General features: G+C 45.1%; 437 protein-coding genes, 1 tRNA gene, 13 pseudogenes and 1 riboswitch (1 of these 452 only partly in view). Of the genes and pseudogenes, 249 read left to right on the top strand and 202 right to left on the bottom strand.

Features of this window, described 5'->3' with window-relative positions:
* Positions 1-204: 204 nt before the first annotated feature.
* Both speB and speA read right to left on the bottom strand, forming a co-directional pair.
* Complete coding sequence (gene speB, locus A8140_RS22375; protein WP_005530207.1) at positions 205-1,125, bottom strand: agmatinase; 921 nt, start codon at positions 1,123-1,125, stop codon at positions 205-207.
* A gap of 1 nt (position 1,126) precedes the next feature.
* Positions 1,127-3,037 carry an arginine decarboxylase gene (speA, locus tag A8140_RS22370; RefSeq protein WP_005530205.1) on the bottom strand — a complete coding sequence of 637 codons (1,911 nt, stop codon included), beginning with the start codon at positions 3,035-3,037 and terminating at the stop codon, positions 1,127-1,129.
* A 336-nt stretch (positions 3,038-3,373) separates the two neighbouring features.
* Between speA and A8140_RS22365 the strand changes: the two genes are divergently transcribed.
* The gene (locus A8140_RS22365; protein ID WP_005530202.1) at positions 3,374-4,123 is read left to right on the top strand and encodes an MBL fold metallo-hydrolase; all 750 of its coding nucleotides are present in this window, start codon (positions 3,374-3,376) and stop codon (positions 4,121-4,123) included.
* Positions 4,124-4,182: 59 nt separating this feature from the next.
* Here the strand turns inward: A8140_RS22365 and A8140_RS22360 are convergent, their stop codons facing one another.
* The 3 genes from A8140_RS22360 to A8140_RS22345 all read right to left on the bottom strand — a co-directional run bounded on the left by A8140_RS22360 (position 4,183) and on the right by A8140_RS22345 (position 6,518).
* Positions 4,183-4,611, bottom strand: a complete 429-nt coding sequence (locus A8140_RS22360) for an ATP-dependent zinc protease family protein (protein ID WP_005432588.1) — start codon at positions 4,609-4,611, stop codon at positions 4,183-4,185.
* Between the two features lie 63 nt (positions 4,612-4,674).
* Entirely contained in the window at positions 4,675-5,580 is a 906-nt protein-coding gene (gene rimK / locus A8140_RS22355; RefSeq protein WP_005432587.1) for a 30S ribosomal protein S6--L-glutamate ligase, read from the bottom strand.
* A gap of 323 nt (positions 5,581-5,903) precedes the next feature.
* Positions 5,904-6,518, bottom strand: a complete 615-nt coding sequence (locus A8140_RS22345; RefSeq protein ID WP_005530198.1) for a TetR/AcrR family transcriptional regulator — start codon at positions 6,516-6,518, stop codon at positions 5,904-5,906.
* A 155-nt stretch (positions 6,519-6,673) separates the two neighbouring features.
* Between A8140_RS22345 and A8140_RS22340 the strand changes: the two genes are divergently transcribed.
* Positions 6,674-7,687, top strand: a complete 1,014-nt coding sequence (locus tag A8140_RS22340) for an MBL fold metallo-hydrolase (RefSeq protein WP_005530196.1) — start codon at positions 6,674-6,676, stop codon at positions 7,685-7,687.
* Between the two features lie 93 nt (positions 7,688-7,780).
* A complete protein-coding gene (locus A8140_RS22335) occupies positions 7,781-8,131 on the top strand; it encodes a DUF5329 family protein (RefSeq protein ID WP_005530193.1) in 351 nt (116 codons plus the stop codon).
* On the opposite strand, the gene A8140_RS22330 is transcribed toward A8140_RS22335, so the two are convergent.
* A complete protein-coding gene (locus A8140_RS22330) occupies positions 8,096-8,998 on the bottom strand; it encodes a LysR family transcriptional regulator (protein ID WP_005530190.1) in 903 nt (300 codons plus the stop codon). The genes A8140_RS22335 and A8140_RS22330 overlap by 36 nt on opposite strands.
* 500 nt (positions 8,999-9,498) lie before the next feature.
* A complete protein-coding gene (locus A8140_RS22325) occupies positions 9,499-9,744 on the bottom strand; it encodes a hypothetical protein (protein WP_005530189.1) in 246 nt (81 codons plus the stop codon).
* A gap of 167 nt (positions 9,745-9,911) precedes the next feature.
* On the opposite strand from A8140_RS22325, the gene A8140_RS22320 reads away from it, so the two are divergent.
* Positions 9,912-10,778 (top strand): helix-turn-helix domain-containing protein, encoded by an 867-nt coding sequence (locus A8140_RS22320; RefSeq protein WP_005530187.1) that lies wholly within the window; start codon positions 9,912-9,914, stop codon positions 10,776-10,778.
* 683 nt (positions 10,779-11,461) lie between these two features.
* Here the strand turns inward: A8140_RS22320 and A8140_RS22315 are convergent.
* Positions 11,462-11,800, bottom strand: coding sequence for a YggL 50S ribosome-binding family protein (locus A8140_RS22315; RefSeq protein ID WP_005432583.1), 339 nt, complete (start codon positions 11,798-11,800; stop codon positions 11,462-11,464).
* A gap of 219 nt (positions 11,801-12,019) precedes the next feature.
* On the opposite strand from A8140_RS22315, the gene A8140_RS22310 reads away from it, so the two are divergent.
* Complete coding sequence (locus A8140_RS22310; protein ID WP_005530184.1) at positions 12,020-14,056, top strand: PhoX family protein; 2,037 nt, start codon at positions 12,020-12,022, stop codon at positions 14,054-14,056.
* A gap of 87 nt (positions 14,057-14,143) precedes the next feature.
* Here A8140_RS22310 and A8140_RS22305 read toward each other — a convergent pair whose 3' ends face one another.
* Together A8140_RS22305 and A8140_RS22300 are read right to left on the bottom strand one after the other, a co-directional pair.
* Positions 14,144-15,535 carry a glycoside hydrolase family 1 protein gene (locus A8140_RS22305; protein ID WP_005530182.1) on the bottom strand — a complete coding sequence of 464 codons (1,392 nt, stop codon included), beginning with the start codon at positions 15,533-15,535 and terminating at the stop codon, positions 14,144-14,146.
* 147 nt (positions 15,536-15,682) lie between these two features.
* Entirely contained in the window at positions 15,683-17,743 is a 2,061-nt protein-coding gene (locus tag A8140_RS22300) for a sensor histidine kinase (RefSeq protein ID WP_005530180.1), read from the bottom strand.
* A 174-nt stretch (positions 17,744-17,917) separates the two neighbouring features.
* On the opposite strand from A8140_RS22300, the gene A8140_RS22295 reads away from it, so the two are divergent.
* Entirely contained in the window at positions 17,918-19,267 is a 1,350-nt protein-coding gene (locus tag A8140_RS22295) for a sigma-54-dependent transcriptional regulator (protein WP_005530178.1), read from the top strand.
* 66 nt (positions 19,268-19,333) lie between these two features.
* On the opposite strand, the gene brnQ is transcribed toward A8140_RS22295, so the two are convergent.
* On the bottom strand, positions 19,334-20,644 hold the full coding sequence (gene brnQ / locus A8140_RS22290; protein WP_005530176.1) for a branched-chain amino acid transport system II carrier protein: 1,311 nt from the start codon (positions 20,642-20,644) through the stop codon (positions 19,334-19,336).
* A gap of 833 nt (positions 20,645-21,477) precedes the next feature.
* On the opposite strand from brnQ, the gene A8140_RS22285 reads away from it, so the two are divergent.
* The 4 genes from A8140_RS22285 to A8140_RS22270 all read left to right on the top strand — a co-directional run bounded on the left by A8140_RS22285 (position 21,478) and on the right by A8140_RS22270 (position 26,612).
* Entirely contained in the window at positions 21,478-22,488 is a 1,011-nt protein-coding gene (locus tag A8140_RS22285; RefSeq protein ID WP_005432575.1) for a TAXI family TRAP transporter solute-binding subunit, read from the top strand.
* Between the two features lie 88 nt (positions 22,489-22,576).
* Positions 22,577-24,700: a TRAP transporter permease gene (locus A8140_RS22280; RefSeq protein ID WP_005530172.1), complete on the top strand. Its 2,124-nt coding sequence runs from the start codon at positions 22,577-22,579 to the stop codon at positions 24,698-24,700.
* Positions 24,701-24,708: 8 nt separating this feature from the next.
* The gene (lhgO, locus tag A8140_RS22275) at positions 24,709-25,941 is read left to right on the top strand and encodes an L-2-hydroxyglutarate oxidase (RefSeq protein ID WP_005530170.1); all 1,233 of its coding nucleotides are present in this window, start codon (positions 24,709-24,711) and stop codon (positions 25,939-25,941) included.
* A gap of 149 nt (positions 25,942-26,090) precedes the next feature.
* Complete coding sequence (locus A8140_RS22270) at positions 26,091-26,612, top strand: GrpB family protein (protein WP_005432572.1); 522 nt, start codon at positions 26,091-26,093, stop codon at positions 26,610-26,612.
* Positions 26,613-26,658: 46 nt separating this feature from the next.
* Here the strand turns inward: A8140_RS22270 and A8140_RS22265 are convergent, their stop codons facing one another.
* Entirely contained in the window at positions 26,659-27,066 is a 408-nt protein-coding gene (locus A8140_RS22265) for a cystatin family protein (protein WP_010646335.1), read from the bottom strand.
* Between the two features lie 169 nt (positions 27,067-27,235).
* Here A8140_RS22265 and A8140_RS22260 point away from each other — a divergent pair, with 169 nt between their 5' ends.
* Together A8140_RS22260 and A8140_RS22255 are read left to right on the top strand one after the other, a co-directional pair.
* Positions 27,236-28,480, top strand: coding sequence for an NADH:ubiquinone reductase (Na(+)-transporting) subunit B (locus tag A8140_RS22260; protein ID WP_005530166.1), 1,245 nt, complete (start codon positions 27,236-27,238; stop codon positions 28,478-28,480).
* A gap of 296 nt (positions 28,481-28,776) precedes the next feature.
* Positions 28,777-30,177 (top strand): tryptophanase, encoded by a 1,401-nt coding sequence (locus A8140_RS22255; RefSeq protein ID WP_005530164.1) that lies wholly within the window; start codon positions 28,777-28,779, stop codon positions 30,175-30,177.
* A gap of 92 nt (positions 30,178-30,269) precedes the next feature.
* Here the strand turns inward: A8140_RS22255 and A8140_RS22250 are convergent, their stop codons facing one another.
* Together A8140_RS22250 and A8140_RS22245 are read right to left on the bottom strand one after the other, a co-directional pair.
* Entirely contained in the window at positions 30,270-30,881 is a 612-nt protein-coding gene (locus tag A8140_RS22250) for a DUF2913 family protein (RefSeq protein WP_005530162.1), read from the bottom strand.
* Positions 30,882-30,910: 29 nt separating this feature from the next.
* Positions 30,911-30,994 (bottom strand) — tRNA-Leu (locus A8140_RS22245).
* 561 nt (positions 30,995-31,555) lie between these two features.
* Here A8140_RS22245 and A8140_RS22235 point away from each other — a divergent pair.
* From A8140_RS22235 to A8140_RS22225, 3 genes are all read left to right on the top strand, one after another.
* Entirely contained in the window at positions 31,556-32,764 is a 1,209-nt protein-coding gene (locus tag A8140_RS22235) for a NupC/NupG family nucleoside CNT transporter (RefSeq protein WP_005530161.1), read from the top strand.
* A 208-nt stretch (positions 32,765-32,972) separates the two neighbouring features.
* Entirely contained in the window at positions 32,973-34,247 is a 1,275-nt protein-coding gene (locus tag A8140_RS22230) for a sugar phosphate nucleotidyltransferase (protein ID WP_033000007.1), read from the top strand.
* Between the two features lie 113 nt (positions 34,248-34,360).
* Positions 34,361-35,179, top strand: coding sequence for a helix-turn-helix domain-containing protein (locus A8140_RS22225; RefSeq protein ID WP_005530157.1), 819 nt, complete (start codon positions 34,361-34,363; stop codon positions 35,177-35,179).
* Positions 35,180-35,191: 12 nt separating this feature from the next.
* On the opposite strand, the gene A8140_RS22220 is transcribed toward A8140_RS22225, so the two are convergent.
* A complete protein-coding gene (locus A8140_RS22220; protein ID WP_005530155.1) occupies positions 35,192-36,277 on the bottom strand; it encodes a DUF3541 domain-containing protein in 1,086 nt (361 codons plus the stop codon).
* A gap of 69 nt (positions 36,278-36,346) precedes the next feature.
* Positions 36,347-36,955: an alpha-ketoglutarate-dependent dioxygenase AlkB family protein gene (locus A8140_RS22215; RefSeq protein WP_005530154.1), complete on the bottom strand. Its 609-nt coding sequence runs from the start codon at positions 36,953-36,955 to the stop codon at positions 36,347-36,349.
* A 139-nt stretch (positions 36,956-37,094) separates the two neighbouring features.
* Here A8140_RS22215 and A8140_RS22210 point away from each other — a divergent pair, with 139 nt between their 5' ends.
* Entirely contained in the window at positions 37,095-38,453 is a 1,359-nt protein-coding gene (locus tag A8140_RS22210; protein WP_005530152.1) for a diguanylate cyclase, read from the top strand.
* A gap of 357 nt (positions 38,454-38,810) precedes the next feature.
* On the opposite strand, the gene A8140_RS22205 is transcribed toward A8140_RS22210, so the two are convergent.
* A complete protein-coding gene (locus A8140_RS22205) occupies positions 38,811-40,367 on the bottom strand; it encodes a DUF3612 domain-containing protein (protein WP_077202074.1) in 1,557 nt (518 codons plus the stop codon).
* A 174-nt stretch (positions 40,368-40,541) separates the two neighbouring features.
* Between A8140_RS22205 and A8140_RS22200 the strand changes: the two genes are divergently transcribed.
* Complete coding sequence (locus A8140_RS22200; RefSeq protein ID WP_005432536.1) at positions 40,542-41,120, top strand: aldolase/citrate lyase/malate synthase family protein; 579 nt, start codon at positions 40,542-40,544, stop codon at positions 41,118-41,120.
* A gap of 111 nt (positions 41,121-41,231) precedes the next feature.
* Here A8140_RS22200 and gefA read toward each other — a convergent pair whose 3' ends face one another.
* The gene (gefA, locus tag A8140_RS22195) at positions 41,232-42,245 is read right to left on the bottom strand and encodes a diguanylate cyclase GefA (protein ID WP_005530149.1); all 1,014 of its coding nucleotides are present in this window, start codon (positions 42,243-42,245) and stop codon (positions 41,232-41,234) included.
* Positions 42,246-42,535: 290 nt separating this feature from the next.
* Between gefA and A8140_RS22190 the strand changes: the two genes are divergently transcribed.
* The 3 genes from A8140_RS22190 to A8140_RS22180 are packed head-to-tail and all read left to right on the top strand — an operon-like array spanning position 42,536 to position 46,139.
* The gene (locus tag A8140_RS22190) at positions 42,536-43,888 is read left to right on the top strand and encodes a DASH family cryptochrome (protein WP_033000005.1); all 1,353 of its coding nucleotides are present in this window, start codon (positions 42,536-42,538) and stop codon (positions 43,886-43,888) included.
* The gene (locus A8140_RS22185; RefSeq protein WP_005530145.1) at positions 43,888-45,432 is read left to right on the top strand and encodes a cryptochrome/photolyase family protein; all 1,545 of its coding nucleotides are present in this window, start codon (positions 43,888-43,890) and stop codon (positions 45,430-45,432) included. Before A8140_RS22190 ends, A8140_RS22185 begins: the two co-directional genes overlap by 1 nt.
* Positions 45,432-46,139, top strand: coding sequence for an SDR family oxidoreductase (locus A8140_RS22180; protein WP_005530143.1), 708 nt, complete (start codon positions 45,432-45,434; stop codon positions 46,137-46,139). The genes A8140_RS22185 and A8140_RS22180 overlap by 1 nt, the downstream gene beginning before the upstream one ends.
* A 61-nt stretch (positions 46,140-46,200) precedes the next feature.
* Here the strand turns inward: A8140_RS22180 and A8140_RS22175 are convergent, their stop codons facing one another.
* Together A8140_RS22175 and msrB are read right to left on the bottom strand one after the other, a co-directional pair.
* The gene (locus A8140_RS22175) at positions 46,201-46,347 is read right to left on the bottom strand and encodes a DUF2256 domain-containing protein (RefSeq protein WP_005530141.1); all 147 of its coding nucleotides are present in this window, start codon (positions 46,345-46,347) and stop codon (positions 46,201-46,203) included.
* Between the two features lie 44 nt (positions 46,348-46,391).
* Positions 46,392-47,534, bottom strand: coding sequence for a peptide-methionine (R)-S-oxide reductase MsrB (gene msrB / locus A8140_RS22170; protein WP_005530138.1), 1,143 nt, complete (start codon positions 47,532-47,534; stop codon positions 46,392-46,394).
* 184 nt (positions 47,535-47,718) lie between these two features.
* Between msrB and A8140_RS22165 the strand changes: the two genes are divergently transcribed.
* The 5 genes from A8140_RS22165 to A8140_RS22145 all read left to right on the top strand — a co-directional run bounded on the left by A8140_RS22165 (position 47,719) and on the right by A8140_RS22145 (position 55,222).
* Entirely contained in the window at positions 47,719-48,117 is a 399-nt protein-coding gene (locus A8140_RS22165) for an OsmC family protein (RefSeq protein WP_005530136.1), read from the top strand.
* 111 nt (positions 48,118-48,228) lie between these two features.
* The gene (locus A8140_RS22160) at positions 48,229-48,783 is read left to right on the top strand and encodes a sugar O-acetyltransferase (RefSeq protein ID WP_005530134.1); all 555 of its coding nucleotides are present in this window, start codon (positions 48,229-48,231) and stop codon (positions 48,781-48,783) included.
* A gap of 148 nt (positions 48,784-48,931) precedes the next feature.
* Positions 48,932-49,165, top strand: a complete 234-nt coding sequence (locus A8140_RS22155; RefSeq protein WP_005530132.1) for a hypothetical protein — start codon at positions 48,932-48,934, stop codon at positions 49,163-49,165.
* Between the two features lie 1,037 nt (positions 49,166-50,202).
* Positions 50,203-51,069 carry a hypothetical protein gene (locus tag A8140_RS22150; protein WP_005535132.1) on the top strand — a complete coding sequence of 289 codons (867 nt, stop codon included), beginning with the start codon at positions 50,203-50,205 and terminating at the stop codon, positions 51,067-51,069.
* A gap of 31 nt (positions 51,070-51,100) precedes the next feature.
* On the top strand, positions 51,101-55,222 hold the full coding sequence (locus A8140_RS22145) for a M66 family metalloprotease (RefSeq protein ID WP_005535135.1): 4,122 nt from the start codon (positions 51,101-51,103) through the stop codon (positions 55,220-55,222).
* Positions 55,223-55,287: 65 nt separating this feature from the next.
* Here A8140_RS22145 and A8140_RS22140 read toward each other — a convergent pair whose 3' ends face one another.
* The 4 genes from A8140_RS22140 to A8140_RS22125 all read right to left on the bottom strand — a co-directional run bounded on the left by A8140_RS22140 (position 55,288) and on the right by A8140_RS22125 (position 57,690).
* On the bottom strand, positions 55,288-55,470 hold the full coding sequence (locus tag A8140_RS22140; RefSeq protein WP_005535137.1) for a hypothetical protein: 183 nt from the start codon (positions 55,468-55,470) through the stop codon (positions 55,288-55,290).
* A 224-nt stretch (positions 55,471-55,694) separates the two neighbouring features.
* Complete coding sequence (locus A8140_RS22135; protein WP_005535139.1) at positions 55,695-56,381, bottom strand: helix-turn-helix transcriptional regulator; 687 nt, start codon at positions 56,379-56,381, stop codon at positions 55,695-55,697.
* Positions 56,382-56,397: 16 nt separating this feature from the next.
* Entirely contained in the window at positions 56,398-56,712 is a 315-nt protein-coding gene (locus A8140_RS22130; RefSeq protein WP_005535141.1) for an antibiotic biosynthesis monooxygenase family protein, read from the bottom strand.
* Positions 56,713-56,781: 69 nt separating this feature from the next.
* Positions 56,782-57,690, bottom strand: a complete 909-nt coding sequence (locus tag A8140_RS22125; protein WP_005535143.1) for a LysR family transcriptional regulator — start codon at positions 57,688-57,690, stop codon at positions 56,782-56,784.
* 149 nt (positions 57,691-57,839) lie between these two features.
* Between A8140_RS22125 and yjjG the strand changes: the two genes are divergently transcribed.
* Positions 57,840-58,514, top strand: coding sequence for a pyrimidine 5'-nucleotidase (yjjG, locus tag A8140_RS22120; protein WP_005535145.1), 675 nt, complete (start codon positions 57,840-57,842; stop codon positions 58,512-58,514).
* Positions 58,515-58,605: 91 nt separating this feature from the next.
* Here yjjG and A8140_RS22115 read toward each other — a convergent pair whose 3' ends face one another.
* On the bottom strand, positions 58,606-59,097 hold the full coding sequence (locus tag A8140_RS22115; protein WP_005535147.1) for a hypothetical protein: 492 nt from the start codon (positions 59,095-59,097) through the stop codon (positions 58,606-58,608).
* A 259-nt stretch (positions 59,098-59,356) separates the two neighbouring features.
* Between A8140_RS22115 and A8140_RS22110 the strand changes: the two genes are divergently transcribed.
* The gene (locus tag A8140_RS22110) at positions 59,357-59,896 is read left to right on the top strand and encodes an NUDIX domain-containing protein (protein ID WP_005535149.1); all 540 of its coding nucleotides are present in this window, start codon (positions 59,357-59,359) and stop codon (positions 59,894-59,896) included.
* Between the two features lie 121 nt (positions 59,897-60,017).
* Here the strand turns inward: A8140_RS22110 and A8140_RS22105 are convergent, their stop codons facing one another.
* The 3 genes from A8140_RS22105 to A8140_RS22095 form a co-directional block, all read right to left on the bottom strand.
* On the bottom strand, positions 60,018-60,440 hold the full coding sequence (locus tag A8140_RS22105; RefSeq protein ID WP_005535151.1) for a hypothetical protein: 423 nt from the start codon (positions 60,438-60,440) through the stop codon (positions 60,018-60,020).
* Between the two features lie 35 nt (positions 60,441-60,475).
* Complete coding sequence (locus A8140_RS22100; RefSeq protein WP_005535153.1) at positions 60,476-60,796, bottom strand: DUF4377 domain-containing protein; 321 nt, start codon at positions 60,794-60,796, stop codon at positions 60,476-60,478.
* A gap of 172 nt (positions 60,797-60,968) precedes the next feature.
* The gene (locus A8140_RS22095; protein ID WP_005535158.1) at positions 60,969-62,225 is read right to left on the bottom strand and encodes an SGNH/GDSL hydrolase family protein; all 1,257 of its coding nucleotides are present in this window, start codon (positions 62,223-62,225) and stop codon (positions 60,969-60,971) included.
* A gap of 436 nt (positions 62,226-62,661) precedes the next feature.
* Here A8140_RS22095 and A8140_RS22090 point away from each other — a divergent pair, with 436 nt between their 5' ends.
* Entirely contained in the window at positions 62,662-65,037 is a 2,376-nt protein-coding gene (locus A8140_RS22090; protein ID WP_005535160.1) for a S8 family serine peptidase, read from the top strand.
* Positions 65,038-65,046: 9 nt separating this feature from the next.
* The gene (locus tag A8140_RS22085) at positions 65,047-65,409 is read left to right on the top strand and encodes a hypothetical protein (protein ID WP_005535162.1); all 363 of its coding nucleotides are present in this window, start codon (positions 65,047-65,049) and stop codon (positions 65,407-65,409) included.
* A gap of 85 nt (positions 65,410-65,494) precedes the next feature.
* Here the strand turns inward: A8140_RS22085 and phnX are convergent, their stop codons facing one another.
* From phnX to phnW, 3 genes are all read right to left on the bottom strand, one after another.
* Complete coding sequence (gene phnX, locus A8140_RS22080) at positions 65,495-66,310, bottom strand: phosphonoacetaldehyde hydrolase (RefSeq protein WP_005535164.1); 816 nt, start codon at positions 66,308-66,310, stop codon at positions 65,495-65,497.
* Between the two features lie 80 nt (positions 66,311-66,390).
* Positions 66,391-67,770, bottom strand: coding sequence for an aspartate aminotransferase family protein (locus A8140_RS22075; RefSeq protein WP_005535165.1), 1,380 nt, complete (start codon positions 67,768-67,770; stop codon positions 66,391-66,393).
* 26 nt (positions 67,771-67,796) lie between these two features.
* Positions 67,797-68,900: a 2-aminoethylphosphonate--pyruvate transaminase gene (phnW, locus tag A8140_RS22070; protein WP_005535166.1), complete on the bottom strand. Its 1,104-nt coding sequence runs from the start codon at positions 68,898-68,900 to the stop codon at positions 67,797-67,799.
* Positions 68,901-69,166: 266 nt separating this feature from the next.
* Between phnW and A8140_RS22065 the strand changes: the two genes are divergently transcribed.
* From A8140_RS22065 to A8140_RS22045, 5 genes are all read left to right on the top strand, one after another.
* Entirely contained in the window at positions 69,167-70,177 is a 1,011-nt protein-coding gene (locus tag A8140_RS22065) for a putative 2-aminoethylphosphonate ABC transporter substrate-binding protein (RefSeq protein WP_005535167.1), read from the top strand.
* Between the two features lie 739 nt (positions 70,178-70,916).
* A complete protein-coding gene (locus A8140_RS22060; protein WP_005535044.1) occupies positions 70,917-72,023 on the top strand; it encodes a putative 2-aminoethylphosphonate ABC transporter ATP-binding protein in 1,107 nt (368 codons plus the stop codon).
* Between the two features lie 8 nt (positions 72,024-72,031).
* The gene (locus tag A8140_RS22055) at positions 72,032-73,756 is read left to right on the top strand and encodes a putative 2-aminoethylphosphonate ABC transporter permease subunit (protein ID WP_005535042.1); all 1,725 of its coding nucleotides are present in this window, start codon (positions 72,032-72,034) and stop codon (positions 73,754-73,756) included.
* A 9-nt stretch (positions 73,757-73,765) separates the two neighbouring features.
* On the top strand, positions 73,766-74,470 hold the full coding sequence (gene phnR / locus A8140_RS22050; RefSeq protein ID WP_005535039.1) for a phosphonate utilization transcriptional regulator PhnR: 705 nt from the start codon (positions 73,766-73,768) through the stop codon (positions 74,468-74,470).
* Between the two features lie 66 nt (positions 74,471-74,536).
* Complete coding sequence (locus A8140_RS22045; RefSeq protein ID WP_005535037.1) at positions 74,537-75,442, top strand: EamA family transporter; 906 nt, start codon at positions 74,537-74,539, stop codon at positions 75,440-75,442.
* 91 nt (positions 75,443-75,533) lie between these two features.
* Here A8140_RS22045 and A8140_RS22040 read toward each other — a convergent pair whose 3' ends face one another.
* Both A8140_RS22040 and A8140_RS22035 read right to left on the bottom strand, forming a co-directional pair.
* Positions 75,534-76,085, bottom strand: coding sequence for an outer membrane beta-barrel protein (locus A8140_RS22040; RefSeq protein WP_005432481.1), 552 nt, complete (start codon positions 76,083-76,085; stop codon positions 75,534-75,536).
* A gap of 29 nt (positions 76,086-76,114) precedes the next feature.
* A complete protein-coding gene (locus tag A8140_RS22035) occupies positions 76,115-77,026 on the bottom strand; it encodes a VirK/YbjX family protein (protein ID WP_005535035.1) in 912 nt (303 codons plus the stop codon).
* Positions 77,027-77,568: 542 nt separating this feature from the next.
* Between A8140_RS22035 and A8140_RS22030 the strand changes: the two genes are divergently transcribed.
* The 6 genes from A8140_RS22030 (at position 77,569) to A8140_RS22005 (ending at position 84,338) form a co-directional block, all read left to right on the top strand.
* Entirely contained in the window at positions 77,569-77,928 is a 360-nt protein-coding gene (locus tag A8140_RS22030; protein WP_005535032.1) for a DUF3316 domain-containing protein, read from the top strand.
* Between the two features lie 259 nt (positions 77,929-78,187).
* Entirely contained in the window at positions 78,188-79,588 is a 1,401-nt protein-coding gene (locus A8140_RS22025) for an FAD-dependent oxidoreductase (RefSeq protein WP_005535030.1), read from the top strand.
* 113 nt (positions 79,589-79,701) lie between these two features.
* Positions 79,702-80,826, top strand: a complete 1,125-nt coding sequence (locus A8140_RS22020; RefSeq protein ID WP_005535028.1) for a M14 family metallopeptidase — start codon at positions 79,702-79,704, stop codon at positions 80,824-80,826.
* A 607-nt stretch (positions 80,827-81,433) separates the two neighbouring features.
* Positions 81,434-82,399: an OmpA family protein gene (locus A8140_RS22015; RefSeq protein ID WP_005535026.1), complete on the top strand. Its 966-nt coding sequence runs from the start codon at positions 81,434-81,436 to the stop codon at positions 82,397-82,399.
* A gap of 118 nt (positions 82,400-82,517) precedes the next feature.
* A complete protein-coding gene (locus A8140_RS22010) occupies positions 82,518-83,387 on the top strand; it encodes a LysR substrate-binding domain-containing protein (RefSeq protein ID WP_005535024.1) in 870 nt (289 codons plus the stop codon).
* Between the two features lie 165 nt (positions 83,388-83,552).
* Positions 83,553-84,338, top strand: coding sequence for a phosphotransferase enzyme family protein (locus A8140_RS22005; protein ID WP_005535023.1), 786 nt, complete (start codon positions 83,553-83,555; stop codon positions 84,336-84,338).
* On the opposite strand, the gene A8140_RS22000 is transcribed toward A8140_RS22005, so the two are convergent.
* Positions 84,335-85,225, bottom strand: coding sequence for a LysR family transcriptional regulator (locus A8140_RS22000; protein WP_005535021.1), 891 nt, complete (start codon positions 85,223-85,225; stop codon positions 84,335-84,337). The genes A8140_RS22005 and A8140_RS22000 overlap by 4 nt on opposite strands.
* A gap of 205 nt (positions 85,226-85,430) precedes the next feature.
* On the opposite strand from A8140_RS22000, the gene A8140_RS21995 reads away from it, so the two are divergent.
* Both A8140_RS21995 and A8140_RS21990 read left to right on the top strand, forming a co-directional pair.
* Positions 85,431-85,667: a VPA0252 family protein gene (locus A8140_RS21995; protein ID WP_005535020.1), complete on the top strand. Its 237-nt coding sequence runs from the start codon at positions 85,431-85,433 to the stop codon at positions 85,665-85,667.
* A 211-nt stretch (positions 85,668-85,878) separates the two neighbouring features.
* The gene (locus A8140_RS21990) at positions 85,879-87,150 is read left to right on the top strand and encodes an Nramp family divalent metal transporter (protein ID WP_005535018.1); all 1,272 of its coding nucleotides are present in this window, start codon (positions 85,879-85,881) and stop codon (positions 87,148-87,150) included.
* Positions 87,151-87,233: 83 nt separating this feature from the next.
* On the opposite strand, the gene A8140_RS21985 is transcribed toward A8140_RS21990, so the two are convergent.
* Together A8140_RS21985 and A8140_RS21980 are read right to left on the bottom strand one after the other, a co-directional pair.
* Complete coding sequence (locus A8140_RS21985) at positions 87,234-88,709, bottom strand: peptide MFS transporter (RefSeq protein WP_005535015.1); 1,476 nt, start codon at positions 88,707-88,709, stop codon at positions 87,234-87,236.
* Between the two features lie 373 nt (positions 88,710-89,082).
* A complete protein-coding gene (locus A8140_RS21980) occupies positions 89,083-90,453 on the bottom strand; it encodes an L-serine ammonia-lyase (RefSeq protein WP_005535013.1) in 1,371 nt (456 codons plus the stop codon).
* A 144-nt stretch (positions 90,454-90,597) separates the two neighbouring features.
* Here A8140_RS21980 and A8140_RS21975 point away from each other — a divergent pair, with 144 nt between their 5' ends.
* Entirely contained in the window at positions 90,598-91,434 is an 837-nt protein-coding gene (locus tag A8140_RS21975; protein WP_005535011.1) for a YdcF family protein, read from the top strand.
* Between the two features lie 15 nt (positions 91,435-91,449).
* On the opposite strand, the gene A8140_RS21970 is transcribed toward A8140_RS21975, so the two are convergent.
* A complete protein-coding gene (locus tag A8140_RS21970; protein WP_038863015.1) occupies positions 91,450-92,127 on the bottom strand; it encodes a hypothetical protein in 678 nt (225 codons plus the stop codon).
* Positions 92,128-92,389: 262 nt separating this feature from the next.
* A complete protein-coding gene (locus A8140_RS21965; RefSeq protein WP_005535975.1) occupies positions 92,390-92,650 on the bottom strand; it encodes a putative hemolysin in 261 nt (86 codons plus the stop codon).
* Between the two features lie 228 nt (positions 92,651-92,878).
* Between A8140_RS21965 and A8140_RS21960 the strand changes: the two genes are divergently transcribed.
* A complete protein-coding gene (locus A8140_RS21960) occupies positions 92,879-93,397 on the top strand; it encodes an NUDIX hydrolase (RefSeq protein WP_005535973.1) in 519 nt (172 codons plus the stop codon).
* A 470-nt stretch (positions 93,398-93,867) separates the two neighbouring features.
* Here the strand turns inward: A8140_RS21960 and A8140_RS21955 are convergent, their stop codons facing one another.
* From A8140_RS21955 to flgA, 4 genes are all read right to left on the bottom strand, one after another.
* Positions 93,868-94,545, bottom strand: a complete 678-nt coding sequence (locus tag A8140_RS21955; protein WP_005535972.1) for a lytic transglycosylase domain-containing protein — start codon at positions 94,543-94,545, stop codon at positions 93,868-93,870.
* A gap of 46 nt (positions 94,546-94,591) precedes the next feature.
* Positions 94,592-95,029, bottom strand: a complete 438-nt coding sequence (locus tag A8140_RS21950; RefSeq protein ID WP_005535970.1) for a flagellar protein FlgN — start codon at positions 95,027-95,029, stop codon at positions 94,592-94,594.
* A 22-nt stretch (positions 95,030-95,051) separates the two neighbouring features.
* On the bottom strand, positions 95,052-95,333 hold the full coding sequence (gene flgM, locus A8140_RS21945) for a flagellar biosynthesis anti-sigma factor FlgM (protein ID WP_005535969.1): 282 nt from the start codon (positions 95,331-95,333) through the stop codon (positions 95,052-95,054).
* 137 nt (positions 95,334-95,470) lie between these two features.
* A complete protein-coding gene (gene flgA, locus A8140_RS21940) occupies positions 95,471-96,268 on the bottom strand; it encodes a flagellar basal body P-ring formation chaperone FlgA (protein ID WP_080619557.1) in 798 nt (265 codons plus the stop codon).
* A 79-nt stretch (positions 96,269-96,347) separates the two neighbouring features.
* On the opposite strand from flgA, the gene flgB reads away from it, so the two are divergent.
* From flgB to A8140_RS21880, 12 genes are read left to right on the top strand one after another with little or no spacing between them, the layout of a single operon-like run.
* Positions 96,348-96,710: a flagellar basal body rod protein FlgB gene (gene flgB, locus A8140_RS21935; protein ID WP_005432433.1), complete on the top strand. Its 363-nt coding sequence runs from the start codon at positions 96,348-96,350 to the stop codon at positions 96,708-96,710.
* 2 nt (positions 96,711-96,712) lie between these two features.
* On the top strand, positions 96,713-97,147 hold the full coding sequence (flgC, locus tag A8140_RS21930) for a flagellar basal body rod protein FlgC (protein WP_005432431.1): 435 nt from the start codon (positions 96,713-96,715) through the stop codon (positions 97,145-97,147).
* Positions 97,147-97,833 carry a flagellar hook assembly protein FlgD gene (gene flgD, locus A8140_RS21925; RefSeq protein ID WP_005535962.1) on the top strand — a complete coding sequence of 229 codons (687 nt, stop codon included), beginning with the start codon at positions 97,147-97,149 and terminating at the stop codon, positions 97,831-97,833. The genes flgC and flgD overlap by 1 nt, the downstream gene beginning before the upstream one ends.
* A gap of 26 nt (positions 97,834-97,859) precedes the next feature.
* Positions 97,860-99,059, top strand: a complete 1,200-nt coding sequence (gene flgE / locus A8140_RS21920; protein ID WP_005535960.1) for a flagellar hook protein FlgE — start codon at positions 97,860-97,862, stop codon at positions 99,057-99,059.
* A gap of 12 nt (positions 99,060-99,071) precedes the next feature.
* On the top strand, positions 99,072-99,803 hold the full coding sequence (flgF, locus tag A8140_RS21915; protein WP_005432425.1) for a flagellar basal-body rod protein FlgF: 732 nt from the start codon (positions 99,072-99,074) through the stop codon (positions 99,801-99,803).
* Between the two features lie 39 nt (positions 99,804-99,842).
* A complete protein-coding gene (flgG, locus tag A8140_RS21910; protein WP_005535956.1) occupies positions 99,843-100,628 on the top strand; it encodes a flagellar basal-body rod protein FlgG in 786 nt (261 codons plus the stop codon).
* A gap of 32 nt (positions 100,629-100,660) precedes the next feature.
* Positions 100,661-101,332 (top strand): flagellar basal body L-ring protein FlgH, encoded by a 672-nt coding sequence (gene flgH / locus A8140_RS21905; protein ID WP_033000620.1) that lies wholly within the window; start codon positions 100,661-100,663, stop codon positions 101,330-101,332.
* Positions 101,332-102,453 (top strand): flagellar basal body P-ring protein FlgI, encoded by a 1,122-nt coding sequence (locus A8140_RS21900; protein ID WP_005535951.1) that lies wholly within the window; start codon positions 101,332-101,334, stop codon positions 102,451-102,453. Before flgH ends, A8140_RS21900 begins: the two co-directional genes overlap by 1 nt.
* 10 nt (positions 102,454-102,463) lie before the next feature.
* Positions 102,464-103,012 (top strand): rod-binding protein, encoded by a 549-nt coding sequence (locus A8140_RS21895; RefSeq protein WP_005432415.1) that lies wholly within the window; start codon positions 102,464-102,466, stop codon positions 103,010-103,012.
* Positions 103,013-104,386 carry a flagellar hook-associated protein FlgK gene (flgK, locus tag A8140_RS21890; RefSeq protein WP_005535948.1) on the top strand — a complete coding sequence of 458 codons (1,374 nt, stop codon included), beginning with the start codon at positions 103,013-103,015 and terminating at the stop codon, positions 104,384-104,386. It begins immediately after the preceding gene.
* Positions 104,387-104,398: 12 nt separating this feature from the next.
* Complete coding sequence (gene flgL / locus A8140_RS21885; RefSeq protein WP_038863012.1) at positions 104,399-105,298, top strand: flagellar hook-associated protein FlgL; 900 nt, start codon at positions 104,399-104,401, stop codon at positions 105,296-105,298.
* An 11-nt stretch (positions 105,299-105,309) separates the two neighbouring features.
* Complete coding sequence (locus A8140_RS21880) at positions 105,310-106,350, top strand: hypothetical protein (protein ID WP_005532269.1); 1,041 nt, start codon at positions 105,310-105,312, stop codon at positions 106,348-106,350.
* Between the two features lie 308 nt (positions 106,351-106,658).
* Here the strand turns inward: A8140_RS21880 and A8140_RS21875 are convergent, their stop codons facing one another.
* Positions 106,659-109,379, bottom strand: coding sequence for a DUF2339 domain-containing protein (locus A8140_RS21875; protein ID WP_005532268.1), 2,721 nt, complete (start codon positions 109,377-109,379; stop codon positions 106,659-106,661).
* 225 nt (positions 109,380-109,604) lie between these two features.
* Here A8140_RS21875 and A8140_RS21870 point away from each other — a divergent pair, with 225 nt between their 5' ends.
* From A8140_RS21870 to A8140_RS21840, 7 genes are all read left to right on the top strand, one after another.
* On the top strand, positions 109,605-111,398 hold the full coding sequence (locus A8140_RS21870) for a cation:proton antiporter (protein ID WP_005532267.1): 1,794 nt from the start codon (positions 109,605-109,607) through the stop codon (positions 111,396-111,398).
* Positions 111,399-111,647: 249 nt separating this feature from the next.
* Positions 111,648-112,667, top strand: coding sequence for a type 2 isopentenyl-diphosphate Delta-isomerase (gene fni / locus A8140_RS21865; RefSeq protein ID WP_005532266.1), 1,020 nt, complete (start codon positions 111,648-111,650; stop codon positions 112,665-112,667).
* A 162-nt stretch (positions 112,668-112,829) separates the two neighbouring features.
* Complete coding sequence (locus tag A8140_RS21860) at positions 112,830-113,093, top strand: DUF3012 domain-containing protein (RefSeq protein WP_005432388.1); 264 nt, start codon at positions 112,830-112,832, stop codon at positions 113,091-113,093.
* Positions 113,094-113,261: 168 nt separating this feature from the next.
* Positions 113,262-113,663, top strand: a complete 402-nt coding sequence (locus A8140_RS21855) for a GFA family protein (RefSeq protein ID WP_005532264.1) — start codon at positions 113,262-113,264, stop codon at positions 113,661-113,663.
* Positions 113,664-113,992: 329 nt separating this feature from the next.
* Positions 113,993-114,238, top strand: a complete 246-nt coding sequence (locus A8140_RS21850) for a hypothetical protein (protein WP_005532263.1) — start codon at positions 113,993-113,995, stop codon at positions 114,236-114,238.
* A 139-nt stretch (positions 114,239-114,377) separates the two neighbouring features.
* Positions 114,378-114,830 (top strand): hypothetical protein, encoded by a 453-nt coding sequence (locus A8140_RS21845; protein ID WP_005432382.1) that lies wholly within the window; start codon positions 114,378-114,380, stop codon positions 114,828-114,830.
* Positions 114,831-115,013: 183 nt separating this feature from the next.
* Positions 115,014-115,415, top strand: coding sequence for a hypothetical protein (locus A8140_RS21840; RefSeq protein WP_005532262.1), 402 nt, complete (start codon positions 115,014-115,016; stop codon positions 115,413-115,415).
* A gap of 66 nt (positions 115,416-115,481) precedes the next feature.
* Here the strand turns inward: A8140_RS21840 and A8140_RS21835 are convergent.
* Positions 115,482-115,631, bottom strand: a pseudogene (locus A8140_RS21835) (cyclohexadienyl dehydratase); the annotation flags it as partial.
* A 203-nt stretch (positions 115,632-115,834) separates the two neighbouring features.
* On the opposite strand from A8140_RS21835, the gene A8140_RS21830 reads away from it, so the two are divergent.
* The 3 genes from A8140_RS21830 (at position 115,835) to A8140_RS21820 (ending at position 117,751) form a co-directional block, all read left to right on the top strand.
* Positions 115,835-116,050 (top strand): TIGR02450 family Trp-rich protein, encoded by a 216-nt coding sequence (locus A8140_RS21830; protein ID WP_005532260.1) that lies wholly within the window; start codon positions 115,835-115,837, stop codon positions 116,048-116,050.
* Between the two features lie 119 nt (positions 116,051-116,169).
* Positions 116,170-116,547 (top strand): PH domain-containing protein, encoded by a 378-nt coding sequence (locus tag A8140_RS21825; RefSeq protein ID WP_005532258.1) that lies wholly within the window; start codon positions 116,170-116,172, stop codon positions 116,545-116,547.
* A gap of 445 nt (positions 116,548-116,992) precedes the next feature.
* Positions 116,993-117,751: a PhzF family phenazine biosynthesis protein gene (locus tag A8140_RS21820; protein ID WP_080619527.1), complete on the top strand. Its 759-nt coding sequence runs from the start codon at positions 116,993-116,995 to the stop codon at positions 117,749-117,751.
* A gap of 10 nt (positions 117,752-117,761) precedes the next feature.
* Here A8140_RS21820 and A8140_RS21815 read toward each other — a convergent pair whose 3' ends face one another.
* From A8140_RS21815 to fliD, 9 genes are all read right to left on the bottom strand, one after another.
* Positions 117,762-118,049, bottom strand: a complete 288-nt coding sequence (locus tag A8140_RS21815; RefSeq protein ID WP_080619526.1) for a hypothetical protein — start codon at positions 118,047-118,049, stop codon at positions 117,762-117,764.
* Between the two features lie 86 nt (positions 118,050-118,135).
* Positions 118,136-119,128 (bottom strand): flagellar motor protein MotB, encoded by a 993-nt coding sequence (locus tag A8140_RS21810; RefSeq protein ID WP_005532256.1) that lies wholly within the window; start codon positions 119,126-119,128, stop codon positions 118,136-118,138.
* Positions 119,128-119,985 carry a flagellar motor stator protein MotA gene (motA, locus tag A8140_RS21805; protein WP_005532255.1) on the bottom strand — a complete coding sequence of 286 codons (858 nt, stop codon included), beginning with the start codon at positions 119,983-119,985 and terminating at the stop codon, positions 119,128-119,130. Before motA ends, A8140_RS21810 begins: the two co-directional genes overlap by 1 nt.
* 10 nt (positions 119,986-119,995) lie before the next feature.
* A complete protein-coding gene (locus A8140_RS21800; protein ID WP_005532254.1) occupies positions 119,996-120,724 on the bottom strand; it encodes a FliA/WhiG family RNA polymerase sigma factor in 729 nt (242 codons plus the stop codon).
* Positions 120,725-120,736: 12 nt separating this feature from the next.
* A complete protein-coding gene (locus tag A8140_RS21795) occupies positions 120,737-121,246 on the bottom strand; it encodes a flagellar basal body-associated FliL family protein (protein ID WP_005532253.1) in 510 nt (169 codons plus the stop codon).
* A gap of 22 nt (positions 121,247-121,268) precedes the next feature.
* Positions 121,269-122,324, bottom strand: a complete 1,056-nt coding sequence (locus tag A8140_RS21790; protein ID WP_005532252.1) for a flagellar hook-length control protein FliK — start codon at positions 122,322-122,324, stop codon at positions 121,269-121,271.
* The gene (locus tag A8140_RS21785) at positions 122,321-122,641 is read right to left on the bottom strand and encodes a hypothetical protein (protein WP_005532251.1); all 321 of its coding nucleotides are present in this window, start codon (positions 122,639-122,641) and stop codon (positions 122,321-122,323) included. Before A8140_RS21785 ends, A8140_RS21790 begins: the two co-directional genes overlap by 4 nt.
* The gene (gene fliS / locus A8140_RS21780) at positions 122,625-123,011 is read right to left on the bottom strand and encodes a flagellar export chaperone FliS (protein ID WP_005532250.1); all 387 of its coding nucleotides are present in this window, start codon (positions 123,009-123,011) and stop codon (positions 122,625-122,627) included. Before fliS ends, A8140_RS21785 begins: the two co-directional genes overlap by 17 nt.
* A 19-nt stretch (positions 123,012-123,030) precedes the next feature.
* Positions 123,031-124,368, bottom strand: a complete 1,338-nt coding sequence (fliD, locus tag A8140_RS21775) for a flagellar filament capping protein FliD (RefSeq protein ID WP_005532248.1) — start codon at positions 124,366-124,368, stop codon at positions 123,031-123,033.
* A gap of 416 nt (positions 124,369-124,784) precedes the next feature.
* Between fliD and A8140_RS21770 the strand changes: the two are divergent.
* A pseudogene (locus A8140_RS21770) lies at positions 124,785-125,065 on the top strand (hypothetical protein); the annotation flags it as partial.
* A 120-nt stretch (positions 125,066-125,185) separates the two neighbouring features.
* Here A8140_RS21770 and lafA read toward each other — a convergent pair.
* From lafA to A8140_RS21725, 9 genes are all read right to left on the bottom strand, one after another.
* The gene (lafA, locus tag A8140_RS21765; protein WP_005532246.1) at positions 125,186-126,049 is read right to left on the bottom strand and encodes a lateral flagellin LafA; all 864 of its coding nucleotides are present in this window, start codon (positions 126,047-126,049) and stop codon (positions 125,186-125,188) included.
* A gap of 226 nt (positions 126,050-126,275) precedes the next feature.
* On the bottom strand, positions 126,276-127,073 hold the full coding sequence (locus tag A8140_RS21760) for an EAL domain-containing protein (RefSeq protein WP_005532245.1): 798 nt from the start codon (positions 127,071-127,073) through the stop codon (positions 126,276-126,278).
* Positions 127,066-129,156, bottom strand: a complete 2,091-nt coding sequence (gene flhA, locus A8140_RS21755) for a flagellar biosynthesis protein FlhA (protein WP_005532244.1) — start codon at positions 129,154-129,156, stop codon at positions 127,066-127,068. Before flhA ends, A8140_RS21760 begins: the two co-directional genes overlap by 8 nt.
* A 31-nt stretch (positions 129,157-129,187) precedes the next feature.
* Positions 129,188-130,315: a flagellar biosynthesis protein FlhB gene (gene flhB / locus A8140_RS21750; RefSeq protein ID WP_005532243.1), complete on the bottom strand. Its 1,128-nt coding sequence runs from the start codon at positions 130,313-130,315 to the stop codon at positions 129,188-129,190.
* On the bottom strand, positions 130,312-131,088 hold the full coding sequence (fliR, locus tag A8140_RS21745) for a flagellar biosynthetic protein FliR (protein ID WP_005532242.1): 777 nt from the start codon (positions 131,086-131,088) through the stop codon (positions 130,312-130,314). The genes flhB and fliR overlap by 4 nt, the downstream gene beginning before the upstream one ends.
* The gene (gene fliQ, locus A8140_RS21740; RefSeq protein WP_005375036.1) at positions 131,088-131,357 is read right to left on the bottom strand and encodes a flagellar biosynthesis protein FliQ; all 270 of its coding nucleotides are present in this window, start codon (positions 131,355-131,357) and stop codon (positions 131,088-131,090) included. Before fliQ ends, fliR begins: the two co-directional genes overlap by 1 nt.
* A gap of 12 nt (positions 131,358-131,369) precedes the next feature.
* Entirely contained in the window at positions 131,370-132,137 is a 768-nt protein-coding gene (gene fliP / locus A8140_RS21735) for a flagellar type III secretion system pore protein FliP (RefSeq protein ID WP_005532239.1), read from the bottom strand.
* Between the two features lie 18 nt (positions 132,138-132,155).
* Complete coding sequence (gene fliN, locus A8140_RS21730; RefSeq protein WP_005532238.1) at positions 132,156-132,524, bottom strand: flagellar motor switch protein FliN; 369 nt, start codon at positions 132,522-132,524, stop codon at positions 132,156-132,158.
* Positions 132,521-133,339 carry a FliM/FliN family flagellar motor switch protein gene (locus A8140_RS21725; protein WP_033000188.1) on the bottom strand — a complete coding sequence of 273 codons (819 nt, stop codon included), beginning with the start codon at positions 133,337-133,339 and terminating at the stop codon, positions 132,521-132,523. Before A8140_RS21725 ends, fliN begins: the two co-directional genes overlap by 4 nt.
* Positions 133,340-133,726: 387 nt before the next feature.
* Here A8140_RS21725 and A8140_RS21720 point away from each other — a divergent pair, with 387 nt between their 5' ends.
* From A8140_RS21720 to fliJ, 8 genes are read left to right on the top strand one after another with little or no spacing between them, the layout of a single operon-like run.
* Positions 133,727-134,779, top strand: coding sequence for a MotY family protein (locus A8140_RS21720; protein WP_033000187.1), 1,053 nt, complete (start codon positions 133,727-133,729; stop codon positions 134,777-134,779).
* Positions 134,779-136,110 (top strand): sigma-54-dependent transcriptional regulator, encoded by a 1,332-nt coding sequence (locus A8140_RS21715; protein ID WP_033000190.1) that lies wholly within the window; start codon positions 134,779-134,781, stop codon positions 136,108-136,110. Before A8140_RS21720 ends, A8140_RS21715 begins: the two co-directional genes overlap by 1 nt.
* 14 nt (positions 136,111-136,124) lie before the next feature.
* A complete protein-coding gene (fliE, locus tag A8140_RS21710; protein WP_005532233.1) occupies positions 136,125-136,481 on the top strand; it encodes a flagellar hook-basal body complex protein FliE in 357 nt (118 codons plus the stop codon).
* A gap of 3 nt (positions 136,482-136,484) precedes the next feature.
* A complete protein-coding gene (gene fliF / locus A8140_RS21705) occupies positions 136,485-138,236 on the top strand; it encodes a flagellar basal-body MS-ring/collar protein FliF (RefSeq protein ID WP_033000185.1) in 1,752 nt (583 codons plus the stop codon).
* Positions 138,199-139,218: a flagellar motor switch protein FliG gene (locus tag A8140_RS21700; protein WP_005532231.1), complete on the top strand. Its 1,020-nt coding sequence runs from the start codon at positions 138,199-138,201 to the stop codon at positions 139,216-139,218. Before fliF ends, A8140_RS21700 begins: the two co-directional genes overlap by 38 nt.
* A 4-nt stretch (positions 139,219-139,222) precedes the next feature.
* Positions 139,223-139,978, top strand: coding sequence for a flagellar assembly protein FliH (gene fliH / locus A8140_RS21695; RefSeq protein WP_033000184.1), 756 nt, complete (start codon positions 139,223-139,225; stop codon positions 139,976-139,978).
* Positions 139,971-141,323: a flagellar protein export ATPase FliI gene (gene fliI, locus A8140_RS21690; RefSeq protein WP_005532229.1), complete on the top strand. Its 1,353-nt coding sequence runs from the start codon at positions 139,971-139,973 to the stop codon at positions 141,321-141,323. The genes fliH and fliI overlap by 8 nt, the downstream gene beginning before the upstream one ends.
* A 28-nt stretch (positions 141,324-141,351) precedes the next feature.
* Positions 141,352-141,792, top strand: coding sequence for a flagellar export protein FliJ (gene fliJ / locus A8140_RS21685; RefSeq protein ID WP_005532228.1), 441 nt, complete (start codon positions 141,352-141,354; stop codon positions 141,790-141,792).
* A 280-nt stretch (positions 141,793-142,072) separates the two neighbouring features.
* Here the strand turns inward: fliJ and A8140_RS21680 are convergent, their stop codons facing one another.
* Positions 142,073-143,074, bottom strand: a complete 1,002-nt coding sequence (locus A8140_RS21680; RefSeq protein ID WP_005532227.1) for a S1 family peptidase — start codon at positions 143,072-143,074, stop codon at positions 142,073-142,075.
* Between the two features lie 162 nt (positions 143,075-143,236).
* Positions 143,237-144,139 (bottom strand): LysR substrate-binding domain-containing protein, encoded by a 903-nt coding sequence (locus A8140_RS21675; protein ID WP_005532225.1) that lies wholly within the window; start codon positions 144,137-144,139, stop codon positions 143,237-143,239.
* 142 nt (positions 144,140-144,281) lie between these two features.
* On the opposite strand from A8140_RS21675, the gene A8140_RS21670 reads away from it, so the two are divergent.
* From A8140_RS21670 to A8140_RS21645, 6 genes are all read left to right on the top strand, one after another.
* The gene (locus A8140_RS21670) at positions 144,282-145,205 is read left to right on the top strand and encodes a DMT family transporter (RefSeq protein WP_005532224.1); all 924 of its coding nucleotides are present in this window, start codon (positions 144,282-144,284) and stop codon (positions 145,203-145,205) included.
* A 108-nt stretch (positions 145,206-145,313) separates the two neighbouring features.
* On the top strand, positions 145,314-145,754 hold the full coding sequence (locus tag A8140_RS21665) for an SRPBCC family protein (RefSeq protein ID WP_005532223.1): 441 nt from the start codon (positions 145,314-145,316) through the stop codon (positions 145,752-145,754).
* Positions 145,755-145,842: 88 nt separating this feature from the next.
* On the top strand, positions 145,843-146,595 hold the full coding sequence (locus A8140_RS21660) for a phosphatase (RefSeq protein ID WP_005532222.1): 753 nt from the start codon (positions 145,843-145,845) through the stop codon (positions 146,593-146,595).
* Between the two features lie 100 nt (positions 146,596-146,695).
* Positions 146,696-147,085: a cytochrome b562 gene (locus A8140_RS21655; protein ID WP_005532221.1), complete on the top strand. Its 390-nt coding sequence runs from the start codon at positions 146,696-146,698 to the stop codon at positions 147,083-147,085.
* A gap of 177 nt (positions 147,086-147,262) precedes the next feature.
* On the top strand, positions 147,263-147,622 hold the full coding sequence (locus A8140_RS21650) for a hypothetical protein (RefSeq protein WP_080619525.1): 360 nt from the start codon (positions 147,263-147,265) through the stop codon (positions 147,620-147,622).
* 156 nt (positions 147,623-147,778) lie between these two features.
* A complete protein-coding gene (locus A8140_RS21645) occupies positions 147,779-149,218 on the top strand; it encodes a PepSY-associated TM helix domain-containing protein (protein WP_005532220.1) in 1,440 nt (479 codons plus the stop codon).
* Positions 149,219-149,270: 52 nt separating this feature from the next.
* Here A8140_RS21645 and gloA2 read toward each other — a convergent pair whose 3' ends face one another.
* Together gloA2 and A8140_RS21635 are read right to left on the bottom strand one after the other, a co-directional pair.
* Positions 149,271-149,654, bottom strand: coding sequence for an SMU1112c/YaeR family gloxylase I-like metalloprotein (gloA2, locus tag A8140_RS21640; protein WP_005532219.1), 384 nt, complete (start codon positions 149,652-149,654; stop codon positions 149,271-149,273).
* A gap of 26 nt (positions 149,655-149,680) precedes the next feature.
* The gene (locus A8140_RS21635) at positions 149,681-150,610 is read right to left on the bottom strand and encodes a LysR family transcriptional regulator (protein WP_005532218.1); all 930 of its coding nucleotides are present in this window, start codon (positions 150,608-150,610) and stop codon (positions 149,681-149,683) included.
* A 357-nt stretch (positions 150,611-150,967) separates the two neighbouring features.
* Here A8140_RS21635 and A8140_RS21625 point away from each other — a divergent pair, with 357 nt between their 5' ends.
* The 8 genes and pseudogenes from A8140_RS21625 (at position 150,968) to tdh (ending at position 161,899) form a co-directional block, all read left to right on the top strand.
* Positions 150,968-151,663, top strand: coding sequence for a spondin domain-containing protein (locus A8140_RS21625; RefSeq protein ID WP_005532216.1), 696 nt, complete (start codon positions 150,968-150,970; stop codon positions 151,661-151,663).
* A 142-nt stretch (positions 151,664-151,805) separates the two neighbouring features.
* A pseudogene (locus A8140_RS21620) lies at positions 151,806-152,536 on the top strand (response regulator transcription factor).
* Between the two features lie 73 nt (positions 152,537-152,609).
* A pseudogene (locus A8140_RS21615) lies at positions 152,610-153,982 on the top strand (sensor histidine kinase).
* A 556-nt stretch (positions 153,983-154,538) separates the two neighbouring features.
* Positions 154,539-155,939: an aminotransferase class V-fold PLP-dependent enzyme gene (locus A8140_RS21610; protein ID WP_005530122.1), complete on the top strand. Its 1,401-nt coding sequence runs from the start codon at positions 154,539-154,541 to the stop codon at positions 155,937-155,939.
* Positions 155,940-156,000: 61 nt separating this feature from the next.
* Positions 156,001-156,933: a transporter substrate-binding domain-containing protein gene (locus A8140_RS21605; protein ID WP_005530119.1), complete on the top strand. Its 933-nt coding sequence runs from the start codon at positions 156,001-156,003 to the stop codon at positions 156,931-156,933.
* Complete coding sequence (locus tag A8140_RS21600) at positions 156,930-159,257, top strand: putative bifunctional diguanylate cyclase/phosphodiesterase (protein ID WP_038863006.1); 2,328 nt, start codon at positions 156,930-156,932, stop codon at positions 159,255-159,257. The genes A8140_RS21605 and A8140_RS21600 overlap by 4 nt, the downstream gene beginning before the upstream one ends.
* A 212-nt stretch (positions 159,258-159,469) precedes the next feature.
* Positions 159,470-160,663 (top strand): glycine C-acetyltransferase, encoded by a 1,194-nt coding sequence (locus A8140_RS21595; protein WP_005530115.1) that lies wholly within the window; start codon positions 159,470-159,472, stop codon positions 160,661-160,663.
* 204 nt (positions 160,664-160,867) lie between these two features.
* A complete protein-coding gene (gene tdh, locus A8140_RS21590; protein ID WP_005530113.1) occupies positions 160,868-161,899 on the top strand; it encodes an L-threonine 3-dehydrogenase in 1,032 nt (343 codons plus the stop codon).
* Positions 161,900-162,010: 111 nt separating this feature from the next.
* Here tdh and A8140_RS21585 read toward each other — a convergent pair whose 3' ends face one another.
* Positions 162,011-163,048 carry a phage integrase gene (locus A8140_RS21585; protein ID WP_032999990.1) on the bottom strand — a complete coding sequence of 346 codons (1,038 nt, stop codon included), beginning with the start codon at positions 163,046-163,048 and terminating at the stop codon, positions 162,011-162,013.
* 489 nt (positions 163,049-163,537) lie between these two features.
* On the opposite strand from A8140_RS21585, the gene A8140_RS21580 reads away from it, so the two are divergent.
* The 6 genes from A8140_RS21580 (at position 163,538) to A8140_RS21550 (ending at position 169,569) form a co-directional block, all read left to right on the top strand.
* Positions 163,538-164,452 (top strand): hypothetical protein, encoded by a 915-nt coding sequence (locus tag A8140_RS21580; protein WP_005530108.1) that lies wholly within the window; start codon positions 163,538-163,540, stop codon positions 164,450-164,452.
* A gap of 141 nt (positions 164,453-164,593) precedes the next feature.
* A complete protein-coding gene (locus A8140_RS21575; protein WP_005530106.1) occupies positions 164,594-165,415 on the top strand; it encodes an FRG domain-containing protein in 822 nt (273 codons plus the stop codon).
* A gap of 145 nt (positions 165,416-165,560) precedes the next feature.
* Positions 165,561-166,085 carry a hypothetical protein gene (locus A8140_RS21570; RefSeq protein ID WP_005530104.1) on the top strand — a complete coding sequence of 175 codons (525 nt, stop codon included), beginning with the start codon at positions 165,561-165,563 and terminating at the stop codon, positions 166,083-166,085.
* Positions 166,086-166,209: 124 nt separating this feature from the next.
* The gene (locus A8140_RS21565; protein ID WP_005530101.1) at positions 166,210-167,232 is read left to right on the top strand and encodes a hypothetical protein; all 1,023 of its coding nucleotides are present in this window, start codon (positions 166,210-166,212) and stop codon (positions 167,230-167,232) included.
* A gap of 898 nt (positions 167,233-168,130) precedes the next feature.
* The gene (locus A8140_RS21555) at positions 168,131-169,081 is read left to right on the top strand and encodes a hypothetical protein (protein ID WP_005530098.1); all 951 of its coding nucleotides are present in this window, start codon (positions 168,131-168,133) and stop codon (positions 169,079-169,081) included.
* Positions 169,082-169,092: 11 nt separating this feature from the next.
* On the top strand, positions 169,093-169,569 hold the full coding sequence (locus A8140_RS21550; protein WP_005530096.1) for a hypothetical protein: 477 nt from the start codon (positions 169,093-169,095) through the stop codon (positions 169,567-169,569).
* Between the two features lie 357 nt (positions 169,570-169,926).
* Here the strand turns inward: A8140_RS21550 and A8140_RS21545 are convergent, their stop codons facing one another.
* Complete coding sequence (locus A8140_RS21545; RefSeq protein ID WP_005530094.1) at positions 169,927-170,553, bottom strand: phage repressor protein CI; 627 nt, start codon at positions 170,551-170,553, stop codon at positions 169,927-169,929.
* Between the two features lie 97 nt (positions 170,554-170,650).
* Here A8140_RS21545 and A8140_RS21540 point away from each other — a divergent pair, with 97 nt between their 5' ends.
* The 6 genes from A8140_RS21540 (at position 170,651) to A8140_RS21510 (ending at position 174,412) form a co-directional block, all read left to right on the top strand.
* On the top strand, positions 170,651-170,863 hold the full coding sequence (locus tag A8140_RS21540; protein WP_005530092.1) for a hypothetical protein: 213 nt from the start codon (positions 170,651-170,653) through the stop codon (positions 170,861-170,863).
* 114 nt (positions 170,864-170,977) lie between these two features.
* Positions 170,978-171,517, top strand: a complete 540-nt coding sequence (locus A8140_RS21535; RefSeq protein WP_005530089.1) for a phage regulatory CII family protein — start codon at positions 170,978-170,980, stop codon at positions 171,515-171,517.
* 28 nt (positions 171,518-171,545) lie between these two features.
* On the top strand, positions 171,546-171,746 hold the full coding sequence (locus A8140_RS21530) for a hypothetical protein (protein WP_005530087.1): 201 nt from the start codon (positions 171,546-171,548) through the stop codon (positions 171,744-171,746).
* Positions 171,746-171,973 carry a hypothetical protein gene (locus tag A8140_RS21525; RefSeq protein ID WP_005530084.1) on the top strand — a complete coding sequence of 76 codons (228 nt, stop codon included), beginning with the start codon at positions 171,746-171,748 and terminating at the stop codon, positions 171,971-171,973. The genes A8140_RS21530 and A8140_RS21525 overlap by 1 nt, the downstream gene beginning before the upstream one ends.
* Positions 171,974-172,211: 238 nt before the next feature.
* Positions 172,212-174,098, top strand: a complete 1,887-nt coding sequence (locus A8140_RS21515; RefSeq protein WP_005530082.1) for a replication endonuclease — start codon at positions 172,212-172,214, stop codon at positions 174,096-174,098.
* Positions 174,099-174,193: 95 nt separating this feature from the next.
* The gene (locus A8140_RS21510; protein WP_032999998.1) at positions 174,194-174,412 is read left to right on the top strand and encodes a hypothetical protein; all 219 of its coding nucleotides are present in this window, start codon (positions 174,194-174,196) and stop codon (positions 174,410-174,412) included.
* On the opposite strand, the gene A8140_RS21505 is transcribed toward A8140_RS21510, so the two are convergent.
* Positions 174,407-174,658 (bottom strand): Ogr/Delta-like zinc finger protein, encoded by a 252-nt coding sequence (locus A8140_RS21505; protein ID WP_011999296.1) that lies wholly within the window; start codon positions 174,656-174,658, stop codon positions 174,407-174,409. The two genes, A8140_RS21510 and A8140_RS21505, sit on opposite strands and share 6 nt — an antisense overlap.
* Before the next feature lie 316 nt (positions 174,659-174,974).
* Between A8140_RS21505 and A8140_RS21500 the strand changes: the two genes are divergently transcribed.
* Together A8140_RS21500 and A8140_RS21490 are read left to right on the top strand one after the other, a co-directional pair.
* Positions 174,975-175,397: a GNAT family N-acetyltransferase gene (locus tag A8140_RS21500; protein ID WP_005530076.1), complete on the top strand. Its 423-nt coding sequence runs from the start codon at positions 174,975-174,977 to the stop codon at positions 175,395-175,397.
* Between the two features lie 117 nt (positions 175,398-175,514).
* Positions 175,515-176,141, top strand: coding sequence for a LysE family translocator (locus tag A8140_RS21490; RefSeq protein ID WP_005530074.1), 627 nt, complete (start codon positions 175,515-175,517; stop codon positions 176,139-176,141).
* A gap of 377 nt (positions 176,142-176,518) precedes the next feature.
* Here A8140_RS21490 and A8140_RS21485 read toward each other — a convergent pair whose 3' ends face one another.
* From A8140_RS21485 to A8140_RS21470, 4 genes are all read right to left on the bottom strand, one after another.
* A complete protein-coding gene (locus A8140_RS21485; RefSeq protein WP_005530072.1) occupies positions 176,519-176,875 on the bottom strand; it encodes a hypothetical protein in 357 nt (118 codons plus the stop codon).
* A gap of 51 nt (positions 176,876-176,926) precedes the next feature.
* The gene (locus A8140_RS21480) at positions 176,927-177,265 is read right to left on the bottom strand and encodes a hypothetical protein (protein ID WP_004742479.1); all 339 of its coding nucleotides are present in this window, start codon (positions 177,263-177,265) and stop codon (positions 176,927-176,929) included.
* Positions 177,266-177,912: 647 nt separating this feature from the next.
* A complete protein-coding gene (locus A8140_RS21475) occupies positions 177,913-178,920 on the bottom strand; it encodes a phage portal protein (protein WP_005530066.1) in 1,008 nt (335 codons plus the stop codon).
* A gap of 4 nt (positions 178,921-178,924) precedes the next feature.
* Positions 178,925-180,706 (bottom strand): terminase large subunit domain-containing protein, encoded by a 1,782-nt coding sequence (locus tag A8140_RS21470; protein WP_038863001.1) that lies wholly within the window; start codon positions 180,704-180,706, stop codon positions 178,925-178,927.
* A 174-nt stretch (positions 180,707-180,880) separates the two neighbouring features.
* Here A8140_RS21470 and A8140_RS21465 point away from each other — a divergent pair, with 174 nt between their 5' ends.
* From A8140_RS21465 to A8140_RS21330, 29 genes are all read left to right on the top strand, one after another.
* Positions 180,881-181,756, top strand: a complete 876-nt coding sequence (locus A8140_RS21465) for a GPO family capsid scaffolding protein (protein WP_005530064.1) — start codon at positions 180,881-180,883, stop codon at positions 181,754-181,756.
* Positions 181,757-182,767 carry a phage major capsid protein, P2 family gene (locus tag A8140_RS21460; protein ID WP_005530062.1) on the top strand — a complete coding sequence of 337 codons (1,011 nt, stop codon included), beginning with the start codon at positions 181,757-181,759 and terminating at the stop codon, positions 182,765-182,767.
* A 3-nt stretch (positions 182,768-182,770) separates the two neighbouring features.
* Positions 182,771-183,487, top strand: coding sequence for a phage terminase small subunit (gpM, locus tag A8140_RS21455; RefSeq protein ID WP_005530060.1), 717 nt, complete (start codon positions 182,771-182,773; stop codon positions 183,485-183,487).
* Between the two features lie 118 nt (positions 183,488-183,605).
* Positions 183,606-184,025 carry a head completion/stabilization protein gene (locus A8140_RS21450; RefSeq protein WP_005530058.1) on the top strand — a complete coding sequence of 140 codons (420 nt, stop codon included), beginning with the start codon at positions 183,606-183,608 and terminating at the stop codon, positions 184,023-184,025.
* Positions 184,022-184,513, top strand: a complete 492-nt coding sequence (locus A8140_RS21445; RefSeq protein WP_005530056.1) for a phage tail protein — start codon at positions 184,022-184,024, stop codon at positions 184,511-184,513. The genes A8140_RS21450 and A8140_RS21445 overlap by 4 nt, the downstream gene beginning before the upstream one ends.
* Positions 184,497-185,153 (top strand): hypothetical protein, encoded by a 657-nt coding sequence (locus A8140_RS21440; protein WP_005530054.1) that lies wholly within the window; start codon positions 184,497-184,499, stop codon positions 185,151-185,153. Before A8140_RS21445 ends, A8140_RS21440 begins: the two co-directional genes overlap by 17 nt.
* 15 nt (positions 185,154-185,168) lie before the next feature.
* Positions 185,169-186,290: a DUF2586 domain-containing protein gene (locus A8140_RS21435; RefSeq protein WP_005530052.1), complete on the top strand. Its 1,122-nt coding sequence runs from the start codon at positions 185,169-185,171 to the stop codon at positions 186,288-186,290.
* Positions 186,291-186,293: 3 nt separating this feature from the next.
* The gene (locus A8140_RS21430; RefSeq protein WP_005530050.1) at positions 186,294-186,749 is read left to right on the top strand and encodes a phage protein; all 456 of its coding nucleotides are present in this window, start codon (positions 186,294-186,296) and stop codon (positions 186,747-186,749) included.
* Between the two features lie 12 nt (positions 186,750-186,761).
* Positions 186,762-186,980, top strand: a complete 219-nt coding sequence (locus A8140_RS21425; RefSeq protein WP_005530048.1) for a TraR/DksA C4-type zinc finger protein — start codon at positions 186,762-186,764, stop codon at positions 186,978-186,980.
* Positions 186,977-187,489 (top strand): hypothetical protein, encoded by a 513-nt coding sequence (locus A8140_RS21420; RefSeq protein WP_005530046.1) that lies wholly within the window; start codon positions 186,977-186,979, stop codon positions 187,487-187,489. Before A8140_RS21425 ends, A8140_RS21420 begins: the two co-directional genes overlap by 4 nt.
* Positions 187,486-187,716: a hypothetical protein gene (locus tag A8140_RS21415; protein ID WP_005530044.1), complete on the top strand. Its 231-nt coding sequence runs from the start codon at positions 187,486-187,488 to the stop codon at positions 187,714-187,716. The genes A8140_RS21420 and A8140_RS21415 overlap by 4 nt, the downstream gene beginning before the upstream one ends.
* Before the next feature lie 2 nt (positions 187,717-187,718).
* Positions 187,719-187,955, top strand: a complete 237-nt coding sequence (locus A8140_RS21410; protein ID WP_005530042.1) for a hypothetical protein — start codon at positions 187,719-187,721, stop codon at positions 187,953-187,955.
* A complete protein-coding gene (locus A8140_RS21405) occupies positions 187,952-188,215 on the top strand; it encodes a putative phage tail assembly chaperone (protein WP_005530039.1) in 264 nt (87 codons plus the stop codon). The genes A8140_RS21410 and A8140_RS21405 overlap by 4 nt, the downstream gene beginning before the upstream one ends.
* Before the next feature lie 41 nt (positions 188,216-188,256).
* A complete protein-coding gene (locus A8140_RS26030; RefSeq protein WP_005530037.1) occupies positions 188,257-188,400 on the top strand; it encodes a DUF6890 family protein in 144 nt (47 codons plus the stop codon).
* 25 nt (positions 188,401-188,425) lie between these two features.
* Positions 188,426-190,312, top strand: a complete 1,887-nt coding sequence (locus A8140_RS21400) for a phage tail tape measure protein (protein ID WP_005530035.1) — start codon at positions 188,426-188,428, stop codon at positions 190,310-190,312.
* The gene (locus A8140_RS21395; RefSeq protein WP_005530034.1) at positions 190,312-190,659 is read left to right on the top strand and encodes a DUF2590 family protein; all 348 of its coding nucleotides are present in this window, start codon (positions 190,312-190,314) and stop codon (positions 190,657-190,659) included. The genes A8140_RS21400 and A8140_RS21395 overlap by 1 nt, the downstream gene beginning before the upstream one ends.
* Positions 190,652-191,839 carry a baseplate J/gp47 family protein gene (locus A8140_RS21390; RefSeq protein WP_005530032.1) on the top strand — a complete coding sequence of 396 codons (1,188 nt, stop codon included), beginning with the start codon at positions 190,652-190,654 and terminating at the stop codon, positions 191,837-191,839. Before A8140_RS21395 ends, A8140_RS21390 begins: the two co-directional genes overlap by 8 nt.
* Entirely contained in the window at positions 191,826-192,428 is a 603-nt protein-coding gene (locus A8140_RS21385) for a phage tail protein (RefSeq protein WP_005530030.1), read from the top strand. Before A8140_RS21390 ends, A8140_RS21385 begins: the two co-directional genes overlap by 14 nt.
* A 12-nt stretch (positions 192,429-192,440) precedes the next feature.
* A complete protein-coding gene (locus tag A8140_RS21380; RefSeq protein WP_005530028.1) occupies positions 192,441-194,918 on the top strand; it encodes a phage tail-collar fiber domain-containing protein in 2,478 nt (825 codons plus the stop codon).
* 9 nt (positions 194,919-194,927) lie between these two features.
* Positions 194,928-195,215 carry a hypothetical protein gene (locus tag A8140_RS21375; RefSeq protein ID WP_005530026.1) on the top strand — a complete coding sequence of 96 codons (288 nt, stop codon included), beginning with the start codon at positions 194,928-194,930 and terminating at the stop codon, positions 195,213-195,215.
* Positions 195,216-195,227: 12 nt separating this feature from the next.
* A complete protein-coding gene (locus A8140_RS21370) occupies positions 195,228-195,764 on the top strand; it encodes a baseplate complex protein (RefSeq protein WP_005530024.1) in 537 nt (178 codons plus the stop codon).
* A 13-nt stretch (positions 195,765-195,777) separates the two neighbouring features.
* Positions 195,778-196,467: a hypothetical protein gene (locus A8140_RS21365; RefSeq protein WP_005530022.1), complete on the top strand. Its 690-nt coding sequence runs from the start codon at positions 195,778-195,780 to the stop codon at positions 196,465-196,467.
* Positions 196,458-197,156, top strand: coding sequence for a hypothetical protein (locus A8140_RS21360; protein ID WP_005530020.1), 699 nt, complete (start codon positions 196,458-196,460; stop codon positions 197,154-197,156). The genes A8140_RS21365 and A8140_RS21360 overlap by 10 nt, the downstream gene beginning before the upstream one ends.
* Positions 197,156-197,353, top strand: a complete 198-nt coding sequence (locus A8140_RS21355) for a hypothetical protein (protein ID WP_005530019.1) — start codon at positions 197,156-197,158, stop codon at positions 197,351-197,353. Before A8140_RS21360 ends, A8140_RS21355 begins: the two co-directional genes overlap by 1 nt.
* Positions 197,354-197,616: 263 nt before the next feature.
* Positions 197,617-198,054, top strand: coding sequence for a BspA family leucine-rich repeat surface protein (locus A8140_RS21350; RefSeq protein WP_005530017.1), 438 nt, complete (start codon positions 197,617-197,619; stop codon positions 198,052-198,054).
* 26 nt (positions 198,055-198,080) lie between these two features.
* Positions 198,081-199,271, top strand: coding sequence for a BspA family leucine-rich repeat surface protein (locus A8140_RS21345; RefSeq protein WP_005530014.1), 1,191 nt, complete (start codon positions 198,081-198,083; stop codon positions 199,269-199,271).
* Between the two features lie 360 nt (positions 199,272-199,631).
* Positions 199,632-200,069 carry a BspA family leucine-rich repeat surface protein gene (locus A8140_RS21340; protein ID WP_032999985.1) on the top strand — a complete coding sequence of 146 codons (438 nt, stop codon included), beginning with the start codon at positions 199,632-199,634 and terminating at the stop codon, positions 200,067-200,069.
* Positions 200,070-200,095: 26 nt separating this feature from the next.
* Positions 200,096-201,361 carry a BspA family leucine-rich repeat surface protein gene (locus A8140_RS21335; protein WP_038863614.1) on the top strand — a complete coding sequence of 422 codons (1,266 nt, stop codon included), beginning with the start codon at positions 200,096-200,098 and terminating at the stop codon, positions 201,359-201,361.
* Between the two features lie 218 nt (positions 201,362-201,579).
* Positions 201,580-201,714 (top strand): hypothetical protein, encoded by a 135-nt coding sequence (locus tag A8140_RS21330; RefSeq protein ID WP_005530007.1) that lies wholly within the window; start codon positions 201,580-201,582, stop codon positions 201,712-201,714.
* Positions 201,715-201,856: 142 nt separating this feature from the next.
* On the opposite strand, the gene A8140_RS21325 is transcribed toward A8140_RS21330, so the two are convergent.
* On the bottom strand, positions 201,857-202,870 hold the full coding sequence (locus A8140_RS21325) for a hypothetical protein (protein WP_005530005.1): 1,014 nt from the start codon (positions 202,868-202,870) through the stop codon (positions 201,857-201,859).
* Positions 202,871-203,236: 366 nt separating this feature from the next.
* On the opposite strand from A8140_RS21325, the gene A8140_RS21320 reads away from it, so the two are divergent.
* From A8140_RS21320 to A8140_RS21305, 4 genes are all read left to right on the top strand, one after another.
* Positions 203,237-204,343, top strand: a complete 1,107-nt coding sequence (locus tag A8140_RS21320) for a DSD1 family PLP-dependent enzyme (protein ID WP_005530003.1) — start codon at positions 203,237-203,239, stop codon at positions 204,341-204,343.
* A gap of 675 nt (positions 204,344-205,018) precedes the next feature.
* Positions 205,019-206,596: a hypothetical protein gene (locus A8140_RS21315; protein WP_032999992.1), complete on the top strand. Its 1,578-nt coding sequence runs from the start codon at positions 205,019-205,021 to the stop codon at positions 206,594-206,596.
* Positions 206,596-208,713, top strand: coding sequence for a hypothetical protein (locus tag A8140_RS21310; RefSeq protein WP_005529999.1), 2,118 nt, complete (start codon positions 206,596-206,598; stop codon positions 208,711-208,713). The genes A8140_RS21315 and A8140_RS21310 overlap by 1 nt, the downstream gene beginning before the upstream one ends.
* A 219-nt stretch (positions 208,714-208,932) precedes the next feature.
* The gene (locus A8140_RS21305) at positions 208,933-209,973 is read left to right on the top strand and encodes a diguanylate cyclase (RefSeq protein WP_227740729.1); all 1,041 of its coding nucleotides are present in this window, start codon (positions 208,933-208,935) and stop codon (positions 209,971-209,973) included.
* Positions 209,974-210,178: 205 nt separating this feature from the next.
* Here A8140_RS21305 and A8140_RS21300 read toward each other — a convergent pair whose 3' ends face one another.
* The gene (locus A8140_RS21300) at positions 210,179-211,393 is read right to left on the bottom strand and encodes an L-lactate MFS transporter (protein ID WP_005529994.1); all 1,215 of its coding nucleotides are present in this window, start codon (positions 211,391-211,393) and stop codon (positions 210,179-210,181) included.
* Positions 211,394-211,414: 21 nt separating this feature from the next.
* Positions 211,415-212,461, bottom strand: coding sequence for an alcohol dehydrogenase catalytic domain-containing protein (locus A8140_RS21295; protein WP_005529992.1), 1,047 nt, complete (start codon positions 212,459-212,461; stop codon positions 211,415-211,417).
* Between the two features lie 581 nt (positions 212,462-213,042).
* On the opposite strand from A8140_RS21295, the gene A8140_RS21290 reads away from it, so the two are divergent.
* Positions 213,043-213,762: a carbonic anhydrase gene (locus A8140_RS21290; protein ID WP_005529990.1), complete on the top strand. Its 720-nt coding sequence runs from the start codon at positions 213,043-213,045 to the stop codon at positions 213,760-213,762.
* Positions 213,763-213,829: 67 nt separating this feature from the next.
* On the opposite strand, the gene A8140_RS21285 is transcribed toward A8140_RS21290, so the two are convergent.
* Positions 213,830-214,933 carry a mechanosensitive ion channel family protein gene (locus A8140_RS21285; RefSeq protein WP_005529988.1) on the bottom strand — a complete coding sequence of 368 codons (1,104 nt, stop codon included), beginning with the start codon at positions 214,931-214,933 and terminating at the stop codon, positions 213,830-213,832.
* A gap of 349 nt (positions 214,934-215,282) precedes the next feature.
* Here A8140_RS21285 and A8140_RS21280 point away from each other — a divergent pair, with 349 nt between their 5' ends.
* On the top strand, positions 215,283-215,630 hold the full coding sequence (locus A8140_RS21280; RefSeq protein ID WP_005432247.1) for a helix-turn-helix domain-containing protein: 348 nt from the start codon (positions 215,283-215,285) through the stop codon (positions 215,628-215,630).
* A gap of 75 nt (positions 215,631-215,705) precedes the next feature.
* Here A8140_RS21280 and lldD read toward each other — a convergent pair whose 3' ends face one another.
* On the bottom strand, positions 215,706-216,845 hold the full coding sequence (gene lldD, locus A8140_RS21275; RefSeq protein ID WP_005529986.1) for an FMN-dependent L-lactate dehydrogenase LldD: 1,140 nt from the start codon (positions 216,843-216,845) through the stop codon (positions 215,706-215,708).
* Positions 216,846-216,977: 132 nt separating this feature from the next.
* Here lldD and A8140_RS25275 point away from each other — a divergent pair, with 132 nt between their 5' ends.
* The gene (locus A8140_RS25275) at positions 216,978-217,130 is read left to right on the top strand and encodes a hypothetical protein (RefSeq protein ID WP_157722020.1); all 153 of its coding nucleotides are present in this window, start codon (positions 216,978-216,980) and stop codon (positions 217,128-217,130) included.
* A 3-nt stretch (positions 217,131-217,133) separates the two neighbouring features.
* Here the strand turns inward: A8140_RS25275 and A8140_RS21270 are convergent, their stop codons facing one another.
* Positions 217,134-218,825 (bottom strand): L-lactate permease, encoded by a 1,692-nt coding sequence (locus A8140_RS21270; RefSeq protein WP_005529984.1) that lies wholly within the window; start codon positions 218,823-218,825, stop codon positions 217,134-217,136.
* Between the two features lie 157 nt (positions 218,826-218,982).
* On the opposite strand from A8140_RS21270, the gene A8140_RS21265 reads away from it, so the two are divergent.
* Complete coding sequence (locus tag A8140_RS21265) at positions 218,983-219,882, top strand: LysR family transcriptional regulator (RefSeq protein WP_005529981.1); 900 nt, start codon at positions 218,983-218,985, stop codon at positions 219,880-219,882.
* 137 nt (positions 219,883-220,019) lie between these two features.
* Positions 220,020-222,059 (top strand): prolyl oligopeptidase family serine peptidase, encoded by a 2,040-nt coding sequence (locus tag A8140_RS21260; protein WP_005529979.1) that lies wholly within the window; start codon positions 220,020-220,022, stop codon positions 222,057-222,059.
* Positions 222,060-222,305: 246 nt separating this feature from the next.
* Here A8140_RS21260 and A8140_RS21255 read toward each other — a convergent pair whose 3' ends face one another.
* Both A8140_RS21255 and A8140_RS21250 read right to left on the bottom strand, forming a co-directional pair.
* Positions 222,306-223,937 (bottom strand): ABC transporter ATP-binding protein, encoded by a 1,632-nt coding sequence (locus A8140_RS21255; protein WP_005529977.1) that lies wholly within the window; start codon positions 223,935-223,937, stop codon positions 222,306-222,308.
* Positions 223,938-224,016: 79 nt separating this feature from the next.
* Positions 224,017-224,514, bottom strand: coding sequence for a hypothetical protein (locus A8140_RS21250; RefSeq protein WP_005432238.1), 498 nt, complete (start codon positions 224,512-224,514; stop codon positions 224,017-224,019).
* A 198-nt stretch (positions 224,515-224,712) separates the two neighbouring features.
* On the opposite strand from A8140_RS21250, the gene A8140_RS21245 reads away from it, so the two are divergent.
* The 3 genes from A8140_RS21245 to A8140_RS21235 all read left to right on the top strand — a co-directional run bounded on the left by A8140_RS21245 (position 224,713) and on the right by A8140_RS21235 (position 230,291).
* The gene (locus tag A8140_RS21245; protein ID WP_005432237.1) at positions 224,713-227,073 is read left to right on the top strand and encodes a Lon protease family protein; all 2,361 of its coding nucleotides are present in this window, start codon (positions 224,713-224,715) and stop codon (positions 227,071-227,073) included.
* 226 nt (positions 227,074-227,299) lie between these two features.
* Complete coding sequence (locus tag A8140_RS21240) at positions 227,300-228,928, top strand: methyl-accepting chemotaxis protein (protein WP_005529974.1); 1,629 nt, start codon at positions 227,300-227,302, stop codon at positions 228,926-228,928.
* Between the two features lie 415 nt (positions 228,929-229,343).
* On the top strand, positions 229,344-230,291 hold the full coding sequence (locus A8140_RS21235; RefSeq protein ID WP_038863521.1) for a porin: 948 nt from the start codon (positions 229,344-229,346) through the stop codon (positions 230,289-230,291).
* A 111-nt stretch (positions 230,292-230,402) separates the two neighbouring features.
* Here the strand turns inward: A8140_RS21235 and A8140_RS21230 are convergent, their stop codons facing one another.
* On the bottom strand, positions 230,403-231,140 hold the full coding sequence (locus A8140_RS21230; RefSeq protein ID WP_005537323.1) for a flagellar brake protein: 738 nt from the start codon (positions 231,138-231,140) through the stop codon (positions 230,403-230,405).
* Between the two features lie 144 nt (positions 231,141-231,284).
* On the opposite strand from A8140_RS21230, the gene A8140_RS21225 reads away from it, so the two are divergent.
* Both A8140_RS21225 and A8140_RS21220 read left to right on the top strand, forming a co-directional pair.
* Positions 231,285-231,560, top strand: coding sequence for a GNAT family N-acetyltransferase (locus A8140_RS21225; protein WP_005537321.1), 276 nt, complete (start codon positions 231,285-231,287; stop codon positions 231,558-231,560).
* Entirely contained in the window at positions 231,560-232,546 is a 987-nt protein-coding gene (locus tag A8140_RS21220) for a phosphotransferase (protein WP_038863519.1), read from the top strand. The genes A8140_RS21225 and A8140_RS21220 overlap by 1 nt, the downstream gene beginning before the upstream one ends.
* A gap of 107 nt (positions 232,547-232,653) precedes the next feature.
* Here A8140_RS21220 and A8140_RS21215 read toward each other — a convergent pair whose 3' ends face one another.
* A complete protein-coding gene (locus A8140_RS21215; RefSeq protein ID WP_005535357.1) occupies positions 232,654-233,154 on the bottom strand; it encodes a GNAT family N-acetyltransferase in 501 nt (166 codons plus the stop codon).
* A gap of 418 nt (positions 233,155-233,572) precedes the next feature.
* Positions 233,573-234,319 (bottom strand): metalloregulator ArsR/SmtB family transcription factor, encoded by a 747-nt coding sequence (locus A8140_RS21210; RefSeq protein WP_033000562.1) that lies wholly within the window; start codon positions 234,317-234,319, stop codon positions 233,573-233,575.
* Positions 234,320-234,654: 335 nt separating this feature from the next.
* Between A8140_RS21210 and A8140_RS21200 the strand changes: the two genes are divergently transcribed.
* Positions 234,655-235,836 (top strand): MFS transporter, encoded by a 1,182-nt coding sequence (locus A8140_RS21200; RefSeq protein WP_005535351.1) that lies wholly within the window; start codon positions 234,655-234,657, stop codon positions 235,834-235,836.
* Positions 235,837-235,956: 120 nt separating this feature from the next.
* On the opposite strand, the gene A8140_RS21195 is transcribed toward A8140_RS21200, so the two are convergent.
* From A8140_RS21195 to A8140_RS21175, 5 genes are all read right to left on the bottom strand, one after another.
* Positions 235,957-236,796 (bottom strand): energy-coupling factor transporter transmembrane component T family protein, encoded by an 840-nt coding sequence (locus tag A8140_RS21195; protein WP_005535350.1) that lies wholly within the window; start codon positions 236,794-236,796, stop codon positions 235,957-235,959.
* Positions 236,797-236,834: 38 nt separating this feature from the next.
* A complete protein-coding gene (locus tag A8140_RS21190; protein WP_005535348.1) occupies positions 236,835-238,574 on the bottom strand; it encodes an ABC transporter ATP-binding protein in 1,740 nt (579 codons plus the stop codon).
* Between the two features lie 6 nt (positions 238,575-238,580).
* On the bottom strand, positions 238,581-239,129 hold the full coding sequence (locus A8140_RS21185) for an ECF-type riboflavin transporter substrate-binding protein (protein WP_005432209.1): 549 nt from the start codon (positions 239,127-239,129) through the stop codon (positions 238,581-238,583).
* Between the two features lie 310 nt (positions 239,130-239,439).
* Entirely contained in the window at positions 239,440-240,570 is a 1,131-nt protein-coding gene (locus A8140_RS21180; protein WP_005535346.1) for an HlyD family secretion protein, read from the bottom strand.
* Positions 240,570-240,956, bottom strand: a complete 387-nt coding sequence (locus tag A8140_RS21175) for a DUF3302 domain-containing protein (RefSeq protein ID WP_005535345.1) — start codon at positions 240,954-240,956, stop codon at positions 240,570-240,572. The genes A8140_RS21180 and A8140_RS21175 overlap by 1 nt, the downstream gene beginning before the upstream one ends.
* 146 nt (positions 240,957-241,102) lie before the next feature.
* On the opposite strand from A8140_RS21175, the gene A8140_RS21170 reads away from it, so the two are divergent.
* Positions 241,103-241,993, top strand: coding sequence for a DMT family transporter (locus A8140_RS21170; RefSeq protein ID WP_005535343.1), 891 nt, complete (start codon positions 241,103-241,105; stop codon positions 241,991-241,993).
* A gap of 82 nt (positions 241,994-242,075) precedes the next feature.
* Here A8140_RS21170 and A8140_RS21165 read toward each other — a convergent pair whose 3' ends face one another.
* The 4 genes from A8140_RS21165 to deoD form a co-directional block, all read right to left on the bottom strand.
* Positions 242,076-243,659, bottom strand: coding sequence for a GGDEF domain-containing protein (locus tag A8140_RS21165; RefSeq protein ID WP_005535341.1), 1,584 nt, complete (start codon positions 243,657-243,659; stop codon positions 242,076-242,078).
* Positions 243,643-245,127 (bottom strand): hypothetical protein, encoded by a 1,485-nt coding sequence (locus A8140_RS21160; protein WP_005535338.1) that lies wholly within the window; start codon positions 245,125-245,127, stop codon positions 243,643-243,645. Before A8140_RS21160 ends, A8140_RS21165 begins: the two co-directional genes overlap by 17 nt.
* Positions 245,128-245,296: 169 nt before the next feature.
* Positions 245,297-246,766 (bottom strand): hypothetical protein, encoded by a 1,470-nt coding sequence (locus A8140_RS21155; RefSeq protein ID WP_005535337.1) that lies wholly within the window; start codon positions 246,764-246,766, stop codon positions 245,297-245,299.
* A gap of 68 nt (positions 246,767-246,834) precedes the next feature.
* Complete coding sequence (gene deoD, locus A8140_RS21150) at positions 246,835-247,545, bottom strand: purine-nucleoside phosphorylase (RefSeq protein WP_005535335.1); 711 nt, start codon at positions 247,543-247,545, stop codon at positions 246,835-246,837.
* 396 nt (positions 247,546-247,941) lie between these two features.
* Here deoD and A8140_RS21145 point away from each other — a divergent pair, with 396 nt between their 5' ends.
* The 4 genes from A8140_RS21145 to A8140_RS21130 are packed head-to-tail and all read left to right on the top strand — an operon-like array spanning position 247,942 to position 252,058.
* The gene (locus A8140_RS21145; RefSeq protein ID WP_005535333.1) at positions 247,942-248,892 is read left to right on the top strand and encodes a YbgA family protein; all 951 of its coding nucleotides are present in this window, start codon (positions 247,942-247,944) and stop codon (positions 248,890-248,892) included.
* Positions 248,882-249,685, top strand: a complete 804-nt coding sequence (locus tag A8140_RS21140; protein ID WP_005535330.1) for a MerR family transcriptional regulator — start codon at positions 248,882-248,884, stop codon at positions 249,683-249,685. Before A8140_RS21145 ends, A8140_RS21140 begins: the two co-directional genes overlap by 11 nt.
* A 24-nt stretch (positions 249,686-249,709) precedes the next feature.
* Complete coding sequence (gene phrB / locus A8140_RS21135) at positions 249,710-251,125, top strand: deoxyribodipyrimidine photo-lyase (protein WP_038863518.1); 1,416 nt, start codon at positions 249,710-249,712, stop codon at positions 251,123-251,125.
* A 6-nt stretch (positions 251,126-251,131) separates the two neighbouring features.
* Positions 251,132-252,058: a L,D-transpeptidase family protein gene (locus A8140_RS21130; RefSeq protein WP_005535211.1), complete on the top strand. Its 927-nt coding sequence runs from the start codon at positions 251,132-251,134 to the stop codon at positions 252,056-252,058.
* A gap of 26 nt (positions 252,059-252,084) precedes the next feature.
* Here A8140_RS21130 and A8140_RS21125 read toward each other — a convergent pair whose 3' ends face one another.
* Positions 252,085-252,333 carry an Lpp/OprI family alanine-zipper lipoprotein gene (locus A8140_RS21125; RefSeq protein ID WP_005535213.1) on the bottom strand — a complete coding sequence of 83 codons (249 nt, stop codon included), beginning with the start codon at positions 252,331-252,333 and terminating at the stop codon, positions 252,085-252,087.
* Positions 252,334-252,755: 422 nt separating this feature from the next.
* Here A8140_RS21125 and A8140_RS21120 point away from each other — a divergent pair, with 422 nt between their 5' ends.
* From A8140_RS21120 to A8140_RS21095, 7 genes are all read left to right on the top strand, one after another.
* Complete coding sequence (locus A8140_RS21120) at positions 252,756-254,099, top strand: DEAD/DEAH box helicase (protein WP_005535215.1); 1,344 nt, start codon at positions 252,756-252,758, stop codon at positions 254,097-254,099.
* Positions 254,100-254,285: 186 nt separating this feature from the next.
* Positions 254,286-254,459 (top strand): hypothetical protein, encoded by a 174-nt coding sequence (locus A8140_RS25480; protein ID WP_005535217.1) that lies wholly within the window; start codon positions 254,286-254,288, stop codon positions 254,457-254,459.
* 378 nt (positions 254,460-254,837) lie between these two features.
* Entirely contained in the window at positions 254,838-256,850 is a 2,013-nt protein-coding gene (locus tag A8140_RS21115) for a prolyl oligopeptidase family serine peptidase (protein ID WP_005535219.1), read from the top strand.
* Positions 256,851-259,007: a TonB-dependent hemoglobin/transferrin/lactoferrin family receptor gene (locus A8140_RS21110; RefSeq protein ID WP_005535220.1), complete on the top strand. Its 2,157-nt coding sequence runs from the start codon at positions 256,851-256,853 to the stop codon at positions 259,005-259,007. It abuts the gene before it with no gap.
* A gap of 9 nt (positions 259,008-259,016) precedes the next feature.
* Entirely contained in the window at positions 259,017-261,266 is a 2,250-nt protein-coding gene (locus A8140_RS21105) for a proprotein convertase P-domain-containing protein (protein WP_005535221.1), read from the top strand.
* Between the two features lie 25 nt (positions 261,267-261,291).
* Positions 261,292-262,725, top strand: coding sequence for an Lcl domain-containing protein (locus tag A8140_RS21100; RefSeq protein ID WP_005535223.1), 1,434 nt, complete (start codon positions 261,292-261,294; stop codon positions 262,723-262,725).
* Position 262,726: 1 nt separating this feature from the next.
* Positions 262,727-263,299, top strand: coding sequence for an Lcl C-terminal domain-containing protein (locus tag A8140_RS21095; RefSeq protein WP_005535225.1), 573 nt, complete (start codon positions 262,727-262,729; stop codon positions 263,297-263,299).
* 102 nt (positions 263,300-263,401) lie between these two features.
* On the opposite strand, the gene A8140_RS21090 is transcribed toward A8140_RS21095, so the two are convergent.
* Positions 263,402-265,045, bottom strand: a complete 1,644-nt coding sequence (locus tag A8140_RS21090; protein WP_005535227.1) for a methyl-accepting chemotaxis protein — start codon at positions 265,043-265,045, stop codon at positions 263,402-263,404.
* Between the two features lie 330 nt (positions 265,046-265,375).
* Here A8140_RS21090 and A8140_RS21085 point away from each other — a divergent pair, with 330 nt between their 5' ends.
* The 5 genes from A8140_RS21085 to A8140_RS21065 all read left to right on the top strand — a co-directional run bounded on the left by A8140_RS21085 (position 265,376) and on the right by A8140_RS21065 (position 271,366).
* Positions 265,376-266,197 carry a phosphate ABC transporter substrate-binding protein gene (locus A8140_RS21085; RefSeq protein WP_005535228.1) on the top strand — a complete coding sequence of 274 codons (822 nt, stop codon included), beginning with the start codon at positions 265,376-265,378 and terminating at the stop codon, positions 266,195-266,197.
* A 98-nt stretch (positions 266,198-266,295) separates the two neighbouring features.
* Positions 266,296-267,228, top strand: coding sequence for a phosphate ABC transporter permease subunit PstC (pstC, locus tag A8140_RS21080; protein ID WP_005535230.1), 933 nt, complete (start codon positions 266,296-266,298; stop codon positions 267,226-267,228).
* Positions 267,229-267,250: 22 nt separating this feature from the next.
* Positions 267,251-268,114: a phosphate ABC transporter permease PstA gene (gene pstA, locus A8140_RS21075; protein WP_005441059.1), complete on the top strand. Its 864-nt coding sequence runs from the start codon at positions 267,251-267,253 to the stop codon at positions 268,112-268,114.
* 60 nt (positions 268,115-268,174) lie between these two features.
* Positions 268,175-268,924, top strand: coding sequence for a phosphate ABC transporter ATP-binding protein PstB (gene pstB / locus A8140_RS21070; protein WP_005432159.1), 750 nt, complete (start codon positions 268,175-268,177; stop codon positions 268,922-268,924).
* A 375-nt stretch (positions 268,925-269,299) separates the two neighbouring features.
* A complete protein-coding gene (locus A8140_RS21065; RefSeq protein ID WP_038863329.1) occupies positions 269,300-271,366 on the top strand; it encodes a sensor domain-containing diguanylate cyclase in 2,067 nt (688 codons plus the stop codon).
* Between the two features lie 82 nt (positions 271,367-271,448).
* Here the strand turns inward: A8140_RS21065 and A8140_RS21060 are convergent, their stop codons facing one another.
* Genes A8140_RS21060 through A8140_RS21035 form a run of 6 tightly spaced genes read right to left on the bottom strand, consistent with a single transcriptional unit; the run spans position 271,449 to position 278,342 of the window.
* Entirely contained in the window at positions 271,449-273,095 is a 1,647-nt protein-coding gene (locus A8140_RS21060) for a BatD family protein (RefSeq protein ID WP_038863331.1), read from the bottom strand.
* Positions 273,096-273,099: 4 nt separating this feature from the next.
* Positions 273,100-274,935 (bottom strand): vWA domain-containing protein, encoded by a 1,836-nt coding sequence (locus tag A8140_RS21055; protein WP_087490669.1) that lies wholly within the window; start codon positions 274,933-274,935, stop codon positions 273,100-273,102.
* The gene (locus tag A8140_RS21050; protein WP_005536036.1) at positions 274,928-275,932 is read right to left on the bottom strand and encodes a vWA domain-containing protein; all 1,005 of its coding nucleotides are present in this window, start codon (positions 275,930-275,932) and stop codon (positions 274,928-274,930) included. The genes A8140_RS21055 and A8140_RS21050 overlap by 8 nt, the downstream gene beginning before the upstream one ends.
* Positions 275,925-276,401, bottom strand: a complete 477-nt coding sequence (locus tag A8140_RS21045) for a DUF4381 domain-containing protein (protein ID WP_005432148.1) — start codon at positions 276,399-276,401, stop codon at positions 275,925-275,927. The genes A8140_RS21050 and A8140_RS21045 overlap by 8 nt, the downstream gene beginning before the upstream one ends.
* A 43-nt stretch (positions 276,402-276,444) precedes the next feature.
* Positions 276,445-277,371 carry a DUF58 domain-containing protein gene (locus A8140_RS21040; RefSeq protein ID WP_005536033.1) on the bottom strand — a complete coding sequence of 309 codons (927 nt, stop codon included), beginning with the start codon at positions 277,369-277,371 and terminating at the stop codon, positions 276,445-276,447.
* Between the two features lie 14 nt (positions 277,372-277,385).
* Positions 277,386-278,342: an AAA family ATPase gene (locus A8140_RS21035; RefSeq protein WP_005536031.1), complete on the bottom strand. Its 957-nt coding sequence runs from the start codon at positions 278,340-278,342 to the stop codon at positions 277,386-277,388.
* A gap of 361 nt (positions 278,343-278,703) precedes the next feature.
* On the opposite strand from A8140_RS21035, the gene A8140_RS21030 reads away from it, so the two are divergent.
* The 8 genes from A8140_RS21030 to A8140_RS20995 all read left to right on the top strand — a co-directional run bounded on the left by A8140_RS21030 (position 278,704) and on the right by A8140_RS20995 (position 286,985).
* A complete protein-coding gene (locus A8140_RS21030) occupies positions 278,704-278,958 on the top strand; it encodes a helix-turn-helix domain-containing protein (RefSeq protein ID WP_005536029.1) in 255 nt (84 codons plus the stop codon).
* Positions 278,959-279,171: 213 nt separating this feature from the next.
* Complete coding sequence (locus tag A8140_RS21025) at positions 279,172-281,088, top strand: methyl-accepting chemotaxis protein (protein ID WP_005536027.1); 1,917 nt, start codon at positions 279,172-279,174, stop codon at positions 281,086-281,088.
* A gap of 58 nt (positions 281,089-281,146) precedes the next feature.
* Positions 281,147-281,347, top strand: coding sequence for a restriction endonuclease subunit S domain-containing protein (locus A8140_RS21020; protein ID WP_005432140.1), 201 nt, complete (start codon positions 281,147-281,149; stop codon positions 281,345-281,347).
* Between the two features lie 176 nt (positions 281,348-281,523).
* Positions 281,524-282,192, top strand: a complete 669-nt coding sequence (locus A8140_RS21015) for a LuxR C-terminal-related transcriptional regulator (protein ID WP_005536024.1) — start codon at positions 281,524-281,526, stop codon at positions 282,190-282,192.
* A 222-nt stretch (positions 282,193-282,414) separates the two neighbouring features.
* On the top strand, positions 282,415-283,071 hold the full coding sequence (locus tag A8140_RS21010; protein ID WP_033000626.1) for a LuxR C-terminal-related transcriptional regulator: 657 nt from the start codon (positions 282,415-282,417) through the stop codon (positions 283,069-283,071).
* Between the two features lie 235 nt (positions 283,072-283,306).
* Positions 283,307-283,891 (top strand): calcium-binding protein, encoded by a 585-nt coding sequence (locus tag A8140_RS21005; RefSeq protein ID WP_005536019.1) that lies wholly within the window; start codon positions 283,307-283,309, stop codon positions 283,889-283,891.
* A gap of 60 nt (positions 283,892-283,951) precedes the next feature.
* A complete protein-coding gene (locus A8140_RS21000) occupies positions 283,952-285,670 on the top strand; it encodes a type I secretion system permease/ATPase (protein WP_005536017.1) in 1,719 nt (572 codons plus the stop codon).
* Complete coding sequence (locus tag A8140_RS20995; protein ID WP_038863479.1) at positions 285,645-286,985, top strand: HlyD family type I secretion periplasmic adaptor subunit; 1,341 nt, start codon at positions 285,645-285,647, stop codon at positions 286,983-286,985. Before A8140_RS21000 ends, A8140_RS20995 begins: the two co-directional genes overlap by 26 nt.
* A 134-nt stretch (positions 286,986-287,119) precedes the next feature.
* Here A8140_RS20995 and A8140_RS20990 read toward each other — a convergent pair whose 3' ends face one another.
* Together A8140_RS20990 and A8140_RS20985 are read right to left on the bottom strand one after the other, a co-directional pair.
* Positions 287,120-287,749 carry a response regulator gene (locus A8140_RS20990; protein ID WP_005536608.1) on the bottom strand — a complete coding sequence of 210 codons (630 nt, stop codon included), beginning with the start codon at positions 287,747-287,749 and terminating at the stop codon, positions 287,120-287,122.
* On the bottom strand, positions 287,746-289,140 hold the full coding sequence (locus A8140_RS20985; protein WP_005536606.1) for a sensor histidine kinase: 1,395 nt from the start codon (positions 289,138-289,140) through the stop codon (positions 287,746-287,748). Before A8140_RS20985 ends, A8140_RS20990 begins: the two co-directional genes overlap by 4 nt.
* A gap of 286 nt (positions 289,141-289,426) precedes the next feature.
* Between A8140_RS20985 and A8140_RS20980 the strand changes: the two genes are divergently transcribed.
* The 3 genes and pseudogenes from A8140_RS20980 to A8140_RS20970 all read left to right on the top strand — a co-directional run bounded on the left by A8140_RS20980 (position 289,427) and on the right by A8140_RS20970 (position 291,342).
* Entirely contained in the window at positions 289,427-289,594 is a 168-nt protein-coding gene (locus A8140_RS20980) for an SDR family NAD(P)-dependent oxidoreductase (protein WP_005536604.1), read from the top strand.
* A gap of 43 nt (positions 289,595-289,637) precedes the next feature.
* Positions 289,638-290,366: pseudogene (locus A8140_RS20975) on the top strand (OmpA family protein); the annotation flags it as partial.
* Positions 290,367-290,463: 97 nt separating this feature from the next.
* Positions 290,464-291,342, top strand: coding sequence for a mechanosensitive ion channel family protein (locus A8140_RS20970; RefSeq protein WP_005536600.1), 879 nt, complete (start codon positions 290,464-290,466; stop codon positions 291,340-291,342).
* Positions 291,343-291,643: 301 nt separating this feature from the next.
* Here A8140_RS20970 and azu read toward each other — a convergent pair whose 3' ends face one another.
* The gene (gene azu / locus A8140_RS20965; RefSeq protein ID WP_005536598.1) at positions 291,644-292,096 is read right to left on the bottom strand and encodes an azurin; all 453 of its coding nucleotides are present in this window, start codon (positions 292,094-292,096) and stop codon (positions 291,644-291,646) included.
* A gap of 791 nt (positions 292,097-292,887) precedes the next feature.
* Between azu and A8140_RS20960 the strand changes: the two genes are divergently transcribed.
* The 6 genes and pseudogenes from A8140_RS20960 (at position 292,888) to A8140_RS20935 (ending at position 297,966) form a co-directional block, all read left to right on the top strand.
* Positions 292,888-293,532 carry a hypothetical protein gene (locus A8140_RS20960; RefSeq protein ID WP_227740722.1) on the top strand — a complete coding sequence of 215 codons (645 nt, stop codon included), beginning with the start codon at positions 292,888-292,890 and terminating at the stop codon, positions 293,530-293,532.
* Between the two features lie 451 nt (positions 293,533-293,983).
* Positions 293,984-294,418 carry an IS200/IS605 family transposase gene (gene tnpA / locus A8140_RS20955; RefSeq protein ID WP_087490668.1) on the top strand — a complete coding sequence of 145 codons (435 nt, stop codon included), beginning with the start codon at positions 293,984-293,986 and terminating at the stop codon, positions 294,416-294,418.
* Between the two features lie 108 nt (positions 294,419-294,526).
* A pseudogene (locus tag A8140_RS25740) lies at positions 294,527-294,746 on the top strand (Ig-like domain-containing protein); the annotation flags it as partial.
* The gene (locus A8140_RS20945) at positions 294,694-294,999 is read left to right on the top strand and encodes a hypothetical protein (protein WP_005536879.1); all 306 of its coding nucleotides are present in this window, start codon (positions 294,694-294,696) and stop codon (positions 294,997-294,999) included. The pseudogene A8140_RS25740 and the gene A8140_RS20945, both read left to right, overlap by 53 nt.
* Positions 295,000-295,344: 345 nt before the next feature.
* Entirely contained in the window at positions 295,345-296,574 is a 1,230-nt protein-coding gene (locus A8140_RS20940; protein ID WP_005536877.1) for an NAD(P)/FAD-dependent oxidoreductase, read from the top strand.
* 84 nt (positions 296,575-296,658) lie between these two features.
* Complete coding sequence (locus A8140_RS20935; RefSeq protein ID WP_005536875.1) at positions 296,659-297,966, top strand: dicarboxylate/amino acid:cation symporter; 1,308 nt, start codon at positions 296,659-296,661, stop codon at positions 297,964-297,966.
* 67 nt (positions 297,967-298,033) lie between these two features.
* Here A8140_RS20935 and A8140_RS20930 read toward each other — a convergent pair whose 3' ends face one another.
* Positions 298,034-298,681 carry an HAD family hydrolase gene (locus A8140_RS20930; RefSeq protein ID WP_005536872.1) on the bottom strand — a complete coding sequence of 216 codons (648 nt, stop codon included), beginning with the start codon at positions 298,679-298,681 and terminating at the stop codon, positions 298,034-298,036.
* Positions 298,682-299,482: 801 nt separating this feature from the next.
* Here A8140_RS20930 and A8140_RS20925 point away from each other — a divergent pair.
* The gene (locus A8140_RS20925; RefSeq protein ID WP_005529670.1) at positions 299,483-300,139 is read left to right on the top strand and encodes a hypothetical protein; all 657 of its coding nucleotides are present in this window, start codon (positions 299,483-299,485) and stop codon (positions 300,137-300,139) included.
* A 549-nt stretch (positions 300,140-300,688) separates the two neighbouring features.
* The gene (locus tag A8140_RS20920) at positions 300,689-301,600 is read left to right on the top strand and encodes a DMT family transporter (RefSeq protein WP_032999968.1); all 912 of its coding nucleotides are present in this window, start codon (positions 300,689-300,691) and stop codon (positions 301,598-301,600) included.
* A 64-nt stretch (positions 301,601-301,664) separates the two neighbouring features.
* On the opposite strand, the pseudogene A8140_RS20915 reads toward A8140_RS20920, so the two are convergent.
* The 3 genes and pseudogenes from A8140_RS20915 to A8140_RS20905 form a co-directional block, all read right to left on the bottom strand.
* Positions 301,665-302,600, bottom strand: a pseudogene (locus A8140_RS20915) (ADP-ribosylglycohydrolase family protein).
* 200 nt (positions 302,601-302,800) lie between these two features.
* Positions 302,801-304,018 (bottom strand): mannose-6-phosphate isomerase, class I, encoded by a 1,218-nt coding sequence (manA, locus tag A8140_RS20910; protein ID WP_414826143.1) that lies wholly within the window; start codon positions 304,016-304,018, stop codon positions 302,801-302,803.
* Between the two features lie 92 nt (positions 304,019-304,110).
* Positions 304,111-306,018: a PTS fructose transporter subunit IIABC gene (locus tag A8140_RS20905; protein WP_005529681.1), complete on the bottom strand. Its 1,908-nt coding sequence runs from the start codon at positions 306,016-306,018 to the stop codon at positions 304,111-304,113.
* Positions 306,019-306,400: 382 nt separating this feature from the next.
* Between A8140_RS20905 and A8140_RS20900 the strand changes: the two genes are divergently transcribed.
* Positions 306,401-307,243 carry a helix-turn-helix transcriptional regulator gene (locus tag A8140_RS20900; protein ID WP_005529682.1) on the top strand — a complete coding sequence of 281 codons (843 nt, stop codon included), beginning with the start codon at positions 306,401-306,403 and terminating at the stop codon, positions 307,241-307,243.
* Positions 307,244-307,254: 11 nt separating this feature from the next.
* Here A8140_RS20900 and A8140_RS20895 read toward each other — a convergent pair whose 3' ends face one another.
* Both A8140_RS20895 and A8140_RS20890 read right to left on the bottom strand, forming a co-directional pair.
* The gene (locus A8140_RS20895; protein WP_005529684.1) at positions 307,255-308,031 is read right to left on the bottom strand and encodes a PTS sugar transporter subunit IIA; all 777 of its coding nucleotides are present in this window, start codon (positions 308,029-308,031) and stop codon (positions 307,255-307,257) included.
* A gap of 12 nt (positions 308,032-308,043) precedes the next feature.
* Complete coding sequence (locus A8140_RS20890; RefSeq protein ID WP_005529687.1) at positions 308,044-308,343, bottom strand: PTS fructose transporter subunit IIB; 300 nt, start codon at positions 308,341-308,343, stop codon at positions 308,044-308,046.
* Positions 308,344-308,576: 233 nt separating this feature from the next.
* On the opposite strand from A8140_RS20890, the gene A8140_RS20885 reads away from it, so the two are divergent.
* The 3 genes and pseudogenes from A8140_RS20885 to A8140_RS20875 all read left to right on the top strand — a co-directional run bounded on the left by A8140_RS20885 (position 308,577) and on the right by A8140_RS20875 (position 311,765).
* Positions 308,577-310,448, top strand: coding sequence for a fructose-specific PTS transporter subunit EIIC (locus A8140_RS20885; RefSeq protein WP_005529689.1), 1,872 nt, complete (start codon positions 308,577-308,579; stop codon positions 310,446-310,448).
* A gap of 79 nt (positions 310,449-310,527) precedes the next feature.
* A pseudogene (locus A8140_RS20880) lies at positions 310,528-310,770 on the top strand (DoxX family protein); the annotation flags it as partial.
* A 116-nt stretch (positions 310,771-310,886) separates the two neighbouring features.
* Entirely contained in the window at positions 310,887-311,765 is an 879-nt protein-coding gene (locus A8140_RS20875; protein ID WP_005529692.1) for an NAD(P)-dependent oxidoreductase, read from the top strand.
* A gap of 188 nt (positions 311,766-311,953) precedes the next feature.
* Here the strand turns inward: A8140_RS20875 and katE2 are convergent, their stop codons facing one another.
* From katE2 to A8140_RS20790, 17 genes are all read right to left on the bottom strand, one after another.
* Positions 311,954-313,390, bottom strand: a complete 1,437-nt coding sequence (gene katE2, locus A8140_RS20870; protein WP_005529694.1) for a catalase KatE2 — start codon at positions 313,388-313,390, stop codon at positions 311,954-311,956.
* Between the two features lie 294 nt (positions 313,391-313,684).
* Positions 313,685-314,302 (bottom strand): glutathione S-transferase family protein, encoded by a 618-nt coding sequence (locus A8140_RS20865; protein ID WP_005529696.1) that lies wholly within the window; start codon positions 314,300-314,302, stop codon positions 313,685-313,687.
* Positions 314,303-314,316: 14 nt separating this feature from the next.
* Entirely contained in the window at positions 314,317-315,348 is a 1,032-nt protein-coding gene (locus tag A8140_RS20860; RefSeq protein WP_005529698.1) for an NADP-dependent oxidoreductase, read from the bottom strand.
* Positions 315,349-315,450: 102 nt separating this feature from the next.
* Positions 315,451-316,038: a TetR/AcrR family transcriptional regulator gene (locus A8140_RS20855; protein WP_005529699.1), complete on the bottom strand. Its 588-nt coding sequence runs from the start codon at positions 316,036-316,038 to the stop codon at positions 315,451-315,453.
* A 50-nt stretch (positions 316,039-316,088) separates the two neighbouring features.
* Complete coding sequence (gene yqfB / locus A8140_RS20850; RefSeq protein WP_005529701.1) at positions 316,089-316,409, bottom strand: N(4)-acetylcytidine aminohydrolase; 321 nt, start codon at positions 316,407-316,409, stop codon at positions 316,089-316,091.
* Positions 316,410-316,507: 98 nt separating this feature from the next.
* Positions 316,508-316,897 carry a VanZ family protein gene (locus tag A8140_RS20845; protein WP_005529703.1) on the bottom strand — a complete coding sequence of 130 codons (390 nt, stop codon included), beginning with the start codon at positions 316,895-316,897 and terminating at the stop codon, positions 316,508-316,510.
* A gap of 2 nt (positions 316,898-316,899) precedes the next feature.
* A complete protein-coding gene (locus tag A8140_RS20840; protein ID WP_005529705.1) occupies positions 316,900-318,207 on the bottom strand; it encodes a lipopolysaccharide biosynthesis protein in 1,308 nt (435 codons plus the stop codon).
* Positions 318,208-318,215: 8 nt separating this feature from the next.
* Positions 318,216-319,247 carry a glycosyltransferase gene (locus A8140_RS20835; protein WP_005529707.1) on the bottom strand — a complete coding sequence of 344 codons (1,032 nt, stop codon included), beginning with the start codon at positions 319,245-319,247 and terminating at the stop codon, positions 318,216-318,218.
* A complete protein-coding gene (locus A8140_RS20830; protein WP_005529709.1) occupies positions 319,247-320,077 on the bottom strand; it encodes a putative capsular polysaccharide synthesis family protein in 831 nt (276 codons plus the stop codon). The genes A8140_RS20835 and A8140_RS20830 overlap by 1 nt, the downstream gene beginning before the upstream one ends.
* Positions 320,078-320,122: 45 nt before the next feature.
* Positions 320,123-321,382 (bottom strand): O-antigen ligase family protein, encoded by a 1,260-nt coding sequence (locus A8140_RS20825; RefSeq protein WP_005529711.1) that lies wholly within the window; start codon positions 321,380-321,382, stop codon positions 320,123-320,125.
* Entirely contained in the window at positions 321,348-322,400 is a 1,053-nt protein-coding gene (locus A8140_RS20820) for a glycosyltransferase (protein ID WP_005529714.1), read from the bottom strand. Before A8140_RS20820 ends, A8140_RS20825 begins: the two co-directional genes overlap by 35 nt.
* The gene (locus A8140_RS20815; RefSeq protein WP_005529716.1) at positions 322,397-323,212 is read right to left on the bottom strand and encodes a putative capsular polysaccharide synthesis family protein; all 816 of its coding nucleotides are present in this window, start codon (positions 323,210-323,212) and stop codon (positions 322,397-322,399) included. The genes A8140_RS20820 and A8140_RS20815 overlap by 4 nt, the downstream gene beginning before the upstream one ends.
* Positions 323,190-325,388, bottom strand: a complete 2,199-nt coding sequence (locus tag A8140_RS20810; RefSeq protein ID WP_005529718.1) for a GumC family protein — start codon at positions 325,386-325,388, stop codon at positions 323,190-323,192. Before A8140_RS20810 ends, A8140_RS20815 begins: the two co-directional genes overlap by 23 nt.
* A complete protein-coding gene (locus A8140_RS20805) occupies positions 325,388-325,921 on the bottom strand; it encodes a polysaccharide biosynthesis/export family protein (protein ID WP_005432020.1) in 534 nt (177 codons plus the stop codon). Before A8140_RS20805 ends, A8140_RS20810 begins: the two co-directional genes overlap by 1 nt.
* A 12-nt stretch (positions 325,922-325,933) precedes the next feature.
* Positions 325,934-327,139, bottom strand: a complete 1,206-nt coding sequence (locus A8140_RS20800; RefSeq protein ID WP_231692813.1) for an outer membrane beta-barrel protein — start codon at positions 327,137-327,139, stop codon at positions 325,934-325,936.
* Positions 327,140-327,149: 10 nt separating this feature from the next.
* Positions 327,150-328,550 (bottom strand): undecaprenyl-phosphate glucose phosphotransferase, encoded by a 1,401-nt coding sequence (locus tag A8140_RS20795; RefSeq protein WP_038863097.1) that lies wholly within the window; start codon positions 328,548-328,550, stop codon positions 327,150-327,152.
* A gap of 385 nt (positions 328,551-328,935) precedes the next feature.
* The gene (locus A8140_RS20790; RefSeq protein WP_005529723.1) at positions 328,936-330,291 is read right to left on the bottom strand and encodes an EAL domain-containing protein; all 1,356 of its coding nucleotides are present in this window, start codon (positions 330,289-330,291) and stop codon (positions 328,936-328,938) included.
* A gap of 950 nt (positions 330,292-331,241) precedes the next feature.
* Between A8140_RS20790 and A8140_RS20785 the strand changes: the two genes are divergently transcribed.
* The 6 genes from A8140_RS20785 (at position 331,242) to A8140_RS20760 (ending at position 339,490) form a co-directional block, all read left to right on the top strand.
* Positions 331,242-331,811: a hypothetical protein gene (locus A8140_RS20785; RefSeq protein WP_005529725.1), complete on the top strand. Its 570-nt coding sequence runs from the start codon at positions 331,242-331,244 to the stop codon at positions 331,809-331,811.
* Positions 331,812-331,895: 84 nt separating this feature from the next.
* Positions 331,896-332,396 carry a hypothetical protein gene (locus A8140_RS20780; RefSeq protein WP_005529728.1) on the top strand — a complete coding sequence of 167 codons (501 nt, stop codon included), beginning with the start codon at positions 331,896-331,898 and terminating at the stop codon, positions 332,394-332,396.
* The gene (locus tag A8140_RS20775) at positions 332,393-335,128 is read left to right on the top strand and encodes a TcfC E-set like domain-containing protein (protein WP_005529731.1); all 2,736 of its coding nucleotides are present in this window, start codon (positions 332,393-332,395) and stop codon (positions 335,126-335,128) included. Before A8140_RS20780 ends, A8140_RS20775 begins: the two co-directional genes overlap by 4 nt.
* 15 nt (positions 335,129-335,143) lie before the next feature.
* Positions 335,144-335,893, top strand: a complete 750-nt coding sequence (locus A8140_RS20770) for a hypothetical protein (RefSeq protein ID WP_227740705.1) — start codon at positions 335,144-335,146, stop codon at positions 335,891-335,893.
* A complete protein-coding gene (locus A8140_RS20765; protein ID WP_005529735.1) occupies positions 335,890-336,927 on the top strand; it encodes a hypothetical protein in 1,038 nt (345 codons plus the stop codon). The genes A8140_RS20770 and A8140_RS20765 overlap by 4 nt, the downstream gene beginning before the upstream one ends.
* Before the next feature lie 79 nt (positions 336,928-337,006).
* Positions 337,007-339,490, top strand: coding sequence for an Ig-like domain-containing protein (locus A8140_RS20760; protein ID WP_032999976.1), 2,484 nt, complete (start codon positions 337,007-337,009; stop codon positions 339,488-339,490).
* Between the two features lie 618 nt (positions 339,491-340,108).
* Here A8140_RS20760 and malK read toward each other — a convergent pair.
* On the bottom strand, positions 340,109-341,227 hold the full coding sequence (gene malK / locus A8140_RS20755; RefSeq protein WP_005529739.1) for a maltose/maltodextrin ABC transporter ATP-binding protein MalK: 1,119 nt from the start codon (positions 341,225-341,227) through the stop codon (positions 340,109-340,111).
* Positions 341,228-341,893: 666 nt separating this feature from the next.
* Here malK and malE point away from each other — a divergent pair.
* The 3 genes from malE (at position 341,894) to malG (ending at position 345,630) form a co-directional block, all read left to right on the top strand.
* Positions 341,894-343,072 (top strand): maltose/maltodextrin ABC transporter substrate-binding protein MalE, encoded by a 1,179-nt coding sequence (gene malE / locus A8140_RS20745; protein ID WP_005529743.1) that lies wholly within the window; start codon positions 341,894-341,896, stop codon positions 343,070-343,072.
* A gap of 80 nt (positions 343,073-343,152) precedes the next feature.
* Complete coding sequence (gene malF, locus A8140_RS20740) at positions 343,153-344,727, top strand: maltose ABC transporter permease MalF (protein WP_005529746.1); 1,575 nt, start codon at positions 343,153-343,155, stop codon at positions 344,725-344,727.
* Positions 344,728-344,739: 12 nt separating this feature from the next.
* A complete protein-coding gene (gene malG, locus A8140_RS20735) occupies positions 344,740-345,630 on the top strand; it encodes a maltose ABC transporter permease MalG (protein ID WP_005529748.1) in 891 nt (296 codons plus the stop codon).
* A gap of 369 nt (positions 345,631-345,999) precedes the next feature.
* On the opposite strand, the gene A8140_RS20730 is transcribed toward malG, so the two are convergent.
* The 3 genes from A8140_RS20730 to A8140_RS20720 form a co-directional block, all read right to left on the bottom strand.
* Positions 346,000-346,245, bottom strand: coding sequence for a hypothetical protein (locus A8140_RS20730; protein ID WP_005529750.1), 246 nt, complete (start codon positions 346,243-346,245; stop codon positions 346,000-346,002).
* Between the two features lie 191 nt (positions 346,246-346,436).
* Positions 346,437-346,922: an acyl-CoA thioesterase gene (locus A8140_RS20725; RefSeq protein WP_005441158.1), complete on the bottom strand. Its 486-nt coding sequence runs from the start codon at positions 346,920-346,922 to the stop codon at positions 346,437-346,439.
* A 166-nt stretch (positions 346,923-347,088) separates the two neighbouring features.
* Positions 347,089-347,994, bottom strand: a complete 906-nt coding sequence (locus tag A8140_RS20720; RefSeq protein ID WP_005529753.1) for a DMT family transporter — start codon at positions 347,992-347,994, stop codon at positions 347,089-347,091.
* A gap of 98 nt (positions 347,995-348,092) precedes the next feature.
* Here A8140_RS20720 and A8140_RS20715 point away from each other — a divergent pair, with 98 nt between their 5' ends.
* The gene (locus tag A8140_RS20715) at positions 348,093-348,881 is read left to right on the top strand and encodes an AraC family transcriptional regulator (protein WP_005529756.1); all 789 of its coding nucleotides are present in this window, start codon (positions 348,093-348,095) and stop codon (positions 348,879-348,881) included.
* On the opposite strand, the gene A8140_RS20710 is transcribed toward A8140_RS20715, so the two are convergent.
* Positions 348,876-349,793, bottom strand: a complete 918-nt coding sequence (locus A8140_RS20710; RefSeq protein ID WP_005529759.1) for a M14 family metallopeptidase — start codon at positions 349,791-349,793, stop codon at positions 348,876-348,878. The genes A8140_RS20715 and A8140_RS20710 overlap by 6 nt on opposite strands.
* A gap of 174 nt (positions 349,794-349,967) precedes the next feature.
* On the opposite strand from A8140_RS20710, the gene A8140_RS20705 reads away from it, so the two are divergent.
* Positions 349,968-350,873 (top strand): DUF808 domain-containing protein, encoded by a 906-nt coding sequence (locus A8140_RS20705; RefSeq protein ID WP_005529760.1) that lies wholly within the window; start codon positions 349,968-349,970, stop codon positions 350,871-350,873.
* A gap of 115 nt (positions 350,874-350,988) precedes the next feature.
* On the opposite strand, the gene pyrC is transcribed toward A8140_RS20705, so the two are convergent.
* Entirely contained in the window at positions 350,989-352,017 is a 1,029-nt protein-coding gene (gene pyrC, locus A8140_RS20700) for a dihydroorotase (protein ID WP_005529762.1), read from the bottom strand.
* 157 nt (positions 352,018-352,174) lie between these two features.
* Positions 352,175-352,338: pseudogene (locus tag A8140_RS20695) on the bottom strand (YqaE/Pmp3 family membrane protein).
* Positions 352,339-352,625: 287 nt separating this feature from the next.
* On the opposite strand from A8140_RS20695, the gene A8140_RS20690 reads away from it, so the two are divergent.
* Positions 352,626-354,443 carry a hybrid-cluster NAD(P)-dependent oxidoreductase gene (locus A8140_RS20690; RefSeq protein ID WP_005529768.1) on the top strand — a complete coding sequence of 606 codons (1,818 nt, stop codon included), beginning with the start codon at positions 352,626-352,628 and terminating at the stop codon, positions 354,441-354,443.
* Between the two features lie 118 nt (positions 354,444-354,561).
* Here A8140_RS20690 and nadE read toward each other — a convergent pair whose 3' ends face one another.
* Positions 354,562-355,392 (bottom strand): ammonia-dependent NAD(+) synthetase, encoded by an 831-nt coding sequence (gene nadE, locus A8140_RS20685; RefSeq protein WP_005529770.1) that lies wholly within the window; start codon positions 355,390-355,392, stop codon positions 354,562-354,564.
* 210 nt (positions 355,393-355,602) lie between these two features.
* Here nadE and A8140_RS20680 point away from each other — a divergent pair, with 210 nt between their 5' ends.
* Together A8140_RS20680 and A8140_RS20675 are read left to right on the top strand one after the other, a co-directional pair.
* Positions 355,603-356,124 carry a nicotinate-nicotinamide nucleotide adenylyltransferase gene (locus A8140_RS20680; RefSeq protein ID WP_005529772.1) on the top strand — a complete coding sequence of 174 codons (522 nt, stop codon included), beginning with the start codon at positions 355,603-355,605 and terminating at the stop codon, positions 356,122-356,124.
* 26 nt (positions 356,125-356,150) lie between these two features.
* Positions 356,151-356,633, top strand: a complete 483-nt coding sequence (locus tag A8140_RS20675; protein WP_005529774.1) for a hypothetical protein — start codon at positions 356,151-356,153, stop codon at positions 356,631-356,633.
* A gap of 63 nt (positions 356,634-356,696) precedes the next feature.
* On the opposite strand, the gene A8140_RS20670 is transcribed toward A8140_RS20675, so the two are convergent.
* Entirely contained in the window at positions 356,697-357,305 is a 609-nt protein-coding gene (locus A8140_RS20670; RefSeq protein WP_005529776.1) for a cupin domain-containing protein, read from the bottom strand.
* A 192-nt stretch (positions 357,306-357,497) separates the two neighbouring features.
* Between A8140_RS20670 and A8140_RS20665 the strand changes: the two genes are divergently transcribed.
* The gene (locus A8140_RS20665; RefSeq protein ID WP_005529778.1) at positions 357,498-358,604 is read left to right on the top strand and encodes a 1-acyl-sn-glycerol-3-phosphate acyltransferase; all 1,107 of its coding nucleotides are present in this window, start codon (positions 357,498-357,500) and stop codon (positions 358,602-358,604) included.
* Between the two features lie 162 nt (positions 358,605-358,766).
* On the opposite strand, the gene A8140_RS20660 is transcribed toward A8140_RS20665, so the two are convergent.
* Entirely contained in the window at positions 358,767-359,366 is a 600-nt protein-coding gene (locus A8140_RS20660; protein WP_032999971.1) for a hypothetical protein, read from the bottom strand.
* A gap of 149 nt (positions 359,367-359,515) precedes the next feature.
* Here A8140_RS20660 and A8140_RS20655 point away from each other — a divergent pair, with 149 nt between their 5' ends.
* The gene (locus A8140_RS20655; protein ID WP_005529782.1) at positions 359,516-359,788 is read left to right on the top strand and encodes a YnjH family protein; all 273 of its coding nucleotides are present in this window, start codon (positions 359,516-359,518) and stop codon (positions 359,786-359,788) included.
* Positions 359,789-359,877: 89 nt separating this feature from the next.
* Here A8140_RS20655 and A8140_RS20650 read toward each other — a convergent pair whose 3' ends face one another.
* On the bottom strand, positions 359,878-360,177 hold the full coding sequence (locus A8140_RS20650) for a YfcZ/YiiS family protein (RefSeq protein WP_005529784.1): 300 nt from the start codon (positions 360,175-360,177) through the stop codon (positions 359,878-359,880).
* A gap of 526 nt (positions 360,178-360,703) precedes the next feature.
* On the opposite strand from A8140_RS20650, the gene A8140_RS20645 reads away from it, so the two are divergent.
* Complete coding sequence (locus A8140_RS20645) at positions 360,704-361,165, top strand: TetR/AcrR family transcriptional regulator (RefSeq protein ID WP_005529786.1); 462 nt, start codon at positions 360,704-360,706, stop codon at positions 361,163-361,165.
* A 99-nt stretch (positions 361,166-361,264) separates the two neighbouring features.
* Here A8140_RS20645 and A8140_RS20640 read toward each other — a convergent pair whose 3' ends face one another.
* Genes A8140_RS20640 through A8140_RS20615 form a run of 6 tightly spaced genes read right to left on the bottom strand, consistent with a single transcriptional unit; the run spans position 361,265 to position 365,844 of the window.
* Positions 361,265-362,047 (bottom strand): heme ABC transporter ATP-binding protein, encoded by a 783-nt coding sequence (locus tag A8140_RS20640; RefSeq protein ID WP_005529788.1) that lies wholly within the window; start codon positions 362,045-362,047, stop codon positions 361,265-361,267.
* Positions 362,047-363,084 carry a FecCD family ABC transporter permease gene (locus A8140_RS20635; protein ID WP_005529791.1) on the bottom strand — a complete coding sequence of 346 codons (1,038 nt, stop codon included), beginning with the start codon at positions 363,082-363,084 and terminating at the stop codon, positions 362,047-362,049. The genes A8140_RS20640 and A8140_RS20635 overlap by 1 nt, the downstream gene beginning before the upstream one ends.
* 9 nt (positions 363,085-363,093) lie before the next feature.
* On the bottom strand, positions 363,094-363,963 hold the full coding sequence (locus A8140_RS20630; protein WP_005529793.1) for a heme/hemin ABC transporter substrate-binding protein: 870 nt from the start codon (positions 363,961-363,963) through the stop codon (positions 363,094-363,096).
* 26 nt (positions 363,964-363,989) lie between these two features.
* Positions 363,990-364,403: an ExbD/TolR family protein gene (locus tag A8140_RS20625; RefSeq protein WP_005529795.1), complete on the bottom strand. Its 414-nt coding sequence runs from the start codon at positions 364,401-364,403 to the stop codon at positions 363,990-363,992.
* Complete coding sequence (locus A8140_RS20620; protein ID WP_005529797.1) at positions 364,400-365,098, bottom strand: MotA/TolQ/ExbB proton channel family protein; 699 nt, start codon at positions 365,096-365,098, stop codon at positions 364,400-364,402. The genes A8140_RS20625 and A8140_RS20620 overlap by 4 nt, the downstream gene beginning before the upstream one ends.
* Entirely contained in the window at positions 365,098-365,844 is a 747-nt protein-coding gene (locus A8140_RS20615) for an energy transducer TonB (protein WP_169317550.1), read from the bottom strand. Before A8140_RS20615 ends, A8140_RS20620 begins: the two co-directional genes overlap by 1 nt.
* A gap of 166 nt (positions 365,845-366,010) precedes the next feature.
* On the opposite strand from A8140_RS20615, the gene hutW reads away from it, so the two are divergent.
* The 4 genes from hutW to A8140_RS20595 all read left to right on the top strand — a co-directional run bounded on the left by hutW (position 366,011) and on the right by A8140_RS20595 (position 369,189).
* Positions 366,011-367,378: a heme anaerobic degradation radical SAM methyltransferase ChuW/HutW gene (hutW, locus tag A8140_RS20610; protein WP_005529802.1), complete on the top strand. Its 1,368-nt coding sequence runs from the start codon at positions 366,011-366,013 to the stop codon at positions 367,376-367,378.
* 22 nt (positions 367,379-367,400) lie between these two features.
* A complete protein-coding gene (hutX, locus tag A8140_RS20605) occupies positions 367,401-367,904 on the top strand; it encodes a heme utilization cystosolic carrier protein HutX (RefSeq protein ID WP_005529804.1) in 504 nt (167 codons plus the stop codon).
* A gap of 114 nt (positions 367,905-368,018) precedes the next feature.
* Positions 368,019-368,549 (top strand): heme utilization protein HutZ, encoded by a 531-nt coding sequence (hutZ, locus tag A8140_RS20600; protein WP_005433525.1) that lies wholly within the window; start codon positions 368,019-368,021, stop codon positions 368,547-368,549.
* 103 nt (positions 368,550-368,652) lie between these two features.
* A complete protein-coding gene (locus tag A8140_RS20595) occupies positions 368,653-369,189 on the top strand; it encodes an ATP:cob(I)alamin adenosyltransferase (RefSeq protein ID WP_005529806.1) in 537 nt (178 codons plus the stop codon).
* A gap of 18 nt (positions 369,190-369,207) precedes the next feature.
* Here the strand turns inward: A8140_RS20595 and A8140_RS20590 are convergent, their stop codons facing one another.
* A complete protein-coding gene (locus A8140_RS20590; RefSeq protein WP_005529808.1) occupies positions 369,208-370,122 on the bottom strand; it encodes a chemotaxis protein in 915 nt (304 codons plus the stop codon).
* A 252-nt stretch (positions 370,123-370,374) separates the two neighbouring features.
* On the opposite strand from A8140_RS20590, the gene ppiC reads away from it, so the two are divergent.
* Together ppiC and A8140_RS20580 are read left to right on the top strand one after the other, a co-directional pair.
* Positions 370,375-370,668 carry a peptidylprolyl isomerase PpiC gene (gene ppiC, locus A8140_RS20585; RefSeq protein ID WP_227740704.1) on the top strand — a complete coding sequence of 98 codons (294 nt, stop codon included), beginning with the start codon at positions 370,375-370,377 and terminating at the stop codon, positions 370,666-370,668.
* A 478-nt stretch (positions 370,669-371,146) separates the two neighbouring features.
* Positions 371,147-372,496, top strand: coding sequence for an alpha-amylase family protein (locus A8140_RS20580; RefSeq protein ID WP_005529812.1), 1,350 nt, complete (start codon positions 371,147-371,149; stop codon positions 372,494-372,496).
* Between the two features lie 104 nt (positions 372,497-372,600).
* On the opposite strand, the pseudogene A8140_RS20575 reads toward A8140_RS20580, so the two are convergent.
* The 4 genes and pseudogenes from A8140_RS20575 to A8140_RS20560 all read right to left on the bottom strand — a co-directional run.
* Positions 372,601-372,924, bottom strand: a pseudogene (locus A8140_RS20575) (linear amide C-N hydrolase); the annotation flags it as partial.
* A 27-nt stretch (positions 372,925-372,951) separates the two neighbouring features.
* Entirely contained in the window at positions 372,952-373,395 is a 444-nt protein-coding gene (locus tag A8140_RS20570; protein WP_005529816.1) for a GNAT family N-acetyltransferase, read from the bottom strand.
* A 175-nt stretch (positions 373,396-373,570) separates the two neighbouring features.
* Positions 373,571-374,083 (bottom strand): annotated as a pseudogene (gene sigZ / locus A8140_RS20565) (RNA polymerase sigma factor SigZ).
* 24 nt (positions 374,084-374,107) lie between these two features.
* Positions 374,108-374,401 (bottom strand): ArsR/SmtB family transcription factor, encoded by a 294-nt coding sequence (locus A8140_RS20560; protein WP_005433559.1) that lies wholly within the window; start codon positions 374,399-374,401, stop codon positions 374,108-374,110.
* A 251-nt stretch (positions 374,402-374,652) separates the two neighbouring features.
* On the opposite strand from A8140_RS20560, the gene A8140_RS20555 reads away from it, so the two are divergent.
* Positions 374,653-375,750 (top strand): permease, encoded by a 1,098-nt coding sequence (locus tag A8140_RS20555; protein WP_005529820.1) that lies wholly within the window; start codon positions 374,653-374,655, stop codon positions 375,748-375,750.
* An 84-nt stretch (positions 375,751-375,834) separates the two neighbouring features.
* On the opposite strand, the gene A8140_RS20550 is transcribed toward A8140_RS20555, so the two are convergent.
* Positions 375,835-376,206, bottom strand: a complete 372-nt coding sequence (locus tag A8140_RS20550; protein WP_005529822.1) for a YybH family protein — start codon at positions 376,204-376,206, stop codon at positions 375,835-375,837.
* Positions 376,207-376,322: 116 nt separating this feature from the next.
* On the opposite strand from A8140_RS20550, the gene A8140_RS20545 reads away from it, so the two are divergent.
* A complete protein-coding gene (locus tag A8140_RS20545) occupies positions 376,323-377,189 on the top strand; it encodes a LysR family transcriptional regulator (protein WP_005529824.1) in 867 nt (288 codons plus the stop codon).
* Between the two features lie 152 nt (positions 377,190-377,341).
* Positions 377,342-377,635: a hypothetical protein gene (locus A8140_RS20540; RefSeq protein ID WP_005529826.1), complete on the top strand. Its 294-nt coding sequence runs from the start codon at positions 377,342-377,344 to the stop codon at positions 377,633-377,635.
* A 58-nt stretch (positions 377,636-377,693) separates the two neighbouring features.
* Here the strand turns inward: A8140_RS20540 and A8140_RS20535 are convergent, their stop codons facing one another.
* Positions 377,694-379,652 (bottom strand): monovalent cation:proton antiporter-2 (CPA2) family protein, encoded by a 1,959-nt coding sequence (locus tag A8140_RS20535; protein ID WP_005529828.1) that lies wholly within the window; start codon positions 379,650-379,652, stop codon positions 377,694-377,696.
* Positions 379,649-380,266: an NAD(P)H-dependent oxidoreductase gene (locus A8140_RS20530; protein WP_005529830.1), complete on the bottom strand. Its 618-nt coding sequence runs from the start codon at positions 380,264-380,266 to the stop codon at positions 379,649-379,651. The genes A8140_RS20535 and A8140_RS20530 overlap by 4 nt, the downstream gene beginning before the upstream one ends.
* Before the next feature lie 389 nt (positions 380,267-380,655).
* Here A8140_RS20530 and A8140_RS25860 point away from each other — a divergent pair, with 389 nt between their 5' ends.
* Positions 380,656-380,787, top strand: coding sequence for a hypothetical protein (locus A8140_RS25860; RefSeq protein ID WP_005529832.1), 132 nt, complete (start codon positions 380,656-380,658; stop codon positions 380,785-380,787).
* A gap of 215 nt (positions 380,788-381,002) precedes the next feature.
* Here A8140_RS25860 and A8140_RS20525 read toward each other — a convergent pair whose 3' ends face one another.
* The 3 genes from A8140_RS20525 to A8140_RS20515 form a co-directional block, all read right to left on the bottom strand.
* The gene (locus tag A8140_RS20525) at positions 381,003-381,434 is read right to left on the bottom strand and encodes a YccF domain-containing protein (RefSeq protein WP_005433505.1); all 432 of its coding nucleotides are present in this window, start codon (positions 381,432-381,434) and stop codon (positions 381,003-381,005) included.
* Positions 381,435-381,639: 205 nt separating this feature from the next.
* Positions 381,640-382,854, bottom strand: a complete 1,215-nt coding sequence (locus A8140_RS20520) for an MFS transporter (protein WP_038863080.1) — start codon at positions 382,852-382,854, stop codon at positions 381,640-381,642.
* 12 nt (positions 382,855-382,866) lie between these two features.
* Positions 382,867-383,019 (bottom strand): hypothetical protein, encoded by a 153-nt coding sequence (locus A8140_RS20515; protein WP_005535284.1) that lies wholly within the window; start codon positions 383,017-383,019, stop codon positions 382,867-382,869.
* A gap of 367 nt (positions 383,020-383,386) precedes the next feature.
* On the opposite strand from A8140_RS20515, the gene A8140_RS20510 reads away from it, so the two are divergent.
* A complete protein-coding gene (locus A8140_RS20510; RefSeq protein WP_005535282.1) occupies positions 383,387-384,307 on the top strand; it encodes a GlxA family transcriptional regulator in 921 nt (306 codons plus the stop codon).
* Here A8140_RS20510 and A8140_RS20505 read toward each other — a convergent pair whose 3' ends face one another.
* The 8 genes from A8140_RS20505 to A8140_RS20470 form a co-directional block, all read right to left on the bottom strand.
* Complete coding sequence (locus A8140_RS20505) at positions 384,308-385,240, bottom strand: Gfo/Idh/MocA family protein (RefSeq protein ID WP_005535280.1); 933 nt, start codon at positions 385,238-385,240, stop codon at positions 384,308-384,310. It abuts the gene before it with no gap.
* Between the two features lie 147 nt (positions 385,241-385,387).
* Positions 385,388-387,040 (bottom strand): phosphoethanolamine transferase, encoded by a 1,653-nt coding sequence (locus tag A8140_RS20500; RefSeq protein WP_005535277.1) that lies wholly within the window; start codon positions 387,038-387,040, stop codon positions 385,388-385,390.
* 21 nt (positions 387,041-387,061) lie between these two features.
* Complete coding sequence (locus A8140_RS20495; RefSeq protein ID WP_005535275.1) at positions 387,062-387,418, bottom strand: diacylglycerol kinase; 357 nt, start codon at positions 387,416-387,418, stop codon at positions 387,062-387,064.
* 177 nt (positions 387,419-387,595) lie between these two features.
* Entirely contained in the window at positions 387,596-387,988 is a 393-nt protein-coding gene (locus tag A8140_RS20490) for a glycine zipper family protein (RefSeq protein ID WP_005535274.1), read from the bottom strand.
* A gap of 133 nt (positions 387,989-388,121) precedes the next feature.
* Positions 388,122-389,408: an ATP-binding protein gene (locus A8140_RS20485; protein ID WP_005535271.1), complete on the bottom strand. Its 1,287-nt coding sequence runs from the start codon at positions 389,406-389,408 to the stop codon at positions 388,122-388,124.
* Positions 389,408-390,121, bottom strand: coding sequence for a response regulator (locus tag A8140_RS20480; RefSeq protein ID WP_005535269.1), 714 nt, complete (start codon positions 390,119-390,121; stop codon positions 389,408-389,410). The genes A8140_RS20485 and A8140_RS20480 overlap by 1 nt, the downstream gene beginning before the upstream one ends.
* Before the next feature lie 253 nt (positions 390,122-390,374).
* Complete coding sequence (locus A8140_RS20475) at positions 390,375-391,094, bottom strand: SDR family oxidoreductase (RefSeq protein WP_005535267.1); 720 nt, start codon at positions 391,092-391,094, stop codon at positions 390,375-390,377.
* A 242-nt stretch (positions 391,095-391,336) separates the two neighbouring features.
* Positions 391,337-391,642, bottom strand: coding sequence for an isoamylase early set domain-containing protein (locus A8140_RS20470; RefSeq protein WP_005535265.1), 306 nt, complete (start codon positions 391,640-391,642; stop codon positions 391,337-391,339).
* 193 nt (positions 391,643-391,835) lie between these two features.
* Here A8140_RS20470 and A8140_RS20465 point away from each other — a divergent pair, with 193 nt between their 5' ends.
* Both A8140_RS20465 and A8140_RS20460 read left to right on the top strand, forming a co-directional pair.
* Positions 391,836-392,213 carry a hypothetical protein gene (locus tag A8140_RS20465; RefSeq protein ID WP_005535263.1) on the top strand — a complete coding sequence of 126 codons (378 nt, stop codon included), beginning with the start codon at positions 391,836-391,838 and terminating at the stop codon, positions 392,211-392,213.
* A gap of 87 nt (positions 392,214-392,300) precedes the next feature.
* On the top strand, positions 392,301-392,900 hold the full coding sequence (locus tag A8140_RS20460; RefSeq protein WP_005535261.1) for a thiol:disulfide interchange protein DsbA/DsbL: 600 nt from the start codon (positions 392,301-392,303) through the stop codon (positions 392,898-392,900).
* Positions 392,901-392,958: 58 nt separating this feature from the next.
* Here the strand turns inward: A8140_RS20460 and A8140_RS20455 are convergent, their stop codons facing one another.
* The 10 genes and pseudogenes from A8140_RS20455 to A8140_RS20410 all read right to left on the bottom strand — a co-directional run bounded on the left by A8140_RS20455 (position 392,959) and on the right by A8140_RS20410 (position 400,556).
* Positions 392,959-393,204, bottom strand: a complete 246-nt coding sequence (locus A8140_RS20455; protein ID WP_005433479.1) for a hypothetical protein — start codon at positions 393,202-393,204, stop codon at positions 392,959-392,961.
* A gap of 154 nt (positions 393,205-393,358) precedes the next feature.
* Entirely contained in the window at positions 393,359-393,805 is a 447-nt protein-coding gene (locus A8140_RS20450) for a DUF3429 domain-containing protein (RefSeq protein WP_005535260.1), read from the bottom strand.
* 11 nt (positions 393,806-393,816) lie between these two features.
* A complete protein-coding gene (locus tag A8140_RS20445; RefSeq protein WP_005535258.1) occupies positions 393,817-394,362 on the bottom strand; it encodes a glutathione peroxidase in 546 nt (181 codons plus the stop codon).
* 110 nt (positions 394,363-394,472) lie between these two features.
* A complete protein-coding gene (gene ribB, locus A8140_RS20440; protein WP_005535256.1) occupies positions 394,473-395,129 on the bottom strand; it encodes a 3,4-dihydroxy-2-butanone-4-phosphate synthase in 657 nt (218 codons plus the stop codon).
* Positions 395,130-395,302: 173 nt separating this feature from the next.
* Positions 395,303-395,443: riboswitch (FMN riboswitch) on the bottom strand.
* A gap of 121 nt (positions 395,444-395,564) precedes the next feature.
* The gene (locus A8140_RS20435) at positions 395,565-396,182 is read right to left on the bottom strand and encodes a lipase family protein (RefSeq protein ID WP_005535254.1); all 618 of its coding nucleotides are present in this window, start codon (positions 396,180-396,182) and stop codon (positions 395,565-395,567) included.
* A gap of 59 nt (positions 396,183-396,241) precedes the next feature.
* Positions 396,242-398,098, bottom strand: coding sequence for an MFS transporter (locus tag A8140_RS20430; RefSeq protein WP_005535253.1), 1,857 nt, complete (start codon positions 398,096-398,098; stop codon positions 396,242-396,244).
* A gap of 182 nt (positions 398,099-398,280) precedes the next feature.
* Entirely contained in the window at positions 398,281-398,640 is a 360-nt protein-coding gene (locus A8140_RS20425) for a hypothetical protein (RefSeq protein ID WP_005535250.1), read from the bottom strand.
* 9 nt (positions 398,641-398,649) lie between these two features.
* Positions 398,650-399,387, bottom strand: a complete 738-nt coding sequence (locus A8140_RS20420) for a helix-turn-helix domain-containing protein (RefSeq protein ID WP_038863078.1) — start codon at positions 399,385-399,387, stop codon at positions 398,650-398,652.
* Position 399,388: 1 nt separating this feature from the next.
* Positions 399,389-400,042 (bottom strand): HD domain-containing protein, encoded by a 654-nt coding sequence (locus A8140_RS20415; protein WP_005535245.1) that lies wholly within the window; start codon positions 400,040-400,042, stop codon positions 399,389-399,391.
* 102 nt (positions 400,043-400,144) lie between these two features.
* Positions 400,145-400,556: pseudogene (locus A8140_RS20410) on the bottom strand (hypothetical protein).
* Between the two features lie 434 nt (positions 400,557-400,990).
* On the opposite strand from A8140_RS20410, the gene A8140_RS20405 reads away from it, so the two are divergent.
* A complete protein-coding gene (locus A8140_RS20405; RefSeq protein ID WP_169317556.1) occupies positions 400,991-401,158 on the top strand; it encodes a hypothetical protein in 168 nt (55 codons plus the stop codon).
* Positions 401,159-401,207: 49 nt separating this feature from the next.
* Here A8140_RS20405 and A8140_RS20400 read toward each other — a convergent pair whose 3' ends face one another.
* From A8140_RS20400 to A8140_RS20375, 6 genes are all read right to left on the bottom strand, one after another.
* Positions 401,208-402,485: a cytosine deaminase gene (locus tag A8140_RS20400; RefSeq protein WP_087490667.1), complete on the bottom strand. Its 1,278-nt coding sequence runs from the start codon at positions 402,483-402,485 to the stop codon at positions 401,208-401,210.
* A gap of 9 nt (positions 402,486-402,494) precedes the next feature.
* Positions 402,495-403,733 carry a cytosine permease gene (gene codB, locus A8140_RS20395; protein WP_005532514.1) on the bottom strand — a complete coding sequence of 413 codons (1,239 nt, stop codon included), beginning with the start codon at positions 403,731-403,733 and terminating at the stop codon, positions 402,495-402,497.
* Between the two features lie 812 nt (positions 403,734-404,545).
* Positions 404,546-405,892: a magnesium transporter gene (locus tag A8140_RS20390; RefSeq protein WP_005532515.1), complete on the bottom strand. Its 1,347-nt coding sequence runs from the start codon at positions 405,890-405,892 to the stop codon at positions 404,546-404,548.
* Positions 405,893-405,966: 74 nt separating this feature from the next.
* On the bottom strand, positions 405,967-407,289 hold the full coding sequence (locus tag A8140_RS20385) for an ABC1 kinase family protein (RefSeq protein WP_005532516.1): 1,323 nt from the start codon (positions 407,287-407,289) through the stop codon (positions 405,967-405,969).
* A 101-nt stretch (positions 407,290-407,390) separates the two neighbouring features.
* Positions 407,391-408,614 (bottom strand): HlyD family secretion protein, encoded by a 1,224-nt coding sequence (locus tag A8140_RS20380; protein ID WP_005532517.1) that lies wholly within the window; start codon positions 408,612-408,614, stop codon positions 407,391-407,393.
* Positions 408,614-408,940 (bottom strand): MFS transporter, encoded by a 327-nt coding sequence (locus A8140_RS20375; RefSeq protein ID WP_005433326.1) that lies wholly within the window; start codon positions 408,938-408,940, stop codon positions 408,614-408,616. The genes A8140_RS20380 and A8140_RS20375 overlap by 1 nt, the downstream gene beginning before the upstream one ends.
* A gap of 107 nt (positions 408,941-409,047) precedes the next feature.
* Here A8140_RS20375 and A8140_RS20370 point away from each other — a divergent pair, with 107 nt between their 5' ends.
* A complete protein-coding gene (locus A8140_RS20370; protein WP_005532518.1) occupies positions 409,048-410,049 on the top strand; it encodes an AraC family transcriptional regulator in 1,002 nt (333 codons plus the stop codon).
* 76 nt (positions 410,050-410,125) lie between these two features.
* On the opposite strand, the gene A8140_RS20365 is transcribed toward A8140_RS20370, so the two are convergent.
* Positions 410,126-410,815: a VV20781 family protein gene (locus tag A8140_RS20365; RefSeq protein ID WP_033000212.1), complete on the bottom strand. Its 690-nt coding sequence runs from the start codon at positions 410,813-410,815 to the stop codon at positions 410,126-410,128.
* 12 nt (positions 410,816-410,827) lie between these two features.
* A complete protein-coding gene (locus A8140_RS20360) occupies positions 410,828-412,363 on the bottom strand; it encodes a hypothetical protein (protein WP_005532521.1) in 1,536 nt (511 codons plus the stop codon).
* 368 nt (positions 412,364-412,731) lie between these two features.
* Between A8140_RS20360 and A8140_RS20355 the strand changes: the two genes are divergently transcribed.
* Positions 412,732-413,424 carry a response regulator transcription factor gene (locus A8140_RS20355; protein ID WP_005532522.1) on the top strand — a complete coding sequence of 231 codons (693 nt, stop codon included), beginning with the start codon at positions 412,732-412,734 and terminating at the stop codon, positions 413,422-413,424.
* Between the two features lie 3 nt (positions 413,425-413,427).
* Positions 413,428-414,750 (top strand): ATP-binding protein, encoded by a 1,323-nt coding sequence (locus tag A8140_RS20350; RefSeq protein WP_005532523.1) that lies wholly within the window; start codon positions 413,428-413,430, stop codon positions 414,748-414,750.
* Here the strand turns inward: A8140_RS20350 and A8140_RS20345 are convergent.
* Positions 414,737-415,387 carry a pyridoxamine 5'-phosphate oxidase family protein gene (locus A8140_RS20345; protein WP_005532524.1) on the bottom strand — a complete coding sequence of 217 codons (651 nt, stop codon included), beginning with the start codon at positions 415,385-415,387 and terminating at the stop codon, positions 414,737-414,739. The genes A8140_RS20350 and A8140_RS20345 overlap by 14 nt on opposite strands.
* A 114-nt stretch (positions 415,388-415,501) precedes the next feature.
* Here A8140_RS20345 and pdxR point away from each other — a divergent pair, with 114 nt between their 5' ends.
* Positions 415,502-416,920, top strand: coding sequence for a MocR-like pyridoxine biosynthesis transcription factor PdxR (pdxR, locus tag A8140_RS20340; RefSeq protein WP_005532526.1), 1,419 nt, complete (start codon positions 415,502-415,504; stop codon positions 416,918-416,920).
* A 12-nt stretch (positions 416,921-416,932) separates the two neighbouring features.
* Here the strand turns inward: pdxR and yjeH are convergent, their stop codons facing one another.
* The gene (gene yjeH, locus A8140_RS20335) at positions 416,933-418,195 is read right to left on the bottom strand and encodes an L-methionine/branched-chain amino acid transporter (protein WP_005532527.1); all 1,263 of its coding nucleotides are present in this window, start codon (positions 418,193-418,195) and stop codon (positions 416,933-416,935) included.
* Between the two features lie 177 nt (positions 418,196-418,372).
* Between yjeH and A8140_RS20330 the strand changes: the two genes are divergently transcribed.
* From A8140_RS20330 to A8140_RS20315, 4 genes are all read left to right on the top strand, one after another.
* On the top strand, positions 418,373-418,828 hold the full coding sequence (locus A8140_RS20330) for an Lrp/AsnC family transcriptional regulator (protein ID WP_005532528.1): 456 nt from the start codon (positions 418,373-418,375) through the stop codon (positions 418,826-418,828).
* The gene (locus A8140_RS20325) at positions 418,825-419,202 is read left to right on the top strand and encodes a nuclear transport factor 2 family protein (protein WP_005532529.1); all 378 of its coding nucleotides are present in this window, start codon (positions 418,825-418,827) and stop codon (positions 419,200-419,202) included. Before A8140_RS20330 ends, A8140_RS20325 begins: the two co-directional genes overlap by 4 nt.
* Positions 419,192-420,106, top strand: a complete 915-nt coding sequence (locus A8140_RS20320) for a LysR family transcriptional regulator (protein ID WP_033000213.1) — start codon at positions 419,192-419,194, stop codon at positions 420,104-420,106. Before A8140_RS20325 ends, A8140_RS20320 begins: the two co-directional genes overlap by 11 nt.
* A 108-nt stretch (positions 420,107-420,214) precedes the next feature.
* Positions 420,215-420,829 carry a LysE family translocator gene (locus A8140_RS20315; RefSeq protein WP_005433441.1) on the top strand — a complete coding sequence of 205 codons (615 nt, stop codon included), beginning with the start codon at positions 420,215-420,217 and terminating at the stop codon, positions 420,827-420,829.
* Between the two features lie 158 nt (positions 420,830-420,987).
* Here A8140_RS20315 and A8140_RS20310 read toward each other — a convergent pair whose 3' ends face one another.
* Positions 420,988-421,209, bottom strand: a complete 222-nt coding sequence (locus A8140_RS20310) for a hypothetical protein (RefSeq protein WP_033000216.1) — start codon at positions 421,207-421,209, stop codon at positions 420,988-420,990.
* 255 nt (positions 421,210-421,464) lie between these two features.
* Positions 421,465-422,898, bottom strand: a complete 1,434-nt coding sequence (locus A8140_RS20305) for a glyceraldehyde-3-phosphate dehydrogenase (RefSeq protein WP_005532532.1) — start codon at positions 422,896-422,898, stop codon at positions 421,465-421,467.
* 592 nt (positions 422,899-423,490) lie between these two features.
* Here A8140_RS20305 and A8140_RS20300 point away from each other — a divergent pair.
* Together A8140_RS20300 and A8140_RS20295 are read left to right on the top strand one after the other, a co-directional pair.
* A pseudogene (locus A8140_RS20300) lies at positions 423,491-423,836 on the top strand (response regulator); the annotation flags it as partial.
* Positions 423,837-423,895: 59 nt separating this feature from the next.
* On the top strand, positions 423,896-424,885 hold the full coding sequence (locus A8140_RS20295) for a Gfo/Idh/MocA family protein (protein WP_005532535.1): 990 nt from the start codon (positions 423,896-423,898) through the stop codon (positions 424,883-424,885).
* Positions 424,886-424,978: 93 nt separating this feature from the next.
* On the opposite strand, the gene A8140_RS20290 is transcribed toward A8140_RS20295, so the two are convergent.
* Complete coding sequence (locus tag A8140_RS20290) at positions 424,979-426,316, bottom strand: MATE family efflux transporter (protein ID WP_005532536.1); 1,338 nt, start codon at positions 426,314-426,316, stop codon at positions 424,979-424,981.
* A gap of 123 nt (positions 426,317-426,439) precedes the next feature.
* Entirely contained in the window at positions 426,440-426,754 is a 315-nt protein-coding gene (locus A8140_RS20285; protein WP_005373603.1) for a DUF496 family protein, read from the bottom strand.
* A 238-nt stretch (positions 426,755-426,992) separates the two neighbouring features.
* Between A8140_RS20285 and A8140_RS20280 the strand changes: the two genes are divergently transcribed.
* From A8140_RS20280 to luxQ, 5 genes are all read left to right on the top strand, one after another.
* Positions 426,993-427,196 carry a hypothetical protein gene (locus tag A8140_RS20280; RefSeq protein WP_005433391.1) on the top strand — a complete coding sequence of 68 codons (204 nt, stop codon included), beginning with the start codon at positions 426,993-426,995 and terminating at the stop codon, positions 427,194-427,196.
* Positions 427,197-427,289: 93 nt separating this feature from the next.
* Positions 427,290-427,943 (top strand): YceH family protein, encoded by a 654-nt coding sequence (locus A8140_RS20275; RefSeq protein WP_005532538.1) that lies wholly within the window; start codon positions 427,290-427,292, stop codon positions 427,941-427,943.
* Positions 427,940-428,269 carry a GIY-YIG nuclease family protein gene (locus A8140_RS20270; protein ID WP_005532539.1) on the top strand — a complete coding sequence of 110 codons (330 nt, stop codon included), beginning with the start codon at positions 427,940-427,942 and terminating at the stop codon, positions 428,267-428,269. The genes A8140_RS20275 and A8140_RS20270 overlap by 4 nt, the downstream gene beginning before the upstream one ends.
* A gap of 361 nt (positions 428,270-428,630) precedes the next feature.
* Positions 428,631-429,728 (top strand): autoinducer 2-binding periplasmic protein LuxP, encoded by a 1,098-nt coding sequence (locus A8140_RS20265; protein ID WP_005532540.1) that lies wholly within the window; start codon positions 428,631-428,633, stop codon positions 429,726-429,728.
* Complete coding sequence (luxQ, locus tag A8140_RS20260; protein WP_005532541.1) at positions 429,728-432,307, top strand: quorum-sensing autoinducer 2 sensor kinase/phosphatase LuxQ; 2,580 nt, start codon at positions 429,728-429,730, stop codon at positions 432,305-432,307. Before A8140_RS20265 ends, luxQ begins: the two co-directional genes overlap by 1 nt.
* Positions 432,308-432,417: 110 nt before the next feature.
* Here luxQ and A8140_RS20255 read toward each other — a convergent pair whose 3' ends face one another.
* Complete coding sequence (locus tag A8140_RS20255; RefSeq protein WP_005532542.1) at positions 432,418-433,080, bottom strand: PilZ domain-containing protein; 663 nt, start codon at positions 433,078-433,080, stop codon at positions 432,418-432,420.
* Between the two features lie 93 nt (positions 433,081-433,173).
* Positions 433,174-434,100 (bottom strand): DMT family transporter, encoded by a 927-nt coding sequence (locus tag A8140_RS20250; RefSeq protein ID WP_005532543.1) that lies wholly within the window; start codon positions 434,098-434,100, stop codon positions 433,174-433,176.
* Positions 434,101-434,249: 149 nt separating this feature from the next.
* Between A8140_RS20250 and A8140_RS20245 the strand changes: the two genes are divergently transcribed.
* A complete protein-coding gene (locus tag A8140_RS20245; protein WP_005532544.1) occupies positions 434,250-434,705 on the top strand; it encodes an Lrp/AsnC family transcriptional regulator in 456 nt (151 codons plus the stop codon).
* Positions 434,706-434,751: 46 nt separating this feature from the next.
* The gene (locus tag A8140_RS20240) at positions 434,752-435,366 is read left to right on the top strand and encodes a class I SAM-dependent methyltransferase (RefSeq protein ID WP_005532545.1); all 615 of its coding nucleotides are present in this window, start codon (positions 434,752-434,754) and stop codon (positions 435,364-435,366) included.
* A 463-nt stretch (positions 435,367-435,829) separates the two neighbouring features.
* On the opposite strand, the gene A8140_RS20230 is transcribed toward A8140_RS20240, so the two are convergent.
* Positions 435,830-436,456 carry an ATPase gene (locus A8140_RS20230; protein ID WP_227740714.1) on the bottom strand — a complete coding sequence of 209 codons (627 nt, stop codon included), beginning with the start codon at positions 436,454-436,456 and terminating at the stop codon, positions 435,830-435,832.
* Positions 436,457-436,546: 90 nt separating this feature from the next.
* Here A8140_RS20230 and A8140_RS20225 point away from each other — a divergent pair, with 90 nt between their 5' ends.
* From A8140_RS20225 to secF, 4 genes are all read left to right on the top strand, one after another.
* Complete coding sequence (locus A8140_RS20225) at positions 436,547-437,215, top strand: SH3 domain-containing protein (protein WP_005532547.1); 669 nt, start codon at positions 436,547-436,549, stop codon at positions 437,213-437,215.
* Positions 437,216-437,359: 144 nt separating this feature from the next.
* Positions 437,360-437,839, top strand: a complete 480-nt coding sequence (locus A8140_RS20220; RefSeq protein WP_005532548.1) for a hypothetical protein — start codon at positions 437,360-437,362, stop codon at positions 437,837-437,839.
* Between the two features lie 166 nt (positions 437,840-438,005).
* Positions 438,006-439,844, top strand: a complete 1,839-nt coding sequence (gene secD, locus A8140_RS20215) for a protein translocase subunit SecD (RefSeq protein ID WP_005532549.1) — start codon at positions 438,006-438,008, stop codon at positions 439,842-439,844.
* Between the two features lie 2 nt (positions 439,845-439,846).
* The gene (gene secF / locus A8140_RS20210; RefSeq protein ID WP_005532550.1) at positions 439,847-440,749 is read left to right on the top strand and encodes a protein translocase subunit SecF; all 903 of its coding nucleotides are present in this window, start codon (positions 439,847-439,849) and stop codon (positions 440,747-440,749) included.
* A gap of 140 nt (positions 440,750-440,889) precedes the next feature.
* Here secF and A8140_RS20205 read toward each other — a convergent pair whose 3' ends face one another.
* Entirely contained in the window at positions 440,890-441,156 is a 267-nt protein-coding gene (locus A8140_RS20205; protein ID WP_005532551.1) for a hypothetical protein, read from the bottom strand.
* Positions 441,157-441,186: 30 nt separating this feature from the next.
* Positions 441,187-441,807, bottom strand: a complete 621-nt coding sequence (locus A8140_RS20200; protein WP_005532552.1) for a LysE family translocator — start codon at positions 441,805-441,807, stop codon at positions 441,187-441,189.
* Positions 441,808-442,565: 758 nt separating this feature from the next.
* On the opposite strand from A8140_RS20200, the gene A8140_RS20195 reads away from it, so the two are divergent.
* The 5 genes from A8140_RS20195 to tnpA (A8140_RS20175) all read left to right on the top strand — a co-directional run bounded on the left by A8140_RS20195 (position 442,566) and on the right by tnpA (A8140_RS20175) (position 447,368).
* Positions 442,566-443,306, top strand: a complete 741-nt coding sequence (locus A8140_RS20195; RefSeq protein ID WP_005433356.1) for an SDR family oxidoreductase — start codon at positions 442,566-442,568, stop codon at positions 443,304-443,306.
* A 12-nt stretch (positions 443,307-443,318) separates the two neighbouring features.
* Positions 443,319-444,527, top strand: coding sequence for an acetyl-CoA C-acetyltransferase (locus A8140_RS20190; protein WP_005532553.1), 1,209 nt, complete (start codon positions 443,319-443,321; stop codon positions 444,525-444,527).
* Between the two features lie 44 nt (positions 444,528-444,571).
* Positions 444,572-444,919 (top strand): phasin family protein, encoded by a 348-nt coding sequence (locus tag A8140_RS20185; protein WP_005532554.1) that lies wholly within the window; start codon positions 444,572-444,574, stop codon positions 444,917-444,919.
* 66 nt (positions 444,920-444,985) lie between these two features.
* Entirely contained in the window at positions 444,986-446,761 is a 1,776-nt protein-coding gene (gene phaC, locus A8140_RS20180; RefSeq protein WP_005532555.1) for a class I poly(R)-hydroxyalkanoic acid synthase, read from the top strand.
* A gap of 172 nt (positions 446,762-446,933) precedes the next feature.
* A complete protein-coding gene (tnpA, locus tag A8140_RS20175; RefSeq protein ID WP_033007908.1) occupies positions 446,934-447,368 on the top strand; it encodes an IS200/IS605 family transposase in 435 nt (144 codons plus the stop codon).
* A gap of 257 nt (positions 447,369-447,625) precedes the next feature.
* On the opposite strand, the gene A8140_RS20170 is transcribed toward tnpA (A8140_RS20175), so the two are convergent.
* The 6 genes from A8140_RS20170 to napF all read right to left on the bottom strand — a co-directional run bounded on the left by A8140_RS20170 (position 447,626) and on the right by napF (position 452,238).
* Positions 447,626-447,760: a TIGR02808 family protein gene (locus A8140_RS20170; protein WP_005537125.1), complete on the bottom strand. Its 135-nt coding sequence runs from the start codon at positions 447,758-447,760 to the stop codon at positions 447,626-447,628.
* Between the two features lie 15 nt (positions 447,761-447,775).
* The gene (locus tag A8140_RS20165; RefSeq protein ID WP_005537127.1) at positions 447,776-448,354 is read right to left on the bottom strand and encodes a NapC/NirT family cytochrome c; all 579 of its coding nucleotides are present in this window, start codon (positions 448,352-448,354) and stop codon (positions 447,776-447,778) included.
* A 28-nt stretch (positions 448,355-448,382) separates the two neighbouring features.
* Positions 448,383-448,838 carry a nitrate reductase cytochrome c-type subunit gene (locus A8140_RS20160; protein ID WP_005537128.1) on the bottom strand — a complete coding sequence of 152 codons (456 nt, stop codon included), beginning with the start codon at positions 448,836-448,838 and terminating at the stop codon, positions 448,383-448,385.
* 76 nt (positions 448,839-448,914) lie between these two features.
* Positions 448,915-451,404: a periplasmic nitrate reductase subunit alpha gene (gene napA, locus A8140_RS20155; RefSeq protein WP_038863536.1), complete on the bottom strand. Its 2,490-nt coding sequence runs from the start codon at positions 451,402-451,404 to the stop codon at positions 448,915-448,917.
* On the bottom strand, positions 451,401-451,709 hold the full coding sequence (locus A8140_RS20150) for a chaperone NapD (RefSeq protein ID WP_005534557.1): 309 nt from the start codon (positions 451,707-451,709) through the stop codon (positions 451,401-451,403). The genes napA and A8140_RS20150 overlap by 4 nt, the downstream gene beginning before the upstream one ends.
* A gap of 43 nt (positions 451,710-451,752) precedes the next feature.
* Complete coding sequence (gene napF, locus A8140_RS20145) at positions 451,753-452,238, bottom strand: ferredoxin-type protein NapF (protein WP_005534555.1); 486 nt, start codon at positions 452,236-452,238, stop codon at positions 451,753-451,755.
* Between the two features lie 246 nt (positions 452,239-452,484).
* On the opposite strand from napF, the gene narQ reads away from it, so the two are divergent.
* Both narQ and A8140_RS20135 read left to right on the top strand, forming a co-directional pair.
* Positions 452,485-454,221 (top strand): nitrate/nitrite two-component system sensor histidine kinase NarQ, encoded by a 1,737-nt coding sequence (gene narQ / locus A8140_RS20140; protein WP_005534552.1) that lies wholly within the window; start codon positions 452,485-452,487, stop codon positions 454,219-454,221.
* Positions 454,208-454,840, top strand: a complete 633-nt coding sequence (locus tag A8140_RS20135; protein ID WP_005534549.1) for a response regulator — start codon at positions 454,208-454,210, stop codon at positions 454,838-454,840. Before narQ ends, A8140_RS20135 begins: the two co-directional genes overlap by 14 nt.
* 61 nt (positions 454,841-454,901) lie before the next feature.
* On the opposite strand, the gene A8140_RS20130 is transcribed toward A8140_RS20135, so the two are convergent.
* On the bottom strand, positions 454,902-455,075 hold the full coding sequence (locus A8140_RS20130; RefSeq protein WP_005534546.1) for a hypothetical protein: 174 nt from the start codon (positions 455,073-455,075) through the stop codon (positions 454,902-454,904).
* 263 nt (positions 455,076-455,338) lie between these two features.
* Between A8140_RS20130 and A8140_RS20125 the strand changes: the two genes are divergently transcribed.
* Positions 455,339-456,199: a DUF6279 family lipoprotein gene (locus tag A8140_RS20125; protein WP_005534544.1), complete on the top strand. Its 861-nt coding sequence runs from the start codon at positions 455,339-455,341 to the stop codon at positions 456,197-456,199.
* Positions 456,200-456,391: 192 nt separating this feature from the next.
* A complete protein-coding gene (gene pepT, locus A8140_RS20120) occupies positions 456,392-457,621 on the top strand; it encodes a peptidase T (protein ID WP_005534541.1) in 1,230 nt (409 codons plus the stop codon).
* 123 nt (positions 457,622-457,744) lie between these two features.
* Here the strand turns inward: pepT and A8140_RS20115 are convergent, their stop codons facing one another.
* The 3 genes from A8140_RS20115 to arfB form a co-directional block, all read right to left on the bottom strand.
* Positions 457,745-458,203, bottom strand: a complete 459-nt coding sequence (locus A8140_RS20115) for a dCMP deaminase family protein (protein ID WP_005534538.1) — start codon at positions 458,201-458,203, stop codon at positions 457,745-457,747.
* A gap of 414 nt (positions 458,204-458,617) precedes the next feature.
* Positions 458,618-460,387: a methyl-accepting chemotaxis protein gene (locus A8140_RS20105; RefSeq protein WP_005534534.1), complete on the bottom strand. Its 1,770-nt coding sequence runs from the start codon at positions 460,385-460,387 to the stop codon at positions 458,618-458,620.
* A 71-nt stretch (positions 460,388-460,458) separates the two neighbouring features.
* Positions 460,459-460,872 carry an alternative ribosome rescue aminoacyl-tRNA hydrolase ArfB gene (gene arfB / locus A8140_RS20100; RefSeq protein ID WP_005433335.1) on the bottom strand — a complete coding sequence of 138 codons (414 nt, stop codon included), beginning with the start codon at positions 460,870-460,872 and terminating at the stop codon, positions 460,459-460,461.
* A gap of 76 nt (positions 460,873-460,948) precedes the next feature.
* On the opposite strand from arfB, the gene A8140_RS20095 reads away from it, so the two are divergent.
* Positions 460,949-461,373, top strand: the 5' portion of a protein-coding gene (locus A8140_RS20095; protein WP_005534531.1) for a beta-phosphoglucomutase family hydrolase. It continues 178 nt past the right edge of the window; only the first 425 of its 603 coding nucleotides appear in the window; the start codon lies at positions 460,949-460,951; its stop codon lies off the right edge, out of view.

Raw genomic sequence — 461,373 nt, 5'->3', positions numbered from 1 at the left:
CCAAATAAACAAAGTGATTAGGGAATCTAGGCGCGAGATATTAGAGCTTGAGTGCTGACTTAGCAATCAAAAAGTGTGAAGTTGAGCAAGATAAAAATCTATGATTTGGATTAGAAAATCTAATCTATTTTTGTTGGGGGTTGAAAACGAAAAAGGGAGCCGAAGCTCCCCTTGAAATTCTGTGCTCATTGAGAACAACTTTCGTTATTCACGACCTGAAGCGTAGGCGTAAAGCAACTCAAGTGCGATAGTCGCGCCAGCCAAGGCCGTTACATCGCTGTGGTCGTAAGGAGGAGAGACTTCTACCACGTCCATACCTACGATGTTCATGCCAGCGAAACCACGAATGATCTTCAGAATTTTATCTGAGTTCAGACCACCACAAACTGGTGTACCTGTACCCGGTGCAAATGCTGGATCCAGACAGTCGATGTCAAAAGTGACATACACAGGCTTATCCGCAACTGTGCGACGAATCTCTGCCAGAATCTCTTCTACCGACATGTCGTTCGCTTGCATCGCGTTGATCACATTGAAGCCGTGATCTTGTTGGTCATATTCAGTACGAATACCAATTTGAACTGAGTTCTTTGCAGAGATCAGGCCTTCTTTTTGCGCATGGTAGAACATAGTACCGTGGTCGTAAGAACTGCCGTTTGCGTATGTGTCAGTGTGCGCATCGAAGTGAATTAGTGCCATTTGACCATGGTGTTTTGCGTAAGCACGTAGGATTGGTAGCGTGATGAAGTGATCACCACCCAAGCCTAGCATTGTCTTTCCGCTCTTTAGAATCTCACTTGTTGCTGCTTCTAGGCGGTAAGTGAAATCTTCAGCATCACCACAATCGAACACAAGGTCACCTGCGTCGATCACTTTCAATTTATCAAATACGTTGAAGTCCCAAGGGAACTTTTTGCCTTCCCAAGCAAGGTTTACTGACGCACGGCGGATCGCATCTGGACCCATACGCGCACCAGGACGACCAGAAGTCGCCATGTCCAGAGGAACCCCCAGCACTACAACGTCTGCGTCTGCCGATACTGGATTTTTGATGTATGGTCGACGTAGAAACGACATAGAGTTGGAGTAAAGCGAATAATCGGTTTTAGTAAACAAATCATTCATATCAGAAGTCCTCTAAATAGGTGTAGCCTGCCAAACCTTGTTCTAGTTCAGCTAGGATTTGTTCTTGTTCACTGGCTTTAACACGTGCTGAAACCAATTGTTTGTAATTGTCACGAATCGCATCTACGTCGATATGAACGTAGCGCATCATGTCTTCTACGCTATCACCTTCGTTGATGTAGCTGATCTCAAACTGACCTTCTTCATCAACATTGACTACTGCACTGTGGGTATCACCAAATAGGTTGTGCATGTCACCAAGGATCTCTTGGTATGCGCCTACTAGGAAGAAGCCCATTAGGTACGGTTTGTCTTTGCTCCATGCTGGTACTGGTAGTGTGCTCTCGATACCTTGGCCATCAACGTAATGGTCAATCACACCATCGGAGTCACAAGTGATGTCCAACATCACCGCACGACGCTCTTCCACATCACCAAGACCAGAAAGAGGCAGAACAGGGAACACCTGATCAATACCCCATGCATCTGGCAGGGATTGGAAAAGAGAGAAGTTCACGAAGAACTTGTCCGCAAGACGTTCGCTCAACTCATCCAAAATAGGACGGTGGAAACGGTTCTTGGTACTCATTTGACGGCTTAGCTCGAAGTAAATGCGCAGCGACAGTTGTTCTGCCCACGCACGTTGTTCAAGGTTCAGTACGCCAGTAGCGAATTGTGAGTGAACCTCAGCCAAATCGCTTTGGGTATCGTTGTAAATTTCAATTAATGCACGCGCATCCGTACCATCTTGCAGGTTCTCCCAGTTTCGCCACATGTTTTGTAGCAAGAACGGAGCATCTACCGCTGGCTCGAACACTTCTTCCGGTTGGTACGTTTCTGTGCCAATAACATTAGAAATCAACACCGCGTGGTGTGCCGTTAGAGAGCGACCCGATTCAGAGATGATCACTGGCATCGGTTGTTCGTACTGCTGACACACATCACCTACCGTATTCACGATGTTGCGCGCGTATTCTGCAAGGCCGTAGTTCATCGAGTTCGAAGATTGGCTACGTGTGCCGTCGTAGTCTACTGCTAAACCGCCGCCAACATCGAAGTAATCAATGTTTGCACCCATGGCACGTAATTCACAGTAGAAACGTGCTGATTCGTTTACACCATTACGCACGTCACGGATGTTTGCCATCTGTGAGCCAAGGTGGAAGTGAACCAATTGCATGGTGTCCAGCTGGTCTTCGCGTTTTAGACGATCAATCACGCTCAATACTTGAGATGCCGATAGACCGAACTTCGATTTCTCACCCCCGCTTGCTTGCCATTTACCTGCACCTTGAGACGCAAGGCGGATACGCAAACCAAGACGTGGTGTTACACCCAAGCTTTTTGCTTCTTCAAGTACCAGATCAAGCTCAGATAGCTTCTCTAGTACGATAAATACTTTGTGGCCTAGCTTTTCACCGATCAGTGCAAGGCGCACGTATTCACGGTCTTTGTAGCCATTACACACGATCACGGAGCTGCCTTGTTGAGCCAGTGCCAATACTGCTAATAGCTCTGGCTTACTGCCTGCTTCAAGGCCCAGCTGTTTATTTTCTAGCTGTGCTTGGCTTGCTAAGATCTCATCAACCACTTCACGCTGTTGGTTTACTTTAATTGGGTATACCAGCAGGTATTTATTTGGATATTGGTACTCTTCAATTGCTTGGTTGAAAGCTTGGCAAATGCCATGCACGCGTTGGTGCAAGATTTGCGGGAAGCGCACTAATACAGGCAGGTTCAACTGCTTAGCTTCTAGCTCATTAACAATCGCACTGAAAGGGATTTGGTGTGCACGGTCACTACGAGGAGATACGTATACCTCGCCTTGGTCATCAATTCCGTAGAAGCCTTGGCTCCAGTAGTGAACGTTGTAGTCCGCGCGGATGCGGTCTAATTTAGTTGCTTTTTCCAACTCGATTCTCACAAAAATGTATTTAAGCCCTCATAGGAAGCAGAGGAGAAAATACAAAAAAGCAAATCATGAGGCGCTAACCTCATACCCTGACACGAACTCCGTGTGCACGCATTAACGGATAAAACTCAACCAGAGTCTAATGATTAAAATTTGTTCTTTCGATTAGTAATTATTGTCGAACTGCGGTGTAAACATTTATTTAACAGAGTGTCCACTCTACTGTTATAGTTGGTCTGACCAGTAAGGATTTGGTCGATAAGAAATAAGAATAAAGACTCAACAAAACAAGGACATGTTTTGCAGCTGCACAGAATTCAGGGATACATCCAAACCATGTATCTTGCCGAGTACCCAGACAAATTAATGCTGCTTGATGGCGCCAGTCGAGCGGATATCCCTCATCTTAAAGATTTTATCGAGCATCAGCTCAATCGACCGTTCACTGACCTAAAACTGGTCGTCGTTACCCACATGCACCCAGACCACGCTGGTGCAGCGCACAAGTTACGAGATCTCACTGGTTGTCAGCTTCTGGCAGCAAAGCGAGAAACGCACTGGTATGGTGGTTTAGATGGTTGGTTGATGCATCTTACGGATTTGATTTTGGCGCGTTGGATGGCGAACCGAATGCGCAAACCTAAGTGTAACCTTTGGTATTCACGAAAACTAAGACCGGATATCGAGCTGGTGGATGGAGAGGTGATTCCCGGTTTTACTGATTGGCAGATATTGGAAACACCGGGGCATACTGATAGAGATTTATCGGTTTATCATGCTGAGCAAGATGTGCTTTATGTCGCGGATTTGATGGTGCAGGTAAAAAGCCATTTGGTTGCGCCGTTTCCTATTTTTCATCCCAACCAATATCGCCGTTCGTTAAAGCGCGTTTTTGAGATGAATCCGAGTTGTTTATTGGCCGCACATGGTGGTGAAGTTGAGTTTGATGAAGACGCGTATCAACACATCATCAATACCGCACCGGTTAGACCCATTACGCACTGGCGAGTGACGAAGATAAAACTGAAAGGATTAATGCGATCTGTACTGAGAAGAAAGAACGATAAACAGGAGAAGGGCAGTTAGAATAGTATTTAAGAGCCAGATGAGCGACCACGGAGTTCGCTCATCTGAAGCTACGGGAATTATGGAGCCAATAAGTGAGATTGGCTCGGGTCTACCAGAACTTTGTCTGCCATACCCTGACGACCTAGCAACATCATGTAGGTCATCTTTTCACGGTTAGTCAGCGTGATGTCGATAGGCCACTCTTGGTCGCCCATGCGTAGCATTGTCGTGATCACGCAGCGGTGCTCGAACGTTCCGTTTGATGATTTCACTTTGCGGTTCGCCTTCAGTGGAGCTTTACAGCGAACCACTTGTTCTAAGTGGTAAACATCTGGGTGTAGATCGAATTCTACGTATGACTGACCGTCTTGCTCTGTGCACTCTAGGTTATCTACGTGCAGAGAAGAAGTCTGTGCGCCTGTATCAATACGCGCTTCAAGATGAGTAATCCCTAACTCAGGTAAGCAAATTGCTTCGGCGTTCCCAATGATCATTTTCTGATTCATAGTGTCATCCTAGCGATGAGTGATAAAGAGAGCCCGGTTTATAGGCTCTCACTCAAACAATTATCAGCCTTTACCGCGTGTACGGTTAGCGTTTGGTTTTGCGTTCTTCTCGATGAAGTCGAAGATCATGCCTGCAACGTCTTTTTCTGTTGCAGTTTCGATGCCTTCAAGACCTGGAGAAGAGTTCACTTCCATCACAACAGGGCCGTTTTTCGATTGAAGAATATCAACACCACATAGGTTTAGCCCCATGACTTTTGCTGCGTTGATCGCGGTTGCGCGCTCTTCTTTGGTTAGTTTTACTAGCTCAGCAGAACCACCACGGTGAAGGTTAGAACGGAACTCACCTTCTTTAGCTTGACGCTTCATTGCTGCGATAACTTTGTTACCTACAACGAAGCAGCGGATATCAGCACCATTTGCTTCTTCAATGAACTCTTGCACCATGATGTTCGCTTTTAGACCCATGAATGCTTCGATTACGCTTTCTGCCGCTTTTGTTGTTTCAGCAAGTACAACGCCGATACCTTGAGTACCTTCAAGTAGCTTGATAACCAAAGGTGCACCGCCAACGTTTTTGATCACGTCCTGAATGTTGTCAGGATGGTGAGCAAAACCTGTGCGAGGTAGACCAATGCCTTTGCGCGATAGCAGCTGCATAGAGCGTAGCTTGTCACGAGAGCGGCTGATTGCTACTGACTCGTTTACACAGAATGTGCCCATCATTTCAAATTGACGTACAACCGCTGTACCGTAGAAAGTGATAGATGCACCGATGCGTGGAATAACCGCGTCATACTTTGGCAATTCTTCACCCTTGTAACGAATCTTAGGGTTGTTACTCGTAATATCCATATAACAGTGCAGAGTATCGATAACATCAACTTGATGTCCGCGTTCTTCACCCGCCTGCTTTAGGCGCATGGTTGAATATAGATTCTCATTACGAGAAAGAATAGCAATACGCATGGCAATTCCTTAGTAAGTCAGTACCAAATTAAAAATATAAACATAGAGTATAGTGAGTGGGTTTAATTGATGTGACAGCATCCACTCGCTTCAACGATTTAGAATTGTGGTTGGACAACCACGTCGTCAGAGGTGCGCACCTTAGGGCGTTTTCTCACTATATGAAAACGAAAAAATATCATCGACACAACAAAAATAATTTATTGAACTCTCACGCCTTATTGCGTGCGCCTGTCAAGGGTGAGAAAAAGAAAATTGAGCCAAAAATTCATCATTTTTCGATGTGAGAAAACTAAAAAAAGCGGCTATTTGACCGCTTTACTTTAGTTGTTTTTATAGTGACTTAAGAAGAGTACAGCCGTTTGGGTGGCTAGCGCTCTGGACTCTTCCTCTGTTAAAGAAGCACGCATCCCCATTAACTGTGGCCAGAATGCACTGCCTTTAAGTAAGTTATGTAGCTGAATGCTTGCCACACCCACATCTTCGATCTTAAGCGCACCGTTTTGGGCATGTTCGGTGAGCCAACGATGTAACGCGGTTTCTTGTTTTGACATGCGTTCAGCTTGTTCTTTGAGATCTTCCGGCTTAAACAAAAAGTGTCCAAACGCGACTTTTGCTAATTCAATGTAGTTAGGTTCCGTTACGACGACGATCTCACTGTAGAGCAATTCAATCAATTGCTGTTTCAGCGGCAGTGTGGGTAAACGTTCAATATCGCTGTCCATCATTGATGAGCGCCAAAGCTCCGTCAGCAACTCGGTCACGATCGCCTCTTTAGAAGGGAAGTGATTATAGACGGTTCGCTTTGATACTTGAGCGATTGAAGACAGCTTATCCATGCTGGTGTTTTGCACCCCAAATTCTTGAAACGCTTGTTTCGCCGCGCATAGAATCGCTTCTCTTTTGGTCTCGCTACGACTTTTTCTTTTTACATTCATAAACTTGTTAAGTTAGGAAGATCATTTCTGGATCTATTTTACACTAAGTAGTTTACTTTTGATAATTTGAATGTAAACTGCACCGTGTAGTTTACTTTTGTTCGGGTTTACTTTTTATGAAAAAAACTTTGCTAGCCACAGTAGGAGCGTTCGCGATGGGTACATCAATGATTTCTTGTTCTAATGTTGATACTGAAAAAGCGCCAACATACCCGGACAAATTTGCAAACACCGAGTTGGAATACAAAAGCAGTTTGGGCGATATGTTCGGTATCATGAAAGCTTATTTCACAACTGAGCGTGCGAATCCAACCCCAACAATTGAAATTCCAGTGAATGCGATGACTGCGACACAACTACTAGAAGAACAAGATGACGTCATATACCGTCTTGGTCATTCGAGCGTGTTGATGAAGCTTGATGGTAAGTTGGTGATGACCGATCCTGTCTTTAGTGACCGAGCATCTCCTGTCCAATGGGCAGGACCAAAGCGTTTCCACCAAACACCAATCACTTTGCAAGATTTGCCAAGTATCGATGTCGTGGTGATCAGCCATGACCATTACGACCATCTAGATAAAGCCTCGATTAAAGAGCTTGGTGACAAGGTTGGAACTTTCTTGGTGCCTTTGAAAGTGGGGCAATTACTGGTGAACTGGGGCGTGCCTAAGGAAAGAGTGGTCGAGCTAGATTGGTGGGAGTCACATTCTGTCGACGGTATTGAATATACACTGACTCCGACTCAGCACTTCTCTGGTCGAGGTTTGACAGACCGCGATACGACGCTGTGGGGCAGTTGGGTTATCAACGCACAGCAAAATAAAGTGTTCTTTAGCGGTGATTCAGGTTACTTCAATGGCTTTAAAGAGATTGGTGAAAGGTACGGTCCATTCGATTTCACAATGATTGAAACGGGCGCATACAATGACCTTTGGTCAGATATTCACATGTTCCCGGAGCAGAGTGTCCAGGCACACATTGATGTGCAGGGTAAAGTGATGATGCCAATTCATAACAGTACATTTGATTTGTCAATGCACGATTGGAATGAACCAATGCAACGTGCGTTAGACATCAGTGAAGAACGTGGTGTGACTTTAGTTAGCCCTGAGATTGGGCAACGTTTGGCGCTTGCTGAGCCTCAGCCAGTTAAGGCGTGGTGGCAATAATTGCCGAGCTAAACAGCCAAACAGTTGAATAGTTAAGCCACTTATTAGAAGTTACTTGGTAGTAGTTACGTGGTCAGGGATAAGGATAAAGCTATGATGAAAGCAAAGTGGTCGTTGCTACTTACATTAAGTATTCTGCCTACCTTTGCATTAGCAGAGTTAGAGGAAGATATCTCGACGTTGATAAAACGAGTTGAGCAATCCTCTTGCACCTTTATCCGTAACTGCAAGGCGTATACCAATCGCGAGGCGGCAGAACACATGCGCAACAAATGGGATTATGCCAAAGATGACGTTGATTCTGTGGATGTGTTTATAAAAGAGGTGGCGTCAAAGAGTTGGTTATCTGGCAAGCCATATTGGGTGGATTGCCAAGATAAGCGTATTACTAGTGAAGAATGGCTGACATCATTGATGAACAGCAGTACCGATCACATTCAATAAGACCTGTTTGATGGTTTGGTAGCGCAGTGGCAATGTGCGGCTGCGTTTTCTCACCAAAAATAAATCTTCATACACCGGTTGTTTTAACTCGGCGACATACAACTCTTCTCTTAACGAAAAGCTCTCCACCGCACTGCGCGGTAAAACGGTAAAGCCGAGTCCTTTGCTCACTGGCAATAAGATCTGGCTTAACTGGTTCACATATCCTGAGAGTGGCATGTCACTGACTTTGACCTCTTTTAATGAGGGTTCTGCGCATTGATCGAAAAAGAGCGTCATGTAATGTTCGGCGTCTGGGTGTCCAATCACACCACAGTTTTTAAGTAGTTCCGGTGTGAGGGTTTTTCCTTGGTAGGATTTAGGCAAGATCAAACATAATGTCTCTCGCCCAATTTGCTCGCTTTGGAACACGCTTTTATTCGGTGAGTAAGTCACGATGCCCAAATCAATTCGCCCTTCTGCAACCCCATTAAGAATAGATTGGTTAGGGGCTGCTTCTAGGTGAATCGATAAGCCTTTATGTCGTTTTTGCTTTTCAAGTAGCGGATCAAACAGCATCAAAGCAAGTGCGCCAGAACAGGCGAGTTTGCAGTATCCTGCGTGTAGGTCATCAAAGCTTAAGTCTTCAAGTAGGCTTTTCTCTTTTTCTTCAAGTTCTAGCGCGTAGGTATACACCATGCGGCCTTGTTCAGTGAGCTCGAAGCTTTTGTTCTCGCGTTTAATCAATGGGTGCTGACAAGCTTGCTCAAGCTTTTTTATGTGCTGACTGACACCGGGCTGGGTCATGTAGAGCTTTTCTGCCGTCTGAGTAAAGTGACCGACTTCGACAAGAGTTTTGAATGTATGTAACCAAACAGGATTCAGCATAGGACGTCGTTTGCTAGAAAAATTGCTGAAATAATAGCATGATGCATAGCAGAACGCAGAGTGGCAGATAAATGACAGGCAAAATAAAACCCCGCCTGGTTTCCCAGACGGGGCTTATTCTTTTTCGCAGCAATCCGGCTACTAATAGGTGCTCCCTGCATCTATCCTTGATTGTGGCTAAATCCTTTAACCGAGTTCCTTGTTCATCGCCTTCCTAGCGGTGTCCATTCTTGCCTATCGTCCTGACGGGCGAACTCTGTCCTAGAGTTTAACTACATCCTTGCTGATAACTCATCCTAAGCTACCAAATCTTCATCCTGAAGATACCCAATCCTTTAGGCTTTTTTCCTGTTCCCGCCAACTTCCTGTCAACACATTTAGTATTGTTGTTTTGCTGATTACTCTCAATCAGCTAGATAAAAAAACTTTGGCAGTGAATATTGCTTAAAAAAGGATAGTTATTATTTTTCATATGCTTAGGTTAGTTGTTCGATTTGTTCTTAGTCAAAAATGGTCGTTTTACTTACATCGCTTGTGAGAGATCTCGCACAAGACTCCGAGCCAATGTACGAATTGGCGTCTTTTTCGCCTTGTTTAAGAGTTTGCTCAAGATCACAACTCGAACGGTAGCCATAAGATTTAGCGACAGTTTCAGATGATATCCCCATCTCTTTTACTGCAAACATGGCCCACTCATCGCGAGTTTTTCGCATGATTTGTCGTAGTTTGGTTTTTAAATTACTCATAGCTGCTCCTTAATTAGCTTGTCTTTACGAGGCAAGAATAAGGATCGAAGTGAGGCCAAGTTGATAGTATGCCGCTCAATATCAATACTATTGAGGCGTAATGAAGAATCGACCTGTATTACTGATACTATTTACGCGTAGAGCAATATTATCTAGCAGGGTGATGAATGGCGTACATTGAAAAAATACCTCAGAGACCAGGCTTTTCTTGGCGCTATCGTCGAATTGATGAGTCAACAAAGCAGTCTGATTTACACTTTCATGATGATGTGTATGAGTTGGTTATTCATCGTCATTTTAAGGGAGTGTTAAATGTCGGCCATTTCGAGATGGATATCGAACATAATCAGATGTTGTTGATTGCCCCTGGCGTTCCGCATTCTTTTTGCTCTACGTCTTCGAAAGACAATTGTGAGACACACGTGGTTTGGTTTAAGCGTGAGTGGATTTCCAATCTCATGTTTTATTGCACGGAGCTACGTAAACTGGACCCGTTATTAAAAGCGGCCAATAAAGGTGTGGTCTTTTCTAAGGGAACGGCCCAACAAGTGGTGGACTTGATGCATGAGCTGATGAAAGTCCCTGCAATGGAACAGCTTGCCCGTTTTATTCACGTTCTTTCTTTGCTTGCCCATGATGAAGCCGCAAAAACACTGATGACGCATTCTTACCTCTCGCTGAGTGAACATGAGCAACAAGAAAGAGAGCGGGTTGCTAAGGTCAATACGTATCTTGAGCAGCACTTTGCTCATAAAATAACCCTTGCCGACTTAGCGAACGATTTATCGCTCAGTGAAAGTGCCGTGACTCGATTATTTCAAAAGCACTTTAAAGAACCTTTTAGCCAGCGCTTGATGAAGCTGCGTATTAATCACGCTGCGGAATTGCTGCAATCGACTGAGTTACCGATCGGGATTGTGTTTGAGCGAGTAGGGTATCGGAATCAAGCTTTATTTAATCGCCATTTCAAAACTTACAAAGGGCTTACCCCGCGAGATTACCGACAACATTACCAGCAACGCATTCAGCCCTAGCCTCTTGCTTAGTTTTGGTAGGTGTGCCCTCTTTTTGATGTTGAGTGAGAATTCATGTGCAACTTGTATATTATTTGCTAGGTTGTTGAAGAATCATTATTAAGATTCAATGACAGATTAAATAGGGAACTTGATTGCCATTAATCTGTCATATTCAGTGGATAGGTTGACCCTTGCCATACGATAAAACACAGTCGAACTGTTCAAAAATTGACTGTAACGCGTCGTGTTTTGTCATTATGTTGTGAAATCAATCACGGTTAATTTATTCGTTCCCCGATAGATTGAAGGGGAAACAACCTTAGACAATAAGCTCATGATGAGCGCTACCTATATAAATGAGGGAGATTGCTATGAAAAAGATGAGAAGAGCACAGTTGCATCGTGTACGTATTCAATACTGGAAAGACACAAAAACTGACGCTACCAAAAAAGCATAGTTAACCACACTCGTGACACTGAGCTGGCAATGGACGAATTACCTTCCATAACATGCCAGCTCTAAAATTATCTGGCACATCCATACTTTCCAAGACTCTAAGCTTCCAAAACAACCAAACGTTCCACTCTTTCTAGATTCAACATCTCAGCACAAAACCATCGCCTTAAATGCAAAAAAGCCAGTCCGAAGACCAGCTTTCTCTATTACTTGCTCAACCCTGTGTTACAGAGTGATTCCGCAATTACAGGTAGTTTGCGTCAACCAAGTCGCCAGCTTTTGCGCTGCTTACTTCTGGGCGAGCTTGTAGCCAAGCCAAAACTTGCGCTTTCTGTTCTTCAGTTGCGCTTTCGTAACGCTCTGTTGAACATAGGAAGCCTTCAAACAGCTCTAGACCACCGCCGCCAAAGCATAGGTTTAGACCATCAATATAGTCGATAAACTCATCAACGAATGCATCGTAACGATCGAAGTCGTTGATGTCTGTTTCACAGCTGATTTCAAAACCTAGGATTGCGAATTCACCTAGGAATAGCTTTTTGCGTAGACGACGATTTTTGTTATCGATTTTATCTAGTTTCATGATTATCTCTCGTGGATGATTTGAGTACACCTTATACCCCCAAAACAGGCTTTGCCCAAGCAAAATCGGGAGTACATAGAATAGATGGGTGCTTTATAACATTTTCTAAACACAAAGTTCATAAAGATGGACTACTTCTGTCACTTTTCTCTTCCAAACTTCCTCTCGCTTGATAATTAACAAACTTATAATTCAACCTAACACTAGGAAAGCAACACCATGAGTAAGGAAACCTTCGACGCGACGCGTTACAACCAGAGTAATAACAAGCCTTTTGAAGAAGTACTTGAAGCGAGCCTATCTCGACGCAGTATCCTAAAAGGTGGCCTAGGTATCAGTGCGATGACCGCTTTTGGTGCGTTTGGCTTATCTGGGTGCAACGATTCTAGCTCTGGCACTTCAGCTGGCAATGGGTCTAACGTGTCTAGCGCAGTATTGAATTTTGATTCTATTCCGGGCTCTCTGACGGATGCAGTTTCGATTCCGCAAGGTTATGTCGCACAAGTTTTGGTACCTTGGGGCACACCTCTAAATGCACAAGGTAATGCTTGGAAAGACGATGGCAGCAATACGAGTGCTGATCAGCTCAATGCGCTTGGTATGCATCATGACGGCATGCATTTCTTCTCACTAAATGACAGTGATACTGATGGCTTGTTGTGTATTAACCACGAGTACATTGATACTTCAGCATTGCATCCTAGCGGTCCAACCGTTGTGGGCGGCGTGCGTACTATCGTCGACGAAGTTCGTAAAGAAATTAACGCGCACGGTGTATCCGTGGTTCGCGTTCAACTTGAAGACAACATGTGGAAGCTGGTGGATACCGATCCACTAAACCGCCGTTACACTGGCGCGACAGTTATGGACTTATCTGGTCCTGTGGCAAATACAGAATTGACTGTGACTCGCTTCTCTCAAGATGGCAGCCAAGCACGTGGCACACTGAACAACTGTGGTAATGGTTTCTCGCCTTGGGGCACGTACCTAACGTGTGAAGAGAACTGGCCGGGCTACTTCGTCAACGCAGGAGTTCGCACTGAAGAGCAAGATCGTATTGGTGTAGATGATGAACGCACTCGCTACTTATGGGAAACGTTGGCGGGCAACGCTGAAGAACGTTTGGACGAGTTTACGCGCTTCAATGTTGAGCCTACGGGCGCAAGTGCATTAGATGATTACCGTAATGAAGCGAACGGCCATGGTTACATCGTTGAGATCGACCCTTACACGCAAAACTCACGTGCTAAGAAGCGTACTGCACTAGGTCGCTTCCGTCACGAAGGTTGTACTTTCGGTAAGCTTGAAGAAGGTAAGCCTGTGGTCTTTTACTCTGGCCACGACTCTCGCTTTGAGTACCTATACAAATTTGAGTCAGCGGCAGTGTGGGATCCAGCAGATACTAATCCAGCAAACCGTTTGGCAACGGGCGATAAATATATGGATGAAGGCACACTGTATGTGGCGCGCTTCAACGAAGACAGCTCTGGTACTTGGTTGCCACTGACACTAGATAGTACGACAGTTTCTGGTGGCACTTTGGCAGATAGCTTCAATTCGTTGGCAGAAATCATCCTCAATACGGCGGGCGCAGCCGACCTCGTTGGTGCGACGCCAATGGATCGCCCAGAGTGGTGTACCGTGGATCCATTCACAGGCTCGGTTTACCTGACGTTAACGAACAACACCAAGCGCACAGAGGAAACTAACCCTGCAAACCCACGTTTGAACAACAAGTTTGGTCATGTAATTCGCTGGGACGAAGGCGAAGCGGCAACAGACTTCACGTGGGATATCTTCGTGTTTGGTTCTCCAGCAAACGGTGATGCGGACACTAACCGTTCTAGCTTGACCGAGCTCAACCAATTTGCGAGCCCAGACGGCTTAGCGTTTGACCCTCGTGGCATTCTGTGGATTCAAACGGATAACGGTGCAGATGAAGTGACGTCTTACACTAATGACCAAATGCTTGCGGTTGTACCTTCAAAGCTGACGGATGAAAACGGCACGCAAGAAGTGATCGGCGTAGAAAACCAAGCTGAGCTGAAGCGTTTCTTTGTTGGTCCTAACGGCTGTGAAGTGACAGGATTTACCATCAGCCCAGATTACAAGTCTTTGTTCGTGAACATTCAGCACCCAGGTAACTGGCCTTATAGCGACAATGCTGCGGAAGAGACACCAGCGGGGATGACACTGCGCCCACGTGCAGCAACGGTGGTTATTCGTCGTGAAGACGGTGGTGAAATTGGTGTGTAGCCACTAGGTTGTACGACTGAATATCGGGAATAAGAGAAGCCCTGCGTTTGCAGGGCTTTGTTGTTTCTGATGAGTTGCTTACTAAAACTAGCTTTTGAGAGAACCGCCTGCAGTGCGAATGACATCTTGATACCAGAAGAAGCTCTGCTTACGTTTACGTTCTAACGTACCTTGGCCATCGTTGTGGCGATCAACGTAGATGTAACCGTAACGCTTGCTCATTTCAGCGGTTGAGTTTGCGACTAAATCGATTGGTCCCCAGCTAGTGAAGCCCATCAACTCAACACCATCAAGAATCGCTTCGTGTGCTTGCACAAGGTGATCGTTCAAGTAAGCGATGCGGTAATCATCTTGAATCTCACCGTTTTCATCGATTTCATCACGTGCACCTAAGCCGTTTTCTACGACGAACAGTGGCTTTTGGTAGCGATCGTGAAGGAAGTTCAACAAAACTCGCAGGCCTTTTGGATCGATCAACCAACCCCATTGGCTCTTCTCAAGATATGGGTTTGGTACGCTATCGACGATGTTACCTACTTCTTTCTGTTTTGGGTCTGCACTCGCACAGCCACTTGCGTAGTAGCTGAATGAGATGAAGTCGACACTTGCCGATGCGATCTCTTCTAAGTCACCTGCTTCCATCTGAATTTCAATGCCATTTTCGCGGAAGTAACGCTTCATATAGCCAGGATACTGACCACGAGTTTGTACATCACCGAAGAACAACCATTTGTTGTTTTCTTGTATTGCTGCCAGCACGTCATCAGGGTTACAGGTGTATGGGTAGTTGATCGCGCCAAGCAGCATGTTACCAATCTTGCCGTTCGGTACGATTTGCTGACACAGTTTTACCGCTTTCGCATTTGCCACTAACTGGTGGTGAATCGCTTGGTAAATCTCTTGTTCGCTAGCGTCTTCTTGCAAACCAACACCAGTAAATGGCGCATGCAGAGACATATTGATTTCGTTGAACGTTAACCACAGCTTCACTTTGTCTTTGTAGCGTTCAAGCACGGTGCGAGCATAACGCTCGAAGAATTCGATCACGCGACGATCGCCCCAACCACCGTAGTTCTCGACCAGTGCGTAAGGCATTTCGTAGTGAGATAAGGTTATGAAAGGTTGGATATCGTGCTTCGCCAGTTCATCAAAAATTTTATCGTAGAACGCCAAACCTTCTTCGTTAGGTTCAAGTTCGTCGCCGTTCGGGAAGATGCGGCTCCATGCCAAAGACAGACGCAGGCAGTTAAAGCCCATCTCTTTGAATAGCGCAATGTCTTCTGGGTAGCGATTGTAGAAGTCGATCGCCACGTCTTTGATACCCGGCGTTCGTTCTTCACGGGTTTGATGCGGACTCAAAATACCGTTTGGCAGCATGTCTGACGTCGATAACCCTTTACCCCCAAGGTTGTACGACCCTTCTACTTGGTTTGCAGCAATTGCACCGCCCCAAAGAAAATGTTCAGGAAACGTAATCATGTTTCTCACTCTTTATTGTTTTGCAGTATGTGTTTTCTGTGTTTGAGAATAGTGTAGGTCAAGGTGAGATTCTTGTATCAAGATCGTGTTTTTCTCAAACGGTGGGAGATACCGAGTTCTGATGATGATTTTGTAATCAATACCGACTTAAGCTGATTTGAACAATAAAGTGAAAGTCAGTCCATTTTGTTCATTCTTGTGCACGGTAACTTGTCCATTCATATCACGCATATTGTTGGCCGTAATCGCTAAACCCAGCCCTAGCCCCTCACCAATTTTCTTTGAGGTTTGGAAGGGTTCAAACATCGATTCGAGCATCTCATCTGAGACGCCGCAGCCATTGTCACTCACCGTTAGTTCTACCTGATTTGCCGTTGGATTGACGATCAAGTTGAGCTGAGGATTAGTGGTGTTGCCCATCGCATCCAATGCGTTCGATACAAGGTTGCCAAGCACCTGCAGCAGTCGTTGTTCTTCTCCCATGATCTTGTTTAAATTTCGAGGAACACGGACCCGTACATCCACCTTGTCTAGTTGAGATTGGTAAACACGCAATGTTTCTTCGAGTGCAGAGGTAAGGGAAATCGCTTGTAAACATTGTGGTTTGTTGTAAGCGAACGTTTTTAGCTGACTGGTCATGCTTGCCATGCGATCAATCAGTTTCTGTACCAAGACGTTATTGGCTTTCATCATGTCGGTTTCACCTCGTTCAGCCAATAGCTCATTAGTGGTGAGCAGAGTACGCAAGCCCGTTAGCGGCTGATTAAGTTCATGAGTGATCGCGCTCGACATACGACCTAAGGCTGCCATTTTGCTCGATTCAATTAACTGGCTTTGTGCTTCTTTCAGCGCTTGAGTTCGCTCTTCTACACGTTGTGCCAGTTCTTGGTTGACCTGTTGTAGTGATTGCTCGGCTTTTTTCCGCTTACTGATGTCTATGATCGTTGCAAGGAAATACTGCTCGCCATGCCAAGGGAAACTGGTCAGGGAGAACAGAACAGGGAAGACGCTGCCATCACTCCTTTTGGCGATGGTTTCGACCGTGCTGATCTCTGCGAGCTCTTTATGTTTAGGTAGATCTTTAAGTAACTTGAGAGTGGTGGAATTTGGGTTACCGGCATCAAATAGCTCCCAAGCAAAAGTGTGTCGATTAACGCTCTCTGGCAAACAAAACAAACGCTTCGCCATCGGGTTGAGGTCAAACAGTTGCCCTTGTTCGTCAATCAATAACAAACCAACGTGAGTCTTATTGATCATTTGCTTCAAGCGGCGTTGGGACTCTTCCAAAAGGGCTTGAATCCGTTGTTGGTTGATGTGTTTTTGGCGACGTTGCAAGCCAATGATGACAAGCAAGACGATCAATAGGAGCAGCGCCGCTACGCTCCAACCAATCACATTAATAGTTTGTTGAATCGGTTTGGAAGGGGTGAGGTAGCTGACGTACCAATTCAAGTCATCCAGCTTCACGGTATGTGCAAAATAGCGTTGATGGTTGAGTGTCCATGCTCTGATATTGGTGTTGTCGTATAAGCGCTGAGTTTCTAACTGGACTGTGTTGTTCGGTTCGTTAAACCAGTCTGCGTTATAGACTGGGCTGCTCGATAGGAAGAAACGCTGCTGGCGATTTTGCAATGTGATGATGTCTTGACTGGTAATGGTTTGCTCAGTCAATAGGCTCAGGTTGATTTGTACTACCACAATGCCAGCGATATTCAAGCCGTCATAGATAGGAGCGGCCAAATAATAAAGCGGGCTGGAGCCTTTGGTTTTGTTCACCAAAGAGACACCACCAGCTTGATTGTGAATTTGTTCCACAATCGCTTTTCGGTCAGACAGGCTAAAGCGCTCTTCGATTAAACTCGATACCAATACCTCGCCAGAGTTAGACAGGATCAGCCAACCTTCTGTGTTAGCGGCTTTATCCAGTTGAGTCAGTTGGGTTTGTAGCGGCTCGTAATAAGTTAGATTCCCTTTTACAAACGCAATGGTTTCCGGGTTATTGGTCACAAGGTATGGCAGGTGATAGAAGCGTTTAAGAGCCCGGCGAACTTCACCGATATAGTCGAGCAACTTTTGTTGAGCTTCGTTTTGAGTCTCGACACTCAACCATTGACGAGCAACCTCTCGACTGGCGATATAGCAAGACAAAATCAGCATGGATGCAAGTGCGACTACAAGCCATGTTTTGCCAATTCTTCTACGCTGCATACCGACCCCATAATGGTATTGATCTTTTTCGACTATGAAAGAGTGCGCCTAACCGTTTGGATGTTAAAGACTTGTAAGCAAGAAGTGAGATCTAGCTCCTTTCCTCCACAGTGGTTTTTGCTACCGTTAGCACACCACGATGAATTCCTATACTTATAAATCAGGCAGTAACGTATGGCTTTTAACGACTCCCCTAAAATTGCACTTATCGAAGACGACGATATTGTTCGTCAGGCAACTAGCCAATGGTTACAGCTGGCGGGATTTGATGTATCGGCATTCAGTCTGGGGGAAGAGGGCAAAGCCGCCATTCTTAGCCAAGAATTTGATGCCATTGTGAGTGATGTTCGCCTACCAGACATCGACGGTTTATCGATACTAGAAAGCCTGATTGCCAACCACATTCAAACTCCGATTATTTTGATCACTGGCCACGGTGATGTCGATATGGCCGTTGGTGCTTTACAACGCGGTGCGTTTGATTTTGTTGAGAAGCCTTTCCTGCCAGAGCGTCTATCTCAACGCGTGACTGAGGCCGTTGAGAATTATCGCGCACAAACTTCTACTCAAGATCGTCAGGAGTATCTTTCTCGCATCAGCGGCTTAGAAGAAGTGTTGGTTGGGCGAAGCAAAGTGATGCAAAAACTAAGGGAGCAAGTTGCCAAGCTAGCGCGAATTGATACTAACGTGATCATTTATGGTGAAACAGGTTGTGGTAAAGAGCTGGTGGCCACCAGTTTGCATAATGAGAGCCAACGGAGATCCTATCACTTTGTGCCTATCAACTGTGGCGCAATTCCTGAAACGCTGTTCGAGAGCGAATTATTTGGCCATGAAGCTGGTGCATTTACCGGCGCGGCCAAAAAGCGCATTGGTAAACTTGAATACGCAGATAAGGGCACCTTGTTTTTTGATGAAGTAGAAAGTATGCCCCTGTCAATGCAAGTGAAAGTATTGCGCGCTCTTCAAGAACACACCATAGAGCGAGTCGGTGGCAACCAACAAATCTCTGTTGATTTACGGGTGATCGCGGCGGCGAAAGAAGATCTCAATGATCATGACGACTTTCGTCAGGATTTATATTATCGCCTTAATGTGGCGCAGATCTATCTACCGCCACTGAGAGAGCGTGAAGAAGACGCATTGATCTTATTCGAACATTTCACCTTGAAGAACAACCCAAACTGCCGGCCTGTGAGTGAAGCCGATAGAAAAGCCATTCTTGCTTATGCGTGGCCGGGCAATGTGCGGGAACTACGAAACGTGGCCATAAGGTTCGCGTTAGACAACACCATTTCGGTTATGGAAATTCTCTCTAGTCGCCCTTCCTCGACAAACGAAGAGACACATGCAGGGGTGCCGTTGGTGATTCAGCTGCATAATTTTGAACGCAAGGTGCTACATGATTCGTTAGTTCGAAACCAAGGAAGAATTACGGATGTGATGGTCGAATTAGATTTACCACGCCGAACCCTCAACCAAAAGATGCAGAAGTTTGGGTTGAATCGCTCTGATTACACGTAGAAAAAACGGCTTTACTTAGGAAGCCGTTTTTTGTTGAGGTACTTATTTGTTAAGGTACTTGCCGATCTAGGCTTGGTTCACCAACTCGGCTTTTTGTTGGCTTGCCTTGCGGGTAAATACTACGCCCACAACCACCATAGCGATCGTCGGAACAATCCAACTTGCAAAGTAGTGGTACAGCGGCATGTTGCTGTCTAACCATTGGTTTGCCGCTTCTGGCATGTAACCTAGGATGTGCAGCGCATCAACACAACCAAACACTAGAGCAGTGAACGCCGTCGCTACCACCATGAACTGTGACATCTTGTTGCGCACGGGTGCCATGATCATCAATGCAATCGCCACTGGGTGAAGCACCACAACCGCAGGCAATGTGATAGCCAATAGTTGCTCCAGACCTACGTTAGCAATCAAACCTGCCAACACCATGGTCGTAATAACGCAGCCTTTGTAGTTCACTTTGCTGAAAGTATTATCGTAAAACTCACTACCTGCAGTGGTTACGCCGATAGCAGTAGTCAAACAAGCCAATACCATTACGGCACCTAGCAATAGTGAACCAAACGCACCAAAGTGGTTGAAGGTGAACGCCGTTAGGATATCGCCACCGTTACTGAATTCAGAACCTAAGTATGAGCTCGTCGAGCCAATGTAAGCCAATGAGATGTAAACAAATGCCATCGCAACCGCGTACATCAAAGCGGCGATTAGCGTGTATTTTGCGGTGGCTTTCGGACAATCTACCCCCATGCTGCGAATCGCACGGAAAATAATCCAACCAAAACCTATAGAGCCTAGCGCGTCCATTGTCATGTAGCCTTGGGTTAAGCCTTCAGCAAATGCGCCAGATACGTATGGACCTGTTGCTGTGGTTAGTTCGCCAGCAGGGTAAACCAATGCGGTCACAGACATGATCACCAAGATAGCCATCAAAGCAGGAGTTAAGATCTTACCTAGGTTGTCGACCAACTTACCCGGATATAGGGCGAATAAAATGGTGATAACGCAGAAGGCAATAGTGAAAGGCACCAAAGCGGCATCACCAAACATTGGTGCAAAGCTAAATTGGTAGGCCACAGTAATCGCACGTGGTATTACGAACGCAGGGCCAATCACGATAAACACCATCACCCAAAAACTGGTTGCCAAAGGTTTAGGTAGGGCTGCGGTTAGTTTGTCTGAACCGTTAACGATAGCCACCATTACTAGTGCCATTGCAGGCAGACCTACACCCGTCAAGAGGAAGCCAGACATCCCGCTCAGAAAGTTTTCACCTGCTTGATAACCCAAAAATGGAGGGAAGATCAGGTTACCCGCGCCTAAGTACATGGCGAAAGTCATGAAGCCCAAAGCGGCGATATTGCGTGCGCTTAACATTGTTATTCCTCTTATGTTTCGCTTGGAAGAAACTGAAAGGAATGGGAGGAGTATGTGGTGTTCCCGTCAGCTTCTTCTCAAGCTGACAGAAAGTTTAGATATAGCCTGTCAGCTCTGAATCAGTTCCAGAGAGAGCAGGAGGATCGCAGCAGCAACGCCAGATGGGCGTTTTAAAGCGAATTGTGATTGCGCAGTTGCTGACATGGATGATCCTTAATGACGAAAAGATACCAAGGAATACGTTTGCCTTGGCGTGTTGTTACCCTAACGAACATGGGGCCATTGGCACAACCCCGAAGAAGAAAATAAGTTGATACGGTCAATGTTTGTTTCTGAACTGGTGGATCGAACTGGTTTTTAAATTCAAAATCAGAATAAATGACTTTTCATTTCTGTAACATTGCTTGTTTTGCTGTATTTTTGTGCTATTTGTAGTCGTTTAGGCTGCAAAGCTCCGCCGATAAAGTGAGCAGTTTAGAATGATGCGCTGTTTCTTCTTATTGTTAAGACGCTTTAGCTCCGGTTCAGCCCAAGAGCTCATCGGCAAAATATTGCTCATCGGCAAACGGAGCATTTTTTCATTCCAGATCACATTTCATTAACCTTTTGCTGTGTAGTTGCACAAATTTATCCTCAGAAATAGGCAATATCTTGCTTATCGCTTTGTTATCAAATCAGCATGATTTTGCTCATTTATACGGGGTCTTGATTTTTATCTCAATAAATACAACAGCTTAAAAGTTGGCATTTCTATTGCTCTAGGCTATTTGTTGTTAATGAAGGTTTAATGCCTTGTAAATCCAAATCGTGAAACGACTACACGGAGAGTAATAATGAAAATGAATAAGCTGGTAAAAGCTTTAGCTGTCGCTGTGACTTCTTTTGGTATTGCTGCTAATGCAGTAGCGGAAGAGCGTAGCTACATTCTTGCAACGGCATCGACAGGCGGAACTTACTACCCAGTGGGTGTAGCACTGGCGACATTAAGTAAAGTGAAATTAGCACCTAAACATCACTTCTCCCTCTCTGCTATTAGCTCTGCTGGATCTGGTGAAAACGTCAAACTGTTGAACGAAAACGAAGCCCAGTTCGCGATTCTGCAGGGCTTATACGGTGCGTGGGCTTGGTCTGGCGAAGGTCCTTATGAGAAGAGTGGTCGCCAAGAGCAGCTGCGTTCAGTCTCTATGCTGTGGCAAAATGTTGAGCACTTTATTGTTCGCTCTGACCTAGCAAAAACGGGCACGGTGACAGATCTAAACAACCTAGATGGTAAGAAGTTCTCCATCGGTAAGAAAAACTCTGGTACAGAGAATTCTGGTCGTCAAATCATGAAAGGTCTGAATGTCGACCCAGATAAATTCAATCTAGCCTACATGGGCTACGGCGGTAGCGCGAGTGCGCTTCAAAACGGCACTATTGACGGCATGAACACGCCAGCGGGAGTCCCCGTTGGGGCGGTCACTCAAGCTTTTGCTGCGCTTGGTAAAGACATCTCGATTCTTTCGTTTACAGACGAACAAATCAAAGAGGCGAATGGCCACTATAACCTTTGGACGAAATACGAGATCCCAGCCAACACCTACCCAGGTCTGGACAAGCCGATCACGACTATCGCACAACCAAACTTCTTGGCCGTTCGTGAAGATATCTCGGAAGAAGACGTATACCAGCTAACGAAAGCAATATACGAGAACTTGCCATTCCTACAAGGTATTCATAAAGCAACCAAAGCAATGGCGATGGAAAAAGCAATTGCTGGCTTGCCAGTACCTCTTCACCCAGGTGCCGCGCGTTACTACAAAGAAATGGGCATCGAAATCCCATCAGACCTAATGGCGAAATAACGTCAGCTCGCCCCGAGCACTGGCTTGGGGCATCTAATCCCTACAAACGATTTAAAACGAAAAAAGCCGCTAGAGCTTGGAGTATAAGATGAGCGACTCAATAGAGAAGGAATTGCAGAAGTTTGAGCTGCCCACGCGCACAGACTTTCCGTGGGTAACGACCACAATCACAGTGTTTGCCGTGATGCTATCTGTTTTGCACATTTGGTTTAATACCTTATCGACGTTACCGGAGTTATGGATTTCTGCCACTCACTTTGCTGGTTTTGCAGTAATTTGTGCGCTTTGGTACCCGGCCCATATCTCTCTCAAGCAGAGTAAGATTGCACTGGGCGTCGATGTGTTGATTGCCATGGGGGCCGTCGCGTGCTTGCTCTACATTCCTTATGCCGAAGACGCGCTGTACGAACGCGGTGTGAAGTTCGTGACCAGCGATTGGGTGTTCGCCATCTTGGCCATCTTGATTGTTATCGAACTGATTCGACGTACTATGGGCTGGTTTATTCCAGTGCTGATTGTGGTGTGTTTAAGCTACGTTGTGCTTTGGGGTAAGTGGGCAACCGGTATTTTCCACTTCCCGGGTTTGAGTATGGAAACTTTACTTTACCGCAGTTTCTATTCTTCAGAGGGCATGTTCGGTTCTATTTCACGCATCAGTTGGACTTTTGTATTCATGTTCATTCTGTTTGGTGCGTTTCTTGTTCGCTCTGGCGTCGGCGATTACATCATCAATGTGGCACGTGCGGCGGCTGGCAAAATCATCGGCGGTCCCGGTTTTATCGCAGTAATTGGCTCGGGCTTGATGGGCTCCGTATCTGGCTCTAGCGTGGCAAATACGGTTTCAACCGGTGTTATCAGTATTCCTTTGATGCAAAAAGCGGGTTTCCCTTCGCGCTTTGCCGCGGGCGTTGAAGCAGCTGCATCGACAGGTGGTCAGTTGATGCCACCAGTGATGGGGGCGGGTGCTTTCATCATGGCGTCTTACACGCAAATTCCTTATGTTGATATCATCGCGGTTTCTTTCATTCCAGCTCTTATCTACTTCTTGTCTGTGGCGTTCTTTGTGCGTATCGAAGCTAAACGCAGCGGCGTTCAGAAGATCACGACCAGCGATGAATCTCTACTCAAAGTCGTGGTTAGCGGCTGGCACAACCTTATTCCGCTCGCTGTATTGGTTACTCTTTTGGTCCAAGGCTTTACGCCAACTTACGCGGCGGGTCTATCGATCATTTCTGTTGTGGTGGCTTCTTGGTTCTCAAAAGATCACAAAATGGGACCAAAAGCGATCATCGAAGCGCTTTCGCAAGGCGCGAAAAACATGGCGACAACCGCCGTATTGCTTGTGGGTATTGGTTTGGTGGTCAACGTGATCAGCACCACGGGCATCGGTAACACGTTCTCATTGATGATCGACGGCTGGGCGAATGGCGACTTGTTCATTATGATCGTTCTTATTGCGCTCGCCTCTCTGGTATTGGGCATGGGGTTACCAGTAACGGCGGCTTACATTGTTTTGGGTACACTGTCTGCCCCTGCGCTGTACAAGTTGATTGCGGAAAACCAATTGCTTGAATTAATGGTGTCGGGTCAATTGCCGGAGCAAGCAAAAGCCATCTTTATGTTGGCGGCGCCAGAAAAGCTGGAACTGCTTAATGCGCCAATGGCGTTGGAAACTGCAAAAGAAATGGTGGCGTTAGTGCCTGCTGACTTTATGGAAACCCTACTAGAGCAAAGTCTAGGTATGGAAGCGGTAGGCTTAGCACTGCTGGCTGCTCACCTCATTATCTTTTGGTTATCGCAAGACAGCAACGTAACCCCTCCAGTGTGTTTGACCGCTTTTGCTGCGGCAACCATTGCAAAAACACCGCCAATGCGCACCGGTTTAATGGCGTGGAAAATCGCCAAAGGTTTGTATCTTGTGCCGCTACTTATTGCCTACACAGGCTTGGTAAGTTGGGATGTGACGTCGGTGATTACCGTCGGCTTCTTTGCAATCATTGGTACCTATGCATTGATTGGTGCGATTGAAGGTTACTTGGAAGGTCCTCTAAACATTCTGCTGCGTCTTGTGTTGATTGTGGTGGGTACATTGCTGGTTTGGTACGACATCCCAATGTTGGTTCGTGTAGCAAGCTGCGCGGGATTTGTCGCGATTTTTATTTACAGTGGTCGCAAGTTCAAATTGCAACAATCTCAACTATCGGTTTTATAAGAGGTCGCATGAAATCAGCCTATGACTACATCATTGTTGGTGGCGGTATCGTTGGTGTGTCGACAGCATGGCAACTGCAGCAACGTCATCCAGGCAAATCCATTTTATTGGTTGAGAAAGAGTCCGGTTTTGCCAAGCACCAAACCGGACATAATAGTGGCGTGATTCATGCCGGGGTGTACTACGCACCGGGCAGCTTAAAGGCAGATTTTTGTAAGCGAGGGGTAGAGCGAACCATTTCGTTCTGCGCCGAGCACGATATTCCGGTGGAGAACTGTGGCAAGTTACTGGTTGCTACCAATGAGCAAGAAGTCGAACGTATGAATGCCCTCTATGAGCGCTGCCATGTCAACGGCATCGACGTAAAGCTACTCGATGAAGTTCAACTCAAGCTGGCTGAGCCAAACATCACAGGCTTGGGCGCGATTTATGTCAAAACCACCAGTATTGTCGATTATCGTTTGGTCACTGAGCAGATGGCGGAAGAGTTCCAAAAGCTCGGTGGTCAAATCAGCCTGAGAACCAAAGTAGTGGCTGCCGAAGAGAAGGATGAAGAAGTCCAACTTACCTGCATTTCAGACGGTCAAACCATGCAGCTCAATACCAAGTTCTTGGTTACTTGCAGTGGCTTGATGGCGGATCGCATGACTAAGATGATGGGTATTCCCACTGACTTTCAGATCATCCCTTATCGTGGTGAATACTACCGATTAGATAGCAAACACGACCAAGTGGTGAATCATCTTATTTACCCAATCCCAGATCCTGATTTGCCTTTTTTGGGTGTCCACCTCACGCGTATGATTGATGGCAGTGTGACCGTTGGTCCAAATGCGGTGCAAGGCTGGAAGCGAGAAGGGTACGATAAGGTCAACTTTAGCCTGCAAGATACCATGCAAATGCTCAGCTTTTCAGGTTTCTGGAAGGTGACACAAAAGCATCTAAAAACCGGATTGGATGAGTTTAAGAACTCGTGGTGGAAGCCGGGCTATCTCAAGTTGGTCAACAAATACTGCCCAAGCATCAAGGTCGAAGATCTCAAACCATATCCTGCGGGTATTCGCGCGCAAGCGGTGTTATCTGATGGCACTTTGGTTCATGACTTCTTGTTTGCCGAGAGCGCAAGAAGCCTGCATGTTTGCAATGCACCCTCTCCCGCAGCGACATCTGCAATGCCGATTGGGGAGTACATTTGCGATAAAGTGAATGAGAAGATAGAGGCAAAAACCGAGGCGGTTTAACAGTAAAAAGCCAAACTAGAAGTACCCCAGAAAAATAATGACTTTGTTTGTTAGGTTATTAGTGTCGGGTGTGCTGGAAGTTTGGCTTTTACTTTGGTGATTGAATAATTTCCTTCTTATGATATTTGGGTTTATTAGGAGAGGGATGGATGAAATTAGGTTTAGCCAATCACAAAGTCGACGTTGTTAAGCATGACCCTGCATGGCGACAGGAGTTTGTGCGTTGCCGCTTTGAACTGGCGTTAATGACGGAGATACCGCTAACTCAAATCGAGCATATTGGCAGTACTGCCATTATGAATATGCCTGCCAAACCTATTATCGATATGGTGCTAGGTATTGAGCACTTTCCTCATGTTTCTCCAAAACTGATTGATGCACTGAAAAGTGTTGGATTTCTGCGGTTGAAAGTGGAAAAGCAAGATGAGATTGTCTTTGCGAAGTTCACCGATGATTCTTATCAAGTCAAAACACACTATCTGCACATCACTCAGTATCAAGGACAGTTGTGGCGAGACTGGATTCAATTTCGAGATAGACTAAATGGAAGTGCTGAGCTTAGAAGCGAGTATCTAACTCTGAAGTTTTCTTTGGTGGAGCAAGCTGAAATAACCATCGAAAAATATACGGATGCTAAAGCCGAGTTCGTAAAGAAAGTCATCTCGACATAAAACAAAGGCGACTAAACTGTCGCCTTTGCTGTATTTGGAAGAGCCGTTAAGATTCTCCACCTTTAGGGCAAAGTTCACCTTTCTTGGCGTGTCTTTCAATCATGTAATCGCCTCGGGCACTGTGCAAAACAATCGCATTCCACACTTGCCCGTCTTTGAGTTCAAACTCCATCGCATAGTGTATGCCGCCGACGACTTGGGTTCTCACATCATTGATTTGTTTTAGCTTATCCGTGGCGTTCATTTGATACAAAATCATACTGAGAGAACGCTCTGCATCAGGGGTGACTTTCGCTACTTGCCACCCTCCTGGAACGCCACCTTGTGCGCCGCATATCGCTTGCATTTTCTTTTTCAAAGCCGGTGGCATTTGTTTGTCGACTGCTGTTGCGCTGTTTGCGAATGGAAGCGCGGTAATCGCCACAATGGTCGTCCACATCATCCTTAACTTCATAAATTCACTCCGTTGTTTTGTTATTGATTGAGTATAAGCACGACTTTCACGGTTTACATAATTGCAGGGAATTACGGACGAACTTGTAGGTACGGAACAGAAGAGTGAAAAGAGTAAAAAAAGATCGCTTTTGAGTGGCACTCGTAACACTTCTAGAGGAGGAGACGTTATGAGTCTAAAGCATTATTTTGAGAAGGTCTCACCAAAGTTTGAACCGGGAGGCAAATACCAAAAGTTCTACCCACTTTTTGAAGCTGTCGAAACCCTTTTTTACACGCCGGGTAAAGTGAATCACGGCGCTACTCATGTTCGAGACAGCATAGACCTAAAGCGGATCATGATTATGGTGTGGCTAGCCGTTTTCCCCGCGATGTTTTGGGGCATGTACAACATGGGGCAGCAATCCAGCGACGCTTTGCTCTACGGTCTTGACCAAGTAGCAGCGCAGCAAGCCATTGATGCCTCTTGGGGGCTAAGCTGGGTTTGGGGTTCGGTAGAAGTCGCGAGCCAAGCAGGTTGGGCAAGCAAAATGCTTGTTGGCGCGACCTATTTTCTGCCTGTCTACGCGACGGTATTCATCGTTGGTGGTTTTTGGGAAGTTCTGTTTGCCATCATCCGCAAACATGAAGTGAATGAAGGCTTCTTCGTGAGCTCCATTCTGTTCTCATTGATTCTGCCGCCAACCATTCCACTGTGGCAAGCCGCCTTAGGTATCACTTTTGGTATTGTGGTAGCGAAAGAAATCTTCGGTGGCACGGGGCGAAACTTCTTAAACCCGGCACTAGCAGGGCGAGCCTTCTTGTACTTTGCTTATCCCGCTAACATGTCTGGCGGTGCTGTTTGGGTTGCGGCAGATGGTTACTCTGGCGCTACACCGCTGAGCCAATGGTATGAAGGTGGTCAGAGTGCCTTGACGAACAACATGACGGGGCAGTCTATCTCATGGATGGATGCGTTTGTTGGCAATCTGCCCGGTTCGATGGGGGAAGTCTCAACCTTACTTATTGCGCTCACAGGTCTAGTGCTAATCTTCATGAAGATCGCTTCGTGGCGAATTGTTGCTGGGGTCTTTGTTGGCTTAGCCGTAACTTCGCTACTGCTTAATGCGATTGGATCGAATACAAATCCCATGTTCTCTATGCCGTTCTATTGGCACTTCGTGATCGGTGGTGTTGCGTTTGGTACCTTCTTTATGGCGACAGATCCAGTATCCGCTGCTTTTACTAATGGTGGTAAGTGGGCTTACGGTATCTTGATTGGTGTGATGACGATATTTATCCGAGTACTCAACCCAGCCTATCCTGAAGGCATTATGTTAGCGATTCTGTTTGCCAACTTGTTTGCTCCTTTATTCGACTACATGGTCAAAGAGAACAACATCAAACGCAGAATGAAAAGGGCAAGACCTTCGTAAAATGAGGTTAGCTTCACTGAAATTTGGTTGAAAACTGCACTATATTGAAAAGGTCAGAGACATGGGGTTTCTGGCTTTTCTTTTTATCAGGAGGACGAAGACGATGAGAATTAAGGATATTCTCGATAGCCGTTTGGTGCTGTCGTTCTGGTACAACCTAGACTACTGCTTGTCTCTTCTTAGTAAAATCTCTGCGCGTTAATTTCCTCAATGCTCCCGCATTGAAAAGCAATTTGTCAGTTTGTTTTTAATCTTACGCTTAAATGCGTATGGTCATGTGTATAAGGAAATTAACAATGAAACGTATTCCAGAACCGTTCCGTATCAAAATGGTTGAGCCAATCAAAATGACGACCTTGGCTGACCGAGAAGTTGCCCTTAAACAAGCGGGCTTTAACCCATTTCTTCTTCGTAGTGATGATGTCTACATCGACCTACTGACTGACTCTGGTACAGGTGCTATGAGTGACAATCAGTGGGCAGGTATCATGATGGGCGATGAGTCCTATGCAGGCAGTCGTAACTATTACAACTTGTGTGGCGCGGTAGAGCATTTCTTTGGTTACAAGCTCACAGTGCCTGCGCACCAAGGTCGCGGGGCGGAGCAAATCCTATTCCCTGCTTTGATTGAACGTATGCGTCAGGTTCGCGGTGGTGAAACGCCCGTATTTATCTCGAATTATCACTTCGATACCACTGCGGGCCACATTGAACTCAATGGCGGTAAAGCGATTAACGTAGTGACGGAAGAAGCGTTTAATACCACCACGCCATACGACTGGAAGGGGAACTTTGACCTTAATAAGTTGGTGGCAACCATTGAAGAACATGGTTCTCATAACATCTGCGCGATCATCACAACGGTCACGTGTAACAGCTCTGGTGGTCAGCCTGTATCGATGGAAAACATGCGCAGCGTGTACGAAATCGCAACCAAGTACGACATCCCTGTGGTGATCGATTCGGCTCGCTATTGCGAGAACGCTTACTTTATCAAGCAGCGTGAAGCGGGTTATGAGAACAAATCGATTCTCGAAATCATTCGCGAGATGTACCAATACGGTGACATGCTCACCATGTCAGCGAAAAAAGATCCGATGGTGAATATTGGTGGTATGTGTTGTATTCGCGATCATCAAGAGCTTTTCCAAGCAGTTCAAACACGATGTGTACCGATGGAAGGCTTTGTCACTTACGGTGGTATGGCAGGTCGTGATATGGAAGCCTTGGCTCGCGGATTGTATGAAGGTGCGGATGAAGATTACCTTCACTACCGCATTAGCCAAGTGCAATACTTGGGTGAGCGTCTACGCGAGGGTGGCATTCCAATTCAATACCCAACAGGTGGTCATGCCGTCTTTGTTGATGCGGCTAAGATTCTGCAACATATCCCACCAGAGCAATTCCCTGCACAAGTGTTGTGTAATGCTTTGTACTTAGAGGCGGGAATTCGAGCGGTAGAGATTGGGTCACTGTTGCTTGGTCGCGATCCGGAAACCGGTGAACAAAAAGCTTCAGAACTTGAGTTGATGCGTTTGACTATTCCACGTCGTGTGTACACCAACGATCACATGGATTACATCGCTGATGCGATCATCGAGTTGAAGAATCGTGCTCATGAACTGAAAGGATTGACGTTTGAATACGAACCACCAGTACTTCGTCACTTCACAGCTCGTTTCCGCGAACTGGATTAATAATTCTGTGGGTCGTTAATGACATTGATAAACGTTAATTAAGCAAAAAGCCGCGAATTTCGCGGCTTTTTTTGATTCATCTGAATGTCGTATTACGCCAAATCTAGCGTTATTCGCACAAATTGCTCGTCTTGGTACAGCACTTCGTAATTGAAGGTATTGCTCGCGTATATACTGCCTAGGAACAGAGAGCGTTGACTCATAGGGCCTCGGAAAAGCATCGAAATAGGTGCGATTAGGGCGTTATTATCGTCGAAGTGTTGGTTTAAGTTATCAGACAGCACACACAGCAAACAACCGTGTTGGTCGTGAGATAAGTCGACATCTTCAGGACGAGATAGCATTACCGTCGTGCCTAATTTTTTCTCGACTTCGTTGATCAGCAGCAGGTAGCTATCAAGGTGAGGCTGCGGGTTACCAGGTTTATCGGCACCTACACAACGTTCAAGTAAAGCTTCTAAATTGCCATTTTCCCCTTTTGCCTGTTGAGTCAAAGACTTTAATGGCTTTTTAATCAGTTTGTAGCGATTGCTTTTGAGCTTAGGTTTAAGCCACTTTTGCAATAGATCGTTACGTTCTTTAAGGGAAAGCATTCGCGATGATGCGTGGATTTTGAAGTGCAGGTGTAATAAAGCGTGCACCGCGAGTTCGCTAAGTAGTTGGTTAGCGTCAGCGGATTGTTTTGCCTGCTTAGAACTTTGCATTACACTCTAAATTCTTTGAAAGAAAGGAATGGTGCCGAGAGAGGGACTCGAACCCTCACACCTAAGGCACTAGCACCTCATGCTAGCGTGTCTACCAATTTCACCATCTCGGCATCATGATGCTCTGAATACACAGAGGCTTCTGAATGAAGCGTTCTGAATTGTATATCCAAAATCCATAGATTGGCGAGAGTAAAATTGCTCATTTTTGGTCTTTGGTGTTCAACTGAACATTTATTGTTCGCTTTTGGCAGTTTTACCATTACTTGTCCTCTCAATACCCCCATTTCCCCTACAAGTATGACCACAAAATGGCACCTTTGCTTAAATAATGAACGCTTGAACGTTTGCGTAAATAAATGTGATGAAACTCTCGTTTTGATGGCTATACTTGCGACCCGTTTAAGCGGGAATTAGGGTTCGTTGTTCAGGACCCTTACCCATACAAGCCGTCACATGGAGCGGGATGAGTCGAGAACTCTCCAGCAGTGAATGACCCCACGGACCGGACCAGCTACGTTCAATTGCTTGTATAAGGTAAAAATAAGATGTCGAACTATCCGTTCTTCCTCCAATCTGGATCTGCGAGTGCGTTGTCACTCGATGCGTTGTCCCTTTCTTCTGCCAATGCTTTTGGCGTTCCTTTCTTTTTCAACGTTCAGTAGGTCCGATTCATGAGTGTTCTATTTAGTCTATTTGGTATTGTTGCACTGTTAGGTTGTGCGTTCCTGCTGTCAGAGAGCCGTTCTTCAATCAATTGGAAAACCGTGTCTCGTGCATTGCTGCTTCAGATGGGTTTTGCAGCCTTAGTGCTTTACTTCCCATGGGGACAAGCGGCGCTAGCTAGTTTGAGTAATGGGGTTTCAGGGTTATTAAGTTTTGCCGATGAAGGCATCAAATTCCTCTTCGGTGACCTTGCTTCTACAGGCTTCATCTTCGCGGTTCGCGTTCTTCCTATCATCATCTTCTTCAGCGCTCTTATCTCTGCCCTTTACTACTTGGGTATCATGCAAAAAGTGATTCAATTTATCGGTGGTGCAATCCAAAAATTCTTGGGTACCAGCAAAGCTGAATCTCTTGTTGCGACAGGTAACATCTTCCTCTCTCAAGGTGAATCGCCACTTCTTATCCGCCCTTTCTTGCAAAACATGACTCGTTCAGAACTGTTCGCGGTAATGGCAGGTGGTATGGCATCAGTCGCGGGTAGTGTTCTAGGTGGTTATGCAGGTCTAGGTGTAGAGCTTAAGTATCTAATCGCAGCGAGCTTCATGGCTGCTCCTGGTAGCCTTTTGATGGCGAAAATCATCGTGCCAGAGCGTCAAACGCCGAGTGATTACAACAACATCGAGTTGGATAAGTCTGAAGAGAGCAACGTGATCGACGCGCTAGCAAGTGGTGCGATGGGCGGTATGAAAGTCGCGGTTGCGGTAGGTACAATGCTGATCGCGTTCGTGAGTGTGATTGCAATGGTGAATACGGGTCTGGAAAACCTAGGCGAAATGTTCGGCTTTGCGGGCATCACGCTACAAGCGATCTTTGGCTACCTATTTGCCCCTCTCGCTTGGTTAATCGGCGTTCCGGGTCACGAAGTGTTAGCGGCAGGCTCTTACATCGGTCAGAAAATCGTAATGAACGAATTCGTGGCATTCATCGATTTCGTCCAACACAAAGCAACGCTGACTGAACATACGCAAGTGATCATCACGTTTGCATTGTGTGGTTTCGCGAACATCGGTTCTATTGCCATTCAACTTGGTTCTATTGGTGTAATGGCACCTGAGCGTCGTAAAGACGTAGCAAACATGGGTCTGAAAGCGGTAGCGGCTGGTACGCTAGCGAACCTAATGAGTGCATGTTTGGCGGGTATCTTTATCTCGCTATAAGGAACGCCACCACATAAACAACCATTCAAAACCCGCCACTTCGGCGGGTTTTATTTTATTAAGCTACCGAATGAGAGGTGAGTTAAGTATTGGGTAGGTCATTGCCCGATAATATTCATTATTGAGTAAATTGACATCTCAATTGAATAGTACTTGCGTACGGTTTGCATTTACTTTCTAAATTATTAATAGAATAAGGAAGTTGTACGTGACGTCAAAAATCGTATCGGTAGTATTAACCGATAGAGGCTGGAATGGGCTAGTTCCACTCACTCAAACCTGCTGTAAATCCATCATACCTTTCATAGGTTCTCATCGTTTAATTGATTTTTCGCTAACCAACCTCATTCAAGCAGGGATAAAACGTAATCTCATATTGAGTCGGTTCCACTGCTCGTCTTTAATGGATCATCTAAAGCATGCATGGGGAGACTACAAATCAAGAATCGAAGTGCTTGAGCCAATTTATTCTCAGGCTAAGCAATTACCGGTTTTACGACAAAATTGGACAGATGTTTTATTGCAGCATTTGGATGCCTTTAATCGACCCACTGATGAGCACGTTTTATTGGTTGGTGGCGAGCAAATCCATCGTCATTACATCACTTCCTTACTTCAGTATCATCAAATCCAACGAGCCGAACTTACGTTAGTCGTGGCTCAAGTCCCTGTAGAGCAAGCCTCTCAATATCATGTGGTTGAGCTCGATGAGCAGCGCCAAGTCATTAGTATTCAACACCAACCGCAAACCCCTACAGAAATTCCGAATAAACCGGGCTTTGCAATGGTGCTAACGGAAAACTACCTCTTTCAGCGGCCCGTGTTGGTCAAAGGTCTGTTTAATAATGCCAAGAAGCTTGATGGTAAGCATGACTTGACCAAGGATATCGTCTCTCTGCTTGCTCGTAGAGTGAAAACGGCATTGTTTGACCTTGGCGAGATTGAAGAAAAACAAGCACCTACATACTGGCATAACGTTAATAATCTTGATGATTACTGGCGACTGCAGATGATGATGCTGGTGGAACAGAGTGTTGCGGGTAAGAGTGGTACTGATGCACTGTTGAGTAAAAGGGTTGAATCTAAAAGACCAATAGAATATTGCAACATCGAAGCAATCAAAGTTCGCATCAAAGACAGTTACATTGCCTCAGGTTGTCAGATAGAAGGAGCATGCGCGATTCGCTCCGTGATTGGTGAGGAATGTGAGTTAGGCAGAAACAGCATTGTGCATGAATCCATATTAATGGGGCGCTGTAAAATCGGAGCGAATAGCCGGATTACGCGAACCATTATTGAAGAAGATGTTCAGATCGCCCCAGGCACAGTGATTGGTGAGAAACCAAAAAGAGACAAAGCGCGCTTTGAGATGACTGACGGTGGCTTAATTGTCATTCCAAAGGGCAGCCGCGTGGGTTTTGAGGAAGAAGCCACCCCACTGCATGAAAATTACCCCGAAGGCATTACAGATAACGTCATGTAATGCAGGTATCTTGAGTTGAAGTGTTATTGACTCACACAATCACAATTTGGTGTCTATTCTAATTATAACTACACATATTTTTCGCAATTATTGGCGTTTGGCTAGGAGAAAAAATGCAGTTCGACCGACTTCAATTTGCCGATGCATTGAAGCATTTCAGGAAAAAATATCAATATTCACAAGACAGTTTGGCGGAGCTGCTTTCTTCTTCGCATCGTGTGTTCTCTAGCTTGAATCAAGCAACCTTGAGCCAGTGGGAAAGGCAAAAAATCGAGCCAACGCTACTAAGGCGTCTTGGTATCGCACATTTCTTTCAGCAGCCATACCACTATGATTCTCAGGAGTTAAAGGTCGTCAAGAAAGCCCTGCAACATCCGGTCAATTCTCAAAATTTAAGCACGGTATACGACTATGAAATCACCCATACTGGTCACGTGCCTTTTGATAAGTTGGAAGAGGAGGATAGGGCTTTAGTGATCGATTCTCACCTGAGAATGAACGGGGGAGATATCATCGACACTCTTAATCAGCTTGAACTTAATCAACCCAAAATTTATTGTTTTTACTATAGAAAAATGTTGGTAGGGCACGTGGTCTATGAGCAGAAAAACAACTCAATTTATTTGGTGAGTGTGGTTTTCCTGACCAAGTCGATTCGAACTCAAATATTGAATCACATTGCTGGGATCAGCAAAGGTCTTATGATTTATTTTCCAATCCGAGATCATAGCTTGAGTCAGTTTATGGAAGATTGCTTCTTAGAAAGGTGTTGTTCTAATCACAGCATTACTTTTTATACAGGCGCCAGTCGTCAGTTTTTTGAGAATCCGATGATCAAAAGTGTTATGAAGGGGTTCCAAGATTTTCGATTGGTTCGATACGAGCAAATGTTGAAAAGTAAAGCTTTTAAGCCTGCCCATTCGATCCAGTAACCTGCTTTGATATCAATGCTTTGACACTAACCCATAAGGCGGAGACTCAAACGCTTGGGGCTGGTTTTGTATTGTTGGGGCTTGGTGTACACCTTGCCAATCCAGCAGCATGATGGCCAACACATTGCGGTGTTCACCATATTTCAAGTCGTAGTCCCCTTCCACGGAGGGGCTCATCCCTTGCTGCGTATTAATGGCACTTTGGATTGCTTGACGAGTTTTTTCGACGACTGGGTCATTATCTAACCCCGCAAGGAGAAATGAAATCCCGACCTCAGTAATTACATCTTCTTTGGAACGCAAAATGATGGTGTCGATATTGTCGCGGAAGTAGTCATAAATCCACTGATGGTCAGCTTCATTCACCTGTTTTTGGTAATACTGTGAATCACCCAAAATAATGTGTGTCATACCGTAGATCTTATTACTGTATTGCTGCGGTGACAGTTTTTTGTCTTGGTTGTCTGGGTAGGTCGTGCGAAATGCATCGGTAAATGCATTGACCACATCTTGTTCGCCGAGCTGACGTAGCCAGTAGACTTGGTTCGCCAATTGCGCCGCCCAAGCTTCTATCATCTCTGGGTCAGTGGCGTAGCGTCCGAAATCGTATCGACGTAAAACACTCCTTAGCGATTTGTCTTGTTTGTGCTTTAAGCCGTACTCGTCCGCTCTTGCCATTGCTCCAATCAGATCGATGCCTAAGTAGAGGTATTCTGGTTGGTGCTTGGTAACGGTGTAGCGACGTTGGCTTCGTTCGTCTTCTTTGTCGTGGTAAGTCGCTAAACGTGCTTCTGAGTAGAGAAAAATTTGCTCGGGTGCAGTGACTTCATTGGCAAAACGATTGAGACGGTTCGCGACTTGTGCCATGTCTGTCCATACTGCGGGGAGATACTTGTCATTTAACGTTTGGCGATACATACGAAGGCCGTAATGCCCCTCTCGAAACGCAGGCAAGGTATATAGCTGCGATTCGTACGTATCTTTGATCAACTGTGCGGACTGCGAATAGGTTAAAACCGGTGCCTCTTGAGAGGCTTGCGCCTGAAAAGCCAGTGAACAGGAGAGCAACACGGCTAAGCTGAGAGGTCTGATACGCATAAACACATTCCGATTGAGAACCAAGATTCAAGCCTAGCATTAATGCTTTCTTGATATGTAATGACTCAGTCAATAGTTGGTCACGATATGGCGGAAAGTCAGATTAATACGCTCGCCTTTTGGTTTTGCTGTTTTAGGAACGGCATGCTTCCAGTGATGTTGTAACTCTCCGGCCATAATGAGCAGAGAACCATGGCTAAGCTCATATTCTAATTGGGTTTTACAATGTAAATTCCTTAGAACAAATCGGCGAGTTTCCCCCAAGTTTATAGAAGCGATTATAGGATTTCTTCCTAGCTCAGGCTCATTGTCTTGATGCCATCCCATAGAGTCTTGGCCGTGACGATAGAGATTCGCTAAGACAGAGTTAAATTTCACCTCAGCAACGGCTTCAATGCGTGTTTTCAGTTCAATCAGTTCCGGTGTCCAAGGGTGAGGCGTCATGGTTAGCCCTGAATAAGTGTAAGCGGCGTCACCATGCCACGCTTGTAGTCGAGGCTGTAATACCGATCGTCCAAACATCATGATGCTTTCTTGTTGCCAAGGTAAGGTTGCGCGAAGCCGCGAAAAGCAGCGATCAGCATCTAAGTGACCGAGAAAGTGAGGATCATAGTAGATCTTCCCTTGTGCTACTTCTTGCCAAAATGAACTTTTGAATAAATCGCCTTGTACTTGCATTCCACTTTGCCTTTTTGATAGATAAGATTTTTAGATATTTACTACCTTTACGATAGCTATTAGTTATCATTAAGGTAAGTAAGTATTTTAACAATAATTAAAGAAAACTCTTGGAACGCCGAGAGTTAGTGGGGAACAGATGCAGTACTCATCGAAGAAGCAAGGCTACTTTGCATTGTTCTTCCTCACTTTTTTTGCCCTATGCGTTGGAGTCATTGAGTTGTTGCACCACAATCAGCTCAACCTTCACCGAGAGCGACTTCAAGTTGAGGCCAAAGAACAACTTTCTATGCTCCGCTCCAATTTAGAAGCGGACCTGATGGCTGACATATACAAAGCTAGCACGCTTGCGACTCTTATTACATTGCTACCGAACCATGAAAACCGCAAGTTAAAAATGGCTGCGAATCGTATCCTCAATAAAAGCAATCATATTACGGTAATCGGCATCGCGGAAAATGATGTGGTAAGCCATATCTACCCACGTCGAGGGAACGAGCGTGTTATTGGGCTGGATTACCGAACGGTGCCAGCGCAGTGGGTGCAAATCCAAAAAGCCAAAGACATTCAAGAGATATTCATCGCAGGTCCAGTCGAGCTCGTTCAGGGTGGGCGAGGATTGATTGTTCGTGTGCCTGTATTTCGTGATCCTCCAATAAACAAGGATTACTGGGGTGTGATCAGTGCTGTGATCGACTTTAATGGTTTGCTCCGAGAAACCGGGGTGATGGACTTCTCTTCTCATTATCCGATGACCATTCGTGGTTATGACAGCAGTGGCGAGCTTGGCGATATATTTTTCGGTGAGCCGAAGCCTAGTGGGAAGGTTTACGCCAAAGAGCAAGTGCATTTTCCCTACGGAGGCTGGAGCTTGGCGGTGTATTCCGGTGCGGACTTAGACCAGCAATTACCATGGTACACATTGCAGCTAACGAGATTAGTCGGCTATCCGATTGTTCTTGGATTAAGTATCGCCCTGATTGTGATTTACCGATTGTATATTGTGGCCGAAAACCGAGCACTGCATGATGAACTCACCCAGCTGCCCAATCGTCGTTACTTTATGCAGTCTTACAAGCATCAATTTCAGATCGCGAAACGCTATAAAAAGCGCTACAGCTTTGCGCTTGTAAACATCGATCTTAATCGCTTTAAGAATATTAACGATAACTATGGTCATGATGCTGGCGATAAAGTGCTGATCGCTTGTGCTGAGCGGATTAGAAGCAGTTTACGACGTTCGGATATTGTGGCTCGCATGGGAGGAGATGAATTTCTCGTGATTGTCCATAATCCGAAAACGGAAGACAGCATTCATGCTCTGGTGAAAAAGCTTCGTTTTGCTCTGTGCTCGAATCCAGTCATTTATGAACAAGACTTGATTTATCTGAGAACTAGCATTGGTTATGCGATGTTTGATCCTGAAATGACATCACCTCAACAGATGATGAAAATCGCCGATGAACGCATGTATCAGCAAAAACACTACGGTGGATAATCAGTAAAACCATGAATCTAGAGCCCCGCACACTTGCGGGGCTTTTAATTTTGAATTTCTTTCTTATTAAAACGCCATTTTTCTGATAAAGGGATTAGTAGCAATGCGCATGGTGGCATATTTGCATCAATTTGCATTTTGCAAATGCGATTTGCAAAATGTGTGCTCAATAAAGCACCAATATGCATCAGGATCGAAGAAAAAAGGCGTTTTTAAAAGTTGGCACGTTTCGTGCTTTATACAGATTGACCCTTATTAAGCCGAGGGTCACCTAGCCAACTGACGTTGTTAGTGAATACACATTGTTCACAAGTATATACCGCCAATCACCTTTATTGTGATTGGCGTTTTTTCTTTCTAGAGCTCGATAATTTGCGGCTCGTCACCTGAATCCGCTGATTCACCGCACTTGTTATAACAACTTGGTTGTCTTGGACATACGGCTCCTCGTGAACAAATCAATCTTGCTTGGGTTTGAATTCCCCTTTCTATCCAATTGATGTTGAGAATCTTGGCTATCGTGGTGAGATCTTTCTTGATGTGCTGAGGTATGACAGTACTTCCCCCTGAAGAGACACACAGCGATTTCAGCTCTTCTGCAATGGCAATCGCATCCCCGCCCTGAGCTGAGATAGCAGGGTTGAGGTCAATACCTGCGCATAGAACGCGGTTGTTGCCCGCTGGGTCGAAGACATTGACTGACTCACAGCAATAGATACGTGGCTCGTTACCGACATTAAGAATCGAAATTTGTGCTGAACTGGTGTCCAGCGGTTGTGATAAGCGACGGAACACTGCCCAGTGCTGACATGGGTCGTTGACCTTGCGCATATTACCCCAAGGAAGCGGGATACCGTTACCACGATATACGGCTTTGAGTTTACCCGGGCCATAAGCATCAAAGTAATGCCAATGCGGATAAGGTGATACGACCGTCATGCGGCGCATCGCAACAGAAGGGGAGACGCCCGCTTTTTTGTGTACATCGATTTCATAACCAGAGCGGTCGAGTAATTGGCGAAACGGTACTTTTGGACACAGCAGGGCTCCAGCAAAGAAGCTCGATTCAAAATCACGCCACGCTTGCAAAATGTCTTGTGAGTTAAGCTCGGAGTTCGATACTTGCGAGCCGCTTTGTTCCCAGTTGTTCTGATGCCCAATCGACAATACATTACTCATGCCGTCGCTGCTGTGAAGTACACGATGGCCAATGTAAACGGCTAAATCGTATTTCAGGCGTGTTGGGTAGTCGCGCATGCGCTTGTTGAGGTAAATCGTCCCTGGCGCCTCCATAAAAGAGGTGATCAGCTGCTTCGCACTTACGCCAAGCTCATCAATCACATCCTGTGGCGCTCGGTCTACCCAACGAATATCCAACCCCATGCTTTTAGCAATGTCGATCAGATCTTCCACTGACAGGTTCAGACGCTTTAATCCGACTTCTTCAGCGGCTCGCTCCAGATCTGGGAAGTGGTTTTGATGGTTCTCTTGGTGGGCCCGTATCAACAGATGAGCAAACTGACGCCCAGTGATACCAGTTTGGGAGAGCATTTCTGGTATCGCGATTTGCAGGATGTCATTGGAGAACAAGAAACTCGGTTCAAGGGCCATTCCATTGATGCCACCACGATTACCTTTATTTGGTGTGATCGCTTCCAGCTCTGGCTCATCATCTAAAAACCATGCAGGCTCTTTTTGGAAAACTTCGGCGATCACTTCCAACATATCGATACTTGGAACGCGTTTTCCACGTTCGATCATCGATAGGTAAGAAACCGACGGCGCGTACTCAGGATTGATCCTAACGCAACGCGCAGACAAATCTTCCATCGTTAAATGGTTGTTCTTCCTCAGGTTACGAATTTTCGTCCCGAGAAAATGAGATTGGCGGATAAGACTTTTTGACACAGACATTTTGTAAAATTCACATTGTAAAATTTTTGTTGTGAAATTGTAGTCAATAATTCGCTAGTCTACATAATGAGCAGGCAAGGAAATTAACCATCCACTTCACAGAATTGCCTGAAACTTAAACAAGGGTTTTAAGTTTTTACTCTAGGAAGAGTGCTTAAGTGCGAGGAAACGACGATGAATATGCTGAATTTCGATAAAAAAGACATCCAACAACAAGAACGCCCATTTATCGCTGAAGCCGTATTTGCCGTCGAGGCGGTAAGTGCTGAGCAGCAAAGCGAGAAGCAAGTTAAGGCGAAGCAACTACTGGACCGCATGTTCCCACTGGAGAATGGCTCACACCAAGACGTGTCAAGTTATGTGATTGATTACCGTCATGTAATGGCCTACTTCAAAGACGGTACACACAGCGGTCTGAAAAGCCCAAAACATTTTGTAGCGTACACTGGTGAGAAAGAAGATCCGAAATCGATCCTATTTAAAGATGAGTCAGGCAGCCACGTAGAAGTGATGTTTGGCTGTCATAAAGGCACGGGTTGTGTGGAGTTGATGGACATTGATGACATTCAACTGGAAACACGTACTACCTTCAGCCCTGAGCTAATTGGTAATGCACCGACCGCAATGCGTCATTGGATCAGCCTAATTAAAGGTGATAAGAAAGGAAAACCTATGGCGTGTAGTGAAGACAAAGAGTACACCGCGAAAAACGGCGACGACTACTTCCTTAGCTACTGCTACAGCATTGATTAAATGGTTTAGGAAGCATCATTAATAACGAGCCAGCCCAAGAAAGACAAAACCCCAAGTACATGCTTGGGGTTTTGTCTTTTAAAAGGGGCGGTATGAGCTGGCGAGCAAGCTCTACAGCGGCATTACTCGGTTTCGGCCCAGTTGTTTTGCTTCATACAACTGTTTATCAGCCTTATTAACCAAGCTTTCCAACGTATCGCCAACTTCATACTCTGCGACACCAAAAGAAGCGGTAATACTTTGCACTTGGCTGCCCGAACGTTTGTCACGGACACGCAGCTTTTCGATCATTCTGCGTAACGTATCGGCGTATTGACGACCGATGCGCAACGATTTATTCGGTATGATCAAAGCAAACTCTTCGCCACCAAAGCGGTAAGCGCTGATGCCATCACGACAGCTTTGTTGCAGACGACGTGCGATGGCTTTGATAACGGTATCGCCAAACAAGTGGCCGTAATTGTCGTTAAATGCTTTGAAGTGATCAATATCCAGCATAACCAAGGTCATTGCTTGATTGCTGTCGATCAGCATTTGGAGGTCACTGTCGAAAGCACGGCGGTTATACAGATTGGAAAGACCATCGAAAAGAGCGTCTTTTTGTACATCAGCCAATTGGTTTTTTAGACGAGAAATTTCTTCACTAGCCGTCGTTAGTTGGCTATTTAGAAACTGAGTCGAGTGACGAATTTCACGAGATTCCGCGACGAGCTGACGAACCACATTCATCACTTCTTCAATACTCAGGCTATTATCTTCAACCTTTTCGAGCTTGTTAAAGCTTTTGTCCACCATATCAGAGAAGGAGGAGGTATCCGTAATAGTGTCACTCATCGAGCTAGATACTTCACCCAACAGTACTTCTACGTTGGTTTTGAGTTCTTCTAAACTGGTTTCGGCTTTACTCGCGACGTAGCTGTTGTAGAGCTGCTTGTGCATCGCTGGTGGGCAGACGTCATAATTCTCCAGAACCATATCTAACTCTTGGTTAAGCTCTGGGATGGTTTTGTCTACGTAGGTGTACCACAAGGCGTAGTTTGCTGGTGTCGCTGCTACGTGGTTCTTGATCATTAGTGGTACCGCTTTTTTTAGATTCGCGGTTGATTTTTTAAATTCGTCGGTCATTTCTGCAATGTGGCAAGCAAAATGGAATTAGGTTAAGGGTAACGGATATAAAACAATATCGCTTTATTTTTTATCATTTTTGTTTGGTTTTCTTAAAAAAAATGAGCAAAAAATCAAATGCACCTATAAATATTAGAGTTTTTTTAAATAACTTATAGAATTAACTTTAACAAATTGTTTACCAAGGACTTTTGTTGAATAATTTGTAGACGTAACAATCCACAGTCTGATCGTGAAGCAGCATTGTGCGTAAGAACTACATAGAAAAACTCACACATGGAACGCTTTCTTTGAATAAAACAATCGGACTGTACTGGTTTACCAACGATTTGAGGATGCATGATAACCCGCTGCTCGCCCGAGCCAGTGAGGAAGTCGACGCATTAATATGTGTCTATTGTTATCCGAAACTGTCTCCATTTTTAGCTCACTTCGCACAGGAATCGATGTTTGGGTCGGCAAAGCGGCAATTTTTAGATGAGTCATTACACTGCCTCAATCTGTCCTTGAATGCATTCGATCAGCGCTTACAGGTTGTTGACTTACATCCTTATCAAGCCATCAAACATGCTGTAGAGATGCTTGGCGTGACACATCTTTATTGTGATGCGTTCCCTGGCTCAGAAGAGCAAGACGTGGTTGATCATATCCGCCAAGAATCAGAGCATTTAACGATTTGTCAGCAGGAAGTGCGCAGCCTACTTACCGTTGAAGACCTGCCATTTGCTCTTGAAGACTTGCCTGACACTTTTACTAAGTTTCGTAAAAAGGCGGAGAACGTATCGCTGAAGGAACCATTCGCCACAGTAACGGCCTTACCAACAATCCCCTTAGGACTTGCCTTGCCAACCTTACGACTGATTCGCGACGTTAAGCCTTGCCTGTTTACCGGTGGCGAGCAAGCAGGGCTTGAGCACGCTCGTCGGTATTTTTCCTCGACATTGGCCAGCGAATATAAGCAGACGCGCAATGGCTTGGATGGTATGGATTACTCGACTAAGTTTTCACCTTGGCTAGCTCATGGCTGCCTTTCGCCAAAAACTATTTATGCCATGCTCAAGCGTTATGAACGTTTGAAGGGAGCAAACGAGTCGACCTACTGGATTTACTTCGAGCTTTTATGGCGGGAGTACTTTTATTGGTATGCCCGTCGACATAAACGACAGCTTTTCCGATTCGGTGGCATCCAAAATCAAGCACCTCTCACCAGCTTTTATGCACATCGTTTTCAGCAATGGAAAAAGGGAGAAACCCCGTTTCCCATTGTGAACGCTTGCATGCACCAACTTAACGAAACCGGTTACATGTCCAACCGCGGCAGACAGTTGGTCGCCAGTTGTTTAGTGCATGAACTTGGCCTCGATTGGCGTTATGGCGCAGCGTACTTTGAATCACAATTGGTAGATTACGATGTAGCATCGAACTGGGGAAATTGGCAATACTTAGCAGGCGTTGGCGCTGATCCGCGTGGTTCTCGACAATTCAACCTCGAAAAGCAGACCGAAATGTACGACCCGCACATGGAGTTCATCGATAGATGGCAAGGTCGTTGTGCTGGCGCGCATTTGGATAGTGTTGACATGGTCGATTGGCCGATTGTGATGGGCAGCAGTGACAAAGCTTCGTCACCGGAGAAACCGTGATGCAATTTGAAACCGTACGATTGATCTTGGGCGATCAACTTAACAGTGAGCACTCTTGGTTTCAGCAACCAGATGAGCAAGTGCTTTACCTGATTGCGGAGCTCAAGCAAGAGAATACTTACGTCACGCATCATATTCATAAAGTGTGTGCGTTCTTTTCTGCAATGGAACAGTTTGCGAAAGAGCGTCAGAGTGAAGGTCACCAAGTTCTGCACCTCACGTTGGATGACACACAATCCTTCGACAATCTTGAGCAAGTCTTGCAACACTACGTGAGCGAAGTTGGTGCAAGTAAGTTTGAATATCAACGCCCCGATGAATACCGTTTACTAGAGCAGTTAGCCAAACTAAAGCTTGATGGGGTCGTGACGCGTTGTGTCGATTCGGAACATTTCTTGTTGCCGTTTGAAGAAATAGAATCGCAGTTTCCTCAAGGCAAACACATCATGATGGAGCACTTTTATCGCCGTATGCGCAAGCGCTTTGACATCTTGATGCAAGACGGAAAACCTGTTGGCGGAAAATGGAATTACGATGCCAACAACCGTAACAAGCTCAAGGCCCAAGACATTGAAAAACTGCCACAACCTTTGATGTTCAGTACCGACGTCAGTGGCATTATTGAGCGGCTGGAACGACATGACATCAAAACTATCGGAAATCTCGAAGGGGATTTGTTGTGGCCGATTAATCGCGCGCAAAGCCTGTCTTTACTCGCGCATTTCTGCCAAGTCTGTCTGCCGCTATTCGGCCGTTTTCAAGACGCCATGATAGGCCAGCATAATGCTAAGTGGAGCTTGTATCACAGCCGAATTTCATTCTCGCTCAACAGCAAATTGCTGCACCCGAGAGAAGTCATTGATGCATCACTCAAGGCATTTCATTCCAACGAAGACATCGACATTTCTCAGGCTGAGGGGTTCATTCGCCAAATCTTAGGGTGGCGAGAATACATCCGAGGCGTCTACTGGGCGAACATGCCTCATTACCCGAAAAAGAACGAGTTGGGCGCAGAAAGAAAGCTGCCAGACTTCTTTTGGAATGGCGAAACCAAAATGGCCTGTATGCGCAATGCGATTGGTCAGTCTCTCGATTACGCCTACGCACACCACATCCAACGTTTGATGGTCACTGGTAACTTTTGTTTGCTAACCGAGATCGACCCAGATCAAGTTGATGAGTGGTATCTCGGTATCTATGTTGATGCAATTGAGTGGGTAGAAATGCCAAACACTCGTGGCATGGCTTTGTTTGCGGACGGCGGTATTGTTGGTACCAAGCCTTACGCGGCTAGTGGTTCTTACATCAACAAGATGAGCGACTACTGCAAAGGCTGCCATTACGACAATAAAGCGCGCAGTGGCGAAGGCTCGTGTCCGTTTAACAGCTTGTATTGGCGTTTTATGAACAAGCACGACAAGCGTCTCGCAACCAATCCACGAATCGGGATGATTTTCCGCTCTTGGGACAACATGGAAGAACAACAACGCCAAGCGATACTCGATACCGCAGAGCATTACATAGAAAACGTGGAGAATTTGTGATGGAAATACTCATCATCGGTGGTAACGGTGGAATTGGTTTGGCGATGGTGCAAGAAGTCGCAGCTCGGTTCCCTCAAGCTCGTGTGCATGCCACTTATCGTAAGCAGCAACCAGATTGGCAACACCCAAATGTCGTTTGGCATCAAGTTGATGTATCGCAAGAAGGGGAGGTAAAAGCGTTCAGTGAGCAGATTGAACACGTCGATTGGTTGGTGAACTGCGTTGGTATGTTGCACACCCAAGAAAAAGGCCCTGAGAAGAATCTTAATTCGCTCGACGCAGACTTTTTTCAGCAAACCATCATGGTTAATACTTTGCCAAGTTTGCTGTTGGCGAAATACTTCACACCCAAGCTAAAACGCAGTACTGCACCTAAGTTTGCGACCATTTCGGCCAAAGTTGGCAGCATTAGCGATAATCAGTTAGGTGGTTGGTACAGCTATCGAGCATCGAAAGCCGCATTAAACATGTTCCTCAAAACCATGTCGATCGAATGGCAAAGAATGGTGAAACATGGCACGGTGCTTTCACTTCATCCAGGTACTACGGACACCGCTTTGTCGGCACCTTTTCAAACCAATGTACCAGAAGGAAAGTTGTTCACGCCAGAGCGAGTTGCTAAGGATTTATTAGGCTTAATAGAAAAAGCATCCCCGCAAGATAGCGGGGTTTTTTGGGCTTATGATGGGACGTTATTGCCTTGGTAAGAGAACGCGTAAAAACGTTGATACAAAGGAAATAACGATCTCCAGAGAGACTCGGAGTGACCTACGTTTTCGTTGATTTATTTCTTCGACAACGCTCAGAACAATAAACGATTTCCTCCCAATTTCGCGCCCATTTCTTTCTCCAAGAAAATGGGCGCTGACAGACCGGACAGACTTTTATGGGAAGGTTGGATTTAAAACCTTTCATTGCGCTGAATGTTCACTCCTAATTTGGTTAAAACAGTGGCCTAGCTACTTATCAAATAGGTACAGGTAATCGCCGTAGCCTAAACTCGCCATCTTATTAACTGGTACAAACTCCATTGCGGCTGAGTTCATGCAGTAACGTAATCCCGTTGGCTTAGGGCCATCTTTAAATACATGGCCAATATGCGAATCACCAAACTTACTGCGGATCTCTGTGCGCGGATAAACCAATTTAAAGTCGGTTTTCTCTACGATGTAGCCTGGGTTAATTGGTCTGGTAAAGCTTGGCCAACCTGTGCCAGATTTGTACTTATCTGTTGATGAGAACAAAGGCTCACCAGTGACGATATCAACGTAAATGCCTGCTTCTTTGTTATCCCAATACTTGTTGTTAAAGGGACGCTCCGTACCTTCTTCTTGTGTCACGTAGTATTGAAGCTCAGTCAATTTAGCTTTGATTTCTTTGTCTGAAGGTTTCTCGTAAACCTTCACTTTCGACACCAGCTCTTTTTCGTTGATAAGTTCACGCAGTGTTTTTGGGTTGTCTTTACGATCTTCACCAAACACTTCGTCGAGGTATTTATCACGACCTGATGCGTAGCGGTAGTATTTGTACTTCAGGCTACTCTTCTTATAGTAATCCTGATGGTACGACTCCGCAGAGTAGAACTTTTCAAACTCGATCAGTTCTGTTTTCAACGGTTTTGGATAGATCATCGCCTTGTTGATTTCCATCATAAACTGCTCAGCAATCTGCTTTTGCTCCGTATTATGATAGAAGATCGCCGGGCGGTATTGAGGACCACGGTCGACGAATGAGCCTTTGGCATCAGTCGGGTCGATATGGCGGAAGAAGTAATCCAATACTTGTTCATAATTGACGACAGCAGGATCGTACTTCACCTCAATCACTTCAATATGGCCGGATTTGCCAGAAGAGACTTGTCGATAAGTTGGGTTTTCTAAATCACCACCTGAGTAACCAGAAACCACGTCTAAAACACCCGTTAATTGCTCTAAATCCGATTCGGTACACCAGAAGCAGCCACCCGCAAGTGTTGCGATGTCAGTTTTACCAAATGCGTTCATCTTATCTATGGTATCGGCGGTACCTGTTTTACTTAGCAAGATGAAAACTACAGGGAGTGTGAATGAGAATCCCACCAACAACTTAGATACTTTCTTCATAACTTCCTCAAACGTCATTTTCTCAATGAATCTTACGTAACAGGACAGACTGAAGAGCGAAAAAATTACAGTGAAGATGAAAATTTCTTTGCCCTTTTTTTCAAGGGGGCTACAGTAACGGCATAAAATACACGCTCATCGGAAGACAATCATCGGTGAGGCAGAAGCATTAATGAGGGAAACCATGCAAGCAGAAGTAAAATGGGTCGAAGACTTTAAATTCCTAGGTCAGTCTCAATCTGGTCACTCAGTCGTGATGGATGGTAATGGCGGTGCAACAGCGCCAAGTCCGATGGAAATGGTTCTTATGGCCGCAGGTGGTTGTAGTTCTGTAGACGTTGTTGATGGTCTGAAAACGGCAGGCCAGAAAGTGGCTTCTGTTAACGCGAAGCTAACCACGGAACGTCGTGAAACCGCGCCACGTATCTTTACTCAGGTGAACATTCACTTTGAAGTTTCTGGTGAAGCACTAGACCCAGAAATCGTAGCTAAAGTGGCGGCGGACTCATTGGAAAAATACTGCTCAGTGTGCCTAATGCTAGGTGAAGGTGTTGAGATGACTCACAGCTGGGAAATCGTATAACTCCGACGTGACTCAACGACAAAATAGGAAAGAGAAAAGCCCGTGCTTTTCTCTTTTTTTATTCCTCTTTTACGCTAATCTAGCTTGGTCAAAAGTTGTAGGAATGATCCAGTGACCGAATTAGAGAAAATGATGTCGGGCCAAATATTTGATGGTACCGATAAAGAAATCGAAGCAATGCGTTCTAGTGCTACTCATGCGTTGATGGCGTTTAATAGCAATACCGATGAATCTCAACGCGATGCGTTGCAAAAGAATCTATTTGGTAAAGTTGGGCGAAGCATCATCCAAGCTCCGCTGCATTGTGAATTTGGTAAGACGATTGAAATCGGCGAAGAGACCTTCATCAATATGAATGTCGTGATGTTGGATGGCGCTAAAATCACCATTGGTAACCACGTTCTTATCGGCCCTAGTGTTCAATTCTATACCGCTTCGCACTCTCTGGATTACCGTAGCCGACTCAAGTGGGAAACCTTTTGTAAGCCAATCACAGTTGAAGATAGCGTCTGGATCGGTGGCAATTCGGTCATCAACCAAGGGGTAACTATTGGTGCTCGCTCAGTAATTGCTGCTAACTCCGTGGTAAACAGTGATGTTCCACCAGATTGTCTATATGGCGGTACGCCTGCCAAATTGATTCGTCGCCTAAACGAGGACGAGTAATCACACATACCCACAGCGCTTATTCTCATAACCAATAAGCGCTTATTTACATATCAATTTCATTAATTTATAAATTTCATGTGCTTATATCGAAAGTTATGACGTTTTTAACAAGAATGAATTCACCAGAGCGAGTTCAGGAGCTGATATGTCAAATAAGCCGGAAGTTGTTATGTGTCCTTCGTGTGGAGTGGAAACGCACCACGTTGTGGTTTTAGTTAGAAAGAAAAGTGCTTTTGAGGGTGATAAAAACCGCGGGAAGAAAGAGTTCATTACTGGGTTTCTCAAAAGTGCTGTCTTCGGTGCTTTTTTAGCTTCGATGGACGATTTTTCTCGTCATTTGATCTGTGAAAATTGTGGTAACAAAACCATTCAAGATTGAGCTGTCGCCTTGGCAGCTTACCCAGAGCATAAGTGTGCGTTTTGATTCGCTGAATATTCAAACCAGAAATTTATTGAGTTAGTGCTTTTACTCTTAACGTCTTTCCATGCCTGCTACTCAGTTTTTGATGAGAGACTGTCGGCGCTAACCTACTGCTATTGTTGATAAATAATTCAAACTTTATTGTAAGAAGAACAGAGAAAGACAACCTTAAGCTTCCCTTCATTTTTGAGAGTTGATGAGATAATTGATGCTCAAGTTTATTGAAATTTGTGTCTTTTGTTTCACGTTGTTGTGATTTTTATCACATAAAATGCAAATTTATAAAAAATAGTTAAATGAATATAAATTCAATAATATGCAGCCCATTTGTATTGTAATTAGAGTTCTCTGCCTTTAATTATTCATTTTGTGAATGTTTGTGTAATTTTTATCGACCTTAATGGGTGACTTTCTATTCAAACTACTCTTGGGTTACGTCAATATATTAGAAAACTCGAATTTGATATTATTTCCATTTTTTGTTTTAAATGCGAAATTCATTATTAACAACGGATGGTTTTGATGATTTCTCTTATTAGTATTCTTCAGTTATAAGATTAAATAATTAGCCTACCAAAATGACATAACAAGGATTGTTATAACGGAATGATGTTCTCATAAATGCATCTGTTCTATTAACATGTATTTCTCATTTCTGTCTCTTTCAAAGCTTGTTTTTGTATGCTTTTGACAAATATTGGTATTGTTGTCTTTTTAGTAATGACAACAACGATTGCTTTATATGATTGTGCAATTTTTAAAAATGGAATCGTTATATTCTAACAACGTTGACTTATCACGAGTTATAAATTTCAAATAGCACAAATAACTAAAAATAGATCTATCAAAAATAGAATAAGGATTTAACCATACGAGAAATCTTATGGTTGATAGGTTTATTGGTCTGATTGTTACTTTTTTAGAATGTCATTCCAATAATCTGTTTGTCTTTAAGTTTGTTCTAATGAACTTAATTTTCATGGAAGTTTAAAAACATGCAGCACACAACTAAGTGGACGATGACTCCGCTTGCGATGCTGTTAGGTACGCTGTTTTCAATGCCGTTACTCGCAGAAGAAAACAACGTAGCTGATAGCAGCGGGATCGAATCTACACAAAATGAAGGAGAGTCGTCATGTATAGTTTGTAAACTAAGTGGGTCCGTTTACCTCTCTTACGATACAAATATTTACGACAAAGACGACTATCGCTCCGTTCGCAACTTTTCTTGGGGCGGGGATCTCAACTACGCGATTTCAAAAGACATCAAAGCTTACTTTTCTGCCGGTGGTTACCGTGCTCTAGAAGATGAAGTTGGAACTTACGCAACGGATTCACTACTTGGCTTGCAATACTCGAATCTGTATCGCTTTGGTGAAACGGGAAAAATTGCTGTTGCAGGTCAGTTCACCATACCTACCTCAGAAGACTCGCGAAACGATGAGCTACAAACAGCTTTTCGTTTAGCCGTACCGGTCTCTTTTTCTTTGTGGAGCGTTGATTTTTCTATCGCGCCACGACTCAAAAAGAACTTCCACAAGTACAAAACGAATGGCGGTCGCTCACTCACAGAGTGGACCTATTCACTGTTTTCTGTCGCTGAAAAGTCTTGGGATTCGTTCTCTCTGGGCATCACGGCTTTAGGTGGTAATACCATCAGTTATCAAGGGACTCGACGGAGCAGTTGGCAGTATGAAGGTGCTTTATACGGAACCTACAAATTCAACAAGAGCTTTTCACTAACGTTGGCAGCATCCTCCACCGGCTTCTATCAAGATGCGGAACGAGGAACGCTGGGCAATATCGACCTGCTTGACCAAGAGAAAGCGTCGTACATCGCCTCTGTTGCTTACTCCTTCTAGGAAAATAACAAAAATTAAGGATATCCAAACCATGTTTAAAAAATTGACTCTGGTGTCAGCGATCACTGCCGGGCTTGCCGGTTGTGGCGCCGACGATCAGGCTTATGACTATGTCGAAAGAGACGCAAAAGAAATCGCGGTTAAAGACTTAAAAGACGGTCGTTGGTTCTACGTTCCAACGACTGGTGCAGCGCCACGCTTTGCTCTGAATCAATTCCCATTCTTGCAAGGTTCACCTCGTTACGTTGAGCTTTGCTTTACCAAAGAAGGTCTGGAAGTTCGAAGTTATGATAAAAACTACCCAGATGCGCATCTTAGCAAAGATGCCAATAATTACTGTGGCGAAGAGAAATTTGTCGCAGATGACGATGGCGTTAACTTTGCGCAAGTGCTGACCATTCCGGGTGACTTTGCGGCGTATCGCTGTCAGGAAGACGCGCATGGTGACTGTACAAACACAGAAGAAACCAACGAAGATGCAAGCTTAAGCTATAAGGAGAAAACCCACTTCATTCCTCGCCCTGAAGATCTTGAAATTGCAGAATTCAATATGGAAGATCTGTATGGCATTACCGAGGGTATTGATGAAATTGGGGCTCCACGATTGATCTCGTGGGACTTTGACCCGAAAAACGGTCTCCTCAATTTTGAACTAGAGCGCACGTTCCGTATCGATTTAGATAATATTTCTGACTACATCAACTTTGCAACGAAAGCGAGTTTGGATGAAGCCCTTGTAGATGGCGCGTTTAAATCTCGGTTCTACTACTCGTTGGTGCACGAAAGTGAAGTGGCAACTGAAGGTTACCAACCGATCTTGTACCCAGTTGGTGATGAGAACGATATTGGTTTCTTCACGACGTCTACGAAAAAGCTTAACCCAGTCACGAATAAATACGACCGTGATGTGGTTTACCTCAATCGTTTCAACCCGAATCAAGGTTCTATTAAATACTACTTGAGCGATAACTTCTTTGAAGAGAAGAACAAGTTGTTCTTGGATGCAACGCTGAAATCGATTGACAAGATGAACCAAGCTCTGAATGTATTTGGGGCGGATGCAGGCAAGCCTGAAATCGAGATTGTGAACAAAACTAAAGCGGCTGGCATTCATCCAGGTGATTTGCGTTATAACGTGATTAACCTGATTGACGAGCCTTTAGCGAACGGTCTGCTTGGCTACGGCCCGTCGGTTTCTAACCCGATGACGGGAGAGATCATAAAAGGGCACGTGAACCAATACGCAGGCGTTGCAAGAACGGGTGTACCTTTTTATTGGGATAACTTAGCGCGTTTCTATAATCGTAACCAACTCGACTTAGATGGCCTAGACCCAATGCCAACCAGCAGCGAATCTGTGAAAACAGAAGTCGCGGATAGAATTGAAGCACTTTCTACAATGGCGGCGATGGCGAGCCTGAAGTCGGATGAAAACATTCATGCGCCTCTCGTTTCAAAAGAAGACATCGTCTCTGGAATAGCGGCGACCAGGAGCCCAACTCAGCTAATGAAAAACTTCAATGATGATATGGAGTTTGAAAAGGTGGTTGCCGTCGAAGAGAACCGTTTGTCTTTCTGGGCAGAGAACAACGTTTATCCAATCGAAGCGTCTTGGGTTTCTTCAACCAACAAGGCCATGTTGGACAACTTGAAGTTGGATGACGAGCGTTACTTTGAGATCAAACTTGATGACACAGGTAACGAAGTATCGCGTCAGCTTAAGCGTTGGAAATACCTGCCAAAAGAGTTACAAGTGAAAGCCGCTGATGCGATTACGGTTGCGACTTACAGCAATACGCTTGTTCACGAGCTTGGCCACAATATGGGTCTGCGCCATAACTTTAAAGGCTCAAATGACAAAGCGAACTACTACACGCTAGAGCAAGCGCAGCAACTTGGTTTGAATAACATTCCTGCTTACAGTTCGACGATGGATTATGCACCAAGCATGTTGGATGAAACGCCAACTTGGGGTCTGTACGATATTGCGGCGTTTAAGTTTGGTTACGGTCGTAAAGTCGAAACGATTCAAGATTCTTCCGGTTCAGCTCCTGTACCTGTAACGAAACCGGCAGACAGTGCGAGCGATAAAGATAAAGCGGCATACGCTCGTTACCTCGCTGACCAGCAAGCCTACCAACAAAGCTTTGCATACAAGTTTGGCAACAATCCAGACAATAAATCGCTGATGGTGTGTTCTGAAGTGAAGGTGCTAACGGCGGGCGAGAAAGGCAAATCACTCTACAACTGTGACTTCAGCCGATTCGACACCGCTGCGTTGTCTGATGATCCAGAATTGAATGCGAAAACTCGTTATGGCGCACTTTATTACCTAGATAAAGTGAATGAAATTGAGCGTAAGTCTTACGATTTCTGTACCGATGGGAACGTTTCTTTGAACAGCGATTGTAACCGTTTTGATGAAGGCACAAACCTAGAAGAAATTGTTTCTTACGAGTGGCAGAACTATCTCGATAGCTATGATCGACGAAACTTGGAGCTATATGGAACGTCGGGATTATTCGCGTCCGATTACCCTGGTTACTTAGTGCGCCGTTACATAGAAATGAGTTCTATTCGTGACAAGATGGAAGATCTTGAACGCATCGACAATCTATACACCAACCTTGGCTATACTTCTTCAACGGATAAGCCGGGTGATTTCTTATTGCGCCTTGCTTCAAACCCTCAATACTGTGCTGAAGGCAAAGCCGATAACTCATGGTTCTGTGATTACGCGAATGGCGCAAAAAAATCCGCGGCGTTCTTCCTTGATATCTTGCGCACACCAGAGCATCAATGTGTGATAGAAAATGCAGCAGGAAATCAAAAAGTGATTTCTTTTGGTCAACTGTTAGATAATAACTCACACCAAATTCCGGCTGATTATGATCTTTCAAAAGCCAGCTGTTTTGATGGTTTGGCAGCACGCTTTATCGAAGATTCAGATGAGGGCTACATAACTGTTGCGGAAACTGCGAATGGACGCTTTCTAAACTCAATTGGTAGCTTTGACCCGGATTACCCTTGGTCAAATGCGGTGTCTGTGTTGGGTAACTGGCCAGACAAAGCGCTTGCGAGCTATTTCTTGGCACGTCGATTCTCGAACCGTTTTACCGATGAGGTGAGCTTTGCATCGCTGCTTGATATCCCTGGGGTGCAAGCTGAATACGAAGATATTATGGGCAACATCTTGGCAAATGATGCGTTAAATACGCCAATCAAATTGGTGGGTAAAGACAGTAAGGAATACACCAATCTAAAAGGTGTTACCGTGAACCTACACATCACTGAGCAAATGGAGTCCTTACCACCAATGCCTCGTGGTATTGCAAGATTCCTTGATATTGGTGCAGAAGGTCGTGGACGTGTTGGCGATGTCATCTTAAGAATGGGTGTGGAGCAAATGAAGTCTTACGATTATACAGTGAAGACTCGTGGGCAATCTCAGTTTGATACGTTTACGAAGCAACAAGACCGCTACGGTATCATCGCGGGTGACAAGGTTGAGTTTGTTATCGACGGCGAGAAGTTTGTGGCAACAAAAGCAAACAAACTGGCTTATGATTATGCAAATCAGCTAGTTACCAGCGAAGGCTATGATCTGAAAAAGTACTTGGATAACTACGACTCAGCGCAACTAAGTAAGATTGCTTCGGACATGGAAAATGCATGGGGAGCATTCCGTACATCGATTCTTCCTTCATACCACGATCCAGTATTGCTGCTGGATGCGCCAATGGTCAACGCAATGAAGCGAACCATTGATGCGGATATCGCGGCAGGAGTGCTGTCGTTTAGCCAGTCCTTCATCAACTTTATGACTATGAATGTGGCTTCGGGTGATTTGGTCATCGATGCAAATTCAGGAACATTGAGCTACAAAGGTGGTAAAGCGCACGACGAGCTGAAAGCGTTCGAAGCATACTCTGATGCGATGCTTTTGATTTACAACGATCACGCCGAAGACATGATGTACGCGGTCGACAATGTGTATGCAGGATACATGGCATCTTCAGATGCTGACAAAGAACTTTGGCTGAAAGATCTGAGTATGATTCAAGCGTATTTGGATGGTGATATCGGCGCTGTGGCTGGTGATTACTACAAGATGCTTGATCGCATACCAACGGCAGTGAGTTTCCGTAAATAACTCTTAATTGACTTATACAAAGGCCTGCAGCAATGCAGGCCTTTTTAGTGTCAGGCGCTATTAGATTAAGAACGTAAGATCACTTGCTCGTCTTCCGTCATTACAAGCGTTGCTTTGTTTTGTTCGATAAGTTGTGCGGCATAGGAAGGCGTCACGGCTTGCATCTCGCCTTTTGCCTTAAGAGCCAGAGATTCCCACGCTTGATCACGATATTTACCCGCTTGGGTGTATTGAATCAGTACTTTCATAGCTTCACACTCCGGTGTGGTTGACGTGCTACTTAAGTTAGCGCTCCTATGATGGTTGCGCACCTGTTAAAAATGAAACATTAGATTAACCAAATGTTCGTATGCGTAGTGTTGTAATATGCACAGACTCTAAATATCAGATAATAAATGGTTTTTTATTTAAGAAGGCGTTTAGATTTGCACTACATCCCCCTTCAGAGGAATTTTTGTACAATGCATGAGATTCAATCCCTCGGCTTATACTGTGCAATATAGTGCTTGAGGGATTTGGTTTCCTCTACTAAGAATTCTTCATCATGCATTCGCATCGCTTGAATTCGATCTAGGCGGAATTGGCGATAATCTTGGCGTAGTTCGCACCATGCGACGAGTGTCCAAACCTTGCCCCAAAAGAACTGGCCTAACGGTTGGATTTTACGTTCGGTCACTTGCCCGCTCTCGTCCTCATAATCCAAGCTGACCTTAAAGTTGTTATTGATGGCATGACGCAGCAATTGTCCGCGTTTCGCGCTTTCTGACTGGATGTGATACTCAGGTACAATCAGTGGACAGTCTTCCACTTGTTGTTTGAGTTTGTCGGGCAATACGGAAAGGATTTTAGCAGAAGCGGATCGCGAGGCATCGGCGAGCTCGGCATCAGACCAAGCGCGTACCATACGCATACCGAGCTCTAGTGCCATCATCTCTTTTTCGCTGAACATTAATGGCGGTAAATGAGAGCCGGTTTGTAGCATATAACCGACTCCAGCTTCTCCTTGAATGGGAACTCCAGAGTTCAGCAACGACTGAATATCACGATAAATAGTGCGCTCGCTGACTTGCATGGTGTCTGCCAGCTCTTTTGCTGTCACCGCATAACGTTTAGCACGTAACAAAGTCAGTAGTTCAAACAGTCGCTCTGATTTGCTCATGGTGTTCCTATCTCGGTTAGTCTTCTAATTCGCTGCACATCTTCACGCTGTGATGTTTCATCTCAACACTTTCGGGCTCAATCAGGTTCATTAGCGGTTTACAATCTTCGCATTGAGTAAACAGTTTGCTTGCATTCGTTGCGTCTGCCTGTGACCGCCAGTAAATGATATCAGTCCACGTATTACTTGCAGCCTCGTGACTCAATGAGCGGTATAAAAAACCTGGCTGTTGTTTCACGAAGTTTTGTGACTGTTCTGCCGCAGCGATAAAGTCTTGTTCTGTTGCGCCATTGGCCAGACGAAATTGTACAGTTTCAATCACAGTTTCCATGTTTTTTCCTTATTTCTGTGGGTTGGTTAAGTTCGAAATAAGGTTAACGTGATGGAGTGTCAGAACCTGTCAGTAGCGATCCCAGTACGGTGTATCAGTGCCGAGTTTTTCGCTGATGAAGTCAATGAACACTCGCACTTTCAATGGCATGTGTTTGCGCTCTGGAAACACCGCATAGATGGCATGCTCAGGGAGAGAGAACTCTTCCATCAGTGGTTTTAAGTTGCCAGCAGCAAAGTCTTTACCTGCAATAAAAGTCGGCAATTGAGCGATACCAGAACCTCTCAAAAGCAACTGGCGAATCGCTTCGCTGTTGTTGACCACAAAGTTGCCCTTCGGCAGCACCTTATATTCGTTACCGCTGTTGATAAACATCCACTCGACGCCGCCTCGGAAATACGAATAACGCAAACAGTTGTGCGTCACCAAATCGCTTGGTTTGGTTGGTACGCCAAATTCTTCTAGGTATGCGGGAGAGGCGCACAGTACGCTTTTACACGGAGCAAGGCGCTTAGCGACAAGGTTAGAAGTTGCAAGTTCGCCAATGCGAATCCCCAAATCAAAGCCTTGTTCGACCAAATCCACCATGGCGTCTTCTAGCTGTAAATCGACCTCAATTTTCGGGTAACGTGTGAGAAATTCGCTGATAAGTGGCGCAACGTGCAAAACACCGAAAGACATAGGGGCTGTGATTTTGAGCCGACCTTGGGGAGAGCCTTGCAGCTCAGAAACGGCATCGACACCTTGTTGAGCAAGATTCACTGCTTGTGAAGCGTACTCGAAGTATCGACGTCCAGCTTCGGTTAAGCTGAGCTTTCTCGTAGTGCGATTAAGCAAGCGAATACCGAGGTCATCTTCGAGTTGATTAATGCGTTTGCTGATCGCCGATTTGGTGAGGTTTAACTGCTTGGCAGCAAGGGAAAAGCTGCCGCATTCGACGACAGCGACAAACACTGGCAGTGACGCAATGGCATTCACGGTGTGCTCCTAGGTTATTGGGATTATCTATTATTAATTTTATTGTTGAGAATAACGCTACAATCATTTTCCAATTATAGAGATTATCTTAAAGAAGAAAACAATTAGACTATGCGGCAGAAAACGACCTGGATATTGGAAAGAAGAAAATGAAATACGATTGGATCTTGTTTGACGCTGACGAAACCTTGTTTCACTTTGATGCCTTCAAAGGTTTACAGCTGATGTTTTCTCGCAAAGGCGTAGATTTTACCGAGCAAGATTTTGCCCATTACCAAACGGTGAACAAGCCACTTTGGGTGGATTACCAAGATGGTAAAGTGACAGCAGATGAGCTCAAGCACAAACGCTTTACTGAGTGGGCAGAAAAGCTCAACACCACAACGGCGGATCTCAACAGTGCGTTCTTAGAAGCGATGGCAGACATCTGCACGTTGCTGCCGGGCGCAAAAGAACTGATGGAAGCGCTACAAGGTAAAGCCAAAATGGGCATCATCACTAATGGTTTTACCGAGCTGCAAGCGATTCGCCTAGAGCGCACAGGTATGAGCGATTACTTCGAGCATGTGGTGATCTCTGAGCAAGTTGGTATTGCTAAGCCGGATCTGGGTATCTTTGAATACGCGATGACGCAAATGGGTAACCCATGTAAGACGCGTGTCTTGATGGTGGGTGACAACCTGCATTCTGATATCTTGGGTGGCAACAACTTCGGTATTGAAACATGCTGGCTGAACACCACAGGTGCAAGTGTGGATGAGCGTATTGTACCAAGCTACACGGTGGAATCGTTGAACGAGCTTAAGAGCATCCTCGTCGCTTAAGCTTAAGTGAACAAGTAAACGAAAAAAGCGCTGATTTCTCAGCGCTTTTTGGTTTTTATCGATGCTGTTTTGTATTCATCGATTTTGCTTATTAGCTAGCGTTGTTTTCAGCTAATTCACGTTGTGCTTGTTGCTCTTTCTCACCAAGCTTGAAGTAAACCTTACCGACGATGACTTCTGAAATCAGGATGGTAAACACCACCGCAAAGAAGGCGACGACACCGTTCCAAGGACCACTAAAGTCAACCTTGTCGCCGAACATAATGTTAATGGCTTCTAGCATGATGAACTTCGAACCGACCAAGATAACGTAAGTCGAGATACCACGGTAAATCTTAGGTGCCGTACCCGGCTTCGATTTAAAGTACTCTGCGATTTTGTGTTCCGCTTTGATAGACAGCTTCAAGAGCAACTGAAGCAGTAACGCTGCGGCGAAAGAAATCGTAAATGAATCAATGGTTACAAAATCCCAATATTCGTCATAGAAGTTCAGTACCGTAAGGTCTACCAATACCGCCAAGGTATAACCAACAAACAGACGTTGTGGATTGTTGAAACCGTAGACTTTATCCGATGCGCCCATAAGAAGCCTCAATCAATAATGAACAAGTTTGCAAAGCCATGCCTTGCGTCGATGGGTTAACTATATGAGTTCCTCGAACTGAAAACTTGCCATTTCGCACCATCGTAATCATTGCGATGAATGATTGTTTTGATGCGATATATTGAATACCAATAAGCGCGTTGAATTTGAAAACCGTCTACAAACTGACACGCAAACAGCGTTAGAATGGCTTCTAATCCAATAACTAATTTCGAAGAATCAAGCAGTAAGGACTCTCATGGCAGACATCAAGCAGCTAGACAGCAAAGTGGTGTATCAAAACAAATGGATGACGGTACGTGAAGATAAGATCCAACGCCCTAGCGGAGCAGAAGGCATCTACGGTGTGGTCGACAAGCCAGACTGTGCAGCGATTCTAGCGATCGATAACGGCGTGATTCACTTAGTACAGCAGTTTCGTTACACCGTAGGGCAACGTTGTTGGGAAATCCCACAAGGGGCGTGGGAATCAAATCCAGATGCGGATCATCTTGAGCTAGCAAAAGGTGAGCTTCGAGAAGAGACGGGCATGCAAGCCAATAAGATGGAGTACGTTGGTGCGCAGTTCATCGCTTATGGATTCTTAAACCAGACTTGTCATGTGTATTTTGCGAGTGAGTTATCTGAAGTGGGCAACCAGTTAGACAGTGAAGAAGAAGACTTGATCACACGCTCGTTCACAGTTGAAGCGTTCGAGCAAATGATGATAGATGGTGAAATCAAAGACTGCGTCACCATCGCCGCTTATGGTTTGGCGAAATTGAAAGGCTTGGTGTAAGCAAAACGAAGCTTCTAAGTTACTCAAGGTGATAAGCTAAAAGGCTCGTGATGAGCCTTTTCGTGTTTAATATTGAGATGACTCAACGCCGCTTTTTATTGCCACAGATGCTAGCGTGATGCTATTCACCGCCACCATCTCCACCGCCGTCTCCTACAAAGTCTCCTCCATCAGCATCGAAATCATCCGAATCGGTAGCGGGCTGTTGTTTGTGGCTGTCTTGAATCTCCGCGTAAGTCAGTAAAGCACTGACGCTCACCAGAGCCGTCGCTTGGTCAAACAAAGCAAGTGAGACTTCTGATTGGAATTCAGCATGTTCACCTAGCTCTTGGCTTAGACCCATCGGCACATAAGCAGTTTGGTTAATCAACATGCCGTATGCGATTAGGGTAAAGGTATTGTCTGTTTTCCCGTTTTCTTTCAGCGCCCAATCGCTCTCTTCCTTCGAGTAATCTGCTTTCTCACCATACTTGAGCGCTAATTTCGGCGTTATATCTTTTGCGACTTCTCGAATTTGGCGGTTTCGTTTCCAATTTCCAAACATAGGAATTTCCTTTCAATGGGCGATGAATCGTATTGTTACCGCTTCTCTAGTACTTCAATGAGTTCATATCGATATAAGCTAGCGTCGGCAGGCGCATTTTCAGGAGTGAACCGCTGGATGCGCTTTATTTGTAAGGTGTACTCATAGCCGGGTTCAAACTCGAAACCGTCTATTTGATCATAGAAGTAGTTACCATCTACTACCATGCATTTCATCGGAGCCACACCGACACAGTCTACGAGCTCTGGAGCAATGTTAATTGTCATTATGTTCACGGAGTCATCAGACTGATGTTGAGCACAACCAAATAGCGTTGCAGCCATTAACGGTAAGAACACACAGCGTTTTAGATTCATTTTTAGCTCCTAATAGGTTTACTAAATCATCATAGCAAGACTGACAATAAATGATGGTAACCCCTCGATAAAAAAGATAAACCCGAGCCGAACGTTTTTGCTTGGGTCTGTCTCTAACTGCTATTGATAGAACCTCTCAAATGTTGAGAGGTTCTAGGTTCTAATAGACCGCTTAGAATGGATGATTCGAAAGTTGGTCAGTGGTTTCTAGCATATCCTCAGCCACGTAGCGATGCGTTGCTGTGGTCGGGTGGGTAACATCCCAGAATACAAATTTATCTGAACCAACGGACGCACACTCAGAACGCAGCGAATGTTTGTACAAGTAATCAGCAGCAGACGAGCGGTTGATGTCTTGGCATGCTTCCGTTGCGTTACTGAAGCCATGTTGCTCAGGGTTAGCTGTCAAGCTAGCAAAGAGTGCATGGGTGTCGTGCAACGTAATGTTGAGCCCCTGTGCAGTGTAGTAAGCTGCCTGCGCTTTGATAAATTCGTTCGTCTCAAGGATTTTCGCACGGATTGTGTCGATTTCTTCTTGGCTAGAATATTTGAACTGAGGCGCATAGGTCGCGTCAGGTAGGGTCATGAGTAAGAAGTTTCTTGCGCCAGCATCACTCAGTTTTATCAAGGCCTCCGAATAATCTGCTTTTACTTCTGGAACACTGCGGTTGTAGTTCATGAAGTCATTTAATCCAAACTCAAGGGTGAACAGGGTATTGGCAGGGTTGTAGTTTTTCGCCAGCTGCATATAAGCAAGGTAAGAAGAGACTTGCTTTCCAACGCCTGTTAGCGCGATGTATTGATTTTCGCCAGCAGCGCCACCCACCGCCCAGTTGTATAGCGGCAAGTTCTTCGCTTGAGCAATGTATTCTGTCCATACAAACCCGTTAGAGAAATGACCTAAGAACCAGCTATTTGGATTCGGGAATCGCCATTGTGACGCGTTAAAGATGTTCCCGGTATCTGATAAGCTGTCACCCAGTGTCACGACCTTGTTGATTTGATCTGGCTGCATCACAGGATCATTACTCCAAATCGAGTGGTTGTATGACCAACGGTTATCGGCAGCGAAGTAGGTAATGTCCGCATTTTCGTTCGCAAGATCGAGTGTTTGTTCACAGCGCTGCTTGATCACGCTTTGTGATGTATTGGTATAGAACATGTTTTTAAACGAGAGTGCGTTCCACCAATAGCCTTCGATAGTGAAATAACTGCCATCTGGATTTTCTGCCCACTCCCAGTCCGTTTCTGGGTCATCATGTGAATAACTAGTTCGATACCAGCATCGTACGTAGGTGTATGTTTGCTTTTGTTGTGCGCTTCTCACTTCTGAGGCATTTAGCTGGTAAGAAGGCTCTGATGAGTCGGCTGCGTGAGCAAGATTTAATGGTAGTAATAATGCACTAAGTAACGTAATGGTCTTATTCATGATTCACTCTCTTTAATGATAATCGTCATGATTTAGATGAAAAGTTATCTCATCAACTCTCCTCATTCTGGGTGAATACGCCATTCAGTCAAATATCTAATTATTCATTTTATCAATTCTGGTACCACAATCGGATTTCAATAGATTTCGTAAATAGTATAATTTTATAAAAAATAGAATAATTACTCACTAACATTAATTTAACATGCACTTTTTGTGTAATTAAGTAATTGCTTTATAAGTATAATTGTTAATTTTTAATGTTAACTGTAACTGTTGTTTAAATGATCGTTTATTAATAATCATATATTTATAAAATGAATTATTTGGATTTTTTAACAGATGCTCTATAGCTGATTAGCTCATGCACAACTCATGGTTATGATTTTTCATGAGCATAAAGTGAATAAAAATCAGCTCAAAAGGAATAGAGCAAATGCACTACACAACAAATAAATTAAATGGCTTGTTTTCATTGTCTGCCGTTGCAGTTGCGATGACATTTTCGATGTCAGCGCATGCGGCTCCTCTGACGGGGTTCGACGAATCTAACTTGCCGACCAAATACATCGTCAAATTTAAAGAAGATACGTCCAGTCCTTCAGCATTAGGTGGAAACTCTTTCTGGGGGCCACGCATCGCGCAAGAGTCGGTTTTAGATCAGCTCAAAGCGCGTAAAGTGGAAAAGCTAGGAAACCGCGCAATCTACAGTGTGGAGATGGAAGACTCGGAACTGGGGCAACTGCGTAACCGCAGTGATGTGGAATACGTGGAGATTGACCCACCGCGTTATCTGTTAAGTGAGACTATCCCATGGGGCTATGAGGCGGTTAACGCTCAGCTTTTGGATGACTCGAGTGCAGGTAACCGCACTGTGTGTATCATCGATTCAGGCTACGACCTCGCACACAACGATCTGAGTGGTAACCGAGTGTCGGGTACAAACGATAGCGGAACAGGCTCTTGGAGTGTTCCGGGGAACAACAACGCTCACGGTACACACGTAGCGGGTACGATTGCCGCGATTGCCAACACAGAGGGCATCAAAGGCGTTATGCCAAACCAAAACGTGAATTTGCACATCGTCAAGGTGTTCAATGAAGCGGGTTGGGGCTACTCATCCAGCTTGGTGAAAGCGGTACAAACTTGTGCTGACAACGGCGCGAACGTGGTCAACATGAGCCTTGGTGGTAGCCAATCAAGTGTGACGGAGAAAAACGCGTTGCAAACCATTTACGACCAAGGCGTGCTGCTGATTGCTGCTGCGGGTAATAGCGGGAATACTGCGCACAGCTACCCAGCGTCTTACGATTCGGTAATGTCGGTTGCGGCGGTGGATGATAAGCGTAATCACGCGGCGTTCTCTCAAGCGACAGACCAAGTTGAAATCGCAGGTCCGGGTGTAGCAATTCTGTCTACTGTGACAGTTGGCGAAGGTAAGCTTTCAGACATTCGCTTGAACGGTGCTAGCCAGTTCGATCGTGGCATCGTTCCTCACAACCGCTTGATCCAATCGGGCGGCAGTTACGGTCCTGATCCTGTTGTCGGTTCTATTGCGGCGACACTAGCAAGCTGTGACGTATCCGGTAGCAGCTTCAGCTGTGGCGATATGTCGGGCAAGATCTGTTTGACCGAGCGTGTGGGCAACCAATCATCTGGTAATTACCCAGAAATCGATGCAGTTCAAGCGTGTTACAACGCAGGTGCGAGTGCAGCGATTGTGTACAGTAACTCTGAGCTACCGGGATTGCAGAATCCTTTCCTTGTCGATCAAAACAACGCGGCGCGTATTGTGTCGGTGACAGTTGATCGTGCTTTTGGTCAGGAGCTATTGGGCTACGTTGGTCAAGACATCACGGTATCGACCACTAAGGGTGAAGACTACGAGTATTACAACGGTACTTCGATGGCGACGCCACACGTAACCGGTGTTGCAGGTTTGGTATGGAGTTACCATCCAACCTGTACCGCAGCTCAAGTACGTAACGCGCTGATCAAGACAGCAACGGACATTGACGTAACAGGTCGTGATAACCGCACTGGTCATGGTCTTGTGAATGCTGAGGCTGCGAAACAATACCTAGACGCTGGCTGTAATGGTCCGGATGGCGGCGGCTCTGGCAACGACAACGTTCTAGAAAACGGTGTAGCGAAAACACAGCTTTCTGGCGGCAGCAAATCAAGCACAGTATTTGTGTTTGACGTCTCTGCGGATGCAACGCAAGCGAGATTCAACATGAGTGGTGGCTCTGGTGATGCTGACCTTTACGTGCGCTTTAATGGCACACCAAGCACCAGCACTTACGACTGTCGTTCATGGGCGGGCGGTAATGGCGAAAGCTGTAGCTTGAACGTATCTGGCGCAGGGCAATATGAAGTATTGGTTTACGGCTATAGCGCGTACTCTGGTGTTTCTCTTGTCGCGACGCATAACGGTTCGGGTGATTCATCTGGTGGCGGCTCTACACCTTCTAGCTACACCAACTCGGATGCGGTAGCGATTCCTGATAACAAAGCGTCTGGCGTTGTAAGCTCATTAGATGTGGCTCGCTCTGGCGATGCAGGTTCAGTGACTGTCGATTTGGATATCACTCACACCTACATTGGTGATCTTTATGTCACATTAACGTCGCCAGATGGTGGTCAAGTGGTACTGCACGACAACGCGGGCGGCAGTGCGAACGACATTAAAACCAGTTTCCAAGCGGATTTCTCTGGTTTTGAATCACAAGGCACATGGGAACTTAAAGCGGTGGACAATGCCAGAAGAGACACAGGTACCATCAACAGTTGGACTCTAACCTTTCAATAAGGAGTGACTATGAAGAAGTTGACCTTACTTTATTTGTCTGTGGTAGGCGCTACCGCACTATTGGCAATCGGACTGAGCTCCAGCAGCTTGGCAAACAATCAAGGATTTCCTCTCGTGGATGAACGCCAAGATCAAGCCGAGCAGCAACCTGCACGTTACTTTGTTAAGTATCATGAAGGGAAAGAGAGCGAAGTGAGAGCGCTTCTTCGTCAGCACAACATTGAAGTGGTCGACGCTCTGGTGAAACAACAAGTGTTGGTTGTGGTGGGTGAACAGGCGGAAGTCGATAAGCTCGCGGATCACGATGCGGTCGAATACACCGAGCAAGAGCCGACAAGAAAGCTGCTATCTAACGGAAGTACGCTTCAATAAGCCAAACCTCCTTAAGATAGTGCCAAAAAGAAAAACGCCCCTCACGTGAGGGGCGTTTGTTTCATTTATTGGTGGAAGATGAAGACTACGGTCGCTCACCTGCCGTTAGGCGACGTTCGATATCTGCAACCACTTCTGGGAAGTCAGCAATGGTGTCGATAAGGTAGTGCGGCGAGCTCTTGAGCAATTTTGCACGCGCTTTTTCACGAGCGGCATTGAGCGTAGCTTCGTCTGCGGCTTGGTATTCTTCAAACGTCAGACCTGCTTCGTTACCAGACAGCAGCAAGCCAACGGTCCACATACCAGCGTTGTGACCTTCATCGATGCCTGGTGCTGCGTCATCCACTTTGATGCACGCATTAACGTCAGTTACATTCAGCTCAATCACATTCTTCAGTGCCATAAATGGTGCAGGGCGACCACCTTGCGGTAGGTCATCCGTTGCTACTACGTAATCTGGCTTGTAACCGTAATCCGCTGCCACTGGAATCAGTACGTCCATCACTTCGCGAGGGTAACCAGAACAAGAACCGATCTTGATGCCTTTGTCTTTCAGACCGTTCACAACTTCAATCGCATTAAGGATTGGGTCTGCATGGTCTGCCACTTTTGCTTTTTGCAGAGGCATGAATGCTGCGTAGATAGCGTCGATGTCTTCGCTGGTCATTGAGCGACCAAACTTCTCATTCCAACGCTTATCAACCGCAGGGATGTGACCCACAGCTTGGATGTGATCCCACTTACCAAGCCCCATTGGTTCGCGCGCTTCTTCAAGGCCGATTTCGAAATCAAAGCCTTGTTTGAACGCTTCCACAAAGATGCTGGTTGGCGCAAAAGAGCCGAAATCAACGATAGTGCCAGCCCAGTCAAAGATCACTGCTTGAATTGGTGAGTTGCTCATGTTCAATCCTTTTTCTTGCTTGCCAGAGCGCTTGCCTACACGTCGGAACTACGCTCAGGATAAATTGGTTTTTGTTGAGGTTAGAAGTAGTTAAAGTCTTTACACACTTTGGCGATCGCTTCTTCGAAGATCGCCAACGCTTCAGTCAGTTGTTCGCGAGTGATGATCAGCGGTGGGCTGAGTTGAATCACATTGCCTTGCGACACCTTGAAGCTCACACCATTGTTGAGGCATTGGTACAGCACAGCTTCCGCTTCGTCATACGCGCGTGCTTTGCTTTCGTGGTCAGTGACCAACTCAATGCCCCATAACATGCCGATGCTACGAACATCACCAATCACTGGGTATTTGGCTTTCATCTCTAGCAGCTTTTCACGCATGAACTGACTGTCGGCTTTGGCTTTATCTAGCAAGCCGTCTTGCTCAATGGCTTCCATGGTTGCCAGCGCGGCAGCACAACCGATAGGGCTTTTCTCATGAGTGTAATGACCCATTGAGATTTGCTCGGCGGTGTTGTATTTGTCTTTGGTTACCATTGCTGCGATAGGCACTAAGCCTCCGCCCAAGCCTTTACCGATGCAGAGCATATCTGGCTCGATGTCGTAGGCTTGGTAGGTAAACCATTCACCGCTGCGACCCATGCCATTCGGGATGTCGTCGATGATCAGCATGACATTGTGTTTGTCACAGATTTCACGGATGCGTTTCCAGTAGGCTTTGCTCGGCACTTGTACGTCGGTATTACGAACCGCTTCTGCGATAAACGCGCCCACGCCGCCTTCTTTCTCAATCACGTATTCAAGGTAGTCGGCGTAATGTACGTCGCTGCCGTCCGCGACTGGAAAAGCGCCTCGGTAAGATACGGCTGGTGGAATGCGCTCAACGCCTGCCATTAATGGTCCCATCCCTTGGCGGAAACACGCTTCGCCGCCCACTGAGATGGCATCCAACGATGCGCCGTGAAAGGAATCCCACAGAGACACCACCTTGTAGTTGCCCGTGATGTGGCGCGCTAGTTTAAGTGCCATGCCAACCGCAGATGTGCCACCCGGAGCAAATAACACGCGGTTCAATTCGCCGCCACAGATTTGGGTGAGTTTTTCGGCACATTTAATCGCGGTCTCGTTGGTAAAACGACGTGGTGAAAACGGCAGTTTGGCAATTTGCTCTTGCACACGTTTAATCACATGCGGATGACCATAGCCCAACTGGTGGACGTTATTGCCATGGAAATCCATGTACTTTTTGCCGGTAGCATCTTGGATGTAGATGCCTTCTGCTGCTTCCAAGGTATCTAAGCAAGGCGTTGACATGGCTTGATGAAGAAAGACCTCCGAATCACGCTTCAACAAAGCTTGCGTGCGTTCGTCGTCCATCGATGCATTCCAAGCTTGGCGCGCTGGTGTCGTGTTGACATCGCCTTCGCTGCGGAAATGAGTCGGTTTGATATTCTGAGTCATAACGCTCTCTCAATCAGAAGGCTGCTTTACGCAACTTGCCAGTACATGGCTTTTTCAATCGCACTGATTAAGCGCTCGATATCTGCTGGGTAAACTTCGCCAATGTTGCCGATACGGAAACAATCTGCGTTCGATACCTTACCCGGATAAATCACAAAACCTTGCTCTTTCAAACGCTTGTAGAACGCTTTGAACTGGTAATCACTGTGAGTTGGAGAGTAGAAAGAGGTGATGATTGGCGAGTGAAGGTCATCACTCAGTAGCGGTTCGAAACCCAAAGAGCGCATACCTGCAACCAGTGTTTTCTGGTTAGTTTGGTAGCGGTTATGACGAGCTTCAATGCCGCCTTCATGTTCCAGTTCTAACAATGCTTGATAGAAAGCGCGAACCGTGTGCGTTGGAGACGTGAAACGCCATTTGCCGTGGTTCACTTCCATGCAATGCCATTGGTCGTAAAGGTCAAGGCTCAAAGAACGAGCCTGACCTTGGCACTTTTCTAGCTCAGTTTGTTTCGCAATCACAAAGCCAAAGCCCGGCACGCCTTGAATACATTTGTTTGCAGAGCTGATCATAAAATCGATGCCTAATTCTGCAATATCGATAGGGATGCCACCAAAGCTCGACATAGCATCGAGAATCACCACTTTACCGTGCGCTTTTGCAGCTGAGGCAAATGCCTCAATTGGATTCAGCATACCAGTAGTTGTTTCACAATGGACAATCGCGACGTGGGTGATAGTAGGATCCGATGCCAATGCAGTTTCCACCTCGTTCAAGTGTGGCTGTGATGTTTCGCCTGGGGAAACTACATGGCATGGAATATTTAGGTAATCAGCGATCTGAGCGATACGTGCACCGTACGCACCGTTGTCGATAACCAACAATTTTCCATCTTTGCCAATGGCGCTGCCAATCGTCGCTTCTACTGATGCGGTGCCGCTACCTTGCATTAGTACGCTGGTGTAGCCGTCTTGTTGAGTTGCCAGTTTTACAAGCTTAGTGCGGATTACTTCTACAATGTCTTTGTTGTATTCATCATCCCAAGTACACCAGTCTTTTAGCATGGCTTCACGTACTGTTTCAGAAGTAGATAGAGGACCTGGAGTCAGTAGTAGGTATTCGTTTTTCATCTCGATTTCCATCAGAATTGGTTAATTGGTCTACACCAAATTTTGGGTTCACTCTAGCGAGGAAGAAAAGGGCAGTAAATAGGCGAATCTCCAATTTCATAAAACTTTAATATCTAGAAAATGGCGGATCAATTGAACGATTATTCATCGCAAATTTTCGTAAAAGTGCCATTTAATGGTCATGATTTCGTCACAAAGTCTCAGTAGGGTGTATATCGTCAACTGGTACAGACCAAATGAAAACTTAGCTAAATTAACTGGAGAAAATGATGAAAAACCGTTTGATGAAAGGATCGCTGGCTGCACTTGTCTCTCTGCTAGCTACGAATGCAATGGCAGCACAGGAAGTCACGGTTTACACCGCTTTCGAAACTGACATTCTTGCGAAATACAAGTCTGCGTTTGAGAAAGATAACCCAGATATCAAGATTAAGTGGGTTCGCGATTCAACCGGTATCATGACGGCGAAATTGCTGGCAGAAAAGAACAACCCTCAAGCGGAAGTGGTTTGGGGTCTGGCTGGCTCGTCAATGGCACTGCTTAAAGATGAAGGTCTTCTTAAGCCTTACACACCAAAAGGTTTGGAAGAGCTGCACGCGAGCCTAAACGACCCTCAATCAAACCAAGCTTGGTTTGGTAACGATGCCTTCTTTAACGCAGTTTGTTTCAACGAAGCGGTAGCGAAACAACTTAACCTGCCGAAACCAACGTCTTGGGAAGACCTAACGAAGCCAGTTTACAAAGGCCACATTGCAATGCCTAATCCAGCGTCTTCAGGCACTGGCTATATGCAGGTTTCTGCTTGGCTACAAAACATGGGTGAAGATCAGGCATGGAACTACATGCGTGACTTAGACAAGAACATTGCACACTACACCCACTCTGGCTCTAAACCATGTGTTCAAGCTGGCATGGGTGAAGTGGCTATCGGAATTTCGATGGCAAGCCGCGGCGCGAAGTTGAAAACGCAAGGCGCACCACTAGCGGTTATCACACCAAAAGGCATCGGCTGGGAATCAGAAGCCGTTGGCCTAGTAAAAGAATCGGATGCAGCGAAGCGCGTTGTCGACTGGTCAATCTCTAAAGCAGCAAACGAGCTTTACGTAGAAATGTACCCAGTGGTTGCACATAAAGAAGTGAAAGCGACCGTGTCTAACTTCCCGAATGTTCAAGAGAACATGGCGAAGATGGACTTCGCGCAAATGGGTAGCAAGCGTGCAGAGATCCTAGCGGCTTGGTCTGAGAAGTTTGACGCGAAATCAGAGCCAAAGTCTTAATTGAATTTGCTTTGAGTTGAATGTGGAATCCACCTCGGTTGAGGTGGATTTTTTGTTTTTAGAAGAGGTGAGGGTAAAAAGCCTAAAAGTAGCAACCCCACCTAACCTCCCCTTGGCTTCAACTTTAGGGGACTACAACAGTCATGCTGGTAAAGGGGAGGGACTGGTTCTGCATTCGCGGATAATTTAATTCAAAATGCAACATCACTACGCGCTTCGAGTAGATTCTGAATACTCGCTTAGGCTCCTTCAGAATGACGTCGGGAAAGCGCAGAGCTTACCGCAGCAAAGAATAGCTCTCCCCCTTGATAACTACACTTAAATGCTTGGCAAATCATGCTGAGAAAAGGGGGAGTTGGAGGGGGTTGCAAGCACCTAACTCAACGTTAAACAACCAACCCCACCTAACCTCCCCTTGGCTTTAACTTCTGGGGACTACAACAGTCATGCTGGGTAAGGGGAGGGACTAACTGTACTTGTTGTTCGTGATAGTGAAAGCATCATAGTCTGCATAAAGGGGGGCACTACGCTAACCACGAAAAAGAAAACTCTCCCCCTTGATAACCACATTTAAATGCTTGGCAAAGCATGTCGAGAAAAGGGGGAGTTGGAGGGGGTTGCAAGCGTAGAAACAAACCTCACCGCCCTTCATCTATTTGTCATCTTCTGGCTATAAATTTGTCATTGGAACGTCACACTCCAAAACTAAAGTTGGTATATACCATTTGGAGCGTGTGTTATGTCAACTAACCAACATTACCTAAATATCGAAAATGTAGTGAAGCAATTCGGACAGTTCACTGCATTAAAGAAAATCTCGCTAGCGATTGAAAAGGGCGAGTTTGTTTGTTTTCTTGGTCCTTCTGGCTGCGGTAAAACCACTCTATTACGTGCCATTGCAGGCTTAGACTTGCCAACGTCTGGTGCGATTTTTCAAAACGGTCAAGAGACCACATTCCTACCACCAGAGAAGCGCGATTTCGGTATCGTATTCCAATCTTACGCGCTGTTTCCGAACCTAACTGTACAAGAGAACATTGCAGTGGGTTTGAAGAACCAAGGAATGTCGACCAAAGAAGCGTTAGAGAAGGTGGATTACTGGCTAGAAACCATTGGTCTTCCAACCTCTGGCGAGAAATTCCCTAACCAACTTTCTGGTGGTCAGCAGCAGCGTGTGGCACTTGCTCGCGCATTGGCGTTGTCTCCGGGTCTACTGCTACTTGATGAGCCGCTGTCAGCGCTGGATGCAAAAGTACGTGTTCACTTACGTGACGAGATTTGTAAGCTGCAACGTAAGCTTGGCATCACCACCATCATGGTTACGCACGATCAGGACGAAGCGCTGTCGATGGCGGATCGTATCGTGGTAATGAACCATGGTGTGATTGAGCAAGTCGGCACACCTCAAGAGATCTACCAACAACCAGCCACGCGCTTTGTCGCTGAGTTTGTCGGCAGCATGAACTTTATTGAAACCTCAGTCGCAACGGACTCCCAAGTACGGATTGCCGAAACCCTGATGTCAGCGCCAAGCTTGACCAATCGAAAGATCCAACGTGGTGACCGCTTCGACCTTGCGGTGCGCCCTGAAAGCATCAAGTTCGTTGAAAACTACACCAACTCTTTACCTGTGCGAGTTACCGCAACCGAGTTTCTGGGGGCGTTTTTCCGCATTGATTGCGTATTGCAAAACGACAGCTCAACGAAAACCATCGTCGTGGATGTTCCTGTGGAAACGGTTCAAAAACTCAATATCAAGGCGGGCGATGTACGTTACATCCAGTTTGCTGAAGAAGGGCTGCATGGTTACGCCGTGCCCTCGGTTGATAAAGCGCTAGCAGCGTAGGTGTAAACATGGATGCGAAGACAATGACGATGAATAGCCTGACCACACAAGACAAAGCAAAATCCCTACTCGGACGTGTCAGCCGCGACACCCTTGTGTTGTTTGGTTTGCTCGCTGGTTTGTCGACCATGATGGTGCTGTTCATCTTAATGCCGCTTTGGGCAATGTTGACCAAGAGTGTGCAAAATGCCAATGGCGAATTTGTTGGATTGGCAAACTTTGCGACGTACTTTTCCTCTTCAAGCTTGTGGGTGTCGGTGGGAAACACCTTCACTTTGGGCGTGATTGTAACCTCGGTGGTGGGTGTACTTGCGTTTGGTTATGCCTACGCGCTGACTCGTTCATGCATGCCGTTTAAAGGTTTGTTCCAAATCTTAGGTACTGCGCCAATCCTTGCGCCTTCGTTGTTGCCGGCGATCAGTTTAATCTTCCTTTTCGGTAATCAAGGCATTGCGAAAGAGATGCTGTTAGGAAACTCGATTTATGGCGTGATTGGTATCTCGATGGGTTTGATCTTCTGGACCTTTCCTCATGCATTGATGATCTTAACCACTTCGCTGCGCACTTCTGATGCTCGCTTGTATGAAGCAGCCCGCGCACTGAAAACTTCACCCATCAAAACCTTCTTTATGGTGACGTTACCTGCGGCGAAATACGGTTTGATCAGTACGCTTATCGTGGTCTTTACGCTGGTTATCACGGACTTTGGTGTGCCGAAAGTGATTGGTGGAAGCTACAACGTCCTGGCGACTGACATCTTCAAGCAAGTTGTGGGACAGCAAAACTTTGCCATGGGTGCGGTGACCAGCATTATGTTGCTATTTCCTGCGGTAATGGCGTTCGGCGCAGACCGCTGGGTACAGAAAAAGCAAAAGAGCTTATTCGACACACGTTCAGTGCCTTATCAGCCTGAACCCAACAAAGCGCGCGACAGCATTTGCTTGGTTTACTGCAGCATCATTTCTATTGCAGTGTTGGCTGTGCTTGGCATGGCGGTGTATGGCTCGTTAGTTACGTTCTGGCCTTGGAACAAAGCGCTGACGCTAAACAACTACAACTTTGCCGAAATGAGCACTTACGGTTGGAGCCCATTCTTCAACTCACTAACACTGGCAGGTTGGACGGCAGTGATCGGTACAGCCATTATCTTTGTCGGTGCTTACTGCATTGAGAAGGGGCGTGCGTTTGGTCCAATTCGTCAGGTGATGCAAATGCTCAGCGTGGTGCCAATGGCGGTTCCGGGTATGGTGCTTGGCTTGGGTTACATCTTTTACTTCAACGATGCGAACAATCCTCTGAACGTGCTTTATGGCACCATGGCATTCTTGGTGATTAACACGGTAGTGCATTACTACACCGTGGGTCACATGACCGCCCTGACAGCGCTAAAGCAGTTGCCATCGGAGATTGAAGCCACGGCGGCATCGGTGAAGCTTCCTCAATACAAGTTGTTCTTTAAAGTGACATTACCTGTGTGTTTACCTGCGATTTTGGACATTGCGACTTACTTGTTTGTTAATGCATTGACCACCACTTCTGCGGTAGTATTCCTTTACTCAACCGATACGATTCCGGCTTCGGTCTCGATTCTGAATATGGACGATGCAGGTCAAACTGGCGCAGCAGCAGCGATGGCTGTGATGATCATGATGGCTGCCGCAATTGCGAAGATTGTTCAGATGACTTTGGGTAATTTGTTAGAGAATCGCACACAAGCTTGGCGCAAAAGATAAGGACACTTCGTGCAATACGTAAAAATTAAAGATTCGATTGTTGAACAGATTGAAGCGGGTATGCTATCGCCGCGTCAAAAACTGCCAGCAGAGCGTAAGTTGGCGGAGTCGTTCGATACTACACGCGTCACTCTGCGTGAAGCTTTATCGTTGCTGGAAGCAGAAGGTCGAATCTACCGCGAAGATCGCCGAGGCTGGTTTATCTCACCCGAGCCATTGCGTTACGACCCTACCCAAACGCTGAACTTCCCGAACATGGCGAAAGTGCAAAATCGCGTGCCAAAAACGGAGTTGGTCGCAGCAAAAGGGACGTTGGCAAACAAACAAGCCGCGCGCTTGCTGGACTTGCAACCTTTCTCGGACGTGTATCGAGTCGACCGTGTTCGATATCTTGAAGATAGACCAGTAGTATTCGTAACAAACTACATTCGCCCAGAGCTGTTTCCGAACCTGTTGGACTACGATTTATCAAATTCACTGACGGACATTTATCGCGATCATTATGGCGTGACGTATCAAAAGATTCGCTACCGCATTTCAACCAGCACTTTGTTGGGTGAAATGGCTCAGGCATTGCGCGCGACAGCCGGCACGCCAGCGATGGTGGTTGAGCGCATCAACTACAACCAACACGGCGAGTTGATTGATTGCGATATCGAGTATTGGCGACACGATGCCATCAGCATTGAATCTCTGGCGGAACTCAATCGTTAAGTGGATTTTCCCATCATCTAAGGCTCCATCTCGGGGTCTTTATTTTATTAAGACAGGAACATTGAAATGGATTTGTTGGCGATTGGTCTCGTCGTTTTTTCTGCTGTTCTCCATGCGGGCTGGAATATCCTTGGTAAAAGTAACTCAGGCTCTGGACTCGCGTTTACTATGGCGGCCAGTTTCTCTGCCTGTGCCATTCTTACCCCTTATTTGATTTGGTATTTGGCGACCATTGGCTGGACATCATTGCCGAGTGAATTTTGGGGATTGCTGTTCATTAGCGGCATTTCACAAATGGTCTATCTGGTCGGTTTGATTGTCGCTTATAAGCACGCTGATGTGGGTGTGGTTTATCCGATTGCTCGGGCACTGCCTGTGATGATGGTCGGCGCCATCAGTGTGGCTCTGGGGCATGAATTATCCAGTCAGCAGTGGCTTGGATTTTTGCTGATAACCCTTGGTTGTATGCTGGTACCACTGACGAACTTTCGTCAAATGACATTGGGCTCCTATTTGAACGTCGGTGTGTTCTGGGCATTAATTGCCGCAATAGGCACAACGGGTTACTCGGTGGTCGATAAAGAAGCGCTGAGTTTACTCACAGTGCAAGCATCAGAGATCTTGAATGATCAGTACAGTGCGATCTTTTACTTGGGCGTGCAGTTTTGGGCAATTGGTATTCCTGCCCTTGTATGGTGCTTAGTTACGGGTAAGCCAGATGAGATTAAGACAGCGTGGCAGATCCGCAAAACCGCCAGCATGGCAGGGGTAATGATGGCATCCACCTACGGTTTGGTGTTGTTTGCGATGACCATGACAGACAATGTGAGTTTGGTGGTGGCATTAAGGCAAATCAGCATTGTGTTTGGATTGTTTATGGGGATTTGGTTTCTGTCTGAGAAATGGTATCTCACTCGGGGTATTGGGGTTACTTCGATCGTGGCAGGAATCATTCTCGCGCTGACGAACTGATCCATATTGATGAAAGAAAAGGGCAACGACTCAGGCAACCGCTGCCTTTTTCTTTTTTTAGTTTTTGGGGAAGGGGTAGGTATCGCGGACGTCAGAAACGCAATTGTGCTCCGAACATCACGCCACCAGAATCAAAATCGCTGTTTTTCGAGTACACATACTCAGCATTCAATCCAAAATGCTTGTAGCTCCAACCCAAGCCAGCGGCAGCTTCACCGCCTAGGCTCGATTTCTCAATATCACGGCTTTGATCGTTAACTGAATAGGTGTACGCCAGCGTGTAGTAAGTCATGCCTGCTTTTCCGTATACCTCGAATCCAGCACCAAGCGGGTAACTGGCGTAACCACTCAAACGAGGGCCAGAGAAGCTGGTGTTGGTGACTTCCGAAATTGGGCTAACGAGTATCGAGCCGATACCATCAAACGCCCCTTTATAGCCTGCTTCGATACCAAAGTTATGCGTTGGCATGTAGCGATAATAAATCTCACCTAAGAACATGTCTCCAGACTCTTCGCTGGTAGGCGCGTCGTAGTTGACCATACCGTAACCTAGGTTGGTGCCAATGACATGTGTACTGGTTGCTGCGTAGGTTGACAACGAAAAGGTCGACAACACCAAAGCAGTCACGAATGAATAACGCATGGGACGTTTCTCCTGAGTCTTTTAGCGTGTTAGTTTTTTAATACTTCTTCGAATGTCGCTTTAGTGTTGTCTAGCCATTCATAACGACGACGATACATAGAACGTTTAGAGCGAGACATACCTTCAATATCACGACGAGGTGCATTCACGTCGATAGAGTAGAAGTTGCGGTCGTATTCTGTGCCACCAAGTTCTAGCCACAGCGCATCGTAATCGGTTTTGATTCTGCCTTTGCTGTAACGCTTAGCTGCGTAAGTGTGCGATTGAGTTTTTACCGCCAACAGTGTTTCTATGCCCCAAACCTGCGCAACGATAGCCAGCAATCCAACCATCAAGCTTTTCGGACGTTGACCGTATAGCTTACGCGTCAGCTTTTTGATTTTTGCGTTATTTTCTTCACAGCTGCGTGGTCCTTGTAAACCACCAATCATGATGCATCGCTCGCCATTCTCATGACCCAAGCTGAAAGAAAGGGTATAGAAGTTGCCATCTTCTTGGCTATGCAGCACCAAGCTCATATCACCTTCTTTTTGGTAACGCGCTTCGTAAACCAAGCGAACTGAGTACAAGATGTTGTCAATTTCAAATGAAGTCAGAGTTAGACCTTCAGTATCGGTGTAGATCTCATGAATCAGTTCAGGCGAGACGAGTTTCGACACTGTGTTGTAGTGATCAACCACAAGCGTTGAACGATCGAAAGCTGGTCCATTCTTAATAATGTAAGGACGAAATGGCTTCTCTAAGAATCGATGTGTACGAGTGCAAAGTAGTTCAAGCAGTGATGCTTCAATGTTGTCCGCGAGGTACTTAAACGACTTTCTGTAGAATAAAGCACGTGCGATGAATTTTACGCGGTAGGTCCAAATTGGACGATAAATGTCAGCGTATTCATCAGAATAAATGGTTCTACAGTGATCGAGGATAGATTTGTTCATGGTCATTTCACTCCAGTCTCATTTCCAAAAGTGTTGGCTCTGTCAAAGTGGCTATGAACGCTGGTCGAGGAGCGCGAAAGGAGGGCAATCAAAATGGTTACTCGTTTTGCTCAGGCGATGACAGGTATAAGTTTTGAACAGTGTTCTTTTGGGTGAGATTTTATGAGAAAAATCTGAAGAGGTATTGTAAGGCTTAGTATGAGAGTGTCAGGATGACACTGCGTAAGAGAGTAAAGGCAAGCAAATCGTCGGAGTAAAGGTGCTTATTCTCGCAATAAGCTATTTATAGCATTTAGGTATATTAAAACAGGTGAGTGAAAACGAAAACCCGCATCAGTGGAATTGAGAAAATCCTAATGCCTGGTTTTTATTTGTTTTTCTCATCTTAAATTATTAGCAAAAATCGAGCCTTAAAACACGTTTATAATTAAATTTAAATTAATTATAAATTCTGAAATTAATATGATTGGCTTTAGGTCTCTATAGGTACTCTACATTCATCGAGCATTTGGAACTCGATATTTAAAAGGTAAGTAAAGGAGCACACTATGAAACGTTTTATTACTCTAGCAAGTCTTATCGCACTCACTGCTACACCACTCGCTGCGATTGCTGGTGGTTACCAATGGACCAATAACACTAAAACTATCCAAGGTGAGGTTGTTGATAGTAAGCAAGCGGCTTACGACATGGGGGTTGAAATGATTAAGGACTATCAAAGTAAGTCCTCGGCGCAGCTCAGAGATGAATTCAAAAGCTCATTTGATATCGTAGACCGCCAGTCTTTCTCTGTTACCAATGCGAAAGTAACGGTTGGTGAGTTTCTACAAGATAATGGTCAAATCGCATATCAACCAATATTAAATGTGAAATACGAATACCGTATGCGTGAATCTGGCAACCGTTAATTTATTTATTCGCTAGCATTTATAACTCTATTGCCTGTTTAATCCTTGTTGTATATTCGTTCTGTTATTTTTTTAGGGGGCATCTGCTCCCCTTTTTTTATTAAATTATATATTCCTGGTGAATGTGTTTATTTAATATAATATTTAATGAATATTTCTAACGCTCAGCGTAAGTTTTTCTTGCTCGTTGGATATTCGCTAGGTTTGTAAAGTAGTGATAAAGCACAGTTGTGTGCGTCACTTTTACAAAGGATATCAAATGACTCACCCTTCATATTGGTTTAAGCAAGCGCTTGAAATTGAGCAGCCAGAAACCGATAAACCACTTCAACAAAATATCCATGCAGATGTCGCCATTGTCGGCGGTGGCTACACAGGCCTTTGGACCGCGATCATGATTAAGCAGCAATCGCCGGAAAAACAGGTAGTTGTGATTGAAAAAGGCTTGTGTGGCAGTGGTGCATCCGGCGCAAATGGCGGTTGTATGCTGACTTGGTCGACAAAATTTCCGACCTTGAAACGCTTATTCGGTGAAGAAAACGCCGCTTGGTTGGTAAAAGAGTCGGAGCAAGCAGTGCTAGAGATCGACGGTTTTTGTAAGCAGCACAAGATCGATGCGCAATTATCGTTGAAAGGGGTTTATTACACCGCAACCAACCAAGCTCAGATGGGAGGAATGCAGCCTGTTGTGGATGAGCTAAAGCGTTTGGATGTGAACAGTTGGCGTCGTTGCCAATTTGAGGAGTTGCGTGCTAGTACGGGATCGCCGCGCAATGTGGAGGGCTTTCATTCTCCAGTCGCAGCCAGTGTTCAACCCGCCTTATTAGCGAGAGGATTAAGACGTGTTGCAATCGAATTGGGGGTTGAGGTCTATGAGAATACGCCAATGACCCGTTTAGATTATGGGCAACCAGCCACTGTTTCTACGCCTAAAGGGAGTATTCAGGCTAAGCAAGTCGTGCTGGCATTAAATGCTTGGATGGTTGAGCAATTTAAGCAATTCAAAAATAGTATTGTCGTTGTCTCTTCCGATATGGTGATCACTAAACCGCTTGGCGACGCGCTATCTCAATCTGGTTGGCAGGCTGGCTCTAGCGTTTTAGATTCTCGCATTTTTGTGCACTATTACCGAGATACGCCAGATGGCCGTTTGATATTAGGGAAAGGTGGTAATCAGTTCTCTTTCAACAACCGCGTTGATGCGATGTTCAACAAGCCAACGAGCTATCAAGATCTACTGCGTAAGTCGTTCGATAAGTTGTTTCCGCGCTTGAAAGGGGCTGAATTCGCTTATTCATGGACAGGCGGGTCGGATCGTTCCGCTACCGGTTTTCCATTCTTCGGTGAGCTAGATAACCAAAGCAATATCTTTTATGGCTTTGGTTATTCGGGTAACGGGGTTGCGCAGACGCGAATGGGCGGAAAGATATTATCTTCATTGGTATTAGGGCTAGAAAACGAATGGACGAAAAGCGGTTTAGCCAAAGGGCCTCTAGGGCTCTTCCCACCAGAGCCATTTCGTTGGACGGGCGCAATGATGGTGCGCAACGCGGTTCGTCGCAAAGAGGATGCAGAAGATAACGATAAAACACCATTTATCTGGGATAAGTGGCTAGCCAAACTCGCGGGGCCAGCAGGCAAAGCGGATAAGCTCGACTAAACTGAATATTTTGATCGCAAACAGATGGGGAAGAGGTGAAAGTGTTAGAGACACCTCTTGCCTTTGTGTTAGCCTCAGTCTTTCAAGCTCAGATGCAAAAGGTGAGTAATAAAATGAAAGTATTCAGCAATTTTGACAGCGGCAGCATTCACGTAGTGAAAGCGGACGACAAAAACGACATTCAACTCAAAATTCCTAACGACAACATGTCGGAATTCTACCAGTGGTTCCACTTCCGTCTAGAGACAGAAGCCGAGCAATCACACACCATCAAACTTCTCGACCTTGCGAAATCGGCTTACCCGGAAGGTTGGCAAGGTTACGACGTAGTTGCGTCTTACGATCGTGAAGAATGGTTCCGTGTTCCGGCTGAGTTCGATGGTGACACGCTGACTTTCACTGTTATCCCTGAGCGCAGCTCAATTTACTTCGCGTACTTTGCACCTTACACGTACGACCGTCACCTAGACCTGTTACACATGGCACAAAGCGCGCACCATTGCCAACTAGAGACGCTTGGTCATACGCTAGATGGCAATGACATGAGCTTGCTGACGTTTGGTGAGCCAGAAGAAGGTAAAAAGAAAATCTGGATGATTGCGCGCCAACACCCGGGTGAGACGATGGCGGAATGGTTTATGGAAGGCATGATCCAACGTCTGCTCGATGAGAACGACACGGTTGCGCGTGCATTGCTTGAAAAAGCAGTACTTTACGTAGTACCAAACATGAACCCAGATGGCGGTGTGCGTGGTCACCTACGTACTAACGCGGTTGGCGTAAACCTAAACCGTGAATGGCAAACGCCATCAATGGAAAAGAGCCCAGAAGTCTTCTTGGTTCGTGAGCGCATGCTAGAAACTGGCGTGGATATGTTCCTAGATATTCATGGTGATGAAGCTATCCCTTACAACTTTGTGGCGGGCTCTGAAGGTATTCCTTCTTATGATGAAAGCATGGCTGAGTTGGAAAACGCGTTTAAACAGGCACTTCTGACGATTACACCAGAGTTCCAAGACGAGATCGGCTACGACAAAGATGAGCCGGGTAAAGCGAATCTAACCGTTGGCTCTAATTGGGTGGCGGAGCAGTTCAAGTGTTTGTCTTACACAATCGAGATGCCATTCAAAGATAATAACAACCATCCAGATCCACTTTACGGTTGGTCACCAGAACGTAGCGTGTTGTTTGGACAAGATGTTTTGGCTGCAACATTGGCGGTTTCGGACAAGATTTAAGCCATTTAGTTCACAGCTCGCACTTCGCGAGCTGTGTTCTTTGTAGGTTTTTTCCTTGCCTTATGTGTGGATTGTGTCAATTTTTTCGTCACCTAAAACAAAAATCCTTCAGTTTCTGGTGCTTACGTGGTCATTGATTAGAAAAACTAATCGTTACGACAATAAATCTAATTTATGATAAAGAGAGTTGTTCTGTTAAAGTCACTTTTGAGATTTACGTCACAAAAGTTATCTAATCTCAACCATTTACAAATCATATGTATCCGGTCTGTATGTAGGCACTGCAACTAAAAGTTTCTTTTAGCTGCTATGTGTATGCAAATTAAGTTGGATAATCCTTGCTTCGGAATTTAGTGCTTTAAGAGATTGACTCAATTTGTTCATGCGCTGGTAAAGCAGTGTGCTCAAAATTTGAAAATCTTCGGATGAGCATCTTAATCAATGGTTTAATGGATAATCTCAAGTTAAGACATCGTTAAGGTGAATTAGTTCAGATTGTTGACGTAATTTGTAATCACTTGAAACAGTGTAGGTACTGACTGTCGTGATGACCGCTTTAAGGTGGTAAGAGAGTAGTCGGGTCACCTTCGCATTAAAGGTAAAAATAATGAAAAAAATCGCTCTTGTAGTGGCTACCGTTCTAGCTGGTGGCGTAATGTCGAATGTTGCTTTTGCTGACACTTACATCGGCGGTAAGCTAGGTTACAACGCTCTTAACGACGCATGTCACCTAGATGCGCCATGTGATGACGATAGCTTTGCTGCTGGCATGCACATCGGTTACAACTTCAACGAATACGTAGCTGCTGAATACGGCGTAGATTACCTAGGTAACTTCACTGCTAACTTCAACAAAGCTGGCCTAAACACAGTTGATGGTGACCTATGGGCACTAACTCTTGCTCCTAAGTTCAACCTACCACTAAATGATTCTTGGAACCTATTCGCTAAAGTAGGTGCTGCATACATGATGGCTGGTGACGAGAAAGATTTCGTACCAACTGGCTCTCTAGGTGCTGAATACCAAATCAACTACAACTGGAGCCTACGCGCTGAGTACCAACGTTACCAAGACATGTCTGATGACATCATCGACGACATGGATGCTGACTTCTTCGGTATCGGCTTCAACTACAAGTTCGGTTCTGAGCCAGTAGTTCAAGAAGAAGTAGTTGAAACTCGTCCAGCGACTCGCATCGTTGACCACGAGTACCCAGCTCAATCTACAACAGTACAATTCGGCCTAGAAAGCGCTGAACTACGAGATGCTTCTGCGTTCAACGGTACTGTTGAGCTAATGAACACTTACCCACAAGCTCAAGTTGAAATCAACGGCTACAGTGACACAACTGGTTCTGAAGCTTACAACCAACAGCTAACAGAGAAGCGTGCACAAGCAGTTGCTGAGCACTTCCAAGCTGAAGGTATCGCTGCAGACCGTATGACTGTTAAAGGTATGGGTGAAGCTAACCCAGTAGCTAGCAACGAAACTCGCGAAGGTCGTGAAGAGAACCGTCGTGTAGAAGTTGTTGTTCCAGCTTTCCAATACCAAACTGAAGAAGCTGCTCAATAATTCATTATTGAATCTGTGACTTTGAAAGCCAGCGTTTGACGCTGGCTTTTTTGTTTCCCTTCATTAATTTGTCACAGCTCCGTCATAGTATCTTCTACTAGTTTGTCTGGAGCTTGATATGCAAAACCTACCGCCATTAAATTCTCTGAAAGCGTTTGAAGCGACCGCTCGATTGCAAAGCTTCACCAAGGCGGCAGAGGAGCTCAATGTCACTCGTGCGGCAGTGAGTCAGCAAGTTAAATCCCTCGAAGTGTATTTGGATGCTACCTTATTTGAACGTAATGGCGCCCAGCTCAATCTGACTCAAGCTGCTCATGGATATTTACCTGTGGTAAGTCATGTTTTCCAAAGCTTATCTGCGGCAACTCAGCACCTGTTCTCTAGACAACAACAAGCACAACTGACGTTACATGTGGCACACAGCTTCTGTTCTCAATGGCTCATGCCGCGCTTGGCAGACTTTAACCGTCAACATCCTAAAATCAGCTTCAAAGTCTCTACTACGGCTAACGCGATGCCAAGTAACAGTGATATTGCGGATGTGGAGATCATCAATGGTTATGGAGAGTGGCAAAGCCAACAAGCGATTCAACTGACGCGAGAAAACTGGATCGTTGTGGCAAGCCCAGGCTTTTTGCATCTCAATCCTGTCCGTGATTTGGCCGATTTGATTCGCTTACCAAAGCTCGCGACGGGTGGCTATCAGGAAACTTGGCAATGTTGGCTGGAACAGCAAGGATATCAAGGCACAAGCATAAAACTAACGGGGGAATTCGAGCACTCTTTACTCGCCATTGAAGCTGCTGTGAATCAGCTTGGCGTGTTGTTGGTGCGTGATTTGCTCGTTGAAGATCACTTGCAGCAAGGCACATTAGTGAAAGTCGGTGAGTGGTCGATGCCAAGTCGAGGAGCTCATCACATGATCATTCGAGATGAAGAAAAGCCTCATGTGAAAGCTTTTGTTGATTGGGTTATGCAAAGTTTATAAGCGCAATTTTAGGGCTCAATCACAAGACAAATAATGACTGCGATTAAGCTAACAATCTGAAACATTATCAGCCTTCATGAGTAGAATTCGAGTGCTAAGATGATCGAGTACGTTTCATGTCGTCATCACTCACGGAGCTCGCGCTCTAGCTATCAAGGAGCTGTTATGGAAGCGTTAGAAGGGGGCGGGGAGAATGCCATTTATCGCAAGGGGGATCGAGTCAGTCGACCTGCCAGTCATTGGACAATGACAGTTCATCAATTACTCCAACACCTACATAGTCATGGCTTTACGGCATGCCCAAAGGCGATTGCAATTGAGGGTGGAAAAGAGCTACTGACTTTCGTGGAAGGAGAAACCTACAATTATCCGCTCGAAGGTGAAATTGCCTCACTGACCGCATTGAAATCTGCAGCAAAGTTGCTTCGTCGTTTTCATGATGCATCAGAAAGTTTCCTCAAGAAAAATACACAAGATGTGCATCATTGGATGCTACCCGCCCGCTCGCCGCAAGAGGTGATCTGTCATGGTGATTTCATGCCTTATAACGTGGCGTTAGAAGACGATGTTGTAGTGGGGGTATTTGATTTTGATACGGCGCACCCAGCCCCACGTATCTGGGATATTGCTTTTTCGATTTACGGTTGGGTACCCTTCAAAACCGATAAAAATGACAAAATGGGTACACTGGAAGAGCAAATTCGTCGAGCGAAGATCTTTTGCGATGCCTATGGTTGCAGCCGATTAGAGCGTGAAGAATTAGTGGAAATGATGACATTACGTTTGACGGCTTTAGTTGATCACATGCGCGCAATGGCCGCCAGCGGTGATGCTCAGTTCCAAGCTAATTTGGAAGAAGGTCATCACCGAGCGTATTTGCAGGATATTGAATACATCAACAAACACCAACAAGCCATCACACTTGGTGTGCTCGGTGAAATCAAGTTCTAATCTTGTCTGGAATATTGGTTGATGATCGATTGAATTACGTTAAAAAGCCACTTGGTTTTAGGGGAATATTGTTGTGAGCGACGACAACTCATCACAAAACTTACGCCAAGTTCGAGTCCATTTGGTAGATCAATACTTCGACAACATTCGGGAACATGACCGCTCATGGTGATACCGAAGTGATCAGTTTTCATGATGATATTGTGGATCATTGCAGGGTGCTCTACCTCGATTTTGGGCTGCACATCAAAGCCTATGTTCTTCAGACGATCCAATAATGGGTATTTGTGATCGTTCCAGCCAGGTGTTTTAAATAGCACAAATGGGTAATTTTCTAGGGACTGGAAGTCTTGAGCTGGATGACCTTCTCTAACGAAGAATACTGCTTTGCCCTTGCCTAACTCTTGCTGAGCAATAGACTGGGGAAGGTCTTCATCGAAGTAATGAATCGCAACTGCGTTCTCTCCATCTATGATGCGGTTCTTTGTATCTGCTCCCCATCTTAAAAATTTATAGCTCGCATTTTTAGCGTGCTCGAGTAGTTTGAGATAGAGCTTATCACCGTATCGGTCCCAAAAGAGTGTATTTGAGAAGACGATAATTTCTCCGGTGTAAAGGTCTGGTGAAAATTCTTGGGGCTGAATTGCATCGAGACTCGTTAATATCTGCTCGAAGTGCAGCATATTGGCTTCAACAAAGGAGGTCGGCTCAAAACCATTTTTGGTTTGAATGAAAAGGGGGTCATCCAGTTTCACTTTCATTTTGGTGAGATTTTTACTGATGGCGCCAGATGTTTTTCCTAGGGATTCTGCCACTAAACGCACGTTACGTAACTCATACATACGCTTTAACACCAAGACGTTTTGCATATCCAGATTGATTGTCATTTTTCTACTCCAGCCAATGTTGCTATGGCATCATAACTCCGCCTCTCGCAATAAAAGACAGGTGATAGTCAATTCTAAGTTTCTGGTAAAAAGCGCTTTTTAATGAGAATTTCCATTTGGTAAATCTGGGTTTTCCTCGTGCTACAAAACGTACGTTGCTAAAGTCTCTCCATCGAAATGATGTAATTAGATATCGAGGTGGAGTATGAAAAAACTAATCGCACTAGGCTTAATGGTTTGTTGTGTAAATGTGGCATTCGCTAGTGATGGATCCTTTACAGGGGCAATTGATATGACAATGAGTCAAGAAAACCGAATTGAAGTTAGACGTGTGGGTTCTGAATTAGCACTTCAGGGCCGAAATGAAAATACTAACGGTGGTGTGGTCATTCAAACCGACGCCTCTAATCAACCGATTCAATTACGTGGCCGCCGCGATTAAACGACAAAACATAGAATCAAGCTCAGCCTCAATGCCGCGTCTAACGCGGCATTGTTGTTTCTACCGAATAAAAATTTTTTGATAGCTTTTGTTTCTCGAGAACTAATAAATAATTGCTGAAATATTATTTACCATTTTTATAAACCTAAATGATATTGATTATCATTTAGGTTTGGGTATGATTCTATTATCAATAGAGAGGAATACCGCCATGAGTAATGTATCGATAAATTATGCATCCATACAGTTAGAGGACGCGGCAGAATCAAATGTTCCGGCTTTTATCAAAGTCAAACGTAAATTAATGATGTTTGGTCCTGCATTTATTGCGGCGATTGGCTACATCGATCCAGGCAATTTTGCGACGAATATTGAATCGGGATCTTCATTTGGTTACCAGCTACTTTGGGTAGTGTTATGGGCGAACCTAATGGCGATGTTGATTCAGTATTTATCCGCCAAGCTAGGTATTGTCACAGGCAAAAATCTCGCAGAGCATCTACGTGACCACCTACCGAATAAGTGGGCAGTAGGCTTCTACTGGATCCAAGCGGAAATCATTGCGATAGCGACAGATCTTGCTGAGTTTATCGGTGCGGCCGTGGGCTTTCAGTTGGTGTTTGGCATCAGCTTGATGGGAGGAGCGATGATCACTGCAGTTGCTACTGTGATGATTCTGATGCTTAACCAGAAAGGTCAAAAACCACTAGAGGTGGTGATTGGTTCACTTTTGATGTTGGTGGCGGTTATCTACATTGCTGAACTATTTTTTGCGCACCCTGCGGGCGGTGAAATGGTCAAAGGTCTGCTAACTCCAACTTTTACTGATTCGCATCAAATCTACCTGGCTGCCGGTATTCTTGGCGCAACAGTGATGCCTCATGTGATTTATCTTCATTCAGCATTGTTCAAAAACAGTTACGGTGAAAGCACAAAAACTCGCCTTCGTACCACTCGCTTTGATGTGTTGATTGCGATGGTGATTGCAGGCTTTGTGAATATCGCAATTGTGGCGATGGCAGCTGCCGTGTTCCATTACTCAGGCAACCAACATGTGGCGGAAATTGAAACAGCATATATGACGCTAACGCCATTGGTAGGTAAAGCTGCTTCTGTGTTGTTTGGTGTCTCGTTGATTGCTTCAGGCTTGTCTTCTACCGTTGTTGGTACAATGGCAGGTCAGGTGGTGATGCAAGGCTTTGTACGCTTCTCTATCCCAATGTGGGTACGCCGCTTTATTACTATGGCACCTTCGTTTGTGGTGATTGGTTTGGGCATGAACACTACCGATATCTTGGTGATGAGCCAAGTGGTGTTGAGCTTTGGTATTGCGCTGGCGATTATCCCATTGCTTATCTTTACCAACAGCGAACGCTTGATGGGTGAATTCAAAAACAACAAATGGGTGTCTTATGCCGGTGTGGTGATTGTTTCTTTGGTATTGGCATTAAACGCTTACTTAATGGTAACGCTTACAGCGTAGCAATGGCGCTTTGATAGCAAACTCTGTCGATAAAAAACGGAAGCTACTGAGCTTCCGTTTTTGTGTTTAGGTGAAATGGGTAATTAGTTTTGCTCAACCACTTCCAATTCAGCTTCACTTTGTTTTGCCGCTTCAAGCATCTTACGAATGATGAATGATGCGCCCAAGGCAATCGCAACCATCACAACCGCTAGGATAGTCAGCAGTTGGAAGTATTCGCCGTAAACGTGTTGTACGATCTCTTGGGTGATCTCTTGACCTTTTTCTAGTGCGATAGAAGTCGAGAACGCGGCACCAACGATACCACTTAGCGCGATAGCTACTGAGAACAAGCTTACAGAGAAGTTCTCAATGTGCTTAGGTGCAACCGATAGGATGAATGCTACTACCATTGAACCTACGATAACTTCTGCGATCGCTTGGAAGAAGTGAATCGCTAGGAAGATCTCAGGCATGATAATGACGTCTTCGCCAACGGTCGTTACCGCGAAGGTTAGGATGCCGAATGCGATAGCGGTTAGCACGAATGCCAATGCAATCTTAGTTGCTGTTGATAGGTGAATGTCACGTTTTTCTAGCATGCCAAAGAAGCCAGCAACGATAGGGCCACCAACCATACACCATAGCGGGTTCATCGCCATTGCAGCTTCAGGCTCTAGTGGAATGAAGCCAAACAGAGAACCTTTTAGTGTGTTGATCGCTACCATGTTCATTGAAGTCATCATCTGACCGTAATATACGAAGAAACAAGTGGTTAGGAAGGTAACGATAAGTATAGTACCCATCCTCAATGATTCCGCTTTGCTGGCTTTAAACATCAAATAAATAAAGTAAAGAATCGCTACACCACCGATGGCATAAACGATGTTTTGACCGATATCCATGTTAGAGAACATGAAGAATACCAGTGCAATCATCGCTGCTGAGATGATCGCGAAGAAAATCCAGTTCTTCATGCTAACGCTTTGACGATCCAGATCAGAAGCAACGCCAACCAACCCTTTGCGGAACACAAGTAGCATCACCAATGCTGCGCCAGCCATCACTGCTGAAATAGTGAAACCACCATTAAAGCCGATGATCAGCACAATCATTGGGAACAAGTATTGACCTAGGAAAGCGCCCACGTTGTTCACTGAGTAGTTGATTGGATAACCTTTCTCGAAATCTTCTTGAGACTTAAAGGTACGTTTGTACAGGCTAGGGTAAGAAGGTGACATTAAACCACGGCCGTAACTTGCTAGTGCGATACCACACATAGAAAGCGGTACGTTGGTTGCCGAAGCCCCAAGAACAAGCAGTACGTAACCAGATGCGAATGCTAGGAAGGCAATCGATAGAGAACGGTAAGCACCTAAAAATTTATCAGCGATAAAGCCGCCAGCAATCGCAAATAGGGGGCCAATCGCCGAAAAGGCACCCACGATCATCATGGTATCAGCTTCGTTGTAATTCAGATCCTCTAAGAAAAAACGCGTTAGACTGACCAACACACCATAAAATGATAAGCCAAACATCATTTGGCAGAACATCATAGATTTATTTAGTTTATTCCACATAATTAAATACTCACTATTGCGAGAAAGGTAGTTATTATTTCTGTTAAATGTTACTTAAACGGTATGTTACATATTGAAACAATTGTCGCATAAAACGAATTTAATGCACCAAAATTTCTAATGCGAAACGTTTGCCTTACTAATATGTTGTTCTAGATCAAATCGAAATTACGTGAATAAATGACCAGAAAGTAACAATTTATAAGATGATTGTTCTAAGGCGGTTTTAAGGTTTTGAAATGTCGCTGAAATAATATGCAATAGAGAGTGGGGCAGGAGATGATGTAATTTGGGCGAAAGAAAGAAGACGTTGGCGGAACTTTGTCCGCCAACAATGAGAATTATTAATTAGCGATAGCTGATGTAAAGTGTGCTATTCGCATGGTGGTGCCATATGAATAACTGCCAGACCACCAAGTGATGTTTCACGGTATTTTTTATTCATGTCTTTACCAGTCTGGTACATGGTTTCGATAACTTTATCTAATGAAATAAGACATTTACTGGTGCGCTTCAGTGCCATGCGTGATGCGTTGATGGCCTTCATCGCGCCCATCGCATTTCGTTCGATACACGGAACTTGAACCAAACCGCCAATTGGGTCGCAGGTCATGCCTAGTGAGTGCTCCATGGCGATCTCTGCGGCAATACAGATTTGTTCATTACTGCCACCGCGCAGTGCGGTTAAGCCTGCTGCTGCCATCGAAGACGAAACACCGACTTCACCCTGGCAACCTACCTCAGCACCGGAAATAGAAGCGTTGGTTTTGTATAAAATACCAATCGCCCCCGCGACTGCTAAGAAGTCCTTCAACTGTTTGTTGTCCAGCTCTTTGATGAAGCGGTGGTAGTACATCAGTACCGCAGGGATAACGCCGGCCGCGCCGTTTGTTGGGGATGTAACCACTTGACCACCGGCGGCGTTCTCTTCACTCACCGCGAAAGCAAATAGGTTAATCCAATCCATGATCTCCATTGGATCGTTTTCTACGGCCGCATTCGCTTCGAGCTTTTTAAGTAGGTTTGGTGCACGGCGTGTCACATTCAACCCGCCTTCAAGAATACCTTCGGTATCGAAGCCACGCTGCATACACAGCGACATCACTTTCCAGATCTGTTCGGCTTTTTGTTCGATCTCTTCCTGCTCACGAAACGCGTGTTCGTTTTGCAGAATCATTCCGCCTAAGCTCAAGCCGTTTTGTTCTGCTTTCTCTAGCATTTCATCGGCTGATTTGAACGGGTAACACACTTGCACTTCCGCTTCGCTGCTGCCGTTTTCCAGTTCGGCAGCGGTTGCAATAAAGCCACCGCCAATGGAGTAGTAAGTCTCAAACGCGACTTGATCGCCAGCAGCATCAAAAGCCGTAATGGTCATGCCATTTTCATGCAATGGGAGGTTGTCGCTGTGGAAGACGATATCGTGATCATAACTAAACACGATTTCATGAACACCTGCGACCGAGAGTGTGCCATGTTCAATAGTATGTTGCAGTGCACTCTTGGCACTGGTCATCTTGATGGTATCGGGTTTGTTGCCCATCAAGCCAAGTACGGTAGCACGGTCAGTGTGGTGACCTTTGCCTGTCAGCGATAAAGAACCATAAAGGTCAACTTGCACCTTGTGCACTTTCGCCATAGAGTCGCTAAGTAGTTGAGTGAAATGGTAACCTGCGAGCATTGGGCCATTGGTGTGGGAACTGGATGGACCGACACCGACTTTAAAAATATCGAAAATCGACAGCATAATTGACTTCCTTTCTCTACGGACCTTTATTCAGGTCTCTAGAATGACATTGTTAATTAGATGTTAATGCCTGAGAGGGTATTGGCAAAGCAAAATTTTGTATACAAATTGTTCTCTAAAGTATGAGTAATTGAGATCTCGGTAATGAAGTTAAACAAAGTAGTGATCATTCTGGGCAAACGCTTGGTGCACGATAAGCTAAGCGTTGAGGGCCGCTCCCGTGTTGAAGCATTGTCTAATGTTTTAAACGAGCTGTGCTTTGATACTACTGCATTGGTGTTCTGTGGTGGGATAACTCAAAGTCAGACAGTCTCTGAAGCGGATGCAATGTACGGTTACTTTCGTCATCTGATGGAGGTAAAAGGCGTCGACTTTCCAGAGCAGCAAGTGATCATCGAGAACCGTTCACTTAATACGGTGCAGAACATGCAGAATGCCGCCGCAGAACTATTACAGAGTGGCCTTTGTCAAACAGGCCAAACCATTGAAGTCACACTGCTTTCCAATGACTACCACTTGGAACGGATTATTGAGATTCAAACGCTGATGGATGAACAAGGCCTATTGAGAGTGTTGAAATCGCGCTGCGAGGAAATGGGGGTTCACCTCAATATTCCCCTCAAAGTGTCTAAACACATTAGTGTGCCTTACCCTCATACAGGCGTGTTAGCTGAGGCGTTTCTGCTGTTTGATGAGCTTACGACCTACCGAGTGTATCTAGAAGGCGTAAAGCGTGACGTATTTAAGCGTGATTTGGCTGAGGTACGAGCAAAGCCATTAGCAATCGCTCGTCGATCCATAGAGAGGCTGCAAGTGTTGCAGTTAGGACAAGATGTTCAAAGGCAAATTGCAGATATGAAAAAGGCCATCGAAATGACAGCCTTTGATGATTCGGTTTGTGCCGCAGAGCAAGCGCTAGCGGTATTCCATCCGATTCTTACGTCGCTGAACCTGCGACTTGATCCTGAGGCAAATACCTAGGCCAACGAGCGTAACTTATTGACGTTTTAGCTCGCGGCGTGTGCGTACTGCACTGAGCGCGATTAAGCTGTAACAAAGTAGCTCAATACCTTCTTCTGAGATGTTTTTCACATCGCGTACGTAGTGCTCACCCATTACGTGCTGCCAGAAGCTGCCCATTCCGTATAGACGAGAAAACACCAACAATAAGATCACCGAGCCGATAAGCAGCTTCATGTATGGCGATTGTAAGATGATTGCCATTTCATTTACGGTACCTTTACCGCCTCGGTAAGCTTTCGCACAAGCCAGCGCTGTTATCGCAAGAGCAGGGAATACCCAAGAGCCATGGTGAATCATGTCGAACCAGTAATCCATCTCACGGATCATCAATACAGCGAAGAAGCCTGAGATCAGAATGGCAGCATGGGATACATGGCTTTCTTGTCTAGAGACGCGGAAGAAAGACCAAGACGCAACGGCCAGCATGATCAATTGCAATGTTTCAGTGACGGACGTTTCACCCAAGGTTGAGCCTAGTAAAACGTAATCCACGCGGATACTTAAGTTCACTAGAATACTAATTGCAACGATGGTCAACGCACTCAACATCGATTTGTAGATGATGCGTTTTGACTCTTCAGTCACTTTTGAGTTTTCAGCAACAAGGTTGGATTGTGCCGATTCGGCTTGTTTGACAGTATCTGTTTTCATCCTGACCACCCGCTCCAATAAAAATGTGGAAAAAACGTGAAATTTCGTGATGTGCGCGAGGAATTTTATTGACCGGTTGGAAAGTAATGTCAGGGGAACGTCAGGAATAAAACGCCGTTCGATATCGTGTCGCTATGCGGTAAGGCCGATGGATAAAGGGGTAAGTATCAGAAAGTAGGGAAATTTACGGTAAACAAAAAGGAGCTTAAAGCCCCTTTATTGATAATAATGTAACCTTAGATTGCGCAAATGTTAACGGTGTTTACGATTCGCCATCTTCTTTATGATTGTTGCGGTAGTATTCCCATTGCTCAAAACGCTCGTTTTCAGACAATTGGCAGTACGTTACACGCTCGCCATTTTCTGTAACAGTATCTAGCTCGCCGCCTTGTTGCACGCAGTATACCGCTGCTGGGTTTGCTGCTGCCGTGTATTCATTTGAGCGAGTTGCACCTTCATAAGTTGAACAACCTGCCAACACCATCGCTGCTGCCACTGCCGTTACTAAAGTTGTCTTTTTCATTCTTGATCTCCGCATGGGATTAACGAGTAGTGTATTGATTATAGGAGAGTTTCAGAAAAATATTGTCTTATGTTTGTTAAAAGCACGAAGCTTGTAAGGGACTTATGTGCAATCTTAGAATTCGCTCACTGTTCAGTGAAAGTTGTTTCAATAGACCTCAAATTGAAACTTGGGAATGCGCATGAATTTCGGTAGTATGCGCGCAAAACATTCACAGCGGAATTTACGATGAGACATTTGAAAACTACTACGCACCCAGACATCGAGCATCTCGATGACAAAATCATCTTCCAACGCAATGCGGCGCGCGCCATTGTATTAGACGGTGAAGATGTCCTGCTTCTTTACACAGAGCGTTATCACGATTACACGCTGCCTGGCGGTGGCATCGATGACGGTGAGGATGTGATTGCAGGTTTGGTACGTGAGCTGGAAGAAGAGACCGGTGCGAAGAACATTCACAGCATCAAGCCTTTCGGTATCTTCGAAGAATTTCGTCCATGGTACAAAGACGGTGCGGATGTGATGCACATGACGTCATACTGCTACACGTGCAAGATTGACCGTGAATTGGGGGAAACGTCTTATGAAGATTACGAAGTGAAAAATGGCATGCGTCCAGTTTGGATGAATGTACACGACGCGATCGCGCACAATGAAAAGACGATGGCAGAAAGCCCGAAGAAAGGCATGAGCATCGAACGTGAAACCTTCTTGCTCCAGTTGATCTCGAAAGAGCTTCTATAGTTCACGCTTATTCGGCGACAGTACTCTTCACTCTTCTTAAATTTCCGGTCTTCGTTTACGAAACGGCTTTCTAACGTTTCAATTTGTAAACATCAGCCAATAAAAAAGTCCGAGCTCCCCCCCGGAACCCGGACTTATTCCAGACGCGCAAGCGAAGCGTCATCTCGATATTCTGTTTTTTTGTATCAATCTGTGAAAACAATAGCTGTTTTATATTTGTTGTGTAAATGATTAATAGGTCTAACTATTGGTTTTCACTTTGTTTGCACGCGTAATGTGATGGATATCTAGGCAATGTACAAGTGCAAGTTGGTAAATTATCAGCAAACCACTGCTCTTTCTTATTTTTGAGATACATTACCGTAACTTTTATGCACGCGTTTGCATCGAGATCACGAGTTTGTAAATTGGCGGAATAGGATCTTGTATTTTTACGTGCTTCTGACATTGGTAGCTTTTAGTGAGAATGTTCACAATTCCACGAGTGGGGGTAATCGACTAAGGTCTATAAGCGGTTCGGTGTAGGTCGAGGAATGATTCGCAAACAAAAGTAGCGGCTGGAAAGAATCGGTGCGCAGTTTCTGAATACTGACCAAACGTTCCAGTGCGTAAAAGCGATTGACGTATTGCTGAGTCTCTTTCGGCAATGTGAGTGCTTTGAAATCTCGACTGCCAGCCTTTTTTATCGCTCTAGCGACACGGCCTTCGCCTGCGTTATAAGCTGCAAGGGTTAGCGCGATATCTTGATCAAATTTGTTATACAAAAACGCCAAATACGCCAATGCGGCTTTCGTGCTGGCTTTGGTATCAAAACGCTCATCCTGACTATTCGTTACTTGCAAACCAAAGCGTTTTGCCGTGGCAGGGATTAACTGCCAGAGGCCCGCAGCATTGGCGTGCGAGACGGCTTTGGGGTTGTAGGAAGATTCCAGCATCGGCACCAGCACAAAGTTTGCGGGCAGAGATTTTTGCTTAAGCTGCTTAAAAATATGATCGAGTAGCGGGCTAACGGAATCGAGACGTTGGTTAATTTGTGTTTGGTAAGGAGCAAGTACTTGGAATTGTTGCTCGATGGTTTTGTTGTGCGGCTTGGCCAAAGTCAATGGAGACAAGAAGGTCCAGCAAAAAACAAAAAAGCCTACAGTCATCGACCGGGATGGCGGAAGACTCTGTAGGCAAAGCGAGAATCGTTGTTTAGAACGAACGCTCTTCATAAGTGTGTTGCACAGGTTGTTTGAGTTGACTGACTAACTCTTGGAACGCTGCAGAGCTTTGGCCATTGCTCTGATTGTCCTGTTGGCATTGTTTCACCAAGGATCCCAACAGCGTCCATTGTGTTCTCGCTTGCGTACCAATCTTGGCGGGCAAGGCATTGAAAATACGATTCACACCACTCTCATTACAAGGCAATCCGAGTTTGCGCATTAGCTGGCTTCTTTCACTTGCAGAACGGCCAAGCTGATTCAAAATTGGCATTTGTTTTTGAATATTCTCGTTTAGCGCCTCACCATCGAACTTCAAATACAGTGCTTTTTGTTGTTGAATCAACCCCGATAGTTGCTGGTAGAGTTTGACGTCTTCAGCGATAGAGCGAACAAACTTCTGAATGTGCTGCGATGCCGTCGTTGCCATGCATGACTCCTAGTGCGTTGCGTTACTCGTGACCAGTGTGAAATTGCATTACTGCTTTGGATAATGCTTGGGTATCTAGATTCAGTTCACCACGAGCTAACGAATTACGAATTTGTTCAACCTTCACCATGTCTACGTCTGGTAAGGATTTCATTTCAGCTTGAGCGCGATCGATCGCTACTGTATTCGCTTGGAATGTAGGCTCGTTAATCTTGCTCTGTGCGACGGTGTCGACTGGCTTTTTGCTCGCCTGCTGGAATTTAGTTTGTGGGACATGACCGCCCGCGACCTTGTCGATTTTCATGCTGTTGTCCTCAATCATCATGTTCTAAATCGAATAGGCGACTAGGGTGTGATGAACATTAAATATTTATTTTTGTACTCGAAGTTCGCCTACGCTGACGAGCATCTAAATCGAAAAATGATAACCTGAGTCCAAAATCAAAATTGGGTATGCACCTGATTGAGCCCCGTTACGACAGCGCGTATCACCTTGCCAGAACTGGTGTTTTCTACCTCAATTTGCTGACCTTTCTTGCCTTGTTCTAAGGCGACTCCCTTGGTGCTGGCACTAAACCCATCCTTGCTGGCGATGATGATCACTTCGTTGCCTTTCTCGATCAGTGGTGGAGAGCTTAAGTTGGTTGGGTCAATGATTTGACCTGCTCGAATTCGGCGAGTGGTCTCAAGCCCAATGGCTTGGTTTGCTTTTGTGAAGAAATCGTCTTGGCGTGAAATTGTGCGCGTCTCAGTTTTTAAGTTCGAGGCTGAGATGGATTCATTACGTCCAATCGTACTGGTGGCAACGAGAACGGGAAGTGTCACCGTCGATTTAATGGTCACGTTAATTCTCCATGGAGAGCTAACGTCTTCGCAACTGACCGCACGTTTTAAATTACCAACAGGTAACGGCCGATTATCGCGTCCTGCGATTGCCAAAGGTGTGTCACAAACAGGCAGGTGATTGGCAGAGCCTGGCACCCATATTTGATAGTCGAGTTGGTAAGCACTCCATTGGCGAGAGTGTGCCAATTGCGCCACCTCTTGCTCAAATTGCTCGCCGACGATGGCTTTTAACTCGTCTGCGGTGAGGTTTTTCTCAGTAGCTAAAACACTGAGTGAGCTTGCACTCAAAACCAAACCACAAAGCAGCATGATTGAGGGAAATTGACCTTTCCCCTTGGTTTGAATGGTTTCCGTAAACCGGAAGCGAGGCTTCCTTCCTTGTTTGTAATTCATTGATATATATAACTAAATTTTATGGCATGCATCTTGTTTTGTTATTCGGTGTATTCGAGCCGATTTTAAGGAAAGATGCATGGCGATCACATTCGAAAATGCGTTAGGTGTACATCCAGAGGCACTCAATTTTCGCGTTCAGCGTACCAAAGTCCTCGCCAGTAACCTAGCAAATGTTGATACCCCAGGGTACTTGGCAAAGGACCTAAGTTTCACCACCGTGATGAATCAAATGTCAGCGGGCAGTGTGAACAAACCGGTGCCGAAGTTTCAGGTTGAGGCGCAATATTCGGTGCCTTACCAAAACAGCAAAGACGGCAACACTGTGGAACTGGGCGTTGAACAAGCCAAGTTCACGCAAAACAACATGGACTTTCAAACCAGCCTGACGTTTCTTAACATGAAATTCAGTGGCTTGGCGAAAGTGATTGAGGGACGTTAAACATGTCATTTACTGATATCTATTCGATCACTGGCTCGGCGATGACGGCGCAAACCGTTCGTCTGAACACGGTAGCCAGTAACCTTGCCAACGCCGACGCGGTGTCTGCCAATCCGGATGATGCCTACAAAGCACTGAAACCTGTGTTTGCCACTGTGTATCAGAAAACGCAGATGGCGACGGAAAACGGTGTTTATCCGAATGCGGAAGTGCGCATTGTAGATGTGGTGCAGAACGCGGGCCAGGCAGAAAAGCGCTTCGAACCTAACAACCCGTTAGCGAACGACGAAGGCTACGTGTACTACCCAGACATTGATGTAGTGTCAGAGATGGCCGACATGATGTCTGCAACGCGCAGCTTTGAAACCAACGTGGAAGTGCTGACGAATGTGAAAAGCATGCAGCAAGGTCTGCTTCGATTAGGGCAGGGTAATTAATGAGTCTCGCACAATACACAGCGCTCTCTTCTGACGCACCAGTTGCCACTACCGCTAGTGGTGATACCGGCGGCATTTCTGCCAACCCATCGGATATGAACAGCGCAACGTCACTGCAAAACGAGTTTATCTCGCTCATGGTGGCGCAAATTCAAAACCAAGATCCACTTAACCCGCTCGATGGTACTGAGTATGTCAGCCAACTAGCGCAATTTTCGCAAGTTCAAAGTACTGAAAACATGTCGATGCTGATGCAAAACAGCATGGTATTGCTCGACAACATGCAGGTGCTTTCAACGGCAGGTTTGGTTGGTCAAACCGTGTATGTCTCTTCGAATGAATTTGAACTTGGTGAAGGCGTGCAAAGTGGCAAGGTTGAGCTAGAACACGGTTCGAACCAAGTGACGTTAGTCGTTAAAGATGAGTTCGGCCAATCAACCAAAGTGCCTTTAGGTGCACACGGTGCGGGTGACGTTGAGTTCTCGATCAATCCAGAAGAGCTTGGTTTGAAACCGGGTAAATACACCGTTGCGGTGGAAGTTCAAGAAGGGCAAAAGAGCCCAAATGTTTTGCTGGCAGGCACGGTTGAGCAGGTACGTATTCCTAGCTCGGGTGGCGCAGCACTGGTCAATGTTCAAGGCGTTGGCAACGTTCCTTTCTATCAAATCACTCAGTTTGGTGCTTAACCAAATAAGGAAATCAGAGGTTATTTATGAGTTTTAACATCGCACTTAGTGGTCTGGACGCGACCAACACAGAGTTAAACACCATCAGCCACAACATTGCCAATGCATCAACGTACGGCTTTAAAGGTGGCCGCACAGAATTTGCCGCGGTTTACAACGGCATGCAACCGGGCGGCGTAGAAGTGGCGTCGATTTCTCAGAACTTCGATAAGAATGGTTCGGTGACAGGCACTGGCCGTGCAATGGACTTGGCGATCAACGGCAGCGGCTTCTTCGTGACGAAAGATCACATGGGGCAGATGCTTTATACTCGCGCAGGTGTGTTTGGTACTGATAAGAACAACTTTGTGACCGCAAATAACGGTGCCAAGTTGCAAGGTTACAGCGTAGACAACAATGCGAACCTTCAAACTGGCTCTGTTGGTGACATCAAAGTTTCTACGTCTTCACTTAACGCAAAAGCGACCGACAATCTGGACTTTGTGGCGAACTTCGACGCAAGCGCAACGGCAGTTGACCAAGCCATTTACCCATTCGATTCTTCCGATCCAAACTCATTCAACTCTTCTTACACCACTAAGGTGTACGACTCACTTGGCAACTCGCACACAGTCACTCAGTACTTCACGAAGACATCAGATAACGAATGGCAAGTGAACGTGGAAGTCGACGGTGCACCGACGACGCCAGCAACGGCTCAAACGGTTCAATTCAATACTGACGGCACGCTAGCTTCTCCAACGGGGTCTTTCAATGTTGCATTCCCAGCTGCGGGCGCAAACGCAATGAGCATTGATATCAGCTTGAACGGCAGCACTCAGTTTGGCGCTGCGTTTGGCGTGAGCACTAACAACCCGAACGGTTATACCTCAGGTGAGCTTGCGGGCGTTCGAGTGGAAGACAACGGCATGGTTTACGCGACTTACACTAATGGCCAGTCTCAGCTGCAAGGTCAGGTTGTGCTTGCGGATTTCGCTAACACGCAAGGTCTATCGAAAGTGAGCGGCACGGCTTGGACACAAAGCTTTAGCTCTGGCGCGCCAATCATGGGTGTTCCGGGTACAGGCACATTGGGTGACTTAACACCGGGTGCGCTAGAAGGCTCTAACGTTGACTTAACTAGTGAGCTGGTTGCGCTTATGACGGCGCAGCGTAACTACCAAGCGAACGCGAAAACCATTTCGACCAATGACAAGCTGACTCAAGCTCTGTTCAACGCGGTGTAATGGGAGAGTCGCATGGATAGCTTGTTATTTACTGCCACGTCTGGTGCGAGTCGAGTTCTTAAGGCTCAGCACGTACGTTCGAACAACTTATCGAACGCTGACACCGCAGGTTTCCGTGCCGATATGGAACGTGTTCGCAGCGTTGAGTTACAAGGTGCGGGCTTCGATGGCCGTACCATGGTGGTGACCAACTCAGCCGCAACGCGTTTTGATTCTGGCGACATCATGAAAACCGGTCGTCCTCTCGATGTGGCGATCATGGGCGAGGGCTACCTTACCGTTGAAACGCCAATTGGCAATGAAGCATACACCCGAGCGGGCAACATCAAAGTCGATACCTTTGGCGCAATGAGCATCAATGGCTTCCCTGTTGTCGGTGAAAACGGACCAATCGTTGTACCTGATTTTCAGAAGATTGAAATCAGTGAACGTGGCCGTGTTTCTGTGATTCCTCCGGGTGGTGGTGCAGAAGTGGAAGTGGGCACTTTGAAGATGGTGAAACCAGCAATCAACCAACTGCAAAAAGAGAGCGACAGCTTGCTACATAGCGTAGATGGTGTGCCTTTCCCTGCGGATGAAACCGTGCAGCTTTCTCCAGAGCACATTGAGGGCAGTAACGTGTCTGCCATTGATGAGTTGCTGAGCGTGATGTCGTTGACACGTAACTTCGAAATGCAAGTTCGCATGATGAAAACCGCAGAAACCTTGGCGCAAGCCGGAAACAAATTGATGGCGGCGAGATAACCCTCTCACCAAGGGATTCTCGTCCAAAGGAGATAACCAATGCATTCAGCATTATGGGTAAGTAAAACGGGCATGGCAGCTCAAGATACCAAAATGACTGCCATCTCTAACAACCTAGCGAACGTTAACACGGTCGGCTTTAAACGTGACCGCGTGGTGTTTGAAGACTTGTTTTACAGCATTCAGCGTCAGCCGGGCGCGCAAGTCGACCAAGTGAATGAACTGCCAAGCGGTGTTCAGCTTGGTTCTGGTGTTCGCGTAGTCGGTACGCAGAAAGTCTTCACCCAAGGCAACACACAAAATACCACTCAAGAGTTGGATTTAGCGGTGATGGGGCAAGGCTTCTTCCAAATCGAAAACTCTGACGGTCAGATCATGTACACGCGTAATGGTCAGTTCCACATCAACTCAGAGGGTTTGATGGTCAACAGCCAAGGTTTGCCACTAGAGCCGCAAATTCAAATCCCAGACAACGCGATTGTGTTCTCTGTGGGTGTGGATGGCACGGTAACAACCACATCGGCTGACGATCCAACGCCGCAGCAACTGGGTCAAATCACGCTGGCGAAGTTCATCAACCCAGCCGGTCTAGAAGCCGTTGGCGGTAACTTGTTCCGTGAGACAGAAGCAAGTGGTCCTGCTGATGAGTTAATTGCGGGCGAAGACGGTGCGGGCAGCATCAAACAGGGCGCTTTAGAAGGTTCAAACGTGCAGGTAGTGGAAGAGATGGTCGACATGATCACCACTCAACGCGCGTACGAGATGAACGCCAAAGTGGTTTCTGCCGCAGACGACATGCTGAAGTTTGTCGCGCAGTCGATGTAAGTAAGAAATTGGTGATGATGAAGGATAAAGCAATGAAATGGCTTTCGAAGAGTTGGGCAGTTGCCGTCGTGTTGCTGGTGGGATGTGCAGGTCGTGATGAGTTTATTCCGCCTGAACCAAACACGGAGGAATACGCGCCACCAGTGTTGGATTACACCTTGCCAGAGACCAAGTCCGGCAGCCTTTATCGTCACCAATACACCATGACGTTATTTCAAGATCGCCGAGCCTACCGAGTCGGTGATGTTTTGACCGTGCAGCTCTCTGAAGAAACCTCTTCAAGCAAGAAAGCGGGCACACAGTTTGGCAAAAGCTCAACCGTAGACTTTGCCGCGCCAACCATTGGCACCAAAACCATTGATGAGCTAGGTGTGAGTGTCGATGGCACTCGCAGCTTTGATGGCAGCGCATCCAGCTCGCAAGGTAACAAATTACAAGGTGCGATCACCGTGACGGTACATGAGGTACTGCCAAATGGCGTGCTTCGCATTAGCGGTGAAAAGTGGCTTCGACTTAACCAAGGCGACGAGTTTATTCGCCTAACAGGCATAGTGCGCGTGGATGATATCAGCCGCAGCAACCAAGTCTCTTCTCAACGTATCGCGGATGCTCGCATTACCTACGCTGGTCGCGGCGCATTAGCCGACAGCAACGCAGCCGGGTGGCTGACTCAGTTCTTCAACAGCCCATGGGTACCATTCTAATGAAGCCAATTAATGCATTCTTTACTTCTTTCCTATTGGCTCTGACCTTGGGACTTCCTGCCACTTCACAAGCCGAAGTGGAAATTCCGATTATGGACTTGGTGGATGTGCAGGGCATCCGAGAAAACCAATTGGTCGGTTACGGTTTAGTCGTGGGCTTGGCCGGTCAAGGCGACCGTAACCAAGTGAAATTCACCGCCCAATCGATCACCAACATGCTGCGCCAATTTGGTGTTCAGATTGATGACAGCATGAACCCGAAATTACGTAACGTGGCGTCCGTAAGTGTTACCGCATCCGTTGACCCAATGGCGGGACCGGGTCAAACACTGGACGTAGTGGTTTCTTCTATCGGCGATGCGAAAAGCTTACGTGGCGGCACGTTACTGTTGACGCCACTGCGCGGTATCGATGGCGAAGTGTATGCCATCGCTCAAGGTAGTGTGGTGGTTGGGGGCTTATCCGCCGAGGGTAAAAGCGGCTCTAAAGTAGAAGTAAACACACCAACCGCTGGCCGAATTCCTAATGGAGCAACGTTGGAGCGAGAAATCGAAACTGATTTTAACCAGCGTGACGAAATCACGTTGAATCTGCGCAAACCAAGCTTCACAACGGCGAAGAACATCGCCCGTGAAATCAACAATACCTTTGGTCCAAACGTAGCGAAAGCAATCAACAAAGCGCGCGTCGAAATGCGAGCACCAATGGACACTCAACAGCGTGTCACCATGATGTCGATGTTGGAAGAAATGAGCGTGGAAGAAGGTCGTAAGCCAGCTCGAATCGTCTTCAACTCACGTACTGGTACCGTCGTCATCGGTAAAAATGTCAAAGTGGGTGAAGCGGCAGTAAGTCACGGTAACTTGACTGTTCGAATCTCCGAATCTCAACAAGTCAGCCAACCGAACGCGTTTGCCGATGGTGAAACCAAAGTGGTGGATCAAACCCAAATCGAAGTAAACGAAGAACAAGCGCAAATGGTTATTTGGCCTCCGGGCACGGAACTGAACACCATCGTCAACGCCGTAAACAGTTTAGGCGCAACGCCAACGGATCTGATGTCGATTCTGCAAGCATTGAACGAAGCAGGCGCGCTGAATGCTGAGCTTGTGGTGATTTAAGGAGTTAGCGATGAAGTTAGATACGAGCGGCGATCAAGCACAACTCAATACCATGCTGTATCACGACAACAGCGCCCTAGCGAGCATCAAGAAAAGCCGCGATCAAGAAGGTGCTCTTGAAGTGGTTGCCGGGCAATTCGAGGCGATGTTTCTACAAATGGTGCTACGTCAAATGCGCAGCAGCAGTGATGTATTGGCCGACAAAGACAGCCCGTTTGCTAGCCAGCAACAAGGTGTGTTTCGCGATATGTACGATGGGCAATTAGCGATGGAGTTGGCGAAAAAACAGAACTCTGGTATCGCCAATATGCTGATCCAACAACTTAGCCCTTCAATGCGCGAAGTGGCGTTCGACCAATCACGTAATGTCTCTCCGGCGAACGATGGAAAAGTGGTCAGCCTTGAACGCACATCACAACTTGAAAACGATGAAATCGCGATGAAGACCGACGCAGTTAATCCAACGCTACAAGCGGTCGCCTCTGTTAAACAAGTGCTCGGTGAAGCCGGAATGACGACCGCGTTTACTCAGCCGCTGATCAGGAAAATGGAGCTGTAAATGAACCTTGTTAATATCGCCCTTTCAGGCTTAAACGCGAACCGTGTGGCGTTGGATGTGACCGCGCAAAACGTGGCAAACATCAATACGCCCGGATACAGCCGCCAACAAGCGCTAACCGCGTCTGTTGGTGACGGTAAGTACAACAAGCTCAGCCCTGGAATGGGTGTTGAAGTGACGAGCATTCGCCGTGTCACAGACCAATTCTTGGTGAAGCAAACGTGGTCGACCAACAGTTTAGCGGCGTATTCAGCGGGTTATACCACCGCCATGAGCCAGCTTGAAAACACGCTAGGTGCGGATGGTTTTAGCGTTTCTGCGGGGTTAGATTCCCTTAATGCTGCGCTGAATGATGCCACAGTAAAACCAGAATCAATCCCATACCGTCAGCAAATCATTAATGAATCGGAAGCGTTAGCACGCCGATTCAATACGTTAACCGAGTCGCTTCACAATCAGCACAAGGACATGAGTGATCAGCGTAATGCCGCGTTGAGCCATGCCAATAGCTTGATGGCGAACATTGCTCAGGTAAACAAGCAGATTGTCGAAATGCAAGGCACAGGTGGTAACCCAGCGCAGTTGATGGACACTCGCGATGTGTTGATTGGTGAGCTTTCTCAAATCGTTGAAATCAAAACTACCGACCAACCAGACGGCAGCATGCAAGTGACGCTCGCTTCTGGTCAGCCTTTGGTAATGGGATCGGATTTTGGTCAGCTGGCAGCGAAGCCAGACCCAAGCGACCCATACCTTGCGGATTTGAGTGTCGAATTCGCCTCGCAAAGCTTTGTCATTGACCATTCGGTAGGCGGCAAGTTGGGCGCGATTAACGATTATCAAACCGAAGTGCTTAAGCCAAACCAAGTCGCTTTGGATGACATGGCAAAAGCATTGGCGGATGAATACAACGCTGTGCTGGCAACAGGCCAAGATCTCAACGGCAATCCGGGTAAGCCATTGTTTAGCTACGATCCAGCAAACCCAGCAGCAAGCCTCACCATTACTGATATCAGCGCGGAAGAATTAGCGTTCTCCAGTGATGGCACTCCGGGTAATGCAGATGTGTTGAATGACCTAATTCAACTGAGCAATAAGCCTGTTTCAGTCACTGGCTATGGCTCGCTGAGCTTAAACGATGCGTTCACCGCAATGGTTGGTGAAACGGCGATCAAAGCACGCCAAGCAGAAACGGATTATGAAGCTAAAGCGGCAATGAACAAGCAAGCGCATGCCGCGCACGACAACGTCAGTGCAGTGAACAGCGATGAAGAAGCGGCGAATCTGATGACATTTGCTAACGCACACAACGCCAATATGAAAGTCATTAGCACCGCTAACCAGCTTTTCGACTCTGTATTGCAGTTATTCTAAAAGGAACCCGAGATGCGAATCAGTGACAGTCAATTTAGCCAAATGATGCTGCAAAGCCTGCAAACCAATAACGCAGGTTTGGGGCATGTTCTTCAACAAATGGCCACGGGTGACCGACTAACCAAGCTTTCTGACGATCCTATGGCGTCGATAAAGCTACTGAACCTTGAACGTGAAAACAGCGCGATCGGCCAGTACCAGAGTAATATCGCCAATCTGAAAACCACACTTTCTGCTCAAGAAACCCATTTGGATTCGGTCAACGAGAGCTTGAAGAGTGTGCGTGATTTGGTGCTTTGGGGCGCGAACGGCACATTAACCGATGAAGATCGCAGCGGCATGATCATCGAACTAAAAAGCTACCGTGATTCGATTGAATCCTCATTCAACGCGCAAGACGAAGAAGGCCACTACCTGTTTTCTGGTACTCAGACGGACACGCCAGCGGTGAGTAATGCAGGCGGTGCGTACCAAGTTGATGGCAACAGCGACAAGCGCGTGGTAACTGTCGCAAAGGGCGTGACCATGGATTCCAATATGACGGCGAAAGAGATTCTGGAGCTTGGTGGTGGCGATAACGTATTGAACCAAATCGATGCTTTGATTGCAGAATTTGAGAGCCCGAGTCCGAATTTTCAAGCGGAAGTAGACGCTAGCTTATCTGCCATTGATGATACCTTGGCGAACGTACTGGGGGCGATGACAGAAATCGGTGGTCGCCATAACAACCTCGACCTAATGGATAGCGCACACGGCGAAAACAAGCTGTTCGTTGACAAGGTGACCAGTGACTTATCGGCATTGGATTACGGTGAGGCGTCAGTACGTTTGAGCAACTACATGGCGGCGTTACAAGCAACGCAAGCTAGCTACGTGAAGATCAACGATCTCAACCTGTTTGATCGTATTTAAGGAAGTTTTGTATGGTGATGAGCACAGTAGAGGTAAGACCCCAAAGCATACGCTTAGGTGGGCAAGAACAAGCCTCTATCATGCCAACCCGCTCAGCGGATTCGAGCAGTGCGATCAAGCCGCGTCCTACGCAAGTTCAGGCTGACACCGCGTCAGCCTATTCCGTTTCTGGCATTCAGCTTACTCAAGGCCAGCAACAAGCAACTGCAGTGCAAATCGCTTCTAAATCGTTGCAAGTGATCGGTAAAGAGCTGACTCAAATCAAGCGAGGTTTGACCCAAGCTGTCAACCAAGGCGTGCAGAATGTTCCCGGTCTGCAAGAAGGGTTAGTACGTTCTAAAGCGTCGATTAAACAAGTGGTTGAACAGGCGCGCTTTGACGGGCAGAAAGTGATTGATAACGAACTGCACCTCAAACTGGATAAAGCGGATATTCGCCGTTTCTCCATCCCCGGTTTGAACGTTCATCGTTTGAGTGAGAAAGCCGAGCAAATCCGCTTAGACTTTCCGCAAGGTCAATCGGTTATGATCCAATTTGATGGTCAAGCCGATGGTGCGCGCACGGTGAAAATGCTCGACCGCAGTTTGATTGCGATGGGCATGCGAGCGTCACTGGCAGAAGACGGCACCATTTTGTTTGAAGCGCGTGATACGGCATATCAACAAATGCAGCAAAAGGTGCTAGTGACGGGGGAAGGTCATCGTTTTCCTGCAGGACAAGCGAATGTTCTGAACCTAAAATCAGAACCGGATGGCATCGCTGAGTTGAGCTTTGATTTAGGCTCTCGTGATGGAATCAAGCAAACCATCGCCAAAGTGAATCAGCACATAAGACAAGTGCAAACCAGCTTGGAAGAAGCCAAAGCGTTTCACGGTGAGTTGAACTCGCAAATGCGTACGGTGCAGAGCCAATCCAAGCAGTTAAGTGCTGCCGATGTCAATGCGAAACTCGATGGCTTTATGGCCACTTCCGGTCAGTTTAGCTCGACATTCCAAGCGCTGAATGCGCAAGCGAATGTTCGTCGTCATACGGTTGTGGCGCTGTTGAAATAATTCTTTATTTGAAATGGACCCCCGTTGAAATAGCGCTGTGAGAACACTCCAAGATTCCCTTCTCAATTCATCGGTGGTTGCCTAACCCAGAAAAGAGTTGGGAATCACCTTTCTAGTTCGCGATTAAAAGAGAGATTCCAGACACTTCGTTCCTCAGTTCTGGAATGACGAACTTTGGATATTGAGTTCTATGAACTTCGTCAGTCACGCATTCCGCCTTAGAATTCGTCAAACGCTCAATACTCTTCTGGGTCATTCTCGAGAGCGACGAAGGAGCGACGTCGGGAATCTCTTTCTCAGCTCAAACCCTATTCCGCGTGCTCGACAGGCTCTGCGACCGAGCGGTGGAGTTTTTGGAATAACCATCCTAATCCAATCAGTGATGCGCCTAGACCCAAGAAGCTGATCGCACGCCAGAAGCCATCCAATGAGCGAACATCCCACAAGAACACCTTAAGCGCGACGCACGCCAACACGGCTAGGCCAATGCGTTGAATCGTCATCGCTTTGCGGGTTGCGCCAACCCAAGTCAGCAAGCCGCCGACAATCAAACCAGCAATTGAGTAAGTAAACAGCTCTGCCATGCCAGTCGGCTGAGCGAGCGTCATAGAGATAGGTTGCCAGAACTGGCGAATCGACATACCTAGCCAAACGGCCGCCAAGATAAAACCAAAGCTAGTGACCACAGGACGTGGGATTTGCAATGTGTTCCAACGCTTGTAAGTGGTTACGAACAAAACAATCGCCGGCAGCAACCAGCCAAGAGACAGCATGTTGAACACAGGCATGGATTCCGCGGAAACATTATTGACTATCAACGGTGATTCGAGGCTATTGAGCAACATCATCAGCACAAAAAAAGTGCCCCAAAGTAGGTAGCTGTAAGCTTGATAAACGCGCTTTAGTTGCTGTGCAAACTGGCTGCGATAGCTGTAAACCAACCCCATCACTAGTGCTTGGTTAGCAAACACAATCGCCGAAGTGAAATCGATGTAGCCAAGATAGCCGTATTGCCCCGTCAGCCAGAAGTTGGTCTGGGTGAACACCGCCACCAAGAAGACGTGTAAGAACGCCCCTTCAAACCAATTGGCGAGTTCTGTATCTGAGCGATGTAACAGAGTGCGAGCGTAAGCAAGAATCACCAAAGAAGGCAGGTAACTGATCAGCACCCAAGCCCAGTGTCCCGCATTAACAGGCTGCCACTCTGGAATAAACGGTAACAGCGTAAGACGTACGACTAAGATGCTCATTGCGACTTTCACTGCCCAATTCGCTGGGCGAAAAACATTGGCTTGAGTCTGCAACGCCATAACCGCCACTTGAATCGAAATTGCTGTCGTGAGCCATGTGTCAGTCAGCCAAACGAGAGCGGTTCCAGCAATGATGGCATGCATGATGGCAGAGCATTCCAGTGCCAGCGCTCTGAACCTTTGTCCGAGCATGGCGTAGTAAACCGCAATTGAAGCGGTGAAGAGTGTCCAACCTAAAACATGACGGCTCATAAACTCGTAGGTGTACAGCAGGGTAATCAAGGTCATCGCAGGGGCGAGCACAAGGAAGAGAATGCCTGTCAGTTGAGAGCGGTCACCTGCCAGTGTCTGGAATAATGTTCGCAGTGCAATCAACACAATACTAATGCCGAGCGCGACCAGTACTGGCGTTTGTCCTTCAGCCATATAGATAGATTCAAGCGCAATAGAAAGCAGCATGATCGCGGTAGAAGGCACCAATATTGATGGTAAATAGATTCTTAACGACCAAGTTTTACGAGCGGCGGGTAGCCAAATCATGGCAGTAAAGAAGGCATAGAAGTAAATCATCTCAGCGGTATCAACGCTAGACATGCGAGCCAGTGCCGACAGCACTAACAAGGTAATCGCGAGAGCAATACCTGTCGGTGGATGCGTCCATCTGCCTTGGCAATGACGGTAACGGGGTTTGAGTATCCAACCCATTCTTGGCACCGCAAACAGCAGGTACAAACTCAGAGAAAGGAAGATCGCAAGCCATGAGAAAAGTTGCTCTATCGGCATGCTCTCAATCAGTAACAGCATCCACAAAATATGCGGCACGGTAATCGATGGTGAAATCCAAGCGTGTCGGATCTTTTGCATCAGTAGTGTTGCGGCAACTGAAATTGCAGTGATGTAGCCCGCGAGTAAGTAATAGTTGGGCTCTGCACCGCCAATCCAAAGTGGTGCTGAGTAACCACCGATTAAGCCGAGCACGGCCATCAAAGGCCCTTGGCGCAGAGAAAGCGCTAAGCTCGAAAATGCCGCGCCCGCCAAGATAACCAGTGATGCACCTGGTGATAAGAGCTGATAGAAGACAAACGCAAAGATCACCGTGCAGTAGATGCCAGTTAACCCTGTTCCGGTAATGGCGGCAGGAACGTAGGTAAAGTCTTTTGCTCGTTCTGCTCGGTCTGGGGATTTTTGTTCACGGCGGTGGAACCATTCACCTGCTATCACGGTAGCAAGAGAGATGGAGAATGCGATGGTCACGCGCATGATTGGAGAGAATTCAATGTGGCTGCCAATCACTTGTACGAGGTAACCGCCACCAATCAACATGGCGAGAGCACCAACCCAAACCAACCAGTTTTCTTGGATGTTGGTCAGCAGTTTATTGGCTTGTTTCTCGAACACGGATTCACTGCTCTGCGCCAGCTCACCGATATGAACTTCATCGGCTGAAGGGAGGCTCGGTTCAACAATTGGCTGTGGCGTTTGTTTAGCTGCTAAAGGCGTAACTTCCGACTTAGACTTCGGTACAGGCGTCGGTTTATTGGGTTGTGTCGCGTTTTCAGTTAGCGTTGGAACATGTTGTGACTGAGGATCATCGTGTTGCTCAGGTTTAAAAGTCGGCGATGCGCCTTTCTCAAACCAACGCGCACGGAGCTCTGCCAGCTCTTTATGCAGCCGAGACACTTCGTCCTCTAGCCTCGATATTCGACTGACGGCTTTCAACGTGATGAGCATGGCGAAAATCGCCAAGATAACCGCTAATGAGATAAACAACTGCTGCACCCCCTATCCGTTGTTTGAGAATCCTTAACTTTGAGTAACTTAGCTAAGCTTAGTTCACTGTGCGACAAGCTAACGGGATATACAACACTGAACAAGAAATTTGAGAGGAAGTCGCATATTTGAACGATAACTGGCGGAGCATCCACACTAAACTAATCTTTTTTATAGAGTTAATCGGTTTTGGGTGAAAGCTCAACAGAACAATAACAAATTAGGTGATGATAAATGCAAGTGGGCAACGAAGCGCTGGTGCTGTCGGCGGTTGGGGTAATAGGTTTAGGTTGTCAGTGGTTAGCGTGGCGAATGCGCTTGCCTGCCATTCTCTTCTTACTGTTAGCGGGCATCATTGTTGGTCCGATCCTGCAATGGCTCAACCCAGACGAGATTCTTGGGGGCTTACTTTTCCCCTTAGTTTCCCTCGCGGTGGCAGTGATTCTGTTTGAGGGCAGTTTAACCCTGAATTTTAAAGAAATTCGCGGCGTAAGTGGCTCCGTTTGGAGCATCGTCTCTGTCGGTGCAATCATTTCTTGGGTGGCCACCAGTGTGGCAACGCACTACTTTCTTAATTTTACTTGGGAGCTTTCAATCTTGTTCGCCAGTTTAACCGTGGTTACTGGTCCAACGGTGATTGTGCCGTTGCTGCGAACCGTACGGCCAACCTCAAAACTGGCCAATATTCTGCGTTGGGAAGGCATACTCATTGACCCGTTAGGTGCGCTGTTTGTGGTGATGGTGTACGAATTTATTGTTTCGCACAATGCGGTGAATAGCGCTGAGGTGTTTGCTACTATCATTGCGGTAGGTTTGATTATTGGTGCTTTGTCTGGTGCTGCTGTGGCCACCATTTTGCGTAGAGCTTGGTTGCCGGAGTACCTTCAGCCGTTTGCGGTATTGATGGTGGTACTCGGTGTGTTCTCGATCTCTAATCAGATGGAATCGGAAGCGGGCCTACTGGCGGTCACCGTGATGGGGATGTGGTTAGCGAACGCTAAGGGCATCAACATTCAGCAGATCCTCCACTTCAAAGAGCACTTAACCATCTTGTTGATCACCGGATTGTTCATCTTCCTAGCGGCACGCATCAGTCTGGATGATTTCGCGGCGCTTGGTAGCGGTGCGGTGTTGCTGTTTGTTTTCATGCAGTTGGTGTCACGTCCACTTTCGATTTTCGTTTCAACCATTCGTAGTAACCTAACCTTCAAAGATAAGCTGTTCCTCTCTTGGGTTGCGCCGCGCGGTATTGTTGCAGCATCCATTTCGTCTCTGTTTGCCATAAAGCTAACAGAATATGGCATTTCAGAAGCCATGCTGTTAGTACCAATGACCTTTATGGTGATCATCGGTACGGTAGTGTTGCAAAGTGCGACGGCTCGGCCTGTTGCGAAAGCGTTGGGAGTTGCTGAACCGGCGCCAAGAGGCTTCCTATTGATTGGCGCAAACCGAGTGGCGCAAGAGATAGGTAAAGCGCTGGCGAGATACGATCGCAAAGTTCTGCTCACCGATTCGAACTGGGACTACATTAGCCAAGTTCGCATGTTGGGCCTAGACCATTACTACGGCAATCCGATTTCCAGCCACGCCGATGACAACTTGAACCTAATTGGTATCGGTCAAGTGGTGGCACTTACGCCAGATCAACATTTCAACATCATGGCTTGTATGCAGTTTGTCGGCGAGTTTGGCGAAGATAAAGTACATTGTCTGCAGAAAAACAAAACCAACGGCAGTGAAAAACACTCGGTTGCGGAAGAGTATCACGGCAAACTGCTGATGGGTGGCAATGTCAGTTACGCCCAAATGGCCAGTTTGTTGAGCCAAGGTGCAGAAATCAAACACACCAAACTAAGTGAGAGTTTTATCTACCAAGATTACCTTGAGCACCACAAAGACAATCTGGTGATTCCGCTTTTCCATGTTGAAGAGAAAGGCAGAATTCAATTCTGTGATGATCCAGACCAGTTCACGCCACCTATAACCAGCACGGTGGTGGCGCTTATTCAATCGGTCGATACTCAATAGCCTAAATGACATAGAGAACTGCCACTCTTGGCACATCGGAGTGGCAACATTGTTAATCGTTACCCAAGCTTAATGGAGCAGTGAAGCGCAGTGTTTTAAACGCAGCGCCTCGATATGCTCTCTTAATCATAAAGCGAGAGCGCATAAGGCTCGATTCGGAAAATAAATTGTTCAATTTCCGAATTTTCGCATTGACGGCAATGACAAGGATCGCAATACTGCGCGACTGTTTTACTCTAGGGTGACATTATGGCTCCGCAATCTAATCGCAAAGACTTACATCTTGATGCTGTTTTACATCATGACATGAACATGAAAAACAAAACGGCGGGCTTTGAGTATGTCGAGTTTGAGCATTGCGCTTTGCCTGAATGTGACTTTAACGCCATCGATCTTTCGAGTGAGTTCCTTGGTCACTCATTGGCACTGCCATTTTTGATCAGTTCAATGACTGGTGGCGCAAAAGATGCAGAGATCATTAACTGCCGTTTGGCAGAAGCAGCCAGTGAAATGGGCATTGCGATGGGGGTTGGCTCGCAGCGAGTGAGCCTAGAAGACAGCCTTCACTCAGGTTTGGGCAAAACCATTCGTGATCTCGCTAAAGGCGTGCCTTTGTATTCCAACTTGGGTGCTGCCCAACTGAGAGACCAACAACGTCTCGACAACGCCCAACGTGCGGTGGACTTTATCCAAGCGGACGCTTTATTTGTGCATCTCAACCCTATGCAAGAAGCCTTTCAGCAGAATGGTGATCATGATTGGGTTGGTGTACTTAAATCGATTGAGCAACTAAAACAGCGCGTCGATGTACCGATGATCATCAAAGAGGTCGGCTTTGGCATCAGTGGCACGGTAGCAAAACAACTTGTCGAAGCTGGCGTGGATGCGATTGATGTTGCCGGTGCTGGTGGCACAAGTTGGTCTGCAGTTGAGGGTTACTGTCAGACAGACAACAAAATGCAGCGCGCAGCCGAATTATTCCGTGATTGGGGTATTCCAACGGCTCAGTGCCTAGAGCAAATTCGCACCCAATACCCAGACTTACCTTTAATTGCTTCCGGTGGCGTGTATAACGGCTTAGAAGCTGCGAAAGCGGTACATCTTGGCGCCAACCTTGTTGGACAAGCCGGAGCGGTGTTAAAAGCAGCAACCATCAGCACAGAGTCTATCGTCGAGCACTTTGAACAAATGGCATTAGAGCTGCGTTTAGCGTGCTTTGGTACAGGTTCTGCGAATCTTCGAGCACTGACTCAAGCTCGTCGTCTTTAAACTTCATTACTCACGTTCATTGACTTATCGATGTGGTTAGATTGTATTTGTTGAATCTTGCCTCCTTTACGGAGCGAGAGTCGATAAATTGTCGTTGGCTTAACACGAGCAGTGATATTTTGGGTATAGTTCATTCATCAATTGAAAGTGGAACCTGAATTTATGAAAAAACTGGTAATGCTACTGCTAGCGGCAACAGCGCTAACAGCATGTTCTGACGAAGTAGGTACAGAAGCTTGGTGTAAAGACATGCGTGAAAAGCCAAAGACAGAATGGACAACAGACAACGCAGTTGATTTCGCGAAGCATTGTGTTCTGCAAGATGGCATCGGTAGCGAGCAGTGGTGTGAAGACCTAAAAGAAAAACCAAAAGGTGAATGGACGGCAAACGAAGCAACAGGTTTTGCTAAGCACTGCGTGTTCTAGATTGATCGAACAAAAAAGAGAAAGCCGAGCATTAGCCTCGGCTTTCTTGTATCTGTCTGTTGACTCTCAATTTTTCGTTCCATTTTTGCAAACCTGATTTGCTTATCTTTATTTCGTCTTATTGGACTGGCATGGTTGTCGTCATTCCAATAAGAGAAGGACTAAAAAATGGAAGTACTCAAAGGCTCATGTCTATGTGGCAAGGTAAAACTCGAAGTGGCGGATGAATTCAAATACATGGGTAATTGTCATTGCTCTGAATGCCGCAAATTTACCGGATCCGATTACTCGTCAGCGGGTGGCATTGCATTGGATAAACTGATTGTGATTGAGGGCGCGGAACACATCCAAACCTATCAGAAGAGCGCCAATACCGAACTCTCATTCTGCCGTCACTGCGGCTCTAGCCTTTACTCGAAGAAGAACAACGGTTTAGTGAATATTCGTCTAGGCATCCTTGATGATACCCCTTGTGACAAACCCAGCTTTCATATTTTTGTGGGCTCTAATGCACCGTGGAATGAGATTACTGATGACCTTAAGCAATTTGAAGCTGCGCCTAAGCTATAAGTTGTTTTAAGGCCGAGCGCTGCGCTAAATTAAAAAGCCTTTAACGTAGAGAGATAGAGCCATTCAAGAGAGTGGCTCTTTTCTTTTTTAAGGCCAACAACATCTTGTCTCTCTTTGTTGGTCAATTTGCAGTCAGATTTTTTGTAACTGTTTTATCTATAAGTAAATCCGAGTGAAAGTGCGTCTTACATCTAATTTTGAAGGCGAGTGCTTATGATAGGCTCACGTCAATTGAGCAGCATACTCATTGCTATGAAGCACCTTTTTCTCTCTTCATTTAAAAGTGCTGCTCCCAACATCAATTTATCTCGATAAATTAGGACCCAACGATGGCGAAAGCATTAAAAATCGAATCAGGTCGTTACTTAAATATGGATCATATAGTGACGTTCTCATTAGCGAATGAAACCATTGAAGTTACCTCGACCATTCAAGCGTTTACGTCGATTCATATTGGTATAAAAGGTAAGACAGATTACGCCGATTACTTTGTCTCAATTCGGGAGTTTCATCGAATTAAGCGAGAGCTTTGTGACTATATGGGAATCGACGAACCAACGCTAATAGTTGACTAATCAATCAAAAATTACAACAAAATGACACGTACAGTATGTAATGCTGCAACTTTTAGTCTAACTTTTAACCATCACTGGCTAGGTGAGCAATAACACGGCGGCGAAGATCGTCCGTTAACTAAATACAATAAGGGACATTATGTCTGATAAATATATCTCAATGATCCAGGAGTTTTTTCAGGTCTTTGAAGCTTTGAATCAACATGTCTTTGATTCCTTCGGTGAAATGGCAACGTGGGAAACACAGTTAGTAAGGCTTGATATTGACCAAGGTGATAAGGAGCAGTCGTATGACGTGGCGCAGATTGCGAGCATGCTTAACTTCTCCGAAGACACTGTACAATCATTCCTAGTGGTCTACAGCTTCTTGAGCAACAACCTTTATGATCTCATTGGCAATCGCGAATACGAAGATTGGGGAACAGATGGCAATAGCCTTCAAGTGGAATATTCCGATCTCACCATCGAATCGTTTGATGCTAACCAAATTGCACCACTTATGGAGCGTCGTGTTTACTTCGAATGGACATTTGAAGCTCTCCAGCGCACCTACGATGACATGATGGCAATCAGCCACGGTAGGATTGCCTGATACGTATAACGTCTTATTAAACACCAAAGCCGCTTTCTAGAGCGGCTTTGTTTTTTGTGGCTGTAAAGCGATTCTGTTTCCTCTTCTTACAACTCTTAAATTAAAATCTCTCGGCTAATCACGTATTGTGATGATTAGCGATTCACTTGTTAGAAGAACAAATATGAAAAAACAATCTCAACAATGGTTTTGGCAATGGCGTTGGTCGGCTGTGATGACGCAAGCAAAGCCATTGACCAAGCACAAGAAGCTGCAAACAAAGCGATTGATACAGTTCAAGAGCAGATGGAATCGGTAGAAGACACATTCAACCATGTTCAATTTGGTGACGCTGCTGAATCAGCAGAGGAGTTAGAGGCATCGGTTGAAGAAGCAATGAATGTGGATTTCAGTGATCCGCAGGCCTTAATTGAAGCAAAAGAACACATTGCCAATGCGTACGCTTGTTTGATGGAGGCGGTTTCTGAATCGACAGTGGATAAGGTGATGGACAAAGTAATGTCATCCATTGGCAGCGAGGAAACTAAATCTCTGATTGAAGAGGGCATTGAGAAAGCACAAGCCGCAAAAGAGTGCGTGATGTAATCGCTCTCAGCGAATCAAACCGATGAAAAAGGGGATAGTGATATCCCCTTTGTTGTCTCTATTCGCCTTACCATCGTAGTAAGAAAACGGCTTGAAGTCGCCCGTGGTTCCGAAACGTAACGTGCCTGATTTTTGAATATCTTCCAGCTTATCGACTTGAGCCACGCCGGAAAGCGTCAGTGCTACGGAAGCAAGTAAAAGTGTTGTTTTATTCATAATCATTCTTTTGATGTGTTGTGTTTGTGTTTGTGTTTGTGTTTGTGTGCATGACTCAAAGTAACAGGAAGTGTCAGTAAAACAGATCAAACCAATTGGAAAAAACACGATATTGAAGAAAAACTTTCCAATATTAAATGTGATTGCATTTGCGAGTTGATACGTATGAAAAGCAAACTTTTTCTGATGAATGGCAGAGTGTTATGAATCGAGTTCACCCTAAAAAGCTACTGCAAAGCAAATGGACAGCAGCAGAGCCAGTAAACAAAGAAAAGCATTTCATCATTTCAGAAATGGAGTTTGATGAGGAAGGCAACGTAGTGAAGTGCGTTATTGAAGCGGTCATGACGAAGCGAGAACGAGAGTTGGATTGGCACGACTTAAAAGACTCACAAAAATGGCGTCAAGGGTGGAAGTAACCTTGGCGCAAAGACCAAAAACGAGATGGCGTTAGAAAAGTCACCAAAATCAATAGGCTCGCGGTAGAGACTTTGCTATTAATTGATGAAGATTTTTATTTATGTTCTAAGGGAACGCCATGATCGATTTCGAAAACTCATCGATATTCAAACTCAAGCCAATTGAAACTTCAAAGGTACGAGAGGACTTCCATAAATTCTTAATTGATGGGGAGAGCATTTTTGCAGGTTTCAAAACGGTGCGTGACCAAGTTGTGTTCACCAACAAGCGCGTTATTGCGGCCAATGTGCAAGGGATTACGGGATCAAAAGTCGACTACACTTCTTTGCCATACAGCAAGATCAATGCGTTCTCGATTGAAACATCTGGTACGCTTGATCTGGATTGTGAGATTGAACTATTCCTAAGTGAAGTAGGTCGAGTGCGCTTTGAGATCAGAGGTTCATTCGACTTGGTTTCTTTCAACAAAGTGATCAGTGAGCATGTTCTCGCCTAGGCATTCTCGCAGGGACTAAAGACAGACCAAAGACAAGGAGTCAGTATGGCAGTGCGAAGTGATTTGAAAGAGAAGAAGAGTGAGGGGAATTCAACACCGACTCAACATCTTCTGGCTATATTGGGATTTACGGCCGGTGTGATCTTTTATCTGATGATTCGTTAATCTGAGCTTTGATACTTAACGCTTCAGAATTCAATCACCACCTTCAAAGGGAGCCCTCACGGCTTCCTTTTTCATTCCCTTCATTTGGTTTATACCTCTACAGAGATAAATCGTCGCTTAAGGTCACTCAATGATATGAGCGTGCTTGCGTAATGATTTGTCGCACGATATTTTCACCCTCTGTTAGGTAAAAGTAGCATTTCCATCGTTTAGGGATGTTTGCTATTACCGAGCAATTTGATGTTTGAATGGCGATATGAGGTGAGTTATCGATACCCAAATTTATGATGTATTCTGCTCTGAGGATGCGCAAGGTAATCCTTGTGGCGTGGTGTTTTTGTCTGAGTGGTTGAGTGACTCAGAGATGTTGGAGATAACTCGAAGTATCGGCCAACCTATCACCTCATTCCTTTGCTGTGTGGATGGGCGTTGGTGGATTCGTTGGTTTTCTTTGGCCAGTGAAATCAACTTGTGTGGTCATGGCAGTATGGGCGCTGGCGCGGCGTTGATTACTCATCCAAACCAACGCTCTGTTAAGTTGCACAGTAATTATGGGGACATCACCATTGCTAAGCATGGTACTCAGTACCAAATGGCTTTGCCTGCATGGGATGCCAGTCCTGTACCTGCCAGTTTAGATTCACAGTTATTAAACTTAGAGCAATCTGGTGTGCAAGTGTTAGATGTTGTCACTACCCGAGATCTTGTGGTGGTGTTAGCGTCTGAGCAGCAAGTGAAACTGTACCAGCCGGATTTTGAGCGCCTCTGCCAAATCCGAGACTTTCATGCTGTGATGGTCACCGCTCAAAGTGGGCCTAACGATTATGTTTTGCGTTACTTTGCGCCAAAAATCGGCATCAATGAGGATATCGCAACAGGGTCAGCACAGTGCTCACTCGCTCCCTATTGGTTTAAGAAGTTGGATGTAGATAACCTCAATGCGAGTCAACTTTCCTCAAGAGGCGGCTTTTTCCAAGTCGCGAAACTCAGCTCTGAAACATTAGTGATATCTGCATCAGCGCGATTAAGAGAGCAGTAAAGCTAACGAGTTATACCAGAAAGAAAAAATATAAGAAGCAGACAAACGCCAGTAGTGTCGCTGAAAGTACAGGATAGATGATGTAAGAATCGTGGTTGCTGGTGCGCTGGTAGCAGAGCGAAACCAGCAATATATTATAAACCAAGAGCAGCAGACTAATCATGGTGCCGCTGTTGAGGTTGAGACTTGGTAGTTGAATGAGAAAAAATGTCAGCAACAGGTAGTCGAAAACGATCAGCCAGAGAAAGGCTTTTTGGAGTGAGTCATTTTTTGATTTATTAGGCACATGTACGGACATATCGAGCTCAACTACACAAATTTCAGCAATATTTTCGTTGGGGGAAAGGTCACGCAGAGGGTAGAAACTGGTGACCTTTTAGGGGGTTATAGGTCTTGAATCTGACGTTTGGTATCGTCAGTGCCGACCGAGTAACGAATCACTTCTTGCCTAATCACTGGCTGGTTAAACTCTGCTTGTTGTTTGGCTTTTTGTAGCTCGCTGCCTTCTTGATTGCCGAAGAAGGTTTCTAAAACGTGTGCTGCTGGTGTAGTCAGAATGAATAACTCAATTCGGCGGTTCTCGCTAGAGTCGGGCTCTTCTGGGTTAAGCAAGGCACGATCTGACATCCCAGCCACTTGCATGACGCGATCGTCTGGCATGCCGCCTTCCACTAGGGTATTTCTTGCCACATCGGCACGAGACGCGGATAGCGCCCAGTTTGATTGTCGACCAAAACGCTTTTTGAACGGTGTTGAATCGGTATGGCCACTGATGATCAATGGATTGCTGACACGTTCGAAAACGGGAGCAAGCGCAAGTAACAAGTCTTCAAAGAAAGGAGTTAATTCTGCGCCGCCACGGCTGAACATGTGTTGCTTGTAATCATCTTGCAGCACGATACGCAGACCTTGCGGGGTAATGGTGACATTAACGTTACCCTGCGCGCTGATTTGCCCTACGACTTCGTCAATCACTTTTGCCAGCAGAGCGAGTTGCTCTTGGGTGTCGAAATTGCCCGGGATTAGTGAGTCAATCTCTGGACCATCGCCGTCACCTTGAAAGAAAGAGCTGACGACATGGTTAGAGTTGTGATTACTTGGCACAGAAGAGTCCTGTGCCAAGTCGATAGGAGATATACTTTGTGAAGTATCGAAAGGGTTACCGTAGCTTTTATCAAAAACGCTTGAACTATGAAGGTGAGCCATAATGGCTCTGCGTTCTTCCTTGTCGACTACTTGCATTACCCAAAGGACAAGAAACAGCGCCATTAACGCAATCATGAAGTCGGCAAACGCGACTTTCCACGCGCCGCCATGAAAATCATCATGGTTATGTGCTTTGGCGCGTTTGAACACCACATGCTCTTGTTTTTGCATTATCCCTCCTGTTCAGCTAGCCACTTCTCCATTTGGTTGAAAGTTGGTTTGATGTCTAACTGAATATGTTTACGGCCAGCATCGATAGCGAGCAAAGTCGGCTTCTTCGCAACGTAAGCAACCAAAGTGGCGCGTACACATTCGAAAGCCGTCATGTTTCGTCTAACTCGTTGAGCCATGGCGTTACTGAGTGGATCTAAACAACAGTAACAACCAAAAATACCAATGAATGTACCAACAAGGGCGGCGGCAACATGGTAACCAATCAATGCAATTGAGCCATCGATGGCTTGCATGGTGATGATGATGCCACCGACTGCCGCAAGGATACCGAACCCAGGAAGAGCCTCTGCCGTGCGCTGCATAGAGCGTGAAGGTAAAAGCATCTCGGTTTGAATCGCTTCGATTTCTTGTTCTAACAATCCCTCTAATTCATGAGGCGACATTTGTCCCATTGCCATTAAACGTAAATTGTCGGTAATGAAAGAAATTAGACGGTGATCGCCACTAATTTGCGGGTAAGCAAGGAAAATAGAGCTCTGCTCTGGTGATTCAATGTGTGAATCGAGAAACTTAAAACCGCGGCCGCGTGCGGTTTCGAGTAGGTTATTAAGCAGCGCCATTAGCTCCATGTAGTACTCATACTCTTGACGCGGACCAGAGATGGTTGCACTTATTTGTTGACGCATTTCTTTTAATACTTGTGGTGGGTTACCAATGATCAGTGAGCCTGCTGCCGCACCGACAATGATTAAGAACTCGGCTGGCTGCCAGATAGCACCGAGTTTACCGCCTGCCCATATGTATCCGCCGAAGACACATATCAGTACGGTAATGGCTCCAAAAAACTTTTGCATCTTGTGACTCCTAAGAGGACATTAATTGGTTGAGTTGTTTAAGCGCTTGTTTGTGCAACTGACATATGCGAGGTGGTGTCAGGTCGAGCACTAGCGCGATTTCATGGAGGTTGAGTTCATGTTGATAGAACAAGGTGAGCAACAGTTGGTCACGTTTCGACATTTTGCCTAGTGCAGTGTCTAAGCTGCGGCGAATGTGCTCATGTTCCATGCCGTCATATTGGCCGCCAAAGTGGCTGTCTCCGCCAGTTTCCATCAATTGGTCGAGGCTTTGCATTTCGCCCGCGAGTGCCGCGTTTTGTCGGTTATAATAGTCTTGCTCATCAGTACCTAGCGCTTTGATGATTTCAGCATCGGTGGGCATTCTGCCCAGCGCACGAGTAAGATCTCGTGTTACGTCGTTAAGCTCATGCGCCTGTTGGCGGGTTTTACGTGAGCGCCAATCCAAACGACGAAGCTCGTCCAAAATCGCGCCACGAACACGACAAACGGCAAAAGCGGGGAAGTGTGGATCACCCACATCCCCATAACGACGCCCTGCTTCGACAAGCGCAATCAAACCGATTTGCTGCATGTCTTCGATGCTGCAGTGTGAGGTCGCATGAACGCGCAGTTGGTTTACCACGCGCTTAACCATGACTTGATGGCGTTGCAGCAGTGCATTTTCATCAATCGGGCGCGACGGCGTATTTACTTCCTCCGTCGCGGTATAACTTTCCTGTAAGTTCATCTCCAACATGCCTGTGCTCCGTTATTGCACAACGTACTTGGTTAACAGAACATCATCGATATCACGAACGAAGTCGGTTTTTGCGAACGCAAGCAGCAGAGTCTCCTTGACTTCGCTTTGTAGGGTATCAATGGCACCCGCCTGCTGAAGCTCATCAAAGGTTTTGTCGCTAAACAGTTTTAGCAGTGAGTTTTGAATCATCGGCATGTAAGCATCAATATCCTTAATGCGCTCTGGGCGGCGTGTTTCCACCGCAAGTTCCAGCATCACAAAATGAGTTTGCTTCTTGCCTTTGATGGTCAGCACTACCTTATCTAATGGATGAAAGCGTGGGCCTTTTGTTGCTGGTTGCTCTGAAGTTAGGAATGCCAGCGGTGAGTCCTCCAAGAAGTTGCTAACGCTGGATTCTGATGATGAAGACTCTGAACTTTTGTTGAGGTACCAAATACCGCCGACCACAGTGGCAGCGGAAACGAGGGCACTGGTGATGATCATGGTGATAAACAGGGCGATCATTTGTTGTTTGGTCATAACCTTTTTCCTCGATGATTCATTAGGCTTGAGTGTTCAGCCAATGCTCTGAATAGTTTGTTGTTGTATTAGATTGAAAGGCGTTGGTTTCACGCGCGGCGAAGACGGTTGCTTCTTCTTGTGAACCGTCATGAGCATGTCGCTCTTGACCTTGATCTGAGCCGACGTTTACGTCTACGTGAACGAAGTTCTGCTCTTGCAGTTCCGTTCGAAGGCGCTCAGATACCTGCATTAATGCTTCACGAGTTGCGACAGTATTGGCGTTGATCTGCACGCTCAAGCGGTCACCTTCCACGCGTACCAATAAATCCAATTTGCCCAACTCTGGTGGGTCGAGACGGATTTTGGCTTCTTGTAGGTTTTGCTGAGCTTGTAATGTCACGCGATCTTGCAGCACTTGCATCATCTGCTCGCCCCATCTACCTGAGCTGGTATCCACGCGAACCGCCGCCCACTCCGCACCTTGAGCTTGAGTTGCTGCAAGCGGTGAGGTTGGATTTGGATGTTGCGCGGCTGGTGTCTGCGATTGCGTGTTGGCTGCGAATACTTGCCCATAAGCAGGTTGATTCAGTAACGTTTGCAAATCAGAAGCAGAAACTTTAAGTGAATTTACCGCGCTCGCTTGCACACCACTTTGGTTCTCTTGCGCGGGGGCAGTAAGCATTGGGTTGGCTTGAGCGCCTATGTTTGCACTTTGCGATGTGTTATTTGCCGACAGTTGTGCAAGCTGGTTGGTATCGCCTTGCTTAGTCGCCTCCTTACTGATTCCCTGCATGAGAGCTTGCGCTTGCGTGGCCAGATTAACCTCTGATGAAGCATTACCCAGTAACGTTTCGTCAGAGGTGTCTTCTGTGTGGAGGTGTGGTGAGTTGGCGTCAGGTCGCATCGCTTCCGCCGGTGAGGCTTGCGTATTTAAGCGAAATCCGGCAACGGTGATAGGCGCGTTGGTTTGTCCCTGTTGAGTGATCGTAGCTGAGTTTGTTCGTGAAACACCTTGATCTGAACGAGCGTGAGAGATCTTCCCAGCGGCTGTCGATTGAAAAGATGAACTCGTAGGCATTGAGTTAGTGACCATCATTGCGTTAGCTCCATCGTCATCGCGAGTTGATAAGCCATGGCGCGCTCTTGTTGATCGCTAACCATGTTCATCTCTTGTTTTAGCTCGCTGGTGGCTTTCTCCAATGCCGTGAATGCACACGCATGCACAGCTTTCGCTCGCTGGATTTCAGGTGCGAGTTTCGGATCTTTCAAAAAAGGCTTATGGCTGATCAGCAGTTCACGCAACTGTAAGTCGTAGCGTTTAAGCGCTTGCCAATCGGCCGTTTTAGTGGCGATTTGGATCAGTTTTGATAAGTGGCGAAATCGCTCTGGCGACACTTTATGCTTGCTGCCCAAAATTCATCCATCCTTCTCGTACGTTACCCATCACTCGCTCTACGTTGTCTAGACGTGTTGCGTCGTTCTGTGTGCTGGCGTAATACAACTCGACTTGGCAGAAGTCGTAGAGCTGACGTAAGCTTTCCGCGATTTCACCGCCATTTTCGTCATCTAACGCACTGCTTAAGCCGATAAGGATGTTCATGCATTTGTTAATGCCAACCCCTTTCGCTTCTATGCGACTCGCGGCAAGATGGCCACGAATACGCTCAATTTCATCGAGTAACCCATCAATCAGCATGACAACGAGTTGGTGTGGGTTAGCTGATGCTGCTTGAGCATCAAGATCGACCTGTTGGTATGAGTCGTAGCCGGAATCCATTAGCATGAGTACTTCTCCTAAAGCCTTAACCAAACATCGACATGGTTTGGTTCATTTGCGTCATTATGGTGTTCATTTGAGTAAACTGGGTAAGGTAGCGGTTGTACGACATCTCGTACTTTCGCTGTAAAGAGGTTTGCTTGTCGTCAATTCGGTCTAAGTTGGCTTGCAGAGCATCTTTGCGGGAAGTGAACGTGCCTGTAGAGAACTTCAAGAACGGTTCTGCCATGTCATCAAGCGAGTCGAGCAGGGCGCCATCACCGTTAAACATGGTTTCTAGTGCGGCACTGTTGTTCTTCTGCGCTTCGGCAAACTTATCTTGATCGACTTTCATTTTGCCGTCACGATCAAGAGTGATACCGACTTCGCTCAATCGCATGCCACCATGCTCACCACGAACGAGTGCATTTAGTTGTGTGTCAATTGAACGCAACGTTGGATCACTGGCGAGCACACCACGGGCTTGGTCTTCACTGCCGATTTTGGTGTATTCATCTAAGGTCGAAACCAACGAGTTATAGGTATCGACAAACTTGGTGATTTGTTCTTTGGTGCCCTCGCTATCTGCGCCTACTTCCATTGAGATCGGCGCTTCTCCTGAGGTTTGTGCTTTGGTGACGGTGATGTCGACACCATCAATCACGCCTTCAAAAGTATTGCTTGAGTTAGTCAGTTTTAGCCCTGTACCTTCCGCACCAAGCCAGATAACAGCATCTTGTGGCCTGCTGATTTCTGTTGTGTTGGTGAACGCATCTTCAAACCAAGCTTGTCCTGTTCCCGTCGCACTGACATTGATGGTGTTCGCCACGCCTGTTTCGGTACTGGAGAGCATGAAGTGTGTTTGTCCGTTCGAGCGCACAAGCGTGGCATTTACACCTGGGTTATCAGGGTTGTTGTTGATCGCACTGACTAGGTCTGTCATGGTCGCTTTGCCATCGCCGTCAGTATCCATCGCCGACATATCTAACGTCATGTCCTCGCCGTTAATAGTGAGCTCTAGAGTGCCCGTGGTTGGAACTTCTGTTGAGGCCTCTAAATTTGCTGGCATGCCAGTAGAGATTTGATGTGACGTTGCGACTTGCTCAACAAAGATCTGGTAGTTACCGACTAACGCGTTCGCATCGGCACTCGCGGTGAAAAAGCCATCTTGAGAGGTTGTTGCTGTATTCTTAATGATGCTGTTTGTGCTGCTGTTCATCTCGTTAACCGCAGTGCGGAACTCACGCAGTGCACCTTCCACCTTACCTAAGGCATTAAGCTGCGCTTGGTATCGATCTGCTTGCAATTGGTAGCGCTGCTGAAATGGCTGAACATCTAACGTGGCGAACTGGGTTGCCATAGTAATTGGATCTAACGAACTCATTAGGTCGCTCCCTCTCTCATCTGTATTTGGCTTTTCTATGCCAGTAATAAATACTCAATCGCAAGATGTGTGCCTGATATCTATACCTATATAAAACAGTATCTTACGTTCTATTTTGTGTGTTGGGAGGAAGCGGCTTTTCCACCTTGCTGGTTCCGCTTTCCCCTTGATAGCTAAAGGGGTTCCCAAATAAAAAAGGCGACCAAAAGTGGTGAAAGATTTAATGCAATGGAGGGAAGACAAAAGAGGCATGTAGCGATACGCATAATACGAAAGTTTAGGCCTTTACTGCTAAGGGATTCAGATTTTTCTGATCCTGTTTGAATGCAAAGGTTTGCTATCTTATACCCCTGCAATTTTTGTGGTTGCTAGCGGCTGGTTATTCCCCCTAATTCGACTAAAAAAGAACGACAATAATGAATGACTTTGTTTTACGACTGATGAAGTGTGCCCGTGCATATGAGGCTTTCATTGGCACCAAACTGCGCAGTAAACAGAACATTAATGCCGAGGAACTGGCGAACATTCGTGTAGAGGCGCTCTCTCGATTTCCAGAGCTTAAAGCGTATGAGCCACATCGAGGTGTGGAGTCTGCCGAGCTGGAGTTGTTCAATAAGGTTTGTATAGCACCATACTAAAAGCCAGTTTCCCTCTTCATACTGGTCACACCAACGAAGCCACTTCTATCTATATCCGTTGCGGAACTCTTTTCTACACGCTTTTTTCAGAAAAAGAAAAAGTCTCCCGGATGAAGGGGAGACTTTGAGCTTTCAGACCAACTAAATTTTGCGCGTTGTTAGCGAATAGAAAAGTTCTATTAACGCAGTAGCGACATTGCCATGCCTGGCAGCTGGTTAGTTTGAGAAAGAACCGTTGTACCAGCTTGCATTAGCATTTGGTTCTTAGTCATGTTTGAAGATTCAACAGCAAAGTCAGTGTCAGTGATACGGCCTTTCGCTGCAGACGTGTTCTCAACCATGTTGCTTAGGTTCACTACTGTGTGGTCTAGGCGGTTGATCGTTGCACCCATGCCTGCACGAGCCGAGCCTACTTGGTCGATTGCTGTTTGGACTTCATCCATAGCCGTTTGTGCGTTTGCTTGGTCTGCTGCAACGTCTGCGCCGCCGCTGAAGTTAGTGAAACCAGCAGTAAGAGTGTCAAACGCTGTACCAACTGCACCGTCAACTGTTGTTGCTAGGCTTAGTGTCTCTGCACCTGAAGCTCCGATTTGAAGAGTAAGACCGCCGCCTTTAACACCACCAGTCGCAAACAAAGCGTCACCAGCAAATTTAGTGTTAGTCATGATGCTGTTTAGCTCTGTTTCAAGCTCTGCAAACTCTTTATCAAGTGCAGTTTGGTCTGCTTGAGAGTTAGTACCGTTCGCTGCTTGTGTTGCTAGGTCGTTCATGCGGTACAGAATGTTAGTTGCTTCATCGAAAGCACCTTCCGCTGTTTGCAGCATAGACATGCCGTCTTGTGCGTTACGCATTGCAACGTTCATACCACGTGATTGAGTTTCTAGACGGTTCGCGATTTGTAGACCCGCAGCGTCATCAGCTGCTGAGTTGATGCGGTAACCCGTGCTTAGACGCTCCATCGCAGTGTTAAGCATGTTGTTTGTGTTGCTTAGCGTGTTTTGAGTAACCAGCGAAGCGTAGTTAGTGTGCATTGATAGAGCCATAATCTGTTCTCCTTGATTGTTCAATGTGGGACTATCGCCCCGCTCACTAACTAGAGGCGGTCGGTTGGTTTTAATGATTAATTGGAAATTTAAAAATTTTGCCAACATCGCCAATTTTGATGGTTTTTGGTGATGTCTATTCCAGAAAATTCGTGTTTTAAGGCTGTTTAGACATGAAAAAGGGCGAGTTCTGACAGCTGAACTCGCCCTTCTTTTTTAGCCCGGTTTATTTATCGCCGAACGATTTAAACGACAATGAAGTGGGAATATCACTGAAATAGCCGAAATAATAACTCGCACCGAGTAAGCGGTAACGATTGAGCTCGTTTTGGCTTGCGACTCTACCTGCCACCCAAGGGAATTGATTACGACGCAGGAAGCGTGCGATGGGAAGGAACGCATGCTGATCTTGCTTGTTTTCCATCGTGACGGATAACTTGATCAGGTCGGGTTCAAACTCGGCAATGCGTTCAAAGTGTGTTTGGCTGGTCGCAATTTCAAACCACAAGGCATATGCGTTGTCTTTCAGCTGTTCAACTAAAGCAGCAACGCGTTTATGCAGGCACAGAGTTTCATCGGCTTGCAAAGCGGGCACGACATGTTGAAATGCTGCTTTGTGGAATTGAATCATTTGATTCAAAAAGTGACGCCCTGCTTGCCATAGTAAGGCGTCGACCCGAATAGGCACCACGACATTGCTGATAAGGTCCGGATGAAAGGTATCGAGTTGGAACTGAGTTTGGCGCAGGGCTAAATACAAGCTGTATAAATCTAAGCAATATTGCATTTGCTCAGACAGTTCAAACTGATAAACACTCTGCTCGCCACGTACACCAAAGCGCAAGGTAAGGTGCTGGTATTCCACCTCACCGGTTTTTGTTTTACGGATGGCCTGACAGGCGTGTTGAATGTCATTGTGTTTGAGCGCATCAAACACCAGTTGGTCGTCGTCCGTGACAATGTGTTGCAGTGCGAGATCGCACAAGTAGTCATACATCGCTTTATTTGAGATGAGATTAACCAAGGTTTCCTACCACGTTGACCTGTTTATTTTCTGGAATTTCATTGTAAGACAGTACCGCCAATCCTTGGGTAAAGGTACGTGCGTAACGAGCCAGCAATGGACGTAGTTGAGGCATCACCAATAAGATTGGCGGTAGTCCTTGCTGCTTCAATTGCTGACGAATCAAAGGCAAGTTCTGCTGGAACTGGCTAAGGATGTTTGGCTCTATTGGGAAGCTATCGAGCATGACGGTGCCTGCGGCTTGTGCTTGTTGCAACGACGTCATCAGCATCTGTTCAAGTTCATCAGACAAGGCGTAGACATTCAGCTCGTTCTTCTGACCCGCAACTAAGTTAACCAAGGTTCGCTTAAGTGCGCAGCGTACATCCGCCGCTAATAAAATCGGATCTTTGATGTTTTCTGAAGACTCCAACATGGTGTTGGCGATGGTACGAATGTCTTTTAGCGGCACTTGGTCGAGCAGGAGCTGACGGTAAACCTTAAGCTGCTGCGCTGGTGTTAGAGCCGCTGCTAAGGCTTCGGCCAATTTTGGTGCTTGCGCTGTCAGACGTTGAGTCATGGCTTCAACATCGTCATGAGTAAACAATTCAGCCAAATTGGTTTTCATAATTTTGCTGATGTGTGTGGCGATAACCGTGCCATCGTCAACCACCTGATAGCCCATGTTCAGCGCTTTCGCTTTGTCTTGATGTTCAATCCAAACCGCAGGCAATTGGTAGGCTGGGTCACTGCCTAGAATGCCATCTACCTCGCCATAGGTTTCACCCACAGCAATCGCCATTAAGCGTTCTGGCTCGATAAAGCCTTGCTCAATCACTTCGCCGTTCAAAGCAATGGTGTATTGGTTCGGCTTTAAACTGAGGTTGTCGCGAATACGCACTTCCGGCAGTAGAAAACCCACTTGCTCAGAGAGATTGCGGCGAACACCACGAATACGCTGCGCTAGAGGCGCGCCTTGTTCTTTGTTTACCAAGTGCACCAAGCGATAGCCTAACGCTAAAGATAGCGTGTGGACATGAGGAATATCGTCCCAAGTGAGTGCGGCTTCTTCTTCCTGCATCGCATGAGAGAGTGCTTCTACTTGGTCGATTTGTGTATCTTGCACTGGCTTTTTGCTCTGTCGCCAGCCCGCGAATGCAAGCACTGCGGCGAAGGTGAAGAACGCAAGGTGAGGCATTCCTGGAACCATACCAATGATCGCCATGATAGCGGCAACGGTATACAAGGTCGCTGGTGTTGCAAGCAGCTGCTTGTGCATGGTTTCTGACATGCCGTTATCGCTGTCGTTAATACGCGTCACGATAATGGCTGCAGCGGTCGCAAGTAGCAGTGATGGAATTTGAGCAACGAGGCCGTCACCGATAGTCAGTAGGGCGTAAGTCTTGAAGGCTTCTGACGCTGGCAATCCGTGCTCGAACACACCAATGCTGATACCACCAATGATGTTGATGAACAGGATCAGCAAACCAGCAACCGCATCACCACGCACAAACTTGGATGCACCATCCATGGAACCGTGGAAGTCCGCTTCGTTCGCCACCTCTTTGCGGCGTTGGCGCGCGGTTTCTTGGTCGATCAAGCCTGCATTTAAGTCGGCATCGATGGCCATTTGTTTGCCCGGTAGCGCATCCAAGGTAAAGCGTGCCGACACTTCAGAAATACGTTCGCCACCTTTGGTGATCACGACAAAGTTAATGATCATCAAGATGATGAACACCACCATACCGACCACGTAGTTACCGCCGATCACCACTTCACCGAAGGCTTGAATCACCTTACCAGCAGCATCGCTGCCGTTGTGACCTTCAAGTAATACGATACGCGTTGAAGCAACGTTTAGAGTGAGGCGAAGTAAAGTTGCGACCAACAAAATGGTTGGGAAAATCGAAAAGTCGAGTGGTCGCTTCGCTGTGGTGCTGACCAGCAATACCAAGATCGCTAACACGATGTTGAAGGTGAACAGCGCGTCCAATAGCAATGGTGGCAAAGGTAAGATGACCATTGCCAATACCATCAACAAGACGATTGGAATACCAATGTAGCCTTTAGTGGAAGTTTGAAGGTGTTTTAACCGGTTAAACATACTCTGGTGTCCTTGGGTAAACGCGGGTTAATCAGTGTTGCAAATGCTTTGGAATTGAAAAATGAGGCAAAGGCGTCGGTTCCTTTCCGTCCCCTTTACGAAAGGCTTTCAACTGCAAAACGTAAGTTAAAATATGGGCCACCGCGATATAGAGTTGGCTTGGTATGGCTTGCTCAATGGCCGTGGTGTGATAAATCGAACGAGTCAGCGGCGGCGAGTTGATGATCTCTACTTTATTCTCGCGGGCGATGCGTTGAATATGCATTGCGGTTTCATCGACGCCTTTTGCCACCACAAATGGTGCATCGGACAACGATGGTTCGTACTTCAATGCCACGGCGTAGTGGGTCGGGTTGGTGATCACCACATCTGCGGTGGGCACCATCTTGTCGATTTTACGCCGCGCGAATTGTTGCTGAATTTGGCGAATACGCTGCTTAACTTCAGGTCGACCTTCGTTGTTCTTAAATTCTTCTTTCAGCTCTTGTTTGGTCATGCGCAGTTCTTTGAGGTGCTCCCAACGTTGATAAGGGATATCAATCACCCCGAACAACAACAGGGCAAAGCCCATCAGCAGCAGACCTTCAAACAAAATCGACATGATCAGTGAGAAACCTTGGCTAAGTGGTAAGTTTTGCATGCCAAGTAGCGGCTGAAGATGGTTGTCTAGATAGCCATAAAGAATGCCGAAGATGACGAGCACTTTGAAAGTCGATTTGACCAATTCCACCAGTGAGCGAGTAGAGAAAATACGCTTGATGCCAGAGATAGGATTCAGTTTGCTGAGCTTTGGCATCACGTTCGCGGGACGGAACATCCAGCCCCCTAACACCATGCTGCTGCCAAAGGTGACAATGATGATAACGGTGAAGAGAGGCAAGAGCATCTCAATGATCACCGCCAAGCTCTGACCAAGATGCTCCACCAATTGTTTTGGGTTTTCTAAGTCAGCTTTGGTTAAGGTCATGTTGTAACGGAATACACCAGACATGCTTTCCCAAATACTGTTGAGCTGGGAATAAAAAAACATCGCAACGGCTAAGAAGATAACTGCGGTAGTGAACTCTTTTGCGCGCGGAATTTGTCCTTCCTGACGGGCTTTTTTGACCTTCTGGGGGGAGGCTTTCTCGGTTTTGTCTTGAGACGACTGTTCGCTCATGCGCCCCCCAACATAAAGTTATTCAAGAAACGAATGGTGTCGTGGACTAACGCGGTATAGCGACTAGGCACCCCAGAAACGGAGATCAACACGCTGAACAAACCTAACAGCATGGTCATCGGGAAGCCTAACGCATATACGTTTAGAGAGGGCGCGGCTCGGTTCATCACACCAAAGCTGATATTGGCGAGCAGCATAGAAACGATCGCTGGTAATGCTAAGGCAAGTGCGGAAGCAAACATCCACCCAAAGATATTCACGACACCTTGCAAAGACAGGGCGGTGATCCCCGAGCCTACAGGCCAAATGACAAAACTTTGAATGACGATATCGATAACCAGTAAATGCCCTTCAAGTGCAAGGAAAAGCAAAGTCGAAAATATAAGGAACATGCGGCCTAGAATCGCCACAGATAAGCCATTAACCGGATCGTTCATCATCGCCATACCCAAGCCCATTTGTAACGAGATAGTCTGGCCGAGCATGGTGAATACATTGAACAACATGTGCAGGATTAAGCCGAACATCAGCCCCCAAATCGCCTGTTCAAAGGCTAAGAAAAGCGAGGTCATCGAGAACAGTTCGACTTCTGGCATCGGTGGCATCAGTGGTGCGGTGATCACCACAATCGAGAGCGCAAGTAAACTGCGAACCCAGACTGGAATCAGTGCGTCACCAAAAAACGGCATGGAAATGAACACGGCACCGACGCGAAAAAATGGCCACCACAGCTGACCTAGAATCACAGACAGTTCCGCAAACGTTATCGCCATTAGCCGATCATTCCCGGTATGTTATGGAACAAGAAATCAAACAATTCCATGATTTTTCGTAGCATCCAATGGCCTGCAAAAATCACCATCAGCAGCGTGACCAACAAACGGGGCAGGAAGCTTAGGGTTTGCTCGTTGATTTGCGTGGCAGCCTGAAATACAGCAATACAAAGGCCAACAATCAAACCCGGTACGACCAGAACGGCCACCATCAAGATGATCAGCCAGACGGCGTCAGAAAATAGGGTAACGGTGAGTTCCGGTGTCATGATGCGCCTCCACTACCCAAAGCTGGCAGATAGTGTACCGACCGTCATTGCCCAGCCGTCTACCAGAACAAATACGACGAGCTTGAATGGTAGCGAAATGATCAGGGGTGACAGCATCATCATACCCATTGCCATCAGTACGCTGGCGACGACAAGGTCGATGATCAGGAAAGGTATAAACAACATAAAGCCAATTTGAAACGCGGTTTTCAGCTCACTGATAACAAAAGCGGGCAACACCACAGCAAATGAAATGTCTTCAACGTTTTGGTCGATGGGCTCGTTGGCAATACGCAACATTTGCTCCAGCGAGCTTTGGTGGGTTTGTGCCAACATAAAATTACGAACGGGTTTTTCGGCCACTGAAAACGCCTGCATCAAGGTAATTTCACCATTTTCATACGGTTTGAAGGCGTTGTCGTGAATATCGGTCCAGACGGGGCGCATGATAAGTAACGTCAATGCCAGTGCAATGCCAACCAAAACACGGTTCGGCGGACTTTGTTGCAACCCCAACGCCTGACGCAAAATCGCCAAAACCACGATAATGCGCGTAAAGCTGGTGGCCATCAAAACGAAGGCTGGCAAGAAACTGAGTGCTGTCATGAGCAACAGGATTTGTAGCTTAACGCTGTACTCTTGCTGTGTGTCCCCGTCGGAAACGGACAAGATGGTTAAGCCATTGTCAGCGGCCATGGTTGGCAGCGCAAACAGCAGTATACCAAGTAATGTAATCACCATTAAAGGCAACCGACGCTGACTGTCACTCAGAAGATTCATCGCACAACCCACCTGAATTTATCGACCTACGCCGCTAAGCGCAGAGTTATGCACATTAATTAGGCGCAAGCCATATTTATCGTTAATAACCACGACTTCTGCTTGGCCCATAAGAGAGCCGTTTACTTTTACATCAAGTGGTTCGCCATTGAGCTTGTCAAGTTCAATCACTGTGCCTTCACCAGCTTTCATCAGGTCTCCCAAAGGAACCTCTTTACTTGCGACTTCTAAGGTGACCGTTACAGGGACGCTTTTGAAGAAACTTAGGTCGCGTTCTGCAATAGGCTCGGGAGCAGAAGCCTGTTCTGTTTCAAAATCTTCTAATTGAAAATCGTCAAAGTTTATATCATCGGCGTCGAATGCTTGGTTGTCTTGGGCGTCGCTCATCGCTGCGATTCCTTATCTGGGTTAAAAATCAGTACAAGCTGGCCGTCTTGTTCTGCAACACGGCCAGAGAAAAGAGTTTGGTTACCGATACTTACTGGCACGGTATTGAGAAGCTCGATGGGCAAAATATCGTCTGGTTGCAATCCGACCACATCACTCAGCGCCATGGTTTTCTTGCTCAATACGACATTGAGACGCACTGGCGTTGATTCCAGAGAGCGACAAAACGGCTGATACAAGTCTGTATCGTCATGAAGGGCTAACTGCTCGATCAAAATTTGAATCATGGTGCTATCGAGCTTGAGGTTAATAACACCTTGGAAATCTTCAAACGTGATAGATAGCTCAGCATGCAGTCCGATACCTTTTGGTGTTTCGTACTCGCAGGTTTGCCACATTTCTTGCGGTGCAAGCCACTCAATGATGATTCGGCTAATGCGCTCTTGAAGGCGTAAGTCACTTGATGTTAAAGAAGTGGAAGTACGCTCCGTTGCGGCGCCGTAAAAGCGATCGGCTAGTTTGATTAATGTTTGTGCGTCTCCGTGGATATACGCCATGCCACCATCTTTGTGTTGATAGGTGGAGGTTTGGTCTTTATCTAATAAAGTTGGCGAGAATCTATGTAGTTCTACTGCAATTAAATTTGCTTCAATCTTGTTGGTACTGATCCAATTTTGTAACTCATTGGTTAGACCCGAACAAGACTCTGAGATCAAGCTTTCGAGCTTCTCACGAATGATATGAATAGGTTTGCCTAGCAACTCTACATCAAGCAATTTGATGTCGGAAATAGGCACATTAACTCTGCTTTCCATTTATATTTTACCGTGCGTTAACAAACTTAACTGTTTTAACTTAATAGCGGACAGTCTACACAAATTTTTTTAATAACCTTTAGTTTCAACTTTAAAGATTGTGACTTTAGTTCACATGTTGATTTGAATCTAACTACAGGTACTTTTAATTAAAATTAAAAAGAGTTAGCTTTGACTTATAAAATGGTTAATAAAAAATATAACAATAATTAGCTAAGTTGTTGTTAGTTATGTCATTTAATGCTGATGGGTAGAACGACAGCCTTCGCAATTTGAGCCTTGTAACTCATTGTTTTTTTTGGTCTAAAAACGTCTATTTATGAATGCTTGCTTGAGCTTTTTGACGAAATTATGACTACTTTTAATATTTCATAATAGGGCATTTATATGATTACCTGTGCCAAATTTTATAATTCAATGGCATATTTAATTAAACCTTCTATGTCAGGGAATTGTGATAAATACCTACAAAGAAGCCGTTTGATAATATTTTCTAAAGTATTCCTGTTAGCTGGTGTAACTTCGTCTAGCTTTACATCGGCGAGTGAGAAAATCACTGTTCCAATGGATCTTTCTACTTGGCTATATAAAGGAAATAAATTTGAGTGCAACTTAATGCACACAAATATTCCAGAGGGGAAGTTTTATTTCCGCGCGGAACCAAATAACCGAGTTTCTTTTATCGCCAACGTTCACAATAAAAACAATAAATGGAACAGCGCTGTATTGCTGAGTGAGAGTGCACCGTGGGAAAGAGAGCTTTTAAGAAAAGAAGAGGCTTCGCTTGCGTTTACCTCGGCAACTAATCAGTTCGTTTTCTCGCATGGTATAGAGTCTCTACTTACATCCATTTCCTCTGGTAGTTGGGTTACGCTGTCACTTGGTAGGGGTGAAGGTTCCACTCTCAACAGTATCACTCTGCCAACCATTCAAATACAAAATGCATTGGCCTCATTCAATCAATGTCGAGATCAACTGCCAAAGTTATCTTACTCCCAGGCTCGTGATGTGAATTTACCATTTCAGTTTGGTCAAAAAACATTAAGCCGCAGCCAAAAAAGTACCTTGGCAGCACTCTACAGTTACATTTCTGTCGATGATCGCGTCACCAAAATTCTTGTCGATGGCCATACCGATAATGTTGGCTCTCAATTGGCGAATTTAAATGTATCTCGCCAGCGTGCTGAGCAAGTCGCAGAGGCTTTGGTTCAACAAGGTGTTGACCGTTCGTTGATTGAAGTTCGTGCTAATGGCTCGCGATACCCAATTGCCAGTAATAACACCCAAGCAGGGCAAGCCAAAAACCGTCGAGTGACACTGCGTTTGGTTCGAGATAACGAGCGTGTGATTACTAAAAATGAATTGGCCAGACACTCGACAAGCAAAAGCAAACCAGAAGTAAAACAACAACCCCAACAAGAGAAGGTAAAGGTTCAATGATGACGAAAATGGATATTTTGTTGGTTGAGCCAAATGAACACCTAGCTCAACCAGTGCTGGATGTACTTGGGAATGCTGGTTATTCCGTAAGACACAGTCGTACTGGTCGCAGCGCGCTATTGGAAGAGCGAGCTTGCATTACGTTGGTCAGCTCAAACTTACCGGACATGTGTGTACGTGAGTTTGTCGCGTGTCATCAGAGGCAGCGTAGTGCTGGTGTGGTGATTGCGATTGTTGATCAAGAGCAGGGCATTTTGGCGGCGGAAACAATGAAGTCAGGGGCGACGGATTACTTACTTCGCCCTTTTGAAACGAACCAATTGCTGAACTTACTCAAGCGAGTGGAAGCCTTGGACAAACCACTGGCGAACATCGTGGCTGAATCATGGCGCAGTAAACAAGTGCTTCAACTCGCGCACCGCGCTGCCTGCACTAACGCCAGTGTGCTTATTACTGGCGAATCTGGTACCGGTAAAGAAGTACTGGCACGTTACGTTCACGAGCAATCTCCTCGTGATGACGGTCCGTTTGTCGCAGTGAACTGTGCTGCGATTCCAGAATCTATGTTGGAAGCAGTACTGTTTGGCCACGTGAAAGGGGCATTTACTGGTGCCACCAATTCGCAAAGCGGTAAGTTTGAAGAGGCCAATGGTGGCACGATTCTGCTGGATGAAATTGGTGAGATGTCACCAGCGGTGCAGGCGAAGTTATTACGTGTGCTTCAAGAGCGAGAAGTAGAACGTGTAGGCAGTCATAAAGCGATTCAGTTGGATATCCGAGTGATCGCTGCAACCAACAAAGACCTGCGCGAAGAGGTGCAAAAAGGCACATTTCGTGAAGATCTTTACTACCGTTTGGATGTGCTGCCATTGCATTGGCCGCCTTTGCGAGAGCGCAAAGAAGACATTTTGCCGATCAGCCAGTTCTTTATTGGAAAATACCAAGACGGTAGCCGCTGCTATCTATCTCAAGATGCCATTTCTGCCCTTAGCCAATATCACTGGCCGGGCAATATTCGCGAACTCGAAAACGTCATACAACGTGCACTTGTCATGCGTCATGGGGATTACATTACCGCACATGATCTGATGCTGCCAATCGAATTGCTGACGTCTGTGCCTTCCGCTGAACCGGTTTCAAGCTTTGGCCACGTTGAGGCGAAGAAGCAAGCTGAGTTCCAGTTTATTCTCGATAAATTACGTCAGTTTGGTGGAAACCGAACCAAAACGGCCAACGCTTTGGGAGTATCTACTCGAGCGTTACGTTACAAGCTCGCCGCAATGCGCGAACACGGTATTGATTTACAGTCGGCGCTTGGCTCGGCTGCCTAAAAGGAGAAAAGTAGATGGCAAGTCAACCAACTAATGCAGTCTCAGCAGAGCAATTAATGCTGTCTAAAATGGAGGCGATGCGAACGCAAGTTCAGCCGCCAGAATTTGTTGTGAGTGCAAACCCGTTAGATCAACAATCTTTGAACGCCCCATTGTCTTTCTCACAAGCGATGACCAATGTGCTGGATACGGTCAATCAGCATCAATCGGTAGCGAGTCAAAAAATGACCGCCGTCGAAACGGGCGCAAGTGATGATTTAGTGGGCGCGATGATCGCCAGCCAAAAAGCGAGTCTATCATTCAATGCTTTGATGCAAGTGCGCAACAAAGTGGTCATGTCCTTTGAAGATATTATGAAGATGCCGGTGTAACCCATGTCAGAACTTTCTACTCAAGTGGCCGGTAATTCCGCAATGTATGCCGGTACAACTCAGGTTCCCTCCTCAAATCGAGGAATGGATAACGTAACCAATAAAATCAAGCAATTGTGGTCAAGCAGCCAACGTAACCTTGTATTATCTGCGGTGTTAGCGGCCATTGTTGCGGCCATCATCGTGGTGGCGCTTTGGAGTTCTTCTCAAAGCTTCCGTCCGTTATACAGCCAACAAGAGCGTTTTGACATCGGTGAAATTGTGTCGGTATTAGAAAGCGAAGGCATTAGCTACCGCATGCAAGAGCAAAACGGCCAAGTATTGGTTCCAGAGGGTGAAGTTGCCCGTATTCGTATGCTGCTCGCTTCGAAAGGGGTGAAAGCGAAATTGCCAACGGGCCTTGACTCATTAAAAGAAGACAGCTCGCTAGGTACTAGCCAGTTTATGGAAACAGCACGTTATCGTCATGGTTTAGAGGGTGAGTTAGTACGCACTATCATGTCGCTGAATGCCGTAGCGAATGCACGAGTCCACCTTGCGATTCCTCGTCAAACCTTGTTTGTGCGCCAAAACACGGAAAGCCCATCGGCTTCTGTGATGTTAGAGCTTAAGCCGGGCGAAGATCTTAAGCCTGAACAGGTCGAAGCTATCATCAACTTAGTGGTTGGTAGCGTGACAGCAATGAAGCCTGAATTTGTCTCTGTAATTGACCAATATGGTCGACTACTGAGTGCGGATGTGACTTCAGCTGAAGCTGGCAAAGTGAACGCGAAATATCTTGAATACCAAAAAAGCGTTGAGAAGCAAATTATCCAACGTGCAGCTGACATGCTAACGCCAATCGTAGGTCCAAGTAACTTCCGTGTACAAGTTGCGGCGGATATGAACTTTAGCCAAGTCGAAGAGACGCAAGAGATCCTCGACAACGCACCAGTCGTTCGTAATGAACACACTATTCAAAACAACTCCGTTGACCAAATCGCGTTAGGTATTCCTGGCTCGTTAAGCAATCAACCACCAGTAACGGGTGAAACGCCAACTAACGATAGCCAGAACACCAATGCTCGTTCAGAAGTGAATCGTCAATATGCGGTAGGCAGCAGTGTGCGTCGAACTCAGTACCAACAAGGCCAGGTTGAAAAGCTCAGCGTTTCGGTTCTGCTTAACTCGAAAGCCGCACCGGATGGTGTCGCGTGGAGTGAGGCGGATAAATCGCAAATTTCAACCATGATCATGGATGCTGTGGGTATCTCGAATGTGCGTGGCGACAGCTTGAGTTTGATGAGCTTTAACTTCACCCCAATTGAGATAGACGCGCCGCTAGCACTGCCTTGGTGGCAAGACCCAACGGTACAGCAACCGTTGCGTTATGTGATTGGCGGTGCCTTAGGTCTAGCGATGATCTTCTTTGTACTTCGCCCGTTGATCATGCATTTAACGGGAGCGGATAAGCCTGCTCAAGAACTTGAATTTGCTGAGCCACAAGAAGAACCGCAATACGAAAACTTCCAGACTCGTGAAGAGCGTGAGCGCGAAGAACTTCTCGACCGAAAACTGTCGGAGAAAGGTATTGCTGTATCGTCTGGTTTGGATGTGAACAGCGACATGCTGCCGCCAGCGGGTTCTCCACTCGAGATTCAATTGAAACACCTACAGCTTATTGCTAACGAAGAGCCAGAGCGTGTAGCCGAAATTCTGAAACAATGGGTAAACATCAATGAACACAGCAAAGTTGACGTCAAAGCAGACGCTTAGTTATGTAGAAAAAACCGCGCTTGTGCTGTTGGGTATGGGTGAAGATGCAGCCGCTAAAGTGCTACAGCATTTTAGCCGTGATGAAACCCAGCGAGTGACACGTGCAATGGCGAAGTTGAATGGCATCAAAAGTGATTCTGCCTGCAATGTGATCGAACATTTCTTCGATGATTTCCGTGAACACAGTGGTATTCGGGGGGCATCAAAAGAATATCTGTCGAATACTTTACGCAAAGCTTTAGGTAATGATCTGGCTAAGGGCTTACTCAATAACCTGTATGGCGATGAAATCCGCAATAACATGCAGCGTTTGCAGTGGGTGGAAGCAGAAACTCTGGCCCGTTTCATCGTCAATGAACACCCTCAGATGCAAGCGATCTTCTTGGCTTACTTGCCTGCGGACAGCTCTTCTGCGGTCCTGATGCACTTGCCTCAGGATTATCATGATGAAATCTTGTTCCGCATCGCTCAATTGCAAGATATTGATCATCAAGTTGCTAACGATCTGCATGAGTTGGTGGAGCGATGTATCGATAAAGTGTCTGCAAGCCAAATCACACCGGTATCGGGCGTAAAACAAGCAGCGGATATCATTAACCGATTTGAAGGTGACCGAGCTTCCTTGATGGAAATGCTCAAATTGCATGATGAGAACGTGGTTAACGAAATCGAAGAGAATATGTTCGACTTTATGGTTCTCGGCCGTCAGCGTGAGGAAACCATGGACGCGTTGGTTCAGCAAATTCCACTAGAGCTGTGGGCTGTTGCATTGAAAGGTGCAGAGATTACTTTACAGCAAGCCATCAAACGCTCTATGCCACAACGTATGGTCAAAGCTTTGGAAGATGATATGGAGCTGCGTGGTGCTGTGGTACTGAGCCGAGTGCAGCGTGCTCGTCAAGATATTATGCAGATGGTTCGTGAGCTTGATGAAGCAGCCGAAATCCAATTGATGCTTTATGAAGAGCAAACGGTGGAGTAAGGCAATGGCCGAAAAAGGAACTAACACCATGCGGTTACCACCAAGTGGCTACCGCTTACATCGTTTTCCACCGCTGGCGCAACCATTGACCATTGAAGAGGATTTCGCTATGGAAAATCAAGGTTGGCAAGATACCCAAGCGGAAATCCAACAACAGCTTGAAGCAGGTTTCCAACAAGGTTTACAGCAAGGTCATGATGAAGGCCTCAACCAAGGGATTGAGCAAGGCAAACAACAAGGATTATTGGAAGGGCAGAAAGAAGGTTTCCAGAAGGGGTTTATCTCTGGAGAGCAGTCCGGAAAACAGGGTTTTGTGGAAGCGGCGAAGCCAGTCAATGAGCTGTTCCAAGTCTTATCTCGTTGGCAGAATGAAAAAGAGCAACAACAACGTCATATGATCTGCGAATTGGTGCAGAAAGTCGCGCAGCAAGTGATTCGTGCGGAGCTCACCTTGATGCCGCAACAGATTCTGGCTCTGGTCGATGAAACCTTGTCAGCCATGCCGGGCAAAGCAGAGAGCGTGATTGTTCATCTCAACCCGCAGGATTTGGAGCGCATTACACAAATTAACGCGGATTTACCGACGGCTTGGAAACTGGTCGCTAATGCAGAGCTACCTGTTGGTGGATGCCAACTTGTGACAGAGGATGCAGAGGCGGATGCGAGCTGTGATTCACGCCTGCAGGCCTGTATGGATAACGTGAAGCAACACTTACTTGACGAAGTCTCGATGCCACAGGTAGGCACTGAGCATGAGTAACACATTGAGCCACGAGCTGTTAAACGAACGATTGAGTGATGCATTAGCGTCACTCGATTCGATTCCTGTCGCGCGAGTGACGGGACGTTTGATCAAAGTGAACGGCTTAATGCTGCAAGCCGTCGGGTGCCGATTCAAACTTGAACAGCGCTGTCTGGTTGAAACCGCTGAGGGCGACATGATCGAGGCACAAGTGGTTGGCTTTGATCATACCGTTGCTTACTTAATGCCAATTCGCCGCTTAGGTGGCTTGTTCGCTGGCGCCAAGGTGATCCCCCTTGACGGCGACAGTACGGTTCAGCTCAGTTCACAATGGCTAGGACGTGTAGTGAATGGGCTTGGCGAACCTTTTGATGATGGTGCGCCGCTTAAGGGGGGAGATCGTGTTTCACTTGAACCTAAACCGATCAACCCGCTTAAGCGTCGTCCTGTTGATACGCCTTTAGATGTTGGGGTTCGCGCGATCAATGGTTTGCTCACCGTAGGCAAAGGCCAGCGTATCGGTTTAATGGCGGGCAGTGGCGTCGGTAAAAGTGTCTTGATGGGCATGATCACGCAGAACACTGAGGCCGATGTGATTGTGGTGGGATTAATTGGCGAACGTGGTAGAGAGGTTCGTGAATTTGTTGAACGCAATCTCACCCCAGAAGCACGTAAAAAAGCCATTATCGTAGCTGCGCCAGCCGACGAATCTCCTCTGATGCGACTGCGTGCGACACTACTTTGCCATCGTGTGGCGGAGTATTTTCGCGACCAAGGCAAAGACGTGTTACTGCTGATGGATTCATTGACACGTTACGCTATGGCACAACGTGAAATTGCCCTTTCTTTGGGTGAACCACCTGCCTCACGTGGTTATCCACCCTCGGTATTCAGCGTGTTACCTCAGCTCCTCGAACGAGCAGGGAACAGCGAAAACCCTAACGGAAGTTTGACTGCGATTTATACCGTTCTTGCTGAAGGGGACGACCAACAAGATCCTGTTGTGGATTCGGCTCGAGCGATCCTTGATGGGCATGTAGTGCTGTCTCGTCAATTGGCTGAGCAAGGCCACTATCCTGCGATTGATATCAATGCGTCTATAAGTCGCTGCATGAATGCTTGCACTCATGAGGCGCACAGTACTATTGCGAATAACTTCCGTCAGCTTTACTCCAACTACTTGCAAGTGAAAGAGTTATTACCACTGGGAGGATACCAACCCGGACAAGATCCAGAGTTGGATCAGTCGGTTTCTATGTATCCGCATTTACGTGCTTATTTACAACAGTCAGCCAATGAAGCGGTGGACTATCCAACCAGTTTGACTGCGTTAGCGCAGATGTTTCAAAGTGAACAGCAGTAGCAGTTTGATAAGCGGATTAAGGAATTAGATGGAATCGAAACTTAAGGCAGTAGGCAAGCTGCAACTGATGGAAGAAAAGCAGCGTGACAGAGTGGGACAGCAGCTTGATGTTATGCGTCAGCGTCACTCTCATCTTACGATGCAGTTAGCGCAGCTTTCTGCCTTGAAAAACCATGCCGGACAATCCGCATTAACGACTCCTGTGCTCAATAGCGCGGCTTTGATGAACCTCAACCGCGTAGACCAAATGCTTCAAAAGATGCTGCGTCACCACGAACACGAACAAGCGGTGATGCAGGCGGAATGCGCGTCGGTGCAAAAACACCTTGAGTACAAACATGCTCGAGTTCAAGGCTTGGAGAAGGTGCTGGAACGTTGGCGTGCTAAACAAAACTACGAAAAAGCCAAGAAAGAACAAAAGCTGATTGAAGATATCATCAACTCTCGATTAAAGCGCAAAGTCTTATAGTGCGCTTAGCTCTGATTGAGGTGCTGGCTTTACTTCAAACGGTCCGTCTAAACATCTGCGATAGAGCAAATCCGGCAAACACAGAGAGGGTGACCCCAAGCGTCAGAAACAGCATCGCTTTAACTTTAATACGGCGATCCGATGCAGCATTATTCATGAGTTTGATCTGAAAGTGGTTGGGTAGCCGATAATAACAGGATTATCGGCATGGAATGAATAGGAAAATCTCGATAAATGGGGTTTTTATTCTAAAAAGTGTAACTAAGGTTAAAGCCACGTGCTACAAGGATTCTCGGCGTCTTAACCACGTGAGTAAACCGCCTAATACGAGCCATCCGGACCCGATAGAACCCCCACTGCTGTCATTGTTGCCAAAGTCGTTACTGAGGGTATCTTCTGGGTCAAAACCGGAGTCTCCTTCGCTATGATAATCCTCGGTTGCCGCAAGCGAGGCATCATAAGTTGTTTTTGTTCCAGCGCTGGTTTGTGCTTCGATCCACGGGGTGTAATTCAACACTTCGGCAAATACGCTTGGAATCGCTGGGGATTCACATCTAGAAGAGCCATAACTGACAATACCGATTTGCTGATAGTTACCGTTGTTATCCTGGTAGGTTAATGGTCCGCCCGAATCGCCACTACAAATCCCTGTGTAATCGCGGTCTGGAAAGCCATTCGCACACAAACTTTCTTGTGAGTTGAAGTCGGGCACCAGTGAAATACATTGGCTATCGGTGAGCGGCTGAATTTCTGCCCAGCGAAGGTAATTCGGTCCTGTTTGGTCGTCGGTTGACGTTTGCCCAAGCCCGAAAACCTGGTACACCGACTGGTTACTGTAGTCACCAAAGTCTTGCGGCAAAGTGATAGATTGAACGTTATCAGTGATTGAACGAGTGAGCTCCAAAATGGCGATATCGTTAATCCACAGGTCATTGGGATTGTAGTCTGGATGAATCGTAATCGAACGTACGTCTTTGAACTCTTCAACAAACACATCATTCATGGTTGGGTTCTTCACCAAGACTCGAAGATCATTGATTGTCCAACCATCAGTAAATACGTCCGATTCTACACAGTGTGCAGCGGTCATGATGTAGCGGTCATTGACGATCGTACCACCACAGATGTTGGCAAACTGACGCGAGCCAGTGCGGTGCAATATTAGGCGAGCAAAGAAAGGGAGTTGATTAGCAGAGGCTTGTTGGCCGCCAATAATAAATGTTGTGAAATCAGAGTCGTCACCGTTATTCGCCGTTTCTGCACAAACTGCCAGTGGTCCCATGAGTAAAACACTACTCAGAAAAACATGATACAACCGCATAAAACCGTCCTTGGGTTTGAAAGTACTCTTCTTACTTTATACCAATTCCGGCATTATTCTATTCACCTAGAAAACGAATAAATGTCTTAATGCCTAGCTAATACCTTGCTAATACTCAACAAGTTACGCTTTCGTTTGACTAAATTCTTGTCGTAGCCAAGAACGTAACAAATGAAAGGCTTCATGCTTAAGTTTATGCGGTGGACATATCAAGTAGAATTGTTGGGATGGATTAACGATAGGCTGTCCTAGTTCGACCAACTGGCCGTATTTGATGTCATCTGTTACGAACAATCGATGTGTGACCAGCAAGCCCAGACGGCGAATGGTCGCTTGTACTGCTTGAATGGACATGTCAAAGGTAACCGGTTTTTTTCCTTTTGGCCTTTCTATGCCAGTTTGTTCCTGCCAGATTTGCCAATCGTGCTTGCGGCGGTCATTGGTGACTTCAATAATTGGGTAGGTTGATAACAGCTGTTTGATGTCTTGGCTATTTGGTTGATCTAATAGTTCTGGGCTGCACACCAGGACTAACTCATCGTCGCTCAACTTCTCGCAGTAGTAATCTTGCCACTCTTGAGGGCTACCGTGCACTAAAGCAGCATCAATACCTTCTTGTTCCAAACTGAACTGCCCAATAAGGTTGGATAAGCGAACATCAAGTTGCGGAGCGAAGTCTTGTAAACTCGACATTCTAGGAATCCACCAATGCAGGGCCAGTGAATTGGCCATATTAAAGGTAATCCGTTTTGAATTTTGGTCGTGAAGGAGCGCTTCTGTTGCATCAACGATCTGCTCGAGTGCAGGGGCGACTTTGCGGTAATATTTTTTGCCGTCGTTATTGAGACGAACTTGGCGACCGACTCGATCGAACAGCGGTTTATTCACTTGGCTTTCGAGAGATTTGATGGCTTGACTCACAGCGGAATGGCTTACTGAGAGTAGTTGAGCGGCTTCTGTCATGCTGCCTGTCTCGGCAACCGCGACAAAGGCGTAGATGGACTTCAAAGGGACTAACTTGCGCATGGTATCTTTACTCCTAATGCCTTCTTTTTTCATCTTCAAACAACTTTGTATTGTAAGTTTTACTTACATTAGCGTTTAAAAATACTCGCTATTTCTCGCTTGTGCCTTTTCTTAAAATACTCCGTGAATTAAGGAGTATCCAATGAAAGAAGAAAATAAACCCGTCATCTTTATGTTGATGTCTACGTTAAGCTTATCTGTTACAGGACTGTTAGCAAAACAGCTCAGTGACGAATTGTCCGTGACCATGTTCAGTTTTTTACGCTTCTTTACTCCAGCTCTCATTTTATTGGTCATGCTGCGCTTTAGAAATCTCAAATTACCTACCATCCATACCATTAAACCGATTTTGCTCCGTGCTTTTTTCATTGGTATGTGTCAGTTATGTTTTATCGCCTCTCTACAAACGTTGACTCTAGTTGAAGGGGTAGTGCTGTTCGCGACCGGGCCACTGTTTATGCCAATTGTGGAGAGGCTTTTTATGCGTGGACAAATCCGCATGTCGACAATAGTCGCACTTGTGATGGCATTTTCTGGTGTCGTTTTATTAGCTGGTGCGGATGGTGAGTTTACGTGGCGTGTCGACTTATTACTGGGGCTTGCTGGTGGGTTATTGAACTCAGGCTCTCAATTGACGCTATACAAAGCAAGTAAGAGCGGTCTATCACCACTAGAAATCAATTTTTGGACCTTTGGTGTTGCTGCTCTATTTATCTTGCCACTCATGTTGGTCAATGATTCGAGTGTGTTGGCTAACTCATTGTCGATAAACACGTTTGAAACGCCGAATACCGCACTCATATTCTTGATGTCATTGCTGATTATTAATACGCAGGTATTTCGTTCAAAAGCGTATCAGCTGGTAAGTAGTGGATCTCAATTAGCGCCACTTATATTCACCAACCTGCTTTTTACCGCGGTGTGGCAATGGGCGTTCTTTGAAGACCAAATGAGTGATATTCAGGTTATGGGCATCAGTTTAATTGTCCTAGCGACGGTAATGAATACCTGCTGGATTCGGTTCTCGGCACGCCGTATACATTTACTGCGACCTAAAACACCTTAAGGATAGGTTTAGCCTAGCAAGCTGTGACAAATGAAGTGTAAACGTCAGTGCCTGTTTGATTTTTCACTAGATTGAACTAGCGTCAAGAAAGGTGCTGGGAGAGAAAATATGCTGACTTTAAACTATCACGTCGAGATTGCCGCGACGCCTCAGCGCGTATGGAGCGTGCTGACCGATGTCGAATTATACAAACGATGGGCGCAAGCCTTTTCACCTCAATCTCGATTTGATGGTGTATGGGAAGAGGGTTGTGATATTACCTTTTTTGACCCTGATATGGGTGGTACGAGGGCGGTCATTGATACAGTGCAGCCGTTACACAAACTCGAGTTTCATCATGTTGCCATCTTTAATCCAGATAATCGGCAGCAATTGGATGGCGACCTAGCCTCAAAGTGGATCGGATCACGAGAGATCTATCAGATCGACACGTTAGATGATCGCTTATTGTTGAGTATCACCATTTATACTCACAGTGATTTTGTGTCGATGTTCAATCACGGCTGGGAGAAGGCACTGCCTTTGATCAAAACCATCAGCGAAGAGTAAGGTTAGTTTGCTAACTAAGATTGGGCTGACGACAGCTTGCTTGTGGGTATACAATGGGCCGTCAATTTGCGCACCAAGAGAGTAGATGATGGAACTTAAGGTTGATACCCACACGCATACGTACGCCAGCGGCCACGCTTATAGTACGTTGATTGAAAACGCGAAATCGGCAAAAGAGAACGGACTCGATATGTTCTGTACGACCGATCACGCTGAGTCAATGCCGGGGGCGCCTCATTACTGGTTCTTCTCTAACCAAAAAATTCTGCCTCGTTTTCTTGAAGGTGTTGCGATTATCCGCGGCGTTGAATCCAACATTATGAATACTCAGGGTGATATCGACATTCCAGAGAGCGTTGATCGCAATTTGGATTGGGTGATTGCTAGCTTTCACGAGCCAGTATTTCGCCCTGCGGATAGCGCTACGCATACTGAAGCACTGTTGAACATCATCAAAAACGGCCGTGTAGATGCGCTAGGTCATTTGGGTAACCCCAACTTTGACTTTGATTTTGAAGCCGTGCTGAAGTGTGCAAAAGAGCGCAATGTCGCGATTGAAATCAATAACACCACACTGAAAGGCAACAGCCGAGTGGGCAGTGTAGATCGCTGTCACGAGATTGCACAAATCGGTAAGGATCTCGGTGTCTTCTTCACTACGGGCAGTGATGCGCACTTCTGCCACGATGTGGGTAACCTAAGCTTGGTTAGTGAGTTAATGGATAGAGTTGGTATCGACAGCAGTAAGGTTATCACCCACTCAGCACAACAATTTTTAGCCTTCCTAGAGCTACGTGGCTGCAAGCCAATTGCAGAGTATGACGAGATTCGCAACGCATAAACTTGATTACATTTTTGGTTATGCAAGTGTTAAGGGATTGCTTTACACTGCTCGCAATAAAAAGCCGACTGAGAATTCGGTATTCAATGGAGAAGTGAAGATGTTACGTCCTTTAGTATTGGGGTGTGTAATTGCGTTGGGCTCAACATACGCAATGGCAGAAGCCGTCGATTTAAAACAAAGCATGAAGCAGATGAAGATGGAATTCAAACAGGCGGCAGAAGCGTCTGATGTTGACACCATGAAATCTGCGATTGATAGTTTGCAAGCGATCGTCGAGCAATCTAAGCGTGGTAACTACCCACCAGAGAAGTTCGATATCTACCTAGAAGGTTTTAACAAGCTGACGGTAACGCTAGACAAGATTGAAGCGGATCTTGATGCGGGCAAGCTAGAGGAAGCTAAAGACCAACTGCGTGAAATCGATAGCCTACGTGAAGAGTATCACGACAAGCGTAACCCAAGCATTTGGAGCAAGCTGTTCGGCTAATCGCTCACTGAGTTATTTGAAAGAATACGATATCAGCCCGCCACTACGGCGGGCTTTTTTGTGCCTGTCAATCGAGGTGTTCAAGAAAACCTGTGAGGCAGAATCCACTTATTGATTCTCTTTTTGAGCTATCACTCAGAATTGGTTACGCTGTGTGAAATTTGTTAAGTCACCGTTATGCGTAGATTAATTCCTTTTTATCGCTCCATGCTATTTGCTAGTGCTCTAAGTTGGGTGCTAGTGACGCTGATGCCTGTTATCAATGCTCATGGTAACAGCATGGGTGTGTGGGCGACGCTATGTACACTTAACGGTTTTGAATTGGTTCAGATAGAAAAGGGTGACAACTCCGTTAGCCACAAAGGCAAGCCTTGTCCTTTTAGCCATTTCTCGACTTTTCATCACGATACACTTCCAACGATACCGATACTTTCACGACTGAGCTCGGTGATTTCTGACAGTTACACTTATTTGGCTCTAAGTGTGCGATTTGAAACGCCAGTTCCTCGCGCGCCACCTGTTTCCCTTTTCTCATAACAAAAACAATTACAAGTAAATAAAGCCAACAACACTGCCACTTCGAGCAGTGGTACTCCCGAATCTAAGTCAAATAGCGCCGCATACCTATGAAGTATGCGCTGGATGCGTTTGGCTGAATTTGGGCGTTTAACTATGAAAAAAAGGAAAATACATATGTTGAGAAACTCGGCAAAGCCTCAACTCAAGGAAGCCTCGCACGCAAAATCCATCTACTTTATGACGTGGCGATGGCACTTCTACGCAGGATTATTCGTTATCCCGTTCATGCTCATTCTTTCCCTTACAGGGCTTGTGATGCTGTTTGATGATGAAATCGAACTGGCTCGATACGAGGCGATATTACAAGTTTCGCCACAAGAGCAACCTGTTCCTGTCTCCACCCAATTAGAAACCGTAAAGCAGACCTATCCCGATTTTAATGTCACTCAATTTATACCTGCTAAAACGGCCGATATCGCCAACCGATTCTCGATTCAAAACCAAGAAGGTAGCTCACTGATTGTTGCAGTAAATCCTTACACAGGAGACGTGCAAGGCACCATTGACCGTAGTGATAGCATCTATGAACTGATGAACAGCATTCACGGCACTTTGCTCATCGGCGACCTAGGCGACCGCTTAATTGAAATTGCAGCAAGTTTGGGCATTTTACTTTTGGTGTCTGGTTTGTACCTTTGGCTGCCAAGAGATAACGCAAGCCGAGCAGGCTTTATGAAAATCCGTTTTGGCAACGGCACTCGTATTTTGATGCGAGATTTACACGCGAACTTAGGTGGCGTGTTGTCGATTGTGTTGCTGTTCTTTTTAATCTCGGGTCTGTCTTGGGCAGGAGTTTGGGGAGCAAAAATGGTGCAGGCGTGGAATACCTTCCCAACTTATTACACATGGGGCGAGAAACCAGAATCGATACTGACACACAAAGATCTAAATCATGGTGCGTCTGAAGAAATGCCATGGAACTTAGAGCTTGCTGCTGTGCCTGAGTCAAAAGATAAGCCCGCTCATGATCATGCCAATATGAAGGAAGATATGGCATACGCAGGCAGCCAAGGTGCGCTGTCTATTGACGACATCATCCATAAAGCGGAAATGATGGGCTTTACGGGCTATAAGCTGTTTTTGCCACGCTCTGAAACAGGCGTTTATACCGTTGCGGCTAACTCGATGGGCGGTGATATTTCCGATCCAAGACAAGATCGCACCAGTCACTTGGACCAATATTCCGGTCGCTTGCTGGTGGACGTGACGTGGCAAGATTACAGCCTATTTGCCAAGTTTATGGCGGCAGGTGTGTCATTGCACCAAGGCGATGTCAGTGTGCTTAACAAAGTACTCAACGTGGTGTTCTGTTTGGCGTTCATCTTAATCTCAATCACAGGTGTGGTGATGTGGTGGATTCGTCGCCCTAGCCGCAGTGCAGCATTGGGGGCGCCACCTAAGTTTCAGCAAGATGGCATTTGGAAGCTTGGTTTGGCAACGTTAGTCGTATTGTGTCTGGCGTTCCCGATGGGTGGCTTGGCGATTGTGACGGTTCTCGCACTGGATTGGTTGTTGTTCAACCGAATCGAGAAGCTGCAAACAGCGTTGAATTAGCAACACAGAAAAGAGTGGAATAGTAAAAGAGCCAGCTAAGTGCTGGCTCTTTTTATTTCTGGTAAATCTCCAGCGGTAAGCCATCTGGATCTTGAAAGAAGGTAAACGCTTTGCCTGTGAATTCATCAATACGAATTGGCTCAACTTCAACGTCATTCGATTCGAGGTAGGCTTTTGCTTGCTCAACGTCATCAACCAAAAACGCGAGGTGTCTCAACCCTTGTGCTTCGGGAAAGCTCGGTCTCTCCGGTGCGTCTGGAAAGCTAAACAGTTCAACTTGGCTGCCGTCAGGTAAGGCGAGGTCAAGCTTGTGTGAGTCTCTGGCTTTACGATAATTTTCAGCAATGACTTTTAATCCCAACACTTCAGTGTAAAAGCATTTTGACTTTGAGTAATCGCTGCAAATGATCGCGACGTGATGAATGGCATTAAACATGGTTCGTCTCTTCAAACATGGTTAGCTCAAGCATGGTTAGTATCCTCGGAGACTAAATGCTCCTTAACGAAATCGATAAACACGCGCAGGCGAGCAGGCATGTACTTGGTTTGTGCATACTGCATCGCGATAGCACCGTGGTAATTACTCTTGATCATCCAATCTGGTAGAACTTCCACCACTTCACCTTGTTCTAACGCGTCTTTAATCACGAAGTCATGAAAGATCCCAATCCCTAAGCCGGACTTAACGCCATTTAAGCGCATTTGTGAATGGTTGACAGCATAACGGCCACTCACTGCAATCGAGTGGAACGCTTCCTCTTTAAAGAACGACCAGATGTTGTCTTTGTCGTTCTCTGCAAGGTAAATACAGTCGTGCTGCTCAAGCTCGGTTGGGTGCCCTGGCATACCGTGCTTGGCGAGGTAATCTGGAGAAGCACACAACACCAGATTGGTCTTGCTGATCTCTTTGAGTACCAGGTTCTCATCGGGTTTGTCGGTGAGCTTAAACGCGACATCGATGCTTTGGCGAAACAGATCAATCTCACCATCGGCAGCACGCAGTTTGAGCTGTATATTTGGGTAGCGATCTAGAAATGGCAGCACAAATGGCTGAAGCACGGAATTAAGAAAGGCTTCGGGAGCCGCCACAGTGAGAGCACCAGTGGGCTCGGCATGATCTTCCGCCGACAATTCAACCGCTTGCTGAGCCGCGTTTACCATGGCAATGCTTTGGTCGTAAACTTTTTGCCCTGCTTGCGTGATGATCAATTTGCGAGTGGTGCGCTCAAACAATTTTACTGAGAGTGCTTGCTCTAGGCGCGTGATCAGCTTACTGAGTGCTGACGGTGTCACACCGAGTTGTTTGGCGGCAGCAGTAAAGCTACCTTCGTTTACCACTAAGATAAACGAAGCAAGATCAGGGAGTAGGGCGATAAGTTTTGGGTTAACCATAAATAGTCAGTGGTGCGCAAATGAATAGAGATATTGTCTTGCACGACTCCACATGGTTCAAGTGTGCTCATCTCGCTTTAGTGATATTTTATCAAAAATGCGTCGAGCGCAGGCAAACCAGATGCTCCAGAATGGTATTGCTACCAACAGTGATAAATAGCCGTTTCATGGTCTGCAATCAACTCGATAGCTTCTCGCTCAGTGATTGAATATTGCTGTGAAGTTTTCACTTCTTCGTACCACTTTCGATACTTTACCTCATAAGGTTCTACCCACTTCAGTGATCTAGACAGCAGCAGTCATCGTTGGTTGAACCCAGTTGCGATCATCACCATTGTTGTGAAGTAAGGGGGATGTATGAAAGTCAGAATCTTACTCGTAGCAGCTTCAGTCGGTTTGCTCGCCGGTTGTCCAAGCGATGATGATAACGATGTAGTTAAGTCGTATCGCTACACCGTCAACGTCGCTAATCTAACCGCGAACCAACCTATGTCTCCGCTTGCAGTGCTCACTCATAACGGTGACTACCAACTGTTTGAAATTGGCCAAGCCGCATCCGTCGAACTTGAGCACCTTGCAGAGGGTGGCAGTAACGCAGAGCTAATTAATCTGATGAACAGTAATGACGATGTTTACCAAGGCGTGTCAGTTAACGGATTGGTGCTGCCGGGGGCTTCAGATGAAGTCACCATCACTGTTGACCCTAGTCGTTACGGTTACTTGTCTGTGGCGTCTATGTTCGTTAACACCAATGATGCCTTTGTTGGCGAAACAGGGCTGTCGCTAAAATCGTTAGCGGTCGGTGAAAGCTATCAAATGGGCATGAACGTTTGGGACTCCGGTACGGAGCCTAACGATGAGCTTGCAGCCACCATTCCGGGGCCCGCAGGTGGTGGTGAGGGCTTTAATGCTGCTCGTAATGATAGCAATGATGTCGTTGCTTTCCATGCTGGTGTTATTAGCCAAGATGACGGATTTGCAAATTCTGCGCTCTCTGCGAACCACCGCTTCTTGAACCCTGGTGCGAAAGTCACCATCACTCGAGTCGACTAAAACAGGCTCCGATGACGTCTCCTTTCCAAAGTGCTTGTACTAAGCACATCCCTCATGGCGTCATCGGAACCTTTTTTGAAAGGATTTCTGACCTGTTCCGGTCATGTGCAAAGTGAGGATACTTGAAGGCAAGGAGAGGACCATGGAACAACAGGCAATCAATTTAGTCGCGAACATCTTGCTGGTGGAAGATGACGATGATTTGGCGGAGCTGGTTCAAATGCATCTCAAGTTTCAAGGGCATCAAGTGTTGAGAGCAACGAATATCGCTGAGGCTAAAGTGCAATATCAACAGCAATCTTTTGATTTGTTGATCCTTGATAGAGGTTTGCCAGACGGTGATGGTCTCGACATCTGCCATTATTTGCGTCAGCAACAAAATTGGAGTCCTGTACTTATGCTGACAGCCAGAGATGGGGAGATGGATAAAGTCGACGGTTTAGAAGCGGGAGTGGATGATTACATTACCAAGCCATTTAGCGTATTAGAGTTCCAAGCGCGAGTCCGCAATGTACTGCATCGTGTTAGCCATACCACGGAAGTGCAAACGGATAAAACCTCGTAGAAGATGCGATGGATTTTGGTCCGTTAAGAATTATTCCAGAGTTGCATCAAGTCTCTTTGCATGACAAGGATGTGACCCTCACTGCGACCGAGTTTACCTTGCTTCAATTCCTCGCGACGCGTCCAGGTAGAGTCTATAGCAAAGATGAATTGCTTGACCACGTTTGGAACACCAACCATTCCGGTTATCACCATACCGTGTGTAGCACCATCAACCGCTTACGTAGCAAGTTGTCTTTGTCTGATTCTGATCATCATTTCATCCAGACCGTCTGGGGTGTTGGGTATAAATTTCAACCTAGACAATGACTTGGTGAATTTATTTATTGTCATGTTCTCAATCACGCTCACAATCAATGTTGCTGTTTAGGGAGGCGATAAAATGAGCTTCAAATCTCGCTTAGTGATATTCACGAGCTTATGGTTTTTGTTGGCAGCAATGGTGATAGGCCTCACTTACAATTGGCAGAAAGAGACGATTGAGTTGCGTACCAAGCAGAGCTTGCACAAAGACCTTGCAAGCCATATGCGCGATGATAGCCCATTGATGATAGGTACCGATTACAACCCCAAAGCGCTTAAATCTATCTTTCATACGCTCATGCTTATCGGTCCTGATTTCGAAATTTACTTTCTTGATAGTCAGGGCAACATCACTACCCATGCAGCACCAGAAGGGGCAGAGATCATGGGTAAAGTGGATCTCCAGCCCATCAAGCAATTCTTAAATGACGAACCCTTTCCTATTTTGGGTGAAGACCCTCGTAATCGTGGTGAGCACAAAGTGTTTTCCGTTGCCGCGATTGAAGAGCTTGGATCGACCCTGGGTTATCTCTATGTTGTGATTGGCAGTACCAGACATGATGCCATCGCCAACGCACAGGTCGACACACCTTATATTGCGCTAGCGGGGTTAGTTTTGGTGTCGATTTTAGGCTTTGCATTGGGCGCTTATGTTCTGGTAAGCGCAGCTTGTTGAACCCAATTGAGCGCGTCACTAATCAGCTTCAACAGCAAGCAGAGCATGATTTTCGTCTACAACCCGATTTTACTCGTCAATTGCCGGAGTTAGTGCCGATCGCGAACTCTTACCAGATGATGGCGAAGCACATTCAGCAGCAGTTTTTACAGTTAGAATATCAATCTTCTCATCGTCGCCAAAGCTTGTTGCAACTTAGCCATGATTTAAAAACACCGCTATCGAGCGTACTTGGGTATTTGGAAACGTGGCGTTTGCAGCATCCGGAATCCGATCCTCTGATTGACGTGGCTTTTCGAAATTGTGAGAAGCTTTCAACGCAATTGCACTCATTGCTTGATTCGGCGCGCAAAGAAGCGCCAATACCAAACTACGAGTATCGACCTGTCGATCTTGAGGCACTGATGACCGAATGTACCGAGACGATGCAGAGCCAGTTTTCTCGCAAAGAAGTCGTATTGAAAATGGATGTCGACGATAAGATTCAAACCGTAGGTGATAAAGGTTTACTAGAGCGCCTAGTGCTTAATCTGCTAGAAAATGCGCTGCGCCATAGTCCTATGGGTTCGGAGGTTCATTGCCAAGCGCGTTTGAGTGAGGATAAATCGCGTATCCATTTTACCTTTGTTAATCATATCGAGCACGAAGCAGAGAGCGGTTCTTTAGGGATAGGCACTAAGATTGTTCAATCGATATTAATGCTGCATCACAGTAATCTTGAGACCAGCGATACGTCGTGTCTGTACCAACAGAAGTTTACGTTGAGAGCCGTGTGAACGTTTTGTTCTCAGCATAGCCGTGCTCCATTCATCAAAAGCCCTCCTACTGGGTGTTTTTCTATGCCTCTAATTTAAGGCTTCTCGCTTTAGGAAAAACGCCTCGCCAAAATAGCTAATTTGACAACTTAGTATGTTTATCTTGAATAATTGATTAAATTTTTTTCAAAGACTATATGCAAATAAAATTTAACCAAAAGGTACATATTGTTACATATTTAACGTGCTAGAAGCGATATTAACCTTGTTGTCTAATTTGTGATTTAAATATTACAAATCATTAATTTGTATTCCTAAGGGAAGTTATAAATTGATTTGTGATTTATATTGGCAATAAGTGTTTTAATGAATACTCTGTTATGTGTTTAGTTGTTTATTTAATGTTGTATAAAATGTTGCTTATATCATCACTCGAGATGAAAAAGTGGAACTAAAGTCACTTAATTGCAGCGAGAACCCATAAACTATAGGTCTATTAGGTAATACTAGTTTAGTAACAGATAGTTACGGATTCATAATTTATAATATGGCTAAACTTCCGACAAGGATCGAAAAGATGAGCGACAAGGAATCTATTCAGACTAATCGTAGCCGCCGCAATTTTTTAAAAGGTGCAACTGGTGCAGTTGTGGCTGGCGTCAGTGCTTCAGCGTTTTCTGGTGCTGTTCAAGCAAAGGAACCGAATATCGACTGGAGCCGTCTAGGTAAAAAGAACGATAAGCGCTTTTGGCGTAAAGTTCAAAAGCAGTTTGTATTGGATAAACGAACGACTTACATGAATATTGGTACGACTGGTTCGATGCCAAAACATGTTCTTGAAGGATACGAAGACAACAACAAAATCGTTGCTAAGTACCCGTGGGATATGAAAGACAAGTTTGGCGCTTGGCCTCATGTTTCTGAAATGGTGACAGACGTTGCACCAGGCTTTGGTGCTAATCCAGACGAAATCATTTTGAGTCGTAACACTACCGACGGTTTATGTTCAATCATCAACGGTCTGCATTTCGAGCCTGATGATGTCATCCTAACTACTCACCACGAACACGTTGCTGCTACGTCACCAATGAATGTGGCAAAACACCGCTTCGGTGTCGATGTCGTTGAAATTCAACTTCCTGTTTTCACGGGCATGGAAGAGGTTTCAGAAGAAGATTACATTCAAGCCTTCCGTGAAGCGATTGAAGCGCACCATAATGTTCGCCTCATCGTGTTCTCTCACATTACCTACAAAACAGGTACAACGCTGCCAGCCAAAGCGATTTGTTCTCTAGCAAAACAGCACGGTATCCCAACATTAGTTGATGGTGCGCACACTGTCGGTATGTTCGACTTAGACTTCCACGATATGGATTGTGACTTCTATGCAGGATCTGGCCATAAGTGGCAGTGTGGTCCGGGCGCGACAGGTATCTTGTATGTACGTGATAACGGCAATCGTTTGAATGAGTACTGGAGCGATCGTGAAAACCCACTGTGGTTGATCAATTCTTCTCTTTCTCACGCTGATCACCTAGGCAAGCAATTGCAAATGCAATACATTGGTAACGATAACTACCCAGCAAAACAAGCACTTGCCGATAGCTGTAAGATGTGGGATGAGATTGGCCGTGACCGCATTCAAGAGCGTGTACTAGAGCTGAGCGATCTATGTAAGACGCTGCTTAACGAAGCGTTACCACATGCTCAGATGTATTCGCCAAACGTGGAAGGCTTAACCAGTGGTCTAACAACGTTTAACCCATTAAGCGATGTGACAGATAAAGAGCGATTGACTCTGTTCCGTGACCGTCTTCGTGAAGAATACGGATACATCATCCGTACAACAAACTTCAAGCTGTACAAAGAGGACGCTTACGAAACGCAAGCACTGCGCATCTCGACTCATTTATTCCATGATGAGAAAGATGTGGAAGGTCTTGTGGAAGCGATTACGGATCTTTACTACTCGTTCTAACCTTGTTGAACTGTCAAAGCGCCCTTTAATGGGCTCTTTGTAGAAGAGAGGGATATTCACCATGTCAGTGAAAACAATCAAACGAACCATGACGGCACTTGCCATTGGGGTGGCATCATTTATGTCGACTTCTGTCTCGGCTGGCGATCTGCAAGACATCAAAGATCGAGGTGTGCTACGTCATATCGGTGTACCTTATGCGAACTTCGTTTCGTACATTGACCAAGGCGAAATGCAGACACTGACCGGTCTTGATGTCGATATCATAAAAGGGTTCGCAAAATCTCTCGGCGTTCGCTATCAATACGTACCAGCGCAATGGAACAACGTAGTAGGTAAGCTGACAGGCCAGAAAGTTGAGTACAAAGATGCGCAGCTTGTCGTTGGTGAGAAGATGGCAGTGGAAGGTGACCTGATTGCGAATGGTGTGACTATCCTCGACTGGCGTAAAAACGTGATCGATTTTTCAGATGATTACTTTCCTTCTGCGGTATGGTTGATCGCTCGAACAGATTCAACGCTAACGCCGATCACACCAACAGGCTCCGTGGAACAAGACATTAATAAAGTGAAAGCGCTCATTAACGGACGCGAAGTACTCGCGATGGAGCACTCTTGCCTAGATCCAAACCTTTACAATTTATATGACACCGGTGCGAAGGTGATCCTGCCCGATGGCCAGCGTCGTTTGAATGAGATGGTGCCCGCCATAATGAAAAACGATGCCGAGAGTACGTTGTTAGATGTGGCAGACACATTGATTGCATTAGAGAAGTGGCCAGGTGAGATCAAAGTCATTGGTCCAATTTCAGAAAACCAACAAATGGCAGTGGCTTTCCGTAAGGGCTCTCCTGAACTAAAAGCCGCATTTAACCAATATTTGAATTCAATTAAGCAAGATGGGACTTACCAAGCCTTGGTCGAGAAATACTACCCATCTATTTACTATTTCTATAATGACTACTTCTTAGAAGATAGTAAGAAAAATATATGAGAAAGTCTGTAAAAAAAATATCAAGTCAAAGAATCATCACCATTAGTGCGATTTTAGTGTCGCTCTACTTGGCGATGATTATTACGGTAACGAGTTTAGGTCAAAATAAATTAAAAGATTCACAACACCGAGAACTCGACTTAAAGGTGAAAAGTTACGCAGGTACCCTTGATAATTTATTTACGCTTTCCAGCGAAGATGTCGATCATTTATCCACCGATAAAACGGTGCAGACTTTTTTTGCCAACCTTGCTTCCGGGATGTCGATGGAATACGGGTTAGGCGCGAGCTTGATCAATTTGAAGCGTAAGCTCCAAGAGAAAGCAGAAGCGAAAACCGTCAATAATCAAATCATATATAAAAAGCTGACACTAATCGGGTTAGATGGCTCTACTATTGTGACCACTGGCGAAAAAACCGATCACCGCATAGACACTTCCCGACTGCTTAACGAGTACGATCACCCTGAAGAAGTCAGAGCGATACGAGAGGGCGGCAAAGTCCTTATTCAAGTGGTTAAGCAAGTGATGTTTTCTGGTAAGCCCGTTGGCTACTTGATTGCAGACATCAACAAACAAGTGGTGATTTCCCAACTGACTAATCAGGAACACGAAGACAGCTACAGTCGTATGGTGTTGAAGATCAATGATGTTGAAATGGAAGTGTGGGACTCGATCAGTCGCAAACTAGAACAAGAAAGCATCACGGCACCAGAAGCATTAGCTCAAGAGTTAAAGCAAAAAATCTACTTTGAAGTTCCGATCGAACATCATCACTTTAAATTAATGGCGTGGTTTGAGTCATTAAGTGAACGTGACATCTACACCTCTCGTCTGTTCATCAATGGTTTGAGTGTTCTCGCTATCATGATTGTCGTTGGGCTACTGTACGCATTCACGCTTAATAACACTCGCGTCGAACTGAAAATCAAACTGGAAGAAGAGAAAAAGCGTAAAGATTTCTTGTCTCAGCAAAACGAGCGTTTAACCAGTGAAATTGAGCGCCGTAAATCGTCCGAGATGGAACTGGCATATCAAGCCAAACATGATGCACTTACTGGTTTGCCTAACCGTGTTTATGGTTCTGAACGTTTGGAATTAGAGTTGTCACGCGCAGAGCGAATGAAATCAAACGTACTGGTCATGTTTATCGACCTTGATCACTTTAAACAAATCAATGATTCAATGGGGCACTTCGTTGGTGACGAAGTGTTAAAGCTGGCGGCAGAGCGATTGCACAACGCAGTACGTAAAACCGATCTGTTGGCACGCATTGGCGGTGATGAATTCCTGTTGGTTATCCCTGATTTACAAGATGCCGACAGCGCAAAACGTTTTGCAGCTACCGTGCTGTCGGTATTCAACGAGCCGTTCGTTTGGCAAAACCACGAGTTCTTCCTATCGGCGAGTGTCGGTATGTCGGTGTTCCCTGAAGATGGCGACAATGCAGAGCAGCTACTGGCGTGTGCGGACATGGCGATGTACCGAGTGAAACAAGATGGCCGTAACGCTTTCTGCTTCTATGATCACAACATGAACCAAGATTTACAGCGCTTCCTAGAGCACGAAAGTCGTCTTCGTCACGCCATTTCTCATGATCTTCTTGAGCTGTATTACCAACCTATTATCGATCTCGATAGCGGCGTCATTGTTGGTGCAGAGGCTCTGATGCGTTGGAACGACGAGAAGTTTGGCTTTGTGAATCCAGAAGAGTTTATCTCCATCGCCGAAAAGAACGGTCTGATTCATCAGCTGGGCGACTTTGCGATTCGTCAAGCTTGCCAACAGGCGGCACAGTGGCAGGACGTTGCTCCTCTGTTTGTGTCGGTAAACTTCTCAAGTGTGCAGTTTAGATACTGCGATCGACTTTTCGAACAGATCAAGCAGCACATAGAAGAGTCGGGCTTGTCACCTGAATTGTTTGATGTAGAGGTGACAGAGAGCTTGTTGTTCAACCACAGTAGCGACCTGATGGAGATGTTAGACAACTTACGAGCACTGGGCGCTAAGCTCACCATTGATGATTTCGGTACGGGTTACTCGGCGTTGAGTTACTTACAGAAGTTCCCGTTTGATCGCCTTAAGATCGACCGCAGCTTCTTGCAGAACATGTTTGAGAATGAGTCCGACCGTGAGCTTGTGAACGTGATTATTGCGATGGCGAAAGCGCTGAATCTGAAGATTGTTGCAGAAGGCATCGAAGAACAGCGTCATGTGGATTACTTGAAAAACCTAAACTGTGAGTTCGGGCAAGGTTTCCACTATAGCCGACCATTACCCGCTAAGGACTTTGAAGCACTTTTAGCTAAGCCAACTTGGCTATAACTCCTTTCATTACAACCTCATAGAAAAGCATTAATTGGATTCGTGCCTAGGATTCATTAATGCTTTTCCACCTTGAGGGATAATCGTTTTTCCTTCCTTGAATTACACTACACTTAATTGATAAGTAAATGCCTGTGATGCCCGTCACATAAAGGCTCAACCTCATTCTAATCGAGTAAAAACTCGACAAAATAAACAGGAAGGAATTGCGAATGTCTTCTGCATTTTACCAACAGATTGAACAGCAAATTGAAGAAGTGAAGGCGGAAGGCCTTTACAAAGCAGAGCGTATCATCACGTCTCAGCAGCAAGCAGCGGTTAAAATCTCTACTGGTGAAGAAGTTCTGAACTTCTGTGCGAACAACTACCTTGGTCTTGCTAACCACCCAGCGCTTATCGAAGCGGGTAAAGCAGGCATGGACGAGCACGGTTTTGGTATGGCTTCAGTACGTTTCATCTGTGGTACTCAAGACATCCACAAAGAGCTTGAGCAGAAGCTTTCTAAGTTCCTGGGTAAAGAAGACACGATTCTTTACACATCATGTTTCGACGCAAACGCGGGCCTATTTGAAACGATTCTAGGTAAAGAAGACGCAATCATCTCTGATGCACTAAACCACGCGTCAATCATCGACGGTGTTCGTCTATGTAAAGCAATGCGTTTCCGTTACTCGAACAACAACATGGAAGAGCTAGAGCAACAACTGATTGCTGCGAAAGAAGCAGGCGCTCGCCACATTCTTATCGTAACGGACGGCGTGTTCTCAATGGACGGTGTAGTAGCAAACCTACCAGCTATCTGTGACCTAGCAGAGAAGTACGGTGCATTGACTATGGTTGATGATTCTCACGCTGTTGGCTTCATGGGTAAAACAGGTGCAGGTACGCACGAGCACCACAACGTGGTTGACCGTATCGACATCATCACTGGTACGCTAGGTAAAGCAATGGGCGGCGCTTCAGGCGGTTACACGTCTGGTAAAGCGGAAGTGATTGACTGGCTACGTCAGCGCTCTCGTCCATACCTATTCTCTAACTCTGTTGCACCAGCAATCGTAAGCGCTTCTATCCGCGTTCTAGACCTACTAGAAGAGAGCGGTGACCTACGTGACCGTCTATGGGAAAACGCAGTACACTTCCGTACTCGCATGGAAGATGCTGGTTTCACAATGGGTGGTGCTGACCATGCAATCATTCCAATCATGCTTGGTGACGCAAAAGTAGCAGCAGAATTCGCAGAGCGCGCTCTAGAGAAAGGCATCTACGTAATCGGCTTCTCATTCCCTGTTGTACCAAAAGGTCAAGCGCGTATCCGTACTCAAATGTCTGCAGCGCACTCTCGTGAGCAACTAGACCGTGCAATCGACGCGTTCATCCAAGTTGGTAAGGACATGGGTATCATCTAAGTTTTGTTCTCCCTTCCCAGCCTTCCTCTAAAGCAGAGGAGAGGGATTAGATGGGAATGAGAAAAGCGCTTGCGTTTAAAGATAAAAAGGCTTTCCCAACTCTTCTGAGTCGGCTCATGGGTAAAGCCTTTATTTCTTCTTTAAACGCATTAGATGAAAGAATTTTTTGTCACGCATAGAGCGGGGCAATATTTGGTGAATACTATGAAAATTAAAGCATTATCAAAGCTAAAGCCTGAACAAGGCATTTGGATGACTGAGGTTGATAAACCTGAAGTTGGCCATAACGACATTCTGATCAAAATTAAGAAAACCGCTATCTGTGGTACAGACGTACACATCTACAACTGGGACGAATGGTCACAAAAGACAATTCCAGTGCCTATGGTTGTCGGTCACGAATACGTGGGCGAAGTGGTTGCGATTGGTCAGGAAGTTCGTGGCTTTGAAATCGGTGACCGCGTATCTGGCGAAGGTCACATCACGTGTGGTCACTGTCGTAACTGTCGTGGCGGCCGTACTCACCTATGTCGTAACACGATTGGTGTGGGCGTTAACCGTGAAGGTGCATTCGCTGAATACCTAGTGATCCCAGCGTTCAACGCGTTCAAGATCCCTGAAGGCATCTCTGACGATCTAGCGTCTATCTTTGACCCGTTTGGTAACGCAGTACATACCGCGCTTTCTTTCGACCTAGTAGGCGAAGACGTGCTTATCACAGGTGCTGGCCCAATCGGTATCATGGCTGCTGCAGTTGCGAAGCACGTTGGTGCTCGCCACGTAGTGATCACAGACGTGAACGAATACCGTCTAGAACTTGCTCGTAAGATGGGCGTAACACGCGCAGTAAACGTTGCTGAAGAGAAGCTAGAAGACGTCATGTCTGAGCTAGGCATGACAGAAGGCTTCGACGTAGGTCTAGAAATGTCTGGTAACCCAGCCGCATTCAACTCAATGCTAACCACAATGAACCACGGTGGTCGTGTTGCACTACTAGGCATTCCACCATCAGACATGGGTATCGACTGGAACCAAGTTATCTTCAAAGGCTTGGTGATCAAAGGTATCTACGGCCGTGAAATGTTCGAAACTTGGTACAAGATGGCTTCTTTGATTCAATCTGGCTTGGATCTCTCACCGATCATCACCCATCACTACAAGATTGATGACTTCCAAGAAGGCTTCGACGTCATGCGTAGCGGGATGTCTGGCAAGGTTATCCTTGATTGGGAATAGGCAAAATTAGCAGCTAAATAGCAAAAGGCGACAGTGTAAATTGTCGCCTTTTTTACGTCTAAAACCGCTAAATAACGCTCTTTTACAGTGGCTGCCGCCATTTTGTCGCCACTAATTCTCTAGAGGATTAAGGTGAACAGCCTGCATCAAATGCTCTGGGGCAAAATGAGAATACGCCATAGTCTGCTCGATTTTTGTATGGCCAAGAATACGCTGCAGCACCAAAATATCCCCTTTATTCATCATAAAATGCGAAGCAAAAGTGTGCCGCAGAACATGGGTCGCTTGCCCAGTCGGAACGTGCTCAGGCAAGGCTCTTTTTATGTAACGCCAAGCATCTTTGTAACTGGTGTTAAATATGTCATGGTCGCTCACCGCTATATCTAATATCTCTTGATATAAAGATGGTGAGATAGGCACACTGCGATTCCTTTTCCCTTTTGTATCTGTGTAAGTCAATTTGAACTCGGTTATTTGAGTGCGAGTTAGAGTGAGTGCCTCACTGATTCGTGCACCTGTGGCCAAACAAATTTTTGCGATGACAATAATTTGTGGGATTGATGCCTTGATAGCTCGATTGCAGCTATGCAGTTCATCAAAGAACTCGTCGATTTGTGGCTTGGTTAGATAGGCAAGATGCTTCTCACTGGTTTTGATAGGCTCGATTGCTTCAAGCGGGTTGGGATATTTCCACTGATTGTACTTAATCAGCTTCTTGAACATGCCCTTTAGATAAATCAGTTCAAGGTTGTGTGTGGTTGGGGATATCTCGATGGATTTATTCTTGCCCCGATAGGGGGTTCGAGCTGCTCGATAAGCCAGGTAGTCTCGCTCTTTAAACTGGCAAGCAATTGGGTTACCCAACTCTTCAATTGTTTTGGATATGAGATCTTTGGCTTGCTTGCCTGACTTTAAGGTATGGCCATGGATAGTCCACCAATTTTCCAAAAGCACACTCATTCTTCGGTTATCCGGTTTAATACCCATCCAGGGCTTATCGTCTACCTCTTTCATAGTGAAGCGTTCAAAAGCCGCAGCTTCACCTTTGGTGGAGAACTTCTTGCGTACACGCTTACCGGAGCGTCCATTTGGGTAGCACTCACATAACCAAGGCTTTTTGGAACCGTCTTTTAAGTTACGGATAGACATAGTAAAAACCAGAATAAACTGTACGTATATACAGTTTATTCTGGTGTTGTTTCTCATACAATGTTTGTTTGTGAGATAAGGTACAATAATGTAGCAATCCGCATCACATTGCTTCGATATGCAGTGTATTTATTAATGTCTTTCTAGCTCAAAACTTTCCGAAAGCTGCTAGGTTGAATCTTTACCCGTGGCATTTTCTAGCTCGAAAGTGCTCCATTCCTTCTCAGCGCTAAAGTCTAACCACAATCTGCAATTGTAAGTTTGCCTTACCTGTAGTTATCCGAGAGATTTTCGACGAAAGCTTTTTAAAAAATTATGCGTCATCTTGCAGACTAATGTTTAATGCATCTCACTAACCTATTGATTACCAATTGAACTGCGTTCACAAAGATTGCATTATAGGAGTATAAAAAACGGCTGCAAGCCGTATAGAAAGCGTTATATTTATCGGAGGAAAAATTGAGAGATTTTCGAAGAAAGCAGGTTCTAATGTTAAGAATGTTGGTTCCTTTAATAGCTTTAGTTTATTTTGTACCTGCAATTTCACCATACTATATAGCAGGAAATGATGATGCTAGGATTTTACAAAACTCCAAAGTTTTAACTGAATTTGAACGTTATAAGAATGCATATGAAAAACGTCCAAATGAGCTTTCAGCAGAATTTAAAACTTGGGTGAACATTACGTCTTTTGTCGACTATAAAGTAGAATTTGACCTGACTAAAGATCGTTTAGATGATCAGATTAGTGCTTTTCGAGCTGAGTTAAGGTATGACAAGATAATAGTATCAATAATACTGTCGCTTGTTATTTATGCTATTTTTCTGGTACTAACAAAGGACATGGGCGTTGATAGGTATAGGGTACGAGCTAAAGAAAGGAAATTTCAGAACGAGGACTTGGGGGTATTTGATTCAGATATAAAACACTGTATGACTGCAGTTGAACAGATGCGTAATAGTTCAATTGTGTTGTTATTTTCTGGTTTATCTCTTGCTTTAATCGGTGTCGCTGTTTTTTATAATACCATCCCTGAAGTTCACGCTTTGACAACTGAACAAATAACTGGCGCATATTTAACGATGTCCATTATTCGACCTGTTGGTATTTTGGTTTTTATTGAATCGATAGCATGGTTTCTACTAAGGCAGTATAGAAACTCCATGGAAGATTATAAACAACTATATAGAATTCAACTTAAACGCAGAAATTATAAGTTATCTTATGAGTTAACAAGTGAAGGCTCAGGCAAGCATGAGCAATTAATAAGTAGCTTATTAGCCGAAGATTTTTCAGGCGTATATGATGCATCCAAGACAAATGAATTTGTAGAAGCAAAAAAAGTCAGAGAGGACGCTAATACTCTTGAAAAACTAAATCCATTACTAAAGTCAGCAAAATAAATATAACAAAGCGTTTAAGACGGATTCCCAACGCTTGGCATTTTAGGTTTGATTTAGCTTTAGTGTTTACGGCACAATGGTTTAGGTCGGGTGGTCAGCGTTGCTCACCACTTAACGCGGCGTTAGGTCTCATGGGAATGTATGAACGGAAAATTTGAAATAAAGAGAATTGACACAATAAGTGACTTTAAGTCTTTTGTGGATCTTAAGCCTTATCGCAAGTGGATTTATCGAGGTCAATCCAGTAGTGATTGGAAATTGGAAAGCTCCCTCTTTAGAGCAATTAATGATGCCGCGGAGATAAGAGAACTCGCAGGAGAAAAGTCTCAAATAGTTACGAGCTTGAATTATGAAGAAATCATGCTCGAACGCTTTAAGTCTGGAGCACATTTATTTCTAGAACATCTACCTAAAACATCAGATACTTTAAGTTGGCTAGCAGTTATGCAGCACCACGGTGCTCCAACTCGATTTCTCGACTTTAGTTTTTCAGCCTACATAGCATTGTACTTTGCTGTTGAGAGTGGGAGTGGAGATTCGGCAATTTATTGTATAGATCATAGTGCTTTGAAGCGCGTAGATAATCGACATTTTGGAGATGAACGTAAAAACGTGTACAAACGGGTTATGGTCGGTGAAACGACAAACGATGAAATGTGTTTGTTTGCGTTTGAGCCGGAGTTCTACAATAAAAGGCTTCTTGCACAGCAAGGCTTGTTTCTTGTGCCAAATCATTTGCAATTCTCACATGAGCAAATATTGAACGAATATAAAATGCCGCCTAGAAGTGCTTACAAGTTAATTATTTCTAAGGAGCTAAGGTATAAGTGTTTAGAACTATTGAATCAGTTGAATATTACCTCTGGGACAATTTACCCAGGATTAGATGGTTTTTGTAAAGGTTTATATAAAGTTCCAACTTTCAGCTCTTACAGCCAAACTAGAGTTGGCAAAGAGACCTAACAAACTGTTCAAGAGTGATTCGCAACGCGTGGCATTTTTACTATGCGTTGGTTTAAGTGATTAGGGTGGTGTGCGGCGGCTTTTGTATTGCGTTGCTCACCCCTTAGCAGGGCGTTATAAATATACAACAATATTCGGAGGTCATATGTCGAGTTTAGTTGAGATTTTACCTAGCCTGTTGACGGGTACTTTTGCTCTGGTTGGTGTATATCTGGCTAATATTGTTCAAGTTAAATCGGCAAAACTGAAACAGAGCAAAGATATGTTGGCTAACGATTTAGAGAGGCTTGAACAGTTATATATCATTATTGATGAACTAAAAGGGAAGTTTTTTGTAGAGTCGTTCTTATATTTGGGTTATCAAAAAGGAGACTTTACAAAAGAGGAACTACATCAACATCAGAGAGACTTGAAAAACGTCGATCTACGGCAAGCTAAGATGTTAGTCGGTCTCTACTTTCCTAATTTAGCGGAAGATATGCAAGAGTTAGATCAGGCTTGCTTATTGACTTTTTATGTCCACGCAATGGTTCATGCGAAAGATAACACCCCAGATCCTGAAGATATCATTGAAAATTTAGGTAAATGCACAAAGGTTTGTGAGTGTTTTCTGGAAAAAGTGTCCGCTGAAGCAAATATTTATAACAAACAATTTAAGAGTGATTCCTAACGCTTGGCATTTTTGGTGCTAAATTTGAGTCCAGTGTTTACGGTGCCAAAGTTTAGTTTTGTGGTAGCGTTACTCACACCTTAATTGGGCGTTAAATCTATAAGTTTACAAATGGAGTAATTAAATGAGTCAGTTAGAAGTTACACAAGAATCCTTAGCTAGGATGCAGGCTTTTGACGCAAAAAGTTTGGCGCGTGAAGAAGATTTGGGGCGAAACTTCGATTTCTCAGCAATAGTAGCCCCAGCGTCAAAGCTCATTAGACTTTATAACCAGCTAGGCTTATCCACATTGGAAGATTTCCCAGATGGGATCCTTATCCAAATTAAGAAAACTGCTGATGCTGATTTTAATCGATTCCAACAAGCATTGGATTTTGACCCTACAACAGTTGAAAACCAAAATCCAAAACAACCCAGAGACCAGATAGTCCAGCAGGTTGTTTCAGCCTACGATCCGACGTTCCAAAAACTATTCCCATTTATCTCCTACGGGACAAGCAAATCTGTTGATTTCCAGAGAATGGAAAACGAAGCACGAGCTATGCTTCAAAATGTCAAAGATGAGGCAACAGGCATAACAGGTGAGCTTGCAGCTCAACAAGAACAAGCTGAAAATGTTCTAGCTGACGTACGTAAAGTTGCAGCAGAGCAAGGCGTTTCTCAGCAAGCAATATACTTCAAAGATGAATCTGAATCTCATGAAGTGGCAGCTGAGTATTGGAAAGTCAAAACAGTTCAAGCTGCTATTGTGCTAGGTATCTATGCGTTCTGTACTTTATTCATACATAAACTCGCATGGTTCAAGCCTGAAGACAACCTACAAGCCATACAATTGATGACTAGTAAAGTGTTGATTTTTGGTGTTATTGCGTACCTCCTTTTCTTAGCAGCAAAAAACTTTTTATCACATAAGCACAACGCGATTGTTAACAAGCATAGACAGAACGCTTTAATGACCTATAAGGCACTAACCGATGCAGCAGTGACTGAAGAAACTAAAGATATCGTATTAAATCATGCAGCTTCTTGTATTTTCTCCCCACAAGATACTGGTTACATTAAAAACGAAAATTCTGGCTCACAGGCGGGTGCTGGACGTTCAATAATAGAACTTATGCCTAAAACCTCGATGAAGTTAGATGGTTAGGTGGAGCTTATACATTTAACAATCTGTTTAAGAGTGATTCGCAACGCTCGGCACTTTTGCCATGCGTTGCGTTTTGTGTTTAAGGTGGTGTGCGGAAGCTTCGGTATTGCGTTGCTCACCCCTTAACAGGGCGTTAGGGCTCTTTTCACCAAATGGTACCTAACAACTTTTGTACAGTACCATTTGGGAGTCCTGTAGGAAATCTAGCTCTGGTTCAAAGATTTTAGTAGATCAACGCCTGAATTTAGGTAGGCAGTGGCGTTTTCGTTGTCGGAAAGAGTTAAAATGCCACTAAAAATGATCAGCGTAGTGGAAATGAAGAGCGTGGTGATACGTGTTATAGATAACAACATGGCGATATCTCCGTCTATGCCTATAGATATTGGTTCTATGATTGGTCTTCTTTTCGACCATGTATTGGCACAACTAACTAGAATCACCAGCTGGTAGCAGATCATCAACACGTTGAAACTATAAGCTAATATGGTTCTTGCTGTAGGTCAAGCCCTAACAAGAGACTATAGTTTCAAGATACTTTTTCATACCTGATCTTGATGCAACTAAGTCATTTAAGCTAAGAAGGTTTTGTCCAAGAGTTTCTTAGGTCGAATTTCTACCCTTGGCACTTTCTCGCTCAAAAATGCTTCAAAATCAGCCAAGGCAATGTTTACAGAGTAAGTGGGTTGAGTTATTTATTAAATGTAATCCGAGAAAACAAAAGCAACATTATTCCTTTACAAAACAAGAGTGACCAAGTCCTAATGCTCTCAGGTCCACCGAGAAATGAACTTCATGGTAGCACTCACTACATCAAAGATTTATAAACAGTAAGTTTCATATACTTTTACCCACACTTTGTGTATAGTTAATTTTATTTTGTATATCAGGTACGTACACAATGAAGCTAAATTATTATACCTATACCATCAAGTTCAAATCCTCAGGGACGACTTGCAAGATTTGTGTAAAGGACATTGTTGACCTTTACTGTGCTTACCAAAAGGATCGATCAATCCTAGAGAAGACCCATCAAAAGACTTCTCGAAAGCTTTACTTTGCTAAGGCTTCTAGCTATCTGTCAGTCTACTACTTGATGACTCCAACAGAACTTCACAACTATCGCAGACTTGATAAAGCATCAGGTACGGTTGAAGATTTACAATCTATCATTGGTAATGCCAGCCTAGAAAAAGTAACTTACGTCCACCTTGATGATCAACTACCTGTTATTGGCATTGCATCTTCCCATGGTGGGGCTTCAGAAGAAGATGTGGAGTACTACTTAAATAAAGTTCTTAATGGTCTCCTGTCTACACCTGAATACACTTTAGAACTTAAGCCTATTAACTCAGGTGTAGCTAAAAGCAATGTTAAGAACATCAACTTAGTATCTGAAGCAAAAGTTCTGATGAGAAATGACTCTAAACAGTTCGTTAAGTTAGGTGCTTTCCTGAATGCATCAAGTAATACTGACAACCTAGAGATTGAGATACGAGTAAAGCGTAAGCCTCATAGCCGAGCTGACATTAAAGCACAGATTGACCCATTGTTGGAGATCATCAAAAACGATCCTAACAGCAGTGACTTTGCCCAAGTTTACTTAAAAGGTAAAGCACACTCAGCTCAAGAAACGATTAAGGATATCTTGCTAGACCAGACTATGATCATGTTTGATATGATTTATCCAAAATCTGGCAACACTATTGAAGCTCAGATTCAAGATAAACGCTATGCAAATGGACAGATTGATATATTAGCAAATCAAGAATTTAGTAAGTATGGAACAAAAATAAAGACTGCTGCACCTTGTCCAAACTGGGCTCACCTTAAAAATCAGAATTCATACTAGAGTAATAATCGATGGAAATGCTTACAGAGATTGAAGAGAAAAGTTGGAAAAGAAGGGCATGGCTATGGTCGTTTCTAGCCGTTCCTGTGATTCTTGGCTTTTATCATTTGCTGGTTTGGCTAGCTGGCTCGTCCTTGTTCCCTGTAATCAAGCCTTCAAACATCCCAACATTGCTTGGGATAGTTACAACATTCAGCATTACTATGACTGGGTTTATTGCTGCTATTGGCGCTTATTTACTATCTGTATCACGAAACCCAACATTTAGTGAGTGGAGAAATAATGGATACTTGTCGGTTTTCTTCAACTTGTATGGTGCAGCAATTATCTTTCTATTGGCTACATTTGGAGCTTGCTTAATGATGCTTTTGGCTGGTACTACAATGTGGTGGTTGAAGATAATCTTATCTCTTGTAATAGTAAACTTAATGCATATTGTGCTCATTACCTACATTGTTGTTAGCCAATCTAAAGCAAATGATGATTAAAGTGGTTTTACTATCCGATATCTAGTGTAGAGGAGAACTTGAACTAGATAACTTAGCGTGTTGTCTACTCTACAATGTAAATATACCTGTCTGTTATACCTGAAGTTCTTCGCTAACTACTAAATCAGTAAAATCGCTGACTCAGAATTGTCCAGATACGTCTTAGAGCGTTTGTTAAGTATTGAGAAGAACTCCGGAACTAAAGAAAAAGGCTGCCAAATGGCAGCCTTTTTTAGTTTGCAAGCAAAGGTGTTAATGTCCCTCCCCCGATGGGACAGGGGGATAGTAACCTAGTTGTACATTAGCGATACCGCTTGGTAAGTTGAATGCGAGTGAGCTCAAAAAATAGTTCAGCCTTTAACACTTCTCCATTATTAGTGCGACTCGCCCCACAACTCTCACTTCATCTTCCTCGACGGTTAAAGTCGAGCCATTGAAGCTAATCGCTAGTTTCTTGCCTGGTAAGCGCTGAATATCGTTTAGCGAGAGTAGGCCGTCCATATCTACTAGGTATGTGCCGCTCACTGCTTGATGAACTTCTTTATCGACAATGAATGTAGTTCCATCATGCTCGATGCCCATTACATTCAGAACCCCAAGCTTGTCTAAGTAGCTTTTATCAAACGCTAACGTTTCGTTCCCTATGAGCTTTCCGTTCACTAAGGCGAAGTAATCGATGTCAAACAGTGTCTTCGCTTCTTTTTTCTTAGACGTATGTTCTTGTACTGCGTGATCAGGGAAAGCATCGCCTTCTCCCAAAGCTAAGTATTTGATTGATGCGCCAGTCTTCAAATGAAGTCTCAAAATCACTTCAAAAGGAGTTAGCTCTCTTTGGTGCCACGTAGATATCGTCCCTTTCGAAATGCCAAGTACGTCACCAAGGGACTTGAAGTCTTTCGTTTTCGTGACTTCCTTCATCCTTTCTGTAACTTCCCGGCCACCAATGTATTCAAAAGGTGGTATTTTCTCTTGTAATTCACTCATAAGAAGTCTATATTTTCACTCAAATGATTACTGGACAGTGCGGAGTGAGACCCTATTGTCCGAAATGAAACACTCAATAGCTAGATAGGATATCACTATGCTCTCATATCAAGTAGTTCTAAATACGCCTTTCATGACGTACGACCAATACTCTCAGTTCTCTGGTATGCCGAAACGTACCATCATGGATTGGGTGGCAGACGGTCGCTTACCTATTAAAACCAAAGCAAAAGGTAAAGAAACACCATTGATCAATATGGTGGCTTTACTTGAAATCGCAACACGTGAAGCCATGCAAAACTTAGGGTAGGTCGCCATGCGCTTATCTTCCCTGATTCCAACCAAAGAGTATTGTCCGCTTTGGCTCAATATTCTTGGTTGGGGTCTCGTTTTCACCCCGTTTGTCTTCAATTGAGTATTGGTTATGAACGAAATTGACTCAATGTGCGAATTCCGTGGCTCTAAACAAAAAGCATTTAACGAAGCGTGCTGTGCATTTGCGAACTCGGAGAACATGACCAAGTTAGCAAAAGCCGTGGGCATGAATGCGACTATGCTGCGCAACAAGCTTAACCCAGAGCAACCGCACATCCTTACCAATGTAGAACTTGTGTTGATCACCAAGGCCAGTGGCAACTTCACCATTCTTAATAGCCTTTTGCTTGGCCTTGGTGTCGTAACTGCACAAATCCCAAATGATGCGAGTGAAGAAACTTTCATTAAACGCGCATTAGAAAACGCGGTGCACTCGGGGGATTTATCTCGCATGGCTCTAGAACATGCAGGGAATGATCGCCTAAGCCGCACCAACAAGCACATCATCATTCAAAAGGCACAGGCGGGCATTAGCAACCTTGTGCTTCTTATCAACGATATCGAAAGCCGCACAAAAGGCGTTTCCCCATTCTTAGCCATGAGTGTGGATTTGGTCGCCAATGGTGCCGCCATCCCCGGACTTGCCTAACTCATTAACGAACAAAGGAAGTTTTACCATGATAAAGATTGAATTAAACACCCTTGAGGAAGCGATTCATATACATAACATCGCGGCCCTCAATGCTCATAAATACCAAAATAATATTATTAAGGACCATGAGTGCCAGCAGATCGCCAATGTTCGTATTTGGAAAGACATTCGTGATCAAGCAATCAAGCATATTGAAAAGTTTGCCGCAGCGAGGGACGTTGCCTGATGGAGTACGTTGCGATTCGTTTATTTGGTGATGGCGCAATGAAGCGCCACAAACATACTCAAGAGCTAGAAGCCACCACTCTAGGGGATTTTGAATGTATAGATGAGGCGATACAGCAGGCTTGCAAGCAACTCAAATGTAATCACGTTCGCCACGGTGTATTGAGCGAAGGTGAAGGCGAGGGCGGTTTTATCGTCGTTGATACTCAGGAGTTTGTTGAGATATGAGTGCTAAAACTGTTACCCCACCATGCCACTTGCCTTGCCCTGACTTAGAACATTACTCGTTAACTAAGGAAGACAAAGAGCGAGGCCTTATTTGTTTAGAAAGAGTACGCAAAGAGTTTGCAGCGATAAGGCAAGCAAATGAAACGCCACGAGAACGACGCAAAAGACTATGGCTTGAGAAGTTAAAGCAAAAGTCTTTGCGGCTCCCGAATCGTGAAATAACGCACCGCTAAACAGCATGATAAAACACAAAATCAACTCGTCTAATCCTCTCAATCGACTCCCTAGCAATCTACATCGGGAGTTGCTTTCTTATCTGGATAACCAAAAAGGTACATCCCAACTTTCTTATATCAATGGCGAGTGGGTTCATGATGGCAAACTGACGCCAAGAGAAAGGGTCTTTGAGTTTGCGTCGACTACAGCGAACAGACTTAAATTGCCATATGACATTCGAAATTATATCGACAAAGCTTCTGCCAGTAGGTTGAAGAAGTACGGGTTTAAGCGTGCGTTAGATTTTATTGAAAAGCGAAGCAGCGCGGTTGCGGCAGCGTTCTCTGTATTACCCGAGCCATGGTGGAAAGTCGATAGCGAAATCAAAATCGCTAAGCTGGCCATAGAAATGGCTGGGCGTTGTGGTAATCGTATCAGGTTGGCTTCAGAGCATGGTATGTCGCCAATGGAGAGCATTGGGTTTATTAACGAGTTTACTGGGGCTTCTTTATGGCTTCCTCAATTTGCTCATGTAGAGAATTCTAACCAGGCATACTCGATGATATGTCGCCTGATGGATGAAGGGTTTTGGCGTAGAGCTATTAGCCGGATCGTAGTGGCTGTATTTGAGAATGCTCGCCGTGCTGCAGGTATGGTTTCGCCACACAGTTCTCCTTATGTGTCCAATGCGGCTTGTGAGTGGTTAACCATTCGGCAGGACCGACAAAGAGAGTGGATTGAGCTCATGGCCATTGAATCTGAGAGTGGCGATGTGGTTGATCTTAAAACCGTCATTGATTCGTCCCAAAGTAACCCGGCTAATCGAAGACATGAACTGATGACTCGTATTGCTGGTTGTCAGGAATATGCAGAGAGCAATGATCATGTGGCTGTTTTTGTCACGATGACGGCACCTAGTCGTTTTCATAGACTTAGAAAGCACGGTAAATACTGGGTAGAAAATCCTAAGTTTGATGGCGGCAATCCAAAAGATGCGCATGCTTGGTTAAGCAAAGGTTGGAACTTGTTTAGAGCCTGGGCGGATTATCGTGAATTGACTTATTACGGTATGAGGGTTGTTGAGCCTCATCAAGACGGAACACCGCATTGGCATGGTGTATTTTTCATGCCTCTTGAGCACGTAAAACCGTTTGTTGCAGGGCTTCAGTCTTATCAGTTCAGAGAAAACGGAGAGCTTTATTTCGACGATGGCTCCCCAAGAACAAAAGCTATTAAGGCGCGATTCGAGGCAAAACTGATCGATAAGTCGGCAGGCGGTGCCGTGGCTTATCTGGCCAAATATATATCAAAGAACGTTGATGGCTATGCGCTTGAAGGTGAAACCGATCGAGACAACAAAAGAGCGAAGCTTCAAGAGACCGTGAAAAACGTGACTGCCTGGTCGCGTACATTTTGTTTCCGTCAATTCCAATTCCAGAAGACCCCACCTGTCACTATTTGGCGTGAGCTTCGCCGCATCGATGAAGAACAAGAATACTGCCTATTTGAGAAAGCAAGAAGGGCGGCCGACAACGGCTTTTTCTCGGCTTATATGGATTACATGGGCGGACACCGGCTTCGTTCATCTGAGCGACCGATCCAGTTGGTTAAAAAGGAAAGAGAAAACAAATACGGTGAAATTGTCGAGGTAACCGATGGGGTGAAAGGGTCCGGTTTGGTTGTTTATACAAGGGAAACGGAATGGAAACTTGTTAAGAAAGACTCCAACTTGTCGGAGGCTTCTGAAGGGAGCGGGAGCGACCGACCTTGGTCCAGTGGCAATAACTGTAGAATTTCACCCAAAGGCCAACAAATCATCGATAAATTTTTCTTAGAAATGGAATTAGATAGGAGTGATCCCGAATGGGAACGCTTCATGAAGGCGGAAACGATATCAAGTCCACATTAATTTACGTGTGAGAGAGCCTAAAAAAGAGATATGCCCCACTGGAATGCTGTATGTATATACAGTATATTTCTTATGTCATTACTAGGGATCTCGATATGTCTGATAAAAATCAAGTATTTCAACAAGCATTAGAGCTAATCATAGACGGGGTAGCATTGGGTACAGAAACTGAAAGCCGAGCGCAGGTCGGGGCGTATTTGATGGGATTGGTTGTCGCAGATAATCAAGGCAAGCTTGATAACGATAAGGTGGAAGCCATTGAAATGATCATTCAAATGGCCGATGAGGCGGATAGCCCTGAATTTAAGCTATAGCATCGAGAGCTGTTGCTTCAGCTCTTTCTGTTGTTCTGGGCCTAGTGCTTTAACCAGGCTAAAGGCCATTTGCGAAGTTGTTTTTGCAGAGGGGCTAAGGGTATGACTGAAAGACAGGTTCATCACGAAGGTATGGCCGCACTCAGGGTCACTACAACTACAATATAAATCGCTATAACCCGCTGAAATACGGTTTGTTTTTTGTATACGGGCTTTCTCGCCACACTCCTGGCAAATTACTCTCATATGACACCATGAACCTATCGAAATGATAAGCTCATGGTACTAAATTATGGTGAGGATTTATACAGTTCTACAATTTTAGAGGCTGTCTTTTTGTCTTTCTGAATGGGCGTGCTTAGCTAGATGAGCCACAGTTGGCGAGCTATGCAGAAAAATTCTAAATTTTGTGAAGTGATGAATTATACGTGACAGGTAAGCTATTGAATATATGGCATATTAATGTGTATCCTGTCTTGCATAAGATAACTAGATAGATGAATGCTGTATTTAAATGCAGAATTTATCTGTCAAATAAAACTGTTATGCAAATGGAGTTAGAATGAGAATTTTTGAAGCCGATAGCTCTATGAAAGACGCTGTTGGTCAATTCTATAAAGAGCAGGGCTATCATAGCGCTTGGTCTAATACCGAAAGAGCATTTATCTGCCTCAACGATGGTGCGATTATCGGCTCAGTGAAAGTTGAGCTTATTAATGACGTGACGATACTCAGGGGTATGTACATTGTAAGTGAGTTTCAAGGTCAAGGTTTAGGACTTCAATTTCTTAAGCACATTGAGCCTGTTTTAAATTTGCGTACCGCCTATTGTATGCCACTTGCTCATGTAACAGACTTCTACAAGCATATTGGCTTCAATGAGGTTGAAGAAAGTCAGTATCCGGAGTTTCTACAACAACGTTGTGAAAAGTATCGTGAAATGGGGTATTCGATAACAACAATGCGTCGCGAAAAATTTGCATAACAAACTGTTTAATAGTGATTCGAAATACGTGGCATTTTTACTGCGCGTTGGTTTTAGTGGTGAAGGCGGTATGCGGAAGCATCGGTATTGCGTTGCTTTCCTTTAATAGGAAATATCATGAGTTTTGAAAATTGGTTAGCTTTTTGCTCAATTGCATTTATTGCAGCAGCAATCCCTGGTCCTGCGATATTGCTAGTATCAACGCATAGTCTACAGTTTGGGGCTCTACGTGCTCTTATTACCGCGGCGGGTAATGTGACTGGACTATTTATTATGTCTACTTTCTCTATATTGGGATTAAGCGTGCTAGTGATTGTTTCTTCAACAGCTTTTACGATCATAAAAGTAATTGGAGCGTTATATCTTTTGTATATGGGAGTAAAATTATGGCGTAATGGCGTAAAACTAAAAACTGCCGACAGCACATACCAAAAAAAATTTAGTGCTTGGAGCCTTTATTCTCAAGGGCTTCTCATTTCACTAACAAACCCTAAAGCTATTATATTTACATCTGCACTTTTTCCACAGTTCATTAATGCCTCAGAGTCTTTGTTTATTCAATTTTCAATACTAGTTACTACCCTTATGATGTGTTCATTTTTATGCTTACTCTCATACTCTTTTTTGAGTCAAAAGTTAAAATCTGGGGCTAAAAACTTTGTATCAGGGAGCATTATCGGAAAGATGTTTGGAACTACATTTATCAGTGCCGGTGCAGCTTTGGCAATTTCAACTCAGAGATAATTGTGAATTAGTACAAGTTTGAAATGCAACTATCCCAGATAGCCACCGATCATGGTGGCTTTTTTACGCCTGTCTCAAAGCCCCACCGAAAGCACGCCTAACCCACCGAAAACGCACTCCTCCTCCCCACCTGCGACGTTTTCGATCTCATTTTTTCGCAATTCTATTTTAGTGAAACGCTGCTAGTGTGGTAGAGGGGAAAAAACCTGTTAGTAAAAGGTAAGAATGGGGTCATGCTGACCAGATTTTATGTCAGAAAAGTTCTTTAATTCAGATTGAAGCTTAAAAATTATTGGCGAATAAATAAAAAGAGTGGATATAAGCCACTCTTTTATTACTTGGATTACCTTACAGTGTATTGCTCTTTTGAGTAGCAATTAGAAAGTAATACCGCACTTATTAACTGTTCTAATTATCAATTCACGGGTGTTCGTTTCGTTAAGACCTACAGAATCCCCCCAACGAGTTATTGTTGAAGCGTCATAATCCAGTCGTATTTCGCTAAATATACTATCGCCAGGTGCCCATACTCGTTGGATATTACCAAGGTCACGTTGTAGCAGAGGGCAATCAGTTTTATCTTGGCATATTTTATAATTATAGTCTAGGAATCTATGTAAATTGGAGAAACTATCTTTTACACATTCCTGAAATAGTTCCTCTGCATCATAGGCATTGGCAGAAAATGGAGATAATAAAATTATAGAAGTGGTGATTGCTGTTAGAATTTTCATGGTTTTTCCTATTAAAGAAAACTTATAGATCAAAATTAAAGTATGAATAAGTTAATTTCTTGCTGGTGCAATGCAGCTCGCAACTAACATGATAGCAGCGTCGTCTACGGTAAACGAAGAATTACTGTCACGGCTTGATATGTTAAAACCATTTTCAATAACAAAAGCTTCAATATTATCCTTCATAGTGTGAAATACTGATTGTAGTTCTACTAGCTTCTCTGGATTATTCGAAAGTTTTTGAAATTGCGCCAATGCACAACTACGAAGATGTATTCTTTCTGCTCGTTGAATTAATAATTCATCTTGTTCATTTAATCCTTTTGTATTAGCAATAGCGCCTGTTGAAGCAAAAATAAGGGTAGCCAATAAAGTTGTTGTTAGTTTCATTTTTAAAATACCTATAAATTTTAAAATCAATGACGTGTTAATTTAACATCTCGTTTACATTAATATGAAAAATAGAACTGACAAAAATGTTTTATTTTTCTGAAAATGAAAATTGTGATTTATATTTTGTTTTTGTGTAATTGTTGTTTTTGAAAGTGAATGGAACAATGGTGGGGTTATTTAAAAAAGCGAACACAGCAACCTATATCTACTAACTAGTCAGCTAAAGTACAAATACATCACCAAAAACGCACTCCTCCTCCCCACCTGCGACGTTTTCGAACTCACCTTTTCGCAATTCTATTTCAGCGAAATTCTGCGACTGCTAATAAAGGTTAACGAGCCGTTAGCCCTTTAGTAATAACGGGGCTTGCTGAAAGTTAATGGTGCTCAGAATGGCTTATATTGCGTCTAATGAAATTGCGAAGAGTGCAAAAAGTTGCAATAAATTGAAATTATGACGATCCGCGATGATCTGTTGAGGCTTTTTAAGTGTCTGAAATATTTAAATTTCTGTATTTTGGGTCAGTTTTTAAATGATCATTTGTATTTTTTGATGATCAGTTTCGTATCGCTTCAGCCCTTACTGGATAAGGGCTGAGCGTGAATCGGAGAGAAAAACAAAATTGCAAAAAATGTCACTGTGCTTACGTGGCAACGTTGTCCAGGTTAAAGGTTAAATGCAGACTTTCCGGCACTTCCGGATCACCGTTAACGGCATCCATGAACATCTCGCAAGCTGGAATGACTTCATTTTTGCAGTAGACGTAATCGAATTTAATAGGGTCACCACGAGTCCCACCATTAGGAATAATGGCAGCGAGCTCAACGGGGAAGCGGTGGCCAGTGATCACCTCTTGCGCAGTCACGTTCTTAATCTTTTCATATTCATCTTTTGTGGCAATATCGCCAACGGGTATGAGCTGTATACCTCTCTCATTGCCGTTCGGAATATTGATAAACATCGAACGAAAGTTACCTACGCCGCGGCTCGAAGCCATCTTTTCTTTCAGGTCATCTTCATCTTCTTTACTTAGGTTTGGGTCGGTGGCGTAGAAGATAAAGCCCATGTGCAAACCGTTCTTATAGTACCGGCGGCGAAAGGTGGTCGAGTCCTGGCTTAGGAGTGCAGATTGAACACACCCTAAGTAATCGGGCCCACCATAAACCTGCTGAACAGGGTCATATTGCTTGATGAAAATGATGTCCTCTTTCTTGTAGCGCTTTTGTTTGTTGTCCCGCTCTAGAAAAGCGAAGTCACCGTTCTTACGTTTTCGCAAATACATGGTGGGGATTGGCCAAAGGCCTATGACTTTGCCCAAATAGTTACGCAGTTTAAGCAGGGCAGTATCACCGAACTCCAAGAAGTCATGCACAGCTGATTGCATTTGTTGTTTCTGCATACCGCCTTGAATGTAACGGCCCGCGATCATATTACGTCGAGCCATTAAGATAGAGCCATGATAGGCGTTGGCTCGCGTGAGTTTGTTTAAGCCCGCTCTATCAAGCGGTGGCTCCCAATAGTCGCCATCGTCGTTGTAAAAGAGCTCGCTGTAATCGTAGTTGGTAAAATCACGATTCATGATTTCAGGCTCACCAAAGCTAAACATCAAGCTTTCATCATTTGTGATTGTTTCTGTTTTCTGTTCAGTCATAGAGTTACATCTGCCAAGTTGATTTGCGTTTTTCTGAGTGATCGAGCGGCTCGTTAATGCAGGCATGAGAAATCGCCCAGAATGCGTCGGCGTGTCCGGTTAAATCGCTGCGCTCAGCTTTGAAGGTCATGCTGTTACCGCTGTTGGTGGTCGCCCGTTTAATGGCCATGAAGGCCATGGCAATGTCTTTGTGTTCAGCATCAAATTGAATGCGATTGGCTTCGACTACATCAATCATCTTCATCACCAATCGGTTTTTACTCTCGTTGCTGTATTGAATGGCCACGGTTTCTCGCGGGTGCTTTTTGCTGAGTAAGTCATACACACCCGCGCCAATACCTGTGGTATCGATGCCCAAATAGCTCACGTTGTAACGCTCAAACACTTTTGAGACTTGCTGAGCTTGGTACTGAAAGTTCAATCCGCGCCAATAGTGCTTTTCCAGGACTCGGAACTTTTCAATGGCGACAATAGGCGGGGCCACAACAACTAAACAGGCGTTGTCTCGGGTTCGGCTTGGGTCGTAACCTAACCAAACTTCACGCCGGTCGAAGGGATCGTTGTCATTGGGCTTGAAGTCTTGCCACCGGCTAATATCCACCATGGCTTTTTCAAGCGCTGAGAACTTAAAGACGGAGCTGGCGCCATCGACGAAGATACACATAAACAGATTATCGAAATCGTCTTTGCTGTATTCGTCGCGCAGCTCATCAATATCAAAAAGCTCACAGCCTCCTGCTGCGGCATCCTCAATTGTAACTACGTAACGCCACTGCTTGTCAGGGCAGAGGCGTCCACCGTCTCGATAGTCGTCAAAAGTCGGAAACTCAATATTGGCGCGGGTATCTCGACCTTGGCGCCATTGGTCACCTGTCCAAAAGGTATAAGCCTGGTGCGTTTTAGCCGAGGGGGTGGAGAAGTAGGTTTTACGCCAGTTCTTGTGGGTCGCCATGGCGGACGCGAGTTTGTTGAGCTCATCGAATTTAGGGATCCAAAAGTACTCATCCACATAAACGTGGCCATGATAACTTTGCGCGGTTTTAGAGTTGGTCGAAAGAAAGCGCAGCTCTGCGCCATTAGAGAGAATGATCGGGTTGCCGGTCAATTCGATGCCTAAGAACGCTTGAGCAATCGCAATGATGTAACTTCTAAATACTTCTGCCTGGGCGCGAGACGCTGACAAAAATATCTGGTTGTCACCCGTCAAAATCGCGTCCTCTAGCGCCTCACCACTGAAATAGTAGGTCGCGCCAATCTGACGTGATTTCAGAATGTTACGTGTACGCTGATGCAGGTTGTTACGCATCGTGTGCTGATATTCAAAGAGTGATTCATGCCAGGTTGCAAAGTTTTCTTTGGTCAGCTCATCAATATGGTTCTTCTTTTTACTTTTTTTCTTGTTTGACTTGTCGTCAGACTTTTTGGAACGCGAGTTATTTCGATGAGTGTTAGTCGCTGCTTCCTTTTCTGTTTGAGCTTTTTTCTCTTGGGTAGATTGGGCTTGAGCGTGGAATTTTTTTAGCTGTACATGGTGCTTGATGAGTCTATCAAGCATATCGAGTTGGCCTTTGGTGGGATTTTCCAACTCAAGCAGGGTTTCAATTCTGCGCGCGATCGACTCATCAATCGTTTGTTCGCGCAGCATGTCACGCCATCCGTGTTTGTCAGCCCAGTGATAAATAATTCGTGTGCTGTTCAAACCTAACTCGGAAGCGATTTCTTTGGGTGTCCAAGCCTTTAAATACAGGGCTCTGGCTGCATGTCGTGTTTCAGGAGTATATGCCATGAGCCAATAATAAGCCCAGTTAACTCCTTAAATTGCATAGCAAAGTTCGGATAATTTCGGATAGTGCTCATATCCGAATTGGTCGGAATTGAAGTGGCTGAAACGGCCGATTCAAAGGCGTATTGTGAAAACTCAAAACACGAACTGACCAATGAACAATAGGTACACACTCAAATGGCAAAAATCAGCGATTGGAAAATTGTAGCAACCGAAGGGCCAACGGTTGATGGTCGGAAGATCACCCGCGAATGGCTCACGCAGATTGCCGAGAATTATGCCCTGAGTGAATACACCGCGTTGATTTGGCCAGAGCATAAACGCTTTGCTGGTTACGGCAGTAACTGGGGCAAAGTGCTTGAAGTCAAAGCCGAAGAAGTGGACGGCAAAATGCGCTTGTTTGCCAAGCTTGAACCTAATCAATACTTACTTGAAGCCAATAAGTTTGGGCAGAAGCTGTTTACCTCCATTGAACCCAATCCAGATTATAAAGGGCAAGGAAAGTGCTACCTAATGGGTTTAGCCGTGACCGATTCCCCAGCATCGTCTGGTGTGTCATTACTTCAGTTTTCACGACAAGAAGGCCACACCACAGAGCTCAGTTGTAGCCAACTGGAAGCCATCAACTTGGATGAGTGCTATTCCAAAACCGATCGCTTTTTTGCTCTGTGTAATGCCTTTTTCAATTCTGGTGACGAACAGCCAGAGCCACAACCGGAACCTGAACCAGAGGAAGAAGAAGTGACCGAAGAACAACTCAAAGCTGCCCTGAAAGAGCAGTTCGGCATCATGAAAGGTGAACTGAAGGATGAACTCAAGCAAGAGTTTAACCTGCAAGCGCAAACGCCTAATGAACCCGAATCCGTCCCTGAAGGCGAAGTTAAAACGTTCTCTTTAGAGCAGTTTTCCAGTGAATTGGAGAAGCAGCTCGCGCCCGTCACCGAGCAAGTAAAGAGCCTAGAAACCCAGTTCGCCGAGCTTAAGCAAGAAGTCCCAGGGCAAAAGCCTAGTGAAGAAGGCCATGGCGGCGAATCAATTGTGGAGGTGGTGTAAATGCTAAATGCCGTATCGACTCAATATTTAGATGAATATTGTCAAGCCGTTGCTAAGGCTGGCGGTGTAGCGGATGCATCAAAGCAGTTCAACATTACCCCAGTGATGGAAACCAAGCTTCGCCAAGCGATTGTCGAATCGGACGCGTTTTTAAATCGTATCTCCAATATCTCGGTTGACCAGATTAAAGGTCAAGTGATTGATGTGGGTGACGCGGGTCTACTGACAGGGCGTGTCAAAGACGGTCGTTTCATGGGCGCTCTTGACCAAAGTGGCAACACTTATGAGTTAACCGAGACCGACTCAGGCGCTCACATCAATTGGATCACCATGACCATCTGGGCGAACTCGGGCGGTAAAGGCCAGTGGATGAAGCTGATGAATAACGCTATCACACGTAATTTTGCGCTCGATAAGCTGCGTATTGGTTTCCACGGAACCTCGATTGCGGGTGAAAACACCGACCCGAAAGCGAACCCAATGGGTGAAGACGTTAATAAAGGTTGGCTGCAGCTTGCAAAAGAAAAGGCGCCGGCTCAAGTCCTGCCTGATGCGAAGCTTGATTCTACGGGCAACACAGACGGCGCGTATAAAAACCTCGACTCGCTCGTGAACGATTTAATCAACACCACGATTCACGAAGTACATCAAGACGATCCCGATTTGGTTGTGCTGATTGGTCGTAACTTAGTCGCTGCAGAGCAGCATCGCTTGTTAGAATCGGCGGAAGTACCGACCGAGCACAAAGCCGCGCAAAGTTTGGCGAAGACGGTGGCAGGCAAAACCGTCTACACCCCACCATTTTTCCCGCCCAATATGATTTGGGTAACGAACTTAACCAACCTGCAAATCCTGACTCAAAAAGGGACGCAGTGGCGTAAGTCTCGTAATGAAGAAGACCGTAAACGCTTTGAAACGTCATACCTGCGTATGGAAGGGTATGCCGTCGGTAACTACCACAAGTTTGCCGCGATTGAAGACGTGACTGTTGTTGAACCTGCGAAGGGGTAATGTATGGCCAGCCCATTAGCGAAGTTGCGCCAGGAAGCCTTGGCAAAACAACAAAAGCAATCGACAGCTGAAATACAGTGTGTTGCTAACCCAAACAGTTTGCATCTATTGCTCGCCGAACTCGACAGCGATTTGAAGGTACTCAAAACCTTCAATCGTAAAGATGAAAAGGTGAACCACAAGCGCGAAGTGTTGGTCCCTAAATATCGCGACGCGATTGTAGCTTACCTCGCCGGTGATGAGCAGTTCGATAACCCGCTGTTTACGCAAATGGTGATTTGGCTGTTTGATATCGAAGATCTCGATACTGCCATCAAGTGGTGTGACATCGCCATTGAACGCGGGCTCGATACGCCCGAGCGATTCAAGCGTGATTTTGCGACCTTCTGCGCCGATGAAGTATTGGCCTGGTCTGAGCGAATGGCAGACAAAGGTCAGTCCATTGAACCTTATTTCTCCCTCGTCTTCGAGAAGGTCACTCAAGTGTGGCGTATCAATGAGAAGCCGACAGCGAAATGGTTGAAGTTCGCCGGCTTACACTTGCTTCGAAATGAGCAAGGTAAACCCCACGCCGCTTCGGTGGGGGATATAGACACGCTACAGACAGCGCGAAGCCATCTTCAAAATGCGCATGAGCAATACAGCGCGATTGGGGTAAGCACCATGATCGATAACATCGACCAACGTATCCGAGCGTTAGAGACTGGCGACAACCTCTAACTAAATAGGCTCCTATGCCACCGCGCCTCGACTGACGAGGAAGAGCAAGTGATTCATCACCCAGCTTATTCCGTCGACTCAGTGGCCAGAGGCGCACTTATTCCAATAAGGAGACATGATGGGCTTTGGCGGAAAAGTGGATAAGGCGAGTAACCAAGTGATATCCGGTGAAGGCTGGCCCGATTTAACGAACAATGAGTTTCGTCAACTGCGCCGCATTCCGCATACGTTTGATAACGACTCTATAGTTGTGGCCATCACGATAGCGGCCAACAATATTCAAGAGAAGTTAGTGAGCCTGTTGGTCGAGGGAATGCCGCCATCACTAAGCGTCGCCAAAACCGCCTTGTATAAACGAGCTGTGTATGGCCGAGCACACTCGGAATTGTTACCCGAGTTCGCCACGCAAGATAGGCGCAAAGAAGGGGACAATGCGGCGTTAGATGAACCGCAACAGGCGGCACGTTTTCTGGCGCAAAGTAACAAAGATGTCTCTCAACTGCTTGGCCGCAGTGCGAATGGGATTGGCGTGATATGAGTAGTGCGGTTTACAACCAAACCAAACTTGAGCACTTAACGGCTTACATCGTCAGCCATCTCAATAGCAATGTGCTTGAGAACAAAATGGATGCTTGGCAAGAAAACGGCTCGATAGTGCCAAGCGGTGAAGACCGTGGGAACGGCGGGTATATCGCCTGTTACTGGAAATATAACGCGGTGATTTCGGTTGAGGAGTTTCCTCACCAATTACTGGACCCACGCTGCTTACTAGCTCTGATTGCTTGTTGGCTCAGTGACCATGAAGAAGAGCGCAACGAGCAAGAGCTCGAAGACCCCACGCTTTCGGTCGATGTGATCAGCAGTGAAGCGGCCGATGTGAGTGTTGAACTTGAGTTGATGGAGCCCATTGAGTTGGTCCCAGATGAAGCCGGCATGATCACTTGGCGTGGCATGAGATATCGAGTTCAAGCCGTGGAGATTTACACCGCAGAAGAAGCGGAGTTGGTGAATGAAACCAACGATTAGTTCCAACAAAAGGGATGTGCTCAACCTGCAAGAAAAGTTGGCCATGTTAGCGCTTCCCCCAAAAAAGCGTATTTGGATCTTGAAAACCCTTGGCCGATGGGAAAAGACCAATACACGTAAACGCATTCAGCAACAAAAAGATATTCACGGCAAAGCATTACAGCCCAAAAAAGGGAAGAAGCGCGGCAAAGTTATGCGACGAATGGCGAAAGGGTTAACCCCTTATGTACGAAACGCCGACACGCTCGACCTTACTTGGAACAACAAGCTCACCGCAAGAATTGCCGCTAGGCATCACCTTGGTCAAAAGCAAAAAATGACCAAGCGCCAAATGCAAAAGCGGTGGGGAACACCCGACTACTCCGCGCCTTGCACCAAAGGGCAAGCGCGAAAAATGAGGGAACTGGGCTACACGGTCGCAAGAAAGAGTGGCAAGGGAAGGAAGAAACCCTCACTCAAGTTATTGATGGCCACTGTTAGCCATGGCCAAGCTGGGCAAATTATCCGAGAGCTGAGCAATCAGCCGAGTGTCACCGCTTGGGATATTCCATTGGCAGAACGTCAGATATTAGGCAGTAAAGAGCGTGACGTCACCCGCCAACTCATCACCATTTTTGAGCAAGCCAGAAAGCAAAAATAAGCGAGGACATAACTAATGGCAACCGGAAAGGTAGAGGTCAACAACCTCAATTTAGGGCAAGGTGGGATCCCAGAGATTGAACGCCACCTGCTGTATATCGGGCGCACCGATAAAGCAGAGCTGCAAGGCAAAGTCACACGCGTCAACAACATGACTAACCTTGACGATGTCGTCGCGGATGACGTGCTAGGCGCTAACTTGAAAGCCGCTCAGCTTAATGGAAAACAGAACTGGACAGGCGCCGTGTTTGGTCTCGCTGAAGGTAAAACGTGGCAGGAAGCCGTCGATATTGCCAATCGTACTGACTCGTTCGAAGGCGTGTGCATTGTCGATGTGGTAAGCAGCAAAGCGGACTTCCAAGCGATGCAAAGCAAAGCCTCCGAACTGACCGCCAAGCTGGGCCGTTGGGTGTTCTTTTTAGCAGCGTGTCCTGGCATCGATAAGAGCAAGCAAACTTGGGCCAAATACGAAACTAGCCTATTGGCATTAATCAATGGTGTATCTGCCAACCTCGTGACACCGATACCTATGCTCAATGGCAATAACATCGGCGTATTGGGAGGACGCTTATGTGACCGCGCGGTCACCGTCGCCGATAGCCCAATGCGAGTGGCCACAGGCAGCGTTTTAGGCCTGGGTGAGATGCCTATCGACAGCGCCGGAAAACCACTGGAAATGAGCACCATTTCAGCGCTGGCCAATGCACGTTATTCCTTGCCGCAATGGTACGCCGATATGGAAGGGGTGTACTGGACCGACGCCACCACACTGGAAACCAAAGGCGGAGACTATCAATTCTTAGAATACGTTCGCCCCGTTCACAAGTTGAACCGCCGAGTACGTATTAAAGCGATTCGCCGCATTGCCGATCGCATCCTTAATTCGACGCCACCGAGTATCGAGCTTAATCGAACTTACTTCAGCAAAGACATGCGTGACATGTCGAAGACCACCGAGATTGGGGGGATCCCGTTCCCTGGGGAAATTATGGCACCGCGCGAAGAAGACGTGTCGATTCAGTGGATGACAAAAACCAAAGTCAACATTGGTTTGATGGTGCGCCCACACAATTGCCCAAAACACATCGTGGTCAATATTGGTCTCGATCTCTCTAACCCAGCCGACACGGAGGCTTAATCCATGAGCATGCGTATTTCTGGTAAGAACATGCATTTTTCAATGGGCGACTACAAACTCAAAGCGCAAAAAGTCAGCCTTTCTATTACGGACAATTCCGCCGTCAATAAAACCTCGGGCGTGCCGGATGGTTATGTCGACGGCGATGTTGAAGCCAGTGGCGAGATGGAGCTAACCACGCAGCAATTTAATCAGTTGAGCAAGGCCGCGAGAGGCGCCGGCTCTTGGCGTGGTATGCCGGATTTTGATGCGCTGTTCTACGGCAAGATTGATAAAGACGAACTGAAAATCGAAGCCTTTGGTTGTCGTATCAAGATCTCGGATTTACTCGACGCCGACACCAGCGGGGGCAGTGCGCTTGTGCATAAGCTGCCGTTCGAAGTGACGAGCCCAGACTTTGTGAAAATCAACGGCGTGCCATATCTACGCCCCGATGAAACTGAAGATCTGATCCAGTAATTAGGAGGCAGGATGCCAGATGTTATCGACCATGCTTGTGATATTGAAGCCCAACTCACAGAAGTGGCATTGGCCAACCAATTGGCAAGGGCTAAGCCAAAAGCCTCACAAGAGAGTGCGCAGGAATGTGGTGAGTGCGGCGACCCCATCCCCGAAGCTCGCCGCCAACACATGACCGGGTGTCAGTACTGCACTCACTGTCAAAGCGATTTGGAGAAGATGAAACGATGAAATTAGGAACGCTGTTTATCGAGCATGTGATTAAGCCGGTACTCGACCAATTAGACATGGTCACTGGCGGGCACGGCAAGCTGAATACCCAAGCCGCCATCAATCTGATTTTGATGATTGTCGCCCATGAATCTGGTGCGTTGACGTACGCCAAGCAGGTGCGTGGTCCCGCATTAGGGTTCACTCAAATGGAGCCTGCCACCTTTGCCTGGTTGATTGAATGGCTAGGAAAAACACGGCCTCACTTGTTGGACGCGCTCTCGATGTTTGCGCCGCTCACCGCTGATCCCGTCGAAAAACAGGATGCGGACTATATGGTGATTTCCCCTCAATTCGCGGTGGCCACGGCACGCTTGAACCTGATCCGATTCCCAGAAGCCTTGCCAGAGGCGGATGATCTCAAGGGCTTAGCGCGTTACGCCAAACAGTACTGGAACACATCCGCAGGTAAAGCCACAGAAGCGGATTACCTCAACGCTTATTTATCCATGATGGGAGAACAATCATGAGCTTTTTAACGGGGATCATCGGCAAAACGTTCTTCGAAATCTTGAAAGGGCTGTTTCTCCAAATCACTTGGGAAGTGGTGCTTGAGCGATTCGCATCTCGCACCATTATTTGGGGACTTAAAGCGCTTCGTGACTTGAGTACCAACGACGTGATCCAAGAGACCGTGGACGATGTAATTGCCTCTCTTCAGGGTAAACGTTTGAAGGAAATCCCACAAAAGGAGTAGCGATGGACCCAACTTGGCTATCGGCTCTGGTTGCCTTGGCTACCTTGTTGGTGATGTTAACCGGAGCATTGATTGGCAAGCTGTTCTCTCTCTCAAAAGAGCTTGCCGACTATAAAACTCATGTGGCGGAGAGTTACGCCACCAAAGAAGAAGTGAAGGACGGTTTTGAACGGTTAGAGCGTCAATTGGAAACCGGACTCACCCGAATTTACGAAACGTTAAAGCGAGAAGCAGCATGACAAAACCCATTGTTTTAACCGTTGGGTCAACAGACCTAGAGTTCAACCCAACGCCAGTCGAGTACGACGAGGCGCAAAACACCATCTTGCAAGGTGATGCGAGTAGCGCGGCCCATAATTTCTTGATGAGCTGTGTTAGCGCTGATTCAAAAGATGCGCTGCGTGAACTGACTCAGCAGAACCCAGGTGCAGCAACGCAGATCTATGGCGCGGTTCTTAAAGAGTACGCACCCAAACTCTCCATCTCGGTAAAAAAATAGATGGGCTTGTCGCTGCCATTGAGAGCAGCGACAGGCAAAAAATGTACGCGTGGCGGCGAAAGTGGCTACCCAATGAGCCAGATACTGACCAGAACCTGGCTTATGCAATTTGGCTAGAGAAGAACCATTGGGAAAACATGCAAGCCGTCACCGCTAGCGGTGTGGCCAAGGCCTTTAGCGGTTAACCACCAGGTTAGTAGAGAGAAGTGAATGTTACCAGAAGCCCTCAGATTTCAAGTTGGATTGATTGACCAGATATCTAAACCTCTAGGTCACATTCAGCGTCAACTCACCGACGTCACGAATACCTACAAACAAGGTACTCAGACTATGGTATCGGGCGCCGCTGGCATGGTGGGTGCGGGTTTTGCTCTGCAACAAGCCTTAATGCCAGCGATTGAAATGGACAGGGCGTTAGGTGAGGTGAAATCACTAGGCGTTGCCGATGATCAACTAAAAACTCTTGCTCAAACCGCGATGAAGTTCTCGGTTGAATACGGTAAGTCGGCCACTGAATTCGTGGCGGCGTCTTACGACATTAAATCTGCTATGGGTAGCATGACAGGTGATGAACTGGCGGGTGTCACTAGAAGCTCGGCTATTTTAGCCGCTGCGACTAAAGCGGATACCGCCACCATTACCAACTACATGGGCACCATGTACTCGGTGTTTAAAGACCAAGCGGAGCGGATAGGTAAAGATAACTGGGCTGAGCAAGTCGCCGGCATGACCGCCAAATCTGTTGAGATGTTCAAAACGACAGGTCAAGGCATGTCAGATGCATTCAAAAGTGTTGGTGCATTGGGTAAAACGCACGGGGTAGCCATTCAAGAGCAAATGGCCGTTCTTGGTCTGTTGCAAGGCTCTATGTCTGGCAGTGAAGCGGGGACTCGTTATAAAGCCTTTATGAACGGCGTGGTTAAAGCGCAAGACAAGCTAGGCATGGCGTTTACCGACAGCAACGGAAAGATGCTGCCAATGTTCGACATCATGTCGAAATTGCAGAGCCAGTTTGGTGATTTAGATTCACTCGAAATCGACCAGATAAAACAAGCTTTCGGCTCTGATGAAGCCGTTCTGCTTATCACCGACTTGATCGGAAAAACGGGTGATCTTCAATCGAGCGTCAAAGAGCTAAATGATGCGAGTAACCTAAACACGGCCATTAAGATGGCCCACAGTATGACCGACCAATGGGAGCGACTCGAACAAGGCGTGTTTGCCGTTCGAACCGCCTTTGGTGCGGCGTTGTTGCCTTCTCTCTTGCCTGTGGTGTCGAGCTTGGCCGATGGCGCGATGGAAATCATCGAATGGACAGAGATGTTCCCGAACCTGACCAAATACATTGGCTTTGCTGCTATGGCGATCTTAGGTGCGGCGGCAGCAGGCGGTGCATTTACCTTGATGATGGGTTTGGGTAAACAAGCAATGGCAACTTACATGCTCACTATGAAGGTGTTCGCCGGTGTTAACGCTTTGCTCACTCAAGGGTTAGGCGCTTTTCGTGCTGCGATGCTCGCCGCGAACATCGCCATTGCCGCCAATCCTATTATCTTGATCGTGGGGGCGGTGATTGCTGCGGTAACTGCAGTGGGTGCTCTGATTTATTACTGGGATGATCTGAAAGCCTCGTTTGGTGACACAACTTGGTTCCAAGTACTAGAAGGCGCTCTCACATTAATCACCATGCCATTTAGAGCTATGTTTGAGTTCATCAAAGCAGGCTGGCAATGGGTGATGAGTGGCTTTACCGATACCAGTGGTTTTGCCTTCATTGGAGAAATGGCCGACTCGATGCGCAACATTTTTAGCAGTGTCTTTAGTTGGTTCACTCAGAAGTTGGCGGGTATTTGGGAAAACCTGAAAGGGCTAGTTGATTGGCTGCCAGGTTTCGGCGGTGATGATGAATCTGTTCAAGTGAAATCTAAGTCAGTCCAAAGCGCGACACCTTACGCACAAGTTCAGCCAGGTGGTGCGGCCAAGAGCATTGCCAACTATCAAACCAGTTCAACCAACTACGGTGGTGTGGCGATTTATCCAACTTACATGAGCAGTCCACAGGACATGGCGAGTGAATTAGAAATGGCGGCAGGTTAATGGCGGATTACCTCTATCAAGACATCCTAATTGAAAACGGTGACGTGGTGCTCGATGCAGGCCGTAACCCTGTGTTGATTCAAGACCGAGCGCTGATCGCCCAAGACATTAAACACACCATCATCGAGAGTAATTTAGCGGTTGAGCTCATTGCAGAGCGCAGCCCATCAAAAAAAGCGGATATTCGCACCAAGTTAGAGCTGTTGGTTGAAGAAGATGTTCGTTTAGTACCTGGTACCGTGCGACTAGAAGAACCAACGGAAGGCACAATTTATGTTTTCGCCACGACTGCAGACTTTGGCGACGTAACGCTTGATATCACAACTTCGGAGACAACCAATGTCTGATATTCCTAAGCCAGATTACGCCGAACTGGTAAAGCAATCCGGTATCCCAAACGATGCAGCAAGTTGGAAAAAAGTGCTGAAAGAGGAGATGGAAAAGGAAGAGTGCATTATCTCTAACGACTCGCTTTTCTCCCCGTTCTGGCGCTTGATTGAATCGGCCGTGGTACAAGTGACCTTGTGGCTCATCAATACATTGTTGGTGGATTACGTTCTTCCGAACATGTTTGTTGCAACCGCTGTAGACCAATGGTTAGACCTACTCGCATGGCAGTGCAAACTCACTCGTAAAGAAGCAACTAAAGCCAAAGGTTTGATCGCCTTCCAACGTGCAGCCACAAAAGGGCCAGCGTTAGTCATTCCAAAAGATACTTGGATTCAGACCGAGCCCATTAACGGCAATATCTACCGCGTTCGTGTGCTTGCTGATACCACGCTGCCAGAAAACGAAACGATGATTATGGCGGAAGTTGAGTCAGAAAGTGAAGGTGCGGCCTACAACCTTGGCGAAGGGTATTACCATATTTTGCCGACTGCGATACCAGGCATTGCAGCAGCAACGAACCCAGCCGAATGGCTAACCGCTGCAGGTGCCGACAAAGAAAGCAACGATGAACTTCGCTTACGTATTCGCAACCAGTGGAGCGCGGTGGCTAAATGGCACATTGATGCGGCTTACCGTTCTTTGTTAACGAGTCGCGCAGGCATTAATGATGACAACGTGTATTTCGAGCATAACGCACCACGTGGGCCTGGTACTGCCAATTCCTACATTTTGCTTGATACGGGTGAACCATCACCAGAAATGCTTGCTGACTTGAATGCCTATATTCGTGAGCAAGGGCAACACGGCCATGGTGATGATCTGCAAGTAATGGCGATGCCAGAAACGCAGGCCAATATTGTTTGTCGAGTGTGGCCGATTCGCTCACTCACGATGGATGAGCGTACCCAATTAAAAGCGGCCGTTGAAAAGTTCATAGGCGCGGCATTCCGCGAGAACACCGATTATTCGCCAACCGTAACCAATCCGGTATTGCGCTTTAGTTTTTCCAAGTTAGGCCAAGAGCTTCACGGCCAGTTTGCACAGATTGAATCGCTCGAATTCGATAACGCCGACATCATTAACAACCTAACGGTGCCTCGCATTCAGACGTTGGAGGTATCGATTGAACATTCCTGAGATAAACCTTCGTTACTGGATGGGTAGAGGAGAGCTGGCGAAACTTGCAAGAGCCCTATGCAACCACTGGGAACATGTAAAAGCCGCATTTGAAATGCCACTGCAGCAACATGACCCTCTGACCGCACCGATTGCACTAGTCAATATTCTTGCTTGGCAACGTGGCGTAGAAAAGCTCGGCCAAGAACCCGAAGAACTGTTTCGAACCCGTGTAGCTCATGCCTATGGTTTTGCCCGTGATGCAGGCTCGGTATCCGGCTGGGAAGACATGTTTGCAAAGCTAGGTTATCCGCACATTGCTCAAGATGAAAGGTTAGTGAATGTCGATTGGGACGTGATCAGCCTAAAGATTCGAGATGGGGATTTAACCAATGTCCCGAAGTTAGTAGACACAGTCGTACGTCAATACGGGCGTACCTGTCGCCGTTATCAATACACCAGTTATGTCGAAATGCCGTTGGCCGCGCGAAGCAAGAACATTGAAGCGCAATATTCAGCGTCACACGTTAAGACACGGATAAACGTTAGCATGTTACCGAATATGCTCAATGTCGATTGTGAATATTACCAAGCCACAGTGAAGGGCTAAGGAACTAAAAGAATGACAAACACCACTGATAAGTCGATTTTGACCGCCGCAGGTAAGGCGTTATTGGCTCAGCTTAATGCAGAAGAAAAGCCACTGATCATCGATAAGATGATTTTTGCCAATGTGCCCAATCGCCCAGAGTTCCCGCAGCCAGATGATGTGGTACCTACTGATCATGTTGTTCACCAAGAAGGTGTCGAACAGCGTGGTCGACTTTCTGCAGACTCGGTAATTTATAGCTCAACGTTGACCAGTGATGTTGGTCCGTTCGATTTCAACTGGACAGGCGCATACTGCTCAGAATATGGCGTGTTGGTGACCATTGACCACCATGCACTCACACCAAAGACGGCAGATGAGCCAGGTGTCGCAGGTAATACACTCGTACGTTCGGTTGTTCTTGAATACAAGGACATTGCTGAAATTACCAACATCACGGTAGATGCTTCAACATGGCAGTACAATGCAACACCACGTATGAAGAAAATGGATGACGATGTAGCGCAAGCCATCATCGACCAGAATGGTAAAGATTGGTTTATCGAAGACGGTTTCTTGGTAACACCTCAAGCGAGTGCATTCAATATCAAAGCGGGTGCCGGCTATGTGTCGGGCAACCGTGTCATGCTCGAATTTGATCGCAATGTTCAAGTACCTAACAAGCCATCATTCATCTACGTAGACGCACACCGCGAAGGAACACCAACAGGTGAGCAAGTCATCCTATTTGATTTTGTGATTACTGCCGATGAGAAAGACGACTACACCGATGCCAATGGCGTGAAGCACTTTGTTTGTAAAGTTGCCCAGGTGTTGGGTGATGGTTCGGTGAGTGATTTGAGGCCGGAGGGGGAGAGTGCTAGTCGAACATGGGTGTTAGATGAAGTTAAAAAATATTCTGAATCTGATACTCAAACTAAGCAGTTAGTGGGGGCGGAGGATGAAATACAAGGTGTTGTTATTGATGGATATTCAGCAATCAAACTAAAGAAAAATGATGAATATGAACTCTGGTATGCTTGGGATGTTCCAAAAGGAGTAGTGATATCTTTTGTTAACAACAATGATTACGGGACTGCTGAGTTATTAGCCCGCCAAGGTGATGGTAGTAATGTCATCTTTGAATTTGTTAATCAACGCGTCAGAAATTTACGAACAATGGGTTATGTTGAGGGATGGGGGGCTGATGAAAAAGCACTCGATACGTATGATGCACACTATCGTGCAGCTACCTATTGCAAGAGTAAAGGTATAACACTGAGTTCGAATATTGGACTCATCTACAATACATCAAAAACGGTAGATTTTAGAGATGTGAAATCGGTTGACTACAAAGCTCAGTTGGTTGGTACTGGCAATTTCATTACGCTGCTTCTTGGTGGTGATTCGACAATAGAACAACAATACTACAACCAAAGTGTTCACAAAGTTAATCGCGGAGGGGAATCACCTGCTATCAGAATTGTTGGGAGTAAAAAATCAACCATAAGAATTGGTGAAGCGAGCTATGTACAAGTTTGGGCAGATAGTTCTGAAAGCTTGGGTGGAACTCAAGATGAAACGTCTATTAGCAAAATACACATTCAACAAGTAAGGACGCTAGAAATTAACACAAACATGAATCCAGATGGTGAAAATCCAACAAATAAAGCTTGGGTTAACAGCAATGATTTCTATCTGCAAGTTTGTGACATCCTGATTGTTGACGGAATTTATCATCACAACAGTAATAAGTTTCATGGTGGAAACTTTGAAGCTGCCGATTCAAAAATTCATTTTAAGAAAGGTCAAAGCAACCAAGTTAAAGATGTTCGAGGTGAGAATGACCTTATTGTCGAGTTTGATAGTGATACAAGCAACAATGGAGTAATTACGAATTGGACTTCATATCCAAACGGCTTTAATACTGCGAAGCAAATTATAGACAATGGTACTAATAACGTAGTTAAGAATGTAAACGACTTGTTCAACATGCGATTGGTATTAATGGCATTTACATCTGCGTCATATAAAAAAGATACGAACAATAACCCTAACATGCTTGGGTTAGCCAATATTGATATCAATGGGCCTCTAATGTCTCGCCCAGCGTATGCAATGATCTATAAAACACCTTTGCTCGAAATATCTCCGGGGAGTGAGTTTTTCAGGTTTTACGTTGAAGGCAGGACTGTAGGTGGGGTCACTGTAAAGGTTATTGGGTATGACGAAAGCGGAAATCTAATAAATGGGAAGGATGGTGATGTTTATTTTGCATCAGCTGACAATCCAATGGCTCGTTTTGGTCAAGTCAATAATCATTTAGATGTAGGTTCAAGCGGGCAAAACCTTTTTTATGTAATGAACAGAGAGGCTAAGTATATCGAAATCGAATGCTCTGCTAGTGCTGCAGGGGTTACATTTAAGCGTTTTTGTTTGGTCGCCACGACATCAAATAAAGCAGGCGATGAATACATCACTGCAACGGCAATGATTCCTAATATTAGTTGAGGTAATAAAATGGCTTTAATGAAAGAAATTAAATTCACACCAGAAGGGTTGAGTGCGTCTTTAAATTTAAGTGAAGCTTATGTTGTAATTGATAGAGTTGACGTGCTTAAAACTCATTCGGAGATTTACTTGTCAATTTATGAAAGTAAAAATTCGAGAGATTTAGGTCTAAAAAAGGTTTTGGATTATCCAGTAGAAAAGTTTTCACCTGAGCTTGACGTAAACAAAGACATTTACAAGCTAGCGTATGAGCACCTGAAAACTACTCAGATGTTCTCTGGTGCCATTGACTGTTAAAGGAAGAAGCAAATGCTAACCCTTAACGGCGCCCAACTCCCATTAAAAAGCTTACGCATTAGTGTTCGTCAGCAATTGGCTGGACAAGACATGTCCGGCCAGACCTCGGCTACCGACCAAGCAGAAACAGGTAGCAAAGGTAAAATTCTGACCGTGAAAGGCGTGATCCCTTTTACCAAAAAACAGCTACTAACCAATTTGTTCAGCATGGCGGAAGCCCAAGACAACGACGCGCGCCAAATCTATCGTATTAGTAACCAAACCGCAGAAGCTCTAAAGATCCGCCAGGTGAAATTCCAAGGCGTTGTAAGCGCCGATGAGCAAGACACGCACCGCCAGTGGAGCGTGTCGTTTGAGCTGGTCGAACACCTCTCGGTGCCAGAGCGAGTCGAACAGCGTCAACCGGATAAACCTGCAGCGCAGCAAAAAGTGCAGGGGATAAAGACGCCCGTAGAAACCGGACAAACCGAAGACGTGCCACCCGATACACAAGTGGAGTTAACCGGCGTGATGAAGGTGCTGAAAAGCGTGGATAACGCACTGGCGTAAACGAGGGTTAATCATGGCTATCAACAATAAGTTTCTTTGCCGCGCTTACGTGGGCAAGCAGAAAACCAAAGTGAAAAGCCACCGCATCGTTTTCAGCCACAATACGCCTGGTCGCTGTGAGCTGTCAGTTGAAGGTAACCCAGAGCCTAACACGCTCATCGCGATTGATTTAGGGTGGGGGGATGACATTACGCGCGTCTTTCTTGGTTACATCGAGCGCGTGCAACCTTCAGAAAAAGGGTGGTCAACCGTGTTCTGTCGTGAGCTCGCGGCTATTCTCTATCAGCCGATCAATATCATTTTGCGTCACCCAACACTGATGCAGCTACTGAGCGAAGTCACCAATAAAACGGGACTGCAATTTGTGGTACCAGAGAAAGCCTACAGCCAAACGGCTATCCCTTGTTTTTTTAGCGATGGTAATGGTTATCGCGTCATCGACGAGTTGGCTCAGGCATTTAGCATCGATGATTTGTTCTGGCAGCAGCAGGGCAATGGGCAAATATACATCGGCAGCTGGGCTGATTCATTCTGGGCCGACAAGCCCATCACGTTGCCCAATGCGCTGATGACCAATCACACGGCCAACAAATCGGTAAAGATGCCGGCTATTCCAAAACTAAAGCCAGGTGTCGTCGTGAATGGACTTCGATTGGTCGGTGTAGAGTTTGAAGGTACGGAGGTTAAGCTCACATGGACGTAAACACCATTAAGCGCATCATTTTTCGTTTGTTCCCAGAATTAACCGGACGATGGCATTTGCCACGATGGGGAAAGGTGGTTGCATTACCAGAGCTACCTGAAGAAGGCGATTTGTCTGATCGCTTTTATCCTCACTATTCTGTGGATGTTCAGCTACTCGATGAAAAGGGAATGGAATACGAAGATAAACCACCATTGCAGGCGGTACCACTTCCGGTTCCGGGCCTTGGTGACCATGCTGGCCGATTAGAACCACCTGCTATCGGCAGTATTGTTGAACTCGGGTTTATGTTCGGCCAACCCGACAAGCCCTTTATTCGGTGCGTGCTGCCACTCGGTTTTAAACTGCCAGGTATCAAAGAAGGCGAAAGCCGTTACCAACAGAGAAAAGGCGTGTATCAATTAGTCGACCAGGAAGGCAACTTTGAGCGAAAGACAGACCAAGCCGATAAGCTTGAATGCCTCACTCAACAAATCAAAGTGCTCGAAGATAGAATCGCAGACATTGGTGGTAACCACACTGAAACCGTCAAAGGCAATAGAGCCATCAAAGCTAATAACATCACCGAAGACGCCGACACCATCAAATTCAATGGTGGTAAAGGCGTGTGCACTGGCGCGAGTATCTGCCCATTTATGGGAAAACCCCATGTTGACGTATCAACCACAGTATTTGCAGGAAAAGACTGATGGCCATAAGCAAAGCATCACTGAAACAAAAATTAGAAACCGAATTGAAAGCCCAGGGCTTTGTTCTTGATGGTGAGTTCGCCATGGCAGGCATGATGGCTGAAGCCATTGCCAATGCGGTAGTCGACGAAATAACGCAGAACGCTCAAGTGGAAGTCTCGGGTGGCAGTTCAGCGGGGAGCTACAAGGTTACCTAAGCTGAACAAGTACCATATTCCTACCAAGCGCCCACTACGGGCGCTTTTTTATATCAAAATCATCCCATTATTCGAGTGCTGGTAAAGATATATCCCATAACACGGCTGTTTTATAATGCTTCCTATCATTACTGGCGAGTAATTATTGAGAAGAAGAATGTAATTCTACTTCTTTAGTCAATATAAAGCCTACATTAGTGAAATTGAAAACGTCGCTTTTTATATGATCAAGGTTTGTTTTATAAGACACGGATATCTTAATCATGAAGCTACGTTCGATTATTTCCGCCTTTGCGCTACTAAGTTGTAGCCAAACCTTTGCCAGTGAGCCAGAAACAGTCACCTGTGAGTCCAACAAACCCGGAACAGTCATGGTTCAAGAAGACGAATTGTTTGTGGTCGTCAACGACGCACTCATTCGCAACTCAGACTATTGGCAAAACTTTCTTGATGGCAACATTCTGCTCTGCACCACTCACGTAACAGACATGAGTGACCTGTTTGCTAAAGACCAATACTTCAATCAGGACATCAGCCGTTGGGACACCTCTCGTGTAACCAACATGGACCGTATGTTCTCCGGCGCTAAGCGCTTTGACCAAGACTTAACCCACTGGGACGTCAAGCGCGTCTCACGCCATATCGACTTCGCTAAAGGCAGTGGCCTGTCTGAAGATAGCTTTCCACCTTTTACACAATAACGTCTATTCAACCCTAGGAAAATACAATGAAAAGAACCATAACCTCACTTCTCGTGGGCGCCACAGCGCTTGCTAGCCAAACTGCTTTTGCTGCTGATATCTCAGTAAAGTGCCCTGACCAAGCCGTTAACTCAGTGATGTTTGAGAATGGCAAGGTTTATGTCGTGGTGGATAATGCTCTAATTAAAAATAAGACTTTGTTAGATAATTTAGAGCAAGGTCATATCCGCTTGTGCACCACACAGGTGACGGATATGAGTAGAGTGTTTTATGACCGAGTTTCTTTTAATACAGATATTAGTGATTGGGATACATCAAATGTGACGAACATGGCTTGGATGTTTTACAAAGCACGAGTTTTTAATCAAGACATAGGACATTGGGATACATCTAATGTTACAGATATGAGTTCTATGTTCTCTTGGGCACATTCATTTAACCAAGATATAGGCTATTGGAATACATCAAGTGTTCAAAGAATGGATTTTATGTTCAGTTCTGCATGGGTATTTAACCAAGATATAGGTTATTGGGATACATCAAGTGTTCTGGATATGAGGTCGGTGTTCTGGAACGCATACGCGTTTAATCAAAATATTGGTCATTGGGATACGTCTAATGTAACAAGTATGAGGGATATGTTTAGAAAGGCAGAATCCTTTAATCAAGATATCGGTCATTGGGATACATCAAGAGTTCTGGATATGAATGCGATGTTCTGGCAAGCATACGCGTTCAATCAAAATATTGGTAATTGGGATACGTCTAATGTGGAGTTTATGCAAAGTATGTTCAGTGAAGCACACGCATTCGACCAAAAAATTGGGAATTGGGATACATCGAATGTAGCCACTATGAATTACATGTTTTTTGAAGCAAAAGCCTTTAATCAAGATATTGGGGATTGGGATACATCAAGAGTATGGGTTATGAGTAAGATGTTTGCTGGCGCAGAAAAATTTAACCAAGACATTGGCAATTGGTATACTTCACACGTAGCTTCAATGGATAATATGTTTTCTGGGGCAAAAGTATTTAACCAAGATATTGGTAATTGGAATACATTGAGTGTGCGAGATATGACAGAGATGTTTTCTAATGCTTCTGCATTTAACCAAGATCTAACCAATTGGAACGTGAGCAGGGTACTGGGGCATACTGACTTTGCCAAAGACAGTGCTTTGACTGAAGAACACCTGCCGTATTTTGTAGACTAGCCCTCTCATCGGTTTAACTAAACAAAAGCCAGTGTTGATGGGTTCAACGCTGGCTTTTTTGTTGGTTGAGTCACTCTCAAAAAGTGGCGGCAAAGTGGCGGCACTCATTGTAAAACAGCGTTATTTATGGGGGGCAACTGTCTTTTTAACTGTGTTTACATAAACGTCATTTAATTTAATTATTGTTTTTATGGTGCTTTGTTTTATTTACTGAGTTCTATATTATTACTAATGGGGGATTATTGAGATGAAGATTAAATTCCTATTTTTTTAGTCAATATAAAGCCTACATTAGTTAAATTGAAAACGTCGCTTTTTATATGATGAAGGTTTGTTTTATAAGACACGGATATCTTAATCATGAAGCTACGTTCGATTATTTCCGCCTGTGTGCTACTAAGTTGTAGCCAAGCCTTTGCTAGTGAGCCTGAAACAGTCACCTGTGAGTCCAACAAACCAGGAACCGTCATGGTTCAAGAAGATGAGTTGTTTGTAGTCGTCAATGACGCACTCATTCGCAACTCAGACTATTGGCAAAACTTTCTTGATGGCAACATCCTACTCTGCACCAGCCATGTGACGGACATGAGTGACCTGTTTGCTAAAAACAAATACTTCAATCAAGACATCAGCCGTTGGGACACCTCTCGTGTAACCAACATGGACCGTATGTTCTCTGGCGCTAAGCGATTTGACCAAGACTTAACCAACTGGGACGTTAAGCGCGTCTCTCGTCATGCCGACTTCGCAAAAGACAGTGGCCTGTCTGAAGATAGCCTTCCAACTTTTACACAATAACGTCTATTCAACCCTAGGAAAATACAATGAAAAGAACCATAACCTCACTTTTCGTGGGCGCCGCTGCGCTCGCTAGCCAAACCGCATTTGCTGTAGATATCTCAGTAAAATGCCCTGACCAACCTGTTAACTCCGTGATGCTTGAAAACGGGCAAGTCTATGTGGTGGTGGATAACACCCTAATAAAAAACGAGACGTTGCTCGATAAATTAGAGCAAGGCCACATAGGATTTTGCACAACACAGGTAACAGATATGAGCTGGGTATTTCGGAACCGCGAATCGTTTAATACCGATATCAGTGATTGGGATACATCGAATGTGACGTTCATGTCTCAAATGTTTGTTGGCGCAAAAGCATTTAATCAAGATATAGGCTATTGGGATACATCGAACGTCACTTATATGGATTCAATGTTTTCGTGGGCTGAAGCTTTTAACCAAGACATAGGCCATTGGGATACGTCGAATGTGATGGATATGGATAGAATGTTTTATGGAGCTCAGGTCTTTAACCAAGATATAGGTTATTGGGATACGTCGAATGTAACATCTATGTGGCTTATGCTTTGGCAAGCTGAAGCTTTTAACCAAGATATCGGACACTGGGATACATCAAAAGTAAAAAATATGAGTGGCATGTTTAGATTTGCCAAAGCCTTTAACCAAGATATCGGCCATTGGGATACATCGAATGTGACGGATATGGATTTGATGTTTGCGGATACAGAAGCCTTTAACAAAGATATAGGCAACTGGGATACATCGAAAGTGACGGATATGGCTTATATGTTTGACGGTGCTTTAGCCTTTAACCAAGATATAGGCCGTTGGAATACATCGAATGTGACGGATATGGGTTGTATGTTTTATGGAGCCCAAGTCTTTAACCAAGATATAGGTAATTGGGATACATCGAATGTGACAAAGATGCATGAAATGTTTGTTAAAACTGAAGAGTTTAATCAGAACATTGGCCACTGGGATACGTCTAATGTGACGACTATGAGTGGGATGTTTTATAAAGCCCAAGCCTTTAACCAAGATATAAGTCATTGGGATACATCGAATGTGAGGGGTATGTTCGAAATGTTTGGAGGCGCTTCTTCGTTTAATCAAGATATAGGTCATTGGGATACATCGAACGTACTGAATATGGTTCGTATGTTTGCTGAGGCGAAGGTATTTAACCAAGACTTATCTAACTGGAACGTGAGTAAGGTAACGAAGCATACTGACTTTGCGAGAGGCAGTGCTCTGACCGAAGAGCAATTACCGTATTTTGTAGACTGATTCTTTCATCGGCTTAACTAAACAAAAGCCAGTGTTGATTGATTCAGTGCTGGCTTTTTTGTTGGTTGAGTCATTCTCAAAAAGTGGCGGGAAAGACACTTCCTATTGAAGGGAGGAGTTGTTACAACGACTGAGACTGTCGCCACTTTGTCGCCATAAACTTTATGCATTTAGATTAAATTATTGTTTTATATGGTTTAATTTTTATTTTGTACATAATGGCTTCTTTGATTCAATCTGGTCTGGATCTATCGCCAATCATCACGCACCACTACAAGATTGATGACTTCCAAGAAGGCTTCGATGTCATGCGTAGCGGGATGTCTGGCAAGGTTATCCTTGATTGGGAATAGGGGCGCGATAAAGCTGCCAAAATTTTCCTGAGAACCAATTAATAAAAACGCCTCAAGTGAACCTTGGGGCGTTTTTGTTTTATCGAGTTGGTTTGAACCTGTAACTAGAACTCGCTACTGCTTATTAACTATTAATTGAGCCTTAGCGCTTTATCGCGATGGTTCCGGTTTCAACTACGCGAGATTCCTTCGAAACCATGACTTTTACCGAGTGTTTTTCTGAAGAGAATAGTGTTTTAGCCGAAGTCGTAGGCCGCCCAAGTGCAGGCGCATGCTCTTGCTTTTGATAATGGATTTCCCAATGACGAGCTTGAGTGTTGTAGCGCATAAACGCAAAGCCATTCACACTCTTGATGGTGGTGTTCCCTTTTTGGTAGAAGCCGTAGTCGCGGAAACTCATATAGTTGATTAAACCGTTGCGATGGTCCTTCACGTCATTGTATTGCTTATCTTCTTTGCTACCTTCCACGTGATAAACCCTAATTAGATCATCACTCCAATCATCAACAACAAAAGAGCAGCCGCTGAAGTTTGGTGTGAAAACATACAAATGATCGCGATGAGGGTCAGGGTGTTTAGGTATATCGAGATACTTGCCTTGCGCGACCCAGTAGGCCATCTGTGATGTTTTTTGGTCGGGTTGTTGCCCTGCAAAGGTATCAATGACTTCGATAGTGCCTACTGTTCCATGAGCGTGTTTGTATTGCATGCCACTGAAAACAAGCTCACCGCTTTCTTCTACTTCTTTCTTTGTCGCTGGGCTGAGAGATGTCATCTGATGAGCAACGATCTCTGCGCTGACGCATTGGTTGTTAAAGCTAGAACCTAGCAAGTCGGACGGCAGTACACGTGTTCCTGTCGCATCGGTCATTTCCTTTCTTGATGTTGGCATCGGTGACAGAATGGCATCAGGAAACTCACGTTCTTCGCCTACGTGAATATGGTTTTTCTGTTCTGTCGCGGCTTCACTGACATTGGCTTCCTGCTTCTCTTTGTTGCGCTCATCAAGGGTTTTATTTTTGTTATTGTTCCATCGCTTATAATCATCTGTTGAATAGGTTAATTCAGCCCTGCGTTCTTGCCGCTGTCGTGCCGCTCGCTGTGCTGTGGTTTCTTGAGTTTCTTCCGAACTAACAGGCGCTGATTGATATCGCATGTAGGCATTCCGATAAAAAATAAATAAAAGAATACCAGTGGTTTTATAAATTTCATGGCCCAACTATTTAAATAGTAATTTTTACTAATAAAAAACTCACAATGAATTAATTTTTAATGTTAATTGTGTCTATAAAGTTTTTTGAATGGTTTAAATCAAATTTAATAATAAGTGTAATTTTTATTGAGTTAAGTATTCGTTTTATAAATGAAAAGCTATTAATTAACGTCGTCTTAATTTTTATTTAAGTGGACTCAGTCAGCCCCTTAAATGCTTTAAGTTACGTGCCTTGCTCAAAACTCTCTATGCCTTATAATCAATGGCTTTATAACAAAATAACTAAAAAACTGTAGCTAGGTGACATATATGGATATCAATCAATTAGAAACCCCTTCATTATTTGTGGATATCGATGAGATGAAGACAAATATTAAGGCAATGCAGCAACGCATAAATGATTTGGGTTTAACTCTACGTCCCCACACTAAAGCACATAAAATTCCGGCGATTGCGCAAATGCAATTAGACGCTGGAGCGCAGGGGATTTGTGTAGCCAAACTAGGTGAAGCAGAAGTGATGGCGCAAGGTGGCATTAAGGATATTCTCATAACCACGCCTATTGCGGGACAAAAGAAAATTCAGCGTTTAATCACTCTGCATCAAGATCATCCTGACGCCCGTTTTATTCAGGTGATTGACGATTATTATCACGTTGTAGAAATTGAAAAAGCCGCATCAGCGGCAAATCTTTGTGTTGAGTTGATGATTGAGGTGGAAAGCGGTCAGCAGCGCTGCGGTGTTCAGGTTGGTGATGATTTAGTGCAGCTTATCCACGCGATTCAAAGTACGGATGGTGTCAGCTATGTCGGCCTCCAAGCTTATAGCGGACATTTACAACATGTTAAGGGCTATTGTTCGCGAAATGAGCAGGCGAGATCGGTTGTGGTGCCTTTGTTTGATTTCATTACATCGACTTTAGAGCCTCAAGGTATGAAACCTCAGATAATTAGCGGAGGGGGGACAGGAACATATGCAGCCTATCAGGGGTTAGGCTACAGTGAGATTCAAGCGGGTTCGTACCTTTTTATGGATGCGGCTTACCTTGCTATTGGAGACGAAACTAATGCGACCGAGAATCAGCAGTTTTCTCCTGCACTTAAAGTGCTAAGCACCGTGATTAGTCAGCCAACACCTTCGCGTACCGTGATTGATGCAGGGATGAAATGTCTTTCTATTGATCTTGGCATGCCTATTGTTGAGGGCAGTGAAGGAGTAAGGTATCAAACTGGCGGTGATGAACACGGTATCCTTCATCATGAAGAAGGTTGCGAGATTTTTGAACTTGGACAGCAAGTTATTCTGTTGCCAAGCCACTGTGATACAACATTGAATAACTTTGATACTTTGTATGCCGTGCAAGACGGAAAAGTGATCTGTCAATGGACAATCGAAGGGCGTGGGCGCTCAGATTAAGAGCACAGTATTCACTTACCGTTGAAAATTACTCAAAACACGAATCAATATAAAAACGGCAGTTTGCACAGAGTGATGTTAGTTCGCATCATTTTGACAGTGACTGCCGTTCCATCAAATCATTACAAGTTTACTCTTATTCAATAGCAAGCGGCACATGACATTGTTTAAATTTGTGTAAATTAAGTATTTCAAAGTATCGCAATCCGACTTTTTACCAACTTAAAAAATAGTTATTGATAGATTTAAGCGGATGCGAATATTCTTTTAGTTACATTGCCTGTCAATTTCTTTGGTTTAGTAGTTACTTTTACATCATGACAGTCAATATTTATCCTGTTAATGTATCTGTGTTAAGCATGTTTTGGTGTTTTTTTACCAAAGTTTCCCCAGTTTAGTTAGAGCTAAATATCTGCGTTTTTACATATGTTTTCATCGGTATTTTAGGTTTTTCTGAGTATAAAAAGCGAGATTTCGGGTAAGAAGGGATTTTTATTCCCTTTGATTCAAAGTCTAACCGCTGCTTTTCAATCCATAAGGTTCTCCGCACTACGTAATTTATAGCTCCCAACGGGGGGCTATATTTTCTATCCCCTCATGAAGAAAAGTGAATGGATGTCACAACGTATTTTAGGAGAAAGTAAATCACGTAACCCTTTATATGAAAAAAACACTATGAAAATATTATTCGCAATTGCTCCACTCTTTTTATCAATGTCGGTTGAGGCATCGGTTTATTTTGGTCCCCCCGATGGGGAAAACATTATTGATATAGAGAGTAAAGACGGTTATTTATTTAAGGTAGAAAATGGAATCTATGTACAAGCGCATTCGGAGGAGTTCGTTCTCGGAATTGCAACTCTATTTGAAAACTTAAAGCAGACTCGCACAGGGAGAGCCATTATCAACCAAAACTCTCATTATGCCCCGCTTGCACTGCCAAACAAAGAGCGTGCTTTAGCGTTCCATACCGAAGGTCAAGTTGATGGTACTATAGAAAAGATTCACGTTGTAATAAGGCCACCTAGGGGCGGAAAGCAGTTTGTCACAGAACCTCTAATCGCCTCCCCTGAATTTGTTAATTATCAATCAAATGGGCTTGGTGTTCCTGCAGTAATCTATTTTGACATCGATAATGCAGTTTTAATCCCAGGTAGCTCAACCATTATTGAACCTTCAATAGCACTCGGGCATGAACTTATACATGCTCGTGACTATTTAACTGGCGGCTTACCTACGGGTACGCAACGAATTCGTCATCATGCTCCTGTCGCTGGTACAACTCATAATGGAGAAGAGTTTACAGAGGGAGAGGTGGTTGAATTTAGCTTAATGACACGTGAGATAGAGGCGACAGGACTCTCCTACCAAAAAGGGAGTACAAAGTTAAAAACACTCACTACTTCTCGCCAATCGTCTATCGAAAGAAGAGAAAGCGTGATGAATGTTTGGGAAGAAGCATTAAAGAATAAATCGGTATCTAAGGCTGATTACGCTCGCGTTAAAACTAATATTCAACGTTTGAAATCTGAAGTGCCAGTATCCGAATACCATTTATCTAAAGAGTTTGGAAATGAAGCTCGTGACATGTATTGGCCGGGTTCTATGATTGATTACTCATCAACTCCGACCGATATAACGTTAAAAAGCGTAAAACAAACTACCTCCGGAGTATTGAGCTCAACAGCACTCAGTACGACAAAAGTAAGTGAGGCACTCCATAATAGCCCTCAATCTCTTCTACTAATAAGCACAAGCTTAATTGAACGAAAAAATGGCTTCCCAAAACTCGATAAAGTGTTACGTACCGCCCTTGAATTAGCCATCAAGGCGGATCGTAAAGTTATTCTTCTCGAAGGTGATAATTTTTCATCGTTAACAGAGGTGGAAAAGCGCCTAACAGTAGCAACGATTGAAAAGGCCGCGGATAGTATTAAAAAAGGCAATACCTCATCTTCTGTCATTCAAATAAACGCAGATCAAATTAGTAATGAGGGCAGAGATTTGTTAGCTCAATCGGAACAAGTGGTCCTGATTTCGACCAATGACGATATTTCCGCGTTGGCGATGTCTGAAAGTATTGCTGGCAGCTCTCAAAAACTATTAGTCAATCGGATCGTGAGATCAGATCAACCCAATCCAAGTGTGATATACGCGAACCGTTTGCGCTGGTCTAAGCTCGCAGAGAGAGAAAATGTAACGCTAGTGGCAAACTCTACATTACCGAAGTCAAAAAAGTGTTGGAGCCTGTAATGAAGATCAAAAATTTAATATTGTTCATTGGTTTTTGCGTAAGCTTGAATGCCAATGCATTGGAAACTTGTAATCTTGGCTCTGAAACACTTGAAGAAGAGCACGAGTGGCTGGCTCGGTTGGACTATGAATTTGAGAGTGAACTTACTGATGTTAAGGAAGTTGCAGCATTGGATAAAATTCCAAGCCTAATGCTTCCTGTAAGCGACGAAGGCATGTTTGCTGAACATTGGGCTGGAGTGACAGCGGTCATAGATAGTAAAAATAGTCAGCCCAACAGTGCAAAAAGAATTGCCCAATTGGAGCGCGTTTCTGAACGTCAAGCTCTTTGGCAGCTAGCTAAAAATGGAGGTAGGGCTTTTTCAAGCGTGCTAGATATTGTTTTTTTCGCACCTTGGGTTGAAGATTTAACGAGGACCATGTGGGATGACTCTGCAAGCGAATTACACCGACTGAGTGTTACTGCTGAGCCTATCCCTTTTGTCGGTTTTGCTATTGGGTACTATGATTACCTTTCTACATTGGACAACCCAGAAAAGCGGCTTAATCAATGGCTGAAAAATGGGCACTACAGCTATGGACAAGAAACCGTACTCCAAAGGTTAAACACCGCGTCTGCAGAATCCATTGAGCATCAACATGAACAATTAAAGCAGCATATTATCGAGTTGACTAAGAGGCTTGCCTCTATTCAATTACTTCACTATGACGCAACGTATAGTGCTAAAGTTTTAGAGTTGCAGGAGGTCATCAATAAAATGTTTTCTGCAATTGATATCGAATACGCCAGCACAATGTTGGATTTGTATAACCGTCCACCGCACGTGATTCAGAAATTTGGTGAGCAAGCTTGTATCAACCCAAAGTTAGAGGTTCGGGAGGAACTTAATAATTTGGGTGTTGTATCTAGTGGAGCTATTAACAATTTGAGGGCATGTAGCTATCGAATGTTAATGGGAAATGTCGGGCAACTTTATGGTATCGGAAAATATCCACATATCGACAAAGTCCGTGGCGATATCCTCGCGTATAAACAAAATATTATAGAGAATGCAGTGAGCCATATTATTGAATGGCGGGAAAAGATATTCGAAATTCAGCGCAATAGTATTGATACTCTTGTTAGTTCCACACTAAACAGTGGAAGTATTCGAAGCTATCGACTGTATTTGTATCAACGTGCGCGCCGCATCGCGATAGACAACTTTTCTTTGTCGATTTTACAGCGACGTGCTACCGAAGAGGAGCAGCGAACAGGGCGATTTCTTGTTGGGGAAGGAGAGCTGATCTGCGGGGTGTACTCTTGCCAATTTTATGAAGGCAGAGAAGTCTTTTTTGATGAAGACTCTGATCCACTTTTACAAAAGCTGTCTGAGCCCTTGGACAACATCGATTTGAGCAGTTATATCAACGAGCGTGTTAGGCGTGGATGGACAAACGTTGAGCTTGATGAGCCTTATATAAATCTTTGGCAACAGTGGCAAAATAGAGAAGATCTAAGTCTGTCAGCTTTGCCCTATAAAGGTAACCCTTCGTTGGAAGTGATTAAAAAAGACATGCCAGAGTTGTTTGAGATTTTCGAGAAGATCCCAAGTCACTTATCAGCGGAACAGGCTAAACCGTTTTTGTTTCAATTGATAAGAAATAGGATGTTTAAAGAAGATATCCAAACCGCTTGGACGAAACTTGGCGATTTTATATTTCGATTTCAATATGAACAGCGTCAACATCAATCGCTCAACTTCCTACCTTTGCAGTGGCAGCAAGCCATTTGGCCTTCTCAGCCTCAAGGTGTGTTGTTTAGTGCTTTTTTAGATAAAACATACATGTACTACTCTCGTCAGCCTTGGGCTCAAGCCTTACCGTATTCGGATGAGAAAGATGTTATCTCTAACTGGACGCTATATCAGGGAGCGACGCATCGTTATTATTTAACCCAGTCGGTGCCCGAGGATGTCTATCTTGGAGACCAATATTGGAGAGAGGTAAATGAACAACTCAGTCACGTTTTATCATTGCCCGAAATTCGCTGGCGTCCGTTTGAACATATGATTCTCATGGATATATGGTCTCAGATTACTGAGATAGAATCTTTAGTCGAGATATCTAAATCTTAATGTAAGGGAAGTCTTATTTTTTAATACAGAGGATTGTTGGATAAAAAATCTAGGAGGTCGCTCTCTATGGTGCAGAGCGACTTCCTTGAACTTATGTCACTAACATAGTGATGAAACCTGCACCTTTTAGCCCTAGGGTATATACTCTTCGATTTTAGTGGGCTGACTAACGTGAAACATATTATTCGATTGCTAATTGTTGCTGCAACAGCGTTGTTGATGTGGATGGATTTCAAAATCTCAGCCGTAAGTCGAATAGATACACTTATTGATTTCTCTCAATCGATCAGAAACTTCACGTCGATGCCTAACTATTCTTCTACCACACAGTTTCCTTTCAACGTTCCTAGTTACGTGACAGTGCACATGACTAAAGAGCTCAATGCACTTTCTGACATGGCAAATTATAAAGAAGTGAGCCTCAACCCAACTAACCGTGAAAACCTTGCGAATAAACGGGAGACTTCTGTCTTAGAGAGTGATGAGATATCAAGGGTCTATCGTGTATATCTTGAAAATAGCAATGTTTATCTTACGCGTTATGATCCGATCGTTGTAGAGCCATCATGTGTTCAGTGCCATGGTTCTGTAGACACGGCGATGGCCGAACAAATCGAGATGTATGGTCGCGACGACGGTTTCAATTACAAAGTTGGGGATATCTATGGGCTGAAGGTCGCCTCAATTGACGTCACCTGGTTCTTGCTAAGATACATTGGTCTGGCCGTATTGTTTGGAGTGCCTGTGGCTATTTTGATCGGCAGGTATAATCGAAAGCTCAATGTTGCAATGAACATCGACGCGCTTTCTGGTGCGTTCAACAAAAACTATTACCTGAAGACCAAACATACTTTTGGTTCGGGCTATTTTCTTCTTGTTGATATTGATGACTTCAAGCAAATCAATGATACCCATGGGCACCAATATGGCGATATGGTGATCAGTCAAGTTTGTCAGCTCTTAAAATCATACTGTCGAGACTCGGACCAACTGTTCCGTTTTGGTGGCGAGGAGTTTGCTTTGTTTATGCATGGGGACGTGTCTAAGCTGCGAGTTGAAGATTTCTTAAAAAGTACACTCAATGAAATAAGGCAGGCATTGTTTGGCGACGAGCAGGTTAAGCTTCGAGTTACTGTCTCTATTGGAGTTTGCCACAAAGCGGATGAACACCAGATTGATGATGTGATGTCGAAATCAGATAAGGCGCTATATCAAGTCAAATGCACTGGTAAAGACAACTTCCTCTTTTATGATGAATGATCGTCGAAAAAGCATTGATGGTTTCCTCTATATGGTATCTAAACCTCGATAAAGCGCCTAATAAACGATGACAACTTATTTAAAAGTGGATACGGTTTCTTTTAAAAATATCGTTTATTAGGCGAAGCTGGTTGATTGGTAACAGCGTTCATTTGGCCGTTTGAAAAGTCAATAAATTATTAAAATAGCTTAGTTTTACTCTATTTTAATATTCAAGATTTGCCGCATTTCTATTAACTATTTCCGATTTATCAACGGGTTTCATTAAATAGTTCATTGCGGTAATGAAAAACAATAGTACCGCAAATGCTAAATACGTCGTTTCGGTCGTCCCTGATATTGAAGCGAGTATCCCTCCGAAAAAGCCTGATACACCCCATGCAGAGTAGAGTATGCCGAAGTTAGTGCCGTATGACTTCAAGCCGTAGTCAATTGCCGTGACCGGAGGGAAAACACCAAATAAAGCACCGTAAGACATCGCGCCAACGGAGATTCCAATCATCAGTGGGATTGTGGTTTCTATCGTTGTGAAAAAGATCATGTTCACTGCTTGCAATAGGAAGATCAAACCTAACGTGTGAGCACGTCCTATCTTATCGAAAACGACCCCACCAATGACTCGACCTGCGGTGTTGAAGATGGCAAGTAAAATGATACTCAGCGCGATTTCTTCCGATGTTAATCCTATCGATTTACTGACGTTACCAATAGAACCTATTAGCATGATACCGGCTGCCGATGAGACCATGAACATCAACCATATCTGATAAAACTGTGGTGTTTTAAGCATGTCTAGCCACTGAATGTTCACATCGACGCAGGATTCTGCGGTTTCTTCCTTTGGCTCATCGGCCACATAACCCTGCGGTGGATCAACGAGTAGTGATGCCATTGGTATCATAAAGAGTAAGCCTATGCCGAGAATCTTAAACGTATCTAATATGCCAAAGTGCTCGATGAGGATGGTTGATAGAGGCGCTAAATACAGCGCCGCCATTGCAAAGCCGCCAGCGGTGAGGCCGCTGACAAGTCCCTTCCTATTCTCTGGCCACCATTTCATGGTGCAAGGGCCGATACAGGCATAAGCAAATCCCATTCCTGCGCCAACCATGCACCCAAATGTAACCTGCAGTTCCATCAATGTTGAGGCATAACCCGAAGCCAAAAGTCCTGCTCCGACAAGGAAAACACCAAGGATTGTTACTATTCTCGGTCCTACTTTGTCTTGCCATACACCGGCCAAAAATAGACTGACTGAGAAGGTAAAAACAGACGTCTGATATGGCCCATCTACGTGCTTTGCATCAACACCCAGCGCTTCAGCTAAAGGTTCACTGAAAACACCCCATACGTATAAGATACCTATTGATAGGTTAACTATTAAACCTATCAATAGAATTTTAAATGGTTTATTAATCAATTTAGCCTCAACATATTTTTACTATGAACAATCGTTAGAAATAATGACCTTTAATGACTCATGATCGGAGGCATGAGTAAATGTTGAATAGGCTTCTTCAGCTTCCGATAGTTTAAATTGATGGCTAATCAGATCTTTAGGATTAAAGTAACCCGCTCTAATTTGTTTGATTAACATTGGAATAGTATGGGTATGGACCATGCCTGCCGTCATGGTGAAATTGCGTTTCCACATGTCTTCGAGATTAATGGTTGCTGGCTTACCGTGCACACCAAGTACTGCGATGTTACCTCCTGGGCAAACCAGCTTTTGTGACATATCCCAGCCTGCAGGGATACCAATGGCTTCAATAACGACGTCTACGCCCACATCATCGGTCATGTCTAAAATTTGCTGTACTGCTGTGCCATCTGAGTTATCAATTGCGTGTGTTGCACCTAGATCTTGAGCGACTTGAAGGCGGTGAGGGTTATTGTCGATCGCATAGATTTCGCTTGGTGAGAAGAACTTAGAAGTCATTAATGCCGCAAGGCCAACCGGACCACAGCCAATCACTGCCACAGAGCAGCCAGGTTGGACTTGGCCATCAAGAACACCCACTTCATACCCAGTTGGGAAGATGTCACTCAGTAGAACCAAACAATCGGTATCGATATCATCAGGAACAAGATGCAAACTAGTGTCACCATATGGAACGCGAACATATTCAGCTTGGCATCCGTCAATCTCATTGCCGAGCAACCAGCCGCCATCCAAACACTGGCCAAACTTAGATACTTTGCACATTTTGCAGCTACCGCAAGAGGTAATGCATGAAACAATGACTCGATCGCCTGGCCTAAAATTATTAACGCGATCACCACAAGACTCTACTATTCCGACGCCTTCATGACCCATAATGGTGCCAGGTTTAAACGTTGCTACATTATTTCTTAAAATATGTAAGTCAGTCCCACAAATGGTTGTCTTTTCGATTTTAACGATGACATCACTTTGATTAATAATTTCAGGCTTTTCTCGCTCGACTAATTTAGCGGTGTCTTTTCCGTCAAATACATATGCTTTCATTGGGGGTCCTTAATTCACATTGTTGTTATGGAAACACCAAAATATAATATAGTTGGAATTTATAAATTAACGTGACCCATTCAGCATTTAACAATTGATTAACAGATAATAAACATAATTCAAGTTTCTAATAATTTAAAAGAGTCAGTAATATAAAAATAAAATAATTTTATTAAAGAAAGTTAATAATATTATATTGGATAAATCATTTTGGCGTGGTGGTTTTAAATAATTTGCCATAAATAGATAAACGATGATTTCTCACTTTATTAAAGGGGTTATATATTCGGCATGAGGTCTAAGCCTGTGACGGAGTGACATAAATTGTTGGATTGAGGGGAATACGGCATTTGGGTAGCGAACCAGAACGATTTGAGTTCGAACCGCAACCTTATGCGCTCTAATCATTGACTTATCAATTACATAAAATGTGGAGATCATTTCCAAATTTGGCAGGTAAACATAGATTGCATAGCGCGAGCTAATCCAATTCTGTCATTCGTTTGTTAATACTGCATGCAATAAACACGATCTGATGGACGTGTTTATTTACCTAACCATGAATACAAAAGGAAATGAAAATGAGAAAGTCACTGACAGCACTTGGTTTAGCATTGTTATTTGCAGGCTCAGCAAACGCAGCAAACTGGGGATATGAGGGAGAACATGGCCCAGCGAATTGGGGGGAGTTTGCTTCTGAATGTGCTAAAGGTCAGAACCAAAGCCCGATTGACATTCAATCAACGACAGAAGCAAAGCTAGATAAGTTGAACTTCGATTATGAAGGCAAGGTAATGTCGTTGCTCAATAATGGCCACACGCTGCAAACCAGTTTAGAAGGCAACAATACGCTAACGGTTGACGGCAAAGAATTCACACTGAAGCAATTCCACTTCCACACACCTTCTGAAAACCACGTTGATGGTAAAGAGTACCCATTGGAAGCGCACTTTGTTCATGCGGATAAGGCGGGCCACCTAGCGGTTGTGGCGGTGTTCTTTAAATTGGGTGACGCGAACCCAGATCTCGCGAAGTTGCTGGCTAACGTTCCAAATAAAGATCAGGACGTAGCGATTAAAGTCCCATTTGATGCGGATGCCTTAATTCCAAGTGATAAAGAGTACTACCGTTTTAATGGCTCTCTAACGACACCGCCATGTTCTGAAGGGGTTCGTTGGTTGGTGATCAAAGAGACGCAAACTATCTCTCCAGAACAAGTAAAAGCCTTTGCGAAAGCGATGGGTCACAACAATCGACCAATTCAGCCACTGAACGCGCGTATGATCCTAGCGCAGCAGTAAGTTTGAAAAACGCGTAACGAAAAAGCCCGCTTATAAAAAGCGGGCTTTGTAATTTCTCTGGCTGTGTTTAGAAGCCATTGTCTTCTTGTGCTTGAGCTTTTGCCATTTGAATTGGGTCGAGCTTGAGCGTTTGTGTTGGGAACGCGATATCCGCTTCGTGCTTCTTAATGATCGCCATCACTTCGAGCAATACATCTTGCTTCACCTCGTGGTAGCGAACCCAGTTCACTGTTTTGGTGAAGGTATAGATAAAGAAGTTAAGGGATGACGCTCCAAACGCATCAAAGTTCACGATGAGGGTCTGGCGTGTATCGATGTCTTTGTGATTTTTTAGCATTTCACGCACTTCATCAATGATCACTGGCACTTTGTCCGCATCGTCGTAACGTAGGCCAATCGTTTCAAAGATTCGACGGTTCAACATGCGTGATGGGTTTTCTACTACGATGTTGCTGAAGACAGAGTTTGGTACGTACAAAGGACGCTTATCGAAGGTGCGAATGCTGGTCATACGCCAGCCGATACGCTCCACTGTGCCCTCAATTTGACGGTCAGGAGAGCGGATCCAATCTCCAACTTTAAATGGGCGGTCAAAGTAAATCATCAACCCCCCAAAGAAGTTAGAAAGCAGATCCTTTGCGGCCAAACCGACAACCAAACCACCGACACCACCGAAGGTCAGTAAGCCAGACAGGCTAAGGCCAAATGCCTGCATTACCGTAAGAACGCCAATAACGATAAAGAACAGACGTGCAACTTTCGCCACGGCTTGTACTGTGGTCTCGTCACGGGTTTTCTGTTCGAGAACGTAATCTTCGACGTTGGTGATGAGGCGCATCACGACCCAAACTAAGATGCTGATCACGAGGATGAGTTTGAGGGTACTGAGCCAGTTGAACTCATTACCTAACTCACTTTGCAGTACGATGCCAAGCGAGACCGTCGCTGGCCAACACCAGATTAAGGTACTAATGGGTGTCTTGAGTGCTTCGAGTAAAAGATCATCCCAATGGAAAGAGGTTTTCTTAAATAAAATCTCGAGACGAGAATAGAGGATGCGCCAAGCAACCCAAGCAAAAAAGCTCGCGATTGTTATGAACAGTACGCTGCTGCTCCAATCTTGATGGTTCGCCATGACGTAAGTTTGAAGTTCTGTAAACCACTGTGGCATAAGTAAAGTTTCATTTTTTAGAACAATGGGTGAAAGGTAGCAGAGTTTGAGTTTTCGCCCTAGTAAAATGATGTGATCCGAAAAATCAACGTTCATCTTTTAAGTACGAAAAAGTAAAGGATTAGTGTTTAGTTAGGTGTTAATGATTTTTGTGTAAATACAAGTTAATGACAGAAAAGGTGAAATGCAAATTATGTGTCGCTCGGTTAGTCCCGTGTGATGAAACTCGAAGTTTGAAAGATAAGCGCTATCATTCGAACCATCAATTGTAGGTTCTTTGACTCATCGCTAACATTTATCAAGTTCAATTATGAGACTGTAAGGTTAATTTGATATGCGGAGATGAACCATGGAATTTACAGAGCTAGATAGAAATGCGCTCTACGACATTTGGATGTCGCAAAAAGCAAAAATGCACCTTACCCAAATGGAAATGGCAAAACGTCTAGGTATTAGTCTGCATGAGTTCTCTTCTTTGTTACGCGGCAATGCTCCGCTAACTCTGGGTTTTGTTAAACAGCTATGTGAGCAATTACACGTTCGCCCTGGACAAGTTATTCCATCCTTGACTGAACGAGATATCTCCGGTTCTGGTTCGGTATATTTGCAAAACCGCATTACTGTCGACGGTGAGATCCGCAACGTGTTTGTTGAAGGCAATCAGGTTGTGATTGAGTACGAACACCACGTAAGCTGATACGAATGGAAAGACAAAAAAGCGAGCTTGAAGGCACGCTTTTTTTTCATGCTGCTGGCAGGAAGTTATTTAAGCTTATGGCATTTTTACCAGTGAATCACGCGATAGGTCAGAGATGGTTTTCGCTCCTGTAAGCGTCATAGCTACGCGCATCTCTTTGTCATATAGATCGAGCAAGTTTTCTACGCCGGCACCGCCTTGCGCTGCGAGTGCGTAAACAAAAGAGCGACCAAGTAGCGTACAATCTGCACCAAGTGCCAGCATACGCACGACATCCAAGCCAGTGCGTATACCTGAATCAACGAAAATTTTCAGGTCACCTTTTACGGCATCGGCGATGCTAGGCAAAGCTTTTGCTGTAGAGAGCACACCGTCCAGTTGGCGACCTCCGTGGTTTGAGACAACAACACCATCCGCACCAAAGCGAACCGCGTCTTTGGCATCTTCTTCATCCAAAATACCTTTGATGACCATCGGACCATCCCAAAAGTCACGAATCCACTCTAGATCTTTCCAAGAGATTGAAGGATCGAAGTTTGCGCCCAGCCAGCCAATGTAGTCTTCCAACTTGGTCGGCTCGCCACGGTAAGTGGAGATATTACCTAAGTCGTGAGGTTTACCCAGCACGCCGACATCCAGTGCCCAGCTAGAATGAAGCATAGATTGGAATACACGGCGCATCGCCGCATTTGGACCACTCATACCGGAGTGCATGTCACGGTAACGCGCGCCTGGTACTGGCATATCCACAGTGAAGACCAGCGTTGTTACGCCAGCGGCTTTCGCGCGCTCAAGTACGTTCTTCATAAAGCCACGGTCTTTTAGAACATACAGTTGGAACCACATTGGGCGTTCAATCGCAGGTGCCACTTCTTCAATTGGACAAACGGAGACGGTCGACATGGTGAAAGGAATGCCTTTCTTTTCTGCCGCTTTTGCTGCTTGAACCTCACCACGTCGTGCGTACATCCCGGTTAAGCCAACAGGCGCTAGAGCAATAGGCATCGCCAGCTTTTCACCGAAGATTTCCGTTTCTAAGCTTAGATCGCTCATATCACGCAGAACACGTTGGCGTAGTGCTACGTCACCTAGGTCATCGGTGTTGCGCTTCAATGTGCGCTCATCGTATGAACCGCCATCAATGTAATGGAAAAGGAATGGAGGCAGCTTGGCTTTCGCAGCAGCGCGGTAATCTGTAGAAGCAGAGATAATCATATTCGTGTGTCCTGGCTGTTATTCTAAGATTGCGTCCTGAGTCAATGAGCACCTGCTCTATCAGTGTTTCACTGACTGCCATCCTTTCGGCAGTCGACATCAGAATAGAGTATAGATAAGTGATTGAGCTGTGTGACATTCCATACACGGAACAATCAATTATCTGCACTGAAAAAGACTGGCACATCGGTCGAGGGATTGATGCAGCAAGCCACACCAAAAGTCGGGGTAGTAGTGCTGACCGCTGTGCCAGAGAAAGTGCAGGGCGGGGGAGACCCTGCGTAAGTGTTACTTCATTAAAGCGTCGGTGATTTGGAATCCGTAAATCAGAATCAGACCGATGATGCCTGCGACCACCAAGTAGTAGAACGTTGGGATAATGGTCTTGCGAAGCGTTGCGCCTTCTCGTCCTAGCAGGCCAACTGTTGCAGAGGCCGCCACAACGTTGTGGATGGCAATCATGTTACCCGCAGCCGCACCAACCGCTTGAAGGGCAACCACAATGGCACTGGAGATAGTCAGTGTCTGCGCTACTTCGAACTGGAACTGGCTGAACATCATATTCGACACGGTATTAGAGCCGGCGATGAATGCACCAAGGGCACCAACAGTAGCACTCAACGCCGGGAATGCTGAGCCAACGAGGTCTGCTGCAAAGTTCGCTGTCGTTACAGGCATACTTGCTAGCTCGGCGCCGTTAACACCTGAGTTAATAAAGATGCGAACCATAGGGATAGTGAACACAAGAACGAAACCTGCACCGATCAGTGTCTTGCTTGATTCGCCAAATGCTTTGCCTAGTGACTTAGCGCCGCCACCTTGTAGAAGAACCGCAAGTAACGCTACGAAGACTAAGATGCCACCCGGAAGGTATAAAGGTTGAATTGCTGTGCTGATGCCTGTTTCGCCAAGAATATTACCAAACGATAGGCTTACGCTCTTGAGTAGGCCTTTAAACTCAGGGCTTACGCGACTTGCTACTAGGATAACCGCTAGTATTACGTAAGGTGCCCAAGCCTTGGTTAGGCTCATTGGTTTACCTGGGTTGTCATCAAGATTGATCTTAAGGGAGCCCAACCATTCTGCTGGCCATTTATCTTCGCTCTCGAAGTCCCACTTGGTTTTTGGAACGAGGAAACCTTTCTTCGCGGCTGTGACTACAATCGCCAGACCAACTAGACCACCGATTAATGATGGGAACTCAGCACCTAGGAACACACCTGTTAGCGCATAAGGAACGGTGAAGGCAACACCTGCGAATAGCGCGAAAGGTAGGATGTCTAGGCCTTCACTCCAGCTCTTATTTTTACCGAAGAAACGCGTCAGCATCATTGCCATGAGTACCGGAATGAGAGTACCAACCGTTGCGTGAATCATTGCTACGCTTGCGGTGATTTGCTGTAGGTACGCGTCCCATGTTGAGCCATGAGCAACCAGTGCTTCACCTATGTTGTGCGTATCTAAACCTTTGTTCACACCTACGATGATTGGTGTTCCAACCGCACCGAAAGATACTGGCGTAGATTGGATCATCATGCCCATCAGTACCGCTGCAAGTGCAGGGAAGCCAATGGCGACCAATAGAGGAGCGGCGATAGCAGCAGGTGTACCGAAGCCAGATGCGCCCTCAATGAATGAGCCGAAACACCAAGCGATGATGATAGCTTGAACGCGACGGTCGGCTGAAATATCAGTAAACCCATTCCGAATCGTGGTGATCGCGCCAGTGTGTTTTAAAGTGTTGAGCAAGAAGATGGCACCAAACACGATCCATAGAACAGAGACGGTAATGCCTAATCCTTGAAAGACAGACGCCAGTACGCGAGTAGCTGACATATCCCAAAACATTAGGGCGATAGCGACGGTTAGACCGAACGCAATAGGCATGGCTTTTTTAGCAGGCCAGTTGAGACCAACCAATAATATGGCGGCGACAACTATTGGCGAAAACGCCACAAGGGCAAGTAGGGTTTCACTCATTGGTACATCCTCGTACGCTGACTTCTCGAACCGCTTTATGCTGTTGAGATGATTTTTGTTGTAATGGTTTTGTTAATTTGGCGTGAATTTACCCCTTTATTTTTTGTAGATATAGGGAAATAATGAAATTGATTTATTCCAAAAGTGACATAATAGAATGCGTGCAGATGATCTAATCCTGTTCTCACAGGTGATAGAAATGGGCAGTTTTAGTAAGGTAGCTGAAGAAAATAACGTTACAAATTCAGTAGTTAGTAAAAGAATTGCGCGGCTAGAAGAAGAGATAGGTGCTCAGCTATTATATCGAACAACGCGTAAATTGACCCTGACCGAAGCAGGGAAGGTTTTGTTACACAGTGCTAAAAATGTGAAGCAAGCCACTCAGGAGGCTATGGATGCAGTTTCAGGCTTCGGTGAGAATGTCAGCGGTCATATCAAAATGTCGGTGCCGACTATCTCAGGTGACTTGATCTTGGCGGACGCCGTTGCCGAGTTTTGTAATATGCATCCAGGTTTAACCGTCGATATGTCGCTTGATAATCGCTTTGTTGACTTGGTTGCTGGTGGCTTTGACTTGGTGATTCGAACTGGTTATCTAGAAGATTCCAGCTTGATTGCGCGTCATATTCTTGATTCACAATGGGTGGTTTGTGCCTCGCCTTCTTATATTGTCAAAAATGGCAAACCGATTGAGCCCATCGACTTAACCACGCACAACTGTTTGCAATACGCCTATCAAACTACAGGTGCTACCGATTGGCAGTTCAAAGGCAAACAGGGTGACTACATCGTCAAAGTGTCGGGCAGCTTCTCTACGGATAACGCTACCGCATTAAGAAAAGCAGCACTGGGTGGGCATGGTATCGCCTACGTACCGCGTTGCTTGGTTTATCACGACATTCGTAGTGGTGAGCTGGTGGATATTTTCCCTGAGTTGGTCGGCAAAAAGCTCGGTATCTACGCGGTTTATCCTTTTACTCGTCAGCCTCCAAACAAAGTAAAGCTCTTGATTGAGCACATTCGAGAACGATACCTAACTATCTCGCATTACTTTTAGGCAGTTCATAAATACAAGAAATGTTTCAATCTATTGGTTGAAATTCTATACCTGAGCCCTAAGGTAGGTATTGAGAATAAATCTCAACAAAATAATAAAACAAAACACTCAACTTCAAACGGAGTAACACGGACGTTATGCATTACCCAAAAACTCGTAAAGATTCTGTCGTCGACACTTATTTTGGTCACGACATTGCAGATCCATATCGCTGGTTAGAAGACGATATGAGCCAAGAAACCGCAGAATGGGTTTCGGGGCAAAACTCAGTGACCTTCGATTACTTAGGTCAGATCCCTTTCCGCCAACAAATTCGCGATTTAGTGGCGAACAGTCAGAACTATGAAAAGTATTCTCAACCTTTTGTTCATGGTGAATACACTTACTTCTATAAAAATGATGGTTTGCAGAACCAGGGCGTTTTATACCGTCGCAAAGGAGAGGAGGAGGCGGAAATCTTTCTCGATCCGAATACTTTTTCAGAAGAAGGAACGACATCGCTTGGCGAAGTGAAGTTCTCTAAAGACGACACAATTGTGGCTTATTCCATTTCTGAAGGTGGTAGCGATTGGCGTAAGATCTTCGTCATTGATGTCGAAACTAAAGAGCAGCTTGAGCCTGAAATTGTCGACGCCAAGTTCACCACTATTTCTTGGCTTGGTAACAAAGGTTTTTACTACGCAAGCTATGATAAACCACAGGGCAGTGAGCTTTCGGCTCGTACTGAGCAGCACAAGCTTTACTACCATGAGTTAGGTACTCCGCAAAGTGAAGACAAAGTGGTCTTTGGTGCGTTGGAGCCACAAAAGCATCGTTATGTAGGGGGAGTGACCACCAAAGACGATCGTTTCTTGATTATCACTGGTGCGGAATCTACATCAGGAAACCGACTGTTTTATGTGGATCTCACTTCAGAAGAGCAAGACGTTATCACGCTTCGAGATACAACCGATGGTGATACTTATTTGATTGATAACCAAGATGACACTTTAATCTTCTACACCAACTTGGATGCGCCTAACGGCAAAGTGGTTGGTTACAACATTCAAACTCAACAATGGACAGAGATCATTGCTGAACAGGAGCAACCACTGGATATCAGCAAAGGTGGTGGTTACTTGTTCGCGACTTACATGGTCGATGTTTTGTCTAAAGTTCAGCAGTTTACTTATCAAGGCGAGTTAGTACGTGAGGTGACTTTACCTGACCAAGGCACCGTATATGGCTTGCAAGGCAAAGCAGAAGATAAGACGCTTTACTACTCTTTTACCAACTACGTGACGCCACCAACCATTTTCTCTTTTGATGTAGAAAGTGGTGAGTCAACGCTTTATCAGGAATCGAAAGCACCGTTCGACCGTAAAGAATACGAATCTCAACAAGTGTTCTATACCTCGAAAGACGGTACAAAGGTTCCGATGATCATCTCATATAAAAAAGGCACCAAACTCGATGGCAGCGCACCAACCATGCTTTATGGCTATGGTGGCTTCAATATCAGCTTGACGCCGATGTTCTCAGGAAATGTCGCGAACTGGTTAGAACTTGGTGGCATCTACGCAGTCGCTAACATGCGTGGCGGCGGTGAATATGGTAAAGCTTGGCACAACGCGGGTACTCAACAACAAAAGCAAAACGTATTTGATGACTTCATTGCCGCGGCGGAATATTTGATTGAACAAGACTACACCAGCTCAGAGCGTCTTGCGATTCACGGCGGCTCAAATGGCGGTTTGTTGGTCGGTGCATGTATGACTCAACGACCAGAGCTGTTTAAAGTGGCGATTCCTGCGGTTGGTGTATTGGATATGCTTCGCTACCATACCTTTACTTCTGGTGAAGGTTGGAAATACGATTTTGGTACTTCCGAGCAAAGTGAGGCGATGTTTAAGTACATCCTAGGCTATTCACCAGTGCACAACGTGAAAGAGGGCGTTTCGTACCCTGCTACACTTGTCACGACTGCAGATCACGATGATCGCGTTGTACCTGCCCACTCATACAAGTTCATTGCAGAGTTGCAAGACAAGCATCAGGGAGACAATCCTGTGCTGATCCGTATTGATGTGAACGCAGGTCATGGTGCGGGTATGCCATTGAGCAAACAAATCGACCTAACTACCGATGTTTATGCATTTGCTCTGCACAACATGGGTATCGAGAAGCTCGATATTTAATGAATGTATTCTGTTACTTATAGCGAAACGCCAGTTAACAGAACCGCAATAAAAAATGCCGCGATATCCATCGCGGCATTTTTCATGGTTGGGGGAACTCAATTTAATCGCTAGGGTGACTAAGCCTAACGTTGAACCAACCAGTCTCGGCGGCCAAACCGAATGGCGGCTATACCATTTGCGTAGTTATGGCGAAAAATTCGCCATACTTTAATCCTAGTTTATGAATATGAAATTGTGATGAATCTAGGCTGCATCATGTTGATTTTCATTGTTTTCAAGATCAAATGAGGCATCAATCAGCTTTCTCGTGTAATCGCTTTTTGGATTATGGAAGATCTCTTCCGCCGTACCTTGTTCCATCACTTCACCCTTTTGCATGACTAACACACGATCAGACAGTGCTTTCACAACAGAGAGATCGTGGCTGATGAACAAGTAGCCGATGTTATGCTTCTTCTGCAGATCTTTCAGAAGATCAATTACGGTCAGTTGAACGGAGCGGTCCAGTGCCGACGTGGGTTCATCAAGCAGAATGAAAGAGGGTTCCAGAATCAACGCGCGCGCAATCGCAATACGTTGGCGTTGACCGCCAGAAAACTCGTGTGGGTAACGGTTAATAGATGCTGGGTCTAAGCGCACCTCTCGCAGAACATCACGTGCTTTTTGCATCCGTTCTGCTTTACTCATTTGAGGTTGATGCACGGTGAGAGCTTCCGTGATGATGTCACCAACGGTCATTCTTGGTGAAAGTGAACCGTATGGGTCTTGGAAGACCATTTGTACGTCTTTCTTCAGTTCGAAGCGTTCTTTGTCCGTTAGAAGTGCTAGATCTTGCCCTTTAAACTGAATTTTCCCGGTTGAGGGCAACAATCCGATCAAGGCTCGGCCAAGCGTTGATTTGCCTGAACCAGATTCACCCACGATACCTAGCGTTTCACCCTGTTTTAGTTCTAAAGAGATACCTTTTACGGCCTCAAAGTATTCGTTCTTACTTGCGATAAAGTGAGGCTTAATAAGAAATTTAACGCGAATATCATCGGCTTTAAGCAGTTCAGTTGCCCCTTCTTTAATGGGATCTTTACTGCCTTTTGGAATCGAGTTAATCAGCATCTTAGTGTAATCATGCTGAGGATCAGAAAAGAGTGTTTCTGTGATGCCTTTTTCGACCACTTTACCTTTACACATCACCAAGACTCGGTCGGCAAAGTGTTTCACCACACCTAAGTCATGAGTAATGAAGAGAATCGCCATGCCCATTTTCGCTTGGATCTCTTTGATCAAATAAAGCACTTCAGCTTGAACGGTCACGTCGAGCGCCGTTGTTGGTTCATCGGCGATCAGAATATCTGGTTCGTTAATCAAAGCCATGGCAATCATGATACGTTGTAACTGACCGCCGGAGAATTCATGTGGATACTTGTCGTAAGCTTGTTGCGGGTTTGGTAAGTGCACTAAATCGAACAACTCGAGAACTTTGTGCTTCGCTTGTTTTTTGCTCACTGGACGATGGCACATGATGGCTTCGGCCACTTGAATACCCACACGCATGTATGGATTTAGCGAAGTCATGGGTTCTTGGAAAATCATACCAATACGATCGCCGCGGATACTCTGCATTTGGCGTTCAGATTTTTCTAGGATTGATTCGCCTTCAAAGACGATAGAGGAATCGGCGTGCAAAATGGCATTATCTGGCAGCAACCTCATCAACGCATTGGTCGATACCGATTTTCCTGAACCAGATTCGCCTACGATAGACAGCGTTTCACCAGCTTTAAGATCAAAGCTAACATTCTTTACTGCATCGACGATACCATCGTTTGTCGTAAAGCTGACAGACAGGTTGTTCACCGAAAGAATGGTTTGTGTGGACATCACGTTTCCTTGTGTATCGAGTTGTTATTACTGTTACTGCCTTTCACGTTGGCAGAAACCTATACCGGGTTATCCCTGCCTAGTTATACAAATGAGACGTCCCAGCTTCTGCTGCAGTCATTGCTTGCAGATACAAGAATTGCTCATGAGCACGAGTGACATGGTCGAGTTCGATCATCCACTGAGCATTGCGCTGCGCCGAGCAAAATGCGGCCATGTGCGCGAGTAAATCTTCACTTTGCTTACTCAATAACTGGCTAACTCGGCCAATCAAATCATGGCTTTCGAGTTGTAAGAACTGGAACAGAGCGTACGATTGGTTAAGGGCTGAAAACGCCTCCTGCTGCATTCCAAGTTTATTGAGAATTTCAGATTGGGCTACGCTGGCATCGCGCAAACCGCTGATGAGACATACAAACTGGCATGGCTTGGTAAGGTCGTTTTCGAGTGCGGAGTGAATGTGATTTGGCAAATGGCTGAGAACATCTTCATACAAGCGATGAGCTTCTGGCCAATGGCCTTGTTCCATCAGCTGTTCTGCTTTTAAGTAGCGCATCCAGCATTGCTCAATATTCATCTTCATCTCCACAAAATTCGATTTGAACAGATATTAAATGAAATTAATTATCAATTGCAAGTGCGACTTGTTTTCATTTTAAATGGCGTACAGCTGTTCGTAAAATGTCCAAACGAACCAGTGTGGAAGATAAATCACTTAAATTTAAACAAATAATCTCTACACTGAGGTAAAGACAATAAGAAAAAGGAGGCGAGTATGGCAGTACAAAGATTGGAACCTAAACAGCTGTATTCTGTAGCTGAGTTAGAGAATATGCCATGTAAGTCGACCAAGGAATTACCTCCGATTGACGAGATTGTTGGGCAAGAACGCGCACAAAAAGCGGTTGAGTTCGCTATGTCAATCAAGGAGAAGGGGTACAACATCTACGCCATTGGTCAGAATGGTCTGGGCAAGCGCACCATGATTTTGCGCTACTTAAACCGCCATCAGCATGATGATGCGGCTCTGTTTGATTGGTGTTATGTCGCGAACTTTGAAGACACGCGCACACCAAAAGTACTGAAACTGCCTTGCGGTATCGGTAACAAGCTTAAAGTCGATATCGAAAAACTGATGGGCAAGCTACTGAATGCACTGCCTCTCGCTTTCGATAACGAGATGTACTACAGCCGTGCCGATCGCCTAAAAAACCAATTGGCCAACAAGCAACAGTCAGAATTGGATACTATCAGTAAAGAAGCCAAAGAGAAGGGCATTAGCCTAACGATCACTGCGCAAGGTGATTATCAATTTGTGGCTATGAATGGTGAAGAACTGCATACCGAAGAGTCTTTCGATGAGCTAAGCAAGAAAGAGCAGGAATACTTCGGCAGTAGCATTGATGAGCTGGAAGTGAGCTTACGTAACATGGTACGTGAGTTAACCGAGTGGGAAGACTCGTTCAGTGAGAAGATCAAAAAGCTTAACGATGATGTGACGTTGGATGTGATCACTCACTTCATCAAGCAGTTGAAAGTGGATTACGCTGAGTATCCAGAAATCAAAACTTACCTAACCGATCTACAAAAAGACATTGTTGAAAACGCTGAGATCTTCTTAGAGCAGAGTGGTGAGCAAGGTGAGATTGCGACCGCTTCTCTGGATAAGAAATTGCCACGTCGTTACAAAGTCAATGTGCTGGTGAATCGCAAAAACAGTGAGTTCCCTATCGTGGTAGAAGAGAATCCGAACTACCACTCGCTGTTTGGTTCGATTGAAACCGCAACCTTCAAAGGTACGGTATTCACCGATTTCTCTTTGATTCGAGCGGGTAGCTTGCACAAGGCGAACGGTGGTGTGCTATTGATGGATGCACAAAAGGTACTAGAACAGCCTTACGTGTGGGACGGATTGAAGCGTGCTTTACGCTCTCGTCAGTTGAGCTTCACGTCACTAGAGAAAGAAGTAACGCTGACTGGTGCCGTTTCGCTTGACCCTGAACCGATTCCATTAGATATCAAGATCATCTTGTTTGGTGATTACCGTACATACCAATTGCTGCAACATTACGATCCGGAGTTTGGTGAGCTGTTCCGAGTAACGGCGGATTTCGAAGATGAAATGAAACGTACGCCGGATTCAGAGCTGCAATACGCACGCTTTATCTCTAGTGTGGTGAACGACAACAACATGCTGCACTGCGATAAGAAAGCCATTGCGCGCATTATCGAGTACAGCTCACGCTTGTCTGGTGACCAAACCAAGCTTTCGTTGCATTCTGCCAACATCGCTAACCTATTACGTGAGTCTAACTACGTCGCTCGCCAAGCGAATTCCAACATGATCCGTATCGGACACGTGGAAGAGGCTTTGAGCAACCAAGAAATGCGAGTTAGTCGTTTGCAAGATAGCGTGATGGAAACATTCGTCAATGGCACAACCTTGATTCACACTGATGGCTCTGCTGTTGGCCAAGTCAATGCTCTCTCGGTACTGAGCACCAGTGATCACATGTTTGGTGCGCCAAACCGAATTACTGCGACGACGTGTTACGGCGATGGAGACGTGATTGATATCGAACGAAGTGTCGACCTTGGCGGTAGCATCCACTCTAAAGGTGTGATGATTCTGTCTGCTTACTTGTCGTCTGTGTTCGGTAAGACTGCACGTGTACCATTGACGACCACAATTACCTTTGAGCAATCGTACGGTGGTGTTGATGGCGATAGCGCAAGTATGGCTGAGTTCTGTGCTGTGGTATCTGCGTTCTCGAAACAGCCAAACCGTCAGGATATTGCGATCACAGGTTCGATGAACCAATTCGGTGAAGCGCAACCTATTGGCGGTGTGAACGAGAAGATCGAAGGCTTCTACGATGTGTGTGAAATCAAAGGGCGTCATGCGGGGCAAGGGGTGATCATCCCACGTTCCAACGTGCATAACCTAATGCTTCGTCCTGACATTGTGAAAGCAGTAGAGAAGGGGGATTTCCACATCTGGGCAATCGATCACGTCACCGAGGCTGTTGAGCTATTTACCGGTAAAGCGGCGGGCGAAGCAACAGACGAAGGAACTTACCCAATCGACACCATTTTTGGGTTGGCACAAGCTAAGTTAAATGCGCTGAGAAAATAAGCGATCGTTGACTAAAAAGTTTATAAAAAGACGTATAAGCTTTCATAACTTATCATAACGACAATATCCTGACGTAAAGTCGGGATATTGTCTTTAAAGCCATGAAATTGATGGCTTTTTACTCTGGACAAAAATGTGATCTACCTCTAGTATTTGCCTCCTTGTCTATTCGTCTGGGAATAATCCCATCGCAAGGAAGCCAACACTCAAATACCTGAGGTTACTCATGCAGTTATCACTGAAAAACTTGTCGGTACGAACGCAAGTTTTGGTTCCAGTTCTATTCACCGCGATCACTCTGTTTATTACATTGTGGATCACTCAAAACAACCTAGAAGCAGAGCAAGAATTGGTTGCTTCTAACTCCCATTCTCTCGTGTTTTACAAAGACACGCTTGCTCAAATTGATGATCAAGTTTACCCATTACGCATAAGCGCGGTTTACGCGATCTACGATGCTGCTCGTCGTGATGCGTTCCTTGCTGACCTAAAAGCGGGTGCAAAAGCCATTGATACAGACCTTGATCTTATCGATGCACGCGGCACGTTCAGCAAAGACGCGGGGAAGGTTCGTCAAAGTATCGATGCTTACATTGACTACTCTACTCGTGCTGTTGAATTCTTTAACCGCCATGACCGTGGTTTAGTGTCGGATAACGAATACACAAACTTCATCTCAGGTTACCGCCGTGCGGGCAACGAAATGGTTGCAACCATCAACGCACTATCACAGCGTGTGAATGAGATTGCAACGGAAGCAACTGCAGAGAGCGCACGCCAGCATACTCGCGTACAAAACAATGCCATGATGTCAGTTATTGCGGTATTTGCATTCTCTTTACTAGGCGCTTGGTTCCTATCTGGCATGATCGTAACGCCAATCCGAAAACTGCAAGAAGTGATACGTAAGCTAGCAGGTGGTGACCTGTCGGTACGTGCAGACATTGATGGCGACAACGAAATTTCTCAGCTAAGCAAAGACGTAAACCAAACAGCGAAACAGCTTCACGATACGGTTGATCAATTGATGCGCATCAGTGAAGAAGTGGCTTCTGCTTCAACTGAGCTTGCAGCAGTAATGACGCAAGCAGAAGCAAATGCTCAGCAAGAGCTAGCGGAAATCGAGCAAGTTGCGTCGGCAGTCAATGAGCTAGCGAGCACGGCTAACAACGTAAGTGACAACGCGACATCAGCAGATGCAACAGCACGTGAAGCTGACGGCCTAGCGCAATCTGGTCTAGCGATCTTCCAAGAGAGTGCACAAGCAAGCGAGCAAATGTCTCAAGCACTGAACGATGCTGCGCAAGTGGTTCTGCGTCTAAAAGAGCAATCCGTTCAAATCAACGACGTTATCGAAGTGATTCGTGGCGTATCTGAGCAAACGAACCTTCTAGCCCTAAATGCCGCGATTGAAGCCGCGCGTGCTGGTGAATCTGGCCGTGGTTTTGCCGTGGTAGCTGATGAAGTTCGTATGCTGGCTGCTCGTACACAAGATTCTACGCAAGAAATCTCATCTATCATTGAAGAGCTTCAAGCGCAGTCTGGTCTAGCCAACGACAGCATGCAGGTGAGCCTAGAGATGCTTAACCGCAACAACGAGCTGACTCAACAAGCGAACGACGCACTGATCGGCATTACAGAGTCGGTAGTGAATATCAACGACTCGAACACGCAAGTGGCGACTGCGGCGGAAGAACAGTCTCAAGTAACACAAGACATCAACCGTAATGTCGTCAACATGTCTGAGCTTGTGAATCAAAACGTAGCGGGCATTAGCCAAAGTGCGAGTGCAAGTACTGAGCTTTCTCACCTTGCAGAGAAACAAAAAGAACAGTTGAGCTTCTTCAAGCTATAAGCATTAAGTAGAAATCTTAATCGATACAAACTGACTAAATATCATTAGAATCCCTAAGCCTCGGCTTGGGGATTTTTTATGAAAGTGAAGTAATTACTCAGTTAACAGTAATTAAAACAGTCAGTTACCAAAAATAATTCGTGACTCAAGTCACATTTATAAATGTTAAACCAGACTTTCTAGCGTCAAATTTTTTTTGACGCGCACACATTTTCCCAACTATCCGACAACTTGATGGTTTTGACATATTCATATCGTCACCACCAATGGTGTTTTGTTCAATTTAGGCTGTGTATTCAACTTGTTGCGCTAAAAAGCGCAGCTGCTAATATGCCGCCCGTTTTCTCTTCGGTACAGAAAAGTCCTGTTTTCTGGTGAGAAAATAATGACAAAACAAAGATATGGAAAACTATAAATGAAATTGAAAACTTTAGCTGTAGCAGTGGCACTGTTAGCATCTGGATCTCAAGTTGTCGCTTCAGAACTGTACAACCAAGATGGCACTTCACTAGAAATGGGCGGCCGCGCTGAAGCTCGTCTATCTATGATGGATGGCAAAGCAGAAGACCGTTCTCGCATCCGTCTTAACTTCCTAGGCAAACAGGAAATTAGCGATAGCCTATACGGTGTTGGTTTCTGGGAAGGTGAGTTTGAAACATTCGAAAACGGCGGTGTAGACGGTAACAGCGATCTTGAAACTCGTTACGCTTACGCAGGTCTTGGTGGCAAGTACGGTGAAATCACTTACGGTAAAAACGACGGTGCACTAGGTGTTATCACTGACTTCACTGATATCATGGCTTACCACGGCAACACTGCGGCTGATAAACTAGCGGTAGCTGACCGTACAGACAATATGGTTGCTTACTCTGGTCAGTTCGATCAACTAGCAGTACGCGCAAGCTACCGTTTTGCTGATCGCACAACAGATGCAAACGGCTTTGATGACAACGAGCAAGACGGCTTCTCTCTATCTGGTATTTACGCATTCGCTGACACTGGCTTTGAGCTAGGTGCTGGCTTCGCTAGCCAAGATAAAGATGATCAATACATGCTAGCGGCATCTTACACTGTAGGTAACTTCTACGTTGCTGGTAACTACACAGATATTGATTATGATTCTGTTGATTACAAAGGCTACGAACTAGCAGCTGCATACACAATGGGCCAAACAGTGTTCACTTCTACTTACAACAAGGGTGAAGTAGAGAGCGAAGAAACTGTAGAAAACCTAGCGGTTGACGTAACTTACTACTTCAAGCCTAACTTCCGTGGCTACGCGTCATACAACTTCGATCTAATGGATAACGAAGGCTCTAACGAGGAAGACGAACTAGCACTAGGTCTACGTTACGACTTCTAAGTCGATAATGACTGAAAATATACTGCCTTATTCTTAGTCATTTAAAACCCCTTGCCAGATGGTAAGGGGTTTTTCCGTTATATCGGTAAAATGCAGAAAAGTAGCGTTGCGTTAGCCTCTCAGCTTTAGCTTGGTACCATCGAATTTGAGGTGGCTTAACAGGTTCTTAGCGTTGGCTTTGCCGAAATCATCAAACTCAACGCCGTAACGGGCGTAGTGAACCGATTTCTGCAAGTTACAAATTCTCCCCTTCAATGGCGCAAGCATACGACCATTACCTGGCATGGTAATGTCGAGCGTCACCAGATCGCCAACTTGCAATGTTCTGCTCATCGGTGACGTCACGAATCGACAACCGCTTTTAGAGAGATCACGTATCTCACACTCTGCTCGGTATTGTTCAAACTGAAGGCGAGAGCGCAGATTCACTTCGTATCGCACTTCTTTTCTCAGCTGATATACCTGCATGGTATTAGGAAGGTTTAGTACCAATAGTGGGTAGGGGTCGCCTAAACGGTGTTTGAGCTGTGCTCGGAAAGGAATGACGGCACCTTCGCCACGATGGGAGTAAGCTTTTACGTTGATCCAAAAGCCTTCTTGAAAGTAGAACTTCAAATCCTCATCGGAGATATTTGGGATTTCAATCAACGCGGTATTGTTAGAATGACAGCCCATAAATGTACTGGTGGTGATGAACTTGGTACCAACGGGCGTAGTGACGTTGAGAGTCACTTCACTGCCGTGTTCTACCATTGCCATAGCATCGGTGCTGTTGAGTGTACTTGCCTGACGTTCTGGAGTGTTTCTGCTTTGTGGAGATGTTCTTTTATCTCCGGCGCTTGCGATCATATTTCTCATTATTATTGTCGTGCCTGATGTGAGAAGGTGTTACGCGCTATATTAGTACGAAGTGACTAGTGATTCGTGGGTATCATTCTAGGCAGTCGTATAGATGGTTTCAATAAAGTGAAAGGGAAAAGTGGGGAGCCGATAATGCAGAAAGTGACACAAGACACAATAAACCAAACTTTTTGGGTCGATTTAGAGAGTAACCACAAAGCGAGGGTGGTTTATAAGCTGGATGGGCAGGCGATGCATATCACGTCGACTTTGATTCCTGAAGAGTTACGGGGTAAAGGTTACGGCAAAGTGATGATGGAGGCCGTCTTGCCAGAAATAGAGGCACAAGATTATCGCGTTGTACCTGTTTGTCCTTACGTGGTTAAATACATAGCAAGACACCCAGAATGGGCACATTTACTCGCATAATGGAGCCAATGATTAACCCACTATATCAAAGCATCGGTGATGAACTCGAACTTGGTTCGCTTGAACGTATTGATGTCATTCAATCGCTATGGGGTGGTTATGGTGAACTCGTTCGGCTGACTTTCCCATCTCACTCTATCATCGTTAAACACGTTCAACTTCCTAAGCCCTCCGAACACCCTCGAGGCTGGAATACCGATCGCTCGCACCAACGTAAGCTGCATTCTTACCAAGTGGAAGTGATTTGGTATCAGTACTTTAGTCAACGGGTTGATGAACACTGTCGAATCCCTAAAAGATTAAAGTGTTTTCAGAATGAAAATGAATGGCTAATTGTCATGGAAGATCTCGCTCAGGCTGGTTATCCAAACGTGATTAAAAACGCGAGTGAAGGGCACTTAAAAGCCAGCTTGACTTGGTTGGCAAACTTTCATGCCCGCTACCTTGGCGTGTGTGATGAAACCTTATGGCAAACAGGCACCTATTGGCATTTGGCTACAAGGCCTGATGAACTATCGGTACTGAAGGATGATAGGCTCAAGAAGAATGCTGAGTTGATTGATCGCACTTTGCGTCAGGCGCGTTTTCAAACTTTGGTTCATGGGGACGCTAAACTGGCCAATTTTTGCTTTGACGATGAAGGCTCAGCCGCTGCGGCAGTAGATTTCCAATATGTGGGACATGGTTGTGCGATGAAAGACGTGGCACTGTTTATGAGCAGCGCTGTTGGACCTAGCCAGTGTGCTGAGATGGAAGCTTGGGTACTGGACACCTACTTCAATGCGTTAGCTAAGGCACTTAAACACTATCAACCTGAACTTGACGCTTCTGTGGTTGAGCAAGAATGGCGGCCATTGTTTGCAGTTGCCTGGGCAGATTTTCAGCGCTTTGTGAAAGGGTGGAGCCCAGAACACTGGAAGATTAACCCATATACGGAAGCGTTAACTCTACGAGCACTGGATTACTTAGATTCACTTTATAGCTAAGACGTAAGACATCGTTATTAATTTGATTCTTAGGATATAAGTAGAAAAGAAAACCTCCCATGATGTTTCTGTAAGGAATCGTGGGAGGTTTTTTGTTTGGTGTGGGTTTAGTTTTTCGGTTTTCGAATGCGAGCTAGGCTGTAGGTATTGATAAACTCTCCGTCTCGGAAAGAGGCATCAACTAACTCACCTTCGATCTCAAAACCGTGTTTTTTGTATAAACCAATCGCCGCTTCGTTATCAGTATTCACTTCAATTTGGATGCGTCTTACATTCAGCCAGTTATCTGCTAGTTCCGTCACTGTGCTTATCAGCGCACTGCCAACCCCTAAACCGTGGTACTTATCATGAACACCAATACCAAATGATGCGGTGTGCGAAGTTCTTGGACGTTGTGAGTGATGGAAGCCAATGTTTCCTACCACCTTGCCATCGATTTCTGCGACATAGCTATACACACCAGTTGGCATGTTGGATAACCGGTCGACCCACATGGTGACGGATGGCTTCGGGAGTTGCAGGGTTTCACGTTGTGCTTTTGGTTGCGAATAAATTTCGACTAGCGCAGCAGCGTCTTCAACAGTGGTTGGACGAACGATAATTTCCATGCTTCTCTCCTTTGTAGTTATTTGGAATTAAATTCAATTTAACGAGAGAAAGTTGCTTTGAATAGTCTTTTTTTATCTTTACGCTTCAAATGGCTTTTAAATTAGTATGTTACGAATCTCTAACTTTCACTTTTTATAGTGAATTATCATTGGAAATATCAATGAGAGTGATCTTTTGTTGAATTTTTGTGCTAAAGAAATTCACCTTTATGGAGAATAATGGTGAAGTTGTATTGTTCAAAATAAACCCTTTTTATCAGAGTTTTAAGCTGCCATATGTAATTAGTTGCTTTTTGTTTTGCTGGGTTAATTCCAAACCATAGAATTGACGAGATCATGACAAGGAGACACTGCTTCCAATAAAAATTTTATGCAGTGCCTCGAGGGGGTGAGAGGTAAATAAAAGAGAGCTAAGCGACTATTGCTCGTTGTTTTGCGTGGCTTTTAAACGTGACTTCTCTGCGTTGATTATGCCTGGATTCCCAATGCGAACGGTTTGGAGTAAATGTTTAATCCACATAGGCAAAGATGGGGATAAGCGATAATGAATCCAAAGACCATGTCGGGTATCTTTCAAGAATGTCGTGTCTCTTAGTAAAGCTAGGTGGCGAGAGACTTTTGGCTGGCTTTCATTCAAAGCGTTTTTCAAATCGGTTACGGTTAGATCTTGTTCATCTTCTAACAGCATCAATATCTTGAGTCGCAGCGGATCGCTCATCAGCTTAAAGAAATTGCTCGGATCCACTTGTGTGCGGTTTTCTTCACTGTTGAGGAGTAGAAATAGACTGATTCTCTCAATCAATTCTTTTGCCGTATTGTGGAAAGGTTCGACACCTTCAAGCGGTTTTGGGTCGACGAGGTTCCAATGTAATTGGTCGATGTCTTGGTCGAAGATCACGCATTCATCTTTGGCGTTATCACACAATGTAATGACGAAGTCATAGTGATTCTTTCCCACTTCTGCGTAGTCTTTCGAACGAAGTCCTTCATGACTTATTTGATGCGCTTTCAATACATCAAACACTCTTGTGTCGACGTCACTTGGGTGGACTCCTGCGCTTTCGGCATGGAAAATTTCACCTGCCATATGGTTGAAGATCGCTTCGGCAAGTTGTGAGCGAGCGGAGTTACCGGTGCAAAGAAACAGGACTTGTTTTTTCATCATATCAAACTATGGATTTCAGAGGCTTGCGTCAAAATGACCATTGATACGCAACAGTATAACCTTCTGAGAGTTGAACAAGAAGCACGTATCTTTCCTTGGTCTATGAGCGGTCAGGCTACTATTCATACGAAGGAATGCGGTCATAATTTTCAACTTGTAAAAATTGTTTTAATTATCATCAAATAAAATGGACGGTAGCGAATTTTTTCTGTGCCATTTTTTCACCTAACCTGATGAAATTAAAAGAAAGTACTAAAAAGGGTTAAATTATAATGATATTGCGAATTTGTTACATTTGGCGGTATGATGGCGGCTTCATATCCTAAGGACTCATCATGAATACGCCACAGAAAAGCTGGAGAACGCCACAAAACTTTCTTCTGCTGATTTCCATTATTGTTCCTATTGCCTTCTCCACTTGGATGGCGCTACTGAACAACTTCGTTATCGAAAAAGCCAACTTTGATGGAGCCGATATCGGTTTACTGCAAAGTGTGCGTGAGATTCCCGGTTTTCTTGCTTTCACTGTTGTGTTTGTTTTGCTGTTTATCCGTGAGCAACGTTTTATGTTGGTCTCGCTCGCTATGCTGACACTCGGCACGGCAATCACAGGTTACTTCCCATCTTTGTTTGGACTTCTTTTTACCACCTTGTTGATGTCGACTGGCTTCCATTATTTCGAAACACTGAAGCAATCTTTGTCCTTGCAATGGCTTTCTAAGGAAGAAGCGCCGGAAATGCTGGGTAAGTTCATTTCGGTTGGAGCCTTAGCCTCACTGTTCACATACGGTGCAATTTGGGTGCTGTTGGAGGAGTTGAAACTGGAATTCAAAACCGTCTACTTATTGGCTGGTGGTATTGGTTTTGTGTTGATTATGATCATGGCGTTTGCCTTCCCAGAATTCAAAACGGAAGTACCACAAAATAAGAAGCTTGTTCTGCGTAAGCGTTACTGGCTTTACTACGCGTTGACCTTTATGAGCGGTGCACGACGTCAAATCTTTACGGTTTTTGCTGGGTTCTTGATGGTTGAGAAGTTTGGCTATTCGGCTGCAGACATTACGCTTCTCTTCTTAATCAACTACTTGTTTAACTTTATTTTCGCTAAGCGTATTGGACGTTTCATCGGTGTCGTAGGTGAGCGCAAAGCCTTGATGTTTGAATATGTGGGACTGATTTTTGTCTTCGTCGGTTACGGTTTAGTACAAACCGCGGAGTGGGCGGCAGCACTGTACGTGGTCGATCATCTGTTCTTCGCTTTGGCACTTGCAATCAAAACCTACTTCCAGAAGATAGCCGATCCGGCAGACATGGCATCAACGGCGGGTGTGGCGTTTACCATCAACCACATTGCGGCTGTCGTGATTCCAGTAACCTTTGGTGTGATTTGGCTGGTTTCGCCTTCAAGCGTGTTTTACATTGGTGCCGCTATGGCCGCAGTGAGCTTGCTGCTTTCTTTGAACATTCCTGCCAAGCCGGAAGAGGGAAATGAGACTCGTGTGTTGAGATGGAACTAAGTTAGTACTTACTAATCAATAGCTTAGCGCGAAAGTTGGCTATAAAAATGGGATGCAGAGGCATCCCATTTTTATATTCGGTTTTCAACGTGAGACTGGTTTGTTGTAAGACTGGTTCGCTTAGAACGGATACCAAAACAGCTGAGTGTCTATAACGCGTTTGCTAATCGCTGCGGCAACAATCACGACGATGCCTGCCATACACACCATATCGGCTTTGGTCAGCGGCTTTAGGCTGTACCAAGTACGAGAAGAATGACGGCCAAAACCACGCAATGTCATCGCGTTAGAGATTTGGTCAGCGCGATCTAGGCTAGAGAAAATCAAAGGGCCTAAGATCTTAGAAACGTTCTTCATACGGGTAAACAACGGCGCTTTCTTACTCAGTTCAACACCGCGAGCTTGTTGAGCATGCATGATGTTGACGAAGTCTTTCTTCACTTCTGGCAAGTAACGCAAGGTCAAACTTACTGCATAGGCGATTTTGTAAGGAACACCCATGCGGTTCAAACTTGCTGCAAACTCAGTAGGGTGCGTAGTAAACACAAAAACCAAGGCAATTGGGAACATACTGAAGTATTTCAATGTCACGGTGACCAGATAGAACAAGGTCTCTTGGGTGAGTGAGTAATTACCCGGTAACGACAACAATACTGTTGTTGAACCCATGTATTCACCGCCTTGTTGCGGTGCTAATGCGAACATAAACAGAGCATTAATCAACAAAACGCTGCCTGTACCGATCAGTAAAGGCTTGTACACATGGAAAGGTACCTTGGTCATTTTTAACAAACCAAGACCTACAACGATCAGTAGAGCAATGATGCGCAAATCAAAGGTCGTAAGTACCACCGTTACCCATGCAATGAACATCAAAAACTTGGTGATGCCATTGAGTTTGTGCAGTGGCGATTGGGTATCGATGTAGTTGATACCAAACTTCATCTTGTTGTCTTTCATGCCACTACTTTCTTAATGTTTTTAGCATCATTATTTTGTTAATCTTGAGCTTCTGAAGTTTGTAAATCGGCTTTGTTTTCACGCTCTCGACGTGCTTTTTCAACGTCAATAAAGTGCTGCATAAAGTCGTTCGTGTTCTCAATGCCTAACTCAGTCGCCAGTTCATACAAGCTAGTTGTCGCCAAGTTCGCTTGGTCTAACAGTGCTGGGGAACTAAACACTTCGGTCATTGGTGCGTCGGCAATCAACTTACTGTCGGCAATCACGATGGAACGAGTGGTGTATTCCAAAACCAAGTGCATGTCATGAGAGATGATCATCACCGTGATGCCAAGTTCACGATTAAGCTTCTCAATAAAGCTCAGCATCGATGTGTAGTTACGGTAATCTTGACCGGCAGTAGGCTCGTCCAGAATCAAAAGCTCAGGCTCTAGGGCAAGAATCGATGCAATCGTCACACGCTTCTTCTGACCGTAGCTTAAGGCCTCAATTGGCCAATGGCGGTACTTGCTCAAACCACAGAGCTCGAGGACTTCCAATACCTTCGCTTCGACTTGTTTCTCTTCAACACCACGGTTACGCAGGCCGAAAGCCACTTCGTCGAAAATCATGTGATGCGAAATCATATGATTTGGGTTTTGCATTACCACGCCAACCTTTTGGCTGCGCTCGAAAATGGTTAGCTCGTTTAAGTCTTGGCCGTTCAAGATCATCGAACCTTGGTCTGGTTCAATCACGCCCATCACAAGCTTAGTGATGGTGGATTTGCCGGAACCGTTTTTACCCAAAACCGAAACGAACTCGCCGCGTTTTACATCGAAGTTAACGTCTTCAAGCGCGTTTTTCTCACCATCGTAGGAATAGGTAAGGTTACGAACAGCCAAAAGAGTCTCGGCTTGCTTTTCAACGTTGGTCGCTTTTGAGGCTTCAAACCATGTGCTGACGGCGGTTTGGTATTGCGCCAATGGCAATGTGTTTAAGCTTGATGGTTTTGCATCGCCTTCAATCGCGCAGCCTGCTTCTTTCAACGCGGAAAGGTAAAGTGGCTCACGAATACCGTATTCCTCGAGAAGAGGGGATGCCAATATCTCATCCGGTGTGGTATCTGCGATGATTTCACCGCTTTCCATTAGAATGATGCGGTCAACAGAGCGGTGCAGAACATCCTCAAGACGGTGCTCGATAATAATGATGGTTTTACCCGTTTCACGGTGCAGCTCATCGATAATCTCGATGGTCTTCTTACCCGTCTTCGGATCAAGGGCAGCGAGTGGTTCGTCGAACAATAAGATGTCAACGTCATCGACTAAGATACCTGCCAAAGAAACGCGCTGTTTTTGACCACCGGATAAATCATGTGGGGAGCGCTCTAACATCTGTTCCAAGTCGACCATTTTGGCTGTAGCTTTGACCAAAGGGTACATGTCGATGTTAGACATCAATTGGTTTTCCAACGCGAATGCGATGTCTTCACCAATGCTCAACCCAACAAATTGGCTGTCCGTATCTTGCAGTACGGTACCAACTTGTTCGGTGAATTGGTGCATGTCAAAAGGGGCTGTGTCTTGACCATTGATGGTCAGTTTGCCACTAGTTTCCCCTTTGATAGCGTGTGGGATCAGTCCGTTAAGACATTGGCCAAGGGTAGATTTACCACTACCACTTGGACCGATAATGACGATTTTCTCTCCTTTCTCTATCCTTAGATTGATATTTTTTAGCGTCGGTTTGTCCAGCGACTCATATCTAAAAGAGAAGTTAGAAAATTCGATTGTCATTCGACATTAAGCCTCTGTTAAGTTGCGGCTTTGCTTGTTACGTTTTGCGACAGACTTAAGAATGAAGAAGCCCACAATAGCAATAAGAATAGTGTTACCCAGCGCGATGATCGACAACTGTGTGAATACCTTAGTGAACGGTTCTGCGTACAAAATGGTGTCTAGGAAGGCTGAACAGCCATAACCGAATACGTTGCCCAACAGCGCAAGCACCACGAACAACGCGAAGTCTTTCATATTGAAGTCACCTTTCTCTAAACGGTTGCGAGTCAGAGAAGGGAAAAGACCGATAATTAAACCAACAATACCTGAACCAAGTACCCAAGTGAGCCATACGCCCCAGCCTGCAAATAGGTCGGTAACCCAGTGGCCGATAAAGCCAACCAAGAAGCCTACCAGAGGGCCGAATAATACTGAGAACAATGCCAATACCGCCATTGCTGGTTTCAGCGTCGTGTTTGCAAACACAGGGATGCCAAACATAGGCAAACCGCCGATGCCGTATAGTGCAGCACCGATTGCAATAACCACCACGGTTTTAGCAGAAAGATTCATAGATAACCTCAGTTCAATTGTCGATTTTAAAGAACGTTCACTTGCTTTGTTTTGCAGCGCTGATTGTGTAACAAAGTTTGGAAACAACCAAGCTGCTTGTTGTTTGCTCTATTTTTCTTCAAGAAATGTGTGACTGAATTCACGCACCTCATTGACTGGCTTAGTTTTTCAGCAAACATCAAAAATAAGGCACGCATTATACAGAATATTGATAAAAGTGGGAATGCTATCTGTCTGGATGGCTAGAATGAAAACAGGGGCTGACTGTCAGCCCCTGATTACACCTTGTGATGGTTTTTTCACCTATGAATTAATGGTCTAGGTATAGGTAGTTTTGCCAGCTCTTCATACGAATAAGGACTTTGCGCATGATAGATACGTGGGTAAAGCTATCGGAGTAAACGGCAACTTCAACCGCTGTACCCATCGGCAGATGATACTCTTCTAAGTCATCCGTGATTTTTAATGTCACTAAAACGCGACCGCTGGTGCGCAGAGCTTCTGTTCCAAGCAGTGAGCCTCGAGCTTGGAATTGGCTCTCACCAATGGCTGGCAACACATCGACCACTTGACCTTTAAACACCTTGCCTGGTAATGCACGGAACATAAACTCCGCTTCAAACCCAGCCTCTAGCCGTTGCAATGAGTTCTGGCGAAACGCTGCCGTATAAAGCTTGTCTTCGGTATGGACAAAGGTCATTACTGGTGCGAGCGGCAAAGGTACAGCCATCACACCTGGACGCAATGCCAATTGCGTGACATAGCCATCCGTTGGTGCGGTTACGACGGTTTGCTCTAAGTTGAACTCAGCTTTTCTTAACTCGGCCAGTAGTGAGGCGACTTGCGTGTTTTCTCCGCCGACTTCAGAATCGAGTGCGATTTGCGCTTGTTTCTGCTTTGATTGCGCCACTTCTAGTGCTGCTTGTGCGGCCTTGAACGCTTGGCGACGAGTATCTAATTGTTGCTCGGTGAAAGCGCCACGATCGAAGCCACGTTGGTACCGATCAAATTCGCGCTGCGCTTTATCACGTTCTGCAAGCGCTTTGATGACCGCTGCTTCTGCTTCTTGAACGCTAGACTCAAGACCAAGTGCGCCCTGGCTTGCTTCTTTTACTCTCGCTCTTAGCTTGTCTACTTCCGCTTGGTATGGAATCGGATCGATACGGAAAAGTACATCACCTTTTTGTAGCGGTTGGTTTGGTTGAACCGGAACTTCAATGACTCGACCGCGAACGCCTGAAACAACAGGGGTGGTTGAGAACACTTGGTTACCAATTTGAGTAAACGGGTGGTTGTAGTTCATTAATAAGATAAGTGTACCGACCAACACTACACCACCGAGTAAGGCTGTTGGCACTGTCCACTTGTTCAGTGGGATATTAAAGATTTTGAAAATCGCGATACATAGCGCGGCGTAAGTCAGAACCAGTAGTAAATCCATTATTGTTCCTCCTTACCTTGTTCTTTTTGTGCTGGAGTGCTCGATGCTGCCTTTTCGCCTTTCAGCGTAGAGACTTCTTTTTTCAATTCATTGACTTCATCAATTAGCTCTTCAAGGCGATGATGGATATCATGTGTTTCTTGTTCGAGTTGCTTGAAGCCCCAGCCTCGCTCTTTGCGCCACAACGTTGCCCAGATCCATAGGAATGGCCAAAGTGCATGAAGTGTGAAAAGGCTCACCCAGCCTGCGTAGTGTATTGCGTCTTGGTGAGGGTGCTCACGCTGTTTTGCTATTTCATAAGGAATATCGTGAATCACGATGATTCCGTAGAAGATAACTAAAGCAACGAAAATGAGTAACCCAAGTGCAAAATAGTCTAAAAACATCTTACTTCCCTGTTCTTGTTGCTAAATAGAAAATAATTCGTAAATTAGTTGTTTAAGCATTTGATGAAACAATAAGTGTATCAAGTTATTTATAGCTCAATTCACAGTTATTGAGAGATACGGCATGGAATACGAAGGAGTAAACAGTGCTATATTCTGGTGAGATTGCCGCGATCAGCGCCGCAATTGTTTGGGCATGTGCGACTTGGATATACAGTCAATTCAGCCATCGTTTTTCTGCCATGCAACTTAACATTGTTAAAGGGGTGATCGCCTCGATGATGATGTTGGTCGTGATTCCTTTTCTCCCCCAAGGTCTGCCAAGCCAAATCGAACCTATTCACCTTGCTGTATTAGCAGTGTCCGGTGTCATTGGTATTGCCATTGGTGATAGCGCTTACTTTTCCGCGCTAAAACGTATCGGGCCAAATAAAACGTTATTGTTGGAGTCCCTTGCTCCACCGTTATCAGGCGTGCTTGCGTTGGTGTTTCTTGGCTCGGAGATGACGCTACAGAGTTGGCTTGGTGTGGTAGTGACGACCGTTGCAGTCACTTTTGTTGTCTTTCAGCCCTCTTCAACTGGTGAAGAAACCAATTGGAGTGGTATCGGATTTGGTCTGTTGGCGAGTGTATGCCAAGCAACGGGTGTGGTGATTTCTCACTATGCATTGGTGGCAGGGGATCTTCCACCTTTGTTGGGGGCATTAATCAGACTCAGCATTGGTGTGGTTGCGGTTTGTTTGGTGATTAAAGTCGTTGAGCCAGCACCTTTTAAAGGCATCAAGCAGCACATTCAAGAGATGGGTAATAAGGCGATGGGATGGCTGTTATTGGCGATTTTCGTCGGTACTTTCCTCGCGCTTTGGCTACAACAAATCGCTTTGAAATACGCCAATCCAGCGATAGCACAAACCTTAATCGCCACTAGCCCGCTGTTTATCTTGGTGATTTACGCTATGAAAGGTGAAAAGGTAGGAGCGAAGAGCGTGATTGGAACATTGGTCGCGCTCGGTGGCATTTCGCTGTTCTTTCTTTAAAGCATTCTCTTAGTTAGTTGAAGCAATATACAAAAACGCCCCAGTTTGAGCTGGGGCGTTTTTTATAGAGTGAAAATCTGGCTTATTGCTCAGTACACACTTGGTTTCGACCATTGGCTTTCGCGCGGTATAGAGCTTTGTCGGCACGGTAGAAGGTGCGCTGAGTATTCTCACCCTCCCGATGTAAGGTAATGCCGATGGAGACGGTCAAGCCACGCTCGCCTAAGATTTCATGCCAACCAAACTGGTAAATGCGCTCGCGGTAGTTTTCGGCGTGCATTTCTGCCTTGGCAACCTCGGTGTTTTCTAGAATCACCAAGAACTCTTCGCCACCGAAACGTACACACGATGAACCACGGAACTTGAAGTACCCAGAAAGCTCCTTGGAGACGTTCACAATGGCTTTGTCGCCCACTAAGTGGCTAAGTTCATCATTGATGGATTTAAAGTGGTCAATGTCGATCACCATTAGGGCAAATGGCGTATCGTGCAGCAACAAGTCTTTCAGCTTCACTTCTAGCCAACGACGGTTGTGGAGTGACGTTAACGGGTCGGTAAAGACATCTTGTTGAAGCTGAGCAACGGTGTTTTTGTGTTGTTTAGTGGTTTCTTTGAGCTCTTTGTTCTCAATCTCTGAAAGGATCAACTTGAGCTGTAATTCAAATCGACTCAGGCGACGCAGCTGAGCTGGGCCAAGTTCACTGATCGGAATATGTTTCACTAAATCAGATTCGACTCGGAAGGCTTTTCTCTCGTAGTTGAGCGCTTCTTTGAACAAGCCTTGAGAAGCACACACTTGGCTCATCGCGTTATAAAAACGATTCGCGATCAAAGGCGATGCTTGCTCATTGATACGCTTCCCCGTAGAAGCTAACAATAGATTTGATAATGATTGATGACCAACTTCATTCAAACAGTAAGCCGTCTCGATCTTTACCATGGTCGAGAGCCAAACAGTATGTTGCTTGCCTGTTGCGTATTGAATCTGAGAGATAGCAAGTAGTGCTTTGTTGTACTCTTTTTGCAGTCGAAGCAACTTAGCTCGGTATAAGTGAATTTGTCCTGTCAGATTTTTATCGCTGACGAGGATACTGAGCTCTTCGCACTCGCTTAAGAGGTCCGTCGCCGCGCCTATACGTTGCAAACTGATATAACAAGCTAGCATGTACAGCTTATAGCGTAATCTCAATGAACGGCTGCCGATGGCATGGTCAATCGCATCGATTTTTTGGTAGTAACGAAGAGCGCGGTTGTGGTCGCCATACGCGTCACAAAGGTTGCCGATGCCGATGATTGCCAGAACATACTCATCGATATAACCGTATTCGACGGCAATGTTGGTGGAAGCAATGTACTCGGTGAGTGCAGAGTTATAATCGCCTTTTTCTACCAATCGGTCACTCAAGCTGGATTTGACAGAGAGGATATCCTCAACGTCTTCTGGCAGTTTAAGTAAATCGAGTGCATGACGCAGTTCTTCAATGCTCTCTTGTAGCTGTTTAATCTTACTTCGATATTCCGCGCTGATGATGTAGCAGTGCGCCTCCTCTTGATTGGTCGAGGCGATATGCAGACGGATGTGTTCCCATAGGATTAGCGCTTCTTCACCGGCAACGGAAGAGGGATCCATGCCAGCATCAGTCACCTTACTAAGCAGTTGTTCCATTCTTCATTACCTCAATGTGGCTCTCTTCCAATTGCTCTAAGGTGAACGGGAAGGTTAGGATGTCCTGTAGATAAAGTGTTGGCTTAGGGCCCGTTAAACCACGACGTTTCCATGGATAGATGTCTAACATAGCGCAAACGGTGCGGTAGAGTTCTTCGGCTGCTTGGTCCTTTTCTGCAATCAACATCGCTAAGCGGTCACTGCTTAAGCGAGAGATAAGATCGCTAGATGTAGTGAGCGAATGGACCAACTCAGTACAGATGTCTAGGAAGGCCGGATCTGAGTGACGGATCATGATCACAGCATGGTTGGAGTGTTTTAGCTCGGTCTTGAATAGAACCAGTTGCTCCCACCAGTAAGTCTCTGACACCACGTTTGAGAATTGTTTCTCTGGATCGTATTCATGTTGGGCACGAATACGGTTAATGAGTTTTCGCGCGCGTTGTTCGAGTTGGCGTTTAGAGCCTCGCGCTTTGTCCATACTGACACGATGAGTTTGCTCTTTGAGCATCTTAAGTGCGTGTCGACGGTATTTTTGGAACGCTTGGAAAGCAAGCTCGTAATCGCCTTGCTCTTCGGCTACACGTGATTGTTGGAAACAAATTTGGCTGAGCAGTTCGCCGTTATCGAACGCGAGTGCTGATTGCTCGGCTAATTGCAGCAACCTTGCTGCACTCTCTGTGTTTTTACGCAGCAATTCCAGTCTTGCACGGCTGATAAAGGAATGCGCTTTCATCCACGTCAGGTCTTGCTCTATCGCAAGCTGGTGAGCTTTTTGTGTGGCTTCTTCTGCCGCATCAAGTCGCTCTAATCCTAGCAAAGCAAGGCCTTTGAAATCCCAGATCTCTGCTTGCCAAGTGCTGTCGTCGTGATCTCTGAGTACTTCTGTTGCACCATCAAGCACACTCAACATCTCAACGAAATTGTTCAGCAAGTAGTAATTCCATGCGAGCAGGATTCGGGCTTTGCCTTCTAGCCAAGCAATACGGACATTGTTTGCCACTTTCACTGCGAGTTCATGCGTAGAGGCGGCAAGCTTGTGTTCGTTGGTGATTCGCCAAACATTGCCTAAGCCAATTAATGCTTCGATTTGGATCTCGATATCGTCGACCAAAGCCGATTGCTCTAGGGCATTAATCCAGTATTGTTGTGCAGAGTAATATTTGGCTTGTCCCCAATACTGCAGGGCAAATAAATGAAGGATCTTTGGAAGGTGATCGTCAGTATCAAGTTGAATTTGGAGGTTGTAAGCATCTTTGATCAGCTTTAAGCCATGTCGATAATCCATGCTACACCAGCAAGCATTAGACATCGCGATAAGCGCTCGAATCTCACCATCTACAAATAGAATTTGCTCTGAACGAATACGGCATTGCTCCGCGATTCGAAATGCTCGCTCAGGATCAGATTTTATCTGGCCTTCAAGGGCGTTGAGCTCGGCTTCGAGCTGAATTTGGCTTTTATCCAACGTTCACATCCATGACTATCGAACTGGAATTTACACCTAAAAACAAGTGGTTAGATGCGTATATCATTGCGGTGTAGAAAACAGTTACACCAATAAGGTATCGGATTCCGTAATGTATACCGCGCTCCGCGCTTATTTACCACTTCTAAATGAGTAAACTGTTAAATAATCATGATAACAATTGTTTGATCGTGAGTGGTGCGTCGGTGACTTTGAGCCTTTGAGCAGCAGTAAGTCCTTGCTTATCCTGATAGCACAAATTATGCCAAGCTCTGAATATATCTAAAAGAGGCAATATGCCTGCAGGACGCAATTTGCGACGTGGCTCGTTGATAAAGCTTTCAAACAGCAGTTGAAAACGATTTTGATAGAATTGGATATGGCGAGTTGTGGCCACATTGAACCACGATTCCGGCTCATTTCTGTCGCCAGCTAAATAACAGATACCCTTGTTGCACTCGTATTGGCTGGAGATCGCCCAGCGGTCACGCCACCAACTCATGTAGGCAATATCCACTTTGCCAAATGGCGCGTTCATGTCCCAAATCGCATCTTCTTCGACATACATCAGATCGACGCTTTTCTCTTTAATGCGAGATAAACAAACGCTCAACGCAGCAGAGCGGAGCAGGGGATCTTGAGGCATGTAGATAGAAACACGCTTTTCAGGGCAACACATATCCAACACATGGAGGTAGTGTGCATAAGAGGTGTAAGGCGGACGAATCAATGCGCCTTTTGATGGGTAGTGGAAGACAGAAAGGTTCCCCAATGGGTCTTCTACGTTGCAACGGGCCAAGATAGTTTGGTACTTCTGATCGATGCGTTCACGTAGCTTCTTAGATGGCGTTGGTGGCGGTTCGCTTGCTTCTGCAGTGTATTCTTGCGAAACGAAACGAGACACCTCATCGTATGGGTTGTGATCCATAGCAGCGATTGGCTCATCACCAGAAGAGTAGTTCACATGCTGACACAGAATGTAGCCTGAATGCGCTTCACCCGAAGCAATCCAATACACGCCATTGTTGCTTTTTGGTTGCAGGGCGACGTAGTTTGATGCCAGTTCATAATGCTTTGCATGGTTAACCCAACGAGCATCTATCGTCGCCAATTTACGGCGGCAACGGCTAGCAATATGGTCAACATGGTCGTAAAAGGTTTTTGGGTTGATGCTGAGTTTACGGCAGATTTCTCGAACGGAATAACCAGTAAACAATAAGCCCATCAAATTCTCTTGGAATTGAAGCTTTTTGTTGGCACCAGACCATTTATCGACAAAGGTACTTTGACACACTTTACAGCGGTAACGTTGGCGATCGCCACTGTAACCGAAAGCGTGATAGAGGTGTTTGTGCGTGTGGACAGAAAGTCCGAAGTTGTCGCAATCATCATTACGACAAGCAGGTAACCCGTCACTATGAACGTGACGCAGACGATGAAGTTCGTTCACTACATCGCGGTTATTAAGTAAGGGGGGGAAAGCTCCACATTCACGGCATACCATCGCCGGACGTTTAGGGTTAGCATGCTGCAAAACGTACCGCTTCGCATCACTCAATCCAAAGTTGTCACACGCCAATGTTTTACAAAAGTTGAGTTGTAACCCATCTGCGTCCCTTGGCAGTTCGCCGTTAGACACAATCGCCCCCTCGGGATAATTCGTGCAGCCGGTCAGGCTCCGGCTGCAATTTAATACTTAGGTGTTTCTTAGATGTTGATTGCTGTTTCTAGTGCAACTTTCATCATGTCGTTGAACGACTTTTGACGCTCTTCTGAGCTTAGTTTTTCACCACGGATGATGTGGTCAGAAACCGTTAGGATAGTTAGTGCTTTCGCGCCTAGGTCTGCAGCTACGCCGTAGATACCAGCCGCTTCCATGTCTACACCTAGGATGCCTAGTTTTTCCATCTTCTCGAAGATGTCTGCTTCTGGTGTGTAGAACAGGTCTGCAGAGAATACGTTACCAACTTTTACTGGAACTTCTTGAGCACGCGCTTGGTTTACCGCTTCTTCTAGAAGACCGTAGTCAGCGATTGCTGCGAAGTCGTGGTTGTTGAAACGGATACGGTTAACTTTTGAGTCTGTAGATGCACCCATGCCAATAACAACGTCCATTAGTTTCACGTCGTCACGTACTGCACCACAGCTACCTACACGGATAACGTTTTTCACGCCGTACTCAGCGATTAGCTCGTGTGTGTAGATACAGGCTGATGGGATACCCATACCGTGGCCCATTACAGAAACTTTTTTGCCTTTGTAAGTGCCAGTAAAGCCGAACATGTTGCGAACGTCACAAACTTGTTTCACATCTTCTAGGAACGTTTCTGCGATGTATTTAGCGCGCAACGGGTCGCCTGGCATTAGAACTGTTTCAGCGAAATCACCTGGTTGTGCGTTAATGTGTGGGGTTGCCATAAGTGCTCTCCAAAGTTTTGTTCAGGTAAAACGCGTCAATTATAGATGCTATTACCAATTCTGTTGAACTTGTTCGTTTTCGTTGAGGCCATAATATCGGGACAGGGCAAGGGGACTTGAGAGTTAAGTCACAAAACGGTCGGTTCTAGTGTTTAAATAATCTGTTGATAACCAAATCTGTTGAAAGCAAAAAGGCAATCGATTTGCTTTTGAGCAGTTTGTCTATTGCGTGCACAAAACCCCTATATCGCCCTCAAATTTTTTTCTTCAAATCGTCTGATCTAAATCCTATATGAATGAGTAAAACGATTAAATTGTACAGTTTATTTTCTTGTACAATGTTAATTGACTTGCTATAAGTTATACAGCAAAAAATTTTGTATAGGATGCTTCGTTATGGAATCTTCAATCAAAGTCGGTATCAGCTCTTGTGTACTTGGAGAACGAGTACGTTTCGATTCGGGACATAAAATCAGCAACTTCGTAACGAAGGAATTAGACGGCTACTTCAGCTTTGTGCCAGTTTGCCCTGAAGTTGGTGTAGGCATGTCTGTGCCGCGTCCGACTATCCGCCTAGTCAGCAATGAAGAACGTATTGCATTGGTCGAGACAAAAAATCCTGACAACGACCACACAGACAACATGCTCGCTTATTCCGAAAATAAAGTGAACGAACTACAAGGTGAGCAACTGTGCGGTTACATCGTTTGCGCTAAGTCGCCGACTTGCGGTATGGAACGTGTAAAGGTGTACAGCAAAAACAATGCGGCAAAAGAAGGTGTTGGTTTGTACACCAAAACGTTAATGGAAAAAATGCCGTGGTTACCAGTAGAAGAAGACGGTCGCCTGAACGATCCGGTATTAAAAGAGAACTTCATTACGCGTATTTATTGTTTGAATGACTTTTATGAGTCAATGGGTGGAGAGCCAACCCGCGGTAAGATTGTCGAGTTTCACTCGCGCTACAAGCTGACGCTGATGGCGCACCACCCAGAGTCGTACCGTTCTCTTGGTCGATTGGTGGCTGATGTAGCGAACTATGAAATCGATGAGTTTTACAGCCAATACCGCTTGGGTTTGATGCAAGCACTACAAAACCGTGCTAGCCGTAAAAATAACACCAATGTGTTGATGCACTTACAAGGCTACTTCAAACGCTCATTAACTTCTGACGAGAAAGCAGAACTTGCAACCGTGATCAGTGACTACCGCACAGGGTTATTACCACTGCTTGCGCCGCTAACGTTAATTAAGCACTATCTCAACGCGTACCCAGATGCGTACTTACAAAAACAGAAATATCTAGAACCATACCCACAGGAGATGAGACTTCGTTATGGATTGTAGCCAAGAAGAAAAACTATACGCAATTAGAGATATATCAGAGTTGACGGGCGTAAAACCCGTCACCCTGAGGGCTTGGCAAAGACGCTATAACTTGATTCAACCCCAAAGAACAGAAAAAGGGCATCGCCTATATCGTCAGCAAGATTTGGACACAATACGAGAGATTCAAGGTTGGTTGGCTAAGGGCGTTGCTATCGGCAAAGTGAAGGGACTGCTAGGACAAGACTCAGACGTTGATGTGTCAACAGACAACCAGCGTTTGGAAGAAGTTGAAGTGATGTTGAAAGCGTTGTCGGAGCTTAATCGTGGCAAAACGGAAACGCTCCTGTCTAACGTATTAAAAGAATACCCACTTAATATTGTGATTGAACAGCTGATCAATCCGGTGTTCGAAGCATTAGATCTAGTGAAAGTCTCGCTGCGTTCATTGCAACTTGGTTTGTTCCAAACGTGTCTAATCACTCGCCTCGCCCTAGTGGTGGACTCAGAGAATAAAGCCGCGTCTAAAGGGAAATGTCTGCTGGTGAGCTTCGAGCAAGCCCGTGACTCAGAGAGCTGGATTCAAGCTGCAAAACTGTGTGAACAAGGCTACCACATCACCTTAATCGACAAGGTCGAAGATGTGTCTGGTTTGATTGGGCATGATGTACTTGCTCGTTATCAGCAAGTGCATTTCTTCTCGAACAAAGCTCTGCCGATCAAACAGGTGGAAGCTTTGACCGCATTGCAAACTCGAGCACCTGAGCAAGTTCAATTTTCTGAAGTCATCGAGAAACTTCATTTCGCTAACTAGCCCAATAATAGATAAGGAGAGGACATGATTCTGGTTTGGTTTCGACGTGATCTGAGAACGTTAGACCACACAGCGTTAAAGGCTGCCTTGGATACGGGGCAACCTGTTGTGGCTGCTTTTGTTTCGACACCGGAACAATGGCAAGAGCATAATATGGCGCCAATGCAGGCAGACCTGATCGCGCGACGCTTGGTGCATCTCGATAAAGAACTCGCAGACCTCAACATACCGCTTCTATATAAAGAAGTGCCCAAATTTTCTGACGTGACAGGGGTCATCAAAGATTGGGCATTATCGTTAAACGCGAAAAGCGTGATGGCAAACATCCATTATGAGGTCAACGAACAAGCGTTAGACAGGGAAGTAGCGGATGTTTTAGCTAAAAGCCAAGTCACGTTTGAAGCTTTCCACGATAAATGTGTTCATGCGCCTACCACGGTGTTAAACAAGCAAGGTGAATATTTCAAGGTATTCACTCCATTCAAACGCGCTTGGTTGTTGAAATTCCAAATGCCAATGGTGTCGAAACCACAACCACAAGCTGAGATTCCTCAAGAAGTGATCCAGCCGCTTGAAGCCGATCGCTACCATGCAGACGTACCTTTCACTTACCCGCGTGAATCCAGTGACCAATGGTACGACTCAACTATTGATATTGTGCATCACTTGCGAGAATTCGCGCGAGAGCGCAGCGATGCTTATCAAGAGAAAAGAGATCTTCCTTCTGTTGATGGTACGAGTCAATTGTCTCCATATCTCGCCATTGGTGCCCTGTCGCCAAGACAGTGTATTGCTCGTCTTTATGCAGAGAACCCACATACTGACCTTACGGACGGGAAAGCGACGTGGCTAAGTGAAATCATCTGGCGCGAATTTTACCAACACTTATTAGTGTTTGAACCAAAACTGGTGAAAGGTAAAGGCTTCATTCCTTGGGAAGATAAGATTGAATGGTCTTATGATGAGGCGGCGTTCGAGCGTTGGAAAACTGGAACAACAGGGTACCCAATTGTTGATGCTGCGATGCGCCAACTAAACACGACGGGTTGGATGCACAACCGCCTACGCATGATAGTGGCAAGCTTCTTAACCAAAGACCTACACATCGACTGGCGTTGGGGTGAGGCGTACTTTATGAGCAAGTTGGTGGATGGAGACTTCGCTGCGAACAACGGTGGTTGGCAATGGTCGGCGTCTACTGGATGTGATGGGCAGCCTTACTTCCGCATTTTTAATCCAATCAGTCAGGGTGAGAAATTTGACTCTGATGGCGCATTTGTTCGCTATTGGGTGCCGGAAATCAAACAGGTACCAAACAAATTTATTCACAACCCATGGCTATGGAGCGGCTTTAATTTACTGGATTATCACAAGCCGATGGTTGATCACAAGGTAGAAAGAGAGATAACCTTACGGCTCTTCAAAAACGCCAAGGAATAGAGAGAGATGCCTAGCAAGAAGCGTCCAATGAGTATCGCTAAACGAACCCTGTTGTCTGTATCGTTGTCTTTAGTGAGTGGTTTGTCATTCGCAAAGATGTATGAATTACCGGAGGATGGGGCTCGTGTCATAGGCCGCATGGAAAATCATGTGGTTGAACAGGGCGAAACCATGGCAAACATTGCTAAGCAGTACGATGTTGGCATGCTGGCGTTAATGGCGGCCAACAAAGGCGTAGACCCTTTTCTACCAAAAGAAGGGCACGTACTAACGATTCCTACTCAGCTTATCCTTCCTGATGTCCCTCACAAAGGCATTGTCATCAACTTGGCTGAATTGCGTCTGTACTACTTCCCAGCAAAAGAAAACGTAGTACACATCTTTCCAGTAGGGATTGGTCGTATTGGCCGCGACACGCCAGAAATGACCACGAGCATCAGTCAAAAGCGCCCAAACCCAACTTGGACACCACCTTCTTCGATTCGAGCAGAGTACAAAGCGAAGGGCATTGATTTGCCTGCAGTAGTACCAGCAGGTCCAGATAACCCGTTAGGTATGTTTGCACTTCGCTTGGCCTATGGCCATGGTGAGTACTTGATCCACGGTACCAACAAAGATTTTGGCATCGGTATGCGCGTTAGTTCGGGCTGTATTCGTATGGATCCTAACGATATCGAATGGTTGTTCGACAAAGTTCGTCGTGGTGAAAAAGTGAAAATCATCAATCAACCTGTAAAAGTGACGCTAGAACCGGATCGCAGTGTGTTTGTTGAAGCGCATGAACCATTGACTCGCAGTAATGGCGAGAAAGATCATCTACAGATCCCGAAAGAGTTGGATTGGTGGCTTGATGAATATGGGATGACGAATGCGAAAGCAAAAGCAGCGATTGCTGCGCAGAATGGTGTTCCAGTAGAAATAACCGCGCCTTAACAAGCGTTAAAGCGCGGAATCACATCTTACTTAGTGTAAGACTGAGCGATGTTGTCGATACGCTCGTTAGCACGTGCAGCTTCTTCTTGAGCTGCCATAGCCGAGTCGTTAGACTTTTGAACGTCAGATTGTAGAGACTGAACGTCTTGGCTTAGTTGGCTAACTTGGTTGCTTAGTTCGTCTAGTTTAGTAGCTGTTGCTGCTTCGTCAGAAGAAGCACAACCTGCTAGTAGAAGTACTGAAGTTGCTGCAGCTGCGATCAACGTTTTGTTCATTTTAGAACTCCTTGCCTATAGTGAAAGTACTACGCTATACGTTTTGTGTCATATAGTCATAGTGTTAAATGTGAATACATTCTATCAGTACATGATGTAGCAAAAGTCAAAGAAATCCAAGGATTTCATAGAGTACCTGATACGGACGCTAACATTTAGCTTACATAAGTGAGCGATTACTCACCTGATAACGCCAGTATCAGGTAGTACAGCAGCTCTTTTGCCACTCCCTGATATCAATAATTTAGACGAAATTTACACAAATGAAAGTTTCTTAGATGAATCTTTATTTTTTCTAATGGAATTAGTTTGTGTGATCTCTATCTATACTCCTATGATTTGCGGTATTATACCGAGCTTTTATTTTTTGCTGCGTTAGAGCGGAAACGACACTGAAAAAGCGCTCAGACGCTGATTATTTATTGGAGAATACTTTGCAATTTAAAGATCTAGGCCTAGACAACCGATTGTTGAAGAACCTAAAACACTACGATTTCAAAAAAGCGACTGACATTCAGCAGCAGGCGATTCCTGTTGCGATTGCAGGCAAGGATCTATTGGCATCTTCGAAAACGGGTTCGGGTAAGACTTTGGCGTTTGTATTGCCAATGCTGCACAAGTCGTTAAAGACTAAGTCGTTTTCTGCAAAAGACCCACGTGCGGTTATTCTTGCGCCTACGCGTGAGTTAGCAAAGCAGGTATATGGCGAGCTTCGCTCAATGCTTGGTGGTCTGACTTACGACGCAGCGTTGATTCTGGGTGGTGAGAACTTCAACGATCAGGTAAAAGCGCTACGTCGCTACCCTAAATTCATCGTTGCGACGCCAGGACGTCTGGCCGACCACCTAGAACATCGTTCTCTATTCCTTGATGGTTTGGAAACATTAGTTCTGGATGAAGCGGACCGTATGCTGGATCTGGGCTTTGCGCCAGAACTTCGTCGTATTCACAAAGCAGCGAAACACCGTCGTCGTCAAACTCTGATGTTCTCAGCAACACTTGATCACGCAGAAGTGAACGACATTGCATCAGAGATGCTGAATGCGCCAAAGCGTATCGCTATCGGTGTATCTAACGAAGAACACAAAGACATCACTCAGAAATTCTACTTGTGTGATCACCTAGATCACAAAGAAGCGATTCTGGAGCGTGTGCTTGAAGAAGCAGAATACCGTCAGGTGATCATCTTTACAGCGACACGTGATGACACTGAGCGTCTAACGAACAAGCTGAATGAGAATAAGCTTAAAGCGGTCGCGCTAAGCGGTAACTTGAATCAGACTCAACGTAACACCATCATGAGTCAGTTTGAGCGTGCTGTATTTAAGATCCTAGTAACAACAGACGTTGCATCTCGTGGTCTTGATATCGCAACAGTAACGCACGTTATTAACTTCGATATGCCGAAGCACACAGAAGAGTACGTTCACCGTGTTGGTCGAACTGGTCGTGCGGGTAACAAAGGTGACGCAGTGTCGCTTGTTGGTCCTAAAGACTGGGACAGCTTTAAGCGTGTTGAAACTTACCTACAACAAGATTTGAACTTCTCTGTATTTGAAGACTTGAAAGGTAAATTCAAAGGTTTGAAACCGCGTAAACCTGACTTCCGTAACAAGAAGACAGAAACTAAGAAACCGCGCCCTCAAGCGAAGAAAACATCGAAGAAGCCAGCTAAGCGCGATAAAGGTTTCTACCAAAACGTGGCAGTGGGTGACAACGTGTTTATCCCTAAGAAAAAGCCTGCGGCACCAAGCTCTGAAGATTAAGCCTTCACTTGGCACCTGACGCAAAACGATTTCAAATCCGAGCTCAATAGCTCGGATTTTTTATGCCTGAATTTTGCCTTCAAAACCTCTTATGTTTATCAATCCTAAACATAGGTTCAATAGTCTTTGATTTTTCTAAACGCCATCTTTGCTTAGCATAAGTATCCAGAAATAGGAGACAAGAATATGTATCAAGAAGAGCAATGGTTAGAACAAGTCGATATGAGTTTGACGGACAAGCAATCTAGAGCATTGGGGTGGGATCAGCGTAGCGTCTTGGTCGAAATGTTTTCATTCCTATGTATCGCATTGGTGAGTTTTACATTGGTGTTTATCAGAGGCGATCATCATGATTACTGAGAAGTCACAAATGGGGGCGTTGATTAAATCGGTTGTCGTTCCTTCACTCTACTTCGTAGGATTTCTCGCTTTACTATGGGTTGTAACTAGCCACGTTTTCTAGGTTACCTTTCTTTGTTAAACCCCCACGAAGAGAGAAGCGAACGCTATCACCTAAAAGTTGTCGTTTTTATATCTAGCTTCTAAATTGCACAGCAATATATTGCTTATCTATCAATGACTTTGCATCTCAGTGCATCCTTCCATGATTTAAACGTTTGGCATCATAAAAACCGATGAAAACATCACGAAAACATGTAAATGATAATTGATCTCATTTCTATTTAGGGGCAGAATACGCGAAATAATATTAATCCTATAAATAGTTGTGCCGTTTGTATGAAATTTAGTCATGTTTTTTTGGGGCTTTTAGCGCTCTCTTTACCCAGTGTCGCCGCGGATAATTTTGATTGGTTGAGAGACGATTCAAGACAAGATGAGCGAGTCCTTTCTTATCTCAAGAAGCAAAACCAGAAAACAGAACAATTTCAGAAAAGCTATAACGAGATCACTCAACACCTGTTGAGCCAATGGGAAGCCATGGGTGCAGAAAAAGGTGACAAGCCTTGGGTGATTAAAAACGGCCAAGAATGGAATCTAACTCGCCGACAAGGCAACTTCGTTTTGCTGTCACGAGCAGATAAAAATGCGCAAGAGGACGTGGTTTACGATTTTTCTTCTCGCCAAGAAGAACGTCAATATTTCCAAATCGGTCAATGGCGTATTCAAGGCAATTCATTGCTGTTTACTGAAGATATTGATGGCAGTGAGCAATACCGTGCTTTGCTGGTGGAGCTCAATAATGGCAGAGTGCACGAACTGATTAGCAATGTGGACAATGGTGTTCTCCTCTCACCAAATGGCAAGTTTGCTTTCGTTGTATCAAAGGAAGCGAAAACTCAACGTCCTTACCAAATCGTGCGAATTAACACTCAAACCGATGAGCAGAAAGTACTTTGGCAAGAGGGCAAGACTGATTGGATCATGTCCTTCTATCCCGCAGCCGACGCGCGTTTCGCACTGGTACAAAGTAACAATGAGTCGACCACCGAACAAAAGATCCTAAACCTTGATTCCGGCGATCTGACGGCTTCGCTACGTAAACCAGAATCTGGTGTGGAATATTATGCGGATGTTGCTCAAGATAGAGTCTTTATCAACAGCAACCTTAATGGTCAGTTTGGTTTGTTTGAAACAGCGATGCCCGAGAAACATGCGGACACTGTTGAGTCGAATTGGAAGTCTTTCTTACGCTCAGAAAACGGCGTAGAGCAATTCTATTTGTATGAAGCGGGACTTGTGGCATTAACCAAGCAAGACAATCAAACGACAATCTCGGTTTACTCTTACGATGGTACTGCGAAAAAAATGCTTCCGTTAGAGTCGGATGGGCGCGTTGCTTGGTTGAGCACTCTTGGTGATTACCGCTCTAACAAAATCCGCATTCGTAGTATGTCGATGACGACACCGCCGTTGTGGGAAGAGTTTGATGTTAAAGCACAGATAAAGACAAATCTCTCGCAAGATGTTTATCACGGCTTCTCTAGCCAAGATTATGTTTCTCAACGCATTATGGTCAAAAGTCAAGGTGTGGAAGTGCCGGTTTCTCTTGCTTACCGCAAAGATAAGCTCAGCGACAACGCTCCTGTTGTGCTGTACGGCTATGGCGCTTACGGGTTTACCATGAAACCTTACTTCATGCCTCAAACCGTGAGCTTACTAGATCAAGGCGTTATCTACGCGATAGCGCATGTTCGTGGTGGCGGTTACTTTGGTGCCGACTGGCACGAGCAAGGCCGAGGCGTTCTTAAAGCCAACTCTATCAATGATTTCACGGCAGCTGCGCAAGCACTTAAACACTTTGATGGTGGTGAACGTGATGTCTACGCGATTGGATCGAGTGCTGGTGGTACTTTGGTTGCTGGCTCCATCAACCAAGCTCCTGATTTGTTTGCTGGCGCGGTGATGAAGGTTCCGTTTGTCGATGTCGTTGCTAGCATGTCCGATACGACGTTGCCACTTACTGCACAACAATATGGGGAATGGGGGAATCCGACACTCCCAGAGCAGCTCAAAGCGATGCAAGCTTATGATCCTATTCTCAATATTCATAAAGACGCTTACCCACCCATGTTGGTTCAAGTCGGATTAAACGACCAACGTGTGCCTTATTGGGAAGGCGCGAAGTATCTCGCTCAAATTTCGTCGACCAGTGAATCGACAGGCCCTTATTTGTTGCAAACGGACTTTCACTCTGGCCACCGCATGGATCCAAGGCAGGCAAGAGAGCAACAAGCAAAGGAATACGCATTTCTACTATCACTCATTAAAACATCTAAAGCGGAGCAGTAAATGAAGCTTACCCCAGTGTCAGCGGCAGTACTTTCGGTACTTGCTGCCAGTCAAGTGCACGCCGAATCTAAGGTTTTCTCAATGGAAGAGGTGGTCGTAACCGCCAATAAAATCGATCAGCCATTGTCAAAAGTGGCAGGTAGTGTTGCGGTTATCACAAACGAGCAAATCGAAGAGCGAGGCGAAACTGAGCTCTATGATGTGCTGCGCAACGAACCTGGTGTAAGCGTGACGGGCGGTGCAGGACGTCCGCAAAACATTACCATCCGTGGTATGACGGGTAACCGCATTGTGATCGTTCGTGACGGCATTCGTTCTGCGGATGGCTTCGGTGCGAATGACATTAATGAAGCAGTTGGGCGAGATACTTTTGATTTATCCAACCTTGAGTCCTTAGAAATCATTAAAGGTGCGAGTTCTTCTGTACATGGTTCGGGCGCAATTGGTGGAGCGGTAATTCTTAAATCGAAAAAGCCTGGTTACTACCTAAAAGACAAGAACTTTTATACTGATGTATCGGGTACTCACACAAACATTAGCAACAAGTATAAAGGTACGAGCAACCTAGCATTTCGTGCGGGTGATACTGAGAGCTTGCTGACCGGATCCTACTGGCAAGGCGAGGAAACCCGTAACTTCAATGAAGACCTTTATAATCGGGAAATTGATGGTTATAGCGCGGCGTATACCATTAACCACTTCTACAGTAATGAACTACTGCTGAAAGCGAATGCTAATTTATTTGCCCAGAACCAAGAACGACTTGAGGGTGCTCCTTCGGTACAGCCGGATGGTCTTTGGAAGATCGAAGACTTTTATGAGGATGAAACGAGCGAGACCTATAGCGCTTACTTTGGTGCAGAAATTATGCCGAACGAGCCTACGTGGTTTGAAGAGTTAGATACACAAGTGTATTGGCGTTATACCGAAGTCGTCGAAGATACAAATCGATTAATGTATCAAACCGACCAAAATGGTGTTCTCGTTAGGCGTCGTGATATTGACCACAAAACTTATACCGACCAAACATTAGGTTACAGAGCTGATTTTCTACACACGATGTATACTGGTAATGCTGAGCATAAACTGGCTTATGGTCTCGATCTTTCGACAGATTACTATGAACGAGTATCTGATGAGATGATAGTTGATTGGAATGGCGTGAAACCTGAAGATAAAGAACCTTTCGCTCCGGCACGTGCATATCGTTTAGGCTTGTATTTTCGAGATATGGTGGAACTGGGTAAGTGGACAATTACTGGAGGTATTCGCTTTGATGCTCACAGTCTAACGCCTGACAGCCAGAATGAGATCCAAGGTTTTGCTGTAAAAGACATGGATAGTTCTGAAATTTCACCTAGCTTGTCGATTTCTCGAGAAGTGTTCGCAAACAACATTATTTATATTTCATATGATCATGGTTACAGAGCTCCTGAATATGATAAGGCATACGGTTATGTGAATCATGATTTCGTCCCTCTTACTCCATTTTATATTGCCCCTAATTTAGATCTGGAAGCTGAAACTTCAGATTCGTTTGAAATTGGTAATAAATTTGACAACGGTCGAGCTCACCTATTTGTTGCTGCTTTTTACAACAAGTTTGAAAACTTTATTGATGTCAAAAATGTTGGGAAACATGTGACAGAAGACGGCGTAGCAACGGATATTGATATCAAGCAATACCAAAATCTCAAAGGTGTTGAGACTTATGGATTTGAGTTGTCGGCTGGCTATGCAGTTACTGAAAAGTGGGATGTATCTACAAAAGTGGGTTACGTAGACGGCCAAGATTCAGAGGATGAGTACATTCGCACTATTACACCTTGGGAAGGTAGTGCAGAGGTTCGTTATACCAATCAAGATTTTAACGCTTATGCATTGCTAAGTTGGGCGAACGCTATGGATCGAGTTCCAACTTGCCAAAGCGACATTGGGTTGGCTGTTGATTGTGCGCAGACTAGCTCTTGGAGCACCGTTGATCTTGGTGCGACATACCATGTCACAAAAAATCTTCGCCTAAGTGCGACGGTCGTCAACCTCTTCGACAAAGAGTACATCCGATACCAAGACGTAGCGGGTATCGCTGAGGAAAATAAACACTACTCAACGGAGCCTGGGCGCTACTTCACGCTAAATGCAAAATACGAATTCTAGGACGAAATCATGAAGCTAAAACCATTGGCGTTTTCGCTGCTTATTGCTTGTACCCCTGCGGCGCAGGCTGCAGAGTGGGATTATCCCGCAACGGACTCTGTGGTAACGAATGAAGCGCAAGCGAAAACTTATCTAGACAGCCACTACTCAGAAGCGGGCGAGTTTAAGTTCCGTTACAAAACCCAGTCTCGGCTTGGTGAGCATTACAATTTTGATGTTTGGGGAAACGGTAAATATCAAGCACAGCGCACCCTCGTAGTAACAACCGATAAAAATCATCACGTTGTGCGAGTGTTTAAGAGCCTTGAAGATACGATAATTCGCAACGGTAAACCAACGGTTGCAATGGAATTGGAATCGCCTCGTCAACTGCAAGCACAAGAGCCGCCCGCTTTGAGCTCTGGAAATCTGGTTGATGTTGAGGTTTCTTTATTCAACCCAGATCTGCGCACTATGCAACAGCAAGCGGCACCAGAATCGACGTGGTCAGCACTGGCCGATTACCCTCAGCCGATCGAGTACGTCACCAAGTCGATTGAGGTTTTAAAGTCGGGCGGCAAGTTCTATCTCTCTAACCCAAGATTGAAGCAAGTGGATGCGACGGGCTTATTTGCAGCCCCAGCACCTGGTGAAGCGCCTGTACTCGATACGTTTGACTTTGTCAGCGCAGAAGGGGTTCAAGCATTTGACAGTGTTGATGAGATGCAAAACACCGAGTTTGGTGACAATGCGTTCCCACAGTTGATGGCTTTTTATCACCTTGATAGTTCGATCCAATATCTGACAAGCCTAACTTACGACTTGTTTGACGAACCGCTCCGTTTTGACGCTCGCGGTTTATCAAAAGATAACTCCACTTACTATTACGGCCCGAAAGCACTCATGCTGGGTGTCGGTGGTGTTTCTCCGGATGCAGTCGATGCTGATGTAGTGATACACGAGCTTGGGCATGGCATTCATTACCAAATCGTACCGGATTGGGCGTACGGTCACACTGGTGCTATCGCAGAAGGTTTTGCTGATTACTGGGCGGGCAGCGCGAGCTACCGCACTCAATATTTGGATGCTTCGCGTCGCGGTCAAGAATTCGAGTTAGATATGGTGTTCAACTGGGACGGTGTGTTCGGAACACGCAAAACAACTCGTAGCTTATGGAACCAAAGAGCACGTTACTTCGAGAGCTCAGAGTATCCAGCGCATGTTAGTGTGGGCGGTGAACTAGGTGACGAGCTATGGTCAACGCCACTATTCCAAGCGCTTAAAGCATCGGTTGAACGATACGGTGATGATACCGATAGCGTGTTCCGCGAGTTTGACGCCATAGTACTTGAAGGCATGTACGGCATTGGTCGTGGCGTGAAAATGCATGATCTTGCAGAATCGACCGTGTTTGCCGCAAACACTTTGTTCCCAAATAAAGATTACGCCCAATTCCTGACAGACAGCTTCAACAAACACAACTTGCTTAGAGCGCCTCTTAGCGTTCGCTATGACGCTCGATACATCGCACAAGGTCAAGACGTGGGTGTGAGCCTGAGCCAAACTGGCCGCGAAGCGAGCATCAAAGGGCAATGGCAGCTAAACAATGCATCCGTTTTCGACTTTGATGAAACGCTTTCTGACTCGACCTCAATGAAGGTGGCGTTACCAAGCGGTCTGACATGTGGCACGCAATTCGATTCCTCTATTTCATTGGATTACCAATTTGCAGAAGGCTTAAAGACTCACCAGTGGAGTGAAAATGTGATGCTGGTTAATGGTACGCCAGAGCTCGATATCCAACCTCAATCAGTGAATTCCGCTTTGCCAGAGCAGGGCGACAGACTGTTCTCTCAGACGCTATCGGATAAGTTACTCACGATTGATGATTCGTTTGCGGTTTACCTGAACATCGAACATGACTCACTGCAAGATCTGCAAGTGACGCTTGTGTCTCCACAAGGCAAATCGGTCGTGCTACTTGGCCATCAATCAAGCAATACCAATGGATTTAAAGGTTACTTCACAGCTCAGTATGACGAGGAGTTACAAGCACTTGTCGGTCAACCGAGTTGGGGAACTTGGCGTCTCGAAGTGTCTGACCGCGTGTCAGGGAACTCTGGGGTGTTGAAAGAGTGGGGTGTGAGTCACTTTGCTCAGTATCAGTGTAGTGCTGATACCACTAAAGAAAGCAGTGGTGGTTCAGGTGGCAGTAGTTCGCCTTGGACCTTGTTAGGACTTTTCCTGCTTTCAATGGTGAGAGTGATTCGCTCTCGTTAATTAAAATCAAAAGAAGACAAAATCTATGAAGTTTCAATATTCTTTCGTTGCTATGTCACTAGCCCTAGCAGGCTGTGGCGGTGGTTCTGGTGGTGATACGTCGGCACCGACCTATGATGTAGCTGGCACCATCGTTTCTGCAGGTACACTTCTTGATACGCCAGTGTGCATCGATTTAAACCAAAACTACGTTTGTGATACCACTGAACCGAGTGCTAAAACGGATAATGTCGGTAAATTTAGCCTAACTTCAAGCAACAAAAACGTACTGACCAGCATCATTCTTGCTCAAGTTGATCAAGGTTCAAACCAAACGTTGCATCTTGCGGCTCCGGGCCAAAATTTAGCAACGGGCAACACGGTCAATGGTGTAACAACGTTGCTCGCAGGTCTAGTGATTGACGGTAAAACCGTTGCTCAAGCTGAAGAGATCGTAAAAGCGCAACTCACCGATGCCGGCGTTTCTCTGTCTGGTACGGTAATGTCTAACGCACAAGCCAGCGAGCTAGATAAGCTAGAGCAAAACACGGTTGCACTATTAGCTACGATGCAGCCACAACAAATGACCAAAGGCGTAGCGCTGCTTGCTCAAAGCCTTAGCTTCCAAGGTAAATCGCTGGCCTCTGATCTTCTGTCTGAAGCGGAAGTGGTTGCATTTGCTGAAGAAATTGCAGCGGTTGCTGAACAAACGGTTGGTAGCAACGATACGGGCGCCGTTCTTCATTTTGCTGAGGGCGCAGCAGACGTAGCAGAGGTTCAAGCGTCTTACCCTGGTCAAGATGCGGAATACGGCTTCGACAGAGAGGACAAGCAAACGTCGACAGGCGCTGGCTTTAAGTTCGTCAAGCTAGATTCACAAGGTGCTGCTTTAACTGCAGATGCGAAAGAATGGGCATGTACTATGGATGAGCGTACTGGGCTTGTCTGGGAAAACAAGAGTGCGGATGCGAGCTCGGTCCAATTTAAAGATCGTACATTCGTGTATGAGTCAGCAAGATTCAAACCGTATTACGAAGATCTTGAAGTCGTTGGTTGTGTGGATGCTGCTGATGGCATCTGTTCAACAAGCCAATATGTTGAACATATAAACAAGCAATCACTATGTGGCATTGCTGATTGGCGCCTACCAACATACCAAGAGTTCTACGATGTTCTCGACTTAGGTGAAACAGAGAAAGATGCCGACGGCAATGTCTATGGTATGACGACGGCTTACTTCCCTCAACAGGGCAAAGGCAGCCCAGATGTTGAATCAGGTGCAATTTGGCTAAGTGATTTCACATTTAACAATTACTCTACTTATAACTACGAAGGTGCGCTTCAATTTGTAGTTGTTGCAACGAAAGGTGCTGACCGCGGATACGTTAGCTTTGTTGAGATTTATTCTGACAAAGTGGAGCGTGACACAGGCACGTCATATCAATTCCCAATCCGTCTAGTAGCAGTTAAGGGCCAATAAGATGAAGAAACTAATCACCGCGCTATCTCTTGTCTTGTCTTCTCAGGCAGCCATGGCGGCACAAGAGTGTTCTACTGACTTTGCTAAAACGGCACCTAACACGCGTTATACATATTCTGATAACGGTACCGTAACTGACTTAAAAACAGGTCTTACATGGATGCGTTGCCCTGTTGGCTCAACGTGGAATGCGGCAAATGAAGCCTGTGATGGCGCTGCGAAGAAGATGTCATGGCAGTTAGCGCTATCAACCGCTGAGCAAATCCGCAATGAATCAGGTAACCATGCTTTGCATGACTTCGCGGGCAAAAAGAATTGGCGCTTACCAAACGTTAAAGAGTTGGTCGCGTTGACGGAACGTGCTTGCCATAGCCCAGCGATGAACGGCACTGCATTTGCAAGTGGTTACACGTTAGAGGTGGGTGACTACGCAGGCTACATCTGGAGTAACACTCCAAACGGTGACGGCTCAAACGTTATGGTGTTTGATTCATTTAACGGTGAGGTTTACAACTGGAGCCCACTAGAGCCAACGAACACTTTCTCTGTTCTACTGGTCACTGACGAAGAATAACCACACCGTTGAATTTTCTCTAATCCGAATATTAAAAAGCTCCGCCAGTGCGGAGCTTTCTTCATTTCTAACCTTTGGAACTTATCGGGTTGAGCAGAATGTTTAAACTTGGAACTGCTTAAGCTGATGCTTTTGATTTTCTGCTAAGCCAGACAACTCTTGCGCTGCCGCGGCTGATTGAGTGATACCAGTGACGTTCTGACTCACCAATTCATAGATGGTGCTCAGGTTGTTGTTGATGTCAGACGTGACTTGCTTTTGTTCTTCAGAAGCGGTAGCAACTTGGGTGTTGATTGCATTCAGATCTGAAATTGCGCTGTTGATGTCACTCAGTGAACGACTCACTTCTGCGGCAAGCGATTGGTTATCTTCAAGCATGGCTAGGCTCGAATGCATGCTTTCGTTTGCGTGACCAGACTGCTGTTGTAGCTCTTCAATGATGGTTTGGATCTCTTTGGTCGACTCTTGAGTTCTCGCCGCCAGCATACGCACTTCGTCAGCTACCACGGCAAAACCTCGACCACTTTCACCTGCTCGTGCCGCTTCAATTGCCGCGTTCAATGCAAGTAGATTGGTTTGTTCAGAGATGCTCTCAATAACTTCGATCACTTTTCCAATCTGCTCGGACTGATCTTTAAGCGACGTCACTACATGCGCTGCTTCATTCAGCTGGTCAGCCATTTTTGCGCTCGCACGTGTGCTTTCTTCAAACATACTCAAGCTTTGAGACGTCAGTTTGCTTGCTTCATTCGACGCACTATCTGCTCGCTGTGCATTACTTGAAACGTCTGCCGCTGTGGATTCAAGCTGGTTAATTGCTGACGCGACTTGTTCAACTTCTTGCTTCTCTTGATCCGAGTTCGCACTGCTTTGCGTCATCACGGTTGCCAGCTCTGTCGATGCCGAAGCGACATCTTCACTGATTCGAACCAGAGAATCGACCGTACCGCGAAGTTGGTGGATGGTTTGGTTTACGTCATGCGCCAGTTGTGAGACTTCGTTTTTGCCCACTTCGTCTGCTTCGACCAACAAGTTACCTTTTGCTACTTCTTGCATGGTTTGTTGTAGGTTGCGGATTGGAGCAACAATGTAGCTCGCTAGCAGCCAGCTGATCAAAGAAGCTACAGAAAGAATAATAACCAGAGAGACCGTACTGTAAGTCAATGTAGTGGAGTGAAGAACACCATTTTCTTCGACTTCGTCAGTAACGATTTGATTGAGCTTCTTAGACAAGTTGTCGATAGCGTTAATCATCGCTTCACCGGCAAGGCGGTATTGACCCATCGCAGACTCATACTCACGGTCAAAATCGGACGTGGTGTAATCAGAAGAATGCTTGGTATTAAGAAGTGGCGTCATGGTGACACGAGTAAAATCGACGTAGTGATTCATGGCGTCGCGCATGGCGTTTACTTCAGCCTGAATACCTTCAATTTGATCGATAGAATTAAGAAACTCTCGGTTTGTTGTTTGGCGTTGTTGCAGTTCATCGTTCAGTGTTTTGACATCTTCCGCCCTGAAAAGACTGTAAATCGCCTTAATGCGCATCGCGTAGGTGTTGTCTACGATAGAGCCCAGCTCTTCTTTATGCACGATAAGGTTATTGGTAGAAACCGTCACTTTGTCGAATGCTTTCTCTAACTTTCCTATGCCTATGCTCAAACCAACGATGAGCAGTATGACAGTGAAAAGCACGGGCACGAAAACCTGTGACTTAATAGACAGCGTGCTAAGTAATTGACGCATGATTGACCCTCTAAAGATTATAACTATTATTTTTGTAAATAAAGCCAGTTGATTCTAATTAGTAAGCTTGATATATCAATAATTTAACGATGATTATTTGTTATGAAATATATTAAAAGTGATGTGGTTGGCATTTTGTTATTAGCAAAACATTGCAAAGTGTTTTGAGCTCAAAAGTAAATAAAGTTTGATTGCTGATTTATTAAGCGGAAATGACAATATGTCATAGAGGCTTCAACTAAGTGAAACACAACTGTCATATTTGGATTCTAAAGTGAGCACCGTTCAAGTGAAACACAACGGCAATAAAGCCACTTAAAGGAAATTGTGATGAAAAAGACAGTAATCGGTGCAATCGCACTTCTAGGCGCAATGGCAGTGACTCCTGTTTCTGCTAAAGAAACTATCTCTGCAGTGGGTTCTAGCAGCGTAACTCCACTGATGGAAGTTTTCTCTGAAACATACATGAAGACAAACCCGAACGTATTTATCGAAGTTCAAGGCCCTGGTTCATCTGCAGGTGTTAAAGCAGCGAAGAACGGCTCTGCTGACCTAGGTATGTCTTCTCGTAACCTAAAAGATTCTGAAAAAGAGCCAACGCTAAAAGAAGAAGCTGTTGCTCTGGACGGTATCGCAGTTGTTGTAAACCCACAAAACAAGCTTAATGGCCTAACAGCTGAGCAAGTTACTGCAATCTACAAAGGTGAAGTAACAAACTGGAAAGACGTTGGCGGTGCAGACAAGCCAATCGTTGCAATCACTCGTGATACGGCTTCTGGTACTCGTGGTGCATTCGAAGACATCATGAAGCTAAAAATGAAAATTTCTGGTAAGAAAGTATCGGCAATCTCTCAACGTGCTCAAGTTGCTAACGGTAACGGCGCACTGAAGACAATGGTTGCTTCTAACCCATACGCAATCGGCTACATCTCTCTAGGTACAGTTGATGGCTCAGTAAATGCACTTCCAATTGATGGTATCCAAGCTTCTGTAGACAACGTGAAAAACGGCTCTTACAAAGTTGCTCGTCCATTCCTTGTTCTTTATAAGGAAGGCAAGCCATCAGCTGAAACTCAAAAATTCCTAGACTGGATGCTAACTAAAGAAGCGCAAGCGCTTGTTGACCAAAAAGGTTACATCTCAGTTCACTAATCCCATCGGGACTCTAAAGTTTGCTCAGCCCACCATTTCGGGCTGAGCCTTTTCTATCCATTGTGTTCGACGCCATTGCCAAGAACCGTGAGATTTTTATGACCATCGCAACAAATAGTGAAAAGCTTATGACTACTGACGCTAAAGCGATCAGCAAGCCAGGCCTGCGCGAAAAACGCCGCGTTGATTGGAAAGAGCGCATCTTCCACGGCTTGTTCCTAACGAGTGCTGTAATCGGCATCGTATCATTAGCAGTAATCGCATACTTCATCGTTCGAGAAAGTATCCCAGCATTCCAAGAAGCGGGCGTCTCGGGCATTGTTCTAGGCCAAAACTGGCTACCACCAGCACTTTACGGTGTTGCAACCATGATTGTTGCTTCCATCGTTTCGACGGCAGGCGCTGTTTTAGTCGGTGTTCCAGTTGGTGTCTTGACCGCTATCTTCATCGCTGAAATCGCACCAAAGCGCTTGGCTGACATCATCCGCCCAGCGGTTGAGCTGCTAGCCGGTATCCCTTCGGTGGTTTACGGTTTCTTTGGTCTGGTTATTATTGTTCCATTGATTCAGAACGTATTTGATGTACCAGCCGGTAACACTATCTTGGCCGGTATCATTGTTCTTGGTGTGATGATTCTACCAACGGTAATTACGGTATCTGAAACGTCTATCCGCGCGGTTCCTCGCACTTACAAAGAAGGCTCTTTGGCTCTGGGCGCATCAAAAATCTACACCATCTTTAAATTGCTCGTTCCAGCGGCTCGCTCAGGCATCATGACAGGTGTGATTCTGGGTATCGGTCGTGCGTTGGGTGAGACCATGGCGATCATCATGGTAATGGGTAACGCGCCAGCAATGCCTGAAGGCATCCTTGATTCGGCACGTACGCTAACCGCAAACATCGCTATTGAAATGTCTTACGCAAGTGGTGTTCACGCGAACGCACTTTACGCTACAGGTGTGGTACTTCTGGTCTTCATCATGACGTTGAACGCTGTACTACTGTACCTAAACCGAGAAAAAGCGAAGTAATCGCTCGTTAAAGGTGACTATTATGGATCGCGCAAAACTGAAAAAAGCACGCCAGTTCAAAGATAATGTCTTTAACGCATTTGTCTGGATCTCGGCAGCACTGACGGTAGGTTTCTTGTTCTGGATTATCTGGTACATCCTATCAAATGGTCTACAACACGTAGATTGGAACTTCATTACTGATAACTACACGCGCACAGGTGAAGAGCACGGTATCTTCCCAATGATTGTGGCGACAATTTACATGGTTATCGCATCTATCGCAGTGGCAGCACCACTCGGTATCATGACGGCAATCTACTTGACCGAATACGCGAAAGTGGGCAGTCGTTTGGTGAAAATCATTCGATTCTGTACTGAGTCATTGGCGGGTATCCCGTCGATCATCTTCGGCCTGTTCGGCATGACTTTCTTCGTGGCGATTCTTGGCCTTGGCTTCTCGATTCTGTCGGGTGCATTGACGCTAAGTATCCTAATCCTGCCAGTTATCATCCGCACCACGGAAGAAGCGTTGATGGCAGTACCACAAACGTACCGTGAGGGCTCTTACGGCCTGGGTGCATCTAAGATTTACACCATCTGGCGTTTGATTCTTCCGAGCGCAATGCCAGGTATCTTAACCTCGGTCATTCTAAGTATTGGTCGTGTCATTGGTGAGTCTGCTCCAGTATTCCTGACAGCAGGTATGGTTGCACGTATTCCGGATTCTCTATTGGATTCAGGTCGTACATTAACCGTTCACCTATACAAACTGACTACCGAACTGTTTACCATTGAAGAATGGAATCAGGCTTACGGTACCGCGACAGTTCTGATTGTTGTTGTTCTATTGATCAACATGTTCACAAAACTGATTGCACGACGTTTTAACACCGCAACTTACTAACGAAACGAATTAAGAACGCACGTTAAAAGACACGAATTCAAGATTTAAGAGATTAAGAAAATGAACAAGTTTGATATTGAAAACCTAGACCTATTCTACGGTGAAAACCAAGCACTGAAATCGATCAACCTGCCAATTCCTGTTCGCCAAGTGACGGCGCTTATCGGTCCTTCTGGTTGTGGTAAATCAACACTACTACGTTGTTTGAACCGCATGAATGATCTAATCGAAGGCGTAAAGATCACGGGTAAACTGTCAATGGATGGCGAAGATATTTACGGTAACATCGACGTTGCTGACCTTCGCATCAAGGTGGGCATGGTATTCCAGAAGCCAAACCCATTCCCAATGAGCATTTACGAGAACGTGGCTTACGGTCTGCGCGCTCAAGGCATCAAAGATAAGAAACACATTGATGAAGTGGTTGAAAGTTCACTTCGCGGCGCAGCACTTTGGGATGAAGTAAAAGACCGTCTTAAGTCACACGCATTTGGTCTTTCTGGTGGTCAGCAGCAGCGCCTTTGTATCGCACGTACCATTGCGATGGAACCAGATGTGATTCTGATGGATGAACCAACATCGGCACTTGACCCAATTGCGACGCACAAAATCGAAGAACTGATGGAAGAGCTGAAGAAGAACTACACCATTGTTATCGTAACGCACTCAATGCAGCAAGCGCGTCGTATCTCAGACCGCACCGCGTTTTTCCTAATGGGCGAATTGGTTGAGCACGATGATACACAGGTGATCTTTAGCGAACCAAAAGACGACCGTACTCAAGGTTATGTAAACGGTGACTTCGGTTAATCAACCTATTTATTGGCATATACACAAATAACTATAAGCGATGGTACTCTTGCCCCTCTTGATGAGGGGCTTTTTTTCGTTTTTAGGCTGATTATTTTGTCAACATTAATAATCTTCATCATGGATCATTTTTGCGCCGATATTTTGCAGTATGTAACTCTGATGAAACATCTGTCTAAAAATGTTGAAAGGTTCTCGAATGTGAAATTAAGTCCATATTTTTTGCGAAAGACTTAACAGCTCAACTTGGACTCCATTGATTGCATATCACCAGCTAAGTAGTTTTTTATTGAAAATAAAAAAGTAGATTAGGTTGGCCAGGTGAGTTTAAAAAGTTTTACGAGGACGGTTTCTTCCACGAGAGACCACAGATTATTGGCGGAGGCCATATTCAAACATCTAGAGCAGCACTTTTCTCCAGGTGCTATCGCTATTTTTGATGACCCGTTAACGAACTCGTCTGGCTCGGTAAGGTTCTCACGAGGCGATCTGTTCTCTATTCAAGAATATCCGCAAGCCTTTTGGGAATGGGCAAACCAGTTTGATACCTCAGAGGGCATCATTCCCTTGGCTATCAATACATGTAACTGGAACCATGCCCAAGATTTGGGGGGCGAGAGCTACATTATGATGCTCGACAACACGCCAATTAAACGTACCTACCTACTTATCCAAAACGTTCAAGCTCGCTCCGCCCACAACATCTATGAAGAAAGTTACGATGCAATGCAACTGTCAGCGGCTCGCTGGCAATGTATTCGTGCAGAAAAGAACGCTTCCCTTGAAATGAAGCACCGTGACGTGCGTGAAGCTCAGTACGTGGATGAGCTAGGGCAACGTGAGCGTTTTATCGAGAACATGAAACTGGTGCAGCAAGTCGCGCTGGATATCTCTAATCCTGACTCCCTAAAAGATCTCTATTTAAAAGCGGTGGAAGCACTGCGCGAGCGATTGGGCTTTGATCGTTCAACCCTGATGTTGCTCGATATGAAAAAACGTAGCTTCAGCGGTACTTATGGCACTAACGAGTCGGGCAGCACGATTGACGAGTTCCACACTCAGTACGATTTACATCAATTAAGTGAAGGGTACATTGCGGCCCTTTCGAGCCCGGAACGTAACTTGGTTATCGTCGATGATGCACCCATTTATACCGCGGGCAAAGTCGTCGGGCAGGGGTGGAATGCGATGTTGATCTTGCGCGACGGTAATGAACCTTTTGGCTGGTTTGCCTTGGATAACTTTATTCACCGTAAGCCGATTACCGCTTACCAAAAACAGATTTTGGAATCCTTTGGCTCTTTATTTTCACAGATCTTCATCCGCAAACGCCAAGAACAAAATGTACGTATGCTTCATTCCAGTATGGTTGAGTTATCACGCTGTACCACGGTAAGTGATGTGTGCAAATCCGCCGTCACATTTGCGATTAAGAATTTAGGCATCGACCGAATGGCAGTGTTCTTAACCGATGAAAATTGCTCTTATATGCAAGGCACTTGGGGAACCGACATCCAAGGTAACGTGGTTGATGAATCTTACTTTTTTGGTGAAACCCAAGACTTCTCTTTGATTAACTTAGCCCGATCGATGCCAAACGAAGTTGCTTTTGAGGAATCGGTTCCTATCTATCATGACTATAAAATTGCGGGCTTTGGCTGGGCGGCAATGACGGTGCTGACCTCGAACAGCAGTGGCCCCATTGCCTTTATCGCTGTTGATAACCTTTTGACTCGTGCTCCTCTCACTTCTCAACTGCGTGAAGTGATTCGAATGTTTGCCTCCAGCTTGGCTGAAGTTCTTCAACGCACACAAGCGCAAGAGGCCATCCGAGAGTTGAACGAAAACTTAGAGCTCGAAGTTAAGAACCGAACCACGGAACTGCAAGAAGCGAATCGACAACTGGAGATTTTATCCAAACTCGACCCATTAACGCGCTTAGGTAACCGCCGTATGCTGGAGCATGTGATGCAGAAGTACTGTTACCTCGAGCATGATGAGCTCATGTCTTTTGGCTTGATTCTTATCGACATTGATCACTTTGGCTTGTTTAACAATCATTACGGGCATTTAGAGGGCGATATTGCGTTGATGCGCATTGGTAATATCCTCGAGCACCATACTAAAGATGAAGACGAAGTCTTTTGTCGCATTGGCGGGGAAGAGTTTGTCTTGTTGATGATTGGATCGAGCCAAGAAGAAGTTCGATTACGTGCAGAGTGCATTCGTCGTTGTATTGAGGAAGAGGGGATCAAGCATCGTCATAATCCAGAAGGCGAATTGCTGACGGTGTCGGTTGGCTATTCTTGCTATCAGGCGCAAGGAAAAGACTTCAATTTTGACCACCTCTATCAGCTTTCGGATAAAGCCCTTTACCAAGCCAAAAATAGCGGTCGAAACTGCGTGCGCATGTTTGAGGCAACAGACCAAATCGTGGCCTAAGCAAGCAGGCACGAATAAGACTGAAATAAAATGGCAGCTCGATGTGAGCTGCCATTTGTCGTCTTAGTATTGAAAGAACTCACTAGAGCTTTTCTAGTTGATGGCTAGGTTTGCTTTTCTTCTCTTTAGCCAGTTGTTTGACCTTGGCGATCAGAGAGTTAGGTTTCCATTCCTGCTGAGTTGAACTAAAGCGAGAGTGGTTCATCAAATTCAGTTCTTCTTTCACGGCTTTCACTGCTTCAGACTCATTGCTAAGGTGGTGAGTGTTTAAGTAGTCGTTAACTGCTCTTTCAATCTTGACGCTGTCACCTTGTTTGATGATGTTTTCTAGATCTTGTAATGATGAGCCGTGAGTCGATGTCTCAACTTTTTCAGCCTTTGGCGCCCCACGTTTTTTCCAAAGCCCAAACGCAATCGCAGATGAGACAAGCCACAGTAAACCAAATACGAATGTCAGCGTTTTCCAGATAGAATCCACACCACCTTGAACCACAGGGGCAGACGTTGTCGCTGGTTGTGCTGGTAACGCACTTTCTGGCAGAGTGATTAAGCCACTATCGCTTTTCTCGACATTAAGCTTCAGCGATGTGATATCCGCTTGTCTTGCTTGGTCACGGTTACTGTCCCACCAGTTTAAGCTGTAACCCGGCAGGGTAAGGTCGCCAGCTTCAGTCGGAATTAACACCTGTTTGACAGTCATGGTTACCGTTCCATCGCGGGAGTTTTCAAACTGCGGTTGCTCTGGATAAACACGCAAAGTACTAGGGTAGACGATACCAATGCGAGGTAAATATTCTGCCTGAGTTCCGCGAGCTCGGATGCGGATCGTACGTGTGATCGATGTGCCCTGTTTTACAGTGTTAACTGTAGTTGCTGATAGTGGATTACCTTGCTCATCTTGCCAGCTTTGTGTCATTTCCAGTGCGGAAGCTGGTAGCCAGTTACCTTTAAAATCCTTCGGAATAGGCTTCACAGTAATCGGCATTTGCTCTGCTTTGGTATTGATTGGCATGACCTTGGTAGAACCAGTTAGGCTGTCGCCGTAGATGTAAGAACCCGTTAATTTCGGGCCATTCAGCGTGTAGGTGCCAGGTTGTTCGGCTGTAATGCGGAAAGCTTGCTCCACAACCGTGACTTCAAGCCCATCAATGATGCGCTGGCCTTGCTTCATATCACTGGCTGGCTCAATTTTCATTCCTTCAATGCTTGGTGGCACGATTTGCGGATTATCTAAGCGACGAGGATCGACTTTTATCGCCAGTTGCATGCGAAGTGTCGCTGACTGCTGTGGATACAAAGTGTGGCTATCGACACTCATATCGAAGCTGAACAAATCTTCTAGGCTAGGTTCTGCTTGGTTTTTGGTTACTCGTAACTTAATTGGCTCGGTCTTCATACCGTCTGCAGAAAAGCTCGGAATGGTGACGACGCCTTCTTTCATCGGTGCAATCGAGATGCTCCATTCCGTTCGAACGGTTTTGTGGCCATTAATGTTATTGCTTGAACGACCGTAACGAGGCTGCCCTAAAAAAAAGTCTTGTTTCAATACATCGAAATCAATCGCGTCTGAGCCAAGCTCGGTATCTGCCATGATCCTTAAGTTGATCACTTCGTTCTTCGCCACCTGAGTTTTGTTTACACTGGCTTGAAGGCTTTGTGCGAAAACCGAAAAGCTGGTCAGTAGGCTGGCCATTAGAACAAAGACCAGTTTGGCGCCTTTTTTCATCATGGACTTACCACTCCTTATTTGATTGTTGTGGACGCTGTTTTTGTTGCGCTTGAAGTTGCATTTGAGCTCGAATCAAGAAGCTAGGGTCACGTGCGCTTTCTACCGCCTCAAGGCGGCGGAATTCAGGATCATCCTGAGGCGTTTTTTCTGGTTGAGCTTGCGCCTGTGTAGGTTCACCTTTTTGCTCGCCCTGTTTCTCTTCTTCTTGCTTGGCTTTTTGTCGCTCAGCTTTCTGATTTTCTTGTTTATTTTCAGGTTCTTGCTGGTTTTGTGACTGCTGCCCTTGCTCTTGTTTAGCATCACTCTGAGACTTTTGTTGCTGTTGCTGTTGCTGTTGCTGTTGCTGTTGCTGTTGCTGTTGCTGTTGCTGTTGCTGTTGCTGTTGCTGTTGCTGTTGCTGTTGCTGTTGCTGTTGCTGTTGCTGTTGCTGTTGCTGTTGCTGTTGCTGTTGCTGTTGCTGTTGCTGTTGCTGCTGTTGCTGCTGTTGCTGCTGTTGCTGCTGTTGCTTCAGTTTCTTCTCTACAACCGACAGGTTCTTTTTCGCAGCTTCAAAGTCAGGTTTTTCTTGAATTACGTTTTTATAGAGCTCTGCCGCATCCTCAAGTTGTCCGTTCTTAGCAAGTGCGTTTGCCAAGTTGTAACGGCCATCAAGGCTTGGATTATTGGAGAATGCTTCAATCGCGCTTTCGTAATCCCCAGCTTGGTAGCTTGCTGCACCTTTCCAGTTAGGATCAGTGAAGGTACTTTGGGCTTTTTCGTATTCACCTTGTTGATAAAGCTGTTCGCCTTGTTGGTTTTGATTCAAAAACGCATTGGCTTCTGCTTTCGGTGTCCAACTCATCGGTAACACGGTCGCTACCAGTAACCAAATCATGCCTCGACGGAAGAGTAGTGCTGCAGGAATCAACAGCAGAGGTAGCAACCAGAAACCACCGTTCAAGCGAGAGTCGGTTTTCACGTCTTCACTTTGCTTGGCGGCAAGGTTGTTACTCGCGTTATTAGTAAACGCGGCAATGTTCTCGACATCACGGTTATTGTGTTGAATTGGAACAAATAATCCGCCGGTCTCTTTGGCTAACTTCTGTAAGTTTTTCAGGTTAGTCTTCGCTACCACTGTGTTGCCTTGTCGGCTCTTCATTAACGAACCATCCGGAAGAGCAATTGGTGCGCCAGTTGATGTGCCGATAGCGAGTACTGACACACGAATGTCTTTACCGTTTAATAACGCTAATGAGCGAGATAGTTCGGAGTCATCCAAATCATCTGCTAGTACGACGATGTCACCTTGATTGACGCCCGCTTGAGTAAACTGACCAAGCGCGGTTTCAATCGCTGATGGTAAGTTGGAGCCTTGATACGGCATTAACTCAGGAGACAAGTTTTCGATGATGCCAGCGAGTGTGCTGGAGTCAGTCGTCAGTGGACTCAACGTATAAGCATCGCCCGCGTACGCGACCAAACCTGTTGAGCCTTCTTTCCATTTCGGCAGTAAATCCGACGCTTTATAGCGGGTTTGTGACAGGCGATTTGGCTTCACATCCGTTGCGTACATAGAGCGCGACATATCCAGAACTAACACTCGGTTTTGGCTTAGTTCAAAGCTTGGGCGTGTGTTGGATTGCCAACTTGGGCTTGCTAAAGCGATACAAGCGATTGCCCATGCTAACCCCCAAATGGCGAAGTAGTGCTTGGTTTTTACTGAATGACCAAGCATTTTTGCCAAATGAGGTGCAATCAACGATGACTTTTTGGTTCTATATTGGCTGTTAAGGGCAAGGACGACAGGGATGACGAGCAAACCCAACAACCAATACGGATTTAGGAAAGTAAACTCAGCCATGTTTTCTCCTTAGAACAAACAGGAACACGGAAAGCACAAGTGCAGCGCCTAGTGGGTAAGGGAACCATTCCGACTGAGGACGCCATGTTTGCGTATCGCTAGAAACTGGCTCTAGTTGATTAATGGTGTCGTAGATAGTTTCAAGTTCTTTGGCATCACGCGCTCGGAAGTATTTACCACCAGTCATCTCTGCAATCTTGGTCAGTGTTTGCTCATCAAGATCTGAGGCGGTATTGACTTTGCGCGTCATGAAGAAGTCTTTCACCATCATTTCACCAGCGCCCACACCTACGGTGTAGATGGTTGCGTTGTATTTTTCAGCGATTTCAGCGGCTTCAAGCGGATCAAGTACACCTGCTGTATTGCTACCATCACTGAGCAAGATCATTACACGTTGTGGTGCGTCACTGTCTACAAAGGTTTTGGTGCCTAAGCCGATACCGTCACCAATCGCGGTGCGCTGGCCAACCAAGCCAATGACGGTTTGATTGATCTGTTGCATCACGGTTTTACGGTCAGCGGTCAGCGGCGTTTGTAGATATGCATGATCACCAAATAGAACCACACCTAAGCGGTCACCTTGGCGTTTTTCTACGAAATCAGATAAGACTCTTTTGACGGCGGTTAGACGGTCTATGTATTCACCGTTGTCGTTCATGTCTTCTTTCTGCATAGAGCCAGATAAGTCGACCACTAACATCATGTCGCGGTATTTCGGTTGGAACTCAACCGGATCGCCATACCAAACCGGTCGAGCACAAGCGACAACTAACAGAGCCCATAAGCCAATAGACAGGCATTTTTGTACGACCTGTTTTGGTTTGTTGCTGTGTTTGTTGTCTGGCAGGTACGCCAGCTTAATTTCAGCTTGCTGAGTCTCTTCAGGGAAGAACTTATAAATCAGCCAAGGTAGGGGCAGTAACAATAATGCCCACCACCAGACAAACTCAATGTTCAACCACTGAGAGAGGCTCGAAACGAGAGTTGCCTCAGTCACGAGTTTTTGCCTTTTTCTTTGGTGGCAATGCGGTCGCAATCCAGTATGCACAATCATCAATCAGATCTTGATGCTGTTCGTGACCTGATTTTTGATACAGCGCCGCTTGCCACTGTTGTTGTTTATCGACAAATCGAGTTTCTTTGGTGTAACTATCAAGAAACTCGTACCAAGCAGAACCTGTTAATGGCGCGATTTCTTCACGAGGGAAGTAACTCAAAGCCGCTTGACGAAGAACCTCTAATGCAGAAGACGGTGTGTGTGGTGTGATCGGATTGGTCAACAGTTTCAATGCGGTCTTCTTGGCCACAAGACGCTTTGTACGCCATCTTAAGTACAGTACGACGATTAAGATGGAGAGAATTACACCGCCCAGAACAGCCCACCATCCCCAAGCAAGTGGGAACCAATCTGGTGCATTTGGCAGGATTAAAGGTTCAAGGTTTAGGCTTTGATTATTCGTTGTCATTACTATTACTACTGCTTGAATGATTTGTATGTTGTTGCTTTGATTAGCTTAACTGCTGAACCAACGGTAACCCGCTCGACAGGCTGTTAAATGGAATCGCCATCGAATGACACTGCTGTTTGATGGCTTGCTGATGCTTAACGAAATGAGATTCCAACGCTTGGCGCTGTCCTTTCGAACCGAAATTAAACCACTGACTTCGATGACCATCGGATGCTTTCGCCTGGCCTCGGAAGTCGGTTTCGCCTCGCTCAAGAGGATCATAAAACTGCACTGCACGAACGCTGTTGTGTTGCTTTAATCGACGCAATTGAACCAGCTCTTTCTCCTCAACTTGAGCAAAATCACTCAGCAGAATAAGCTCACTGCCTTTCGGCGTTAGGTTGTGTAGCGTTTCAATTGCGTTCATGTAAGGCAGCGTACGTGTGCTGTCAGCTTGTTGATTCGTAAGCAATTGATTGTGAGTATTCACTATCGCGTCAAGAATTCTCAGCCCTTGCTTTTGTAAAGAAGAAGGGCGGAACTCAATACACTGGGAACCATCATCTATCACCGCGCCGATGCGGTCTTTCTTGGCTAACGTCAGCCAAATCAAGACGCTAGCGAAGTGTGCCATTTGAACTGACTTCAATACATATTGCGATCCAAAGCGCATGCTTGGGCTCAAGTCGATGTACAAGATCACCGCTTGCTCTTTGTCTTCAGCAAACAACTTGGTGTGCGCTTTTCCCGTTCGAGCCGTGACTCGCCAATCGATGCTGCGAATGTCATCACCCGCTTGGTATTGGCGCACTTCCATGAAGTCCATACCACGACCTTTTTGACGGCTGGTATGGTTACCACTCATTTGCGACCAAATACTCTGTGCTGGTGGCAACCAACGAACCGATTGAGTGCGATATTGAAGCAGCTCTTCAAGGGTTAATGTCACCCCATTCGCATGAGGTGGCAATGCATATGATGCAGACATGTCACCTACCTACGTTATGCGCTACCTACAAGGTTAAGAAGCTTGTCGATAACCTGATTTGCTGTAATGCCTTCTGCTTGAGCGTGGTAGCTAAGCAGCAGACGATGGCGTAGTACAGGGTAAGCCATGGCTTGAACATCTTCTGGTGAGACAAAGTCACGACCTGCCAGCCACGCATGAGCGCGAGCACAACGGTCAAGCGCAATCGTCGCACGTGGACTCACACCCATAGATAGCCACTTCGCAAGCTCTGAGTCGTAATCGCTTGGCTGTCGAGTCGCCATCACAAGACGAACGATGTATTGCTCGATTGCGTCTGCCATGTGGATGTTGAGCACCTCTTTGCGTGCGGTGAAGATGTCTTCTTGGCTCAAGCTTGGGCGTTCAATCGCCGCTTCGCCTTTTGCCTCACCACGGTTGATGCGCAAGATAGCCAACTCGTGTTCCGCATCTGGGTAGTCCACATCAAGGTGCAACAAGAAACGGTCGAGCTGTGCTTCTGGCAGCGGGTAAGTACCTTCTTGCTCGATTGGGTTTTGCGTCGCCATCACCAAGAATAGCTCTGGGAGTGCGTATGTGTTTCGTCCTGCTGTCACTTGCTTCTCAGCCATTGCTTCAAGCATTGCAGCTTGCACTTTAGCTGGCGCACGGTTGATCTCATCAGCAAGGATCAGTGAGTTGAAAATAGGACCGGACTGGAAGGTAAATTCGCCCGTTTCTGGACGGAAGATATCGGTACCCGTCAAATCGGCTGGCAGTAGGTCTGGTGTGAACTGAATACGGTGGAAATCACCTTCTACACAATCCGATAGGGATTTCACCGCACGGGTCTTAGCCAATCCTGGAGGGCCTTCAACCAAGATATGCCCATCGGCAAGTAGAGCAATAAGTAGCTGTTTAACGAGATCATGCTGACCAATGATCTGAGACTCTAAGTAGCTTTGAAGAGTTTCGAAGTTTGTTTTGTGCATTTTTTGGACTCTCTGGTATCCATATGATTCTTGTTTTGAGTATTGGTCACTTCTTCTAAGGGAAAAGTTCCAGTACGCACATGCAATTTATCTTTTCAATATTGGGTTATTGCTATGTTTTACAAGGTCATGACAATGACTTAGGGCTACGGAAAGCCCTAACCTTAACAAGTGCTCATAGTGCGTGTTTCAATGTCAGCCAAAAATTGTCGTCTTCGTCAGCATTTAATGAAACTGTCGCCTCTTTTGTGATGTTGTGTCCAACCTGTGTCACTAACTCAACCCTCAGCTGTATCAAATTGCTATTCATGAAATCAGCTTTCGCTTCAGGCTTTTAATGGAGTGGACGACGGAGTCTGTTTTGTTAAAAAACGAATTCAGAGTCGCGAAGTTGTTGTCTCTTGTTAGCCGTTTAAATGCCCCACATGGTGAGCACACTCCAATTGTGTACACGCAAGATAAACTGACCCACCTTTCACGATGTACGCGGCAAACATTGAGCCGTTCGCTACAACAACTTGCTAAGCAAGGCATCATTACTATCGGTTATCGTCGTATTGAGATAGTCGACGATGAAAAGCTCAGTGCGTTCATTCTTGAGGGGATGCCAGATTAAGCATAGCTATCTGATAATGACAGTCACATTAATGAGTGAAATTATATTACAAAACAATATATTACATTGTTTTTGCATAAAGTTGTGAGAATTTTCTCTAGTTTTGTCAGATAAGGCCGATAAAAGTGTCATGCTGTGCATAGTAAATTTGTATGCGCAAGGTTGCATTTATTCAGAATGCAGATAACTAGTGATTCTTTTAAAGGTCCAGATATGTTGAAACTTAGCTCCTTGAGTATCAAACAAAAGGTTGTACTCGGTATTACATTTGCAGTGCTTGCATCAACGATTATTGTAGGGGTGATGGCACAGCGTCATGCGCGAGACGTATTAAGCCATCGCCTTATTGATATTGAATTGCCTGCGATGTTGCAGCAAATCAATACGGAGATTGACCGTGAAGTTGTACAGATGCAGCAAGCGGCGAAACAGTTGGCGACCAATGAATTTGTTGTTGAAGCACTATCGACGACAGACCGTAACCCAACAGTCGAAGCGCAATTAGTTCGCCAACTAAATAACGTAAAGTCCCAATACCAGTTGAACGATGCTTCTGTCGCGAACAGACAAAGTGCTTATTACTGGAACCAAAACGGTTTTCTACGTCAGCTTAATCGCTCGCAAGATGCTTGGTTCTTTGGATTCACCTCTTCTGGCCAAGATACGTCTGTAAGCGTATTTCAAGAGGCAAATGGCGACGTAAAAATGTTCGCGAACTACCAAAACGTCAATGGCATCTCAATGTCTGGCCTGTCCAAGTCAATGGACGATATGGTTTCGTTACTAAATGGCTTTAAGATTGAGAAAACAGGCTACGTTTTTCTGACCAATAGCAAAGGTGATATCCAGATTCATCGCCAGCAAGGTAAGAACCAAAGCTCTATCAACCAATTGTTTGGTCGTGAAGCTTCTCAGTTGCTCAACAAAAATCACTTCAATTTAGTAACGACAGAATTTGAAGGACAGGAGATGTTTGTCTCGAGCTTGTACGTGCCTTCAATGGACTGGTTTGTCGTTGGTGTTGTACCAGTAAACGAAGTATTTGCTGACCTAGATGCAACCGCCGAGAAAATGTTATTCACAACAGCGATCGTCGCGCTGATCTTCATTGCGATGGGCGTTCTTCTTGCAAACAGCATTACCAACCCAATTCGCCAAATTGCTGACCGCTTCACTGATCTTGGTGAAGGTGAGGGTGATCTAGCTCAACGAATTGAAATCAAAGGCAACGATGAGATCGCTCAACTCTCTAAAGGCTTTAATGGCTTTATTGAGAAGATCCATGCAACCATGAAGGAAGTGTCGCTAACCAGTGGTGCTTTAAGTCAAGCGGCAGACAGTGTTTCAAATAAAGCAACGTCTACGCATGATAATAGCCAAGAGCAACGTGACCAGACGATTCAGGTAGTAACGGCCATTAACCAGATGGGGGCAACGATCAGCGAGATTGCTTCAAACGCAGCAACCGCAGCTGATACGGCAAACCAAGCGTCTGATAATACGCAGACTGGCCGCCAAGTGGTGACGCAAGCAAAAGAAGTGATTAGCCGCCTTGCTGGTGATGTGGAAACGACAAGCATGGTAGTGACCCAGCTTGCAACAACCACCAAAGATATTGGCTCTATTCTGGATGTGATTCGCGATATCTCTGAGCAAACCAACTTACTTGCGTTGAACGCAGCGATCGAAGCGGCTCGCGCGGGTGAGCAAGGTCGTGGCTTTGCGGTGGTGGCTGATGAAGTACGTAACTTAGCGTCACGTACGGCTGATTCGACCGAAGAGATTCAGAAGATGATTAACCAACTTCAAAGTGATGCACAAGATGCAGTAGCTGCAATGGAAGCAGGTAAAGCGGTGACATTTGAGGGGGTGGCTTCAACTGATGAAGCTGTTGTTGTTCTAATGAATATCTCTGAACGCATTGCGGATATTTCGGATCGTAATACTCAGGTTGCAACGGCAACAGAAGAACAATCGACAGTGGTTCATACCATCAACCAGAACATCGAAGAGATTAATGCGATCAATGAGATGACGACAGCGACAGCAGAAGAACTTGCTGGTGCAAGTCGAGATCTGCAAGAATTATCATCTCGCCTAGATAAGATGGTTGGTAGCTTCAAGCTGTAGAGTTGGATAGAATAGACCTAGTTTACAAGTTTAACGACTCGATATTTAGGTAAGTACTATGAATGATTTCGAAAAAGAACTAGCACAGATCTCGCAAGAAGCATCTCAAGAGCCGGAAGTAAAGCTACCAACTCTTGAAGAGCAGAAGCAAATTGCGGCAGAGCTCAAGAAGTTAGAAGCTGAAGGAAAACTGACTCCAGAAATCCTTGAGCAATACTTTGGTAAGTTCAATCAGAAAAATTCAGTACCAGTGCATTAATAAAGGGGGAGTTTGATACTCCCTTTTTCATACCTATCAATTTCCTCACACCTTTTATCTACATACCAATCAATAATTTAGCCTTTGCTACTACTTTTTTTCATACTTGACAATAGTGCCTCTCTAACTAAATCTATGCCTTATTTCACTCAAAATGACTAAGGGCATCGATCAAGATGGAGAATCAAAATACAAGGAAAGTGATCTTAATAACGGAGGACAGCTTACAGTCTTCACTGTTAAAAGATGTGCTAGAGACTAAGCTCAACATCAATGTTCAGTTGATCTCTCCTGAAAAGCTCGATACTCAGCCTGAATCGGTCAGTTCAATCTCTGCGATATTGTTAGATTACAGTGTGATATCAGAAGAGGTCTTCTCTCGTTACATGGAGTTTAAAAAAACGGATCTCAAAGACACGATAGAAGTTCTTATTAACTGCGATAAATCGATTACAACTGAAGAGTTGTTTGTTTGGCAATCATTGGCTGGCATCTTTTACACTTCAGACGGCATCAGTACATTACAAGCTGGAATAGGAAAAGTATTACAGGGTGATATGTGGTTTAGCCGGAAGTTTTCTCAGCAATATATCACCCATTTACGTCGACACAGTAGACCACTTAATAAAACCGTTCCCACAATTTTGACCAAAAGAGAACAGCAAATTATTACCTTTTTATCTATGGGGGCTTCGAACCAACAAATCGCAGCGCAGTTATTTGTGAGTGAAAATACTGTCAAAACTCATCTCCACAATATCTTTAAGAAGATTGAAGTGAAAAACAGAGTGCAAGCATTAATCTGGGCAAAAGAGAATATTTTTGATATGCCGCTGGCAGTATAAACCAGAAAAATAATACGGTTATATTTGATAAAATGCGATGAATATCTAGTAATTTAGAGCGTTCGATAAAAAGTGTTTCTTTTATGAGAAACACTTTTTTTGTTTCTGATTTTTGTGAAAATACAATTCAAAAAAGTAGCAAATATCTCTAATCTATCACCTAGCACTTAAATATGAGATTAGATGCTTAATGATAATTATTAAATTGATGCCAGTGAAAGTATGAGAAAGACTATGGAACAATATAAGGACCAGCCAGAAATCCTAATGATCACTCAGCAAAGTCTGCAGAGTGAAAACTTCAAGGAGATACTTTCTAAGAGAACAGAAACAAAAATAACCATCATCGATAGTAAAAATCCAAGTTACCACGAGTTGATTCCTGAACAGTATTTCTTACTAGTCGATTTTTCAGTAGATATCCCTTCTGACACTTTAGTTTATCTGAAAGATAGTGAGAAAGTACTTGGGACCATTATGTTGAATTTAAGTCATGAGCTAGATACTGAAGAACTTGTGTCTTGGCCTCAGCTAAAAGGTATATTTGGCCCCAGTGATTCAATGGATAAGTTATGCCAAGGTTTAAGTGCGATCGTCAATGGTGATAATTGGCTATCGCGTCGTTTATTGGAGCAGCTTCTTACTTACTATAAAGGTAAAGAGTCTAACTACATTATTGAGCCAGCAATAGAAGTAGAGCTTACACGTAGAGAGGTTCAAGTTCTTCAGATGCTTAAAGATGGTGGTTCTAATATGGAAATAGCGGATTCACTATTTATCAGTGAGCACACGATAAAATCACACCTATATAATATTTTCAGGAAGATTGAAGTCAAAAACAGAACGCAAGCAACCAGTTGGGCAAAAAGAAACCTTTAGTACTTTTAGTACTTTTAGTACTTTTAGTACTAGGGTCAACCTTATGTATTTAAAGGTTATTATCTTTTAAAGTACCAAATATGAACGTTTATGTGTCATAACCCGACTAAAATATCATCCCATATTCAAACTTGTTCTGAATGCTTTGTTTATTAGACTTTTCACGTCTGGAGCCGTCTTTACCAGATTTGGAATTAAAAGGTCTATTCAAATATAAAGCCAAGAGGGACATACAATGAGCACAAATGACACATATCTCGGTGATGCGGGCGAAAATCACGAAATCGCTGATTTCGATGGTGGTAACGATGTATTCATCGGTTTCGGTGGTAATGATTCATTCGTCGGTGGCGGCGGTGATGACTTTGTCGTTGGTGGGGCAGGCAATGACCGTCTAACAGGCGGTGCTGGAGACGATATTTTGATGGCTGGCACAGGTAATGATTACCTAGGCGGCGGCACTGGAAGCGATTTGCTACTCGGTCTGTTAGGTGACAACAAACTTAACGGTGGTGTTGGCGAGGATCTGCTTGTTGCTGGTTCAGGCGACAACATCTTAATCGGTGGTTCAGGCGCAGATAAGTTTATTTTCACGGATAAATTTGAAGGTCATGGTGAAGCTAAAGTGGTTGATTTCACAATCGGCGAAGATTCTTTGCACATCATCAGTGAGTCTGTCACATCATTCTCTGATTTAACCATTAGCTACGACGCTAAAGGTAATGCTGTCTTTACTGATGGCGCAGATCTGACTGTCAAATTGATTGGTGTTACGCAAGAAGACATCAATACCTATGGCTGCGACTTGTTCATCATTTAAGTCATCCTATTGGGCGCTAGCGGTTTTAGCGCCTAAATATAAAAATATGTGGAAGTAATCGTGCAAAATACGGTTTTCAAAGAAGTTAAACAAAAACTATGCACGCTGACGGGCCTGCTGATTGGTTTTAGTTTATTTATAAATTTATTAGTGCTCTCTATACCTCTGTACATGTTGCAAGTGTACAACCGCGTTATCTCTTCCTACTCGATTGATACCCTCTTTTTATTGACAGTGATTGTTTTGGCAGCGCTTTTAACTATGTCGCTGATTGATATCGCGCGAGTTCAGATGAGTAAGTCGTTTGGGTATTGGATTGATTCAAAACTTTCGGTATTTATGCTCAAACGAAGCATTCAGTACCAAACACACACGGGCAAAAGCTATACATCTCAGGTGTTAAGAGATATCCAAAACATTAAAAGCTTCCTCAGTAGCCAAGCGCTTTATCCTTTGCTTGATGCACCTTGGACCCCGGTTTTTATACTTTTCGTTTATTTGCTGCACCCTGTTTTGGGCCATATTGCGTTAGGGGGGGCAATTGTTTTGTTTAGTTTGGGCGTGATCAATGAGCTCGTGACTCGAAAAACCATGCAAGAAAGTGAAGTTCGATCGATATCTCACATCAATCAAGCAGAAGTAGCGACTCAAAACGCGAATTCAATTATGGCTATGGGCATGATGAATGCTTTTCTGGAAAACTGGTACTCACGTGTTAATGAGTCTAATCAACTGGAACAACGTGTTACTGGTAAGTCGATTTACCTCGCTAACTTTTCGAAGTTCGTACGCGGCTCCCTTCAGATATGCTTATTAGGAGGTGGTGCTTGGTTGGTCATCCAACATGAGATTACCGCAGGCGCGATGATCGCCAGTTCTATTCTAATGAGTCGCGCACTCTCTCCGATGGAGCAAGCAATCGGTACATGGCGCAGCGCGATGTCCGCCAGAAATGCTTACAAGCGTTTATGGGAGATTGATCGGATTGTTAAACAAGATGAATCTGACATGCCTTTGCCTCGTCCAAAAGGTCACTTTGAACTAACGGGGTTAGCTTATCGTCACCCAGGAGTATCGGAACCTGTTTTATCAGCGATATCACTGTCGATTCCGCCAGGTGTTTCTGTGGGCGTTATTGGCCCTTCCGGAACGGGAAAGTCAACGTTTGCAAGACTACTACTCGGAAATATCAAACCTTTGGCTGGCAAGGTCACCTTAGATGGTATGGAAGTATCAACGTGGGCTTCAGAAGACAGAGGTGCTCACTTTGGTTATTTAGCTCAGGAAGTGGAGTTATTCCCCGGAACAATTCGAGACAATATTGCTCGATTCAAAGATGAAGACCCGGCAAAAGTGATTCAAGCTGCTCAACTTGCAGGGTGTCATGAACTTATTCTTAAGAAAAACAAAGGCTATGACTTTACCATCGGAGAAAATGGCCGCGGCTTATCCGGTGGAGAGCGACAACGCATTGCTCTGGCAAGAGCCGTTTACGGTGACCCTTCTGTTGTCGTGTTTGATGAAGCAAACGCGAACCTAGATGGAGAAGGTGAGGCGTCATATCAACGTCTAATAGCACACCTCAAGTCTCAAGGCTCAACAGTGGTTGTGATTGCTCATAACCCAAGTACGTTAAGGCAAATGGATCGACTTCTGTATTTAGCCGACGGACGAGCTAAGTTATACGGAGCGCGAGACGAAGTGTTGAAGCGTTTGATGGGGGAAGATAGAACAGATATACCGAGGGTGCGAAATGAGCAATCAACTGCCAACCGTTAATGAACTTGCAGCAGAAAAAGTATTCCGCTTTTTGCCCTCTTCGGAGCTTCACTTTAAAGGCCCGATTTTATTAGGTGTCTTAACGTTAAGCCTGTTTCTTGGAGGGTTAGGTTATTGGTCTGCCACGGCGAAACTGGAGAGTGCTTCTATTGCTTACGGTGATCTGTCGGTATTGAGTAAGCGTCAGGAAATCCAACACTTGGAAGGTGGCATTATTGAAAAGCTCTATGTTCAAGAGGGCGATTTAGTAGAGAAAGGACAAGTGCTCCTTCGGCTTTCAAAGCGCCAAGCCAATGCGAAACTTGACTCTCTTGGCGGTCAGTATATTCATACGATTGCTAAAGAAAACCGTTTGAATGCGGAGTTAGATGAGCTACCGGACATCAACTGGGCTCGTGACCTTGAGACCATTCAAAATGGAGAAATTGTCGCCGAGGCCAAGTTGGTCCAAAGCAAGATTTTCGAGGCTAGGAAACGCTTTTTTGACAGCAATTTAAACATCATTGCGCAAAGTATATCTGGCGCAAATTTAGAGCTGGATAACCTCAGTGAAACGAAAGTTATTGAACGTGAACGCTTGAAGTTTATTGAAGAAGAGATAGCCAGTAATCAAGCGTTGGTACAGAAAGGTTTCTCTGGAAAGTCGGCGTTACTTCAGCTCAAACGTCTTGCCGCAGAAGTGCGTAGCACGTTGAGTCAACTTGATCGCCAGTCGCTCACCGTTAGTAAGCGGCTAGATGAAAACCAAGCAAAGATCGAAGAGCTAAAGCTAGAGCGACTCAATGAAATTGTCGAGGAGCTACGCAACACCAAAAAAGAGCTCGTCTCTATTCGGGAGGAATACCGTTCAGCAAAAGACATAGTGGCACGTACCGACATTGTCGCTCCTATTTCTGGCAGAGTCGTCAATATGCAGGTCTTTACTGAAAAAGGTGTCATTGGTTCGGGAGAGACGTTGCTTGAGCTGGTTCCTCAAGATGACAAGCTGCTGGTGGAGGCTCGCGTGAATCCCCAAGACATCGATTTAATTACACCGGGGCAACATGCTCAAGTTCGTTTGACGGCTTTGAATGCGAGAACACTCGCGCCCTTGGATGGTACAGTGTTAACGATTTCAGCAGATAAATTGTCTGAACAGAACCAAGATGACTTTTATCTTGCTCGCATCGCCTTGTCTCAAGAGGACGTCGCAAAGCATAGGTTGACATCAGGTATGAATGCAGAGGTACTGATTTTATCTGATCCAAGGACACCGCTGAGTTATTTGGTTAAACCATTAACGGAAAGTATGAATCGGGCATTCAGAGAAGATTGATGGATAACTTCTGTTTGAAATCTCACCAAATTTTGTAGCTGCAGATAATCCATGTAAAGTTTATCTCAGGACGGGACAACGAATTAAAATTAAGAAGCCGACACTCAGTCGGCTTTTTTATGCATTTAAAGGCGTCAAAGCATGCTGGAATGAACTTGTTGACCTTGCTCTGTCAGTGAGTAAATTCGCCCATCTTCTTTGATAACTAGACCACTGTTGACCAGTTGCTTTAGATGGAAGTTGAATTTGGTATGATCTTCGATACCGACGACTCGACACAGATCCATGAACTTCATTTTGCGATGGATTTTTAGTTGCTTGATAACCGAGCGGCGAATCGGGTTGGAGAGAGCACTAAAGATTTGGTCATGCTTCCTCTCATCGAGAGGAGATTTTGGTGACCGTTCAGCATGGACTCGCCTTAAGGTGACAGATAGAGCTGAGAGATTGAATGGCTTAGTGAGAAACTCATCCGCTCCTTTTTTCATGGCGTCTACCGCTACGTCGACTGTAGCAAATGCAGTGGTGATGATAATGCCAATGTTGGGATGTTGCCTTCTTAAGGTAGAAAGGGCCTCGATACCGGTCATCCCCGTCATTACGACGTCAAATAGCGCTAGGTCGAAATGTTGTTCACTGGCGATGTCTAATGCATCTTCTGCATTATCACACGCGACCACTTCAAATGATTCCAAGGTTAATGCCTCAATGAGAACCTCTCGCAATTCAACATCGTCTTCTGCAAGTAAGAGTTTTAGTGTCATTCAATATTCCTTGGTAAGCGGATTTCAACTGTCAAGCCGGAAATATGGCCACTCTTCTCTGAGTTCCTCAAGTCTAGCTCGCCACCGTGTTGTAAAATAATTTGATTACTGATTGCCAATCCCATTCCTGTGCCTTCACCCCTTGGCTTTGTGGTGTAGAACGGTGTTTTCGCTTTGGCAATTTTGTCCAGTGGCATCCCAGTCCCCCAGTCGGAAATAGAGAGGATCGCCATCAGTTTGTCTTGATACGTTTCTATATCGAGTTGCTTGTGTTCTTGGCTAGCGTCAATCGCATTGCCAATGATGTTGGTCACTACTTCTTCCAATTGACCTGCATCACCTAAGACACTAAGCGTATTATCTAGGGATGTGCTTACAGCAAAGCCTTCTAAACGGTATTGGTTCAGAGAGAGAGCCTGTTCAACGACCTGTTGTAGTGAAACGATTTCTCGCTGAATCGGTTTATGGTGAGCATAGTTCAGAACCTCATGACTGATTTCAGCAGCCCGTTCTAATCCTTGCCGAATTCGAGCCAGATGACGTTGACTAGCCTCGTTGTCGGGCAGTTGTTTTTCCAACAAATCACAACTCATGGTCGCGCTGGAAAGCGGTGTCTTGATTTCATGAGCGACAGCGGAAGTCAGTTCACCAAGTTCTTTAAGTTTGGCATCTTGTTGAGAGATTTGGATGTTGCTTTCGAGCTGCTTGCTTTTCTCATCATCAAATACGCGTAATGCAATCCAAAGGGTGCACAAAATAGAGAGCGCGCAAACCATTCTCACGATCAGCACCCAGAGCCCTAAATCAACCGTAAGTAAGCCTGCTGAAATGCCGTATGCAATGAGAGAAAGGCCGGTCAGTTTAAAGGGTAGTGAAGCACCATGACCTTCTTGTTCGAGAATATTGGCGTAACTCATCATGGCTAATCCTGAAATTAGCCCAGAACCTAAACCAAAGATCCAGCGGACTTGATTCGCAGTATCGTGAATATAAATGGCGTACTCTTTGTTACCAAAGCGGATGACCAAACTAGCAGCAAACAGAGCGATAACTGCTACGGCTCCGTATTCAATGGCTTTGATGTTTTTCCAATCAGTGAGGCCAAGCATCTTCCACGCAAAAGCGCCGAGAGCAATGAACGAAAACAAAAGTTTGAATACCTTGAAAGTCTCTACGCCTTTGGTCAAGGTAAATTCGTGTTCATACATCACCAAGTAAAGTTCTGACCACTCATGGAAACCATGTATGAAACCGAACAACGCAAGGATGGGCAAAGCAGACGCAATTGCGATCCGGCTTTTTCGTAAATCCCGAAACAAAATTGCAAAAAAGATGGCGAAGAGAGCTAAGCCATAGAAGAGGTAGATTTTGAAGATGAGTAACATATCCATGGTTTCAGTCTAAATTGCGTTTTTATCAGTAGCAATAAGGGATATTTGCAATCTTATTGTGGAAAGTTACTTGTATATTCGAAGCGATTTTCAGGGTTGAGTGAAGTTAACTTATCAATGTTATGGCTAATTTGATAGGAAAGTTACCCAACAGAATAGGGATACAGCTCATTTGATATTATTCCGTTTCTGGTGAAGGTATTTTGGTCGTTTTTGCTTTTATTTCTATTTTTATGAGTGGTAGCACTCTAAAATTGTGGTTATTAAAAACAATTAAGAACTCTGTATGTATAAAGATAAAGTGGTCGTGATTACTGGCGGTAGCCAAGGTATCGGTCAACACCTTGCTCTTGCCTACCTTGAGCAACAAGCAAAAGTTATCGTGCTAGACATTGCGCCCAATAAGAATCCAGATATGGATTTTCACCTCGTTGATTTAGTCCAATTGATTTAAGTCACAAAGGCCACCGCGACGTGAATTACATATGGTGATTTCCGGGCATTTCGACTTCGATAAATCCATCATTCGCGAAGCCGATGCGGCAAGCCTAGATGCGTTCATTCGTGATATTCAAGGCTTGAGCGGACGCATCACGATTGTTGGTCACACCGATTTTAAAGGCTCTGACGAATATAACGAGAAGCTGTCTATGCGCCGTGCTGAATCGGTAGAGGCGTATCTTCAGCAACAACTCAACCCAGAGAAATACGATTGGGAAGTGAAGCACGTTGGTGAGTCGCAGCCGCTAGCGTTGGGTAAATCGGATCAAGCTCGCGCCGAAAACCGTCGTGCTTACGTGATGTTTGAAGAGGCGAAGAAGTACGAAGAGATGCTTTTCTGTGAGCCGCCAAAACCAGAACGTAAGATCTACATGGCGATGACGCCGCACTTTGATTTCGATAAGTCGGAATTAAAACCGGAAGATCTTTCACAATTAGATGTCTTCATCGCAAAACTGCAAGGTTTAGAAGGTAGCATTATGGTGGCTGGTCATACCGACCAAGTGGGCTCGCTCTCTTATAATGAAGAATTGGCGGAGCGAAGAGCGCAAACCGTGGTGGCGTATCTCAAGACGAAACTCGATCCATCGCAGTTTGCTTGGGAAGTAAAAGCCTTTGGTGAACTTCAACCTGTGATCAACGAAGAATCTCCAGAAGCCAATGCTTTAAACCGCCGTGCGTTTATCGTATTTAAAGAAAGCGAACTGGGGCAACCGACTGAGTAATTTGGTAAGGTTGTCCTCTCGCAAGCTAGCTATCTGTTTTCTGAGCGATAGTTAGCATGAAAGGTCAACCTATCTAAACCAAACAGGGAGTCGGGTAATGGAGAAAGTGCAGTTAGTCGTCGATTTTCTTCTCACTCACAAAATTTTATTTTCCGCATTAATCCTGCTGTTTATCATTGTTCTACGTCGTTTGATTCTGTCTCGAATTCGTGGCGACGATGCCTTCATTACGGAAGAACAACGCAGCTGGATGTCGAGAACCAAAAACGGCATGTTCGCGCTTACGCTGATCCTGTTGTTCATCTTATGGCAATCAGAAATCAGCGAGTTCGCCCTAAGCGTCACCGCTATTGCAGTGGCGATTGTTGTTGCATCTAAAGAGATTATTCTTTGTTTTACCGGTTCGATTCAACGAGCCAGTTCGCGTTCGTTTCGCATCGGTGACTGGATTGAAGTCGGCAAGCTGTGTGGCGAAGTGATTGAGCACAACATGATGGCGACAGTGATTCAAGAAATCGACCTACATCATGGGCAATACCACTTCACGGGGAAAACCGCGACGTTGCCTAACAGTATGTTTTTCACCTACCCAGTGAAGAACCTCAACTTTATGAAGCGTTACGTTTACCATGACTTTTCTGTTGTGGTGAAAGACTTCGTCAACCTATACCCGCTTTTGCCGTTACTGACCGATAAGATTGACGATCATTGCAGTTATTTTGCTGATGTTGCACACCGTTACAATGCGATGATCGAGAAGCACGCTGGTGTCGATCTACCGGGTGCTGAGCCGCACATTCATATCTCAAGTAACATCAACGGCGAGCAAATCCTGCATATCATGATTTTCTGCCCGACTGACAAGGCAAACCATTTAGAGCATCTGATTCGTAAAGACTTTATGGAGCTTTATGAGCAGCGATTTAATTTTATTGGAGCGCAGAGTCCCAGCTCAATAATCACGAACTCAATCTAAATCCTCTCCAATTAAAGTTAGGAGGATTTTTGTATTTCTATGGATGACTTTGGTTTTGGCCATTCTTCTATTGGCTACATGTCAAAATAAGATTTCGATGAAGTGAAAGTTGACGGGTCGTTGGTGCTTAATCTCAACAAAAAAATGCTCGCTAACTTTTTAGATTAATCACGAAGCTGGTAAAAATTACCGGAGCCATAACTGCTGTAAAAGGGAGACAAATTGCCTCCCTTTTATTGACCTTACATGAAGTGTCCACGTGTTCAAATTTATAGTTAGAACATCCCGAGTGGAGAGCTATTTATATTAGCTGAAATTTACCTTTCATGATTGCCCAGTGGCCAGGGAAAGAGCAGAAGAAAGAGTAATCACCTTCTTTTGTCATCTTCTCTGTGCTGAAGGTGATAGAAGTACTTTCACCGCCGCCCACGACTTTAGTTGAAGCATAAACACGTTCATCGTTTGGTTTTATGTAGTTGTTTTCAAGGCCCGCAGACATACCGTCTGTACCTACGGCTTGTAAGTTAACTGTATCTGTTATCACAACGTTATGCCCCATGGACTCAGCGGCCAACTTGCCAGTGTGGTTAAGCGTAAGTTTCACTTCTTTACAAGTCGCTGGAACGCTGAGTGTCTCGGCAGAAAACTTCATCATGTCGTTGGCATCAATGGACACTTCACACTCAGTGCTAGCTTGTACACCAAAACTTGCACCTGTTATGGCGAAAGCCACTGCTAGTAGACGTAAAGTCATATAGTACTCTCCATATTTTGTTGTAGATTTATATTGATTCAAATCAGTCAAATGCATCTCATTATCATTGAATATCCAATTTAGAACTGTGCGTCAATACGAGTATTGCGATTTTGTTTGATTGTTATACTTGCCAGTCCCACTGCGTGATCATTCATCAGCATGATTTGGTTTTACAAAATTAAGAATTGTGATGTGAGTTACAAATAACAGATGGAGAGTGTCTACGATAAGAGATAATTCAGTTTGCTTGCCCCTGGGCTGAAATTATGGGACATCTTTGATTGATTACGGATCTCTTCCTTAAGTCTCGGAGGAGGTGTTTTTCTGGGTTCTTCGGACCAGCTTCACCGGAGGAAGATTCTAATTCATATAAGCCAGGGCCAACAGAGGGGTGGATTCAGTTCGAATTTCCATCTTTGCCAAACTGAGCAGATACGTTGACAAATTTGTGATGTTCAATCCCACCAATCACAGTGCGCAAAATTATATGGTCATAGTTGGAAATGAAGATTGAAGAGTGGGTAATGGAAAACTTTCCAAGAAGGCGCCAAAAGGTGTAAACACGTAGCGTATATCTTCGGGCTCATCAGAAAAAGAGTAGGTTGGGTGATATGGTAAATTATTTTGAGCAAGAAGTTACGTAATCCCCCAAGGACGACCATTTTCTCCTTCTCCTTTATTCCGTCTGTAAATAATGAGAGGCAATATTTTCAAGTTGTGATTAAGTGTTAATGGTAATTATTATCATTTCAGTCTATGTTTTAACCAGTGCTTGGTGAGAGGCGATAATGAAAAAGATATTAGACCAGTTAGTAAAGAGAAAAATGAATGTTGGAAAAGCAACAGATAAGTCTTCACAACAATCTAATTGGCAACACTGTGGTCATATTTATTATTTGCTTGATACGCTGAAGTTAACTTACGAAAGCCATTGCGGACGCGTTACGTATGAAAAGTTGAATCTCGACACTCTCCACGAACTGTGTGCTGAGCTTCAGAGGGGCCAACACATCGCACCAAAAAAAACGGCATATCTACCAGAGCTTTTCAGTTTGTCTGTCTGTGGTGTGTGTTGGGAAGAATTAGGCTCTCAAGTTCGCATAAAAGCGATTCCTGAGGCTGCGTGCATTCGCTTTGAGAGCATCGATAACATTGCTTCAGAAGCGAAGTTTCAAACGTCTTATCGGTTATCTGACGATGGCATTATCCCACTTGCTAATCAGGCAGGGTTCGATCGAGCTGTTCGCCGCGTGACCAATATTTCTGTCTCTGATTTCATCCGATTCTTGAAAGCTTGTAACACACATATTCCTCAACATTTTGTAAGCAAGTTGGCTATTCGTAGTGAAAACTTTGATTCAATTTTTACCCCAACAGAGTCTCATTTGCTTAGCCAAACTCTTGAACAAGAGAGCCTGATTTATTTCAAATAGCTCACCCAGGATGCACTCTTGTAAGAAAGTATTCTGAGTATTATGTTGTCTAAATTGTTGATTTAAATCTAAATAATTGTAAGGTATAGACAAGTTCTTATCTCGATTGTCACCAGAAAATATATTTGTCTTATCCAACGCACACTTTCTGAATTTTGAGCTATAGTCCCAGTTTTTTTGTTTGCTTACCGATTGCGTACGAAATGTCATCGAATTGACGAGAAAAGACGCTTTATTTTTGGCGCTTTTACACCTGTAAGTTGAGTTGCATTTAGTTATATCTGTCCGCTTCGACGCGAAAAAAATCCACTTATATAATGCCTTCATTTTTATTTTCAGCCCTAAACCACCTACTTCAGTAGGTGGTTATCATCCGTTTCGGCTTTGCCTGTAAAACTACTCATGCTAAATGCGTCTTTGATTTTTCCAGAAGTCAAAGAGGACAAATAACATGAGTAGATACAATCAAGCTTCCCACGTATTTTGGCGATGTCAATATCATATAGTGTGGACTCCAAAGTATCGATTTAGGATCTTGAAGAACAATATAGGTAAAGAAGTTTATCGATGTATTTATGTTTACTGTAATCAACTTGGATGTGAAGTAGTAGAGTTAAATATACAAGTTGACCACGTGCATTTAGTAGTAAAGATTCCACCAAAGCTATCGATATCCAAGTTGATGGGGGTATTGAAAGGCAAAATAGCCTTAAAGCTATTTAGTAAGTTTCCTCATCTCAGGAAGAACAGGCTTTGGGGTAATCACTTTTGGCAAAGAGGCTATTTTGTCGATAGTGTAGGAATCAATGAAGAAATCATACGCCGATATGTAAGACACCAAGAGAAGCAAGAGCGAGTAAAGCAGCACCAGTTGGCGTTGGATTAAACAAAGGCCCCCTTTTAGGGGGCTCACACAAAGCCACCTTCTTTAGAAGGTGGTAATTTACTTTTTTTGTATAAGTTATTAATTATTAATAAGAATAAGCCAGCTATCATGCCAAGTGTTTTAGCTCGGGCGATCGGTGGGGGGGCCTGCTGCACACGCAGGAGTGATCACAAACGCAACTATCGTCGGCTAAGAAAGCCAGCGGTGGAACACTTACAAAGTGATCCCGAACGACGGTTTAAAGCCGGTTGAACTTCGTGATGCGAAAGTGACGTTTGATTCAAACCTGTCAATGTCTACACCCTCTTGGTCTGCGACTGGCATCAGCAACAAACCAGTTCTCTTGTAACTGGATGGCGTCAGAAGCTGGTGCAGTTAAGCTAGAAGCGATCGCAACAGATACTCAGAATCTGAGGGCGAAAGCTGGTGTAAACATCACAGTTGAAAAAGTAGAAACACCGACGGCTGCGCAAGCGGCGAACTACTTCATGGGCAGTGCTCAAACTGGAACTACTACAATGAGTAGAAGAAGTACTTTAATAGCGGTCTACAAGGCTCTCAATTTATTGGTGACGTTTTAGGTATCGTTAACCGTAGTTGTCATGATTTGATGTGTTCGACTGGTGACGTTCATAACGTGTAAGAGCGCCGTGATAACTTCAAACTGGTGCTACAAAAGCTAGGACTTGGTCCTCGCTAATTCAGATAGAACAACATCGATGAGTCAAAGCCACCGCTGAAAAGTGGTGGTTTTTTTTGCATTCGGCTCAGACGCTTAGTTTTTATTTTTACGTTTCTGTAATAGTTATTTTCTTTTTCTGCTTATTATCATTTATTTTCAACTCAATATAATGCTCGTCATTCCGAACGTATTTACTGCGTTTATGATTTTTATCTTTCGATGAATGGTTTCCAGGAGGGGGAGTATGTCGAATTTTGTTGTTGTCGGTGGTGGTGCTGCAGGCCTAGAAATGGTCACGCGTTTAGCGAGCAGTTTTTCAAGTAAATCTGGCCACACCGTCACTTTGGTTGAGCCATCTTCTCATCACTTATGGAAACCAAGACTGCATGAAATTGCGGCGGGCACGTTTGACAATGAGCTTGATTCGGTGGCGTTTCGCCTTCATGCTGCTTGCCACGGCTACCAGTATGTTCAAGCGCGCATGTCAGGATTAGACCGAGCAAACAAAACGATTACCGTGAGCGCTGAGTTCTCACCAGAGCAAACATTGAAATTCGATTATCTTGTGATTGCGGTTGGCGCGATCAGTAATGATTTCAAAATTCCGGGTGTGAGCGAACATTGTTTGTTCTTGGATTCTGCCTCTCAAGCAGAAAAAGCATGGGAGCAGATGAAACAAATGATGGCGAATGGTGGTGCTCACCGTGTGTCTATTGTGGGGGGCGGTGCGACTGGTGTCGAGTTGGCGGCCGAGTGGGCTAAAGTGAGCAAGCAATTAAACCGCTATCAAAATGATACTCAGCTTTCTATTACGCTTATTGAAGCCGCAGACCGCGTATTGCCCACAAGCGCTGATTGCATGTCTGAAAAAGTACTCAAGAAACTTCAAAAGCAGGGCGTTAACGTCCGCTTAAACGCAAGGGTTAAGCGTGCAGAAGCGGATCGCATTGTAACAGAAAATGAGGTTATTCCTGCTGATCTACAAATTTGGGCGGCAGGTATTCGATGCCCAGACTGGTTAGCGAATCTCGATGGTCTGGAAAGCAACCGTATTAACCAACTTAAAGTGTTACCAACGTTGCAAACCACTCTTGATGAGAGCGTTTTTGTCATCGGTGACAGTGCTGAATGTCCACAAGAGGATGGACGTGTCGTACCACCACGAGCACAAGCAGCCAACCAAGCAGCGGCGCATTTGGCGAAGCAGTTTAAGCGCTTGGTGAAAGGCAAAGAGCTTAAGCCGTTTGTATTCAAAGATGGTGGCATGGTAGTAGCACTTGGGCATGACTACGCGGTTGGCGCGTTGATGAATGACAAAGTCGTGTTACGTGGACGCTATGTTCGTCGTTTATACGACACCATTTTTAGACTACATCAACGTGTCATTTTTGGCTGGTTCCGAGTATCAGCGTTGGTTGTGCTTAAACGCGTAAAAGGTTTATTGAACCCTTATTACAAAGGCTCTTGGTCTTAATCCCAGTCAGTATTATTCGTTTCTGTCTTTTCACTATTATCGAGCGCCCAAATCATAACGATTTGTGGCGCTAGGTGTTTTTTTATGCGTCATTTGCAACTTTCTTTACCTGTTCAACTTCTTATTTCTGCTTTGCTTGCTTGGAGTGGGGCTCAAGCCATCCTTCTACTCGTCGAGAATGGTATTGCAGATAAATCGCTATTGCTGTCGAGTGATTACTATCAAATTTTGATGTTGAGCAAAACGGTCTACCTAGGTTTGCTTAAGATGGTAGTGGGCTTGATGGTACTGTTCTCCCTTGTCGAGGGTATTACCAATATCGGCTCAACCTTACGCCTTAAAGCATTGGGTGGACGAACGCTGCTTTTCTACAGTTTCACGACTCTAATCGCCATCAGCTTGGGGCTTGGTGCCTCTTTGGCATTGCCAGCATGGGAGCCGCTCAGTCAGACTATTCCTGTTGGCAGTGATGTTCGTTTGATTGATGAGCAAGGAGCTGGTGGGGCAGCGATATTGACCAATCTCGTCAAGATGGCCATGGTCAATCCTTTTGCTGCATTGGCGAACGGTAACTTACTGGCGATCGTAGTTTTCTCCTTTATGGCAGGCGTTGCGATTTTGCTTTCTGTACCATCAGGTCATCCTTTACTGGCGGTGATTTCGGGGTTAAACAAAAGCATCAACACCATGATTCGTGGTATCGTTAAACTATCTCCGATTGCTATTTTCGCGATCGTGCTTGATATCACGTTGACCTCGAGTGGCAATCTGATTCAGCAACTTGCGCTGTTTGCTTTGCTGGTGTTTGTGCTTACTATGGTGCACGGGCTAGTCGTGTTACCGACGATTGCTAAGGTTATGACGGGGATTTCGCCGGTTACGCTGTTTAAAGCGATTTCAGCACCGTTAGCCATGGCGTTTGCGACTTCCTCAAGTGCAGCTGCTCTGCCTCTTGCAAAGCAAAGTGCGGAAGACAATTTAGATGTCTCACCAGAAGTCAGCAGTATGGTGCTGCCACTCGGTTCTGTGATGAACATGGACGGGACGGCGCTATTTGAAGGTGTTGCCGCGATTTTCTTGGCGCAACTGTTCGGTGTGGATTTGAGCACGACTGGATTGGTGATGATTTTTATCATGGCTATGGTCTCTTCTGTCGGTGCTCCGGGCATGCCTTCTGGCTCTATGTCAGGTATGCAGTTAGTGCTGTTAGCAGCAGGTATTCCACTGGAAGCGATTGCGATTTTATTGGTGATCGAAAGACCGCTGGATACCTTCCGCACTGCCGTTAATGTGGAGGGGGATTTAGTCGCGACGCTTGTGATCGACCGTTGGCAAAAGAAGACGACGGTGGATTCACAATCTCTTGACTCGTCAGAGATGCTAGTGGGCTAAAAGCAAAACGCACTCTCAATGGAGAGTGCGTTTTTCGTTGTTCTGAACTTAGATGAGCGAAAACGGGCTACGCTTTTTTAAGCTCGAATAATGCGTCATGCAGTGAAGGAACGATCGCATGGCCAAAATCACGCACTTCTGCGCAAGGCTCAACAAGGTCTGGGATTTGGAAAGTGACCATGTTAGCTGCTACCGCAGAGCGTACGCCATTATTGGAATCTTCAAAGGCAAGACATTTGGTTGGGTCAACGTTTAGTCGACTTGCTGCAAGCAGATAGATCTCTGGATCTGGCTTTCCATGTGAGACCTCACAGCCCGTGGTTAAGTTGTCGAAATACTTGCTCAAACCCGCCAGATCCAACTTTTTTCTCGCTACTTCTTTTGCAGTAGAAGTCGCAACGGCAATGGGTAAACCTTGCTGTTTTAGCCACTCAAGCAGTTCTACCACGCCTTCTTTTACTGGAATGGCTTGATGTTTTACAACCGCATCGTAGCGAGTGCGCCATTCGTGATGAAGGCGATCTAAATCATCACCGTAAGCTTTGCGGAAAATGACCTCAATGCCCGCCGCGTTGCGACCAATGATTGAAAGGTAAACGTCTTTGTAGAATGGGAGGCTTTGTGCCCCACACGCTTCTTGGAAAATGCGCATGCACACTCGCTCTGTATCGAGGAGCAGTCCATCCATATCGAAAATAGCAGCTTGATAATTCATTACGTTATGACTTGTCGATTGAGATGGCGCATTTTGACATAAGCGGAATCGATTTTCTTGTGCAATTCGATCATCATCAACTTTTGGTTGAATAAAGACAAAAGTGGGCAAGCGCTGTTCCATACTAAGAAATAATTTAAGACTGAAATCGATATTGCGCTAATTTGTCGGGAAGAAGCGTTTACGACAATCTATTAAAATAGCCAGAAGAGCAGAGATCCGCCTCTGCTCTTTTTTGATTTCGAGAGAGGGGGTTTAAGTCCTTCATGGGTTTATTCTGTGATTCTAGTCACAAAGCAATTCCTACCTGTTAATTCAATAATTGTTATGTTATAACGTTATGCCTGCTAAGCTAGTTAATACCGCTTATATCTTTGTACGCGGACTGCTGGTACCGGCGAAAGAATAAAAGTGATTTTAGGTTTGTTGCTCGTGCCGGGCGATTAATACCCGTTTAGAAAGATGGAGGGGTCCAATCGATTTTTTCGGAATATTTACTGGTCTTGCAACCTTTTCCAAAGCGATATCAATCTTGGTATCGCTTTTTTTCTGTCTGTAGAAAACAAAATAAAGTTTAAGCGCATTTGGCAAGCGTTCGTTCTAGAAGGGGAAATAAAACCGATTTTTACTGAGTTGATTTGCTGTTAATTATATGAATAAAAAGGATTTTATCCGCTTCTAGAGTGAGTTTAATCCTGATATATGGATCTAATATCACAAATTTTTATATTTAAGTTGTTTCATATTTGTTGGGTGGGTTAGTTTCCCTCTCGAATCTAACGAGGAGAATAGAACATTACTATGAAAAATATAAAAGTTGCAGTCGTCTTCATCGCTGGTATTAGCCTACAAGCTCATGCCAACAACTCAGTTGACATCACCAGTAGCACCCCTGAGGGAGTGCATACAAAGTATGAATCTGCTCATCAAGTCCGTGATCGCATGGCGTCGTCTGGTTTTACGCTGCATCGTTGTGGTATCCAGTCTATCAAGAAAGGCCACATGGCTGATCAAGATATGGAAACCCCACACAGCCAGATTACTTGTATGTACTCAAAACCTGGTGCGCAAGTTACGGATGAATCTGAAATTGCTTATTGGCACTTAAACGTCGTTTACGATATGAGCAGCCAGATGTACAAAGCAGGCATCGAGTTTACCGATATCTATCAGACTCATATCTACACGCTAACACCGAGCTACCTTCTAGATGCTGCTCCTAACTTTCATCAGCAAAGAGCAAGCCTTCAGTCATCTGGTAAGAGCGTTGGTGAGTGTGACTTACAGCAGATTTACTACTTTATGAAGCCGACAGAGGCAACGTATCTTTCGCATGTTGCGACTTGCCCAGTTTATGCCTCAGAAGGTGAACTATCAGGCCACCTGAATGTTGCTATCGATTATAACTCTGAAAGAAAAGGCTACACGGAAGCTAGTGTTGGCTTTGAATCTCTTTAGTCTTTTAGATTAGTCAGTATTCAACCTTTCGCTTTATGCACCAGTTGATGACTGGTGCATTTTTAACTCTGCTGAGACTCTCTGGCTGCTTTGTTTGTCTGTGCGAAACTTAAAAAAATACCCTAGCCTGCATTGGCTCAGGCTAGGGCGAAGCTCAGTCAGAGCGTTAAGGATTGCAAGAGCTACTATATATGCAATTGGTTTAATATTCACTATCTGTCATCACACAACTAAACCTTTAGGGTGATGGAATGGTTAGTACGGTCGCCAAAAAGTGTATGTTTTTGGCTCAAGTGCTCTTTCGTACCGTGCTACCACCCAATATTTTAAACGAGATAAAAAACCACAAGTAAAATAATGATATTGCTATTTATTTATATTGTAGAAAAAATTTCTTCATATTATTTTATTTGTGGAAAATAATTTTATCCAGCAGGTAAAGAACCCTACAAATAGCAAAATGTTTCTCGAGGGAAGACTTTAGAATGTGACACGTAAATCTGGTGATACAAGCCAGTAAATATTAAATAATTTAAGTAAGTCGTCGTCATGAATTCAAAGTCTTTTATATTTTTGCTCTTTTTGTCTGTGTGTTTGATCTGGGGAACCACTTGGTTCGCAATGGAAGTCGCATTGCACTCTATTCCCCCTGTTCTTGCCACAGGTATGCGTTTTTTCCTTGCTGCACCTTTGCTGTTTGTGATGGCAAAAGCATTCAAACAACCTTTGATGTTCCCAAAAGGTAAACGTCATTGGATTTTTATCGTGGCTGTTTTGTACTTTGCGATGCCGTTTACGCTGATGATTTACGGAGAGCAATACATCTCGTCGGGTCTTGCATCGATTATTTTTGCCAACATGCCGGTTGCGGTGATGCTAATGTCTGGCCTGTTTTTGGGGCTGCGTTTGGCGCGTCACCAAGTGTTTGGCTTGTTGACGGCAGTGGTAAGTCTTTGTCTAATTTTGGGCAACGAGATGCAACTGGGTGGGGAAGATTACTTACTAGGTACGCTGTCTTTAGCGCTTGCGGTGGCGATGCATGCGGTAATGTATGTGTTAGTTCAAAAGTACTGCAAGGACATTCAGGTGTTGACCTATAACGCGGTGCCTTGCTTTATTGCGTCTCTGCTACTGTTCGCTTTATCGGCAGTATGTGAGCAAGTTGATGTAGCGGCATTTACTTACGACTCAGTCCTAGCGGTGGTTTATCTTGGCTTTGTGGCAAGTGTTGGCGGTATTGTGGCTTACTTTAAACTTGGTCAGGTTTCGACACCGTTTCAAGCTTCGATTTGTTTTCTGATTTTCCCTTTGGTCGCGTTATTCCTATCCGCGTTTATTAATGGAGAAATGCTTTCAGAGCAGTCGATTATCTTAATGCTACCTCTTATGTTTGGCATTTTGTTAACCAAAGCACCTAAGAAGCTTTTCAAGTTACGCTCAGTGGCAGTACCCGCCGAGTAACACATAGCAAGAGGCTCTCATGGGCCTCTTTTTTTTTGCCCTGAACTCGCAACACCCCCTTCTTTTATAAACACTGCAGTAAACGGCGAGGTAGCGCGGTTTTATCCATCCAGTGATTTGGAATCGACATTGGCGTGTCGTAATAACTTGCCCCAAGAATGGCACCGAGTGGAATGGCTCGACCACTTGAATCGCCGCCACAGTATATGTTCTCACGCATGGTGGTTTCGTAACTTTCTGAGTTCATCAGCAAATGACAAATCACCACAAATGAAGCGCCTAAACCGCAATGCATCCCAACGGACTCCGCAACGCTGGTGGCACTTCTTCCGCTCATGGCTTCTGCTCTTTTGATGTCGTTCGCGATAGTCGAAGATATCGTCTGAGCCGCTATTACACATGCTTTTGGGGCTACGCCTTGTAGAGCGAGTTGAATCATCACTGCGATAGCTTGTGCATACATCACCGCGGTGTCGTTGTTGTTGGTAACCCGCACTGCAGAATCGACCAGTTTAGCGAGTTTGTCATCATCGGAATGAAAAGCCACCAACGACGGAATCTTAGATAATGTAGGGTTTTGTGTGTCGTCAGCCCCACATAGGGTCACACGCAGCTCTTTGGCTTCCAACTCATAAATGTTGAGCATTGTTTGCTTAGTCGGTTTGTCTGTATAACCCTGCCATTTACCACCAAAATCAAACCATTCTCGAAAGGAGCGAATGTAACGCGCCTCGTCGTAGTGTCCGGTTTGAACTAGAGCGTCTAACATGGCAACAAGCTGTGCACCATAGTGGGTGAGGTCACCGACTTGCTTGCTACCGTGGGCAAAATAACCTTTGTCATGGTATTCAGTTCGGTTAGGTTGATGAAATTCCGGATGCGGAGAACCAAACTGCCTGATGAGCTATTGATCGTAAAGCCAATGAAATCCGAGAGATGCTGCATCACCGACGAGTGCGCCGATAATGGCATGAAGAGAGCGAGCGTTTCTATGAGTCATCTTGCCACCTTTAACAACAGGGCTACTCAATAAGTCTTACACAGTTTCTTGGTTTTGTAGGGAAATGTTTCTTTTTTGGAGCAAGACTATAGCGCTTAATTAACCATTTTTTACTAGGGTTAAAAAGACTAGGGTTAAAAGCAAAACGCCCCGCGAGTGGCGAGGCGTTGGTTTTAGTGGCGTACTATCAATAATAACGATTAGCTGTAAGCGCGTGCGACAAGACCTTCACAATCCAAAGTGACCTGTTTTGCGTAAGCCGGAATGAAAACTGATTGTCCTTTTTCAACTACGCATGTTTCGCCGTTAGCGTGAGTTATCACAAGTTTGGTATCCAGAGGCATAAGGATCTCAGCGGTTTGAACTTCTAGAGTGCGCTGGTGAACTTGCTTAACGATGGCGAATTTGAAATCGTCGACAGGAATTGGGTATTCCAACATATCGTCGATTTCATTCGGTGCGAGCAATAGGCTGTCGAACGGCTTCTCATTGAAGCGTGTGCATGCAACAAGCTCTTTCACGTCCATGTATTTTGGTGTCAGACCAGCGCGTAGTACGTTGTCTGAGTTCGCCATGATCTCAAGACCCGTGCCTTTCAAGTAAGCGTGTGGCGTTTCTGCATCCAAGAACATGGCATCGCCCGGTTGTAGGGTAATCACATTAAGCATCAGTGGTGCAAACAAACCAATATCGCCAGGGTATTGCTTCTCTAGTTCAAGAATCAGGTTGAACAGAGGTAAGTCGGTGATGCGAACTTGAGCCAATAGCACCGTCAACGCCATCTCTTTCTGTTCGCCCTCTAGTGACAGTAGACCCGAGAAGAAGGTTGCTAAGCCCGTTGGCGTTTGGTTTGTGATTAGATCATCCACTAAGCCTTGTAGCTCAGGAATCGCCAGTTCAGAGAAGAAGCTGATGATTTCACTTGTTGGACGGAAGCCATTCATCGCTTGGTATTCGGTTAGCGCGTAAACCAACTCAGGTTTGTGGTTTGGATCTTTGTAGTTACGGTTTGCAGCGGTTAGGGGAATGCCTTGTTTTTCTTCCAGAGCAAAGCCTAATTCTGCTTGCTGTTTGTTTGGGTGAACCTGAATCGACAGTGCTTTCTCAGCGGCAAGCACTTTAAACAGGTATGGAAGTTCACCAAAACGGTTTGCGACTTGTTCACTCAGAAAGGCATTCATGTCTTGAGCAATCAGTGAAGACAGTTTGGTCTCCTCACCGTTTACCATCACCAATGAGCAACCGTTTGGATGCGCGCCCATCCATACTTCTGCTTGTGGTTCGCCCGTTGGGTTTTCAATGCCAAACAGTTGGTTAACAGAAGTAGTACTGCCCCAAGCGTAGTTTTGAATTACGTTGTTCATCAGGAAAAACATCGGATGCGCTGCTTGAGTTTGAATCGTTTGTGTATCGGACATCGTTAAATCAGACATAGAGTGTCACCATGAGAGAAAATCATGGCTTGGGCGACATTGCCCAAGCCATAGGAGCCATTCGGGGGGAGGGGAAATTAAGCGGCTGCTTGCATTATTTTTGCTTTGCGAACTTTCTTCAGAGTTACACACGTTACTGCAGTAACTACTGCGCCAGCTGCCATACAAATCAGAGCAAGTACTGGGTGGTTCATTGCGCCAAGTAGAGCGACAACTGGACCGCCGTGAGCAACACTGTTGGTAATGCCGAATGAGAACGCCATTACTGCCGCCACCATTGAGCCAAGTACGTTTGCTGGAATCACTGACATTGGATCTTGCGCTGCGAACGGAATCGCACCTTCAGAGATACCAACTAGCCCCATTGCGCCTGCTGCTTTACCCGCTTCGGTTTCTGATTCTTCGAACAGGTCGAACTTACGACCCAGTGCCGTTGCCAGTGCCATACCTAGAGGTGCAACTGGGATTGCACACGCCATCGCACCCATGAACTTAGTTTGACCGCTCGCAATCATGCCCACAGAGAATAGGAATGCGACCTTGTTGAATGGACCACCCATATCGAAGCCAGCCATACCACCAAGTACGATACCCAGTAGAACGACGTTACCTGTGCTCATGCTCGTTAGCAGCGCAGTCAAACCGTCCATTAGGCTTGCGATTGGCGCACCGATAACGAAGATGAATAGACCAGCGATGAATAGCGAACCTGTGATTGGCGCGATCATGATTGGCACTAAAGGTTGAATGAATTTGTGGTAGTTAATCGACGTAATCCACTTCACGAAGTAACCCACAAGCAGACCAGCGATGATGGCACCGATAAAGCCTGTACCAGCTTCTGCGCCATAGAAAGAACCGTTGTTTGCAATCCAACCACCGATCAAACCAGGAGCTAGAGCAGGGCGGTCAGTAATCGCGTAAGCAATGTAACCCGCTAGGATTGGGATCATCAGCGTAAAGGCAACTACACCAACGTTGAGGATTTGGTTCCACATGCTGCCTTCAGGAATAGCCATACCCGCTTCACTTGGCTGACCACCGACGGCAAGAGCAAGTGCAATCAACAGACCACCCGTTACAACGAATGGGATCATGTGTGACACGCCGTTCATCAAGTAGCGGTACAGGTCAGAGCGAGCCAGAGAGGCTTTGTTTGCAACAGACGCTTGTGCATTGCTGCTTGCTTCTGCTTGGTATTCTGGAGCGCTTAACGCTTCGTTAATCAGACCTTGAGTATCGCGAATAGGGGCTTTTACGTTGGTTTTTACCACGCGTTTGCCCGCAAAGCGCTTCATGTCGACTTGCTTGTCACATGCCACGATGATTGCGTCTGCACGCTCGATTTCTTCTGCGGTTGGGCTGTTTTTCACACCGATTGAACCGTTCGTTTCAACCTTGATTTCGTAACCCATCGCCGCTGCACCTTTCTCTAGCGCTTCTGCTGCTAGGTAAGTGTGCGCAACGCCCGCGGGACAACCAGTAACACCAATGATGAAGCCTTGGTTTGCTGGTGCGTCTGCCACTGGTTGCGGCTCTTCTTTAGCAAGCAGGAGTGCCAGTGCGTCTTGGCTGTTTGTTGCACCTAAAAACGCATCAATGAAACCAACTTCAATTAATTTTGAAGACAGCTCTGCAAGTACTTCGATGTGGTGGTTATCGCCACCGTCTGGAGAAGCGATCATGAAGAACAGTTTTGAAGGCAAACCGTCTTCCGCGCCGTATTCGATACCTGATTTGCTTACGCCGATCACAACCGCTGGTTCGATGACTGCTGCACTTTTTGCGTGTGGGATAGCTACGCCATCTTCAAATCCGGTATTACCTAATTCTTCACGTGCTTTTATATCTGCAAGAAATTGCTCTTGGTCTGAAATACGACCTTGGGCGTGTAGAACTGCAACCAGTTCTTTAAATACGTCTTCTTTCGAAGTCGCTTGAAGATCAAGCTTAATCAAGTCTTCATTTATTAGTTTGGTGATCATTGTCGAACCCCTATAAATATAATTTTTATTTCAGGGGTATTTTGAAATTAACCAAGCGGAGACAGTAGTGAAGAAAAAATGCATTTACTGGACGATTGTAACCGCCCGACTAGAGTGTGATGTAGATCGTCTGCTGGATAAACTTACTGCATATCTGTGACATTGTGTGGAAGTCGATGAACCATAAGTGAAATGTGTTATTGCTCCCGTATATAAGGCTTTAAGAGCTTTATTGATGATTTACTAGACTGGATAATTGATGCGTTAACTGGATTTTTGTAACCTTAAAATGGAAGTGTGATTTTGCTCAATAGCACAAAAATCCAGTAGGGTGTATATCTATGGGTATAGCATCATGGATGCGTGTTTAAGAGTACGTAAAATGATTTTTCATGATTTGATTTCATCAGTATTAAACGAGCGAGAACCATTTCACAATATATGGTTTGCTGGTGATTTTCATACACCACCTGAATTTAGCTATCAGGTTAACTTCCCTCGATTAGAATTAGTCTTGTCTGGTGAATATATTAATGAAATGGAAAGTCATGATCGCAAAGTGACGCATAACGTGGCGAAAACCAGTGATGCGATATTTATTCCGCCTAACTGTTGGAATAAACCTGACTGGGATACAGATTGCTCGGTATTAAGTATTCTCTTTGGTCGCCGTCAATTGGGTTTGAGTCTCGTGTCCAAACGTAAAGGGGAAGCGAGCTTTTACGATATCCAAAAGCACAGTATTCAAACTCGTTCTGGATTTGCCATTGATAATATCTTGGAAGCGCTGAGTTCATTGGCTCGTGAGTGCAATAAGAAGCCAATGGATGAGTTGCTGCTGCAAGCCTTGTTGCAATACGCTAAGTCGATGTTAGATGCGCCTATTGAGACGCAGGCACACAGCCGAGTGCAAGATCTGTATCAGGGCATTTGTATCTACATCCAAGAGAATTTCCACCGCCCAATCACGCGTAACAGTATTGCGTCGAGATTCAGCATTTCTTCTAACCATTTGTCGCGTTTGTTCCGTCAGCAAGGTCACATGACGTTAGCCGATTACATTACGTGGGTACGGGTAGACCGTGCGAAGTTTATGCTCAAGAAATATAACTTTAAGTTGAATGAGGTATCGGTGCGTTGTGGATTCAAAGATGTGAACTACTTCTGCCGAGTATTTAAGAACCGAACGGGCAGAACGCCGACGGAATATCGCGGTTCAATCTAGAACAGTAAAGACTAAGCAAGCAGCCTCGACATGGCGTACATCAGAAGCGCCTGCAAGTCGACGCTGCTTTTTGTTAGCAGTAAACGTTCAGCCATTTGGTCCGTCAGCAGGTTACGAGTTAGGTTGGTTGCTGCAATGATGTGTTCGCGTGTGGGTTTCGATGGCATTACTAATGCTATAGCAAGATGCACTTCACCCATTTTGGATGCCCAATCCATCGGGATCTCGTTAGCGATCACTGCGATAGAAATGTGGTCTACACCTTCGAACATCACATGGGGCAGGGCAATACCCGGAGTTACTGCGGTTGAGGACCGCTCTTCACGTTTGATAAAGGCGAGAATGAGTTCGTCTGGGTGAATCGGATGAATAAGCTGTGCTAGCCCTTTCAAGCACTCAAACTTGGTGAGCTCAGTGTGCGCTTTGGCGTAATGCCATTGTATTTCACACGGTGGGCAAATCTGGGGAAGTCGCTCCGCAAGTTGGCTTGAGAACTCGTAATTAATGTGGGAGCCGACAACTGTAAAGTTCTCAGCAATGATGTCTTTGATAACGAAACAGGCAAGCTCGGCATCAATACCGATGGCAGTGATTTGACACAGGTCGCCTTGCTGCAAGCCGACCTGTAAAACCGCGACTGACTTGGTGAGTTCAGCTATGCGGTTTTGGGTTATGTTAATGATGTGTATGGTGCTTTTGAACTTTTTGGCGACGCGATTGAGGGGCTGCGCTACGTGAGCACTGGCATTAATATCTTCGACAAAAAAGGTGATTTGGTATTCGTTCATCAGCACAGCGTATCATCGACAGTGCACGAGGAACACTTTATCGACATTGAGTAACACATCTTCAATTGGGATTTGGACTTTGTTGGTGCCTTCAAAGCGGGCTGGCTGCTCAATCTCAATATCGGACACAATTAAGATACGATCCGCCTGTGCAATGTCGTGGGGAGTGAGCTGATTTTCAATACCCATCGCACCTTGCGTCTCTACCTTAATTTGTACGTTATGCTTAGGCGCAACTTTCATTAGCGCATCTGCCGCCATATAAGTATGAGCAATGCCTGTAGGGCACGCTGTCACCGCTACGATTTTCATGTTCTATCCACTTTGTTTTTTTGTGGACTTTAGCATAGTGGTCGTCGGAAGGATGGATTTAAAGCAGATAATCGCAAGAGCTCTATCACAGTTTAAATCTCATGTTACATTAATCCAGTTAATGCACTTTTTGTCCTGTATTGGAAAGGACGAGTGTTGGTTACTCTGTACACAGTCATAGATGGAACAAATAACTCATGACTCACGAGCGTGAACATTGCAAGGTACAAACAATGGACATATTAAACCTTATTGAGCCGGAAACCATTTGCTTGGATTTGCAGGCTCAAACCAAAGATGAAGCGCTCAAAGAGCTCGTCGGATTGTTGGACGCGGCGGGCAAGCTCACTAGCAAAAGTCAGTTCTTGGCGGACATTTGGAAACGAGAAGAGATTGGCAATACCGGCTTTGACGAGGGTATTGCCATTCCTCACGCCAAAAGTAATGCAGTCGCTAAACCCGCGGTCGCAGTGGGCATCAGTCGAAAAGGGATTGATTACGGCGCTGATGATGGCGAACTGTCTGACGTATTTTTCATGCTGGCTTCTCCGGATGGGGATGACCATCACCACATCGAAGTCTTGGCACAAATTTCCACCAAAATCATTGAAGATGGTTTCGTCAATAAGTTAAAAGCGGCGGAGTCGGTGGAGGAAGCTCGCGAGCTACTTACTGATATTCAATCAAACGCGAATGACTCTGGTATCGACCCTTTAGAGTTTGTGTCTGAGCCACTCAGCCTTTGGGCGCAAAAGCTCGGCAGAATGAAAGAACACTTGCTGTTTGGCACCTCTCATATGATTCCGTTTATTGTCGCGGGCGGAGTATTATTGTCTCTGTCTGTGATGATTTCAGGCCATGGCGGCGTTCCGGAAGAAGGTATTCTGGCAGATATCGCTGAGATGGGTATCGCTGGCTTGACGCTGTTTACCGCGGTATTGGGTGGTTACATTGCCTATTCGATTGCGGATAAGCCGGGTTTGGCTCCGGGCATGATTGGTTCGTGGATTGCGGTCAGTCACTACAACACTGGTTTCTTGGGCGCGATTGTGGTCGGATTTTTCGCCGGCTTTGTGGTTTGGTTACTGAAGAAGATTCAATTGCCGGACAGCATGAGTTCGCTCGGATCTATCTTTATCTACCCACTGGTTGGTACGTTTGTCACCTGTAGTGCAGTGATGTGGGTGATTGGCTCACCGATCGCCAGCGCAATGACGACAATGAACGATGTACTTACAGGTATGGCGGGCTCAGGTAAAGTGATGTTGGGCACTGTACTGGGCGCAATGACCGCGTTTGATATGGGCGGTCCTATCAACAAAGTGGCGACCTTGTTTGCTCAGACACAGGTGAATACTCAGCCGTGGTTGATGGGTGGTGTCGGTATTGCGATCTGTACTCCGCCACTGGGTATGGCGTTAGCGACTTTCCTATCGCCAAGTAAGTTTAAACGTGATGAGCGTGAGGCGGGTAAAGCGGCGGGCATCATGGGTATGATTGGCATCAGCGAAGGGGCGATTCCGTTTGCTGCCGGTGACCCAGCTCGCGTCCTACCTGCGATAGTTGCTGGGGGCATTGTCGGTAACGTGATTGGTTTTACGTTCCATGTCATTAACCATGCTCCGTGGGGCGGCTGGATTGTACTGCCAGTCGTTGACGGCAAGGTCGGCTACATTGTCGGCACAATCGCAGGCTCGTTTACCACAGCATTGATTGTTATTGCGCTTAAGAAGACGGTCACAGAAGACGACAGTCCGGTTGGTCAATCTCAAGCTTACACCTCTGTGCAAGGCGAGGGTGAGGCAGACATTCTTGCCGTGACGTCTTGTCCATCAGGTGTGGCGCACACCTTCTTAGCGGCGAAGTCATTAGAAAAAGCAGCCTGTGCGTTAGGCATTAAGATCAAGGTCGAAACACAAGGGGCGAACGGCATCATTAACCGAATCACTGACAAAGATATCGCCAAGGCGAGGTCTGTTATCTTCGCTCACGATGTCGCCATTAAAGAGCCGGAGCGATTTAGAAAAATGAAGGTGCTGGATGTCAGCACTAAAGACGCGATGCTCAATGCCGCAGCACTGTTGCAAGCGAAAAGAATCCCTTAAGTACATAGCCCCCAATTAAGGCTATCTGCTAGTTAGCGCCATCATTTTTGATGGAGCGTTTTTTATCCCTGCGAAAAGTTCCGCTATGTTTTTGGTTGGACTGGTTGAGGTAACGGGTGCAATTTTGATGTTAATTGGCTTGTTATCGGCGAACAATTTGTTAAGTGCGATAGGTGCAAGTTTTATTGTTTTCACCTCCGTTGGTGCGATGCTTTTCCATTTTCGTTTTGATACTTGGAAAGATGCGACTCCGTCAATGGTGACGCTTTTATTATCACTTTTGGTGGCTTCGCCTTTAATTGAGTTTGTTGCACTTATTTAAGACGAAATTATTGCAAGTAATGTTCTGAAATCTTTAGTAACATGTTTCAAATATTAGCTGTTTCAAATAGTAATAGTTTCAAAACGTCACTTATTTCGAATTCAAGGAGGCTTGCAATGGAAAAACTAAGAGTAGCATTTATTGGTCTGGGTGTGATGGGATACCCAATGGCTGGTTACCTCAGTAAAGCGGGCTTTGAAACCAAAGTATACAACCGCACAAAAGCGAAAGCCGACAAATGGGCTGAAGAATACCAAGGCGTGGCTTGTGAAACACCACGTGAAGCAGCAGAAGGCTGTGATATCGTTTTTACCTGTGTGGGTAATGATGATGACGTTCGTAGCGTTGTTTACGGTGAAGAAGGCATTCTGGTCGGCTTGAAAGCGGATGCAGTGTTAGTGGACCATACAACGACTTCTTCAGACCTAGCGGTTGAGCTGGCTGAAGCGTGTGTTAAGCACGGCAATCACTTCATTGATGCGCCAGTTTCTGGTGGTCAAGCGGGTGCAGAAAATGGTGTACTAACCATCATGTGTGGTGGTGAACAAAGCATTTTGGACCGTGTGTCTCCAGCGATGGATGTGTACGCGAAGCAGATGACGCTACTGGGTGAAAACGGTCAGGGCCAACGTTGTAAGATGGTAAACCAAATCTGTATTGGTGGTGTTTTACAAGGTCTGAGTGAAGCTTTGCTACTGGCTCAAAAATCAGGCTTGGACATCGCTCAAGTTGTAGAAACGTTGAAGCATGGCGCTGCAGGTTCATGGCAGATGGAAAACCGCGCAAATACGATGGCGGAAGATAAGTTCGATTTTGGCTTCGCTATCGATTGGATGCGCAAAGATTTGGGTTTCTGTCTGCAAGAAGCAGAGCGAGTGGGTCTAGAGCTTCCATTGACGAAGAAAGTGGATGAGCAATACGCAGACCTTCAACGAGATGGTTTAGGTCGCATGGATACATCAGTACTGATCAAAGCGGTCGCTAAAAATCAGTAGTTGATGAACCATTAATAGATAAACAGTTCTTTGGTATCAAAGAGCTTAAAGAAATCTAAGCTAATCATAATGAATCTCCTTGAGCATGGTTTGTGACTAGTGATTAATGATTTGAAATCAGGAGGTGCTGTTGGGCACCTCCTTTTTTATGTCTTTTAATCACACAGTGTGATGATTACAGCGTTCGCTTAATTGCTTAAGCCTAGCGCAATCTCAAGACCTTTGCCGTACGTTTCGTCTGCTTGGTATGCGTGTTGAACGTGGCGCTGTTGGATGAACTCTGGCACACCGTCCATTGCGCGAGCTGTGTTGTCGAACAGAATTTGACGTTGCTCTTCACTCATCAGACGGAATAGGGCACCCGCTTGGCTGAAGTAGTCTTCGTCTACACGGTGATCGTAGTGATCAGCGTTGCCGTTGATGCGTAGAGGTGGCTCAGAGTAATCTGGTTGCTCTGCCCATTCTTGTTTGTAGTTTGGCTCGTAACCTAGTGTTGAACCAAAGTTGCCATCAACGCGCATCGCGCCATCGCGGTGGTAGCTGTGAACAGGGCAACGAGGTGCGTTCACTGGGATTTGATGATGGTTCACACCTAGACGGTAACGCTGAGCATCGCCGTAAGCGAACAGACGACCTTGTAGCATCTTATCTGGAGAGAAGCCGATACCAGGTACGACCGCTGCTGGGTTGAACGCTGATTGCTCAACTTCTGCGTAGAAGTTTTCTGGGTTACGGTTCAGTTCAAACTCACCAACTGGGAGCAGTGGGTAGTCTTTTTGAGACCATACACGTGTAAGGTCGAATGGGTTGAAGTTGACTTCATCCGCTTCTAGCTCAGGCATGATCTGTACGTACATCTTCCATTTAGGGAAGTCTTGGCGCTCAATCGCTTCGTAAAGGTCACGGTGATGGCTTTCGCGGTCTTTACCTACGATCGCTTCTGCTTCTTGGTCAGTCAGGTTCTTGATGCCTTGCTGAGTTTTGAAGTGGAATTTCACCCAGTAACGCTCGTTTTCTGCGTTGATGAAGCTGAATGTGTGGCTACCAAAACCATGCATATGACGGTAAGAAGCTGGGATACCACGGTCACTCATTACGATAGTCACTTGGTGGAATGCTTCTGGTAGTGATGTCCAGAAATCCCAGTTGTTGGTAGAACTACGCATGTTAGTGCGAGGGTCGCGTTTTACTGCGTGGTTTAGGTCTGGGAATTTTAGTGGGTCACGTAGGAAGAATACTGGTGTGTTGTTACCAACCAAGTCCCAGTTCCCTTCTTCAGTGTAGAATTTTAGTGCGAAACCACGGATGTCGCGTTCTGCGTCTGCTGCACCGCGCTCACCAGCTACAGTAGTGAAGCGAGCGAATAGTTCTGTTTTTTTGCCGATGTCAGAGAAGATCTTAGCACGAGTGTATTTTGTGATGTCGTGCGTTACTGTGAACGTACCGTAAGCACCAGAACCTTTTGCGTGCATACGACGCTCAGGGATCACTTCGCGGTCAAAGTGTGCCAATTTTTCAAGGAACCAAACGTCTTGTAATAGTTGAGGGCCACGAGGACCTGCAGTCATAACGTTTTGGTTATGTGCGACAGGGCAACCTGCTGCTGTAGTCAATTTCTTGCTCATTTGAATTTCCTTGCAATAGTGATAATAAATCTTGTCTTTTGGGTGAATCCGAAAGTTATGCGAGGAGAATAACGCTGCAATCGAGAAGAAAAAAACTGTTATTAGCAATCAGTGTGATAGGTGTCACCTATGCTTTAAGTGTTTGTTAATTAATGGCTTTGTGTCAATTAACATTATTTGTCGTGTGGATTATAAATGGTATTCAGGCATGTTTGGTGTGAATGGTTTCTGCCTATTTCAAAGATTCCCGAAATAGACAGAAATTCTCAACGGTTTGAGAAGGTCTCAACTCGATTAACCGAACTTCACTTCAAGTTCTTCTGCTTTGGTAAACGCAGGATGAGTAGCGAGCTGTGCACCATAACGTTGGATGTTTGGGAAGCGCTCAATGACGCCAAACTTGTTTAGGACATCGACGACAAAAGACATCATGAAATCCGCGCCTGTTAGTCGCTCTTCCACAAAGTAGGTTTTCCCTTCTAGGCTTTGATCAACGTAGCCCATGACTTTCATGGTTTCCGCATCGGCGTAGTCCGCAAGGAAATTGGTCTGTGCGCCATCTTTAGCAACAAACATCTTGAGCAGCAGGGGAACCATTGCTAAGCTCTCTGCAAAATGCAGCCATTGAATGTACTGCGTGTAAGCTTTGCTGCCACGTACTGGTGCAAAACGTCCATCTGCATACTTTTCAATTAAGTATTCAGTGATAGCACCAGACTCTGTAACGATCTCGTCGCCATCTTCCAATACAGGTGACTTGCCGAGTGGGTGAATGCTCTTGAGCTCAGGTGGCGCAAGGAAAGTGACGCTGTCATGAAGGTAAGGCACGATCTCGTAATCCACCTCCAATTCTTCTAACAACCAAATGATGCGTTTTGAGCGAGACTGATTTAAATGATGCAGTTTAATCATAGAAGAATCCTTTCTTATACAGGTTGATTGGTTTGAATAACAAGCTTGCCGAAGTTTTTGCCTTCCAGTAGACCGATGAATGCCACTGGCGCGTTTTCTAAACCTTCTACTAGATGTTCGCGATAGTGGATTTTGCCTTCTGCTAGCCATTGGCTTACATCTTTGACGAAGCTTGTGTAGCTTTGCTCGTAGTGGTCAAAAATGATGAAGCCTTGCATCTTGATGCGTTTAACCAGAATGTTGCCCATCAACATCGACATACGATCTGGACCTTCAGGTAACGCTGTCGCGTTGTATTGAGAAATCAAACCACAAAGTGGCACGCGAGCGCCGACATTTAGCAGAGGTAATACCGCGTCAAAGACTTTACCGCCTACGTTTTCAAAGTAGACATCAATACCTTTGTCGCATGTTGCTGCTAGTTGCTCTGCAAAGTCACCTGCGGTGTGATCAAGACATTCATCAAAGCCTAGGGTCTCTTTTGCGTACTGACACTTCTCTGCGCCGCCTGCGACACCGATTACACGACAACCTTTTAGCTTACCGATTTGACCAACCATAGAACCCACCGCACCAGTTGCAGCTGCGACAACCAAGGTATCGCCAGCTTTAGGCTGACCAATTTCCAATAAACCCACATAAGCGGTAAAGCCGGGCATACCAAGCACACCAAGGGCATAAGAAGGATGCGTCGGCTCACTGCCTAATTTAAACAGACCTTCGCCGTCAGATAGCGAGTAATCTTGCCAGCCTGTGTATGCCACAACCCATTCGCCAGTTTGGAAATCAGAGTTCTTCGATTCCACCACCTGACAAACGGTCCCGCCAACCATCACCTCGTTTAGCTCTACAGGATCTGCGTAGGATTTGCCTTCATTCATACGGCCGCGCATATATGGGTCAAGAGACAGATACACGCTGCGCAAAAGCACTTCACCTTCACTCGGAGTAGGGATGGCAGTTTGTTCTAAACGGAAGTTCTCTGGGACTGGCGAACCTTTTGGACGGTTAGCCAATACGATTTGACGGTTGAGCGTTTGGGTCATGGTAAGTTCCTATATTAATTATTAGACCAGTCGTCTAGTTTTGATTCCTAAAAAATCCGCCGTACTTTTTGGGTAAAGATAAGGCGGATTAAGTGTGGTTCGTTATTTGCCTTTTAGCATACTTTGAGTGCTCTCAAAGCTACGCATTAAACCGGAACGATCCTGATACAGTTTGTTGAGTAAGCTTGCGCCAATCCATTGATGGTAAATCAAGTGGGCGGTTTGTTCTGCTGACTCAACTTGGATTGAGCCGTCTTCAATGCCCGCTTGGACACAATCTTCGATGGCTTTCACCACTTGAGTGGCACCCGAAGCCAATTTTTCGCGCATTGCTTCTGAAAGATCAGAGACTTCAGCACTCAACTTCACGACCAAGCATTTGTTGGCGTTACATTGGCCATTTTCAATCGCCATCCAGCGTTCGAAATAGTTCAAAAGGCGGTCGCAACCAGAGCCTTCACTTTCAGTAAAGTGGGCTGTGATCATCTTAAGGTAGCGAGAGAAGTAATCTTCAATCAATGCCTCACCAAATTGCTCTTTCGACTTAAAGTAATGGTAGAAAGAGCCTTTCGGCACATCCGCAGCCTTTAAAAGTTCTGAGAGCCCAACACTGGTAAAACCTTTGGTCACTACCAATTGGTAGCCGACATCGAGAATGTGTTGGCGTGTATCGTTCGTTTTTGCGTTCATGAGCAATACTATAAAAGCGATTAGACCAGTCGTCTAGTAAATTATGGTTCTTACTTGATCAGCTCGTACTCAATGACATACAGCTCATCGATGTTCGGGTAGATCTCACGGATAAGCTCTTTCAGTTTTGGCAGTTCAATCGCTTCTTGTTCTGCGTGGAACTCGTTGATGTCATCAAACTTCAGTGGTGCAACTGATAGGATTTTGATGTCACATACTTTGCGGTCTGTTTCTAGGGTGAACACTTCCACTTCGGTGTTTGGCACGTAGTGGCTTTCTGATTCATCACGAATCGTGATCGTCTTTTTACCTGCGGTGATAAGTGGTGTTAGGAATTCAAAGAAGGTGATTTTAGTTGGATGTGAAGTCATAACCGATGCTCATATTAATCGAATAGGGCAAGAGTATATCACGCCCGTGTGAAACAGGCGCGTTTACGTCATTTAGAGTGCAGAGTTTGTCGATAAACTTATTGATTAGAAAAGATTTTTATAAACTTGGCAAAAAAATAGCCTGAGATAATACCAATCCAATTTGTACTTAAATCTTCAAAGCTAAAAGAGCGAGAGGGGATAAACAGTTGGCTAAACTCCTCAAGAGAAACGATACATAACAAAACAATCAACAGGCGGATACCAAACATGTCTGCTTTCGTTGCTTTCACCCATTTAGGAAAATTAAATACAGCAAGAAAGCCGATTAAAAGACTAAAGGTGAAATGTAACGTACTCGAACCGCCAACATAGTTCTCCATGCTTTGATACAAACTATGGTCGATATCGGAACTCTTCCAAAGTGATAAAGAGACAGTAAGCAGAAGTACTAAGATAAAGCTGTATCGAGCAATGGTATTGGTCATATTCACCCCACGGGAAAGAAGCCTAAGTAACGTTTCACAAAATACAATGCTGCAAGGTTTTGAATAGCTAGGCCAACTGCGATCGCCCAAGCCGCACCAAGCACACCGTGTGACTGAGAGAGCACTATCAGCAGCGCAATAGAAATGACACCGGAGACAATAGTGATGTATTTCATTGTTTTCTCATGACCACTCATCAGCAATAGAAAGCCAACCGAACCAGTGGCAACATTAATCAGTTGCCCTAATGACAAAGTAATAAGCAGTGGTGCGGCAGCAATAAACTCTTTGCCAAATAACTGCATAACAAATTCTGGGAACAGTACGCAAATAATCACGGGGATAATCGCAGCAGCGATGTTGGCTCTGCAGGCAAGGCGGCTGAGGTTTCGCAGGCGATCCATTTTTCCTTCTTTATAGAGAGAGGCAAACATTGGGGCAACGACAAAGTTAATTGTGATGAGGACAAAACCGATCAGCAAAGAGGTACGCTGTGCAGCAGCAAGAAGCCCAAGCTCAGAGGTAGAAATAAAAAAGCCTGCGATCACTAAGCTTCCCCATTGGACTAAATTGGTGAAGATACTTCCAATCCAGACTTGTTTCGCTGAATAGCTAAGTTCACGGTTTACCGCAGTTTTCCCATGCTGGTATTGACCTGAACGAACCCACTGATGCGTCGACAATAACGCAATAAGCGCTGCTGCTATTAATAGAAGTGCCATCAAAGTATCGGTCGTTATCGGCAATGTTTGCTTGGCTGCAACAATCAAGACCACCATCAGAAAGCTAACACCGAGTTGCAGAGCGACAAGAGAAGCAATGACTTTCCTGCTGGCTTGTAGTACTCGACTGTTGGTTTGACCGATAACAAGGAGAGGAATAGCCGCAAGAGAAACGGCAAGCGAGAAGGTGGTCACTTGAGTGGTATTGAGTTGTTGTGGAAAAGAGATAAATGCGAGATAAATTAGAGCACAGGCTGCAATGCTAAACAAGAGGCTACGAACTAAGGCGATGCGATAGTTGTTACTTTGCTCCGTTCTGTCTTGGTTTTTAAATGCAATGGCATTGAACTTCACCAGTGAGATATTGAAACCAAGCTGTGCAATAACCGCGATAAGGGAGGCAAGGTTGAACAGATAAAAGAATTGTCCAGCTGTCGCTGCATCAGAATACCTTGAGACCACAAGCGTCAACAAAAAAGCGAAGAATGCAGCAAGTGCTTTAACGATCCCTGTAGCAGCGCCAAGTGAGAAGAATTGCTTCTTTTCACTTGGTAGGTTTTGGATTTTTTGGTTGATGGATTGAAGCATGGAACCCTCTAGCTATAAATGCTGTTGAGTGCTAGACGTTGTTTTTCTTCACTAAATGCATCATTGAGCCCAATTGTGTATCGATGGAAGTCGATGTCGTGGTAGTGATTGATACAATGGCTTATCTGTTTGGCCATTTCTTCTGGAGTTGCCGCTAAGAAAGGATAGTTAAGATCCTTCGTGGCACCGATAGAGCGAATAACCATAGGTAAGTGTAACTTTGCGGCTTCCAAAATAGTGAGAGGCATGCCTTCCCAGGCGGCTGTGTGAAGATACAAATCCGCGTCTTTGAGTAGATTCACGACGTCATCGCGAGGAATCATTCCGGTTACCGTAATCCCCTGTGTGCGAAGCTTATTTTCAAGCTCTGCCTCACCACCGCCAATCCAAGTAATGTTAAATTTCCGCGCCAGCTGTGAAGGGTCAATATGATTCAATGTATCCAGTAAAAACTGAGGATCCTTTTGTGGCGTCACGCGGCCAAGTACCACAAGTTTTAGCGTGGTTTGTTGTGAGCTTTGTGGACGCTCTTCACTGTCATATGTCACGTAATTGTTTAGTAAATCAGCACGTTTAGCGCCGATGCTGATGGCTAAATCACACTCGCGTTGGCTGCAACCTGCCACCACATCAATCCTGCTGATTGCCACTTTTTCTAATGTTTTGTAAACCTGTTTAGCAAAACCGGAAATGTCTTCCCGCTCAAAAGCGTAACAATGAGGCGTATAAACTAAACGTGCTCCACCGAGCTTTAAAAAGCGACCTAAAAAGCCCGCTTTACTTGAGTGTAAATGAACAATATCTGGTTTGAGCTCAGCGATAAATGCGTTGGCGTCTTTCATAAATTGCAGCAGATTGCCCTCAGCCCATTTTGCATGGCTAAAAACATGGTTGCTCGATTCATTGGTCATGTCGTTCGGTCGCGCGCGTGCGAGCAGTGAATGTTCATAAGGCTCTGAACGTGATGAATGGACATAGCTGTAAAGTGCTGTTTGAACGCCTCCACCGAAGGCTTCAGTAATATGTAGTACTTTTTTCATCACGAGTTCGTCCCTGCTGTTTGTTTCCACTTGTCTTTAAATGCCTCGCGTTCCTGTTCTGAGTAAACATGGCGATAGAGGGGCAGGTCGTACATGTAGAAAAGCTTCGAGAAGTCGTAGTGTTCTTTAAAGTACTGATGGATGTTGGAATACCACTTGTTCTTTGCTTCATTACTGTTTTTAAGAACGAAGTCATCAAGCTGAAGAAACTCACCAATCTCTTGATCGAGTGAACTAAGTTGTTCGCATTTAATTAGGATAACGCTGGCTCGTTCGTTATTGAACGTATAGAAAGGCTGAGTATTATCAACTTCTTGCCTAAGAACATCGATGCCAAAGTTACGCTTAAGTTCATTATCGAACCAGTTAGCGAAGTAATTCAGGTTTATATAGTTATCGAAGCAGTGCTCTAGATGTTTGTAGGTCACATCCATATCACGATGAATAGCATCATTTTTCTTCCCTTCAATAAATTGAAGGTGTAAGTCTTGGAAGAAACGAGAAAACACGGTCGCGATAGGGTCTCGGACTAGTGTGACGATCTTAATATGTTCACGCTTTTGAAGAATGCGCTTACGCTTATTGAGCACTAGGCGATACATGTTGCGGCTCTTAAAATCAAAAAATTTGCTCACGTCCTTTTTGTTGTGATACATGTGGAACTCTTCATGATCATCAAAGGTATGGATGTGGTAGCTCGGGATCTTTCTTTCGCCAAGAGTGTGCTCAATAGATGACGAGCCCACTTTGCCCATTTGATACACCAAAACAAAATTGTCTGCTTGAAGTTCTCGGTTTTTTTCAAATTGTCGAGAGATTGAATATTTCATTTATCCTATCCTTGATAACTTTAATGTCGTTATTCCGCAGCGTTATTAATTGTCAGTTATTGGCGGAATCGGTAACTCAGATTGATGGTTATGATCAGCTTGTTTTTGATGTTCTGTCTGACGACTATGATGCCGTTTTTTACTGATCATGACGGGTAGTAAAAGTATTAAAATGATGGTGGTATTCACCGCGACGAAAAACACCATGATTAGTGCATAAATGGAGAGTAAGAGGCTTTTTTTATTGTCTATCAATGTATTGAAGCAAAATTTTATAAATAGAAAGTAGCCGCCAAACAACAAAGCAATACCAAGTAATCCATATTCGATCGAGGTATCGAGTATGAAGTTATGGGTATAGATGGCTAACTCATCATAATTGAAATAGTTGATCATATAGTTGGGTAACATCTTAGCGCCAACACCCAAAACTGGATGCTCAAGCAAGATATCGAGACCATTTGCTAACAGCAATTTACGGTGTAAATTGGAGACCCAACGCGCTTCACTTTGATTAGCAAACAGGATGTCTTCTTGGGTGATTTCAAGCTTGTCTGCGAACTGATCAAATCCAAAATAAAGAGTCGCAGAGATGGTTGCTAATACGATCAACCCACCAACAAGCAGCACTGTCCATGTGTAAGTTTCGCTGAGTGTTTGTTGTATAAGGCGCCTGAGAAACAAAGTATCGATAAAGACCAACAAACAAAAGCCAAGCAATGCCTTTCTTTCTTGGGATAAAAGAAGAAGTACGAACGCAAATAGCATCAAGACAGGAAATGCACGAATGCGATCACGGTAGAGGTAGAGTAGGGAACAGAGCACACCAAACGCGTATTTGCTCACGCCGAGTAGCTTGAATCCACTTTGATACCCTTGCGCAAAGTGCCAGGCGGCGACAAGACTACATATCACCAGCAAACAATAAGTAAGATAAACCATCACGCGTTCATCGTCGAAGGCTCCATAGGCATACAGCAGGCCGAGTAAACCGAGTATTGCTACCCACTGGACGGTTTCAGTCACTAACGGTACGAGCTGAACACGATTCAGCATGCCATTGATGAACACATAGCTAGTAAACAGCAGCAAGAAACCAATACAAGGGTGGAACAGCTTGTGGGTTTTTCCTTCAAGAATAATCAAGGCGACAAATCCTAGTGACAGTAAGCTTGCGATATCTGACGGTGCGAGAGCAATACCACCAAGTCCTATCTTTATTGGAACAAAAAATAGCGCGAGAGTAATCGCTGCAAACAGCGGTACAAGGTTACTTGCTGGTGCAGAGCTGTTGGTAGAGTCCATAGTACCCGTCTCGGAATTTATCGATGGTGTATAACTTGGCACGATTCACTGCGTATTCACTGGCGCTATCGTAGAGGTCAACGGCATTGCATAGTCGAGATATTTTGTCTGCTAGTTGCTCTGATTCACCGACCGTGAACAAATATTCATGGCTGCCCATCACTTCATCTAACCCCGGCACATCTGAGGACAGCACAGGTAAGCCTGCCGCCATCGCTTCTACAGCCGCAAGGCCAAAACCTTCAACATGGGATGATTGAACATACACGTCCATGCCAGACAAAAAAGCGGGGATATCGGATACCACACCGTGGAAATGAACACGATCGGCAATATTGAGGCTCTGAGTGAGAGATTCGAGTTCACCGCGTTTCGCTCCGTCTCCAGCTAAGTGGAGATGATAATTGGTAGGAAGAAGGGCAATCGAGTGGATTAGCGTCTCATGATCTTTATGTTCATGAAGTCGCCCGACCATTCCGATATTGATGGCTGATTTCCCCCTTAAGAGGCTTCCAGACTTAGCCACAAGAGGGAAGCGAGCGAGGTCGACGCCATTATGGACAACACGATATTTATGCTCAAAACGAGGCATGAATTTTACCAGTTCTTCTTGGACTTTTTCACTGATGCTAACCGTCAGATCGTGCCCACGATAAAGTAGGTATTCCATAAATTTAAATAACGGGTAGTCACGACGGCGGTTGTATGAACAGTGCTCGGTTTGAATGCGCTTTTTACCAATGGCAAGCAATGCCAGATAGATAGATGGGTACAAGTGCCCATGCACGAGATCTGGCCAGCGTAGTAAAGACCATTTCTCTTTAATCGTCAGGGCCTGCCAATTAAAGCACTCGATGCCATGAGAGGTGAGCTGTGCCAAATAATCGTTGTCATCGCAAAGTACGAGGACTTTGATTTCATACTCCGGTGAGTGTTCCATCACCAAGTCGACGAGAAACTTCTGTGCGCCACCGTTCTTTGATAGGTCATTGATAATATGCAGTATTTTCTTCTTCATGACTCAGTCGATAGATACTTTTGTTTGAACTGTTCGATTTCAGGCTCAGCAAAGAAATGCTTGGTCAGTTTTGATGACAGCATCTCCTCGACAAACTCAGGCTTTGGCTGGTATGAATGTTTAAACTCTTTGATCAGAGGGGAATACCACTTATTGTCGGCTTGGTTGTCGTGAACAACAGCCACCTCTTGTTGTAGAAATTCACTAATGGCTTGTTGTGATTGGTCGAGTTTGTCGATACGAATAACCATGAGTGAAAAGTTGTGGTTTTGGTATGTTTGGTGACCCACTGCTTGATCAAAGGGCTGAGCAAAAACATCAATGCCTGTCAGTGCTTTGATTTCATTATCAAACCACTCTAATGGGTATTGATGGTTCACATGTTCTTCAAATGCTTCATGGAGCAATTGAGGGCGCTCTGAACGTACCGCGCTGTCGTCTTTTAGATACTTATCCGCCATCCAAAATGGCAGTGATTGAAAGAACATAGAGATGTTTCTACCAACGGGCTCGCGCACCAAAGAGATAATACGAACCTGTTGCTTACGTTTAAGCATATGGTACATGATGGTTCGTTTGAGTAAACGTTTTATCTGATTCGTAACGGGTTTGTGCAGTTGAGCACGAACGGGTGAAATCTGTTTACTCGCTTGTATCGACATCAGGTCATGTAAGTGAATCGAATTTGGAATGGATTTTTCCAATGCACTCGATCCTACTTTCCCCATTTGGTAGATGAGGACGGGGCGCTCTTGGCTCTTTAGCAACTGATACCATTGCATGCTTTGATTAGTAGGCGTACTTTTGGACATAAAGTGTTTCTCCTTCCTTATTAGATTTTGCCTGAGTGATAAGCGCACCAAGAGATGGTATTGAATGTTGAATTTGTTTGGATAACGCTACGTTAACCAGTGAAGCTTTAGTTGACTCGGAGCGAATAACAGTAATCAACCCATTGGCTTTTTGACCAAGAATAAGAGCATCACTTACCGAAAGCAGAGGTGGGGTGTCAATGATGATTCGGTCATACTTACTCTTTAGGTACTCAAGGAGTTTTTCAAAACGTTCAGATGCCAATAGCTCCTGTGGATTTGGTGGAATAATACCGGCAGGCAACACATCTAAGTTCGCCTCTTCATTTTTGATGATGCATTCACTCAAAGGCGTATCCATCGTTAGTATGTTGGTTAAACCTGGGCTTAATTCTGGAAGGTTGAAGCGTTTTGCTAATGAGGGTCTTCGCAGGTCGCAGTCAATCAGCAGTACCTTTTCCATGGTTGAGAACGAGACAGCCATATTAATACTGGTTGATGTCTTTCCTTCCTCAGGAATGGCAGAAGTAAATGGCAAGATTTTCTGCTTAGAGTTCGTTAGTCTCAGCAATAACGAGGTTCGGACGGAGCGGCACGCTTCGCTGAACAGCTTTTCGTCTTGATCCAAATAAGCTGAGTAGGTAACGCCTTTTTGGCGAAGAGCACGTTTTTTCACCTTCGGAATCGTACCTAAGCAGGTGACTCCGAGCTTGTCTTGAACATCAGAAGAGGTACGAATGACCTCGCGCAGTGTCTCAAGGATGATCACAAGGGCACAAGCGATAGCAAAGCCAAAGAAAGTAGCTATCAGCACGAGTTTCATTCGCTGAGGTGCGATTGGGAACAGCGGCACGATCGCAGGGTCAGTAAATCGAGCGGTGACATTCTTATAATCGCTGGTGGCATTGGTTTCTTTTTCGCGATTCAAGAACGCTTCGTAGAGATCCTTGTTCGATTCAACTTCACGCTTAAGTTGTTCGTATCGCGCCTTTTGCGATCCTAGCATTTGGAAATCAGATTTTTTGTTATTCAGTTCAGCACGAAGCATGTCTTCTTGCGCTTTTGCTGCGAGTAAGTCCTGCTGTTTACTTAACGAAATTTCTCGAATCAATTGTTCAGTTCGTTCTTGTATGGAAGCCAACTGCGCTTTGGCTTGAATCATACGATCATGTTTAGGGCCGTAGCGTTGAGACAGCTCAGAGACATTTTTAGCGGCTTGGGCTTCCGACATCTTTAAATCACGAATTTGAGCTTGGTTTGCAAACTCATCAATCGATAGCAAGCTGTCGATATTTTGTGTCGATTTACGCTTGAGCAGTTGAATTAATGTTTGTGCTTCAATGCGGTTGTTTACAGCGGCGTTGAGTTTACGGTTTAGTTCTTCAAGCTCATTGGCATAGATGTCATCGATACCATTGATATCGATTAAACCTTCTTGCATTAAGAAATCTTGTAGTGCTTGTTCTGATGTTCTTAAGCGATCTTCTAGTTTTTGCGAGTTATTGGTGAGCCATGTTGCTGCATTTTGTGTCACAACCAATTTCGCTTCAAAGTTAGCATCGATATACGCTTGGCCTACTGCGTTCGCTATGGTGGTTGCCAGTTGTGGATCGGTAGAGCGAAAACGAATTTTTACCAACTGTGTATTACGGACCGGTTCAATATCCAGATTTCTCTTGAATGTTTGAAGTGCTTGATAATACGGCTTGGGATGTTGTGAGGTTTCTTTTGGATTCGGTGCGACATGCAATAAATCTTGAACGAAAGGAATCGCTTTAATTTCATCGATTTTTTGCTTAATACCGCTTGAGCTAGTGAACTCTGGATGGTTAACCAGATTCAATTTGGTGATCACTTTATCTGCGATATGGTTTGACTTAAGAATCGCGATTTGAGTTTGAAAGTACTCTTTTTTCGTAGTGTCGACACCGTAAACTTCCTCAATCGAAAGTGCACTTTTTTGCTCTTCTTGGATGAGAAGGGTGGCAGTGGCTTGGTAGACTGATTTTTTCGAGTAGATATACCAAGTACACGTAAGTGAGAAGGTGATGGTGAATGCTAAGATACTCAGCCAGTTCTTCTTAAGGGTTCTAAAATGATGCCCAAAACGAATCAGTGGGACTTGATTCGTAGGGGCTTGAGTAGAATGAGTTCCGTTCATTGAATTGCCTGTCATTAGAAGAAGCTCTGATCGATAAATACAATGTCGCCAGGTTCTACAGAGCGTTGCATACTGACGCTTTCAACCGTATTACCTGTTGCGTGTTGAGTAAGATTAATGCTCTTGCGGGACGCTCGATCCGTTAAGCCTCCTGCTAGCGCGATGGCTTTTTCAATCGTCAATCCCGGCTGGTATTCGAATCCACCAGGCTTTCGGACTTCACCATTTACGTAGAAAAGGCGGAAGCTATTGATTGCCACCATTACTTTAGGATTGATTAGGTAGTCACCTTTCAGTCCTGTTTCAATCTCATACTTGAGCTGTTTTGGGGTCTTATTGATGGCTTTAATTCGCCCTAAGTAAGGGTAATCAAAATAGCCGTCTGAAGTGATCAGGATGTTCTTTATGGAAAGATCTTCCTCACCGTAGACTTGAACCGAGATGGTATCACCAGTATCGAGTAAGTAATCTTGCTCATTGGCACTGGCAAAAGAAGGTGTGCTAAGAAGCACAAGTACTAAGCTAAATAACGTTGCTAGTAAGTTCATTCACATTCCTTATTACAAAGAGAATCGAGCACTAAGAGACCAGATGTTTTGCTCGAAGCTGTAGCCTTGCCAATTAGAATCTTTATCCTGATAGCGCCAATCCGCTTGCAATAAGACCCAACGCCTTATTTGGTAATCAATACCTGCAGATAGCGCGTATCGGTCTTCATTACGTGTAATACCCGTGTAGTCATCTTGTTGATATAGGGCCCCTAAGCGGGTTGCTAAGTAGCTATTCCAGTCGTGTTTAAGATCGATGAGGTAGCGAGTTTGTAAATCGTAATCACCATCTTGATCGGGACTGACGGCTGCTTGGGTGGTCTTGAGTGTGATGAGCGATTGCTCTTGAGGTTGCCACTCCAAGCCTATGTCCCAACTGAGTCCATTGAAGGTTTCACGTTGATGGCTATCGAAGTCTTTGACTTGATAACCCAAGCGGGCGATACCTTTGGTTTTCCCTGTGACTTCCCACTGTGCGCCGGTGTAATAGAAGCCGGAGTAACTGTCTTTTGATGGCACTGAAGGGTTGTCTGAAAGGTAATTCGTGCTCATTTGTTGAGTACCAACTAACCAGTATGTTCTAGGCGTCGCTCGAAGATAAAACTCTATGTGGGCGTTTGGTGCACGAAAGTCGTTGTATTTGGTTTTTGCATCAGGCTTGTCTGGCATTCCATCACGATAGTTTTGGTATGTCTTGTCAATGTATCCAATACCAAACTCCAACCTACCTTTTGAGCCTTCAGAACCGAACACATAGTTTGTTCTCAAGTCATTGCGATGAAACTCAACAGGGCTGTTGAGCAAGCTACCTTGGCCTTCGGTGAAGTCTTCACCTTTCTCTTCATGTTGAGCTCGGAACTGATAGTCGATAACCAGTCGATTACGGTGATTGAATTCGAAAAAGTTGGTAAATTGAAAAGCATGGTCGTCGTAATCATTTTGGTCATCCGAAGAGAATCCAGCACTTAATTTATAAAGCACATTTGCTCGGTATTGATTACGTTCAATTTTAGCCAACAGGGCAGGCTCTATCCCCCAAATGTTGACCGATTCAATGTTCTCTCCTCGATCGGCTTTGTTGATGTTGTCATTTCCTTCGTAGAACACGCCTAAGGTGGGGATGAATTCAATCCCAGAATCGGTTTTATACGCCATAGGCTCAGCCAGAACACTCGCTGAGCTCATAGCAATTGCGACGGTTATTGGGATAACTTTCATTGTGATGGACTCAGTACGCATTTGAACCTGTAAATCCCTTAAAAATGGTTAACAAGATAATCTTGATGTCCATCCAAACTGACCAGTGGTGGATGTAATCCAAGTCGAACTCAACGCGTTTTTCCATCTTGTCGAGCGTGTCAGTTTCACCTCGATAACCATTGATTTGTGCCCACCCCGTGATGCCTGGTTTTACTTTGTGACGAAGCATGTAGCGGTCGACGATATGGCGATATTCTTCGTTATGTGACACGGCGTGAGGGCGAGGGCCAACGATAGACATGGTGCCTTGAAGTACATTGATAAATTGAGGCAGTTCATCAAGGGAAGTGCGACGCAGAAACCCACCAAATGGTGTAATGCGAGGGTCATTCTTTGTGGCTTGTTTTACGTCATTACCTTGTTCCATGGTCGTCATTGAACGGAATTTCCACACTTCGATTTTTCTGCCATCTAAGCCGTAACGATACTGCTTAAAAATCACTGGACCTTTGGTGGTCAGTTTGATTCCGAGGGAAATAGCTAGAAGTACAGGTGAAATCAGAAGTAAAATAATGCTCGATAATACGATGTCTTCTAAGCGTTTTATCCAAGAGGAAATACCAGCAAAGGGTGTGTCAAATACACTCAATGTTTGAACCTGACCTATTTGATCCCAACGTGAATGCAGCAGGTTATAAGTAAAGAAATCCGGTATCAGATAAGTGTTCGCTGTCGTGTCTGAGAATTGATTAAGAAACAAAGCGATTCTTTCGTTAGCATGCATCGGCATAGCGATGTACACGTAATCGACTTCGCCACGCTTCGCTCTTTCTAATGCGAGTCTTACATTGCCTTTAATTGGATAGTCAGACTCGGGCAAACGGTCTTGAGAACGTTCGTCGTAAAAGCCGTCAAATAACACACCATGTTCAGTGTGGCTTTCTAGCTCGTTTGCTAAAGTCAGCCCATGTGGTGTCTGGCCAATAATAATTGCAGTTCGTGTGTTGTAGCCTAGCTTTCGCATGTAGGCCAGACCGACTCTGAAAATGCTTCGCCAAGAAAGCAGTAAGCCGGGAGTTAATAACAACCACATTGCTAAAATGTTTTTGTCAAATATCTGATGGACTTGAGAGAAATACAAAACCATGAAAAGGAATGTGCAGGTAACTAACCAAGATATACATGTGATAGAGATCTGTTCTTTAAAAGAGCTGGTACGCCAAGAGCGATACAACTTGCCACTTTCAGCCATGATTAGGAATGAGATGCTACCGACGAATGATAAAATCGCATAGTCTTTCTCAATAGAAGTGTTTACGTCATTCATTACGAGTAGCAACATCAATGACACAATGACAACAAGATCAATTAGGCGGTATAGAAAAGCAAACTCCACCTCATGCGAACGAATAAGTCCTTTGTGTTTCATAACTGAAATTTCCCTTTGGACACGCTACCGCCATTGAGTGTCATATCTCAATATCCGTGTCATTAACGCTTTGTATTGTTAAGGCATATGTGTGAAATGGATGGGGCGTGAGCCCTTATATTTCCGAAACAAGTTTAAAAAGTTGCTCTGTTTGGGTAAGTGGAAATAAGAATGAAATTTAGACCTTTGGCTAATATTCGCTGTTTAGTAAGAAACTAATACTCTGCTCATAAGTTGCTAAGGAAAGTGCTAAGAGGCTGGAGGGGAGTAAATATTATGATTGACGTAGATCGAAGTCAGAATTCATGCAAATGTGTCACCCTTTACAGGAGTTTCCCCGGATAGGGGGCGCTCCTGTAAAGATTCACTCGCATTAGAGAATGGATTAGTTTTGCTCAAGCTGTTGTATCAGATCTTTCAAGGGCATTGGTTTCGCGAAGTAGTACCCTTGAAGGCAATCGATATTATGACTCCGTAAATACTCAGCTTGTTCAGCGGTTTCTACGCCTTCTGCGATTGTCTTCATACCTAAACGAGAGGCTAGGTCGAGGAGGTTTTCGACGATATGTGCTGAGACTGAATCATTACCGATCATTTGAACGAAGCTCTGGTCTATCTTGAGTATGTCGAAGCGGAACTGGCGTAAGTAGCTCAAACTCGAATGGCCGGTGCCAAAGTCATCTATAGCTAGGCTAACGTCATGTTCACTTAATGAGTGAAACAGAGCCCGTGCTTCGTCTGTGTCTCTGACAAGTTCTCGCTCAGTAAGCTCCAAGCACAGCTGTACCTTTTTCTCTGGGAAAGATGATAAAAACTCTAAACTATCTTCTAAAAGCTCACTGTTTACGCAATGTTTCGCTGAGATATTAAAAGCGACGGAAAAGTCTGGCGGTAAAGACCGTGAGCATGCTGCAAGCTCATTAGAGACTTGATGCATAAGCGACTTCGTCATTGGGATAATGAGCCCTGAGTCTTCTGCTAGTGGTATAAAGAGGTCTGGTCTTATCAACCCTTCTTTAGGGCTTAGCCAACGAACCAACACTTCAAAGCCTACAAATTTGTTAGTTTTATCAACGTAAGGTTGAACGTAGGGAACGAACTCATTATTTGCGAGAGCCTGGCGCAATTTGTCTTCCATTGATGGCGTTTGGCCTGTTGCGACGAATATGAGCCAGCTCATCGAGAGAGCAAACAAAATAATGATAAAAATTGTTGAACGCTTATGAGACAGAAGGTAGTTCATATAGTCGTCATGAAACAGTGAGACTTGCAATCGATACGGATAATCCTTTGACTCTACCTGAATTGTGACAGGAAGAGGTTGGTCAGAAATTTGTCCAGCCTTGTTGATCCATTTTTCGCCCACGTTAAGGTAGGTATCTAGGTCCTTTAAGGTGAGAGACAGGATATTTGTGAGGTAGTAACTATTGACGGATACTCCGACGCCAGTATCGCCTGCTTCATTCTTAAATATAAGGGCAGGAGTATTTGGCTTATCAGGTAGGCTCGATACTAAGACCAACTCATCACCAGAGAAGTGATAACTCGGGACGATATAGTCACGTTTTCCGACCAAAGAACCACAAAATACGTGGTTCCCTTTCGCTAAGGCAATCATTTGTACATCAGGGATCGTGACAACTAAATCCCTAATGTAGGGCAATGCTTGTTCGCACTCAATTTTGGCATAAGGCAGAGCTCTCTGACTCGCGACATCTGCATTTTTAACCAGTTTGTCCATGAGTGATTTGCCTACTTCAAGAGAGTTTCTTACCTCTCGATGAAGATTGGATTTGGATAATTGGTAAACACCAACGGATCCTATACTAATCAATAGAATGAGGACAATAAACGCAAGGAGTATTCTCTTTGTTCTGGATGCTATCAACATGGTCAAGTTTGTCGTCTTAATTGTTGCCGCAAGTATAGGTTACAGAGTGGTTGTAGAAAAGTTCTCTCAATAGTGTTTGCTTTTTAGGCATGTGAGTTGTCTTGTAGCATACAGAGTATTGCTAACTATAAATCTGTGCATTTTTTATGGGCTTGGTGTGTTAACCCATTCAATAACTAGCTGCTCAGGTGAGTTCAATCAGCGATAAGAGTAAATCATATACGTTATAGCGCTCGTCACGCAGAAAGAGGGTTTCACCATGTGCAACTGAGGGAATCCTCGCAATACAACGACTTATTGCCAAAGCCATGTGCTTCGAACAAGTCTTGGAAAAAGCGATAGGGTTACCATGGACGGTTGCTATCTGAAACGGTCATGCATCGGCTATATAACTATTTGTTGGACTTGAGCCTAAGAAACCAAGACATACTAGTTGGTGAAACTTCAACAAAGGTCAAAGCGTTGACAAAATAGTGAGTCTGAGCAAATACAAAAAATTGTCGTGTGGGGCGATTACCGGCTAGATTAGGAGGGCTGGGCTTACAAAGTGAATTACAGAGCAAGTCTACTCAACGCATTGTTTTAAATAATAACTTATATAATTTAGAAGTTTACTGATAATTATATAAAATATTTTTTCGACATGAAAAAAATTTTTTATTTTATTTTGGGTTAGAAAAGGCATAAAAACGCTCTGGAATCGCTAATGAATATTGTCTTACTAATTCATCCGCTTTTGTGAAGGATGTTTTTCATTGGCGTTTTCGGTAATTGACCATTTTCTAACAGAGAAATTAAAAATGAAAAACACAGTAGTTACAGCTGCTCTACTATCGACATTATGTGTGACGGCAACCCAAGCTATGGCCGATGGCTATACACCTGGTCAGGCAGCTTTTCAGTGGGCAGGTACTGTGCCTGCGCAAACTGATACCGATGGAACCTACTTCATCGTACCAGTTGACCCGGGGCAAGACTTCAATAACGGCCAGTTAGTGTTTAGTAATACCGCTGCAGGTGGTGTAAAACTGACTAATTCATCCACAATAGGTTTCAAAGTGGTGAAAAACAGCGGTGATAAATTAAAACCTTACGACCCTTCGAAGGACATAGATCCACTTAGCTACAATGCGACATTGGTAAGCCGACAGTTTTCTGACGGTAACTTCCTAGTTGAAGATGATGCAGGTGCCTTTCAAATAATGGCTGATGGCCAGGAGCTGAAAAAGGGTGTTCCGCTTTCAAAAGATAAGGATCACAACACAACGAACTTGAGAGTTAAGCAATCCGACGATGTTATATTTGAAGCAGAACAGGGGGAGCATGTTGTCGTCCAAGCTGTAGTCGCGATCGCTCCAACAGAGGCGTGAACCTTTACACGGTGTCCTAAAAAACACCACTGCTTTATTGCAGTGGTGATTTTTCATTTTTGACAAATTAAGTAGTCAAAATATATGAGCCCTTATAAATTAATTAAATTATCCGTTTTGTGTGTTTGTTTAATCTCAAATAGCGCAAATGCAACTATAGTTCACACATTTACACCAGAAGTGACCATATTTAAGGATAATAATTTTGGTGATATTGAGATAACAGGCAAGAGAGACTATCAAGCCCTTTACGATACTAAGTTACAGGCATTCAAACCATTAAATATTGATTTTGGAGTAAAAAATCGATCTGGTGAAATATTAGAATATTCATTGACTTTGCCGGTTTCTCAGCATTACTGCGAAGGTAACTCCGGGCTGGTACCGTTGAACGGTTTATCCTTCACTTTAGATGGAAAACCGTTTGCTCCAACTAATAGTGACGAAGGTGGTCATGGGGGCCAAACGTTCAACGGTAGCGTTCATCAACACCGACTTGAAGTTCAATATCCCAATTTACCGCAAAGTGGTGACAATCAGCAGTGTTACGGTGTGCTGGGGCTATCAGCAGAGGTTAAGTTGTGAAGAGTGCGTACTTATTAGTACTGGTGGCCACCTGCTTGTTGCACAGTCTTTCTGTCTTGGCCTCACCGTTAACCGACGAAGTATACCCACCAGCGTTTTCTGATTTTTTTGAAGAGCAGTCCCAAAAAATTGAGGTGGAAGTAGCGGGTGCTGGGTCATCGGTGAGTGTGGGTTCCTTAGTGACTTATGAAACATATCGCGTTGACACAGAGTCGGACTCTGTAAAAGCATTAAGCCAATATTTAGACCAACATAAACTGTCTCCAATAGCGATAAATGCGATTGTTGAAACATTGAAAAAAGGCATAGAAGCTAACCCGCACTGTCAAGGTGAGCTAGCTTTGTGCGTGCCTCTGGTCAAAAGCGGCCATGCTGAGTATGTGTTTGATTTTGACAATAGCAAACTACGTATATTCGTCTCCCCAGAAATGCTGACAAACACAGCGGGCGAGGTCGACTATTACCCTGAGAAACGAGAAAACAACGCTTTCATCAACTATTCCGATGCGTATTTTTATACAGACAGTAACAATAACGGTAACGTTAGCTGGACCAATAACGCGATACTCGGTTTACCCTATGGTTACTTCTCGGTTGATTCGCAATATGTATCAGAGTCCAGTGATTTAAATATTTACCGTGCAGCTTATGACTTAGATGTAAAAGACAAACACATAGTATTTGGTTATCAGGATCGTAATACTCGATCGTTAAATAGCACTGATTTTTTAGGCTACGGGGCAAATTATGCTGGTGTTAGGGCCACTCTTGGTTCGAGCCAAAATTTGGTCAAAGGTGAGCATAAAGCGCTCCAGCGGATTCACTTCTTCGCGCCACAAGACGCGCAACTGGAGGTTTATCAAAGTAACCGTTTGCTGTTCGAGAAAGTTGTTGCTCAAGGGGAGCAATCCATCGGTTATGACAGGCTTCCTACGGGTATTTACACTGTTACTTTGGTGTTAAAGCAGGGCAATAACGAAATCCTGAGAGAGCAGCGTCAGGTAGTGAACACAGAACAGTTTTCACTGAACGTAAACGACTGGGACTACAGAATTGAATCGGGTGTTTTAGATGAGGGTGCTCAAACTGATATTAACGAGTTTCATCACCTGACTATTTCAGATAGCGACAGAACGTATGCCCGTGGTGCGGCATCATACCGTTATTCTGAAAATACTTTGTTAGGCGTTGGTGCGACGTCCAATTTATCGGACAGCGAGATTCAATTCGGTAGTGCTTGGGCCCTAGGTGACAAGTTGAACGTCAGTTACACAGGTGCGTTGTTTAATACTGGCGAAAGCTATCGGTACGGTGTGATTGGGCTAGGTCCTATTTCAACCTCTTACCGAGAGGTGAGCTTGGAAAATACACCTCATCCGCTTCCACGCTTGTTGTTTGGCGACCAAAGTTACACCGAATGGAGTGTGAACTACACAACACCCTTATTCGGGGGAGATGCTTTTATGAGTTATTTTAATTATCTAGCAGATGATAAAGAAAACAGTAACGAATTAAGTACTCACAACTTGTCACTAAGTTGGACTCGCGCGTTGCCGCTTGGTGCCTTGAATATCAATAGCACATATAGCGAGAACAACGACAGGCATGAAGCTGTCAATACCATGGTATCTTGGCGATATAGCTTTAATGACAGTTTGAGTTCGCGGTCGGCAATGGCGTTTAACGACACCGATATGTCATACAGTGAACACAGTGCGACTTATACTAAAAGCGACGATAACGCGACATTCTCCGCCACAGCGGGTATTAAGTTCGGTGAGAGAGTAGACAATGAAAGTGATTTATCTGTGGTGGCGAGTGGTCATAATGACGTGTTTAACTACAGTGGTTACGGTTATATCGACTCTCGTGGTGAGCGTTCATTGTCGGGGAATATTAGTAATACCCAAGTGCTTTCAAGCGAAGGCGGTGTGCTAACGTCGAAACAAGGGCAATCATTTGTCGAAATTGCGCCGACATTAAAAGATAGTTCATCGCGTATCGTATCGGTGCATTACGGGCTTAGTAAAGGTGGTAATCGTCAATATGAAGACAGCGTTGATACCAACAGAAAAAAAGTGCTAGGCGTTGACCCGTATACAGATATCAATATTAATCTGGATGCTGAATCAGAAAACGTGTTAGTAGATAACACTGCGTATCAACAATTTATGATGCCGGGTATGTACCACAGTGTAACCAGTAGGGTCACACCGTTGCAAAGTCACGTATTTGTTTTAAGTAATTTGTACGGACAGCCAATCACTAGCAGCGTGAACTGCCTAGGTGATGGGTGTCAGTCGGTTGAGCAACTTTCTGATGATGGCGTTTACCGAGTGAATTATGTAAAAGATGCAAATTTTACATTGATCACGAAGAAAAACGTGTGCTTGTACTCGCCCTATGCGGCAACGGATGCTTATACCCAAGCGTATTGTTTACCGGGGCTTAACGATGAAGAAGAGAAAATACCTTGGAATCAGCAAAAGTATTTACAAAAAAATAACGCGCTGCTTTACGTTGGTAAATTTACTAACCTCGAAGAGGGCCAAGAAATTGCAATACGTTTAAAAGAGGTAGGTCTAAGTGCTACAAGCTTATACATTGGTGACAGTGAATATATTTACGTTCGCCTACAAGCGGATTATACGATCGCACAACAAACTGTGCTTGATAATTTGCATTCATTAATCGTTGTTGACAGTGCGCAAAGCGCTTCTACAACCGCATAAGATCACGAAATGAAGATGAACAAAAAGATCCTTACAGCCTTAATTATCGCGGTGGCACCGCTATCAAGCCATGCAATTGGCATTGATAACATGATGACCTTTGCGGACAACGATAAAGGGCACTTCACTATTACGAACTCTGAGGACTACCGCCAGTTTATTCAAGTTGCTATGAGTAAAGTTACAACGCAAGACGGCCAGCTTGTGAAAACCCCTTTGACCCGAAACAACTTGCCGGATTGGGATATTGCCGTACGTCCTGCCCGCACTGTCATTGACCCTAGGTTGCAAAAGAACTTTGAGGTTAGCTACCAACCGAAAGTCGGTGCAGACAAAACCAAAGATCATATGTACCAAGTCACTTTTGTGCCAACCCCGTATTTCGCCAAAGGTGAGGCGAACAAACAAGCGCTTCAAGTAGCAGTGGGGTTTGCACCGTATTTTATTGTGCCTGCAGAAAAAGACGCGCCGTTCAATTACGAGATGTCCTTTAAAGGGAAAACGTTCCACCTACACAACTATGCAGATACTTATCTTCATGCTGTATTAGATACTTGCTCAACGGGCACTGTTGGGAAAACTCGTGAAGATTGCAATAAGGTCATATATACCCTTGCAGGCAGAGATCTTAACGTCTCATTACCCAAGAATATGCAAGACGTTGATAGCATTAAGGTCAGCTTATCAACTCACCATATGACCTACAAAGACGACATTACTCTAAAATCAGGTCAGTTGCTCAGTACACACAAGGGGACAAAATGAAATTGGCACTCTTAGTCAGTGTTTTGTTGGCTTTGTTGTCTATGGAATGTCATGCCGCTGATATGGAAGGGCGCTTAGTTGGCAAGAAGCTGCAATGGTACTCAGCCGTTACGGTGGGTGGACGCATCACCCCGGCATTGTGGGATTTGCCTATTAATCTGCCCACTGGCAACAGTGTGATTCCCGGTAGCGTTAGTCAAAACAGATATAGCTTGGACTTAAAGGGACCTGATGGGAGATCTGTGTCCATGCCGCTTACTGTAAGCGGGGTGCAATATCGCTTAGCCAGTTTTAGTTCTCACGAGAAGGTTGAGGGGGGCAATGCCCAAACCAACATCAACGGTGACATTGCGCAAACCACTGGAACAGGTACCGGTGATGTCAAAATTGATCTTACTAGTAACGAAGTGCCTTTTACGCACTATCGCCCGTTATTGGAAGCAATTGATGGTGCCACCTTAGCTAAAGCCTTTGAGCAAAATAATGCTAAGCAGGGCCTTTATACGGGGCATGTTACCCTAACCGTTCCTTATGACTACTACCGCCAAGGAGTTAGGGTGCGAAACACGCTGGTGGTGCCCTTATATATGTCGCTTAATTATCAGCCGGCTAGACTAGATGACATCACAGTGACAGGGGATGGCATTATAGCAGCGCAGTACCATGGCTATCAGAGGGTTAGTGGAGAAACCAAGTATACATTGACAGCCACAGGGGATTTTCCGAATGGAGTACTCATGGGACTACAACCGTCGACCAACCCCGACGGCCTATTCCATTTGCAGTCTGATGTGAGTGACAGCGGCGACATTAAATACAACCTGACCTGTGTGTCTGGCTGTGATGTCCAATCGTTAATTGTCAATGGTGTTCCAAAGATAGATAACCGTGATAATAAAGCAAAAATATTGCCGTTGAGTCGGTCTCAAGCTAAAGCTCAATTAAAGGTTGATTTTACCGATCAGCCGATGGATACGCTAAAAAGCGGGACGTATCGAGATACCTTTGTCCTAATGTTTGAAGCTGGCTTATAACCGCCCCCTCCTTTGATTGAGCAGCAGATAATACAGGCGAGTAGGATGACTGCTCGTGACTTCAATGAGTGAAAAGAACATGAAAAAACAAGCGTTTCGTTTACAAACCCTTGGAGTGTGCATTGCGGTGCTACTCACAGGCTGTGACGGGGGCAATGACGGCAGTTCGCCATCTCCTGTGCCACCAAGTCCACCTACACCAACGGTAAAAATGTTGGCTATGGACGGTTTCAGTGTCGTAAAGCCGGGTGTGCGTTCGCTGGTTGACGTCTCAAACTTTGTGCGCGGCGATCAAATCCAACTGACGGATGCCACGGTAACGGGGGAAGGGTGCGGTCAACCGGATATTAGTGGTCTTGGGTTGATGATAAAAGCACAGCAGGGTGCCCATTGTGATTACCAGTACACGGCCAATCAAGCCGGGAGCCTAAGCACGCGCGTGCATTTAGAAGTGTTGGCGACCACAGCCCACCAACCGCTATTGCCACCGATATCCGGTGTGATGACATTAAATGACGGTTCGAAAGACTTTGATGTGAAAACCTTATTGGGCAGTGACTGGCAAGAGGGCGATGCGATAGAAGCAGATTCTTTGTCCGTACAAGGCATGGAAGATAACCTGGGCACCACTACGATTGATGGTAGCAAGATTACTTTCACGCCGCCAGAGTTAGCGGGCTGGAACCGAGTAGTGTTCACGGTTAAAAACAGTAAAAGCGGTGATGATAAGCTTGGGGTGATTTACATCACATTTTCTGAAGAGGCTAACCAAGCACCGAATATTGCGATACCTAAATACGACATTAATGAATACAACTCTTTAGTTGTGCACTCGAGTGAAGCAGTGACGTTGGATTTATCTAAGCTTGAGGGTTTAAATATCATCGATCCGGATGGCGGTGATTGGCAACTGTTGGAAGTGACAAGTTGGACCGCAGATGTGTCACCGGCAGATAAAGATTCAATCACCAACAAAGCGTTCAAGTTTACATCAGGGACGGTAGGGATTAACTACATCAGTTACATCGTGGCCGATGAATATAATGGATTTGCCTCTGGATTATTAAAACTTCGCGTTGAACCGAACGAGTCCGACGTAAAATGGTACTCACTGGATGATAATAACAAGCACACGTTCACAGCGCCGGAGAGATATTCAGACGTGTATAAAAAAGGGTACAACGTGAGCGCGGTGTGGGACAGCCACGCGACTAATACAATAGCAGGGTTCAATGCAGTATCAGGTGACTCGTATTGTAAAAGCTTGGGGCTGTTACCGACCATACAGGACCTAACAGCGTTGCGTCAAGCGCACTTAAACGACAATGACAAGGAGGGTTTAAAGGCTTGGCCATCAAAGAAACCGTATTTGGCCTCAGACGGGGACAGTATGAAAGGGTTTTGGATAGAAGATGGTCAAACTAAAGACTATGACCAAAGCACCCCGTATTACGTCACGTGTTTAGCGAGTCCCGAAATGACGTTAAACATGAAGCGTTACAGCGTAGTGGCAAACGGCAAGAGTGTGACATTGGCGACGGTGACCCAGCCGGCAGGCTCACATGGCATCAATATCACGAGGTTAAGTGGCAGCCTGTCGGAAGAGGATGTAAATATCACTCCTAAGACCGATAGCCAAGGCAAGGTCACAACGCTAACCACGACCAGCACCAAAGCGGGGAGCTACCGTTTTAAGGTGACAGACAACGGGGATGCTGAAAATGTGTTAACCAGCCCAGAGTTGACATACCTTGCTGATGCAGACACGGCGAGGTTCCCCGACGAGACGGGGTTAGTGGTGACCCAAGATAAGGCCGAAGCAGACGGTCAAGCGCAAGATACGTTACAAGTGACCGTGGAAGATGCTAACGGTAACCCAGTGGCTGGATTACCGATAAGTGCTGATAGTCTGTCTAGTGACAGCGCGAGTGTAAGTGTGAGCCCCGCAACGACAGACGTTGAGGGCCATACGGTAGTGAAGGTTAGTGATACAGACGCAGGCTCGGTCGATATTATTGCCCATTTAAAGCGCCCTAATGGCGAGGTGGTGGACTCAACCACAGCCAGTGTTACGTTTGAGGCGGGCAATTATCCGTGTCCTGGCGGTGGGTTTGCATGTTTACCGGTGTTGCCATCAGCCAATAACCCTAATGTGTGGTACACGCCAGACCCTGAACTGAGTTACCTTAAGAACATTCACTATTCAGATTATTCTGACACATACACAGAAACTGAGGGAGATGGTTTATATGGGTTTAAGGCGGCGTTATTTAATAACACTGGTCAAGCGGAGAAATGGTGCCAATATTTAGCGAACAATAATTACCATGGTCGTAGCAACTGGACACTGCCAACGAAAGAGGCGTTAGATTCGTTATATGAAGAATACAAAGATGTTGATGATCAACACGCTTTGTTTAAAGCGAAATCTTGGCCGACTAGCAAATACTACTGGTCGGCCTCGCCCCAATATTCAGGTTTCAAGTGGGTGTACCTCTCCTGGGGCGGCAGCTACTTTGCCGACCCGAGTTACGGCAATTACGTTTCTTGCATCTCAGAATAATACTTGGTGTTTCGCGTTGAGTCTTTGGCGTTTGCTCATTTTGCTTTTTTATGTGAAACGATGCGTTAAAGTGGAAAGCGTCCTAGGGTCAAAAGCAACAACTGCGCCAAGGCGCAGTTGTGTTTAGGTAAATAAGTATTAACTGATTTATTTGTTGTTTTTAGATTATTCTGAATTATTTACAAACGATTAAATTATGAAGGCAAATCAAAAGGTGGGTTTTTAACGTCTTGTTTATTATGGTTTTGATAGTTTGTGGGGCTGAAGAACCTGGCGATATTCCGTGTGAAGGCGCGACCCTACAGAATAGTAAGCTTTGTAAGTCACAATACTAGATTGGCGAAATTTAGGCTTTGATAAAAAACAGATTAGTTATATCTGAAACGGTAGGTATTTCCTAATAATTGATTATGTTAAGCTCGATTTTTAATTGAAATTTAATTAATCGATTACTGCCATTTTTTATGGTTGCTATTTTGATATTGGCGTTAATTTTTTATTTTAGATTACTTATTCGAAATTGAAAGGATATTACTTCTTCTAAGCCATATATTAAATGGAAATAAAAAATCCCTCTCGAATGAGAGGGATTGGTAGCAAGCAAAGGTGAAAGACGTTTTACTCGAAATCTACGCCGTTTTCTTTGTGTAGTCGGCGGCATGCACGGCCATCGCTATGGAATAGATGACAACGATATGCAGGGATACCGATTTCCAGTTTGTCACCAGACACTACTGGTAGTGTATCTGGTTGACGGTAGATAACGTCTGCGTCTGCACCCTCAAGGTTTAGGTAAACCTGAGTTTCGTTACCTAGTTTCTCTACGATCATCACTTCACCGTAAATTGTCGCATCGGCGTCAACGGCTTGAACTAAGTGCTCAGGGCGAATACCCAGAGACATACGGTCTCCGCGATTCACTGTTGTACCGTCAACTGGGATCCAGAAAGATACGCCGTTAGAAAGCTGTACTTTTACGCGTTCTGCTTCCACTTCATCAATGAAAACACTCATGAAGTTCATTTTTGGTGAGCCAATAAAGCCAGCAACAAAGCGGTTTTGTGGGTAGTGGTAAAGCTCAAGTGGTTTACCAACTTGTGATACGTAACCGCCATCTAGAACCACAATCTTGTCTGCCATTGTCATTGCTTCTACCTGATCGTGCGTTACATAGATCATGGTACAGCCAAGTTGGCGTTGTAGTTTCGTGATTTGAGCACGCATGTTTACACGCAGTGCTGCATCCAAGTTTGATAGTGGTTCATCAAGAAGGAATACATCTGGTTGTGATACTAGCGTACGACCGATAGCAACACGTTGGCGTTGACCACCAGAAAGGGCTTTTGGTTGACGCTCTAGTAGGTGGCCCAACTGGAGAATTTCTGCTGCGTGTTCAACACGCTTATCGATTTCCGCTTTATCAGCTTTTGCTAGTTTCAGACCAAATGACATGTTGTCATATAGGTTTAGGTGTGGGTAAAGAGCGTAAGACTGGAACACCATACCAACACCACGTTTGGATGGTTCTACGTCATTCATGCGCTGGTCACCAATATACAAATCACCTGAAGTAATATCTTCAAGACCGGCAATACAACGTAGCAGGGTAGATTTACCACAACCTGATGGACCTACGAAAACAACGAACTCACCTTCGTTGATCTCCAGATCTACGTTCTTAGAAATCAGTACGTCGCCATACGCTTTACAAACATTTTTTAACGTGACACTCGCCATGTAGCTCGTCCTCGATCAATTTTTATTATTCACCGCTCATCATTATATGAATTATCTAGCGAGCAGTAACAGTAGGAATCGGTAAGTTATTGGGATTGGCAAGAAAAACAGGGTAGCGCTCCAAATGTCCTGAACTGGAGCACTACCCACCATAGCCAAATACGAGTTTCTCTCCCCCACATTATTCGTGTTGTCTCCCCCGTGAAATAATTACCACAAACAACACCAATAATGACATTCCACTCGTATGGCAATGAAAAACCAGCAAATCTTTTCGCCTGTAGGAAGTACTGCTGGGAAAGGGTTCTTACCATCCACTCTTGGATGACTGCAGTTTCTAAGATTGTGTTCACTGCTACATCCTCCTAATCGAAATAATTCTAGGGGGAGTAGGCGGGGAGGAGTCAAAAAGGAGGAGTAGAGGGGGAGTTGGGCGGAAATCACATTATTGCGTAACCTAAAGTTGAAACCGATCACAGGAAGTAGTCATTTTGTGATTTGAGTCTCTAACCCTTGGCGATTCAGATCACGAAAATACGTCATAATTGCAAGGGCGTAGGGAGTAGGAGGATGAGACACAATCGATAATTTCAGATGATATGTGTCGAAATACGGCTGAACCTCAATGGACTAGCCCTACATCAAAAATATAAAAAGGATACGAACATGAAAAGATTAAGCGCTGTAGCACTGGGTACCCTTGTTGCTTTAGGTTCTTTTGGTGCTAATGCTGCCATCGAAGAAGGACAATTGACCATCTGGATCAACGGTGACAAAGGCTACAACGGTCTTGCAGAGGTTGGTAAGAAGTTTGAAGAAGACACTGGCATTAAAGTAACAGTGGCTCACCCAGACGGCCTGCAAGACAAGTTCCCTCAAACTGCAGCGACAGGCGATGGTCCTGATATCGTATTCTGGGCTCACGACCGTTTCGGTGGCTACGCAGAATCTGGTCTACTAGCTGAAATTAAACCATCTAAAGAAATCCAAGACGGCATCGTCGACTTCGCATGGGATGCAGTACGTTACGATGGCAAACTGATCGGTTACCCAGTAGCGGTTGAGTCTCTATCTCTAATCTACAACAAAGATCTTGTTCCAAACCCACCTAAGACATGGGAAGAAGTAGCAGCGATAGACGCGAAACTTAAGAAAGACGGCAAGTCTGCAATCATGTGGAACCTAAAAGAACCGTACTTCACATGGCCGCTAATGGCAGCTGACGGCGGCTACGCATTCAAATACACATCTGAAGGCTACGACATCAAAGATGCAGGTATTGCGAAAGAAGGCGTGAAAGACGCAATGAGCTTCGTGAAAGGCCTAGTAGACAAGGGTGTCATCTCTGCGGATATGGATTACTCAGTATCTGAGTCTGCGTTCAACCAAGGCACTGCAGCAATGACTATTAACGGTCCATGGTCTTGGGGCAACATTGAGAAATCCGGCATCAACTATGGCGTAACAACGCTACCTAAGTTCCAAGGTCAGTCTTCTAAGCCATTCGTTGGTGTACTAACTGCTGGTATCAGCACTGCGTCACCAAACAAAGATCTCGCGGTAGAGTTCATCGAGAACTACCTACTAACGAACGATGGTCTACGTATGGTTAACAACGACAAGCCACTAGGTGCAGTAGCGCTTAACTCGTTCCAAAAAGAGCTAGATTCAGACACGCGTATCGCGGCGACAATGGACAACGCGATGAACGGCGAAATCATGCCAAACATCCCACAAATGAACGCATTCTGGGGTGCAGCTAAGAACGCTATCATCAACGTGGTTGACGGTCGTCAAACTGTAGATGCTGCTCTAGCAGATGCAGAAAAACAAATGACTAAATAATTCAGTAATACCCTTTTTAAGGAGGGGGCAACTCCTCCTTACTTTTCTATATTTATCCTATATTCGCTAGCAGGTTCCCTATGCAGTCAGTTCAAGGTACAGATGCTATGACAGCACCAGAAGCCAGCCTACCAAGCAGCAAAAAAGTGTTCACCAAATGGGCACTATTGGGCACAGTCGGCATTATCAATGGCTACGCAACTATCCTAATGTATTCTCGCGGTGAGATTGCGTTTGCACTACTTACGATCATTCTAACCGCTTTAGCGCTATTCATTTTTGGTAGTAAGAAAACATACGCTCACCGATACATCTACCCTGGTATTGCCGGGATGATTCTATTCATCCTTTTCCCGTTGGCGTATACCGTCGGTCTGGCGTTCACTAACTACAGCGCGAAAAATCAGCTTTCTTTCGATCGTGCACAGTCTGTCCTGTTAGATAGAACGTATCAGAGTGGTGAAAGTTTCCCATTCACTCTATACAAGACTGAGCAGGGTCACCAAATTGTAGTGAAGAAAGGCGATGAGCTACTAGCGACGCCAATTTTCCAACTTGATGGCTTCTCTGCAACGGATCTTGATCTAGCGCCTATCACTGAAACGACGGGTGACAAAGAGCCTATCAAAACTATTGTTAAAAATCGTAGTGCACTGGGTAGTGTTGACCTTCATCTTCCAAGCGGTGATGACATCCGAATGAGCGGTCTGCGTAAGTTCGCAGCAGTGGTACCACTGTACACGCTTCAAGATGATGGTGAGTCGATCTTCAATAACCGTACACAAGAGATGCTGCGTCCAAATATGGATGTGGGCTACTACCAACCTGTCGATGAAAATGGCCAGTTTGTTGGTAACACGGTTTCTCCAGGCTTCGTGGTAAACATCGGTACTGACAACTTTGAGCGAGTTTGGAAAGACGACGGCATCAAAGAGCCTTTCATCAGTATCTTCATCTGGACGGTTGTATTCTCAATCCTGACGGTAGTATTCACGCTAGTTATTGGCTTAGTGCTAGCGAGTGTTGTTCAGTGGGAAGAGCTTAAAGGTCGTGCAGTGTACCGAGTACTGCTGATTCTGCCTTACGCGGTTCCAGCATTTATCTCAATCCTAATCTTTAAAGGTCTCTTCAACCAAAGCTTTGGTGAGATCAACATGGTATTGAACGCTATCTTTGGTATCAGTCCTTCTTGGTTCTCTGACCCATTCCTAGCGAAAACCATGGTGATGATCGTGAACACTTGGCTTGGTTTCCCTTACATGATGATTCTGTGTATGGGTCTACTAAAAGCGATTCCTGATGACCTTTATGAAGCGTCTGCAATCGATGGTGCGAACTTCGTCCAGAACTTCATGAAAGTAACGTTACCAATGATGATTAAACCTCTGACTCCTCTATTGATTGCGAGCTTTGCTTTTAACTTCAACAACTTCGTAATGATTCAGCTATTGACTGGTGGTGGTCCAAATATGATTGGTACTTCTGAGCCAGCGGGTTACACCGACCTACTAGTAAGCTACACGTACCGTATCGCGTTTGAAGGTGCAGGTGGTCAGGACTTCGGTCTAGCAAGTGCAATCGCAACGCTTATCTTCTTATTGGTTGGCGCGCTAGCACTATTGAACCTACGTTTCACTAAGCTATCTCAGGACTAAGGAGTAACGACCATGGCTATAGTACAAGGTAAATCTTTAAAGTACCGTGTATGGGCGACCCATATTTCTCTTTGGGCTTTCCTGTCACTGATTATTTTCCCACTGTTGATGATCATTGCGATCTCATTCCGTGAGGGTAACTTTGCAACAGGTAGTCTGATCCCAGACAACCCATCGCTAGAACACTGGAAGCTTGCACTGGGCTTCTCGGTAACAAACGCAGACGGTTCTGTAACACCGCCTCCATTCCCAGTTCTTACTTGGCTATGGAACTCGGTAAAGGTAGCAGGTATCACTTCCATTCTTATCGTGGCATTGTCTACAACATCGGCTTACGCATTTGCTCGCCTACGCTTCAAGGGTAAGAACACTATCCTTAAAGCGATGATGATCTTCCAGATGTTCCCAGCAGTACTTGCTCTTGTGGCGCTTTACGCATTGTTTGACAAACTAGGCCAGTACATTCCTTTCCTAGGTTTGAACACCCACGGCGGTCTGATTTTCTCCTACTTAGGTGGTATCGCACTACACGTATGGACGATTAAAGGTTACTTCGAGACGATTGACAACTCGCTAGAAGAAGCGGCAGCACTGGACGGTGCAACACCGTGGCAAGCGTTCCGTTTAGTACTGCTTCCACTATCAGTGCCAATCCTAGCTGTAGTGTTCATCTTGTCATTTATCGGCGTTGTTGGTGAGGTACCGGTAGCATCTCTACTGCTTTCTGATGTAAACTCCTACACATTAGCAGTTGGTATGCAGCAGTACCTATATCCTCAGAACTATCTGTGGGGTGACTTCGCAGCTGCAGCAGTATTGTCTGCACTACCAATTACGATTGTATTCTTACTTGCACAGCGTTGGTTAGTCGGTGGTCTGACGGCTGGTGGTGTGAAAGGATAATCTCAGTTGGTCTCTGAGAGAAAAGAATAACTAGAAAAGGGCGACCATATGGTCGCCCTTATATTTAGCATCGATATTACAATTTTGGTTTGGCCGCCGATCAGTAATATCAGGCTATTTTGGCGTTACGCATAGCTGGCTGTTAGCTTAGTTCCTTACGCTTTAATCACTAACAGTTTCTTGTAACCATAACCTGAGTCTAGACTCAGGTTTTTTTATACCTACAGATTCACTGCGTTTTCTTATTGCGTATACAGACTAACCAGTTTGCAATGGATTACACAGCATCGGCAGAATGCCGTGCGTATCACTTCACATAATTAGTGTAGGGTTATTTGAAAGAATAAATGGCGTAACTAAAGGGGGAGGCTAAAACTCTCGGCTTGAAGGTGCACAGCCTACATATTGAAGCAGTGTGTATAAACTCTCTTGTTGTAATGCGACGCGTCGGAAAAGATCGGCAAATGTGGTATCACCACCAAAACAGGTTTGAATGTAGTGGTTAATTTCCTCTTCGTTATAACCTTCCACATACATAGTGCGTACCCATTGATATTCGACCGCTTTCAAATTGGTCAATGTATTTTCACTTAACGTGGTCTCTTTTAATCTCAAGATCCAAACTCTATCCAACACGAAAATTGTGCGTGGATTTAATCAAATCAAAGTGAAAGATTTATGACAATTTGAACCTAGTGTGAATTGAATGACAGAACCATGACATTACTTCACACATATAGAGCAAACGATTACTTGATGATCAGTTTGGGGCCTTGGGGAGGGGCAGGTTATTTGAATTGTTTGAGCTATTTGAGATATTTGACGTGTGCTTCCATCTCTTCGCCAATTTGTTTACGCATGTTCATCAAGCGAATAGCCGACTGTTCCAGTGCTTTGTCTTCATCTGATTCTGGGATCCATTTTGGAACGTCGGTCGGTTTTCCATCTTCATCGACCGCAACCATAATTACGATGCAATGCGTTGTTAGACGGTTCTTTAGCTCTTTAGGATCGCTTGCTTGTACATCAATGGCGATGTGCATTGAGCTGCGTCCGGTGTAGATGACCTTAGCACTGACTTCGACTAGATTTCCGACATGAATTGGCGCAACAAAGCGAATACCTCCTGCATATGCGGTAATACAATACTTACCACTCCAAGCTGCGCTGCACGCGTAGGCGGCTAAGTCGATCCATTTCATCACGGCACCACCGTGTACTTTACCGCCGAAGTTAACGTCTCCTGGTTCAGCAAGAAAACGAAGGGTTATGTCTCTTTGACCACTGCTCATCTGTCATTCCTTTGTTATTGTCGTTGCTATTAGATCCAATGTATCAGCAAGAAATCGATACTGGAATAGGGAGTGCAACAAAATATTAACTTTTTTGTCAGTGCTAGCAGCAAAAGATATGGGGCACAAAAAAGCCACGGTGGGTGCCGTGGCTTATGAGATTGAATTAAGATGTCGCTGGTGGCAGTTCCGGGCTTGGTGATTGAACCTTCTTGCGGATCTTAATTTGCGACAAGATAACGCCAGAGATAACCAGCATGCCGCCAATGATGTGGTAAACATGTACCTCTTCCCCCAGCATGCTTGAGGCTAACGCTACAGAAACCACCGGCATCAGGTTCATGAACATGGCACTTGAATCTGCACCAATCAAATCAATCGCTTTCACCCACATTAAAGGCGCGAAGATAGAGGCAGCAATGCCCGCATAAGCAATCAATGGCAGCGCACTTTGGCTTGGTAGAAGTTGATCGCTGCTCAACCACAAGGGAGTTAGCATAACCAGCGAGAAAAAGCCCTGCATATAGACCAAGGTCATGCTGCTGAAAGGCATTTTCCAGCGTTTTAGTAGCACACAGTAAATCGCGTAACAAAGGGCAGCTAACAGCATCAGACTGTCGCCTTGCGTCATGTCTTGATGTAGGAAGTAGGTGATGTCACCGTGACCCAGCATAAACGCCAAACCGCCTAATGAAATCACGCCACCTGCCACGCTCAGCATGGAAATCGACTTACCCAATAAAGGCACACTCAAGAAAACACTGATCAATGGGACGAGAGAGGTAATCAGTGCCATGTTAGAAGCGGTCGTCGTAAGACCCGCGTAATAGCCGAGTGATTGGTTTAGTACCATGCCCAGTAGCGCAAGGAACGCTAACTTAGCCAAGTATGGGCGAATCACATGGCGCTGTTTGATAACCGCTGGTAAGCAAAATGGCGTCAGAAGCACCATAGCGACAAACCAACGATAGAAGCTCATGGCACTTGGTTCGATGGCACTTGCTGCCATTTTATTTACGATGGAATTTCCACCCCAAATCATGACAGTAAAAAACGGAAGCAAATAAACCATGAGAACCTCATCGCAGAATAATTAATGGCGCTAGTCTGACAGGTCTTTATAATGAAATGTATCTCTGGAAAGACATCGTAAGCGATAGGAAGACAAATTTGAAAAAGAGCACAAGGAATCTTCATCCATCATTATCAATCGATAGAGCACCATCAGATGTATTTATGAATTTCGAAGCCTTTCTGTCGAACACGGAAACTCGTATACATAGCCATGCATGGGGGCAGGTTCAACTGATCAGTGGCGGCATACTAGAGATGGATGCGGAAGACACGCGTTTCTTAGCGCCTCCGCATCTTGCGATCTGGGTGCCTGCTGGCATACGACACACCAGTTACAACCGTAAACCTCTGGAGTACTGCTCTTTAAACATCGACCCAGAGTTGACTCAACACTTTCCATCCAAAACGAGCTTGATCAAAGTGACGCCCATTGTTTCTGCGATTGTGGAAGATTTTCGCCAGCGCGATATTAATGTTGCTAAGAGCGAAGAGGACAAGCGCCTCGTTCAAGTCTTGCTGGATCAGTTAGCCAAACAGGAAGTCGAGCATCACTTTTTGCCAACTACAGACAATAAGTACTTAGAGCCAATCTTAAAAGCTGTTGAAGAAGCCCCAACTGACGAAATCAGCTTAGGAGAATGGGCGGAGAAGGTTCATACCACCGAGCGTACTTTAGCTCGCCATTGTCAAAGTGAATTGGGAATGAGTTTTACCGAGTGGCGATTACGGGTGCGTTACCTGCATTCGATGGAGTTGTTAAGGAAGGGGCAAACAGTAAAAGAGGTAGCGTTAACGTTGGGTTACAACCAAGCCAGTCCGTTTATTGCCATGTTTAAGAAATACTCCGGTATTACACCGGAGCAATATAAGAATCGCTTGTTATAGCTGAGCGAGCACGTAGTCTAAACCACCTACAACTGCGGCAACTTGAGCGTCGTTACACTCTTCATCAGTCACTTTCGGGCTGTCTGGGTAAACTTCCGTAGTGGTGCCGTAAGTGCAGTTGGTTACGCCGCCACACAGACCCAGTTTCACCATTGGGTAGTTAATTACGCCAAATTGCACCACTGGCGAGCCAATGATTTCGCCTTTATCGTCAGCAGGTGCAATGTGCGTTACTTTCGCTACTGACTCGATGACTGCTTTTTGGAACTCAGGTTGCGGGTTTTCTGTATCGCCCACCGTGTAGAAACCATCTGGGATCATGCCTTCGATGTATTCAAGACCATCACGCGCTGCAAGTGCAGGACGGAATTCCGTCTCGTCAGAATCGGTGGTTTCGTGAAGGTCGATGTGCATTAGAACATCACCTAGCGTTGCAACTAGCTTGATCAAGTTTGCTGACTCTTCTGCTGGGCTGTCTGCATAGAAAGAGCGGTTTGGATCAATCGCATTTGGGTTCCAGCGGTTAATCACTTCATAGCCCCAAGGGCTCACACATGGCGCAACCACAATATTGAAGTGTTCTGCATAACACTCTGCCTGCGTATCAACAAACTTCAACGCGCCGTGTACGCCACTTGTCTCGTAGCCGTGTACGCCGCCAGTTACCAAAACAACAGGCTTTGTTGCATCCCAGTTACGCGTTTTGATGCAAAATAGAGGGAAGCGTGCTTCGTCGTATGAAAGCGCGCCGTATTGCTCAACATCGAAACGTTCGCGAAGAGCATCAATTTTCGTTACAACTTCATCTTGGTAGCTACGTTTTACGTCACGTTGTTCGCACCAAGCTTTACGTTCTGCTTCGCCCCAAGGCTGACCTGGGGTACCGATTGGGTAAGTGTATCCGCTTTTCATCTATACTTTTTCTTTTGAGTGCTTGAAAGATAAGACAAGACTAGTCCCCTCTCAAAGCCACGGCAACAGAAAACACAATTTGTGACTTTATTCTTTGCAAAATCATAACTTTGCTGAGTGATTTAATGGTGTTACATTCTGTTACTTATTCAATTCCATAAAAGAGACAGATAAATGGCTGGAGCAAGTTTACTAACACTGTTGGATGACATTGCAGCGGTATTGGATGATGTTGCATTGATGTCTAAGATGGCAGCGAAAAAAACCGCTGGTGTACTAGGTGATGACTTAGCACTAAACGCGCAACAGGTCTCTGGTGTAGCGTCAGAGCGTGAAATTCCTGTGGTTTGGGCGGTAGCAAAAGGATCATTTAAGAATAAGCTGATTCTGGTGCCGTCGGCGTTGTTGATCAGTGCTTTTATTCCTTGGCTGATCATGCCGTTACTCTTAATTGGTGGTCTGTTCCTCTGCTTTGAAGGTGCAGAAAAGATCTTGGAAAAACTCTTCCCTCATTCACACCAACATGAAGAAAAAGAAGAGCAAGTTAATACTGGTGAATCGGCCGAAGAGTACGAGAAGAGAAAAGTGGCTGGTGCGATTCGTACTGACTTTATCCTCTCTGCAGAAATCATCGTGATTGCTTTGGGTACGGTGACAGGCTCAAGCATCGTAACGCAAATTCTCGTGGTGAGTTTAATCGCAGTACTGATGACTATCGGTGTTTACGGCTTGGTTGCAGGTATCGTTAAGCTTGATGACTTGGGTTTTTATCTTGAGCGCACATCAAATGGTGAAGGTCTGAAAGCGAAGTTGGGTGGTGCGCTAGTGGCATTTGCTCCGAAGCTGATGAAGATGCTTGCGATTGTCGGTACTGCGGCCATGTTCTTGGTTGGTGGCGGTATTGTCGTGCATAGCGTACCTGCGATTCATCACCTGATTGAACCAATCATTATGGACTTCCGTGGACATACGATTGCGACAGCGATCGTGCCAACACTGCTTAACGGCGTGATTGGTGTTATCGCGGGTCTAGTTGTGGTTGCAGCTTGGACTGCGGTAGAGAAGGTACGTGGTAAATAGCTACTCTTCCTACGTAAGACAGCAGACATAAGGCTTTATAGGAGCCAAAAGAAAAGGGTCATGCCTTTCCATATCGAATATGGTGGCATGACCCTTTTTCATTTTGTGAGTGTGTTTACTTCACTTCCCACTCAATCTTTTCATTTGCACGGATTGGCACAACGATGTCGCTACCAAACGGCATTGTTTCTGGTACATCCCAAGATGCTTTTTCTAGCGTCACAGTATCCGTGTTACGAGCGATACCGTAAAAATCAGGGCCATTCAAACTGGCGAATGCTTCTAGATTTTCTAGCTTGCCTTCATTCTCAAAAACTTCTGCATAAAGTTCTAGCGCTGCGTGTGCTGTGTAAGAGCCTGCACAACCACAAGCCGACTCTTTTGCGCCTTTTGCGTGTGGCGCTGAATCCGTGCCTAGGAAAAACTTCTTGCTACCGCTTGTTGCTGCTTCGATAAGCGCTTGTTGGTGGGTATTGCGCTTAAGGATTGGTAGGCAGTAGAAGTGTGGCTTAATACCACCGACTAGCATGTGATTACGGTTGAACAGCAGGTGGTGAGCGGTAATCGTTGCTGCAACATTGTCAGAAGCGTTATTTACGAAATTAGCCGCATCCGAAGTCGTGATGTGCTCAAGAACGATTTTTAGGTTGGGGAAGTCGTTAACGATAGGAGCCAGAACAGTGTCTAGGAATTCCTTCTCACGATCAAAAATATCAACGTGGTTGTGGGTCACTTCGCCATGAACCAAAAGCAGCATGCCAACTTCTTCCATCGCTTCAAAAACGTGGTAGATGTTCTTTGCGTCGGTTACGCCAGAATCAGAGTTGGTGGTTGCGCCCGCAGGATAAAGCTTTGCTGCAACAATTTTTCCTGTTGCTTTCGCTTTGCGGATTTCGTCTGGTGTAGTGTTGTCTGTTAGGTACAGCGCCATAAGAGGCTCGAATTGCTCGCCGTGTTGCTCAGCAAGGATTCGATCACGGTAGGCTAGCGCCATTTCGGTATTGGTCACTGGTGGGACGGTGTTCGGCATGATCAGTGCACGACCGTTGTAACGGCTAATATCGCGAACGGTATCTTTTAGAACTTCACCATCGCGTAAGTGAACGTGCCAATCGTCAGGACGAGTAATAGTCAGTGTTGTCATTAATTGCTCCCACCATTTAAAAGTTATGTTTGGAGCCTAAACGCTGCTGCATTTACCTCAAGAGCAAACGCTTGCGCTTAGGCGACAGGATGATAGTGGAATTGCTCTTCCATTTCATCCCATTTTTCACATTTCTTTACGATAGGAGTTTGGCTGGTTACTTCATCGTTAACCAAAGCGCGTGAATTGTGCCTGGTAGGAAGAAGAAAAACGTCAGGATTAGGTTGATAAAGAAGTCTTTCTCTAGACCTTTTTCCATGTAAACCGACACTGGTGGAAGAAAGATACAAAGTAGAATTAAATCAGTTTGTAAGTATCTATGGTCTATGCTCCTGATAGATTATTTTAGTGTCAAAAGGTTGGCGTCTTATGTGCTTAATGTCACCTATTGGCAATTCTAATTTCGTCAACAATGTGCAAATTTATGGGACGTTATTCATAAAATGCGACGTACTGACACATATCTTAGAGCTCAATAATGAATCCCTTATGAATATATCGCGTGTAAATCGGAGTTTTACCCCCGAGTAACCTCGAGATACTTGGGTCACCAAGCTTATGGAGATATGATAGTAGAACAATTAAAAAGAACCTGTAGGAAGTCCGTTATGTCGCAATCAGTTTTATCCCAAATTAATGTTTTTCCAGTCAAATCCGTAGGAGGCGTCGAGCTGTCTTCCGCTTGGGTTGAAAAACAAGGATTAAGTTTTGATCGTCGATTTATGATTGCGACGTCAGACGGCTCAATGGTGACGGCACGTAAATTCCCCCAAATGGTGACCATCAAATCAGCGTTATTGCCAGATGGTGTGGTGTTTACCAGCCTTGGGGAAGAGCCATTAAAGATCCGTTATCAAGATTTCAAAATGCAGGAAGCACCCGCGACGGTTTGGAAAGACAGTTTTACTGCATACACCACAACTGACGAAGCAGATGATTGGTTTAGCAAAGTATTAGGCCTTCGCGTTGAGTTGCTTTTTACTGGTGAACAATCAAATCGTGTAAGAGAGAAGTTGGGCCACAACGTTAGCTTTGCTGATGGCTATCCGATGCTTGTGATCAGTGAGGCGTCACTGGAAGAGCTAAATCGCAGAAGCCCTGAACAGCACTCGATGGACCAGTTTAGAACCAACCTTGTGGTGTCCGATACCAAGCCATTTGAAGAAGATTCATGGAAGCGCATTCGCATTGGTGAAGTCGAATTTGAATCAGTGAAACCTTGTGAGCGTTGCATTCTAACCACCGTTAATACTCAACGTGGCACTTTCCGCGAAAGCAAAGAACCGTTGAAAACACTGCAAGAGTTCCGTGCTAATGAACGTGGTGGTGTGTTCTTCGGCCAAAACCTTGTTGCCCTTAATGAAGGCATTATTCGTCAGGGAGACAAGGTAGAAGTGCTGGAATACAAAGAAGCTGAATTCTATCCAGATAACTCTCCTAATCGCATGTCGCTCACCTGTGTCGAGCGAGAAGAGATTGCGCGCGACTTCGTCACCTTATGGCTTGAGCCGAATAAAGGTCAGTTACCAACATACTTGCCGGGGCAGCATTTGCCTATTGAAGTGAATTTCGACGGTAAGAAAGTTGGGCGTCGTTATACGCTTTCTTCTAGTCCATCTCGTCCAGGTCGTTACGCGATTTCCGTTAAGCGTGTTTCTGGTGGTCGTGTATCTAACGCGTTACTGGATAACCTGCAAGTAGGGGATGTATTGGAAGCGGAAACGCCAGATGGACAATTTCATCTAAAAGAGCACTCTGTTCAGCCTCTACTCTTGCTGTCTGCTGGTAGCGGTGTAACGCCAATGCTATCGATGGTTCGCTACTTGGCGGATCACAACCAACTCGATGACGTGGTGTTCTACCATCAGTGCAGTAGCGAGATTGATATCCCGTGTAAAGATGAGTTAAACGAACTAAAACGCCAACATCCGGGCTTAGATGTGAAGATTTGCTTAACTCAGCCTGCGGTGGACTGGTTTGGCCTGAAAGGGCGTATTAGCTTATCCCATATCAAACAGATCAAAGATGTTGAACAACGCCAAGTGTTCGTTTGTGGCCCTGATGGTTTTATGCAGAAAGCGAAAAACCTTCTGCTGAAGAAAGGGTTACCTGAAGATAACTACCACCAAGAAGCTTTTGGCGTTGCGGTTGCGACGACCAAGCCTGAGAAAAGTGTTGAGATTGAATTCAACGGCTTGAAGTTGGCGGGTAACAACCAACAAACATTGCTGGAGCAAGTCGAGAATGCTGGCAAGAGCATCACGAACAGTTGTCGTGCGGGCTTATGTGGTGCTTGTAAGGTTCAATTAGAGTCTGGGCAGGTTGATCATCCGGATGTACCTGCATTAAGCGCAGAAGAACGTGCAATGGGTACAGTGCTCGCGTGTTGTGCTATTCCACAAACGGACGTGATGCTAACAGATTAACTACCATAAATAGTAATCGCTGCTCATGACCAGCAAACAAAAACGCCGCTAACTTAGCGGCGTTTTTTCTATCTTAGAGCGGGCTCAGAGAGGGAACACTCATGCGCACAATCGCGTTTTAGTCGTAGATCGTTGGGATCGGCTGACGCTTGTGCTGAGTCATTTTGTAGATAGCTACTAAACGATCGCTCACTTCTTGCGATACAGGCTTACCTTCTAGGAAGTCATCGATTTGCTCGTAAGTCAGGCTTAGCGCATCTTCGTCTGCTTTTTGTGGAGCAAGCTCTTCTAAGTCTGCCGTTGGCACTTTTTTCACAAGCAATTCAGGCGCACCTAGCGTTGCCGCAACTTCGCGGACTTGACGTTTGCTCAAGCCAAACAGTGGTGCCATATCGCACGCGCCATCACCAAATTTGGTGTAGAAACCTGTGATGTTCTCTGCTGAGTGGTCAGTACCAAGAACGAGCCCACCAACATAACCAGCGATTTCGTATTGCGCTACCATGCGAGCACGTGCTTTTACATTGCCTTTCACGAAGTCAACTTTTGCTGCGTCAGTTGGCAGAAGATCCTTATCTTCCAATGCAACGTGAGAAGCAGCATGAAGACCATCCACACCTGCTTTGATGTTTACCGATACGGAATGCGTTGGTTGGATAAAATCAAGAGCAAGTTGGGCTTCGTCTTCATCCTTTTGCTCACCGTAAGGCAAGCGAACGGCGATAAACTGATAGCCATTGTCGTCAGATTCTTCATTTAGTTGGTCTACAGCCAATTGAGCTAAGCGACCACACGTTGTTGAGTCAACGCCTCCACTGATACCAAGGACAAGAGACCTACAGCCAGAATCTTGTAATTTACGCTTGATAAAAGCGACGCGGCGTTCAATTTCGAAATGCGGGTCGATAGAAGGGCGTACTCGCATTTCATCGCGGATTGATTGTTCCATTTAGGGTTCCTTTGCCTGCAAATAGGTTCGACACTAATCAGTATTACTAGATTCATACTGCTTACGACGTTTATCGTTCACCAAGTGGTGAGAAACCGCCCAATTGGAGTCCATAAACGTCGCATTGGTGTCAAAAAGATCTAAAGATTAGTAGTATCATACCGAATTCATCGGATTAGAAAACTCTCTTCAACCAGGTAATCACCGGATATGAAAAAAATCGCCGTTTTTGGTAGCGCATTTAACCCGCCGAGCTTAGGTCACAAAAGCGTGATCGAGTCACTGAGCCACTTTGATCTCGTGCTTCTAGAGCCAAGCATTGCACACGCTTGGGGCAAAAATATGTTGGATTACCCAATTCGGTGCAAACTGGTTGATGCCTTTATTAAAGACATGGGGCTTTCTAATGTTCAACGTTCAGACCTTGAGCAAGCTTTGTACCAACCCGGACAAAGTGTAACGACTTTTGCGTTATTAGAAAAAATTCAAGAAATCCACACCCAAGCCGATATAACTTTTGTCATAGGTCCTGATAATTTTTTCAAATTTGCTAAATTTTATAGAGCGGAAGAAATTATGGAGCGTTGGGCTGTGATGGCTTGTCCAGAAAAAGTCAACATCAGAAGCACGGACATTCGCATTGCGTTGGTAGAGGGCAAAGACATCAGCGCATTCACGACCCCAACGGTTAATAAAATGTTGATAAGCGAAGGCTTATATAAAAAATCGTAATCTGAAAACGAAGAGGTCAGGTTTTCATGGTCAGAATTGTGGTATTTAGTGCGTGTGCGCTGCTTGTGACTACACAGGCTAGTTCCGCTTGTAGCTATTTGTCTGATCGTTCCGTCGTATTTGCCGATAATACCATGACAGTTTGTGAAGATGTTTTTGATAGCTTAGGTGTTCTTAGCATGGACACACTTAACTGGTATATTGCTGAAAAGTCGATTGAAGGCCCTAAAGAAAGTTACTGGGATCAATGGGCTATTCGCTCGGAAGACACGCCGATACTCACTCAAAACCTAGAAAAAAACTACTTTGGTCTTGGGCTTTGGATGCCAGAAGAGCTACGTGATGAAGAAACTAATATGAGCACCGAAGAGTGGTTAAAAAGTCATGGTTTGATGTTCAGTGTGGGCTTTGGCGATAAGCACGATGGTGAACCTAGAATGCGCTTTGATTACCGTTGGCATGAATACTACGACGCTGACTGGATGATGCAAATCGAAGTTCCGTTTTAAGCCGAATCAAAACAAAAAGGACGCACATGAGTGCGTCCTTTTTTCGTTCTATGTATGCTGTATTTACAGTGCTTCCCCAAACACTAAGAAACACAGTTGCTCGTATTCTTCTTCATTGTTGTTGAACAACTTAGCCACGATATCGGATTGCTTCTTACCAGATAACTTCATTTTACGCGCTTCTCTTAGCGTCAGAACCAAGCAAAGCTCGATAGAAACTTGCGAATCACAACCTGGTTTCCATTTGTTGATTGAGTCGGTTAGCGCTGAACCAGTCAGCATTGGCTTTAGAGTCAGCACTTCATGCTTAACCACTGCCAGCAAGTCCAATTGATGTTCGCTTCGTGCTTTTGTCATTACCAATTTCTCAATAAGCGCTGACAATAACGCTGATGGTTTCACATAGCCTGCTTGTTGAGCGAATGCGTCAGCTAAGCGCACAGAAAAGTCACAGCGAGTCACTCGTGTGTTAGGTAAAAAGGTGAGGGAGCTCAAACATCCCTGAGGAATCCAGAAGTGTTGACCCGGTTCAATGGCATACTCATGTTTACCCAATTTAATGATCGCCAAACCTTCCACTACTGATAGTAAGCTGTGTTTTAGCGCCTTTTTACGCGCAGCAACATTAAGAAAAGGGTAATTAGCGTCGTGAAATTCAGTTGCGTAGTTCATTGTGAATACCAGAGTTTTTGGGGCGCTAAGGGTAACGCTAAACCCCTAAATTGCCAACCGGATAACAGATTTTTTTGTGAATAGAAATTGTAATGCTACTGGTATGACCATGTTAAAAGTATGGTCTAAAATGCTGCGGGTTGGCAAAACAATGCGTAAAATGTGCCAGCTTTTTTTGAAATGAATTGAATAATGACAGCCAATAACGATCCTTATATTGAAATTCGTCCATACAATGACGAAGAAATCCCAGCTGCGCTGGACCGCCTGATCAAAGACGATGAGTTTATCAGTGCGATTTTAAACCACCGTTTTGCAGACAAAGCGGCGTGGTTCAAAACACTCATGAGTCCGATTATCCGTGTCTACTTGAAAGCGAAGTGGAGTAAACTGGATTCTGTGGAAGCGATTCAGCTAGAGGTTAAGAAGTACCTGCAAGATACGCTAAATCGAACCACCGACGGCGTGACATTTTCTGGCCTAGATAAATTGGATAAGAACACATCTTACTTATTTGTTTCTAACCACCGTGATATCGCGATGGATCCAGCGCTTGTGAACTACGGTTTACACCAAACAGATCATCGTACTGTGCGTATTGCAATTGGTGATAACCTGCTGAAGAAACCTTGTGCGACTGAGCTAATGCGACTCAACAAGAGCTTCATTGTAAAACGTTCTGCTAAAGCACCGCGTGAAATGATGAAAGCGTTGGGTTTATTGTCTGGCTACATCAAGCACTCTCTAGACACAGGCAACTCAATCTGGATTGCGCAAAAAGAAGGCCGTGCGAAAGACGGTAATGATTTTACTGATCCAGCCATCTTGAAGATGTTCCATGTGGAAGGCCGTAAGCAAAAAGTCAGCTTTGGCGAATACACTCGCTCATTGAAGATTGTGCCAGTGTCTATCTCTTACCAAAATGACCCTTGTGACATAGCAAAAGCCAAAGAACTGTATGAAAAGGCAGAGAATGGCCGCTATGAGAAAGGCGAGTTTGAAGACATTGAAAGCATCATTCAAGGCATCGTGGGTTACAAAGGCAAAGTGCATGTTGCCTTTGGTGATGTGATCGACCAAGAGTTCGAGACGCCGGATGAACTCGCGAACGAAATCGACCGTCAAATTCACAATAACTACCGAGTATTCCCAATCAACTTGCTTGCCGCAGGTCGTGAAGATGAGTCGATCACTGAATCAGTAAAATCTCAGTTACAAGAGAAGCTTGAAAAACTGCCGACTGGCGCGCACAGCTACTTAGTAGCTAGCTATGCTAATCCAGTAAACAATCAAGAGTAATCTTGTCATGTCCATTGCTTGAAAGGTAATGGACATTAAATTGCGAGGAACGAGGCTCAAACGGAATCTATCTCAGGCGTGTTATTGTTAGATTCTGAACTCGTTCCTCTCATTAGACCTTCTTCCTTTCATTGACTTAAGCGTTTTTGGAAACATCCCTCTCTACGGTGCAACAGCACCACCTAAGGTCAAGTTTGTTGGCCACTTTGTCACTTTATTTCCCCCTAAGAAAATATTGCCTCTCACTGTCATGGTATCGGGAAATGTCGTTAGCTTTGAACCTCCGATATAGAGGTTACCATCCACCACTAAACCTTCAGGTAGCTCCGTTAGCGGCGTACGGATAACGCTCAAGTCGCCTTTTACTCTCAGTTTCGCTGGCAAGCTCGTTAACGGCGTATCCGTGAGGTTCAAGTAGCCACCCAGCTTGACACCGCGTGGCCAGCGCTCAATTTTACTGCCGAGTAAGTTCGCATAGCCTTTAATTTTAATGCCAGGTCTTACCGTTTTAAGCGCGCTGTTGGTGGCCTCAAGGCTGCCTTGTACGTCAAGCCCTTTTGGAAGTTTGGTTATCGGCGTCTGGGAAATATTGAGGTTGCCTTTAACGACTAAGCCATCAGGGATGGTCGTATAGGGTTTATTCCGTAGGTCGATATTGCCGTAGTTGTCGGTATGACCAAACTTGGCGTAGTAATCAAGCTCATAGGCAGTAGTGGTACTAGAAAACGTTGTCAGAGCGAGTAAGAAGGGGAGAATGCGCATAACCATTACAACCGTTGATAAAGTCTGGAAAAGGATAACGTAAAGCGCCGTTAGCCGCTACATCGTCACTTAACAAGAATATGAGATGCTGCCAAGAACTTGCGATGCTTCTTTGTTAAGTTATGAGGTCTTGATTGAGGGAAATATTCATGAACTTAAAATCGATATCATTTTTGGCAGCAAGTGCAGCGTTGGTGTTTTCAAGCGTAGTAATGGCGAAATCTTACAGCACGCCAGATACCAAAGCGTTAGTCGTTGCAGATGGTAAACTAGGGCAGCGTGTTTGTTACTACGATGACAAAGCATACACAACAGGCTCTGTGCTGAATGTTGAGGGTGTACTACTGATGTGTACTGATGAGAATGATTTTGAAACCAACGGTTCACTGAAGTGGGTTGTGTTTCAACAGGACCAGAAATAGACCGGTTCATCAGAGATCAAAAAAGCGAGCCGTGTGCTCGCTTTACCTATCTAACGGTAAAATATAGACCTACCGATGAAATGTTGTGATTAACGCGCTAGAGAGCGAGTCTTAAGTTCAAAGATTAGCTTTTCAGCACTTACTTCAAACTTGAATCGAGCTGTTAGCTCTTTCGATTCTTCTGTTAGTTCAGAAACGTTGTATTCAACGCTGGCACTTACTGCTGTTGCCATTTCGATGTATTTCGCCAACTCAGCTTCTAGTGCTGCTTTAGTCTCTGCGAAAATCGTTACGTCGGCAACATCGTCACCTTCTTTGATGATAAAACCCATTTCACCAGCGCATCCGCAAGCTTCACATACTTGGTTTTGTTCTAATTCGACACTCATAACGAATCCTCTTGTAAATACTGTGGGTATTCTATCAGGTATTTGATCTCTATCTACAAAAATGAATGATTTTGGATAAAAAAGGCACGGTATGTTATGTTGTTAATGAGGGGTTAATTAAATTTATTAGAACTTCCTTAATAAAATTAGTGTGATATGTATCAATATTTAAAATCAATTAACCTAGATATTCGTGAGATTTTTGTCAGGTTAGTTGAACTAGTGGTTAATTTATAAGACTATTTCCGGATTAATTATTTTTACATAATTATCATTCTTAGTCTGTAAATAGTTTGGATGGATAAAATGGCGTAAGGTTTTGATGGAGTGGACTTTTCGCCATATTTTGGTTCATCAGTATTGACATAAATACCACTGTAAATTGCACGTTACGCAGTGCGGTTTAGTTATGATTGCTGCCTTAATTTTCATGTCAAGGACATACAGTACATAATTCTGAGGATGATTTCATTCTGGCCTCATTAAATGTGAGTTAGATGGATTTACAAAGAGAAGAGCTTAAAATATGCCAAAGCGTAGTAAAGAAGATACCGAAATCACTATCCAGAAGATCATGGATGCCGTTGTTGATCAGCTTCTAAGACTTGGTTATGACAAAATGTCTTACACCACGTTAAGTCAACAGACTGGTGTATCGCGTACAGGTATTAGCCACCATTTTCCTAAGAAAACGGATTTTACCGCCGCGCTAGACGGTCGTATCTTCAAAATGTTCGTTGAACACCTAGAATTTGACAAAGGTTTGGACGCGTTTTCGAAGAGCTGGGTCAAAGCCTTAGAAGATACTGAGTTCCTAGCGATTTTGCGTTTGTTGTTCCACCATATTGTCACTTCAGAAAGTGCACATGAGTTTGCTGCAAATGGTATTGACCGTTTGTACAAAATGGCTGAGAGTCAATTTGGTGCTGGTAGCGACAAAGAGTTAGAGTGGTTGATTGGTCGTTCGTTAATCCAAATGAGCAAATAACACTAGAACAAGAAAGCCCCGCAATCAATGCGGGGCTTTTTGTTTGTGTCTAACTTTGGGTTAAACTTAGCTACGCGAGTCAGAAAGTGAGTGCTCTTTCTATGCCGCCGCGTGGACTTGTGGGAAGTCCAGAGTAGGATGTTTGGTTACGATAGAGTTATAGCCATAAACCTGCTCAATGCGTTCTGGGGTTAGCGCATTCCATGGCGTGTCATCACAAACGAGCTTACCATCATGCAGCAACACTAAACGGTCTGCATATTGCGAGGCTAAGTTTAGATCGTGCAGTACAATGACCACCGCTGCATTATTCTCTTTTGCGGCCTCACGAGCGATTTTTAGTGTATTGTGCTGGTGGGCTAAATCCAGTGCAGACGTTGGCTCATCCAACATTAGAATCTTTCTATCACCTGATTGATGTAACTGTGTTAGTACACGAGCTAAGTGTAAACGCTGTTTCTCACCACCAGAGAGGGCAGGATAGAGATTATCGGCCAAATGCAGTACATCAGTTTGTGCCATATAGTGGAGCGCTAACTCAGACGTTTCTTTGTGACTGATAGAGAGAGGAATAGCGCCCAACTCGACCACCTCTTTCGCTAAGAATGGGAAAGTCAGAGTGCTGTGCTGAGGCAACATCGCAACGTGTTTGGCACTCTCAGCTGGCTCCCAATCGTTTTTCTGCTTACCAAAGAACTGGATGTCATTACGAGAAGGAATTTCGCCACACAGTATCTTGAGAAGCGTACTTTTACCTGCGCCATTTGGACCCAATAACGCAGTCACTTCTCCTGCACGAATATCAATACTGACGTTGTCTAGTACCACTCGGCTTCCGTACCTCATTGAGATATTTCTGCCAGACAAAACGATGTCGTTCATTACAGAATCTTCCCTTTTTGTTGGAACAGTAAGTAGATAAAGAACGGTGCGCCTATCAGAGCGGTGACAATACCGACAGGAAGTTCTGCAGGAGCCACCACTTTGCGAGCAAACATATCTGCCGCAGTAAGAAGCAATGCGCCCATCAGTGCTGAGATAGGAAGCAGTGAACGATGGTCAGGACCAGCAAGCATGCGACCTAAGTGAGGTATCACTAGGCCGATAAAGCCAATCGCACCGCTAATACTTACCGTTATACCGACACCCACTGCCGATAAAAGGATAAGTTGTCGTTTAAGCTTTTGAACGGGAACGCCAAGATGCTTAGCTTCTGACTCACCTAAGAGCAATGCGTTTAGTGACATGGCTTTTCTCTGGAACCAGAACATCAGTAGTACCAGTATCACGGCTGCTAAAGCAATCCCTGACCAGTTCGCGCCTGCTAACGAGCCCATCGACCAAAGCGTTAAGTCACGCAGCATTTGGTCGTCAGCAATAAAATTCATAAAACCAATAGCAGCGCCAGATAGTGCACTGATAGCGACACCAGCCAGTAGCATGATGGTTACTGAAGTACCAAACTTGTTTGTTCCTAGCCAGTAAACCAATACGGTTGTAAAAGCACCACCCAAGAAAGCGAAGAATGGTAGCGCCGCCAAGTTCATGAGTGTCGGATAGTTTTGGCTAAAGTCGGCAAATACAACAATGGCAAAAGCGCCACCAAGGGCTGCACCAGCGGAAACGCCGATGATGCCTGGTTCGGCAAGAGGGTTTCGGAACAACCCCTGCATCACGACACCACAGATAGCGAGGATCGCACCGATAAACATACAAAGAATGGTGCGTGGAAGGCGGATTTCATTGATGACTAACAGAATATTAGGAGCAAGGTCTGAACCAGACCCCGTCAAGCTTCGAAGGCTGTCTGCGAAGCTAATATTCATCGGACCTACCGTAATAGATGCTACTGCTACAAAGGCTAGAACGCCAGATAATGCCAGTAGGATGGTAGATAAAGGAACTCGTCTTAACAGCATTGAATCTCTCTATGGGTAAAGCAGCTCATTCAAACGCTTCGCTTCAGACAGGCTTTTAAGCCCTAAGCCGCCAACCAGCGCATGACCATCGATTGTTACGAACCTTTTGTTTATGCCAGCAGGTGTTGCGGCAAGCAGAGGCATCGCTTTCAAAATAGCGTCCGCCCCACCCATGGTTTGGTAGCTACGGCCACTCACAAGAATCACATCTGGCTGCATCTCAACCATTGCTTCTGTAGATAGCGGTTTGTATGAAGAGAGTTTACTCGCTGCTGGGTTTTCACCACCCGCTAACTGAATGATTGCATTGGGCGTAGTTTCAGATCCCGCGACGTTTGCTGGGCGACCTTCGTGAATCAGTAGGAAAAGTACCTTTTTCTTGTTAGCTTTCGTAGGTTGGTTGCTTTCAAGTGCTTCCACTTGCGCTCTAACTTCTGTTTTTAGTGTTGTAGCTTGAGTTTCACGATGCATTATGGCCCCAATTTGGTCGATACGGTCAACCAAACCTTCCACGTTTGCTTGTGTGTTGACGACCTCGACATCAATGCCCGCAGATTTCAATTGCTCTAGCGTGGTGTTTGGTCCCATCTCATCCGAACCAATCAATTTAGTTGGGCTTAATCCTAGTAGACCTTCAGCAGACAGACTGCGGTGGTAACCAACTTTTGGCAGCTCCATTCCATCTGGTAGTTGGCTTGTTACGTCTACGGCGACAAGGCTGTCTTGTGCATCAAGAGCAATCAGCAGTTCAGTCACAGCACTGCCCGCACTGACAACACGCTCAGGTAATGGGGCTTCGTTGGCAAACAGACTCGCACTGGCAAGCATAGTTATAGCTGTAGCCAATGCGGCACGAATGGGCGAAATAGTGTTTTTCATTTGTGTATTCTCAATCTTGTGTTCTTCTATTGCGACTCTTCAGTGAGTAGTTGAGTCGCTTGAATTCCGTTTTCTTGTAAAAAGCCAAGAAGCTTAACCAGCGATTGAATATCGGCGGTTTTTTCCGCGCCAATCACGATAGGCTTGTCAGTTGATTTGCTCTCTTCTAATAGAGCCAGCGTAAAGTTTTCCCAATTGATGTACGCCTTACCGTTGATTGCCCAGTGCGGTTCTTCTTTGAGGATGTTTACTGTAATCGACTCTTTGTCCACCTCAGCTACCGCTTGTGAATCGGTACTGGGTAGGTTCACGTCGAGGGAATCTAACTTCACCGCCGCAGTGAGCATCAAAAACACCATCACGATGAAAATGATATCGAGCAGCGGGGTTAAGTCTGGCGTTAAACCGTGACTGTGATTATCTTGCGGACCCTTAATCATGAGTTTCTCGCTTCAACATGATTTGCCACAGTCGCGATTTCTTTGTGGCTTTCTGGAGAAACGTGTTGCAGAGAAATGCCTTCAAGCCAAAGGTTCACATAGTTGAGCGTGTGCTCAAGCTTAGCGATCACACGATCAGCCCAAAGGCCAAGAAGTTGCGCGCCAGAAATGGCAGGTAATGCAATGATCAAACCTGCTGCCGTTGTACGCATCGCAAGGCCCAGACCATCAGCCAAATCGTTTGGTGTGATGTTGCCTGTGGAAGAGGCAATGCCTTTAAACATGTCAATTAGGCCAAGTACTGTTCCTAACAGACCAATCAGAGGGCTGATCACGCCAATCAACGTTAGTAGGCGAAGGCCTGAGTGCAACTGATGACGCTTTTCTTGAAGCCAAATGCCAGCGGCATCCTCACGTAATGACTTAGAAAAAGAGTGGTGAGCGAGCAACATAGCGACACCGCGATAGAGTAAAGGGCGTTTGCCTGAAAGCTCGTCCGCTAGCGCTTCAATATCTTTATTTTTGGTTGGATCAAGATTGGTCAGCTTCTGACGAATGGCACGCTTCCCCACGCCTAAGCTAATGAATACTTGAAAGAGTCTTTCCGCAATGATCATGACTGTAAGTGCAGAGCAAATAATTAAAGGCCAAGTCATAAGACCAAATTGGGTTTGTAAATGTTGTAGCTGTTCCATTATCCATCCAACTTAAAACGAACTGGGATTTGAACTCGGTGAGCAACTTTTTGCCCACCAGAAATATGAGGAGAGAATTGCCATTGTTTGATGGCTCGTAGTGCAGAAACATCAAGCATCTGTGCGCCTGAAGATTCAATTAGCACTTGTTTAATCTGGTTGCCGTTTGCATCTAGCCACACTTCATAGAGAGCGACCCCCTCAATACCGCGTTTGCGAGCTGAACGTGGGTAACGTGGCTGAACTGGCTGGGAGACAAAAGCCGGTTTATCAATCATGACGGGCTGTGCGCTGGCCCCTTTTGATTGATTCGCAGGTGCCGCTTGTTGCTGTTGAACTGGTTCCTGCACGACTTTTTCGGTCACTTTTTCTTTGGGTTGCGGATCTTTTTTCGCAACTGGCTTTGGTGGTTGAGCTTTTTTAACTGGCTTGGGTTTCGTTTCAACCGGCTTCTTTTTAACTGCTTCTTTCTTTACGACCGGCTTTTCTACGACCTTTTTAACCGGCTTAGGCTCTGGCTTTGGTTGAGGTTTTTTTTGTAGCTCTGGTTGTTTTTCTTCTACTACTTCTTGTGGCGTCGGTTCAGCTTGGACTGATTTGGGAGCCGAGACTAAATTAAGGCTTACCGAGCTAGTAGGATTACCTGCAGGCATTGCAAACACCTTTGTCTCTTGGGAGACAAAAAGAAGCGCAGCGTGCACCACGAGAGAGGCGCCTCCGGCAATGGCATATCTTTTTACGTTCACGGGTAAATCTCGGTAGTAGGAATCATTATCAACTGGGAAGATTATTACTCGAAAAGGAAATAAGATCAATTATCAATTGCATTATCATTACGTGCAAATTATGATCTTTGCAGTTTTTTTGAAATGAGCCTCAAACCTTTATGTGGTGGGCTTTAAGTGAGTAAATATGAGCGTCGAGATTTATAAATTTGACGAATCAATTCTTGGAAGTGATAGCCCCGATCCGCTGCGTTTTGCGTTTGTGAAAAAACACTCTGCGCACGCGGGTGGTAGCAGCATACCTGTACCACCGCCGCAACAAGATGACATTCTGTCGCGGATCACTTCAGAAGCAGCAAAGAACAACAAACGCTGTCTGTATATTCATGTGCCGTTCTGCCGTGTACGTTGTACTTTCTGTAACTTCTTCCAAAACGCTGCCAGCCGTAAGTTAGTCGATGAGTACTTTGATGCTCTGATGAAAGAGTTGAGAGAGAAGGCGGCAATGCCTTGGACACAAAGTGGCATCTTCCATGCGGTTTATATTGGTGGTGGCACGCCAACCGATTTATCTCCTGAGCAGATTCGTATTCTTGGCCAGACTATTCACGACTATTTCCCTTTGGCTGCGGACTGCGAAATTACCCTTGAAGGACGCATTAATCGCTTTACTGACGAGTTGTATCAGGGAGCGCTAGACGGTGGCTTTAACCGCTTCTCCTTTGGTGTGCAAAGTTTCAATACCCAAGTCCGTCGCAGTGCTAAGCGTCTGGACGAACGTGAAGATGTATTGAACCGTGTCAGTGAACTTGCCAAAGAGGACAAAATTCCCGTCATTATCGACCTGCTTTACGGCTTGCCTTACCAAACCAAAGAAGTGCTCGAACAAGACTTAAACGACTTTATGTCCACTGGCGCGCACGGTTTGGATCTATACCAACTGGTTGTTGGCGGAACAGCCCCAATGCTGAACCTAGTAGAGAAGGGCAAGATTCCACCACCTGCCACTACGCCAGAAAAAGCGGGCATGTACGAACTGGGCGTGAAATTCATGGCTAAGCACCACATGAAGCAGCTTAGCGTGAACCACTGGGCGATCGATAACCGTGAACGCAGCTTATACAACAGCCTAGCGAAGACCTATGCAGAAGTATTGCCTGTCGGTTGTGGTGCGGGCGGTAACATAGGTGGTTACGGCATGATGCTGCACCGCACGCTAGACACTTACGTTAAAGCTGTAAATGAAGGGCAGAGCACCATCGCAATGATGATGAAGCAAAGCCCACTTGAGCCGCTATTCTCAGCGCTGAAGTCGGGTTTTGATCGAGGCATTGTTCAAGCAAGCAAACTCCCAGCATTTATGGGCGAAGACACCTTCAGTTTCCTGATGTCACTATTCAAAGTTTGGCATGACAAGGGCTTAGTTGAGCTACAAGAGCGCAGTTTAGTACTGACGTTAGCAGGTAGCTTCTGGGCGGTGTCTCTGGCTCAGGCATGTATTCAGGTACTGACTTCTGAAATGAACGAAAACGTACCAAAAGTATCTAATAATTAATCTGAAAGAAATGGAAAAAACAATGGAATCAATCAAGCAACAGGTCGAAACTCTACTAGAGCAAGAGCCACAACTATTACCTGCTGGCATGGCAGAACGTCTTGGTGTATCAGAGTTTGAAGTGGTAGCTGCACTCCCTCAAGAGATGGTTGCAGTTGCTCCGGGTGAGCAAGCTCAGAGCATTTTAGAAGGTCTTGTTGGCTTTGGCCCTGTAACGACTATTGTTCACTCTTTTGGTTCTATCTTTGAAGTAAAAGCACCGTTCCCGAAAGGTAAAATTGCGCATGGTTACTACAACCTGATGGGCAGAGAAGGTGAGCTTCACGGTCACTTGAAACTTGATAACGTGAGAAACGTAGCGCTAGTGAGTAAGCCATTTAGAGGGCGTGAGAGCCACTACTTTGGCTTCTTCTCTGAATGCGGCAGCAATATCTTCAAGATTTATCTAGGCCGTAACGAAAAACGTGAACTGATTGAAGATCAAGTAACGGCCTTCCGTGCAATGCAAGTAGAGCTGAAAAAGTAGTCTCGCATCAACATGACGCTGCATTTAACGCGAATCCGTTAGAGCAGTGTCGTTTTGTTAAAGAATAACTGGGTTATAACTCGGAATAACATACAAGTAAAGTTAGGTATCAAAATGGATCAGCAAGTTAAACAAGAGCGTTTACAAGGTCGTCTAGGACCAGAAATTAAAGAGTTTCGTCAGGAGCGTCGTACCATTCAATTGGCAACCGTTGATGCGGAAGGCCGTCCAAATGTCAGCTACGCGCCGTACGTTCAAAACCAGGAAGGTTACTTCGTTCTTATTTCTCAGATCGCTCGTCACGCACGTAACCTACTAGAGAATCCGAACGTATCTTTGATGATGATTGAAGACGAAGATTCGTCGAAGCAGTTGTTCGCCCGTAAGCGTCTAACGTTTGATGCTGTTGCAACGGTTGTTGAGCGTGATACAGAGATGTGGCAACAAGTGGTTGGTCAAATGAAAGATCGTTTTGGCGAAATCATCGATGGCCTGAGCCAACTGGAAGACTTTGTACTGTTCAACTTGAAGGCAGAACAAGGTTTATTCGTGAAAGGCTTTGGTCAAGCTTACCAAGTTTCGGGTGATGATCTGGTTGATTTCGTTCACCTTCAAGAAGGTCACAAGAAAATCGAAAGCGCATAGCGGGCTTTCTAATTTATGTTTGTCCAAAGGGATGTGATTGCCCAAAGGGAGTTAGGTTATACTGACTCCCTTTTTTATTTGAACCAAAGCACAGAGAAAGAGCATGAGACCAGTAAGCAAGGAACTTGGCGAGATTTGTTACCCATTCATCTATGAAGACAGTCCGGTCTGTGATTTTGAGATTACTGCAGATGAACTGTGCAGCCGTATTGGACTTATCCTGTCGATGGAGTTGGATGACTTTAGCCGCGACATACTGACTCGAATGCAGCCAAACGTATACCATGTGAATGGCTCTATTCGCGGAAAGCTCGCGATTACAGAAGCGGAAGTCGATGAGCTAAAGGCCGATTACGATACTATCAAGGCTCGTATCGACGGCGGTTTTAAAGGGTTTGTGCTTCCTGGTGGTCACCCAACTTCCAGTCAACTGCATCTATGCCGCTGCCAAGCGAAGAAGGTGGTTCGTGCATTGGTTGCGGTTGAGCATTCAGGCAAGAAGCAACCCGACTCGATTTTGTTCCGTTATTCAAACCTGCTTGCGAATGTGCTCTATAGTCTTGCGTCTTACATCAACCATATTTATCAAGTTGAAGAAACCGAGTTTGTGTCTCGCAGCTACACAATGCCAAGTAAATAACGAGACACGTTGAAAGAACTAAGAAGCCATAGCTTTTGCTTCGAGCTCTTTTGCACCGCGCAGCATCGCCTCAATCAATTCGCCTGCATTGAATTTTTCCAATGCTTCATGGGCGCCTACTTGGTGTGCTCGGTCGACACAAATCTCGCTGGAGAGTGAGGTGTGAAGAATACGGTAAGAGTTGTTCAACGCGGAATCATTTTGAACTTCAAACGCAAGTTCGTAACCGTCCAATCCTGGCATTTCAATATCGCTCACTAGAAGATCAATAGGGCGGTTGGCTTCAGCATCTCGTTTCATTAAGTCGAGCGCATCGGTACCGTTCTTACAAATCTGGTAAGGGATGTTGATGCGGTCTAATGCATCGCTTAATTGTTTACGCGCAATCGAGGAATCGTCCACCAAAAGGATGTTAAGGGCTTTCAGACGTTCACGTTCGATGTCCGTCAGCATCGGAATCTTGGTGTTTTCATATTGAGGGTAGATCTTCGAGAGAAGAAGCTCCACGTCCAACATTTGGACGATTTTTTCTTCATAGCGAGTAATGCCCGTGACAAAGATATTGTGACCGGCGCTTGATGGTGGTGTTTCAATGGTTTTCCAATCACATTCAATGATTTTCTCAATACTCCGAACCATGAAAGCCACAACAGTGCGCAAGCAATCCGTCACAATCAAGTAGCAGTTTTGGTATTCCTCTTGCTGAATTGGGCGAAATCCAATGGCGGCAGACATATCAATCACTGGCACTGTCAAATCACGAATCGTGACCGTTCCAATCACATGGTGATGAGAATATGGAATCTTGGTTGTTGGCATGTAAGGAACAATCTCACGGACTTTAAGTGTGCCAATTGCGAAGTTCTGTTGCAGGGTGAGTTTAAACACCAACATGCCTTGAGATTGGTTCGCTTTACTTGCGACTTTTGCCATGAAGATAACCTTATCAATATCACTGATTTATGCATTTAATCTAATCTTATAAGGCGGCAGCTTCAACCGTAGAGCATGGAAAAGTGAGCTTTTTAGGAAATAGCGCAAATTACAAGTGAAATTGAATTGGGTAACGGCCAAGTTTTCATCAAATTACCAGATGGCGTTGACCATAAAAGAATAAGATAAGGACGGCATTAGAGAAATTATTGCGATATTGAAGCGATTCGGTAAACTTGCGCCACCCGAACAGTGAGAGACAGACATATGGCAAATACAGCAGCCGCTTTACACATTCTTGTAAAGCATAAAGAACAAGCTGAAGACATCATCCAGCAGCTTAAAAAAGGTGCTAAATTCCAGACATTGGCTAAGAAATGCTCGACTTGCCCATCTGGTAAACGTGGTGGCGACCTAGGTGAGTTTCGCCGCGGTCAGATGGTGCCACAGTTCGATAAAGTTTGTTTTTCAGGCGAGGTTCTAACGCCACACCTAGTCAAAACCAAATTCGGTTGGCACGTTGTGAAGGTGCTATACCGCACTTAAAATATAGCGCGTTTATCGCGCTATCTTTGTATCTACAGCTCTTCATTCGTACTCAGAACTTGTCTTTTATAAGCGCTTTTGTCGACTTTCCTAGTCATCTTTAACGGCACCAACTGTGACGTAATCAGCACTTTATCTCACTTAAATATTTGTTACATATCGAGTGGATTCTCTATTTTCATGTTGTTCTTGCGCTAAGGAGTATGAGTGAGGTGAGAAGTTAAAAGGTGAGGCTTTTGCTAAGTCTTTTATAAAACAACAGCTTACCTTTGGTTTCTCATGGGGTTGATGATAGCTTAGGCGCAAATAAGGCTTGTTAACCCTTTACGGGGGATGAGCTACGCCTTGTTTTTCCCCCTAGTAGAAATACAAAAGGGGTGAGGGCGGTTCGCTAATAGTTCTTATAATTTTGGCTATTGGATTCGCTCACGATGAATTCGAGTAACAATGGGTGAGCGGACGCGACGAGGAGAGAAACATGAGTGGCTTACAGGAAACGCAATCAACAGGTGCAAATGTTATCTTGCACGCTTTTGATTGGAAGTATGCTGACATTGCCCAACGCGCAGCGGAGATCAGCGAGCTAGGTTATGGCTCGGTATTGGTTTCTCCGCCCATGAAAAGCGCACAAGATGAACGCTGGTGGCAGCGTTACCAACCTCAAGATTATCGTGTTATCGACAATGCACTCGGTAATACTACAGATTTTAAAAACATGGTTGAAGCACTCAACCGTGTAGGTGTATTGGTTTACGCCGATGTCGTCTTTAATCACATGGCGAACGAAGCCCATTTACGCTCGGATTTACAATATCCACGCCAAGCCGTGATGGACGATTACCAGCAAAATGCAAGCAAGTATCAAGATTTGATTCTATTCGGTGACTTGTCAGAACCGCTGTTTGATGAGAATGACTTTGTTGAGGCCTTTGGAATCACAGATTGGAAAGACAAATGGGAAGTCCAGAACGGACGAATCACCGGAGGTTCGACAGATCCAGGCTTACCGACCTTGCGTGTTTGTCATCATGTTGTTGAGCAACAAAAAGCTTACTTGAAGGCGCTCAAGTCAATGGGTGTGAAGGGTTTCCGTATTGATGCCGCAAAGCACATGGCGCTAGAGCACCTAAAACAAGTGTGGACAGAAGAGATAACACGAGACGTGCATATCTTTGGTGAGATCATTACCGATGGCGGTGCGACGGAAGAAGAGTATGAAATCTTTTTAGAGCCGTATTTGAAAGAGACACGCCTAGGAGCCTACGATTTTCCGCTGTTCTCTACCATCTTTAAGGCGTTCTCTAAGAAGGGCAGTTTTAAGTCTTTGATCGACCCGTACTGTTTTGGTCAGGCTTTATCTAACCGTCGAGCTATTACTTTCGCAATCACTCATGATATTCCAAACAATGATGTATTCCTGGATTTGGTCATGGATGAAGAGAACGAATGGCTAGCGTATGCTTATATCTTAGGGCGTGACGGTGGTGTTCCGCTTATCTACACGGATTTGGATACCAGTGGTATCAGGGGCGTGGATGGTAAACCAAGATGGCAGAATGCGTGGAAGGACGCACGTATGGCAAAGATGTTGGCATTCCATAATCTTGTTCATGGCGAGCCAATGACGGTACTGGAAGGTAACGACGATATGTTAGTGCTTCAGCGAGGTGAGAAGGGCATTTTAGTGATGAACAAGTCATCACGACCGCAGTCACTCAAGCTTAGTGTCACTAATACGCTGGTAGATATGATGACTGGCGAAGATGTGCCGTGTGGTGAGGAAATCAAAGTCGCCGCCAAATCAGCAATGTTGCTTGTAGAGAGATAACGTTGCTCTGGGTGATAAAGTACAAGTGTTGAAATGCGCCGAGTACATCGGCGCTATTTTGATAGGTGTTATTGCCCAAATACCCTCAATTTCTGCCGCTTAGGCTATTTCGCTAAGTGCTGGCCCATCACACCATTGCCTTTTTCTGAGCGAGATGAAATGTGGCCAAACAGATTCGGTAAGTCGGCTTTGATAGTGTAGTTATGACCGTCATTTAACTTGTTAAAGTCGACGGAGTATTGGGTGTAACTGTCGTCATACTGGTAACGTACGTTCATTACTTTTTGGTCAAGGTTGTACACCAAACCATAGATGGTTGCGTAGCCACGCATTTCGCCATTATCAGTACGGTTTGCTGCACCCAATGGGATTTTGTAGGTCACGCTATCCAGTTTTGCAATGCCATTGGTGTAGCTGCTAGGCTCTTTATGGTGAACTAGTGAGGCAGTACCCGATTATATAAGCCCCAATCTTAATGAAATATCGCCATCATCAAGCACGCCATCTTCATGAAACCCGAACGCATGATATAGCTTGCTGGCTTGCTGATTGGTTGGTTTATGCATTGTGAGTAGGGTTTTACCGCCAAGTTGCTTCACCTCTTCTACAAGTATACTTAGTACCTGCTTTCCATAGCCTTTGTTTTGATGATCTTTATCGATCATAAAACGAAATAGCCAGTAAATGGAGTAATCGAGTGGTTCGTCTTCATGGCAAAACGCAAGTAAACCGATCACCGTCTCTTGCTCATAAATCACTTTCAACCGGTAGTCGGTTTCAAAGCGTGATTGAGCAATCGTAATCGCGTTGGAGGCAAGATTTTCTTCTTGGTCAGGATGCAGGTTGAGACGAATACAGTCTAGGTAGTTTTCTTTGGTGAGCTCTCTTAGTGAGATCATGAATACGAGATTCCTTCTTCCTTAAAGAAAAAGAAGTAAATCTTACTATTCAGTAAGGTAGCAAATGAGATAACTAACGGCGGCGTAAAGCTGTGAGAGAGTTCACAGATGGGCGGCGCCAAGGAAAGCCGCCAGGCTATTGGTATTTATTACGAGATGGGTGTTTACCATGAGGCTAGCACTTATCGCATGAAGAACTGTTTTGATTACAATCTGTCATTCGACCTTGCCTATCGAATGAGAAGCTACAACATTCTTCAAACCGCTTTTTCAATTCTACACGTCCTTTTTGAACACGTGATTTGAGAGTCGAATAACTGATACCTTGCTGTTCCGCTAGCTTCTTCTGGCTCATACCTTCAAGTTCAATATAAGACAGGAGTTGCGATTGCTCTTCTGGTAGCGCCTGCACAAACGGCGCAATGCACTTTGACAGTTCTTGTTTAAGGCTCGCTTCTTGTTCTTCAAACCAAAGATCGACAGCGACGAGGTTATTATCACGCTGATTTCGCTTACGTTTACGGTAGAAATCGATGATGGCGTTATTGGCGATTTGGAATAGCCATGATTTCACGCTTGATACGTCGCGAATGTCCCCAAGATTCTGATACGTCTTGAGTTAGATCTCTTGTTTTAAGTCGTCTACGTCATCTTCATTACTGACTTTAGAGCGTAAGAAAGCATGAATAGCGTGTTCGTATTCGCTCCAAGGTTAGCAGTTTTCATTGATGCAACACTCGTCGCGTAGGAAGCCAATCACCGTATCTAAGCACTCATACTCAGCAACACAGTACAAAGTACGACCTTCACGGCGCTGACTGATCAAGCCCGCTGAGGCAAGGCTCGAGATGTGATGAGAAAGAGTAGAGGCAGGAATGCCGAGTTTGTCTTGCACACCACCAACAGCGATACCTTCATAGCCGGCTTTAACCACCTCTTTATAGATACATAAACGGGTAGGGTGTCCTAGCTCTTTGAGCGCTTTTGCTACAGCTTCGAGTTCCATGCTGACCTCTTGGAATGACTGACGATAAATACATTTCGATGATAGTGAAAGTGTAGATGAATAGCAAACAAGAAAATTTCAATACCTAATTAATTGATTAGTAAGGTTTAAAATTATATTTCGTCATTTATCGAAATATGATGGTTGACGCATCGGTTTTTAATTCTATAATTCGAGAAAAATAGAAATTAAGAGTTCAGCTTCATTAGGACATTTACGGTTACTGATGCGACATCAGTAGGAGATAAAATATGAATCCAGAAATCATGACCATGGCTAAAGAAGCGCTTGATATGTTTGCGTTTCTTGCAACCGAACTCATCATCCTATTCCTAGCGATTAGTTACATTGTGGGTGTGTTACAAGATTTTCTAACGCCAGAAAAAATTCAATCTATCTTGAGTTCTAAAAAGGGTAAGGGCTACTTCATTGCAGCTTTGCTAGGTTCGATTACGCCTTTCTGCTCGTGTTCAACCATTCCTTTCTTAAAAGGCTTGTTGCGTGCAAGAGCAGGTTTTGGACCTATGATGGTGTTCCTATTTGCTAGCCCACTGCTTAACCCTGTGATTATTGGTTTGTTTGTGGTGACTTTTGGCTGGCAACTTGCAGTATTCTATTTTGCTGTAGCGATGGCAGTGTCTGTAGTTGCAGGTTATGTACTTGAAAAGCTGGGGTTTGAGCGCTACGTAAAGCCAGAAGCGTACGAAGCATCAGGCACCTCTTCATGTGGTACATCTTGCGGTGATTCAAGCAAGAAAAAAGAACAAGCGAAACCAGTATCAAACTGCAGTACCAGCACTTGTGGCGAGTCTGCACCAGTTGCAGCAAAAACATCTTGTTGTGGTGATAGCGCACCAAAAGCAGAGCCAAAAGTGGAAGTGTCTTGCTGTTCATCAGATGGTACTGCGACAGCAACGATGGTCGAAGAGAAGAAACCAAACCGTTGGGTTCGTATTTGGCACTCTACTTGGAAAGACTTTAAACAAGTGTTCCCTTACCTAATGATGGGTATTGCGATTGGTTCATTCATTTATGGCTTCATCCCAACGGATCTTATTGCGGAATACGCGGGTGAAGGCAAGTGGTATGCGATTCCAGTCGCTGCAATTATTGGTATTCCGTTGTACATTCGTGCTGAGGCTGTGATTCCACTAAGCGCTGCTTTAGTACAAAAAGGCATGGCATTAGGTTCAGTCATGGCACTTATCATTGGTAGCGCAGGCGCAAGTCTTACAGAAGTGATTTTATTGAAATCAATCTTTAAGAACCAAATGATTGCATCCTTCCTATTTGTCATCCTAAGCATGGCAATGGGGGCCGGTTACTTGTATACCTTTATCTTCGCTTAATCGAAGTAAAACTGAATAAGTAAGCTCGCTTAAAAAAATCCCCAAGTCAGACTTGGGGATTTCTTTATTGTTATCGCTTAATGCTTATCGCTCGCCAAGCACTTCGAACTCATCGTAAGTAAGACGAGACTTGCCATCTTCTTGAACTTCCCACAATTCTTTGTGTACCACGCCGAACGCTTTGTTCATCGTCCAATCTGACGTAAGAATGTAGCCATTTTCGCTGTCTTTTTCCCACTTAGTGTTGGTGTAATCGACGCTATTGAAGCCTTGGTCCATGATGTTTTGCCAAAAACCTTGGATCGCTTCGCGTCCTTCAAATGTGCCAAATGGTTTTGCTACCATAATGCAGTCTTCAGTGTACTGCGCCGCACAACCTGCAGCATCTTGATTGTTAAAAGCGATTTGCCATTCTGAGATACCTGCTTGTGCACGTTCTAAAGCTGATTGAGTCATTCTGAATTTCCTGTGATTGGTGTTTGTTTATGTGGCAATCATAGGGTTAGAATTGAAACTGAAAAACAAATAAATAAGAAATAAGTGTTCTGTTAAATAGAACAATAAGGAAGGCGATGAATAAGCTGCGGTTAATGTCTCTGTTCGTTCATATTGTGGAGTGTGGCTCAATCTCGAAAGCAGCAGAGAAGTTGGAACTTTCCAAGTCGGTGCTCAGCTCTGCCCTTAAGCAGCTCGAGCAAGAGCTAGATACGTGTTTACTCAAGCGTACGACGAGGAGACAAACATTGACCTCTGCGGGCGAACGTTTTTATAAACAATGTGCGCAGATGACAAAACAGGCAGAAGAGGCGTGGTTAGAAGCGGCAGAGTTAAAGCAAGTCCCAATGGGCACTCTTACCGTTACCGCGCCAAATGCGTTGATGCGTTCTATAGTATTGCCTGCTTTAACGGAGGCTTTTGCACAGTACCCTGATGTGCATTTAAATTTAGTCAGCGACGATAAGCATGTTGATATTGTTCAGCAGGATATTGATCTTGCAGTGAGAGTTGGAGCATCTGGAGACTCGAATATTAAACAACGTAAAGTAGGGCAGTTTTGCGATGTGTTATGCCGAGCTAAAGGGACGCATATGGATATTGAGAGTGCTTCTTATATCGCTCAACACTGGCAGATAGAACCGATTGCTCATAACTTCGCTCTGAATGGGCAAGATCACCTAGTGCAATACTCAGTAAAGCATCGTGCAAACACCGTGTTCGATGTGGCGAGTCTTCTAGAAATGGGACTAGGCTTTGGGATCCTGCCAGATTTTATGCTGGACTCGAATCCACTTCTTGAACCTGTGCCTGATGCGAAAGCATCGAAAGCGAACCCGATTTACGTGTTGCATCCTTACCATGCACATGTGCCGATGTCGGTGACATTAGCGATAAAGGCAATTGAAGATCGTATCGAAGAAGTGATTTCATGTGAAAACTGAGGGTTAGAGCTGAATGAAAAACAGAGGTGATAGAAATTAAACCTGCTGCATTTTTATTCAGGATCAATCTTCATCATTATTTCACTCCACGTTCTAACTCTCTCGTCTACACTATTTGATGAGTTGTCAGTTGGCAGACCAAGGAGGCAGTCATGATTGCAGTCCATAGAGAGTATTGTTTATCGAATAGTCCAGATTTACACGCGCACGTTGAAGTCAATCCAGTAGGGAAATTGGAAGTCGAAATCGTCGAACTAAAAGAGCGACATATCACCGAGTTTGAAGACCTTTCTTTTGAAAGTCGTGGTGTTCAAACTCGAATTTGCGGTAAAGAAGACACGGTTCCATGGCAATTTAACTTTGCCAAGACAGATGCGTTAGAGCTATCTCACCTTGTTGATGAAGCGAACGAGGAATACGAGACTTTGATGAGTGATCTGATGTAGGTGTTTATTTTCCCTTTCTCGCATTAAAAAAACCTCCCAGCGTGGGAGGTTTTTGCTTTTATTGAGGCTGTTCTTTGCAAGGGTTCAGCTCTTGAACGTTTTCTTCGTTGAAGTCATCCGCATACCCTTTTGGTGGCGGTGTCCAACCACGTTCTGAGCGAGAAAGTTTGTCATGACGATCTTTCTGCATCTCTTCAGCCATTCTCTCTTCAAGGTGAATAAACAGCTGACGGAAGTTGTTATCATAACGTTCTCCCTCAGAGTCATCGGCCCATGCTTCATACAGCATGTCAGACTTACGGCATTCGACGCGTCGATACGTTGATTTCTGTTGCTCAGTGTAGAACGGGTGTATGCCGATGGCTTTCATTGCATGTCCACCAATTTCTAATGCAGAATGGTAAGTCTCCGACTCAATGATGTCGGCTCCAGCTTGGCGCAGCAGATAACCATGACCACGATCGAATGCACGTGCAATGATGGTCACATTCGGGTAGCTATGCTTCACGTGTTTTACCAATCCAACGCTGGCCTCTTGGTTATCAATCGCCACCACAAGTGCTGAAGCGTGTTCAATACCCGCCGTGTGCAGCATATCGGGACGAGTCGCGTCGCCAAAGTAAGCTCGTGTGCCGATTTGACGCATGTTATCGATTTGGCTTGCTTGGTGGTCAAGAACAACCGTTTCCACGCCATTGGATACTAATAAGCGGTTTACGATCTGACCAAAGCGGCCTATACCAGCAATGATCACGGTGCCTTGTTCTTCAATCTTATCACTTTCGCGATCGTTCGATTCACTCTCAAAGCGAGGAAGTATGACTTTATCGAACAGGATGAATAATCCCGGTGTTAGGAACATTGAAATCGCAACAACCAGCGCCAGAGTCTGTGAAAGCTCAAATGGTATTACATGGTTTTGCACTGAGAAGCTCAGTAATACAAAGCCAAATTCACCCGCTTGTGCCAAGCTCAGTGTAAATAACCAACGGTTGCTGCCTTTAATACGAAAGATTAGGGCGATGACAAACAGAATTACCGCTTTCAGAGCCATTACCCCGAGTGTCAGGCCGATGATCAAACCAAAGTCGCTGAACAGTACTGAGAAGTCGATGCCTGCACCTACGGTGATAAAGAACAGACCAAGCAATAGGCCTTTAAATGGCTCAATGTTGGATTCCAATTCGTGGCGGAATTCACTGTTCGCCAGCATAACACCTGCCAAGAAAGTGCCTAAAGCAGGGGATAGACCAACTAAGCTCATTAAGGCCGCAATGCCGATCACCAGCATTAATGCGGTGGCGGTAAAGATTTCTCGCAATCCAGAGCTCGCAACGTAGCGGAACAGCGGACGACTTAGGAAGTGTCCACCAACCACCACTATGGCAATAGAAGCGGTGATCACAAGACCGTACGCCCAACCAGGAAGACCTGCGACTAGGCTGAGCTCTTCATGATGTTCAGCCGCCGATTGAGCTGCAGATTGCGCCTGCTCTACGAGTTCCGGCAGTGCTAATAGCGGAATAAATGCCAGCATTGGAATAACCGCGATATCTTGAAAAAGCAGTACCGAGAACGCATTTTGACCGCCTTCGGTCTTGGTTAGCCCTTTCTCGTTAAAGGTTTGCAGAACAATCGCAGTGGATGACAACGCAAAAATTAAGCCGATCGCGAGTGCGATGGTCCATGGTTGTTCAAAGTACAGTGCAATTGCCATGATCAGTGCTGCTGTACCGCCAACTTGTAGGCCGCCGAGCCCCATCAAGCGGTTTCGCATCGCCCAGAGCATTTTGGGTTCAAGCTCCAAGCCTACGAGGAACAGCATCATCACAACACCGAATTCGGCAAAGTGTTGGATTGTCGTCGTTTCTTCACCAACCAGACCAATGATTGGGCCAATAACCACGCCAGCAATCAAATAGCCCAGCACTGAACCTAAGCCCAAGCGTTTGGCTAGAGGAACAGCAATTACGGCGGCAACTAGGTAAACAAAGGCTTGTAAGAATATCCCTGTCATGACGCTTCCTTAATCAGTTGTGGGAGTGCGCTATTGAGTTTGATGAGTGAAGCTGCTGCTTTAAGATCCAATGTGTCTTTTACCAATGCATTGAGCAGCGTTTTGTAACGTTCAATATGTTGAGCGATACGATTTTCTTCAATCGCAGTGCGGGAGCCGAACAGTGCCAGTGGCGCAATGTAATGCATTCCAGTGAGCGCCGACATTTGCTCGATTGGAGCGAGCAGTTCGCGAATAGTGAAATGGTTATACCCTTGAGCTTTATAAGCTTCTTCTTTCCCGCCAGCAGAGAGCACGCAGAGCAGTGTTTTACCTTGTAGTTCTGTACCTTCAGAGCCGTAAGCAAACCCGTACTCTAAGACTAGATCTTGCCACTCTTTTAAGATTGCTGGGGTTGAATACCAGTACAGTGGAAACTGAAAAATGACGACGTCATGCTCCCTTAAACGCTGCTGTTCACTGTCAATATTGATATTGAAGTGAGGGTATTCGGCGTATAGGTCGACACAAGTCACGCCGTCTATCTGTTGAGCGGCATCAAAAAGGGGGGCATTCACTTCGGAGCGATGCTGTGAAGGATGTGCATAGAGAATAAGCACTTTTTTATTAGTCATAGGAGTCCATGTTACGCGTCGAAACCACTTTTGGTATAAGAATGAAAGACCTTTTGTTTGTTGTAACAAACAGTAACTCATAAATTTTATCCTATCTACTTTGGTGAATGAACATAGAAGAGTGAAAATCACTTTCGATACAAATAAGAGGGTGATCGCGTGATGCCATCGGGATGTTTAGAAAACCAGAAAGCGGCCTTTTGTTAGCTCCCATCATCAACTTTTCAGGTCATTAGTTTTATTGAGTGAGCTCGATGGATATGGCGGAGAGATAGAGAATACCGCCGGATTATGAAGGCGAATATTTAGGTGGGATTGCCATTCAAGGCAATGACGATGAATACAATACAGTAGCAATCTGCGGTGCAGAAAGTAACGGGGTATTCATTGTGGTTGGTGAGTTGTACTTCACTGATGTTGATGTCGTGAAAGACGCATCAGGTAATGCAGTTGGTAATATTGGAGTTTGCAATAACGAAGTGGTGTTTGTGGATGACAATATTTTGGGAAATTCAGTGTAGAAGGTGGTCGATTAGTTGTTGAAGTAATGAGGTTAAACCCTGTAAATCCGATGGAATCAGTACCAGAAAACCCAATGTTGAGCTAGGTGTTAATTTTAATTTTTAGGGTGTAGATATGAATATACAATCAATGATTATTGAATACGCAGTGGCGATCATGGGCTTACTATTGACAGGAATAACCCTCCAAGCGGGTTGCTCAGAGGGCTAAAGTATTAGCGGTTGATGTTGTAGCGAGCCATAGCGGCTTCTTCAGTCGTTACCACTGTTTTCCCAATCGGAGCAAGAGAGATAACGGCAAGCTTTAGGTGTTGAAGCGCAAATGGAATGCCAATAATGGTAACAAAGCATGCCACCGCCGAAAGCACATGACCGATTGCCAGCCAGATACCCGCAAACACAAACCAAATCACATTACCAATGACGCCAAGTGGGCTCGTGCCGATGTCCATTTCATTGGTCAATTCATCTCTTGAAACGGCTTCTTTGCCGAATGGGAAGAACGAGAAATTACCCATTACAAAACAAGCACGTCCCCATGGAATACCAATGATACTGATGAATGCCAGTAGTCCAAAGAACCACCATAGCAAACCCATAAACACGCCACCGAATACAAACCAGATGATGTTGCCGAGTGTTCTCATTTAAACCCCTTTTTGATTTATAGCATTGTGTTAAGTATGTCACACGAATCTTAACGGAGGATGAATGGGTGCACTTTATCTTAAATAAGCCATCATTGATGAGAATGCGTTGATGAAAAAACGAAATTGATCGAAGAGACAGGGGGAGCATTGGTGGCTTCATAAAGAAAAGGCCCTTAACGTATCATATTAAGAGCCTTTAGAATCATGCTGTTGCCATAGTTAAGCGTGGTACGGGCTTGTCGTTGATAGGCAGGTGAATCAGTGCCGCGATAAATGCCAACACGACTGTTGACCACCAGATTGGATCGTATGAACCATAGTAATCATAGATACGACCACCAACCCAAGCGCCCAAGAAGCTGCCTACTTGGTGAGTAAAGAACACCAGTCCGTACAAGGTTGAAAGGTAACGAGCACCAAATATCTGACGAACTAAGCCAGAAGTTAGCGGAACGGTGCCTAGCCAACAGAAGCCAATCGCCCCACCAAAGATAGCAGCAGTGTGTTCGGTGACAGGTAGAGTCACAAAAGCACCGATCACCACCGTGCGCATTAAGTACAGTGCAGACATAACGTGACGCTTGTTAAAGCGATCGGCCATCACACCCCAGAAGTAAGAGCCAAAGATGTTGAAGATGCCAACATACGCAAGTGCCATCGCCGCTGTTGAAGCCGGTAAATCTTTATCTGCTAAATAACTTGGTAAATGAGTGGCGATAAACATGACATGGAAGCCACACACGAAGAAGCCAGCGTGGATCAACCAGTAACCTTTATGTGCGAAAGCTTCTTTTAACGCTTCTTTCAAAGTTTGTTTATCTTCTTGAGCACTTGCGGCGTTGTTGGTTTGTGGTTTTGCCGATCTCATGAACAACGCAAACATCACCATAAAGCTACACAATACGGCAAAAACCTGAAGTGCGCCTTGCCAACCAAAGTCACTTAATAGCGCTTGTGCACCGGGGATCATCGCAAACATGCCGAATGAGCCCGCAGCTGTTGTTAAACCGAATGCTTTTGCTGCGTGTTGGGCAGGGACAACTTTCGCCACTGCGCCTAGCACGATCACATAACTGGTCGCGCTTAAGCCGAAACCAACCAGCACACCCAGCGACAAATACATCATGGTTGGCTCAACCGCGTTAGAAGTCAGGTAAAGACCCAAGGCGTAAGAAATGGCACCTAAAATGATTATACGCTTTGCGCCCCAACGGTCTGACGCCATACCAACGAATGGCTGGAACACACCAAACAACAGGTTTTGCAAGGCAATAGCAAAGCTAAAGAACTCGCGGCCCGTTTGGAAGTGATCTGAAATTGGCATCATGAAAATGCCGAACGATTGTCTAATCCCTAGACAGATAATCAAAATCCCTATTCCAAGCCAGACAAGAATTGGAAATCGGAAAATACTCATAATTTGCTCTTATTAATGGTGATGGTGGTGATGAGAGTGATCCTGGTGTTCACCGTCGCCAGTGGTTTGATGGCAACCGCTGTTGATGGCTTGCTCTGCCAATATTTCCAATAACTTAGGTGAGTTATGGACGATGATTAACGACAGACCCAACATGACTGACATTCTCAGCACCTGAGCGAAAATGGTTTGAGAAAAAAGCATGCATTGTGCGCCCAAGTAGAAAAAAGAGCGCGAAGTTTAGTGACTATTAAAGGATGAAACAAATGACAAAAAGTGAAGTAATTTATGCGTTTTATGCATGTGGTTAACTATTGGGCAGGTGTGCGTTCGAGCGGTGATATTTTGTTCTGAACTTGGTTCTAAAAACGATAAAAGCTCATGCTTTATAGGAGGCATTAGCTTTTTTGATTTGACTCAGTTTGAAGTGGGCTCTAACTGTTTTGAAAAGATTCTAAATTAAAAATTGAGCTTTCCTTAGTGTTGCGCTATGTCTAAAATGGCAATAATTAGGTTAAAAATGACAGGTAGTATGCAAGAGTTTAATATCGCAATTGTGGATTACCCGGGCAGTTCAAAAGCGTCGATTTATGGCTTGCTGGAGCTGTTTGAAACAGCAAATAGTGCCGCTATTGAAGTGGGGGTAGGGAAGCGCTTTTGTACGGAAATGATCAATGGAGAAAGCACGTATACTCATAAGGATTACTCGGTAGTTTTATTACCACCTAGTGGTGAAGAGCAATATTATTTAGCGCCCAATCAACAACTAATGGCTTGGCTATCGGGACAACATAGCGCAGGGGCAATTGTCGCTTCAGCTTGCGCTGGTGCCTTTATTCTTGCTCATGCTGGTTTGCTGAACAACAAAACGTGCACAACGCACTGGGCATTAGCGGGATTGTTTAGAGAGCAATTCCCTCATGTAGCAATGAAGCAGGAGTCAATTTTAATCAACGAAGGCAGTGTTATTACTGCTGGTGGCATGATGTCTTGGCTTGATTTGGGCCTAGAGCTTGTTTCTCAGTTAAGTACGCCGACGGTGATGCGTTTACTGGGAAAGATGCTGGTAGTAGATACTGGTGCGAGAGAGCAACGCTTCTATCAGCAGTTCATGCCTAATTTGCAACATGGAGATAGTGCGGTACTGAATGTTCAACATTACATGGCGGACCACTTCTCACAAGTGATTTCAAATCAATCTTTATCAGAAATCAGTTGTTTGACTGAACGAACGCTACAAAGACGTTTTCAAAAAGCCACAGGTTTGAACTTGAATCAATACTTACAACATCTTCGTGTGCAAAAAGCGTGTGATTTACTCGAATCGAGCAACTTAGCGTTTGAGGTGATTGCTTACCAAGTTGGGTATCAAGATGCGAGCGCGTTTCGCAAAGTGTTCATTAAAACCATGGGATTGGCACCCAAAGCGTTCCGCGCTCGTTTTAGTGCTTAGTTATCGATGCACGGCTTGTTCAATATGCTGACAAATCGCTTCTGCAAGTTGGTGGCTAGCAATATTGCGTGCGACGATTTCAGGTGCGATGTTGCCTGATTGAATCACTTCAAACCAGTCTAGCAACATAGAGTAGAAACCTTTACTTGTTAGCATTGGTGTCCAATCTTTTAAGCTCAATTTCTGCTCCTGATTATCTTGCCACAGTTTCCCTTCAACAAACGAATCAAACTCCATCGCTTTGTTTGCGTAGCAAGCTTGAACACGCTCCGTCGTGATACCAAAGTGGCGGTTCATTGAAGCATGAAGCAGTGTGTCACCATGCTGCCATTGGATATCAAGGCGCGCCAGCTGGTCACCATCCATTTGATGTGTGATGTAGGCGTTTTGCAGATCGGCTTTGGCCGTGATGTTTATACTATCGAGAGGGTGGATAAAGTCATCGAAAATGAACGTGCGAATATCACCGGGTAATTGATGACGGTTCTTCTCCCAGCGCAGTGATTTCATGCCTGAAAGTTCGCCTCGCTGTACTCCAAACATATGTTGGTTGTAGAGCGGAATATAACGGCGATTAAAACCAATATATAAAGGCTGTTTCACGCGCTCTGCAAGATCGTAAAGCTTTTCTACCTCTGCGGCGCTATCAGCTAAAGGTTTATCGACGAAGGTCGGGATGCCTTGTTCTAAAAAGAAAGCGGCAATTTGAGGGTGAACGTGGGTAGCAGCGTGAATCATGACCGCATCGACACCCATACCAACCAGTTGTCGATAGTCTAGGCAGGTTTCTGCTATTCGATATTGTTGTGAGAGGGTATTAAGTGTGTTCGCGTTGCGGGTACAAAATACGAGTTCAACGTTTGGAAGTTGAGTGATAACAGGTAGGTAGGCTTTCTGAGCTATATCACCCAAGCCAATGATGCCAATTTTCATTTGGTTCTGCTTTGTTTGTTAATGAGGCCAATATTATAGCCTTAACTGCTGGCATTTCTGGGAGCGAGGTGTCATAAAAAGCCTGACTCACGTCGTGGTCAGGCTTTACTTTCATATTGTCTTGTTACGAACTCCTACAAGAGCTCGTTAAGAGGTTCTGCACGTTTTAAAGATATCCAACTTACCGTCATAGGCATTAGTTTCAACATCCATGATTCCCAACAACGAGTGGAATACATTATCGTGTGAATGCGTTGCTGTTTGCTGGGCTTCTTGTGCCAAGCAATTGGCATCGATGTGCTTGGCTTGTTTAAAGCTAGGAGACATCCAAACCATCATGGGTACGCGTTTTTGAAAATCTGGTGCCAACCCGTATGGCATGCCATGTAAGAACAAGCCATTTTCGCCCAAAGACTCGCCGTGGTCAGAGACGTAGATCATCGCGGTATTGTATTTGTCTTCTAACGTTTTCAATTTCGCAATGGTTTGATCCAAGACGAAGTCTGTGTAGCTAATCGTGTTGTCGTAGGAGTTAACGATTTGCTCAACGCTACAGTTTTCAATGTCTGCACGAGGACAGTCTGGTTGAAAGAAAGCTTTGTCTTTCGGGTAACGTTGGAAATACGTCGGCCCATGACTGCCAATGAGGTGTAATGCAACAAGGCGGTTACCTTTCATGCCACCAATTTGTTCTTCGATGTTTTCAAGCAATGCAATGTCATAGCAGGTGCTGCCGTTGCAAAATTCATTTTTTTGTCTGCGATCGACTTCAATTTTGTTGATCTTATGGGCTACGCCTTTGTCACCACCGTCATTTTCTTTCCACATGAGATCGATGCCAGCACGTTGCATGATATCTAAGGCATTGTCTTGGTTATCTGCTTTGCTACGGTCGAAATCACTGCGAGGTAATTGAGAGAACATACAAGGCACAGAAACCGCGGTCGCCGTCCCGCAAGAAGAGACGTCTTGGAATGAAATCACGTCTAACTTGCTGGTGTACGGGTTGGTTTCACGATCATAACCGTTGATTTGGTAGTTTTGAGTACGTGCCGTTTCACCTAGCACAAAGACAAGCAGCGTCGGTTTTTCTTTTGCTTGTTCCAGTGTTAGTTGGGACTGTTTTGCATCCGTACCAATTTCGCGGTAAGGCTCTGGCGTCGTTAAGTAATTTTCTTTTACGTAGCTAGAAATGGCATACACATACTGAGTAGGGATGATGACTTTCTTTAGGTAACTATTGTTTCGGCCGACAGACGCATAGTCTTGGTAGTACAAACCTGCAATCACGGCGATTATCGCCAATGAAGCCAGCATAGATACGGCTTTAGTTAATGTAAATCGAAGCCATTTACCTTCTATGGGCTTGAGTTTCACCTTGAGGACCAAGATAGCGGGAACAACTCCCATAATCAGTGTCCAGATAACTGAGTAGGCACTTAAGTATGAACTGGCTTCACTGCTGTCCGTCTCTACGATGTTGGTGATCATATCCGTATCGAACAGGGTGCCATAGTTGTAGCTTGCGTAACTCACCATGCCCGATGTTATCAATAATAGGATAAAGAAAGGTTTGCTGATCCAAGGCCAGCTGAATAGGTTAAACAGGAAATTCAACGCGGCAAAAAAGAAGATAGGAATTGTAATAATAAAACCGATCTTGACTTGATCAAGGCTTGAGAAGATGTGTACTAACTCTTTGTAAATTGGAATGTTTACTACAAGAGCGAAGTACAAAGCGAGTAAGAATGTAAAGGTAACATATGAGATACCTTTAGTTGGGAGTTCAATTGTCTTCATAATTGATCCGCTTCGGTGTGACTAAAGTAAAATCGACGCCCAAACAAATAGGGCAAGAAAAAGTGCAACAAATACAGCTGCTGAGCCAATGTCTTTGGCTCTTCCACTGAGTTCATGCCAGTCATCGCTGACACGATCTACAACCGCTTCGATGGCGGAATTAATCAATTCAACAATCACGACCAACAGAAGGCTGCTAATCATCATGATGCGTTCTAAGGTGGTGACAGGAAGCAAAAATGCACAGATAGATAGTACGAGTGTGAGTACCAGCTCTTGTCTGAAAGCGGCTTCGTGAATCCACGCAGCTTTCAATCCTTGAAGTGAGTAGCCGGTTGCGTCCAATATCCGGCGAATGCCTGTTTTACCTGGTTTCAAAATATGGCCTTTTGACTGCTAAGCCCAAAAAGAGGGAGGCTTCGAGGGATAAGCCTCCCCTGATGACAGAAGTGCATCGAATTGGGAAAAAATGAAACTAATGGAGCGGGCGTGTAACATTTGTGAAAAAGATATACGCCGACACCAAATTTTGTCTAATTGATGCGGGTTTGTACCCTATGACTCTAGGTCGTAGACTGTGTAGCCCTTATTCGCTAGACACTTGCGTAGAACAAGTGCTTGAGTTTTTGTCGAGTCATTTGCACCACCAACGGCACCTGCGCCTGCGCCAACAGCCGTACCCGCCACCGCGCCTACAGCAGCACCACCGATGCCATTCTCCAGTGCGCCGGCAACTGCGCCTACTAATGCGCCAGTGGTTGCACCATTTTGTGCTTCTGTTTTTGCTGCTTCGCCTTTATCCACCTTTTCTGAGTAGCCTTGGCAATAGGCAAAATCTTGTTCGTATTGCGCTTGGTCGACATTGGTCATATCAACAACGGGTGCTTGATTGTACGCACACGCCGTCAGTGCGGATGAAAGAGTACCGAGAAGAATTGGTTTACACATTGTACTAATCAATTACTGGTGTGAATCAATAGGAAAATTGTACACTGTTTTATTGAGGGAAACTGTAAGCGGATTGTATAGAAGTGTCGTCTTTTGTAATCTCGATAATGCGATTGTTGATAAGTTTATGAATTTAATTAGGAAAGTAGATCGTAAAGCATGCGCCGCCGTACGGGCTATGCGAAATGGAGACTTCTCCTTTTTGTAATTCGACAATCTGTTTGACGATGGCAAGCCCTAAGCCAAAACCACTGGTGCTCTTGTTACGTGATTTGTCGGCACTATAAAACGCATCAAATAAATGGGGCCAATCTTTTTCTTCGACACCACAACCGTCATCATGAATGCGAATGCATGATTTATCAGGTGACTCGACGATCTCTAGTACGATTTGGTTCTGAGCATAGCGCATTGCATTTCGCAGTAGATTATCTAAAGCGCGTTTGAGCAATTGCGGGTCCGCTTCAATGGTTGTCATTGGTGAACTCGAGTCATCAATCAAGACAGACAGTTGTGTGTCGCGTTGCCACTTGGGTAAAAGCGATTGGGTAAAGCTTGATAGAGCGACGGATGATGTCTGAATTTCGGCATTTGGTCGCTCCATCTTCGCGTAATACAGTAGCTCTTCAACCATGCTTTCCATCTCATCGATGTCCTCCACAATACTGTCGACATACTTTTGCTGCTGTTGATTCAATGAAGCGTCAGCAAGCAGATCCGCTTGCCATTGGAGACGGAAAATAGGCGTGCGTAGCTCATGCGCTACCGCATTGGTAAGCATTCTGTTGGTGGTGATCAGTCGTGATACTTTATCGGCCATATGGTTGAAGCTTTTATTCAGCGTACCAACGGATTTGCTGCTAGACGTATCTGCTCTTGCATTAAAATCACCAGAGGCAAAGGCTATGGTAACCTTTTCTAGCTCACGAACGCGACGGCTCAAGAACCAAATTAATAGGACACAGTAAAGCGCGAAGCCCGCGAGAAAGAAAAGCCACACAATGTTGTCATCAAAGTTGATGGCTTGAATAATGGGGCTGTTGGGATTTTGACTTAATTTAAACGTGGGTGAACCGGGTTCGAAGCGGAACCATAAGTCCCGCTCCTCATCAAAGGCAGTATTGATGGAGGGATCTTCATCGAACACTTGTTGTATCTGCGAAGGAACGCTTTTCATTTCCTCGGCAATCAATAACATATGGCTAGAGGTAGCGAACTTCTCGAGTTGTTGAATTGTGTACTCTTCGCCTTTTTCCTGATAAATCGGGTAAATCAGCTCATGGAAAGCTTGTGCTTCGTGCTCTTCTAGTAAGTAGTCGTAGTCGGTATTGAGTTGATAAACAATTACCTCATAACCAAATAAGCTGGCGATAAAAAGAATGATCAAACCAAGGAAGCTTTCTAAATAAATTCGCTTCATTATGCGTTCCAAGCGTCGGGCATAAACAAGTAACCTTTACCACGCACTGTAATGATCTTCTGAGGTGGTGTTGTCGTGTCTCCCAGCTTTTTACGCAACGTTACTACACGGTTATCAATGGTACGGTCTGTGCCGTCGTACTCGATACCACGTAATGTTTTAGTAAGCCACTCGCGAGAAAGGGTTTGTTCCGGATGGCTTGCGAGTACCCAGAGTAAGTCAAATTCACCGTCGGTAAGTGCGATCGGTTCGTGGTTGAACGTACAAGTCTTACGCAAGCGGTTGAGCGATAGAACCCCAACTTCTAAACAGGTATCAGAATCTGCATTTGACGCTTCTTTGCGACGTAAAAGCATTCGAATGCGGGCTAGCAAGACACGTGGTTTGATTGGCTTGGTAACAAAGTCGTCGGCACCAATTTCAAGTGCAGCGACGTGGTCAAAATCATCGTCACTGGCGGTGAGCATTAATACTTTACCTTTGTAGCATTCGCGAATCAGACGACAAACGCTCAATCCATCTTGCCCAGGTAGCATTAAGTCGAGAAGCACCAGATCAGGTTGACTTTCCAGGATCGCATCTGGCGCATCTGTTCCGTTGTCTATGCTGAGAACTTCAAAGCCTTGTCCTTCAAAGTATTCGCATAGCATAGCCTGCAGTTTCGGGTCATCTTCCACGATGATAAGTGATTGCTTGGTGTCTTGTACGTTCATAGCCGTGATGCGCTTTTAGGAATTAGCCCTGAAACTTAAACAAATTTGTCAGTGATTTCAATAGAGACAAAGAGTCAGAGGAGATTTATAGATATCAATGATGAATTTGTAGAGGGGAAGGGAGATAAGTGGAAGGAAAGTCTTGGATGTGACAGTTATGACCCTCTCATATTCTAGAAGGCTTAAGACTAAGCAAAGATCAATAAAAGCGGCTTGGAGCCGCTTTTCATTATATTGCATTAAACCTTAGAAATTAAGGTTGTTGCTTAGTTGGTGCTAGAGCAATTTCACGGATGCAAACGTTTTGTGGTTGTTGGTAAGCAAACAGAACTGCACGTGCGATGTCATCAGCAGCTAGAACGCCGCCCATATCTTCTTTCCACGCACCGTAACCATCTTTGATTTCTTGTGATGTAGTGTGAGAAAGCAGTTCAGTTTCTACTGCACCCGGAGCGATTGTTGTTACACGAACGTTTGAAGCAGCGACTTCTTCACGGACGTTTTCAGAAATAGCGTGAACGGCAAATTTGGTACCACAGTAAGCAGCATGATCTGGGAACGTCTTTTTACCGGCGATCGAGCTGATGTTGATGATGGTACCGCTATTGCGTGCTTTCATTGGTGCTAGAACTGACTGCATGCCGTTTAACAAACCAAGTACGTTCACGTCGAACATACGTTTCCACTCTGACGCATCTTGTGTGTCGATTTGACCAAGTAGCATCATGCCTGCGTTGTTTACTAGTGCGTCAGCTGGACCAAACTTCTCTTCTGCTTTCGCAATTGCTGCTTCAAATGAAGCTTTATCCGTTACGTCTACTTTCTCACATAGCGTGTTTGGCAGGTTTAGTGCTTCTAAGCGCTCTACACGGCGAGCAAGAAGAAGAAGTGGGTGACCTTCATCGCTTAGACGGCGTGCGATAGCTTCACCAATACCAGAACTTCCACCTGTGATTACAATCAGTTTTTTCATCTTTTGTTTCCTTAATTGTTTTAAGAGTAGCCATCGCTAGGAATAGCTTTTATTTGAGAGCGACTTTCAGTTGATAACACCTGTCTCGCTGCGATGGAGGTATATTAAGGAAATGGGTTTTGTTGATATATATCACCTCAGTTAAAACACTGTTGTTATATAACAACAATGAGCAATAACTCAATGAAAATTAGACAATAACAAAGGCGCACTCGGTGCGCCTTTGTTTCTGAATTGCGTGCTTAAGCTATTCGCTCTTGTGTGCATACAACGCTGTTATCGCTTCCAAAGCCATTTGGTACGTATGCGTCCGCTTGTGGATCGTTTTCCCACTCGGCTTCGTTAAATAGGTAACGGAACTGGATATTTTGTTCTTTCGGCAAGCGCGTTTTAAATTTAAATTGGCCACTTTTCTTAACGAGCTTCATTGGTTCTGGTTGCCAGTTATTAAAATCACCCGCAATTTGAATCGACTCCCACTGGTTTTTGTCTAGCTCGAACGTGACTTCGACTTCATCTTTTGTTTTAAAAAATCTCTTTTTAAGCATTAATCTTTCCTTGTTTGTACAAAAACTGATCTAACTATTACTCAGGTTTTATAGTGATTTCAAGCTTTATTGGCATTGCGGTCGGTATAGAGCGTAAGAATCCTCTGGTTTGTGAAGGTGGCACTAAGTGATTGGCTTGTATGAAAAGAAGGATTCTGTATGATGAAGATCCACCGTATTTTGAAGAAGTTGTATGCTGAGTTTTAACCGTACATTCATGATGACAATGCTCTGTCTATTAGCCATGTTGCTAACGGGTGTTGCGTCGAGCGTGCGTGCAGCAACGGCACCAATCGAAGTGAGTACAAGCAAAGATCGAGCATCTGAGCTTCATCAAAAAATGGGAGTGAACAATACGGACTGTATTGAATCACACCATGGTGATCACTTGATGGAGAAAGGGAAGCAAGCTCATACCAGTTGCAGTTCTTCTTGTATCGTTAAAATACCCACCAATCTCTTGCAAGATGATGTCGTCTTATTACCGTACAGTCTTGCACTGATCGATAAATCACCGACACCTAAAACAGTGGTTGTGGCTTTTAAGCCTTACCGTCCCCCTATTGTTTGACCTTCTTATTCATCCCTGACCAGCTTTGCTGGATGCTTAAATTATTAACTAATGAATACGGCACACATGTGTCTGAAGGAATCAAACATGAAAAAGATTTTTGCACTTTGCAGCACTCTATTATTGGCATTCACTGCTCACGCTGCGCAATTTGAAGCAGGCAAACATTACAAAGTATTGGATGTGGAGAAGGCGAAGAAACCGACGGTAACCGAGTTCTTCTCTTTCTACTGCCCACACTGTTACAAATTTGAATCTGTCATCGATAACCTAAAGCCTGCTCTGCCAAAAGAGGCAAGTTTTGAGAAAGTTCATGTTGCTTTCATGGGGAGTGACATGGCAGTACCAATGGCTAAGTCATACGCGACAATGGTTTCACTAGGCGTTGAGAAAACAATGGTGCCAGCGATGTTTGCGCAAATTCACCAGAAGCGTCAAGCACCTCAAAATGAAGCTGAGTTGAAGCAAATCTTCGTTGATAATGGAGTCGACGGTAAGAAGTTTGATGCTGCATACAACAGCTTCGCTGTTAACTCGATGCAGAAAGGCTTTGATAAGCAGTTTAAACAAAGCACACTGACCGGCGTTCCTGGAGTGGTAGTGAACAACAAGTATATTGTGTTGCCAAATGAGATTCGTAGCTACGATGAGTACAATGATTTGGTGAACTACCTACTTACGCTTTAACGGCGAGAAGAAAAAATGGCGACCAATCAGGTCGCCATTTTTTATGTTCTGTTGCTCTTTAGCGAAGGACTGCTGTACAAGCGGCAGTTGGCATATCGGTCATAAAAATCGCATTTGGGTAGAACAAACTCGCGACGGTAACCGCTACGTTACATGGTTGAGCGATCGTGGTTTTCACGACGTTGTTTAAAACCACGCCAGTGGTGTTCACTGTATTGACCGCGGCTTGTTGAGCTTGGTAGGACACACAACCTGCTGTTGCGTTGATGACCGCGGTACTGAAAAGAAGCTTACGAAAAAACATATTCATATCCTTTGTGAATGCTTTTGGGGTACTTATACGACCATCCATTAATAATTAAAACAAAACGGTGTTCAAAATTACACGCGCTTCACGAAATGAACATTGTTTTATATAACGTGGTTAATTTTGTGATCTGGTAGGTGGACAGACCAGTTCAAGCAATTAAAACCAACCCATGCATAAGTACTACACCTGTAGTGAGTTTTCCTCTCATCATCTGGTAACCTTTTGGTTCTGCCTCGTTTTCCACTTTTCGGATCAGCTTTTCTGCATACCACACTGCAATGTAGCCAGCAGCGAGTAACAGCGTCGCAATCACATAGTGTTTGTTACCTTGTAGTAGCGCTCCCCATGCGAGTAGTACAAATAAGTTACTGAGCACCAAGGCATTACGGCTTAGTCGATGATAGAAATGATCAATCGCATTGCCCCAAAGTACACCGGAGAGAAAGCTCAAAATCACTGCACTGTAAGCGATAAAAAACTGCTCCCCAGATAAGTTGAATAGAGTCCTTTCCGTGCCGATGAGAACCAAGCTGAACATAAATGGCAACAGTCCTAAATAGCCCAATTGCAGCATTGTCGTACGTGTAGTCGCCATGGCCGCTTTCCTTATAGTTGCTGTTCAATCATGTTAGTAAGCGTAGTACTTGTCGGGGAAGTTGAACTTGGAAAGGTCGCAACAACTTTGCCGTCTTTGTTGATGAGGAACTTGTAGAAATTCCATTTTGGTGTAACGCCCGCCTGGTTGGTTATCTCGGCAAATACTGGGTTTGCGTTCTCACCAAGAACAGAGGTTCGCGCCATCATAGGGAAGGTGACACCATAGTCGAGGTAACAGATTTTCGCAGTCTTCTCTTCGCTGCCGCGGTCTTGGCGAAAGTCGTTACTAGGAAATCCCACAACGGCAAAGTTTTGATCTTTATAAGTTTGGTGTAGTTGTTCCAACTGCTCGAATTGGGGAGTGAAGCCACACTGGCTCGCCGTGTTCACAACCAGCAGTGTCTTGCCTCTGAAGGCTTCACACAGCGCTATTTCTTCCGTTGAATTGAGAAGTCTTTGCTTTCCTTGCAAGATATCTGGACAGCTCGATGCAAAAGCCATAGGGCTGGTGAAGAGTAGTGTTGCGATAAGTGCGTTGAGAGTGATTCCCTTCATGATGTTGATTCCTTTTGTTTTTACTAAGTATAACTACTAGAAAAGGAATCAAATCGATCAAAAAAAGCCGCTGAATTCAGCGGCTTTTATCGCGATTGACGACGTGTCGATTATGCAAGCTTTAAATCAAATTGATTACGGTAAGCCACCATATCTTCGATGGTCAGTACTGGCATGTTGTGTAAATGACCAAACGCAACGATTTCTGGTGCTTTTGCCATGGTGCCATCTGGGTTTGTCACCTCACACAGCACGCCAGCAGGTTGTAAACCGGCCATTTGCATCAGATCGATAGTGCCTTCTGTGTGACCACGGCGAGTCATTACGCCACCAGGACGAGCGCGCAGCGGGAACACGTGACCAGGACGAGCCAAGTCGTCTGGTTTTGCATTTGGGTTTGCTGCTGTTTTGATGGTTGTTACACGGTCAGCGGCAGAAACGCCAGTTGTGACGCCTTGCTTCGCTTCAATAGAAACCGTGAAAGCCGTTTGGTTTGCGCTGTTGTTGTTCACAACCATTGGTGGCAGTTCCAATTTGTCTGCTTGAGCGTCTGTCAGGCATAGGCACACAATGCCGCTGCATTCGCGGATCATAAGAGCCATTTGCTCATTAGTCAGGTGCTCTACGGAATAAATGATGTCGCCTTCGTTTTCACGATCTTCATCGTCAAGAAGAAGCACGCCACGGCCTTCTTGTAATGCGATAAGTGCGTTTTCAACGCGAGTAATTGGGTCGCCAAATTCGGCAAGTAGTGATGACTGATTCATGGTTAACTCCTAAATATCACCAGAATCAGGGCGGTATGAGGGATCGTCACATTCTATGCAGGCAATGAACCACCAACGGTAAGGTGGCATAAACCCACGCAAAAAAAATGCGATCCAAAAAGAAGTGCACCAGTGCTCACCAACACAGAACGTTGAGGAAACCGCTGATGTTTTCTTATTCTCTTTCATCCGGACTATAACCGTCGGCTCTGGCATCTCACCAGATCTGCTGACCTCGACGAATCGAGCGCTCGCGGGCTCACTCAAAAGAGTATACCGCCGGTGGGGAATTTCGCCCCGCCCTGAGAACATTGAATCCAACCAATATGGTTAGAAGTAAAAAACACCGATACTCAATGAGTGGTCGGAGTAGAGATAGTACTGCGAACGCCTTGGCTTGAAAAGTAGATTGCAACTACTTGATGGAAAAGTGCGCTATCGGCTGAAGTGATCAGTTTTGATAAAGTGATCGATCTGCGTTGGTACATAGGTGTTGTAGATAAGGCTAGTGTGAGTTTGTTTCGTCTCTATATGATCTTGCATGCCTTCTAAGCGTGTTTCGTCTACAGTCACCGTTCCGTCAGACATGGTGTTGTCTCTACGCATTAGAATTGGCCTTGCACCAATCGCCATCGTTCCCGCGATGCTGCCGAGCTTTTGTGGGAAAGTCCAAACATCCTCGTGCTTATTAAGACCATGATAGGGAGAATTACCAAGCATCGCACCGAAACCTAAATCTTGAATGCGAGTGACGATAGATGCGCCTTTCAGTGGCGAGCCAATTGCCACAACGTGGGACACCAGAGTTGTCGATGGTTTTCTGCTCGCGAGGTATCGTTTAATCATCAAACCACCTAGGCTATGACCCACCAACACGTTGGCAATCCGTGGGTTAAGCGCTTTGTCGATCGAGCCGAATAGTGATTCTTCGTTAATTGAAACCGTGTTGTAACTCAATACTTGGGTCTCGTAGCCCAGCTTTCTCAGCTTTTGGCTAAGAGGCTGCATGACCAGTCCATGCATATAAAGACCATGTAAGATGATGATTTTCATAATACCTCCTAGATTTATGACGTTGATTTTATCCTACTAAATTCTCCGCCACACTACTGTCAGCGAATTAGCAAATCTTGCACTTCTTTTTGTAACAAATGGCGATCTAACATGGTTGGTTGTAATAGCTCACCAATATTGACTTCGATACGAGACCAAAAGCGAGTCGGGCGCTTAGTTAACGCGTGTCCATTTTTGTGGCTGAAGAAAGAGCCCCATAAGCCCTTCAACGCCATTGGAATCACGGGTACAGGTGTTCGCTTTAAAATCTTCTCAACACCGGGTCTGAACTCGCCTAGTTCACCATTTGAGGTCAAACGACCTTCAGGGAAGATACAAACTACCTCGTCGTTATCAAGAGCTTGCTCAATCTGTTCGAAAGCTCTTTTGTAAGTCTCTGCACATTTGCGTGGAGAGCAGATTGGGATAACGCCAGCATGACGAAAAACGTATTTAAGAACCGGCAGCTCACTGATTGACTTGTCCATCACGAATCGAACAGGGCGGGTTGATGTCCCCATTAGAATCAAAGCGTCCACATAGCTTACATGGTTTGCCACAATCAGGGCAGCGCATTGCTCCGGGATATGCTGACGACCGGTTACCGAAACTCGGTACAGGCAGTGGCTTAGCAAGTAGCTAATAAAGCGCTGAGTAAACTCAGGTACTTGACGGTAAACGTAGATGGCCACGATGAAGTTACCGACGGCCAAAATCGCAAATAGCTCAACAATAGAGAACTCTAAAACACTTAACACTAAGATAGAAACAGCAGCGGAAGCGACCATAAACAGTGCGTTCATGATGTTGTTTGCCGCAATAGATTGAGCACATTCGCCTTCTTCTGAACGCGATTGGATAAACGCATAAAGGGGAACAATAAATACACCTCCGCTTACACCTACCAAGAACAAGTCGATCATCACTCTAATATGCGAAGACTGAGCAACAAAGCTTTGTACATCGTAATACTGACTTGGGAAAGATTCGATTGCAGGTACTGCCCATAAAAGGTCAGCACTGAAAATCGTTAAGCCCAAAATACCAAATGGTAGAATACCCAGTTCAACTTGATTGAAAGACAGCTTTTCACACAACCATGAACCTGTCGCGATTCCAACTGAGAATAGAGCTAACAGCAGAGAAACCACAGTGCTATCTGCAAATAGGTGTTCGCGAGCGAAGTTCGGGAATTGAGTTAGGTAAGTCGCACCCATAAACCAGAACCAACTGATCGCGAGAATAGACATCCAAATACCGGGTTGTTTTTGTGCCAGTTTGAGTGTTTTCTTCAAACCAGTAATAGGTTCGAATTTTACTTTGTCACTTTTCTTACTTGGCAGAGCAGGGATGTTAGCGCTGCTTAAAAAGCCCAGAAGTGAAAGCGTAATTACAATGCAAGAGGCGATAATCATGCCGTTTGGAACTGCAAGCAGAAGACCTGCGCTTAATGTACCAATCAGGATAGAAAGGAAAGTCCCAATCTCAACCCAAGCATTACCTTTCACTAGCTCATCCGATTTTAGCGCTTGAGGAAGTAGAGCGTATTTCACAGGGCCGAAGTAAGCCGATTGAGTGCCAGTCATGAAGAGTAGCACCAGCATTAGGATAGCACTCTGCGTCATGATAGCCGTCGCAGCACAACTCATGATCACCAATTCAATAAGTTTTAAGCGGCGGATTAGCTTAGCTTTGTCCATGTTGTCGGCAATAGCACCAGCGTGACCTGAAAACAGAAAGAAGGGAAGAATAAATAAGCCAGCCGCAAGGTTAACAAAAAGATCGACCGGCATCGGTAGTGAATTAATTTGGCTATAGGTCACCATTAGCAAGAGAATATTTTTGTAGATATTGTCGTTCAGTGCACCAAGGCACTGAGTAACGAAATAGGGGAAGAATCGTTTAGTAAGAAACATGCTGGCTCCGTAGGGGCAAAATCGCGTTGAGATGGGAGCACTTTAATGGCTGAGCTTTAGGAAACCAGCGTAAAGAAAAGAGTTACGTTATGAGAAACCAAAAGTAACACTTTACGATACTTTTAGTTTCATTAACTTGTGATATTGAACGGATTGGTGCTTTTATACGTTACGAGATGAGCTTAGTGTCGGAACCAGACGCTTAGCATTCGCAATGTGACAAATAGAATAAAACCAGAGAGTCCAATAAAGCCTAATGTCACCAAATAAAAGAACAGACGCACCAAGCGAGCTTTCATTCTTTTGAAAAAGCCAAGGCTTGGCGTGAGATCAGGAACATGCTGAAAGCTTGAGATCATTACCCAAGCGGACAGAGCCCATAAAGCCGTCACGCCACTCGGAATCAGATAAGACTCATTAACCATATTGGAAAGTTGTAGGAGCGTGGTAATGAACACAGCAAAACCAGTAAATGCAACCAACACAAATAAAGGAAGAATAGGTCTTGTCTTGATAGATATGCTTTTGAGTTTATCGAGCATCAATTTTTCCTATTTACGTTCCCAAGGGTTAAACAGCGGGAATGTCCAACGACGCATCGCTATCACCAGAGAGGTACCGTGCTTCTCGTTCATATCCAGTGAATCGTCGCTTTGGCAGACCTGATAAAATTCATCAATGACCTTTTGTAGCTTCTGCTGCATCTTCTTGTTAGTTGGCAAGCTCATTAAGCCCGTTGCCATCACTAGCTTTTCACCTTCGGCAGAGAAATGGCTTTGGAAAAAGGCGTCTTGAACTTGTTGCTGGAAGAAACGCTGAATAGGGCCACCTGTGTGCCAACGGAAAGTCGGGGATATCCGCAGACGAATCTTGTTACCTGGCAGCAAGTCGATGATATTGAGACGATCGAGTTGGGCGAGCTTTTGTATCAGCTCCAACTCATCAAAAATGTATTGCTCGATGATTTGTTCGAAGCGATAACCATTGACCACACAAACCGCAACCAACAATAAGCCTTTATCATCAACCAGCTGTTTTTCTTGTTCTAGCGTGAGCGACTCCAGCCCTTTGTTGTGTGCTGCTGCCAGTTTAAATAGCTCTGCCATTTCTAACCCGATCAGCTGACAGATACGCTCCAAGCGATCGAGGCTGATTTGACTGCCTTCGGCCAATAAGCGTTTTACAGAGCCCTCGCTCAGTTCCAAGTGCTGCGCGATGTCGACATAGTGCAAGCCAGATTGCTTGAGTTGGCGTTTGAGCTCTTTAATTAGGTCGTGACTTTCTGACATATTAACCTTCTACTTCTTGGCGCAACTGCTCTAGGTAAGACTGCATAAACGCTTTACGCTTCAAACCTTCTTTATATGCTGCTTTAGTGTTCATCGTCTCGACAATTTTAAACAATTTGGTTTGGAAATGATCGATGGTGAATCGTTTATCTTCCAATTCTCGATACTCTGCAAACATGTCCTGTTCGTTATATAAGGCGGCATCAAATAACGTGCTCACTTGAATACAGCGTGTCACACCAATTGCGCCAAGCGCGTCTAGACGGTCTGCGTCTTGGACGACCTGAGCTTCCAAAGTATTAGGTGTAATGTTGGCGCTAAAGCTGTGAGATTCTATCGCGTGGGCGATAGCGTCATGGTATTGAGCAGGGTAGTCGATGCTTTCTAGAAACGAAATCGCTTTGGTAGCTGCAATCGTGGAGCTTTGTTTGTGATTTGGGTGGTCTTTCGGATAAGTGAAGCAATCGTGCAGATATGCTGCGGGCAGGACAACGGCTAAATCTGCACCTTCTTGTTTTGCTAGCTGGCGAGCCGTTTTCACTACGCGGCGGACGTGGCTGAGGTCGTGGGCCGCGTCGGTTTGCATTTCTTGCTGCATAAATTCAAGGAACTGAGGTTCAAACTTGCTGAGGTCTGATTTATTGAGTTGAGGCATAATAATATTGAAAAATATAGACTTAGATAGAGTATGCCTAAGCCTTTATTAAATTGCCAAATGAGACGTTGTTATTGAGACGTTACGAGAATTCTCGTCGTTTTATTGAGTTCGAGTGAAGCGGAATGTTTGTACTTTTTGTTCTGCTCCATCGATGTATGCGTAGCTATTGATTGTCCAAACGTTTGGCCCTGCGAACCCAAGCTATACACGAACATCCCCGGTATGAATACCTTGGTAAATGACATCGTTAATGTTCATCGGGTAGAAGTTGTAGCGATGGTTTTGTGATTGTTGCTCACCAGCACTCGCACCTGCTACACCACCAGTGACACCACCGGCAATCGCTCCCTTTAGAGCTAAGTCAGCATCACCCGTTAGAGCCCCCATAGTGAGGCCCAGTAGCGCGCCACCAGCGGCGCCTATTTGGGTCGTCTTCTCCCGGAGTCACGCATCCTGCAAGTAGGGGAAGAGGTAGCGCTGCGACCAATGTTGTTTTGTTGAAAGGGTTCATGTGTTTACTCCGAGATGTTTGGTTCGGAGCCATTATTGAACGCTGTTTGATTAGGAATCCACTTATCTCGCTGATAACTAGCAGTTATCAGTAGGTTCATTTTTTAGTGAAAGGCTCAGGTTTTCTGTGTGGAGCTCGGTTGTGGATAGGTGAAGAAAAGGGTCAACATTGCTGTTGACCCTGATTTTTGTTTTATTCTTTATCTTATAAGCACTAATTTTGACGTTGTTAGTGGTAAATCTGAGTTTGGGCGATTTGAGGTTTTTTTATTTAAAAGCTCAACTAACCTCCTAACTTTAGTATTTGTTGAGAGTCAGTGCAAATATTTATTACGAAAATTGTCTGTATTGTGAAGCTTTCTTTGAAGGCGTTTCACAAATGGGGGTTATTCCTCGCCTTACGTATCGCAAACGGCCCATGTCTGTGTCTCAACTTTGAGTAAGCATAACTTGGTTGAATACGGCGCAGACATGGAAGGCTTAAAGGTTGTGCCTGCGATCATCGATGAAGATGGCAAGGTTGTTTACTTAGGCAATACTCCCTCGTTGCTTAGGAATGTCATTAGTTGCCGTAGACAGCTAACGCAGCGCTTGAAAAAATAAAAAAGGGTCTGATGTAGTCAGACCCTTTTTTGTGTTTGAAGCTCAGTGATTAGCGTTTGTAGGTCACTTGCTCTTGTTCACCAAGGTGAATGTGTGTTGTCGCTGGTTGTGTTTCTGCAATCACTTTACCGTGACGAACAGAGTAACGAACTGGCACCTGACGACGAACTGCATCAAAACCATTTTCCGCAGGAAGAATCAATAAGCTACCTGGCTTACCTGCTTCAATGCCGTGCTTGTCTTGAATGTTCAGTGTGCGTGCTGAATTCGTGCTGATCAGATCAAGCGAGTTGTTGATTTGATCGTAACCCATCACCTGACACACATGCAGACCCATATGCAGTACTTGTAGCATGTTTGCAGTACCTAGTGGATACCAAGGGTCAAATACATCATCGTGACCAAAACATACGTTGATGTTTGCATTCAGCATTTCTTTTACGCGAGTCACACCACGGCGTTTAGGATAATCATCAAAACGGCCTTGAAGGTGGATGTTGACCAATGGGTTTGCAACGAAGTTGATACCAGACATGCGCAGCAAACGGAATAGGCGAGATGCGTACGCACCGTTGTAAGAGCCCATCGCTGTTGTATGGCTTGCGGTTACCTTGTGGCCCATTTTGAACTTATGCGCTAGTGCTGCAAGCGTTTCAACAAAGCGTGATTGCTCGTCATCGATCTCATCACAGTGCACGTCGATCAAACGGTCGTATTTTTGCGCCAGCTCGAAAACGTAGTGCAGAGACTCGATGCCGTACTCACGAGTGAATTCAAAGTGAGGGATTGCACCAATAACGTCAGCACCCAGCTGAACCGCCTCTTCTAGAAGCTCTTTACCATTCGGGTAAGACAGAATGCCTTCTTGCGGAAACGCAACGATTTGAATGTCTACCCACTCTCTCATTTCTTCACGAACTTCTACCATTGCTTTTAGAGCAATAAGGGTAGGGTCAGAAACGTCAACGTGGGTACGAACGTGTTGTACGCCGTTTGCAATTTGCCATTTCAGAGTTTGCTTAGCGCGTGATTTCACGTCTTCAATCGACAGCGTCTCTTTGCGCTCAGCCCAACGCTCGATGCCTTCGAAAAGTGTACCGGAGATGTTCCAGTTCGGCTCACCGGCGGTTTGGGTAGTGTCTAGGTGAATATGTGGCTCACAGAAAGGTGCGACAGCCATGCCGCCCTCCGCATCAAGAACATCACCTGTGTAATTTAGTTCTACATTATTGTCTTCAATACGCTTGAATTGACCATCCTCAATCAAAATTTGCTGGAGACCTTCCCGTCCCTTAAGCGTTGCGTTCTTGATCAATAGTGTTGTCATGATGGTTCCTTACGCTGGCTGCTGTGCCAGTATCTTTTTATTAAGAATAGGATTTAGAATTAGGTAGCTGATTGTGCCGCCCAGCACTGCGTTTACAGGTACTACTCCCGGAAGGAAGTGACCAGCTGCAACACCAATCGCCACTGCGATAATGCCAGCCCAGTTAACCGTTTGGAACTCTGCTGCTGCGAAATTTGTGTAACGTTTACGGTTCATGAAGAAGTCCGCAATGATTACGCCGCCAATTGGTGGAATTGCAAGCGATAGGAAGGTTAACCAGCCTACAAAGTTATTGTACAACCATAGTGCACACAATGTACCTACTAAACCGTTCGCCATAGAGATGTATTTGCTTGGCAAACCAGTGATGTTTGAGAAACCTAGGCCCGATGCGTAAAGCGCATTGTCGTTGGTTGTCCAAATGTTCAAACCAAGCACGATGATAGCTGGGATTAGAAGACCTTGAGCGATCATCACTTCGGAAATGTCTGATTGGCCAGTTACCGCAGCGCCTGCTGCGCCGAAGATGAACATCAGTGAGTTGCCGATAAAGAACGCCACCATAGTGACCATCACTGCACCTTTTGGCTTTTTGCCGAATCGTACGAAGTCCGCAGTCAGGGTACCCGCGCTGACGAATGAGCCAACGACCATTGCTAGTGCCACTGAAAAGTCGATAGGTTGTGCTGGTTGTACTTTTTGTAGTTCAGCCACACCACCCACGCTGTTTACCGCTTCTACTACCGAGTATCCGCCGAGTAACGCAATTGCTGGTACTGCAATCGCAGATAGCACCATAAGCGCAGAGATACCGAAGTAAACCGTCGCAGTCATTAATAGACCAGAAATGATGATAAGCGTGTTTGTATCGATGCCTGTTGCTTTGTTTACTGGAATAGCAAACATCGCCACGCCAACACCAAACCAACCAACTTGTGTGCCGCCAAGAAGAGCGGAAGGAAGCCAAGAGCCTTTAGAGCCAAAAGAGAAACGAGCAAGGAGGTGAGTAGAGAGACCAGTAGAAGCGCCGATGTAACCAAGAAAAGAAGTGTAGATGCCGAGGATTAGGTTACCAATGAGAACAGCGAGGAAGAAATCATCAAAAGAAAGTCCGGTACCGAGCGAGCCGCCCGTCCACATGCTTGCGGAGAAGAAAGTGAGCCCCAACATAACCATGGTTAATGATGCCACGCCTTTTCTGGCAGTGTTAGGAACCGGTCCAAGACTGTAGTTATTGTCCGCAGCCATTTTTACCTCCGCAAAGAAAAATTAAAACAAATTGTAGATCCCAATTTCTGGGCAAACGGCGCGTATTATGGTGATGTATATCTCATAGTCAATGGGTTTTTTGTCACTTAAACGTTTAACTCTAGCTTTGCCTTTTTATAGTCCTTTGAAAACATGTGGTTATGGTTTTTCAGAAAAATAAAAAAGTTTGGAACTTGACGGCTAATCTGACCAGTAATGTGTAATGAAATCGGTGTCATTGGTGGCTTTCTTTTATCTCGTCATATTTTTGTGGTTTGTTTATAAAATAGCGATTCAATGGATTTTCATAATGCTTAGCAAACGTTTTTTTGAGCTTGATAGTAACGATTGTTCATAATTTGAACGCAAAGTCATTAATTTAATGGTTATTTTGGTGTGTATGCTGTTCAATTTTTCTTAGGTGGCTGTTTGTTGTAGTTAACTTAAGAAAATATCGCATGTAATCGATTGTAAATTGAGTGAATAAAATTGGTTCAACAGGGAGTAAGGATGTGGAGAAGGAATTTGAAGGGGCCAGATAAAAAAATAGCCAACCGCAATTTGTGCGATTGGCTTATATATTTGTGAACAAATTCGAGTTCACTAACAACGTCAGTTGGCTAGGTGACCCTCGGCTTAAGAAGGGTCACACTAAATAATGCAGTTAGTGTGCCAACTTTAAAACCACCGAAAAAACACGGTTTATGTGATAAAGGTTGCCTAAAATTTGCTGGGAGTTGCAAATTGCAAATGCGGTTTGCAATTTGTAATTATAATGCTAATGATGAATTAATTAACTAGAGCGATTCTTTTTACAACATTACTAAGCTCGCCGTGCCCAAGAAAGCAAAGAAGCCAACGACATCAGTTACCGTAGTCAGAATCACCGAGCCCGCAAGTGCTGGATCGAGTTTGAGCTTATCAAGAACAATTGGGATCAGCACACCAAATAAGGCCGCGGTAACAATATTGACGATGATCGCGAGAGCGATGGTGCCGCCCAATACAGGAGATTGGAACCAAAGCCCTGCTAAACCACCGATGATCAACGCCCAAAGCAAAGCGTTAAGAGAGCCGATACCCAATTCATTTTTGAGTAGGGCAAAACGGTTACCAGGGGTAATTTGGTTTAATGCCATGGCACGAACCATCAGCGTCAGTGTTTGGCTACCTGCAATACCCCCCATAGAAGCCACAATCGGCATCAGAACAGCAAGAGCGACCACTTGTGAAATCACATCTTCAAACAAGCCAATCGTCACCGATGCTAGAATTGCAGTCAGCAAGTTAATGCCCAGCCAAACGCCACGCTTTTGTGAGCTCTTTAGAATTGGCGCGAACAAGTCATCACCTTCATCCATACCCGTACCAGCCATCAAACGTGCTTCGTAGATTTCACGTTGAGTGCTGAGTGCGAATTGCCAATCCACTTCACCGATCAAGGTTTGATCTGCATCGGTAACTGGCAAAGCAGGGAGAGGGCTGTGCTCAAGTGCCTCTACGGCTTCAGACAGTTCCATTTTACTGTCGAGTACGGTGACGGTATCAATCGCTAGGGTTTTGAGACGAACGTCCGCTTCACTACGTAAGATTTCATAATAGTTCACTGCGCCACGAAACTGCTTTTTACGATTGATCAGATACACTTGCTGCGGTGTATCGTAACTGTAACGCTCCATCAAGCGTCGAGCTTTACCAACGGTAATATTAAAAGGGAGAGTGATGATCTTTCGTTCAGCCCATCGACCGAGTTCTTCGTCTTCATATTCGTTTGCTTGGTCGTAGAGATCGAGTTCATCTTTCTCAATCAGCTCTAACGCTTCATTAATGAACTCTTCAGGCAGCGAGTCAGCCCATTCAATCAGCGATAAGTTATCCAGCTTGGCTAAGGTCAGCTTCAGCTCAACTTCAGAAAGTGCTTCGATGATGGAAAGACGTACTTCAGCACGCATTTCAGTCAGCACATCGATGTGCAATTCCATAGGTAATGCGCGCCACAAGCGTACACGTTCATCGATCGGGAAAGCCTCGAGTATCAGTGCCACGGCACCGGGTTCGAGACCACATTCGATAGAATCATTCAAAGCGGTAAGTTGATCCGCTTCGTCTGCTTGGACAATTTGTTCGATTAGAGTAGAGAGGTCTTGAAACTTACTCACCGAGCACCCCGACAGTCAGATTATTCTTATAGGCAGCTGCTCAAGGTACTCGAAAGTGGCAGAAAAACAATAGTCTATTCGTCAATAATCTGTAGGTACGGTGAGACCAATTGGCGAATGTTCACTTTTGCACCAATGCGAGCTGCCAGCAAGTACATTCCGCCTATTTTTCTGTGCAGGAATAGGGCATCTGCTGGTGGCGTGTGCCAGTAGTCTTGTTCCATGCTTAAAATAGTACCGGCCTCGCGGAGTTTCTGAGCTAAGCCACTGGCTTTGAAGTCATAAGGCTCATCAACCAGCATAGGTTCACACGCCATTTTGACGAGATCAAGAATCGCTTGGCGCTGTGCAGGCATAATGGTCTTGCTGAAAAATCCAATCTGCTCAAGCGCATTGTTCAAGCCTTGCTCGTCGTCGTGGACAACCGATGCAAAAGCTTGGCGATAACCAGTGCTAAATTGCTCGCTGTATTCGCGAGTCGCGCCGAAATCTAACAAGCCGATTTGACGGGTGTTCTCGATATACAAGTAGTTGGCAAAGTTGGGGTCGGTTTGGACCATTTTAAATTCGAACAGCTCTCGGAACAGCAATTCGAGTAGACTGTGCATTACAAAGTCGCGTGTGCTTTGGTCATAATGTTCGATTTGCTCAATCGGACTACCGTCAATGAATTCCATTGCGAGCACGGCGTCGGAAGAGCTCTCGGTGTGGATTTTCGGCACGACAAAATGAGGGTGCTCCTTCAAAGCGTCATGATAACGAATGGCAAAGTGCGCTTCTCGTGCGTAATCAGCTTCATCATGCAGTTGCTTTTTAGCTTCTTCCAATAGTCCTTTGTAATCAACCGATTCGGGAATCAAGCCAACGACTTTGAGCAGAGTCCCCACGTTATCGACGTCACTGTCGATACTTTTCCTTACTCCCGGATACTGGACTTTCACCGCAAGGTTATCACCTGCATCACTGTAGGCCTGGTGAACTTGACCAATGGAAGCGCTGGCTATTGGCTTGAAGTTAAAGGAGAGGAACTCAGTTTTCCAATTCGTTCCTAGCGCGTTTTCCATTACTGCGTTGAGTTGTTTTGCTGGCATAGGATCTGCGTTTGAGCGAAGTCGCGCGAGAATATCAGCGAGGTCTGGTTCCAAAACATCGCCAGCATCCATAGAGAGCATTTGACCAAGCTTCATCGCTGCACCCCGCAAGTGGGCCAGTTGGTCTGTTAGACGCGCAATGTTTTGCGGCGTTAGTAACAGGTCTTTCGCTTTGGGTTTATTGCCTTTAGCGATTTGTTTGGTGCCTTCAGCAATCACGTTGCCTGCGACTCGGGTTGCAAGGGAAGCGAACTTGCTGAATCTTGAGATGCGATGGGTGGGTAGGCTTCTTTCCTTTGCCGACATGAATTTTCTCCGTTATTTACTAACTACTTGTTATACGGGAAAACTACGTGCTTGGATACAAATGAAAAGAAAACCGCCAGCGGAACTGGCGGTTTGGGAGTTTAGATAGAGTAGAAGAAGTACAGTTGCGACTTCATTCGGATGATGATGCCACGAATCACATCCAAGAACGCTAGGAAACCAATTGGTTTCTCGCCGCTGACCCATGCTAGACCAACTGAGCCGACAGGGATATCGTAGCCTTCTGGCTCATCAATCTTGAGGCGAACAAAGTGGTGTTTGTTCTGCAAGTTCTTACCGGTTGTAGCGCGAACGGAATCATCCAGACCAAGTAGGTTGCCTTGTGATTCGCCGGTCGCTTCAACAATGCCCTCTACTGTTGCAGAGAAGATCTTGCCAGGGTAAACCGAAGAAGAGAATTCTGCAGGTTGACCTGGTTTGATGTTACGAATCGCTTGGTGGTTCACTCGCATCAGAACGTACTTCTCGTTAGTGTACATGTTGATACGCGGCATCATCGATACACGCTGACCTTCACGCAGGATAAAGTTGGTTACAAAGCCATCTGCTGGTGCGTGCACTTTGGTGCTGTTCAATTCCCATTGTGCTTTTGCAATTTGCTCTTCTGCTTGGCGCAGTTCAGCCTGTTTCGTTTCAACCGCGAGCTCAGCTTTATGAATCGCCAGTTTTGCACGTGAGATATCGACTTGTTTCTTCTTGATTTGAGATTCAAGAGTTAACACGTTGTGGCGTGCCATATCAACGGCACTCGATTGTTTGTCGATGTCGCTTGCCGTAATGGTGTTTTGGACAACGCGGTTTTGTTCAACGTAACGATCCAGCATCTTTTTCTGCAATTTATAGTCAACTTTCGCCGCTTCCAATTGGCTTTTTGACGTTTCTAGATCTTGCACCAGTGCTTGATGGTTGGCTTCTTCAATCTCGATATCACCTTGTGCTGTTGCCAGTGCGACTCGAGCAGAATCTGCCGACACATTTGCTTGGTTCAATTCGATCTCATATTGCGTTGGGTCGAGTTCGTAAATGAGCTGACCTTTTTCAATTTGTTGATTCGGCTTGATATAAATATGGTCAACCTTGCCTTTCACATTGGCTGAATCCGGACGCAACTGGATGTGTGGTGATTGCACCACTGAGCCGCCGGATAGATCCATCGGGGTGAAGTTGATGAGACCTACCCAGACGAACATTAACCAACCCAAGCCGCCTAGGTAAGCGAACGATTTGGTTGCTTTGTTCCAAGGCATGCCGACTAAACGGAGCAGATAGATGAAGAGTGCCCATACCGCTAAACCTTCTAACATTATGCCTCCTCTTGTGGCTGTGTTTCTGTTTGCGGTTTACTTTTCCATGTATCACGCAGATTGATGATGGCTTTTTCCATATCAACGAATGCAAAGATCACGGCTAGCACCCATACCCAGTGCCAGACAAATCCTATCCAGGTGAGGGCGGTAATGAGCCCTATCTGATGATGGTCTTTGCTGTGCGCCTTATTAATTGGCAACTCATGGATTTTCCAAAAGCCGTAACACGCGCCTGCGACACTCGCGATTAAAACGACGGCAGCGACAACATGTAACGCTGTATCTGCGCCTGTTCCGACAAATGGGACACTCAGTAAACTCATTAAACACTCCTCTATCAAACTGTTGGCGTATTGTGGTCTGGAATTGAAATAGGTGAGGGTTTGTGACAAATTCAATCACTAGAAGATTAAATTTGATGTGATTGGTTATGAAAACGGTTCGATTTATTCGCGCGATGGGTATTTTAAATATGCATAACCTCGCATTATCTAAGTATAATTTGAGCTCCGAAGAGCTTGGCATCCCTGCATCAGTGTTTCACAACCCGATGACATTGATACCTTTGAAGGCCGTTTCGGAGTGGTATCGACGTATTGAACAACTGACTGATGACCCAGATGTGGTGTTAAGTTTAAGCCGTGGCATTGAGCTGCAAAAGCTTGGTCCGGTCGGACGTTGGTTATACTCAGGTAATGATCTCGCTAGCACCATTCGACGCGTGAATTATGGCGTAAGTAACCTTCAGTCAGGCGCTTTTTTAGCGGGTGAGCAATCAGGCAAGATCATCAAATGGACTTACCACAACCCATTTGTGGAAACTTCGGTCAAAGTACATGACAGTATTCGTTGCGCGATATTCATGACCAAGATTTTGCGTGAATTTTTGGGGCAAGATTACAAGCCATTACGTGTGATGATTTCTGGTTCTAGGAAAAATGGCAAACCATACGAAGAGTACTTTGGCTGTGAGGTTGAGTGGAGTCAGCCAAAAACAGAAATCTGGATCCCAGGAGATGACAGCCTCGCCTCGCGTCAAGTAAGCCATCGTGAAGACAGCCGTCTAGCGATGAGCTTTTCAGATTTGGATGATTTGCTCAACATGCCCGATCCGGAAGATGAGCTTAAAGTGATTTATGAAGTAGTGAGTTACAGTAGCCATTATGGATTGCCGACATTGGAGCGTGTTTCATCTTTACTTGGGCTTTCAGAGCAACAGTTCCAGCGACGCTTGCACAAGATAGGACTTAATTTCTCTACGGTATCTGGCTATGTATTAAGTAACGTTGCAGCCGGTTTATTGATCAAACATGTCAGTATAGAGGGGATTGCTGATCGCCTCGGATATACCAATGTCGCGAGTTTTAATCGTATGTTCAAAAAACATCGCGGCTTAACTCCCAAACAATACGCGGCTCGATTGGAAAAATAGTCTTTGTGATGACCAGTGCTGCCAGCAAATAAAAGCCCTCAAATGAGGGCTTTGAAATTTTTGGGAGTGTTAACGCTTACTCCTCAGGACGCCAGCTCAGTGCACTTGCTACAGCGCCAATGGCAACCACGTCTTTTTGCTTATCGTTAAGCTCGGGCAACATTTGCACTGCGATTGTGCCATTCGTCTGCACTGCCGCAACCTCTTGCGTACCTTGCTTAAAGCTGTAACCCAATGGAATGTCTACCGCCATCAACGAATCAGAGCTCGTGTGAACGGTTTCTACATTGAAATGGGTATTGCCAATGCGAACTACGCCCGTTTCTTTTTTCTCAAGGCTGATGTTGATCAGCGCAGATTTCGGTTCCATGGCAAATTCACCGACTTTCTTACCATGTTGAGTGATGTCGCAGGTGTATGGATCGTTGCCACCAAAATCAACGCCCATGTAGTTTACCGACATGCCGCCGCCGGTGCAGTTTAGGAGCCAAGTTTCACCGCTGTCTATACGAGTCACTTCTGCGCCCATTGCCCCTTCTTTGAATGAGATACGATTGAACCAGCTTGAGTTTGAAGCACTGCGCGAATATTTGCCTTTGTACTTGCCAGCAAAATCAAAATGGCCATCCGCACCGAATCCCCAAAAGTCGCCGTCGGTTTTCACCAACATTTCTGGTTGCGCTTTTACTGCATCAGTACGATCCATGACAGCAAGGCCACCACAACCAACAAGGAATAGGGGAGCGAGTAGAGTAAGTTTCTTCATGTTTTTCATTGTTTATAGCTTGGTTACATCTAGAGTTTGATCGGTGAACTGGATGTTCTGAATGTCGTACAACTCGTCAATGCCTGTATTGGGGCACTCAACAGAGACGTTCTTCGCTTTGATAACGATACATTCCGCCAGTTTGTGTCGCACGACGTAAGTGTTGACGCCTCCCTCACCATAAATACTGTTGTTTTTATGGTTGCCTTCAAATGTGTTGTCTTGGTCATTACCGATGACATTCATCTCGTCGTCGCCAACGATCTTCACTTTTGTCAGCCATTGAGACTTGTAGGTATAGGCTTCTACTAAACCATGTTTGTTTGGTGCCATGCGGAAGGTAGGAACCGAGCCTGGATTCGTTTTTTCTGTGTAGAGTTTGACGCCTGCAGAGTCGATGCTTGCGGTGTATTGCAGGTAGTCGTGGAACAAACCGCCAATCCAATCAATCGCTTGTGGATCTTGGGTTTGCATTTCTTCACGTGTTAACGCTTGGTAGCCATCTAAACCATGCCCGTTTGCTTTTGCAACGCCCATGTAAGCTTCAAAAGCAGCAGCAAAATATTCGTGAGAGTAAGAAGGGCCTGTTAGCTTAACGCGTTCTGGATCGAAGTCGTCAGACTCCCAATCTTCCCAGTCACTCTGGGTTGGGCGCCACACCGTAGGCTTACCTGATTGGATGTCGTTATAAATGCTTAGAGCATGCGCTTGAATGGCTTTTTGTAATGAGGAAGTCGATGCGTTAGGAGCAATGCCTTGTGCTTGGACCAAATGTAGAATCTCTTCAAAAGCGGCATCTCGGTCGGTATGTTCACCCAGATTGGCACAGTAATCGGCAAAGTTACTCATGTAGTGACAATCGCCTTCAACCGTCAGTTCGCGGTACATCAAGGATTGGCTGTTCATCAACCAGTTTGGTGTATCCCCGCTGCTCATCAACGTTAATGCAATGGACTCGATAAGCGTGTCCATGTCGTCTTCATTAAGCACCATCATGGTTGCAATAAAGTTTTCTAATGAGCTGGTATCAAAGGATTGTGGTAAGCCAGAATCTGCAATCGCGTCGTCCAATTTATCTTGACGAAGCAACTCACTGACGAAAATTTTGGTGAGCATTTCGTCATTCTGGTCGTCGTTTTCTGTCAGCATTAATGTTGCATCACGCTCGGCTAGTGTCTTTGCGATACTAGATTTGTCGGCACCATACTTCGAATTTGGCTGGTTTGTGAGTAGGTGCTGAACGATTTTGGCGGCACGAATTATTTTTTCATCATTCGCCCCGTCATCCATCGCGATAATATGGAACGACGCATTGTTCCCGTCTTGCGAAAGGGAGACTTCAAGGTAGTGGGTAAAACCAGCATCAGCAGCCACTTGCAGTTTGGCTGGAAACTTTTTGGAAACGACGCTAGGGATCGTCACGGTTTTCAATGTTGGAGCTGGTTGGGGTGGCAGTGTGGTTGTTGGTGACTTTGAATCACTACCACCGCAGGCAGTTAGGCTTACTGTACAAAGTAGAGCCAGAGGCGTTAATTGAGCGAATTTCATCTTTGCAATACTCACAGGCGGAAGGTTTGCTGAGAAATTTATTTGCAAGAGTATTTTCTGTCTACATGAGCAATTGTAGTCATAATTACTGCTGATGATTTGTTGTAAGGTTTTTAATTCGACAAAGCTAAAATAATATTAGCTTTATATTTTGTATTGGGTTTAATTGATGATATTAAATCTTAACTTGTGTTTATAAATTGGTTTTTTGTTCTTTTGTGTTTTTTTGTAGAGAGCGCTTTTTTATAAATGTATGGTTTGTAAGTGTTTGTAAGCACTTTCTGTCGCTAGAGGTTCGGTTTATATGGGTTGCATGGAACAAAACGAGCGATATACTGCCTCTGTTTTATAGGTGGGGTGAATGGATTATGGTCGGTAATAAAATTTTGCTCGTAGAGGACGATTCAGAGATTGCTCGATTAACCAAAATGTACCTAGAGGCTGAAGGTTACCTAGTTACTGTTCTCGACAATGGTCTTAATGCACTCGACGCTATCAAAGAATTGAAGCCTGATCTGGTGTTATTGGATTTGATGCTCCCAGGCAAAAATGGTGCAGAGATATGCCAAGAGGCTAGGGCATCTTATCATGGGATCATCATTGTGTTGACGGCCACTGATGATGAGATGAGTGAAGTTAGCCTATTTAAATTTGGTGCTGATGATTACCTAACGAAACCAATTAAGGGCAATATCCTCCTCGCTCGTATTGAGGCCTCTTTACGCCGTTACCGTCGCCAAATAGATTCGGATGAAAAGACAGAGCTGAGCCGTTATGGCATCGACTTATGCACCCGTCGCTCTAAAGCTTATTACTTAGAGCAAGATATCGATCTCACTGATTCTGAGTTCGAAATATTGGAGCTATTAATGCTCAATGTCGATAAACCCGTTTCTCGAGAGTCCTGTTGCCGCCTTGCGCGTGGCATTGAATACTGCATTACTGACCGTTCAATTGATATGCGAATCTCTTCTTTGAGGAAAAAATTCTCAAAAGCCCTTATTCACACCGCTACCATTAAGACTGTGCGTAATCGTGGATACATGTTAACGGGGAAATAGCGGATGTTCTCTCTGTTTACTCGGCTCTATGTTGGATTGGTAACGGGCCTTGCCGTGACCGTCGCCTTGTTTTTTACTATGGGTGACGAGTTTATGCGCAAAACTGAAGTTGGCATCTTCTTGAGTGATGGTACGTATTTTGTCGATCAGTATACTGAGCAACGTGGGACGCCTAACTCACTCTACAAGCAGTTAACGAGAACAGGCAAACAGGATTTTTTCATCTTCGACCTGACTCTTCTTAATAACTGGGACGGTTCGCCTCCTTGTTTGGACTGCGAATTGCTTTATCGTATGCAAGGTGTGCCCGTGTACTTGATCGATGGCAATATCTACGCTGCGGTTTTTCCACTCCCAAACTCATCCGAAAGTCTGGTATTTAGAGAAAAGCGAGATTTTTTTAGTCCAGATATTGATTGGGATGAAGACTCAGAAAGCATCTTTGTGTTCAGCTTGTTACTCACCATAATATGCAGCTTGGGTGTCATGGTTTATGTTCCGGTGCGTAGACTTGATCGCCAGATTCAACAATTGACGTCAGCACAGCAGCAATTTGGCTCCGGTGAGCTCAGCACTCGTGTGGATTTAAAGCACTTCTCTTCTCCGGTCCGAGAGCTTGCTACTGGCTTCAACAACATGTCGGAAGACATTGAAAGGCAAGTGCGCCAAACACACATTTTCACTCAGGCTATCCCTCATGAAGTTCGAACGCCACTGAGTCGAATTCAGCTAGCTACCGACTTGGCAAGGCGTACTAAAGGTGAAATGCAAGCGGAACTGCACGATGACATTGAAAGATATGTGGATGTGGTGACGGATTTAACGTCTGACATCGTAATGCTTTCCCGCTTGAGCGTGAATAACCATTCGTTAGCCGATTCTGTTGAAACCATTGAACTGCCGCTTTGGTGTAAAAGCCGCATGAATTATCGTGGGTTAGAGTCAGCGAAGCTTACTGTTGAGAATGCTTTGGCTTACCAGTCCATCCACCTGCAACCAACGTTGGGTAATTTGGTTCTTGATAACCTACTGCAGAATGCAAAACGTTATGGCGAGTCTTGTGTGGAAGTGACGATCCGGTCGGTAGAGCACTTCTGGATCGTCGATATTGAAGATGATGGCCCAGGGGTTCCTAAAGAGATGCGTGAAGAGGTATTCATTCCGTTTTCTCGTATAGATAAAAGCCGTAACGCCGATGTCAAAGGTTTTGGCTTGGGACTCGCCATTGCGTCTAGTGCTGCGAGGCAACTAGGCTGGGAGCTGTCGGTCGGCGAGAGCCACTTAGGGGGCGCGTTGTTTACCGTGCTTATTCCTACCAGCGATTAGGGTAGGCACGATGGTAGTCTGGCTCTTTAATGCCTTCATACAAATCTTCACAAGCTTGCAGCGGGCCTGCAACAGTTCGGTACGGCAAGACTCCAGCCCAAACTGGAATGTCCATGTCTTGTGCATCGTCGTTAACACCAAAATTGCTGATTTTCACTGAGGCTTCCGTTAGTGGTATACGCAGTAGCATGGTTGCTTTGAGTTCTTTCTCATTGCTCAAGCGGATGTCTTTTGTTCTTCCCGGAGCGATTTGTTCAATAAAGTGATTCAGCAATCTGTCTTTCTCTTGGTTATCCGCCACCATCTCAAACTGGCCAAAGACAACAGCGCTACGATAATGTGCGCTATGATGAAACGCGCTTCGAGCCAGTACCCAGCCATCAAACAAGGTAAAGGTTAGGCATGTTTGCACTCCTTGTTTGAGTGAGCGCAGTAATCGACTGTTGTTGGCACCATGAATATACACGTAATCATCTACACGCCAAGCCAGCATGGGGATGACTACAGGGCCAGACTCGTTGGTTATTGCAATATGAGCGATAAGGCTTTCATCTATGATGGCGTGCAGTTTGTCGACATCAGAGATGGCTTTATGCGCGCCTTTCTTAATTTCCGTTCTGTTGGTATTGGATAACATTTTCTCTCCTTTTTGCTCACAGGGACGAGCACTTGCTTCTCAATCTTCGATTGCAATTTAGCGTTTAACTGGTAGCTTAAAGAGAGCCAGTTTTAACTAACGGATGGATCCAGTTTGTCTTTGATTGATATCGGTGACCTGCATTTAAAAGAAAGTGATGGAACGCGTCAGCAAGCGTTGTTTTTTGCTATCCGCGAGAAGATTGTTCAAGGGCTGTGGGCGAAGAATGGGAAATTGCCGTCTACACGAAAGCTATCACAAGGCCTTGAACTCAGTAGGAATACCGTGATTGCAGCCTACGAGCAGTTAGTGGCGGAAGGGTACTTGAACAGTCAAAAAGGCTCTGGCTTTTATGTTGCTGTAGAACTGCCGGAGCAGTATCTGCCTGAACCCAGTTCAATCAAAACGGACTCATCACCGAAAACCAACTTTGACATCAACCGCGCATTTGCTCCGGGTGTGCCTGATTTAGAAGCTTTTCCTATGGCGCAGTGGCAAAAGTTACTTGCTCGTCATCTTTCCCGTACCTGTTTGCTAGGGAACCAAGATATTCAGGGCAGTTGGGCATTGCGTTGTGCTTTAGCTGACTACCTTGCATCAAGCCGTTCAGTAAATTGCTCCCCAGAGCGCATCATTATTACTTCTGGGGCACAGCAAGCGTTGTCAATTGCGACGATGGTAGCTCTAAAACAAGGTGATAAGGTTTTGATGGAGCAACCGGGTTACGCGCAAATGCGGAAGCTAATTCAGTTCCAGCAATATCAATTTGAGCCTCTATTGGTACGAGAAAAACTCGGCTTTGATGTGGAAGCGGTAACCAGCAGCGATGCCGATGCTCTATATATCACACCAAGCAATCAGTATCCGATGGGAACTACGCTTAATACCGAGCAGCGAGGGAAGATTATCAACTGGGCGGTCGAGCAATCACGTTGGGTTATCGAAGACGATTACGACAGTGAATTTCAGTTTGCCCATCGTCCATATACCAGCTTACAAGGGCTAGCGGCTCAAATGGGGCGAGATGATCGCGTACTGTATGTGGGCTCGTTCAGTAAAGTGATGTTTAATGGAATACGCCTTGGCTATCTTGTGGTACCTGAACGTATAGTTGAGCAATGCTTGGTGGTTAAGGATGCGTTAACCGGTGATTCGCCAACGCACACCCAAGAGGCGTTGGCTGATTTTATTACTGAAGGTGGGTTAATTCGTCATATCCGCAAAATGCGCCGACTGTACAAAAATAAGCATGAGCAGATGTGTTTGGCTGTTGAAAAGCACTTTGGCGATAGAGTTAAGGTGATCAGTCAGGCTGCTGGTCTCCATATCACTTTAAAGTGGTTGCAAGGGGTTGATGAGCATGAATGGACGCAACGAGCTAAATCCAAAGGGATAGTGCTGCGTCCATTGAGTTTTTATGAACATTCAGATTTTAAAGCGCGAAATTGGCAAGGAGCGGTATTGGGTTATGGCAATGTCGCATTAAGTGAGATTGATGCTCTGGTTGAACAGCTTTCTGAGTTGTTTAAATAACTACGCTAAGCCTTAATCAGTCACTCGGCGAGTGTTCTTTTTTCGCCACTGTTTCCATGGTAGGGAGAGCACTGCAAAAATAGTAACGGCGTACAGCATAGACCAACCCAAACAAATGAATACTGCGGTGCACAACACGAGAGAAAATCCTGCGAGGACCTTTCCCCAACCTTTGAGCAGTTTGTAGGCTGCTAGCATTGCCAATAGATAGACCAGAACAAAGATGCCGTTTGCGAGCTTTAGGAAGAACTCCAAATCTAGCCCTGATAGCGACCCAGTAACACAAGAAGCAATCAATATAGCGCCGACGATTAACGTGGCATTCGCTGGTACGCCTCGCACTGAAACTCTCGCGATAGCGCTAGTTGGTTTGTGCTCCCTTGCTTGGGCCCACACCATTCGCGCCAAACTTTGAGTGTAGAGGTTCACACTCGCAAAACACGCTGAGAAACCGATAACACTAATAAGCCATTTGGCGTGATCACCAAATAGATACGCACTCAACCACGGGATTGAGGCATTGTCGAACTCAGCACTGCCGTAAGCGCCAAATTTGAGTATCACGACAGAGCAGGCCCAATAGGTGAGTCCTGCGACAAAGCAGCCAACAATAATAGCAATTGGGAAATCACGTTGTGGGTTCTTAAATTCCTCCCCCATATGCGCAAAGGCTTCTATCCCAACAAAGCACCAAAACATGACGCCTAATGCTGTCGCAATTGACCAAGTTGAATCGATTGTGATGGCAGGCATGGTGAGATCGGCTGGGCCAACATCACCTTTCCATAAAAATGCACCAACCAAAGCAAAAATGCTAAGAGCAATGACGGTTTGTAGCCTTCCAGATGACTTTGTGCCGAGAAGGTTAACTAGCATTAATAAAAAGACAACAAAGGCCTGTGTGAACAATGGGATATTCATTGATTCTGGTAACAGTTCATTTAAGAAGCCTGAGGCTAATGTTACCCCAGCTGGCAGGGCTACAGGAATCACGCTTACAAAAAGCCACGCAACGCTACTTTCCAGATTACTGTTAAACGCTTTACGAACAAAAAATGCTGTGCCTCCAGCACTAGGATAGCGTTTACCTAATTGAGCAAAGGTAAGCGCGATAGGGCAAATTGCGATGAGTAAGATAATCCAAGCCCAAAGTGAGAAATGCCCAGCGATACCCGCAGATATTGCTGGGATCATAAATAACCCTGTTCCAAGTAATGTGGTGGAAAGTTGTCCAATGCCAGATATGAGCGTGATGTCTTTCTTAAGATTATCCATGACGACCTCTAAACGTCTGTGTAGGTTGTCGGACAAGCTTATCTGAGTTCTCTGTATCAAAATGATGTTGTTGGCCGTCAAAATGACGGTAGTTATTGTCAATAAAGCTCATATTGTCTATTTCCAATAAGTTGGAATTGAGTAGAATGACGAGACGAAGAAAAGCGTGGTGATGTTATGGACAAATTTGATCATCAGATCATAGACCTATTGCGGCAGAATGCCCGCCTCTCTATTACAGAGATTTCAGAGCAAGTCAGTTTGTCACGCTCAGCGGTGACAGCGCGAATAAAAAAGCTAGAAAATGATCGAGTGATTCTTGGCTATCATGCCGATATTGCAACATCTCAAGAGTCGACGCTTTGTGCTTATATGGTGTTGAAATTTGACACGTCAGCAGCAAGTCACCACTGCGATAATTACGCCAAAGATCTTTACAAAATCGACGGTGTGAAATGGTGTCATGCAATTAGTGGTGAAACCGATATGATGCTGTTTGTTGAAGTACCGAATATCGCCCGTTTGAATGAGATTCGAGACTATATCCAAAGTTATCCAGAGCTTCGTAATGTGATGACACATACCGTGTTAACGGAGTTTTTCAATACCACAGGGAGCAAGTTTGTAAAATGACCGAGAAAGACATCGTCCTCAATTTCTGGAACGTAATGGCAAGCAATGATTTCTATGCGGCAGCAGAGTGTCTTTCGCCTGATTGTGAAGTAATTTGGCCATTGACCAAAGAAGTCATTCGCGGCAGAAAGAACTTTGCCGAACTGAACTTAGCTTATCCAGCAGAAGGTAAGTGGACCTTTGCGATTGAACGTATTGTGGGAGAAGGCGATCAAGTAGTCACCGATGTGATTGTTAGTGATGGCGTTCGCTCAGATAGAGTGATCACTTTTCACAGCATCCGTGATGGGCTAATTTGCAAACAAGTGGAATATTGGCCGGAAGATTACGCCGCTGCAGATTGGCGCACACAATGGGTTGAATGTGCTGAATAACATCAACCTGAATCTGCTGCGCTCTTTGCATGTATTGCTTGAAGAGTGCCATGTGAGCAGAACCGCGGAGCGTTTGCACATCACTCAATCCGCGGTCAGTCGTCAACTAGCGCAGTTACGCGAATTATGTGGTGACCCTTTATTGGTTCGGCAGGGTAACCAATTGATTCCCACGCCAAGGGCGCTACTTCTAAAAGATAAGTTGGACGACTTATTGGCGGAATTCGATCACCTTCTCGATGACAAGCCTTTTGAACCCGGGGATTGGAAAGGAGAGTTAGTATTAGCATCGAGTGACTATGTCGCGCAATATGTACTCCCTGACATTGCTTCGCACTTGAGTAGTTTTGCTCCTCAGTTGGATATGGCGTATCGACTTTGGCAACCTGACTTTCTTGATAAACTTCATGAGACAGGTATTCATATTGCGTCTTCAATTTATCCAGAACAGCCTAAAGGTGTATCCAGTGTGAAGATTGGTGAGGACTCGTCCGTGTGTTTGATGAAGGCCTCCCACCCGTTAGCAAAGCAAGACCATATTAGTGTCGAAGATTTAATTTCGTATTCTCACATCAAAGTGAACGGTGGAGGGGACAAAGATTCCTATACTGACTTGGCATTGAGAGAGTTGGGTTATACACGCCACGTTACCTTCAAGGTGCCTTTCTTTTCTGCTGCTATCAATCGCTTAGCCTCAAGTGAGCATCTGATGGTAGTACCCGAGCATATTGCCGTGAATCTCGCGAAGCATTGGGATTTAGCCCACAAAGCGTTGCCACTCGAAACCCCTACTCATAAGTATTGGTTAATGTGGCATCCAAAGTACGATACGGATCCGGCGCATAAATGGGCGCGAGAGGAGATTCTCTCGGTTATGCAAATCTCAGAGTATTCCATTCGTTAATGTGCGTATCTACTGCCTATGAACTGAAATCATAGCTAGTATGAAAAACTTTGATTTCTAATTATACCTGCTCCGTTGATAGATTAGCGTCAAAGAGGAGAGATTCTTATGACACTAACAGTTTGGTTATCACTTTTTACCGTGTGTTTATTAGGGGCAATGTCCCCAGGTCCGAGTTTAGCGATTGTCGCTAAGCACTCGTTGGCTGGTGGTCGAGTGAATGGTTTGGCTACCGCATGGGCGCACGCGTTTGGTATCGGTATTTATGCGTTTATTACCTTGATAGGTTTGGCGGTAGTGCTGCAACAAAGCCCATTGCTATTTAAGACTATTAGCTTGGCTGGTGCAGCTTACTTGGCGTATCTTGGCTTCAATGCACTGCGCTCAAAAGGTGGGGTTGCGGCGAAGTTAGAATCCGGTGAAGAAACGACGGTTTTACAATCGGCGCGAGAAGGCTTCCTCATTTCAATTCTAAGCCCGAAAATTGCGCTGTTCTTCATCGCACTGTTCAGTCAATTTGTGGCGCTGGGTAACGATCTAAGTAACCAAATGATCATCGTCGCGACACCATTTGTTGTTGATGGCTTGTGGTACACCTTCATCACATTGGTATTGTCTAACTCGCGCGTTGTGGACCGTATTCGCTCAAAAGCGGTACTGATTGACCGATTATCCGGTATCGTTTTAATGCTACTGGCAGTGCGAGTAGTTGTGACGATTTAACCAAGTCGAACGCATTGTATAAAAAGCAGAAAGGCTACCGAGATGGTAGCCTTTCTTGTATATGGCAGACAAAAAAACATCCTAACTCTTAACGAGGTAGGATGTCAGCAAAGAAGGTTGCTCAGGAACATAGGGGGAGTGTGGAACCTTCAGAAACGTTAGTGACGAACCTCTTCAAACTCGCCTTCAATCGCGTCGGACTTACCCGTATTGAATTCATACTCTTCATGCATTTCTTGTTGCATTTGTTTCACGCGTTTTTCAATACGTTTACCAGTAATCAGGGCTGCGATGGTCAATGGAATCGCCATGATTAGGCTAAATACCAAAGTAAAAAAGCCAGTAATCAGTGCCAATACAGTAACGATAATTCGATTCATAATCATGACCTCTCTTTCAAACTATGGGTTCATATTATTGCGCTGAACATGAACGAAACATGAATATACCGTTCAATTTCGCATCGATTTGTCTGAGGAATGTCAAAGTGTCTTAAAACGAAAAAACGCCTGAGGGTCATCAGGCGTATAAGTGGGGAAGTATATTAGTAATGCGCAAGGCGCTTATTATTAAAAACAAATGCTGGGGTGTTGCTCGTTACACAGTGTGGTTAACGTTGTGGAGCAAGGTTCACCTTATCGAGGGAATGTTTGGTAACGAACACCCATCATTTGTTCCATACAGTGTACAACTTGACAGCTGTAACCAAATTCGTTGTCGTACCAGATGTACAGTACACAACGCTTGTCTTGAGCGATGGTTGCTTGACCGTCAACCACACCTGCGTGGCGAGAGCCAACTAGATCGCTTGATACGATTTCTGTCGAATCTGTGTAATCGATTTGAGCGGAAAGCTCCGAATTCAATGCCATTTCACGTAGATATTCGTTTAGCGAATCACGGTCTACATCTTCACCCAAGTTAAGGTTTGCAACAGCCATTGATACGTTCGGAGTTGGTACGCGAATTGCGTTGCCTGTAAGCTTACCTGCAAGTTCTGGTAGTGCTTTTGCTACCGCTTTAGCTGCGCCTGTTGACGTCAGGACCATGTTCAATGAAGCACTACGGCCACGGCGATCGCCTGAGTGGAAGTTGTCGATTAGGTTTTGATCGTTGGTGTAAGAGTGAACGGTCTCAATGTGGCCAGAAAGCACGCCGTACTTATCGTTAAGTGCTTTTAGAACCGGAGTGATAGCGTTAGTCGTACAGCTCGCTGCGGAGATGATGGTGTCATCTTCTTGAATAACAGATTCATTCACACCAAACACGATGTTCTTGATGTCGCCTTTACCCGGTGCAGTAAGCAGTACTTTCTCTGCACCGTTACACGCTATGTGTTGGTTAAGACCTTCGGCATCACGCCAAACACCTGTGTTATCAACAACAAGTGCGTTGTTGATACCGTAAACCGAATAGTCCACATCACTTGGGCTGTTAGCGTAAATGATTTGAATGTAGTTACCGTTCACGATCAGCGCTTTGCGCTCTTCATCAATAACAATACTACCGTTGAACTGTCCATGAACTGAGTCTCGACGTAGCAAGCTTGCACGCTTCTCAAGATCACCCTTCTTACCGCCACGTACCACGATAGCACGCAGACGAAGCGGGTAACCCGGGCCACTTTTTTCAATCAGCAGACGAGTAAGTAGACGACCAATTCGACCGAAACCGTAAAGAACCACATCACGAGCTGCTAGAGAAGAGTCGGCGTCACGAGCACCTTGAAGTGAAGTGTATAAAAAATCGCTAAGTGCGGCCGTGTCTTCGTGATCTTTCCAGTACATACCAGCAAGCTGACCAACATCAACGCGGCAAGACGAGATGCTCATTTCGCACAGCGCTTGGATGATTGGCATGGTTTGTTCTAGAGAGAGAGGGCTTCCGGTGTAACGTCTTGCAATACGGTGAGTTTTGAGAATGTCGATGGTTGTTGCGTTGATAAGTGTTTTACCAAACAGAACCACTTCGATTCCTTTTTGACGATATAACTTACCGATAAGAGGGGAAATAGATTCAGCAATCGTTTGGCTAGTTTGCCAGTCTTGGAGATATTTCTCTGGACTCATTGTTGTTTTGGACCTTTCACGTTTTGGGGAGCTGACCTTACTTTCGGCTAGTACCTCAACGGTAGAGCGTGAAGTGAGGGTGTTTGTAATTGAGTTGTAATAGTTATGTGTGTGGATTGTACGGGTGGAGGTCTTATTCTGCTAGGAAAAATAAATCCAGTGGAAAGTGTGGGGTAAGGTCTAATTCTTGGCTGATTAATGTGATTCTAGCGGTCTTTTATAGGTATTGACTTTTTCTATCTGCATGGCTTATTTCGCGACAATAATGGATCATTTCAAAGTGATGATATGTAACAAGGTGAACCATGCCTTGAATTATGTGATCTTTGTTGTCTTTACCACTTAAATGGTAAACAACTTTTGCCGTTTCAGGAGATATGCCCAAGTCTCTCCTTACAATGAGTTAATTTAACGAAATCTGTTTAAAATTGGTGCTGCAAAATTTTGCAAGCTATCACATTTTTGTTTCACATAACTTTGGCTTACATCAGGGCAATGAATGGTCATTTTGGCGTTTTGACCACTTTAGGCGAGTCAAACAGAAGAGATTTTGTAAACCAAAGAATCGGCAGTGGTCCACAATATCAACCAGTCTCGTACACATCGTCGAATTTTGATTGCGGAAGATAATTTGATGAATCAAAAGATCGCCAGTAACGGGCAAGTAGCCTTAGAACCCATCACGAAAGGGGGAACAGTTCGATGCCATTCTTATGGATTGCATGATGCCAGTTATGGATGGTCTGACCGCAACAAAAGAAATTCGCCGTTGGGAGAAAGAAGTTGGGAGTGGGGAGACCACCATTATTGCTTTGACAGCGAGTGTGCTTGAAGAAGACATTCAGAACTGTTTTGCCGCGGGGATGGATGCTTACTTACCGAAACCTTACAAATCGAATCAACTGTTTGAGTTGTTTAATGAACTAAAGCTTGCTTAAATCGTGTCTGCGAGCCGGACTCCTTACGGCTTCCAGAACGATAAAGAAAAGGAAGTAATATGTTCAAACTTGCTGTGATCGGGACGAACTGGATCTCTCAACAATTTGTTGAAGCGGCGATTCAGACCAAAGAGTTTTGTCTTCACGCCGTCTACTCTCGTGATGTAGAGAAAGCACGCGAATTTGGCTCACCTTACAACGCAGAAGCTTATTACGATAACCTCGATGCTTTAGGGGCGGATGAAAGCGTTGATGCAGTATACATAGCGAGCCCAAACTCATTTCATGCGCCTCAGGCAGTGCAGATGCTCAAAGCGGGCAAGCACGTGATCTGTGAAAAGCCGATGGCATCAAATTATTCTTTTGCTCAAGCGATGTTTAAAACGGCTGAAGAAAATAATGTCGTGTTGTTTGAAGCCTTCATGTCGCCATACACTCCGAATTTCCAAGTACTGAAAGACAGTCTACCAACGATCGCGCCTCTTCGTCATGCTACGATCAGTTACTGTCAGTACTCTTCTCGCTATCAGAAATATCTAAATGGTGAGAATCCAAACACTTTCAATCCTGAGTTTTCCAATGGCTCCATCATGGACATTGGTTACTACTGCGTTGGTTCTGCCGTTGAGTTGTTTGGAGAGCCTAATAGCGTACAAGCAAGTGCTCATGTTCTGCCTTCCGGCGTTGATGGTTGTGGCAGCGTGACGCTCGCTTACGATGGCTTTAATGTGAACCTATTGCACTCGAAGGTGAGTGATTCACTCATCCCAAGTGAATTCCAAGGTGAACAAGGTAGTCTGCTGGTGGATATGATTGCTACGGGGCGTGGTGTTGAGCGCATTTTGCGTAGTGAGGACAAAGAAATACTCACGTTACCTCAACAAGAGAACCACATGTTCTATGAAGCGCAAGCATTTGCTAAGCAACTGAAACTGGGTTCGATTGCGCCTCAAATGAAGCAACGTTCATTGACGGTCGCGAAAGTGCTAACTGAGGTAAGAAGACAAACAGGCGTTGTATTCCCTGCAGATAAAGTCGCACTAAACTAGGCTCTTGCTTTTCTAAAGCTTTAAAACAGCATCATGCTAAATGGTCTGAAGAACAAAGCCCTCATCGTGAGGGCTTTGTTTTATGTGGCTCTCTTAAGCCGCAGCTTCAGCAGAAACGAGCTTATGAATGGTTTTGCGGTATGTTAAATAAGCAGCGATACCTGCCATGAGGTTACCTAGGCAAGCGCCAATAAGCAGCCCTTTAATACCTCCCATTTGCGCGCCAACCCAAAGGCACGGAAGGAAGAACAAAAATAGTCGCAGTGCGGAGATAGTTAGCGCTGTGTACGACTTACCTAAAGCATTGCAGATCGACACCATCAACATACACACACCCAGCGAACCTAAGCTGATAGGCACAATCATCAAATGCATTTCAAGCACACTGGTCACTCCAGCATCACTGGTCATAAGCAGAGCAAGTGTATTAGCAGCGACAAAGGTGATGATGGCGATTAGAAGCTGGAAGCCAAGAACAAATTTCACCGCGATAGAAATCAGCGATTGAATATCAGCGTAGTTTTTCGCACCCAGTAATCGGCCCACCATTGGCGGCATAGACATGGTTAATGCTAATACCGAAACGATGGCAAAGAATTCGTAGCGAGATCCCAAAGCCCAAGAAGCGACGGCTGCGGTACCAAATCCCGCAAGTAGCTTAGTTGCCAACATCGAAGAAAGTGGTGGCAACAGTTGGCTGATCATCGCTGGCCCCATGATATTGCCGATGGATGTAACGCTCTTAACTACATTCAAATCGTGCCATTCGAAGCTAGCCCAATGATTCCTCTGAACGCGAGGAGCCACTACTAAAATACCGAAGCCAAAAGCAATCACTGTCGCAATAGCGGCACCGTTGATACCGAGATCGAAAGTGAAGATAAACAATGGGTCGAGCACTAAGTTCACACCACTGGTGACCATCATCATGGTGCCAGGCAGCATGGTGTTACCATTGGCTCGGCAGATACTGTAATAGAAATACAGTACCGCCCCTACCCATGAACTCAATAGCCACCATGGCCAATAGCTATCGATGATGGGCATAACAGAATCTGGTGCGCTCAATAGAGAGAGGATAGGGTAGCGCAGCAGCCAAATAAGCAGGCCAAAGACCGCAACACCAATAGAGCCAATCATGAGCACTAGGCCTCCTAGCTGCTTAGCATAGCGAGCGTTGTTTGCGCCGATTGCTTTTGAGATGACCGCTGTGGTCGCGATGCCTAAGCCAACTTGAATACCAATCACCACCATTTGAAGCGGAAGAGTGAAACCCTGTGCTGCAAGGGGAAGGACACCAAGTTGGCCAATGAACGCACTATCAACTAATTGGAAGCTCATTAATGACAGAACGCCAAACAGCATTGGCCAAGTCATCGTAAAGAGTTGTTTCGCTAACGTCGGTTGGGCATTAGAAGAAGTAGAAGACATACAAAATATGGTTTTTTTTGGAACGAAAATTGTGTTTATTGTACACAGTGTACAACAAAGAGACAAAAAGAAACCCCGAGCAAGGCGTGCTTGCTCGGGGTTGAATATGGCAACTAAGTCGGCTTATTTTTTACCGCTAGTTTGCTTGTCTTCTTCTGTTAGCTCACGGATACGACGGCTGATATCACGGCGTGCTTTAGAGATTTCTGCACTCTTGATGATGTGATCGTCAACGCGGTCTTCGTAGTCAGCTTTCATGTTTTTGATGATTGCAACGATCTCGTCGTGAGTCATTTCTGGCTTGATGTAGTCTAGTAGGTTTTCTAGTAGGTCTACACGTTTACGATTGTCACGAACTTTTTTTTCGTTATCAAGCAGCTCACGTTTTAGTTTGTTTTTACGACGAGCTTGGTTCACGATTTCAAATACGCTACTCATGGTTCCCTTTCCTAATTTGTGAATATCTGACTCGATTAAAGCACAACATCTCGTGGCATAACAGTCTTTAGATCAAACGCGCGGCAGGGTTGAACATTTATCCACCAATTTTGATGTGGTATTAACAATCGCGCGTTAAAAGCGTGAATGTTGCTCACTTGAACGCAGGGACTCGTTGTCATGCTGGGGCCTTCGCTATATTATCGATAGCATTCAAGATAAAGATATGAAGCTCGAAATGAACTCTGGAACTATTGCGGAGCAAGTCGAAAACCAAGATGTCGAATCCCATGACGACTCTATGGCAACGAAGCTCAAAGCCGCATATGTGGCGGCGAGGACGCAACTCGAAATCACCGAAGTTGAACTGAACCGTTCAAAGATAATGATGATTGATGAGAATGGGAAGATGACCAAAGTGTCGATTCTCTCAGAGCATTAAGACCTAACCCGATTCGCAAAGGGTGTCAGGTCCATGCGCTATGCTTTAGCCTGATACCCAAATTCAAATGCAACAATAATAAGGAAATGCATTATGAAAGTTGAGCTAACGGCAATTGAAGCACGAGTAATTGGCTGCTTAATCGAAAAAGAAGTGACCACCCCCGACCAATATCCTCTCAGCCTTAACGCATTGACTAACGCATGCAACCAAAAGAGCAATCGTGAGCCAGTAATGTCGCTATCCGAAGCTGACGTACTGGACGCAGTTGATGCGTTGATCGAACGCCGTTTAGTGAGCGACGAAAGTGGCTTCAACAGTCGCGTGAGCAAGTACCAACATCGATTCTGCAATACCGAGTTTGGCGATCTAAAACTAACGGAACAAGAGAAAGGCATCGTATGCTGCATGCTGCTTCGTGGTGCACAAACGCCAGGTGAGATCCGCACTCGCACAAACCGTCTTGCGACTTTCAACGATGTTAAAGAAGTTGAAAATGTACTTGAGTACCTTGCTAATGATGAAAAGGGCCCATTAGTCGTGAAGCTACCTCGAGAAGCCGGTAAGCGTGAATCACGATATATGCATTTGTTCTGCGGTGAAGTGGATGTCAGTGAGCTTGCGGTAGCAACGACGGCACCTTCTTCTGCGGTCTCTGAACGTATTACACAGCTTGAGCAAGAAGTCGCAGAGTTACGTGAAGAGCTTGCCGCTTTGAAAGAGCAGGTTGAATCTTTGCTTTCATGAGTGATACTGCCGAGCAACGTTGGAGTGTTTATCTGATTCGCAACAACCGCAATGCTTTGTATTGCGGGGTAACGAATAACGTGGAGAGGCGTTTCAATCAGCACCAAAGTGGTAAAGGCGCGAAAGCACTAAAAGGAAAAGGGCCGCTTGTACTTGAGTGGTCCTGTGCTTTTGAAAACAAAAGTATGGCTATGAAAGCGGAATACTTCATCAAACAGTTAACTAAAACTAAAAAAGAGTTACTGGTTCAAGAACGTGGGGCGATTCAAGTTGGTGAAGACCAATCACTCGTTTTTTACTCGTGTAAAAAAGGTGGGGCTCGCTAATTCGTTTATTGGGAAGGTTTACGTGTAATAGTCATAAGTGCAATGTATTGCCAGCCAATATAGAGGTATCGGCAGTCAAAAAGTGCGAATTTGAGCGACTCGTTCTGTATTTTTTCCTCGAATGAATACCCAAAATGACAAAAAATAAACCGCCTTTAAATGGCGGTTTATTTTTTACGCGTGTGGGCGAATTATTAATAGTTGTGGGTATCATTTCGAGCGGTTGTACCACATAATACATTGATGCCCGTTCGGCTTAAACGGGCAATTTATGGAAGATAAATTGATTAGGGCAAAGGATGACTCGGCTAGGCAAACACAAGAGCAGATCCATGCTCGATAAAAACTAAAAGAGCAATAGATGAAGAAAGCGTTATTATTTTCCCTGATTTCTATAGTCGGTTTTTCTCCAGTGTCTCAAGCAACACAAGTTTTGAATGGGTACTGGGGTTATCAAGAGTTTTTGGACGAATTTCCCGAGCAACGAAATCTCACTAATGCTTTATCAGAAGCAGTACGAGAACAGCCGGTCCCACTGTCTAAACCGACAAAACGCCCGCTCAAAATATCAGTGGTTTACCCAGGGCAACAAGTTTCAGATTACTGGGTCAGAAATATTGCAGCATTCGAAAAACGTTTGGATAAGTTGAATATTAACTACCAACTGAACCAAGTGTTTACTCGTCCAAATGCTGATATCAAGCAACAAAGCTTGTCATTAATGGAAGCGCTCAAGAGCAAATCGGATTACTTGATTTTCACGCTTGATACGACAAGACACCGTAAATTTGTTGAGCACGTTTTGGACTCAACGAACACCAAATTGATCTTGCAAAATATCACTACACCAGTCCGTGAGTGGGACAAACATCAACCGTTTTTATATGTCGGATTTGACCACGCAGAAGGCAGTCGTGAATTGGCAACAGAATTCGGAAAGTTCTTCCCAAAACACACATATTACAGCGTACTCTACTTTTCTGAAGGTTATATTAGCGATGTGAGAGGTGATACTTTTATTCACCAAGTAAACCGCGATAATAACTTTGAGCTACAATCAGCGTATTACACGAAGGCCACCAAGCAATCCGGCTATGATGCTGCGAAAGCGAGTTTAGCAAAACATCCAGATGTTGATTTTATCTATGCATGTTCGACCGATGTAGCATTGGGTGCAGTAGACGCACTGGCTGAGTTGGGACGTGAAGAAATTATGATCAATGGCTGGGGTGGAGGCTCTGCTGAGTTAGATGCTATCCAGAAGGGTGATTTAGATATCACTGTCATGCGTATGAATGATGATACTGGCATAGCTATGGCAGAAGCGATTAAGTGGGACTTGGAAGATAAACCAGTTCCGACCGTATACTCAGGTGACTTTGAAATCGTAACAAAGGCAGATTCACCGGAGAGAATCGAAACGCTGAAAAAGCGCGCATTTAGATACTCAGATAATTGATGACGACAACGCTATCAAACATTAAAAATCGTCGTTCGCTGGCGACGCTCATAACAAAGATCATCATTTTAGTTCTTGCCCCAATTATTCTGGGGATTTTTATTCAGAGCTATTACTTCTCCAAGCAAATCATTTGGCAAGAAGTAGATCGAGCCAAACAGCAAACCTCTGCACTAATTCACAATATATTTGATAGCCACTTTGCGGCGATCCAAATACACCATGACAGTAATTCCAAGAGTGAAGTCATTCGTGATTTTTACACTTATCGCGACACGGATGCACTTAACTTTTTCTTCCTCAGCATCGACCAAAGCGATCCGTCGCACACACCAGAATTCCGCTTTCTAACGGACCACAAAGGCATTATTTGGGACGATGGAAATGCGCATTTCTATGGTGTGAATGACCTTATCCTTGATAGCCTTGCCAATCGGGTCAGTTTCAGTAACAACTGGTATTACATTAATGTCATGACCTCGATTGGTTCTAGACACATGCTCGTGCGCCGTGTACCGATCCTAGACCCTCCAACAGGAGAGGTGCTTGGTTTCTCGTTTAATGCAGTCGTCTTAGACAACAACTTCGCTTTGATGGAAAAGCTCAAGAGTGAAAGTAACGTCGACAATGTGGTGCTTGTCGCTGATAGCGTGCCTTTAGCAAATTCTTTGATTGGTGATGAGCCTTATAACGTAGCTGATGTACTACACCGTAAGGGCTCAGATAAAAGACTTGACAAACTGTTGGTGATAGAAACGCCAATCGTGGTGAATGCAATGACCACAGAGCTTTGCTTGTTGAAGGTTCAAGATAATCAGAGTGTGGTAACATTACAAATCCAACATATTCTAGCCATGCTTGCATCGATCATCGGAATGATCATGATTGCCTTAATGAGTAGAGAATGGATTGAGAGTAAAGTTTCGGCGCAGTTAGAATCTTTGATGTCTTACACCCGCTCTGCTCGTGAAGAAAAAGGGTTTGAACGATTTGGTGGTTCGGATATTGAGGAGTTTGATCACATCGGTTCAACTCTTGAGAGTACATTCGAAGAGCTTGAAGCGCAGAAGAAGTCGTTCCGAGATCTGTTTAATTTTGCCTTATCACCCATCATGGTTTGGTCTGAAGAGAGTGTCCTGATTCAGATGAACCCTGCCGCGCGCAAAGAATTAGTGATCGAAGACGATCATGAAATCATGCATCCGGTCTTCCAAGGCTTTAAAGAGAAATTAACCCCACACCTTAAAATGGCGGCTCAAGGTGCGACGCTGACTGGGGTCAACGTGCCTATTGGTAATAAGATCTACCGATGGAACTTGTCACCAATTCGAGTTGATGGCGATATCAGTGGCATTATTGTGCAAGGCCAAGATATTACAACACTTATCGAAGCCGAGAAGCAGAGTAACATTGCGCGTAGAGAAGCAGAAAAATCGGCGCAAGCACGTGCAGACTTCCTTGCTAAAATGAGCCATGAAATTCGTACGCCAATAAACGGCATTTTAGGTGTTGCACAATTATTGAAAGACTCTGTCGATACACAAGAGCAGAAGAATCAAATCGACGTCCTGTGCCACAGTGGCGAGCACCTGCTTGCAGTATTGAACGATATTCTTGATTTCTCAAAGATAGAGCAGGGTAAGTTCAATATTCAGAAACACCCGTTCTCTTTCACCGATACCATGCGTACATTGGAAAATATTTATCGTCCGATTTGCACAAATAAAGAGGTTGAGTTGGTCATCGAGAATGAGCTTGACCCGAATGTTGAAATCTTCACCGATCAAGTCCGCTTGAATCAGATTCTATTTAACTTAGTAAGCAATGCCGTCAAGTTCACGCCGACTGGCTCGATTCGACTGCACGCAGAACTGGAACAATTCTATGGTGCGGAGAACAGCGTGTTAGTTGTGGAACTGACTGATACTGGTATCGGTATTGAAAGCGATAAGCTCGACCAAATGTTCGAACCTTTTGTGCAAGAAGAGGCGACAACCACGCGCGAATATGGCGGTAGCGGCCTAGGTTTGACAATCGTTAAGAACCTAGTCGATATGTTAGAAGGTGATGTTCAGGTCCGCAGTAGCAAGGGAGTGGGAACAACATTTGTCATAACACTTCCAGTAAAAGATCGTGAGCGTGTCTTAAGGCCTCTTGAGGTCAGTCAACGTATCAAGCCGGAAGCTTTGTTTGATGAAAGTTTAAAAGTGCTGCTGGTGGAAGATAACCATACCAATGCGTTTATCCTTCAGGCTTTCTGCAAGAAGTATAAAATGCAGGTGGATTGGGCGAAAGATGGGCTGGAAGCGATGGAGCTCCTCTCTGATACCACTTACGATCTGATCCTCATGGATAATCAATTGCCTCACCTTGGTGGTATAGAGACAACGCACGAGATTCGCCAGAACTTGAGGCTTGGAACGCCAATTTACGCGTGTACAGCAGACACGGCGAAAGAAACCAGTGATGCGTTTATGGCGGCAGGTGCAAACTATGTCATGCTGAAGCCAATTAAAGAGAATGCGTTACATGAGGCGTTTGTCGATTTCAAACAACGTTTCTTGGTAGAAAGAACCTAACGGTTAAATGGCAGTGATAAGTTAGGGGCGAAGTTGATTAATAAAAGTGAAGAAGGGAGCGTAATGCTCCTTTTTATTTCGTGCAAACTCATGCCTATTAAGGCTTATCGCTAAATCGTGTTAGCCGAGAAGGAGTGCTCTAAGAGCTCGTTCTTGAGATCGTCGGTCATGTTGAGCGGTTCAGCGAACTTTACGCCGATAATCCAACCTTTTTGAAGCTTTTTGATATTGGCCACAGAGCAGCGGTTTTCCTCATCGATATGCCCGCTGAGGGGAGATTCGATGGTGATGGTGTCACCAACGGCGAACTCTGGTTCAATCAATGTGGAAATGCCACAACCGGAGAGCGAGAAATCGACTAAGTTGCTTTCGTACCTATTGCTCATGTGATCGATAGTACATGCCAATTGCAATTTATATCGCTCATGCCCTCTTACTGGCTTCGTAGCGAAAGTGGCTGGAGTCCTCACAAACAGCAGTGGGGAAGGGCGTAGCAAGTTCATTAATACACTGGTTTTAAACGCAACAACGTGCCCGAGGTCGGTATCGGACACACCGCGAATAACAACGTCTACATTGTTGAGCTTTCTTAGTGCTTGCTCTTCGAGTAAGCGAGTGGGTATATCGAGAATAATATACGCGTTTTCTTTTAACCCTAGATACGTTGCAGCATAAATGTACTTTTCTTCCGGACCAAACTCGAAGTTAATCGAGACTCGCATTCCTGTTTTTAGGAACTTATGCAGTTCATCATTAGTGTGAGTTGAAGGCATAACTTCTGACGTTTTAAATTCTTATCGCAGTAGGCTATCAAATCGCTGTTTTTGCTTTCAATAGGAGAGATGAAAAGTTATGCATTTTTGTTCTTATCTGTGAACAGGGGGCCGATAATTTTGGCTAGGATCTTGTCTCATCAAGACATTACTTGCGACGATACTACCACAGGTGACAAGCAGCAACGCACACCAAGTGAGAGTATCAGGTTGTTCGTTAAAGACTGGAATCGCTAATAAAGTTGCCAACACGGGCGTTAAGGACCCAAATGCAGCACTGGCTTCCGCTCCTATCGTTCTAACGGCATAAAGAAAGGTGAAAGAGGCAATCAGACCAGCGCCAACCCCTTGCAGCATTAGGTGACCAACTAATTCATTCCAAGGCCATTGTTTGATAGGCGTTGTCGCAAGGTAGCTATCAAGCCAACCAAACCCCACGGCGATAACGAGCATGGCAAAAGAAATGACCGATACAAAACCTGCGCAAACATAGGCGTTTAAGTTCGCCACGCGCGCACTAATCGTAAAGATTGCCCACATCAGGCTGCCAACCAAAAATAAGCTGTGTCCCTTAAGTTGTAGCCAGTTGTATTCGGCCCCTAAGTTGGACAATAAAAACACCAGAATGCCTAGTAATACGGCTGATAAGCCAATAATGCGATGTTGACTCAATGGTTGTTGATAACACAAGACAGCGATAGCAGAGACAAATAGCGGTAACGTCCCTGGAATTAAAGCACTGCCATGAGAAACAGGCGCATAGTGCATCGCAGTACCTGCAATCAGAAGATAAGGCAGACCACTGCCTACAATGATGCCGAGCAAATACTTACTTGGCACAGCGCGTATTTTGTTCATGGACTTGAGTACGAACGGCAGTAATACCACGGCAGGAATAAGAAAGCGTGCTAAAGCGATGTCTGCAGGCTGAAGATCGGATATCGCGCCTCCGCGCAGAGAGAGAAAAAAACCTGACCAAAGAAAAAGCGTTGTAATGATTGCAGCGTATCCAAGTGCCATAAGGCATTCCGAGTGTTTGTAAATGATGTGTTAATTATTGAATGAAAGTGACGCTCAATGGTGGCAAAATATGACCGAATAAAACTTAAACTTAGTGAATTTCATCTTGGTATGGATAATATGTGGTGAAACTTGGCAGGGAAGGCGGAATGGATAAAATTGATCGACTGTTATTGGATTTGATACAGCAAGACGCGACGATGACAACCAGTGAGCTCGCGGATAAGGTGGGGCTTTCTGCTTCTCCCTGTGCGAGAAGGATCAAACGCCTCGAGCAAGAAGGGGTGATCAGTGGCTATCGAGCGATGATTTCTCGGGAGCGAGCAGGAATTGCAATGACGGTGTTTGTCGAAGTCAGCCTCAATAATCATCAGGCAACATCGATTGATGACTTTGAGCAAGCGATCAGCGATATGGAAGAGGTCATTTCATGCCATGTTGTTTCCGGAGCGTATGACTATCTGCTAGAAGTTGTGAGCAAAGATCTCACGGGTTACGAAGCATTCACGCGCAAGTTGCAAAGGCTTGAAAACGTCAAAGACATCCATACTCATCTGGCTATCCGCCAAGTTAAAGGCAACGGTAACCTACCGGTCTACTCATAACTACGACGGTTTACAGATCACTCTTACGCTCAGGTAGCAAGGCATTATGAAATGGCTCGATAGATTACGCATCGCTCATTACCACCAAAAAAGACACAAGCAGTTCGGTGCCGACAAAGCTCGAACCTTAGGTTGGCAAGACACCTTTAGCCAAATCACGCGCTTTGAAGCTCTTTGTCGTGACTTGCATTTGGACGGAGCGAGCATTCTTGACGTTGGCTGTGGCTACGGAGATTTGCTGGCGTTCATTGAACAAGCAGAGCATCGACCGAGCGTTTATGTGGGTATCGATCAGCAGAGGCGGTTTATTGCTGATTCACGCAGACGTCCCTTCCAAACAGAAAATCAGTTTATGCGTGGTGACTTTTCTAAACTTATCTTGCCTAGAGTAGACTATGTGGTTGCGTCAGGCTCGCTGAACTACCAATCAACGAACCCGAACCATACGGTCGAGATGATTGACAAAATGTATCATGCGGCAAATTTGGCTTGTGCTTTTAACTTGTTGGATGAGGCTAAATTGCCAAGTATGAGGATGTTGGAGTCCCACAACAAAGAGGGAATACTGCGTTATTGTAAGCTGTTGAGTGAGCGGAGTTATCTCATCGAGGGGTATTCCGACCATGATTTCACGGTGGTGATGCCTAAGTTGATCAAATAGCGCGCAATAAAAAACGGAGCCAGTTTCCTGTCTCCGTTTGAAATGTTCTTTTAAGCCTTATTGGTATTTGTATTTTGAGATCTCACAGTTACCTGTGTGTCTATCAACCTTAAATGAGAACGCGGCTGAATGGTATTCCCTCCCATCGCTCCAAATTGTCTCTCCGAAGATTTTACATAGGTCCAAATCACTGATTGAACCGAACTCTTTAACGTGCCTAACTACTGACAAAAACTTGGCTTTGGTAGCATTAGGACAATCCCTGTTACTTAATCGATTGATAACCATTGGTTTAGTATCATCTCCAGCCAAATGTGACTTTATATTAAATTTTGTTAATCGGTAAATTACCCAAAAACTGGTCGCAAGTAAAGCGTTATTGTGACGTACATCTCTATTATTTGACCTGTTTGTCTGTTAATTGCTCAATTTTAAAAAGGGAACAATCCCAATATGAACAGATTTAATCGGAAACATTTTTTGCGTAATTTATCACTTCGATTTCTTTACCGTATTGGTTAGCTAAGGTGAGATATTTACCCGCTAAAACGCGGAACTCTTCCTGCATCTCAAGGGTGTTGGTGAGATACCAGTTGGCTGAAATTTCATTCGATTTGGAACCCCCTTTCTGGCAGTAAAAAACAATACGTTTCCAATTCTCTGCGATGTTTTGTGAGTGGTGCATCAACGCATTAATGGAACGCGACATCTCAATAAACTCTTGTTGTTGCTCTTTGGACTCCAACAATTGTTTTTTCAACATGGTTTTATTGGAGGGGGTTCGCCAAAGATTGGTGAGCTCATCAACTGAGAAGGTTTGCGAGAGCAACTGGTGCTCATTGTGCTCTCTCAACCTCTCATTAAACAAATTTGCATGTTCATTGTAGTTGGACTCTAAACGGTTGAATTGGGTAAGATTGTCATTCCACGATGCGTGATCACATTGAAGATTCGCCAAAGCGGAAAAAGGCAGGAGTAACAATATCCAAATGAACTTGTTCATCATTCTTCTCATGCTTACGGCTTTCAGGTTCATTGTTTTGCAATGAATGGTTTTACGATAATTGGTTTTGAAATTATTTGTTTTCACGTTAATTGGTTTCGCGTCAGCTATGCATCTTCTATCAGTATAGTTAGTGTGGAAGCGTCAACTGCATAAGGAACGAAAAAGGAATTGAACATGAAGAAAGCCCTGATAGCGTTGGCCATTTTGCTTTTATTAGGCGGAGCAGGAGCCGGGTACTACTTTTTCTTTATGCAAAAAGACGAGCCAGTGGTTGAGCAAAAGCCAGAGCCTGAGCAACCAAGCGAGCCAGAAGAAAAGCCAAAGCCGATCATGGATCTCGAAGCTCCGGCACCGGAAATCACCGAATACTACGTGACCGAGCGACGCATTAACGTGTACAACAAGCCGGAGCGTCAAGCCTTAATCGTTGATTCTCTGTACAAAGGTGAGAAAGTCTCTGTGCTTGAAAAAGCCGATGGTTGGTTCCGTCTATCAGATTACATCGTGTATCAAGAGGGTGGTGAAGAAACGGCTGAGTGGGTGGATTCAAAAGGGCTGTCTGATGCAGAGCCAGTTATCAAAGAGCAAGAGCGTTTGGAAATCTTGGATGGCTACCTGCAAAAATCAGACGATTTAAAAACGCATTTGGATATGTTCCGCAACAAAACGCAGCAATTGCTTGATGATGAAACCTGTGACCCTAGTGATTTCGAAGAACTCGGTGGTTGGGTTCGCTCAGTTACCTATAAGAAGCGTAACGTGTATTTCATCTATTGTGGCGGGCTAGAGCAAGAAAACAAAATCTATTTGGATGTCGATAAAGGCGAAATATTTTACCGATGAATATCGCGTCAGCCCCTATGGCAATTGCTTTCCATGGTTGAAAACAGAGATTTATAACTTTTTAGTTGTTAAGTATAAGCAATAGGAATACTATCACCGAGCTGAGTTGAAGAACTCGGCTCGTTTTGTTTTAAGTGAGCTATCATGCCTTGGATTTACGTTAGAAAACTGCTTTTGTTGCTTCTTGCAATGGCTTTGTCGCCACTGCAGGCGTCGGCTGCACAAGCAGAACAGAAATCCTATTTGCCTCACTTCTCCAAGTTGCAGCCATTTACTGCAACCAGCTCTACATCAAGTTCACCTGTGGATTTTTCGGAATTCACAGAAGAAAGCACCCAGTCTCCAGTTTCTGAAAGCCATGCTTTCCAAGACTCTCTTGCTATCTTTAATTCTCAACGTTGGACATCGCACCTGCGTGAGAATATCGAAGACGAACACATTGACTTCATTGGCGATTTAAATGCGCCATTTTATGCTGATGCTGGCTACGCTTATAGCCTAATGGACATCAGTTGGCGTCAAAACCAATCTGTATTTAATCACTTTGTTAGCGACCATCGTCTTTCCGGCTGGAAAGAAACCAACGCCATGTACGTCGCGCTTAATAGTCAATTTTCTGCGTAAGCACCATCACTCTGCACATCTTGTGCGTTCTTAACACGATAACTCTTCAACAGGGCCACTAAATCTCTGGGCATTCTGTACCTGCATATCGTTCAGGTAAGCGTTTTGTCGTGTCTTGAATTTAATTATTTAAAGCTTCACTGCTCAGTGAAGGGATGATGTTTACATGAAGAAAACACCAAAACCACAAAAGAACAGAAAAGTGCTGAATCATTACTCAGCATGGAAATACGTCGTACTTATTACGACCGTTATTATTTTAACCTTGAGCGCGATCCCAACCTGGTTTGGTGAGCAGCCTTCTATTCAGGTCACGTTCGCTGACCAAAGCAACAGTGCGATGTCAGTGGTCCAGCTAGACCAACTGTTGAAAACGCATCATATTCCTGCATCTAAGATCATTGAGAAAGACGGAAAAACCACCATCGTTTTTGATGGCGAAGACGCGCAAAGTAAAGCACGCGCATTGCTTAACGAGCAGCTAGACAAAGACGGCAGCATTACGTTCTCTTACGTTTCTGTTGCACCTGAATGGTTGAACGAAATGGGCTTTAGCCCGATCAAACTTGGTCTTGACCTTCGTGGCGGGGTGCAATTCCTACTAAACGTAGATGTGAACAAAGCGTTCGAGGAACAACGTGATGCATTGGTTGATGAGATCAAAGCAAATCTGCGTGAAGAGCGTATTCGCGGTGTTCAAGTTCGTGCAGAAGCGTACAACCACATCGCAGTAAACAGCGAGAACGAAGCGGGTCTTAGAGCGGCAAGCCAATTCATTCGTCAAAACTACCCTGGTTGGACAATGACTGGCTCAGATCGCGGTTTTGAGCTTCAACCAAGTGAACAGAATATCCAAGAATTCCAAACCACAACACTTCAACAAAACTTGAAGATCATGCGTGGTCGTATCGAAGAGCTGGGTATTACAGAAGCGTTGGTTCAACGCCAAGGCAAAGAGAGCATCCGTATTGAGCTTCCAGGTGTTCAAGATCCAGCACAAGCGAAAAACGTTATCGGTGCAACAGCCAGCCTTGCGTTCTATGAAGTAAAAGACGCAGGTCAAGCTCGTAGTAGCCAAGAACTTGTATTGAAAGACAACGACGGTCGTACAGTAATTCTGACTAAGCGCCCAGTACTAACCGGTGAGCACATCGTAAACGCACGTGCTGGTGTCGACAAAATGGGTATGTCAGAAGTAAACATCTCTCTAGACCACGCGGGTGGCAAGAAGATGAGTGACTTCTCTGCAACACACATCGGCAAACCAATGGCGACCGTATACCGCGAGTACAAAACGGATGAACGTGGTATGACAGAGCGTAGTGAGCGCGTCATCAGTATTGCAACTATCCAGTCTCAACTTGGTAGCCAATTCCGCATCACAGGTGCGGGTAGCATGGATGAAGCACAACAGCTTGCGCTGCTTCTGCGTGCAGGTTCTCTAACTGCGCCAGTGACGATCGTTGAAGAACGTACAATTGGTGCATCTCTAGGTGCAGAAAACATCCAAAACGGTTTTGCTGCTCTAGCACTAGGTATGGGTCTAACCCTGACATTTATGGCACTTTGGTACCGTCGTCTTGGTTGGGTTGCGAACGTGGCTTTGTGTGCAAACATGCTTTGCTTGCTTGGTCTAATCGCACTGCTTCCTGGTGCCGTACTAACGCTTCCTGGTATTGCTGGTTTGGTTCTGACTGTCGGTATGGCGGTGGATACCAACGTAATCATCTTCGAACGTATCAAAGACAAAATGCGTGAAGGCCGCAGCTTCGCTCAAGCGATCGACCTCGGCTTCGACAGTGCATTCGCAACTATCCTTGATGCCAACATCACCACCATGATCACTGCTGTGATTCTATACGCGATTGGTAACGGTCCAATCCAAGGCTTCGCGCTAACGCTAGGCTTGGGGCTGATGACCAGTATGTTTACAGGCGTATTCGCTTCTCGTGCAATGATCAATTTAATTTGGGGCCGCGATGGCCGTCGTGATGTGAGGGTTTAATCATGGTCGAAATGCTAAAACAAAATATCCGTAAGATTCGTTACTTCACGACTGCTGTATCGGCAGTTCTAACGATTATTGCTCTTGTTGCTCTGGGAATGAAAGGGCTTAACCTAGGTCTAGACTTCACTGGTGGTATGGTTACTGAAGTGAAAGTCGATAAACAATTGACTAACCATGATCTGCTTAACGCACTTCAACCAAAGCTTGGCGAATCAACATCAGTCACGCGTTCAGGTGAAGATGGCCGTTGGGTGATTCGTTACTCTGCACCTGCAGAAGGTCAAACACTACCGAGCGTAGCAGATGTGCTTAAACCAATCTCACACCAAGTTGATGTGGTAAGTAACAGCATCGTTGGTGCTCAAGTAGGTCAAGAGCTGTTTGATCAAGGTGGTTTAGCACTATTGATTTCAGTACTGACGATTCTTGGTTACTTGTGTTTCCGCTTTGAGTGGCGTTTGGCAAGTGGTTCGCTGTTTGCTCTGGCACACGACGTTATCTTAGTTCTCGGCTTCTTTGCAATCACGCAAATGGAGTTCAACCTAACGGTGTTTGCGGCGATTCTGGCAATTCTTGGCTACTCGTTGAATGACTCGATCATCATCGCAGACCGTATTCGTGAACTGCTGGTGGCTAAGCAAAACTGGAAAACAGAGCAAATCAACGACGAAGCAGTACTGGCGACATTCTCACGTACTATGGTGACGTCAGGGACTACTCTGATCACCGTTGGCGCGCTGTGGATTATGGGCGGCTCAGCTTTGGCTGGCTTCTCGACTGCAATGTTTATCGGCGTACTATCTGGTACGTGGTCATCTATCTCGATTGGTACGGTGCTTCCTGAATGGTTGAAGCTAGAACCAAAACACTACCTACCAGTAGAGATCGACACTGCACCATAATACTTGGTGTGTAAGGTAAAAGTGCTTGCGCCACTCAATTTGAGTGGCGCTTTTTTATCTAGAGAAACGAGAAACGAGAAACGAGAAACGAGAAACGAGAAACGAGAAACGAGAAACGAGAAACGAAATAGAAGAGGGCGTTATTCGACTCTCATCAGTCGATGTTTGACTGAGCCCAAATCAAACTCAATCACCTGGGATCGCTTCATTGATTCTACTTTGGTGAGCATGGAATCTTTGTAGCCTTTCTTTTTCATCCACTGTAACGGCTCAGAGAAGCTGTCCTCATTGACCACATAAGACTCTCCTTTGTGTTCACCAGCGTAGACATTTACTACCCATACTCGAGCATGGAAATCCAATACCTCACCGATGGCCTGTTTTATCTTATCTAAAATTTTCTTCATAACTCGGACTTTCTATCGAAAACGCTTTCCTTAACTCATCAACAGCCAAACACCCACACCCATCATCAAGGTGCCAGCAATACGGTTCATCAAGCGGACGTTTTTTGATTGCCCCAGTAAACGCTTCAAGCCTTTGCCCCCCGTTGCGTAAAGCGACATACAAATGAACTCGAACATCAGAATAATCGAAACAAGTACGATCAGCTGAGGCGCAAGAGCGGCATTTTGATTGATAAAAGGCGGCAGAAGGGAAATCATAAACGCCCAACCTTTAGGGTTGGCGATTGCGGTGACAAAGCCCTGTAAAACCAAATCCCAGTTGCCACTGGTCGGGACATCAACATTCTCAACGTTGATGGCGAGTTTGCCACGTGAGCGCCACATTTCGATGCCTAAATAGAGAAGGTAGCCACCACCAATTAATTTAAGGGCGGTAAATAACCAAGGATAATTCAGCATTATTGCAGCGATGCCCAATACCGCAGAGACAGACACCAGTGCCACGCCAACCAGTTCACCAGCCATCATCCAAAGGGTACGGCGATACCCAATACTCATTCCTAACGTAAGAGCAAGGGTCATACACATCCCAGGCGTGATCGAAACAAAGAAGAAGGTAGGAATGAACATGGTTAGTAAAGCGGCATTCATGAATATTGGTAATTATGTAATTTAGGAGTTAGGGCTCAAAGATAGTGCAAAGTGACGTTCAATGCCATCTTTAAAGAAAATAGTCATGGGTAGTATAGGGCTAACATTCAGCTATTTAATAAAATCTAAATAGCAATTAAATGCGTGCGACATATTAGTGCGCCTTTGCACAAAATAATGGCAAGAATAGATTAGTCTCTGTGTTTCTATTTATAAAATCGAATCATATTTTTGGTATTGATTGTTAATTGAATAGATTTCTTTTTTATCAGTAAAGGTCAAAGTTGAACTCGCTATTCCTAAGTTCTTTATAGGTAAGTAAATGATATATTTAACATTTGGTATGTATAAGCTTTGAAGGTATTTATCTAATGATTTGATTGAGATTTATTAGTTAAATAAAGAAAGATGATCTTAAACTACTTGCAAATGTAACGTAGATGAAAAATCACCTAAGTGATTGAATATATGATGGTTTACATTTTAGTTTAGTAATCTATTTTTATTAAAAGCTCTTTTCTATCAATGACTTAATCTAGATTAACGTTTTTATAACATTTCATTCTGAGTGAGATCTAAATCAATCTTATGAAAATGATTTGGTTTTTTATTTGAAATGTAACAATTCTAGGTTAACTTAAAAATAAAGGCGGCAGAGGATTTGTTGCCACAAGAATATATTAACATGTCAGTTGGCGAAGAATTTCGCCAGTGTCTTAATTCGCTTTTTTAATGCCGTTAAGAATGGAGTCTTTTTAATGAAGAAAGTCGCTTTGATCACTGGATCAAAAGGCGGAATTGGTTCTGCAATTTCCTCTCAACTAGTGAATGATGGTTACCGCGTTATTGCAACGTATTTTACTGGTAAATATGAGTGTGCTTTGGAATGGTTTAATGAAAAAGGGTTTACCAAAGATCAGGTTCGCCTTTTTGAATTAGACGTAACCGACACCGCTCAGTGTGCCGAGAAATTGGCACTTATCCTCGAGGAAGAAGGGACAATAGATGTCGTTATCAACAACGCAGGTATCACACGTGATGGCGTGTTCAAAAAGATGACTGCTCAAGCTTGGAACGACGTGATCAATACCAACCTAAATAGCTTGTTCAATGTGACGCAGCCACTTTTCGCAGCCATGTGTGAAAAAGGTGGTGGTCGCATCATCAATATCTCTTCTGTGAATGGTCTGAAAGGGCAGTTTGGGCAAGCAAACTACTCGGCAGCAAAAGCTGGCATGATTGGATTCTCCAAAGCATTAGCCTATGAGGGCGCACGTTCAGGCGTCACAGTAAATGTTATTGCTCCGGGATACACAGGCACTCCAATGGTTGAACAGATGAAACCAGAAGTGCTTGAGTCGATCACGAGTCAAATTCCAATGAAGCGTCTGGCGACGCCAGAAGAAATTGCTGCATCAGTGAGCTTTTTAGTAAGTGATGCAGGCGCGTACATCACCGGCGAAACATTGTCGGTGAATGGCGGCCTATACATGCACTAAGGAGTATTGATGATGGAAAAAGTATTTATTGTTGCTGCGAAACGTACCCCAATTGGCGCATTTGGTGGAAGTCTAAAAAATACCTCGGCAGGTAATCTTGCTGCGGTCGCGATTAAAGGTGCGCTTGAGACTGCATCACTTTCTGCCGATAAGGTCGATGAAGTGCTCGTTGGTAACGTGATTGCTGCGGGCCAAGGCATGGGTGTTGGGCGCCAAGCAGCATTGTTTGCTGGTATTCCGGAGTCAGTACCTGCATATGGCGTCAACATGGTTTGCGGCAGTGGTATGAAAACCGTCATGGATGGCGTTTCTCATATTCGCAGTGGCGATGCAGAAGTCGTTGTAGCAGCTGGCGTTGAGGTAATGTCGCAAATCCCATTCATCGTGCCTAGCCTTGTGCGCGACGGTAACAAAATGGGCAACATGGAGTTGAAAGATCTCCTTATTGCTGACGGTTTGACAGACGTTTACAACCAATACCACATGGGCGTAACGGCAGAAAATGTGGCTAAGGAAGTGGGTTTATCGCGTCAACAACAAGACGAATATGCACTCTCGAGCCAACAAAAAGCGGTGGCAGCGATTGAAGCAGGCAAATTCAAAGACGAAATTGTTCCTGTAGAAGTCAAGCAACGTCGAGAAATCGTCGTATTTGATACGGATGAATACCCAAAAGCAAACGCGACAATGGAAGGTTTGAGCAAGCTACGCCCTGCGTTTGACCGTGAAGGCACAGTAACTGCAGGCAATGCGTCAGGCATTAACGACGGTGCAAGTGCCATCATTTTAGCATCAGAAAGCGCGGTTCAAGCGCACGGCTTGACGCCAATTGCTGAAGTGGTGAGCTACGCTCAATCAGGTTTAGATCCTAAGGTTATGGGTCTTGGTCCTGTGGAATCAGTCAACAAGGCGCTGCAAAAAGCCGAGCTGAATACCAGCGATATTGATGTTTATGAATTAAATGAAGCCTTTGCTGCACAAGCGCTAGGTGTGATTCATAAACTGGCAGAAACCAACCAAGTACCAGTGAGCTCAATTCAAGATAAGGCCAACTTTAATGGTGGCGCTATCGCATTGGGTCACCCACTCGGTGCGTCGGGTAACCGTATTCTGGTTACGCTAGTACACGAACTTCACAAACAAGACGGTCAATACGGTGTTGCTTCACTTTGTGTGGGCGGCGGTATGGGCACGGCTGTGGTTGTAAAAGCAGTTAAATAGTTATTTAAACGAAAATTTTTAATTCTTTCTCTAGGAGATAAACCATGTACACTGATTTCTTCAAAACTTTTAGCGATCAAACTGAAAAGAATCTAGAACCATACTTGAAGTTCAACAAGCTAGTGACAAAGAACGTAGAAGTTCTTACTGAGCTACAATTGAACGCAATTCGTACATACAGCGAAGTTGGCCTAAATCAAATGAAAGCGGCGTCAGAAATCAAAGACGTGACTTCTTTAACCGCTTTCAACAGCCAACAACTTACCGTTCTTACTAAGCTTTCTCAGCAGATGATGGATGACAGCAACAAGCTGCAAGCTATCGCGAAAGAATTCAAAGAAGACATTGAGCAAATGACTTCGGAAAACCTAAAGACTGTTACTCCTGCGTAATACGTCCACTTATCGCCGCCCGCATTCTTGGGCGGCGTTGTTTTTTCCGAATATAGGAGTAAGACTATGTTTCAACACTTCTTTTCGGACTATCTTGTAAAACTTCAGGAAACCAATCAACAGTGGTGGCATGATTTCGAAGTGAACAAGACAGTCGTGAATTCTCCTTTGAATAAGGCTATGCAAGAAGTGAACTTCGAGGATACTGCTAAACTGTTCGAACAAGCGGCAAACCAACCTGCTGCCATCTTGAAATTGCAAGCAGAGTGGTGGGAACAGCAGCTTCAAATTTGGCAGAATGTCGCTCTCGCAGGTAATCAAACACAGATTATTGAAGCAGAGAAGGGTGATAAGCGTTTCTCAAACGATGCTTGGCAGCAAGAAGCCATGTATAGCTTTATCAAACAATCTTATTTGTTATTTAGCAAAACCTACCTAGACACACTCGACTCAATCGAAGGGTTGGATGAGAAAACCAAAGAGCGTATTACCTTCTTCTCTCGTCAAGCCATCAACGCACTTTCCCCATCAAACTTCATTGCGACTAACCCTGAGCTGCTAAAACTCACTCTTGAGCAAAATGGTGAGAACCTTCTAACGGGTTTAGAGAAGTTAAAAGAAGATGTCGAGTCGAGTGCGGATATTCTCAAAGTACGCATGACCAACAACAATGCGTTTCGTGTCGGTGATGACGTGGCAACGACTGCTGGCGATGTGGTTTTCCAAAACGAACTATTTGAATTGATTCAGTACCGTCCTTTGACAGAAAAAGTCAATGCGACACCGTTGCTGATCGTTCCGCCTTTTATTAATAAATACTACATCCTTGACCTAACGGCGAAGAACTCCATGGTTCGTTGGCTATTAGAGCAAGGCCATAGCGTATTTATGATGTCGTGGCGAAACCCAGGTAAAGAGCAAGCTCACGTTGAGTTTGGTGACTACGTAACGGAAGGCGTCGCTAAAGCTGTGACTGTAATTGAAGACATCACAGGTCAAGAGCAAATCAACGCAGCGGGTTATTGCATCGGTGGTACGGTTCTGGCGAGCACGGTGGCGTACTATGCGGCGAAGCGTATGAAGAAGCGCATTAAGTCTGCGAGCTTCTTTACCACGCTACTGGACTTCTCTCAGCCGGGCGAAGTAGGGGCGTACATCAACGATACCATCATTAGTGCAATTGAGACGCAAAACAACGCGAAAGGTTACATGGATGGTCGATCTCTCAGCGTGACGTTCAGTTTGCTGCGTGAGAACAGCTTATATTGGAACTACTACGTTGATAACTACCTCAAAGGCAACAGCCCTGTAGACTTCGATCTTCTGTACTGGAACAGCGACAGTACGAACGTGAGTGCCGCTTCTCATAACTTCTTATTGCGTGAACTCTATCTAGAGAACAAGCTAGTTCAAGACAAAGGTGTGAAGATCGGTGGCGTGTGGATCGACCTGAATAAGATTAAGATCCCAAGCTACTTTGTATCGACCAAAGAAGACCATATCGCGTTGTGGCAGGGTACATATCGCGGCGCTCTAAACACAGGTGGCAACAAGACCTTTGTTTTGGGTGAATCAGGGCACATTGCTGGTATCGTCAATCACCCTGCAAAAAACAAATATGGCTACTGGCTAAACGACAACCTTGATGAATCGGCAGATGAGTGGTTTAACAATGCAAATCATCAAGAAGGCTCTTGGTGGACGCATTGGCATCAATGGCTGTTGCAATTCAGCCCAAAAGATCAAGTTGAACCTTTCCCAGTGGGTTCTGAGCAGAACCCTGTGATTGATGAAGCGCCTGGTCAATACGTAAAGCAAGTTTTGCCTATTAAAGAGTCCTAAACTGCTCCTCACAGCAGTATCACTTGGCGGCCTACTGATGGTCGCCTTTTTTGTTTTCAGCCCTAAACCACCTACTTCAGTAGGTGGTTATCATCCGTTTCGGCTTTGCCTGTAAAACTACTCATGCTAAATGCGTCTTTGATTTTTCCAGAAGTCAAAGAGGACAAATAACATGAGTAGATACAATCAAGCTTCCCACGTATTTTGGCGATGTCAATATCATATAGTGTGGACTCCAAAGTATCGATTTAGGATCTTGAAGAACAATATAGGTAAAGAAGTTTATCGATGTATTTATGTTTACTGTAATCAACTTGGATGTGAAGTAGTAGAGTTAAATATACAAGTTGACCACGTGCATTTAGTAGTAAAGATTCCACCAAAGCTATCGATATCCAAGTTGATGGGGGTATTGAAAGGCAAAATAGCCTTAAAGCTATTTAGTAAGTTTCCTCATCTCAGGAAGAACAGGCTTTGGGGTAATCACTTTTGGCAAAGAGGCTATTTTGTCGATAGTGTAGGAATCAATGAAGAAATCATACGCCGATATGTAAGACACCAAGAGAAGCAAGAGCGAGTAGAGCAGCACCAGTTGGCGTTGGATTAAACAAAGGCCCCCTTTTAGGGGGCTCACACAAAGCCACCTTCTTTAGAAGGTGGTAATTTACTTCTAACGTTTCAGGGTAAAGCAGAGAAAGGTACAGTGATATTGTGCTTTAGGGTTTCTGAATGTGGGTCAGAAGAGGAGCTTTTAGAGCCTGCTAGTGACGAGGGTTGTTTAGGATACAAAGAAAAAACGCCAAGCAAATGCTTGGCGCTTTTCGTCAACAAAATAGGCAAAAATGTCGACTGGTTTGAGGTGGTTTAGACCTCTTTATCCGTACCTAGTGAGAGTAGCCATAGAGAGATTGCTGCTACTCCGACAAAGCCGGAAAGAATAATGACTGGCATTGCACTGTATCCAAGGAAGTGCCAGATAAAGGATTCAAGATTACTCATTGTCTGTATTTCTCCTTATTGCCAGCCTTCAACGCCGTGCATGTCAGGCAGTTTATGTGCGATACCTTTGTGACAATCTACACAGGTTTTGTCGCCTGACGCCAACGCTGTAGAGTGCTGCGCTGAGGCACGTTTACCTTGCTGAGAGTAGTCCATGTAATCGAACTGATGACAGTTACGACATTCAAGAGAGTCGTTTTTCTTCATACGCGCCCACTCACGTTCGGCAAGGTGCTCACGACGTGCTTGGAACTTCTCTGGCGTATCGATGGTCTTCGTTACGAATTGGGCAAACAGCTCTTTAGATGCTTGAACTTTTCGAACGATTTTATCGGTCCATTCATGTGGTACGTGGCAGTCTGAACAGATTGCACGCACACCAGAGCGGTTCGAGTAGTGAATCGTTTCTTGAATTTCAGCGACGATAGGAGCGTGACAGCCAGAACAGAACTCTTCTGTGTTGGTCGCTTCCATAGTCGTATTGAATGCGCCCCAAAACAGAAGACCACCAGCGAAGCCTAGGAACAAAACTACACCAGCGGCAGCTTTGCTCGGGCTCGACAGTCTCTTCCAAAACGCTTTAAGTATTTTCATAATTAACCTTTTAGTACTCGCGTTTCAATTACTGAAGCGAATCGACTGCCTTAAACTCGTTTTCCACTAATGGTTTACCATCGGTTTGTGGAACGTGACATTGTAAACAGAAGTAACGACGTGGTGACATATCTGCCAATACCGCATCTTCACGGTTAACGTAGTGCGTAACACTGATCTTGGTAGCGCCTGCGTCTTTAGCATTTTTCCAGCTGTGACATGCAAGACATTTGTTTGCGTTCAAAGACACTTCGTAGTTTCGGATGCTGTGTGGGATCAGTGGTGGCTGATATACATAGCTGTCTGCAACGATTTGGTCTTTTGGAAAGTCTTTAAAATCATCTGCAGGACGCGTGTCTTCAAGTTGCGCGCTGCCACGTAGCGAGTCGAGACCGCCTGTGCCGCCTGGGTTATCCAGTTCTGCTTGTGCAACGCCTGTCAATAAAGCACCTACAGATAAAAGTGCGATAAGGTATTTTTTCATCATTTCATCTCCGCCTTATGGCTTAAATTCTTTTTGGGCCGCCGTGTAGACGGCCCTTGCATTCGTTATTTGACGGTTAAGCAATTTTCGTGATTTTGACTGGACACTTCTTAAAGTCTGTCTGTTTAGACAGAGGGTCAGTCGCATCAAGGATCAACTTGTTAATCAAAATACGGGCATCAAAGAACGGTACGAATACCAAGCCTTCAGGTGGACGGTTACGGCCGCGAGTTTCAACACGAACGCGTACTTCACCACGTTTGTTTGCAATCAGAACTTCTTCACCGCGACGAACGTTACGTTTCTTCGCATCAGCAGGGTGCATGTAAACCACCGCGTCAGGAACCGCTTTGTAAAGCTCTGGTACACGACGAGTCATAGTACCTGTGTGCCAGTGCTCAAGAACACGGCCAGTACATAGCCATAGGTCGAACTCTTCGTTTGGCACTTCTGGTGGCGCTTCGTATGGTGCAGAGATGATCTTCGCTTTACCATCAGCATTGCCGTAGAAGTCCCAACCTGAACCAGCTTTCGCATATGGGTCAGAGCCTTCTTTAAAACGCCATTGTGTTTCTTTGCCATCAACAACCGGCCAACGTAGACCACGTACTGTGTGGTAAACATCGTATGGTGCCAAATCGTGACCGTGACCACGGCCAAACGTCGCGTACTCTTCGAACAGACCTTTCTGTACGTAGTAGCCGAAGTGGTGAGCGTCATCGTTCATCTCTCGCGCTTCTTCGATAGGGAACTTGTCGACTTGGCCGTTCTTGAACAGCATGTCGTACATAGTCTTACCGCGGTACTCAGGTGCTTTTGCAAGTAGCTCTTCTGGCCACACTTCTTCCATCTTGAAGCGTTTCGAGAATTCCATTACCTGCCATAGGTCAGATTTTGCATCACCGATGGTTTCTACTTGTTGATACCAAGCTTGAGTACGACGCTCTGCGTTACCGTAAGCACCTTCTTTCTCAATCCACATTGCGGTCGGAAGAACGAGGTCAGCCGCCTGCGCGGTTGCTGTTGGGTATGGGTCTGAAACAACGATGAAGTTGTCTGGGTTACGGTAACCTGGAAGACGCTCAGAGTTAATGTTCGGACCTGCTTGCATGTTGTTGTTACATTGAACCCAGTAACAGTTCAGAACGCCGTCATGCAACATACGGTCTTGAAGTACTGCGTGGAAGCCAGGTTTTGGCGGAATAGTACCTTCTGGTAGTTTCCAGATGTCTTCTGCGATCTTACGGTGTTTAGGGTTAGCAACCACCATGTCTGCTGGTAGGCGGTGAGCAAACGTACCAACCTCACGAGCCGTACCACACGCTGATGGCTGACCTGTTAGTGAGAATGGGCTGTTACCCGGAGTCGCAATCTTACCGGTTAGTAGGTGGATGTTGTAAACCAAATTGTTCATCCATACACCACGAGTATGTTGGTTCATACCCATCGTCCAAAGAGACATCACTTTCGTGTTTGGATCCACGTATTGCTTAGCAAGCTCAATCAGTTTCTCTTTCTCAACACCAGAGATTTCAGACGCTTTCTCTACTGTGTATGGTGCTACTGACTTCTTGTACTCTTCGAAAGAGATAGAAGTTAGTTTGCCTGAGTTCGGGTTCTTCGCTGCTTTTTGTAGCGGATCATCGTCACGTAGACCGTAGCCGATGTCCGTGTCTGCTTGAGTGAAGTTCGTGTGCTTGTTCACGAAGTCCCAGTTTACTGCATCGTTTTCGATGATGTAGTTTGCGATGAAGTTAGCAATCGCAAGGTCAGACTGAGGTTTGAAAATGTAGCCGTGGTCTGCCAACTCAAATGAACGGTGGTAGTAAGTAGAAAGCACGTTCACTTTAACGTGAGGGTGACTTAGACGATGGTCAGTAATACGAGTCCAAAGAACTGGGTGCATTTCTGCCATGTTTGAACCCCAAAGAACGAAGGCATCTGCGTTCTCGAAGTCATCGTAACAGCCCATTGGTTCATCGATACCAAATGCACGCATGAAGCCAACTACCGCAGACGCCATACAGTGACGCGCGTTCGGGTCGATGTTGTTTGAACGGAAGCCTGCTTTCATCATTTTGGCAGCGGCATAACCTTCCATTACGGTCCATTGACCAGAACCGAACATACCGATGCTTGTAGGGCCTTTTTTATCTAAAGACGCTTTCCATTTTTCAGCCATGATGTCGAAAGCGGTATCCCAAGATACAGGAGCGAAGTCGCCGTCTTTGCTGTATTTGCCGTCTTTCATACGTAGAAGAGGCTGAGTTAGGCGATCTTGACCGTACATGATCTTAGAAAGGAAGTAACCTTTGATACAGTTAAGGCCTTTGTTTACTGGTGCTTCAGGGTCACCCTGAGTTGCTACCACTTTGCCGTTTTGTGTACCAACAAGAACAGAACAGCCTGTACCACAGAAACGACAAGGCGCTTTGTCCCATGTTATTTTGGTTTGATCAGAGCTCGCAATCAGATTGGTTGCAGAAGCTGGTAGTGTAATACCTGCGACAGCAGCAGCTGATGCAGCCGCGTTTGCTTTCACAAACGCACGTCTTGTCATTTTCATACTTCACCCTCGATTTGGGAATGTTGTGTTCCAGTGTCTTTTTCTTCCGTTTCTTCAAGCCCAGTTTCGATTTGGTGATAAACCAGTACTGTACTCAAGACGTTCGGTAAATTATTAATCGCATCGATAGTGTCGGTGATGAAACCTTGGTTCTCAGTTTCTAACACCACCACGATTTTGCCTTCTGGACTGTCACCGTAGATCTCCGCGTTTTCGTACGCTTCAATCTGGGTTTTAACTTCAGCCAGATGTTCAGGCAGAACATGGGCTACCAGACTCGAAATGTGCACTTCGTTTAGTGACATACATCTCTCTCGTTTTATTGCCTTTCGTGCCGACCACTGACGGCTAGGCTGTTATATTGCTCACATTAATGGATGAAGTCGGGCACACTGAGACACAGGCGCCGCAGCCGTTACACTCATCAAGGTCTAAACTTGGTTGTGCTACTTTGCCAAGCTCTAGCTTGAACTGAATTGCCATCGGGTCGCACATGTCCCCACAGCTTCGGCATTCGACATTTTGTTTTGCTAAACAGCTATCATTGATGCTCGCTTTTGCCTGCCAAGGCTGTTCCGCTCCCGCTAAAAACAGCGGCTCTGGGCAAGCCTCGGCGCATTGGTAACAAAAGGTGCATTCATCAATAGAAAAATCGACAGTAGGAAACCCACCATCGCTTTTTGTTATAATTTTCGTTTCGCACGCCTCGATGCATTTACCGCAACGAGTGCAATCGTCTGTGAATTGAGTTGGCTTAGCTAACCAAGGAAGACGTACCGAATTGTCCGGTTGCGTTTTACGTGCAAAAAGTCTTCTTCTCGAAAGGTCTACCACTTAGTCACCTCGGAAATTGAAACCCCAGATACGCATAGCCCACAATTTCATTAATAAATTGTCATTTAAGTACATGAGAGTGTAGTTTTTGACATATATGTATAAATACCTCTTAGGAGGTAATTGGGATGCTATATTGTTTTAGATCAATAAATTCCGAAGCAGGTGATCACATATTGATAAAGTTGGAAGATGATGCGTGTTGTATAAAGGCAAACATGGTTATCAAACGAGCGGAGTTCAGAGTTGTTTAAAAATGTGAAAAAGTCAGTAACACGCACAATCGCATCTGCCATGATGTTGATTTTGCTTCTTTCAGTGGCGACAACTGGCTTTGCTATTTTCACTCTTGCGTCGAGCCTTAATGATGCAGAAGCGGTTAACGTAGCGGGCTCAATGCGAATGCAGAGCTATCGTCTAGCTCATGATATTCAAAGTGAATCTGTTGACTATTCTTCACATATTGACTTATTTGAGCAGTCAATTTACTCCCATTCAATGCTGGCGCTTCAACATTGGTCAGTGCCAGAAGATATTACAAAAGACTACTACCGACTGATTCTTCGTTGGCATGAACTGAAATCGGTACTTAAGAGCCAAGACAGAGGCCAATATCTGATCTTAGTCGCTGGTTTTGTTCAACAAATTGATGCTTTTGTATTTAAGCTACAGAACTATTCAGAACAAAAACTGATCAACTTAGCTTGGATTGGTGGGTTAGGGCTTGGCGGCATACTGTGTGTGAGTATGTTCGTTGTACACTTTGTTAGGCTAGAAGTCGTCAGGCCGCTTCGTGCGCTGGTGTTTGCTAGTGAGCAAATTCAGAATCGTTCGTTTAACGTTTCGCTCAATGTTTCGAGTGATAACGAAATGGGCATTTTGACCAAAACTTTCAATAGGATGGCGAACGATCTTGGTAAGCTCTATCGAGGTTTGGAGCAAGCAGTAGACGAGAAAACACGTAAGCTGCAACACGCAAACCAATCGCTTAGAGTATTGTATGATTCGTCGAAAGAGTTGACTGCTTCTCGAATCCATCAAGAAAATTTCCAAGCGATTTTACAACATATTGCAAGTTTGGAAGGAATTCGTGCTGTTAAGCTCGAAATAGACCAAATAGGGGAACCCAACTGGATACTTACTGAGGGTGAGGAGTGTCGTCATGAGTGTGACAGTGAATGTCACACCAAAACACTAACGCTAGATGGCGTACACCTTGGGTATTTGCATTGGAAAGCGGGCCTACCATGCCCGAATGAGTCTCTTATTGATAACTTTGTTCAAATCTTATCTCGTGCGGTATATTACAACCGAGCACAAAGACAAGCAGAACAGCTACTGCTTATGGAAGAGCGCGCTACTATCGCACGTGAATTACATGATTCATTGGCTCAAGCTCTGTCTTATTTGAAGATTCAAGTATCGTTGCTTAAAAGAAGCGTGAAGAATATTCCAGACGAGAAAGCGATTGCTCAGACCAACCAAGTGATTGCTGAATTGGATACTGGATTATCGGCGGCATACACCCAGTTAAGAGAGCTTTTGACGACATTCCGCTTAACGATAAAAGAAGGCAGTTTTGGTCAGGCACTGCAGGAGATGGTTTCGACGCTTGATGATCAAACAGCAGCGAATATCTCACTTAATAATGAGCTTTCTTCAACAGAATTAGATGCGCACCAACAGGTCCATCTACTACAGTTGATTAGAGAAGCGGCGATAAATGCAATCAAGCATGCTCAAGCAAACAATATCGAGATTCAATGTCTTGATTCTGATGGGAAAGTCACAGTGACCGTTGTCGATGATGGTATAGGCTTTGAGCAGCAAGACGAAAAATTAAATCATTACGGTATGAGCATCATGCAAGAGCGAGCAACAAGATTGCATGCAGATTTGCAAATTGAAGCGGCAACGAACAGCGGCTGTATCGTAAGACTAGAATTCCAACATAGTAAGGAAGTAAACATTGACAGTGTGTAAAGTAATGCTTGTGGATGATCACCCACTCATGAGACGTGGTATCCATCAGCTTCTCAGTTTCGAGCCAGAGTTTGAAGTGGTTGCAGAGGCAAGCAGCGGCGCAGATGCGGTTGCTACAGCTCACGAACTAGAACTGGATTTGGTACTTCTTGATCTGAACATGAAAGGCATGTCGGGCCTAGATACGCTGAAAGCGCTGCGCGCAGACGGTTGTGAGGCTCGTATAGTGATCCTGACGGTATCGGATAGCCCTGCCGACATCGAAGCCATTGTGCGAAGTGGAGCAGATGGTTACCTGTTAAAGGATACTGAGCCAGATGAATTGGTTGAATTGCTGAAACAAGCGCACGAAGGGGATAAGGCATACAGCCAAGCGGTAGCTAAATACCTTAATGAGCGAGAAGGGCAAGAAGACGTGTTCGATACGCTGACCGAACGTGAAACGCAGATCTTGCAGGAGGTCGCACGTGGCTTCCGAAACAAGCAGATCGCCGACCGTCTGTTCATCTCTGAATCGACTGTTAAAGTGCACATGAAGAGCTTGCTCAAGAAGCTGAAAGTGCCTTCTCGTACAGCAGCAACCGTGCTTTACCTAGAGCGATTTGGCGAAATTAAATAACCTTTAAACGCCCACTCTAAAAACGCCAGATACAAAAAACCGCCCGAGTTAGGGCGGTTTTTCATTTGTCTGGGCGAATTGAGTACAGGTCACTGTTGTGTTTGCCGCACCCCAAATAGTAATGATGTGCCGCGCGTTTATCTTCTGCGACGACATTCATACTGTGGATTTTCCCCTCTTCGAAGTAACGAATTTCGTACTCTACACTCGTATCAAGTTGCTCAGCAGCAGCCATGCTACGCCTCCATAAACTATCCAGTTGCTATTGATGCAACTTATATACCATTTAGAGAACGCTGTATCGTTCAAGATTTGGCCTAAAATTGCGCCCTAACTCACTTTTTTGCGAATAGTTGTGATAAAAAAGTTAATTTCAAACTCTATATACTACAAGAGTGGCAATGTAACTTTGCCGGACTGACGAAAGTTTGCCGCAATAATAAGTGATTTAGATTGAGTATAGAACTTAATCAATAAAAAAGGGAATATGGATCGGTGATGAAATTAAAAAGTTTATCTAATAAAGCGGTTCGATATGGATGCATCTTGATATCTATTTTGGTGTTAGCTGGGTGTGCTAAAAAATTTCTATACAGTAATCTTGATTGGGTAGTGATTGAATATTTAGATGACTATGTCTCCCTAGATGGAGAACAAGAGGCGTTGCTGGAAGAGCGTATATTATTATTAGCGGATTGGCATAAAGAAGAGGAATTACCTTTATATATCGATCACTTAAAACAATTAGAAGCGCTTAATAAAGACAGCGTTACGTTGGGCGCCTTACAATCGAACCGAGAACAAATGCGCGACCACTATCAACGTTTGGTTTCCAAAGCGGCACCAGACCTGTTTTCACTGAGTATGCAGCTCGACAGCAAACAAGAAATCGAGTTTATCGATAGTGTAAAAGAACGTTACAAAGAGCGGGATGAAAAATACGCAGGTAAAACGGAACAAGAGCTACGAGAAGTTGTCCTAGAGAGTACTGAAGAGTGGATGGAGGAATGGCTTGGTAAATTATCAAGACAACAAAAAGCACGCGCCAAACAGCTTTCTCAAGATGTGATCATAAATAGTCCACTATGGCGTGACTATCGCTCGTCTATAATTCAAGAACTCGAATACCTTTTCGAAAATAAAAGTAACAGCGTGGTTTACCAGCAGGTATTCATGAAACTCTTATTTGAGCCAGAAAGTTATTATAGTGATCAACTAACCAAGAATATTGATCATAATATTGCACTAACGGATCAATTCACCCTAGATATTTCCCAAACAATGAGTGATAAACAGTGGCGACACTTCCACGGAAAAGTCCGTGAATGGCGAGAGCTTGCTGAAGACTTATTGAATTAATTCTCTATAAAACAACCTCTTAATGTGAGTGCTGATGGAGCCTGTCAGCACTTTCTAATGAAAAACTGATTCAAAGCAAATTCTTATTGTGGCACGAGCGTAACATGACTTGTCGAACCATGTTGGATAGGATCCTCGCACACCTTACATCCCTGTGCGTGGCATCCTTCGCTCAAAACAATGAGAATAATTATGAAGCATTTAGTTGAAAGATTTCTTCGCTACGTCACGTTCGATACTCAATCTAATCCCCACGAAACAGCTTGCCCAAGCAGCGGCGGGCAACTTGTATTTGCTCAGCAGCTTAAAAAAGAAATGATTGAACTTGGTTTAAGCAATGTGACCTTGAGTGACAATGGCTACCTAATGGCTAAGCTGCCATCTAACGTTGATTATGATGTGCCAGCAATTGGTTTTATCGCACACATGGACACGGCTCCTGATGCTTCAGGTAAGAACGTAAACCCACAGTTTATTGAAGACTACCAAGGTGGCGATATCGCACTTGGTCTAGGTGATGAAGTGCTTTCTCCGGTGCAGTATCCTGATTTGCACGAGCTTCATGGCCACAACCTTATTACCACAGATGGCACAACGCTTCTTGGCGCTGACAACAAAGCGGGCATTGCAGAGATTCTTTCTGCGGTAGCTATGTTGATTGAAAACCCAGAAATCCCACATGGTGACATCTGTATTGGTTTTACTCCCGACGAAGAAATTGGTCGCGGTGCTGACTTGTTTGATGTTGAGAAGTTCGGCGCGGAATGGGCGTACACCATCGATGGTGGCCCTCAAGGCGAGCTGGAATACGAAAACTTCAATGCAACCAGTGCGGATGTCACTTTCCATGGCGTGAGCGTTCATCCAGGCACTGCGAAAGGCAAACTGGTTAATGCGATGAACTTGGCGGCTAAATTCCAAGTGCAGATGCCAGAAGATCAAACGCCAGAAACTACAGAAGGCTACGAAGGCTTCTTCCACCTAAAATCTGGTGAACTTGGTGTGGCTCGTAGTGAGTTAGGCTACATCATTCGTGACTTTGACCGCGAAGGTCTGGAAAATCGCAAAGCCTATATGCAGAAGCTAGTCGATGATATGAACGCAGGCTTGAAGCACGGTTCGGTTGAGTTGAAGCTCACTGACAGCTATTACAATATGCGTGAAATGGTTGAACCATATCCACATATTATCGATTTGGCGAAACAAGCGATGGAAGTGTGCGATGTTGAGCCTCTTATTAAGCCAATTCGTGGTGGTACAGACGGTGCCCGTTTGTCGTTTATGGGCTTGCCTTGTCCGAACATCTTCACAGGTGGCTACAACTTCCACGTTATCCATGAATTTATCTCCATAGAGATGATGGAGAAGTCTGTTCAAGTGATCGTTAAGATTGCTGAGCTAACGGCCAAGAAGCACGGTTAATCGCGCTAATTAATTAACCTCACCACAAGAAAAACAAAAGCCCAGACGTCTGTCTGGGCTTTTTGGTTGGTTTTGGCAAACGTTTAGATTGTCTGAACATTTACACAAAAGCTGAGTAACGTCTTAACGAACGCTTTTCTCTTCGATCTCGTTGATTGGTAGCCAGTTCACTTCAACACCCGCTTGGTCGAACATGTCTTGGCTCACTTTAATCTTGTCGCCCCAGCGAGATAAGAAATCTTCAGATTGTTCAGGGCAGCTTACACGTGCAATCCCTGTTTGAATGATTTTTGCTGCACAGTTCGGGCAAGGGAAGTGGGTTACCCAAATATCACAACCATCTAAGTCACGCTTCGAAAACAAAATTGCGTTCTCTTCTGCGTGAAGCGTTTTTAGGTATTTCAGTTCACGTTCATCTGTATCAACGCTGTCAGATACGCCGTGTGGGTAGCCGTTGAAGCCAACAGAAACAATACGGTTATTTTTGGTGATTACCGCGCCAACTTGTGTGGATGGATCTTTACTCCATGACGCAACAAGTTCAGCCATCTGGTAGAACCGTTTCTCCCATTTAGAAATCATACTCATCCTCTCGGTCGAAAGCTTTGAATTGTCTGCATGATAACGCATTCAGTTTAAAAAAATAGTCAAAACACTCACGGTAATTATGAAGTGTCGATTTTTACGTGAAGCTGATGAATTAATGTCTAATTTATCGGTATGTTTTCACCACAAAATCACAGTGATTTTCCGCGTGATTCGTATACATGATCGCAATAATTTTATCCTGCTGGTCACCATGTTTGGTAGAACTCCCACGTACCATTCAAGCAGAAGCGAGCGCTGATGCAGTATTGGATCTCCACGGAAAAAGCTCTGAACTGTTCCTCTGGATAACGAATAAGCGCTGAGCTACCTTAAATAGAAAAGCCCAAAGCATGAGAATGCTCGGGCTTTTTGATGGTATTAATTTAAATCTGAATATGCGAACTTGGCTTACGCGCTGCGGGTTTTAAATTCCGCGACTGCATCGTCCATGCCATGGGCTTGAGCAGAGACAGAATCGACTTCATGCAGACATTCTTGTGCGGATTGCATGTTGTTTTCAGAAATCACGTTCAGCTCAGTAATCGAGTCGCTGACTTGATTCATCACTATGCCTTGCTCTTCGATGGCAGAAGCGATGCGTTCAGAGTTACCTTGAATTGCATGCATGTCTGCAATGATCTGCTGAAGGCTTGAGTCGAGCTTCTCAGATGCTTGAAGGGTTTGCTGACCTTGGTCGTTACATTGATCGATATCTGATACCACCATAGACATTTGCGATTGAATGTCTGATACCACGCGAGTGATTTCTTCTGTCGATTGATGAGTACGGCTGGCTAGTGCGCGTACTTCATCCGCTACCACGGCGAAGCCACGACCTTGCTCGCCCGCCCGCGCTGCTTCAATGGCTGCGTTTAGCGCGAGTAGGTTAGTTTGCTCTGCAATATCTTGAATGATATTCACTGCACCGCCAATCTTTGCAACGTGCTCGCTAAGCGATCCGATTGACTGCTGACTATTCGAAAGAATACCGGTTAATTGACCGACATTCGTTACTGTGGTTTCAACAACGGTACGACCTTGTTCCGCATTGTTTGCGGCTTGGTGAACGCCTTCTACTGCTACAGAGGTACTTTCCGAGATTTCACCAATAGTGGCGACCATTTGCTGAACTGCGGTTGCCATTGATGAAGTATGATCGGCTTGAGCGTGGAATTGCTCCATCACGCCTTCTAGTTCACGATGCATATTATCGGTGCTTGCTGATAGCTGTGCTGACTTCTCTTGCGTGCCGTGAATCAAGTGCTCAAGTTTATCCAACAGATCGTTTAAGTGATGGCTGATGTCCGCCAATTCATCTTTGCCTGCTAACTCTGAACGCAAGCCCATATTGTTGCTTTCGCTGATATTTTTGATCGTCGCAAGTAGGCTGCTAACACGGGTATTGATTGAGCGTGAAATTTGCAGAATCAAGGCGAAGATAACAACGAAGACGACGGCAGTGATGACTTGTTTCACCATGGTGTTTTGCGCATCACGAGCTTCTGCCGCTTGGCTCAACGCAGATGAGAAGGTCTTAAATTGCTCTTCAACTGCATGTGATAGGGCACGAGTGTCACCCAGTAAACCTTTGTTGTATGCCACACCAATTGTCTGCTTTTGCGTAGCAAGTTGGCGCGCATTCTCGATTAATGAAGGAACATACAAACTTTGCAACAGAACGTCGTCCATTTTCCCGGCTTTGACGCCTTGTGCGAACTTGGTTAACGCCATCAGTTGCTGGTGGTTTGCATTCTGTTCAGCTTCCAACAACGCTTGTTCAAAGTTTGCCAGTAGACCGCTGTCGGCATTTAAACCATAGCGCTCGTAAGCGGAAACCAAATTCTGGAAACCTTTTTGATAGGCAAGTAAGTCCTGTGTAAATTGGAGGCTAGAAGGGAGGTCATAACGGTTTAGGATGCCAGACAATTCTTGTTCGGTTCTGATAAATTTATCGACGTTTCCATTGAATTTGTCGAGGTATTTGATATTGCTGCGTAACAAGAAGTCTTTTTCATTGCGACGTAGGTTAAGGAGACGAATTTCGAGATCGCCAACCAATTTAATCGCGTGATTGAGCTCTTGGCTTTGGTTCGCGAAGTGTGACGAGGTACCCAATAGGGCCACAATACCTAAAATGGCAATTACTCCAAGGGAGTAGAGCTTGTTCCTTATAGTCATAGAGTTTGTCCTGAATAGTTGACTAAAGTAAGGAACCCAACAAGGCTCCCAATGGCTAGCTCTGACGTTTGCTAGTACAGCACTTTCTGGCGTTGCTGTTTTTTTGTCGCTTGCTTGTTTTTACTATCAAGTCTGCGACGTTGCGAAGCGCGAGTTGGTTTGGTTTTAATACGCTTCTTTTCTTGTCGGCTTGCAGATTGTATTAACGCTTGTAATCGATTTAGTGCGTCTTCTTTGTTCTGCTCTTGTGTCCGAAACTGTTGCGCTTTAATGATGATCACGCCATCTTTGGATATCCGGCTGTCTGAAAGGGCGAGAAGTCGCTCTTTATAGAATTCCGGCAGTGTGGAATGACGTACGTCAAAGCGCAAATGTATCGCGGACGATACCTTATTAACGTTCTGCCCACCATTTCCTTGAGCCCGGATAGGCAATAATTGGATTTCCCAATCTTGAATTGTGACGGAGTTCGAAATTTTGAGCATGATAACTAAATGCCAATAAGGAATGGGATGATGGCTGATAAATTACCATCAGAGATGTACAAATAGAAGAATTGACATGAACACAATAGATTTAAGCCCCTATAAAGGGTTAATTTTCGACATGGACGGTACCTTGATTGATACCATGCCTGCGCATTTGGCGGCGTGGCAAGCAACGGCGGATCGTTTCGACTTCCCTTTCAACCAAGAGTGGTTACACAGCTTAGGTGGCATGCCAAGCTTCAAAATTGTTGGTGAAGTAAATCGTCAGCATGGTTTGTCTCTCGACCCAAAAACCGTTTCTCGCTTCAAAATGGACACGTTTTCTGAGATGGAGCAACACGGTGAAGTTATCTCATGCACTAATACCGTTTTGGATAAGTATCTTGGCAGCAAGAAGATTGCCGTGGGCACAGGTAGCCAGCGCGACAGCGCACTGCGTCTACTAGCAAAAGCAGGTATCCTGAAAAAGCTGAATGCTGTGGTTACGGCTACTGACGT

Source organism: Vibrio campbellii CAIM 519 = NBRC 15631 = ATCC 25920, assembly GCF_002163755.1.
GTDB lineage: Bacteria > Pseudomonadota > Gammaproteobacteria > Enterobacterales > Vibrionaceae > Vibrio > Vibrio campbellii.
This window is presented reverse-complemented; position numbering and strand designations above follow the sequence as displayed.

What these genes read in the sequence shown, in the direction of transcription:
- speB (WP_005530207.1), bottom strand. Translation starts at nt 1,125, where the DNA reads ATGAATGATTTGTTTACTAAAACCGATTATTCGCTTTACTCCAACTCT.
- A8140_RS22365 (WP_005530202.1), top strand. Translation starts at nt 3,374, where the DNA reads ATGTATCTTGCCGAGTACCCAGACAAATTAATGCTGCTTGATGGCGCC.
- A8140_RS22360 (WP_005432588.1), bottom strand. Translation starts at nt 4,611, where the DNA reads ATGAATCAGAAAATGATCATTGGGAACGCCGAAGCAATTTGCTTACCT.
- rimK (WP_005432587.1), bottom strand. Translation starts at nt 5,580, where the DNA reads ATGCGTATTGCTATTCTTTCTCGTAATGAGAATCTATATTCAACCATG.
- A8140_RS22345 (WP_005530198.1), bottom strand. Translation starts at nt 6,518, where the DNA reads ATGAATGTAAAAAGAAAAAGTCGTAGCGAGACCAAAAGAGAAGCGATT.
- A8140_RS22340 (WP_005530196.1), top strand. Translation starts at nt 6,674, where the DNA reads ATGGGTACATCAATGATTTCTTGTTCTAATGTTGATACTGAAAAAGCG.
- A8140_RS22335 (WP_005530193.1), top strand. Translation starts at nt 7,781, where the DNA reads ATGATGAAAGCAAAGTGGTCGTTGCTACTTACATTAAGTATTCTGCCT.
- A8140_RS22330 (WP_005530190.1), bottom strand. Translation starts at nt 8,998, where the DNA reads ATGCTGAATCCTGTTTGGTTACATACATTCAAAACTCTTGTCGAAGTC.
- A8140_RS22325 (WP_005530189.1), bottom strand. Translation starts at nt 9,744, where the DNA reads ATGAGTAATTTAAAAACCAAACTACGACAAATCATGCGAAAAACTCGC.
- A8140_RS22320 (WP_005530187.1), top strand. Translation starts at nt 9,912, where the DNA reads ATGGCGTACATTGAAAAAATACCTCAGAGACCAGGCTTTTCTTGGCGC.
- A8140_RS22315 (WP_005432583.1), bottom strand. Translation starts at nt 11,800, where the DNA reads ATGAAACTAGATAAAATCGATAACAAAAATCGTCGTCTACGCAAAAAG.
- A8140_RS22310 (WP_005530184.1), top strand. Translation starts at nt 12,020, where the DNA reads ATGAGTAAGGAAACCTTCGACGCGACGCGTTACAACCAGAGTAATAAC.
- A8140_RS22305 (WP_005530182.1), bottom strand. Translation starts at nt 15,535, where the DNA reads ATGATTACGTTTCCTGAACATTTTCTTTGGGGCGGTGCAATTGCTGCA.
- A8140_RS22300 (WP_005530180.1), bottom strand. Translation starts at nt 17,743, where the DNA reads ATGCAGCGTAGAAGAATTGGCAAAACATGGCTTGTAGTCGCACTTGCA.
- A8140_RS22295 (WP_005530178.1), top strand. Translation starts at nt 17,918, where the DNA reads ATGGCTTTTAACGACTCCCCTAAAATTGCACTTATCGAAGACGACGAT.
- brnQ (WP_005530176.1), bottom strand. Translation starts at nt 20,644, where the DNA reads ATGTTAAGCGCACGCAATATCGCCGCTTTGGGCTTCATGACTTTCGCC.
- A8140_RS22285 (WP_005432575.1), top strand. Translation starts at nt 21,478, where the DNA reads ATGAAAATGAATAAGCTGGTAAAAGCTTTAGCTGTCGCTGTGACTTCT.
- A8140_RS22280 (WP_005530172.1), top strand. Translation starts at nt 22,577, where the DNA reads ATGAGCGACTCAATAGAGAAGGAATTGCAGAAGTTTGAGCTGCCCACG.
- lhgO (WP_005530170.1), top strand. Translation starts at nt 24,709, where the DNA reads ATGAAATCAGCCTATGACTACATCATTGTTGGTGGCGGTATCGTTGGT.
- A8140_RS22270 (WP_005432572.1), top strand. Translation starts at nt 26,091, where the DNA reads ATGAAATTAGGTTTAGCCAATCACAAAGTCGACGTTGTTAAGCATGAC.
- A8140_RS22265 (WP_010646335.1), bottom strand. Translation starts at nt 27,066, where the DNA reads ATGAAGTTAAGGATGATGTGGACGACCATTGTGGCGATTACCGCGCTT.
- A8140_RS22260 (WP_005530166.1), top strand. Translation starts at nt 27,236, where the DNA reads ATGAGTCTAAAGCATTATTTTGAGAAGGTCTCACCAAAGTTTGAACCG.
- A8140_RS22255 (WP_005530164.1), top strand. Translation starts at nt 28,777, where the DNA reads ATGAAACGTATTCCAGAACCGTTCCGTATCAAAATGGTTGAGCCAATC.
- A8140_RS22250 (WP_005530162.1), bottom strand. Translation starts at nt 30,881, where the DNA reads ATGCAAAGTTCTAAGCAGGCAAAACAATCCGCTGACGCTAACCAACTA.
- A8140_RS22235 (WP_005530161.1), top strand. Translation starts at nt 31,556, where the DNA reads ATGAGTGTTCTATTTAGTCTATTTGGTATTGTTGCACTGTTAGGTTGT.
- A8140_RS22225 (WP_005530157.1), top strand. Translation starts at nt 34,361, where the DNA reads ATGCAGTTCGACCGACTTCAATTTGCCGATGCATTGAAGCATTTCAGG.
- A8140_RS22220 (WP_005530155.1), bottom strand. Translation starts at nt 36,277, where the DNA reads ATGCGTATCAGACCTCTCAGCTTAGCCGTGTTGCTCTCCTGTTCACTG.
- A8140_RS22215 (WP_005530154.1), bottom strand. Translation starts at nt 36,955, where the DNA reads ATGCAAGTACAAGGCGATTTATTCAAAAGTTCATTTTGGCAAGAAGTA.
- A8140_RS22210 (WP_005530152.1), top strand. Translation starts at nt 37,095, where the DNA reads ATGCAGTACTCATCGAAGAAGCAAGGCTACTTTGCATTGTTCTTCCTC.
- A8140_RS22205 (WP_077202074.1), bottom strand. Translation starts at nt 40,367, where the DNA reads ATGTCTGTGTCAAAAAGTCTTATCCGCCAATCTCATTTTCTCGGGACG.
- A8140_RS22200 (WP_005432536.1), top strand. Translation starts at nt 40,542, where the DNA reads ATGAATATGCTGAATTTCGATAAAAAAGACATCCAACAACAAGAACGC.
- gefA (WP_005530149.1), bottom strand. Translation starts at nt 42,245, where the DNA reads ATGACCGACGAATTTAAAAAATCAACCGCGAATCTAAAAAAAGCGGTA.
- A8140_RS22185 (WP_005530145.1), top strand. Translation starts at nt 43,888, where the DNA reads ATGCAATTTGAAACCGTACGATTGATCTTGGGCGATCAACTTAACAGT.
- A8140_RS22180 (WP_005530143.1), top strand. Translation starts at nt 45,432, where the DNA reads ATGGAAATACTCATCATCGGTGGTAACGGTGGAATTGGTTTGGCGATG.
- A8140_RS22175 (WP_005530141.1), bottom strand. Translation starts at nt 46,347, where the DNA reads ATGAAAGGTTTTAAATCCAACCTTCCCATAAAAGTCTGTCCGGTCTGT.
- msrB (WP_005530138.1), bottom strand. Translation starts at nt 47,534, where the DNA reads ATGAAGAAAGTATCTAAGTTGTTGGTGGGATTCTCATTCACACTCCCT.
- A8140_RS22165 (WP_005530136.1), top strand. Translation starts at nt 47,719, where the DNA reads ATGCAAGCAGAAGTAAAATGGGTCGAAGACTTTAAATTCCTAGGTCAG.
- A8140_RS22155 (WP_005530132.1), top strand. Translation starts at nt 48,932, where the DNA reads ATGTCAAATAAGCCGGAAGTTGTTATGTGTCCTTCGTGTGGAGTGGAA.
- A8140_RS22150 (WP_005535132.1), top strand. Translation starts at nt 50,203, where the DNA reads ATGCAGCACACAACTAAGTGGACGATGACTCCGCTTGCGATGCTGTTA.
- A8140_RS22145 (WP_005535135.1), top strand. Translation starts at nt 51,101, where the DNA reads ATGTTTAAAAAATTGACTCTGGTGTCAGCGATCACTGCCGGGCTTGCC.
- A8140_RS22140 (WP_005535137.1), bottom strand. Translation starts at nt 55,470, where the DNA reads ATGAAAGTACTGATTCAATACACCCAAGCGGGTAAATATCGTGATCAA.
- A8140_RS22135 (WP_005535139.1), bottom strand. Translation starts at nt 56,381, where the DNA reads ATGAGCAAATCAGAGCGACTGTTTGAACTACTGACTTTGTTACGTGCT.
- A8140_RS22130 (WP_005535141.1), bottom strand. Translation starts at nt 56,712, where the DNA reads ATGGAAACTGTGATTGAAACTGTACAATTTCGTCTGGCCAATGGCGCA.
- yjjG (WP_005535145.1), top strand. Translation starts at nt 57,840, where the DNA reads ATGAAATACGATTGGATCTTGTTTGACGCTGACGAAACCTTGTTTCAC.
- A8140_RS22115 (WP_005535147.1), bottom strand. Translation starts at nt 59,097, where the DNA reads ATGGGCGCATCGGATAAAGTCTACGGTTTCAACAATCCACAACGTCTG.
- A8140_RS22110 (WP_005535149.1), top strand. Translation starts at nt 59,357, where the DNA reads ATGGCAGACATCAAGCAGCTAGACAGCAAAGTGGTGTATCAAAACAAA.
- A8140_RS22105 (WP_005535151.1), bottom strand. Translation starts at nt 60,440, where the DNA reads ATGTTTGGAAATTGGAAACGAAACCGCCAAATTCGAGAAGTCGCAAAA.
- A8140_RS22100 (WP_005535153.1), bottom strand. Translation starts at nt 60,796, where the DNA reads ATGAATCTAAAACGCTGTGTGTTCTTACCGTTAATGGCTGCAACGCTA.
- A8140_RS22095 (WP_005535158.1), bottom strand. Translation starts at nt 62,225, where the DNA reads ATGAATAAGACCATTACGTTACTTAGTGCATTATTACTACCATTAAAT.
- A8140_RS22090 (WP_005535160.1), top strand. Translation starts at nt 62,662, where the DNA reads ATGCACTACACAACAAATAAATTAAATGGCTTGTTTTCATTGTCTGCC.
- A8140_RS22085 (WP_005535162.1), top strand. Translation starts at nt 65,047, where the DNA reads ATGAAGAAGTTGACCTTACTTTATTTGTCTGTGGTAGGCGCTACCGCA.
- phnX (WP_005535164.1), bottom strand. Translation starts at nt 66,310, where the DNA reads ATGAGCAACTCACCAATTCAAGCAGTGATCTTTGACTGGGCTGGCACT.
- A8140_RS22075 (WP_005535165.1), bottom strand. Translation starts at nt 67,770, where the DNA reads ATGACTCAGAATATCAAACCGACTCATTTCCGCAGCGAAGGCGATGTC.
- phnW (WP_005535166.1), bottom strand. Translation starts at nt 68,900, where the DNA reads ATGAAAAACGAATACCTACTACTGACTCCAGGTCCTCTATCTACTTCT.
- A8140_RS22065 (WP_005535167.1), top strand. Translation starts at nt 69,167, where the DNA reads ATGATGAAAAACCGTTTGATGAAAGGATCGCTGGCTGCACTTGTCTCT.
- A8140_RS22060 (WP_005535044.1), top strand. Translation starts at nt 70,917, where the DNA reads ATGTCAACTAACCAACATTACCTAAATATCGAAAATGTAGTGAAGCAA.
- A8140_RS22055 (WP_005535042.1), top strand. Translation starts at nt 72,032, where the DNA reads ATGGATGCGAAGACAATGACGATGAATAGCCTGACCACACAAGACAAA.
- A8140_RS22045 (WP_005535037.1), top strand. Translation starts at nt 74,537, where the DNA reads ATGGATTTGTTGGCGATTGGTCTCGTCGTTTTTTCTGCTGTTCTCCAT.
- A8140_RS22040 (WP_005432481.1), bottom strand. Translation starts at nt 76,085, where the DNA reads ATGCGTTATTCATTCGTGACTGCTTTGGTGTTGTCGACCTTTTCGTTG.
- A8140_RS22035 (WP_005535035.1), bottom strand. Translation starts at nt 77,026, where the DNA reads ATGACCATGAACAAATCTATCCTCGATCACTGTAGAACCATTTATTCT.
- A8140_RS22030 (WP_005535032.1), top strand. Translation starts at nt 77,569, where the DNA reads ATGAAACGTTTTATTACTCTAGCAAGTCTTATCGCACTCACTGCTACA.
- A8140_RS22025 (WP_005535030.1), top strand. Translation starts at nt 78,188, where the DNA reads ATGACTCACCCTTCATATTGGTTTAAGCAAGCGCTTGAAATTGAGCAG.
- A8140_RS22020 (WP_005535028.1), top strand. Translation starts at nt 79,702, where the DNA reads ATGAAAGTATTCAGCAATTTTGACAGCGGCAGCATTCACGTAGTGAAA.
- A8140_RS22015 (WP_005535026.1), top strand. Translation starts at nt 81,434, where the DNA reads ATGAAAAAAATCGCTCTTGTAGTGGCTACCGTTCTAGCTGGTGGCGTA.
- A8140_RS22010 (WP_005535024.1), top strand. Translation starts at nt 82,518, where the DNA reads ATGCAAAACCTACCGCCATTAAATTCTCTGAAAGCGTTTGAAGCGACC.
- A8140_RS22005 (WP_005535023.1), top strand. Translation starts at nt 83,553, where the DNA reads ATGGAAGCGTTAGAAGGGGGCGGGGAGAATGCCATTTATCGCAAGGGG.
- A8140_RS22000 (WP_005535021.1), bottom strand. Translation starts at nt 85,225, where the DNA reads ATGACAATCAATCTGGATATGCAAAACGTCTTGGTGTTAAAGCGTATG.
- A8140_RS21995 (WP_005535020.1), top strand. Translation starts at nt 85,431, where the DNA reads ATGAAAAAACTAATCGCACTAGGCTTAATGGTTTGTTGTGTAAATGTG.
- A8140_RS21990 (WP_005535018.1), top strand. Translation starts at nt 85,879, where the DNA reads ATGAGTAATGTATCGATAAATTATGCATCCATACAGTTAGAGGACGCG.
- A8140_RS21985 (WP_005535015.1), bottom strand. Translation starts at nt 88,709, where the DNA reads ATGTGGAATAAACTAAATAAATCTATGATGTTCTGCCAAATGATGTTT.
- A8140_RS21980 (WP_005535013.1), bottom strand. Translation starts at nt 90,453, where the DNA reads ATGCTGTCGATTTTCGATATTTTTAAAGTCGGTGTCGGTCCATCCAGT.
- A8140_RS21975 (WP_005535011.1), top strand. Translation starts at nt 90,598, where the DNA reads ATGAAGTTAAACAAAGTAGTGATCATTCTGGGCAAACGCTTGGTGCAC.
- A8140_RS21970 (WP_038863015.1), bottom strand. Translation starts at nt 92,127, where the DNA reads ATGAAAACAGATACTGTCAAACAAGCCGAATCGGCACAATCCAACCTT.
- A8140_RS21965 (WP_005535975.1), bottom strand. Translation starts at nt 92,650, where the DNA reads ATGAAAAAGACAACTTTAGTAACGGCAGTGGCAGCAGCGATGGTGTTG.
- A8140_RS21960 (WP_005535973.1), top strand. Translation starts at nt 92,879, where the DNA reads ATGAGACATTTGAAAACTACTACGCACCCAGACATCGAGCATCTCGAT.
- A8140_RS21955 (WP_005535972.1), bottom strand. Translation starts at nt 94,545, where the DNA reads ATGACTGTAGGCTTTTTTGTTTTTTGCTGGACCTTCTTGTCTCCATTG.
- A8140_RS21950 (WP_005535970.1), bottom strand. Translation starts at nt 95,029, where the DNA reads ATGGCAACGACGGCATCGCAGCACATTCAGAAGTTTGTTCGCTCTATC.
- flgM (WP_005535969.1), bottom strand. Translation starts at nt 95,333, where the DNA reads ATGAAAATCGACAAGGTCGCGGGCGGTCATGTCCCACAAACTAAATTC.
- flgA (WP_080619557.1), bottom strand. Translation starts at nt 96,268, where the DNA reads ATGAATTACAAACAAGGAAGGAAGCCTCGCTTCCGGTTTACGGAAACC.
- flgB (WP_005432433.1), top strand. Translation starts at nt 96,348, where the DNA reads ATGGCGATCACATTCGAAAATGCGTTAGGTGTACATCCAGAGGCACTC.
- flgC (WP_005432431.1), top strand. Translation starts at nt 96,713, where the DNA reads ATGTCATTTACTGATATCTATTCGATCACTGGCTCGGCGATGACGGCG.
- flgD (WP_005535962.1), top strand. Translation starts at nt 97,147, where the DNA reads ATGAGTCTCGCACAATACACAGCGCTCTCTTCTGACGCACCAGTTGCC.
- flgE (WP_005535960.1), top strand. Translation starts at nt 97,860, where the DNA reads ATGAGTTTTAACATCGCACTTAGTGGTCTGGACGCGACCAACACAGAG.
- flgF (WP_005432425.1), top strand. Translation starts at nt 99,072, where the DNA reads ATGGATAGCTTGTTATTTACTGCCACGTCTGGTGCGAGTCGAGTTCTT.
- flgG (WP_005535956.1), top strand. Translation starts at nt 99,843, where the DNA reads ATGCATTCAGCATTATGGGTAAGTAAAACGGGCATGGCAGCTCAAGAT.
- flgH (WP_033000620.1), top strand. Translation starts at nt 100,661, where the DNA reads ATGAAATGGCTTTCGAAGAGTTGGGCAGTTGCCGTCGTGTTGCTGGTG.
- A8140_RS21900 (WP_005535951.1), top strand. Translation starts at nt 101,332, where the DNA reads ATGAAGCCAATTAATGCATTCTTTACTTCTTTCCTATTGGCTCTGACC.
- A8140_RS21895 (WP_005432415.1), top strand. Translation starts at nt 102,464, where the DNA reads ATGAAGTTAGATACGAGCGGCGATCAAGCACAACTCAATACCATGCTG.
- flgK (WP_005535948.1), top strand. Translation starts at nt 103,013, where the DNA reads ATGAACCTTGTTAATATCGCCCTTTCAGGCTTAAACGCGAACCGTGTG.
- flgL (WP_038863012.1), top strand. Translation starts at nt 104,399, where the DNA reads ATGCGAATCAGTGACAGTCAATTTAGCCAAATGATGCTGCAAAGCCTG.
- A8140_RS21880 (WP_005532269.1), top strand. Translation starts at nt 105,310, where the DNA reads ATGGTGATGAGCACAGTAGAGGTAAGACCCCAAAGCATACGCTTAGGT.
- A8140_RS21870 (WP_005532267.1), top strand. Translation starts at nt 109,605, where the DNA reads ATGCAAGTGGGCAACGAAGCGCTGGTGCTGTCGGCGGTTGGGGTAATA.
- fni (WP_005532266.1), top strand. Translation starts at nt 111,648, where the DNA reads ATGGCTCCGCAATCTAATCGCAAAGACTTACATCTTGATGCTGTTTTA.
- A8140_RS21860 (WP_005432388.1), top strand. Translation starts at nt 112,830, where the DNA reads ATGAAAAAACTGGTAATGCTACTGCTAGCGGCAACAGCGCTAACAGCA.
- A8140_RS21855 (WP_005532264.1), top strand. Translation starts at nt 113,262, where the DNA reads ATGGAAGTACTCAAAGGCTCATGTCTATGTGGCAAGGTAAAACTCGAA.
- A8140_RS21850 (WP_005532263.1), top strand. Translation starts at nt 113,993, where the DNA reads ATGGCGAAAGCATTAAAAATCGAATCAGGTCGTTACTTAAATATGGAT.
- A8140_RS21845 (WP_005432382.1), top strand. Translation starts at nt 114,378, where the DNA reads ATGTCTGATAAATATATCTCAATGATCCAGGAGTTTTTTCAGGTCTTT.
- A8140_RS21840 (WP_005532262.1), top strand. Translation starts at nt 115,014, where the DNA reads ATGGTTTTGGCAATGGCGTTGGTCGGCTGTGATGACGCAAGCAAAGCC.
- A8140_RS21830 (WP_005532260.1), top strand. Translation starts at nt 115,835, where the DNA reads ATGAATCGAGTTCACCCTAAAAAGCTACTGCAAAGCAAATGGACAGCA.
- A8140_RS21825 (WP_005532258.1), top strand. Translation starts at nt 116,170, where the DNA reads ATGATCGATTTCGAAAACTCATCGATATTCAAACTCAAGCCAATTGAA.
- A8140_RS21815 (WP_080619526.1), bottom strand. Translation starts at nt 118,049, where the DNA reads ATGTCCGTACATGTGCCTAATAAATCAAAAAATGACTCACTCCAAAAA.
- A8140_RS21810 (WP_005532256.1), bottom strand. Translation starts at nt 119,128, where the DNA reads ATGCAAAAACAAGAGCATGTGGTGTTCAAACGCGCCAAAGCACATAAC.
- motA (WP_005532255.1), bottom strand. Translation starts at nt 119,985, where the DNA reads ATGCAAAAGTTTTTTGGAGCCATTACCGTACTGATATGTGTCTTCGGC.
- A8140_RS21800 (WP_005532254.1), bottom strand. Translation starts at nt 120,724, where the DNA reads ATGTTGGAGATGAACTTACAGGAAAGTTATACCGCGACGGAGGAAGTA.
- A8140_RS21795 (WP_005532253.1), bottom strand. Translation starts at nt 121,246, where the DNA reads ATGACCAAACAACAAATGATCGCCCTGTTTATCACCATGATCATCACC.
- A8140_RS21790 (WP_005532252.1), bottom strand. Translation starts at nt 122,324, where the DNA reads ATGATGGTCACTAACTCAATGCCTACGAGTTCATCTTTTCAATCGACA.
- fliS (WP_005532250.1), bottom strand. Translation starts at nt 123,011, where the DNA reads ATGCTAATGGATTCCGGCTACGACTCATACCAACAGGTCGATCTTGAT.
- fliD (WP_005532248.1), bottom strand. Translation starts at nt 124,368, where the DNA reads ATGAGTTCGTTAGATCCAATTACTATGGCAACCCAGTTCGCCACGTTA.
- lafA (WP_005532246.1), bottom strand. Translation starts at nt 126,049, where the DNA reads ATGGCTCTATCAATGCACACTAACTACGCTTCGCTGGTTACTCAAAAC.
- flhA (WP_005532244.1), bottom strand. Translation starts at nt 129,156, where the DNA reads ATGTTTAACCGGTTAAAACACCTTCAAACTTCCACTAAAGGCTACATT.
- flhB (WP_005532243.1), bottom strand. Translation starts at nt 130,315, where the DNA reads ATGAGCGAACAGTCGTCTCAAGACAAAACCGAGAAAGCCTCCCCCCAG.
- fliR (WP_005532242.1), bottom strand. Translation starts at nt 131,088, where the DNA reads ATGGCGATAACGTTTGCGGAACTGTCTGTGATTCTAGGTCAGCTGTGG.
- fliQ (WP_005375036.1), bottom strand. Translation starts at nt 131,357, where the DNA reads ATGACACCGGAACTCACCGTTACCCTATTTTCTGACGCCGTCTGGCTG.
- fliP (WP_005532239.1), bottom strand. Translation starts at nt 132,137, where the DNA reads ATGAATCTTCTGAGTGACAGTCAGCGTCGGTTGCCTTTAATGGTGATT.
- fliN (WP_005532238.1), bottom strand. Translation starts at nt 132,524, where the DNA reads ATGAGCGACGCCCAAGACAACCAAGCATTCGACGCCGATGATATAAAC.
- A8140_RS21725 (WP_033000188.1), bottom strand. Translation starts at nt 133,339, where the DNA reads ATGGAAAGCAGAGTTAATGTGCCTATTTCCGACATCAAATTGCTTGAT.
- A8140_RS21720 (WP_033000187.1), top strand. Translation starts at nt 133,727, where the DNA reads ATGATTACCTGTGCCAAATTTTATAATTCAATGGCATATTTAATTAAA.
- A8140_RS21715 (WP_033000190.1), top strand. Translation starts at nt 134,779, where the DNA reads ATGACGAAAATGGATATTTTGTTGGTTGAGCCAAATGAACACCTAGCT.
- fliE (WP_005532233.1), top strand. Translation starts at nt 136,125, where the DNA reads ATGGCAAGTCAACCAACTAATGCAGTCTCAGCAGAGCAATTAATGCTG.
- fliF (WP_033000185.1), top strand. Translation starts at nt 136,485, where the DNA reads ATGTCAGAACTTTCTACTCAAGTGGCCGGTAATTCCGCAATGTATGCC.
- A8140_RS21700 (WP_005532231.1), top strand. Translation starts at nt 138,199, where the DNA reads ATGAACACAGCAAAGTTGACGTCAAAGCAGACGCTTAGTTATGTAGAA.
- fliH (WP_033000184.1), top strand. Translation starts at nt 139,223, where the DNA reads ATGGCCGAAAAAGGAACTAACACCATGCGGTTACCACCAAGTGGCTAC.
- fliI (WP_005532229.1), top strand. Translation starts at nt 139,971, where the DNA reads ATGAGTAACACATTGAGCCACGAGCTGTTAAACGAACGATTGAGTGAT.
- fliJ (WP_005532228.1), top strand. Translation starts at nt 141,352, where the DNA reads ATGGAATCGAAACTTAAGGCAGTAGGCAAGCTGCAACTGATGGAAGAA.
- A8140_RS21680 (WP_005532227.1), bottom strand. Translation starts at nt 143,074, where the DNA reads ATGGGACCACTGGCAGTTTGTGCAGAAACGGCGAATAACGGTGACGAC.
- A8140_RS21675 (WP_005532225.1), bottom strand. Translation starts at nt 144,139, where the DNA reads ATGCGCAAGTTAGTCCCTTTGAAGTCCATCTACGCCTTTGTCGCGGTT.
- A8140_RS21670 (WP_005532224.1), top strand. Translation starts at nt 144,282, where the DNA reads ATGAAAGAAGAAAATAAACCCGTCATCTTTATGTTGATGTCTACGTTA.
- A8140_RS21665 (WP_005532223.1), top strand. Translation starts at nt 145,314, where the DNA reads ATGCTGACTTTAAACTATCACGTCGAGATTGCCGCGACGCCTCAGCGC.
- A8140_RS21660 (WP_005532222.1), top strand. Translation starts at nt 145,843, where the DNA reads ATGGAACTTAAGGTTGATACCCACACGCATACGTACGCCAGCGGCCAC.
- A8140_RS21655 (WP_005532221.1), top strand. Translation starts at nt 146,696, where the DNA reads ATGTTACGTCCTTTAGTATTGGGGTGTGTAATTGCGTTGGGCTCAACA.
- A8140_RS21650 (WP_080619525.1), top strand. Translation starts at nt 147,263, where the DNA reads ATGCGTAGATTAATTCCTTTTTATCGCTCCATGCTATTTGCTAGTGCT.
- A8140_RS21645 (WP_005532220.1), top strand. Translation starts at nt 147,779, where the DNA reads ATGTTGAGAAACTCGGCAAAGCCTCAACTCAAGGAAGCCTCGCACGCA.
- gloA2 (WP_005532219.1), bottom strand. Translation starts at nt 149,654, where the DNA reads ATGTTTAATGCCATTCATCACGTCGCGATCATTTGCAGCGATTACTCA.
- A8140_RS21635 (WP_005532218.1), bottom strand. Translation starts at nt 150,610, where the DNA reads ATGGTTAACCCAAAACTTATCGCCCTACTCCCTGATCTTGCTTCGTTT.
- A8140_RS21625 (WP_005532216.1), top strand. Translation starts at nt 150,968, where the DNA reads ATGAAAGTCAGAATCTTACTCGTAGCAGCTTCAGTCGGTTTGCTCGCC.
- A8140_RS21610 (WP_005530122.1), top strand. Translation starts at nt 154,539, where the DNA reads ATGAGCGACAAGGAATCTATTCAGACTAATCGTAGCCGCCGCAATTTT.
- A8140_RS21605 (WP_005530119.1), top strand. Translation starts at nt 156,001, where the DNA reads ATGTCAGTGAAAACAATCAAACGAACCATGACGGCACTTGCCATTGGG.
- A8140_RS21600 (WP_038863006.1), top strand. Translation starts at nt 156,930, where the DNA reads ATGAGAAAGTCTGTAAAAAAAATATCAAGTCAAAGAATCATCACCATT.
- A8140_RS21595 (WP_005530115.1), top strand. Translation starts at nt 159,470, where the DNA reads ATGTCTTCTGCATTTTACCAACAGATTGAACAGCAAATTGAAGAAGTG.
- tdh (WP_005530113.1), top strand. Translation starts at nt 160,868, where the DNA reads ATGAAAATTAAAGCATTATCAAAGCTAAAGCCTGAACAAGGCATTTGG.
- A8140_RS21585 (WP_032999990.1), bottom strand. Translation starts at nt 163,048, where the DNA reads ATGTCTATCCGTAACTTAAAAGACGGTTCCAAAAAGCCTTGGTTATGT.
- A8140_RS21580 (WP_005530108.1), top strand. Translation starts at nt 163,538, where the DNA reads ATGTTAAGAATGTTGGTTCCTTTAATAGCTTTAGTTTATTTTGTACCT.
- A8140_RS21575 (WP_005530106.1), top strand. Translation starts at nt 164,594, where the DNA reads ATGAACGGAAAATTTGAAATAAAGAGAATTGACACAATAAGTGACTTT.
- A8140_RS21570 (WP_005530104.1), top strand. Translation starts at nt 165,561, where the DNA reads ATGTCGAGTTTAGTTGAGATTTTACCTAGCCTGTTGACGGGTACTTTT.
- A8140_RS21565 (WP_005530101.1), top strand. Translation starts at nt 166,210, where the DNA reads ATGAGTCAGTTAGAAGTTACACAAGAATCCTTAGCTAGGATGCAGGCT.
- A8140_RS21555 (WP_005530098.1), top strand. Translation starts at nt 168,131, where the DNA reads ATGAAGCTAAATTATTATACCTATACCATCAAGTTCAAATCCTCAGGG.
- A8140_RS21550 (WP_005530096.1), top strand. Translation starts at nt 169,093, where the DNA reads ATGGAAATGCTTACAGAGATTGAAGAGAAAAGTTGGAAAAGAAGGGCA.
- A8140_RS21545 (WP_005530094.1), bottom strand. Translation starts at nt 170,553, where the DNA reads ATGAGTGAATTACAAGAGAAAATACCACCTTTTGAATACATTGGTGGC.
- A8140_RS21540 (WP_005530092.1), top strand. Translation starts at nt 170,651, where the DNA reads ATGCTCTCATATCAAGTAGTTCTAAATACGCCTTTCATGACGTACGAC.
- A8140_RS21535 (WP_005530089.1), top strand. Translation starts at nt 170,978, where the DNA reads ATGAACGAAATTGACTCAATGTGCGAATTCCGTGGCTCTAAACAAAAA.
- A8140_RS21530 (WP_005530087.1), top strand. Translation starts at nt 171,546, where the DNA reads ATGATAAAGATTGAATTAAACACCCTTGAGGAAGCGATTCATATACAT.
- A8140_RS21525 (WP_005530084.1), top strand. Translation starts at nt 171,746, where the DNA reads ATGGAGTACGTTGCGATTCGTTTATTTGGTGATGGCGCAATGAAGCGC.
- A8140_RS21515 (WP_005530082.1), top strand. Translation starts at nt 172,212, where the DNA reads ATGATAAAACACAAAATCAACTCGTCTAATCCTCTCAATCGACTCCCT.
- A8140_RS21510 (WP_032999998.1), top strand. Translation starts at nt 174,194, where the DNA reads ATGTCTGATAAAAATCAAGTATTTCAACAAGCATTAGAGCTAATCATA.
- A8140_RS21505 (WP_011999296.1), bottom strand. Translation starts at nt 174,658, where the DNA reads ATGAGAGTAATTTGCCAGGAGTGTGGCGAGAAAGCCCGTATACAAAAA.
- A8140_RS21500 (WP_005530076.1), top strand. Translation starts at nt 174,975, where the DNA reads ATGAGAATTTTTGAAGCCGATAGCTCTATGAAAGACGCTGTTGGTCAA.
- A8140_RS21490 (WP_005530074.1), top strand. Translation starts at nt 175,515, where the DNA reads ATGAGTTTTGAAAATTGGTTAGCTTTTTGCTCAATTGCATTTATTGCA.
- A8140_RS21485 (WP_005530072.1), bottom strand. Translation starts at nt 176,875, where the DNA reads ATGAAAATTCTAACAGCAATCACCACTTCTATAATTTTATTATCTCCA.
- A8140_RS21480 (WP_004742479.1), bottom strand. Translation starts at nt 177,265, where the DNA reads ATGAAACTAACAACAACTTTATTGGCTACCCTTATTTTTGCTTCAACA.
- A8140_RS21475 (WP_005530066.1), bottom strand. Translation starts at nt 178,920, where the DNA reads ATGACTGAACAGAAAACAGAAACAATCACAAATGATGAAAGCTTGATG.
- A8140_RS21470 (WP_038863001.1), bottom strand. Translation starts at nt 180,706, where the DNA reads ATGGCATATACTCCTGAAACACGACATGCAGCCAGAGCCCTGTATTTA.
- A8140_RS21465 (WP_005530064.1), top strand. Translation starts at nt 180,881, where the DNA reads ATGGCAAAAATCAGCGATTGGAAAATTGTAGCAACCGAAGGGCCAACG.
- A8140_RS21460 (WP_005530062.1), top strand. Translation starts at nt 181,757, where the DNA reads ATGCTAAATGCCGTATCGACTCAATATTTAGATGAATATTGTCAAGCC.
- gpM (WP_005530060.1), top strand. Translation starts at nt 182,771, where the DNA reads ATGGCCAGCCCATTAGCGAAGTTGCGCCAGGAAGCCTTGGCAAAACAA.
- A8140_RS21450 (WP_005530058.1), top strand. Translation starts at nt 183,606, where the DNA reads ATGGGCTTTGGCGGAAAAGTGGATAAGGCGAGTAACCAAGTGATATCC.
- A8140_RS21445 (WP_005530056.1), top strand. Translation starts at nt 184,022, where the DNA reads ATGAGTAGTGCGGTTTACAACCAAACCAAACTTGAGCACTTAACGGCT.
- A8140_RS21440 (WP_005530054.1), top strand. Translation starts at nt 184,497, where the DNA reads ATGAAACCAACGATTAGTTCCAACAAAAGGGATGTGCTCAACCTGCAA.
- A8140_RS21435 (WP_005530052.1), top strand. Translation starts at nt 185,169, where the DNA reads ATGGCAACCGGAAAGGTAGAGGTCAACAACCTCAATTTAGGGCAAGGT.
- A8140_RS21430 (WP_005530050.1), top strand. Translation starts at nt 186,294, where the DNA reads ATGAGCATGCGTATTTCTGGTAAGAACATGCATTTTTCAATGGGCGAC.
- A8140_RS21425 (WP_005530048.1), top strand. Translation starts at nt 186,762, where the DNA reads ATGCCAGATGTTATCGACCATGCTTGTGATATTGAAGCCCAACTCACA.
- A8140_RS21420 (WP_005530046.1), top strand. Translation starts at nt 186,977, where the DNA reads ATGAAATTAGGAACGCTGTTTATCGAGCATGTGATTAAGCCGGTACTC.
- A8140_RS21415 (WP_005530044.1), top strand. Translation starts at nt 187,486, where the DNA reads ATGAGCTTTTTAACGGGGATCATCGGCAAAACGTTCTTCGAAATCTTG.
- A8140_RS21410 (WP_005530042.1), top strand. Translation starts at nt 187,719, where the DNA reads ATGGACCCAACTTGGCTATCGGCTCTGGTTGCCTTGGCTACCTTGTTG.
- A8140_RS21405 (WP_005530039.1), top strand. Translation starts at nt 187,952, where the DNA reads ATGACAAAACCCATTGTTTTAACCGTTGGGTCAACAGACCTAGAGTTC.
- A8140_RS26030 (WP_005530037.1), top strand. Translation starts at nt 188,257, where the DNA reads ATGTACGCGTGGCGGCGAAAGTGGCTACCCAATGAGCCAGATACTGAC.
- A8140_RS21400 (WP_005530035.1), top strand. Translation starts at nt 188,426, where the DNA reads ATGTTACCAGAAGCCCTCAGATTTCAAGTTGGATTGATTGACCAGATA.
- A8140_RS21395 (WP_005530034.1), top strand. Translation starts at nt 190,312, where the DNA reads ATGGCGGATTACCTCTATCAAGACATCCTAATTGAAAACGGTGACGTG.
- A8140_RS21390 (WP_005530032.1), top strand. Translation starts at nt 190,652, where the DNA reads ATGTCTGATATTCCTAAGCCAGATTACGCCGAACTGGTAAAGCAATCC.
- A8140_RS21380 (WP_005530028.1), top strand. Translation starts at nt 192,441, where the DNA reads ATGACAAACACCACTGATAAGTCGATTTTGACCGCCGCAGGTAAGGCG.
- A8140_RS21375 (WP_005530026.1), top strand. Translation starts at nt 194,928, where the DNA reads ATGGCTTTAATGAAAGAAATTAAATTCACACCAGAAGGGTTGAGTGCG.
- A8140_RS21370 (WP_005530024.1), top strand. Translation starts at nt 195,228, where the DNA reads ATGCTAACCCTTAACGGCGCCCAACTCCCATTAAAAAGCTTACGCATT.
- A8140_RS21365 (WP_005530022.1), top strand. Translation starts at nt 195,778, where the DNA reads ATGGCTATCAACAATAAGTTTCTTTGCCGCGCTTACGTGGGCAAGCAG.
- A8140_RS21360 (WP_005530020.1), top strand. Translation starts at nt 196,458, where the DNA reads ATGGACGTAAACACCATTAAGCGCATCATTTTTCGTTTGTTCCCAGAA.
- A8140_RS21355 (WP_005530019.1), top strand. Translation starts at nt 197,156, where the DNA reads ATGGCCATAAGCAAAGCATCACTGAAACAAAAATTAGAAACCGAATTG.
- A8140_RS21350 (WP_005530017.1), top strand. Translation starts at nt 197,617, where the DNA reads ATGAAGCTACGTTCGATTATTTCCGCCTTTGCGCTACTAAGTTGTAGC.
- A8140_RS21345 (WP_005530014.1), top strand. Translation starts at nt 198,081, where the DNA reads ATGAAAAGAACCATAACCTCACTTCTCGTGGGCGCCACAGCGCTTGCT.
- A8140_RS21340 (WP_032999985.1), top strand. Translation starts at nt 199,632, where the DNA reads ATGAAGCTACGTTCGATTATTTCCGCCTGTGTGCTACTAAGTTGTAGC.
- A8140_RS21335 (WP_038863614.1), top strand. Translation starts at nt 200,096, where the DNA reads ATGAAAAGAACCATAACCTCACTTTTCGTGGGCGCCGCTGCGCTCGCT.
- A8140_RS21330 (WP_005530007.1), top strand. Translation starts at nt 201,580, where the DNA reads ATGGCTTCTTTGATTCAATCTGGTCTGGATCTATCGCCAATCATCACG.
- A8140_RS21325 (WP_005530005.1), bottom strand. Translation starts at nt 202,870, where the DNA reads ATGCGATATCAATCAGCGCCTGTTAGTTCGGAAGAAACTCAAGAAACC.
- A8140_RS21320 (WP_005530003.1), top strand. Translation starts at nt 203,237, where the DNA reads ATGGATATCAATCAATTAGAAACCCCTTCATTATTTGTGGATATCGAT.
- A8140_RS21315 (WP_032999992.1), top strand. Translation starts at nt 205,019, where the DNA reads ATGAAAATATTATTCGCAATTGCTCCACTCTTTTTATCAATGTCGGTT.
- A8140_RS21310 (WP_005529999.1), top strand. Translation starts at nt 206,596, where the DNA reads ATGAAGATCAAAAATTTAATATTGTTCATTGGTTTTTGCGTAAGCTTG.
- A8140_RS21305 (WP_227740729.1), top strand. Translation starts at nt 208,933, where the DNA reads ATGTGGATGGATTTCAAAATCTCAGCCGTAAGTCGAATAGATACACTT.
- A8140_RS21295 (WP_005529992.1), bottom strand. Translation starts at nt 212,461, where the DNA reads ATGAAAGCATATGTATTTGACGGAAAAGACACCGCTAAATTAGTCGAG.
- A8140_RS21290 (WP_005529990.1), top strand. Translation starts at nt 213,043, where the DNA reads ATGAGAAAGTCACTGACAGCACTTGGTTTAGCATTGTTATTTGCAGGC.
- A8140_RS21285 (WP_005529988.1), bottom strand. Translation starts at nt 214,933, where the DNA reads ATGCCACAGTGGTTTACAGAACTTCAAACTTACGTCATGGCGAACCAT.
- A8140_RS21280 (WP_005432247.1), top strand. Translation starts at nt 215,283, where the DNA reads ATGGAATTTACAGAGCTAGATAGAAATGCGCTCTACGACATTTGGATG.
- lldD (WP_005529986.1), bottom strand. Translation starts at nt 216,845, where the DNA reads ATGATTATCTCTGCTTCTACAGATTACCGCGCTGCTGCGAAAGCCAAG.
- A8140_RS21270 (WP_005529984.1), bottom strand. Translation starts at nt 218,825, where the DNA reads ATGAGTGAAACCCTACTTGCCCTTGTGGCGTTTTCGCCAATAGTTGTC.
- A8140_RS21265 (WP_005529981.1), top strand. Translation starts at nt 218,983, where the DNA reads ATGCGTGCAGATGATCTAATCCTGTTCTCACAGGTGATAGAAATGGGC.
- A8140_RS21260 (WP_005529979.1), top strand. Translation starts at nt 220,020, where the DNA reads ATGCATTACCCAAAAACTCGTAAAGATTCTGTCGTCGACACTTATTTT.
- A8140_RS21255 (WP_005529977.1), bottom strand. Translation starts at nt 223,937, where the DNA reads ATGTCCACACAAACCATTCTTTCGGTGAACAACCTGTCTGTCAGCTTT.
- A8140_RS21250 (WP_005432238.1), bottom strand. Translation starts at nt 224,514, where the DNA reads ATGAATATTGAGCAATGCTGGATGCGCTACTTAAAAGCAGAACAGCTG.
- A8140_RS21245 (WP_005432237.1), top strand. Translation starts at nt 224,713, where the DNA reads ATGGCAGTACAAAGATTGGAACCTAAACAGCTGTATTCTGTAGCTGAG.
- A8140_RS21240 (WP_005529974.1), top strand. Translation starts at nt 227,300, where the DNA reads ATGCAGTTATCACTGAAAAACTTGTCGGTACGAACGCAAGTTTTGGTT.
- A8140_RS21235 (WP_038863521.1), top strand. Translation starts at nt 229,344, where the DNA reads ATGAAATTGAAAACTTTAGCTGTAGCAGTGGCACTGTTAGCATCTGGA.
- A8140_RS21230 (WP_005537323.1), bottom strand. Translation starts at nt 231,140, where the DNA reads ATGATCGCAAGCGCCGGAGATAAAAGAACATCTCCACAAAGCAGAAAC.
- A8140_RS21225 (WP_005537321.1), top strand. Translation starts at nt 231,285, where the DNA reads ATGCAGAAAGTGACACAAGACACAATAAACCAAACTTTTTGGGTCGAT.
- A8140_RS21220 (WP_038863519.1), top strand. Translation starts at nt 231,560, where the DNA reads ATGGAGCCAATGATTAACCCACTATATCAAAGCATCGGTGATGAACTC.
- A8140_RS21215 (WP_005535357.1), bottom strand. Translation starts at nt 233,154, where the DNA reads ATGGAAATTATCGTTCGTCCAACCACTGTTGAAGACGCTGCTGCGCTA.
- A8140_RS21210 (WP_033000562.1), bottom strand. Translation starts at nt 234,319, where the DNA reads ATGATGAAAAAACAAGTCCTGTTTCTTTGCACCGGTAACTCCGCTCGC.
- A8140_RS21200 (WP_005535351.1), top strand. Translation starts at nt 234,655, where the DNA reads ATGAATACGCCACAGAAAAGCTGGAGAACGCCACAAAACTTTCTTCTG.
- A8140_RS21195 (WP_005535350.1), bottom strand. Translation starts at nt 236,796, where the DNA reads ATGAAAGACAACAAGATGAAGTTTGGTATCAACTACATCGATACCCAA.
- A8140_RS21190 (WP_005535348.1), bottom strand. Translation starts at nt 238,574, where the DNA reads ATGACAATCGAATTTTCTAACTTCTCTTTTAGATATGAGTCGCTGGAC.
- A8140_RS21185 (WP_005432209.1), bottom strand. Translation starts at nt 239,129, where the DNA reads ATGAATCTTTCTGCTAAAACCGTGGTGGTTATTGCAATCGGTGCTGCA.
- A8140_RS21180 (WP_005535346.1), bottom strand. Translation starts at nt 240,570, where the DNA reads ATGGATTTACTACTGGTTCTGACTTACGCCGCGCTATGTATCGCGATT.
- A8140_RS21175 (WP_005535345.1), bottom strand. Translation starts at nt 240,956, where the DNA reads ATGTTTTTAGACTATTTTGCACTTGGGTTACTCATTTTCGTTGCTTTA.
- A8140_RS21165 (WP_005535341.1), bottom strand. Translation starts at nt 243,659, where the DNA reads ATGGAACAACTGCTTAGTAAGGTGACTGATGCTGGCATGGATCCCTCT.
- deoD (WP_005535335.1), bottom strand. Translation starts at nt 247,545, where the DNA reads ATGGCAACCCCACACATTAACGCACAACCAGGTGATTTCGCTGAAACA.
- A8140_RS21145 (WP_005535333.1), top strand. Translation starts at nt 247,942, where the DNA reads ATGGAATCTTCAATCAAAGTCGGTATCAGCTCTTGTGTACTTGGAGAA.
- A8140_RS21140 (WP_005535330.1), top strand. Translation starts at nt 248,882, where the DNA reads ATGGATTGTAGCCAAGAAGAAAAACTATACGCAATTAGAGATATATCA.
- phrB (WP_038863518.1), top strand. Translation starts at nt 249,710, where the DNA reads ATGATTCTGGTTTGGTTTCGACGTGATCTGAGAACGTTAGACCACACA.
- A8140_RS21130 (WP_005535211.1), top strand. Translation starts at nt 251,132, where the DNA reads ATGCCTAGCAAGAAGCGTCCAATGAGTATCGCTAAACGAACCCTGTTG.
- A8140_RS21125 (WP_005535213.1), bottom strand. Translation starts at nt 252,333, where the DNA reads ATGAACAAAACGTTGATCGCAGCTGCAGCAACTTCAGTACTTCTACTA.
- A8140_RS25480 (WP_005535217.1), top strand. Translation starts at nt 254,286, where the DNA reads ATGTATCAAGAAGAGCAATGGTTAGAACAAGTCGATATGAGTTTGACG.
- A8140_RS21115 (WP_005535219.1), top strand. Translation starts at nt 254,838, where the DNA reads ATGAAATTTAGTCATGTTTTTTTGGGGCTTTTAGCGCTCTCTTTACCC.
- A8140_RS21110 (WP_005535220.1), top strand. Translation starts at nt 256,851, where the DNA reads ATGAAGCTTACCCCAGTGTCAGCGGCAGTACTTTCGGTACTTGCTGCC.
- A8140_RS21105 (WP_005535221.1), top strand. Translation starts at nt 259,017, where the DNA reads ATGAAGCTAAAACCATTGGCGTTTTCGCTGCTTATTGCTTGTACCCCT.
- A8140_RS21100 (WP_005535223.1), top strand. Translation starts at nt 261,292, where the DNA reads ATGAAGTTTCAATATTCTTTCGTTGCTATGTCACTAGCCCTAGCAGGC.
- A8140_RS21095 (WP_005535225.1), top strand. Translation starts at nt 262,727, where the DNA reads ATGAAGAAACTAATCACCGCGCTATCTCTTGTCTTGTCTTCTCAGGCA.
- A8140_RS21090 (WP_005535227.1), bottom strand. Translation starts at nt 265,045, where the DNA reads ATGCGTCAATTACTTAGCACGCTGTCTATTAAGTCACAGGTTTTCGTG.
- A8140_RS21085 (WP_005535228.1), top strand. Translation starts at nt 265,376, where the DNA reads ATGAAAAAGACAGTAATCGGTGCAATCGCACTTCTAGGCGCAATGGCA.
- pstC (WP_005535230.1), top strand. Translation starts at nt 266,296, where the DNA reads ATGACCATCGCAACAAATAGTGAAAAGCTTATGACTACTGACGCTAAA.
- pstA (WP_005441059.1), top strand. Translation starts at nt 267,251, where the DNA reads ATGGATCGCGCAAAACTGAAAAAAGCACGCCAGTTCAAAGATAATGTC.
- pstB (WP_005432159.1), top strand. Translation starts at nt 268,175, where the DNA reads ATGAACAAGTTTGATATTGAAAACCTAGACCTATTCTACGGTGAAAAC.
- A8140_RS21060 (WP_038863331.1), bottom strand. Translation starts at nt 273,095, where the DNA reads ATGATGAAAAAAGGCGCCAAACTGGTCTTTGTTCTAATGGCCAGCCTA.
- A8140_RS21055 (WP_087490669.1), bottom strand. Translation starts at nt 274,935, where the DNA reads ATGGCTGAGTTTACTTTCCTAAATCCGTATTGGTTGTTGGGTTTGCTC.
- A8140_RS21045 (WP_005432148.1), bottom strand. Translation starts at nt 276,401, where the DNA reads ATGACAACGAATAATCAAAGCCTAAACCTTGAACCTTTAATCCTGCCA.
- A8140_RS21040 (WP_005536033.1), bottom strand. Translation starts at nt 277,371, where the DNA reads ATGTCTGCATCATATGCATTGCCACCTCATGCGAATGGGGTGACATTA.
- A8140_RS21035 (WP_005536031.1), bottom strand. Translation starts at nt 278,342, where the DNA reads ATGCACAAAACAAACTTCGAAACTCTTCAAAGCTACTTAGAGTCTCAG.
- A8140_RS21025 (WP_005536027.1), top strand. Translation starts at nt 279,172, where the DNA reads ATGTTGAAACTTAGCTCCTTGAGTATCAAACAAAAGGTTGTACTCGGT.
- A8140_RS21020 (WP_005432140.1), top strand. Translation starts at nt 281,147, where the DNA reads ATGAATGATTTCGAAAAAGAACTAGCACAGATCTCGCAAGAAGCATCT.
- A8140_RS21015 (WP_005536024.1), top strand. Translation starts at nt 281,524, where the DNA reads ATGGAGAATCAAAATACAAGGAAAGTGATCTTAATAACGGAGGACAGC.
- A8140_RS21010 (WP_033000626.1), top strand. Translation starts at nt 282,415, where the DNA reads ATGAGAAAGACTATGGAACAATATAAGGACCAGCCAGAAATCCTAATG.
- A8140_RS21005 (WP_005536019.1), top strand. Translation starts at nt 283,307, where the DNA reads ATGAGCACAAATGACACATATCTCGGTGATGCGGGCGAAAATCACGAA.
- A8140_RS20995 (WP_038863479.1), top strand. Translation starts at nt 285,645, where the DNA reads ATGAGCAATCAACTGCCAACCGTTAATGAACTTGCAGCAGAAAAAGTA.
- A8140_RS20990 (WP_005536608.1), bottom strand. Translation starts at nt 287,749, where the DNA reads ATGACACTAAAACTCTTACTTGCAGAAGACGATGTTGAATTGCGAGAG.
- A8140_RS20985 (WP_005536606.1), bottom strand. Translation starts at nt 289,140, where the DNA reads ATGGATATGTTACTCATCTTCAAAATCTACCTCTTCTATGGCTTAGCT.
- A8140_RS20980 (WP_005536604.1), top strand. Translation starts at nt 289,427, where the DNA reads ATGTATAAAGATAAAGTGGTCGTGATTACTGGCGGTAGCCAAGGTATC.
- A8140_RS20970 (WP_005536600.1), top strand. Translation starts at nt 290,464, where the DNA reads ATGGAGAAAGTGCAGTTAGTCGTCGATTTTCTTCTCACTCACAAAATT.
- azu (WP_005536598.1), bottom strand. Translation starts at nt 292,096, where the DNA reads ATGACTTTACGTCTACTAGCAGTGGCTTTCGCCATAACAGGTGCAAGT.
- A8140_RS20960 (WP_227740722.1), top strand. Translation starts at nt 292,888, where the DNA reads ATGAAAAAGATATTAGACCAGTTAGTAAAGAGAAAAATGAATGTTGGA.
- tnpA (WP_087490668.1), top strand. Translation starts at nt 293,984, where the DNA reads ATGAGTAGATACAATCAAGCTTCCCACGTATTTTGGCGATGTCAATAT.
- A8140_RS20940 (WP_005536877.1), top strand. Translation starts at nt 295,345, where the DNA reads ATGTCGAATTTTGTTGTTGTCGGTGGTGGTGCTGCAGGCCTAGAAATG.
- A8140_RS20935 (WP_005536875.1), top strand. Translation starts at nt 296,659, where the DNA reads ATGCGTCATTTGCAACTTTCTTTACCTGTTCAACTTCTTATTTCTGCT.
- A8140_RS20930 (WP_005536872.1), bottom strand. Translation starts at nt 298,681, where the DNA reads ATGAATTATCAAGCTGCTATTTTCGATATGGATGGACTGCTCCTCGAT.
- A8140_RS20925 (WP_005529670.1), top strand. Translation starts at nt 299,483, where the DNA reads ATGAAAAATATAAAAGTTGCAGTCGTCTTCATCGCTGGTATTAGCCTA.
- A8140_RS20920 (WP_032999968.1), top strand. Translation starts at nt 300,689, where the DNA reads ATGAATTCAAAGTCTTTTATATTTTTGCTCTTTTTGTCTGTGTGTTTG.
- manA (WP_414826143.1), bottom strand. Translation starts at nt 304,018, where the DNA reads ATGTCCGATACACAAACGATTCAAACTCAAGCAGCGCATCCGATGTTT.
- A8140_RS20905 (WP_005529681.1), bottom strand. Translation starts at nt 306,018, where the DNA reads ATGATCACCAAACTAATAAATGAAGACTTGATTAAGCTTGATCTTCAA.
- A8140_RS20900 (WP_005529682.1), top strand. Translation starts at nt 306,401, where the DNA reads ATGATTTTTCATGATTTGATTTCATCAGTATTAAACGAGCGAGAACCA.
- A8140_RS20895 (WP_005529684.1), bottom strand. Translation starts at nt 308,031, where the DNA reads ATGAACGAATACCAAATCACCTTTTTTGTCGAAGATATTAATGCCAGT.
- A8140_RS20890 (WP_005529687.1), bottom strand. Translation starts at nt 308,343, where the DNA reads ATGAAAATCGTAGCGGTGACAGCGTGCCCTACAGGCATTGCTCATACT.
- A8140_RS20885 (WP_005529689.1), top strand. Translation starts at nt 308,577, where the DNA reads ATGGACATATTAAACCTTATTGAGCCGGAAACCATTTGCTTGGATTTG.
- A8140_RS20875 (WP_005529692.1), top strand. Translation starts at nt 310,887, where the DNA reads ATGGAAAAACTAAGAGTAGCATTTATTGGTCTGGGTGTGATGGGATAC.
- katE2 (WP_005529694.1), bottom strand. Translation starts at nt 313,390, where the DNA reads ATGAGCAAGAAATTGACTACAGCAGCAGGTTGCCCTGTCGCACATAAC.
- A8140_RS20865 (WP_005529696.1), bottom strand. Translation starts at nt 314,302, where the DNA reads ATGATTAAACTGCATCATTTAAATCAGTCTCGCTCAAAACGCATCATT.
- A8140_RS20860 (WP_005529698.1), bottom strand. Translation starts at nt 315,348, where the DNA reads ATGACCCAAACGCTCAACCGTCAAATCGTATTGGCTAACCGTCCAAAA.
- A8140_RS20855 (WP_005529699.1), bottom strand. Translation starts at nt 316,038, where the DNA reads ATGAACGCAAAAACGAACGATACACGCCAACACATTCTCGATGTCGGC.
- yqfB (WP_005529701.1), bottom strand. Translation starts at nt 316,409, where the DNA reads ATGACTTCACATCCAACTAAAATCACCTTCTTTGAATTCCTAACACCA.
- A8140_RS20845 (WP_005529703.1), bottom strand. Translation starts at nt 316,897, where the DNA reads ATGACCAATACCATTGCTCGATACAGCTTTATCTTAGTACTTCTGCTT.
- A8140_RS20840 (WP_005529705.1), bottom strand. Translation starts at nt 318,207, where the DNA reads ATGCTTCAATCCATCAACCAAAAAATCCAAAACCTACCAAGTGAAAAG.
- A8140_RS20835 (WP_005529707.1), bottom strand. Translation starts at nt 319,247, where the DNA reads ATGAAAAAAGTACTACATATTACTGAAGCCTTCGGTGGAGGCGTTCAA.
- A8140_RS20830 (WP_005529709.1), bottom strand. Translation starts at nt 320,077, where the DNA reads ATGAAATATTCAATCTCTCGACAATTTGAAAAAAACCGAGAACTTCAA.
- A8140_RS20825 (WP_005529711.1), bottom strand. Translation starts at nt 321,382, where the DNA reads ATGGACTCTACCAACAGCTCTGCACCAGCAAGTAACCTTGTACCGCTG.
- A8140_RS20820 (WP_005529714.1), bottom strand. Translation starts at nt 322,400, where the DNA reads ATGAAGAAGAAAATACTGCATATTATCAATGACCTATCAAAGAACGGT.
- A8140_RS20815 (WP_005529716.1), bottom strand. Translation starts at nt 323,212, where the DNA reads ATGTCCAAAAGTACGCCTACTAATCAAAGCATGCAATGGTATCAGTTG.
- A8140_RS20810 (WP_005529718.1), bottom strand. Translation starts at nt 325,388, where the DNA reads ATGACAGGCAATTCAATGAACGGAACTCATTCTACTCAAGCCCCTACG.
- A8140_RS20805 (WP_005432020.1), bottom strand. Translation starts at nt 325,921, where the DNA reads ATGAACTTACTAGCAACGTTATTTAGCTTAGTACTTGTGCTTCTTAGC.
- A8140_RS20800 (WP_231692813.1), bottom strand. Translation starts at nt 327,139, where the DNA reads ATGAAAGTTATCCCAATAACCGTCGCAATTGCTATGAGCTCAGCGAGT.
- A8140_RS20795 (WP_038863097.1), bottom strand. Translation starts at nt 328,550, where the DNA reads ATGAAACACAAAGGACTTATTCGTTCGCATGAGGTGGAGTTTGCTTTT.
- A8140_RS20790 (WP_005529723.1), bottom strand. Translation starts at nt 330,291, where the DNA reads ATGGACAAACTGGTTAAAAATGCAGATGTCGCGAGTCAGAGAGCTCTG.
- A8140_RS20785 (WP_005529725.1), top strand. Translation starts at nt 331,242, where the DNA reads ATGAAAAACACAGTAGTTACAGCTGCTCTACTATCGACATTATGTGTG.
- A8140_RS20780 (WP_005529728.1), top strand. Translation starts at nt 331,896, where the DNA reads ATGAGCCCTTATAAATTAATTAAATTATCCGTTTTGTGTGTTTGTTTA.
- A8140_RS20770 (WP_227740705.1), top strand. Translation starts at nt 335,144, where the DNA reads ATGAACAAAAAGATCCTTACAGCCTTAATTATCGCGGTGGCACCGCTA.
- A8140_RS20765 (WP_005529735.1), top strand. Translation starts at nt 335,890, where the DNA reads ATGAAATTGGCACTCTTAGTCAGTGTTTTGTTGGCTTTGTTGTCTATG.
- A8140_RS20760 (WP_032999976.1), top strand. Translation starts at nt 337,007, where the DNA reads ATGAAAAAACAAGCGTTTCGTTTACAAACCCTTGGAGTGTGCATTGCG.
- malK (WP_005529739.1), bottom strand. Translation starts at nt 341,227, where the DNA reads ATGGCGAGTGTCACGTTAAAAAATGTTTGTAAAGCGTATGGCGACGTA.
- malE (WP_005529743.1), top strand. Translation starts at nt 341,894, where the DNA reads ATGAAAAGATTAAGCGCTGTAGCACTGGGTACCCTTGTTGCTTTAGGT.
- malF (WP_005529746.1), top strand. Translation starts at nt 343,153, where the DNA reads ATGCAGTCAGTTCAAGGTACAGATGCTATGACAGCACCAGAAGCCAGC.
- malG (WP_005529748.1), top strand. Translation starts at nt 344,740, where the DNA reads ATGGCTATAGTACAAGGTAAATCTTTAAAGTACCGTGTATGGGCGACC.
- A8140_RS20725 (WP_005441158.1), bottom strand. Translation starts at nt 346,922, where the DNA reads ATGAGCAGTGGTCAAAGAGACATAACCCTTCGTTTTCTTGCTGAACCA.
- A8140_RS20720 (WP_005529753.1), bottom strand. Translation starts at nt 347,994, where the DNA reads ATGGTTTATTTGCTTCCGTTTTTTACTGTCATGATTTGGGGTGGAAAT.
- A8140_RS20710 (WP_005529759.1), bottom strand. Translation starts at nt 349,793, where the DNA reads ATGAAAAGCGGATACACTTACCCAATCGGTACCCCAGGTCAGCCTTGG.
- A8140_RS20705 (WP_005529760.1), top strand. Translation starts at nt 349,968, where the DNA reads ATGGCTGGAGCAAGTTTACTAACACTGTTGGATGACATTGCAGCGGTA.
- pyrC (WP_005529762.1), bottom strand. Translation starts at nt 352,017, where the DNA reads ATGACAACACTGACTATTACTCGTCCTGACGATTGGCACGTTCACTTA.
- A8140_RS20690 (WP_005529768.1), top strand. Translation starts at nt 352,626, where the DNA reads ATGTCGCAATCAGTTTTATCCCAAATTAATGTTTTTCCAGTCAAATCC.
- nadE (WP_005529770.1), bottom strand. Translation starts at nt 355,392, where the DNA reads ATGGAACAATCAATCCGCGATGAAATGCGAGTACGCCCTTCTATCGAC.
- A8140_RS20680 (WP_005529772.1), top strand. Translation starts at nt 355,603, where the DNA reads ATGAAAAAAATCGCCGTTTTTGGTAGCGCATTTAACCCGCCGAGCTTA.
- A8140_RS20675 (WP_005529774.1), top strand. Translation starts at nt 356,151, where the DNA reads ATGGTCAGAATTGTGGTATTTAGTGCGTGTGCGCTGCTTGTGACTACA.
- A8140_RS20670 (WP_005529776.1), bottom strand. Translation starts at nt 357,305, where the DNA reads ATGAACTACGCAACTGAATTTCACGACGCTAATTACCCTTTTCTTAAT.
- A8140_RS20665 (WP_005529778.1), top strand. Translation starts at nt 357,498, where the DNA reads ATGACAGCCAATAACGATCCTTATATTGAAATTCGTCCATACAATGAC.
- A8140_RS20660 (WP_032999971.1), bottom strand. Translation starts at nt 359,366, where the DNA reads ATGCGCATTCTCCCCTTCTTACTCGCTCTGACAACGTTTTCTAGTACC.
- A8140_RS20655 (WP_005529782.1), top strand. Translation starts at nt 359,516, where the DNA reads ATGAACTTAAAATCGATATCATTTTTGGCAGCAAGTGCAGCGTTGGTG.
- A8140_RS20650 (WP_005529784.1), bottom strand. Translation starts at nt 360,177, where the DNA reads ATGAGTGTCGAATTAGAACAAAACCAAGTATGTGAAGCTTGCGGATGC.
- A8140_RS20645 (WP_005529786.1), top strand. Translation starts at nt 360,704, where the DNA reads ATGCCAAAGCGTAGTAAAGAAGATACCGAAATCACTATCCAGAAGATC.
- A8140_RS20640 (WP_005529788.1), bottom strand. Translation starts at nt 362,047, where the DNA reads ATGAACGACATCGTTTTGTCTGGCAGAAATATCTCAATGAGGTACGGA.
- A8140_RS20635 (WP_005529791.1), bottom strand. Translation starts at nt 363,084, where the DNA reads ATGCTGTTAAGACGAGTTCCTTTATCTACCATCCTACTGGCATTATCT.
- A8140_RS20630 (WP_005529793.1), bottom strand. Translation starts at nt 363,963, where the DNA reads ATGAAAAACACTATTTCGCCCATTCGTGCCGCATTGGCTACAGCTATA.
- A8140_RS20625 (WP_005529795.1), bottom strand. Translation starts at nt 364,403, where the DNA reads ATGATTAAGGGTCCGCAAGATAATCACAGTCACGGTTTAACGCCAGAC.
- A8140_RS20620 (WP_005529797.1), bottom strand. Translation starts at nt 365,098, where the DNA reads ATGGAACAGCTACAACATTTACAAACCCAATTTGGTCTTATGACTTGG.
- hutW (WP_005529802.1), top strand. Translation starts at nt 366,011, where the DNA reads ATGAGCGTCGAGATTTATAAATTTGACGAATCAATTCTTGGAAGTGAT.
- hutX (WP_005529804.1), top strand. Translation starts at nt 367,401, where the DNA reads ATGGAATCAATCAAGCAACAGGTCGAAACTCTACTAGAGCAAGAGCCA.
- hutZ (WP_005433525.1), top strand. Translation starts at nt 368,019, where the DNA reads ATGGATCAGCAAGTTAAACAAGAGCGTTTACAAGGTCGTCTAGGACCA.
- A8140_RS20595 (WP_005529806.1), top strand. Translation starts at nt 368,653, where the DNA reads ATGAGACCAGTAAGCAAGGAACTTGGCGAGATTTGTTACCCATTCATC.
- A8140_RS20590 (WP_005529808.1), bottom strand. Translation starts at nt 370,122, where the DNA reads ATGGCAAAAGTCGCAAGTAAAGCGAACCAATCTCAAGGCATGTTGGTG.
- A8140_RS20580 (WP_005529812.1), top strand. Translation starts at nt 371,147, where the DNA reads ATGAGTGGCTTACAGGAAACGCAATCAACAGGTGCAAATGTTATCTTG.
- A8140_RS20570 (WP_005529816.1), bottom strand. Translation starts at nt 373,395, where the DNA reads ATGATCTCACTAAGAGAGCTCACCAAAGAAAACTACCTAGACTGTATT.
- A8140_RS20560 (WP_005433559.1), bottom strand. Translation starts at nt 374,401, where the DNA reads ATGGAACTCGAAGCTGTAGCAAAAGCGCTCAAAGAGCTAGGACACCCT.
- A8140_RS20555 (WP_005529820.1), top strand. Translation starts at nt 374,653, where the DNA reads ATGAATCCAGAAATCATGACCATGGCTAAAGAAGCGCTTGATATGTTT.
- A8140_RS20550 (WP_005529822.1), bottom strand. Translation starts at nt 376,206, where the DNA reads ATGACTCAATCAGCTTTAGAACGTGCACAAGCAGGTATCTCAGAATGG.
- A8140_RS20545 (WP_005529824.1), top strand. Translation starts at nt 376,323, where the DNA reads ATGAATAAGCTGCGGTTAATGTCTCTGTTCGTTCATATTGTGGAGTGT.
- A8140_RS20540 (WP_005529826.1), top strand. Translation starts at nt 377,342, where the DNA reads ATGATTGCAGTCCATAGAGAGTATTGTTTATCGAATAGTCCAGATTTA.
- A8140_RS20535 (WP_005529828.1), bottom strand. Translation starts at nt 379,652, where the DNA reads ATGACAGGGATATTCTTACAAGCCTTTGTTTACCTAGTTGCCGCCGTA.
- A8140_RS20530 (WP_005529830.1), bottom strand. Translation starts at nt 380,266, where the DNA reads ATGACTAATAAAAAAGTGCTTATTCTCTATGCACATCCTTCACAGCAT.
- A8140_RS20525 (WP_005433505.1), bottom strand. Translation starts at nt 381,434, where the DNA reads ATGAGAACACTCGGCAACATCATCTGGTTTGTATTCGGTGGCGTGTTT.
- A8140_RS20520 (WP_038863080.1), bottom strand. Translation starts at nt 382,854, where the DNA reads ATGAGTATTTTCCGATTTCCAATTCTTGTCTGGCTTGGAATAGGGATT.
- A8140_RS20515 (WP_005535284.1), bottom strand. Translation starts at nt 383,019, where the DNA reads ATGTCAGTCATGTTGGGTCTGTCGTTAATCATCGTCCATAACTCACCT.
- A8140_RS20510 (WP_005535282.1), top strand. Translation starts at nt 383,387, where the DNA reads ATGCAAGAGTTTAATATCGCAATTGTGGATTACCCGGGCAGTTCAAAA.
- A8140_RS20505 (WP_005535280.1), bottom strand. Translation starts at nt 385,240, where the DNA reads ATGAAAATTGGCATCATTGGCTTGGGTGATATAGCTCAGAAAGCCTAC.
- A8140_RS20500 (WP_005535277.1), bottom strand. Translation starts at nt 387,040, where the DNA reads ATGAAGACAATTGAACTCCCAACTAAAGGTATCTCATATGTTACCTTT.
- A8140_RS20490 (WP_005535274.1), bottom strand. Translation starts at nt 387,988, where the DNA reads ATGTGTAAACCAATTCTTCTCGGTACTCTTTCATCCGCACTGACGGCG.
- A8140_RS20485 (WP_005535271.1), bottom strand. Translation starts at nt 389,408, where the DNA reads ATGAAGCGAATTTATTTAGAAAGCTTCCTTGGTTTGATCATTCTTTTT.
- A8140_RS20480 (WP_005535269.1), bottom strand. Translation starts at nt 390,121, where the DNA reads ATGAACGTACAAGACACCAAGCAATCACTTATCATCGTGGAAGATGAC.
- A8140_RS20475 (WP_005535267.1), bottom strand. Translation starts at nt 391,094, where the DNA reads ATGAAAAAACTGATTGTAATCACAGGTGGAAGTTCTGGTATTGGTGAA.
- A8140_RS20470 (WP_005535265.1), bottom strand. Translation starts at nt 391,642, where the DNA reads ATGCTTAAAAAGAGATTTTTTAAAACAAAAGATGAAGTCGAAGTCACG.
- A8140_RS20465 (WP_005535263.1), top strand. Translation starts at nt 391,836, where the DNA reads ATGCTGAGTTTTAACCGTACATTCATGATGACAATGCTCTGTCTATTA.
- A8140_RS20460 (WP_005535261.1), top strand. Translation starts at nt 392,301, where the DNA reads ATGAAAAAGATTTTTGCACTTTGCAGCACTCTATTATTGGCATTCACT.
- A8140_RS20455 (WP_005433479.1), bottom strand. Translation starts at nt 393,204, where the DNA reads ATGTTTTTTCGTAAGCTTCTTTTCAGTACCGCGGTCATCAACGCAACA.
- A8140_RS20450 (WP_005535260.1), bottom strand. Translation starts at nt 393,805, where the DNA reads ATGGCGACTACACGTACGACAATGCTGCAATTGGGCTATTTAGGACTG.
- A8140_RS20445 (WP_005535258.1), bottom strand. Translation starts at nt 394,362, where the DNA reads ATGAAGGGAATCACTCTCAACGCACTTATCGCAACACTACTCTTCACC.
- ribB (WP_005535256.1), bottom strand. Translation starts at nt 395,129, where the DNA reads ATGAATCAGTCATCACTACTTGCCGAATTTGGCGACCCAATTACTCGC.
- A8140_RS20435 (WP_005535254.1), bottom strand. Translation starts at nt 396,182, where the DNA reads ATGAAAATCATCATCTTACATGGTCTTTATATGCATGGACTGGTCATG.
- A8140_RS20430 (WP_005535253.1), bottom strand. Translation starts at nt 398,098, where the DNA reads ATGTTTCTTACTAAACGATTCTTCCCCTATTTCGTTACTCAGTGCCTT.
- A8140_RS20425 (WP_005535250.1), bottom strand. Translation starts at nt 398,640, where the DNA reads ATGCTCGATAAACTCAAAAGCATATCTATCAAGACAAGACCTATTCTT.
- A8140_RS20420 (WP_038863078.1), bottom strand. Translation starts at nt 399,387, where the DNA reads ATGTCAGAAAGTCACGACCTAATTAAAGAGCTCAAACGCCAACTCAAG.
- A8140_RS20415 (WP_005535245.1), bottom strand. Translation starts at nt 400,042, where the DNA reads ATGCCTCAACTCAATAAATCAGACCTCAGCAAGTTTGAACCTCAGTTC.
- A8140_RS20400 (WP_087490667.1), bottom strand. Translation starts at nt 402,485, where the DNA reads ATGACAACACTATTGATCAAGAACGCAACGCTTAAGGGACGGGAAGGT.
- codB (WP_005532514.1), bottom strand. Translation starts at nt 403,733, where the DNA reads ATGGCTGCGGACAATAACTACAGTCTTGGACCGGTTCCTAACACTGCC.
- A8140_RS20385 (WP_005532516.1), bottom strand. Translation starts at nt 407,289, where the DNA reads ATGTCGGCAAAGGAAAGAAGCCTACCCACCCATCGCATCTCAAGATTC.
- A8140_RS20380 (WP_005532517.1), bottom strand. Translation starts at nt 408,614, where the DNA reads ATGTTAGAAGGTTTAGCGGTATGGGCACTCTTCATCTATCTGCTCCGT.
- A8140_RS20375 (WP_005433326.1), bottom strand. Translation starts at nt 408,940, where the DNA reads ATGAGTTTACTGAGTGTCCCATTTGTCGGAACAGGCGCAGATACAGCG.
- A8140_RS20370 (WP_005532518.1), top strand. Translation starts at nt 409,048, where the DNA reads ATGAAAACGGTTCGATTTATTCGCGCGATGGGTATTTTAAATATGCAT.
- A8140_RS20365 (WP_033000212.1), bottom strand. Translation starts at nt 410,815, where the DNA reads ATGAAGAAACTTACTCTACTCGCTCCCCTATTCCTTGTTGGTTGTGGT.
- A8140_RS20360 (WP_005532521.1), bottom strand. Translation starts at nt 412,363, where the DNA reads ATGAAATTCGCTCAATTAACGCCTCTGGCTCTACTTTGTACAGTAAGC.
- A8140_RS20355 (WP_005532522.1), top strand. Translation starts at nt 412,732, where the DNA reads ATGGTCGGTAATAAAATTTTGCTCGTAGAGGACGATTCAGAGATTGCT.
- A8140_RS20350 (WP_005532523.1), top strand. Translation starts at nt 413,428, where the DNA reads ATGTTCTCTCTGTTTACTCGGCTCTATGTTGGATTGGTAACGGGCCTT.
- A8140_RS20345 (WP_005532524.1), bottom strand. Translation starts at nt 415,387, where the DNA reads ATGTTATCCAATACCAACAGAACGGAAATTAAGAAAGGCGCGCATAAA.
- yjeH (WP_005532527.1), bottom strand. Translation starts at nt 418,195, where the DNA reads ATGGATAATCTTAAGAAAGACATCACGCTCATATCTGGCATTGGACAA.
- A8140_RS20330 (WP_005532528.1), top strand. Translation starts at nt 418,373, where the DNA reads ATGGACAAATTTGATCATCAGATCATAGACCTATTGCGGCAGAATGCC.
- A8140_RS20325 (WP_005532529.1), top strand. Translation starts at nt 418,825, where the DNA reads ATGACCGAGAAAGACATCGTCCTCAATTTCTGGAACGTAATGGCAAGC.
- A8140_RS20315 (WP_005433441.1), top strand. Translation starts at nt 420,215, where the DNA reads ATGACACTAACAGTTTGGTTATCACTTTTTACCGTGTGTTTATTAGGG.
- A8140_RS20310 (WP_033000216.1), bottom strand. Translation starts at nt 421,209, where the DNA reads ATGAATCGAATTATCGTTACTGTATTGGCACTGATTACTGGCTTTTTT.
- A8140_RS20305 (WP_005532532.1), bottom strand. Translation starts at nt 422,898, where the DNA reads ATGAGTCCAGAGAAATATCTCCAAGACTGGCAAACTAGCCAAACGATT.
- A8140_RS20295 (WP_005532535.1), top strand. Translation starts at nt 423,896, where the DNA reads ATGTTCAAACTTGCTGTGATCGGGACGAACTGGATCTCTCAACAATTT.
- A8140_RS20290 (WP_005532536.1), bottom strand. Translation starts at nt 426,316, where the DNA reads ATGTCTTCTACTTCTTCTAATGCCCAACCGACGTTAGCGAAACAACTC.
- A8140_RS20285 (WP_005373603.1), bottom strand. Translation starts at nt 426,754, where the DNA reads ATGAGTAGCGTATTTGAAATCGTGAACCAAGCTCGTCGTAAAAACAAA.
- A8140_RS20280 (WP_005433391.1), top strand. Translation starts at nt 426,993, where the DNA reads ATGAACTCTGGAACTATTGCGGAGCAAGTCGAAAACCAAGATGTCGAA.
- A8140_RS20275 (WP_005532538.1), top strand. Translation starts at nt 427,290, where the DNA reads ATGAAAGTTGAGCTAACGGCAATTGAAGCACGAGTAATTGGCTGCTTA.
- A8140_RS20270 (WP_005532539.1), top strand. Translation starts at nt 427,940, where the DNA reads ATGAGTGATACTGCCGAGCAACGTTGGAGTGTTTATCTGATTCGCAAC.
- A8140_RS20265 (WP_005532540.1), top strand. Translation starts at nt 428,631, where the DNA reads ATGAAGAAAGCGTTATTATTTTCCCTGATTTCTATAGTCGGTTTTTCT.
- luxQ (WP_005532541.1), top strand. Translation starts at nt 429,728, where the DNA reads ATGACGACAACGCTATCAAACATTAAAAATCGTCGTTCGCTGGCGACG.
- A8140_RS20255 (WP_005532542.1), bottom strand. Translation starts at nt 433,080, where the DNA reads ATGCCTTCAACTCACACTAATGATGAACTGCATAAGTTCCTAAAAACA.
- A8140_RS20250 (WP_005532543.1), bottom strand. Translation starts at nt 434,100, where the DNA reads ATGGCACTTGGATACGCTGCAATCATTACAACGCTTTTTCTTTGGTCA.
- A8140_RS20245 (WP_005532544.1), top strand. Translation starts at nt 434,250, where the DNA reads ATGGATAAAATTGATCGACTGTTATTGGATTTGATACAGCAAGACGCG.
- A8140_RS20240 (WP_005532545.1), top strand. Translation starts at nt 434,752, where the DNA reads ATGAAATGGCTCGATAGATTACGCATCGCTCATTACCACCAAAAAAGA.
- A8140_RS20225 (WP_005532547.1), top strand. Translation starts at nt 436,547, where the DNA reads ATGAAGAAAGCCCTGATAGCGTTGGCCATTTTGCTTTTATTAGGCGGA.
- A8140_RS20220 (WP_005532548.1), top strand. Translation starts at nt 437,360, where the DNA reads ATGCCTTGGATTTACGTTAGAAAACTGCTTTTGTTGCTTCTTGCAATG.
- secD (WP_005532549.1), top strand. Translation starts at nt 438,006, where the DNA reads ATGAAGAAAACACCAAAACCACAAAAGAACAGAAAAGTGCTGAATCAT.
- secF (WP_005532550.1), top strand. Translation starts at nt 439,847, where the DNA reads ATGGTCGAAATGCTAAAACAAAATATCCGTAAGATTCGTTACTTCACG.
- A8140_RS20205 (WP_005532551.1), bottom strand. Translation starts at nt 441,156, where the DNA reads ATGAAGAAAATTTTAGATAAGATAAAACAGGCCATCGGTGAGGTATTG.
- A8140_RS20200 (WP_005532552.1), bottom strand. Translation starts at nt 441,807, where the DNA reads ATGAATGCCGCTTTACTAACCATGTTCATTCCTACCTTCTTCTTTGTT.
- A8140_RS20195 (WP_005433356.1), top strand. Translation starts at nt 442,566, where the DNA reads ATGAAGAAAGTCGCTTTGATCACTGGATCAAAAGGCGGAATTGGTTCT.
- A8140_RS20190 (WP_005532553.1), top strand. Translation starts at nt 443,319, where the DNA reads ATGGAAAAAGTATTTATTGTTGCTGCGAAACGTACCCCAATTGGCGCA.
- A8140_RS20185 (WP_005532554.1), top strand. Translation starts at nt 444,572, where the DNA reads ATGTACACTGATTTCTTCAAAACTTTTAGCGATCAAACTGAAAAGAAT.
- phaC (WP_005532555.1), top strand. Translation starts at nt 444,986, where the DNA reads ATGTTTCAACACTTCTTTTCGGACTATCTTGTAAAACTTCAGGAAACC.
- tnpA (WP_033007908.1), top strand. Translation starts at nt 446,934, where the DNA reads ATGAGTAGATACAATCAAGCTTCCCACGTATTTTGGCGATGTCAATAT.
- A8140_RS20170 (WP_005537125.1), bottom strand. Translation starts at nt 447,760, where the DNA reads ATGAGTAATCTTGAATCCTTTATCTGGCACTTCCTTGGATACAGTGCA.
- A8140_RS20165 (WP_005537127.1), bottom strand. Translation starts at nt 448,354, where the DNA reads ATGAAAATACTTAAAGCGTTTTGGAAGAGACTGTCGAGCCCGAGCAAA.
- A8140_RS20160 (WP_005537128.1), bottom strand. Translation starts at nt 448,838, where the DNA reads ATGAAAAAATACCTTATCGCACTTTTATCTGTAGGTGCTTTATTGACA.
- napA (WP_038863536.1), bottom strand. Translation starts at nt 451,404, where the DNA reads ATGAAAATGACAAGACGTGCGTTTGTGAAAGCAAACGCGGCTGCATCA.
- A8140_RS20150 (WP_005534557.1), bottom strand. Translation starts at nt 451,709, where the DNA reads ATGTCACTAAACGAAGTGCACATTTCGAGTCTGGTAGCCCATGTTCTG.
- A8140_RS20130 (WP_005534546.1), bottom strand. Translation starts at nt 455,075, where the DNA reads ATGGCTGCTGCTGAGCAACTTGATACGAGTGTAGAGTACGAAATTCGT.
- A8140_RS20125 (WP_005534544.1), top strand. Translation starts at nt 455,339, where the DNA reads ATGAAATTAAAAAGTTTATCTAATAAAGCGGTTCGATATGGATGCATC.
- pepT (WP_005534541.1), top strand. Translation starts at nt 456,392, where the DNA reads ATGAAGCATTTAGTTGAAAGATTTCTTCGCTACGTCACGTTCGATACT.
- A8140_RS20115 (WP_005534538.1), bottom strand. Translation starts at nt 458,203, where the DNA reads ATGATTTCTAAATGGGAGAAACGGTTCTACCAGATGGCTGAACTTGTT.
- A8140_RS20105 (WP_005534534.1), bottom strand. Translation starts at nt 460,387, where the DNA reads ATGACTATAAGGAACAAGCTCTACTCCCTTGGAGTAATTGCCATTTTA.
- arfB (WP_005433335.1), bottom strand. Translation starts at nt 460,872, where the DNA reads ATGCTCAAAATTTCGAACTCCGTCACAATTCAAGATTGGGAAATCCAA.